The organism is Hymenobacter fodinae (genome assembly GCF_004745825.1).
GTDB classification, from domain to species: Bacteria; Bacteroidota; Bacteroidia; order Cytophagales; family Hymenobacteraceae; genus Hymenobacter; species Hymenobacter fodinae.
In genome coordinates, this window is sequence record NZ_SRLA01000003.1 from 1 (window position 1) to 461,373 (window position 461,373).

At 56.4% G+C, this 461,373-nt stretch carries 357 protein-coding genes, 5 tRNA genes and 1 pseudogene; 200 read left to right on the forward strand and 163 right to left on the reverse strand.

Going from position 1 to position 461,373, the window contains the following annotated elements:
• Positions 1–1,074: 1,074 nt before the first annotated feature.
• The gene (mtaB, locus tag EU556_RS14000) at positions 1,075–2,415 is read left to right on the forward strand and encodes a tRNA (N(6)-L-threonylcarbamoyladenosine(37)-C(2))-methylthiotransferase MtaB (protein WP_135434778.1); all 1,341 of its coding nucleotides are present in this window, start codon (positions 1,075–1,077) and stop codon (positions 2,413–2,415) included.
• 92 nt (positions 2,416–2,507) lie between these two features.
• On the opposite strand, the gene EU556_RS14005 is transcribed toward mtaB, so the two are convergent.
• Both EU556_RS14005 and EU556_RS14010 read right to left on the reverse strand, forming a co-directional pair.
• Positions 2,508–3,146 (reverse strand): hypothetical protein, encoded by a 639-nt coding sequence (locus EU556_RS14005; RefSeq protein WP_135434779.1) that lies wholly within the window; start codon positions 3,144–3,146, stop codon positions 2,508–2,510.
• Between the two features lie 792 nt (positions 3,147–3,938).
• Positions 3,939–5,177, reverse strand: a complete 1,239-nt coding sequence (locus EU556_RS14010; RefSeq protein WP_135434780.1) for an ABC transporter permease — start codon at positions 5,175–5,177, stop codon at positions 3,939–3,941.
• Between the two features lie 230 nt (positions 5,178–5,407).
• Here EU556_RS14010 and EU556_RS14015 point away from each other — a divergent pair, with 230 nt between their 5' ends.
• Positions 5,408–6,685, forward strand: a complete 1,278-nt coding sequence (locus EU556_RS14015) for an asparagine synthetase B (RefSeq protein WP_135434781.1) — start codon at positions 5,408–5,410, stop codon at positions 6,683–6,685.
• Between the two features lie 67 nt (positions 6,686–6,752).
• Here the strand turns inward: EU556_RS14015 and EU556_RS14020 are convergent, their stop codons facing one another.
• Positions 6,753–7,121: a hypothetical protein gene (locus EU556_RS14020; RefSeq protein WP_135434782.1), complete on the reverse strand. Its 369-nt coding sequence runs from the start codon at positions 7,119–7,121 to the stop codon at positions 6,753–6,755.
• 354 nt (positions 7,122–7,475) lie between these two features.
• Here EU556_RS14020 and EU556_RS14025 point away from each other — a divergent pair, with 354 nt between their 5' ends.
• On the forward strand, positions 7,476–9,356 hold the full coding sequence (locus EU556_RS14025; RefSeq protein WP_135434783.1) for a glycoside hydrolase family 2 protein: 1,881 nt from the start codon (positions 7,476–7,478) through the stop codon (positions 9,354–9,356).
• 93 nt (positions 9,357–9,449) lie between these two features.
• Here the strand turns inward: EU556_RS14025 and miaE are convergent, their stop codons facing one another.
• From miaE to lpxK, 3 genes are all read right to left on the reverse strand, one after another.
• Positions 9,450–10,058 (reverse strand): tRNA-(ms[2]io[6]A)-hydroxylase, encoded by a 609-nt coding sequence (miaE, locus tag EU556_RS14030; protein ID WP_135434784.1) that lies wholly within the window; start codon positions 10,056–10,058, stop codon positions 9,450–9,452.
• 67 nt (positions 10,059–10,125) lie between these two features.
• Positions 10,126–12,150, reverse strand: coding sequence for a putative porin (locus EU556_RS14035; RefSeq protein ID WP_135434785.1), 2,025 nt, complete (start codon positions 12,148–12,150; stop codon positions 10,126–10,128).
• Complete coding sequence (lpxK, locus tag EU556_RS14040) at positions 12,143–13,201, reverse strand: tetraacyldisaccharide 4'-kinase (protein ID WP_135434786.1); 1,059 nt, start codon at positions 13,199–13,201, stop codon at positions 12,143–12,145. Before lpxK ends, EU556_RS14035 begins: the two co-directional genes overlap by 8 nt.
• Positions 13,202–13,426: 225 nt before the next feature.
• On the opposite strand from lpxK, the gene EU556_RS14045 reads away from it, so the two are divergent.
• The 5 genes from EU556_RS14045 to EU556_RS14065 all read left to right on the forward strand — a co-directional run bounded on the left by EU556_RS14045 (position 13,427) and on the right by EU556_RS14065 (position 18,973).
• Positions 13,427–14,098, forward strand: a complete 672-nt coding sequence (locus EU556_RS14045) for a uracil-DNA glycosylase family protein (protein ID WP_135434787.1) — start codon at positions 13,427–13,429, stop codon at positions 14,096–14,098.
• A gap of 103 nt (positions 14,099–14,201) precedes the next feature.
• Positions 14,202–15,305: a Nif3-like dinuclear metal center hexameric protein gene (locus EU556_RS14050; RefSeq protein WP_135434788.1), complete on the forward strand. Its 1,104-nt coding sequence runs from the start codon at positions 14,202–14,204 to the stop codon at positions 15,303–15,305.
• Positions 15,295–16,044, forward strand: a complete 750-nt coding sequence (locus tag EU556_RS14055) for a zinc ribbon domain-containing protein (RefSeq protein ID WP_135434789.1) — start codon at positions 15,295–15,297, stop codon at positions 16,042–16,044. Before EU556_RS14050 ends, EU556_RS14055 begins: the two co-directional genes overlap by 11 nt.
• A gap of 58 nt (positions 16,045–16,102) precedes the next feature.
• Positions 16,103–17,638 (forward strand): tetratricopeptide repeat protein, encoded by a 1,536-nt coding sequence (locus tag EU556_RS14060; protein WP_135434790.1) that lies wholly within the window; start codon positions 16,103–16,105, stop codon positions 17,636–17,638.
• A 45-nt stretch (positions 17,639–17,683) separates the two neighbouring features.
• Complete coding sequence (locus EU556_RS14065) at positions 17,684–18,973, forward strand: anthranilate synthase component I family protein (protein WP_135434791.1); 1,290 nt, start codon at positions 17,684–17,686, stop codon at positions 18,971–18,973.
• A gap of 40 nt (positions 18,974–19,013) precedes the next feature.
• Here EU556_RS14065 and EU556_RS14070 read toward each other — a convergent pair whose 3' ends face one another.
• Complete coding sequence (locus tag EU556_RS14070) at positions 19,014–19,652, reverse strand: chloramphenicol acetyltransferase (RefSeq protein WP_135434792.1); 639 nt, start codon at positions 19,650–19,652, stop codon at positions 19,014–19,016.
• Between the two features lie 69 nt (positions 19,653–19,721).
• On the opposite strand from EU556_RS14070, the gene EU556_RS14075 reads away from it, so the two are divergent.
• From EU556_RS14075 to groL, 8 genes are all read left to right on the forward strand, one after another.
• Positions 19,722–20,417: an HAD family hydrolase gene (locus EU556_RS14075; RefSeq protein WP_135434793.1), complete on the forward strand. Its 696-nt coding sequence runs from the start codon at positions 19,722–19,724 to the stop codon at positions 20,415–20,417.
• 196 nt (positions 20,418–20,613) lie between these two features.
• Positions 20,614–22,074: a tRNA (N6-isopentenyl adenosine(37)-C2)-methylthiotransferase MiaB gene (gene miaB, locus EU556_RS14080; RefSeq protein WP_135434794.1), complete on the forward strand. Its 1,461-nt coding sequence runs from the start codon at positions 20,614–20,616 to the stop codon at positions 22,072–22,074.
• 174 nt (positions 22,075–22,248) lie between these two features.
• A complete protein-coding gene (locus tag EU556_RS14085) occupies positions 22,249–23,586 on the forward strand; it encodes a sigma-54 interaction domain-containing protein (RefSeq protein WP_135434795.1) in 1,338 nt (445 codons plus the stop codon).
• A complete protein-coding gene (locus EU556_RS14090; protein WP_135434796.1) occupies positions 23,567–24,109 on the forward strand; it encodes an LptE family protein in 543 nt (180 codons plus the stop codon). The genes EU556_RS14085 and EU556_RS14090 overlap by 20 nt, the downstream gene beginning before the upstream one ends.
• 134 nt (positions 24,110–24,243) lie before the next feature.
• A complete protein-coding gene (locus EU556_RS14095; RefSeq protein WP_135434797.1) occupies positions 24,244–25,734 on the forward strand; it encodes a hypothetical protein in 1,491 nt (496 codons plus the stop codon).
• Complete coding sequence (gene secG, locus EU556_RS14100; RefSeq protein WP_135434798.1) at positions 25,735–26,148, forward strand: preprotein translocase subunit SecG; 414 nt, start codon at positions 25,735–25,737, stop codon at positions 26,146–26,148.
• A 307-nt stretch (positions 26,149–26,455) separates the two neighbouring features.
• Positions 26,456–26,746: a co-chaperone GroES gene (groES, locus tag EU556_RS14105; protein WP_045687497.1), complete on the forward strand. Its 291-nt coding sequence runs from the start codon at positions 26,456–26,458 to the stop codon at positions 26,744–26,746.
• A gap of 42 nt (positions 26,747–26,788) precedes the next feature.
• Complete coding sequence (gene groL / locus EU556_RS14110) at positions 26,789–28,435, forward strand: chaperonin GroEL (RefSeq protein WP_135434799.1); 1,647 nt, start codon at positions 26,789–26,791, stop codon at positions 28,433–28,435.
• Positions 28,436–28,832: 397 nt separating this feature from the next.
• On the opposite strand, the gene EU556_RS14115 is transcribed toward groL, so the two are convergent.
• The gene (locus tag EU556_RS14115; protein ID WP_135434800.1) at positions 28,833–30,254 is read right to left on the reverse strand and encodes a peptide MFS transporter; all 1,422 of its coding nucleotides are present in this window, start codon (positions 30,252–30,254) and stop codon (positions 28,833–28,835) included.
• Between the two features lie 390 nt (positions 30,255–30,644).
• Between EU556_RS14115 and EU556_RS14120 the strand changes: the two genes are divergently transcribed.
• The gene (locus tag EU556_RS14120; RefSeq protein ID WP_135434801.1) at positions 30,645–31,430 is read left to right on the forward strand and encodes a S1/P1 nuclease; all 786 of its coding nucleotides are present in this window, start codon (positions 30,645–30,647) and stop codon (positions 31,428–31,430) included.
• A gap of 299 nt (positions 31,431–31,729) precedes the next feature.
• Positions 31,730–31,945, forward strand: a complete 216-nt coding sequence (locus tag EU556_RS14125) for a hypothetical protein (RefSeq protein WP_135434802.1) — start codon at positions 31,730–31,732, stop codon at positions 31,943–31,945.
• Positions 31,946–32,079: 134 nt separating this feature from the next.
• Here EU556_RS14125 and EU556_RS14130 read toward each other — a convergent pair whose 3' ends face one another.
• Positions 32,080–33,123 (reverse strand): SDR family oxidoreductase, encoded by a 1,044-nt coding sequence (locus EU556_RS14130; RefSeq protein ID WP_135434803.1) that lies wholly within the window; start codon positions 33,121–33,123, stop codon positions 32,080–32,082.
• 255 nt (positions 33,124–33,378) lie between these two features.
• Here EU556_RS14130 and EU556_RS14135 point away from each other — a divergent pair, with 255 nt between their 5' ends.
• The gene (locus EU556_RS14135) at positions 33,379–34,116 is read left to right on the forward strand and encodes a 16S rRNA (uracil(1498)-N(3))-methyltransferase (RefSeq protein ID WP_135434804.1); all 738 of its coding nucleotides are present in this window, start codon (positions 33,379–33,381) and stop codon (positions 34,114–34,116) included.
• Here EU556_RS14135 and EU556_RS14140 read toward each other — a convergent pair.
• Entirely contained in the window at positions 34,101–34,799 is a 699-nt protein-coding gene (locus EU556_RS14140) for a hypothetical protein (RefSeq protein ID WP_135434805.1), read from the reverse strand. The genes EU556_RS14135 and EU556_RS14140 overlap by 16 nt on opposite strands.
• Positions 34,800–34,940: 141 nt before the next feature.
• Between EU556_RS14140 and EU556_RS14145 the strand changes: the two genes are divergently transcribed.
• The gene (locus EU556_RS14145; protein ID WP_135434806.1) at positions 34,941–35,606 is read left to right on the forward strand and encodes a DUF4159 domain-containing protein; all 666 of its coding nucleotides are present in this window, start codon (positions 34,941–34,943) and stop codon (positions 35,604–35,606) included.
• A gap of 125 nt (positions 35,607–35,731) precedes the next feature.
• Here EU556_RS14145 and EU556_RS14150 read toward each other — a convergent pair whose 3' ends face one another.
• From EU556_RS14150 to EU556_RS14170, 5 genes are all read right to left on the reverse strand, one after another.
• The gene (locus tag EU556_RS14150; RefSeq protein ID WP_135434807.1) at positions 35,732–36,301 is read right to left on the reverse strand and encodes a hypothetical protein; all 570 of its coding nucleotides are present in this window, start codon (positions 36,299–36,301) and stop codon (positions 35,732–35,734) included.
• A 111-nt stretch (positions 36,302–36,412) separates the two neighbouring features.
• Positions 36,413–36,985: a 1-acyl-sn-glycerol-3-phosphate acyltransferase gene (locus EU556_RS14155; protein WP_135434808.1), complete on the reverse strand. Its 573-nt coding sequence runs from the start codon at positions 36,983–36,985 to the stop codon at positions 36,413–36,415.
• Positions 36,986–37,071: 86 nt separating this feature from the next.
• Positions 37,072–37,845 (reverse strand): patatin-like phospholipase family protein, encoded by a 774-nt coding sequence (locus tag EU556_RS14160; RefSeq protein WP_135434809.1) that lies wholly within the window; start codon positions 37,843–37,845, stop codon positions 37,072–37,074.
• Between the two features lie 161 nt (positions 37,846–38,006).
• On the reverse strand, positions 38,007–38,855 hold the full coding sequence (locus tag EU556_RS14165; protein WP_135434810.1) for an MBL fold metallo-hydrolase: 849 nt from the start codon (positions 38,853–38,855) through the stop codon (positions 38,007–38,009).
• A gap of 118 nt (positions 38,856–38,973) precedes the next feature.
• Entirely contained in the window at positions 38,974–39,921 is a 948-nt protein-coding gene (locus EU556_RS14170; RefSeq protein ID WP_135434811.1) for an acetyl-CoA carboxylase carboxyltransferase subunit alpha, read from the reverse strand.
• A gap of 250 nt (positions 39,922–40,171) precedes the next feature.
• On the opposite strand from EU556_RS14170, the gene EU556_RS14175 reads away from it, so the two are divergent.
• The 7 genes from EU556_RS14175 (at position 40,172) to EU556_RS14205 (ending at position 45,115) form a co-directional block, all read left to right on the forward strand.
• A tRNA-Asp gene (locus EU556_RS14175) sits at positions 40,172–40,245 on the forward strand.
• A 503-nt stretch (positions 40,246–40,748) separates the two neighbouring features.
• Positions 40,749–40,822: transfer RNA gene (locus tag EU556_RS14180), tRNA-Asp, on the forward strand.
• Positions 40,823–41,023: 201 nt separating this feature from the next.
• On the forward strand, positions 41,024–41,413 hold the full coding sequence (locus EU556_RS14185) for a hypothetical protein (protein WP_135434812.1): 390 nt from the start codon (positions 41,024–41,026) through the stop codon (positions 41,411–41,413).
• Positions 41,414–41,664: 251 nt separating this feature from the next.
• Positions 41,665–41,919, forward strand: a complete 255-nt coding sequence (locus EU556_RS14190; RefSeq protein WP_135434813.1) for a hypothetical protein — start codon at positions 41,665–41,667, stop codon at positions 41,917–41,919.
• 18 nt (positions 41,920–41,937) lie between these two features.
• Positions 41,938–42,906 (forward strand): hypothetical protein, encoded by a 969-nt coding sequence (locus EU556_RS14195; protein ID WP_135434814.1) that lies wholly within the window; start codon positions 41,938–41,940, stop codon positions 42,904–42,906.
• 21 nt (positions 42,907–42,927) lie between these two features.
• Complete coding sequence (locus EU556_RS14200) at positions 42,928–43,605, forward strand: response regulator transcription factor (protein ID WP_135434815.1); 678 nt, start codon at positions 42,928–42,930, stop codon at positions 43,603–43,605.
• A gap of 145 nt (positions 43,606–43,750) precedes the next feature.
• Positions 43,751–45,115: a sensor histidine kinase gene (locus EU556_RS14205; protein WP_135434816.1), complete on the forward strand. Its 1,365-nt coding sequence runs from the start codon at positions 43,751–43,753 to the stop codon at positions 45,113–45,115.
• Here the strand turns inward: EU556_RS14205 and EU556_RS14210 are convergent.
• Together EU556_RS14210 and EU556_RS14215 are read right to left on the reverse strand one after the other, a co-directional pair.
• Positions 45,077–46,054 (reverse strand): ADP-ribosylglycohydrolase family protein, encoded by a 978-nt coding sequence (locus EU556_RS14210; protein ID WP_135434817.1) that lies wholly within the window; start codon positions 46,052–46,054, stop codon positions 45,077–45,079. The genes EU556_RS14205 and EU556_RS14210 overlap by 39 nt on opposite strands.
• A gap of 59 nt (positions 46,055–46,113) precedes the next feature.
• Positions 46,114–46,794: an HAD family hydrolase gene (locus EU556_RS14215; protein ID WP_135434818.1), complete on the reverse strand. Its 681-nt coding sequence runs from the start codon at positions 46,792–46,794 to the stop codon at positions 46,114–46,116.
• 388 nt (positions 46,795–47,182) lie between these two features.
• Here EU556_RS14215 and EU556_RS14220 point away from each other — a divergent pair, with 388 nt between their 5' ends.
• The gene (locus tag EU556_RS14220) at positions 47,183–47,413 is read left to right on the forward strand and encodes a hypothetical protein (protein WP_135434819.1); all 231 of its coding nucleotides are present in this window, start codon (positions 47,183–47,185) and stop codon (positions 47,411–47,413) included.
• A gap of 514 nt (positions 47,414–47,927) precedes the next feature.
• On the opposite strand, the gene EU556_RS14225 is transcribed toward EU556_RS14220, so the two are convergent.
• The gene (locus EU556_RS14225; protein WP_135434820.1) at positions 47,928–50,165 is read right to left on the reverse strand and encodes a hypothetical protein; all 2,238 of its coding nucleotides are present in this window, start codon (positions 50,163–50,165) and stop codon (positions 47,928–47,930) included.
• A 456-nt stretch (positions 50,166–50,621) separates the two neighbouring features.
• Positions 50,622–51,704, reverse strand: coding sequence for a DNA polymerase beta superfamily protein (locus EU556_RS14230; RefSeq protein WP_135434821.1), 1,083 nt, complete (start codon positions 51,702–51,704; stop codon positions 50,622–50,624).
• Between the two features lie 26 nt (positions 51,705–51,730).
• Here EU556_RS14230 and EU556_RS14235 point away from each other — a divergent pair, with 26 nt between their 5' ends.
• Positions 51,731–52,210, forward strand: a complete 480-nt coding sequence (locus EU556_RS14235) for a GNAT family N-acetyltransferase (RefSeq protein WP_135434822.1) — start codon at positions 51,731–51,733, stop codon at positions 52,208–52,210.
• 63 nt (positions 52,211–52,273) lie between these two features.
• On the opposite strand, the gene EU556_RS14240 is transcribed toward EU556_RS14235, so the two are convergent.
• The gene (locus EU556_RS14240; protein ID WP_135434823.1) at positions 52,274–53,041 is read right to left on the reverse strand and encodes a nucleotidyltransferase domain-containing protein; all 768 of its coding nucleotides are present in this window, start codon (positions 53,039–53,041) and stop codon (positions 52,274–52,276) included.
• A 183-nt stretch (positions 53,042–53,224) separates the two neighbouring features.
• Here EU556_RS14240 and EU556_RS14245 point away from each other — a divergent pair, with 183 nt between their 5' ends.
• From EU556_RS14245 to EU556_RS26665, 3 genes are all read left to right on the forward strand, one after another.
• On the forward strand, positions 53,225–54,949 hold the full coding sequence (locus tag EU556_RS14245; protein ID WP_135434824.1) for a M28 family metallopeptidase: 1,725 nt from the start codon (positions 53,225–53,227) through the stop codon (positions 54,947–54,949).
• 30 nt (positions 54,950–54,979) lie between these two features.
• Entirely contained in the window at positions 54,980–55,330 is a 351-nt protein-coding gene (locus tag EU556_RS14250) for a hypothetical protein (RefSeq protein ID WP_135434825.1), read from the forward strand.
• Positions 55,331–55,584: 254 nt separating this feature from the next.
• Positions 55,585–55,716, forward strand: coding sequence for a hypothetical protein (locus EU556_RS26665; protein WP_262709657.1), 132 nt, complete (start codon positions 55,585–55,587; stop codon positions 55,714–55,716).
• A gap of 97 nt (positions 55,717–55,813) precedes the next feature.
• On the opposite strand, the gene EU556_RS14255 is transcribed toward EU556_RS26665, so the two are convergent.
• The 3 genes from EU556_RS14255 to EU556_RS14265 all read right to left on the reverse strand — a co-directional run bounded on the left by EU556_RS14255 (position 55,814) and on the right by EU556_RS14265 (position 60,562).
• Positions 55,814–56,869, reverse strand: a complete 1,056-nt coding sequence (locus EU556_RS14255) for an SDR family oxidoreductase (RefSeq protein WP_135434826.1) — start codon at positions 56,867–56,869, stop codon at positions 55,814–55,816.
• Between the two features lie 222 nt (positions 56,870–57,091).
• The gene (locus tag EU556_RS14260) at positions 57,092–57,877 is read right to left on the reverse strand and encodes an NIPSNAP family protein (RefSeq protein ID WP_135434827.1); all 786 of its coding nucleotides are present in this window, start codon (positions 57,875–57,877) and stop codon (positions 57,092–57,094) included.
• A gap of 63 nt (positions 57,878–57,940) precedes the next feature.
• The gene (locus EU556_RS14265; RefSeq protein WP_135434828.1) at positions 57,941–60,562 is read right to left on the reverse strand and encodes a polynucleotide kinase-phosphatase; all 2,622 of its coding nucleotides are present in this window, start codon (positions 60,560–60,562) and stop codon (positions 57,941–57,943) included.
• A 127-nt stretch (positions 60,563–60,689) separates the two neighbouring features.
• Here EU556_RS14265 and EU556_RS14270 point away from each other — a divergent pair, with 127 nt between their 5' ends.
• Complete coding sequence (locus EU556_RS14270) at positions 60,690–61,088, forward strand: hypothetical protein (RefSeq protein WP_135434829.1); 399 nt, start codon at positions 60,690–60,692, stop codon at positions 61,086–61,088.
• A gap of 10 nt (positions 61,089–61,098) precedes the next feature.
• Here EU556_RS14270 and EU556_RS14275 read toward each other — a convergent pair whose 3' ends face one another.
• The gene (locus tag EU556_RS14275) at positions 61,099–63,090 is read right to left on the reverse strand and encodes an OmpA family protein (protein ID WP_135434830.1); all 1,992 of its coding nucleotides are present in this window, start codon (positions 63,088–63,090) and stop codon (positions 61,099–61,101) included.
• A gap of 335 nt (positions 63,091–63,425) precedes the next feature.
• Between EU556_RS14275 and EU556_RS14280 the strand changes: the two genes are divergently transcribed.
• Positions 63,426–64,523 (forward strand): hypothetical protein, encoded by a 1,098-nt coding sequence (locus EU556_RS14280; protein ID WP_135434831.1) that lies wholly within the window; start codon positions 63,426–63,428, stop codon positions 64,521–64,523.
• Positions 64,524–64,565: 42 nt separating this feature from the next.
• Here the strand turns inward: EU556_RS14280 and EU556_RS14285 are convergent, their stop codons facing one another.
• Positions 64,566–66,014, reverse strand: a complete 1,449-nt coding sequence (locus EU556_RS14285; protein WP_135434832.1) for a 3' terminal RNA ribose 2'-O-methyltransferase Hen1 — start codon at positions 66,012–66,014, stop codon at positions 64,566–64,568.
• A 258-nt stretch (positions 66,015–66,272) separates the two neighbouring features.
• On the opposite strand from EU556_RS14285, the gene EU556_RS14290 reads away from it, so the two are divergent.
• Both EU556_RS14290 and EU556_RS14295 read left to right on the forward strand, forming a co-directional pair.
• Positions 66,273–67,769 carry a PhoX family protein gene (locus tag EU556_RS14290; protein ID WP_135434833.1) on the forward strand — a complete coding sequence of 499 codons (1,497 nt, stop codon included), beginning with the start codon at positions 66,273–66,275 and terminating at the stop codon, positions 67,767–67,769.
• A 192-nt stretch (positions 67,770–67,961) separates the two neighbouring features.
• The gene (locus EU556_RS14295) at positions 67,962–69,914 is read left to right on the forward strand and encodes a cytochrome-c peroxidase (protein ID WP_135434834.1); all 1,953 of its coding nucleotides are present in this window, start codon (positions 67,962–67,964) and stop codon (positions 69,912–69,914) included.
• Between the two features lie 71 nt (positions 69,915–69,985).
• Here the strand turns inward: EU556_RS14295 and EU556_RS14300 are convergent, their stop codons facing one another.
• The 5 genes from EU556_RS14300 to EU556_RS14320 all read right to left on the reverse strand — a co-directional run bounded on the left by EU556_RS14300 (position 69,986) and on the right by EU556_RS14320 (position 76,731).
• Positions 69,986–72,712, reverse strand: a complete 2,727-nt coding sequence (locus EU556_RS14300) for a choice-of-anchor I family protein (protein WP_135434835.1) — start codon at positions 72,710–72,712, stop codon at positions 69,986–69,988.
• 280 nt (positions 72,713–72,992) lie between these two features.
• Positions 72,993–74,384, reverse strand: coding sequence for a GH1 family beta-glucosidase (locus EU556_RS14305; protein WP_135434836.1), 1,392 nt, complete (start codon positions 74,382–74,384; stop codon positions 72,993–72,995).
• Positions 74,385–74,579: 195 nt separating this feature from the next.
• Positions 74,580–75,584, reverse strand: a complete 1,005-nt coding sequence (locus EU556_RS14310; RefSeq protein ID WP_135434837.1) for a glycosyltransferase family protein — start codon at positions 75,582–75,584, stop codon at positions 74,580–74,582.
• 46 nt (positions 75,585–75,630) lie between these two features.
• Positions 75,631–76,509, reverse strand: coding sequence for a UDP-2,3-diacylglucosamine diphosphatase (locus EU556_RS14315; protein ID WP_135434838.1), 879 nt, complete (start codon positions 76,507–76,509; stop codon positions 75,631–75,633).
• A 3-nt stretch (positions 76,510–76,512) separates the two neighbouring features.
• The gene (locus EU556_RS14320; RefSeq protein WP_135434839.1) at positions 76,513–76,731 is read right to left on the reverse strand and encodes a hypothetical protein; all 219 of its coding nucleotides are present in this window, start codon (positions 76,729–76,731) and stop codon (positions 76,513–76,515) included.
• Between the two features lie 232 nt (positions 76,732–76,963).
• Between EU556_RS14320 and EU556_RS14325 the strand changes: the two genes are divergently transcribed.
• The gene (locus EU556_RS14325) at positions 76,964–77,524 is read left to right on the forward strand and encodes a hypothetical protein (protein WP_135434840.1); all 561 of its coding nucleotides are present in this window, start codon (positions 76,964–76,966) and stop codon (positions 77,522–77,524) included.
• A 162-nt stretch (positions 77,525–77,686) separates the two neighbouring features.
• Here the strand turns inward: EU556_RS14325 and EU556_RS14330 are convergent, their stop codons facing one another.
• Positions 77,687–78,202, reverse strand: coding sequence for an NUDIX domain-containing protein (locus tag EU556_RS14330; protein WP_135434841.1), 516 nt, complete (start codon positions 78,200–78,202; stop codon positions 77,687–77,689).
• A 314-nt stretch (positions 78,203–78,516) separates the two neighbouring features.
• Here EU556_RS14330 and EU556_RS14335 point away from each other — a divergent pair, with 314 nt between their 5' ends.
• Both EU556_RS14335 and EU556_RS14340 read left to right on the forward strand, forming a co-directional pair.
• A complete protein-coding gene (locus tag EU556_RS14335) occupies positions 78,517–79,944 on the forward strand; it encodes a DEAD/DEAH box helicase (protein ID WP_135434842.1) in 1,428 nt (475 codons plus the stop codon).
• Positions 79,945–80,150: 206 nt separating this feature from the next.
• On the forward strand, positions 80,151–80,633 hold the full coding sequence (locus tag EU556_RS14340; RefSeq protein WP_135434843.1) for a hypothetical protein: 483 nt from the start codon (positions 80,151–80,153) through the stop codon (positions 80,631–80,633).
• 138 nt (positions 80,634–80,771) lie between these two features.
• Here EU556_RS14340 and EU556_RS26090 read toward each other — a convergent pair whose 3' ends face one another.
• The 3 genes from EU556_RS26090 to EU556_RS14350 all read right to left on the reverse strand — a co-directional run bounded on the left by EU556_RS26090 (position 80,772) and on the right by EU556_RS14350 (position 84,520).
• Positions 80,772–80,942, reverse strand: coding sequence for a hypothetical protein (locus EU556_RS26090; protein ID WP_167855213.1), 171 nt, complete (start codon positions 80,940–80,942; stop codon positions 80,772–80,774).
• Positions 80,943–81,746: 804 nt separating this feature from the next.
• Entirely contained in the window at positions 81,747–82,343 is a 597-nt protein-coding gene (locus EU556_RS26830) for a helix-turn-helix domain-containing protein (RefSeq protein WP_135434844.1), read from the reverse strand.
• A 404-nt stretch (positions 82,344–82,747) separates the two neighbouring features.
• Positions 82,748–84,520, reverse strand: coding sequence for a L,D-transpeptidase family protein (locus EU556_RS14350; RefSeq protein WP_135434845.1), 1,773 nt, complete (start codon positions 84,518–84,520; stop codon positions 82,748–82,750).
• 378 nt (positions 84,521–84,898) lie between these two features.
• On the opposite strand from EU556_RS14350, the gene EU556_RS14355 reads away from it, so the two are divergent.
• Together EU556_RS14355 and EU556_RS14360 are read left to right on the forward strand one after the other, a co-directional pair.
• A complete protein-coding gene (locus EU556_RS14355) occupies positions 84,899–86,719 on the forward strand; it encodes a M1 family metallopeptidase (protein ID WP_135434846.1) in 1,821 nt (606 codons plus the stop codon).
• Positions 86,720–86,905: 186 nt separating this feature from the next.
• The gene (locus EU556_RS14360; RefSeq protein WP_135434847.1) at positions 86,906–87,844 is read left to right on the forward strand and encodes a cyanophycinase; all 939 of its coding nucleotides are present in this window, start codon (positions 86,906–86,908) and stop codon (positions 87,842–87,844) included.
• A gap of 208 nt (positions 87,845–88,052) precedes the next feature.
• On the opposite strand, the gene EU556_RS14365 is transcribed toward EU556_RS14360, so the two are convergent.
• Entirely contained in the window at positions 88,053–89,045 is a 993-nt protein-coding gene (locus tag EU556_RS14365; RefSeq protein WP_135434848.1) for an isoaspartyl peptidase/L-asparaginase family protein, read from the reverse strand.
• 149 nt (positions 89,046–89,194) lie between these two features.
• Here EU556_RS14365 and EU556_RS14370 point away from each other — a divergent pair, with 149 nt between their 5' ends.
• The 3 genes from EU556_RS14370 (at position 89,195) to EU556_RS14380 (ending at position 91,640) form a co-directional block, all read left to right on the forward strand.
• On the forward strand, positions 89,195–89,617 hold the full coding sequence (locus EU556_RS14370) for a DUF3127 domain-containing protein (protein ID WP_135434849.1): 423 nt from the start codon (positions 89,195–89,197) through the stop codon (positions 89,615–89,617).
• Between the two features lie 374 nt (positions 89,618–89,991).
• Complete coding sequence (locus EU556_RS14375; RefSeq protein ID WP_135434850.1) at positions 89,992–90,858, forward strand: SDR family oxidoreductase; 867 nt, start codon at positions 89,992–89,994, stop codon at positions 90,856–90,858.
• 152 nt (positions 90,859–91,010) lie between these two features.
• Positions 91,011–91,640 carry an AlbA family DNA-binding domain-containing protein gene (locus EU556_RS14380; RefSeq protein ID WP_135434851.1) on the forward strand — a complete coding sequence of 210 codons (630 nt, stop codon included), beginning with the start codon at positions 91,011–91,013 and terminating at the stop codon, positions 91,638–91,640.
• On the opposite strand, the gene EU556_RS14385 is transcribed toward EU556_RS14380, so the two are convergent.
• Together EU556_RS14385 and EU556_RS14390 are read right to left on the reverse strand one after the other, a co-directional pair.
• Positions 91,628–92,026, reverse strand: coding sequence for a VOC family protein (locus EU556_RS14385; protein ID WP_135434852.1), 399 nt, complete (start codon positions 92,024–92,026; stop codon positions 91,628–91,630). The two genes, EU556_RS14380 and EU556_RS14385, sit on opposite strands and share 13 nt — an antisense overlap.
• A gap of 271 nt (positions 92,027–92,297) precedes the next feature.
• Positions 92,298–92,837, reverse strand: coding sequence for a DinB family protein (locus tag EU556_RS14390; protein WP_135434853.1), 540 nt, complete (start codon positions 92,835–92,837; stop codon positions 92,298–92,300).
• 74 nt (positions 92,838–92,911) lie between these two features.
• Here EU556_RS14390 and EU556_RS14395 point away from each other — a divergent pair, with 74 nt between their 5' ends.
• The 7 genes and pseudogenes from EU556_RS14395 (at position 92,912) to EU556_RS14420 (ending at position 99,467) form a co-directional block, all read left to right on the forward strand.
• Positions 92,912–93,292: a YdcF family protein gene (locus EU556_RS14395; RefSeq protein WP_135434854.1), complete on the forward strand. Its 381-nt coding sequence runs from the start codon at positions 92,912–92,914 to the stop codon at positions 93,290–93,292.
• Between the two features lie 36 nt (positions 93,293–93,328).
• Positions 93,329–93,484, forward strand: coding sequence for a hypothetical protein (locus EU556_RS26095; RefSeq protein WP_167855583.1), 156 nt, complete (start codon positions 93,329–93,331; stop codon positions 93,482–93,484).
• A gap of 325 nt (positions 93,485–93,809) precedes the next feature.
• Positions 93,810–93,908: pseudogene (locus EU556_RS26835) on the forward strand (YkvA family protein); the annotation flags it as partial.
• Positions 93,909–94,262: 354 nt separating this feature from the next.
• Positions 94,263–96,518 carry a S46 family peptidase gene (locus EU556_RS14405; RefSeq protein ID WP_135434856.1) on the forward strand — a complete coding sequence of 752 codons (2,256 nt, stop codon included), beginning with the start codon at positions 94,263–94,265 and terminating at the stop codon, positions 96,516–96,518.
• A gap of 349 nt (positions 96,519–96,867) precedes the next feature.
• Positions 96,868–97,176 (forward strand): hypothetical protein, encoded by a 309-nt coding sequence (locus EU556_RS14410; RefSeq protein ID WP_135434857.1) that lies wholly within the window; start codon positions 96,868–96,870, stop codon positions 97,174–97,176.
• Positions 97,177–97,265: 89 nt separating this feature from the next.
• The gene (locus EU556_RS14415; protein WP_135434858.1) at positions 97,266–98,138 is read left to right on the forward strand and encodes a hypothetical protein; all 873 of its coding nucleotides are present in this window, start codon (positions 97,266–97,268) and stop codon (positions 98,136–98,138) included.
• A 57-nt stretch (positions 98,139–98,195) separates the two neighbouring features.
• Positions 98,196–99,467, forward strand: coding sequence for a metal-dependent hydrolase family protein (locus tag EU556_RS14420; RefSeq protein ID WP_135434859.1), 1,272 nt, complete (start codon positions 98,196–98,198; stop codon positions 99,465–99,467).
• Positions 99,468–99,564: 97 nt separating this feature from the next.
• On the opposite strand, the gene EU556_RS14425 is transcribed toward EU556_RS14420, so the two are convergent.
• On the reverse strand, positions 99,565–100,329 hold the full coding sequence (locus EU556_RS14425) for a glycosyltransferase family 2 protein (protein ID WP_135434860.1): 765 nt from the start codon (positions 100,327–100,329) through the stop codon (positions 99,565–99,567).
• A 95-nt stretch (positions 100,330–100,424) separates the two neighbouring features.
• Here EU556_RS14425 and EU556_RS14430 point away from each other — a divergent pair, with 95 nt between their 5' ends.
• Both EU556_RS14430 and EU556_RS14435 read left to right on the forward strand, forming a co-directional pair.
• Positions 100,425–100,724 (forward strand): hypothetical protein, encoded by a 300-nt coding sequence (locus tag EU556_RS14430; RefSeq protein ID WP_135434861.1) that lies wholly within the window; start codon positions 100,425–100,427, stop codon positions 100,722–100,724.
• Positions 100,725–100,875: 151 nt separating this feature from the next.
• Positions 100,876–101,727 carry a LysM peptidoglycan-binding domain-containing protein gene (locus tag EU556_RS14435; RefSeq protein ID WP_135434862.1) on the forward strand — a complete coding sequence of 284 codons (852 nt, stop codon included), beginning with the start codon at positions 100,876–100,878 and terminating at the stop codon, positions 101,725–101,727.
• A 105-nt stretch (positions 101,728–101,832) separates the two neighbouring features.
• Here EU556_RS14435 and EU556_RS14440 read toward each other — a convergent pair whose 3' ends face one another.
• Complete coding sequence (locus EU556_RS14440) at positions 101,833–102,711, reverse strand: SDR family oxidoreductase (RefSeq protein WP_135434863.1); 879 nt, start codon at positions 102,709–102,711, stop codon at positions 101,833–101,835.
• 546 nt (positions 102,712–103,257) lie between these two features.
• Between EU556_RS14440 and EU556_RS14445 the strand changes: the two genes are divergently transcribed.
• The 3 genes from EU556_RS14445 (at position 103,258) to EU556_RS14455 (ending at position 106,215) form a co-directional block, all read left to right on the forward strand.
• Complete coding sequence (locus EU556_RS14445; RefSeq protein ID WP_135434864.1) at positions 103,258–104,106, forward strand: NAD(P)H-binding protein; 849 nt, start codon at positions 103,258–103,260, stop codon at positions 104,104–104,106.
• 91 nt (positions 104,107–104,197) lie between these two features.
• Positions 104,198–105,457, forward strand: a complete 1,260-nt coding sequence (locus EU556_RS14450; RefSeq protein WP_167855585.1) for a BaiN/RdsA family NAD(P)/FAD-dependent oxidoreductase — start codon at positions 104,198–104,200, stop codon at positions 105,455–105,457.
• 311 nt (positions 105,458–105,768) lie between these two features.
• The gene (locus EU556_RS14455) at positions 105,769–106,215 is read left to right on the forward strand and encodes a PA2169 family four-helix-bundle protein (RefSeq protein ID WP_135434865.1); all 447 of its coding nucleotides are present in this window, start codon (positions 105,769–105,771) and stop codon (positions 106,213–106,215) included.
• Between the two features lie 158 nt (positions 106,216–106,373).
• Here EU556_RS14455 and EU556_RS14460 read toward each other — a convergent pair whose 3' ends face one another.
• Both EU556_RS14460 and EU556_RS14465 read right to left on the reverse strand, forming a co-directional pair.
• Complete coding sequence (locus EU556_RS14460) at positions 106,374–108,299, reverse strand: DEAD/DEAH box helicase (protein ID WP_135434866.1); 1,926 nt, start codon at positions 108,297–108,299, stop codon at positions 106,374–106,376.
• Positions 108,300–108,700: 401 nt separating this feature from the next.
• Positions 108,701–108,892 carry a cold-shock protein gene (locus tag EU556_RS14465; protein WP_088841860.1) on the reverse strand — a complete coding sequence of 64 codons (192 nt, stop codon included), beginning with the start codon at positions 108,890–108,892 and terminating at the stop codon, positions 108,701–108,703.
• Between the two features lie 321 nt (positions 108,893–109,213).
• On the opposite strand from EU556_RS14465, the gene EU556_RS14470 reads away from it, so the two are divergent.
• The 3 genes from EU556_RS14470 (at position 109,214) to EU556_RS14480 (ending at position 115,023) form a co-directional block, all read left to right on the forward strand.
• Positions 109,214–109,624 carry an acyl-CoA thioesterase gene (locus EU556_RS14470; protein ID WP_135434867.1) on the forward strand — a complete coding sequence of 137 codons (411 nt, stop codon included), beginning with the start codon at positions 109,214–109,216 and terminating at the stop codon, positions 109,622–109,624.
• A 429-nt stretch (positions 109,625–110,053) separates the two neighbouring features.
• A complete protein-coding gene (locus EU556_RS14475; RefSeq protein WP_135434868.1) occupies positions 110,054–113,479 on the forward strand; it encodes a UvrD-helicase domain-containing protein in 3,426 nt (1,141 codons plus the stop codon).
• Positions 113,480–113,760: 281 nt separating this feature from the next.
• A complete protein-coding gene (locus EU556_RS14480) occupies positions 113,761–115,023 on the forward strand; it encodes a TCR/Tet family MFS transporter (protein ID WP_135434869.1) in 1,263 nt (420 codons plus the stop codon).
• Between the two features lie 88 nt (positions 115,024–115,111).
• Here EU556_RS14480 and EU556_RS14485 read toward each other — a convergent pair whose 3' ends face one another.
• Positions 115,112–115,612: a vitamin K epoxide reductase family protein gene (locus EU556_RS14485; protein ID WP_135434870.1), complete on the reverse strand. Its 501-nt coding sequence runs from the start codon at positions 115,610–115,612 to the stop codon at positions 115,112–115,114.
• Between the two features lie 177 nt (positions 115,613–115,789).
• On the opposite strand from EU556_RS14485, the gene EU556_RS14490 reads away from it, so the two are divergent.
• The 6 genes from EU556_RS14490 (at position 115,790) to EU556_RS14515 (ending at position 123,217) form a co-directional block, all read left to right on the forward strand.
• On the forward strand, positions 115,790–118,819 hold the full coding sequence (locus tag EU556_RS14490; protein WP_245327681.1) for a PD-(D/E)XK nuclease family protein: 3,030 nt from the start codon (positions 115,790–115,792) through the stop codon (positions 118,817–118,819).
• Between the two features lie 86 nt (positions 118,820–118,905).
• Positions 118,906–119,340, forward strand: coding sequence for a nucleoside deaminase (locus tag EU556_RS14495; protein WP_135434871.1), 435 nt, complete (start codon positions 118,906–118,908; stop codon positions 119,338–119,340).
• Between the two features lie 250 nt (positions 119,341–119,590).
• Positions 119,591–119,902, forward strand: coding sequence for a hypothetical protein (locus EU556_RS14500; protein ID WP_135434872.1), 312 nt, complete (start codon positions 119,591–119,593; stop codon positions 119,900–119,902).
• A gap of 59 nt (positions 119,903–119,961) precedes the next feature.
• Positions 119,962–120,300, forward strand: a complete 339-nt coding sequence (locus EU556_RS14505) for a hypothetical protein (protein ID WP_210116292.1) — start codon at positions 119,962–119,964, stop codon at positions 120,298–120,300.
• 94 nt (positions 120,301–120,394) lie between these two features.
• A complete protein-coding gene (locus EU556_RS14510) occupies positions 120,395–121,219 on the forward strand; it encodes a mechanosensitive ion channel family protein (RefSeq protein WP_135434874.1) in 825 nt (274 codons plus the stop codon).
• 213 nt (positions 121,220–121,432) lie between these two features.
• Positions 121,433–123,217, forward strand: coding sequence for a chloride channel protein (locus EU556_RS14515; RefSeq protein WP_135434875.1), 1,785 nt, complete (start codon positions 121,433–121,435; stop codon positions 123,215–123,217).
• Between the two features lie 3 nt (positions 123,218–123,220).
• Here the strand turns inward: EU556_RS14515 and EU556_RS14520 are convergent, their stop codons facing one another.
• Entirely contained in the window at positions 123,221–124,411 is a 1,191-nt protein-coding gene (locus EU556_RS14520) for a cation:proton antiporter domain-containing protein (RefSeq protein ID WP_135434876.1), read from the reverse strand.
• A gap of 99 nt (positions 124,412–124,510) precedes the next feature.
• On the opposite strand from EU556_RS14520, the gene EU556_RS14525 reads away from it, so the two are divergent.
• Positions 124,511–125,761, forward strand: coding sequence for a BaiN/RdsA family NAD(P)/FAD-dependent oxidoreductase (locus tag EU556_RS14525; protein WP_135434877.1), 1,251 nt, complete (start codon positions 124,511–124,513; stop codon positions 125,759–125,761).
• Positions 125,762–125,772: 11 nt separating this feature from the next.
• On the opposite strand, the gene EU556_RS14530 is transcribed toward EU556_RS14525, so the two are convergent.
• Positions 125,773–126,042, reverse strand: coding sequence for a hypothetical protein (locus EU556_RS14530; protein ID WP_210116293.1), 270 nt, complete (start codon positions 126,040–126,042; stop codon positions 125,773–125,775).
• A 227-nt stretch (positions 126,043–126,269) separates the two neighbouring features.
• On the opposite strand from EU556_RS14530, the gene EU556_RS14535 reads away from it, so the two are divergent.
• Positions 126,270–127,718: a diadenylate cyclase gene (locus EU556_RS14535; protein ID WP_167855586.1), complete on the forward strand. Its 1,449-nt coding sequence runs from the start codon at positions 126,270–126,272 to the stop codon at positions 127,716–127,718.
• A 189-nt stretch (positions 127,719–127,907) separates the two neighbouring features.
• On the opposite strand, the gene EU556_RS14540 is transcribed toward EU556_RS14535, so the two are convergent.
• Positions 127,908–128,897, reverse strand: a complete 990-nt coding sequence (locus EU556_RS14540; RefSeq protein WP_135434880.1) for an aldo/keto reductase — start codon at positions 128,895–128,897, stop codon at positions 127,908–127,910.
• 448 nt (positions 128,898–129,345) lie between these two features.
• On the opposite strand from EU556_RS14540, the gene EU556_RS14545 reads away from it, so the two are divergent.
• The 5 genes from EU556_RS14545 to EU556_RS14565 all read left to right on the forward strand — a co-directional run bounded on the left by EU556_RS14545 (position 129,346) and on the right by EU556_RS14565 (position 137,859).
• The gene (locus EU556_RS14545) at positions 129,346–130,095 is read left to right on the forward strand and encodes a hypothetical protein (RefSeq protein ID WP_135434881.1); all 750 of its coding nucleotides are present in this window, start codon (positions 129,346–129,348) and stop codon (positions 130,093–130,095) included.
• A 51-nt stretch (positions 130,096–130,146) separates the two neighbouring features.
• The gene (locus EU556_RS14550) at positions 130,147–132,918 is read left to right on the forward strand and encodes a TonB-dependent receptor (protein WP_135434882.1); all 2,772 of its coding nucleotides are present in this window, start codon (positions 130,147–130,149) and stop codon (positions 132,916–132,918) included.
• Between the two features lie 194 nt (positions 132,919–133,112).
• Positions 133,113–135,503, forward strand: a complete 2,391-nt coding sequence (locus EU556_RS14555) for a hypothetical protein (protein WP_135434883.1) — start codon at positions 133,113–133,115, stop codon at positions 135,501–135,503.
• A gap of 166 nt (positions 135,504–135,669) precedes the next feature.
• Positions 135,670–136,137 carry a DUF4112 domain-containing protein gene (locus tag EU556_RS14560; protein ID WP_135434884.1) on the forward strand — a complete coding sequence of 156 codons (468 nt, stop codon included), beginning with the start codon at positions 135,670–135,672 and terminating at the stop codon, positions 136,135–136,137.
• Positions 136,138–136,422: 285 nt separating this feature from the next.
• The gene (locus tag EU556_RS14565; protein ID WP_135434885.1) at positions 136,423–137,859 is read left to right on the forward strand and encodes a tyrosine-type recombinase/integrase; all 1,437 of its coding nucleotides are present in this window, start codon (positions 136,423–136,425) and stop codon (positions 137,857–137,859) included.
• A 543-nt stretch (positions 137,860–138,402) separates the two neighbouring features.
• Here EU556_RS14565 and EU556_RS14570 read toward each other — a convergent pair.
• Positions 138,403–139,080 carry a recombinase family protein gene (locus EU556_RS14570; protein ID WP_135434886.1) on the reverse strand — a complete coding sequence of 226 codons (678 nt, stop codon included), beginning with the start codon at positions 139,078–139,080 and terminating at the stop codon, positions 138,403–138,405.
• A 271-nt stretch (positions 139,081–139,351) separates the two neighbouring features.
• Here EU556_RS14570 and EU556_RS14575 point away from each other — a divergent pair, with 271 nt between their 5' ends.
• Positions 139,352–140,563, forward strand: a complete 1,212-nt coding sequence (locus EU556_RS14575) for an ImmA/IrrE family metallo-endopeptidase (RefSeq protein ID WP_135434887.1) — start codon at positions 139,352–139,354, stop codon at positions 140,561–140,563.
• A gap of 873 nt (positions 140,564–141,436) precedes the next feature.
• On the opposite strand, the gene EU556_RS14580 is transcribed toward EU556_RS14575, so the two are convergent.
• The 3 genes from EU556_RS14580 to EU556_RS14590 all read right to left on the reverse strand — a co-directional run bounded on the left by EU556_RS14580 (position 141,437) and on the right by EU556_RS14590 (position 144,015).
• A complete protein-coding gene (locus EU556_RS14580) occupies positions 141,437–142,036 on the reverse strand; it encodes a hypothetical protein (RefSeq protein WP_135434888.1) in 600 nt (199 codons plus the stop codon).
• Positions 142,033–142,407, reverse strand: coding sequence for a hypothetical protein (locus EU556_RS14585; RefSeq protein WP_135434889.1), 375 nt, complete (start codon positions 142,405–142,407; stop codon positions 142,033–142,035). The genes EU556_RS14580 and EU556_RS14585 overlap by 4 nt, the downstream gene beginning before the upstream one ends.
• A gap of 195 nt (positions 142,408–142,602) precedes the next feature.
• Positions 142,603–144,015 (reverse strand): toxin-antitoxin system YwqK family antitoxin, encoded by a 1,413-nt coding sequence (locus EU556_RS14590; RefSeq protein ID WP_135434890.1) that lies wholly within the window; start codon positions 144,013–144,015, stop codon positions 142,603–142,605.
• A 172-nt stretch (positions 144,016–144,187) separates the two neighbouring features.
• Between EU556_RS14590 and EU556_RS26840 the strand changes: the two genes are divergently transcribed.
• Positions 144,188–144,436, forward strand: a complete 249-nt coding sequence (locus tag EU556_RS26840; RefSeq protein ID WP_135434891.1) for a helix-turn-helix domain-containing protein — start codon at positions 144,188–144,190, stop codon at positions 144,434–144,436.
• Positions 144,437–144,535: 99 nt separating this feature from the next.
• Here EU556_RS26840 and EU556_RS14600 read toward each other — a convergent pair whose 3' ends face one another.
• Entirely contained in the window at positions 144,536–145,438 is a 903-nt protein-coding gene (locus EU556_RS14600; RefSeq protein WP_135434892.1) for a hypothetical protein, read from the reverse strand.
• Positions 145,439–145,961: 523 nt separating this feature from the next.
• On the opposite strand from EU556_RS14600, the gene EU556_RS14605 reads away from it, so the two are divergent.
• From EU556_RS14605 to EU556_RS14615, 3 genes are all read left to right on the forward strand, one after another.
• The gene (locus EU556_RS14605) at positions 145,962–146,147 is read left to right on the forward strand and encodes a hypothetical protein (protein WP_135434893.1); all 186 of its coding nucleotides are present in this window, start codon (positions 145,962–145,964) and stop codon (positions 146,145–146,147) included.
• A gap of 59 nt (positions 146,148–146,206) precedes the next feature.
• Complete coding sequence (locus EU556_RS14610) at positions 146,207–147,523, forward strand: hypothetical protein (RefSeq protein WP_135434894.1); 1,317 nt, start codon at positions 146,207–146,209, stop codon at positions 147,521–147,523.
• A 328-nt stretch (positions 147,524–147,851) separates the two neighbouring features.
• Positions 147,852–148,280, forward strand: coding sequence for a hypothetical protein (locus tag EU556_RS14615; RefSeq protein ID WP_135434895.1), 429 nt, complete (start codon positions 147,852–147,854; stop codon positions 148,278–148,280).
• A gap of 63 nt (positions 148,281–148,343) precedes the next feature.
• On the opposite strand, the gene EU556_RS14620 is transcribed toward EU556_RS14615, so the two are convergent.
• The 4 genes from EU556_RS14620 to EU556_RS14635 form a co-directional block, all read right to left on the reverse strand.
• Complete coding sequence (locus EU556_RS14620) at positions 148,344–149,201, reverse strand: hypothetical protein (protein ID WP_135434896.1); 858 nt, start codon at positions 149,199–149,201, stop codon at positions 148,344–148,346.
• A 14-nt stretch (positions 149,202–149,215) separates the two neighbouring features.
• On the reverse strand, positions 149,216–150,046 hold the full coding sequence (locus EU556_RS14625) for a DUF488 domain-containing protein (protein WP_210116294.1): 831 nt from the start codon (positions 150,044–150,046) through the stop codon (positions 149,216–149,218).
• Between the two features lie 179 nt (positions 150,047–150,225).
• Positions 150,226–153,603 carry a sacsin N-terminal ATP-binding-like domain-containing protein gene (locus tag EU556_RS14630; protein ID WP_167855588.1) on the reverse strand — a complete coding sequence of 1,126 codons (3,378 nt, stop codon included), beginning with the start codon at positions 153,601–153,603 and terminating at the stop codon, positions 150,226–150,228.
• Positions 153,604–154,183: 580 nt separating this feature from the next.
• A complete protein-coding gene (locus tag EU556_RS14635) occupies positions 154,184–155,380 on the reverse strand; it encodes a hypothetical protein (protein ID WP_135434899.1) in 1,197 nt (398 codons plus the stop codon).
• 804 nt (positions 155,381–156,184) lie between these two features.
• On the opposite strand from EU556_RS14635, the gene EU556_RS14640 reads away from it, so the two are divergent.
• A complete protein-coding gene (locus EU556_RS14640) occupies positions 156,185–157,987 on the forward strand; it encodes a hypothetical protein (protein WP_135434900.1) in 1,803 nt (600 codons plus the stop codon).
• A 422-nt stretch (positions 157,988–158,409) separates the two neighbouring features.
• Here EU556_RS14640 and EU556_RS26350 read toward each other — a convergent pair whose 3' ends face one another.
• The 5 genes from EU556_RS26350 to EU556_RS14655 form a co-directional block, all read right to left on the reverse strand.
• Positions 158,410–158,808 carry a hypothetical protein gene (locus EU556_RS26350; RefSeq protein ID WP_210116295.1) on the reverse strand — a complete coding sequence of 133 codons (399 nt, stop codon included), beginning with the start codon at positions 158,806–158,808 and terminating at the stop codon, positions 158,410–158,412.
• A 12-nt stretch (positions 158,809–158,820) separates the two neighbouring features.
• Positions 158,821–159,294: a hypothetical protein gene (locus EU556_RS26355; RefSeq protein WP_210116296.1), complete on the reverse strand. Its 474-nt coding sequence runs from the start codon at positions 159,292–159,294 to the stop codon at positions 158,821–158,823.
• Positions 159,295–159,356: 62 nt separating this feature from the next.
• Positions 159,357–159,581, reverse strand: a complete 225-nt coding sequence (locus tag EU556_RS26360; protein WP_210116297.1) for a hypothetical protein — start codon at positions 159,579–159,581, stop codon at positions 159,357–159,359.
• A 12-nt stretch (positions 159,582–159,593) separates the two neighbouring features.
• Positions 159,594–160,427: an HNH endonuclease gene (locus tag EU556_RS14650; protein ID WP_135434901.1), complete on the reverse strand. Its 834-nt coding sequence runs from the start codon at positions 160,425–160,427 to the stop codon at positions 159,594–159,596.
• A 99-nt stretch (positions 160,428–160,526) separates the two neighbouring features.
• Entirely contained in the window at positions 160,527–162,140 is a 1,614-nt protein-coding gene (locus EU556_RS14655; protein WP_135434902.1) for a competence protein CoiA family protein, read from the reverse strand.
• A 313-nt stretch (positions 162,141–162,453) separates the two neighbouring features.
• On the opposite strand from EU556_RS14655, the gene EU556_RS14660 reads away from it, so the two are divergent.
• From EU556_RS14660 to EU556_RS14680, 5 genes are all read left to right on the forward strand, one after another.
• Entirely contained in the window at positions 162,454–162,618 is a 165-nt protein-coding gene (locus tag EU556_RS14660) for a hypothetical protein (RefSeq protein WP_210116298.1), read from the forward strand.
• A 121-nt stretch (positions 162,619–162,739) separates the two neighbouring features.
• On the forward strand, positions 162,740–163,090 hold the full coding sequence (locus EU556_RS14665) for a hypothetical protein (protein WP_135434903.1): 351 nt from the start codon (positions 162,740–162,742) through the stop codon (positions 163,088–163,090).
• Between the two features lie 12 nt (positions 163,091–163,102).
• Positions 163,103–163,801 carry an SCO family protein gene (locus EU556_RS14670; RefSeq protein ID WP_245327682.1) on the forward strand — a complete coding sequence of 233 codons (699 nt, stop codon included), beginning with the start codon at positions 163,103–163,105 and terminating at the stop codon, positions 163,799–163,801.
• The gene (locus EU556_RS14675; protein WP_135434904.1) at positions 163,798–164,238 is read left to right on the forward strand and encodes a c-type cytochrome; all 441 of its coding nucleotides are present in this window, start codon (positions 163,798–163,800) and stop codon (positions 164,236–164,238) included. The genes EU556_RS14670 and EU556_RS14675 overlap by 4 nt, the downstream gene beginning before the upstream one ends.
• Before the next feature lie 260 nt (positions 164,239–164,498).
• Entirely contained in the window at positions 164,499–165,461 is a 963-nt protein-coding gene (locus EU556_RS14680; protein WP_135434905.1) for an enhanced serine sensitivity protein SseB C-terminal domain-containing protein, read from the forward strand.
• A gap of 80 nt (positions 165,462–165,541) precedes the next feature.
• Here the strand turns inward: EU556_RS14680 and EU556_RS14685 are convergent, their stop codons facing one another.
• Positions 165,542–166,060, reverse strand: a complete 519-nt coding sequence (locus EU556_RS14685; protein ID WP_135434906.1) for a DUF2062 domain-containing protein — start codon at positions 166,058–166,060, stop codon at positions 165,542–165,544.
• A 100-nt stretch (positions 166,061–166,160) separates the two neighbouring features.
• On the opposite strand from EU556_RS14685, the gene EU556_RS14690 reads away from it, so the two are divergent.
• From EU556_RS14690 to EU556_RS14700, 3 genes are all read left to right on the forward strand, one after another.
• Complete coding sequence (locus tag EU556_RS14690; RefSeq protein WP_135434907.1) at positions 166,161–167,096, forward strand: YihY/virulence factor BrkB family protein; 936 nt, start codon at positions 166,161–166,163, stop codon at positions 167,094–167,096.
• A gap of 157 nt (positions 167,097–167,253) precedes the next feature.
• The gene (locus EU556_RS14695) at positions 167,254–168,648 is read left to right on the forward strand and encodes a DEAD/DEAH box helicase (RefSeq protein ID WP_135434908.1); all 1,395 of its coding nucleotides are present in this window, start codon (positions 167,254–167,256) and stop codon (positions 168,646–168,648) included.
• 697 nt (positions 168,649–169,345) lie between these two features.
• Positions 169,346–170,827: a glycoside hydrolase family 30 protein gene (locus tag EU556_RS14700; RefSeq protein ID WP_135434909.1), complete on the forward strand. Its 1,482-nt coding sequence runs from the start codon at positions 169,346–169,348 to the stop codon at positions 170,825–170,827.
• A 544-nt stretch (positions 170,828–171,371) separates the two neighbouring features.
• Here EU556_RS14700 and EU556_RS14705 read toward each other — a convergent pair.
• The 14 genes from EU556_RS14705 to EU556_RS14770 all read right to left on the reverse strand — a co-directional run bounded on the left by EU556_RS14705 (position 171,372) and on the right by EU556_RS14770 (position 197,863).
• Positions 171,372–172,232, reverse strand: a complete 861-nt coding sequence (locus EU556_RS14705) for a glycoside hydrolase family 16 protein (protein WP_135434910.1) — start codon at positions 172,230–172,232, stop codon at positions 171,372–171,374.
• 55 nt (positions 172,233–172,287) lie between these two features.
• Positions 172,288–173,103, reverse strand: coding sequence for a PKD domain-containing protein (locus EU556_RS14710; protein ID WP_135434911.1), 816 nt, complete (start codon positions 173,101–173,103; stop codon positions 172,288–172,290).
• Between the two features lie 34 nt (positions 173,104–173,137).
• The gene (locus tag EU556_RS14715; RefSeq protein WP_135434912.1) at positions 173,138–174,667 is read right to left on the reverse strand and encodes a RagB/SusD family nutrient uptake outer membrane protein; all 1,530 of its coding nucleotides are present in this window, start codon (positions 174,665–174,667) and stop codon (positions 173,138–173,140) included.
• Between the two features lie 27 nt (positions 174,668–174,694).
• Positions 174,695–177,829 (reverse strand): SusC/RagA family TonB-linked outer membrane protein, encoded by a 3,135-nt coding sequence (locus EU556_RS14720; RefSeq protein ID WP_135434913.1) that lies wholly within the window; start codon positions 177,827–177,829, stop codon positions 174,695–174,697.
• A 784-nt stretch (positions 177,830–178,613) separates the two neighbouring features.
• Entirely contained in the window at positions 178,614–180,647 is a 2,034-nt protein-coding gene (locus EU556_RS14725) for a 7TM diverse intracellular signaling domain-containing protein (RefSeq protein ID WP_135434914.1), read from the reverse strand.
• A 37-nt stretch (positions 180,648–180,684) separates the two neighbouring features.
• Positions 180,685–182,556: a cellulase family glycosylhydrolase gene (locus EU556_RS14730; protein ID WP_135434915.1), complete on the reverse strand. Its 1,872-nt coding sequence runs from the start codon at positions 182,554–182,556 to the stop codon at positions 180,685–180,687.
• A gap of 999 nt (positions 182,557–183,555) precedes the next feature.
• A complete protein-coding gene (gene bglX, locus EU556_RS14735; RefSeq protein WP_135434916.1) occupies positions 183,556–185,874 on the reverse strand; it encodes a beta-glucosidase BglX in 2,319 nt (772 codons plus the stop codon).
• A 192-nt stretch (positions 185,875–186,066) separates the two neighbouring features.
• Positions 186,067–187,824: a family 43 glycosylhydrolase gene (locus EU556_RS14740; RefSeq protein ID WP_135434917.1), complete on the reverse strand. Its 1,758-nt coding sequence runs from the start codon at positions 187,822–187,824 to the stop codon at positions 186,067–186,069.
• A gap of 148 nt (positions 187,825–187,972) precedes the next feature.
• The gene (locus tag EU556_RS14745; protein WP_135434918.1) at positions 187,973–189,337 is read right to left on the reverse strand and encodes a glucoamylase family protein; all 1,365 of its coding nucleotides are present in this window, start codon (positions 189,335–189,337) and stop codon (positions 187,973–187,975) included.
• Between the two features lie 17 nt (positions 189,338–189,354).
• On the reverse strand, positions 189,355–190,959 hold the full coding sequence (locus tag EU556_RS14750; protein ID WP_245327683.1) for a glucoamylase family protein: 1,605 nt from the start codon (positions 190,957–190,959) through the stop codon (positions 189,355–189,357).
• 100 nt (positions 190,960–191,059) lie between these two features.
• Positions 191,060–192,538: a RagB/SusD family nutrient uptake outer membrane protein gene (locus EU556_RS14755; protein WP_135434919.1), complete on the reverse strand. Its 1,479-nt coding sequence runs from the start codon at positions 192,536–192,538 to the stop codon at positions 191,060–191,062.
• Between the two features lie 19 nt (positions 192,539–192,557).
• A complete protein-coding gene (locus EU556_RS14760) occupies positions 192,558–195,872 on the reverse strand; it encodes a SusC/RagA family TonB-linked outer membrane protein (RefSeq protein ID WP_245327685.1) in 3,315 nt (1,104 codons plus the stop codon).
• Positions 195,873–196,040: 168 nt separating this feature from the next.
• A complete protein-coding gene (locus EU556_RS14765; RefSeq protein ID WP_135434920.1) occupies positions 196,041–197,069 on the reverse strand; it encodes a FecR family protein in 1,029 nt (342 codons plus the stop codon).
• A 185-nt stretch (positions 197,070–197,254) separates the two neighbouring features.
• A complete protein-coding gene (locus EU556_RS14770; protein ID WP_135434921.1) occupies positions 197,255–197,863 on the reverse strand; it encodes an RNA polymerase sigma factor in 609 nt (202 codons plus the stop codon).
• A gap of 203 nt (positions 197,864–198,066) precedes the next feature.
• Here EU556_RS14770 and EU556_RS14775 point away from each other — a divergent pair, with 203 nt between their 5' ends.
• Both EU556_RS14775 and EU556_RS14780 read left to right on the forward strand, forming a co-directional pair.
• On the forward strand, positions 198,067–198,420 hold the full coding sequence (locus EU556_RS14775) for a low molecular weight protein tyrosine phosphatase family protein (RefSeq protein WP_135434922.1): 354 nt from the start codon (positions 198,067–198,069) through the stop codon (positions 198,418–198,420).
• A 58-nt stretch (positions 198,421–198,478) separates the two neighbouring features.
• Positions 198,479–199,426: a M90 family metallopeptidase gene (locus tag EU556_RS14780; protein WP_135434923.1), complete on the forward strand. Its 948-nt coding sequence runs from the start codon at positions 198,479–198,481 to the stop codon at positions 199,424–199,426.
• Between the two features lie 216 nt (positions 199,427–199,642).
• Here the strand turns inward: EU556_RS14780 and EU556_RS14785 are convergent, their stop codons facing one another.
• A complete protein-coding gene (locus EU556_RS14785; protein ID WP_135434924.1) occupies positions 199,643–200,449 on the reverse strand; it encodes a sterol desaturase family protein in 807 nt (268 codons plus the stop codon).
• 103 nt (positions 200,450–200,552) lie between these two features.
• On the opposite strand from EU556_RS14785, the gene EU556_RS14790 reads away from it, so the two are divergent.
• Positions 200,553–202,403, forward strand: coding sequence for a M2 family metallopeptidase (locus EU556_RS14790; protein WP_135434925.1), 1,851 nt, complete (start codon positions 200,553–200,555; stop codon positions 202,401–202,403).
• Positions 202,404–202,480: 77 nt separating this feature from the next.
• On the opposite strand, the gene EU556_RS14795 is transcribed toward EU556_RS14790, so the two are convergent.
• From EU556_RS14795 to recQ, 5 genes are all read right to left on the reverse strand, one after another.
• Complete coding sequence (locus tag EU556_RS14795) at positions 202,481–203,200, reverse strand: pirin family protein (RefSeq protein ID WP_135434926.1); 720 nt, start codon at positions 203,198–203,200, stop codon at positions 202,481–202,483.
• Positions 203,201–203,459: 259 nt separating this feature from the next.
• Positions 203,460–204,269 carry an XRE family transcriptional regulator gene (locus tag EU556_RS14800; RefSeq protein WP_135434927.1) on the reverse strand — a complete coding sequence of 270 codons (810 nt, stop codon included), beginning with the start codon at positions 204,267–204,269 and terminating at the stop codon, positions 203,460–203,462.
• A 205-nt stretch (positions 204,270–204,474) separates the two neighbouring features.
• Positions 204,475–205,374 (reverse strand): hypothetical protein, encoded by a 900-nt coding sequence (locus EU556_RS14805; RefSeq protein WP_135434928.1) that lies wholly within the window; start codon positions 205,372–205,374, stop codon positions 204,475–204,477.
• A 53-nt stretch (positions 205,375–205,427) separates the two neighbouring features.
• A complete protein-coding gene (locus EU556_RS14810; RefSeq protein WP_245327688.1) occupies positions 205,428–206,138 on the reverse strand; it encodes a DUF2306 domain-containing protein in 711 nt (236 codons plus the stop codon).
• A 75-nt stretch (positions 206,139–206,213) separates the two neighbouring features.
• Entirely contained in the window at positions 206,214–208,496 is a 2,283-nt protein-coding gene (gene recQ / locus EU556_RS14815) for a DNA helicase RecQ (protein ID WP_135434929.1), read from the reverse strand.
• 156 nt (positions 208,497–208,652) lie between these two features.
• Between recQ and EU556_RS14820 the strand changes: the two genes are divergently transcribed.
• On the forward strand, positions 208,653–208,997 hold the full coding sequence (locus EU556_RS14820; protein WP_135434930.1) for a four-helix bundle copper-binding protein: 345 nt from the start codon (positions 208,653–208,655) through the stop codon (positions 208,995–208,997).
• A 9-nt stretch (positions 208,998–209,006) separates the two neighbouring features.
• Here EU556_RS14820 and EU556_RS14825 read toward each other — a convergent pair whose 3' ends face one another.
• Both EU556_RS14825 and EU556_RS14830 read right to left on the reverse strand, forming a co-directional pair.
• Positions 209,007–209,615, reverse strand: coding sequence for a hypothetical protein (locus tag EU556_RS14825; RefSeq protein WP_135434931.1), 609 nt, complete (start codon positions 209,613–209,615; stop codon positions 209,007–209,009).
• A gap of 97 nt (positions 209,616–209,712) precedes the next feature.
• The gene (locus tag EU556_RS14830; protein ID WP_135434932.1) at positions 209,713–210,906 is read right to left on the reverse strand and encodes a THUMP domain-containing class I SAM-dependent RNA methyltransferase; all 1,194 of its coding nucleotides are present in this window, start codon (positions 210,904–210,906) and stop codon (positions 209,713–209,715) included.
• Positions 210,907–211,063: 157 nt separating this feature from the next.
• Between EU556_RS14830 and EU556_RS14835 the strand changes: the two genes are divergently transcribed.
• The 4 genes from EU556_RS14835 to murB all read left to right on the forward strand — a co-directional run bounded on the left by EU556_RS14835 (position 211,064) and on the right by murB (position 215,621).
• Complete coding sequence (locus EU556_RS14835) at positions 211,064–212,086, forward strand: hypothetical protein (RefSeq protein WP_135434933.1); 1,023 nt, start codon at positions 211,064–211,066, stop codon at positions 212,084–212,086.
• Between the two features lie 124 nt (positions 212,087–212,210).
• Positions 212,211–212,903: an aquaporin gene (locus EU556_RS14840; protein ID WP_135434934.1), complete on the forward strand. Its 693-nt coding sequence runs from the start codon at positions 212,211–212,213 to the stop codon at positions 212,901–212,903.
• 157 nt (positions 212,904–213,060) lie between these two features.
• Complete coding sequence (locus EU556_RS14845; RefSeq protein WP_135434935.1) at positions 213,061–214,455, forward strand: sugar MFS transporter; 1,395 nt, start codon at positions 213,061–213,063, stop codon at positions 214,453–214,455.
• A gap of 137 nt (positions 214,456–214,592) precedes the next feature.
• Positions 214,593–215,621, forward strand: a complete 1,029-nt coding sequence (murB, locus tag EU556_RS14850; RefSeq protein ID WP_135434936.1) for a UDP-N-acetylmuramate dehydrogenase — start codon at positions 214,593–214,595, stop codon at positions 215,619–215,621.
• 116 nt (positions 215,622–215,737) lie between these two features.
• Here the strand turns inward: murB and rlmF are convergent, their stop codons facing one another.
• From rlmF to EU556_RS14875, 5 genes are all read right to left on the reverse strand, one after another.
• Positions 215,738–216,676, reverse strand: coding sequence for a 23S rRNA (adenine(1618)-N(6))-methyltransferase RlmF (gene rlmF / locus EU556_RS14855; RefSeq protein WP_135434937.1), 939 nt, complete (start codon positions 216,674–216,676; stop codon positions 215,738–215,740).
• A 542-nt stretch (positions 216,677–217,218) separates the two neighbouring features.
• The gene (locus EU556_RS14860; RefSeq protein ID WP_135434938.1) at positions 217,219–219,636 is read right to left on the reverse strand and encodes an endonuclease MutS2; all 2,418 of its coding nucleotides are present in this window, start codon (positions 219,634–219,636) and stop codon (positions 217,219–217,221) included.
• Between the two features lie 114 nt (positions 219,637–219,750).
• Positions 219,751–220,419: a hypothetical protein gene (locus EU556_RS14865; protein WP_135434939.1), complete on the reverse strand. Its 669-nt coding sequence runs from the start codon at positions 220,417–220,419 to the stop codon at positions 219,751–219,753.
• Between the two features lie 33 nt (positions 220,420–220,452).
• Positions 220,453–221,211, reverse strand: coding sequence for a TIGR02757 family protein (locus EU556_RS14870; RefSeq protein ID WP_135434940.1), 759 nt, complete (start codon positions 221,209–221,211; stop codon positions 220,453–220,455).
• A gap of 131 nt (positions 221,212–221,342) precedes the next feature.
• Complete coding sequence (locus tag EU556_RS14875; protein WP_135434941.1) at positions 221,343–222,374, reverse strand: LysM peptidoglycan-binding domain-containing protein; 1,032 nt, start codon at positions 222,372–222,374, stop codon at positions 221,343–221,345.
• A 261-nt stretch (positions 222,375–222,635) separates the two neighbouring features.
• Between EU556_RS14875 and kdsB the strand changes: the two genes are divergently transcribed.
• The gene (kdsB, locus tag EU556_RS14880) at positions 222,636–223,385 is read left to right on the forward strand and encodes a 3-deoxy-manno-octulosonate cytidylyltransferase (RefSeq protein WP_135434942.1); all 750 of its coding nucleotides are present in this window, start codon (positions 222,636–222,638) and stop codon (positions 223,383–223,385) included.
• Between the two features lie 161 nt (positions 223,386–223,546).
• Here kdsB and EU556_RS14885 read toward each other — a convergent pair whose 3' ends face one another.
• The 5 genes from EU556_RS14885 to gap all read right to left on the reverse strand — a co-directional run bounded on the left by EU556_RS14885 (position 223,547) and on the right by gap (position 227,144).
• The gene (locus tag EU556_RS14885) at positions 223,547–223,954 is read right to left on the reverse strand and encodes a DUF1622 domain-containing protein (RefSeq protein ID WP_135434943.1); all 408 of its coding nucleotides are present in this window, start codon (positions 223,952–223,954) and stop codon (positions 223,547–223,549) included.
• A gap of 5 nt (positions 223,955–223,959) precedes the next feature.
• Positions 223,960–224,496, reverse strand: coding sequence for an HPP family protein (locus EU556_RS14890; protein WP_135434944.1), 537 nt, complete (start codon positions 224,494–224,496; stop codon positions 223,960–223,962).
• 68 nt (positions 224,497–224,564) lie between these two features.
• Complete coding sequence (locus EU556_RS14895) at positions 224,565–224,909, reverse strand: translation initiation factor (RefSeq protein ID WP_135434945.1); 345 nt, start codon at positions 224,907–224,909, stop codon at positions 224,565–224,567.
• Positions 224,910–225,012: 103 nt separating this feature from the next.
• Complete coding sequence (locus EU556_RS14900; protein ID WP_167855589.1) at positions 225,013–225,879, reverse strand: diacylglycerol/lipid kinase family protein; 867 nt, start codon at positions 225,877–225,879, stop codon at positions 225,013–225,015.
• Positions 225,880–226,136: 257 nt separating this feature from the next.
• On the reverse strand, positions 226,137–227,144 hold the full coding sequence (gap, locus tag EU556_RS14905) for a type I glyceraldehyde-3-phosphate dehydrogenase (RefSeq protein WP_135434947.1): 1,008 nt from the start codon (positions 227,142–227,144) through the stop codon (positions 226,137–226,139).
• 250 nt (positions 227,145–227,394) lie between these two features.
• On the opposite strand from gap, the gene EU556_RS14910 reads away from it, so the two are divergent.
• From EU556_RS14910 to EU556_RS14925, 4 genes are all read left to right on the forward strand, one after another.
• Positions 227,395–227,466, forward strand: a tRNA-Glu gene (locus EU556_RS14910).
• Positions 227,467–227,574: 108 nt separating this feature from the next.
• On the forward strand, positions 227,575–228,171 hold the full coding sequence (locus EU556_RS14915; RefSeq protein ID WP_135434948.1) for a Crp/Fnr family transcriptional regulator: 597 nt from the start codon (positions 227,575–227,577) through the stop codon (positions 228,169–228,171).
• Between the two features lie 68 nt (positions 228,172–228,239).
• On the forward strand, positions 228,240–228,605 hold the full coding sequence (locus EU556_RS14920) for a DUF4260 domain-containing protein (RefSeq protein ID WP_135434949.1): 366 nt from the start codon (positions 228,240–228,242) through the stop codon (positions 228,603–228,605).
• Positions 228,606–228,742: 137 nt separating this feature from the next.
• On the forward strand, positions 228,743–230,917 hold the full coding sequence (locus EU556_RS14925) for a bifunctional alpha,alpha-trehalose-phosphate synthase (UDP-forming)/trehalose-phosphatase (RefSeq protein ID WP_135434950.1): 2,175 nt from the start codon (positions 228,743–228,745) through the stop codon (positions 230,915–230,917).
• 70 nt (positions 230,918–230,987) lie between these two features.
• On the opposite strand, the gene EU556_RS14930 is transcribed toward EU556_RS14925, so the two are convergent.
• Positions 230,988–232,790, reverse strand: a complete 1,803-nt coding sequence (locus tag EU556_RS14930; RefSeq protein ID WP_135434951.1) for a glycoside hydrolase family 15 protein — start codon at positions 232,788–232,790, stop codon at positions 230,988–230,990.
• A 164-nt stretch (positions 232,791–232,954) separates the two neighbouring features.
• On the opposite strand from EU556_RS14930, the gene EU556_RS14935 reads away from it, so the two are divergent.
• Both EU556_RS14935 and EU556_RS14940 read left to right on the forward strand, forming a co-directional pair.
• A complete protein-coding gene (locus EU556_RS14935) occupies positions 232,955–233,680 on the forward strand; it encodes a TVP38/TMEM64 family protein (protein ID WP_135434952.1) in 726 nt (241 codons plus the stop codon).
• Between the two features lie 110 nt (positions 233,681–233,790).
• Positions 233,791–233,862, forward strand: a tRNA-Glu gene (locus EU556_RS14940).
• 80 nt (positions 233,863–233,942) lie between these two features.
• Here the strand turns inward: EU556_RS14940 and EU556_RS14945 are convergent.
• Positions 233,943–234,644, reverse strand: coding sequence for a dihydrofolate reductase family protein (locus EU556_RS14945; RefSeq protein ID WP_135434953.1), 702 nt, complete (start codon positions 234,642–234,644; stop codon positions 233,943–233,945).
• Between the two features lie 245 nt (positions 234,645–234,889).
• Between EU556_RS14945 and EU556_RS14950 the strand changes: the two genes are divergently transcribed.
• From EU556_RS14950 to EU556_RS14960, 3 genes are all read left to right on the forward strand, one after another.
• Positions 234,890–236,965, forward strand: a complete 2,076-nt coding sequence (locus tag EU556_RS14950) for a hypothetical protein (RefSeq protein ID WP_135434954.1) — start codon at positions 234,890–234,892, stop codon at positions 236,963–236,965.
• 188 nt (positions 236,966–237,153) lie between these two features.
• A complete protein-coding gene (locus EU556_RS14955) occupies positions 237,154–238,845 on the forward strand; it encodes an MFS transporter (protein ID WP_135434955.1) in 1,692 nt (563 codons plus the stop codon).
• 193 nt (positions 238,846–239,038) lie between these two features.
• Positions 239,039–240,838, forward strand: coding sequence for an ABC transporter ATP-binding protein (locus EU556_RS14960; RefSeq protein WP_135434956.1), 1,800 nt, complete (start codon positions 239,039–239,041; stop codon positions 240,836–240,838).
• Positions 240,839–240,917: 79 nt separating this feature from the next.
• Here the strand turns inward: EU556_RS14960 and EU556_RS14965 are convergent, their stop codons facing one another.
• Positions 240,918–241,385 (reverse strand): MaoC family dehydratase, encoded by a 468-nt coding sequence (locus EU556_RS14965; RefSeq protein WP_135434957.1) that lies wholly within the window; start codon positions 241,383–241,385, stop codon positions 240,918–240,920.
• 499 nt (positions 241,386–241,884) lie between these two features.
• On the opposite strand from EU556_RS14965, the gene EU556_RS14970 reads away from it, so the two are divergent.
• The gene (locus EU556_RS14970; protein ID WP_135434958.1) at positions 241,885–242,769 is read left to right on the forward strand and encodes a M48 family metalloprotease; all 885 of its coding nucleotides are present in this window, start codon (positions 241,885–241,887) and stop codon (positions 242,767–242,769) included.
• A 323-nt stretch (positions 242,770–243,092) separates the two neighbouring features.
• Here EU556_RS14970 and EU556_RS14975 read toward each other — a convergent pair whose 3' ends face one another.
• On the reverse strand, positions 243,093–243,587 hold the full coding sequence (locus tag EU556_RS14975) for a DUF2306 domain-containing protein (protein ID WP_135434959.1): 495 nt from the start codon (positions 243,585–243,587) through the stop codon (positions 243,093–243,095).
• Between the two features lie 152 nt (positions 243,588–243,739).
• Here EU556_RS14975 and EU556_RS14980 point away from each other — a divergent pair, with 152 nt between their 5' ends.
• Positions 243,740–244,642, forward strand: coding sequence for a PhzF family phenazine biosynthesis protein (locus tag EU556_RS14980; RefSeq protein ID WP_135434960.1), 903 nt, complete (start codon positions 243,740–243,742; stop codon positions 244,640–244,642).
• Positions 244,643–244,702: 60 nt separating this feature from the next.
• Positions 244,703–245,524, forward strand: a complete 822-nt coding sequence (gene mutM / locus EU556_RS14985) for a DNA-formamidopyrimidine glycosylase (RefSeq protein WP_135434961.1) — start codon at positions 244,703–244,705, stop codon at positions 245,522–245,524.
• 225 nt (positions 245,525–245,749) lie between these two features.
• Here mutM and EU556_RS14990 read toward each other — a convergent pair whose 3' ends face one another.
• Together EU556_RS14990 and EU556_RS14995 are read right to left on the reverse strand one after the other, a co-directional pair.
• A complete protein-coding gene (locus tag EU556_RS14990) occupies positions 245,750–247,651 on the reverse strand; it encodes a DUF294 nucleotidyltransferase-like domain-containing protein (RefSeq protein WP_135434962.1) in 1,902 nt (633 codons plus the stop codon).
• The gene (locus EU556_RS14995; RefSeq protein WP_167855590.1) at positions 247,644–248,345 is read right to left on the reverse strand and encodes a 3'-5' exonuclease; all 702 of its coding nucleotides are present in this window, start codon (positions 248,343–248,345) and stop codon (positions 247,644–247,646) included. Before EU556_RS14995 ends, EU556_RS14990 begins: the two co-directional genes overlap by 8 nt.
• 586 nt (positions 248,346–248,931) lie before the next feature.
• On the opposite strand from EU556_RS14995, the gene EU556_RS15000 reads away from it, so the two are divergent.
• Entirely contained in the window at positions 248,932–251,751 is a 2,820-nt protein-coding gene (locus tag EU556_RS15000; RefSeq protein ID WP_135434964.1) for a bifunctional transaldolase/phosoglucose isomerase, read from the forward strand.
• A 209-nt stretch (positions 251,752–251,960) separates the two neighbouring features.
• On the opposite strand, the gene EU556_RS15005 is transcribed toward EU556_RS15000, so the two are convergent.
• From EU556_RS15005 to uxuA, 23 genes are all read right to left on the reverse strand, one after another.
• Complete coding sequence (locus EU556_RS15005; protein ID WP_135434965.1) at positions 251,961–253,007, reverse strand: aldose epimerase family protein; 1,047 nt, start codon at positions 253,005–253,007, stop codon at positions 251,961–251,963.
• 282 nt (positions 253,008–253,289) lie between these two features.
• Positions 253,290–255,941: a glycosyl hydrolase 115 family protein gene (locus EU556_RS15010; protein ID WP_135434966.1), complete on the reverse strand. Its 2,652-nt coding sequence runs from the start codon at positions 255,939–255,941 to the stop codon at positions 253,290–253,292.
• A gap of 97 nt (positions 255,942–256,038) precedes the next feature.
• On the reverse strand, positions 256,039–257,133 hold the full coding sequence (locus tag EU556_RS15015; protein ID WP_135434967.1) for an endo-1,4-beta-xylanase: 1,095 nt from the start codon (positions 257,131–257,133) through the stop codon (positions 256,039–256,041).
• A gap of 209 nt (positions 257,134–257,342) precedes the next feature.
• The gene (locus EU556_RS15020; protein ID WP_135434968.1) at positions 257,343–258,950 is read right to left on the reverse strand and encodes an alpha-N-arabinofuranosidase; all 1,608 of its coding nucleotides are present in this window, start codon (positions 258,948–258,950) and stop codon (positions 257,343–257,345) included.
• 255 nt (positions 258,951–259,205) lie between these two features.
• Positions 259,206–260,537 carry a xylose isomerase gene (xylA, locus tag EU556_RS15025; protein ID WP_135434969.1) on the reverse strand — a complete coding sequence of 444 codons (1,332 nt, stop codon included), beginning with the start codon at positions 260,535–260,537 and terminating at the stop codon, positions 259,206–259,208.
• Positions 260,515–262,038, reverse strand: coding sequence for a xylulokinase (locus tag EU556_RS15030; protein WP_135434970.1), 1,524 nt, complete (start codon positions 262,036–262,038; stop codon positions 260,515–260,517). Before EU556_RS15030 ends, xylA begins: the two co-directional genes overlap by 23 nt.
• Positions 262,039–262,554: 516 nt before the next feature.
• On the reverse strand, positions 262,555–263,685 hold the full coding sequence (locus EU556_RS15035; RefSeq protein WP_245327697.1) for an endo-1,4-beta-xylanase: 1,131 nt from the start codon (positions 263,683–263,685) through the stop codon (positions 262,555–262,557).
• Positions 263,686–263,767: 82 nt separating this feature from the next.
• On the reverse strand, positions 263,768–265,753 hold the full coding sequence (locus EU556_RS15040) for a sialate O-acetylesterase (RefSeq protein WP_135434972.1): 1,986 nt from the start codon (positions 265,751–265,753) through the stop codon (positions 263,768–263,770).
• A gap of 274 nt (positions 265,754–266,027) precedes the next feature.
• Positions 266,028–268,094, reverse strand: a complete 2,067-nt coding sequence (locus tag EU556_RS15045) for an alpha-glucuronidase (RefSeq protein ID WP_135434973.1) — start codon at positions 268,092–268,094, stop codon at positions 266,028–266,030.
• Positions 268,095–268,232: 138 nt separating this feature from the next.
• Positions 268,233–269,189, reverse strand: a complete 957-nt coding sequence (locus EU556_RS15050; RefSeq protein ID WP_135434974.1) for a glycoside hydrolase family 43 protein — start codon at positions 269,187–269,189, stop codon at positions 268,233–268,235.
• 45 nt (positions 269,190–269,234) lie between these two features.
• Positions 269,235–271,724, reverse strand: a complete 2,490-nt coding sequence (locus EU556_RS15055; protein WP_135434975.1) for a glycoside hydrolase family 95 protein — start codon at positions 271,722–271,724, stop codon at positions 269,235–269,237.
• A 116-nt stretch (positions 271,725–271,840) separates the two neighbouring features.
• A complete protein-coding gene (locus tag EU556_RS15060) occupies positions 271,841–273,769 on the reverse strand; it encodes an alpha/beta hydrolase-fold protein (RefSeq protein ID WP_135434976.1) in 1,929 nt (642 codons plus the stop codon).
• A 90-nt stretch (positions 273,770–273,859) separates the two neighbouring features.
• A complete protein-coding gene (locus tag EU556_RS15065) occupies positions 273,860–275,452 on the reverse strand; it encodes a glycoside hydrolase family 43 protein (RefSeq protein WP_135434977.1) in 1,593 nt (530 codons plus the stop codon).
• A 127-nt stretch (positions 275,453–275,579) separates the two neighbouring features.
• Positions 275,580–276,926 (reverse strand): family 43 glycosylhydrolase, encoded by a 1,347-nt coding sequence (locus tag EU556_RS15070; RefSeq protein WP_135434978.1) that lies wholly within the window; start codon positions 276,924–276,926, stop codon positions 275,580–275,582.
• A gap of 59 nt (positions 276,927–276,985) precedes the next feature.
• On the reverse strand, positions 276,986–278,503 hold the full coding sequence (locus EU556_RS15075; protein WP_394346117.1) for a glycoside hydrolase family 43 protein: 1,518 nt from the start codon (positions 278,501–278,503) through the stop codon (positions 276,986–276,988).
• 102 nt (positions 278,504–278,605) lie between these two features.
• A complete protein-coding gene (locus tag EU556_RS15080; protein ID WP_245327699.1) occupies positions 278,606–279,907 on the reverse strand; it encodes a glycosyl hydrolase family 8 in 1,302 nt (433 codons plus the stop codon).
• Between the two features lie 82 nt (positions 279,908–279,989).
• Positions 279,990–281,918, reverse strand: coding sequence for a glycoside hydrolase family 97 protein (locus EU556_RS15085; protein ID WP_135434980.1), 1,929 nt, complete (start codon positions 281,916–281,918; stop codon positions 279,990–279,992).
• A 32-nt stretch (positions 281,919–281,950) separates the two neighbouring features.
• A complete protein-coding gene (locus EU556_RS15090) occupies positions 281,951–283,636 on the reverse strand; it encodes a glycoside hydrolase family 43 protein (protein WP_135434981.1) in 1,686 nt (561 codons plus the stop codon).
• A 226-nt stretch (positions 283,637–283,862) separates the two neighbouring features.
• Positions 283,863–285,626, reverse strand: a complete 1,764-nt coding sequence (locus tag EU556_RS15095; RefSeq protein ID WP_135434982.1) for a RagB/SusD family nutrient uptake outer membrane protein — start codon at positions 285,624–285,626, stop codon at positions 283,863–283,865.
• A gap of 44 nt (positions 285,627–285,670) precedes the next feature.
• Positions 285,671–288,790, reverse strand: coding sequence for a SusC/RagA family TonB-linked outer membrane protein (locus tag EU556_RS15100; protein WP_135434983.1), 3,120 nt, complete (start codon positions 288,788–288,790; stop codon positions 285,671–285,673).
• Positions 288,791–288,863: 73 nt separating this feature from the next.
• A complete protein-coding gene (locus EU556_RS15105) occupies positions 288,864–289,670 on the reverse strand; it encodes an SDR family NAD(P)-dependent oxidoreductase (RefSeq protein WP_135434984.1) in 807 nt (268 codons plus the stop codon).
• 39 nt (positions 289,671–289,709) lie between these two features.
• Positions 289,710–291,815: an alpha-glucuronidase family glycosyl hydrolase gene (locus EU556_RS15110; protein WP_135434985.1), complete on the reverse strand. Its 2,106-nt coding sequence runs from the start codon at positions 291,813–291,815 to the stop codon at positions 289,710–289,712.
• Between the two features lie 14 nt (positions 291,816–291,829).
• On the reverse strand, positions 291,830–293,074 hold the full coding sequence (gene uxuA, locus EU556_RS15115) for a mannonate dehydratase (protein ID WP_245327701.1): 1,245 nt from the start codon (positions 293,072–293,074) through the stop codon (positions 291,830–291,832).
• A 331-nt stretch (positions 293,075–293,405) separates the two neighbouring features.
• On the opposite strand from uxuA, the gene EU556_RS15120 reads away from it, so the two are divergent.
• The 5 genes from EU556_RS15120 to EU556_RS15140 all read left to right on the forward strand — a co-directional run bounded on the left by EU556_RS15120 (position 293,406) and on the right by EU556_RS15140 (position 306,770).
• Positions 293,406–294,584: a LacI family DNA-binding transcriptional regulator gene (locus EU556_RS15120; RefSeq protein WP_135434986.1), complete on the forward strand. Its 1,179-nt coding sequence runs from the start codon at positions 293,406–293,408 to the stop codon at positions 294,582–294,584.
• 458 nt (positions 294,585–295,042) lie between these two features.
• A complete protein-coding gene (locus EU556_RS15125) occupies positions 295,043–295,417 on the forward strand; it encodes an STAS domain-containing protein (protein ID WP_135434987.1) in 375 nt (124 codons plus the stop codon).
• A 509-nt stretch (positions 295,418–295,926) separates the two neighbouring features.
• Positions 295,927–303,615 (forward strand): PAS domain-containing protein, encoded by a 7,689-nt coding sequence (locus EU556_RS15130; RefSeq protein ID WP_135434988.1) that lies wholly within the window; start codon positions 295,927–295,929, stop codon positions 303,613–303,615.
• Positions 303,612–304,253, forward strand: a complete 642-nt coding sequence (locus EU556_RS15135; RefSeq protein ID WP_135434989.1) for a response regulator transcription factor — start codon at positions 303,612–303,614, stop codon at positions 304,251–304,253. Before EU556_RS15130 ends, EU556_RS15135 begins: the two co-directional genes overlap by 4 nt.
• A gap of 594 nt (positions 304,254–304,847) precedes the next feature.
• Positions 304,848–306,770, forward strand: a complete 1,923-nt coding sequence (locus tag EU556_RS15140) for a gliding motility-associated C-terminal domain-containing protein (RefSeq protein ID WP_135434990.1) — start codon at positions 304,848–304,850, stop codon at positions 306,768–306,770.
• Between the two features lie 85 nt (positions 306,771–306,855).
• Here the strand turns inward: EU556_RS15140 and EU556_RS15145 are convergent, their stop codons facing one another.
• On the reverse strand, positions 306,856–307,881 hold the full coding sequence (locus tag EU556_RS15145; RefSeq protein WP_135434991.1) for an SDR family NAD(P)-dependent oxidoreductase: 1,026 nt from the start codon (positions 307,879–307,881) through the stop codon (positions 306,856–306,858).
• Positions 307,882–308,114: 233 nt separating this feature from the next.
• Between EU556_RS15145 and EU556_RS15150 the strand changes: the two genes are divergently transcribed.
• The gene (locus tag EU556_RS15150) at positions 308,115–308,579 is read left to right on the forward strand and encodes a hypothetical protein (RefSeq protein WP_135434992.1); all 465 of its coding nucleotides are present in this window, start codon (positions 308,115–308,117) and stop codon (positions 308,577–308,579) included.
• Positions 308,580–308,729: 150 nt separating this feature from the next.
• Here the strand turns inward: EU556_RS15150 and EU556_RS15155 are convergent, their stop codons facing one another.
• Positions 308,730–309,494 carry a sulfite exporter TauE/SafE family protein gene (locus EU556_RS15155; RefSeq protein ID WP_210116300.1) on the reverse strand — a complete coding sequence of 255 codons (765 nt, stop codon included), beginning with the start codon at positions 309,492–309,494 and terminating at the stop codon, positions 308,730–308,732.
• Between the two features lie 172 nt (positions 309,495–309,666).
• Here EU556_RS15155 and EU556_RS15160 point away from each other — a divergent pair, with 172 nt between their 5' ends.
• The 7 genes from EU556_RS15160 to EU556_RS15190 all read left to right on the forward strand — a co-directional run bounded on the left by EU556_RS15160 (position 309,667) and on the right by EU556_RS15190 (position 319,136).
• Positions 309,667–311,244: an MDR family MFS transporter gene (locus EU556_RS15160; RefSeq protein WP_245327704.1), complete on the forward strand. Its 1,578-nt coding sequence runs from the start codon at positions 309,667–309,669 to the stop codon at positions 311,242–311,244.
• Between the two features lie 77 nt (positions 311,245–311,321).
• Positions 311,322–312,368 carry an LLM class flavin-dependent oxidoreductase gene (locus EU556_RS15165; protein ID WP_135434993.1) on the forward strand — a complete coding sequence of 349 codons (1,047 nt, stop codon included), beginning with the start codon at positions 311,322–311,324 and terminating at the stop codon, positions 312,366–312,368.
• A 251-nt stretch (positions 312,369–312,619) separates the two neighbouring features.
• A complete protein-coding gene (locus tag EU556_RS15170; protein WP_245327706.1) occupies positions 312,620–315,178 on the forward strand; it encodes a TonB-dependent receptor in 2,559 nt (852 codons plus the stop codon).
• Positions 315,179–315,302: 124 nt separating this feature from the next.
• Complete coding sequence (locus EU556_RS15175) at positions 315,303–316,649, forward strand: PepSY-associated TM helix domain-containing protein (protein WP_135434995.1); 1,347 nt, start codon at positions 315,303–315,305, stop codon at positions 316,647–316,649.
• A gap of 57 nt (positions 316,650–316,706) precedes the next feature.
• Positions 316,707–317,015 (forward strand): DUF3861 domain-containing protein, encoded by a 309-nt coding sequence (locus EU556_RS15180; RefSeq protein ID WP_135434996.1) that lies wholly within the window; start codon positions 316,707–316,709, stop codon positions 317,013–317,015.
• Positions 317,016–317,345: 330 nt separating this feature from the next.
• Positions 317,346–318,059, forward strand: a complete 714-nt coding sequence (locus EU556_RS15185) for a tetratricopeptide repeat protein (RefSeq protein WP_167855591.1) — start codon at positions 317,346–317,348, stop codon at positions 318,057–318,059.
• A 9-nt stretch (positions 318,060–318,068) separates the two neighbouring features.
• Positions 318,069–319,136, forward strand: coding sequence for a bile acid:sodium symporter family protein (locus EU556_RS15190; RefSeq protein WP_135434998.1), 1,068 nt, complete (start codon positions 318,069–318,071; stop codon positions 319,134–319,136).
• 153 nt (positions 319,137–319,289) lie between these two features.
• Here the strand turns inward: EU556_RS15190 and EU556_RS15195 are convergent, their stop codons facing one another.
• Together EU556_RS15195 and EU556_RS15200 are read right to left on the reverse strand one after the other, a co-directional pair.
• Positions 319,290–320,426: a PepSY-associated TM helix domain-containing protein gene (locus tag EU556_RS15195; protein WP_135434999.1), complete on the reverse strand. Its 1,137-nt coding sequence runs from the start codon at positions 320,424–320,426 to the stop codon at positions 319,290–319,292.
• 171 nt (positions 320,427–320,597) lie between these two features.
• Positions 320,598–323,012 (reverse strand): TonB-dependent receptor, encoded by a 2,415-nt coding sequence (locus tag EU556_RS15200; RefSeq protein ID WP_245327707.1) that lies wholly within the window; start codon positions 323,010–323,012, stop codon positions 320,598–320,600.
• A 310-nt stretch (positions 323,013–323,322) separates the two neighbouring features.
• Here EU556_RS15200 and EU556_RS15205 point away from each other — a divergent pair, with 310 nt between their 5' ends.
• A complete protein-coding gene (locus tag EU556_RS15205; protein WP_135435001.1) occupies positions 323,323–323,772 on the forward strand; it encodes an ankyrin repeat domain-containing protein in 450 nt (149 codons plus the stop codon).
• 174 nt (positions 323,773–323,946) lie between these two features.
• Here the strand turns inward: EU556_RS15205 and EU556_RS15210 are convergent, their stop codons facing one another.
• Complete coding sequence (locus EU556_RS15210) at positions 323,947–324,651, reverse strand: dienelactone hydrolase family protein (protein WP_135435002.1); 705 nt, start codon at positions 324,649–324,651, stop codon at positions 323,947–323,949.
• 220 nt (positions 324,652–324,871) lie between these two features.
• On the reverse strand, positions 324,872–327,505 hold the full coding sequence (locus EU556_RS15215) for an MGH1-like glycoside hydrolase domain-containing protein (protein ID WP_135435003.1): 2,634 nt from the start codon (positions 327,503–327,505) through the stop codon (positions 324,872–324,874).
• A 349-nt stretch (positions 327,506–327,854) separates the two neighbouring features.
• Here EU556_RS15215 and EU556_RS15220 point away from each other — a divergent pair, with 349 nt between their 5' ends.
• The 5 genes from EU556_RS15220 to EU556_RS15240 all read left to right on the forward strand — a co-directional run bounded on the left by EU556_RS15220 (position 327,855) and on the right by EU556_RS15240 (position 331,989).
• Positions 327,855–328,532 carry a response regulator gene (locus EU556_RS15220; protein ID WP_135435004.1) on the forward strand — a complete coding sequence of 226 codons (678 nt, stop codon included), beginning with the start codon at positions 327,855–327,857 and terminating at the stop codon, positions 328,530–328,532.
• Positions 328,533–328,582: 50 nt separating this feature from the next.
• Positions 328,583–329,968, forward strand: a complete 1,386-nt coding sequence (locus EU556_RS15225; RefSeq protein ID WP_135435005.1) for a sensor histidine kinase — start codon at positions 328,583–328,585, stop codon at positions 329,966–329,968.
• A 55-nt stretch (positions 329,969–330,023) separates the two neighbouring features.
• A complete protein-coding gene (locus EU556_RS15230; protein ID WP_135435006.1) occupies positions 330,024–330,296 on the forward strand; it encodes a hypothetical protein in 273 nt (90 codons plus the stop codon).
• Positions 330,297–330,423: 127 nt separating this feature from the next.
• The gene (locus tag EU556_RS15235) at positions 330,424–330,759 is read left to right on the forward strand and encodes a four-helix bundle copper-binding protein (RefSeq protein WP_135435007.1); all 336 of its coding nucleotides are present in this window, start codon (positions 330,424–330,426) and stop codon (positions 330,757–330,759) included.
• A gap of 249 nt (positions 330,760–331,008) precedes the next feature.
• Positions 331,009–331,989 carry an alpha/beta hydrolase gene (locus tag EU556_RS15240; RefSeq protein ID WP_135435008.1) on the forward strand — a complete coding sequence of 327 codons (981 nt, stop codon included), beginning with the start codon at positions 331,009–331,011 and terminating at the stop codon, positions 331,987–331,989.
• 191 nt (positions 331,990–332,180) lie between these two features.
• Here the strand turns inward: EU556_RS15240 and EU556_RS15245 are convergent, their stop codons facing one another.
• Positions 332,181–333,596: a chloride channel protein gene (locus EU556_RS15245; protein ID WP_135435009.1), complete on the reverse strand. Its 1,416-nt coding sequence runs from the start codon at positions 333,594–333,596 to the stop codon at positions 332,181–332,183.
• Positions 333,597–334,004: 408 nt separating this feature from the next.
• On the opposite strand from EU556_RS15245, the gene EU556_RS15250 reads away from it, so the two are divergent.
• From EU556_RS15250 to EU556_RS15265, 4 genes are all read left to right on the forward strand, one after another.
• A complete protein-coding gene (locus tag EU556_RS15250; RefSeq protein ID WP_135435010.1) occupies positions 334,005–335,168 on the forward strand; it encodes an efflux RND transporter periplasmic adaptor subunit in 1,164 nt (387 codons plus the stop codon).
• Positions 335,169–335,370: 202 nt separating this feature from the next.
• Positions 335,371–338,541: an efflux RND transporter permease subunit gene (locus EU556_RS15255; RefSeq protein ID WP_135435011.1), complete on the forward strand. Its 3,171-nt coding sequence runs from the start codon at positions 335,371–335,373 to the stop codon at positions 338,539–338,541.
• 62 nt (positions 338,542–338,603) lie between these two features.
• Positions 338,604–340,097 carry an efflux transporter outer membrane subunit gene (locus EU556_RS15260; protein ID WP_135435012.1) on the forward strand — a complete coding sequence of 498 codons (1,494 nt, stop codon included), beginning with the start codon at positions 338,604–338,606 and terminating at the stop codon, positions 340,095–340,097.
• A gap of 340 nt (positions 340,098–340,437) precedes the next feature.
• Positions 340,438–341,574, forward strand: coding sequence for an acyltransferase family protein (locus EU556_RS15265; RefSeq protein WP_135435013.1), 1,137 nt, complete (start codon positions 340,438–340,440; stop codon positions 341,572–341,574).
• A gap of 110 nt (positions 341,575–341,684) precedes the next feature.
• Here the strand turns inward: EU556_RS15265 and EU556_RS15270 are convergent, their stop codons facing one another.
• On the reverse strand, positions 341,685–342,518 hold the full coding sequence (locus EU556_RS15270; protein WP_135435014.1) for a phosphatase PAP2 family protein: 834 nt from the start codon (positions 342,516–342,518) through the stop codon (positions 341,685–341,687).
• A gap of 319 nt (positions 342,519–342,837) precedes the next feature.
• On the opposite strand from EU556_RS15270, the gene EU556_RS15275 reads away from it, so the two are divergent.
• The 4 genes from EU556_RS15275 to EU556_RS15290 all read left to right on the forward strand — a co-directional run bounded on the left by EU556_RS15275 (position 342,838) and on the right by EU556_RS15290 (position 348,272).
• Entirely contained in the window at positions 342,838–344,121 is a 1,284-nt protein-coding gene (locus tag EU556_RS15275; protein ID WP_135435015.1) for a PQQ-dependent sugar dehydrogenase, read from the forward strand.
• An 8-nt stretch (positions 344,122–344,129) separates the two neighbouring features.
• Entirely contained in the window at positions 344,130–344,573 is a 444-nt protein-coding gene (locus EU556_RS15280; protein ID WP_135435016.1) for a c-type cytochrome, read from the forward strand.
• 295 nt (positions 344,574–344,868) lie between these two features.
• Complete coding sequence (locus EU556_RS15285) at positions 344,869–345,552, forward strand: efflux RND transporter periplasmic adaptor subunit (RefSeq protein WP_135435017.1); 684 nt, start codon at positions 344,869–344,871, stop codon at positions 345,550–345,552.
• Positions 345,553–345,632: 80 nt separating this feature from the next.
• A complete protein-coding gene (locus EU556_RS15290) occupies positions 345,633–348,272 on the forward strand; it encodes a BamA/TamA family outer membrane protein (protein WP_135435018.1) in 2,640 nt (879 codons plus the stop codon).
• A gap of 183 nt (positions 348,273–348,455) precedes the next feature.
• Here EU556_RS15290 and ygiD read toward each other — a convergent pair whose 3' ends face one another.
• Positions 348,456–349,289, reverse strand: a complete 834-nt coding sequence (ygiD, locus tag EU556_RS15295; RefSeq protein WP_135435019.1) for a 4,5-DOPA-extradiol-dioxygenase — start codon at positions 349,287–349,289, stop codon at positions 348,456–348,458.
• Between the two features lie 247 nt (positions 349,290–349,536).
• On the opposite strand from ygiD, the gene EU556_RS26670 reads away from it, so the two are divergent.
• Both EU556_RS26670 and EU556_RS15300 read left to right on the forward strand, forming a co-directional pair.
• Entirely contained in the window at positions 349,537–349,665 is a 129-nt protein-coding gene (locus EU556_RS26670) for a hypothetical protein (protein WP_262709658.1), read from the forward strand.
• 18 nt (positions 349,666–349,683) lie between these two features.
• A complete protein-coding gene (locus EU556_RS15300; protein ID WP_135435020.1) occupies positions 349,684–350,250 on the forward strand; it encodes a GNAT family N-acetyltransferase in 567 nt (188 codons plus the stop codon).
• Positions 350,251–350,432: 182 nt separating this feature from the next.
• Here EU556_RS15300 and EU556_RS15305 read toward each other — a convergent pair whose 3' ends face one another.
• Positions 350,433–351,467, reverse strand: coding sequence for a LacI family DNA-binding transcriptional regulator (locus EU556_RS15305; protein WP_135435021.1), 1,035 nt, complete (start codon positions 351,465–351,467; stop codon positions 350,433–350,435).
• A gap of 279 nt (positions 351,468–351,746) precedes the next feature.
• Between EU556_RS15305 and EU556_RS15310 the strand changes: the two genes are divergently transcribed.
• The 10 genes from EU556_RS15310 to EU556_RS15355 all read left to right on the forward strand — a co-directional run bounded on the left by EU556_RS15310 (position 351,747) and on the right by EU556_RS15355 (position 367,394).
• Entirely contained in the window at positions 351,747–354,740 is a 2,994-nt protein-coding gene (locus tag EU556_RS15310; protein ID WP_135435022.1) for a SusC/RagA family TonB-linked outer membrane protein, read from the forward strand.
• Positions 354,741–354,759: 19 nt separating this feature from the next.
• Entirely contained in the window at positions 354,760–356,325 is a 1,566-nt protein-coding gene (locus tag EU556_RS15315; RefSeq protein ID WP_210116301.1) for a RagB/SusD family nutrient uptake outer membrane protein, read from the forward strand.
• A 98-nt stretch (positions 356,326–356,423) separates the two neighbouring features.
• The gene (locus EU556_RS15320) at positions 356,424–358,160 is read left to right on the forward strand and encodes a glycoside hydrolase family 13 protein (protein ID WP_135435023.1); all 1,737 of its coding nucleotides are present in this window, start codon (positions 356,424–356,426) and stop codon (positions 358,158–358,160) included.
• Between the two features lie 138 nt (positions 358,161–358,298).
• Complete coding sequence (locus tag EU556_RS15325; protein ID WP_210116302.1) at positions 358,299–360,347, forward strand: glycoside hydrolase family 65 protein; 2,049 nt, start codon at positions 358,299–358,301, stop codon at positions 360,345–360,347.
• Positions 360,348–360,589: 242 nt separating this feature from the next.
• The gene (locus tag EU556_RS15330; RefSeq protein WP_135435024.1) at positions 360,590–361,975 is read left to right on the forward strand and encodes an MFS transporter; all 1,386 of its coding nucleotides are present in this window, start codon (positions 360,590–360,592) and stop codon (positions 361,973–361,975) included.
• 255 nt (positions 361,976–362,230) lie between these two features.
• Entirely contained in the window at positions 362,231–363,424 is a 1,194-nt protein-coding gene (locus EU556_RS15335; protein ID WP_135435025.1) for a glycoside hydrolase 100 family protein, read from the forward strand.
• A gap of 44 nt (positions 363,425–363,468) precedes the next feature.
• Positions 363,469–364,398 (forward strand): carbohydrate kinase family protein, encoded by a 930-nt coding sequence (locus EU556_RS15340; protein ID WP_135435026.1) that lies wholly within the window; start codon positions 363,469–363,471, stop codon positions 364,396–364,398.
• 173 nt (positions 364,399–364,571) lie between these two features.
• The gene (locus tag EU556_RS15345) at positions 364,572–365,741 is read left to right on the forward strand and encodes an MFS transporter (protein ID WP_135435027.1); all 1,170 of its coding nucleotides are present in this window, start codon (positions 364,572–364,574) and stop codon (positions 365,739–365,741) included.
• Between the two features lie 176 nt (positions 365,742–365,917).
• Positions 365,918–366,568, forward strand: coding sequence for a DUF4919 domain-containing protein (locus EU556_RS15350; RefSeq protein ID WP_135435028.1), 651 nt, complete (start codon positions 365,918–365,920; stop codon positions 366,566–366,568).
• A 358-nt stretch (positions 366,569–366,926) separates the two neighbouring features.
• Positions 366,927–367,394: a lipocalin family protein gene (locus EU556_RS15355; protein WP_135435029.1), complete on the forward strand. Its 468-nt coding sequence runs from the start codon at positions 366,927–366,929 to the stop codon at positions 367,392–367,394.
• A gap of 147 nt (positions 367,395–367,541) precedes the next feature.
• On the opposite strand, the gene EU556_RS15360 is transcribed toward EU556_RS15355, so the two are convergent.
• The 6 genes from EU556_RS15360 to EU556_RS15385 form a co-directional block, all read right to left on the reverse strand.
• Positions 367,542–369,776, reverse strand: coding sequence for a xanthine dehydrogenase family protein molybdopterin-binding subunit (locus EU556_RS15360; protein ID WP_135435030.1), 2,235 nt, complete (start codon positions 369,774–369,776; stop codon positions 367,542–367,544).
• Positions 369,773–370,795: an FAD binding domain-containing protein gene (locus tag EU556_RS15365; protein WP_135435031.1), complete on the reverse strand. Its 1,023-nt coding sequence runs from the start codon at positions 370,793–370,795 to the stop codon at positions 369,773–369,775. Before EU556_RS15365 ends, EU556_RS15360 begins: the two co-directional genes overlap by 4 nt.
• A 99-nt stretch (positions 370,796–370,894) precedes the next feature.
• The gene (locus EU556_RS15370) at positions 370,895–371,434 is read right to left on the reverse strand and encodes a (2Fe-2S)-binding protein (RefSeq protein WP_135435032.1); all 540 of its coding nucleotides are present in this window, start codon (positions 371,432–371,434) and stop codon (positions 370,895–370,897) included.
• A gap of 96 nt (positions 371,435–371,530) precedes the next feature.
• Positions 371,531–372,130, reverse strand: coding sequence for a Crp/Fnr family transcriptional regulator (locus tag EU556_RS15375; protein WP_167855592.1), 600 nt, complete (start codon positions 372,128–372,130; stop codon positions 371,531–371,533).
• Between the two features lie 160 nt (positions 372,131–372,290).
• Positions 372,291–374,933: a TonB-dependent receptor gene (locus EU556_RS15380; RefSeq protein ID WP_210116303.1), complete on the reverse strand. Its 2,643-nt coding sequence runs from the start codon at positions 374,931–374,933 to the stop codon at positions 372,291–372,293.
• 146 nt (positions 374,934–375,079) lie between these two features.
• Positions 375,080–375,436 (reverse strand): winged helix-turn-helix domain-containing protein, encoded by a 357-nt coding sequence (locus tag EU556_RS15385; protein ID WP_135435034.1) that lies wholly within the window; start codon positions 375,434–375,436, stop codon positions 375,080–375,082.
• A 236-nt stretch (positions 375,437–375,672) separates the two neighbouring features.
• On the opposite strand from EU556_RS15385, the gene EU556_RS15390 reads away from it, so the two are divergent.
• Entirely contained in the window at positions 375,673–376,461 is a 789-nt protein-coding gene (locus tag EU556_RS15390) for a hypothetical protein (RefSeq protein WP_135435035.1), read from the forward strand.
• Positions 376,462–376,569: 108 nt separating this feature from the next.
• On the opposite strand, the gene dnaB is transcribed toward EU556_RS15390, so the two are convergent.
• A complete protein-coding gene (gene dnaB / locus EU556_RS15395) occupies positions 376,570–378,102 on the reverse strand; it encodes a replicative DNA helicase (RefSeq protein ID WP_245327756.1) in 1,533 nt (510 codons plus the stop codon).
• Between the two features lie 383 nt (positions 378,103–378,485).
• Here dnaB and EU556_RS15400 point away from each other — a divergent pair, with 383 nt between their 5' ends.
• Both EU556_RS15400 and EU556_RS15405 read left to right on the forward strand, forming a co-directional pair.
• On the forward strand, positions 378,486–379,874 hold the full coding sequence (locus EU556_RS15400) for a UDP-N-acetylmuramate--L-alanine ligase (protein ID WP_135435037.1): 1,389 nt from the start codon (positions 378,486–378,488) through the stop codon (positions 379,872–379,874).
• Positions 379,871–380,581 carry an alpha/beta fold hydrolase gene (locus EU556_RS15405; protein ID WP_135435038.1) on the forward strand — a complete coding sequence of 237 codons (711 nt, stop codon included), beginning with the start codon at positions 379,871–379,873 and terminating at the stop codon, positions 380,579–380,581. The genes EU556_RS15400 and EU556_RS15405 overlap by 4 nt, the downstream gene beginning before the upstream one ends.
• A 166-nt stretch (positions 380,582–380,747) precedes the next feature.
• Here the strand turns inward: EU556_RS15405 and EU556_RS15410 are convergent, their stop codons facing one another.
• Both EU556_RS15410 and EU556_RS15415 read right to left on the reverse strand, forming a co-directional pair.
• Positions 380,748–381,320 (reverse strand): hypothetical protein, encoded by a 573-nt coding sequence (locus EU556_RS15410; RefSeq protein ID WP_135435039.1) that lies wholly within the window; start codon positions 381,318–381,320, stop codon positions 380,748–380,750.
• Positions 381,321–381,344: 24 nt separating this feature from the next.
• Positions 381,345–382,139, reverse strand: a complete 795-nt coding sequence (locus EU556_RS15415; RefSeq protein WP_135435040.1) for a M48 family metallopeptidase — start codon at positions 382,137–382,139, stop codon at positions 381,345–381,347.
• Positions 382,140–382,403: 264 nt separating this feature from the next.
• On the opposite strand from EU556_RS15415, the gene EU556_RS15420 reads away from it, so the two are divergent.
• From EU556_RS15420 to EU556_RS15460, 9 genes are all read left to right on the forward strand, one after another.
• Complete coding sequence (locus tag EU556_RS15420; RefSeq protein WP_135435041.1) at positions 382,404–383,018, forward strand: fumarylacetoacetate hydrolase family protein; 615 nt, start codon at positions 382,404–382,406, stop codon at positions 383,016–383,018.
• Between the two features lie 297 nt (positions 383,019–383,315).
• Entirely contained in the window at positions 383,316–385,322 is a 2,007-nt protein-coding gene (locus EU556_RS15425) for a M23 family metallopeptidase (protein ID WP_135435042.1), read from the forward strand.
• 235 nt (positions 385,323–385,557) lie between these two features.
• A complete protein-coding gene (locus EU556_RS15430; protein WP_135435043.1) occupies positions 385,558–386,133 on the forward strand; it encodes a lipocalin family protein in 576 nt (191 codons plus the stop codon).
• Positions 386,134–386,205: 72 nt separating this feature from the next.
• On the forward strand, positions 386,206–386,655 hold the full coding sequence (bcp, locus tag EU556_RS15435) for a thioredoxin-dependent thiol peroxidase (protein ID WP_135435044.1): 450 nt from the start codon (positions 386,206–386,208) through the stop codon (positions 386,653–386,655).
• A gap of 146 nt (positions 386,656–386,801) precedes the next feature.
• Positions 386,802–387,704, forward strand: coding sequence for a transketolase (locus tag EU556_RS15440; RefSeq protein ID WP_135435045.1), 903 nt, complete (start codon positions 386,802–386,804; stop codon positions 387,702–387,704).
• Positions 387,705–387,724: 20 nt separating this feature from the next.
• Positions 387,725–387,997, forward strand: a complete 273-nt coding sequence (locus tag EU556_RS15445) for a hypothetical protein (protein ID WP_135435046.1) — start codon at positions 387,725–387,727, stop codon at positions 387,995–387,997.
• 19 nt (positions 387,998–388,016) lie between these two features.
• Positions 388,017–389,423: a vWA domain-containing protein gene (locus tag EU556_RS15450; protein ID WP_245327712.1), complete on the forward strand. Its 1,407-nt coding sequence runs from the start codon at positions 388,017–388,019 to the stop codon at positions 389,421–389,423.
• On the forward strand, positions 389,420–390,319 hold the full coding sequence (locus EU556_RS15455) for a phytanoyl-CoA dioxygenase family protein (protein ID WP_135435047.1): 900 nt from the start codon (positions 389,420–389,422) through the stop codon (positions 390,317–390,319). Before EU556_RS15450 ends, EU556_RS15455 begins: the two co-directional genes overlap by 4 nt.
• Positions 390,320–390,366: 47 nt before the next feature.
• A complete protein-coding gene (locus tag EU556_RS15460; RefSeq protein ID WP_135435048.1) occupies positions 390,367–391,323 on the forward strand; it encodes a transketolase family protein in 957 nt (318 codons plus the stop codon).
• 74 nt (positions 391,324–391,397) lie between these two features.
• Here EU556_RS15460 and EU556_RS15465 read toward each other — a convergent pair whose 3' ends face one another.
• Positions 391,398–391,994: a hypothetical protein gene (locus tag EU556_RS15465; RefSeq protein ID WP_135435049.1), complete on the reverse strand. Its 597-nt coding sequence runs from the start codon at positions 391,992–391,994 to the stop codon at positions 391,398–391,400.
• A 58-nt stretch (positions 391,995–392,052) separates the two neighbouring features.
• Positions 392,053–392,703 carry a zinc ribbon domain-containing protein gene (locus tag EU556_RS15470; RefSeq protein ID WP_135435050.1) on the reverse strand — a complete coding sequence of 217 codons (651 nt, stop codon included), beginning with the start codon at positions 392,701–392,703 and terminating at the stop codon, positions 392,053–392,055.
• Between the two features lie 134 nt (positions 392,704–392,837).
• Between EU556_RS15470 and EU556_RS15475 the strand changes: the two genes are divergently transcribed.
• Complete coding sequence (locus tag EU556_RS15475; protein WP_135435051.1) at positions 392,838–393,581, forward strand: DUF481 domain-containing protein; 744 nt, start codon at positions 392,838–392,840, stop codon at positions 393,579–393,581.
• Between the two features lie 10 nt (positions 393,582–393,591).
• Here the strand turns inward: EU556_RS15475 and EU556_RS15480 are convergent, their stop codons facing one another.
• On the reverse strand, positions 393,592–394,566 hold the full coding sequence (locus EU556_RS15480) for a hypothetical protein (protein WP_135435052.1): 975 nt from the start codon (positions 394,564–394,566) through the stop codon (positions 393,592–393,594).
• Positions 394,567–394,713: 147 nt separating this feature from the next.
• On the opposite strand from EU556_RS15480, the gene EU556_RS15485 reads away from it, so the two are divergent.
• The 4 genes from EU556_RS15485 (at position 394,714) to EU556_RS15500 (ending at position 397,616) form a co-directional block, all read left to right on the forward strand.
• Positions 394,714–395,265 (forward strand): RNA polymerase sigma factor, encoded by a 552-nt coding sequence (locus tag EU556_RS15485; RefSeq protein ID WP_135435053.1) that lies wholly within the window; start codon positions 394,714–394,716, stop codon positions 395,263–395,265.
• A 31-nt stretch (positions 395,266–395,296) separates the two neighbouring features.
• The gene (locus tag EU556_RS15490) at positions 395,297–395,755 is read left to right on the forward strand and encodes a hypothetical protein (protein WP_135435054.1); all 459 of its coding nucleotides are present in this window, start codon (positions 395,297–395,299) and stop codon (positions 395,753–395,755) included.
• A gap of 22 nt (positions 395,756–395,777) precedes the next feature.
• A complete protein-coding gene (locus EU556_RS15495; RefSeq protein ID WP_135435055.1) occupies positions 395,778–396,266 on the forward strand; it encodes a hypothetical protein in 489 nt (162 codons plus the stop codon).
• A 156-nt stretch (positions 396,267–396,422) separates the two neighbouring features.
• Entirely contained in the window at positions 396,423–397,616 is a 1,194-nt protein-coding gene (locus EU556_RS15500) for an aspartate aminotransferase family protein (RefSeq protein ID WP_135435056.1), read from the forward strand.
• 81 nt (positions 397,617–397,697) lie between these two features.
• On the opposite strand, the gene EU556_RS15505 is transcribed toward EU556_RS15500, so the two are convergent.
• Positions 397,698–398,147 carry a tellurite resistance TerB family protein gene (locus EU556_RS15505; RefSeq protein WP_135435057.1) on the reverse strand — a complete coding sequence of 150 codons (450 nt, stop codon included), beginning with the start codon at positions 398,145–398,147 and terminating at the stop codon, positions 397,698–397,700.
• Positions 398,148–398,412: 265 nt separating this feature from the next.
• On the opposite strand from EU556_RS15505, the gene pfkA reads away from it, so the two are divergent.
• Positions 398,413–399,384 (forward strand): 6-phosphofructokinase, encoded by a 972-nt coding sequence (pfkA, locus tag EU556_RS15510; RefSeq protein WP_135435058.1) that lies wholly within the window; start codon positions 398,413–398,415, stop codon positions 399,382–399,384.
• 260 nt (positions 399,385–399,644) lie between these two features.
• The gene (locus EU556_RS15515; RefSeq protein ID WP_135435059.1) at positions 399,645–400,136 is read left to right on the forward strand and encodes a hypothetical protein; all 492 of its coding nucleotides are present in this window, start codon (positions 399,645–399,647) and stop codon (positions 400,134–400,136) included.
• A 209-nt stretch (positions 400,137–400,345) separates the two neighbouring features.
• On the opposite strand, the gene miaA is transcribed toward EU556_RS15515, so the two are convergent.
• Entirely contained in the window at positions 400,346–401,251 is a 906-nt protein-coding gene (miaA, locus tag EU556_RS15520; protein ID WP_135435060.1) for a tRNA (adenosine(37)-N6)-dimethylallyltransferase MiaA, read from the reverse strand.
• The gene (locus EU556_RS15525; RefSeq protein ID WP_135435061.1) at positions 401,248–402,378 is read right to left on the reverse strand and encodes a glycosyltransferase; all 1,131 of its coding nucleotides are present in this window, start codon (positions 402,376–402,378) and stop codon (positions 401,248–401,250) included. The genes miaA and EU556_RS15525 overlap by 4 nt, the downstream gene beginning before the upstream one ends.
• A gap of 161 nt (positions 402,379–402,539) precedes the next feature.
• Between EU556_RS15525 and EU556_RS15530 the strand changes: the two genes are divergently transcribed.
• The 3 genes from EU556_RS15530 (at position 402,540) to EU556_RS15540 (ending at position 407,899) form a co-directional block, all read left to right on the forward strand.
• Complete coding sequence (locus EU556_RS15530) at positions 402,540–406,559, forward strand: PAS domain S-box protein (protein WP_135435062.1); 4,020 nt, start codon at positions 402,540–402,542, stop codon at positions 406,557–406,559.
• A 71-nt stretch (positions 406,560–406,630) separates the two neighbouring features.
• Positions 406,631–407,008 carry a response regulator gene (locus tag EU556_RS15535; RefSeq protein WP_135435063.1) on the forward strand — a complete coding sequence of 126 codons (378 nt, stop codon included), beginning with the start codon at positions 406,631–406,633 and terminating at the stop codon, positions 407,006–407,008.
• Positions 407,009–407,131: 123 nt separating this feature from the next.
• Positions 407,132–407,899: an MBL fold metallo-hydrolase gene (locus EU556_RS15540; RefSeq protein ID WP_135435064.1), complete on the forward strand. Its 768-nt coding sequence runs from the start codon at positions 407,132–407,134 to the stop codon at positions 407,897–407,899.
• Between the two features lie 16 nt (positions 407,900–407,915).
• Here the strand turns inward: EU556_RS15540 and EU556_RS15545 are convergent, their stop codons facing one another.
• Positions 407,916–408,383, reverse strand: a complete 468-nt coding sequence (locus tag EU556_RS15545; RefSeq protein WP_135435065.1) for a hypothetical protein — start codon at positions 408,381–408,383, stop codon at positions 407,916–407,918.
• A gap of 186 nt (positions 408,384–408,569) precedes the next feature.
• On the opposite strand from EU556_RS15545, the gene EU556_RS15550 reads away from it, so the two are divergent.
• Positions 408,570–410,153, forward strand: a complete 1,584-nt coding sequence (locus tag EU556_RS15550; protein WP_135435066.1) for an NFACT RNA binding domain-containing protein — start codon at positions 408,570–408,572, stop codon at positions 410,151–410,153.
• Between the two features lie 64 nt (positions 410,154–410,217).
• Here the strand turns inward: EU556_RS15550 and EU556_RS15555 are convergent.
• A tRNA-Leu gene (locus EU556_RS15555) sits at positions 410,218–410,299 on the reverse strand.
• Between the two features lie 292 nt (positions 410,300–410,591).
• Between EU556_RS15555 and EU556_RS15560 the strand changes: the two genes are divergently transcribed.
• Positions 410,592–411,068, forward strand: a complete 477-nt coding sequence (locus EU556_RS15560) for a low affinity iron permease family protein (protein ID WP_135435067.1) — start codon at positions 410,592–410,594, stop codon at positions 411,066–411,068.
• A 54-nt stretch (positions 411,069–411,122) separates the two neighbouring features.
• On the opposite strand, the gene EU556_RS15565 is transcribed toward EU556_RS15560, so the two are convergent.
• Positions 411,123–411,830, reverse strand: coding sequence for a Dps family protein (locus EU556_RS15565; protein WP_210116304.1), 708 nt, complete (start codon positions 411,828–411,830; stop codon positions 411,123–411,125).
• 108 nt (positions 411,831–411,938) lie between these two features.
• On the opposite strand from EU556_RS15565, the gene EU556_RS15570 reads away from it, so the two are divergent.
• The 3 genes from EU556_RS15570 to EU556_RS15580 all read left to right on the forward strand — a co-directional run bounded on the left by EU556_RS15570 (position 411,939) and on the right by EU556_RS15580 (position 413,765).
• A complete protein-coding gene (locus EU556_RS15570) occupies positions 411,939–412,658 on the forward strand; it encodes a VIT1/CCC1 transporter family protein (protein WP_135435068.1) in 720 nt (239 codons plus the stop codon).
• A 61-nt stretch (positions 412,659–412,719) separates the two neighbouring features.
• The gene (locus EU556_RS15575; protein ID WP_135435069.1) at positions 412,720–413,172 is read left to right on the forward strand and encodes a hypothetical protein; all 453 of its coding nucleotides are present in this window, start codon (positions 412,720–412,722) and stop codon (positions 413,170–413,172) included.
• A gap of 65 nt (positions 413,173–413,237) precedes the next feature.
• Positions 413,238–413,765: an MOSC domain-containing protein gene (locus tag EU556_RS15580; protein ID WP_135435070.1), complete on the forward strand. Its 528-nt coding sequence runs from the start codon at positions 413,238–413,240 to the stop codon at positions 413,763–413,765.
• A 15-nt stretch (positions 413,766–413,780) separates the two neighbouring features.
• Here the strand turns inward: EU556_RS15580 and EU556_RS15585 are convergent, their stop codons facing one another.
• On the reverse strand, positions 413,781–414,212 hold the full coding sequence (locus EU556_RS15585) for an OsmC family peroxiredoxin (RefSeq protein WP_135435071.1): 432 nt from the start codon (positions 414,210–414,212) through the stop codon (positions 413,781–413,783).
• Between the two features lie 419 nt (positions 414,213–414,631).
• Here EU556_RS15585 and EU556_RS15590 point away from each other — a divergent pair, with 419 nt between their 5' ends.
• Complete coding sequence (locus EU556_RS15590) at positions 414,632–414,832, forward strand: hypothetical protein (RefSeq protein WP_135435072.1); 201 nt, start codon at positions 414,632–414,634, stop codon at positions 414,830–414,832.
• A gap of 110 nt (positions 414,833–414,942) precedes the next feature.
• On the opposite strand, the gene EU556_RS15595 is transcribed toward EU556_RS15590, so the two are convergent.
• The 3 genes from EU556_RS15595 to EU556_RS15605 form a co-directional block, all read right to left on the reverse strand.
• A complete protein-coding gene (locus tag EU556_RS15595) occupies positions 414,943–416,343 on the reverse strand; it encodes an RtcB family protein (protein ID WP_135435073.1) in 1,401 nt (466 codons plus the stop codon).
• Between the two features lie 1,280 nt (positions 416,344–417,623).
• On the reverse strand, positions 417,624–418,466 hold the full coding sequence (locus EU556_RS15600) for a TIGR02452 family protein (protein WP_135435074.1): 843 nt from the start codon (positions 418,464–418,466) through the stop codon (positions 417,624–417,626).
• Between the two features lie 80 nt (positions 418,467–418,546).
• On the reverse strand, positions 418,547–420,115 hold the full coding sequence (locus tag EU556_RS15605) for a TROVE domain-containing protein (RefSeq protein WP_135435075.1): 1,569 nt from the start codon (positions 420,113–420,115) through the stop codon (positions 418,547–418,549).
• A gap of 1,149 nt (positions 420,116–421,264) precedes the next feature.
• On the opposite strand from EU556_RS15605, the gene EU556_RS15610 reads away from it, so the two are divergent.
• From EU556_RS15610 to EU556_RS15620, 3 genes are all read left to right on the forward strand, one after another.
• A complete protein-coding gene (locus EU556_RS15610) occupies positions 421,265–421,735 on the forward strand; it encodes a hypothetical protein (RefSeq protein WP_135435076.1) in 471 nt (156 codons plus the stop codon).
• 197 nt (positions 421,736–421,932) lie between these two features.
• Entirely contained in the window at positions 421,933–423,051 is a 1,119-nt protein-coding gene (locus tag EU556_RS15615) for a sensor histidine kinase (protein WP_135435077.1), read from the forward strand.
• Positions 423,029–423,766 carry a LytR/AlgR family response regulator transcription factor gene (locus EU556_RS15620; RefSeq protein ID WP_135435078.1) on the forward strand — a complete coding sequence of 246 codons (738 nt, stop codon included), beginning with the start codon at positions 423,029–423,031 and terminating at the stop codon, positions 423,764–423,766. Before EU556_RS15615 ends, EU556_RS15620 begins: the two co-directional genes overlap by 23 nt.
• A gap of 208 nt (positions 423,767–423,974) precedes the next feature.
• On the opposite strand, the gene EU556_RS15625 is transcribed toward EU556_RS15620, so the two are convergent.
• Both EU556_RS15625 and EU556_RS15630 read right to left on the reverse strand, forming a co-directional pair.
• Positions 423,975–425,303, reverse strand: coding sequence for a DUF4270 family protein (locus EU556_RS15625; protein ID WP_167855594.1), 1,329 nt, complete (start codon positions 425,301–425,303; stop codon positions 423,975–423,977).
• On the reverse strand, positions 425,296–426,294 hold the full coding sequence (locus tag EU556_RS15630) for a Kelch repeat-containing protein (RefSeq protein ID WP_135435080.1): 999 nt from the start codon (positions 426,292–426,294) through the stop codon (positions 425,296–425,298). The genes EU556_RS15625 and EU556_RS15630 overlap by 8 nt, the downstream gene beginning before the upstream one ends.
• A gap of 397 nt (positions 426,295–426,691) precedes the next feature.
• Between EU556_RS15630 and EU556_RS15635 the strand changes: the two genes are divergently transcribed.
• On the forward strand, positions 426,692–427,594 hold the full coding sequence (locus EU556_RS15635; protein ID WP_135435081.1) for a histone deacetylase family protein: 903 nt from the start codon (positions 426,692–426,694) through the stop codon (positions 427,592–427,594).
• Between the two features lie 87 nt (positions 427,595–427,681).
• Positions 427,682–428,704: a J domain-containing protein gene (locus EU556_RS15640; protein WP_135435082.1), complete on the forward strand. Its 1,023-nt coding sequence runs from the start codon at positions 427,682–427,684 to the stop codon at positions 428,702–428,704.
• An 18-nt stretch (positions 428,705–428,722) separates the two neighbouring features.
• On the opposite strand, the gene EU556_RS15645 is transcribed toward EU556_RS15640, so the two are convergent.
• Together EU556_RS15645 and EU556_RS15650 are read right to left on the reverse strand one after the other, a co-directional pair.
• Positions 428,723–430,180, reverse strand: a complete 1,458-nt coding sequence (locus EU556_RS15645; RefSeq protein ID WP_135435083.1) for a phytoene desaturase family protein — start codon at positions 430,178–430,180, stop codon at positions 428,723–428,725.
• 105 nt (positions 430,181–430,285) lie between these two features.
• Positions 430,286–431,167, reverse strand: a complete 882-nt coding sequence (locus tag EU556_RS15650; RefSeq protein WP_167855595.1) for an alpha/beta fold hydrolase — start codon at positions 431,165–431,167, stop codon at positions 430,286–430,288.
• A gap of 299 nt (positions 431,168–431,466) precedes the next feature.
• Here EU556_RS15650 and EU556_RS15655 point away from each other — a divergent pair, with 299 nt between their 5' ends.
• On the forward strand, positions 431,467–431,937 hold the full coding sequence (locus tag EU556_RS15655) for a hypothetical protein (RefSeq protein WP_210116305.1): 471 nt from the start codon (positions 431,467–431,469) through the stop codon (positions 431,935–431,937).
• Positions 431,938–432,342: 405 nt separating this feature from the next.
• Here EU556_RS15655 and EU556_RS15660 read toward each other — a convergent pair whose 3' ends face one another.
• The gene (locus EU556_RS15660) at positions 432,343–433,107 is read right to left on the reverse strand and encodes an XRE family transcriptional regulator (protein ID WP_135435086.1); all 765 of its coding nucleotides are present in this window, start codon (positions 433,105–433,107) and stop codon (positions 432,343–432,345) included.
• 189 nt (positions 433,108–433,296) lie between these two features.
• On the opposite strand from EU556_RS15660, the gene EU556_RS15665 reads away from it, so the two are divergent.
• The 11 genes from EU556_RS15665 (at position 433,297) to EU556_RS15710 (ending at position 447,487) form a co-directional block, all read left to right on the forward strand.
• A complete protein-coding gene (locus EU556_RS15665) occupies positions 433,297–433,692 on the forward strand; it encodes a type III secretion system chaperone family protein (RefSeq protein ID WP_135435087.1) in 396 nt (131 codons plus the stop codon).
• 129 nt (positions 433,693–433,821) lie between these two features.
• On the forward strand, positions 433,822–434,526 hold the full coding sequence (locus EU556_RS15670; protein WP_135435088.1) for a PspA/IM30 family protein: 705 nt from the start codon (positions 433,822–433,824) through the stop codon (positions 434,524–434,526).
• A 358-nt stretch (positions 434,527–434,884) separates the two neighbouring features.
• A complete protein-coding gene (locus EU556_RS15675) occupies positions 434,885–435,547 on the forward strand; it encodes a DUF1449 family protein (protein WP_135435089.1) in 663 nt (220 codons plus the stop codon).
• Between the two features lie 39 nt (positions 435,548–435,586).
• Positions 435,587–435,988: a PH domain-containing protein gene (locus EU556_RS15680; RefSeq protein WP_135435090.1), complete on the forward strand. Its 402-nt coding sequence runs from the start codon at positions 435,587–435,589 to the stop codon at positions 435,986–435,988.
• A 333-nt stretch (positions 435,989–436,321) separates the two neighbouring features.
• Complete coding sequence (locus EU556_RS15685; RefSeq protein ID WP_245327713.1) at positions 436,322–438,490, forward strand: flotillin family protein; 2,169 nt, start codon at positions 436,322–436,324, stop codon at positions 438,488–438,490.
• A gap of 185 nt (positions 438,491–438,675) precedes the next feature.
• Positions 438,676–439,098: an endonuclease domain-containing protein gene (locus tag EU556_RS15690; protein ID WP_135435091.1), complete on the forward strand. Its 423-nt coding sequence runs from the start codon at positions 438,676–438,678 to the stop codon at positions 439,096–439,098.
• Between the two features lie 258 nt (positions 439,099–439,356).
• Complete coding sequence (locus EU556_RS26100; protein ID WP_167855596.1) at positions 439,357–439,506, forward strand: hypothetical protein; 150 nt, start codon at positions 439,357–439,359, stop codon at positions 439,504–439,506.
• Between the two features lie 56 nt (positions 439,507–439,562).
• Positions 439,563–444,506, forward strand: coding sequence for a DNA repair ATPase (locus EU556_RS15695; RefSeq protein ID WP_135435092.1), 4,944 nt, complete (start codon positions 439,563–439,565; stop codon positions 444,504–444,506).
• A gap of 64 nt (positions 444,507–444,570) precedes the next feature.
• Complete coding sequence (locus EU556_RS15700; RefSeq protein WP_135435093.1) at positions 444,571–445,590, forward strand: nucleoid-associated protein; 1,020 nt, start codon at positions 444,571–444,573, stop codon at positions 445,588–445,590.
• Positions 445,591–445,631: 41 nt separating this feature from the next.
• Positions 445,632–446,843 carry a hypothetical protein gene (locus tag EU556_RS15705; protein ID WP_135435094.1) on the forward strand — a complete coding sequence of 404 codons (1,212 nt, stop codon included), beginning with the start codon at positions 445,632–445,634 and terminating at the stop codon, positions 446,841–446,843.
• 107 nt (positions 446,844–446,950) lie between these two features.
• The gene (locus EU556_RS15710) at positions 446,951–447,487 is read left to right on the forward strand and encodes a pyridoxamine 5'-phosphate oxidase family protein (RefSeq protein WP_135435095.1); all 537 of its coding nucleotides are present in this window, start codon (positions 446,951–446,953) and stop codon (positions 447,485–447,487) included.
• Positions 447,488–447,539: 52 nt separating this feature from the next.
• Here the strand turns inward: EU556_RS15710 and EU556_RS15715 are convergent, their stop codons facing one another.
• Positions 447,540–447,845 (reverse strand): antibiotic biosynthesis monooxygenase, encoded by a 306-nt coding sequence (locus EU556_RS15715; protein WP_210116306.1) that lies wholly within the window; start codon positions 447,843–447,845, stop codon positions 447,540–447,542.
• Positions 447,846–447,963: 118 nt separating this feature from the next.
• A complete protein-coding gene (locus EU556_RS15720; protein WP_135435096.1) occupies positions 447,964–448,383 on the reverse strand; it encodes a DUF3060 domain-containing protein in 420 nt (139 codons plus the stop codon).
• Positions 448,384–448,551: 168 nt separating this feature from the next.
• On the opposite strand from EU556_RS15720, the gene EU556_RS15725 reads away from it, so the two are divergent.
• Together EU556_RS15725 and EU556_RS15730 are read left to right on the forward strand one after the other, a co-directional pair.
• The gene (locus EU556_RS15725) at positions 448,552–449,481 is read left to right on the forward strand and encodes a helix-turn-helix domain-containing protein (protein ID WP_210116307.1); all 930 of its coding nucleotides are present in this window, start codon (positions 448,552–448,554) and stop codon (positions 449,479–449,481) included.
• A gap of 335 nt (positions 449,482–449,816) precedes the next feature.
• Entirely contained in the window at positions 449,817–450,710 is an 894-nt protein-coding gene (locus EU556_RS15730; protein WP_135435097.1) for an SDR family oxidoreductase, read from the forward strand.
• Between the two features lie 207 nt (positions 450,711–450,917).
• Here EU556_RS15730 and EU556_RS15735 read toward each other — a convergent pair whose 3' ends face one another.
• The 3 genes from EU556_RS15735 to EU556_RS26105 all read right to left on the reverse strand — a co-directional run bounded on the left by EU556_RS15735 (position 450,918) and on the right by EU556_RS26105 (position 454,080).
• Entirely contained in the window at positions 450,918–452,504 is a 1,587-nt protein-coding gene (locus EU556_RS15735) for a sensor histidine kinase (protein WP_135435098.1), read from the reverse strand.
• Between the two features lie 241 nt (positions 452,505–452,745).
• On the reverse strand, positions 452,746–453,912 hold the full coding sequence (locus EU556_RS15740) for a multinuclear nonheme iron-dependent oxidase (RefSeq protein ID WP_135435099.1): 1,167 nt from the start codon (positions 453,910–453,912) through the stop codon (positions 452,746–452,748).
• A gap of 3 nt (positions 453,913–453,915) precedes the next feature.
• Positions 453,916–454,080, reverse strand: coding sequence for a chryseobasin-related MNIO class RiPP peptide (locus EU556_RS26105; protein ID WP_167855597.1), 165 nt, complete (start codon positions 454,078–454,080; stop codon positions 453,916–453,918).
• A 403-nt stretch (positions 454,081–454,483) separates the two neighbouring features.
• Between EU556_RS26105 and purU the strand changes: the two genes are divergently transcribed.
• The 6 genes from purU (at position 454,484) to EU556_RS15770 (ending at position 461,259) form a co-directional block, all read left to right on the forward strand.
• Entirely contained in the window at positions 454,484–455,338 is an 855-nt protein-coding gene (purU, locus tag EU556_RS15745) for a formyltetrahydrofolate deformylase (protein WP_245327714.1), read from the forward strand.
• Between the two features lie 101 nt (positions 455,339–455,439).
• Positions 455,440–455,922, forward strand: a complete 483-nt coding sequence (locus EU556_RS15750) for a DinB family protein (RefSeq protein ID WP_135435100.1) — start codon at positions 455,440–455,442, stop codon at positions 455,920–455,922.
• Between the two features lie 189 nt (positions 455,923–456,111).
• The gene (locus EU556_RS15755; RefSeq protein WP_167855598.1) at positions 456,112–457,071 is read left to right on the forward strand and encodes an alpha/beta fold hydrolase; all 960 of its coding nucleotides are present in this window, start codon (positions 456,112–456,114) and stop codon (positions 457,069–457,071) included.
• A gap of 223 nt (positions 457,072–457,294) precedes the next feature.
• The gene (locus tag EU556_RS15760; RefSeq protein ID WP_135435102.1) at positions 457,295–459,175 is read left to right on the forward strand and encodes a serine hydrolase domain-containing protein; all 1,881 of its coding nucleotides are present in this window, start codon (positions 457,295–457,297) and stop codon (positions 459,173–459,175) included.
• Positions 459,176–459,266: 91 nt separating this feature from the next.
• The gene (locus tag EU556_RS15765) at positions 459,267–460,145 is read left to right on the forward strand and encodes an SDR family oxidoreductase (protein ID WP_135435103.1); all 879 of its coding nucleotides are present in this window, start codon (positions 459,267–459,269) and stop codon (positions 460,143–460,145) included.
• A gap of 127 nt (positions 460,146–460,272) precedes the next feature.
• Positions 460,273–461,259 carry an SDR family oxidoreductase gene (locus EU556_RS15770; RefSeq protein ID WP_135435104.1) on the forward strand — a complete coding sequence of 329 codons (987 nt, stop codon included), beginning with the start codon at positions 460,273–460,275 and terminating at the stop codon, positions 461,257–461,259.
• Positions 461,260–461,373 lie beyond the last annotated feature (114 nt).

The window sequence follows — 461,373 nt, forward strand, 5'->3', positions numbered from 1 at the left end:
CTCGTTCGAAGAAGGCACTGTGACTACTCGGTTAGCAGTCGGTGGCTGGCGTTTGCCGCGCTTCCAAGCGAAGCGGGCGACAAAGGTAAGCCGGTATTTTCACTTGGCCAACTTTTTCGGTGAAAAACTTTCTCACTTTTTGTTGGACTCACTCGCTTCCGGTTGAAGTGGGCTGCAAAGATACTGCTTTGTTTTCTTCGTTTGCAACCCCGAAGGCAAAAAAACTTTTTCGCTTTCGGTGTTTCCCGCGCCCTGGGCCACTTTCTGGCCGGAAGCGGGGTGCAAAGGTAAGAAGCTTTTTTGAACCAGCAAGCGAGAAGCAAAAAACTTTTTTTCTGTCTCATGTACCTCGGCGCTTCCGGCTGAAGCGGGGTGCAAAGGTACGCAGAGCGTTTCTGCTTTTCCTAGTGCGCCGCGCAACTTTTTCTGCGCCCGGTTCGTAGCCCGCCTCCGTTTGATTTGGGAGTGCAAAAGTCAGCCTTTCATTTCGCTTTTGCAAGCCTAATAGAGAAAATTTCAGGTGCCGTAGGATGCGTCTAGCCCCCTCCTTCTCTCCGTAGGCTGTGGCATAACTACTTACGTAGGGCAGTTGGTTTACTGAGAGATGAAAAACTTGTAGATTCCTCTTGGGGAACGTCAGTATAGGCTAAGCTTACTATAGAATAGGTGTATCATGATACCTATACCCTTAACCTTGTAGTAAGAACCAACTATGCTCACAAACCAGATCACTGTTGTCTTACATGAAGGTATACCAGAGCTTAAGCTATCAACTCACCTTAGTTGTATAAGGTAATGCTGGAACCTATTCATATTTATGAAGACAGCATATCGTTTTGAACTCACAGCAAGCTCATGGGTAACGCATTTATCTATACTACACCAGAATTAGTAGGTGGATAAGTTGAAATACGGCTCTGCTGGTTTTCCAGTGTTAACTTTGCAGAAGGGAAGTTCATTCATTTCACCTGTTAGACTCCTTAATAAGGAGTGATCAACTGAATTAATACCTGTCACTTGTTGGTTATGGCCTAGCTGTTTTGTGAGGCTGTAAGGAAAGAGGCAGTAACATTTATGGAAAAAAGGAAAGTTGCCTTTTATACATTGGGCTGTAAGCTCAACTTCTCTGAGACTTCTGCGATAGGTCGGCAGTTTGAGGAGCATGGCTTCGAGAAGGCGGCTTTCGAGGAAGCGGCAGATATCTACGTTATTAATACTTGCTCTGTGACGGATCATGCAGATCGCAAGTGTCGTAAAGTGGTAAAGGAAGCGCTTAAGCATAATCCGGAAGCGTTTGTGGCTATAGTTGGCTGCTACGCCCAGCTTAAGCCACAGGAAATTGCTGAAATACCAGGTGTGCATGCTGTACTAGGAGCAGCGGAGAAATTTCAGCTTGTAGAGACGTTGGCCGGATTTCAAAAACCCGCGGCCGGCCAACCGGGTCAAGTGTACGCCTCCCCTATCAGCGAAGCGACGGAATTTCATGCAGCGCATAGCTATGGCGACCGGACTCGCACTTTTTTAAAAGTGCAGGATGGTTGCGATTACTCATGCTCTTTTTGCACCATCCCACTAGCTCGGGGTAATAGCCGCTCAGATTCTGTGCAGAGCGTAGTAGACCGCGTGCAAAAACTGGCAGAGACAGGGGTTAAGGAAATAGTGCTGACTGGTGTAAACCTCGGTGACTTTGGCCTGCAAGGACCTGAACGCGAAAGAAAAGAAAACTTCTATGACCTAGTGCGGGCCCTGGATGAGGTAGAAGGCATTGAGCGTTTCCGCATCAGCAGCTGCGAGCCAAACTTGCTATCTGATGAGATAATCCGGTTTGTGGCTCAGTCTAAGCGGTTTATGCCTCACTTCCACATTCCGCTACAATCAGGGTCTAATAAGATTCTTGGGTTGATGCGCCGCCGCTACCGCCGAGAACTCTATGCGGAGCGGGTTAAGCTTATCAAGGAAGTTATGCCCCATGCTTGCATCGGGGTAGATGTCATTGTTGGGTTCCCAGGAGAGACTAATGAGGAGTTTCTAACTACTTATCAATTTTTAAATGAGCTGGACGTAAGTTACCTACATGTCTTCCCGTATTCAGAGCGAGAAAATACTCTGGCTCCTACCCTACCAGGCCGCGTTCAGGACCGCCACCGCCATGAGCGCACAACCCAACTACGGAGCTTATCAGAAAAAAAGAAGCGGTACTTCTATGAGCAGCACGTTGGCTTAGAAACCATTGTGCTGTTTGAGGATGATGTGACTAATGGTCAAATGGAAGGCTTTACACCTAATTATATTCGGGTGACGGCTAAGTACGACCCGTTGCTGGTAGGTGAGTTAAAATATCTACGCTTAAGCACTTTAAACCCGCAGAACTTAATGGAAGCGGAGGAAATAGGCCTAGAGGTTTTTCAGCATTAGCTCTTTATATATCTTAAAAAGCAACGGGCCCCGACTCCTATAGTAGGAGTCGGGGCCCGTTGCTTTTTAAGATGCTGCAAAACACTTACTGACTAGCGAGCGAGTTGACGCTGCATGAGATCCATCATTTGCTGCATAAGACGCTGCTGTTCCTGCATATGTTGATTGCGAAGTTCAGCCATGGCTAATTGATGAGCCATTTGTTGTGTGTAAAGAGCCGTTTGCCAGCTTGTATCTGGGGCGGAAGTTACTGCTGCTGGAGCTACAGGATCGGGGATGGTCGGAGAGGGAGCAGTAATTTGAGCGACGTGTGTTGCTGCTGATGGCTCCGCCACTGGCTCAGGCGCTGGTACCTCTGCACTGCTAATAGAAGATGGTGCTGGCGGAGTTGCAACAGATGTAGTACGAAGTGGGGCCGACTCTGCTCTTATTTCCGTTTTAGCCGACTGGCCTACAGGATCAGGAGGCGTTGCATCAGAAGTAGTAAACATAGAGCCAGCACCTTGCAATAACCAATCTTTTGATACATTTGGATATACTTCAAAAACCTTACACAAAAGGTCATAACCAGGCTTATTTCGCTCATCCACAAGGTGTTGTATCACGGTAGCAGTTTTATCCAACGATATAGCAAATGCATTTTTGGATATACCTAATTGTGATATTAACTGCGAGAAGCGTTGTCCGACTGTTGTGTTACTCGTCATAAATCCTCCATGTTCAATACCCAAATGTATATAAAATACATGACTCAAACTTATGTATGCCTTTTTTTGATTTGCGGTGACTTCACTTTAGATCTAATAGCCTCTCTATTTTATTGGAGCCAGGAAAAACTATGGCTTACCATTCTACACGCTCGTAGAATGGGAAAGAGTTCTACAAGTCATAGCAATGTTAACTAAGACCTGCGGCTAAGAGAGATGCTTCTGTGCAGGCAGACCTTCCGCGAATTATGTAACTGCCCGGAATCAAGCTATGGCAGCAAATAGATTCATGATACCTCATGCTGTTTTTACAGCTCCGTAGGTACCAGTTAATGAAGCAAAGAGTTTACCCTGGTAATCCAGGGCTCACAGCAAGTAAGCAGCTATAATTAGAAATACCTCAAGTGTGAGGCTAGCTTTCAATGACATTTATTGATGATTTTATCCTTTTCTCAAATTGTGTGCTGCTTAAGCTAAAACTGAGTTCTTGCCCGACGTTTATTTATGCCTTTGGATAATCACCCTTGAAAAGCTGAAACACCTGTATAGATTGACGCTGAAAACGGACAGCTAAAAGAACTGTCAGGCTGCTAGAATGCTGTTGAGTGAATACTCCAGTTAGCTGTTTTAATTAATCCTGTGCCGCAAATAAATCAGGGGGCCGCTATAGCACGCTATAATCCCCAGATAAAATAATAACTCGTCAGACTCCTAGGAGCTGCTAGTAGTGTTGAAGGTATGCCTTTTAACAAGAGGAGAGAAAGGCAAGCCATATGGCCCCCATACTTGTTGGCAGACTACTCCCCTACTGACTTGCTATTCGTAACGCAATGACTCAATTGGGTCGAGGCCGGCGGCTTTACTGGCGGGATAATAGCCCGATATTAAGCCCACAGTTACGCAGATAACCAAGCCTACCATCATCCACAACCACGGCACAATAAAAGCGCCGCTGCCCACCAGCGCTGACACGCCGTTGCCCATTCCTACACCAAGCACAATCCCGAGAGTACCGCCCATTACACAGATAACAATGGCTTCAATCAGAAACTGTTGCCGGATCTGAAGGGAAGTAGCCCCAAGGGCTTTACGTATTCCAATTTCGCGGGTGCGCTCTGTTACGGATACCATCATGATATTCATGAGGGCAATACTTGCTCCAAGCAGTGTGATAAAGCCTACTAGGAAGCCCCCAATCCGCAGGTTTCCCGAAAGTGAATCGAGTTTACCAGCCAGAGAGTCGCTGCGCTCCACCTCAAAACTATCCTCCTGGCCTAGGGCATCGTGACGCACTGAGCGCATAATGCCCGTTGCTTCTCCCGTGATGTAATTCAGCATATCGGGATTAAGCGTAGCGGTTTTGATATCGTAGGTTAGTGCCCGCTGACGTGGGAGCTGGTTGCCCGTTTCCAGCGGAATGAGAACAAGCCGGTCGGCGCCGCCCCCACCCATGGTGCTACCACTTTTTTCCAACTGGCCTACAACCAAAAAACGGCGGCCTAGCATATACACATATTTATCAATCGGGCTTTGATTGGGAAAAAGCTTGTCTTTGACTTCTGCTCCGACAATGGCCACATTGGTGCCGCTTTCCAACTCAGACGCGGAGAAAGAACGGCCACTGGACAGGTTATAATTCTGAATCAGGAGGTAGTTTTCGTCTCCAGCCACCACTTGCATATTGGGGTTAGTTTTCTCTCCATTTGCCTTTACCTCAACCGCTCCCGCAATAAATGTAGAGATGCCCACCTTGGCTTCGTCTCCCACGCGCTGCTTGTACTGCCGGGCTTGCAAGTAGGTAAGAGCCGGATACGTTTTTTGCTGAACGCCACCGCGCCGCGACCGGTTATTGTATCCCTTGGCTTTGATTTCAAATGAGTTGGCCCCGAGACTGGCAAACGTCTGGTTCAGGGAAGCTTTGATAGCATCAATAGCAGTGAGAATGCCCACTAACGACATAATGCCAATGCTCACAATAAGCGCCGTAAGGATGGTACGCAGCAGATTACTATTAATGGAGCGAAACGCCTCTTTGATGTTTTCCAGCAGATGCATAACGACGGCAGCAAACGGATAAAGCCAAGGCGATTCAACCGCCTAACCTGCTCAGCGGGGCATTTGGCCGCCGTGGCAGGTCTCGCAAGGTAGGCGGTTTGCGCTAAACTCCCAGCCGCTTTCGTTACCTTTAAATCAAGACGCGACTTTGCTCTTAGGTCGCTGTACTTTGGCTGACGAGGTAGTTGCTGAACTACCGCAAGGCCATCATCCTTTACGCCGGAATTTCTATGTACCTCTCGCGTCTGTTTGCTGTATTGCTGCTGCTGGCGGGCTGCCTAGGCCTCCCTACCCTGGCTCGCGCCAATCATATTCTTATTCCGATGGATGCCAACCAGAAGGAGCACCTCAAGGCATACGGGGTGGCCTACTGGCTGCTGGGCAAGCAGGTGGAGGTAGATTGGCTGCTGAATTACCGGGGCGGCGCCTTTGCGTGTGATGTAGTGCCAGGAGCTGAAAATGAATTGGCTGTGCGGGGCGTCACCTATCAGGTAATTAGCGAGGCACAGTACACTTCCATTCTCTCCGAAATAGCGGAGCCAAACGCCAACATGGACGTGATGAAGCTGGAGAAGGTGCCCAAGATTGCGGTATATACGCCCAAGGGCAAGCAGCCCTGGGACGATGCTGTGACCATGGTGCTGACCTACGCTGAAATTCCGTACACCCAGATCTACGATGACGAGGTGTTGCGCGGCGACCTACCTAAGTATGACTGGCTGCACCTGCACCACGAGGACTTTACGGGGGAATACGGGAAATTTTATCGCAATTACCGCTACCGGCCGTGGTATCAGCAGCAGCAGCGCGATTCTGAGGCAGCCGCCAAACGCAATGGCTTTGCTAAAGTAAGCCAGATGAAAGGCGCCGTGACGGTGAAAATGCAGGAATTTATTGCGGGCGGCGGCTTCATGTTCGCCATGTGCTCCGCCACCGACTCGTATGATATTGCGTTAGCTGGCCTAGGCCTAGATATGGTGGCTGAAATGTATGACGGCGACCCGGCCGACCCGCAGGCCCAGCAGAAGCTGAATTTTAACCGCACGCTGGCATTCCAGAACTTTCAACTGGAGCGCGACCCACTGGAATACGAATACTCCAACATTGACATGCAGCCCGCCGAACGTGGCGTGTATGAAGACAACGATTATTTCCAGTTGTTCTCCTTCTCGGCTAAGTACGACCCAGTGCCTACCATGCTCACGCAAAACCACGAGCGCACTATTAAAGGCTTTATGGGCCAGACTACAGCCTTTCGCAAAAGCTTAATTAAGCCCGATGTGGTAGTGATGGGAGACAACAAGGCTTCGGGCGAAGTCCGCTACATGCATGGCACTCTAGGCAAAGGAACCTGGACATTTTATGGGGGACACGACCCAGAAGATTATCAACACATGGTAGAGGAAGAGCCCACCGACTTGGCCCTCCACCCTAACTCGCCGGGCTATCGTCTGATTCTGAATAACATCCTCTTTCCGGCGGCCAAAAAGAAAAAGCAAAAGACCTAGGCCACTTCAGCCGCTGCTGTTCCCAGAAAAAAGCCTCTTCACACGTGAAGGGGCTTTTTGCTAAAACTTACTTGGTGAGCTGAACGATTTGGCGCGGTAATGCAGGCAGGTCGGTGGTCTTTTCCGGGTCCATATCCATTGTCAGCTCTACCATTACGGGCTGCCCTTTGGCCACACCGTAGGCAATCAGTTCGTAGGTCATACCGGTTTCTGAGGGGTAGCTCAATCGAAAGCCTTTGGCGGCCTGGCCTAGAATGAGACACTCTAGCGGCTGCCGTTCAGTGTGCTTGTGCTTTTTTTCAATTTGGCGCACAAACTGCTCGGGAAAGTCAGTAAGCATCTTGTAGTCTAGATACATCCACGTCATTTGGTATCCTTCGCAGCGCACTTGGTACTTAGAATCGGGTGTGCAGCCTGCAGGAGTGGGAATATCCATTCCGCAAAAATTGATGCTGTTACTAGGTGTTTCTGCTTGACCAAGGGCTAGCATAGGCACACTTAGCAAGCTAAGGAGTAGCAGTTTTTTCATGTAGGCACAGGCAAGGAAGGAGGGCTAATATAGTAAGGCTTTGCGGGGGCAGCCCAATCGGCGCGTAATATTCCCATGTAATACCCTGCTGGCATGAGCGAAGGGACTCATGGTGTATTTGTTCTGCTACGGCATTATCCAAGCGCCGCGGAAATACGTTAGTACAATAATCTGCCACGGTAGGCTTTACTACAGTAGCCCTGCTACTGGCCTACACTGACGCTGCTTTTCCGGATTCTGTCACGAACGCCCTGCCTCTGCATGAACGCTGATCATCCTAACTATGGCCTTTCTACCAGCACAACCGAGAATGTGCGGGCTGCTGAACCCATTACCAACCCCCTGCCCCGCGCTGTACTGCGCATGAACAACTACTTGCTGTTAGACGGCGAGTGGCGTTTTGCTATCGATAATGAGGACGTGGGTATTGATCAAAACTGGGCGCTAGGCCACACCTACGAGAAAACTGCCTCGTGGCCTGGCTCGGTAGAAGAGCACATTGCAGAGGCAAAAGGCTTATGCACGCCTTCAAGTTGGCATGATAAAGTAGTGGTGTGGTATGAGCGCGAGTTTACGTTGCCAGCCCTCGATAAGGAGGAAGGCCGCTCTATGCTGCAAATCACGTTTGGCGCCTGCGGCTACGAAACCCGGGTGTGGCTGAACGGCACGCTCCTGAGCACAATTGAGGGCGAAGACGTGCATTATGGTGAGTATACGTCTTTCACCTACGAGCTGCCCGAGGAGCTGCTACACCTCTCCAACCGCCTCACCGTTCGCATAGCCGACACAATGGACGCCGAAACTCCGCGCGGCAAGCAAGAGTCGCACGTGTATAAGCGCGGGGGCATCTGGTACCAAACCTACACTGGGGCGGTCCGGAGTGTATGGCTGGAAATGGTGGAACGCAACCGGTTACGCTCTAGAGTGGGTATAGTAAGCATAGTGGAAGACCACTTGGTGCGCTTTAACCTGACACTACGAATTCATGACCCTGGCGCGTACACTATCCGGCTGCGGGTGTGCGAGCGAGGTGCCCCAGCTTCGGCAGAGCCCATTGCAACCTCCGACTTTCCACTGAACCTGCCGGCGGGCCAGATACATCAGCGGGTAGTGATGGAAGTACCCAATGCGCAACTCTGGTCGCCAGAGGCCCCTAATTTATACCGCCTGGAAGCGCAGCTGATAGATTCAGACGGGTATGCCGCAGAAATTGAGGCGCACTTTGGCCTGCGTAAAATTGAAGCCCGGGGCCGGTACATCTACCTCAATAACGAGCCTACCTACCTCGATGGCATTCTGTATCAGCCAGGTACCGCTACTTATGAGGAAACCAAGCGCCACATGTACGCCATGAAGGAGCTGGGCTGCAACCTCGTGCGGGTGCACATTGCCGGCGTTGATCCACGGATTTACAACTTGGCCGATGAGCTAGGCTTATTGCTGTGGGTGGAAGTGCCCAGCCCTCACAGTTCTACCTCCCGCAGTCGAGCTAACCACCGGGCCGAGCTACTGCGCATGGTAGAACTCATCGAAACCCACCCCTCAGTGGTAATCTGGAGCTTGTACAATGAAGATTGGGGCGCTCAAGACATTGCGACCAACCAAGAGACCCGCCAGTACATTGTCGATATGTACCATTACATGCAGATCAAGTATCCGCAGTTTCTGGTAGTGGATAATGACGGCTGGCACCATATTTCCTGGGAGGGCCGCCTAAAATCTGACCTGCTCACGGCCCACCTCTATACGCCTGACCTGGGCCGCTGGCGGGAACTGCTCGACCGGTTAGTACACGGCGAGATGGAGGGTACCGCGGCGTTTCCACTGGTAGTTGGCGACCCGTTCTTCTACCGGCGTCAAGTACCGTTGCTGGTGAGCGAGTGGGGTGGCTTTGGCTTTTCCGATTACGGCGGGCCACAAGACGCCGAAGCCCGCACGACGAACATCCGTGCCTTCAAGCAAGAACTTCGGCGGCGCGATATTGCGGGCGACGTATATACCCAAGCCACCAATATTGAGGATGAACGTAACGGGCTGCTCGATTTTCAGACTGGCGAGCTAAGTGTACCGGCCGGCCTGCTCAACTCACGCAACCAGGAGCAAATAACCCCTACTGGGCTCGTAGGCCAGCCCGCTACCTGATAGCTTCATTCCTTACATGACACCGGCCCCGGTCCTGCTCAAAATCCAGAAGCAGAGCCGGGGCCGGTGTCATGTAAGGAATGAAGCAGTGGCCTAGTGCATCCGGTCGTCGCGGACAGGGAGATTAACGATGATTTCGCCTTCAATCTTTAGCAGCTCCTGCAGGCGCACATCCACCTCTTTAGGGTCGCAGTATTCCTTGGCCAAATCAACGTAGCTCACGAAGTGGCCCGCTTCCGATACCATCAGCTCATAATAAAACTTAGAGAGTTCAGGGTCGGGAATGTGCTTCCACAACAACTTGAACCGCTCACAGCTACGGGCTTCTATCAGAGCACTTACCAGTAGCGTATCCATCAGCTGCCGCTCCCGGGCGCCGCCCTTCCGGATGTGGGTCATGAGCTGCACCACATACTCGTCGCGGCGAGGCTTACCCAGCTCATGCCCGCGCTTGCGTAGCTCTGCCAGCACCCGCTCAAAGTGCGACCACTCTTCCGCCACCAGCAGCGTGAGCTCGTCTACAAGCCGAGTTTTCTCCGGGTACTTTACAATCAGGCTAATGCCCGTGCTGGCCGCTTTCTGCTCGCAGTACGCATGGTCAACCAGAATATCTTCAATGTTTTTGCTGGCAATATCCACCCACCGTGGGTCGGTGTTCAGCTTCAGCTTTAAGATGGTTTTCTCTTTTCCTTCGGGATGCATAGCACTTAGGCGTTCATGGCTGATTGTAGCCCGATGAGGAGTAGATCATCTGACTACTCCTCAACAATCAATTGAAAAATTGCCACCGGATACCGAACTGAAGTCGGCGGGGCAAGCCGGCGTAGTACGGCGTAGTGTAATATCCCGACTGCGGCAGGAACTGGTTGACGTAGGCCATCTTGAAGAACACATTCACCGTTTTGATGTCGGCACTCACGAACACGTCGGCAATGGGAGTGTTACGAATGGTAAAGTGGTCCTGGAAGAAAAACTGCTGAGTAGTGGGGTTGTAATCGTATGGCTTCCAGCGCGACTGGAAATAGGCCTGCACACCAAACTGCCCAAACAAGGCCTTTTTAAACACATATCCCTGGAAATACAACCGCGACTCCCCTACTAGCCAAGGGAAACGTAGCCCTTCAGTGCCGTTCAATACCTTGGTGTAGGTAGCTTGGTTATCAAAGAATAGGTGGCCTACGTTGAGTTTGTGTTGAGCCGTAAGACTTACTATCTGACGTGAATCCGTAAGCTGAGCCGGCACTGCTTGCCGATTGTAGTACACAAGGTTAGACACGTTGGCAAAAGCACCAACAAGTTGAGCGTACTGATTACCGAACTTTTGATTTATCGCACCTTGCACGTGCTGCACTTGGGTATTATTAAAGCTCTTGTTATACCAAACAGCGTGATTTCCCTCGAATCGCTGTTCTGTTAGAGTAGGAGAATAACTGGTAATGAGTCCATCTACACGCACCGGACCTAGGTTTGTGTTTCCACGAAAGATGTATTCTGTCTTTTTTAGATTAATAATCTCTTTGAAGTTCTGCGGCACTTTTACCTCTCCTGAAGTTTGAATTTCAAACTGTTTGTAAGTGAAACCAGCAGACCCACCGAGGAAAAACTGCGTGGCGCGCACAGAATCTGCCGGGTAGTTTAACTTTTCAACCGTAATCGTATTGCTACCGTAGCGTGAGCGGGATTCTAAAGAGTACGTCCGCTGCTTACCGTAGAGCCGGTAGGCCACAGTAGGGGAGTTACCCATTACCCCTACAGTATTTTCAATCTGGCGAAAATCAGCACGGTCATCGGTAATGGTATTACTGAACCGCCGCAGATCGTAACGAAATGTGCCCTGCCGACTAGGAATGGCAGATTGCGTGACAATCAACTGATCGTCAAAGTATTTGTTCTGACGACGGGTCCAATCGGCAATGTGATACGCGGTAAGGCCCCGGCCTAGCAACCGGTAGGTATGGGCCAAATGCACTTGATCTCGATCATCTCGATTAACAGCATTAGTTAACCGAACCTCTTCTCGCTGATAATCAAACAGCTTCGAAAGATCTACCTTCTTTCCATCTGTGCCTTCTAACATATCAGTCGGCAAGGGAATAATCCCCCCCTGCTCCACGGCCCGGTGCCGGGCCGTGGTTAAATTGGCCATTAGGTGGTAGCGGTCGTCGGAGGTTTGATAGCGTACAAACAGCAGAAAGTTGCTGTGCTCTACCTGCCCGGCGCGGGTGCTTTGAACGGCCACTGCTTTATTCGACCCAAACCGTTCGTAGGCAAATCCCACGTTTAAGTCCTTTTTAAGGCTGCGGGTGTAGCCAAGCTCAAAAATCTGCTCGTAGGGATTGCCCTGATGGAAGCGGAAGAACGTGTAGGGCGAGCGGGTATCGTAATACGGAATGGTGGAGGCATTGCGCACGTAACGGTCGAAGACGTTGCGGCCCAAACGGGCTCCTATCTCCGTGTTCGGCTGCCAGAGCAGGTGGCGGGAGGCCGTTCCAAAGTTGCCTAAGTCTTGATAATACGCCGAATCGTGCACCCAGTAGCGGTTTTGGGGCAGGCGCGTGAGCGTGGTATCAATCATGCGGCCTACGGTATCACCGCGCATCATATCGGCTTCACGCAGGATGAACGTGGTGCGGGCTCCGTACCGGTTTTTAGTGGAGTCGTCGACGATCTGAGCCCGGGCGGCGGGTAACAGGGCCGGCACTCCTCCCAGCAGCAGGGCCATCAGGAGCAGCAGACGCAACCAACAGATAGGCCTAGCGGCCAGAATTAGCGGAATCAGGGGTAAATCAGACAACAGCGTGGGGCTGAAAGTAGGGTATCAGAAGCTCCAGCAGGCGGGCGTCGCCGTCGGCCAGGAGCCGGACATCAATGGGAAGGTAAAATACGGGCAATTGCCTGACAACTGCCGCCAAAGCTGGCTCCAGCAGGCGGGCGGCGTCTTTCTGCGTGGTGAAAACGCTTTGGCCGGGCGCTAATTGCGCAGCCACAGCGGCAATTTCTGCTTCCGTGAACACATGGTGGTCGGGGAAGCGGGCGTGGTGCACTACACGGTAGCCAGCCATTTCCAGATACTGCCGCAAGGGCTCAGGCTGGGCTATGCCCGTGAGCAATAACACTTCGGTCCCAGTTGGCTCTGGGGCTGCGCCTACCGGTACAGGCGCCCCGTACTCGTATGTAGAGAACAGCACTGGCACGGTAGGCCGGGCGTAGCGCCGGATGCGGCGGGTAATATCCTGGCGGCGAGCTTCGGAAAGCAGCGGGTCGCACTTCGTGACCAGAATCAGATCCGCCCGTATAGCCCCGACTCTACTTTCCCGAAGGCGCCCGGCGGGCAGCACCCAGTCCTCGAAAAAAGGCCGCTCTTGTTCCGTGAGCAAGATATTGAAGCTAGGCCGCACTTTTCGGTGCTGGTAGGCATCATCTAGCACAATTACGGAGGTAGCTGGCGCGTCGGAGAGCAGTTGCCGGATGCCGGCCACACGGTCTTCACAAACGGCCACGGGCACCGCTTGCTTAAACTGCTGGAATTGTTGCAGAGGCTCGTCGCCGATAGTGGCGGCCGTGTCGGTACCCGTAGCGAAGCGGTAGCCGCGGGTGCGCCGGCCGTAGCCGCGGCTAAGCATGGCCGGCGACTGGCCTAGCTGCTGCAGCACCGTAATCAAGTGGGCTACGTGGGGCGTTTTACCAGTGCCTCCTACGCGCAGGTTGCCCACGTTCAGCACCGGCACTTCAGCAAATGCCACGGTGGTATTCAGGCCCGTGCGATACAGCAAGTTGCGCACAGCCATAACACCGGCGTAGAGCCAGCTTAGGGGCAGCAGCAACACAGTGAGCAGAGAAGGCACGGGTGAGTAAGCAAATTTTAGTGGCGCAAAAATAACGGGTAACGCATAGCATCGGGCGACAGGCCTAGATATATCTGGTGCTAGCCTCTGTTATATGCGGCCTAGATCTGTGTGCAGATAAGCATTAAGCGCCTCGCTTGAATGTTTGCACTGAGGCCCTTGCGGTAAGCTAGGCCACTAGCGTGCAGCTTCTGCGTACAAGCAGTTCGCCTCCACCTTTCCTATATGTTTGCTGACCGTTTGCTGCGCCACTTAACTGAGTTTCCGTCACCGCCCACCCTGCCCGAGGATGTAGAGGCCTACAGCCCTTACCAAGACGCTACCCCGCGGGAGCTTTTCACGCAGTTTGCGCAGCGCCACTATAAAGATGATCAGCCCAGAGTAGCCCTACTGGGCATCAACCCTGGGCGGTTGGGCAACGGTCGCACCGGCGTAGCCTTTACCGACCCAGTGGCCTTATCAACCTGGGGCATTGCGAACGACCTACCGCGGCGCCGGGAGCCATCCAGTGAGTTTGTGCAGGCCGTGGTGCTGGCCATGGGCGGTCCGACGGCCTTTTACGAGCGGTTTTTCCTGGGGTCTCTCTACCCCTTAGTGCTTTTGCGGCATGGTCTGAACTACAACTTTTACGACTCCGTAGCCGTGACAAAGGCGCTGTGGCCGGATATTCAATTATCAGTGCGGCAGCTGGTGGAAGAAGTAGGCTTGGCCCGGCATGCCGCCGTCTGCCTGGGTCAGCGCAACGGTAAGTACTTTCACAAGCTCAATGAGGAATTGCAGCTCTTCGATCACATTCATGTGCTGGACCACCCACGTTATTTGATGCAGTACAAGCGCAGAGCCCTGGCTGATAACGTAGCGAATTATGTGCGGGTGCTTGATGGCCTAATCAGTTAGTGTTGTATAGATAAGTACTTCTTAGCTCCGGCTAGGCCTATAACAGCCCCAGAAATTGCCTAAACTAGGAGCTGATTGCCACCTTGCCGTACTTTGCTACCCTATGCCCGTAACCATTCAAGACTTAGCCCGCGTACTCGAACGCGCCGCTCCCCTGGCCTATCAAGAATCCTACGACAACGCCGGACTGCAGTGCGGCGACCCGTACATGCAAGTGCGCGGGGTGCTTATTGCCTTAGATTGCACCCCAGCCGTGGTGGACGAAGCTCTGCGCCGCGGCTGCAACGTGGTGGTAGCTCATCATCCAGTAGTGTTCAAGCCTCTCAAGCGCCTCACCGGCGCAAACGAAGTAGAGCAGACCATTATTAAGGCTATCAAAAACGATGTGGCTATTTACGCAGCCCATACCAACCTCGATAATGTGCTGCTGGGCGTTAACCGCAAGCTGGCCGACAAGCTAGGTCTGCAAAATTTGCAGATTCTGGACCCCAAGTCGGGCACCTTGGGCAAGCTCGTTACTTATGTACCACCAACCCACACCGAGGCAGTGCTCCAGGCTCTGTATCAGGCTGGGGCTGGGCAGGTAGGTGAGTACTCGGAGTGTAGTTTCCGGATGGAAGGCACTGGCACCTTTACACCCGGAGCTGGCACCAACCCCCATACTGGCACTCCGCTGCAGCCCGAAACTACCCGTGAGGAACGCGTAGAAGTTCTGCTGCCCCTACACCTGCAGGGCGCTGCGCTGCGAGCCTTGCGGCAAGCTCACCCTTACGAGGAAGTGGCCTACGAGCTCATCAAGCTGGAAAACACGCACCAAGATGTAGGTTCCGGCATGGTGGGTGACTTGCCCGAGGAGATGAGCCCCCGGGAATTTCGCCGGCGCCTGCGCGAGGCGCTGGGTGTACCGGTGGTAAAGCACACAGAGTTCGAGCGGCCCATCAGGCGCGTAGCTTTGTGCGGCGGGGCAGGCAGCTTTCTGATTGGCAAGGCCCGCGCCGCCGGCGCCCAGGCTTACGTAACCGGCGACCTAAAATACCACGAATATTTCAGTGCCGAAGGCCGCCTGATGCTCTGCGACGTAGGCCACTTTGAGAGCGAGCAATTCACGGGGGAAATCTTCCGGGATTTGCTTACCGATAACTTTGGGAGTACTTTTGCGCTCTTAACTGCTGAGACCCTTACCAACCCCGTCCGTTATGATTTCTAATCCCTCCGCGGAAAATACCGTTGCCAGCAAGCTGGAAGCCCTTCTGAACCTGCAGCGCATCGACTCGCAGCTCGACGAAATCCGGCGCGTGCGTGGCGACTTGCCAGAAGAGGTTCGTGACCTGGAGGACGAAATTGCCGGCTATGAGGTGCGCGTGAGCAAATTCGACGAGGAAATCGCCGGGCTTAACGAGCAGATCAAACAGCGCAAGCAAAACGCCAAGGACGCCGACGGCCTCATTAAGCGCTACGAAGACCAACAGCAAAACGTCCGCAACAACCGCGAGTACGAGGCTATTGCCAAAGAAATAGAGCTGCAGAAGCTGGAAATCCAGATTTCTGAGAAGAAAATCAAAGAAGCTCAGTATCAGATTGAGCTCAAGAACAACGACATCGCAGGCACCAAGCAGCGCTTGGAAGAGCGTAAGAAGGACCTTACCAACAAGAAAAGTGAGCTCGACGTTATCGTAAGCGAAAGCGAAGCCGATGAAAAGAAGCTTATGGACGAGCGTGAAGGCGCCGTGCAGCCTGTTGAGGAGCGCCTGCTGATGGCCTACACCCGGATTCGGGGCAACGTACGCAACGGCTTGGCCGTGGTAACGGTTAAGCGTGATGCCTGCGGTGGTTGCTTCAACACGGTGCCCCCTCAGCGCCAGGCCGATATCATTGCCCACAAGAAAATCATCGTGTGCGAGCACTGCGGCCGCGTGCTGGCCGATGTGGAAGCCCGCATCTCGTAATTTTTAGTCTCTTGACACACGAAAAAGAACGGCTCCCGGGCCGTTCTTTTTTTGCCCTATGGGAAGTATTGCGCAGATACGCAACGGATTGAGTAGCAGCCGGCAGTGGATAGTCTGCCTGCTACTTGTTGTTGCGTTTCTGCGCCTAGCGCATAGTGCCCCATCCCAAGAGGCCTATCAGGTTGAGTTAGCCCCCACATCGGTAGCACTCTCGAGTCAGCAAGCCCGTGCTTACGCGGAGGTGCTAAAAATGCGGCCCGGAGCCGCGCGCAAATGGCTGAAGGGCGCGCCGTCAACCGCCGGAACCCTGCTCATAGCCGATTGCCTGGAAATAACGGAGCTATTGGTAAGCCAGGATGCCACCCGCTACGAGGCCGCAGTAGAGGCCCAGGACCGCCGCCTGAGTGCCCTGGATAAATCCTCGGAGCCCGGGGCCTTGCGCGCCTACGCTCGGGCCGAAATTCGTTTGCATCAAGCCGCTGCCCAGGTGGTGTTTGGCCATGAGGTGCAGGGCGCCTGGAGCCTGCGCCAAAGCTATCAGCAGATGCAGGCTGTGGTGCAGCGCTATCCGCAGTATTTGCCCGCTCGCAAAACGCTGGGCATGCTCCAATTTTTTATTGGGTCCTTGCCTGAGAGCTATCGGTGGTTTTTGAAGTTGCTAGGCCTGCCAGGCAGCGTAGAAACGGGCCTGCAGAATCTGCGCTCGGCTGCCACCCAACCCAACGACTTTCAGCTGGAAGCCCGCCTGATTTTAGCTCTGCTGGAGGAAACGTACTACAAAAAGCCGGAAGCAGCGCTGCAGCTAGTAGAAACCCTGCACCGCCAGCAACCCGACAACTTGCTGCTCAGCTACCTGCTAATCAGCCAGCTCAAAAAGCAACATCGTACCGACGCCGCCCTGGCGGCCTACCGCGCTAGCCCAGTGGGCGCCGACTACCTGCCCTTGCCTTATTTGCACCACATGGCCGCTGACCTGCTGCTCTATCAAGGCCAGTACGCCGCCTCCACGCGGGCTAACCAACAGTTTCTGCAGTTGTATCGGGGGCAACACTACCGCAAGGATGCCGCGTTTAAGCTATACCTAGCCGCGTGGTTGGCTGGTGATGGGGCCACCGCAGAGAAGTATCGGCGCCAGATTAACGCTAGCGGCCGTACGGTGCTGGAGGAAGACAACTATGCCCAGCGATTTTTTGAGGAGAAGTTGCCCCTCAACCGCACACTTACAAGGGCTCGCCTGCAGATTGACGGTGGCTATTACCGCAGTGCGCTGGCTACCTTAAACAGCTTTCAGCTAACCCAAACTACGCCCCTGCGCGACCGGCTGGAAGCCCCCTACCGGCGGGCCCGTGCCTACCACCTCCTAGGCCACCCCGACTCGGCCCGCTTGTATTATGCCCGTACTATTGCGCTGGCCGGGAATGCTCCCTACTATTTCGCGCCGCAGTCGGCGCTGCAACTAGGCTACATATACCAGGCGGAAGGTCAGAAGAATACCGCTCGGGCGTATTTCAATAAGGCCCTGAGCTATTCCAAACACGAGTACAAGAACAGCACCGACACCAAAGCCAAGCTCGCACTGAAGGAACTAGAGTAACGACCCTTGTTTAGCCGGACCGGGGCGGGCGGTTACCTTTGCGCTGTGCATTCCGTTCGTATAGCTGACCTTCCCCCCGACTTTCGTGCCCGCGCGTTGCGGTGGGCTGCGGCCTTTCCGTATTGCGCTTATTTTGAGCCAAACGATATTGCCTACCCCCAGGGCGCATTTACACGGCGGCTGGCCGTGCGGCGCACCCCGGCTTACTCACCGAGTAGCTTGGCAGAGCTCGAACAATGGCTAGGCCAGTCGAGCGAGGCACCACGCTGCGGACTGCTTACCTACGACCTAAAAAACGAGGTAGAAGCGCTACAAAGTCACAATCTGGACAACCTCAACTGGCCGGCGCTGCACTTCTTTGAGCCCGAAATGTGGCTGGAATGGCACAACGAGTCAGTTACTATTTATACGAACTCGCCAGAAGGACTCCCTGCTCCCGAGGTCCTGGCCCAGATTCTAGCTGCTAGGCCACTTGGCCCAGCACTAGCTCAAGTACCCGTTTTTCAAGCTCGCCTACCAAAGCCCAATTATTTAGATGCCGTAGAGGCTATTCGGGAGGACATTTTGAACGGGGAAGTTTATGAGCTGAATTTATGCCAGGAGTTTTACGCGGAAAGCGTAGCGTTAGAGCCCACGGAGGTGTTTTTGCGGCTCCTAGAGACGTCGCCCACGCCCTTCGCCGGCTTCTACCGCTGGCACAACCGGTACCTGCTGTGCGCTTCGCCCGAGCGGTTTTTACGGCGCCAGGGTTTTACATTGCTTTCGCAGCCCATTAAAGGCACTATTCGGCGCGGCGCTACTCCTGCCGCTGACGAACAACAGCGCTTAACGTTGCTGCACGATGAGAAGGAGCGTGCCGAAAACCTGATGATTGTGGATTTGGTGCGCAACGACCTAGCCCGCGTGGCCGAAACCGGCTCCGTAAAAGTGCCGGAGCTGTTCGGGTTGTATCCTTTCCGGCACGTCTGGCAGATGATTTCCACGGTGCAGGCCACGGCCCAGCCAAGCCTAAGCCTAGTGGAGGCGTTACGCGCCACCTTCCCCATGGGCTCGATGACGGGGGCACCCAAAATCAGGGCCATGCAGCTTATTGAGCACTACGAGCGCACTCGCCGGGGCCTCTACAGCGGCAGCATTGGGTACGTGCTGCCCAACGGCGACTTTGACTTCAACGTGGTCATCCGCAGCCTCCAATACCGGCAGGATACGGGCCACCTCAGCTTCCAAGTAGGCTCTGCCATCACCTACGATTCGGTGCCCGAGTACGAATACCAGGAGTGTCTGCTGAAAGCCCAGGGACTGCTAGATGTGCTCGGGGCTACAGTGAGCGAGTAAACAGGTGAAGGGGCCTAGCACCCTTCACGCCCTACCTCGCCTACTTGGTATTTCCCTTCAACCGCCGCTCAAATGCTGCCAGAAACAGGCCTACGTGGTAACCATCGGCCAAGCCGTGATGCACGTTGACGGAAACCGGCATCCAGGTGGCGCCATTTTCTTCGTAGAGTTGCCCGAAGGACAGTTTTGGGCAGCTGTCGGGATGCTGGAAGCTGCGAGCATGCGTGAGGCCGCTGAACCGGACCCACGGGAGAGCCGAGCAATGCAGCACATCGGGGCGCGCAGTAGACTCACTCAGGCGTAGGCCAGTACTGGTGCGCACGGCTTCCATTTCCGCAGTGGCCGCGGCCACGAAGTTCATAAGTTCATCGTGCTGCTCAATAAAGGAGAAGGAAAATGTATGATCCTCGCGGCCTAGCGTGGCTGAGGCGTGGACCCGGTCATACAAGAACACTTCCCCATTTTCAATGCGGGTACGAAACTCTGGCACCTCGTTGGCAGCCTGGACGGCGTGGTACAGGTAGTACAGAAAAAATGAAACCCCTAGTCGCTTGGCTTCGGCCTGAGCGCCTGTACATTCCACCGGTGCCACCAACCCGAAGAACGGTTCATCGAAGGCGGAGAAGAAGGCAAAATGGTCGCGGCGGTTCCAGGTGGCTAAGTCGATGCGCTGTTTCATAGGCGCTAAGTTCGGTAACTTTGATGCCTCGCGTAGCTTTTCTCGCGGTTTTCCCTGTTTCTCCGGCTTATGTCCGCTCCCCATCTCATTGCCTTCGACGCCGACGACACGCTGTGGTCAAATCAGCCTCACTTCGATGAGGTTGAAGCCCGGCTATTTAACATCATGGCCCACTGTGGCGACCCCGACTACATCAGCCAGCATCTAAATGCGGTGCAGCGCGAAAACATGAAGCTATTTGGCTACGGGGCTAAGTCGTTTATGCTCTCCATGATTGAAACGGCCATTCAGCTCACCGAGGGGGCCGTCACGGGCGTTTATATCCAGCAGATTCTCGACATGGGCAAGGACTTACTCCGCTACCCCATCGAGCCGCTGCCCGGCGTAGTAGAAGTTCTGACAGAACTGCGCCAGCGCGGCCACCGCCTCATGGTGCTCACGAAAGGCGACCTGTTTGATCAGGAAAGCAAAATTGCCCGGTCTGGCCTAGGCGATTATTTTGATCACGTGGAGATTGTCAGCGAAAAAGACGAGGCTACCTACCAGCGCCTGCTCACCCGCTACAGCGCCCAGCCGGAGACCTTCTGCATGATTGGCAATTCTCTCAAATCCGATATTATTCCGATAGCTCGCCTGGGCTTTCGCTCAGTACACGTTCCCTACCACGCCACTTGGATATTCGAGCGAGTAGATCCTGAAACGCTGACTGGCCTAGAGTTCCACAAAGTAGATGATCTGCGGGAAGTCTTGACCTACTTGCCCTAGCGGTGAATAAGTAGTTGAGTGAATTCATTTAGCTCAACTGATGCTGTTCAACCCATAATAAATTGGCATTAGTCACCTCACTCATTTACTCAATTACTGATACACTCCTACCCCTGCCATTCTGTCATTTTCGGCTTAAAAACGTTACCTTTGCTGTTCTCTGAACTGTGAAGCTGACGCCCGCGACGCCTTTCGTATGTCCCAACCGCTGATTACCCTCGACTTTCTTGATACTCCTGCCCTGCCTACTCCATCGGTAGAGGCAAGCACGCACGCACACGAGCCCTCGGGCGAAGTGCGCGTAAGCCCAGCTACCCGCACCGGCCGTAAGCGCAAACTCTACATTGAGAGCTACGGCTGCCAAATGAATTTCTCTGATTCTGAAATCGTGTCGAGCATCTTGTTTGAACAAGGCTTCGACACGACTGAGCAACTAGAAGGCGCTGATCTGGTGCTGCTTAATACCTGCTCCATTCGGGAGAAAGCCGAGCAAACGGTGCGCATGCGCCTGGCTCAGATCAATGGGCACAAACGGCGTAACCCCGGCCTGCTGGTGGGCGTGCTGGGCTGCATGGCCGAGCGTCTGAAAAGCAAGTTTCTGGAGGAGGAAAAATTAGTGGACCTAGTAGTGGGACCCGATGCGTATCGCGACCTGCCCCAACTGATTCAGCAAGTGGATGGTGGCCAAAAGGCCGTAAACGTGCTGCTGAGCCGTGAGGAAACTTACGCCGACATCACGCCGGTGCGCCTGAACTCAAATGGCATTACGGCCTTTATTAGCATCATGCGCGGCTGCGACAACATGTGCTCCTTCTGCGTGGTGCCCTTCACCCGAGGCCGGGAGCGTAGCCGCGACGCGCACAGCATCGTGCAGGAAGCCCGCGACTTAGTAGCTCAAGGCTATAAGGAAATTACGCTTCTAGGCCAGAACGTTGATTCTTACAAATGGGCTTCGGAAGATGGCTTAGAGCACGTAAACTTTGCCCAGCTGCTAGAACAGGTGGCCCTGGTAAGCCCTGAGCTGCGCGTGCGTTTCTCCACTTCCCACCCCAAAGACATCACCGACGAAGTGCTCCATACGATGGCGCGCTACGAGAATATCTGCAAGTACATTCACCTGCCCGCTCAAAGCGGTAACTCGCGGGTGCTCAAACTAATGAACCGCACCTACGACCGGCCGTGGTACGAGGAGCGCGTGAAAGCCATTCGCCGTATCCTCGGCGACGACTGTGGCATTAGCACCGATATGATTGCGGGCTTCTGCTCTGAAACGGAAGAGGAACATCAGGACACTCTGAGCCTGATGGATTTGGTGCGTTACGATATGGCCTACATGTTCTTCTACTCGGAGCGCCCTGGTACCCTGGCCGCCCGCAAGCTGGAAGACGATATTCCGTTGGAAGTAAAGAAGCGCCGCCTGGCCGAAATCATTGACCTGCAGCGTGAGCACAGCCGCGTGCGTAACCAGCGCGCTGTGGGCCGTGTGCACCGCGTGCTAGTAGAAAACTTCTCGAAGCGTTCTGATGAGCACCTGAGCGGCCGCAACAGCCAGAACCAGGTCGTAATCTTCCCGAAGAAACACTACAAGAAGGGCGACTACGTGGATGTGCTCGTGCACGAGGCTACCACAAACACGTTGCTCGGCGAGGCGATATAATTTCTTGTCATCCTGACCTTTCGCAGGGCGTTGTTTCGTAAAAGTGAGTGCCGTAGCAGCGGCCTGCTTTCTCCTAACAGACTCCTCGTTAGCTCAGGATGACGTGTTTATTCTGCGTTCCTCAAAATAAAAGCCCGCGCTTTTCGTCTTCCACACGAAAACCCACTTCCGACCTTGACTCCTTCCGAAATACAATCTATCAAGCAGCGCTTTGGCATCATCGGTAATGCTCCGTCGCTGAACTATGCCATTCAGGTAGCAGCCCAAGTGGCTCCTACCGACATGACCGTGCTCATTACCGGCGAGAGTGGTTCTGGTAAAGAATCGTTTTCCAAGATCATTCACGCCCTTTCCCCCCGCAAGCATGGGCAGTTTATTGCCATCAACTGCGGGGCTATTCCGGAAGGCACCATCGATTCGGAGCTATTTGGTCACGAAAAGGGCTCTTTTACCGGCGCTCAGGAGGCTCGTAAAGGCTACTTTGAGGTAACCAACGGCGGTACCATCTTCCTAGATGAAATTGGGGAAATGCCCTTGGGTACCCAGGCCCGCCTGCTACGGGTGCTGGAAAACGGTGAATTTATCCGGGTGGGTTCTTCGAAAGTACAGAAGACAGATGTGCGGGTAGTGGCTGCTACCAATGTAAATTTGCTGGACGCGGTGCGTGAAGGACGCTTCCGAGAAGACCTGTATTATCGCCTCAACACGGTGCCAATTACGGTTCCACCATTACGTGAACGAGACGATGATATCTACTTACTATTTAGAAAGTTTGCCACGGATTTTGCCGACCGCTACCGGGTAAAGCCCGTAACGCTTACGCCGGACGCCGTGCAGGAATTACAACGGTTCCGCTTTCCGGGCAACATTCGCCAGCTCAAGAACGTGGCCGAGCAGATGTCGGTGCTGGAGACGGACCGGGAGGTGGATGCCCGCCGCCTGCGCCAGTACTTGCCCGCTGATCAGAGCAGCCGCTTGCCCATGCTAGTGCACGCCGCCGGCAGCGCCACCGACGGGGCCGGCAACGCCTACTCTGAGCGCGACCTGCTCTACAAAGTGCTCTTCGACATGCGCCGCGACATGACGGACCTGAAGAAGCTTGTCTTGGATATGGCGGCTGGTCAGCGCCCCCAGGAAACCCAGGAGCTGCTGCGTCAAAACAGCCACCTGTTCAATAACCTAAGCGTAGGAGTAGCGCCCTACGATAATGGCCCAGCCGCTAGGCCACTTCGCCAGCCCGCCCCTGATGGCCCACCCAACGAGTACATTCTTAGTCCGCGTGACCTAGAGGTAGATGATGCCACTGAGTACGAAGACGAGGCTCACCGCGTGGAGGACATCACCCACGAAACAGAGGAGGAAACCTTGTCTCTGGAGGCGAAGGAGAAGGAAATGATCATCAAAGCGCTGAAGAAGCACCACAATAAGCGGAAGTATGCCGCTCATGACTTGGGTATTTCAGAACGCACGCTCTATCGCAAACTAAAGCAATATGACCTTGAACAAGCGTAGTGCCGGGGCTCCCTTTTGGCTGCTGAGTTGCTTTTTGCTGCTTTTAGCTCTGGGCGGCTGCAAGGTGTATTCCTTTAGCGGCACCAATATTTTGCCAGAGGTAAAAACCATTTCCATCGCCACGTTTCAAAACAACGCCAACAACGGTCCATCGTTTTTGGCACAGCGCTTCACTGAAGATTTCAAGGATTACTTTCAGCGCAATACCACACTTAAGCAACAGGCCCGCGATGGCGACCTACAGTTTGACGGTCAGATCATTGCCTTCGATTTCGCACCGGCCGCAATTCAGCAACAGAACAACCAGGACGTAGCCGGGGTCAACCGCCTAACCATTCAGGTGCGCGTGCGATACACCAACACTAAGGACCCTAAGCAGGACTTCGAGCAGACCTTTCAAAGCACCCGCGACTTCCCCGCCACGCGTGATATTTCCAGCATCAACAATGACCCTGCAGCCCTGCGCGAAGTATTCCGCAACATCATTACCGATGTCTTTAATAAATCGGTGGCCAACTGGTAAGTAGCGCTTCTCTGAATAAATTGATGCACTTTTGCCGCCCCTAGGCCAGTACCTACTACCTAGTTTATTGCCGTGCTCTCTGGTTTTGGAGCCGCACTGGCCTAGCCGTTTACCACATCAGCTCATCTATTCCTATGACCCGCGCGTCGCTTTTACAGATACTGGACCACGTGAGCGAGATTTCGGACGCCGAAATCCGGGAGCTGGAACAGTTGGCGGCCGCCTTCCCCTACTGTCAGACGGCACACATCCTGCTAGCTAAAGCTGCTCACGATCGAGGCAGCATGTTGGCTAGCCAGCGCCTGCGCCGCGCCGCTACCTACGCTACCAATCGAGAGTTACTGCGCCAACTGCTAGAACAGCCCGCACCGGCCGCTCAGAGCGTTACAACAGCGCTACCCGAATCTGTTGCTTTTGCTACCACCCCGACCGTTCCGGCAGAAACAATCGAAGAAAGTCAACCTAGCGAAACGGGTGCTCAGGAGCCAACCGCAGAATTGCTGGATGTTTCGGACTCAGTAAGCACGCTTCTTTCAAAGGAAGAAGCTGCCCAGAATCTTGCTGATGAGACTGACTCGCAGGCTACACCAGAAGAGGATTTTACGGCTCAGGAAGAGAGTATTGCGGCATTACTTCCCGATAATCCTGCGCTTCACGAAGTAGTATCACCGGAAGCATCACCAGTAGCATCTACCGTATTAGATAGCTCGGCTGAGGATTCGCTGCACTTGACTGAGGCAGAAAAAGCGCCGGTTTTGCTCAATACGCCAGCTATTCCTGTAGCACATGAGGAATTTGAGGTACCGCAAGAAAACCTCACTACTGCCACTGATATACCTCAACTGCTACAGGCAGAAAGTTCTGCGGAACCACTTGTGGCCGATGAAGGTGTGCAGACAAACTATATACAGCCTACTCCCGAGGCTGATGCTGCAGAACTTCCTGCCTCTACCGGTCTAGTAGAAACGGAAGCAAGAGACCAGACGCTGGTTGAGGATTTGCTTCCACCGATGGCTCCTCCCATCCGTCCCCCGGCTAATGCGGGCATTTCACGGTTCGAGTTTGACTTGGTGGAGCCTGCTTTGCCTACTCCTTCAGCTTATCAGTTACCTGGCTTAGAAGATGAGGCCGAAGAGGAGAACTTCCCCTTGCCTACCCTTTCCAAACCCGCCCCGCCGGCTTTTCATGCCGACGAAGACCTGGGCTACGCGCTAGGAGCTGGCAGTCGACTGGGATATGACCTGCAGCCCCGCGACGGATACACGCTAGATCTACCCCTGGATTCGTTCTTCGAGCCCGACGCCTTGCTACTCGCCCATATTGCAGCCAGTCGCCCGAAACCTACCAAGTCGTCTATTGATTTAATCAACCGCTTCCTGAAAACACAGCCCCGCATCAAGACGCCGGCCACTGATAGTGCCCCGGCCGATGAGCAAGCTGATTTGTCGGTGCGGAGCACCCAGGCTGCCCCGGCCATAGCGTCGGAAAGCCTCGCCAAAATCATGGTTAAGCAGGGCAAAATCGACAAAGCCATTGAAATATATGAGCGGTTGATGCAGCGCCAGCCAGAAAAAAAGGCGTACTTTGCCGATCAAATTCAACACCTGAAACAACCTTCAGCTTAGATGTACATCACCCTTGTTGTTCTGATTCTTTTTGTTTGCTTGTTGCTAGGCCTAGTAGTACTGGCCCAGAACCCCAAAGGCGGCGGGATTTCCAGCCAGTTTGGCGCGGGTGGTGCCGCACAGCTGATGGGCGTTAAGCGTACCGGCGACTTGCTGGAGCGCCTGACCTGGGGGTTGGCCATTGCCCTGATCGTGCTGAGCCTGGGTACTCACGTAGTTGGTGGCGCTGGTACGGGCCCCGTACGTAGCGTAAACCAGCAGAAAGCACTCGAAACTCGTATTCCGGCTACTCCTGCTCCCGTAGGCCCCGGTGCTCCTGGCACTACAGTTCCGGGCGCAACTGCTCCTAGCGCGGCTCCAGCCACTGCTCCTGCTGCCCCTGGACAACAGCCCGCCTCTACGCCGGCTCAATAGCTTTCTGTAAGCTTACAGTATTCTTTATTGTAGTGGCTCCTAACTGGGAGCCACTATTTTTTTGTCATCTTCCAACCCTGCAGCTTGCTCGGCGTAAAGCGAGCCGACACCCGAGTTCTAGCTTCCAAGCGGCATTTTGTCGGCGAATTGTGCAGTATGACACGTCTGGCAGTCTTTGGTAGGAAATCCTGACGGAAAAGTTCCCACTTAGCATCCATTATGTCAGGTTTTGCAGGGCTGGCACAGGAAGTGTAGCACGGTCGTCACCCTCTTACTACAAGTAAACCTTTCAACCAAAACGTACAATATGTCGCTTAGCATCAAACCGCTGGCTGACCGCGTAATCATCGCGCCGGCCGCCGCCGAGGAAAAAACCAAATCGGGCATCATCATCCCCGACACGGCTAAGGAAAAACCCCAGCGTGGCGAAGTAGTAGCCGTAGGTGAAGGCAAAGTGGCCGACAACGGTACCACCATCAAGCCGCAGGTGAAAGCCGGCGACCAGGTGCTGTATGGTAAGTATGCTGGTACCGAGATTACCGTGGACGGCCAAGACTACCTCATCATGAAGGAGTCGGACATCTTCGCCGTTCTGTAAGCTACTTCCACCCCTCTCTGATCAAATTCATCCGAAATTAAGATGGCTAAAAACATCCAATTCGATACCGACGGCCGCGACAAACTGAAGCGCGGTGTAGATAAACTGGCTAACGCTGTGAAGGTAACCTTGGGCCCTAAAGGCCGCAACGTGGTTATCGACAAGAAATTTGGCGCTCCTTCTATCACCAAAGACGGTGTGACGGTAGCCAAAGAAATTGAGCTGGCTGACCCAATCGAAAACATGGGCGCTCAGCTTGTGAAGGAAGTTGCTTCTAAGACGGCTGACCAAGCTGGTGACGGCACCACCACGGCTACTGTTCTAGCCCAGGCCATCTACACGGCTGGCTCGAAGAACGTAGCTGCCGGTGCTAACCCCATGGACCTGAAGCGTGGCATCGACAAGGCGGTACAAGCCGTTGTTGCTAACCTGAAGGCACAGTCGAAGAAGATTGAAAACTCTTCGGAAATTGCCCAGGTAGGTGCTATTTCGGCCAACAACGACATGGAAATCGGCAAAATGATTGCTGATGCCATGGATAAAGTAGGTAAGGAAGGCGTTATCACTGTAGAAGAAGCTCGCGGCACCGAAACCGAAGTAAAAACGGTAGAAGGCATGCAGTTCGACCGTGGCTACCTCTCTCCCTACTTCGTGACGAATCCGGAGAAAATGGAGGCGGAGTTTGACAACCCCTTCATCCTGATCTACGACAAAAAAGTGAGCACCATGAAGGAGCTGCTGCCCGTACTGGAGCAGGTAGTTCAGACTGGCAAGCCCCTGGTTATCATTTCGGAAGACGTTGACGGCGAAGCTCTTGCTACCCTGGTAGTAAATAAACTGCGTGGCTCACTGAAGATTGCTGCCGTTAAAGCTCCTGGCTTCGGCGACCGTCGCAAGGCTATGCTGGAAGACATTGCTTCCCTCACCGGCGGCACTGTTATCTCGGAAGAGCGCGGCTACAAGCTCGACAGCGCTACTATCGAGTATCTCGGTCAGGCTGAGAAAGTTATCATTGACAAGGACAACACGACCATTGTGAATGGTAAAGGTGACAAGGACGGTATCACCGCCCGCGTTAACCAGATCAAAGCCCAGATCGAAACCACTACCTCTGACTACGACAAGGAGAAGCTGCAAGAGCGTCTCGCCAAGCTGTCGGGTGGTGTGGCAATCCTCTACATCGGTGCTTCAACCGAAGTAGAAATGAAAGAGAAGAAAGACCGCGTTGACGATGCCCTGCACGCTACCCGCGCCGCCGTTGAGGAAGGTGTGGTACCCGGCGGTGGTGTAGCCTTGGTGCGTGCTCTAGACGCTCTGGAAGCCGTTGACACACTTAACGGCGACGAGCGCACGGGTGTGAACATCATCCGTACTGCTATCGAGGCTCCCCTGCGTACCATCGTGGCTAACGCCGGTGGCGAAGGCTCGGTAGTAGTGCAGAAGGTTCGCGAAGGCAAAGCCGACTACGGTTACAACGCCCGCGAAGACCGCTACGAAAACCTGATGGCCGCTGGTATCCTCGACCCAACCAAAGTAACGCGTCTGGCGCTGGAGAATGCTGCTTCTATTGCTGGTCTGCTCCTGACTACCGAGTGCGTGATTTCGGATGAGCCCGAAGACGACAAAGGTGGCGCTGGTGCCGGTGCTGGTATGGGCGGCATGGGCGGTGGCATGGGCGGCATGATGTAAGATCAGCCGTCTGGCGCCTCACAGGCCTAGAACAAAAAAGCCCCGCTGGATTAGTCCAGCGGGGCTTTTTTGTTCTAGGCCTATTGAGACGTTCTTATGTGTCAACAAGTATTGTCCGGCCATGCTACGCCCTACCCCCCTATTACATACCTATTGGTAACTACCTATGAATTCAGATTGAGGAATGCACTTGGCTTTAGAATAGTGAATTACACCTCGCGCATGCAAGTAGTCCGGATTCGGTATAATCACGGGGGATAATTTATTGGCAATAGGTGGCGGTAGAAATGTGCGAATGCCGCTCCCTATTACTGGTTGCCCTGCAGCCTATTCGAGCCATACAAAAAGCGCCCAGCTGAGTAGCTCAACTGGGCGCTTTTTACTATTTGTTTATGACCTACCCGCGGCCGTGCATCATGTGGAACAACTTCTTGGCCAATAAGACCAGAATAAGACCCGCAAAAATGACGAACCCGGCAATCAAGCCAAATACTGTTAGGGCACCAAGCTCTTCTACGTATTTGGCAATGTAGCCACCGGCAATTTGAGCCACGAAGGGAGCTAAGAACCATACTCCCATAAGCATAGAAGTTAAGGCTGGCGGAGACAGACGCGAAACCATAGAGAGGCCTACCGGAGACAGACACAGCTCACCTACGGTGTGGAAAAAGTACGTTGCAATCAGCCACCAGATGCTGGCCTTGATGGTTTGATCGGCCACATCACCGCCGCGCTGCATCACTGCTCCCACCATAAATAGGAAGCCTACGCCCAGCAGAATCATACCCAGACCCATTTTCACGGGTATGCTCAGGTCCTTTCCTTTACGACCCAGGCTTACCCACAGGGCTGCAACGGGTGCTCCGAGAAGCACAATGAAACCTGCGTTTACGGACTGGAACCAGGAAGTAGGAATAAGGAATCCACCTACGCTCCGATCAATAAACTTATCGGTATACAGCGTGAGCGAAGAGCCAGCCTGCTCAAACCCAGCCCAGAAAAACACCACGAAGAGCGTAATGATGAAGATAACGGCCATGCGGTCTGTCTCTTCCTTGGTAAGGGGCTCTTTTACGGCCTTTTTAGTTGAATCGGCGGTTTGTCCTTCGGGGTATAGGCCTACGTCTCCTAGGTATTTTCTTCCCAACAGATTGAAAGCTAACTGCCCAATGAGCATTCCGATACCAGCAGCCATGAAGCCATAACGGAACCCGTAGCTGAGGATAGCACCGCTAGCGTCTTTGGTAGCAAACAGGTTTTCAGCCAAGAAACCACACACCAGTGGGGCAATAAATGCGCCGGTGTTGATACCCATGTAGAATATCGTGAAGGCAGCATCGCGCAAGGGGTCACCTTGCTGGTACAGCTTACCTACGATCGTGGAGATATTAGGCTTGAAGAAACCATTACCTAAGATGAGCAACAACAGCCCGACCAGGGTAGGCCAAGGCATGCCAAATACTGCACCTTGGGTGGAAAGCGAAGGCTGCATAAACAGAAAAAACTGCCCAAGCGCCATGGTAAGACCTCCAATCAAGATAGCCCGGCGCTGACCGATGTATTTATCAGCTATCCAGCCGCCAATAATGGGGGTAAAGTAAACGAAGCCAGTGAAGTAGCCATAAATAAGCGTGGCGCTGGCTTCAGGAATGCCTAGGCCACCCTCAAGGGCTGTTTTTGTTAAGTAAAGCACCAGCAAGCCCCGCATACCGTAGTAGCTGAACCGCTCCCACATCTCGGTAAAAAATAACAGGTAGAGTCCGGGCGGGTGGCTTTGCCGCATGGTAGGCTGCTCCTGTACAGCAGTGGTAGTTTGCATGAAAGGGAAATAAGAGTGATTGGGGATGAGAAAACCAGCGGCTGCAACCACATGGTGGGTTGGTAAAGCTACAAAAGTTTCGCTAGCCTGTAATATCGGCCGTATTGGACCTTAGGAATCAAAAAACCATGCCATTGTCTTCGCTAGGCCTGTCCTGCGCTCAAGAGCCGAAAACAATTTGAGTTGCTGAAGCAACTTTTACATCTGCTTCACCTCTTTGCGTGGTTCCGGCCCAGCGGCTGAACAGTAGTTTGTTGCTTGCTCAACTCAGCCAAAGCAAACGCCGATCCTTCTGCTAGGCCACTGCTCAGCCGGCGTGACGTCAACTTCCCAGCTTCTGATACTTTCTAACCCGCTACTTTTGCGGCCTTCACTCCTCTTCTTCTTTATATGCGTAAGCGTCTTCTTCCGCTGTTCCTGTTGCTTCTTTCGCCGCTAACCCTGTGGGCCTGGGGCGTAGATGGCCACCGGGCCGTGGGCAAAATTGCCGAACAACATCTCTCTCGTAAGGCTTGCCAGCAGGTGCAGCGCTTGCTGGGCACCGAAACCCTCACCATGGTGAGCACTTGGCCCGACGAAATCCGCTTCTACCCCGAGTTTAAGGAAACCGGCCCCTGGCACTACGTGAACACGCCCTCTGGCCTCGCCCACGACCAGTACGTGCAGCAGCTCAAGGGTCAGACCTCGCCCAATGCCTATAATATCCTGGAAGCCAAATTGAAAGAGCTGAAAGACCCTTCTAAGTCGCAGGCGGAGAAGGTAGCGGCGCTCAAATTCGTAGTGCACATCGTGGGCGACGTACACCAGCCTCTGCACGCCGGCCACGCCGAAGACAAGGGCGGCAATGATATTAAAGTGCAATACCGTGGCAAGGAAACCAACCTGCACAGCCTCTGGGACAGTGGCCTAATCGATTATCAAGGCCTCACCTACACGGAAATGGCCACGCAGTACGACCAGCATCTGCACAAGAAAGAAATTAAGGCTCTGCAGAAATCGGCCCCAGAGCAATGGCTGTGGGAGTCATACCAAGCCTGTGAGCGCCTGTACAAAGAAACTCCTACGGGCTCCGACCTCAACTACATGTACTATCCGCAGCACGCTGAGCTCATGCGCCAGCGCATTGTAGAGGCCGGAGTGCGTTTGGCTGGGGTGCTTAATGAAACTTTTAAATAAGGTATGCGTGCGCTGAGGCGCACCACGATCAGGTAGCAACAAAAAAGCTCGGGCAATGTGCCCGAGCTTTTTTGTTGTCAAGACTTCTTATTACGCTCAGCTTATTACTAAACCTATAGCGAATTAACTCTTAGTCCTATTGGTGTCAAGGGGGCTTTATCCGTATTACTACTGCCTTGCATGACCTATCCTTTTCGAGTAAGGGAAACTACGGATAAAGCAATAGAACATTCCGTTGATCTTTTTGCAAACCAACCTGTTAAGCTTGCAATGCCCATTTTAGTCTCCGAGATTTGGGTATGAAACTCTTACTTCTCATGTGGATCAGTCAGTATCCTACCCTGATAAATACGGAGCAGGGCGACCAACAAATGGCAACGGCAGCCCTAGAGTTCACCCAAGACATCAATCGGACGCTAGTGCCGTATGAGCGTAGCCTGTTGGAGAGAGTAGCGCGCCGGGAAATAACGCTAGGCCACCTGCTGGCGTATTTGCGAGAGTACGAGGAAGCTTAACCTGTTACATATAGTTTTAATTATATACAAAGCCCCGGCCTGTGCATCAGGCCGGGGCTTTGTAAGTTATGGCAGTCATGGATAGACTGGCAGGTCAGTAGTTAAAGGACGCTGACTACTACCATATTCGCTTATTACTCCTGCCGTACGTGTCCATTACCAGACTTAGAGCTTTTGTTGGTGAGCCAAGCAGCCAAGGCAACTCCAGCGCCGGCCAATAGGGCAGTGCGTAGTGCAGGGCTGCCTGTAGTTACGGCCTGCGTATAGAAACTGGTTTCGCGGGTATGGCCCGGGTAATTGCCACGCTCTTCAAGGTTGCCAATGGCATGGTCGAGGCCATTGTCGCTCAGAGGGCCGGGAGCATAATCGGCTTTCTCCTGTTTAGAGAAGGATTTTTCCATAAACTTATCGAGCAGGGCCGGCGTCCAGTTTTCCATACCGATAAAGGCGCGGCCGCCACCACCAATTACCACGGAGCGCTCCGGCGTTTCGCAGCAGTGCAGAATACCACGCGCTACGGTTTCGGGCGCATAAGCGGGTGGCGCGTGCTTGGCCTCACGCTCCATGTAGTTCTTCGCGTGCAACGGATACGGCGTGTCAATAGCAGCGGGCTGAATGAGCGTTACTGAAATGGGCGCACCGTCCATTTCCAACTCCATCCGCAGGCCGTCGGTAAATCCTTTCACGGCGTGCTTGCTGGCTGAGTAAATGGTTTGTAGGATGGCCGTTACGTCTGACAGGATACTGCCAAGGTTAATGATGGCCCCACCCTTTGACTTAAGATGCTTGGCTGCTTCCAGCGACCCATAAATCAGGCCCCATAAGTTTGTATCGAAGAGCTTGCGCATATCTTCGATGGGGATGTCCTCGATCTTGCCGTAGATAGACACCCCGGCATTGTTGATCCAGGTATCAAAACCGCCAAACTGTTGCTGGGCCTTACGAGCAATGGCCTGCACATCATCCTGGTTGCTTACATCGGCCACCACGTACACGGCTTCTCCACCACTTTGCGTAATTTCCTCGGTTAGCTGCCGCAGGGCATTTTCGCTGCGTGAGGCCAGCACCAGCTTTGCCCCTTTCTTAGCAGCCATCCGGGCCGTGACTAGGCCTATACCGGATGAGGCTCCTGTAATGACAATGGTTTGGTTCTTGAGTCTTTTTAGTTTGACTTTCATAGTCGTTGGAGTCAGGTAGTTAATGAGATAAATCAGATACAGGTAGTGGCCTAGCAACCCAAAACAGTTTGTACAGCTAGGCCACTACCCGGAGTGTAGTACGACAGAACTCCACAACGGACTGGCAAAAGGCAAGATTTTACATGTATTATCCAAGAGTATGCTGCATTATCTACTCTCAAACTGCTACTCTCTCACGTAGCTTCCAACCTCATCTTAATAAGCTCACTCCCCAATTCAGCGTAGCTTTGCCTTATGCCCCATACGTTTTACGCCCCCGATCTTACTACGCCCGTTTACACGCTCCCCGAAGACGAAAGCAAGCACGCCGTGCGCGTATTGCGCCTAACGGCTGGGGATGCAGTAGAATTGGTAGACGGTCGCGGTGGGGTGTATGAGGCCACCGTGGAAACGGCCGATGCCAAGCGCTGCCGACTGCGTGTGGTGCAAGAACACCAAGTACCCCGCCGACCCTACACCGTGCACCTAGCCGTAGCGCCCACCAAAAACCTCGACCGCATGGAATGGCTAGTGGAGAAGGCCACGGAAATAGGCGTTGAGCGGTTTTCTTTTTTGCGTAGCGCGCGCTCAGAGCGGCGGGAGCTGAAGCTGGAGCGCCTCGAGAAAATTGCCGTGAGTGCTCTCAAGCAATCGGGGCAAGCCTGGCTACCAGAATTCAGCGAGCTAACCGACTTTGCTAAGTTCCTCCCGACCATAGCTGGGGAGGCGGCCTTTATTGCGCATCTGGAAGAGGGCGACCGGACCCCCCTTTCTCAAGTAGCGGCCACCGGTAGTACCTGCTGCATTCTCATTGGCCCCGAGGGCGACTTTACCCCGCAGGAAATTGAGGCCGCCTTTGCCCAAGGCATCCGCCCCGTAACGCTAGGCTCATCCCGCCTTCGCACCGAAACGGCAGCACTCGCGGCCGTACATACGGTGCATGTAGCGTGGGAATTAGCTACTGCCGTACTACCAGCTCAGGACAAGAAGTAACGGATTTCGGCCTCTCCGCCTAACTCCCGAAAGCTGAAAACAACGCTGGTAATACGCATCAATAATTGCATGATACGCTCGACATCCTCGGCGGTGGCCAGGGGCTCAAACGCCATCAGCTTATCCTGTTGATCGTAGTAGCCGAAGCCCATATTACATAGCTGCCGTAAGTGCCCCTTGCGGATAGTCATTGCCTCGCGGTGGCGAACAAGTTCTGGGAGAGTGACAATAGCCGTTCGTCGTACGCGCCGAACGGACAGGCCTAACCGGACTGACGTACTTAGGATTAACCTAAACCCCGCAATTTGTCCAGTTAGCACCATGTTCATCGTTTCTCCGAGAACTGAGGTTTCAGGAGCCGGAGCAGCCGAAGCCGCCTGGAGCTTCTGCCACCGCTGTTCGTAGTGCATTAGGGTCTCCGAATGATACTCGGTCTGCGTTGGGGTAGTGGTCCTCTTATTCTTAAGGTAACGAATCGAGCGTTCTAGCTGGTCCAGCTCGTCAGCGTGCTTGTTCTGCAGCGTCCGTAGGCTTCGCAGTTGTTCGGCCACCAGGTATTGTCCTTTCTGAATGCGAGCGGCAAGCCGATAATCCTGTTCCTGCATTGCTTCCCGCAGCTGTTTCGACAAGGTGCGTTGTTCACGCAGATAGTACTTTTGTAGTAGAATAAGCCTATCGTCCATATATTGAAGTAGGGATAAGTACGTTGAAAAGTACTCTTAATTCCAGGCAAGCCAACGAATTTCTTATTTCGCCTTGTCGTTACATCTTATCCCGTGGCTAGCGCCTATCTCTTTTCCTCAGTGCTGCCCTCTACTGCTCCTATGCTTCGCTTTCTCTCCTTCCTGCTCCTGCTAACGTTACCGCTGCTGGCCGCTGCGCCGGCTGCCCCAAGCTTTCATATTGCGAAGCTGCATTACGGCGGAGGTGGCGACTGGTACGCCAACAAAACCTCACTACCGAACTTGATTAAGTTCTGCAATCAAGCCCTGAAAACGAATATTGCCCCCGAGGAAGCCACCGTAGAGCTTGATTCGCCGGAGCTACTTACTTATCCTTTCGTGCACATGACCGGTCATGGCAACGTGTTGTTTACGGAGGCAGAAGCCCGCAACCTACGCCGCTACCTGATTGGCGGTGGCTTCCTGCACATCGACGATAACTACGGGCTGGATAAGTTTATCCGCCCCGAAATGAAGAAGGTCTTTCCGGAACTGGAGTTTGTGGAGCTGCCCTTCTCGCACCCGGTATACCACCAGAAGTTTGCTTTTCCGAGAGGCCTACCGAAAGTGCACGAGCACGACGGCAAGCGCCCCCAGGGTTTTGGCCTGCTTTACAAGGGCCGCCTTGTGTGTTTTTACACCTATGAGTGTGACCTGGGTAACGGCTGGGAAGACTTGGGCACGTACCCCGAAGACACGCCCGCTACGCACGAAGCGGCGCTAAAAATGGGTGCCAACCTAGTGGCCTACGCCCTTACTCAGGACTAACTACTTCGGTGTTGAGAGGAATATTTCTGAGCAAAAAGGTCCGACCACTAAGTGGCCGGACCTTTTTTAGTTCTTAAGCACCACGCGTCCAAAACAGCTTGCCTAGCAGCCAATCAAATTAATGGCTAGAACTTCGGCTTTAAAATTTCGCTCAGAATAAAAGCATTGCGCAAGTCAGCTGGGTTGCGCAGGAGATCGTTCAACTTGTGTCCCTGCTCCTGACGCCGGTTTTCTGAACCAAGAGCCGCTTGGCGCTGCCAGTAGTCGGTTGGGTCAGCAGGACGTGCCGCAGCACGAGGCAAGGTGGAGGCACGACGGGCTTCGTGCGCGGGTGCCTCCAGACTGCGGTACACCACTGCTTTCTCTAGACTGCGGGCCGGCATATCCGTCTTTTCCTGACTGTACGGGGTTGGCGCCACTTCGCGGGGCAGTGGCCTACCAGCCTGCGTTGTTGGCTCAGGGTTGCGGGCAGTAGCCTTTTCCGCTTGGTTTTGCGCCTGCATTTGCTTCAACAGCGCTTCAAACGAAGTGGCCGGCAACGGCGTAACTGGCCGGGGTTTTCCAGTGCTATCGGGCTTGGAAAAGCGCCGTTCTTGTTTCTCACGTTGCGTGGTGGCCCTAGCTTTCTGTATCATGCGCCAGATAAACAACGCTAGGCCTATCAGAATCCAGGCAAGGGTCTGCAGCTTTTCCATAGCATCCAGGGTGTAATAAGGTGAGCCGTGAAAGCGAGAAAGTATTGGTTTGTGGAAGGCCAATTCCAGCGACACATCTCACATACTTATTGCTTCTACCTTCGGTCTTTCCTAACGTACGCCTTTTTCAGGGAATCGGCCCTGTTTAGTGCGGTAGAAGGCTTTGATCTCCTCCAAGTCCTTCTCATAGTCGCCGGTAGGCCAGAAGGCCGGACCTACGCCCGCTTCTTTGTTTTTATAGTCGAGGTAGCCGAGCAGAATGGGCACGCCAGCTCCTACGGCTGCATGGTAAAACCCCTTTCGCCATTTAGGTTGATAAGAGCGGGTGCCTTCGGGGGTTATGAGAATTACCAGCTCATCGCGCTCCTTGAAGAGCTGGATCATGCCATCTACCAAGCTGTTGTTTTTGCTGCGGTCAACCGAAAGCCCGCCCAACGAACGGACCAGCGCCCCTAGCACCGGGATAGTGGTCCACTCCTTCTTGATGGTTAGCTTCACATCCACATCCATGAGGAAAAAGGCTGCCCGGGCAAACATAAAGTCCCAATTGCTGGTGTGAGGAGCCGCAATCATCATGCTTTTCTTGATGTTGGGGGGTACTTGCGAGCCCAGGTGCCAGCCCGTAATCCAGAACCAGAATTTGGAGAAGAGATACCAGAAGGTAGAGGTTTTGCGTGCAGCCATGAAGATGTAAAGCGGTAGCCTATTAGTTAGGCCTACTGAATGTCAAAGCTAGAGAAATGTGCGATAAGGCCCGCTATTGCGGCATCCTAAGCATTTCGCAGGAGCGCCTCCAAGTCGGCGGCCCGGCTCAATGTGTACTGGTAGCCAATCTCGAATAGCTCCGCGGCCCGGCGGTAGCTCATGGTCCGGAAGCGGCGCAGCTCGGGTGGCTCCAGCAGCAGGTCGCAGTGTTGCTTGCTGAGCACCGTATTGCTACCAATGGCTAAATTAAGGGTACGCTCTATCACGCCCCGCAAGTTGTTGAATTGCGCTTCGGGATTGGGCGGGTTGCAGTGCACGCCCACAATGCGTAGGCCAGGGTGCTCGTGTTCCAGCAATGCTTCTACGGGTAAGTTATTAAGCAAGCCCCCATCCACCAGCTGGCGTCCCTGAAATTCCACCGGCTTGTAGAGAATAGGCACGGCCGAGGAAGCCAGCAGCGGCGGCACCAGCGGACCACTGGAAAACCGCACAGACACGCCTTCCACTAAATCCGTTGATACCAGCGTGAGCGGCAGGCGCAACTGCTCAAACGTGCAGTTTACCCCCAAGTGCTGCTCAAACAACGTCCCGACGGCGTCAATTTTGAATAGGCCGTATCTACTCAGGGCGATGCGCGTCAGGCGCATAATATTTACGGCCTGAAACATGCGCAGAATCTCACGGGGCGGCACCCCGGCGGCGTAGAAAGTTGCCGCAATTGCCCCAGAAGATACTCCGGCCAGCCGCCCGACCGGTAGGCCTAGCTCATCAATGGCCGCGAGGATGCCGAGGTGCGCAATGCCCCGGGCCCCGCCCCCCGAAAGTGCTAGGCCTAGCATAAGTTGAAGCTGAAAAAGGAAACTATTAGCATAGCGTTTTGATACGGGGTCAGTTGCTGATGTGCAACGTGATATCCGGCAACGCCAGTACGGGGCTAGGCCAGTACTGTTTGCCTGGCGTCGGCAAAATGCACCACATCAACTCAATACACTGCTCCTTTCTACAGGTCAGCTAGGCGGGAGGACTCGGCTACCCGCACCCCCTTTTCGGTGTGCTGCACCGTTATACATTCCGTGGTGGGGTCGTGCTCCAGCACTAGCACCCAGTTTTCATCGGCAGCCCGGTGTAGCACCCGCTCCTTTTCGTCCATAGTCACCAAAGGGCGCATGTCGTAGCTCATCACGTAGGGCAATGGTACGTGGCCAGCACTAGGTAATAAATCAGCCATGAAGGCCACAGTCCGGCCTTTGTACTCTAGCACGGGCACCATCATTTTTTCAGTGTGTCCATCGGCAAAAATGATTTCCCGAAACATAGGCAACGCATCAGGCACTCCGGAGGCAGCATCCACAAAGCGTAGGTGGCCACTCTCCTGAATTGGCAATATGTTTTCTTTCAGGAAGCTGGCTTTCTCACGCGGATTAGGCGTTACGGCCCAGTCCCAGTGGTTCTGGTTGCTCCAATAGGTGGCATTCTCAAAGGCCACCTGCAACTTGCCATCAGGCGTGCGCACCACGGAGCCCCCGCAGTGGTCGAAGTGCAAATGTGTTAGGAATACATCCGTAATATCCGACGAAGTAAACCCTAGCTTCCGCAACGACTTCTCCAGCGTATCATCGCCGTGCAGGTAGAAATGCCCCCGAAACTTCTGGTCCTGCTTGTCGCCAATACCATTATCCACCAACACCAGCCGGCCACCGTCCTCAATCAGCAAGCAGCGCATTGCCCAGGTGCACATGTTGTTTTCGTCGGCGGGGTTGAGCTTCTGCCACATGCTTTTGGGCACCACGCCAAACATAGCGCCGCCATCAAGCTTGAATAAACCGGTATCGAGGGTGTGAAGGGTCATAGGGGTGGGATGACAGGTGGAAAGGAGGCTGTAAAGGAATAAAAAAAGCACGTCATGCTTCAACGCTGAAACACGACGTGCTAGTAAGATGACAGGGGAAAGCACTAGGCCTAGTGGCCTACTCCAGCACTACACCCATGTTGGAGAACTTATCAATGCGCTGACTGATTCGCTCCTCGTGAGGCAGCGCCTCTAACTCATCCAGGGTTTTGATGATGGTCTTTTTCAAGGTTTTCAGCATAGCCTCCGGATCGGTATGGGCACCGCCCAAGGGCTCTTTCACGATGCCATCAATCAGGCCTGCCTTCAGCATATCTGTAGCGGTTGGCTTCATGGCCTCAGCAGCCTGTTCCTTATAGTCCCATGAGCGCCATAGAATAGTAGAGCAGTTTTCTGGGGAAATAACCGAATACCACGTATTTTCTAGCATAAGTACCCGGTCGCCGATGCCGATGCCTAAGGCTCCTCCCGAAGCACCTTCGCCAATAATGATGCAGATTACGGGCACCTTCAGCAAGAACATTTCCTTCAGGTTACGCGCAATAGCTTCGCCTTGCCCACGCTCCTCTGCTTCTAGGCCTGGGAAGGCCCCGGGTGTATCAATTAGCGTTACGATGGGCTTACCAAACTTTTCGGCCAGCTTCATCAGGCGCAGGGCTTTGCGGTAGCCCTCGGGGTTGGGCATCCCGAAGCGGCGGAGTTGACGCTGCTTGGTATTACGACCCTTTTGTTGCCCAATGAACATCACAGAACGACCATCCAATTCAGCAAAGCCGCCCACCATGGCCTTATCATCGGCTACGGTACGGTCGCCGTGGAGTTCGATGAACTTCTCAGTCATCCCTTCAATGTAGTCGAGGGTATAAGGGCGGTCGGGGTGGCGCGAGAGTTGGACGCGCTGCCAACGGGTCAGGTTAGCGTAGGTTTCCTTTTTTAAGGTTTTGATTTTGTTTTCGAGAGCCGCTACGGCTTCTGAAACATCTACCTGGCTATCGAGGGCCAGTTGCTGCATTTCACGGAGCTTGCCTTCGAGAGCGGCAATAGGTTGTTCAAAATCGAGGAGCATTGCCACGGCAGAGTGCGTATTGGTTGCGGGGTGAGAGAAGAGAGCAAAGGTAAGTGAAGCCGTGCACTCCGCACACGCCCTGCTACTCCCGATTTTTTCAAAAATTTTTCTCTCTGATAAACAGGCTAAAACAAATTAGGTCCCTTCTTTTTTTCATCTTTTTTAGGCCACCTGTTGCACAGTCGAAACTGGCCCTCTACTTTTGCATCACAATAACGGAAAGCACACGGCTTTCGAGTTAGTGTTACCTGGTTCGGTAGTTCAGTTGGTTAGAATGCCGCCCTGTCACGGCGGAGGTCGCGGGTTCGAGTCCCGTCCGGACCGCATAGGCCCTTCAGATGTTTCTGAAGGGCCTTTTGCTTTTACCCCTCTCCCTATCTGGCCTAGTGGTGGCTCGCTTTCTGTAGTAGAGTGGTTACGTTGTCAGCATTTCCCATACCACGATGTACGACTTACCGCTGTACAAACCTCTGGGTCCTTTTCACGACCGATAGGGTACTCTCCTAGCAAGTAACCTGACTTGCTAGGAGAGTACCAAGATACAAAGGCCAAACGGTCAGTAATTAGGAAAGCTCCTGTTACTAACTTCTACGCTCCTGTTACTAACTTCTACATAGAATATGCCTTGATTTCACTTTGCGGCTGCTAATACTAGCATATACTGAAAAATATTTTTTATCTCTATCCGGTTTACTAACAGAGCAATAAGTCTAGAAATCGGCCTCTAAAGCTCACTAAGGCAGATTTTTGTTTGCACAGTCAAAATCGACCTTCTATATTTGCATCACAATAACGGAAAGCACACGGCTTTCGAGTTAGTGTTACCTGGTTCGGTAGTTCAGTTGGTTAGAATGCCGCCCTGTCACGGCGGAGGTCGCGGGTTCGAGTCCCGTCCGGACCGCATAGGCCCTTCAGATGTTTCTGAAGGGCCTTTTGCTTTTACCCCTCTCCCCATCTGGCCTAGCACTTGCCCTAAACTTATCCTAATCAGCTTTTTATCTTGATAGCCCAGTTGTGGCCGGAGTGCTTTTCTTGCCTGTCATGTTCACATCATGTTGGAAATATAGGTTTGGTAACATCTCACTGTTTCTGAACTCCCCTCATGAAAAAGGCACTGCTTTTTACCGCCTCTCTCTTATTGGCCCTGGGCGCCCTCGCCCAAGAACCTACTGCCCCTAATGGAAAGCACCCTGCTGGAGAAACCGCAAAAGCGCGCAAACACAAAATCAAAGATCAAGGCGAAGCTGATAAAGCAACCCCTGACACTCATGGTCAGCAAGTGCAGGCATTAGCTCACTCTACTCCCCTTACGGGCGCTGACAAAGGCGCGGCTATCAGTACTTTCGCTAGTAATGGCCATTCTGCTGCCCATGGAGAACGTCAGATTGGTAGCGCCCGCGGCAACCGGAACCATGGCCGCAGTCGCGGTGCTGACTGCGTCCATCAGGGCGGTGGGCATCAGCAGGTGAGCAGCCACCGCAACGGGCACTAATTTTTTCCTAGCTTAAAAAGTCGGCCGCGTTTTTGAAGAGATTCAGAGACGTGGCCGACTTTGTGTATGAATAACCACCATTTTTGCACATTGAACTATTATTGGGCCGACACGCTTCCTGCATTCTCGTCCCTTTCTCCATGAAGCATACTTTGTATTACTTGTCCTTCCTGCTTTTAGCGCTACTTGGCACAGCCAATGCAGAGCCTGCTTCAGTAGGTGACAGTACGTATATGCTACCGTTCGTGGGAATGACACAGAACGAGCAGGGAGATAAAACCTCTCCTCCAGCCCAGGCTCGGGAGCAAACTTCGTCTCAGCCACCCGTAAAAGCCGTGCCCATGACGGAGCGCAAGAGCAAACCGCAGCGTGTGGAAACTGGCGGGGCTCGCGGTCCGCGCGAAATGCGTGGTGCTCGTGGGGCGCGCGGCCCAGAAGCAGGGCGTGGGGCGCAAGGAGGCGGCCGAGGTATGGGCCGGGGCTCAGGTCGAGGCCATGGCAACTAATATCTCCTTTACTACAGTATGCTACTATCGCAGGGGAACCGCTGCCTACTAGGGTTTGTGCTCGTTATTGGTGTTTTTAGCGGCCGGCTGGCTGTAGGCCAGGATGTAGGAAGCGGAGAGCCAACGGGCAGCCCTACGGACAGCACCTCGAGTCGGGGGGCTTTTACGGCATCGCTTAGTTACGGCAGCAACTCCTCATTTTTTGGTCGCACGCAAACTACCCGCTACCCCTACTTAGCCGGCGACCTTATTTACAAAACAAAAGCAGGAATCTGGGGCTCCGTTACCAGCTACAACCTGTTTAACACGACTACTTTCATTGATGAAACCGATTTGGCGGCCGGATGGGACTTCGACCTGTCAAAGTCAGTAGATGCCTCAGTAAGCTATTCGCACTTCTTGTTTGCACCCAATAGCCCATTAGTCAAATCAAGCGTGAATAACTCGCTTGATGGCTACATAGGCCTAGACTGGAAGTATATCTATACCCGGCTGAATGCAGCCTATCTGTTTGGTACCAGCCAAGATGCCTTCGTCATTCTTGATAACTCCCGGTACTTCGGATTTGACAACGTGCTTACGGCGAAAGGCTACCTGTCCGTAGAGCCGCGCCTGAGTGCCACGGCAGGTACGCAGCACTTTGTAGTAACCAGTTTAGAGCAGCAGCTCAAGCGTAACGGTAACAACAACGGCAAAGGAGGCGGAAATGGCAACGGCAATGGCAACGGCAATGGCAACAATGGTAATGGAAATGGCAACGGAGGTGGAAATGGAGGCGGCAATTCGGGCACTACTACCGTCACTACCTATACCACTGGTACGCGCTTTAAAATTTTAAACTACGAGTTGCGCGTGCCCATTACATACTCGCTCGGAATTGTATCTTGGCAAGTAGCCTGGCGCTACACTGTACCTGTAAACCTGCTGCCTGAGGATATTTCCGGGGCTCGGTCTTACTTCACTACTACCTTATCACTAAACCTCTAGCCCGCCGGTCCCCACCCTCCTATGACGGTTTTAATAGTTGAAGACGAGCGCACTCTAGCCCGAGAATTGGGTATTTTTCTTCATCAGCAAAATTTCACGTGCACTGTGGCTCGCTCAGCCCGCGAAGCCCGTGAACAGTTAGCCGATACCCCATTCGACTTTGTGTTGCTTGACTTAGGCCTGCCCGATGGTGACGGACTGCAGTTGCTGGCCGAAGCTAAACAGAATGAGATAACAGCCGCCTTCATTATTCTTACCGCTCGGGGGGCGGTTGAAGACCGCATCGGCGGGCTTGAGCTTGGTGCCGACGACTACTTAGCTAAACCTTTCTCTTTGCCAGAGCTACTGGCTCGCATGCACGCCATTACAAGGCGGCGCTTTGGGCTGCACAAGCCCCTAGTGAACTGCGGCCTATTTCATCTAGACCTGCAAAGTCGGCGGGTATTGTTTGAGGGCGAAGAGGTAGGCCTCTCGGTAAAAGAGTTTGATGTGCTGAGCTACCTGGTGTTGCACAAAAACCGGGTACTAACGCGCCTGCAGCTAACGGAGCATATTTGGGGTAACCTGCCCGCTTCAGGCTTCGATTCCAACTACATCGATGCCCACATCAAAAATTTACGCAAGAAACTAAGCCAGTACAGTGAGGTGGAATGGCTTGAAACCGTCCGTGGTGTAGGTTACCGGGTGCGGCAAGCCTAAGACTATTGGCAAAGTGGCCTAGTCCACGCCGCTCGCGTTATCGTACATAGTAGCACTCCGCAACCAGAGCGCTATCTTGCCAAATCAGTTATGCACCTGGTCACGGCTGTCCGTGCCGATGTTCATCCCCTGATTTCTTGCGCACTTGAAGCTCACGACAAAATTTTCCCTCTTCAATGCCCTGTCACGGGGGGCTATTCTGCTGTTGCTGGTTGGTGTGCTGCCGCTAGCAATGAGCCGCTTAGCCCTGCTAACTACTGATCAGCGGCTGGCGCAAAAGAAGGAAAAGGTGCTGAACCTGATTCGCCGCAACGGCATCTCGGCCTTCATAGAGGGCGGGCAATCATCGTACGGTAGCTACAACCTACTCAAAGAGGAGTTTATCTCGCTGGAAACCATTCCACCCGGCCCGAAAATAGACGTCATCGAAGATTCTAAGCGGGCAGTGGAAGATGAGATTGTTGAGTACCGCGTACTGAGCTACTCTTTTAATCAAGATGGGAAGTATTATTTGCTGGAGATTGGGCGCAGTACGGGCAGTATTGGAGAAACCGAGCGCAATTTTCGCAATTACGCCTTCTATATTCTTCTGATTGCTATTGCGTTAACTACGCTGGCCGACTTAGCCTTCTTCCGGTATCTACTTGAGCCATTTTACACTATAATTCGGCAGCGCCTGAAAAATGCGCATCATCCGGCGGCGTTCAATTTTGCTCCTATCCCTACAAATACCGACGATTTTCGCTACCTCGACGAGAGCCTGCGCGAAATGATGACAACTATTCAGGCCTCTTTCACCAAAGAGCGCAAGTTCATTGCCGATGCCTCGCACGAGTTGCTTACGCCCTTGGCCGCGCTGCAGTATCGGTTCGATAATATGCTCACCGACGAGAGTCTTTCCAACGAAAACCTGCTGCGCGTGGTGGAGTCGCAGCGTACCGTGCATCGGCTGCGTACCATCATCAAGTCGCTGCTGATGATTTCGAAAATCGAGAACGACCAGTTTGTCCGGACGGAAACTGTATCGCTGAGCCAGCTGGTATCGGAAGTGAGCGAAGAACTGCAAGACCGGTTGACGGTTCAGGATTTGACGTTAACGCACGAGCTGAAGCCGGATTTTGAGGTGGTGAACTGCAACCGCGGCCTGCTGTTCACCTTACTGTTTAATCTGATAAACAACGCCATCAAGTACAACCGGGAGGGCGGTTTGGTGTACGTGCTAGGGCGCCCGGCTCTTACTACTGGCTATGAGCTTGAAATTCGTGACACTGGCCTAGGCATCAGCAAGGAGCAGTTGCCGCGCCTGTTTCAGCGCTTCGATAAGGGCAGCGCCGCCGACTCCGACAGCTACGGTCTAGGCCTGTCCATCGTCCGGACAATTGCTGATCTGCACGGCATCAAGATTGAAGTAAATTCCATTGAAGGGCTAGGTACCTCCTTCGTGCTGAATTTTCCGAGCGCCGACGCTACCTCACAGCACACCGGGCCCCAGCGCCATTCGTTGAGCTAAGTTTTCAATATCAGCTCGTCGGGCCAAAACCGTTAGCCACTCTGCGGGTATGGCACTTTCGCCATAATAGAGGCCCGCTAGGCCACCCGTTACGGCGCCGGTCGTGTCGGTGTCATCGCCTAAATTAACGGCTGCCAGCACAGTTTCATGGAAAGTACCATAGCGCAGCAAACACCAGAGCGCCGCTTCTAATGTGTGCAGTACGTAGCCACCGCTGCTGATGGCCGTAGCGGGCAGATCGGGTAGCCGGCCACTAAGAATGCGCTCGAAGTGGTCGGCTTCGCGAGCCGAAATATTGAGTTGGTATAGTTGGGCCGGTAGTTCAGAGCACAGCATGGCGTAGGCCTCTGCCGGCGTATGCCCCGCGCGCAGATGCCGGACCATTTCCAAGTACACAAAGCAGGCCACCGCGGCGCGAATGTGCCCGTGCGTCGGGGACGATACCTCAACAATACGCTGGAACCGGCTCTCTACGGAGTCATGCACCTGATAAAAAGCCAGCGGGAGAATCCGCATCAAGGAGCCATTGCCGTTACTGTATTCATCGGTGCCGCCGGCAAGCCGGGGCGAAATTCCTGATTTCAGGCGGCGAATAGCTTCAGCAGTAGTGATGCCTACGTCAAAAACATGGCCGTGGGGCGTCCAGTAGCCGTGCTCGTACCAGTTAATAAAGCGTTGGCTCAAGTCATTGATGTCGTAACCCTTGCACAGGTTTTCCGCCAAGCAGAACGTAAGGGAGGCATCATCAGACCAGGTTCCGGTGGGCTGGTTATGCGTACCGTAGGCCAGCATATGCACCACTGGTTGTTGCCGACGGGCCGCGCGGCTCTGAAATTCAACGGGCACGCCCAGCGCATCACCCACTGCCAAGCCTAGCAGCGCGGCTCTAAGTTGTTGCTCCACAGGTGTGGAGCTGTGCAATGCTATGGGCTGGGTCATATCAATAGAATACTGTTGATGAGGATGGGTTAATACAAGCTAGTGGCACTTATCAACTGCTAATTGGCTAACAAAGGCAGCACTTCCCGCAGACTCTGAACCACATAGGTAGGGTTTTGAGCCAGGCAATCGGCTTCCTGACCGAAACCATAACTAGCCCAGCACGAAGCCACGCCGCAGTTGCGGGCAAACTTCAAATCAGTGGCTGTATCACCAATCATGAGAGTGCTAGACAGCTGATGCTCAGGAAAACGGGGCCGAATCAATTCCGTGAACAAATCAGGCGCCGGTTTCATGGGTAGCCGCTTACCACTAGCCGTACTACTGCCATCCCCCAGCACCAGCAACGCGTATTGCCGGAGTCCTAATCGGGCCAGAGAATCTTCCAGGATGGGTAAACCTTTGTTGCTGAGCACGACAATCTGCGCACCCTGATCGGTAGCAGCGGCCAGTACTTCTACTGCCCCCGGAAAGGGTTGTACCAAGGGTTCTGCTTCGGTAGCATACACGTGACGGTACACCGACAGCCAGTTATCGGGGAGGGCGGTGGGGCCTGCAGGATAAAAGTGACCTAAAGTTTGCGCCAACGGCAGCCCTTGGTGCACTATTCCTTCCAATACTTCGCTCATTGGCTCGGCTAGGCCTAGTTCTTGAAAAGTCCGGCGCAGGGCGTGCCCAATGGCTTGTCGGGTATTACAAAGGGTTCCGTCGTAATCAAACAGTAACAAAGAATAAGGCATACACTCAAGGCTCAATGAGAGCCCAAATTACGGGAGGATACCACTCTGTTTGCGCTTAACAGCTGAGCTACGTCAAAACATTTACCAGTCAGCTGGCTTAGCAAGGATTCATCCATACAGAAAGGTCTGCAAGAAAGTATCCAAATCGCATCAAGCTTAATAGGAGAAAATCAAGTAACAACCCTCTGTATATCAGCTACTGGTGAATATATATTACTAATAATAAAACTGTAAAGAGGAACTTTTTCTATAGCAACGGCGAACTTTTTTCCAATTGTCTCGGAATATGGCCAGACATTTGCCAAGCCTTCATCATCATTCGCAACTCCTCGCGCATTTCACTATTCATATTATGGCAAGAATTTTCCTTCTCCTCTGGCTCTTTCTTATGGCGCTCGTAGACGCCAGCCCAGCATTAGCTGACCAAGGGGGCCCCGCTGCTCGCGCCAAGATGCGCGGTAAAGTGTACGTGCACCGTCCCAATTACAAATATTACTCGCGCAGCAAACGCACGAAAAAATCTCGGCGCTGGTACCAGTTCTGGAAGCGCCGCAAAGCCAAGAAATCAACCCCGGCTCCCGCTCGCCCATCGCGTAACCAAACGCTCGGCGGTAGCTAATAGCTAGCGTATCGAAAACAAGTGCAACGGCGGCCCCTTTCTGAGTCAGAAGGGGGCCGCCGTTTCGCATTTATAGGAAAGGACCTGAGCTAACGACAACTCTTATTTACTGGTTGCGCAATTTTTAGGTAATACTTGAGTTATGTAAAAACACATTAATTCTGGTTTGCCTTATGTACAGAATCCTCCTTCTATTTTTCGCGCTGCTGCTCGCCAGCAATGTCGAATCAGTGGCAGCTCGTCCTACGGCATATGCTCGGGCTAAAATGAAAGGTCGTAGTTACACGCACCGCCCCTTTTATAAAAAGTACAAAGGCCGTAAAGCCCACAAAAAGCGCGGCTTGTTCAATCGAAAAGCCCGCAGCCAGTCTTCCTACAAAGTAGGACGCCACTCCACACGGTAAGCAACCGAACAGAAAAAACCAGCCCAGACGAAGCCAGAAGCGAGATTGCTCCTTTAGAATAGCTCGTTTCTGGCTTCGTCTGGGCTGGTTTTAGTAAGTGGGATACCCTTCTAGTCAATCAGTAATTGCGTGACTAAAGCAGGGTTACGGGCCCACTCGCGGGTATAGGCTTCGTCGGCGGCTTCGGGGGTATCAACTAGGTGCAGGCCCTGGACTTCGGCCTTGAGGTGCAGCAAGGTGCCTACGCTGAGCTTAGCCTCTAGCCGCCGCAATAACGACTCTACAGCTGCTACATCAAGATTCCCGGTGAGCTGACCGGCGAAGGGCATTTCCAGCCAAATAATTTCGCGGCGCTCTACCGCCAGCACGCCGAATACCAGCCCCTTGCTCAGCGTTTGGGTAACGCGCACCTGATGCTGCACGCAAGAGGGGTCGTAGGCCACGCCGTTACTGCTTATGCGCATGGGCTGCTGGCTGCTCATCCAGCCTACAACCAAGTTGGGAGACAGAGCGCCGTTGGTGTACGCGTTACAGGTAAATACCACATACCGGGCCCCAGCCCGCTGCAGGGCCGGCAAGTCTAGCTCAATGTACTCAGCCGTGCCCACCTGGTTCGGAATGTGCTGAATGTCGCCGCTGTGCTTGCAGCCAATGGTGGTGAGCTGGTTGAAGGCGCAGTAGTCCATCCGGCTGTCGTAGGCTATGCGGCAGCTCAGGTCCATATCCAGGTGCTGCGCCGGCAGCCCCATGCCCCACTGCAGAAATAGGCGCACGGCCTCGCCTTCCACGGTAAAGCGGGTACCCATTAGGGCCGAGGGCACGTCTTGCACCGTTTCGCTTCGGTCGCCGATAGCCACGGGCAGGTAGTGCAGCGTTGGATCGATGAAAATGGTACGGCTCGTGGTAGGCTGGGCCGCAAAGCGCCGGCGCACCACTTCCATGCACAGTTCAGTAACCTGTTCGCGCATGGCTGCAAGCTGAGCAGGCTCATACATGCTCAGTAAACGATTACTCGGAATTCGCTTGCCCACCCCGCCCAGGGGCTTTACCGTCCGCCCGTGCTGGGGGTCGAAGTAGGTTTCCGCGTACATATGAAGGGTGAATACCAAGCGCGCCGGTACTTGGTCGAGCACCTCCCGGAAGGCTGCTACCACTGGCTCAGGCCCAAACCACAGCATATTAGCAAACAAGGAGCGGGCAAACAGCCCTGGCTGCTGCTGCAGCAAGCCCAGCGTGCGGGAGGCGTCGGCGCGCAGACGAGCCTGCTGCACCTGGCCCTGCCACACAGGGTAATCCTGGCGGTAAAATCGATCCAATGTTTCGCGCAGGCGGGTGCGGCCGGCCCGCTGACTATACTCAGCTAGCCGCAGGGCCCGGATAAAGCGTACCCACATGCCGCGCTTGGGATGCATGATTTCGCACTGCTGCACCGGCGTTTGGGGCAGCGCATTCAGCCAGTCGGCTACCATGGCGGCGTCGCGGCGGCTATATTTCAGCTGTAGCGCGGCCCGGGCCTGCACGCCAGCCGCCGCACCTTGGCTCAGGGCGGGGTGGAGGTTGCGGCTGTTTTTCTGCTGGCGCCCATGGATCGTTTTGGGCGTCACGAGCTGCAGAAATCCGGTGTGCTTAAACCAGAGGTAGCGCAGCACATCGGTAGGCGAGGTAAACAGCGGCTGGGCCAGGGCGGGCTGCTGCCGGGCTACATACATGTCGATGACAGCCATGCGGGTTTCCTTCATGGCAATGGGCACCTCGGTGGGCAGGGGCAGTACGCTCAACAGCAGGCGCAGGCTGTCCTGCTGGGTGGCATCGAGGGCCGTTTTGCTGGCGAGCAGGCTGCGCAGGAATGCTTCCGCGTCGGTTTCGGTCCAGAGTTCCAGCACTTTCAGCTTGCTTCCCTGCTCATGTAGTTCCAGCGTGGCGCCGCCGAAGGGCGTGCCACAGAATGGACAGCCGTTGTAGCGCTCCAGCGGAAACGTATTAGGCGGAATGAGGTGGCCGCAGGGCAGGCGCGTGCCCTGGGCCGGAAACATATTGGCAAACCAGGTCAGCAGGTGGTCTACCCACGACTCGCCCGTAGGTACATCCCAGCCCTTAACCAGAGGAAGCCAGCTTTTGCTCGTGCCCATTACCTCCCGAAACACTTCCAGCAGCCGGGCCTGAAAGGCGGGCTTAGTACCCTCCAGCGCCCGCAGCAGCGGCTCCGACACGCCATAGCCTAATTTAGCCAAGTTGGCCACCAGTCCGGCCGTGGTAGGTGTGATGGTAGCGGGAACGGCAGGTAGGTTCGTAGCGGGTATATACACGGCCTGCTGGCGCAGGCTTACTTTCAGGAATTCCTCTGACATGACAAATAAGGCGGACGCTCCCACCCGCGCCTGGGAGCTAATAGTAGAAAATGCGGAATAAGACGTGAAGCAGGCTGGACTCGAACCAGCGACCCAAAGATCCCAGAGAAGTAAGTTCAGATGGGCCCAGAAGACGGTAAGGGCCGAGCTATTTGGATTTGAACCAAAACCCCGAAGGGTCTACCGAAGAAGTAAGCGCGACTTGACCACAACGGATAATTTCTGAACTGACGCTTTTGCTCTACCAACTGAGCTACTGCTTCATCAAATAGTATAGGAACGAATACCTCCCTCCTGCTCCCAGGGCCGGTGCCGGGTAATGGCGCAGCTGTTTTTTTTCAGAAAATGAAGTAAGCTGCGTTTGACCTGGTTTATACCCCTTGAAGCAGGAGGAAGTATTCTGGCGGCCAAGATAGGCGGCGGAGCAGAACCGCTGCAAGTATCAGCAGTTGTTTTTCAGGCCAGGTGCTCGGCGTACCAGGCCAGGCGCGTTTGCACCAGCAGCTGCTCAGCGGCCGTGGTGTCCGGTGCATCGGCCAGCGCGGAGGTGGCAAATGCGGCTTCTACCCGCGCTACCAGGGCTTCGGCCTCGGCCAGGAGGTAGTCGTACTCGAACTCGCCGCGGCGGATTTGCAGCAGGAAGTCGCGGTCGGGGCGGCGGACGTGGAGCTGGCCGGTGCGGGCAATTTCCTCGGCCATGCGCAGCAGCCGAAACACGTGCAGCATGTTCTTGGCGTCGTAGTTTTTGCCGTGCTGCACGGTGTTCTGGTAGCGCTCGGGGTTGCGCTTCTGCTCCCACTCTTTGTACTCGCGGTACACGCGGCAGTAAGTGCTGTAGCCGTTGCGGTTGAAGCTGAGGTAGACCACTGGCTCCTCCCCCTTCGGAATGGCCGACAGCTGCACGTCCTGGGACGTGTCCGGGTCGCGCACCAGGCCGCGGTAGTGCAGGCGCTGGTCGGGGGTAGTGTCCACGAACAGGGCATACAAATCCTGTAAGTGCGGCACGTTGGCGAGGCCGCATTGGATAGCCGCGTAACCGCGCCGGGCAAGCCAGGTAGCTACCGGCTGGGCGCCCGCGCCCACCGTGACGTAGCAAAAGTCCAGCACCGACTTCCGGCTGGGAGGCTCGGGGTGGTTAATTTTCTTGTTCAGTCCTCGAGCTTTGCGGATCTGAGCCACGGCATACTCGGCGAAACTCAGGCGGCAGAGCTTCGAGAGGAAATCTTCGGCCCGAAACGCGGCAAACAGCGGGTGGCGGTACACCACGCAGTCTTCGGGCGTGCCCAGCAGCTCCAGCACCGTGGGGTTGTTTTTCACCAGCAGCTCCACGAAGCGGCGCAGCTCATAAAACACCTCGTCGTTGGTGTCGTTGGCTACCTGGGGCACGTAGTCGAGGCCGTAGAACTCTGTTTCGGGCAGGATGAACACGCCCTTAAGGTCAGTATCGGAATGGGGCAGGTGGGTGCCGTAGGCGCGGCTGCCGCTAATGGCTTCGAAGAGAATCAGGCCGCGCTGGCGCAGGTCAGGAATAGTGAGCATATTTCAAGGAGAATAACAGCCGCCGAATGCAGGATAAGCGAGTATACCTAAGGCCCACCCAAGAAGCCGACCTGGAACAGTTGTTCCGCTTCCAGCTAGACGAGGAGGCAGGTTACCTGGCGGCCTTCATGCCCGCCAACCATACCGACCCGGTGGCCTACCGGGAAAAATACACCCGGTTTCTGCACGACCCCACCATTCACATGCAGACTATCTTGGTAGCGGGAATTGTGGTAGGCAGCATCGCGAAGTTTGTGCAGGAGGGCGACGCCGAAATTACCTATTGGATTGATAGAAGCTTCTGGGGCCAGGGCATTGCCACTGCTGCGGCCAAGAAATTCCTGGCTCTTGAAAGCGCTAGGCCACTGTTCGGACGGGTTGCTTTCGACAACGTAGGCTCGCAGAGGGTGCTGGGAAATTGCGGGTTTGTGAAAGTTGGCACGGACAAAGGCTTTGCCCGAGCGCGACAGACGGAAGTGGAGGAATTTATTTACCGACTGGCCTAGGAGCTGTTGTGGGTGCTGGTTCCCGCAGAAGACGCAGAGGTTTTCGCAGAGGGCGCAGATCAGTCAGACTGAGGTATGGAGCCATGCCCGAAACAACTGGTTTAGCTCTGGGGTAGGGTCAGTGGTGCGAGAAATAGGCAAGGTAACGCGGGCCGCCTGGGCGGCTTGGTACTCTTCCCGCAGATAAGCTACCAGGTGCGCTGGGCGCGGTACGGTGGTTTTCTCGTTGGCGGAAGCCTTCTGCGTCAGTAGCTCATCCACAATGGCATTCAGCGCCGGCGGCAACAACTCCCGCAACAGCCAAAATTCCATCGGCGGCACCTCGGTGTGGCGCTGCTGAATCCAACGGGCCGCCAGCGTAGAGCGCAACGCATAGAACAGCCGCTTCAGGCGCACCTGCTCCCCTAGCAGGTCCTCCTCCACCCCGCGCCGCATCAGGCCCAGGTAGTGGTGCAGCCCGGCCCGCGGGTTCCAGCACTGGCCTAGCAGCGGCGCCAGCGCCGCCCGAAACCCCGGTGCCTCCTGGTACACCACCGGCGACTGTAGCCATTCCAGCAGGGCCGCATTGGAGCCACGCAGCAGCTTCAGGGCCTTGCGCAGCTCCCAACCGGCCAGGTCCAGTTCCTCATCCACGGGGAAGTTGAGCGTGTCGGCCCCCTCATCCAGGGTCAGGTACCACTCGGCGGGGTGGCTGTAAATGAAGCGCACGTCGTAGTCGGAGTCCGGCGAAGGAAAGCCCCAGGCCCGGCTGCCCGACTCGCAGGCGTACAGGATGCGGATATTATGGGTGGCTTCGAGTTGGGTGAGGTCGGTTTGGATGCGGGCGTGCATTTAGAGAGAATGGGAATAGTGCGGCGTTGGCGGGCCACAAGATAAAGTAGTACACTGCCATTCTCCGCAGAATAGCTAAACTGCACCACCAGAACTACCGCCCCTGGCTGTGCCTACCAAGAGTTGGGCGGCACCCTTAGCCTAGTGGGCTGGTTATCCTTCTCACGTACGCTTCCAGCATCTATGTCTGCGCCTACTTTCTACTCTTGGCATAAGCTCCTCCCCGCCTCGCTCCTGCTGGGCCTAGGCCTAGCAGGGTGCCAAACCCAGTCGGCTACCACGGCTACGGCTACCCCAACTGCCACTGCCGAAGCTACTACTACCCCAGCAGCGCCCCCGGCTGCCATTAGCGCGGCCAGCATCAGCAAGTATCTGCGGGCGATTTCTTCGGATGAGATGATGGGGCGCAAGCCGTTTACCCTGGGCGAAGAGCGCAGCACCCAATACCTGGCCGACGAGTTCAAGCGGCTAGGCCTGCAGCCGGGGCCCGAGGGAAGCTACTTTCAACCGGTGCCGCTGGTTGAAATTACCGGCACACCCGCCACCACCCTACTCGTCAAGGGCAAAGGCCAGCCACTGAGCTTCCAGTACAAAACTGATTTTGTGGCGTTTACCCAGCGCGAGCAGCCCAAGGTGCAGGTAACCAACTCCCCGCTGGTGTTTGCCGGCTACGGGGTGGTAGCCCCCGAGTACGGCTGGGACGACTACGCCGGCCTCGACGTGAAGGGCAAAACCGTGGTGGTGCTGGTGAATGACCCCGGCAACGCGGGCCAGGATACCACCCTGTTCAAGGGTCGGGCCATGACGTACTACGGCCGTTGGACCTACAAATACGAGGAAGCTGCCCGCCACGGCGCCGCTGGCATCCTCATCGTGCACGACACCCAACCGGCCGCCTACCCCTGGTCGGTGGTGCTGAGCGGGGCCATCAGCCCGAAGCTGCGCGCCCAGACCGCCAACAAAGGCGCCGACAAGTGCGCCCTGGAGGGCTGGCTGACGCTGGACGCGGCTAAAAAGCTGTTCCAGGCCGCCGGCCTCAGCTACGAGCAGCTCTACGCCGCCGCCAACACCAAGGGCTTCCGGCCTAGGCCACTCGGGGGGCTCACGCTCACGGGCAGCATCCAGAACAAGCTCCGCCGCCAGACCTCGCGCAATGTGCTGGGGGTGCTGCCCGGTACCGCCCGCCCCGATGAGTACATCATCTACTCGGCTCACTGGGACCATTTCGGGGTGGGCAAAGCCATTGCCGGCGACTCCATCTACAACGGCGCCGTGGACGATGGTACTGGCCTAGCGGCCCTGCTCAGCATTGCCGAAGCCTTCCAGAAAGCCCCGCAGAAGCCGGAGCGCAGCATCGTGTTTCTGGCCGTAACGGCCGAGGAGCAGGGTCTGCTGGGCTCGGCCTACTACGCCCAGCACCCGCCCTACCCCCTCAACAAAACCGTCGCCGACCTGAACATGGACATGCTCTGGCCCTACGGCGAGATGAAAGACCTCACGGTTATCGGCTACGGGCAGTCAGAGCTGGAGGACTATGCCCGCGCCGCGGCCAAGGAGCAGGACCGCTACGTGCTACCCGACCAGACGCCCGAAACCGGTATGTTCTACCGCTCCGACCACTTCAACTTTGCCCACGTGGGCGTACCCTCCCTCTACGCCTCGGGGGGCTTCGAGAGCCGTACCGGCGGCAAAGCGGCCATTGCCCAGCAGCGCCAGAACTACACCGCCAACATGTACCACAAGCCCGCTGACCAGTTCGACCCCAGTTGGGACCTCTCGGGCATTGCCCAGGACGCCCAGCTTTACTTCCGCGTAGGCCAGCGCCTGGCCGCCGAAACCACCTTCCCGCAATGGCGCGCAGGCTCCGAGTTCAAGGGCGCACGAGACAAGAGCCTGGGCGGCAAGTAGACATTAACTTGTTTACTGTAGAACCTTAATATGAGCTTCGATTTAATGGTTTTTGATAAAGAGGCAGCCCCTCAAAGCAAGGCTGACTTTATGCAATGGCATGAGAAGCAGACAGAATGGACAGAAGACCACGATTATGAAGACCCAGCGCATACCACAGTAGCGTTGCGCAACTGGTTTATGGATATGATATCCGTTTTTCCGCCGTTGAATGGCCCCTACGCAACAAAAGACATAGACGACCCAAGAACAACGGATTATAGCGTTGGGAACAAGGTAATTTATGCTGCATTTTCCTTTTCTGAAGCTTACATGGCTTATCACGCAGCCAAGTCATTCGCAGTCAAGCATAATGTAGGCCTATTTGATCCCCAAGAGTAGCACGCGCCACAAAACCGGATAGTTTTTCCCTAGCCAACCCTTTCTTAGCAAACCGCATCTGGCCTGCATGAAGAAAGCAGGATTACTCGTGTTGCTACTGGCTGCTACCCCGGCGGCTCACTGCCAAACTACTGCTACCCCACTCCCCGGTTCCGTTTAAACCTTTCTGGATCACTGCCAATGAGAGTTGTAAGATCAGCGGCACGGCCTACCTCACCATCTCCGGCACCCAGGAAACCGACCGCCACAAAGTCGTGTACTGCCCCAACGCCGCCCCCGACGTACTCATCACCGGCGGCGACAATTTCACGGACTTCCGCCAGGATGCTAAGGTAGCGGCAGCGCTTAAATGGCTGAAAACGGCAAAACTAGTGGAAACCAAGTGAGTACTCGGGGGTATAGCTGCAGTCAGGGCACACAAAGTATAGAGCATCACGCACCCTGATTGCAGCTCTAAAACGCCCGTAACTGTTACTTGCTCAGCTACGGGATGACCTTTTCGGCTTTCAGGTGCTCAAACTGGTTGCGGAAGGAAATGAAGCTATCGAGGTGCATGTTGTGAAAACCAGCCCGGCGCAGCTTGTTTACATCGAAGAACGCATCAGCTTCCACGTTAAAGATGAAGTCGCCGAAGGGCCACTGTACCAGCTCATCGAGCGTGTGCTCCTGCAGGCCGTGTTTCTGCACCATTTGCTGCCACAGCTCCGCTTTGTCTTGCATATACTCGTGCAGCGGAAATGTGATAGGCTCAGCGTACTCCACCCCGAAATATTCCGCAAACTTGGGCCACAACTGGCTCCAGCGGAAAACGTCGCCGTTGGTGATGTTATAGATTTCCTCCCGGCATTCTTCGTGAGTAGATACCCATTCCATGCCCTCCGCAAGCAGGGTAGCATCCGTCACGTTCACCAGCACGTGGTAGGCCTGTAAGCTGCCCGGGAAGCGGAAAGGCACCTTCAGCTCCTTGCAGAGGCTGGCGTACACGGCAATCAGATTAGCCAAGTTCATGGGGTTGCCCACGGCAAATCCCACCACAATATCGGGGCGTACAGCCGTCCAGCTCCACGCTTTGCCGCCGGATTGCTCCCGCAGAAAGTCTCCTTGGCTGTAGTAGAAATTGGGCGGAAAGTGCCGCGGGTCGGTTTCCAGGGCGGGCGTCTTATAGCGGCCCAAGTGGGCACCGTAGGCCTTACCCCCCTGAATAAAGGTAATGTGCTGGAAGTTGGGGGCCACCTGCTCTAGGCCTAGTACCAGGTTGCGCAGCAGCGACAGGTTCACCTCAGTTTGGGCTGCCAGAGTTTTGCCTTCAATGTAGGCGGCGTATATCACATGGGTTACCTCCCGCAGTTGCTCGGCTTGGTCGGCCATGGCTTGAGGGTTTAGCAGATCCAGCTGCACGTAGCGGGCTGGCGTTTCATAATCCAGCGCCGAGGCTGAGGTGACAATGACATTCCACTGGCCCGTGGAGTGCAGGTAGCTAACTGCGTTGCGGCCGATGATGCCGTTGCCGCCAACTACCAAAATCGTGTTTTTAGACATATAGCAACCGAAGTAGAAGTCAGAGATGCGTGACTTCTTACGGCATTTACATGGCTACGTCTACTCTAGGGTGAAAATGACAGAAGGCTACAGGGGGCCTACGGTTGAATTAGCATCTCACTGCCAGTGAAGCGTGAGGCCTAGATGGCAGCTCGAAAAGGCTCCCGCTTTTCACTGGCTGAAGTCAGCTAAAGAAGAAAGTATAGTAGTGTACTGTACTTCTTAAAGATCCGAATAATCGGTTGGGCGCAGAAACGTAATGTCGATGTGCGACACGTTGTTTTGATACTCGGGCAGAGCGGATAGTTTTTTCCACTCAGGGTCGCTACCGAAAGCTTTCCAGTGCGCTTCTCGGGCCTGCATGTTCGGGAAGGAGGTCATGTACACCAAGTTCGGCATCTTCGAGCCGAAGACTACTTCGCCGTAGAAGATGGCCTGGAAGTCGAGTCGGGAGAACAGCTTAATTTCTCCACCGGCATTGAACATCTGCAGTTTATTGCGGAAGAGCTTCTCGCTGGCCCCCTCATAGCTCCGCAACTCATACACCCGCTCACTTCTGGGTGCGTTATGTTGCGGCGCAGCTAGGCCAGTCATTTGCTCAAATGGCTTCATGAAAACCGTTTCCAGCCGACTATAGGCCGGGCTATTGTGAGCCGCATTAACGTAAGCGCCACCGGCAGTCAGCAGCTTGGCGGTGGTTTCCTTGCTCACTTTCTCCCATTGTTTCAAGGAAGAGTAAGGAGTCAGCACATAGATTCTTCTATCAGCGGCCGTATCGTTGCCAATGGGTTTAAACACCCCAATAGTAGCAATACCAGCTGCGTGCAGCGCCGGCAGATATTGGTGCTGCAGGAAACTATCAATCACCGCTTCCTGCCGGCTGGTTTTGAGGTGGTAGACTTTAAGCTCTAGATAGGCCGGCCGAGCCGCCATTGCAGTAGCGGCCTGGCTGCTACCTAGGCAAACGCTCAGAAGCACGCTAAGAAGTACTAAGTGAAGTTGTTTCATAGGTCAAGAAGGCGGCGAAGCGAGTACAAAAAGAGAGCTTTACTGTTTTAAACGAGGACTTTCTCACAGCCGCGGGTCTACGGCCTCGCTTTCCAGGGCCAGTACGCCGAAGACGCATTGGTGCACCTCCCGCAGCGGGGCCCCGGCCACGAAGCGTTCCAGGCCTTCTACGCCCAAGGTGAACTCGCGGAGGGCGAGGTTGCGCTTGGATTTCACGTTTCGCTCGCGCAGGCGCTCCAGGTTGCCAGGCAGTAGGTAGTCGGGACCGTAGATGATGCGCAAGTACTCGCGGCCCCGACACTTGAGGGCGGGTTGTACGAGATTTTTCTGGCCCGTTGGAATAAAGTCGTAAGGCTTGACTACCATGCCCTCGCCGCCGGCCGCGGTGAGGTCGGTCCACCACTGGGTGGCGGCGTCCACGTCGGCGGGGTCCTGGAGATTTACCACCCGGTAAGGGGTAGCGCGGAGTAGGCCTTCATCCTGGAGGCAAATAGCGCGCAGGGTTTCCATGTGCCAGGCGTGGTCCTTATCAAAGTAGGTGCGGCCCTCGGTGGCGAGCAAGTGGAAGGGCGCCAGGCGCAGATCGGCCAGACTTTCCACGGGCCAGCTGTAGCGGCGGTAGGCCTCGGCGTAGTGTTGGGCGGCGGTGTGGCGGGCGCTGGTGCGGGCCAGCAGGGCCTCTACCCCATCGAGCCCCCGGGTGGCGGCCTGGCTGAGCACGGCCACGGCTTCGGGCAGGGCGGCGGTGGCGGCCGCCGCAACGGCGGCGTACTGGTTCTTGATCAGCTCCTGCGCCTTGGCCGACCACGGCAGCAGCTCGGCATCTAGACACAGCCAATCGGTCTGGAACCGCTCCCAGAAGCCACTGGCGGTCAGAGCTTCCTGCAGGCGCTGCAAGAAGGCGGCTTCTAGGCCACTATCAGTAAAGAAGTTGCGGCCGGTGCGGGTGTACACCTTGCCGGGCCCCTCACCCACTACCCCAAAGCGGCGGCGCGCGGCGTCCTCATCCCGAGCCAACACCACTACCACCCGGCTGCCCATATGCTTTTCCTCGCACACTACCCGCTCCTGGCCCTGACGGCGGAAGTAGTCGAAGGCCTCGGCGGGGTGCTCCAGCAGATCGGGCAGGGCACTGGTTTCCGAGGGGCTCATGGTGGGCGGCAAATACAGCAGCCACTTCGGGTTCAGGGCAAACCGGCTCATCACCTCCAGGGCTGCCGCCGCATTTTCCTCCCGAATCGTCACCGAGGGCAGCAGGCGCGTCCTGATGATCTGCTTGCCCGTCACGTCGCGGATATCGAGCAGGTCGTCGTGCTGCTGCTGGGCGGTAAGGTGGTTGGTTTCTGTTTTTTCGGTGGAGGCCTCACTTAGGCGGCGCAGGTAGTCGAGGGGGCGCACCGGCTCGCAGTACACTTGCTGGGCCGGCACCAATACCAGCTCCCGCTCGGGGTAGCGCAGGGCGGTGAGGTGGCCGCCGAATACGCAGCCAGTATCAATATCGATGGTGTTGTTGAGCCACTCGGGCGCGGGTACGGGCGTGTGGCCGTACACCACCATGGCCCGGCCCCGATACTCAGAGGCCCAGTTGTAGCGCACCGGCAGCCCAAACTCGTCAATTTCACCGGTGGTCTCGCCGAACAGCGCGAAGGCCCGCACGGCCCCGGAGCCGCGGCCCTGCATTTCCTCGCGCATGCCGGCGTGGGCCACTACCAGTTTGCCGCCGTCCAGGACGTAGTGACTTGCTAGCCCGTCCAGAAACTGCCGCACCTGGTTCTTAAACATGTCTGATTCAGAGGCCAGTTGCGCCACGGTTTCGGCGAAGCCGTGTTGCTCGTTCACGTTTTTGCCATTGAGGTAGCGCAGCAGCTTGATGTCGTGGTTGCCGGGCACGCAGAGCGCTAGGCCACTCTGTACCATCTCCATTACCAGCCGGAGCACCTGCGGCGAGGCTGGCCCGCGGTCTACTAAATCGCCCAGAAACAGTGCCCGCCGCCCGGCCGGTGCCGTCACGCGCACGCCCAAATCCCGCGCATCCAGCACCGGGGTTTCCTCCACGGTATAGCCTAGGCCACTCAGCAGCTGCACCAGCTCTGAGTAGCAGCCATGCACGTCGCCGATGATATCGAAGGGGCCAGAATCCTGCTTGCGGTTGCTGTAGAGCGGGTCGCGCACGATGGTTTGCACGGCGTCCACCTCCTCGGGGCCCCGCAGGTGGTAGATGTGGCGGAAGCCTTCCTGCTTGAGGGTTTTAAGGCTGCGGCGCAGCTGCTGGCGCTGTTGGGGCACCACGTGGCGCCCCATATGCTGGCGCTCGGCGCGCTGGCGGTTGCGGTCCTCGGCTACGCGGTCGGGCACATCGAGGATGATGGCCGAGGGCAGCACGTGGTAGTCGCGCGCCAGCTGCACGAGGGTTTTGCGGGCCTCGGGCTGCACGTTGGTGGCATCAATTACCGTCAGCAGCCCGCGCTTCAGGCGCAAACCTACCAGGTAGTGCAGCAGGGCAAAGGCCTCGGGCGTGGCCGACTGGTCATTCTCATCATCCGCCACCAGCGCCCGGCACTGGTCCGACGATACAATTTCAGTAGCCTTGAATAAGCGACGAGCAAACGTGGATTTGCCGGCGCCGGACGTGCCAATGAGCAGGACAAGGGAAAGTTCGGGAAGTTTGAGTGAAGACAATGACATCCTATCGGTTAACGTCAATAAATGACCTATTAGGCTTGATTATGGGCAGTAAGTTATAGAGGATGTTAAGGCTTAAACTGCTTATTAAGCATATTGTGGCTTGATTCACAAAATACATCCAAGTGCTATGGCATTCAAGCGTGCTCCCTTCTTGTTGGTTTTGAACGCATTAATTATTGGTTGTACAACTACACACCAGACTACGCAAACTACAACTACCCACCATCAGGCGCTAAATCAAACAGAACTGAGAGCTAGTATCCTAGCCGAAACACAAGTAGGTGGCAAGCTAGACTTCTTCTCATCCATCAAGGGACATGAATACGATGGCACCCAGATAAAACCAGGGCTTTATACAACGTTAGGGCATATTGCACTATATAAATGGGGTAAATCGGTCCATGAGCAGGGAGTTGCTGACCTAGAGGAGGCCTATGCCATCTTCGCCGAGTTCAAAGGCCGAGAAATTAGTTCCCGAGACAAAGACTACATCAAGTCGGGCTTCACTAATGAGTACGACAAGTAGAAGACCACCCCTACCTCCCCGTTACCCGGAACTCGACGCGGCGGTTGAGCTGGCGGGTGACTTCCCGGTCGTTGGAGGCGCGGGGCTCGGTGCCGCCCAGGCCTAGGCCAGTAATGCGGACCGCGGCGATGCCGTGACGTACTAGGTAGTTTTTTACGGTGGCTACGCGCTGCTCGCTAAGCTGCACGTTTTTCTCCGCGGAGCCGACGTTGTCGGTGTGGCCCCGCAGCTCGATGGTTAGCGTGGGCGTATCCGTGAGTAGCTTCAGCAGGTTCCGCAGGGCCGGGTACGACGAGGACAGCAGCCGGGCACTCCCCTGCTCAAACCGCACGCGCTCCAGCCGCAAGGTAGTACCCACGTTGAGGGGCTGAATCAGCACATCCTGCACGTAAGGCCCCCGCAGGGCCGTGTAGGTGCTGTCGAGGGGCAGATAGCCGGCCAGTTGCACGTGCGCAATCGTGGCACGGCCGGGCTCTACCAGGAATGAAAACCCGCCATCGGCTTTGAGCGGCACGGTGGTTTCGGAGCCAGCCTGGCCTAGACGCAGTGTGGCCTGTGGCAGGGGCTGCAGAGTTGCGGCATCTAACAACCGCCCGCGCCACGTGCCAGTAGTGGGGGCCGCCGGAGGCGGCGGGGAAATATTTTCCACTGGCTTGGCTGGTTCCGAACGAAAAGTGTTGCAACCCGCTAAATCGGTGTAGATACCCCGGCGGACTACCTCAGCCTGACCGCTGCGCACATCAACCCGGTATACTGATTTAGGGCCGGCCAGGTAGAGCCGCTGCTGGCCGTCCGCGTCCGCGTGAAATAGCAAGTCGCTGTAGCCGCCGCGCTCGGGCAGGCCATCTAGGGAGGTCAGCGCCGGGGAGGGCTGGCGGGTATCCAGGTTAATGCTCATCAGGGAGCCATCGGTGCTGTACACTTGGTACAAGGTGCGAGCATCGCCTAAGCAGAAGTTGCCGTGCGAGCCGGCGCCTTTAAAGCTGACGGCTGCATAATACGGCGCTTTCCGCAGCGGATCAGTGGCCCAGACTACCGTCACCTGCCCATCAGAGGGATTCACTTTTACCAATTGGGCGGCATCCGCTGTCATGAAGTACAAGTGTCCCCGCTCATCGGTAGCGGCCGAAATCCAGACGTTTTCTGGTCCTTGGGCGGGTAGCTGCCAAGTAGTATACTCGCCCCGCCGCGTGCTGGGGTTGTAGCGGTACACCAGCTCTGGCGCATTGGTGGGCGCTTTAGTTACGGAGTATAGGCAGTTATCGAAGCCCTTAGCCAGGGCGTAGGACTGGAACGGTAGCACTTGGCGGTGCACCTTCGGGCGTCCCGATAGATCAGGCCCCGTAAACTCGTGAATCGTTCGGCAGTCGTCTTCCCACAGGTCGTCGTGCACGCGCAGGGCCGCAATGCCGTACACCTTGTTATCGCACGCCGGGGCCGCGGTAGTAGGAGGATTATTCGTTGGGGTAGCGTTAGCGCGCAGCTTGAGGCTAAACGACTCCAGCAACTGCTCTCCTTCGGCCAGAAAACGGGCATCATGGGCAGCAGGAGCTTTATATTCCAGCTGCCATTCGGTGTTTCCGCGCCATAAGCGCCGGCCGAGTACCCGAACGCGCGATGCCGCTTCTCCGGCATACGTGTAGTGGTACCGCACTTCCTCGTGGCTGCTAGGATACTGTTGCTTCACATACAGCACGCGTGCCTGGGGCAGCTGCTGAATATTCTGCCAAATGGCATCCTGCTGGCGCTGGGCAAACGGAGCAGCTTGGGTTTGTGGCCTAGCAGGTAGAGGCCGTTGCCACAGGGTGACTATGGCTTGCTCCGGCGACTTTCCAACCATAAAGACCATCTCTCCCGCCGGGCGGGATTGGCGCTGCCAGGTGCCCGGATAAATGAGCTGATACTGCCCCGCTGAATCGGCGTACACGCGCCCCGGTACCAGCTCCTGCGCGTGGAGCTGCAGCCAGCAAAGCAGTAGGGCCAGCGTGAGCAACACCTTCATAGGCAAAACTAGGTAAGCAATTGTACTGCCCTAAAGGTAAGCAACCCACTGCTTCTAGGCTCCGGACCAGTACCTGAGCCTAAAAAGTTCATGCGCTGCATTGCTACCGGCCAAGGCCTATTCTGGTCAGCATTTCTCTCAGATTTAGGAATGATGAGGAAGTACTCCATTTTCACTAAGGCAATGTAGGCAAGTAATGACTTTAGTGCTTTTGACTTAGTACTATGTAGATTTTTATACGCTGATTAGTAAAAAGGCCCGTCAAAAAGGGGCCTTACGTTTTTTACACTTATATATTAGCCACGATCTATTAAGGGCATATTTTTTACACTACCATGCGCATCTACTTACTCCTTATTTCTTTGCTGCTAAGCGGCTTATTACTTCCTTCTGGCAGCCAGGCACAAACAGCCGAAGCAGCTACTCCTGACCCTAGCGGGCCCATTGAGATAGAGCCCGATTCGGTTACCCGCCATCTGTATTCTAAAGCACGGGTTCGCTCTGTAGCGAAAGTGCTTATTAACGACGAAGGAGAAGTAGAGGACACTGTAAGTTACCAGGAAGTTGATGTCTATGGGCGACTTACGCTACTTAACCGGCGCACTACTCTAGCCTCTCTGTTCAATCAGCACAGCAGCCCGCAACTATCCAAGCAATGGAGCTACAATGCTATGGGACACTGCACGTCCCTGGTAGTTCATCCCACTCCTACGCCCCCGTACACTTTAATCTACACTTACAATCCGAAACTAGGCCGTGGGAAACAGCAGGTTCTAAAGCCTGATGGAACTACCATTACCATGAGCGAGCTGTCCTTACGTCAGCACGCAGACACCTTGATCACGGAGAAAGCGACCCATGCTATCTTCACCCAAGGGGTAATTTATAAACAGGAAAGTCAGCACCGTACCCTGCGGTACATGCCCCACCCCGATACAATACTTCTGGTTCATTACAGATATAATGAAAAAGGGAAGCTGCAGAAGGCCAGCGTTAACTATAGCCTCAGCCACGAAGGCCGGGTTCTTGAAATGGGCATTCTCGACCTAATACAAGCTACTAAACGCCACGCATTACCGCAGGGTGCAGCTGGCCATGCAGCCTTACACGTGTACAGTCAGGCATTATGGGCATTGCGGCATCGACAAGGCGTTTACCCTAAAGTTATTTGGAGCTACGACAGCCAGAACCGTGTAGTACAACAGCAAATCAGAACGCTGGATGTCAAATTTGTTAATAACCTTACTTCCAGCGTTAAGCACACCTATAACTCTCAACACCAACTTATTGCCAGCGAGCAAAACTACTTAGGTTTTGGACAGAGCTACACCCTCTACTCTTACTCCCCAATCGGTTTGCTAATTGGTGAAACCTCTAATGCACGAAGTGGTAAGCCGATGTTCTATCGATACTTATACCAGTTTCACGAATAAGGTAGGCTCTATACCAAGTTTAACAAAACAAGGGGCTTTGCTTTACTGCTCAAACACGGCCAACTGCGAAGGGGCTCCTACTTCGGCTGCCTCGGGCCCCAGGGGTTCGAGGCGCACCCGGTAGCCGTGGCGCTCGGCCACACCCGTTGCCCAGGCCGCAAACTGCGCCCGCGTCCACTCAAAACGGTGGTCGGAGTGACGGAACTCTCCGGCAGAGAGTGTTTCGTAGCGTTGGTTGTAGTCGGCATTGGGCGTGGTGACGAGCACGGCGCCGGGGCGGGCCCGGGCAAATACCACCTGCTCGAAAGCCGCCAAACGGCTTTCATCTAGGTGCTCAATGACTTCTACCACGGCAGCCGCATCGTAGCCGGCTAAGCGCGGGTCGTGGTACAGCAGGGAGCCTTGCGTGAGGGTGAGTCGCTTGCGCTGGCGCGGAGGCATTTCGGCCACGTGCAGGCGCTGCTGGGCCCGCTCCAGCTCCCGCCACGATACGTCCAGGGCCAGAATGTGCTCTACATGCGGGATTTGAAGCAGGCGGCGGACCAGCTTGCCTTCGCCGCAGCCCAAATCCAGAACGCGCTGAGCCCCCAGCCAACGAATTTCCTCTGCCACGCGGTCTAGGCGCAGCTCATGGAGCGGCTGCTTCGCGCCTACTTCCTCCAACTGGCCTAGAGCCATTGGTATTTCCGCCAGAGCAGCATGGGCCTCCACGTCCAGCGCCGCTTCTCCGGCTTCATCGTCCGTAGCATTCTCATCAGCCTGCAGCAGCCGCTCCAGGGTCGGATTCACGAACTCCGCAAACCGCAAGTAGCGCCGCGTGATAAACTCCCGGTCTGGGTGCTGAGGCAGCCAGTTGGCTCCCCGGCGCAGCAGCTTTTTTGCTTCTTCTTGGTTGATCCAATAATGCTTGTCGCCCCTATCAAGCACGGGAATAAGCACGTAGAGGTGGCTCAGCAAGTCGCGGAGGCGCACGGCCGGATGGCGCAGCTGGAGCGTGTAATATCGGCTGTCGCCCCACTCTGGTCGGGTGGGGTCGAGCACGTGCGCCTCTGCCTTCACCTCATAGCCTAGCGGCTCAAATAGCCGCTGTAGCTGTTCTGCGTTGGCGGCGGGTATCACGGCCACAGTTGCTTCGAGTGGCAGCTGCTCTTCGGGCAGTTCCGGACGGTCCTTGCAAGTGCCATTCATGGCCGTATTGAAAACCTTGGCAATGGCCGAGCTCAGGAAGGAGGAAGCTACGTAAGGCCGGTCGTTGACGTATTGCTCCAGCGCGAATCCCTCTCCGGCGGGGCCGCGGTGACTGCGCACAAGCGCCACCGGGTCGATATCGAGGAGCAGGGCTGCGGTGCAGCGCTCCGGAGTTGCTTCGGGATAGAAGACATAGGCTTGTCCAGCGGTAATTTCCAGGGTCTGGAGGCGGGCCGGGTTCTTATGCAGCAGGTAGCCCAGATCGGTGGCCGGCTGATGAGTGGTGGTAATGGTAAGCAGCATCGGTAGGATAGCAACGCAAATAAACTAGCGCCCCAGCGGGGCCGGGGCAAGATACGGGAGAATACGGCCTGTTTCGGCGTCTGGCCCGCTGCAGTTTCTGGCCCACGGGAGCTAACATTTGCGTAATTCTGGCTTCACTCCCACGTAATCATTTGGACATTTCTTCATAACGGGCAGCCAATCATGCGGTAACACGGTGAAAATACTTTTGGGCATTCTTCCAAGCACTCCTTTCACCCATTATTTCCGCTTGTGTTTATGCACACTCCTACCCTTCCCGTGCGCCTGCTGCTCGGTCTGGCTTTCACGACTGGCCTAGCAGCCTGTTCCGACAGCGACAACGATTCTGATAGTCCCACGGAAACGCCCAGTGCAGTAAAGTTGGATAATTACTCTGCCACGCCGGCGCTGGCCAAGATGCAAGCTGGTTTTGAAGGCGTAAAAATGTACTCGCTGATCAGTTCCGATGATAAGCTGGCGGCCTCCCCCGACTTTATGTTCGGTGGTTCGGCCGACGGTGCAGGCCTGCTGCGCAACCCTGATGGTAAGGGATACACCATGCTCGTGAACAACGAAGACAACATGTCTATTTCGCGAGTACATTTCGATGAGACCTTGCGCCCCGTGCGGGGAGAGTACGTGCTGAACTCCGACGGGGGCCGCTGGCGCCTCTGCTCGGCCACGCTGGTAACGCCCGAAGAACACGGGTTTGGCCCCTACTTCCTGAGCGCCGGCGAAAGTGCCGTGGATGCTCAAACCCACCTTATCCAGCCCTTCGCCGACAACAACACCCAGAGCACGCCCAAGGGTATCAAGGGCCTGGGTTACTGGAGCGCTGAAAACGCCGTGCCTCTGCCTAAAACAGCTTACACCGGCAAAACCGTCATCCTGACGGGTGAAGACGCCTCTGACGCTACCGGCGGTCAGGTGGCCCTCTACGTGAGCAATGCCGTAGGCGACCTGGACGGGGGCCAGCAGTACATGCTGCGCCGCAAAGACCTGAACCAGAAGGAAAAGGACATGGTGGTTGGCCAGAAGTATGAGGTAGAATTTGTATCCATTCCGGACTACAAAAACCTCACTGGCAGCCAGATGCAGGCCCAGGTAGATCCGCTGAAGGCCATCAAATTCGGCCGCGTAGAAGACCTCGACTACCGCAAGGGCGGTGGCGCCAACGGCCGCGAGGTATACTTCAACGTAACGGGCCAGGATTTCACCGGCGTAAACGCCGACCAGAGCCGTACCAAATGGGGCCGCACTTACCGCCTGCTGCTTAATGAGCAAAACCCGCTGCAGGGCACGCTAGAGGTAATCTTGGATGGCGACGACCGCAACGGCAAGGCCAAGGATTTCCAGAACCCCGACAACATTTGCGTAACGCAGAACTACGTTTACATTCAGGAAGACTCCAACGGCTACGGCCCGGAAACCCACGATGCCTACATCTACCAGTATAACATTGCGACCGGGGAGCTGAAGAAGGTGATGGAACTGGACCACCGCCGCACCGAAACCGACAAGGACAAATACAACGTGACCGGCAACTCCTACACACCGGCCTCTTCCTCGAAAGGTAGCTGGGAGTATGGCGCCCTGGTGGACGTGTCGGATGTAGTAGGCCAGCCCAATACGTTTACCCTCTGCATACAGCCCCACTCCTGGCGGGCGCAGAAGTACAAAGACGGCGGTGCCAAACCTAACAATGGCAACGACCAGGCTAGCCAAGTAGTGATTCTGAGCGGTCTGCCCCGGTAGTTTATCTGCTCGATTTTTAGGCCCACTATTCCTAGCTGTTATTACAATCAGCGTGAATTAGCCAGCCCTGCTTCTTAGATAGAAGCAGGGCTTTTCGCAAGCAACTACTCAAGTAGCCAAATAGCTCCCTAGGCCTTTGCCACTTTATCCAAATAGTAAGTAAATGCGTTTTACCATTTGGTATTACACTGTATGTCAGCACGTAAATCAATAGCCTTCTCTTCTGTACTGCTAGGCCTGTCGTTTGGCTGGCTGGGTTGCCAGCGCTCCTCTTCCTTGTCCAGTGTTGTTCCTGGCGTAACCACTAGCAGTCCAGCCGAGCAGGTGTTGCAGCGCTACCACCAAGACCTGACGCACCTAGATTCGGCGGTGGCTCTGCTGCATAGGGCTGTGGCACAGAGCCAGCCCTTGAGGCAGCAGCGGCAAGCTTTTCTGGCTGCCCGCCGCGCCTGGAAACGCACCGAAATGTTAGCAGAATACTACAGCCCCTCAACGGCAAAATTGCTGAACGGACCGGCCCTGGGTGAGGTAGAGGAATTCGACCAGCAGCAGCGCATTCATGAGCCGGAGGGCTTGCAGGTACTCGAAACCTACTTTTACCCCGAGCCTTACACTCCGGCTCAGCAGCCGAAGGTGCTGGAGCAGTTGGCCTTTGTGCGCAGCAGCCTGCTGAGCCTGCATCACGCCGCCGAAACGCTCTCACCTACTGACAGCCATATTTTCGATGCGGCCCGACTAGAGGTGTTTCGAGTGATGACGCTGGGTGTTTCGGGGTTTGATACACCCGCCTCGCCGGGGGCCGTGCCTGAAGCGGCAGAAGCCCTGGGCACAGTACAGGCTACCCTGGCCTCCTACCAGCCACAACTTATGGCCCGGCAGCCCCGCCTGGCCGCCCGCCTCGACAGCACCTTCCGCGCCGTTCAGACCTTCCTAGGCCACTCCCGCGAGGCAGCTACCTTCAACCGGCTGCAGTTTCTAGTGGCCTACGCGAATCCGCTCAGTCAGCAGGTGTGGCAGGCACAGCAGGCTCTCGGCATTCCGGCATTCAAGGAGGTGCGCGCGTTACGGGCCGATGCAGCTTCCTTATTTGAGGCGGACGCATTTGATGCCACGGCGTTTGCGGCCAATACCACCGAGCGCCCCACACCACCGCAGGTTTTGCTGGGCCAACAGTTATTCTTTGACCCTGTGCTCTCGGGTAACGGCAGCCGCAGTTGCGCCAGCTGCCACCAATCCACGCGGGCTTTCACAGATGGGCAAGCCAAGAGCCTAGCTTTTGCGGGGCGCGGCGTAGTAGCCCGCAACGCTCCAACCCTACTCAATGCGGCCCTGCAACGCACCCAGTTTCACGATGGACGGGTAAGCTTTCTGGAAGACCAGGCGGCGGCCGTCATTGCCAACCCCACTGAAATGCATGGCTCCCTGGCCACGGCGGCCCGGTTGCTGTCGCGCAGCCCAGCCTACCGCACGGCGTTTGCGGCGGCGTTTGCCACCGAGCCCAGCGCAGCCGTGCAGCAGGAGCAGGTGAAAACAGCCTTGGCCGCTTACCTCCGCTCCCTTGTCAGACTAAACTCCCCATTCGATCAATATATGCGGGGCGAGCCGGAGGCACTGGGGGCCGCGGCCCAGCGCGGGGCCAACGTGTTTCTGGGCAAAGCCAAGTGCGCCACCTGTCATTTCCTCCCCCTGTTCAACGGCACCGTACCGCCGGGCTTCGAGCGCACGGAAGCTGAAGTGCTGGGCACGCCCGCTCAGGCCAGCCTGCACCCGCGTGCCCTCGACCCTGATCTTGGCCGTGGTGGCGCCACGGGCATCCGGTGGCAGCAGCACGCCTTCAAAACGCCCACCCTGCGCAATGTAGCCCTCACGGCTCCCTACATGCACAACGGCGCTTATCGTACTCTGGAGCAGGTCATCGACTTCTACGACCAGGGGGGCGGCGCGGGCCTAGGCCTAGCGGTACCTAACCAAACCCTTCCCACTGACAAGCTCCACCTCACCGCACAGGAAAAGCGCGACCTGGTAGCTTTCCTGCACGCCCTCACCGACACCACAGGCCTAGGCCACTCGGAGCCTCGTAGACTCCCGCAGTTCCCCGCCGAACTGGCCCGACTTAACGCCCGGAAAGCAGGCGGCCAGTACTAACCGTGCTGCCTTCACACAAAAAGCCCCGACCGGTTCTCGGTCGGGGCTTTTTGTATGGGGAATAGGTGAGCTTACTTCACTACTAGTTTTGTGCTGGCTCCGTCTTCAGTACGCAGCACGTATACGCCTGCCTGTAGGCCAGTCGTCTCTACAGTTTCCGACTTGTGTACTTCGCGCACTGGGCGGCCCAGGGCATCTTGCAAAGTGCCCGATACGGCCCGGTTCAGGTGCACCCGCCCGGCCTGGGCGGGGTTCGGATATACGTGCAGTCCCTCCGTAGCGCGGCCTTTGGTAACGGCCGTGACGGTGCCCGTTTGCACGCTGTACACGGCTACGGTGCTGCTTACCTCGTTGGCCAGCAGCAATAGGGGCTGCCCAGTGGGGCTGTTGGCCGCCGTAACAAATACGAGGCCCTCAGGGCCCTGGTCGCCGGTGCCGCTGGTGAGGCTGCGGTTGTTCACGTAGGTTTCCAGCACGGGGCTAGCTGGGTTGTTCACGTTGAAAGCCAGGACCCCTCCCATGCGTTCCATCGAGACGAACGCGTAGGTATCGGTGCCAATTACGGCGGTGGTTACGCCTTCGGGTTCGGGGCCTTTATCATCGGAGCGGTTTTTCCGAACGGGGTTGCCGGTAGAGTTGCTGGCGTTGAAGATGGTCCCGTAGGTGGCATCGGTGCTGGTTACGCGCTCCAGCAGGTCGCCGCTGTCGTGGACGAGGGCGCCGGTGCTAGCGTTGAAGATGCTGAATGAACGGCCCCCAAAGGCATAAATCTCATCAAAGTCTCCGTCGCCATCCGTGTCGCCGAGGCGGTTGGTAACGTTGAGGCGGCCTAGCACCTGGCTGTTCTTGAGCAGGGAGGCGTTGGGGAAAGCCGTGGCATCGAGCCGGTAGCCGGCATCGCCCAGGCGCACGGCCTCCGTCAGGGCCGTGTACTCGCGGGCGTCGCCCTCGTTGGCCGTGAGCAGGTAACGCTGCCCGCTCACCTCAAAGGCCGCAATGGCATCGGGCTGGCGCATACCTTTAATGGGCCAGTTAGCCAGTAGTACGTCCGGGGTTTGGTCAGAAGCATCAAGGGAGAAACCGGGCTGGGTATGGTCTTGATAGCCCACGGGGCGCAAACTCGTGAATTGCTTGGTGGTCAGATCGAGCGTGGCAATGGCGTTGTTTTCCTGGAGGGTGATGTAGGCCACCTTCGAGTCAGAGGAAACGGCTATGTACTCGGGCTCGAGGTCCTGCGCCACCGTGCTGGGCGCCGTCGTGGTGCCGCCATATAGCCGGATGCCTTGCTGGCGCAGGGCCGCCGCCTGGCCGTTGTAGCCCGTAAACCCTACCGTCGTGACGCTGGCCTGGGTTACGCCGGCCACACCCCCACTAAAGTCAATCACGGAAACGGAGCCCTCGGGGTCGAGGCTATAGTCTGATTTCGGTTCACCCTCATTGGCCGTGAGCAGCAATTGCCCATCGGGCGAGAAAGTAATCATATCGGGCATGGCGCCTACCGATACTCGCTTCAGGAACGCGCCATTCTGGTCAAACAGCACCACTGAGCCATTCTGCTGCGGGTCGCTGTCTTCCATAGCACACGCCACCACGCCGTTGCGCACCGCCACCGAGTTGATGCCACCGTACGGCTTCACATCGATAGAAGCTACTGCCGTGAGGGTGCCCGTGGCGCCCAGGCTCAGAATATCCAGCTTGCTGCCCACTGAGTTGGCCACGTAGAGCCGCTGCGTAGTAGGATCGTGAGCAACAATTTCGGCCGAGTTAGTGCCGCTAGCCCCATTTTGGTAGCTACCCAAATGAGTAAGCGTTAATTTTTTTCTCTGCAGGGGTATGGGCGTGGTTCCGTCCTTTATATACACCAGCACCTCGGCTTTATCCGCTTCCAGCGTGGCATTGGTAGGGTTCTGCAGGCGCAAAGTAAAATACTCCGCTCCTTCCGCCAGCTGGTCGGCCAAGAGGGGGATGGTCAACACCTGGTCGGCGGAGCTACCGGCCGGAAAGGTTAGAGTTTGGGGCGAGGCGAAGGTAAAGTCGGTACCCGCGGTGGCGGTGCCCGGCACTAGCGCTACTTGCACCGTGCTGGCATTGGCCCCTGGGTTGGTGATGCTAACCGGAATACTCACCGTACCGGCCGCTTCATTGACGACGGCGGTGGCTGCATTCAGGCGCAACGAGGGCACTACCGGAGTGCTCGACTGGCCTAGCGCTACCTCGTCCCAGGCGGCCCACTCGTTGTTGCCGTTTTGGCGCGCTGCCAGACGCAAGCGTACCGACGTGGCGGTTGCCGGAATGGGCACTGTTACGGTCTGGTAGGCGCGGGAATCCTTATTGAGCTGCGTGTAGGTTTTGGTAGCGGGCCAGGTGGTGCCATTATCAAATACCACCACGTACGCCAGGGAATCGGTAGCACCAAAGCCATTGCTGAAGAACTGAAACGACAGCTGATTTGCGGCTCCCGTTCCCGCCTGAATGGCCACGGGTGCAAAATCCAGGAAGTGCCATACGGAAGCATTGGCAGTGGACGGCCCCTCCAGGTCGCGCATTCCCCACAGTTGAGCCCCCGCGGCGGGCAGTGCTGCCGTGCCCGCGGTACCGGTGGTTCCTATCGTAGGCAAGGCCGCCCATTGGTCATTTTCGGCCGGCACGTTGTAGGTAGCGGGCGTAGCTGTAAAGGACCAGGTGTCGGTGGCAGTGCCTTCAAAGCCCTGCCGTACACTTTGCCCTAAGGCCGGCCCCACGGTTAAGGCTAGCAACAGCACCCCGCCGCCTCGTTTAAGGAGTAATGATTGACGCATCCGAGAAATAGTTGGTGAATGAATGCGCCAAAGCTACCGGCGGCTGGTTACGGCAAGGTTACGAGCCAGTTACCTAATCGTGAAGGGTAGCGCAGGTAGCAGTAGTGTAAGTGCAGCGGTTCGGTGCTAAAGATTGTGTTATTCCCTCTTACCTGGTGCACTGGCATAGGTAGCAGTGAGGTGCAAATTGGGGTTGACTGGCACCGTTCTGGGCTGCGTTGTTTCACTTAGGTCTAGGCCAGCCAGCGCTAGATTAGGTGGCCTAGCGCAGCCTCGGTCGCTAGGCCAGCTCTCCGCCTAAGAACCGGCTATACCAGTGCCCTGAATCCTTTATGGTGCGACGCTGGGTTTCATAATCGATGTGCACTAGGCCAAAGCGTGGTCCATACCCCTCAGCCCACTCAAAATTATCGGTGAATGACCAGGCAAAGTAGCCCTCCACCGGTACGCCTTCTTGCTGGGCGCGTAGCACCTGTCCAAGGCTAGCTTGCAGGAAGGCTTGCCGCTTAAGGTCAGGCAGCCGACCGGCTAGGTTCACCTGATCAGGAAAGGCTGAGCCATTTTCGGTTACGACCAACCTTTTAACATTTGAGTAAGCAGCAAACTGTTTCAGCGCGTGATAGATACTCTCAGGATATACCTCCCATCCCATATCCGTATGGGGCACTCCGCGCCGGGCGGCACTCACTAGGCCCGCCCACAATAGAGGTACCCACGGCGCATGGCGCACTACCTCACGGGTATAGTTCTGCACGCCCAGGAAGTCGAAATCGAACGGTAAGCGCTCTAGGTCGCCGGGGCGAATGTACCGGTCAATCCAGCTAAGCAAGGGCACGTCTTGTACGGGGTAGCCCAGACCGAGCGCAGGCTCCACGAACAGACGATTCAGCAGAGCATCGGCGCGACGAGCGGCCCGTTGGTCGCGGAGGTGTTCTGGACGCCAGGGTGTGATGTACGAGTTAGAAAAGGTGGTACCAATCTGCGCATCGGCCGGTAATATGGCGCGCAAGGCCCGCCCGCCCTCCGCCTGGGCTAGCGCAGCATGATGGGTAGTAGCCAGAAAGGCTCCCAGGCTCTTTCGGCCCGGCGCGTGAATGCCCAGCAGGTGCCCGGCGCCGGTAAAGGCCATGGGTTCGTTCAGCACCAGCCAGTGCTTCACCCGGTCGCCGAGGCGAGAAGCTAATAGCTGGGCGTAGTCAGTAAACCAGCCTACCACATCGGGGTTGGTCCACCCGCCGCGCTGCTGTAAGGCGGAAGGCAAATCCCAGTGGTAGAGTGTAAGCCAAGGCCTGATACCACGGGCCAAGCAGCCATCAACCAAACGGTCATAAAACCCTATTCCATTTGGATTAACACCACTTATTCCATTTGGTAAAACACGGCTCCAGGCTGCAGAGAAGCGGAAATTATCAATACCCATTTGTTGCATGAGTAGAATATCTTCCGTCCACCGATAGTAGAAATCAGTGGCCACTTCGGCTGTTTCTCCGCGCTTTATTTTCCCTTTACGCCTCACGAAGTCGTCCCATATACTCGGGCCCTTCCCCTCCTTATCCCAAGCTCCTTCTGTTTGATAGGCTGCCGCCGATACTCCCCAGTGAAAGCTATTGCCAAAGTCGGCACGCGTGAAATGCTCGGGTGAAGTTGGTGGGAAAAAAGCAGGAGGTAGCACGAGTTGCAGGAAGAATTGAAAGCCATTGCACTGCTAGCAGGTAGGCCTACGGTAAGAATGGAGACATAGTCTACCGCGAAGCGCAGTCGGCAGGTGCTAGTAGAGGCTCTGAGTGAGTAGCTAGCGGCTACGTTGGTTTTGGTGCTCACGTTGGCAAGCTGACCAGTACTGCCAGGGTGTTGGCACTTCTTGTTGCTACAAGACCTTCTCCCCTACTTCGAACAGCAGCTTATCAAGTACCGCAGCCGTTTCATCGGGATAATCGACGGCCACCGGCCGGCCGTACTGCAGCCAGTTGTCGAGCACCGAAAGTGAAGCGTCTTTTAAATTTCTCGCCACGGGCACCCCCAACTGAGACAGAGCGGCGGCATTGCAGGCCTGCTCATACTGGTGCTTCATGGGAATTACCAATAGCTTTTTACCCAGATACAGGGCCTCGGCTGGGGTCTCGAAACCGGCGCCGCAGAGCACTCCCGCGCTACGGGCCATGCTCTCGGTGAAGGCGGCACCGCTTACGGGCCTTACCCACACGTTGCCGTGCTCCGATTCCTGCCGGCTGTGCTTGCTAAACACCTCCCAACGCACCGTCCGGCTTAGGTAACGTAAGCGGCTCACCAGGGTCGCCTCATCAAACGCGGGCAGATACACGGTGTAATGCCCGTCGTTGCGCGGCGCCAAGGTCCGTACCTGCTGCCGAATAACCGGGGTATAAATGTGGGGCTCGTAGCGCTGAAAATGGAAGCCGTAGTGCTGGGTAGTGGGGGCATAGTGGCGCAACACAGCCCGCCCTACCGGATCGACTTTGGTTGGCTGGGGCGCGGCGGCGCTGAGTACCGCCGCCTGGTGACTGAGGGCCACGCATGGCACGCCCCGGTGCCAGCACGCCCACGCCGACACCGGCTCAAAGTCACTTATCACCACGTCGTAGTTCTCAACGGGTAACTGGCGCAGTTCTCGCAAAAACGCCGACGAATTGAGTTGCCAGAACGTTTTTATGAAGTTGATGCCCCCCTTCTTGCCGAAAATGAACCCTAGCCCGTGGCAGTGGTGCTGCACCTCAAAAGGCAGCTGAATATCGGCTGGCGGGCCACTCACCAGCACATCAACCTGCTCAGCACGCTGTTGCAGCAAGGGCACTATATCGAGGGCCCGGCTGAGGTGCCCGTTGCCGGTGCCCTGAATGGCATAGAGAATTTTCAAGGGGAGCGAGTGCGTAATAAGGTGTGCAGGCCGCCGCAGTGGCCATTTATTTCATTCCAATTTCCCGCAGCAGATCAGCCAGCAGCACTGCCGCGGGCGCATCGGCGGCGGCATCGGTTTCGTCGGGCTCCGGTTCCTCAGTAGGCTCGGGCTGGTGCTGGGCTTCATCGTCTTGGTAGCGGTAAAGCTGCCAGCCAGCCGTTGCGGTATACTCCAGGGCCGTGAGGTTCTCCACCCAGTCGCCGGAGTTGAGGTAGGTTACCAAACCTGCACCAGTAGTCAAATCCTTGATTTCGGGACAATGAATATGCCCACAGGCGACGTAGCGGTAGCCGCGGTCGGCGGCAATGCTGGCGGCGGTCTGCTCGAAGTCGCTTACCAGGCTCACGGCGCTTTTCACCCGGTCTTTCACCACCTTCGACAACGCTACGCGGGGCCGCCCCAACCGGTGCAGCCCCCAGTTCACGAAACGGTTTAGTAGAATCAGCAGGTCGTAGCCGTGGCCACCGAGGCGAGCCAGCCAGCGCGAATGGCGCATGGTCACGTCGAATACGTCGCCGTGAAACAGCCAGGTCTGCCCGTGGGGCAGATCCAGGAGCAGCTTATTTTCAATACTCAGTGCTCCCAGGCGGGTGCCCGCAAACTTGCGCAGCAGCTCGTCGTGGTTGCCAGTGAGGTAGTGGATGCGGGTTCCTTTGGCCGCCATACCAGCCAGGTGGCGCACCACCCGCATGTGGGCGGCGGGCCAGTAGCTTTTGCTGAACTGCCAGATGTCCACAATGTCGCCGTTGAGCACCAGCGTACGAGGCCGGATGCTCTTCAAATAGCGGAGCAGCTCTGGCGCGTGGCAGCCATACGTTCCCAGATGCACGTCGGATATCACGCACACCTCTACCCGTCGGCGCTTCGCAGTTTTTTTCGCCATGGCCTATAGCGCCGGCCTGGTGGCAAAAGAGCTCCGGGGCCGAATTCGGCGGCCAGGTTTAGCGGAGCCGCCTTCCTCCGAGGCGTGGCTGAAGTGCAAAGGCAGGCGCAGTGCCCCCGCCGAGCGCAGTATGTAGCAACCAATCAGCGCAAGCTGAAACAACATATAGGCGCCCCGGCGCAGAAGGCGGCGCAACAGCGGTACAGTGGTGGGAGCGTGCATAATACCAGACAGTTGATGCTGCGTCAAATGTCGGTTTGCACTATGACGTGTGGGTTACTCCACCATTATGTTTTCGTCAAGTACCTAGGCCACTTCTTGGCTTGGTGGAAGCACCACTCGGGCACGTGCTATCTGGCACTAATCGAAACAATTCCGTAGCAGCCCACCCTAATTCCTATCTTTGCCTCGTCGAAATCCGGCTTTGTCACTGACCTACCCAAAATTGAACTATATGAAGAAATTTTTTCTCGTTTCAGCGCTGTTATTAGGAACGCTGGCTGCATCGGCCCAATACATGCCTGGCAAGCCGCGTAAGAAATATGCTTTCCCCAAGAAGGATGAGGAAAGCCCTTATGTGCTCAACGTCACTAAAAACACCGACGAAGATGCCGAGGTGGAAGCCTGCGTAACGCGAGTGGCCTACCGCCCCTACTCCGAGCTGCTCACGGAAATCAATGAGCTCAAGCGCATGAACAACTGGGCCGACACGACATATCAGCGTCGTTTTCAGCAGTTGCCTGCCGGCGGCCAGCTCACTGTAACCATGTACCGCCGCGGCGCCCAAAACGCCGATCCTGCCTACCTTAGCTTGGTGGCTAAAACCAAAGAAGGCAAGGAAGTGCTGAACCTGCAAGAACTTCCGGGGGGCCAAGGCCGCTTCTGGAACCGCGACCTGTACATGAGCAAGCGCGCCGTTCCGTTCACCAAAACCGATGCTCCGCAGGATATTTTCCTGACCATCAACGACGCCAAAACCAAGCAGAACTTCGAGTACATCATCAAAGCGCAGTAAAGTATTGCGCCTCTGCCCATACAGAAAGAGCCGGCTGCCATTGGGTAGCCGGCTCTTTCTGTATTATATGACTGGCCTAGAAGCAAAGTTGTAGGCACGGCTTGCCAGAGGGAGGTAAGCGCACATGCGATGCTGCGTAACGCCGCACTTGCTCGCCCCCGTCTACTGCTTCCGCAATCGGGCCCATTGTACGGCTATCAGCGTTTTACCGTCTTCAAAAGCGGTCTGCCACAACTCCTCCGGGCGATAATAGACGGCCTCAATCTTTTCGTTTTCCTCTGCTAGGCCACCTCCTTCACCGCTTTGGTTGCTGACCTCGGCGTAAAAAATGGTTATGACCTCAGCACTGGTGCCGGGCGAAGGCAGCATGGGAACAATCTTTTCCAGGTAATCGACATCAAAGCCGAGTTCTTCCTGAATTTCGCGCCGAACAGCTTCCTCCGGTCCTTCGCCGGCATCAATCATGCCGGCGGCTATTTCTACCAGCTCCTTTTCGGGGCCCACGCGGTACTGGCGCGTGAGAATATACTGCTGGGTTTGCGTGTTGTACACCAGGGCAGCCACGGCCGTGCCGGGCTCAAAACGTTCCCGCTTGAGCACAGTCTCCTCATCCTGGACCTGTAATTGGCTGAGTTTGTAGTGGCCATCGTAGGCCAGTTTTCGGTCGATGATGCGCATAGCCAGCGTTGAGGTGTAAGTTCTTTTTTTGAGAAAGTAAACGGATTTTTCTGGCCTAGGTGTTGTATTAATTAGAGGATGCCTGGTGCTGGCTCGTAATTTATTCTTGCCCCCTATTCTTATATCGCGCCAAGCCCCTCACTGCTAGGCCACTAGCTTGCACTACTCACTTCCCTATTATCAGCGCCTGCTCAGGTAAGAACCCTTACTTAGCAGCTTTGCCGGCAGTCGACGCAAAAAAGTCGACCTTTGCCGGCGCAATTCTTGTTTTGCCATATCTACTGCCCATTTGGCAGCTGCTTTTCTTCTTTTTGATGTCGTTCGACGAACTAAACCTTATTGATCCTATCCTGCGCGCCTTGCACGAGGAAGGGTACACCACTCCCACTCCCATTCAGCAGCAGGCTATTCCGCATGTATTGGATGGCCGCGACCTACTGGGGGTAGCCCAAACGGGCACCGGTAAAACCGCCGCTTTTACGGTTCCTATCCTTCAGATTCTGCACCAAACGGCGCAGGTTCAACGGCACGCGCCTGGCCGTACCCGTTGCCTTATCCTCACTCCTACTCGCGAACTGGCCATTCAAATTGGGGAAAGTTTTGCCTCCTACGGCCGTCACCTGAAGCTGCGCCACACCGTCATTTTTGGGGGTGTAGGCCAGGCTCCGCAGGTAAATGCGCTTAAGCGTGGGGTAGAAATCATCATTGCCACGCCCGGCCGCCTGCTCGACCTCATGAATCAGGGGTTTATCGACCTGCGACATCTGGAAGTATTTGTGCTTGATGAAGCCGACCGCATGCTCGATATGGGCTTCATCCACGATATCAAGCGCCTGCTGCCTAAGCTACCGGCTTCCCGCCAGACGCTGTTTTTCTCGGCTACCATGCCGGGCCAAATTCAGGACCTGGCCGATACCATTCTGAAGCCAAATCCGGTGAAGGTGGCCGTTACGCCCGTGTCTAGTACCGCCGAGAAAGTAACGCAGGCGGTATACATGGTAGAGAAGGAAAATAAGGCCGCACTGCTCGAGCACGTACTGTCGGATAAAAACATTCGCCGCGTGCTCGTCTTTACCCGCACCAAGCACGGCGCCGACAAGGTGGTGAAGACGCTGGCCAAGGCCAATATTTCCTCCGAAGCCATACACGGCAATAAGTCGCAAAACCACCGCCAGCGTGCCCTGCACAACTTCAAGGCCGGCGACACGCGCGTGCTGGTTGCCACCGATATTGCCGCCCGCGGCATTGATGTGGAGGAGCTGACCCACGTTATTAACTACGAAATTCCCAATGAGCCCGAAACCTACGTGCATCGCATCGGCCGCACGGGGCGGGCTGGGGCTGAGGGTATTGCTCTCTCCTTTTGCGAGGACGATGAGCGCGCCTACCTGCAGGATATTCAGAAGCTGATTCGCCGGCAGATTCCGGTTGTCAACCAGCACCCCTTTGTATCCGATGCAGTTGCGCCCGTTCCGCTCACCGGCGGCCCAGCCATTAAGCGGCCGAAAGGCCCGGCGGGCCGTCCGCCCCGCCCCGGGCGGGAAGGTCGTGCGCAGGGCCAGCAGCAAGGTCGTAGCGGAGAGCGTCCGGCGGGCCATGGTCAGCGCTCCGGCGGAGGGCCGGCCCGTTCGGCGGGTAATACTGGTGGCGGGCGTCCTGCTACGGCGGGCGGCGGTCAGGGCGGTGGTGGCCAGCGGCGCCGGTCGCGCGGTGGCACCAGCGGGGGCGGCGCTAACCGCTAGTATCCGCTGAGCTTTTAGGAGGCTAAGCACTGTATTGCCCCACTTGCCCCGGCTAGGCCTAGGCAGGTGGGGCAAGCTGTTTTTACAAGGGCTTCAATGCGGTAACCCTTCGGGGTAAACTTGAAACAAAAGCCCCGGCTTTTTCCTTATGAAGGGGTAGCGCTCAGCTGCACGTTCGTTTATCTCTGCTTCAACAACGTTCTGATATGGCTCAAAGCACCCTTTCCGTCATTCAGGCGCTGCGCGACACTGCTCAGCGCTTAGTTGCGCAGGCTCCGTACCAGTGGGGCCACATGGGCAGCTGCAATTGCGGGCATCTAGCCCAAACCATTACCAAGCTCACTAAGGGCGAGATTCACGCCCGCGCCATGCAGCGCTACGGGGACTGGGAGCGACAGATCAATGACTACTGCCCTACCAGTGGCCTACCCATTGATGAAACGATTGATGAGATGTTGGGCCTGGGTTTCACCCGCCAGGACTTGGCTCACTTGGAGCGTCTAGCCGACCCAACTATTTTGGCGGCCATCCCCTTCGAGCGCCGCAATGCCATGCGTCACAACCAGCGCGACGACGTGGTACTCTACCTACGCACCTGGGCCGACTTACTGGAGTCTCAGCTACTAGCCACCATTCAGCTTTCCGACCTCACAGCGGCATCCCCAGCTTTACCAGCTACGGTCCACTAACTAACTCGCGCCGCCTCTTTCTCACCCGGAGCCAAAAAGCCCCGCTACTGCCAGAGTAGCGGGGCTTTTTGTTTTCTATCCAGCGGCTATGGGCGAGCAAGGCTATCCTGCCGCTGCCGGTGGCCTAGGCCACTATACTTAGTAGTTAACGTCGCTGCGCTGAGCCTGACGGTACCCTTCGGGACGGTGGCTACGCTTGTAAGCAGCATCGGCGTTAGGATCTTTCTCCGCGTCGGGAGCTTGCGAGCAGGACGACAGGAACAACGAGGCGCCAGCGGCGAACAGGACAAAGAGACGGAAATTTTTCATGGCCCAAAGGTAAGCACCGTCCCTAAAACAGCCAAGCTCATTATTACTAAGCGTAGCTACCAGTAATAAAGGTTCGCTATGCGCACCGTTTACACATGTAACACAGGCCTAGCTCGGCTTCAGTTAGCTGGCCGTTGAGTTGCCCATGGCTTAGCAATTGCTTGCTCTGAAACAATTCTGCATAGGCAAACAACCATTACCAAACCGAACAGCCTTACCCTTGAACGTGCTTTTTATCGATTCTCATGTGAACTAGACCTATACATGCTCTTTCACCCTGTCGTATAGAACTCCTACAGAAAGTAAGTGCCTTACAAGTCAACCATACAGTTTTTTAGATATTATTTTTCCAATACGTTGCTCTAGACAAAACCATTAGCACTAGGGCTGCCTAAATGCTGCATTATCTAAGGCAAACTTGAATTGCATATAAGATAGTGTAGCCTTATCGAACAAGAGGCATTATTAGTTAAAACCTTTACTTAACATGCATACTTTTATAATTTGAAAAACAGCAACTTAAGATTTATATAAACCTTGCTCACCTCACAGTTTTAGCAGTTCACTAGTTTGGCTTTGATCAATAACAATACCGTAAATTTTTAGGATAATTTTACCCTAATTTAGAATACAGATTACTAAGCTTATAAGCGCCTGCTTATTACACTGACAAATTGCACGAAGCCTAAAATACCTTATTCAGCCTGCTTTTTCGGCAGGCAAAGGAGAGGTCAATCCGTGGTCTTTGAGAGTCAATTAGCTCTTCTTAGGGAGGAAGCCTTGGGTACGTAGCACGAAGCCTGTTTATGCAGTGGATGCTTCAGGCTGATAGTCAGTAAAGGTGCCGTCACTGTAGAAAATGACGATGCGGCGTATAGACTTGCCTGGCTCTGAGAAGGCCTGAAACGGAATGGGGGCTGCCAGTGGAGCTACTGCTGGAGCGGGTGCGGCAGAGGGCGCTGCCACAGGCGTAGGTGCGAGGGTTGGCAACACCGCTTCGGGTACCACTACTTGGCTGCTTATAGGCGCAGGCTGCTGTGTTGCTACAGGTGCCTCTGCGGGCCTAAGATCTGCTGGTTCGGCCGATTGAGCTACAGGGCGCTCTACGGATGCTACACGAGCCGTAACAGGCCTCTCAATAGTCTTAATAGGAGTGGGAGATACGGCTCGCTCTGTTCGTACGGGGTTGGCAGGCGCTTCCATTGTTCCCGTACCGAACATCAGCCAGGGTAATGATATATCAGGGTAAGCCGTACCAATCTTCTGGACTACCTCCAAGCTGGGCTTATTACGCCCACTCAGGATATGGCTAACAATGGGGCGCGCCGTCCCGATTGCATCAGCAAATTGGGTAGGAGTTAACTGATACTTGTTCAGTATCTCTCGGATGCGCTCAACCATCAAGACTTTTGTTATCTGGTTACAAATCTAGCAATATATTGGCCGCATTGCCATGTCCTCTCTGCTGATATACATATGTAATTAACGTGTATGCGGCAGACAATTCGCGATACAAATTTAAACAACGAAGTAGCTAGTTTACAATTGTATTACATCTGTAAACTAGCTATCTCTGCCGCCCCTCTTACTTAACAAAGACGATATTATACATGAGTCTACTTTAGAATTCACTACTGTGCTCCTTGGGTGCTTATGTTCTCATGACTTCTATTTTAGTTGAGAAGCAGAAGCTGCCTATCCTCGCCAATTTCTTAGCTGTACAGCTGAGTGTGCTGCACACAAAAAAGCCCCAGCCCACTGCCATAAAGCAGTGAACTGGGGCTGGTGTCTTAGCCGTGGAGAGGCTAGTTAAAGTATTCTTTAGCGAGAGCTTTATCGTGGCCGTAAATGTCGTCGCGGAAGTTAACCTTACCGTTATCGTCTACCCAAGCGGTGAAGTACACGAGGTACACTGGCAGTTTCTCGGGAAGGGTAATGTACTTCTCCCGACGACCCGCAATGGTATCGAGAATAGCGGTTCGGTCCCAGCCTGGCTTGTCACGCAGTAAGTACTCAGCTAGCTTAATGGGCTCAGCTACGCGCACGCATCCATGACTAAAGCCGCGCTTGTTCTGACTGAACAATTCGTCGTGCGGGGTGTCGTGAAGATAGATATCGTTCGAGTTTGGGAAGATAAACTTCACATCGCCCAAGTCGTTTTTAGGTCCCGGCCGACGACGCAGGGTGTACTTCCAGGTCTTGTCCGTTACGTTCGCCCAGTCGACATTATTGGGGTCAATTGGGGTAGCTTTAGCACCCCACCCTTTCACCACTTCCATGTCAAGCCGGTCGAGGGTGCCTTGGGCATCCGCTACCAATTTTGGGCGCAGTTCTTTGTCGATAATGCTGAAGGGAACATTCCAATAAGGGGCCAGTACTACAAACTCCATTTTGTCGCTGAAGACAGGAGTTGCATTCAACGCCTTGCCCACAATCACGCGCATGTTGAAGGCTTCCTTGCCATCCTCTACTACATGCAGAGTATAGTCTGGGATATTCACGAGCAGATAGCTTGGCTCAAACTTCTTCGGGATCCAGCGCCAGCGCTCCATGTTTAGCACAATTTGATCGATGCGCTGAGAGATGGGCACGTTCAACAAACGCAGCGTTTCGCCACTCACGATGCCATCCGGGTTGAGACCGTTCTGTTGCTGAAACTCCTTTACGGCGGCTACCAATTCAGCGTCGTACGACTGCGGGGCCGCCATAGTTGTTGCGGGCTGCGGGGCATCACCTGTCTTATTGGAGACGTTCTGCACAGGGGTTGCAGCGGGCTGTGGAGCTGCTGCGTCGGCGCCCAACAGACGAGCCCGCAGGGCGGCAACGGCTGGTGAGGTAGCCCCCGGTTTAAGCTTTGTGCCAGCCGGAATGGTAGGCCACCCCCCGTTACGCTGAATGGTCCGGAAGTCGGCCAAGGCTTTCTTCAGGCGGTCGTACTCGGGGTGCAAAGGCTCAAACTCATAGTAAGGATACGTGCTTTCCCGCTCCTTAAGAATAGTCATCAGCGCCTTATGCAGCTTAATCTTATTGCGCTTAACATTCCAGTCAATACTCTTGACCTGACGCGGATCCACAGTGCCCCGATAAAAGTCGGAAGCCCAGTTAAAATAGGTACCTGAAAGGGCCACATCAATTTCCTTCTCCAAGGCATTTCGCTTGGTAGAGTCTGATTGTGCCTCTTTCAACGCGGCAAAAAGCTTCGGAAAGTCCTTGGTTTGGTACTCTTTAGGATCAAGTCCCTCGTCGGCAGCCTTGTTAATTACGCCGAGCATAGTTTGAGCCTGGGGCACAATTTCGTGGTTGCGAAACCATCCCAAGCGAAAGCCTCGCTCCTTGTAGAATTTCTTGGCCCAATCAATCTGATCCTTGAACTTGGGCTCGGCGCTCATGTACTTTACAATGTACACGCTGTCGAGCTTGGGCTGCGCCCCGCCCGCCTTAGTCAGGCCTCCGGGGAGGGCATCCTTCATCTGCTCTTTCTGCTCCTGGCTGCACGACGTAGTAGACGTGAGTAGCAGCAGGCCTAGCAGCCAGCAACAAAGGCTATTGAAAAAAGAAAACTTATGCGTGTCGTTCATGCGGGGAGGGAGAGAAAAAATAAAACGTCGATGAGGACAGATACGTGCAGCCGTGCAAAAAGCCGACCATCTTGGTATCCACATCTGTGGCGTTTTACTGGTTTACGTGGCGTTGAGTTGTCACGTAAGCGGTTCTTCTCTACTGCCGCAAGTTACTATATTTCGGCTAACACTATCATGTTGGCACCGTGGCCGGGCACTGCGTGCTAGGCCACTCCTACTAGCCCAGTAAAATACTAATTGCCGACCTTACCACCCAGGGCCCGTATAGCTAGTGTACCCTTGCTGTACCTTGGCACCTACCAACAAGCAGCCCCAACCTACCTTACCTTTTCTCCTCTCCACTTCAACTAGGCCACTAGGTATTCTGCCCTGTTTATGCCCGATCTTCTTGCCCCCCCTACGCGACACACGCCTACCGATCCGCACAGCTTTGCCCGCCCCGCGGAAGTAAGCGTTCATCATCTTAAGCTGCACCTTACCGTTGACTTTGCCGCGCAAACGCTGACGGGTCACGCCACCTGGCAGCTGGCTAATCCCACCGGCGCGACCGAGCTATTTCTCGATGCTCGCTCCTTGCATATTGAGGAGGTTCTGCTGGATGGACTGCACGGCTCCCCCACTACTTTCACAATGGGCGAAGAAGATGCCGTGCTAGGCCAGTCCTTGCGCATCGTGATTGAGCCTACCACGGAGGCCGTTACCATTAGGTACCGTACTACGCCCGGAGCCGCCGCTCTACAGTGGCTGAGCCCGGAGCAAACGGCGGGCCGCGTGCACCCCTTCCTGTTCACGCAGTCACAGGCCATCTTGGCGCGCACCTGGATTCCATGCCAAGACTCGCCGGGAGTACGCTTCACGTATGAGGCCCAAGTGCAAGCTCCCACAGAACTCTTGGCGTTGATGAGCGCCGAGAACCCGCAGCAGCGCTCCACTTCTGGCAGCTATCGGTTCCGGATGGACCAACCTATCCCCGCTTACCTCATGGCATTGGCTGTGGGCAACCTCGAGTTTCAGGCGTTAAGCCCACGCACCGGTGTGTATGCTGAGCCAGAAACACTGCCGGTTGCCACCAGTGAGTTTGCCGATCTGGAAAATATGGTGGTGGCTGCCGAGGATTTATATGGTCCTTACCGCTGGGAGCGGTACGATTTGCTGGTCTTGCCCCCCTCCTTTCCATTTGGCGGTATGGAAAACCCCCGTTTAACATTTGTAACACCTACTATTCTGGCCGGCGACCGGAGTTTGACCAGTTTAGTGGCCCACGAATTGGCCCACTCGTGGTCGGGGAACCTAGTTACCAACGCCACCTGGAACGATTTCTGGCTGAACGAAGGCTTTACGGTGTACTTTGAGCGGCGCATTATGGAGAAGTTGTACGGCCGCCCGTACGCCGATATGCTGCAGGTATTGGGCCACACGGGCCTCCTCCACACCATTGCTGAGCTTGGCCCCGAAAGCCCCGATACGCACCTGCACCTGGCTCTAGCCGGCCGCGACCCCGACGAAGGGCTAAACGAAATTGCCTACGAAAAAGGCGACTACCTCCTGCTCACGCTGGAGCACTTAGTGGGGCGGGATGTGCTGGACACCTTTATTAAGGAGTACTTCGCCCGCCATAGTTTCCAGAGCATGGACACCGATTCGTTCGTGGCTTACCTCCGCCGTGAGCTACTTGATACGCACCCAGGCCTAGAAGAGCAAGTGCAACTGGATGTCTGGATCAACGGACCCGGTATTCCGTCAGTGGCTCCACCGGTTTCATCGGCGCGGTTTGCCGCGGTGGAGGAAGCCCTAGGCCAGTGGCAGGCGGGCACGCCGGCCAGTAGTCTGGCTACTTCCGGCTGGAGCAGCCACGAGTGGGTGCACTTCCTGCACGGCCTACCTCCTGCCCTACCCAGTGAAAAACTCGCTGAGCTTGATGCTGCATTTGGGTTCACTCAATCTGGCAACTCAGAAATATTGGCGGCGTGGTTTCCTCACACCATTGCCGCTGGCTACTCGGCGGCCGATGAGGCATTGCACACTTTCCTTACACGCGTAGGCCGACGCAAATTTTTGGTTCCACTGTATAAGGCACTGCTAGCTACCCCGGGCGGCCCGGCTAGGGCCCGGCAGATTTACGCCGAAGCTCGCCCGAACTACCACGCAGTTGCCAGTGTCACCTTCGACGCGCTGCTGGGTAAGCCGACCGAGTGAACTCCGCAGTACAGCCAGCAATAGGAGTATTGCCACACTAAACTTGCTTCCGGTAAGAACTTGTGTGGCATGAGAACCAGCGGAGGAATCCGCTGGTTTATTTCTCTTACTGGCTTGGCGCTGGCTCGAAGCTTGCTTGCTTCGGGCGGGCCTTTTCCCATTTTGTTTGTTAAGCTACCTGTCGAATTGAAAAAAATAAAACCGCTCGGTAAGCTGATTGCCATTGGAGGCAACGAAGACAAGGGTACGTACCCTAACCCGCGCACTAAAAAGAAATACTACCTCAACTTTTTTGAGCTGGGCATACTCAAGCGTGTTATTCTCGAATCGGGAAAAGCCGATCCGCGGATTGAGGTGGTCACAACCGCTTCCATGATTCCGGAAGAGGTTGCCCGCATTTACGTGTCGTCGTTTGCCATGCTCAATTGCCACAACGTGGGCATCATGGATATTCGCGTACCCGAGCATGCGCTGCAGCCCGAGTTTGTGGAGCGCCTAAAGGTAGCCGACGTGGTGATGTTCTCGGGTGGTAACCAGTCGCGCCTCACGGAAATGTTCGGGGGCACGGAATTTCTGCGCACTCTAAAGGAGCGCTACCAGAAGCAGCCCAATTTTGTAATTGCCGGAACCAGCGCCGGGGCCATGGCCATGTCGCACACCATGATCAAAGGAGGCAGTGTGCCCGATGCTTTGATGAAGGGTGCAGTGAAGATGGGTACTGGCCTAGGCCTCATCGATAGCGTGGTAATTGACTCCCACTTTGTGAAGCGCGGCCGCTTTGGCCGGCTGATTGAAGCAGTGGCCCTGCACCCCAAGCTAATTGGCATTGGGCTGGGAGAAGACACAGGGGTGCTTATCACAGAAGGTCACCTCATGGAAACCATCGGCTCTAACCTGGTCATCATCATGGATGGTCACAAGCTGGAGCACAACAACGCGGCCGCCGCTCCAAAGGGCACTGCCATCTCCATTGAGAACATGCTGCTGCATGCTCTGGTGAAAGGGAACGTGTACGATGTGACCGAGCGGGAATTTTATCCGAACATCAGCCTGCGCCTGCAGGCTGCCGAGTCAGTTGCTCTGACTGCTGGCCAAGATGCCAACGCTCCGGCGCCAGCCAACTAAGGCAAGTACCTCATAAAAAAGAGCCGCCTCTCCTGCTTGGAGAGGCGGCTCTTTTTTATGCCGGGTCAGCGCTAAAAAGAGGTAAAAACAGAGCAAAGCTTAAAATCAGTAAAAAGCACTTGTTCTCACTGTTAGCCAGCTTGTTATCATCGTTTTCACGAAACACACCCACTCCTTATATATATAGGCACAAAAAAGCGGCTTCAAATTAGTCCCGGTAGATGCCGATATAGGGTACTGCGTCGGTCGAGCTGAGGCTAGCCCGGTACATACCTTCGGAGTTAAAAGGCAGGGCAATGTTTCCTGCCGCATCAATGGCTACTAGGCCACCCTCGCCCCCCATGGGAGCCAACTTGTCGTGCACCACAATGTGGCAAGCTTCCGCCAGACTGAGGCCGCGGTATTCCATGAGGCAACTGATATCGTGGGCCACTACGGCCCGCAGAAAAAACTCACCGTGCCCCGTGCAGCTGATAGCGCAGGTGCGGTTGTCAGCAAATGTGCCAGCCCCGATGATGGGGGAGTCGCCGATGCGGGAGTACCGCTTGTTGGTCATGCCGCCGGTGCTGGTGGCGGCGGCCAGGTTGCCCTGTTGGTCACGAGCCACCGCGCCTACAGTTCCCATTTTCTTTTTAGGGTCTTCTTCAAACGCCAAGGGCTCTTCCAGCGGAGCAGGAGTTGGCTCCGGCAGGGCCTCGCTGTGGTCGAGGCGCATTCGCCCCTCGAGCAGGGCCTCCTGCAGTTGGTCGTAGCGGTGCTGGGTAAAGAAATACTCCACGGGTTGGGTGGGCAGACCGTGCTGGCGGGCCAGCTCATCAGCACCGGGGTAGGCCAGTAGCACGTGGTCGGTTTGCTCCATTACCAAGCGCGCCGCCCTGATTGGGTTCTGCACGGCCCGAACTCCCGTTACGGCGCCGGCAGCCCGGTTGCGCCCGTCCATAATAGCGGCATCCATCTCATGATGACCCTCGTGCGTGAACACTGCTCCTTTCCCGGCATTGAACAAGGGGCAGTCTTCGAGGCTGCGCACGGTGAGCTCTACGGCATCGAGGGCGGAGCCGCCTTGCCGCAATACCGCGTAGCCAATTTCCAGCGCTTCGCGGAGAGCTTGCTGGTATTGCTGCTCCTGCCCCGCTGTCATTAGCTGCCGGGTAATGGTGCCGGCACCACCGTGCAGCGCTAGCGAAAAAGGTGTAGTCATGAGCAAAAACTATTTCAGAAAAAAGCCAAAATACAAGGCAAAGGTACGCAGGCAAATGGCCCCGAAAGGGCCCGACCAACCTAGCCGAACCGCGTTTTTTTTCGTACGTTTGGTTTACTGTTTCAACTTCCCCAAACATATTCTTTCCTATGGCTTACGAAGCTACCGGCCGCCTGCACGAGATATTCGACGAACAGCAGGTGAGCGAAAAATTCCGCAAGCGCGAATTCGTGCTGGAAGTCGTAGACGGCCAGTATCCTGAGCATATCAAGTTCCAATTGGTGCAGGACAAAACCGCCCTCATCGACCCATACAAAGTAGGCGACGAGGTTAAAATCTCTTTCAACCTGCGTGGTCGTGGTTTTAACAAGAACGGCCAGATGCTGTACTTCACTAACCTCGAAGCATGGCGCATTGAGGCTGGCACCGGTGGTGGCGCTGCTCCCCAGGGTGGTGGCAACTTCCAGCAGTCGGCTCCTCGCGCTGCTGCTCCCGCGGCTAACTCTAACCCGAACCTGCGCGCTTCGGCTGCTCCCATCGCCTCGGACGACGACAACGACCTGCCCTTCTAAGCAGCGCTGCCGCTCTAGGCCACTAAAAAAGCCGCCTCCGGAAACGGGGCGGCTTTTTTAGTGGCCTAGAGCGGCAGCGCTGCTTAGCACCCAGACGCAGACTTTTGCGTCACTGGCGCAGTACCTATACCTGTCTACCGCGCATTGTAGAGCAACGCACTCTGTTCAATTCTTGCTGTATTACGTCTTGCGGAGTTTTTGTGAATGCATTCTACACTGTTGCCATAGGGTTTGAATGTTAAGGTATCAGTAGCTAAAGATTCTTGTATCCACACCTTTTTAATCCTATTCTTCGTAACTCTGGCAGTTTGCTTTACTTTCAGGCAAATCAGACTGCGGTACGCCGCTGAACTTTGCATTTACCTTTGCCACCTATGGCCTCATTTTCTCTTGCCGGTAAAACTGCACTTATTACGGGAGGCACTAGTGGCATTGGACTGGTTACGGCGCGAGAACTAGCGCGCCAGGGAGCCAACGTAGTGCTCGTTGGGCGCGACGCTGACAAGGCCGAACGGGCACGCACTGCCATACAGGCCGCCGCTGGCGAAAAAGCTTCCGTCTGGGTAAAGTGCTATGACCTTTCTCTGATTCGGAACGTTCAGGCTTTGGCCGACGAGATGCTTCAAGAGCACAGCCAGCTGGATATTCTTGTCAACAACGCTGGTATCATGCCGGGGGTGCTGCACATTACGGAGGAAGGGCACGAGCTGAGTTGGGCTACCAATCACTTGGCGCCCTACGCCTTAACAAACCTGATGCTGCCCTTACTGGATGCTGCGGGGAAAGCCCGCGTCGTGACCGTGTCATCCATTGCGCATTGGGTAGGAGAAATTGAGCCGAACCGGGAAACCCGTAACTCGCCCGATAAATACAGCTGGCTTACTGCCTACGCCGACTCTAAACTGGCAAACATCCTATTCACCAAAGAGCTGGCGCACCGCCTCGACCTAACTGGCATTACGGCTAATTGCTTGCACCCTGGCATGGTCGATACTGGTCTGATTCGGACCGATACCTCGGCGGTGATGAAAGGCTTGTGGTGGGCCGCCCGCCCGCTTATGATTTCACCGGAGCAGGGCGCTCAGACTACGCTTTACCTGGCCACATCCCCAGAAGTGGCGAGCGTAAGCGGCCGATACTTCTCTAACCGCCGGCCCGCCCGCTGCTCTAGCCGCGCCAATAACCCCACCGAAGCCAGCCGCCTGTGGAAAATCTCGGCCGAAGAAACCGGAATAGAATAAAGCGTTTCTGGGGCGGCTACGGTGCTAGGCCACTTCCCTGTTTCTGCCCGGCTACCTACTAGCAGCTACTCCGCGGTGACTTTTTGTGGCGGCGGGCGTTTATGTATCGGAGACTGGCCTAGGTTACTTTTCAGTACCAGCCTCCTTATTCTATGACTGACTTACAGGAACTGATTCGGCAAGGCGAAGGGGAACGGCTGGAGTTCAAGAAGCGCACCACGCACCCGCACCGAATTTCCCGCACACTCTCCTCGCTGGCCAACACCCACGGCGGACGAGTGCTGGTGGGAGTTGATGATGATGGCCGGATTGTGGGCGTGCGCGATGCGGAAGAGGAAATTTATCAGTTGCGCCAAGCCGCAGCGCATTACATCGACCCACCCCTGACGACGTTGCGGTTCCGGGAAGTGGAGGAAGATGGCCGCGTGGTAGTGGTAGTAACCGTTCCCGAAAGCCCCGAAAAACCACACCGCGCCCAGGTAGCCCCCGACGACTGGCGCTCTTACGTGCGCGTGCGCGATGAAAGCGTGCAAACCAGTCAGCTTACCGAGAAGGTCTTGGAGCGTTACGACTCTGCGCCTATGTTTGAGCGCATTCCGCTTAACAAAGAAGAGCTGGCCGTGCTGGAGTACCTGCGTAAGAACCCGCGCATCACGCTAGGCCAGTACATGAAGCTGCTTAACATTGGGCAGCGCCGCGCTTACCGCACTCTCATCAAGCTCACCCTCCACGGCTATATTAAGCACCACGATAAAGAAAAAGAGGTGTACTATACGCTCTGAGTGGGCTCCAGTAAATCCCACTGGTTGCCATACAGATCGGCGAATACCAGCACGGTGCCATAGGGCTCCACTACGGGCGGGCGCACAACAGTTATGCCCTGGGCCAGCAGCCGTGCATGGTCGCGGGCCAGATTATCGGTGTAAAGAAACAGGGCTACACGGCCACCCGTTTGGTTGCCAATGCACTGCACTTGCACTGGTGAAGCGGCCCGGGCTAGCAGCAGCTCAGCGCCGGCCTCGCCCCTAGGGGCCACCCGCACCCAGCGTTTCTCCGGGCTTAAGTAAGTATCTTCCAGCAGTTGACATCCCAACTTTTCCGTGTAAAAGGCAATGGCCTCATCGTAGTCGGCCACCACTAGGGTAACCAGTGCAAGTCGCTGATTCACGGTTCTCTCGTAGCTGTCTGGTAAAAAAAGCAGCCGGCTCCTCTAGAAGAGGCCGGCTGCTTGTGCTTATCTGGTGGGCAAGTTATTCTTGCTTGCGGGCGCGAGCTTGTTTCTTCTCGTCCTTAGCCGCCTTTTTCTCCTTAGTGGTTTTGGTCGGCTCCTTTTTCTTTTCCTTGCGGGCGTCTTGTGCTTTAGCCATGATGAATACTAGTTGGAGGGAATGGATGAAATCCTAACGCACCGGCGTGGTGGGGTGTTGCTTGCAAGTACGTTATTTGGCCAGCAAGGGCAAGTACCGCTCCTGCAAAATGTGCAGGTGGTGCGCCTCGTGGCCCGGCACTATGTAGGCCAGAGCCCGCACACTCGTGGGGCTGTTGCTGGCAGTGCCAGTTCGCATAAACGCTTCCGGCCCGAACGATTCAAACAGGCTGAGAGTAGCCGCCCGCACGGTATCGTATTCGTGCAGAATGCTCTGCATAGTCCGCGCATCGGCGCCGGAGGCGGGCACGTAGTCATCCTGCTCAAAGCCGGGCAGGGGCTGCTGGTCGCCGCGGGCAATGCGTAGGGCCCGGTAGGCGAAGATGCGCTCCGTATCGATCATGTGCACCAGCATTTCCTTGATGCTCCACTTACCGGGGGCGTAGCGCAGCTTGCCCTGCTCCTCGGTGAGGTCGGAGAGAAGTTTTTTCAACAGCTTTGGCTGCTCACGGAGCTTCTGCAGCGGATCGTGGCCGGCGGGGATGTTGCGAATGTAGAGGTTGTAGTATGGGTTATACTCCTCAGCAGTGGGGCGGATGGTCAGGTGGCTCATAGAGCGAAACTACGGGAAACCCGTAATTTCTACGCTACTTCAGGCCTCAACCGTTGGCTCTAGTTCAAGCTTCCATGTTACGTACACTCAAACGCGCGCTGCTTTTCGGTTGCATACTAATTGGCAGCTGGTTTTTACTGCACTGCACCTGGGTAGCTGCCGATGGACTCACGGATGATACGCAAGCTGCCGATTGCTTAGTGGTGCTCGGCAACACCGTCAACCCCGATGGCACTCTCTCCGCGCGCTTGCAGGCCCGCCTCGACAAGGCCTTGCAGCTATACCAGACGGGCCGGAGCCCCTGGGTTTTTGTAAGTGGGGGCCTAGGCCACCAAGGGTACTACGAAGGCACAGTTATGCAACAGTATTTAGTGGCGCACGGCGTGCCAGCGGCAGCTATCCTGGTCGATAACACCGGCAACAATACCCTGGCCACGGCGCGCAATTTTGGCTAGGTAGCCCAGCAGCATCACTTTCGCTCCGCTATAGCGGTGTCGCAGTTTTTTCATCTTACGCGCACGAAAATCCTGCTGCGGCAGCAAGCCATTCCGACCGTATATGCGGCGCACCCGGCCTATTTTGAGTGGCGCGATGCCTATTCTCTGGTGCGGGAATTCTTCGCGTATTACGCTTACCGACTGGCCTAGCCCTCTGTTTCCGCGACAACGCCTGACGGGTTTGGCGCGTACACGGCGCATATTCCAACCTACCTCCCCTATGGCTAACTTCGTCGAGAAAGGACTTTCGATTTCTAAAAATGCGCTCTTCAGCGTCTTCCTCAACCGCGCCGGCAAACTACTGGGCCGTCCGTTCAAGGTCATTCTTGTTCTGAACGAAGTGGCCAACAAGCTCGCCAGCAAAGAAAGCGGCGACAATAAGTTCAAGCAGTTGTTTAGCGTGGCCTACACCGTGGTGCGCTTGGTGCGCAACTACATCAGCGGCAGCTACCGGCAGGTAGAAACCAGCACCATCGTTTCGGCGCTGGGCGTGCTGCTCTATACACTTTCGCCGGTTGATTTAGTACCTGACTTCATTCCGGTAGTAGGCTTCCTGGATGACCTGGCCCTGCTGAGCTGGTTCGTCGATAAGTTTCAGGGCGAAATTACCCGCTTCCGGGAGTGGGAAGACACTCATGCCGGCGAAGAAACCGACGACATTCCGGCCGCGTCACCAGCCCCGGCCGCTTCCAAGAGCAACGCGCAAAATGCTGCTGCAGTAGCTGAGCTAGGCCACTCCTAAGCGGCTACTATCGCCTTACATCTTCAGTGAGTACTCAGTAATGCCCACCCGGTTTCGGGTGGGCATTCTTGCGTGTGGTGAACGTACCGCGCTAGGTTTAGCCGACTTGCAAGCAGCCCGTTTGTTATTTTTGCGTCTTCCTTTTCACGCTAGGCCACCCAACTAGCCACCCTTATCTTCCTTTCTATGACCCGACTTTCCCGGCTGGTATTGCTGGCCCTCACCTTATTTACCCTGCTGCCACAGGCCCGCGCCGATGAAGGCATGTGGCTGCCGCTGCTGCTCAAGCAGCTCAACGAGGCCGATATGCAGAAGAAAGGCCTCAAGCTCACCGCCGAGCAGATTTATAGCATCAACCAAGGCAGCCTGAAAGATGCCGTGGTACAGTTTGGTGGGGGCTGCACTGGCGAAATCATTTCCGACCAGGGCCTGCTGCTCACCAACCACCACTGCGGCTACAGCCAAATCCAGAGCCATTCTTCCGTAGAAAAGGACTACCTCACGAAAGGTTACTGGGCAATGTCGCGGGAGCAGGAACTGCCCAACCCTGGCCTGACGGCTACTTTTATTGTGCGCATGGAGGACGTGACCAGCCAAGTGCTGGCCGGCGTGCCTACCACCAATATTCTGGAAGCCGACCGCGAGAAAATGGTGCTCGCCAACAGCCAGCGCGTAGCCCAGGCCGCCGTGCAAGGCACCAATTACCAGGCCTTTGTGCGCCCCATGTTCAGCGGCAACGAGTATTACCTGTTCGTGACCGAGGTGTTCCAAGACATTCGCTTAGTGGGTGCGCCGCCGAGCAGCATCGGCAAATTTGGTGGTGACACCGACAACTGGGCCTGGCCTCGCCACACCGGCGACTTCAGCATCTTCCGCATCTACGCCGGCCCCGATAATAAGCCCGCTCCGTATTCACCGGAGAATAAGCCCTTCAAGCCCCGCCACCACCTGCCCATTTCCCTGAGCGGCGTGCAGCCTGGCGACTTTACCCTGGTGTTCGGTTTTCCCGGTCGCACCAACGAGTACCTTACCTCCTGGGGCGTTGACGAGGTATATTCCCTCTCCAACCCCGCTAAGATCAAGGTGCGTGACGCCAAGCTGCGCATTCTGGATGCTGATATGAAGGCCTCCGACAAGGTGCGCATTCAGTACGCAGCCAAGTACGCCAGCATTGCCAACTACTGGAAGAAGTGGATTGGCGAAACCCGAGGCCTCAAGAAACTCGATGCCGTTACGCGCAAGCAAGAGCAGGAAGCGCAGTTTCAGAAATGGGCCGACAGCGGCGACGAAGCTCGTAAAGCGGCCTACTCCTCCTTGCTGCCCCAGTTTCAGAAAAACTATGCTACCGTGCGCGACTACACCCTGGCCCGCGACTACGTTACGGAAGCCGCCCTGGGTGTGGAGCTGATGCTCTACGCCAACAGTCTGCTCCCGGCCTTGGAAATGGTCGACAAAAAAGCTTCGCCGGAAGAAATGGCAGCCGCCATTGAGAAATTGAAGAAAGGTGCCCCCGGCTTCTTCCGCAATTACAATGTGGCTACCGATCAGAAGGTAGCCGCGGCCCTGCTCCCCCTCTACGCCAATGGCACGCCTACCGCGCTGCTACCGGCCTACGTGAGAAATCTGCAGAAGCAGTACGCTACCACCGGCGGCTGGAACGCTTACGCGGAGCAGCTCTACAGCAAGTCGCGCCTGACCTCGCTGGAAAGCGCGCTGAAAGTGCTGGATGAAGTAGCTAAAGGCAACGCCCAGGGTCTGCGCCAAGACCCCGCCATTCAGCTGGCCCAGGCCATCGTGAATACCTACCGCCAGCAGGTGCTGCCTACCTACAACGCCGCCACCGACAACATTGCCCTGCTCCAGCGCACCTACGTAGCCGGCCTGCGCCAGCAGCAAACCGACCGCAAGTTCTACCCCGATGCTAACTCTACCCTGCGAGTGGCCTACGGGCAGGTAGCTGGCTACGAGCCCGCCGACGGCACGAAGTACGACTTCTACACAACCCTCGACGGCATTATGGAGAAGGCTGACCCCACCAACCCCGAGTTTGAAGTACCCGCCCGCCTCGCCGAGCTATACAAAAACAAGGATTACGGCCCCTATGCCTACAAGGGCTCGGTGCCGGTGGCCTTCATTGCCACCAACCACACCACCGGCGGCAACTCCGGCTCCCCCGTCATCAATGGCCGCGGCGAGCTGATTGGTACCAACTTCGACCGTAACTGGGAAGGCACTATGTCGGATATCATGTTCGACCCCGACCGCGTGCGCAATATCACGCTGGATGTACGTTACATGCTCTTCGTGGTAGATAAATACGCCGGTGCCGGCCACCTCGTCAAGGAAATGACCCTCGTAGGCGGACCAAATGAAGCTGCTCCGGCGGGCAAAAAGCTGGAAAAGATTAAAGTGAAACGCAAGCCCGCAAAAGAGAAAGCCTAGTAGCCTAGCCCCTATCTGCAATGCCCGCCGGAAAACCTATCTTCCGGCGGGCATTTCTATTTTATATGGCTGCATGAGCCTCCTTCCTTTATTCCCGGACTTGCAACAAATTAGTCGGGGCCTCTTTGAACTGAACAGCTCGGTTACCTTTCAATATTCTTACTCTGCGATACGACTAAGCTGGAATCCTCCCACCCCCAAGCAAAAGTGGATAGGTCTAGCAATCCTCAGTCTATTCGCCATTATATGGGTAGGCTTCTGCATGTATGCGGAGGCCTACGGGCTGTTGATCCCCTTAATTCTTATGACAATAATAGCGTGGCTCTTTTCGGGTAGTACCGAAAATGATGTGCACAGACTACGCTTGCAGAACACAATACGAGTAGACATTGTGGCTCAAAACATTGTAGTCGAGCACCTGAATGAGGCGTACCGTCAGCAAGTTGCCACAGAGCAGTTGATACCATTTCGTGACGTGCAGGCGGTGAGGGTACAAGCCTCAGGGTACGCGGGCATTTTATATCTGGAGTTGGCAGATGCCAGCCAATTGTTCCTATTAGAAGTAGAAGCCGAGAATATTGCTCAGCTGATGGCTATTGTTCTGCGCCGGGTAGTTGGACTGCCTGAGCCCGTGCAGCGGCCTTGGTGGAAATTCTAATACATGCGCTTTTCTAGGCCTCTTCCGCTACCTTTCTCTTCTTCAATTCTACTTTCGTACTTGCCCCTGTTACCCACTTATAACTTACTATGAAGTATTCTTTTCTGGTCGCAGTACTATGCAGTATTGGCGGTTGGCAGCAAGTCACGGCCCAAACCACGAAAACACAAGCCCTGGAGCAGGGAATTCTCCGCGAAGGCCTGGCGCTTTATGAGTCAGAGCGGGCCTCCTGGATTGCAACGGACCTGCTCATGGCTCGTCAGCCCGACATGACCGGCGTGGTGGGCTATCTGTCGTACGCTGACCAAGATTCCGTAAGTACCATCTTTCTTCACCAGGCATCTGACAAACAGGCCCTTGCTGTGAAGTATGGTTTTACGTTTGCTCGCACCTCTATTCTCCCCGCTACCAGCCGAAACATCAGTGCCAGGCCAGCTTCAGCCCGGGAGGAGCGTCTTTTTGCGATGCGCTTGCTTGTGATGGATGAGCTACGGTCGCATAAGCTTCTAAAATCTGCTTATGGCTTTCCAGAAAACACCCGCCCCAATGTGGTGATCCTAGATGACAATCAAGGAGCTCGGGCCTACATCCTAACGGGTACTCAGGAAGAAGGGATATTGCCTATTGGCAACGACTTCCTAATGAGCTTTACTTCCGCCGGTAAGCTTAGCAAAGTAGAGCGCTTGCATAACAGCTACATCCCAATGCGTTTGCCAGAAGGAGATCAGACGATTGAAGCAGGCATGCACAGCCACTTGTCGGCTCATCCGTACATCACGCCTACGGACATCTGCTCTCTGCTGCTGTACCAAAATGCCTTTCCAGCCAAGCAACATCTGGTTATGAGCAATGAGTATGTTTCGATCTTCGATTTGCCGAAGCGACAACTAGCTTTTCTCACCAGAAAAGCCTTCGATAAGATTTATAAGGATCAGCAAAAAAGGCACCCCTCAAGTGAATAACCGTTGAGGCAGTGGCTATAGCAATTTCTTTCTCTACTCGCTCTTTTGGACCATTCTGTGCGCCTTCCCCTCCTTGCTAGCCTGCTTCTCTCTAGTCTGACCGGCTTAGCCCAAACAGTAACGCCTTCGTCAACTTCCTTTCTCCTCCGCCCCGCTGCCGTGTTCGATGGCGAAACCATGCACCCTGGCTGGGCCGTGCTGGTGGAGAATGACAAGATCAAAGCCGTAGGCCCCTCAGCCCAACTAGAGGCTCCCGCTGAGGCTCATACGCTGGAGCTGCCGGGGCTCACGCTGCTGCCCGGCCTCATTGAGGGGCACAGCCACATGCTATTGCACCCCTACAACGAAACGCCCTGGAACGACCAGGTACTGCAAGAGTCGCAGGCGCTGCGGGTAGCCCGCGCCACGGCTCATGCCCGCCGCACCCTGGAAGCCGGTTTCACCACGGCCCGTGACCTGGGCAGCGAGGGTGCCGGCTACGCCGATGTAGGCCTCAAGCAAGCCATCAACCAGAATCTAATCCCGGGGCCGCGCCTGCTCGTAGCCACGCGCGCCTTGGTAGCCACGGGCAGTTATGGGCCTAAGCTATCGGCTGATGTAGATGTGCCCCAGGGCGCCCAGGAAGCCGACGGTGTGGACGGGATCATCCGAGCAGTGCGGGAGCAAATTGGCAAAGGCGCCGATATCATTAAGGTGTACGCCGACTACCGCTGGGGGGCCAATGAGCCCAGCCGAGCCACATTTTCGCAGGATGAGCTTACCCTAATTGTGCAAACCGCCCGCAACGCAGGTAGGCCAGTGGTAGCTCATGCCAGCACGCCCGAGGGTATGCGGCGCGCAGCACTGGCCGGCGTACAAACCATTGAGCACGGCGACGCGGGTACGCTGGAAGTGTTTAAGCTGATGAAGCAGCGCGGAGTGGCCTTCTGCCCCACTGTGGCGGCCGGCGACGCCATTTCACAGTACCGCGGTTGGCGCAAAGGCCAGGACCCGGAGCCGGAACGCCTGCAGCAGAAACGCCTCAGCATGAAAGCAGCCAAGCAAAGCGGTGTCGAAATAGCCATTGGTGGCGACGTAGGAGTATTTGCGCATGGCGATAATCTACGCGAAGCAGAACAGCTAGTACAGGATTTTGCCCTACCAACACTCCAGGTGCTGCGCGGCCTCACCAGCACCAATGCCCGCTTGTTCCAACTCCCCGACCGCGGGCGCATTCAGCCCGGCCTGCTCGCCGACCTCATTGCCGTGCCCGGCGACCCCACGCAAGACATAAAAGCTCTGCGCCAAATCCGCTTGGTCATGAAGGGCGGAGTAGTGGTTAAGCAATAAAGCAAATATTCTGAGCAACAGGAGCTCAGGGTAGCTGCTAGGCCACCACTCAGCATCCTCTTGTTGCTCAGAATACCTGTTTTAGTGGCCTAGGCCACTACTTGCCTGGGCGCTCAATGCCCAGCGCCTGCAGTTGCTCGGCGTACTTGTCGTATATCACCTGCAGATCCTTGCTATGCTTGTCGGCATCTACTCCAATGCTCACATTGTTGGTATGGAAGCGGTGCAGATGGCTGATGTGGGGGCAGATGACGGGCAGGTGGCCCGCTAGCAGAAAGCGCACGTACAGGTCCAGGTCCTCGGCCATTTCGATTTCCTCGTCGTAGCCGCCTACTTCGTCAAACAAAGCGCGGCTATAGCACACGTTGCCCTGAATGAAGTGCTCGGCCTTGAAAATGGCCCGCAACATTTCCGTCGGCGAATCGAATTTCCAGGCATAGTAATCCTCATTGGGCAGGTAGCGCCGGTCTTGATCTACGCGCAGGAAATCAGCCACAAACCACGGCTTCCCATCGTGCTGCTGAATTTCAGCGGCGTAATGATAGAGGGCGCGCTGTAGTAGCACATCGTCGTCGTCGAGCGGGACGATCCAGCCATCAGTGGGGGCGTCTTGGCTAATTAAAAGGTTGCGGGCCGGACCGGGCAACAGTTTAGTAGCCTGGGAACGTACGCGCAGAGGCACACCTTCTTTCGTGGCTTCCGAGCGCAGCCACTCCGCGGTATCGTCGGTGCTGGCGTTTTCGCAAATTAAGTGTTCGAAGCTAAAATCAAGCGGAGCCGACACGCTGGCTCGCACGCTGGCTACCGTTTCAGGCAGAAACTGCAGCCGGTTGTAGGTTGGGGTAATAACGGAGAAGTGCATGGCCTGTATTCTCTCAGAACCTGGAAAAAGTTACACCCACGGGGTTTCCTCTCAACTTTCCTGGCCGCGCGGCGTTAAGGCGGTAGAGTACTACTATGGCCAAATTCGTCGTTTCCTTTCGTCTGCCCGATGCCTTTGAAGAGGAGTTCCTTGCCCTCATCCCCCGCCACCGTGCCTTTATAAACCGGCTCATCGAAGACAATATCATTGAGGCCTACGCCATTAGTGCCGACCGTAGCCGCGGATGGGTCACGATGAATGGGCAACACGGCGGTGCTATTCAGTCGATAGTGGAACAGTTTCCGCTTTATCGTTATTTGCGGGAGGTGGAAATTGACGAGCTATTTATCTTCGACAGTGCCGCCAGCCGTTTCCCGCGTATCAGCCTGAACTAGGCAGCCCTGGCGCCTACGCGGTGCCTAGCATGGCGCCGCTAACTGGCTATCAGCCAACCTTTGCCTTTATTTACCTCTCTCACTTCCGGCCCGGTTTGTGCATTGTGCTAGGCCACTTCCCCACGGCCTACTTTATTTTTTACGCGCCTCTATGATTTCTCTTTTTCGGCTCTCAGCCGCGGCAGCCATTCTGGTATCGGTATCAGCTGCTGCGCCGGCTCCCAGCGAAAAGCTTACTACCGATCAGCTAATTTCTAACTTAAGCACAGCCATCAACAACCTCAAAACGCTGCGGTGCACCGTGCGGGCGAAGGAGCGCATTGGCAACTCGTACCAGCAGGCACACACCGTCATGAAAATGGCGTTCAACCCTTACAAAGTGTACCTGCGCAATCAAAAGGGTGTGGAAGTGCTGTGGGTAACGGGCCAGAACAACGGCGACGCAATGGTGTATCCCAACAGCTTCCCCTATGTCACGCTCAACCTCGATCCGCTGGGCTCACTCATGCGCAAAAATCAGCATCATAGCGCGTTAGATGCCGGCTACGGTACCATCGCCGAAATGCTGCACGGTTCCAAACAGCGCCTCGACCACTCCTTTGAGAAGACGTTCCGCTACGATGGCGACACCACCATCGCCGGTCGCCCAGCCTATATTCTGCGCGCTAGCTATCCACAGTTCCGCTACGTGGCCTATAAAACCACCAAGCCCGAAACGGTTACCGCCATTTCTGATAAGTTTGGCTGCGGCGAATATCGTATTCTGGAACGCAATGAGTTAAGCGCCGGTGCCACAGTACCGGCGGGACGGACCCTGCAGGTGCCTAATGCCTACGGCCGCCGCATCGTGATGTGTATCGACCAGAAAATGATGCTGCCGCTGGTAGTGCAAGTACACGACGACAAGGGTCTGTATGAGAAATTTGAATTCTCCGATGTAATTCCCAACCAGCCCATTCCGGCCGCAGAGTTTACGAAGGACTTTAAAGGCTATAAGTTTTAAGCCCGAATTCGGACTTCGAGATTCAACAAAAAAGCCGCCTAACCGGGCGGCTTTTTTGTTGTACATACTGGCCTAGCGTATTTCTAGTCCACTTGGCGGTAGCTGTTACCGACGCATGGTTCTTTCAATTTCATCCCACATGGGCGCCGGAATGGCTTCGAGCTTGTTGAACTCGCCGGCGCCATTAAGCCATTCACCGCCGTCGAGGGTTACTACCTCACCGTTCATGTAGGCTGCAAAATCCGACACCATGTAGGCCGCCAGGTTGGCCAGTTCCTGATGGTCGCCGACGCGCTTGAGCGGCACGCTGGCGGCGGGGTCGAGCTTAGAAGCCAGGGCTTCGGGGAACAGGCGGCTCCAGGCGCCTTCTGTCGGGAATGGCCCCGGGGCAATAGCATTGGAGCGGATACCGTACTTGGCCCACTCAACCGCTAGGGAACGAGTGAGGGCCAACACACCTGCTTTAGCCGCTGCCGAGGGCACCACGTAGGCCGAACCGACTGATGCATAGGTAGTTACTATATTCAGAATGGTACCAGGCTTCTGGTCAGCAATCCAGCGCTTACCAAAGGCCAGGGTGCAGTTGTAAGATCCTTTCAGCACGATATCCACAATCACATCAAACGCCTTATGACTCAGGCGTTCGGTGGGGCTGATGAAGTTACCGGCCGCGTTATTGAGTAGTACATCTACGCCGCCATAAGTGTCAATGGTCTTTTGCAGCAACTTTTCTACCTCGTCGTACTTGCGCACGTCGCACTGCACGGCCAGCACTTGCCCGCCGGTTTGCTGGCGCAGTTCCTCAGCAGTGGCTTCCAACACCTCCAGCTTGCGGGAGCTAATCACGACGTTGGCCCCGAGCTGCAGGAAATAGGTGGTCATGGCGCGGCCTAGGCCAGTGCCGCCGCCCGTCACGACGATGGTTTTGCCCTGCAGGGCATTATCGCGGAGCATGGGCTGGGCGTAAGGATGGCTGGAAGACATACGGATGTTGGTGGGAAAGTGAGGTTGGGGAAGTTGAAATCAACGGCAGCTACTACCGCTCCTCAAATAAACCAGTTATTCGGGTAACTGTGCCTTCGGCAATAATTCTTGAGCCCTCACAACCATAGAAAGCAACACCTGCACGCATAAGCTCCTGATGTACTCTAGTGCTGTGTTCCGATTCAATACTATACATCCGGGCATACAGCCACTCATTTACTGGCAATGGTAATTCTCTCCGCCAGGAATTACTGGTTTCAGGGTTATAGAAATCCGGATAAATGGGGAAGTAGGTCCTGTTGTTATTGGTTGTAGCGTACCGAAAATTCCAGCGGATACCGTTGTACGGCGGCAAATTGCGCCCTCCTTCCTCAGGAGTCAGAATACGAATACGGGCCTCCAAATCGTCCCGGAGGTCTTCATATAATTGATAAGGGCTAGTCATTGCGCTAGAATTACTTTTTTGGAGTGACGCAAAATAGCGCGCCTGGCTTTCCAGGAGGGACTTCTTGTGTAAGAAAGATTTTTTGCCACCTTTACCCTCACATGACCAACGCCGCTGCCTCCTTTCGCTCTTCGTCACTGCCAACTGTTGCCGTATTGGGCTGCGGCTGGCTAGGCCTGCCTTTGGCCCGGACTTTAGTTAAAGAAGGTTACCGGGTGCATGGCTCTACCACCACGCCGCTTCAGCTGCTCACCCTGCGCGATGCCGGCATCCGGCCGTTTCTGCTGCGCCTCAGTGCGAAGCTCTCCCCCACCGACGCCGACACGCTGAGCGCCATGCTGCAGGATGTGGAGGTACTAGTTCTTAACATTCCGCCTTCGCGGGCGGCCGGTTCTGCCGAGGCCTATCCCGAACTGCTGAAACCCGTGGTAGAGGCCGCTGCCCAGGCGGGAGTGCAGCACATTCTGTACGTAAGTACTACGGGCGTGTACCCCGACGAGCCCCGCCCCATGCGCGAAACCGATGCCCGCGCCGCCCCCGACGCTACAGCCCCATTGCTCCGGGCCGAAGCGCTTTTCCCGGCCCCCAATCACACCGTTGTGCGCTTAGGTGGCCTACTGGGGCCAGGCCGGGCCGCGGGCCGTTTCCTGGCCGGCCGGCAAGATTTACCTCAAGGTGATGCACCCGTCAACCTGATTCACCTCGATGATTGCGTGGGTTTACTCTGCCACATCATTGAGTTGGAAATTTGGGGACACACCTTCAATGCTTGCGCCGCCAACCACCCTACTCGCCGTGAGTTTTACCCCCAGGCGGCCGCCCGGCTAGGATTGCAGCCCCCTACGTTTCTGCCAGAGTCGGCGGGCGGCAAGCTGATTGACAGCACCTTAGTGCGGAAGCTAACCGGCTATACTTTTCAGCACGACGACGTGCTGGAAACGCTTGGCTAGGCCACTTCAGCCGTAGGTTTACGCTTGTATTTCAGCTGCCTAAAGTAGCTGATTACATGGTACTCGGGCGGCAGAGTCGTACCTTTGCAGCGTGAAAGTAGAGAAGGAAACAGTTGCCATTATTGGGGGTGGCGCCGCAGGTTTTTTCGGGGCAATTACCTGCGCCGAAACCAACCCTCACCTGCGGGTACTGCTGATTGAGAAGACTGGCAAACTGCTGAGTAAAGTGCGCATTTCAGGCGGAGGGCGCTGCAATGTAACGCACGCTGCCGATACACCCGCTCAATTGGTGCAGCACTACCCCCGGGGCCAAAAGCAGCTCAAAGAGCCCTTTAAACAGTTTGGGGCACTGGATACCGTCCGCTGGTTTGAGCGCCGCGGCGTGCGGCTCAAAACGGAGCCCGATGGTCGCATGTTTCCCACCACCGACTCCTCCGAAACCATTGCCCAGTGCCTCTTAGATGCCGCCCAGCAGGCCGGCGTGCAAATTTTGCTGCACACCCAGGCTGAGCACATTGAGCCCCTGCCGACGGGTGGGTTCCGCCTCACGCTCACCGGCCCACACGCCCAGACATTGGAAGTAGCGCGCCTGCTTATTGCTACCGGCGGCGCCCCAAAGGCCGACCAGTATGCGTGGCTGCGGCAGCTAGGCCACTCTATTCAGGAGCCTGTGCCCAGCCTGTTTACTTTTAACGTCCCCGACTCGCCCCTGCGGGAGCTGCCCGGCGTGAGCGTGCCGCAGGCCCGCGTGCGCGTGGCCGGCGAAAAGCTGGAATATGAAGGCCCAGTGCTCGTTACGCACTGGGGCCTTAGCGGTCCGGCCGTGCTCAAGCTCTCCGCCTGGGGCGCCCGCCGCCTCCATGAGCTGCAGTACCAAAGCACCGCCCTCGTCAACTGGATTCCGCAGCACACCGAAGAAACCCTACGGCAGTGGCTGCTGGAGTTTCGGGAGCAAAACGGCAAGAAAGGCGTGGTCAATAACCCACTGTTTGGCTTGCCTCAGCGCCTGTGGCGTACGTTGGCTGAGCAAGCCGGCATTGGGCCCGAAACGCGCTGGAACGAGTTACCAACCAAGCTCCAGAACCGCCTGATTGAAGGCTTGTTACGAACAGCCCTACCCGTCCGGGGTAAGACCACCTACAAAGATGAATTTGTGACTTGTGGTGGGGTTTTGCTCTCTGAAGTCAACATGCAAACCATGGAGAGCCGCCGCGTACCTGGCCTACACTTTGCCGGCGAGGTTCTAGACATCGACGGCATCACGGGCGGCTTCAATTTTCAAGCAGCTTGGACCACCGGCTTTCTCGCTGGCCGGGCAATGGGTGCGATGAATGAGCAAGTAAGTGAATGAGTGAAGTGGCCTAGGCCTACCCGACGCTACGAGTGAGGCGGCGTACCGGTAGCAATTCACGTCTAGCAAGATTTATGTCCCCAGCGGGGTGGCACTATTCGTTCAACGCGTAGGTCACCCTGCTGGGGCTTATTTTATTAGGCTCGTCTACTTTACCATTACCGTATCACCCTGCCTTGGCTATCGGGTAGGCCTAGGCCACTTCACTCCCCCCATTCGTTACTCAGCCACTACCTCGCAACCCTACTCGCTATTTAAGAGTAAAGGAAAGCACAATTATTCCTTTCCTAAACACCAAAACTGCTCTCCTCATGGATTCTAAAGCACTCCAAGCCGGTCTGAACGAACTTCTCGAAACTCTGAAAGACGGCCAGCGCGGCTACACCGAAGCGCTTACTGACGTAGAAGACGCTGATCTAAAGCAAGTATTCAAGAAATACGCTGCCCAGCGCTCGGAATACATTACCGAGTTGGAAGACCAGATGCACAAGCTGAACCTGCATCCTGAAGAAGAATCTTCTATCACGGGTACCGTGCACCGCGCATTCATCAACCTCAAAGGCCTTGTAACGGGCAAAGACCGTCACAGCATTTTGGCTGAGTGTGAGCGCGGCGAAGATTACGCCAAGAAAGCGTACGAAACTGCTCAGAAACTGCAGGACGTACCAAGCGAACTGAAGGCGCTGATCGAAAAGCAAGCCGCCGGCATCAAGCAGGGCCACGACGAAATCCGCAACCTGCGCGACGCTTCTAAATAGTACCACTGCGGTTTACTAAGCTAACGGTCTTTCTAGGCCAGTATCTAGCTTAACCAAACCAGTCATTACCCTAATAGCAAACAAAAAGGCCACTCTGCATGAGTGGCCTTTTTGTTTGCTGTGCCCCGCCGTTAAGCTGGACTTATTATGTAGTAAGACTATTCGTCGCCGCCGTCACGACGGCCTTTGTAGCCACCGCCATAGCTACCGCCGCGGTTACCACCGTAGCTGCCGCCACCGCGGTTGCCACCGAAGCCACCTTCCCGACGGTCGCCGCCGTAGCTACCACCGCGGTTGCCATAGCTACCGCCTTCCCGACGCTCGCCATAGCTGCCACCACCGCGGTTGCCACCGTAGCTGCCGCCCCGGTTGCCACCGAAGCCACCTTCGCGACGGTCGCCGCCAAACCCACCAGGTCCGCGACGCGGACGGTCGCCGCCGAAGCGGTTGCCGCCTTCCTGCTGAGCATCACCTTCTTGGCGCGGCGTAGCAATGTTGAAGGCCACCGGGCGGCCCTGGATGGTGCTGCGACCCAGCTGGCTAATCACTTCTTCCACGAACTCATTCGGTACTTCCACGAAGCTGAACTTGTCGTAGAGGGCGATGTCGCCTACTTTACCAGCGGTGAGGCTGGTGTTCTCAGCAATCAGGTCTACGATGTCGCGGGGGTGCAGACGGTCCTTCTTGCCCATGGTTACGAAGAGGCGCGTGAAGCCGGGGCGGGCAGCACCTTGGGTGCGGCTTGCGTCGAGGCTTTCCTGGGCGCGCTTGTCTTCCTTCATGGTCATCTTGAGCAGAGCCGCGGCCACGTCCAAAGACGTTACGCCATCTTCCTGGTCCTGATCGATGAGGCGCTGCACGCGGGCAATGTACTTGTCGAGGTTACCCTTTTCAATTACTTCCTTGATAGAGCCCAGCATGAGCGTAGTTTTCACCTCCGACACATCTTCGAAGGACGGCACGCGCTCCTGCTTGATGGTGGCTTTGGTGAAGCGCATGATATCGCGCAGCTTGTAGATGTCGCGGCCGCTCACGAAAGTGAAGGCTTTGCCCTGCTTGCCAGCGCGGCCGGTACGGCCAATGCGGTGCACATAGTATTCTTCGTCGGCGGGCAGGTCATAGTTTACTACTACTTCCACGTTGTCCACGTCGATACCGCGGGCGGCTACGTCGGTAGCTACTAGAATCTCCAGTGTGCCTTTGCGGAATTTATCGAGCGTGTTCTGGCGCTGCTGCTGACCCATGTCGCCGTGCAGACCTTCGGCGAAGTAGCCTTTGGCTTGTAGGTCGCCCACAATCTCGTCAACCATGCGCTTCGTGTTAGCGAAGACGATGCCCGACTTGATATTGTACATGTCGATGAGGCGCGTGAGCACGTCCTTCTTCTGCGGACCGCGCACTTCGAAGTAGCTCTGCTCGATGTTGGTAACCGTCATTTCCTGATGGTTTACCTTCACGATCTGGGGCTCCGTCTGGTAGCGCTTGGTCATCTCCATGATGGGCTTGCTCATGGTTGCGGAGAAGAACACCGTCTGACGGTCTTCCGGCATCTGCTTCAGCACCGTCTCGATGTCGTCGCGGAAGCCCATGTCCAGCATTTCATCAGCCTCGTCGAGGATGATGGTTTTGCAGTTGTCGAGCTTCAGAGTGCCGCGCTCAATGTGGTCCATTACGCGGCCGGGCGTACCAATTACAATCTGCACGCCACGCTCCAGGGCCCGGAACTGACGGTCGTAGGAAGAGCCACCGTAAATTGGCACTACCGACAGGCCACGCTTGTACTTGCCCAGCTTCTGAATCTCGCCGGATACCTGCACGGCCAGTTCGCGAGTGGGGCACAGCACCAGGGCCTGCACCTCGCGCGAGTCGGTATTGATGCGCTCAATGGTGGGGATGGAGAAGGCGGCGGTTTTGCCGGTACCCGTCTGGGCCTGGCCAATTACATCGCGGCCGGAGAGCAGTACGGGGATGGCGCCAGCTTGGATAGGCGAGGCTTCCTCATAGCCTACCTCACTAATGGCGCGCTGCATTTCTTCAGAGAGGGTTAGCTCACTGAATTTCATTTTTTCAGTTTCGTTTTCCATTTCTAGGTTGATGGAGTGGAGTCAATAGCTCTGAAAACAGCGGATTCAGCGACGCTCTTCTCCCACTCAACAACAACGACAAGTGACGGAAGCAACGGACGGAAGACAAAGCCGGCCCAACAAGTTTCTTAGAGGCAGCTCAGTAGCTGCGCGGAACGTGGCCGTTCTCAAATGCGGCTGCAAAGGTAAGAAGAAATATTGATAATCCTATTACCCGCTGTAATCATAGGCCCTGACCCTCGATCAAGTATGGCTAATTTTTACGACGAACCTACGCCCTTGTTATACTTCAGCTTAACGAAGCCACTGGGTATCAGCACTGGCCTAGGCCAGTAGAAAAACAAAAAAAGCAGGCCCTTTGGAGGACCTGCTTTTCAAAATCTATCCGGAGAAGGATGAAACTAAGCCAGCTTCACTTTCACGGCGTTCAGGCCTTTGCGACCCTGAGCAATTTCGAACTCAACTTTGTCTTTGTCGCGGATCTCGTCGATCAGCTCGCTTACGTGTACGAAGATGTCCTCGCCGGTCTCGTCCACTTTGATGAAACCAAAGCCTTTGGTTTCATTGAAGAATTTTACAGTTCCTGTCTGCATGGTACTTTTGTGATAGATGATTTTTTAAGATAAGCAGTTCTCAACTCTGCTTACCCTCCTTGCGGGAGTGCTTAACAGGACTTTGTTCACTACATTTTCTTAAACCTGCTTCAAAGATAATACTATCTTTTAAATTAACCATATACAGTACTATCATGCCCTGATTTTATACCAAAAACAGAGGCTAATGCCGTGATTTCACGCTTTATTTGTCGTTTCAAACGACTTAAAACAAGACCGTTGAAGGTTCAATTGGGTGCTTGACTGTCCTTTCGCGTGGGCTAGGCCACCCCACCTCACCTCTTCCTACCCCCTGCTCCTATGCAAACTCCAGCCTTTCGATTCTCCCGCCTCCTGACTGTTCAGCCCCAGGATATCGACGAGTTGGATCACGTAAACAACGTGCAGTATGTGCGCTGGGTGCAGGATACGGCCGGGGAGCATTGGCTGACGGCCTACCCGCCCGGCGAGCGGGAGCAGTATATTTGGGTAGTGCGGGAACATCGGGTGCAGTACCGCTACCCGGCCCTACTGGGCGAAGAGCTGCGCTGCACCACTTGGATTGGCGAGGTGCGTGGGGCCCAATGTCAGCGCTTCGTGCGCATCGAACGGGCCGCCGACAATAAGCTGCTCTGCGAGGCAGAAACCCAATGGGTGCTGCTTGACCCACTTACCAAACGGCCGGTGCGCATTGAGCAAGATGTAGTGGAGCGGCTATGGGGACCGGTATAGGGTATTTTACTGATCCTTACCCTGTTCCTCACCACCTAACTTAATCAGTGCCTTGGACACAACGTCCATTAATTCAGGAAAATGCGGTTCAGAAAGCAGAAGGACAAAGTACTCACCCTCGATAGTTGTTCTGAAGAGGTAGATAGGGTTGTACCTAGACACATACTGCCCCCAAAAGCTTGTACTCTTCGGATGCGTTAGTGCATACACACATTCTTCCGAAAGGCTTTTTTGTGGAATAGAAGCACTTTCTACAATTGATACTAAAACTTGTAGTTTATGTTCCTTCCAAATGGTGAGAAGAATTTCCTCTATGGAAGGACTGCCTAAGGAAAACGCAAACTCCACTCTACAGATACCCATTCAAAAAGATGATAGATGTGACTATTAAGAAACTCTAGTTACGTTCTATTTCCCCTTTCCTCCCCAATGCCCGCCACTTTCCGCATCTATTCCTCTTCCGCCGGCTCCGGCAAAACGTATCAGCTTACCAAGGAATACCTAAAGCTGGCCTTGGGTACTGATGATGCGGCGTACTTCAAGCGGATTCTGGCCATTACGTTTACCAACGATGCGGCCGGCGAGATGAAGGAGCGCATTATTGATGCGCTGCGGCGGTTTGCGTATCCGCAGGAGGGTGAAACCGATCAGCTGCTGGCGACAATTGCGGAGGAACTGGCCTACGAGGGCAAGCTGGAATACCTGCCAACCCCAGAGGAGCGCCAGCAGGAGCTGCGCCAACGGGCCGGCAAAACCTTCCGGCTGGTGATGTACCACTACGCCGATTTTGGGGTCAGCACCATCGACTCCTTCGTGCAGCGCATTGTCACGGCCTTCACGCGCGAGCTAGGCCTGCCCGCCACGTTTGAGGTGGAGCTAGATAGCGCCACCGTGCTGCAAAGTGCCGTAGCCCTGCTCCTTGACCGCGTAAACCGCGACCCAAACGCGGCGCTGCTCTCGCGCACTATCTCCGACTTTGCCCTGATGAAGGCCGACGAAGGCCGCAGCTGGAACAACCTGCCCGCCGAGCTGGTAGATTTCGGGCAGTTTCTGCTCAGCGAACCGGTGCATGAGGCGGTGGAACAGTTGCAGAAGCTCTCGATGCAGGACTACCGCCGCCTGCACGAAGGCCTGCGCCAGCGCCGCGACGAGATTGAAACTACCTTCCGGACAGTGGCCGAGGTAGCCCAGGAAGCCATTGAAACGGCTGGCATTACGGAGTCGGACTTGTACCAGGGCCGCAGTGGCCTACTGGGCTACGTGACCAAATGGGAAGAGCGCCTGCAGCCCGATAAGGAGGCCAACAGCTACGTGCGTGCCACCGTGGAGCAGGATAAATGGTACAGCAGCAAAGTAAAAACAGCCGCCGACAAAGCCCGCGTAGACGCCGCCAAGCCGATATTACTACAGGCCTACGAGCAAATGGAGCAACTACGCCAGCACTTGCTGCCCGATTATCTGCTGGTGACGGGGATGCTCCCCTACTTGTTTCAGGTGTCGCTGCTGAGCGAGCTGAGCAAGGCCGTGGACCAGCTGAGCCGCGACCGGGGCGTGGTGCTGATTGCAGAGTTCAACCGTCGTATTGCCCAGATTGTGCTTCGCGAGCCGGTGCCCTTCCTGTACGAGCGCCTCGGCGACCGGTATCAGCATTTGCTCATCGACGAGTTTCAGGACACCTCGGTGCTACAGTGGAATAACCTGCTCCCGCTGGTGGAAAACGCCGTTTCCACGGGCAGCCTGAGCTTGGCAGTGGGGGACGCCAAGCAGGCCATTTACCGGTGGCGTGGGGGCGAGATGGAGCAGATCTTGCGCCTCTACCAAAACCAAACGGAGCACCTCTACGGCAAAATTGCCGACGACGAGCTGCGCGACCTGCTGGCCGACCGCTACTTCACGCTGGACCAAACCCTGGAGGCCCGCAACCTGAACGAAAACTACCGCTCAGCGGGCGAAATCATTCAGTTCAACAACGCGCTGTTTACCCATATCAGCGCCACACACACCATGCTGCCGCTGGTGCAGGGTATTTATGATAGGGGCTTCCAACAAGTAGTACCCCCGCAGAAAGCCGGCGGCGCGCCGGGCCACGTGGAGCTGCTCTTTACCGAGGACGATGCGCCAGCTTGCCGCTACGACGCGGCCCTGGGCACCTACACGCCAGCCCTGCTGCCCGGCTACACTGTAGGCCAGGTGCTGGATTATGAGGAAAGCACCCTATACCTCACCCTGCAACTTGTGGAGCAGGCCGTGGCCGATGGCTTCCGGCTGCAGGACGTGGCCGTACTCTGCCGCCGCCGCGACCATAGCCGCCGGGTGGCGAAGTTTCTGAAAGAGCGGGGCTACGATATCATCTCCGCTGACTCGCTGTCGCTGGAGTTTGCTGAGGTAGTGAACCTGCTAGTGGCCCTGTTTCGGGTGCTCAACCAGCCGGCCGATACCTTGGCTCGGGCCGAAGCGCTACTGCTAACCGAGCGCGTGGTGCGGGGCCTCTACCCCACCCCGGAGCGGGCCCGCCACTGGGCGGAGCTGGCCAATGCCGACTCGGCGCTGCCATTTTTTGATGAGCTGCGCGCCCTCGGCTACGACGTGCGGGAGCGGGAAACCGGCAACCTAGGCCTGTATGAACTGACGGAGCGCCTGATTGGCTTGTTTGGATTGCTGGACCGGGCGGCGGAGCGGGAGTACCTGTTCCGGTTCCTGGACTTGACCCTGGAGTACAGCCTGCGCTTCGGCAACAACCTCAACAACTTCCTGGCTTACTGGGACCAGAAGAAAAGCAGCCTCAGCATCAACGCCCCCGCCGGCCGCGACGCCATTACCATCACCACGGTGCACAAAGCCAAAGGACTGGCCTACGGCGTGGTGATTGTGCCGTTTGCCGACTGGTCGTTGACGCCGTACCGGGGCGCCTTACTATGGGGCCGGCTCCATGATGACTCGGAGAAGCCCGTGGCGCAGATGCCGGGCGTGGCGGTGCTGCCCCAAACGCAGGCGTTGCTGCACACCCCTCTGGCCCAGCAGTACACGGAGGAGTTGGAAAAGACCTTCCTGGAAGGCCTGAACATGCTGTACGTGGCCTTCACGCGCCCGCGCCACCGTCTGTACGCCATCAGCCGGAAGCCTAGGCCCGTGAAGGCGGCAAAGGACGGTGAGGCGCCAGCCCCCGCCGAACCGGCCAAAACTGTAGCTGAGATTCTGCACCGCTACCTATTGAGCACCAGCCAATGGGACGACGAGCAGATGGCCTACGTACTGGCTGATGCCCACGGCTTCGCTCCAACCACCACCAACCATAAGCCAACCACCAACCACGACCTGCCCCTCACCAACCTCACCAGCACGCCTTGGGAGGAGCGCCTGCGCCTAAAGCGCCACGCTAACACCGTGTTCGATTTCGACGACCAGCAGGAGCTGCGCGAGTGGAACCGCAAGCTGCACTACGCCCTGCGCCGCACTCACCTGGCCACCGATGTGGAGCGCGTGGCAGCTATGCTAGTGGCCGAGGGGCTAGTGAGCACCAAGGAGCGCCCGGAGCTACTGGAGAAACAGCGGGGCGTAGTAGGCCACCCCGACATGGCTCATTACTTCAGCCCTCAGGTACAGGCTGAGGCCGAGCGGGAAATTTTGGTAGGCGGTACCCGCAAGCAGGACTACAAGCCCGACCGCATCGTATTCGAGGCCGCTCCTGACGGTGGCCGCGCGCGCGTGTCGCTCATTGATTTCAAGGTCCCCCCCGCCGAGCCCCGCCACCGCCAGCCCCTACTCAAGTACGCCGAACTATTCCGGCAGCTGGGCTACCAGGATGTAGAGTGTGTACTCTACTACTTTGATACCCAGGAGGTCATCAAATTTTAATCAAAGATCTAAACGTTTCTCTCAGATTACACGAATTCGCCTGCGCTAAGTGCGGTAGTGGACGCTTATTCAAATGCTCGCATTCGTTAGGTTGCCCGGATGTACCTGCGGCCTACCCATTTTACTAAAGACACTTAGATGGCTGATAAAAAGCCTTCGCTACTCCCGTTTCTGCTGTAATTTTGGCGCGTGGCCGGTCTAGGCGGCTGGCAGCTTTTTGACTCAATAGAAGCGCTGCCCGTCTCCGTGTAATCCGATTAATTCGTCTAAATCCGTGATCTATGGCAGCTACCCGTAAGGCCGCGCTGGGCTTTATCTTTCTGACCCTGCTACTCGATGTCACGGGCATCGGTATTATTCTGCCCGTAGTACCCCGACTCATTCAGAACCTGACGGGCGGCACCGTGAGCGACGCGGCCCGCTACGGTGGGTGGCTGGTGTTTGCCTTCGCGGCCATGCAGTTCTTGTTTTCTCCGGTGCTAGGCAACCTCTCCGACCGGTTTGGCCGTCGCCCGGTGCTGCTGTTGTCCCTGCTAGGCTTCGGCCTCGATTATATTCTGGTGGCCTTTGCCCCTTCCATTACCTGGCTGTTTGTGGGGCGCCTGATTGCCGGCGTGATGGGCGCCAGCTTCACCACAGCCTCCGCCTACATCGCCGACATTTCCACGCCCGAAACCCGGGCCCAAAACTTCGGGATGATTGGCGCCGCCTTTGGGCTGGGCTTCATCGTCGGGCCGCTACTGGGTGGCCTATTGGGTAAGCACGGCACCCAACTGCCGTTTCTGGTGGCCGCGGGCCTCACGTTCCTGAATGTGGCCTACGGCTACTTCGTGCTGCCTGAGTCGCTACCCGCCGAGAAGCGCCGTCCGTTTGAGTGGGCGCGCGCCAACCCCATCGGTTCTCTGAGAATGCTGCAGCGCTACCCGGTTATTATGGGGCTGGTAGCTTCGCTGTTGTTCATCTACGTAGCTGCTCACGCCACGCAGTCGGCCTGGACGTATTACGTGATGGAGAAATTCAAGTGGAATGAGGCGTGGGTAGGGTACTCGCTGGGTGCTATTGGTCTGCTGGTGGCTCTGGTACAGGGCGTGCTTATCCGGCGCATCAACCCGGCGCTAGGCCAGAAGCGCTCCGTGTACCTGGGCATGCTACTCTACGCTATTGGCTTCCTGCTATTTGCCTTTGCCACCAAGGGCTGGATGATGTTTGCCTTCTTGGTGCCCTACTGCCTGGGCGGTATTGCCGGGCCGGCGCTGCAAGGCATCATTTCGGGGCAGGTGCCGGCTAACCAACAAGGTGAGTTGCAGGGCGCACTTACCAGCCTAATGAGCCTTACCTCCATCATTGGTCCGCCGCTGATGACCAACCTGTTTGCTTATTACACCAGCCCTAAAGCGCCCATTTATTTCCCAGGGGCACCTTTCGTGCTGGGCGCCGTGCTGATTCTCATCAGCCTGGGCCTAGCGGCACGCTCCTTAGCAAGCTACGTGGCGCCAAGCACTTCCATCCCAGATTCTGAGCCGGCAGTCAGCGTAGGCCACTAAGAAATTGTGAGAATACAAACAGGCGTGACTTACCGCTTATCTATAAGCAGTAAGTCACGCCTGTCATCGTTCTGTTGCTCTCTTCCGGCTAGCGACCTAATAGCTTCCGTAAGCCTTTCACGGCCTCCGGCACAGCCAGCGCTAACGAGGCAATGGAGGCTACCGAGGCCACTTGGCAGTAGAAGCACAAGGCTTTATTCTCCTTCCATTCCTCCTGGCCTAGCTTCAGCGTCGTGACGGTATCGAACAGGGTTTTGAGGCCCATTGCTACCGGAATAGCCGGCTGCTTGCTGGCCCGGTGTAGGCCACCCGCCCCGGCCAGGCAGGCAGTGAGGCCATAGGTCACAATCATGGGCAGCGCGTCGGGCGTATCGAGGCGCTTGTAGCCGTAGTCGGAGGCGTCTACCTTATCAGAGTCGAAGGGGCCAACGGGCGGGTCGGGCAGGTGATGGATGATACCGGTCTGGTACATGCTCACGATTTGGCCGGCGGCCACGCCCAGCAGGGATAGGCCAATAATCCAGCGGCGGCGGTTTAGGTCGGGGCTTTTGCCGTACCGTAGTTCAAGGCTTAGTTGGGTCGGATCCATTAGGAAAGGATAGTTGCAGTTGAGTTCACTACCATTGGTACGAGGCTCCTAGGGAATATGGTTAAGGTTGCGCTTATTCTATACCAGCCGGAGAAGTGAGGTTTAGGAACCGAGAGCCCGTTCAGTTCCTTACTACTAGGGCAAGACTACCGGCCACTCGCCGTATCTTTACTACTTATGATTTTTTCCCCTAACGCTCCACTTACCACCCCCACTACCGCCCCTTCGCTCCCGGCCGCTACACCTTTCCTCACGCGCATGGCCCGGGAGTTGGTGGAGAAATACGGCCCTTCGGATGAGCTATCGGACTTGGTGGTGGTAGTGCCCACGCGCCGGGCGGTGGTGTATCTGCAGAATGAGCTGAGCTTGGCGGCCGAGGCCGGACGGGCAGTCTGGAGCCCACGCATTGCGGCCATGGAGGACTATATGGTGGAACTGGCCGGCGTGCAGGTAGAGGAGCCCATTGCCTTGCAGCTGCTGCTGTTTGAGATTCTGCGCGACATCGACCCCAAGCTGGACTTCGACCAGTTCGTGGGGTGGTCGGGGCTACTGCTGCAGGACTTCTCCAGCCTCGATCAGAACCTGGCTTCGCCCAAGAAGATATTCGAGTACCTCTCGCAGGCTAAGGCCCTGGAGCGCTGGGAACTGAGCAACGAGCCGGCCCCGCAGAGCACCACGGCCGCTTACTTCCGCTTCTGGGACGACCTGGAGAAGGTGTACCGCCGCCTGCGTCGCCAGATGGAGCGCACCCACCTGGCCTACCCTGGCCTAGCGTATCGGCTGGCTGTCAACAAAATCCAGACCCGCCTTGAAGCCGATGAAACGCTGCCCCAGCACGTATTTATAGGCTTAGGCTCGCTCTCGAAAGCCGAAGAAAAGTTGATTCGGCTGCTGCGCAAGGCGCGGCGGGCTGAGGTCCATTTCGATGGCGACACGTTTTACCTGGAACCTGGCTCACCCAACCGGGCCGGGCAGCACATTCGCCGCTACCAGGATATTTTCGAGCTGCCCAACGAGAACCTGGGCGGCCCCGCCGACTTACTTCGGGGTCTGCCCCGCGACATTCGGTTCGTGGGCGTGGCCAATGCCTCCATGCAGGGGAAAGTGGCGGGGCAACTACTGGCCGAATCACGCCGCGAGAACCCCAGCGCCAAAGTAGCCGTGGTGCTCCCCGACGAAACTCTGCTGCTGCCCGTGCTGCATGGCCTGCCGCTGGATGCCGTGCCCGAGTACAACGTAACCATGGGCCTCAGCTTCCAGAGCACACCTCTATTCAACCTAGTGGATCTGCTGTTTGAGGTGCACCTAACCGGCGTGCGCGAAGGCTCCGCCGAAACTGGCTACGGGGTGCCGCGCTACCACCACCTGGCCGTGAGCAAGTTGCTGCAGCACCCTTTTCTCAGGCGCTACCAGCAGTGGCTTGATAAGCAGCCTGAAGAGAACTACCACGGGTTGCTCGATAAAGTGTGCCGCACCATTGTGAAGCGCCACGCGGTGCTGCTCACGGCCGAGGAACTACAGGCCTGGGGCCAGCACCACCCACTCATTCAGGCCCTGTTTACCACCTGGAACAACTGCGACGACATCATCGCGGCCTGCTACACGCTTATTGATCTGCTCAAGAAGGCTTATCAGGACCAGCACTCTGCTATCGAAGCCGAGTACTTATACCTGTTTTTCACGCTGGTGAAGCGGCTCGATTCGGTGTTTGATTGCCGGGAGCAGCGGCTGTCGGTGCGCTCCTTTCGGCGGTTTTTGTACGAGCAGATGAAGAACACTCGTCTGCCCTTTAGTGGAGAACCCATTGCCGATGTGCAGGTGATGGGTCTGCTGGAAACCCGCGCCCTCGACTTCGACCACATTATCATTCTGAGCTGTAACGAGAACGTGCTGCCGGCCCCCAAGCGCCACAGTTCCCTGTTTCCGTACGACGTACTCACCACCTTTCAACTGCCCACCTACGCCGACCACGAAGCTGCCACAGCCCACCAGTTCTGGCGCCTGCTCCAGCGCGCGCGCCAGGTAGATTTGCTGCACATCCTGCCCGGCGCTGAAGGGACCCGCACCGGGGAGCGGAGCCGCTTCTTGCTGCAAATTGAAAACGACCTGCTGCCCCAAAGCCCTGGCCTCCGCCTGCAGGATCTGACGGTGACCTCGCCCGTTGAAGAGCCAACAACCCCATTGTCCTCGCTCCCTCCCACTACCTCCCCGGAGGAGCTTCTGGCCGAGCGCGAAAAAGAAGCCCCGGGTGATATTGTGCTGGAGAAGGATGCGGGCATGCTGTTGGCGCTGCGTGAGGTACTAACCAAAGGCCTCTCGCCCACTGCATTAAATCAGTATCTTAACTGCTCCCTACAGTTTTATTTCCAGCGGGTAGCTCGTTTTCGCGAGAACGACGAGGTAGAAGAAGCCCTGGGTCCTGATGGCTTTGGAACGGTAGTGCACGAGGCCCTGGAGGAGCTGATGCAGCCGTTCCAGCAACGCCAGCAGCCCATCACAGCCACCGATATTCCTGGCTTAGTGAAGCTGGCGCCCATTATGGTGGCGAAGGCTTTGCGCAAGGAAGAGGAAGGCCGCCACGCCCGCGCCGATGAAGGTCTGAACCACGTGCTAGGCCAGGTAGCCAGCCAGCTGGTGCGTCGTTACCTCGAAGGCCTGCTGGAACAACCGGGTGCCCTCCCACTCCAGGTGCAGAGCCTGGAAGAAGCCCTCCAAGCCACCGTGTACGTGCCACTCCCTTCGGGCGAGAAGCTACCCGTGAGCCTGGTGGGTTTTGCCGACCGAGTCGACCAACTAGCAGATGGACGGCTGCGCGTAATTGACTACAAAACTGGGTTAGTACAGGCCTACGACCTACGCCTGCTCAAGCGCGGCGAAGGGCCCACTGATGCAGTAGAGCATCTCGTCTCGGATGCCACGCCCAGCGCCGATAAGGTGCGGCAGCTCTGGCTTTACCGCCTGATGCTGGCCCACGGGGGCCGCCCCGCCGCCGATGCCGCTATCATCTCGCTGCGCAACCTCAGCGCCGGCCCCATGACCGCCGACATGAGTTTCCTCACGGAAGGTGGCCAGGATTTCGTGCAGCACAGCGAGCAGCTACTGGGCCGCATCGTCAACCGCATGCTGGATCCGCAGGAGCCCATCCGCAAAACCGACGACTTAGATAAATGCCAGTACTGCTCTTACCGGGGCATTTGCGCCCGCTAGGCCACTATCTGCCGCGTAAGCCCTAGATTGCCTTTACTTACTCTAACACTGGCCTAGCACAACAGCTAGACTCCACCTAAAATACTATGGACAAGTTCATGCAGGCCGCTATCGATGAGGCCTTACAAGGTCGCAAAGAAGGTGGCATTCCCATTGGCTCCGTGCTGCGCCGTGGCGACGAAATTGTAAGCCGTGGCCGCAACAAGCGCGTGCAGGAAGACAACCCCATCAAGCATGGCGAAATGGATGCCCTCTTCAACGCCGGCCGCCAGCGCTCCTACCGCGACACCGTGCTCTATACCACGCTCATGCCCTGCTACATGTGCGCCGGCACCATCGTGCAGTTCAAAATCCCAAAAGTAGTAGTGGGCGAAGACCAGACGTTCGGCGAGTCGCGCGCTTTCCTGGAAAGCCACGGCGTAGAGGTTGAAATCCTGAACCTACCCGAGTGCGTGCAGATGATGCAGGAGTTTATCCGCGATGAGCCCACGCTCTGGAACGAGGACATCATGGAGCTGTAATAGCGCCGCCGAGCAAAGTCCCGCCCTACGATTGTCTTCACACCCAACAAAGTCGCTGCGTTGCCGCCGCTTTGTTGGGTGTTTTACTTTAAAGTAGCCTGTTACCCCTCAACGCCCCGTTACTAAGTGGCTCGTGAACCGCGCCGCAGACTAACGGGTTGTATAGCGAAAAAGCTGAGCGCCGAACCAGACTAGCGGAGTGGCCTAGGCCCTGCTACCTTTGCCCAGGCAGTTCTGTTTGTCCTTCTTTATGCCCAACGACGATTCCCTGCTCAGCGCCACCAAAAAGTGCCCCGCCTGCAGTTTTTGGAGTAATTGGCAGCAGCGCCCCGATGACCGGTGCGAGCGGTGCGGGCAGTTGCTGGACCCACAGCGCTTACGCAGCGAACAGGCCCGGCAGAAGCAGGCCGACGAGCCACTGCCCTCCTTTCTGCAAATTCAAATCAGCCCCGATGACAGCGCTACCACACGCTTCTTCAAGCAAATCATTCGGGGAGGGCAGTTAGCGTTTGCCGCTATGGTGTCGTTTATGGTGTGGCTGCTTACTCTGCTGGCCGGATGAGGTGGCCTAGGGAACTGCGCCACCCTCTTTTTCTGGTAGGAACTGCGCTTTACGTGCTGATGGCCGCCTACAAGTACGGCGGGCCTGTATCGGCGCAGTGGCCGGTGCTTCCGCGGCTGCTGCGGGCGCATTTGGGCGATGTGCTGGCCCTGCCCCTCCAGCTGACGCTCATGCTATATGCCATGCGGCGCTGGTACTTCCGGCGCCCAGAGTTCGTACTGCCGGCTGCCTGGATTTTTAGCTTCTGGCTGGTAACCTCCGTGTGGTTCGAGGGCGTCCTGCCGCGCTTTGATGCCCGTGCTACCGCCGACCCGCTTGATGTGGTGGCCTACGCCGTGGGCGGCCTCGTGTTTTGGCGCTGGATGAACCTACCCGATAGGCCTAGCCCCGAACCATAGCCCCGCTAATGTGCGTATACTTCATTTAAAGCCCCGTTGGCCTCGCGCTGCGGGGCTTCTGCATTAGCCCGTTGGGCAAATTAACTTCTCGCGTATGCTTCAGGATATGAATCGCGTGCTGGCGGCGTATTGGCAGCAATTTCTGTTTATTCTACCAAAGCTTTTAATAGCTACCGTGTTGCTGCTAGTGGCCGTTTTTGTGGCCAACCGAGCCAGCAGCCTGTTGGGTAGTCGCCTGCGCAGCCGTTCTTCTGATCCGCTCCTCCCCGATTTTCTGGCCAACATCAGCAAGTGGGCTCTGGTCTTGACGGGCCTGGTGCTGGCCTTCAACGTGCTGGGATTCTCGGGAGTAGTGGGCAGCATGATTGGGGCAGCCGGCGTATCGGCCTTTGTGGTAGGTTTTGCCTTCAAGGATATAGCCGAAAACTTTTTGGCAGGCGTTATTCTGGCCTTCAACCGCCCCTTCCACATCAACGACACCGTGCAGATACGCGACCTGATTGGGCACGTTGAGGCGCTCAATCTGCGCACCACCCTCATGCGCACCTTCGATGGCAAACATATCTTCTTGCCCAACTCTATGGTGCTCAAAGAGCCACTTACCAACTATACCCGGGACGGCAACCTTCGCCAAGAGTTCCTAGTGACCGTTGAGCTCGGCCAGGATGTTGCGGCCGATACCGCCATCAATGTTATTCTCGATTTCCTGCGTTCTGTGCCCGATGTGCAGCAGTCGCCGCGCAAGCCGTACGTGAATCTGGAGAAAGCCAGTGCTACTACCGCCGACCTGCGCGTGTACTTCTGGACCGACTCCGACGATTACCGCCGCGGGGTTATTCAGCAGAAAAGCCGGCTCATGCAGCAAGTAAAATTAGAGCTGCTCGGGGCTGGTTTGGGCGTACCTAACCTGAGTCAGTAGGTTACATAGTGGCCTAGTGTGGTATTAACAGCCGAGCAACTGCCCGAGGGCTTTTCACTACCGGCGAAAAGAAACCAGCACTTTATTTAGCTGGCCCTTCTTTTTATCCTGAAAGTGGCGGGCTTCTTGCCTAGGCCAGTGCTTTTGCCGTTGTTACAGTAGAGTCAGGAGGTGCCCTTGTATTGGGCTCTAAGCTGCTCTTCTTGCGTGCATATGCCTAAAAACACTATTCACCGGTTGTTAAGTCCGTTGTTGCTGTGGCGCTTGCGTCATCTCAACGACCGGGTGTACCTTATCTTGGTGAGTGTTTTGGTGGGTGTGTTTGCCGGGTTGGCGGCCGTACTGCTCAAAACCTCCGTGCATGACGCGCAGCACCGGCTCTATGCCTGGGTGCCGGAGCAGTATCGGGTGTTTGCCTTGTCGTTGTATCCTATCATTGGGGTGGCGCTTACCGTCCTATTCACCCGTTATTTTTTGGGTGGCAACTTGGGGCGCGGTATCGGCCCCATTATCTATAATATTGCCCGGCAAGGCAGCATTGTGCCGCGTAGCAAGCTCTACTCCCAGGTGGTTTCATCTTTTCTGACCGTGACGTTTGGGGGCTCGGCGGGTCTGGAGGCTCCAATTTCCGTAACGGGCTCGGCCATTGGCTCCAACACGGCTCGGGTACTACGCATAGGACGCCGGGAGCGGCGCCTTCTCACGGGCTGCGGAGCGGCGGCGGGCGTAGCGGCCATCTTTAACTCGCCCATTGCCGGGGTGCTGTTTGCCGTTGAAGTTATTCTCTCGGAGCTCTCAGCGGCGTATTTCGTGCCCTTGCTTATTTCCTCGGCTACTGCCACGGTGGTATCGAAGGCGCTCTATGCAGGTCAGCCCTTCGTGCTGATTACCACCAGCTGGCCCGTAGATGCCGTGCCTTTTTACCTGATGCTGGCGGGCTTCACGGCTCTGCTGTCTGTATACATGATTCGGGTGTACTTCTGGGCCGATAAGTTGTTTGAGCGCTGGCGCGGCACCTACCGTAAAGTATTGGTGGGTGGGCTCAGCCTAGGCCTGTTAGTCTTTATCTTTCCGCCCCTCTACGGTGAGGGCTACAACATTGTGCAACTGCTTCTAGGTGGCCACGCCGAACAGCTCGTGGATGGCTCCCTGTTTGCCGTGTATCGCGATGATAGCGTAGGCCTGCTGCTGCTTGTGGCGGTGGGTAGTATGCTGCTGAAGGTAGTGGCTACCACCATTACTATTGGCTCTGGGGGCAACGGGGGTATGTTTGGCTCTTCTCTGTTTGCGGGGGCGCTCATGGGTTTCATTTTTGCCCGCCTCATCAACCTGAGTGGCATCTACCCTATTTCAGAGGTGCACTTCATTGTGCTGGGTATGGCCGGCACGCTGGCCGGCGTAGTGCACGCGCCGCTTACCGGCATCTTCCTGATTGCGGAAATTACGGGCGGCTACGCCCTCTTTGTGCCCCTGATGGTGGTTACCTCAGGTTCCTACCTTATTACTCGCTACTTCGAGCCTTACTCGGTGTACACCCGCAAGCTGGTGCAGCGCGGAGTATACGTGCACCACGACCGTGACCGAGGCCTCCTGGCTCAGTTAGATCTGCATCAGCTAGTTCAAACTGATTTTATGACGGTGCACCCCAACGACACGCTGGGCGAATTGGTAACCACGTTTCGGCATGCCACGCGCAACCTGTTTCCGGTGGTGGATGAAGAGGGGCACCTGCATGGCGTGATTAGTCTCGATACCGTTCGGGATGCCCTGTTTGACGATGAGCACTACAACACGACCCGCGTGCGCGACCTGATGACCGAGCCTCCCGCGACCGTCCGCCCCGATGACTCTATCCAGGACACGCTGCGCTGCATGGAAGAACTTGGCGCCTGGGCTCTTCCCGTCATTGGCACGGATGAGCGGTATCAGGGTTTCATCCTCAAATCCAGCATCTTGGCCAGCTACCGTCGCCAGCTCATCCGAGAAAGCGAAAGTTGATTCTTAATACTCCCCAATCTCAGGCTCTTTCGCCGCGAGCAGCAGTCCGCACATCATGAGCAGGCCGGTTAAGAGAATAACTACGAACAGGATGTTTTCGCCTACCTCCCCAATGCGGTGCTGGGCCGGAATGCTGTAGTAAAGCAACACCGTAATCAGGCCCTTGGGGGCAATGAACAGCTCCGGAATCAGGTCGGTGCGGGCAATGTAGCGCAAGTAGAAGAACCGAATGGCCGTCAGGACCGCCACAATTAGTATCCCTTGCAGCAGCAAGGGAGCATTGATGAGGCTGCTGAGCGTGATGCTAAACCCGAATAGCAAAAAGAAGAACGTCCGAATCAGGAAGGCCGACTCGGCAGTAATGCTGCGCAGCTGATGGGTTTCTTCCTGCAGTTGGTCGGGCCGGAACCAGCGGCGGAGCAGGGAGCCTTTCAGGAACAGCTCGGCATTGTTTACTGCTAGGCCAAACACCAGCACCAGCAACAACGATGATAGGTGCAGCTTCTTGGAGAGGCTATACATCAGCACCAAGAAGGCCAGTATTAGAAAGAACTTCACGTGCAGTCGAATGCGGGCGAGCAGGAACGCCAACATAGCCGTGCTCAATACGGCTACTACCAGCACAGCCAGTACGTCGCGCCCAAAAGTGACCACCGACATGCCTTGGGCGAAGTTGTCTTGCAGGGCAAAGTTGAAGGCCATGATGCCCAGAATATCTGAGAACGTGCTCTCATACACAATGAACTCCTGCTTCTCGCCTACCAAGCTGGCCACGCTAGGAATGGCAATAGCCGAGCTGATAACTGAGAGTGGCACGGCATTTACCAGGCAGGTCTGAAAGTTTACACCTAGCCACAGGTGCAGAATACTCGCAATAGCCACCGCCTGCACCACCAGAATCAGTGCCGCGGCCAAGAAGGAGCGCCGGATAAGTGGCGCTTTGTCGCGGGAGAGCTTCAAGTCTAGCGCTCCTTCCAACACAATCATGATCAGGCCGATGACGCCAAATATTTCCAGCACTACCTTGGGAATGGGCAAGGTAAAGTCAAAGTAATCGGCGGCTTGCCGCAGGGCAATGCCCGTGAGCAGCAGCATGAGCACCGAGGGAATTTTGGTAGCTCGTGCAGCTAAGTCAAACAGGTAAGAAAGCACAATGGCTAGGCTCAGCCCAATCAGGATGGAATAGGTACCCATGCAGCTCAGTAACGGATCAGTGGCTCAACTATACGCAAGAAGTAGGGTTTCGACTGGCCTAGCTCTGATTGTGGCGGGCTTCTGGCCTACCTTTGCCAGATGCAGAACCCCTCTGATTCTGATGCCCTGATTGCGGTAATTGGCGGCGGGCCGGCCGGCTTACTGGCCGCGCAACGCCTGGCCGAGGCTGGGCACCGCGTGGTGGTATATGAGGCCCAAGCCACCGTGGGCCGCAAGTTTTTGGTAGCTGGCCACGGCGGCTTCAACCTGACCAACGCCGAGCCCCTCCCAGACTTTGCGGCCCGGTATGCCTCACATAGTAGGCGCTTTCAGCAGCTGCTAGGCCACTTCTCGCCCGCCGATTTGCGCCAGTGGACTACCGACTTAGGCATTGCCACCTACGTGGGCACCAGTGGCCGGGTATTTCCAATGGCTGAGCACAAGCCTGCACAACTGCTTCGGGCCTGGGTGGCTCGCTTAGGACAGCTGGGAGTTGAAATCCGGACGCGGCACCGGTGGTTGGGTTTTGCGGGGGCCACTGGCCTACGCATCCAAGATGAAACAACCGGCGACGAAATTACCATTCATCCGGCAGCTACGGTGCTAGCTTTGGGTGGCGCCAGTTGGAGCAAAACGGGCTCCGATGGTCGCTGGACCACTGCCCTGGCACAAATAGGCGTGCAGTGCATCCCGTTTCAGCCTTCTAACTGCGGAGCTGAAATAGCATGGTCGGCATTTTTCCGGGAGAAGGTGCAGCGCACTCCGCTTAAAAATATTGCCCTCTCCTGTGGCCCGCATACAGTGCGAGGAGAACTTATGCTCACGGAGTATGGGATAGAAGGCACGCCAGTGTATGCACTCACGCCGTTCATTCGGGAGGCGCTAGGCCAGTCTCCCACGGCCCAGCTTTTGCTCAACCTAAAGCCTGACCTAGCCCCAGCAGCCCTGCAGGAACGGTTAGCACAACGCCGAAGTGGCACCTCTTGGGCTTCTTTCCTCGCCAGCACGCTGCGCTTGGGCCCACCCATCCCAACGCTACTGCGGGAAGTGGGCCCGCCTGCGTTACCGCCGGAGCCCACCGAGCTAGGCCACTTGCTGACCCACTTGCCCTTGCCGGTTAGTGGCCTACGCCCCTTGGAAGAGGCTATCAGCACGGCGGGTGGCGTAGCGTGGTCGGAAGTAGATGAGCACCTGATGTTACAGCGGCGGCCCGGCACCTTCGTGGCCGGAGAAATGCTTGACTGGGAAGCGCCTACCGGTGGCTATCTGCTGCAAGGTTGCTTTAGCACAGGTGCCTGGGCGGCGCACGGGGTAACCCGTTGGCTGCAGGACTATAGGAATACTGCGTGACTCTAGTCTTATCAGACGTCTCGTTCGCGCACTTTCTCGGCTTCTTCCGCGGCGGCCAGAATGGCTTTGGCCTCATCTAGCAGGCGTTGGCCGTGGTTGAGGTGGTAACGCAGCACCAAAGCAAACAGCAAGCAGAAGGAAATCAGCGGCAGTGCCCACCCCAGCGCAAACCACAGCCAAAACGACCGGCCATAGCTTTGAGCGCAGTGGGCCGTAGTGAAAGCCAGCACCGCCAACCCCATCATCAGGGCCAGCACCAGCAGGGGAGCTACCAGCAGCATAGGGCTAGGGATTAGAAAGGCGAGTGGCATAAGGCTCTAGTAATATACGCGGTTGCTCCCAAACTTACAAGGCCGCCGCAGGGTCGTGCGGCTCCGGTTATAACGCGCGAAGGAGTGGGATGTTTGCTAAAAATGGCCGGAAAGTTGCCGCCTGCTCTGACCACCTTCTACTGGCTTTTTCCGTACTTGACGGTTTGCCCCTCACTCCCTCCCCGCCTGCCTACCCTATGTGGGAAAATCAAAGTCTTTTTCGCGTCTCGGCTCAGCTTTTTGCCGATGGCGTGTTCAATTTGCTCGATCGGACGTTAAAGCCGGAAGTTTTTCTGTTGGGCCTAGCCTCAGCCCGCGAGGCCGATGACCCCGAAGCCGTAGTTATTGAGCCCGTTACCCACCGGTACCAACCTGCTGATTTCGCGGCCGTGAAAGCTCGGGCAGCTTCCCTGGAGCCCGATGGTCCGCGCGAAGTGGTGTACCACCTGCACCCCCTCGACCACGACCGTTACGAGAAGCAGCGCTGGTATGAGCTGCTGCGTCGTGCCACCGAGCATACCCTCAACGACTTGGTAGCCAAGCACCGCGAAGAGCGGGTCAGTTTCTGCTCCCAACCTGTGGGCGTGTATAATTACCAAGTAATTATCGTGCTTCAGCTTTCCTTAGAGGCCTACCAAGCATATTACTCATTGCCAGGCAAGGGTGGTACTCGCTCTACGTCGCTGCTCATGGCTACTGTGCAGGAGTTTCTGCAGGACGCCTCCCGGGGCTTGCGGGAGTCAGACACCGACGACGACCGTCCCGTGCTCGACCGTGACTACAACGAAGTGTTGCGCGCCGCCGGGCGGCGCTTTATGCTGCGGGCTGCCGCCGGCACCCACGGCCTCTACGATGCCTGCAACGGAGTAGCGGCCCTGCGCCACGAGGGAGACGAAGGCGTGGGAACCATGATAGTGTCGCGGCGCAACCATCCGGCCGTGGTACCTATCCTCACCCTCGACTCCCCGATTCCGCTGCGCGACTACCGCCGCATCCGGAAGTTACTGGAGCTCAGCGAGGACCGCAATGCCTTGCTCACCGACGCCACGGATGTGTTTGGCTTGGGGTACCTGGTTGAGCGCACCGACCCGCAGTACGAACCCCTGTTTACCGTCGACTTCACCAAGCACTATAGCTGGGAGCTGAATCATGACGGGCACATCATGATGAAGGTGGTGTCCAATACCCCCCGCCTGCCCCAGGGTACTGTAGATGAGGAGAACTTTGCGCAAGCCATTCGTAGGGTGTTTCCGATGGTAGATGCCGCCGGAGCCGCCTACCTCTGGGAGCTCACGCTCAAAGCTACCTCCCAAACCAGTGGCACCATCCTCGTCATCTCCGAAGGGGCAGCGCAGGAGGCTGCTCGCCTCACTCGGCAGTGCTTTCGGGTGGCACCTCGCCTCATGACCCCATCCGTGCTTCGCTTGGTAACCAACATTGACGGGGCCGTGCTCATTGACCCCGCCGGTACGTGCTATGCCATTGGCGCCATCCTAGATGGCCTAGCCACCGAAAAAGGCGACTCCTCCCGCGGCTCCCGTTATAACTCAGCGTTGCGTTACGTAGAAAGCAGCCGCTACGCAGTGCTGGCCGTTGTAGTAAGTGAAGATGGCTGGATTGATCTGCTCCCGCCCATCCGGCGGTAGCTAGGCCAGCCGAAGCGCTTCCCTCTGCCGCTTCATTTCTCCGTGGCTGCTCACTATGGCTGCTGAAACCTAAAGCAACAAAACGCCCCTGAACTGAACGTCAGGGGCGTTTTGCGTTTGCGAAATGGTGGTTACTGGCCTAGCAGTGCTAGGCTCAGTTCGTGGCCACAACATTTTCCATTTTACTGGTTAGCCGTTTACAGCACCCATCATTTGCTCGGGGTAGCGGAGGCCGGCGGCAGCTTGTTGTGGGGCAATCTGGTCGATGCGCGCCAAGTCATCCAGGCTCAGCTGGATTTCGGCGGCTCCTACGTTCTCCTCCAGGTAAGGCACCCGTTTGGTGCCCGGGATTGGCACAATGTGCTCTCCCTGCGCCAATACCCAGGCCAAGGCTAGCTGCCCCGGGGTTACGCCCTTTTCCTCCGCCATTTCTCGAATCCGGGCAACTAAATCGAGGTTCTTCTGGAAATTCTCGCCCTGAAACCGCGGGGTATGACGCCGGTAGTCATCCTCGGCTAAATCTTCAAACCGCTGAATTTGCCCGGTCAGAAATCCGCGGCCGAGGGGCGAGTAAGCCACAAAGCCGATACCCAACTCCTGGCAGGTCTGCAGTAGTTCGTCTTCCGGGTCGCGGCTCCACAGCGAATATTCTGTTTGCAGGGCCGTTATGGGGTGCACGGCCTGCGCCCGCCGGATTGTATCCGCTGCCGCTTCCGATAGGCCTAGGTACCGCACCTTGCCCTCTTTTACTAGCTCAGCCATAGCTCCTACCGTTTCCTCAATGGGCGTGTTGGGGTCGACGCGGTGCTGGTAGTACACGTCAATATAGTCGGTACCCAACCGGCGCAAACTGGCCTCACAAGCTTGGCGCACGTACTCCGGCCTGCCGTTGATGCCGCGCTTGGTAGGGTCGTTCGGGTCGCGCTGAATTCCGAACTTGGTGGCTAATACTACTTTATCACGGCGTCCGCGCAGGGCTTTGCCCACCAGCTCTTCATTGGTGTAGGGGCCGTACATATCGGCCGTATCAAAGAAGGTAACGCCCAACTCCAGAGCACGATCCAGAGTGCGCAAGCTTTCCGCATCATCGCGGCCCGCGTAAAAATCCGACATGCCCATACAGCCTAGGCCTAGAGCAGAAACTTGAGGCCCCTGGGGACCTAAGGTGCGAGTTTGCATAGTAGCGTTAATTAGAAAGGAAGGGATTCGACCGCCGTTGCTAGGGCAGCCGACACGTGGCATAAAACAGGCAGCTTCCTTTTCAGTTCGTGGAATCTGGTCTATATCCAGAAAAGTTGTTTCTTTAGCTCTAGTATAGCAATGCGGTAATAAGCTCTAGGCCGGTTGCTTTTAGAGTAATTGCCGTGTAATAGACTATCGGTAGTGTCATGCACACGGTCTGGTGTTACGTTACTACCCGTTTTTGAAGCTTTAATACAGCAGACATTTACCTGCTCGAGTATTCTGATACCGCCGTTCTTTCTACCTCACAGGTGCCCAATCTGACTATCCTGGATTATTCTTCAGCAAGCTAGTTATCAAGCAGAGCACCGCGTTATCAACTCCATTTCTGACTCCTGCCGCCTGTCTTACCTTGGCTGCTTTGTTGTCATTCAAGCTTCCCTACATGAACAAATTATACTTATTCGGAGCCATTACTTCTGGTTTACTAGTCGCCCACCCAATCTACAGCCAGACTACAACCAGCGAATCTTCCCCGGCTCTGACTTCTGTCGCAAATTATCGTCAGAAATATGCAGAGGGCATCGATATCAATTCACGCTTGTATAACGGTCCCGAATATATTTTTTACGATAAATATTATCGCAATAATACCGGGCATCAGTTTTTCAGTAAAGCCGAAGAACAGCTAGGCAAGATCGAGTACGATGGCCAGCAGTTTACGAATATTCCCATTCTATATGATATTCACTTAGGCCAGGTTGTCCTAACGCATCCTAGCAGCACATTAAAGTTTCGATTGGTGAATGAAAAGGTTAAATCCTTTTCGCTGCTAGGCCACACCTTTGTCCGGTTAACTACACCGACCGTAGAAAAACCACTTATTACAACCGGTTTCTATGATCTGCTCTTCAACCAGGGCTTGCAAGTGTATGCGAAATGGGATAAGGAAATGAAAACCAAGGCAGAACAAGGCGTGGTGCACGCCATATTTACTGAGCATGTAAACTACTTTGCATATAAAGACACTGCGTATTACCGTATTAGTAGCATTAACGACTTAGCGAATTTATTCCCCGACAAAAAATCAGATATTCAAAAATTTGCCAGGAGCAATAAGTTAAAATTTAATAAAGCAAATCGAGCCGCCACGCTTGTTCAACTGGCGCAGTACGCTGTTTCAACAACACGTTAATTAACACTCGTATTCTTTTTATTTTTTTCGACTGCCCCCTATCGCCTTTCCATGAAAACACTTTATCTCCGATACTTATTATTTCTTTTATGCTTTAGTGGCTTTTCAGCCTACAGCCAGGTCGCTACTTCTCCCTTAATCACTTTAAATTTAGATAAGGCTCCTTTCGAACAGTTCGCCAAGGAAATAGAAGGCCAGACTTCGTATCGTTTCTATTTCGATCCGGCGAACGTGCAGAAAATTACCGTCACGGTACATGAAACTGCCATTCCGCTCGACACGGTTTTGCGGCGCACCTTTAAGGGCAGTACGCTCCGCTTCGCAGTCGATACTAGAAACCGGGTGTTCATAACGGAAGGCTCGCCTATCCGCACAGAATTGCCCATTGGATACTTCAAACCTGATGGCCAAGTGGCCTACGAAGATGAGCCCGCCACTGCTGAGCAAAGTCCGCGGGCAAAAGCACGCTCCGGCAGCACGCTTAAGGCCACGGTTGCGGAGATAGGCCTACCGGGCTCTGCTACGGGCAAAACGGCTACTCTGGCAGGCCACGTGCGCGAAAGCAAATCAGGCGAGCCCGTCATCGGGGCTTCGGTGTTTATTGAGACGCCCAATATTGGCACTTCCACTGACCAGTTCGGCTATTACTCCCTTACCCTACCCGTCGGCCGTCATGAGCTCAAAATTCGGGGCATTGGCATTAAGAACTCCAAGCGGCTGATTATGCTCAACAGCGACGGTAAGCTGGAACTGGAGCTAGAGGAGGACATCAATACCCTGAAGGAAGTTGTAATTGAAGCCGAGAAGGACCGGAACGTATCGGGCATGCAAATGGGGGTTGAACGGCTCGATATTAAAACCATCAAGCAAGTTCCAACTGCTTTTGGCGAAGCTGATATTTTGCGTGTAGTTCTTACGTTGCCGGGCGTGAAATCAGTGGGGGAAGGCAGCACGGGCCTCAACGTGCGCGGTGGCGCTACCGACCAAAACCTGATCTTGTTTAACGACGCCACGGTGTACAATCCCTCGCACTTGTTTGGCTTTTTCTCGGCCTTTAATCCGGATATTCTAAAATCGGTTGAGCTTTACAAGAGCGGCATTCCGGCGAAGTATGGTGGCCGCCTTTCCTCGGTGTTAGATATTGCCACGCGCGACGGTAACAAGAAGAAATTTTCGGGTGCAGGTGGTATTGGCCTGCTCACGAGCCGCCTTACACTGGAGGGGCCCATCATCAAGGATAAAACGTCCTTTATTGTAAGTGGCCGCACCAGCTACTCCGATTGGGTGCTGCACAAGCTACCTAACAGTAAGCTCAAGCAAAGCTCCGCTTCCTTTTATGATGTAAATGCCCACATCAGCCACGAGTTCAGTGAGAAGGATGCGCTTTTCGTTACGGCTTACAGTAGCCACGACCAGTTTAAGCTAGCTAACGATACGCTCTACAAGTATGAGAATCTTAACGGCAGCGTCAAGTGGAAGCACATCTTCAATAACAAGCTGTACGGGGTGCTGACCGGCGCAATGAGCCGCTACCAGTACAATATCACCAGCGAGGAAAACCCGGTGAATGCCTCTAGGCTGCAGTACAAAATTGGGCAGACCAGCGCTCAAGCCGACTTCAACTACTTCCACAGCGCCAAGCACACCTTCGATTTCGGGGTCAGCTCTATTCTCTACGACAACATGCCGGGCAGCCTCTCGCCCCTTGGTGCTGAGTCGTTGATTGTTCAGGATGTGTTGCCGCACGAGAAAGGACTGGAAAGCGCCCTCTATGCCTCCGACCGCATTGATTTTTCTCCGCGTTTCTCGTTATCTATTGGCTTGCGCTACTCCCTGTACAATGCGCTGGGTCCCCGAGACGTGTACCAGTACGTGCCTGGCGTTTCAAAAACGGAGAACACCATCACGGATACCGTTTCTTACAAATCGGGACAAGTGAGTGCTACCTACCATGGACCCGAGTATCGCCTATCGGCCAAGTATGCCCTCTCCGACAACTCCTCCGTGAAGCTGAGCTTCAACCGCATGCGGCAATACATCCACATGCTGTCCAATACCGCTTCTATGTCGCCAACCGATACCTGGAAGCTAAGCGATACGCATATCCGCCCACAGGTTGGCGACCAGATAGCCCTGGGCTACTACCGCAACTTCAAGAGTAATACCATTGAAACCTCGGTGGAGACCTACTATAAGGTCATGCACGATTTTGTGGACTACAAAAGCGGCGCCACACTCCTACTGAACCACCACATTGAAACCGACGTGGTGAATGCGGAAGGTAAGGCCTATGGGGTGGAAGTGATGGTTCGGAAGGTAACGGGCAAAATAAATGGCTGGGTGAGCTATACCTATTCCCGTTCCCTGGTGCAGGTTAATTCACCGGCTACTTCTGATGTAGTGAATGGCGGTAAATACTATCCCAGCAACTTCGATAAGCCCCATGACTTCACCATGATTGGGAATTACCGGTTTAGCCGCCGTTTCAGCACCTCCCTCAACTTTACTTACAGCACGGGTCGGCCTATTACACTACCCCTGGCTAAGTACACTATTGGTAACTCTACCCGGGTGTATTATTCGCAGAGAAACGAATACCGCGTACCCGACTACTACCGCACCGATTTTGCTTTCAATATCGAGGGCAACCACAAGGTGAAAAAGCTGGCGCACAGTTCCTGGACGCTCTCTGTGTACAACCTAACGGGCCGCAAAAATCCTTATTCCGTGTACTTTAAATCGGTGAACGGACAGATCAAGGGGTATCAGTTGTCTGTGTTTGCGCAGCCTATTCCTAGTGTTACTTACAACTTCAAGTTTTAACCTACTAGGCCTAGCAGCAGTCTTGCCGTCTGTTAGCTAAATTCTTCGGCTTACCTAGTTGCCCGCTGAAGTAGCCCACGACCGCCTTCACACCGGATAAGGGCCTATATCCTACTCTGAGCCACATTTTTACCCTCATGCTCTTTTATCCAATAGCCCCCCGATATCGTCGTTTTACTGTTGCTAGTGCTAAAGTGGCTTTGCTCGGCCTGTTGCTTGGCCTAGGCCTGCCAGCTGCTCATGCACAAACCGACTCTCTACGCGCTATCACGAAGCACTTCACGGCGTACAGTCAGCGGGCCCTGCAAGAAAAGCTCTTCCTCCACCACGACCGGCCCTTGTACCTGAGTGGCGAAATCCTATGGTTCAAAATAAACGCCGTAGATGGCGCGCAGCATCGGCCGCTTGATGTGAGCAAGGTGGCCTACGTGGAAGTGTTAGACAAAGACCAACGCCCGGTACTCCAAACGAAAGTGGAGTTGCAGCAGGCAAAGGGCCAGGGCTCCCTATCCTTGCCAGCTTCGTTGGCATCGGGCAACTATACACTCCGGGCCTATACCAGCTGGATGAAGAATTTTCCGGCGGAAAATTTCTTTCAGAGCACCATTACCATTATCAACACCCGCACTTCACTAGGCCTGAAAAGCGCCAAGGATACTACTTCCTACGCAGCGCAGTTTTTTCCGGAAGGAGGCGCCTTGGTGAAGGATGTTGCAAGCAAAGTGGCCTTCCAGGTTGTTGATAAAGCCGGCAGAGGCCTAGCGGCCACCGGCACGCTCGTAGACCAGCGCGGCGTAGTAGTGGCCTCGTTCAGTACGCTCAAGCACGGACTGGGGAGCTTTATATTTACTCCCAAGGACGCTGGAGCAGTTTACACAGCCGTACTTACGCTACCGTCCAAGCAGGCCTTTTCCCGCAAGCTGCCCGCCGTGGCACCGCAGGGAGTAGTGCTGCGGGTAGAAGACCTCAGCCCCGATCAACTCAAAGTAAGCATTGAGTCGACGATAGCCGGGCGCTCCTCCGAGGAATTACTGCTGCTAGGCCACTCCCGGCAACAGGTGTCGGTATCGGCGGTTACTCGTTTGCAGGAGGGCAAAGCTACCGTACTCGTCAGCAAGAAGGAGTTAGCCGAGGGCATCACGCACTTCACGCTATTCAACCAAGAAAAGAAACCCTTGTGCGAGCGGCTATATTTCACGCGGCCAGCCCACCAGTTGACCATTGCCGCCGCTACCACCCAGAAGACCTACGGCACACGCGCCAAAGTAAATCTGCAGGTGGCTACTACCTCAGCTCAAGCCCAAGCGGTTCCGGCTACTGTATCACTGGCCGTTTATCGGCTTGATTCCTTGGCCTCCCCTGCGCAGCCCACTATCAACAGTTACTTGTGGCTTACCTCTGACTTGAAAGGAGCCATTGAGAACCCTGATTATTACGTGAGTGCCACGGGCCCAGATGCAGCACTGGCCGCTGATAATTTGATGCTCACGCATGGCTGGAGTCGCTTTCGTTGGACGGACGTCCTATCTGCCCCTACTAAGCGCTTCACGTATGCTCCAGAAGTAAATGGGTTACTGGTTATGGGCCGGGTTACGCAGGTAGGAACGGGCAAACCAGCCCCGGATATTATGACGTACCTGGCCTCCCCTAGCCGTAAAGTCACCCTTTATAACTCTATGAGTAATGCGGATGGCATTATTCAGTTTGAGCCCACGGGGCTGTATAGCACCAATGACCTTATTGTTCAGACCAATACCCAACGGGATAGTACTTACCAGATTGAACTGCTGAATCCGTTCTCGCTGCAGTACCCTAAAGCGCGGCCGGTACCGTTCGCCTTTTCAGAGCAGAACCAGCAGGACATTCTGAACCGCAGCCTGGAAATGCAAACGCAGAATGCCTACTTCGGTAAGCAACAGGCCCTTTACCGCCGGCCTCTGGCCACTGATAGTACGGCCTTCTATGGCAAACCCGATGAAAAGTACAACCTCGATGACTACACCCGTTTTAAGGTGCTAGAAGAGGTCATGCGCGAATACGTGCCCGGGGTGCAAGTGCGACTACGCAAAGATGGCTTTCACTTCATGGTCATGGACCATATCAACAAGGCGATATTCCAGGAGAATCCCCTTGTGCTGCTCGACGGGGTCCCGGTCTTTAATATCAATAAGATCATGGCCATGGACCCGCTGAAAATTCAAAAGCTGGAGGTGATGACGAGCAACTATTTTCAGGGTGCAGCGCGTTACAACGGCATTGTGAGCTACAGCACGTACAAGGGTGATCTGGCCGGTTTCGAGCTTAATCCACGGGCGCTCATTCAGGAGTATGAGGGGCTGCAGTACCAGCGGGAGTTCTACTCTCCCAGCTACAACAGCGCCGAAGAAAAACAGCGCCGTCTGCCTGACCTGCGCAATCTGCTTTACTGGAACCCAGAGGTAACTACCACCGGCACTAGCCCCACTACATTGGAGTTTTACACCTCTGACCAACCCGGCACGTACGTGGTGGTGGTGCAGGGGTTGTCTTCCGATGGGCTAAGCGGCTCTGCACGCTACCAGTTTGAAGTGAAACCCGCCATCTAGGCCAGCCCAACAGCTGCCCGAATGCCCAGCAAGAATGTTTCTTGTCTGGGCATTCGACTTTAGTGGCCTAGCAACTGACCAGCCTAAGCCACTTCATGAAGGCACCTGTTTACTCTGCCTTCTAAACGCCGTATGGAGGATTACTTCTCCTTTCCTCCCTACCACTATGAGCACTTCTGACCAAGATAACCGCCTGCAATGGGTAGAGCGCGTTTCTCACTTGATGGACAGCCAATTCCGGGTTCCGGGCACTAGCTGGCGCTTCGGACTTGATCCGCTGATGGGCTTGATTCCGGTAGTGGGCGGCTTGCCTTCACTGGCTATTTCCGGTGTTCTCATTCTCACGATGATGCGGCACGGTGCCAGCGGCCAGCTGGTAATCCGCATGCTGCTAAACGTCATTTTCGACACAATTATCGGCGCCATTCCCGTGGTCGGCAACATTTTCGACTTCGCCTATAAAGCCAACGACCGGAACGTGCGCCTGCTGCGCCGCCACTATGCCGAGGGTAAATACCAAGGCAGCGGCAAGGGACTAATTTTACTGTCTATCAGTATTTTATCTATCATTGGAGGACTAATTATATGGGGTTCTTATGAGCTAATCAGATGGGTTTGGGCTTACTTACAATAACCAGATTTGATACACGCTTGATACATACACTAGCTGCGCAAGTAGCTGGTATCTAATTTATTTGGACTAACTAACTCAACTATAAAAAATCCTAAAAATAGACATGGTTGAAAATCTAAACAAAAGCTCTTATGGCAGATGCTGCAACGGAGCTTTCTACGTTTAGCCAGACCCTATGATGAAAAAAACAGAGATGTAGCGTATTATTTATACATCTTGCTATATTGCTTTAGACGTGTAATCTTGCTGCCGCAAAAGCTCAAATGAGCTATCGGCACGAAGACCATGTCAAAATTATCCTACTTGCTTCGCACCAATAAGTCTGGGCTGGTTACTATATCTATCAAGCACACCCATCATCAGCACATAGACAAGGTGCCCTTTGTTAAGGCTGCGAATGTTGTTGTCTTTCCTAATCAGTTTGACAAAGACAAGGGAAAGGTATTAGGTCGCCCAGACGCCACTGAGCTGAATAAAAAGATTCAGGTATTGGAAAACAATATCAATTTGGCTCTAGAATTATGCCGTAGTCGTGGAGTTGAGCCGTTTAAAGCTGCCCTTGAAGAAGCGTACACAAGCGTAGTGGCATTCGAGCAGGCAAGAGCAGAAAGTAGTCGGCTGTTGAAGGAAACCGCCCCACGTCTTGTGCTAACCTTGCACCAACAACTCGAAGAGGCACAAAAGCTGGTAGCAGAATTAAAGCAGCGTATTGAAATTCAAGAAGCCTTTGCGGGCAACATACAACCCCAGAAGCTCTTCACCGCCTACGTTAAACTGTTTATTGGGAAACACAAGAATACATTGAGGCAGCGTTCACAGGATAACTACACCAATGTGCTGAATGCTGTCAAAGAGTGGAATCCACGCTTGCGCATTGATGAAATTACTGTGGAAACGTTGGAAGCCTTCAGAGACTTTCTGCTTACAGAAAAGAAGCAACGGGTCAAGGACAAGGAAGGCGAATTCGTCGTAGGGCTACGCAATGGCACCGTGCGCGAACTTATCCAGAAATTTAAGAGCGTTTATTACTTCTATGCTGAGCAGGCAGGCGTGGACGACTCTAAAATTCGCAAGTGGAAGCATGGAGTCAAGAGAAAGCAAAACCGAAAAGTAGTATTCCTCAACTCAGATGAGTTGAATCTCATCAAAGGATTAACATGCTTAACTGAAAGGGAAAAGCTACACCGCGACTTTTACGTCTTTATGGCGAATACGGGACTGCGATTTGTTGATGCGCGCCGCGTGACTGAAGCACATATAAATGACGATAAGATTGTCATAGTGCAGCAAAAGGTGAGTGAAGAGGTTACCATCCCTTTAACTGCTGATGCTCTCGCCTTGCTTCAAGACTATAAGTTCGATTTCTCAGAAGTGAAATACACCGCACAGGTCAGCTATTACATGAAGCGCATATTGGAACGACACGACCTGCTTGGTCAGCCTCATGTACGCACCCACTTCAAACAAAATCAAGCGAAGGAAGAAATCAAGCCTAAACGCGACCTATTGGGAGCACATACAGCACGAAAGACATTCATAAATATTGCACTCGAAAAAGGCACTAAAATCACGAGTATCAAAAATATTGTTGGTCATGCAGAGTTGAAGATGATACTCGACGTCTATGGAGACGGTACAATGAACGAGAAAGAATTAGGTAAAGCCTTCATTATGCCTCATAAGGCTATAGAAGCAAATCTTGATATGAAGGCAGTAGCTTGAATTACCTTTCTAATCAGCTAATAGAAGGTCCTTAACCACCTGAATGTAGGCAACAGATTGAAGCATATCACTTCTTCCGCAGCCTCTCCCTAACTCACAAATCCTCTCTTTCAAACCTGCACTTATTTAACACTATGCGAGTCGACGACCGGTGTAAATGGCTAAAGTACCATGATATCAAAGACGCCCATAAGCTTATTTACGACTTTATGAAAAAGGAATTTTTCAAGGATAGATTAAATATGAAAGTGGAGATTGAATATACCCACTGCGGGCGGCGCCGTACTGTGTATATTAGCAAGGCATACACGTGGGACCGAAAGCATTATAGAAGCTCAAAAACGCTTATTGGTGGTAAGACTGCCTATTTGTACATTACCGCTGCTACTAGAGAGCAATACCACATGCTACTTGGTGACTATCAAGCCGTGTTACGACGGCGCAAGCTCGAGCTACTGATAGAAGATTAAATTAAAATTGAATATACCTCTGTTACCTTTCGTATAGACAAATTTCCTACTTCTACTTGCTTCAAAAAGCTGATTAAGCTGTTTTACCCGAAGTTTTTGCTAGCCTCAGAACTTGTACACTGGTAAATTTTTTTCCGCGGCGCGTCCGATATCCTTGTGCATTTAATACAGCAGCAATATCGCGCAATGTGTGACGCTGAGGATTCTGCAGGATAAGGTCTATGATATAAGTTGCTTTCACGTTTGCCTCTGCCATACGAGCATTGAGTTGCATAGCAGCCCGTCCCAAGGCACGTGTTTCGTCTGTAAAGTTGGTCGCATTTCCGAGTTCTTCGCCTCTCGCTCTCTTGGCTTGCAACGCGGCTCGCGTGCGCGAGCTAGTCAGCTCTCGTTCATACTGGGCTATCGTGGCAAATATACCAATGGTTAGCGTGTTCGCGGTTGGCAGGTCAGCAGCAACAAAATCCACCTTCGTATCCATTAGATTGAACAAGAAGGACACCGAGCGTGAAAGACGGTCTAGTTTAGCGATTAGTAAGGTGTAACCATTACGCTTGCAGTCCGCAATAGCTTGAGCGAGGATAGGTCGATTATTATTCTTGCCCGATTCCACTTCCACATATTCCCGAATGATGGCACTCGTACTATCGATGAATGTATTGACTATCGTGCGTTGTGCTTCCATTCCTAACCCACTCGCTCCTTGCTTAGCGGTGGACACGCGTATGTAAGTAACATAGGTCTTTGTCATGGGAACAGAGGTAAGGGTCAAAGCAGTCAAATAAGTCTGCTACATACTGACAACGGACGTGCTAAGAATGTAGCATAGTTATGCGGCGGTTTATTTTCAACAGTCTTACCCGATAACATTTGTAGCCCATTCTTATGAAGCATTAATCAAAATCTATTTTCAATCTATGCTGGGGCATTACGACGATGAATATAGTTACGCGATTTCACTAGCAATTTAAGTTGCAACTAAATTAGCCATCGGAAATACGTCCTGTTCGTAAATCATCCATATGAACACCACTGCGAAAGGCGATGCGTTTGAGGAGAAAGCTTACAGGCTGATTGAACAAGCGGTGCAGAGTGGTCAATTAGGAATCCTCCCGCAGAGCAGCAGGGTCTTCAAAAAGAAGAAATATTACTCCCGTGACCGGGAGACGGATATTATTTTCGATTTGGCAATTGAAGTATGGTTGCCGGGTGCGCCGACCTACTCCTTCCTTTTTATTATCGAATGCAAAAGCTACAGTCACCCTGTACCTGTTAATGATGTAGAAGAGTTCTATGCCAAAATCGCCCAAGTTGCGGGCGTCAACGTCAAAGGGGTCTTCATTACGGACAGTACTTTTCAGGAAGGGGCATTCAAGTATGCCCGTGCCAAAGGCATGATGCTGCTGGAAACCAGCAGTGAAGGCTACACCATCCGGCTTCCCAAAAAAGCGCGTCCCGCAGCACCGCATGCTGAGGAAGACCCGCTGGAAATTGCCCTGCAGGTCCATCTGTTTCTGGCTAACCTATTCGCCCCGGCGACGGAGCAGGTACCGGGCTTGCGCTACTGGTCAGCGGCAGCCCTTGAGAACCGTGCTGTGGCACTACTGGGCAATTACAAGCCCTCCTTACTGAAAGAATACCGCCCAGTAGATTTGAGCGGCTTCCTATCCCATCTGGAGGCAACCTACGGAGTTCGGGTTGAAACCACGATGCTACTGGGGCACGATGCCCAAGGCAACGACATACTGGGGGAATTCGACGTAGCTGCTTCCGTCATTTACATTACCCCCGCTATCCGGGATACTCCCCGGTTTGCTTTCGTTCTCGCCCACGAACTCGGGCACTTCTTTCTGCACCGTGAGCTGCACCTGAGTCAGCAGCTCTATGACAGTTTCCGGGACTCTGCCTACAACGTGGCACTGGGCAGGCATGAACTGACCAATCCCAAGCACTGGATTGAATGGCAAGCCAATCAGTTCGCTGCTGCGCTACTGCTGCCTGAGGACGCTTTACGGGTCCATCTGATTGCCTATCAGATACACCTCGGCATCTCCCGGAACCGGGGCACCATCTACTGTGACCACCAGCCCGTAAACCGCGAAGACTACCGGTCCACTTTAAACTACCTTGCGCAACGGTTTGGCGTGAGCAGGACCGTCATCAAGTACCGCCTGCATGCCCTGCACATTATCGTCAGACCCGGACATGCCCGCTGGGTCCGCCAAGGGCGCTGATGAATAATTTTGAGTTACCCGCCTCAGCGCGAGCATTCTTTCTCCCTCTCGATTAGACCATCTGCCTCGTAGAAACCATGTGGTAAAGCTGGCAAATCTACCCACGGGTACAGGGGACCATGCTCGGGACGGGGACACATCATAATAGCCATCCTCACCCCATCCGCTCGCAGCAGGACCACACTAGGCGTGGCTGACACGAGTTCCCGGCACGCACTGCACCAGACTTTCAGTTGCAATTCGTTCTCAGCAGTCAGTATCAGGTCCCCGGCTTCGTTGCAAAGCCAGTTCAGAATGGGAGTAGGCATAAAGAAGCTTGAGGTTGTGACGGGCAGGACAGCTCAGGGTCGTAGGCGTCAGACTGCCGGGCTTACAACAATTCAGGCTGAAGCTTAATCTCCTTGCCGATAACCACGTACCCTGCGGGAAGGGTAGGGAGACGTTCAATAGTCTGGATATCATGCTCAGGACATATAATCCATCCATCCACGGCACCGGTACTGTATTGCCGGTGTACCGGACCTAGGGTAGCGTGAACCACATCACCATGTGCCGGGCAGAAGTACTCTTCCACCTGCGGGAGGCGGCAGGTGTCCAGCAGCAGGATTCCTCGCTCGTCCCTAAGCCATTTTAATACACGGGTAGACATGATGATATGCAGTGATATATTAGTACATATCCCCGGTTTTTTTACCGGTTTGATGTTGTGGTGAATGACGTCTTTATATCAATTGTCGAGCCGGCAAGTTCTTAACTACACTGTGCAGTGTGTATATAGCAATCTTTTCCTACATATTTTATCTACTCCGCCTTAAGCGGTTGCAGATTCAGCACCCCTACTCTATTTGATTTATCGTACTTGGCAACGCTCTTTTAGTAGCGCCAGCTACAGTGTACGGTAAACGGGGCAGGACGTAACGCGTGGATAGCAGCGTCGAGCAGAAGTATTCTACCCAAGCCGTAATCGAGGCGAGTGTAGGTGTTGGTGTCCCGAGCAAAGGCAATGCGTTGCCAGATTATCACCCGGTCCTTTTCCTTGTGCAAATTCAAGGGATTCAGCGCACAGGCTAGACGATAATCCTCATTCATCCTGAAGGTTACCCGTCGCACTTCGCCAACCCGCATGCTGGCTAACTGCCGGATAATAACGGGTGAAGACCTGATATGGGCACTGTCGAGATGCAAGTCCCGCCCCTTCCCTTCCCAGAGATAATGCCGTATGATGGCTCCCCCCTCAGGCGAGATGATATGTCCCCCCAGCGCAATAAGCTTGTATAAGGCGATAAGCTGTACCCGTTCGCCCCACGTCAGTTTACCAGTACGCAGGTAGCGAACTGCCAGCCAGTTAAAATGGGCACTGACAGCCCGGTCAAATACTCGACCTGCCGGGGTGGCAAGCATGGTGGCAAATAGCCCGGCGCTCAGCCAGCTTACCAAGACGGTGTTACGGAACCAGCGGCGGTACTTCCTCATGGACATTGGCAGTAATCCGAATATTGGCGTGGGTCACGGGGCTCGGGGGAACGGCTAAGCCGGACAACGAACCGCTGCTTTTCCGCACTGACAGCGACGTAGATGTAGGAGTCTTCCTGTATGGCGCGGTGGGGTGCTGACTCGTTGAGCTGGCGCACGATGCGGCGTGCCAGTTTGCCCGGCTCCCAGCTTTCGACGTAGTACAACGTCCCGATGAGCTCGGCATTGTGCTGCTCCGGGTCGTGGTACAGCGAATCCCGCACGTTCATGCGCCGGTTATGCACGGCGGCACTGTACATCAGGTTGGGTTCAAACCGGGCTGCGGCAGCGTGTAGGTGTCGGGCACGCCGGTATTCGTTGAGGGCAGCCACATACTCGGTGTTCAGCTTCAGTAAGAACTGATGCTGCCACCAGCATGCAGCAGGCGGATTTATGGATAAAGATTGGGCACAAATTCGGGTGCTCCACATTGCCACAATGAATAAGCATGAGAGAAACCTTGCCCTGTTCATGACCTGCCCGCAATGTTGTGGTTGGCAACCTGTTCTTACTGACCTGATTACTGCTTATTGAATGGGTCTCCTTTTTAAGTCTTGTGTGAAGAATACCTCTGGTTTGATATTCACCCGATAGGTTTTATTCAGCTCATCCACAAGCGCATTTACTTGGCTTCGGAACGTTGCCGGCTCTTCTGAGGTCGTCAGCGTAATGGGCATTATCCCTGTAATGTTCGGCAACCAAAATTCAGTGGGAATGATGTATACCATCCCGTTCTCGCTCGTGCTTCTACCAGTCGAAACGTTGTCCATGTCGTACCGCTTTTGTGCGTTGTTGAACGCCGACCGAATGGAATTCAACATCTCTTGTTTCAGGTCTTCGTTCGGCAGAATCCGGTTCGTAGGTGCAGGCATGTTGTACTGAGCCAGCGTTGTCTTGTCGTCTTCTCTCAGCAGACAAGCACACGAAGAGCCGACGTTTCCATCCATCTTCAACAGTACCGCTTCCTGATGGTCATCTACGTGGTTATAGTCGCGGTTGAATTCACCACCCAGCGGGTAGACATTAATTTCAAGAGCTTTATCGTCTAATTTTTGACGCAGATAAGCGCGGATTACCACTCCCCGGTTCGAACTCAGAACATACATCGCACGCCGGCTCTCCATCTCCTTGGAAGCTTTTCGTGTGAGTACACCCACGTCAATGTATTTGACGGGTTTATTTACCTGCTTCCGGGCATTAACATAGTAGACAATGGTGTCGAGCATCTCCCTTCCAGCCCGATTCAGAATATAACTATCCTGATAAAAGCCGATGCCTCCGGTGTCGATGTCCCGGGTTGCGTACCGGATTCGTTCCGCATTGTCTTTTTCCCGCTGGGATTTAGCTAGTGCTTCGCTGTTCCTTTTCCGCTCCTCATCGGAAATGGGTGGTGTGGGTGGCGCTATTTGCACCGGAGTTATTTTGTCGGCTGCTGCCGATATCTCTGTTCCTACAAGCTTTCCGGTCGTAGTATCGTAACGGTCAGTTTTTAGCAGTTTACCACTGGCATTGTAGTATACTTTATATGCTAGCTTAGATTCGTGTAGATAGGCTGACCAAATACCTGTTTTTTTTTCATTGGTATAGGTGCCGATTAATTTATAATCAGGACGATTCGCGAAATAATCAGGAGTCCGAAAATTTGAAAAATTATTGTTAACATATTCGATAGCAGCACCATGCAGAACCCCATGAGCGTAAGTTAAGCTTTGGATAACAAATCCTTTTTTATTGTACTGCAGATACTTGCCATGCCGCTGCCCATTGGCATCTTCTAGCCACCGCTCCTTCACCCCTATTCGGTTGCCCGCTTCGTCCACAAAATAGGTCTTGGCGGGTGGCGACGCAGTTTGCGCATGCAGCAGTGAACTAGTAAGTAACAAGGGAGAGGCACAGGCAGCAACTAAGAGCCAACGGCGCAATGCCGAAATCGGAGTCATGTATTAGATGGAATAAAGTGAATTTAGGTAGCACTAACACAGCCATAGCAGTCCACAGATGGGCTTAGGACTTCACCTGCTTAATGTTTAGTGGTCAAATATAGGTGCTGGCGCCCAATTTGGATACCTCTAAGTATCCAACACAACCAACTAGCAGTCGGACCTTGCTTCGGTGAACAAACGGGCGAAGAACCGTAAAGGGATTGAAGCATTCGGCAGCCATTTGCGGCAACTCCGCGAGCAGCGTAACTTATCCCAACAAGCCATAGCTGATATAGCAGACATCTCAAAGCTAACGGTGCAGCGCATCGAGTTGGCAAAGGTCGCCGTGACGGTAGACGTTCTGATTTCGCTGGCACATGGACTGCAGATACCCATGCGAGAACTAATGAACTTCGAGCTACCGACTGAGGAGCGCTAAACTTAAGTTCGTACCAGTATCTTCGCTTAACCTGATATTTTAAATCGAAAAGCCCCGGTAAGTCAGACCTGCCGGGGCTTTTTGATTCGAGTAGATTCTTTACGCCGCGCTGTCTAAATCCGAGAAGAGCAAATCACCCTCTGCGCTGAATATGTATACGAACCTGCCTACTTTATAAGCATTCGTATCGCCCAACTCTCGTTCGGTCACACGCTCGTACCTGCCGTGGTTGATAACCAAAAACTCATCCAGCATAATCGGTTGCTCATAGTGACAGACAAGCATCATGTGAAAATTATACGACCCATCTGTGTTTTCATGCAGAGGTAGGTACTCGTTCTGCATCGCATCGGGTATATCAGCTAGCGCATCGGCTTGCCGGTTTATCTCCGCCATAACCTGCTTGTTGTCGCTGCCCCAATAGCGTCTCGCCTCAGCTTCGAACGCATCGATGATGTCGGAATTTATCTGCTTGAAATGCTTTGCCCACTTGCCCAAGCCGTCAGAGGCTTGAAAGTCGGTTAACACGCCGTCTACGAAATACAGGTACAGCCCAAGCCGCTCCGAGTAAAACACGCCGTCCCTTTCGACTCCTTTCATCCCTAAGACCCGCGCCAAGAAGGAAGACGACAACGATTTGTTTTTTATTCCATCATTTAAGCTCGAACTCACACTGTAGCTGTTAATCAAGTCTCGCTCTGTGAGGTGCCTCGTAAAGTGGGTGAGGCTATTCTTATTGATGGTGGTCACGGTTTTCTTTGTACCGACCATAATGATGTTCCTTGAGAACAACTCGAAGATTATCCCGCGAATTTCCGAATCGGGGTCATTGTCGCCAAAGTAATAATGAATCTGGTCTGGGTGGTAGCCCATGTGCTTGCCCAAGTCGTTTATTGAAGCGTTCGGAGGCGCGTCTGTCAATTCTTTGAACTGCGCACCGTCCGGCACGAACATGCCAGAGGACTCTCGTGATTCTGGTCTCAAGAAACTAGAAATACCCATGATATAGAAGCTTTTGAGCTAGCAATATAAGTAATCGGGAAACTCATCAGCATGATTATACTAACTTTTTTAGCCGTTCATTACTATTAAATTTGGCTCAAAGTACTGCGCTCAGGTAAGGGCTGTATTTAATCAACCCAACTGGACAGAAGGATGCTAGAAAATGCGAGGAGATAAGAGGAGAGTGTGACTAAAGAAGAATACATCGACTGCAAAATGTGAGGTCATAAGAGAAGGGAGTTATACTACAACAGATACCTATTACCAATAATGCATAGTGCCCTCGGCTATAGCTTCCCTTCTAGCCCATACCTGAAGCGAGCCGCCCCCGCCCCGCAGCCCCAGCGGAGGGCGGATTAGGGAGGCGTGGCGTGTAGCACGAGGGGGCTGTCGCCCTAGATAAATTATTTATTTCCAATTGTCCCATCAGAAATAAACAAACCGATAAATACTTCTATAAAGCCAGTCCAAACGTCACATCACGTCCCGTGACTTGGATATATATTCTAAATGAAGCTTACCAATGAACACCATTAAAATCAATGACGTCGAGTACGTCTCGACCCGTGATATAGAGCGTGCCTACGGGCTCAGCCGCAATAAGTGCTGGAAGATTCTGCAGAGCCTAGACGAGTTAGAGTTCATCACCATCGTTCGCCTGCGCTACTACCCGGTCACTCTCATTGAAGCGAAGTTCAGCTCGTTGTAAAAAATTAAAAATCCCGGTGCCTGCTCGAACAAGCGCCGGGATAAAAATAAATCTGAGCCATGCCCGCCCAATTAGGTATACCAAAAGAGGGAAAAGTTGTCTACTCGACTGAAAAAAAGTCACTTTTTATTCCCGAAAACATTGATTTAACAACCATGCTCGGCAAAAAAGAGCTGAAGCAAATCGACAAGTACTACTTCTTCCCCCACCAACTCTACTTACGCCGCGTCACCGATTCGCGGGTGAGCAAAGCAACTCGAATTCCAGTTAATTATAGCCTTTTGGAAGAATTTTTAACTACCCGTCACACCAGCAAAATCATCAAGTTCTGGCTCGACGCAGGGGTGATAGAAACTCTGACCGAAACCAAGGAAGTCACGGGTGGAGACTTTTTTGAGCCAGTGCAAACCGTTACTCGGATTAAGCGGTCGTATGCGGCGGGTTCACGTTCCATGCGCTACAGATTCACTAAAGCGTACCGGGATGTAAAAACCAAAAAGGTCGCCATCGTGGACCATAAATTCGCGAAGAAAATGGAGCGCAAGCGCAAGGAGTCGAACGCCAAGCTCGACTTGACCTACCCCGCGCACCGCCATCTGCACTTCTGCTTGCATGAAATCAAAATCGACGCGAAGGCAGCCTATGCCACGGCTCACAAGGAGAACAAGCGCAAAAAATCGAACGAGTGCTACAACAAGTGGGTCGCCAGCATCCACGCCATTGAGCAACAAGAGTTTTTCATCAGCCGTGATAAGACCGGCAAACGTATCCACCAGAACTGGGCGAACCTAGCTACGAAGGTCAAGAAGCACGTCTACCTGCCAACCGGCGAGGAGTTGGTTAACGCCGACATTCGCTGTTCCCAACCACTTATGCTGGCTATCCTGCTTCGGCAGCATTATAATACCGCGTCCATGCCCGTCAACATAGCGGACTATATTAAGGAGTGTGAGCAAGGTACGCTTTACGAAACCTTAGCCAACGAGGCGGGCGTCGCCATCACCGACCGCAAGAAGTTTAAGCGCGGGTTTTTCAAACGGGTTTTGTACGGACGCAACGAAAAAGCCATGCTTACGCAAGAATGGCAGGTGTTCGACCGTCTTTTCAAGGACGTAGCAGCCTACGTGGTCCGGGCAAAGGCAAAAAGCCATAAGGCGCTGAGCCACGCTTTGCAGCGCATGGAGTCGGAAATCATTATCGACAAGGTTATCGCCGGCATCGCGGCGGACTACCACCCTGAGCACTACTTTGCCTTAACTATTCACGACTCTATTACGGTTACACGCTCGAACGAAACTAATATTCAAAAGCGTATGCTGGACGCCTTCACCAAGTACGGTGTGCATCCAACAATTTCCATTGAAAACTTCCAATGAATTAGAACTACATCAGACTCTATCAACTGAGCGGAGTTATATTTCTACATATAGCGAGCTATTCAACAAAATATATTTTAATTAATTTATTAAAAAACAATTCTAAAAACGCGGCTATAACCAGCAAAATTCAGCAGGTTGTTGCCGCGACCTTTTCCAAATACTTCTCTTTTTAAAGAGAATAGCCAACCCTGATTCATCGAGCGGCAACTCGGTGGGTCGGGGTTTTTCTATTCATCAAGGAGTGGTCGCTTGCAAAATAAAATGTAGCGACCCCGCATCGCGAGGTCATAATCGACTTCTAAACTTAAAAGACAACAACACAGACATGGCAAAGAGAAAGACTTACCTGAACACGAAGGCGGCTCACCGATTTTTAGCTGAACTAGAACAGCTCAAACTTCAAGGCATGATGTGTCATCCATCCGGTTACAAATCTTTTGAATGCGCTATCCAAGACGACGACGACGTATTCATTGCTTACCACTATGGAGGTGCTCGGGAGGATGGAGTTAAAAGTTACCGTTTCATAGTAATTGGCAATCGTGACGGCACGACGGTGCACGATTACATCATCGTACGTGGGCATGTGCTCGGAGAGAAAATAGAGAAATTGTTGGGATTCAAAGCCGGGCGTAGCCGCTTCAGGGAAGAAGAGGAACCAAGCCGCGCAGTTTCCGTTGCCGAGTTGCTGAGCGTCCTCCCTACTCACGCCAACGTTTTGCGATATAAGCTTAATTTGCTCATTGCCGACTAGCAAGAAGCCCTAGCATCAGTTGATGCTGGGGCTTGCGCTGTGTAGGTGTTACTTGTGACTAGGCTAGAATAATTCTAGCTGTCCAGCAGACTTTGGTTTACCCGATATCTTGACCAATTCATCTTTCTTGGGGCAGAAGACACCGATTATGGAGAATGGGTTGGGATAATTTTTCACGTGCTCGGTGAGACGCGTACCGAGAAAGAAATACAAGTCCTTCTGCGTAGTGAACTCGTCCATGTATTTGGCTCTTACCTTCTCGCAGGCGAGGCGTTCGTCATTGTCAGAACTGCGTAAACAATTCCAGTACAGGGCACCAATCTCCCAGTCTTCAATCATCAGGGTGCTCTGTCTGCCCGCCTCGTCTTCGAAGGTGTAGTGAAATGTGTACGGTAGCTTTTTTACGACCTGAACCGAGTCGCCTTTTGGCTCAAATAGGCTTTGTTGCTTGAGCGCCTGCAGTTTTTCGGCATCCCACTGCCGCTCACATGGGCGACACTCGAATTTCACGATGCGGGCGGGTTTAAATACGGCGAGTGAAGTTGGGGCGGGGCGCTGCTTCGAATGCCTCGAATCCTCGATGAGCTGGGTGAGGTTCGTGTACACATTGCGGAGTACGGTTTCCTTGCGCTCAGCCCAGTTATTTTGGGTTCCTACCGAGGACAGGATGGTCGGGACCTCATCAATTGTGCGGGGGCGGTAGCTCTCCTTCCGGATGTCGCCCTCGTTCTTGAGCAAGTCTATTTCAATCCAGTCGTATTTCTTGTACTGGTTGATGTAGTCCATGCTCCTGAACTTGATGGGAAAGATGCGAATCCACGTCCCATCGGGCAGAAAGCCGGCTGTACATACCAGTTCGTCGTATTTCTTAGATAGTGCGGGATAGGTCTTAACGGCGATAAGGACTTTAGTTTTCGGCATAATGGGGTGCTAGCTCATAAGTGTTTCAAAGGCACATCAAAATTGGGGCGGTTAACCAATGCGTGGGCAACACGTCCCCGGTGACACTGGCAATGCGATGCTTCAAAGCAAGTTAAGGTAACACGTCCGTAATCAGCTAGTAACTTCTCAATTTTATCCAGCCCCGCGCCCTGATGTACCAAGTGGTTGGCTTCGTAGTCGGCAAATAATTCATCGTAATCGCGCTGGGTGTGCAGGCTCTGCCGCTTGCTGCTTTCAATGCCTAGCTCGGGGAGGTGCACATACACGATATCCAGCGCGTCACACACTTTCTGTAGGGTACCTTTCGAGAAGCCTACCTTCTGGCTCAATGGGTTGCGCCGCACATCGCACAGCACTTTCACATCGTTTATAATCAGCTTGTTGAAGTACTGTTCCAATGACAAGCCCTCGTAGCCCATTGTGAACAAAGTCTGAGCTTCTTTTCGAGGCACCTGCTGCTGCACCTGCTGATACTGCGCCGTGGTCAGCACCCGGTCGGCAATACGGCTCTTGATGGCGTAATATGGGTAGTTGACGTACGTCTCCTTTATCAGTTCATCCGAGGAGAAGCCACCGTATGTCCTGAACACGTGGAGCACGGCTGACTTATCCTCGGGTTTGAGCTGGCTGGTAAAGCCATGCTGGTTGACCAACTCGTATTGCGTCTCGGACTCGCAGATGTACCCGTATTTGTGCAGGGCGCTGATGTCCCACGCGATTTGGTAGGAGTAACAGCCATAGTGGTAAGGCAAGAAATCGAAGGAGCGCGCCCGCTGATGGCGGGATACGAGAAAGAGTATTTTCTGCAACGACAGTTTCGACAACTGCCCCCCAAAGCATTCAAGGACTGCCAACAATACCTTTCTTCTATAGAACATCATGGCGCAAATGTACGGCTAAAATACATACTAAAATTTTTAGTAAAAAAAGTCATACCGCCACGCTCAACCAAATATATTAGCAAATTTTTAGTAAAAAAGCATAGCGGTGACCGGTGATACGGCTAGAGGATAGCAGCTTTGATGTCACGAATTAGCTCTTCAAAGGAGTTACGACGGTCGTCGATGAATTCGTGGGTGACGAACACCTTGCTTTGGTGCAGCGACGATACATCAAACCAAACGGGTGCGTCAGTCTGGCTGTACAGTTGCTCAAAGTGTTCTATTTCTTTAGCAATAGGCTCCATCGTTGCCTGCAAGTCCTTCACGTACGTCAGCTCTTGCCTAACGTGTTCCGCAGTCACATCTTCGGCGCGACGGTCGCGCCCCACTACGCAGAGGGCAAAGGGTTCCTCATCTTTAGCCGCTCGCTTTGCTTGAGACTGCGCCAACCGAATGTGTTGAGGATTGTCCTTCTTGAAGGATTTCAGCTCTAAGTAGAAAGCTTTATTGGTAGCAAGGTTGCGCACGGCAAAATCGTAGGAGCCAATGCCGTGGTAATCGATTTGCGCTACCGTAGCTGTAGTACCAGAGCCGGGCTCAATAACTACGGTAACACCGGCTTCCAGTAGGGCTTCTTTGAAGGCTCGCTCCATCTCCGCTCCGATGCTCTGCAGGAACCTGAAATTGTCAACCTCTAATTCCAATTGACTCACAAAACGAAGGGCTCGGTCCAGCACGTCGTCGCTACTATTCACCAGCTTACGAAGCTTGGCTACCTTACCAGAATCGGCAATTGCCACTAAGTCATCTATCTGCTCGGGCTTTTCGAATAGGCGCATTGCCTGTTTGCTATTACCGCTATTAGCCACCGTTAACGTGAACCAATGGGTTGTCAGCCGTTCACTGAACTTACCAAGGTATTCGCCTGCCAATATGGTATTCTGCGTCGAAGCCCGACACCAGCCAATCAGGTTTAGCAACGCCTTGGTGTGTTGCTTATACTCGTCTGCCCTTAGTAATTCGTCAGCTATCGAGGCGACGATGCTGCCCAAATCAGCGAACGTGTAGGGCTTAATTTCAAGGTCGATGCCTTTTGCCAGCAGTTTGGGTCGCCAGTCCTGCGTACCATCTAGCTCTTTGAGAATGTCGAGAAGCTCGTCATCCAACGGCAGCTCGCGGGTACCTGCGCGGTACAGGTCCTCGTAGGCGCACAGCCGCCCTTCCAGCTCTTGATTGGGCACGATGTTACCGTACTCCAAAAGGCTTTTGAAACGGCTGCCTTCCAAGAATTTCAGGTAGCGCCCCAGCCAATGCCGCGCTGCATCAGGGGACTCCATCCGCAGCTCGGCGGCTAGCCCGACCAGCGTTCCTGCCTTCTCGATGGTCTCGTTCAGGAGCATCGTCAGCAACTGAGTTGCTTTGTAGAAGTCGAAATACTGCAGGCTTTCAACTGTCTTCGGTCCCCCTTCAACGTGTAGTAAGTCCTGCACGAACTGAAAGAGCTGACTGCGCAACGTAGTATCGTCGGCGTTGGGCGAGGTTAACCGCAGCAGGTCAACCAGAATTTGCTGGGCATCGTCACGTTGTAAAAAGGCTGATTCGAGCGCATCGGTTTTGTGCTGCGGTTCTTTCAACTTGGTGTTGATTACTGTAGAAGCGTCACGTAGCGCCCGTTCTTGGTGCGTGTAGTTGGGTAGCTCGATGTCGCGGCGCAGCAGCTCATCGCGCCACGGTAAATCGAGCTGGTGTAGCACATCGAGAACGGGGGCGGGAATCAGTTCGTCGGGGCGCTCCACAAACAGCTTCTCATTAAGCAGCCTCAAATCCCCAAACTGGTTTGGCACAACGGGGAAAGCTCGGAGCAGACTCATCAGCTCGTGCTTGGCTAGATAGGCGTAAAGGGCATTCAGCCAGTCGATGCCCACCTTTTCGTCGCCGCCTGCTGCTATAACCATCGGTAACGCTGCCAGCGTCTTCTTCTCGCCGACGAGCTGCAATAGATGTTCAACCTTGAGAAATATCGTCTCCCCCCAGCTTTCCATTTCTTCTTCGACGCCCAACGCCTTGCTCCACATCGGCAGTAGGTCGCGGCGCGGTACGGCATCTTTGCCCAGAAAGTCTACGGCAAGCTCCCACAACGCCTCGTTGTCTTCTTGCTTAGCGTTGGCTTGTAGGCGCGGGATGCGTACTTGGCGCAGGGGTACGACTGTGCCGGCTTCGGCTTCCGTCTCGACAAGGAGCAGGTCGAGCAGCTCATGCCGCCAAGCAATTTGCAACTGCTCATACCACTTACGTGCATCGGCGTCCAGCCCGTCGCCCGGTACTTCGGGTACGCGGGTATTGACTAGCACGTAGCGGTTGCACACGTTTTGTTCAATCAGCCAACGCGTAAAATCGAGAGCTGCCGCTTGGGCGGCAACGAGCAGTGTACGGTTGCGCTGGATTTCCTTATCCTCGGTGGCGTTCAAGAATATACCGTCGCGGCGCTCGTTCGGGTAAAACTCCGAACTGTTCAGAGCAAAGGGAAAATGGAACCGCTCCGAACCAATCAGCGGAAAGTCACGGTACAGCACCGGTTGGTCAGGACGTGGCGGCACCAATGCGGGCGCCGTAAAGTTCGTCACTTCCGCCAGCAGACGCAGCTCGTCGGTTTCGTAGGCGTAGAAATGCCGCCGTGTAGGTTCCGCGCCGGGCGTATCGGCACTGCTCGTGATGGTGTAGCCCGTTATATTTCCGTGGTGCTGTACCGGTTCCACGTCGAACGTGATTGTAGTGCCGTCGAGCTGCTTTACCTGCACCAATTTGATTTTCTGCCTCGGGATGTTGAGCAGGGCGCTGGGCAGCGTTAAAATGAGGTCGGCAATGCCCGCTACAGCGGCTTCTTTGTTTTCGGGCGTTAGCAGCTCGTAGCTGAACTCCGTGTCGAAATCGGTTTCATGGCGCCGCTCTTCGTACTCAGGTTGAGGAGGAAAGGCATCGTCGTTGTCTTCGAGGCGTAGCACTTCCAACGATGTGGCGCGGATGCTTTCCAGCAGGGCTTCGGCGGTGTCGCCCGAGCGGTCGAGGAGCAGACTGAACCGGCGGTATCCCCTCCCCTCGCAATCCACGATGCCCGTTACATTGATTGTAGTGGCAAGCAGGTGGGTGCTAATGAAGCCCGTACCCCATTTGCCGGTTTGTTCTTCGTCACTGCTGTCCGACAATTTCGAGCTGACCTGCTGAATCAGGCATGTCAGGTTATCGATGCTGAACGGGTTGCCGTTATGGCGAAACCGTAGGTGTGTGGGCATGTGCTCTACCACCACGCTCACGCGCTCAAACCGGTTGCGCACGTCCTTAGCGTTTTGCAGCAGCTCCCACACCCAGCGCCGGTTCGACAACTTTTTGTTCTGCCGCAGTTCCTTTAACGTCCGAAAAATATCCCGTGCCGACAACATATAATTGTTGCGGTTCATGCTTTTCTGCACGGCAGATTCTTGCGCAAGAAAATCACTATTCATAATACTATAAATCAAAAAAGCAGAAGGATTGAAGAGAAAATTTTGAGAGATGAATACCCAATACCAGTTAATAAAATAACTATTAGCAGCTTGAGTTATGGTAGAGGCTTCCATCTGTGTGCACCAGTAATATTTGACTGACATCCAAAGCCATTCTGTGGCTTTTCGGATGTTTCGACTGTGATATTACAAAGCGTACATTGATACTTGAATTTTCCTGACTCCCCAAGGAGCGCCAAACATGCAAGATACCTTGAGGACAATCAAGTCGAGATAGCGCCGTATTCTTTATGCCTATTTTCCACAAAAAGAGCAGTTTCATAATTTCACAAGTTCTTGACTAACTTCTGAGCTTTAAATATAGAGCAGTAAATGAGTTAAGAGTATTACGCCATTTATGTCTTCCATGTACAGCTGAGCGAAGTATAGCGTGTTGGGAGTTTCATATCTAGGTCTCGCGCATCGCGAAGCAGTTCTATCGCTTCATTGAACGAATTTATAACGAGGTAGCAGGACTACTACACGGTGCTAAAAAAGTCGTTCTCGAGACACCTTTAGAAAAGTTCAAACAAACTCATACCTATTCAAGATTAAATGCCATAAAGTGATTATTTAATGATATATTCCGGTTTATTGGAAAAATATTTTTAAAGTAATTAATTATTAATCTCACAATTGGAGACAATCCTCCTGTCACCATAGAATTATAAGGTGAAGAACCTAATACCATACCTGATATAGCACCAATAGAAATTCCTATAGCTGCTTGTTCCGCTGTATTTAATATTTCCTTAAGCACGGGAGATTTATGCAGTCTAGATTTGATACCTGAATCCAACTCTTTGAATTTCGATTTTGCAATATGCATAAATTCTCCGCCTTTATCAGAGTAAAGTAATTCTGTACTATACAATTGATTCAATATACTATGAGTAAACTCTCTCCATATATGAAACGCTTCTTCTCCTTCCCTAATATGTTTTATATCTTCAATACTTACGGCATTTATTCTTATTCCACTTATTTGCCCAACAACACTACTCATAAAAGGCTGAATAACATCCGCTGAAACAAATGACTTTTCTGCCATCCGCAAAATTCCCGCATACACTCCAATGTATTCTTTGCTTGGAAAGTATAAATCAATATTATATCCCAACCTACTTACAAGGTCTAAGTCTTTTAAAATAGTATGAGATTTAAATTCAATATCCTTTTCAGGCAACAACACGTACTCGTTTAACAATAAAATTTCTTCCTCATTTAAAATATATTGACTGTCATCCATAACACCAACTTTATTATAAGCAAAAGGCACTATATAATTTCTTTCTATAAGAGGCTTCATTTGCGCATACTCATTTAAAAGGAATTTTATTGCTGGAATGCGAGCGTTGGAGTACTTCGATGGAGCATAAGCAAAATAATCAGTTAAGTAGATGAGCGGGTCTTCAAATGAAATAGAGTGCGAGTACAACAAGTGCTTTTTGCATATATCGATGAGAGGAGAGCTGGTTGGCGCGTTGAAGTTATAATTAAGTGCGTTATCAAAATGACCTCGCACATACCATTGTATATCGTTTCCTATACCGTAGTGTGGTGATAGAAACGGTCGGACAGTATTAGAAGGCTTTTCAGGAAAATCGTAAGAAGAATAATAGTTATTTAGATTATGGCTTAATTCTCTAAGCATTGTGTGGGTTAACTCTACTTTGCTCAAATTTAATGTCGTAAGCTCGAATCCTAATGAGGTTTCAACAGTCTGCAAAAAATTCATGATTGTTTTCTAAGCGTAAATTACGACCTATTTTGAGTCAGAAAAACGACTATTAGTGCGAATCAATAATACAGCAATCACACTCTTATTCCTCGTCCACCGTGTATTCAACCCCGTGTCGGTTTCCAGAGTAATAGTGCCGTCCCCGTTGTGAGTCTGGTCAGTAATGTGGGAGTGGTCTATCCAGCCGCCGTTCTCGAAGTTGATGCGCTCCACGTTGTCGTTCGCATCGTGCTTTACGTCGAGCGTGTAGTCACTGACAGTACCCCTGTTGGGGCTATAGTAATGAACATTCCCACTGCCTGACTCATCATCGTCGCTCTCCTCATCATCGGAGTCATTGTACGCTGTGCTGGCGCTGGTCTCCTTATAGTCTGAGTCATCCGAACCGCTACTGTCGCAGCCTGTGAGGGCAATACAACATAGTAGGACAAGAGCACAGGGTAGTAATTTTAGCATAAGGGGGGGGAGAAAAGTGATTCGTGGCTCGCAGCTACAGGGAAAGTACATATTAAAGGCATTAGACGTTGAGTCCTTGTCAAACGGCAACACGTAACGTCTAAAGTTTATACTTTTTTGTAATTATCGACTGAGTCTCTACCTTATAAGTCTTACTTGCGTTGGCAAGTACATCACCTTGTGTCATCTTTCGCGACACACCCTTCCAGCAACTTCGCATTCCTGTGTGACCGTTTCTACGCACGCTGCAATCTAAGCCATGAAGTTCAATATTATCTCCTCAAAACTCCATTGAAGAAGTAACTGCTGATATTTCAATCTTTCGCTTTTTCACACATCAAGTATATGAAAAAACTTAAAATTGAAACGTTTAAAATATGGTTGTTATTGAAGCAAAGAGCTATTATAATAACCACATTAATTGCAGCGATAGCAGCGCTCATAGGCGATATTAAAACAGTTGTTGAACCACTGTCATCACTTTTTAACAACAAAATTAGTGTGAAAGGCATTGTCATAAACAGTGACAATACCCCCACTGAAAATGCCCGAATATTATTACTGCTTTATAGAAATAATAAAACAGATAGCTTAAATACTTTTTCTAATAAAGAAGGATTATTTTCATTTAATGATATACCATACAAGAATTTAGACAGTATTGAAACAAAAGTATTCTGGAGATACAAAACAGCATTTTACAAAAGAAAATTTGATAATAATATTAATGAAAATCAATTCACTATTAAATTACCGAATAAAATAAATAACACAAGAGCTAATCCATTGTCTTTTTCTTACTATAATCTAAAAGGATTAAGTTTAGATTTTCTACTAGAAGGAAAAATTGAACCTGCGTGGGAAGGCAATTTATCAAAAAATCCATATATTATTAAAAATAATGTTTTTAATACTTTAGACACGATAAGAACCAAGTTTCATGTCCTTTCAACAGATACACTCTATCATGAATTATATACAGACTTGGAAGTCAATGGGGAGCAAGAAAGAGTAAACGTGAGTAAACGACCAAAACTATACACAGTTGGCACACATGATTTTTCTGAAGACTCATTCCCCGGATATGATTATTATCCTTCTGCAGACTTCCAAATAGAAGAAAGTGAGGCTCTTCATTTCATAAATGAAAGCATGAAAGACAAGCTAAAAAAAGATTACCATATTTCACATAGTTGGTTTCTCACTAAATCTCAACTTACCAAGTTAAGAGAGTTGGAACTTAAAAGCAATACTAATACAACTAATCTAACCAACGATAATTCATACCTTAACAATACGAATAAATTACTAGACTTTTTGATTTTTATTACAAAAGACAATTATCCAAATAAGTTCATCAAAGCAAAAATTGCTTCTCAGGGAGATGAATGCGCTGATTTAGGATGGACAGTTACCATAGTCCCTCCTTATCTTTCGCTAAAAGCTGCTTTATTAGAAAACAGAACTAAAAACGACTTATATATTGGAGAATTCTTTTTAAGAAATAATAACACCAATAGACTAAGAAAAGAAAACACAAGCCTAGATTCTACCTACAAATTAGTCAATATTGAATACCCTTCAATAGGTGTATTAAAGCCAAACGAAGCAATTATAATTCCGTTAAAATTAATATTAACAACAGCACTCAAAGAAGAATTTAGTTTTGGAACTTCTTTATCAATCGAATCCATAATTATCAATGACGATGTATACGCTGTCAGAAAAGAAAGTACACAAAACCTAGTAATCAGAAATGGTCCCATAGAAAGTGGAAGTTGCCCATATATATATACTTTTTCTAAAAAAAATAATACTTGGCTGTTAGAAGACCACATACTGTATGGCTACGATGCCAAAGAGAAAGAAAAAGAGCACATACTTAAATTGAAGCGGTTTAATGGGCAACTTCAAATTCGTGAAAATGACCCTGAAACGTCATTCATAGACTATATATATGTTAAGCAAGTTTTACCCAATGGCAGAACAAAAATCCTCAAACCTAAAAACCTTAAAATCAACAAAAAAGACAAAAATTATTTAATACTTAATAAAGGCGACAACATTTTGATTGATTTTTCAAAAACAGAATTAGATAATGGCACATTTTTCATAATATCACACGGATATTACATTAAATACAAGTAACATGTGGTTTTTATTTCTAAAAACTACGTGAAAGTAGAATAACCGAATAGATGAAGGACAATAGTGGCTCCGGTAAAACCTGAGACTGTTGTAAAATTACTCTGCAGTAGTATCACCCTAATTGCACTACTAAGGAGCCGCTACACCCTGTTGGGAACACCCCGGTCGCGATGGTAAGACAACGCGTACTGCGGAATTCGTAGGCTGGTTCGCGTTCGGGGCGGCACCGCTGGGATTGCCCAGTGTCAAATGCTCGTCACGGCTAGCTGTCGGGGTGCCCTGCGCGGGAGCAGGAGTCTCCTTGGGGGAGCACGCCACCAGCGAAGCAGTGAGCCAAATGCCCGCAACAACACGGTACGCAAAACGACAGGTACTCATTTGCTAAAGCAATGTTAACGGTTCAAAGGTAGCTTCTTCGTGCCTTAAAAACGGGAAACGTAGCGGGCGTTCGACACGTCCTCGATAAATTCGATGGCGCGTTGCGCGAGGCGAGAAGCAAAGCCGGATGAGTTTGTTAACCCCGCGAACCGCAGCGCCGCATCCTCATGCATGACCCGGCTCAGCCTTGTCGACTTGCCATAATTCTCATAAGCGGTGATGAAGTGCGGCTCTGCATGGCGGAGGCGCTCCCCCGAAGGAACGCGGTCGCGCTTGACACGTTGGTTGAAGTTCCGGTCCACAGGCAGCAGGTTCCACAGCTCGTTGATGGGGTACACGACTAGAGGAAGCAGGGGGTCGAGGTCGTAGTGGTGCGGGTAGGTTAGGCGTTTCTGCGTCCACGGGCAGGTGAAGGATACCCGCTCGTGCAGGAGAATGTCCACTTGGTTGCGCTCTCATGACAACGGACGGCGGTTGTCGGGGCGGGCAGTGGGCAGGAAGTAAACTGCCCCCCGGGTGACCGGGCGGGTAGGTTCCTGCACAACGCCCTTGGTGAAGAGGCTCCATTCGTGCAGGCACAGGGCTTCGATGTAGAGGGAGAGCCGGTGGAAGGTGTGCCACAAAGTGGCAGCTACTACCACGCAAACGTCCTCAAAGCGGGTACCGAGAAGAGGCAGCACCGAGGCGGGCAAGCGGTCAAGACGGTCTGGCTTGGGAAACACTGACCACTGTTGCTCGCCCGCATACTGAATGGGCTTATTTACTGCCGCTGCAATGGCGGCTATGGTTCGGTCGTAGGTTTGTCGGAGCGTGTTCGAGTAAGTTGCCCGCCGCCGAGGCGTACGCATCTCGGCAAATAGGAAAAAGCCATCTGACGGTTCGCTCCCGGTCAATACGGCAACCTCCCACTCGGCGCGAAGTTGCGTCAACTCGGGACGAAAGTTTACGTCATTACGGAGTATACCGTCCCGCATGGCGCGGGCACCTTACCTTAGTAGACGGGCTGGTGCAGGTCCATGAATGCCCAGTAATACGCCGCCCACAGCTCCGCAATGCGCACGAGAGGCACGGCAACATCTTGGTTGGACTGCGCCAAACCGGGATACGACAGCACCAAGTCATTTAGGGCACGCAGCAATGCGACTTTGTAGCTCGTGGTCTTGGTGTCGTGTTTAAGAATGGTAGCAATGACTTGCTCCCCAGAGTTGGACGCCATGTTTGGTGTGACCTAGGATTTATTTCGGGCATGCTCAATCATGGATTTTAACTCATCTATTGACAACAACCTGTCTCGCTGACGATGGACAATACAATGGCAGTTCGCACATAACACTGTAAGGTCAGTGTAGAGATTTACTAATCTGCGGTCCTCAAATCCAGCCAATGGATTGAGATGATGAACATGGATATATTCCGCAGCATACTCGCCATAGAACGCTTCGAAGTTAAACGTACAGGCAATGCATGTTAAGCCGTGGATTTGAATGGCGCGTTCTCGTAATGACCGGTCCCGCTCTATCCGGTTCGTAATGACGCGGGTACGTCCTCCCTCTAATCCAAAGGCGAAGGCTTCTGCGGCAACGTTGGGAGACTGCTCATAATCGTGCAAAACGGGGTTAAAAGAAGCCCCTGCATGCTGCAATATACTCTCAATAACGGGACTGCTAACCGCTCTCACACCCTTCTGCCAATAACTCCACCGGGCGTTCCCCGGTGTGAAATCATTTAGCTGAGGCACCGGCTCGAAGTACTCTCCGGGCGCTTTAAGTACTGGGACAGCTCTTTGGAAGGGGCTGTATTCAGAAAAAGTGCACGAGTAATTTCCCTTTGGGACTTGTGGTGGTATAACCTCATCTACAACTCCAAAGGCAAAGTAGTGAGCGGCATTAGTAAGGGGGGACACCCGCGGCGTATTAATGCCTGAACGCCGCTTGCCTGTGTAGAAAACCACATGGGTTCGAGGCTGCAGAAGTTCTACCGCATCCTTCAAGCGGTATTCATAAGATATACCGGGTTTATCCTCGAATTCAGAATCGTCATTGATTACGATGACTGCTGGCATAGTCTGATTTGTAGTAAAGTGGAGGTAATAAATTACTTGATAAGAGACCTTGTTTTCTCAAGCTCAACCTGCTCCACTTTATCCAAAAAGTTGTCCAGCTTAAGCCCAATTTTTGTAAGCTCGCGAGTCAAAAGCTGCTTTAGCTTTTCTGATTCGGCGGAAAGTAACGAGCTCTTCTTCAACAGCATCGAGAAGTCTCCCTGCATCAAGAGTGTCGCGAATTCGCCTGCTGATATTGGATGTTCCTTCACCATCTTCGCTCTCAACAGCTTTAACTGAGTCTCTTCCAGCTCGCTCAAAGTCTGCTCGCATTCCTGCTTCACGCTCAGCAGTTTCTTGTCGCAATTGCTCTTCAGCAAGCTCAAATTCTTTTCGAGTTCCCTCCTGAAGTTGTTTAAAGTGCTCTGGTAGTCCCGCTCTGCGCCGCTTAAGTCCGTCCACAACCTCCCGCTCTCTTCGCGCTGCGCTTTCAAGTCCGCCTTGCTCTGCGATAAAAGCTTGTTCCAGTTGCTCTGCTTCTGTAACAATTCCCGCTTCGCGCTCTTCAAGCGTGCCTCCACCTGTTCCAGATTGAGCCAAGTCTCCTGTAATTCGGTCAATCTCTGCTTGGCAGTTTGGTCGGTAATCTCTTTGTGCTGTTGTAATACTTTTTCTTTTTCCAAGATATCGCTCTTCCAAGTCGCGACTTTCTCTTTTAAGCTTGCGCTCTTCTTCTGCAACGCCTTCTTGCTCTCTAGCAAGTCGCTCTTGCTCCGGTCTAAACCGAGCTGAAATTGCTCGGACGTGCTCAGCCTGAACTGTTCGCACTTCTCCTCCAACTCGTTCTGCATTCTCCGCAACTCGGCGGATTTCTCCAATAATTGCTGCTTGAGCGGCTCTATACTGCTCTGAACCCACGCACTTTCCAATTGCGCGTATAACATTTCCAAGCTGCGACGCTCGGCAAGCGTAAGATTCTTCTGACTTAAGAAGCTGTCTTTGGAATTCATCAAGAGGTGGTACTCTCTCTCCACCTCCCTCGGAAAGTTGTAGGTACTTGGCTTGTTCTTGCTCATTGTTATATAGCCACTTTGCGCGAATTGACTGATAAAAAGCGTTTTCGATTTCAGCGGGAGAATCTTTAGGTATGGATACTTGCACGGTGTCAATGCCAAGGCGCCATATTTTGACTAGCTTCTCCTTGTCTACTTTATGTGTGGCGACTACTTCAATCAGCAAGATGGGCTTGCCCTCGGCGTTGAAGAACGCTACGTCCGGTTGTATTAATAAATGCCGTCCGGTAGACTCGCCAAGGTCAATATTGCGCCCCCATTTGACTTCCCCGGCTTCATTTTCGAAGAACGGTAACTCTATTTCGACCCGCGCAGCATGTATTGTGTAAGCTGTTCGAATGAGACGAGGATGCCCTCCCACCCCATTGGATGGGTACTTATATACTGCGGGCACACGTATTTGACGAATCCGTTGCAGCGTTTCTTTAGCAAGTATGTGCCGGTGTGTTTCATCCGAGAATGTACACTTACCCTTCAGTTCGATGTCTTTAGGGTCATGAGCGAAATGATGCGCATACTTTTCCCCCTTCTTAGCCTGCATCTCTCGCCTGCACCCCATACAGTAGTAGCCCCTACGCCCGCTCTCAACCTCAGAGATGTGCTTGACTACATCTTTGATGTCATAGGCGTAGACATTGTTTTCGTGTGTAAGAAATTCCATGTGCAACCGGACAGATGATAGAGGGCTGTGAATTTACGGGTTCGCCGCCGAGTTTAAAATTACTTTGTGCGCTTCGCAGCCACGTTTATTACTGAGTTTAACAGCTTGTATGACCACACAGAAAAGTGCAAAATCTAAAGCAGACCCGTCTGTATCAAATAACGCGATAGTGGCTAAGGCGTGTATCAAATTTTCGCCTCTTTTTTGATACAAAGCACTATTATTACTCTAAAAACTTCATTTCGCCGCTCCTAATGAGGTTTCATTAACCTTTTTCGACTTCGCCTATAAAGCCAACGACCGAAACGTACGCTTGCTGCGCCGTCATTACGCCGAGGGCAAGTACCAGGGGAGCGGCCGGGGGCTTATCCTACTGGTGCTTGCGGTGCTGTTGGCCCTGGGAGGCTTGGTAGTTTGGGGGGTGTGGGAATTGGGCACCACTATCTGGCACTACTTCGCCCAGCACCCCTGGCAGTAGAGCCAGGCCGTGGCAAGGCAGCGCAGTTGGCTTGGCCCGCGTAATACTCGCGGCCCAGCCTTACCTTTGCGGCGTGAAAATGCTTCGATACCTGCCATTGCTTCTGCTATTTTCTTCGTGCTTGTCTTTACAAAGTGATGAGCAGAAGGCCGAAGCCGCCGAAAAAGCCGTGCTGGCCCGCCACGATGAACTCATGGCCCAAATGGATCAGCTCTACGACCTGCGTCAGCAACTACAGAAAACGGCTCCGGCAGATACCGTTATGGCGGGCCGCCAGCGCCGCGCACTACTGGCCGCCGACGCCGGAATGATGACCTGGATGCATCAGTACCACCGGCCGGCCGACACCACGAAGGTGGAGCGCCGGCTGACGTATTACGCCCAGCAGCAGCACTATATTGACTCCGTAGGCCACCTGTTTCGAACTAGTATCGACTCGGCACGCTTGTTACTAAAAACAGGTAGCCGCTAATTTTATTTCTTCATGAACATTCCGTTTCTGCGTAGCGTAGGCCATCTCCTCTTGTGCATGGTAGTAATAGCCAGCGCAGGCCTCACGCTCCCAGGTTGCACCCAAAAACCTACCCAGGAAACTCACCTGCCCTACTTAGGCGAACCAGAACTAGTAGCTAGCACTGCCGGAGCCGCGCCTGATACTGTTCCGTATACCGTTCCCTCGTTCACCCTCACCAACCAAGACCGGCAGACCATTACCAACCAAACCTTTGCTGGTAAAGTCTACGTCACCGATTTCTTCTTTGCCACCTGCCCCAGCATCTGCCCCAAAATGCAGAGCGAACTGTTGCGCGTATATGAGCAGTTTAAAGGCAACCCTAATGTGCTGTTCCTGAGCCACACCATCGACCCGGCCCACGACTCGATTCCGGTGTTGCGCGACTACGCGGAGCGGCTGGGTATCAAGGATGCGTCGCGGTGGCATTTTGCTACGGCTCCTCACGACACCATTTTTGCCCTGGCCCGGGCTTACATGACGGCTGCTCAGGTGGATAAAGGTGTTGTAGGGGGCTATGCTCATAGTGGCACGTTTGCTCTCATCGACTCCCACCGCCGCATCCGAGGCCTGTATGATGGCATGGAAAAGACGGAGGTTGATCGACTGATTAAAGAGCTGCCCGAGTTGCTGAAGGAAGAAGCTAACGCCCGCGCTACGGCCGCCAAATGAGCTACCGGCGGCCTGCACTTCCCAAATCTGGTGCCGTAGCCATGGTGCTAGGCCTGGCTGTTGCCCTGGGCCTGAACGGGTGCTTTACCGAGCGTCGCAATGAAGGAGCCCAACTCTACGCCTCGCACTGTGCCAATTGCCACGGCGAGCAGGGCCAAGGCCTCAAACGCCTGATTCCGCCCGTTGCGGCCTCCGACTACGTGGCGCAGCACCGCGCCGATTTGCCGTGCCTGATCCGGAAGGGCATGCGAGGCGTGGTAGTAGTAAACGGGGTGGAGTACAACCAAGTAATGCCGGGCCACGACGACCTGACGGATTCCCAGATTGCCAACTTGCTCAACTTTGTGCAGCAAAATTGGGGCAATAAAAATCAGGCTTACACTATCCACGAGGCCTCTGAGTTGTTAGGCCACTGTAACGGCAGCGACGGGCAATAACCCTAGCGTTGAGGATGCTTATGGATAACCTATAGTCCGCAAGCTAGGCCTATTACCATCCTAGGCGCTTTGACAGTGCGAGCATTTCGGCTAACGTGCAGGCCTAGATAAATGGAGAGTCATGGCTAGCCAGCAACTCGGGAACTGCTTATAGCAGCCTACGGTTTTTTATTTGCTTTTAAGAGGGATGATCTGTGTGCTTTGGGCGTGCATCTTCCCATATTCCTCCTTAGCTTGCAGCTTCATCTGTTTGTTTTGTTATGGGTCTATTTGACTTTCTAAAGAAGAAACCGGAGGATATTACTCCGGCGCCTGCTTCTACTTCCACCCCCGCTGCTTCGCCCTCTCCGAGCGCGGCTGATGCACCTTCTGGCCCACGTTACAAGGGCTCGAATTATCAGATGCCCACCCCTCCCGCCCCGGCTCCCATGCCCCAGATTCCGCCGGCGCCCCCCATTCCAATTCCTCAGACTCCCGATCTGGCCGCCTTTGAGCCTCGTAATATTTTAGAGCAGTTGCTGCTGCAGGCCGCTACTGATCCGGCTTTCCGTAGCCCCTTCTACCAGGCGTTGTTGGGCGAAGAAGTAGTAGTAGTTATGGCGCCTAAAGAAGATCAGGAGCCAGGCGAGATTACCCCTACTGAAGGCATGGAGATTCAGCTCCAGGTTTTGCACGACGGTAAAATTCCGGTTTTCACCTCGGCAGAACGCATTTACGAGAGTGGCGCAGTACCCGCCGACTCAGTAACCTATATGCGCCTGCGCGGCCACGATTTCTTCTCGATGGTGCAGGGGGCGGAGTGTGCCCTTAACCCATTCTCGCCAGTGGGTAAGCTTCTGGCCGTTGAAGAAATTCAGGCCCTGCTAGCTGGTCAGCTGTTCGAGGCTCCCAATCCACAGGACGTTCAGGTAGCACTGCATCAGCCAGCCGAGGAACCAGTGGCCCTGAAAGAGGCATTGCGCGAATACGCTGCTGGCCAAGACCACATTCACGCCATTTACATGGCGGAGATGCAAATGCAGCACAACCCCGAAGAGCGTCGTCTGCTGCTGGCTTTCCACACCGACCAGCAAGACCCTGCTTTCCTACAGGATTTGGGACCGGTTATTCAGAATAACATTGGTGAAGCTCAGTTTGTGGACCTAATGCTGGTTGACCCCACTTCGGAAGAGCCGCTCGTACAGTACTTGCTCACGACCGAGCCCGTGTACCAGCGCGCGTAGCTTTCTGCTACTAGCCTACTGCAAAGCCCAGCGCTACAGCGCTGGGCTTTGCTATTTTCTAGAGGCTTAATAATCAGCTCCTACTGGCTAGCTACGGCCTGCTGGCGGGCTAACACTCGCCGCAATATGGGGCGCAGTAAAAAGTATATCAGCGCTCCTACCGGCACTGCGGCTAGCGCCCACAGAAACAAAGCACCCGCAAATGCCTTCCATAGAACTTGTAAGGCGGCAACCCAATCGTGGGAGAATTGCAGCTGCAGCTGAGCTAGCGTGAGGGCTCCCTGAGCCGTAGCGCCCATCAGCTGGCTACCCCAATGCAGCAATGGAATGAGCAACAACAGCTGAACCGGGCTCCAGAGGTGCGCAATCAGCAGCGTGGCTGCCACATTCAGGCGCAGCCGTATGGCAATAAATGTTGACAGCAGTGTAGTAATTCCCAGCACGGGCACCAGCCCCAGCACGGTTCCTAGCGCTACGGTTAGCGCCAGTTGGTGCGGCGTAAGGCCTTGCCGCAGTAAGTCCCGCAAGGGATTGATTAGGCGGCGTACCCACCCAGTTGGAGGCGGAGTATCAGAAGGCGAAATGGGCGGTTGAGTCACAAGGAAAGTTTAGCAGGAACGGCACATAATCCAGCGGCAGCGTCTTACCTTCGTACACCGCCCTAAGCTGGCTTCGCGCCAAGAGTAGTACGCGCCTCCAATGACAAAAGTACATGACTCGGCGCACCACCGCCGCAATGCCTGGACCGATTTCCTGATTTTGCTGCGGCGGGCAGCACGTGAGTTCAGTGCCAACGACCCACTTCGGTTGGGAGCCGCTACGGCTTTTTTCACCACGTTTGCCCTGCCTCCAATCCTGATTATTCTTATTCAGATCATTGGGTCACTGTATTCCACCTCGGCAGTGCGCATGCTACTGCTCACCAAGCTGGCCCACTTGCTTGGTGCATCGGCCGCTGGCTTAGTGGAGCAGATTCTGCAGAACGTTACCAATGTGGAGCGAAACCGCTGGGTTACCTGGCTGGGCTTTGCCTTCTTGCTGTTCATTGCCACCACTCTCTTCGGGGTTATTCAAAATTCACTGAATCAGCTTTGGCAAATCCGGACGCGGCGCAGCACCGGCCGTTTTGCTAAAATTGTGAAGGAGCGCGCCCGGTCGCTAGGCCTGCTTTTCGCCACCATGATCTTATCGGTGCTGGCATTTGCATTTGACGCGGCCCTGGCCGTTTTCGGCGACTTCATCCGCGACTTCGACGCCACCTTTGTTTACTACCTCTTCCAGATCATCAATCAGCTTTCCTCCCTGCTGATTCTAGCGGCATGGTTCGGCATTACATTTCGCAACCTGAGTAGTGCCAAGGTACCGCCCCGAGCGGTACTGCGCGGAGCCATACTCACGGCTATTTTGATTGACCTGGGCGAGAATATATTGGGCTTTTTGCTGGTGCCGCGTAATCTGGGGCCTATTTACGGGCCCGCCTCTAGCATGGTACTTGTGCTCTTGTTTGTGTTCTATTCAGCCATGATCTTCTACTTTGGCGCCTGCTTCACAAAAGCCTATGCCCATTATGTAGGCATGGATATCCGGCCCAAGAAATCAGCCATTCGCTACCGGCTGGTAGACGTAGAGGAGTAGCACATAGGTACTAGCCGAAGAGTGCTCCCTACCTGGCCTAGTATGAGCAGGTTGTACGGCGCAGCGTCGGTTTCGCATTGCATGCTCGATCAGCAAAACGCCCTATTCCTCATTCCCGCCTGCCAATGCGCTACCTTTGCTGGAAATATATTGCTGTATGACTTCAACTTCTCCCTCCTTCGCCGACCTAGGCCTCTCTCCTGCTCTTCTGCAAGCCCTTGAAGAGTTGGCTTTTGCGGCTCCTACTCCCGTACAGGAGCAGGTGATTCCAATGGCACTGGCCGGACAGGATGTGGTAGGCCAGGCCCCAACCGGCTCGGGCAAAACGGCCGCGTATGGCCTTTCGGTGCTGCATCAGATAGACGTGAAGCTGGATGCTGTGCAAATCATTGTGCTGGTTCCGGCGCGGGAGCTAGCCCTGCAGGTGCGCGATGCCCTCAAGAAACTAGGCAAATTTCTGCCCAACCTGCGCGTAGCAGCCTTCTACGGCGGCCATGCTTTCCACGATGAAACGGCTTCTCTGCAGCAGGCGCCGCATATTGTTGTTGCCACCCCAGGGCGGTTGCTCGACCACTTTGAGCGGCGCAGCATCATTCCCAATCAATTGAAAGTGCTCATCCTGGATGAGGCTGACAAGCTGCTGGAACTGGGCTTTCAGGATGAATTGGTAGAAATCATCAAGCGCCTACCTCGCCGCCGGCAGACTCTGCTATTCTCGGCTACTATGTCGGATAAGGTGCTGGAGTTGATCCGCAAAAACCTCACGCGCCCCCGGGTGGTGAATGCCGGGGAGGATACCGATGAGCTTCCCGAGAACCTTACGCTGCTAGGCCACTACGGGACAGTAGAGAAGAAGCCCGCCGCGCTCCTGCACTTGCTGCAGCAGCCCGAAACCGGCCGCGCCTTGGTATTCTGTAACACGCGCGAGCGGTGCTCCGAGCTGACGCGTTTTTTGCAGGGCCGAGGGGTAGCGGCGGAAGTATTACACGGTAAAATGCCCCAGCCCGAGCGCGACAAGGCCCTGATGAAGCTGCGCAACGGCTCAAGCCAAGTGCTGGTAGCTACCGACGTGGCCGCTCGTGGTATCGACGTTACCGCCCTCGACACGGTAGTGCAGTTTGATGCCCCCGATAAAGCTGATGCTTTCCAGCACCGAGCAGGTCGCACTGCGCGGGCTGGCGCCGAAGGAACAGCCCACATCCTAGTCACCGACAAGGAAATGGCTCAGGTGAAGAAGTGGCCGGTAGCCGCTGGTATTCAGTGGAAGCCCCTCCATGCGCCTAAGCTCCCCCCAGCCGCCCCAAAAACGCCGCGTCCCGAGAACGTGACGCTGCACGTTTCCGCGGGCCGCAAAGACAAGGTCAGTGCCCACGACTTGGTAGGTACGTTTGTGGCGCAAGGTGGCCTAGAGCGTTCTGAGGTTGGCCACATTGAAGTGTTTGACCACTACAGCTACGTGGCTGTTCCTCGCCCCCAGGCTAAAGATATTGCCGAACGCGTTACAGGCGCCAAAATCAAAGGCCGCAAAATACGGGTCTCCCTAGTGGAGTAACCGCCTGCCGGTCGTTGCGACTGCTTGGCCCCTGTCAAATCTGGTATTGCACTAGGTTTGGCAGGGGCTTTTTGTTGGACACCGTTGGAAGATGAGCAGCTTATTGATTAGCTAGTACGCACTGTTAGAATAGCGCATCTGCGTCTATGCGTAAGGACGGTATTTGAACCTGAATGACTGTGCTAAGTAGTAGCCTCGCATCAGGGAGGCGGAAGCAGTAAAAATCCATTGTTTCTTATCTGCTAGGCCTAGCTTCCGCTACTGTTGGGTTTTGGGGCATCTTGTCTGCCTGTTGATTAAGAGCGTGTGCTGTAAGTGTATAGCCGCCAAGATATAGGCGTTTCTGTTATGTGTGGCTGCTTTTTTGCTCTCTTTAGTGCTGATATATTTGGGTTAACGGCTGAGTTGATTCGCCTAGCAGTTCTGTGAATTAGCTTATCATAGGATCTACCGCAATTCCCTGCAGGGCTCTGTAATACTATGTCATGCCTGCTCATTACAGCTCTCGCCTGATGGTTGGCTTGCGCCCTATTACGCGCCAAGTCAGTTCCCTTACTCTCTAATAGCTGAGCAGGTAACAGCCTCGCATTTGTGTTGAAAATCACCCTTCATTTTTGAACAGAAGACTAGGAGCACAACACATATACTCCTGAGCTAAGAATACTTACTAGGATTCCCAGATCTCTCATTTATCCCCATGCCCAGAACACTTCTGGCCGCCATGTTCATGGCCACCCTTACCACTGCTACGGCTCAAAAGGCCTCCTCTTCTAAGCCAAAGCCTACCACACCAGTTACGGCGTATTCGGCGGCGGGCAAGCAGGTGCAGGTGTACACCACCGCCGACAATTCGCAGTTGCGCCTCTCGGCCACCGACAAGCTCCGCTTCTCGGCCCAACCCCAGCCGCTGGAAACCCAGCCCACCGTGTTCGTGGACCCCACCCACGCCTTCCAGACCCTGCTGGGCATTGGCGGGGCCCTCACCGATGCTGCCGCCGAAACCTTCGCCAAGCTGCCCAAGGCCCAGCAGCAGGAGTTTCTGCGCGCCTACTACAGCCCCACCCAAGGCATCGGCTACACGCTGGGCCGCACCAACATCCACAGCACCGACTTCGGCACTGACAGCTACACCTACGTGGCCGAGGGCGACAAGACGCTCAAGTCCTTCAGTGTCAAGCACGACGAGCAGTACCGGATTCCGCTCATCAAGCAGGCGATGGCGGCCGCCGGTGGTAAGCTGACGATGTACGTGAGCCCTTGGAGCCCCCCGGCCTGGATGAAGGACACCAAGACCATGCTCAAGGGCGGCAAGCTGCTGCCCGAGTACCGCCAGGTCTGGGCCGACTATTACGTCAAGTTCATCCGGGAATATGAGCGGCAGGGCATTCCGATCTGGGGCCTGACGGTGCAGAACGAGCCCATGGCCGTGCAGAAGTGGGAGTCGTGCGTGTTCACGGCCGAGGAGGAGCGCGACTTCGTCAAGGGCTACCTCGGCCCGACGCTCAAAAAGAGTGGCCTCGGCGGCAAGAAGCTCATCGGCTGGGACCACAACCGCGACCTGATCTACCAGCGCGCGGCCACGCTCTTTGATGACCCCGAAGCCAGCCAGTACTACTGGGGCCTGGGCTACCACTGGTACGAGACGTGGACCGGCTCGGGCATGCAGTTCGAGAACGTGCGCCGCGTGCACGAGACCTACCCCGACAAGCACCTGATCTTCACCGAGGGCTGCGTGGAGAAGTTTCAGTTCAGCGGTATTAATGACTGGGCCCTGGGCGAGCGGTACGGCTACTCGATGATCCATGACTTCAACGCCGGCACCGAGGCCTGGACCGACTGGAACATCCTGCTGGATGAGACGGGCGGGCCCAACCACGTGGGCAACTTCTGCTATGCCCCCATCCACGGCGACACGCGCACGGGCAAGCTCTTGTACACCAACAGCTACTATTACATCGGTCATTTCAGCAAGTTCATCCGGCCCGGCGCCCGGCGCGTGGCCACGGCCAGCAGCCGGGACGTGCTGCAGACCACGGCCTTCCGCAACCCGGACGGCAGCCTGGCCGTGGTGGTGATGAACCAAACGGACAAGGAGCAGCCCTTCCAGCTCTGGATCAAGGGCCAGGCCGCGCCAACCACTAGCCGCCCCCACTCCATCATGACCCTGCTCGTCAACTAGCGCCGCTAGGCCACTCGGACACTATATACTCCGGCCTGGCTGGTTTTCACACGCATCATGTGAAAGCTAGCCAGGCCGGGGTGTTTTCAGCTTATCAGTCAAATTTTGTTGAATCTCCCCTAGATGGAGTGCTGTATTAGTGTAAGCCCTACAACGGAGCGTTCTAAATGCAGCTTTGGAAATTGCCTCATGAGGCTGTGCTCGTAGCTTCTTATAGTCTGCAGTAAGCACTAGCTAGCCTCTAGGCCACTATGCAAGAAGGGCCGGCATGTCCCCCTAATAGACAGCCGGCCCTTTATACTCCCGCTTTGGCTTCTAGCTTCCGCAGCGGGATACTTTTGCAATGGTGAAGGTGTTACGCTGGCAAGACGTGGCTATGGTAGCCGGGGGTTGCCTGAGAACAAAAAGAAAGACCTGATGCGCCCAGTAACCGGACCTGGCATGTATGGCCAGGCCCGGCCCACTAGGGCCAGAAAGCTAATCCCCAAAAGCTTTCTGGCAAGGCACCTCATCCCACTCGGCATTGCCGGACCGAGCCCCGGTATTATTTGTACTGATAGAAGCGCACGTAATCAACCTGCATTTGCTGCGGGAAGGAAGCCGTCCCATCAGGATTGCCATCAAAATTGCCCCCCACGGCCACGTTCAGAATCACGAAGAAAGGATTGTTGAACGGGTAAGGACTGGCGTCACTGTCTGTGAAACGGTAGTACTCGCGTCCATCCAGGTAAAAGCGAATCAGGTTTTTGCTCCGCACCACACTGAACACGTGGAAATCATTGGAGAGGTCGTAGGACAGTTGCTCGGTGGTACCCTTGTAGATGTGGTTGGCGGAGCTAGTTCCAAAATGCATGGTCGAGAGCAGCTCCCGGGGCTTGCTACCGCGCAACTCCATGATGTCAATCTCGCCGCACACGGGCCAGTTGTTCTGGTCGATGTCGGAGCCCAGCATCCAGATGGCGGGCCACACGCCTTTGCCCTTAGGCACCTTGGCTCGCACATCTAACCTGCCAAACTGGAAGTTCTGCTTGCCCTTAGTGATAATGCGGCCCGAGGTGTACGCATTAGTACCGGCCTCTTTCTTGGCTCTGATAACAAGATTGCCGCCCTCCGTGAATACGTTTTCAGTTGAGTTAGTGTAATTCTGGAGTTCGTTGTTGCCCCAACCGCTGGCACCTTGCTCGTATACCCACTTGCTTTGATCGAGGGCCCCAGTATCAAACTCGTCGCTCCATTTGAGCTCGGTGTACTGATTAGGCTCGCGGGCTTCCTCGTTGGCAATTGGCGCCATCGGTGCCGGCAGGTTTTTGGGTTTGGTTTCCGTACAGGCCAGCAAGCTCAGGGCCAGCAAGCTGCTGGCCCCGGCTTTTCGGCTGAGGGAAGTACGTATGAACGTCTTTATCATATAGTAGTGTGCCCAAACGGGCTCAAGCCAGTCATCTGGCCGCGGAAGAGCGTGGTTACTTTGCTACCAGCTTTAGGGTGAATACCGTGCCGTTTGAGGCGCCGCTGCCGGCCCGGAGGGTCATTTTCTTCTCATCAATAGAGATAATCCGGTATACCCGCTCTGTAAGTGAAGCATCGGTGGCGCCAATGAAGGTGCCAGCTTTGTTGAGGGTGAACTGGCCTAGGCCATTCCCTACGGCCGCTCCAAAGACAAACGGCGAGGTATCAGACAATCCCGGCTGACAGGAGTAGTCTTTCTGGTTAGCGAAGAAGGTTTCGCCTTTCGAGTCGTATGTAAATACGTTGGCTGACGAGAAGGTGTACTCATCATCCGACTGGCAAGCCGGTAGTTCGCCTGCCTTTACACCCGCGAAATACTGGCCTGGATTGCCCTCGGTACCTACAATAATGGGGGCGTCAGCGGTATTATCCAGCATCCAGGTTTTGGAGGAGCCCCCGGTTAGCAGCCGGTTTACGGTGCTGAGCGGCGACACAATGACTACCTGCTGGGTAGCGGTGTTGCCGGTACCGCCTTTCCCAGCCGTGATGAGTTGCACGTTGAAGGTCCCACCTTTCGTGTACACGTGGGTTACCGTCTGGCCAGACCCGATAGTACCATCGCCAAAGTCCCACTGGTACAAAAATGCGTCGGTGCTGGTGCTAGTAAACGTTACTTCGGAGGTAAGCCCTACTACTTTGGGAGTAGAGGCTGTGAAGCTCGTGGTGGGCTTAGGGCCGCTGAGTTCTCCTTGTTCTTCTTTATCGCAAGCGGTGAAAAGCAGGGCGCTGGCCAATGCCACCAGCGCCGTCTTAGTTCCTATGTACTGCATGATAGTTCTGGGCTAAAAGTCGGGAGAGAGTGGCCTAGTAGCCAGGATTTTGTTTCAAACCGGGGTTGGCATCCAGCTCTGACTGCGGAATGGGCAGCACCAGATTTTTCTCGGTTGGAATACCACGCTGGGTGATGCCTAGGGTACGCAGGTAAGCCGCCTGGGCTGTCATCACTGGGATAAGCTTGCCCGTGCGCTTGAGGTCAAACCAGCGGTCAAACTCAAAGGCCAGCTCGTACTTGCGTTCATTAATCACGGCATCCGTGAAGTTGGCAGTGCCGGCCGTCAGGTCGTGGGCAGCAGAAGGCGTATTGATGTCTAGGCCAAAGGCGCGGCGACGTACTTTATTAATAGCTTCTAGGCCTTCTTGCGTTGGTCCTACCGCCTCAGCCAGAATCAGGTATACCTCGGCAAGCCGCATCACGGGCACATTGAGGGGTGAATCCCAGATGTTGGTTACTGCTGGATCTTTACCCACAAACCACTTCTTGCAGTTATAGCCGAAAGGCGAGCCGGTTGCTTTAGCCGACTGCTTAGCCCCATCCGGGAAAACGTCGCCGGGCACCCAAATGGTGGCAGCTTTGCGCGTGTCACCGGCCTCATAGCCATTCACGAAGTCAGGCTCCGGAACGTTGAAGCCGTAGCCACTACCAGGCGTTTGGTTGGCACCCCGTGGTCCGAAGAACTCATTCATTGCGGAGCCCACGTTGTTGCGTTCGTACTGGTTACGGCCGTTTACATACTGTACCTCGAACAGTGACTCCTTCTCGTTCTTGTTCTCATTACCGATTTTAAAATTATCGGCGTAGTTGGCCCACATCGTTTTACCCGACTTGTTGATCACCTCCCTTGCCCACTGAGCAGCTTCAGTTTTCTTGCCTTCGGTGATATAGACTTTAGCCAGCAAACCTGCTGCAGCCCATTTGGTAGCCCGGCCTAAATCGGCGCCGCTGTAAGATGGCTGCAGGTTGTCGTAGGCATCTTTCAAATCCTGCTCAATCAGCTTGTATACTTCAGCAGCAGGGGTACGCGGGATATTTACAGCTTCAGGCCCCGATGGAGGCGCAGTGAACAACGGTACATCACCGTAGGCCCGCACAAGGTCGAAGTAGTACTTAGCCCGCAGGAACTGAGCTTCTCCTAAGCACCGTTTCTGAATTGCAGGGTCCATGTTGGGGATGCTAGGCACTTTCTGGAGTACTAGGTTAGCGCGCTGCACCCCAATAAAGGAGCCGCCCCACAGCCGGTTTACCACCACGTTGGTAGAAGGGATGCTGAAAGCCTCTAGTTGTTTGTACTCAATACCGTCGTTGCCATCGTCGCCACCCGTTACGGAAATGTCGGCCATAATATCGAAGGCCCACATGGCTAGGTTGTACTGGCCCTCTTTGGTTAACTCGCTATAGGCCGCATTTACGGCCTGAATAGCATCTTGCTGGGTCTGGTAAAAGTTAGCGTCGGTTACTTGGTCGGCGGGCGCTTCCTCGAGAAATTTCTCGGTGCAACCCACCAGCAGGCCTAGAGAGAGCAAAAAGGCGCTGCAAGTACGTTTAGTAATATTCATGACTAGGTAGGTGGGAATTTGTGAGGATTAGAACCCGATGTTGATGCCTCCCATGAACACACGGGCCTGGGGATAAATGCCGAGGTCAACCCCGCTAGCACTTACCTCTGGGTCGTAGCCGGTGTATTTCGTCAGCGTCAACAGGTTCTGAGCCGTGAAGTACACGCGTAGCTGGGTAGCCGAAATGCGGCTCATCAGGGTTTTGGGCAGAGTGTACCCGAACGTGAGGTTTTTGAGGCGCACGTAAGAGCCATCCTCGATGTAGTGCGTGGATACCCGCAGGTTGTTGTTGGGGTCGCCGTTGATGGCGCGCGGGATATCATTGCTGGTGCCGGGGCCGGTCCAGCGGTTCAGGATGCGGGTGGTACCGTTGGTAGTGCTATACAGAGCGCTTTCCGTGATATAGCGGTTGAGGTTATACACATCATTGCCCTGCACGCCTTGGATAAAGAAGCTCAGATCGAAGTTCTTATAATTTAAGGTATTGGTAAGACCGAACGAGAAGTTGGGGTTCGGGTTGCCAATAAACGTACGGTCCAGGTCGGTGATTACGCCGTCGCCGTTGATGTCCTTGAATCGGATGTCGCCGGGAGCGGTACCGGGCTGCTGCGTAGGCGCGTTCTTCACGTCCTCCGGCGTCTGGAACAGACCTTCAGCCACGTAGCCGTAGAAGGAGCCAAAGGGCTGGTTGATATCATAGCGCACAATAGTGCCGCTCAAAGAACCTAACCCGTTATAAGGCACGCCCGCTCCTAACGATTCCAGACGAGTTTTAAAGGCCGACACGTTCAGAGTAGTTGTCCAGTTCAAGCCCTGATCAACCCCAGTGAAGTTGTGCGAGGTAAATGAAAAGTCGATACCCCGGTTATAAGCCGAAGCCGCGTTAGCATTCACCGATTCGTAAGTACCCGATACCAAGGATGGCGGTACGCCTGCAATCAGGTTGGGTGAGTTACGATTGTATAGGTCGATGCTAGCTTCAAACCGGTTTTCCAGGAAGCCCATGTCGAGGCCAATGTTGGCCTGGTCGTTGTACTCCCACCGCAGTTTGGGGTTGGCCAAACGAGTTGGTGCACCACCCGTGTTGATGGCCCCATCTGGTCCTAACGGATACGTGATACCGAAGTTGATAGCATACAGGTAGGCGAAGCGGCCGGCATTTAATTCGTTACCTACCCGGCCGTAGCCCGCGCGCAACTTCAGGTTGCTGATGACGCTGCTACCCTTCAAAAAATCCTCTTCGGAAATGCGCCAGCCTACGGAAGCACCAGGGAAGAAACCGAATTTTTCACCGGGCTGGAAGCGCGAAGAACCGTCGTAGCGGGCAATGGCCTGGAAGATGTACTTACCCCCGAATTCATAGTTTAAGCGGCCAAAGTAGCTGGCTAGGCGGCGAGGCGTGGGGTCCAACGTACCGGCGTTGGCCAGCAGCGTATTGATGGGGCCTGCATTAATAGTCTGCAGATCGTTGCGCAAATAGCCCGTGCGGTAGGCCTCTACGTTGCTATAATTGAACTCCTGCGCCGACTGGCCTAGCAGCAAGGTTACCTGGTGCTTGTCGGCAAACAGGTGGTCATAGGTAGCCGTGTTCTCAATCAAATACGACGGAGCATAGCTGGAAGTAGCTGAAGCCCCCGCTGTAATGTAGCGCTGCGTGTAGCCGGCCAGCTCGGGGCCTCGTGGTGCGAAGCTATTGAAGTTATCGAAGATCAGGTCAGCGCCCACATTGGTGCGGAAGCGCAGCCCTTTCACGGGCTCCAATTCCGCGAAGAACGTGGTAATGGCCCGGTTACGGTTAAATCTCTGGTTTACGCGCTGCGACGTAGCCAGTGGATTTTCCTCCGTGAAGTTATCATTGGCACTGTTAGGCTGGTACCAGTAGCCATCGGGGCGGTAGGCCTGCACCGTAGGCGGAATGCGCAACAATTGCTGCACGGCGCCATATTCCCCGTTGTTGCTCGTCACCTGACGGTCGTTCAGGTGAGTCAGGGAAATGCTGTTACCGATCTTGAGCATTTTCCCGATCTGGACGTCACCGTTGGCGCGCAACGTGAAACGCTCAAAGTTGGTTCCTAGAATAATACCGTCCTGCTGGAAATACGTGCCCGACAATGCAAAGCGTGCCTTTTCACTACCTCCCGTAGCCGACAAAGAGTAGTTCTGGATTTTTGCCCGACGGAACAACAGGTCCTGCCAGTCGGTGCCTTCGCCTAGCGTAGATGGGTCGCGCAACTTGTCGAGGGCAATGGGTTTGCCCGCAGCCAGCAACGACTCATTGTTGATGGTAGCATATTCTTCTGCGTTGAGCAGATCCAGTTTCCGGGCTACCGTCTGGACGCCCCGGTAGGCATCCAGGTTGAACGTGGTTTTACCTGCCTTACCCCGCTTGGTAGTGATGATAACTACCCCGTTGGCCGCGCGCACCCCGTAAATAGCCGTAGCGGAGGCGTCTTTCAGAATATCGATAGTCTCAATATCGTTGGGGCTAATAGCATTTAGCTGATTGTCGCCGCCATCGGGCAAAGGGAAGCCATCTACTACATACAGCGGGTTGTTGTTACCAGCTGAAGTAATACCGCGCACCCGTATGGCCGTACCAGCAGCACCGCCTGGCGCGCCTCCGTTTGATGTGATAGTTACACCCGAAACTTTACCCTGAATAGCTTGCGTAACATCCGGCACCGGCTGCCGCACAATGTCAGCGGAGCCAACTGAGGATATGGCGCCCGTTACGCTGCCGCGCTCCTGGGTACCGTAGCCTACAACTACCACTTCGCTCAGCGCCCGGCTGTCTTCGGTTAGAGTTACGCTAATATTGCTGGTGGCGCCAGTTACGGGTACTTCTTTGCGCGAGAAGCCTACGTAGCTGATAACCAACGTAGAGCCTTCTGGTGCGTTCAGGGAGAAATTGCCGTTAGCATCGGTAGAGGTGCCAACGGTGGTGCCTTTTACAACGATGGTCACGCCGGGTAGCGGATCACCGTTTGATTGGACTACTCGTCCTGAAACTGGCACATCGGCGAAGGCCATGCGCTCGGGTGCCAGACTTGCCAGCGGGGAGACTTCAGCGGCGGCGGCCGGAGCCGCTAACACCGGCAAGCCGGCTGCTGATAGCCACACGGCCCGCCGCAGCAATGCATTGGTGTAGAAAGGTTGATTCATATGATTGTGTGGGAATTGTGGGTAAGATCAAGGGAAGGCAAATCAATTAAGATGTGCGCGGGTACTTCTGGTTGTTAGAAGTAAGACTACTCGGTAGCGTGAGCAAATTGGTGTGAAGGTGCCTGACAAACAGCAGCCAAAATGCTACTGGCCTAGATGTATCACAGTGATGTAGTGGAATGGCCTAGACCTGGTGTAAAGCGGGTTACCAAGTGTGACGGAGCAGCATTTGTGAGGCACTACTGCAATGCAGTCTAGAAGCGGGTTAGCACAACAATAATTAGGGCTTACTATAAAAATATATACCGTGAGTGAGTACTCAACACCCTGCTCTGTATACAGCCTTATTGCCCAAAGCATGGCGCCTCTAGCAGTAACATACCCAATAGCAATAAGGGTGCTGCTGGGCATTTAGAGGTTAATTGATCAGTGGAAGATCTAATATGAGCCGAGTAGCGAAGCGTAAACTGGCTGAGGCTGTAGGCTACTCCTATAGGGGTAGACAGTAGTTGAGGGAAGGTGGGCATGGGTCGGGGGGAATGCCCAAATATATCCGACCTTGTTTGGCAAATGCAATAGCTAAATCTGCCTGAAAACGTCAGAAACACCATTTTTCATATTGCTAACAAGACCATTATACGCTTACTACACACGCATAATACAACGGATAAGGGCCATCTGCTGTGCTAATGCCATTTATCCGTGCAGCTTGATTCACGTAAAAAACAATCAAGAAATTAGACTTATTGAGCTATTTTTTTGAAAAAAATTAACTGGCATTACCCTAGAGCGTAACCTTTCTGTTTGAGGAACTAAGACTAGCTCTTTCTTCAGTACCCACTACCTCTTCTTCAACGATTCCAGTGGCATCTAACAGGACATGCGTCCAGTCTTCGTTCTCGTCATAGTCAGGTGCTTGTCGGCGCCGGCGCATGGCTTCTGTCACCTTTTGGCTAAAGCTCCAACACGTTCCTTGACGCAGATCTAGGACTCTTGATAGCTCCTGTGAAGTATAGTTGCCCTTGTGCGTGTAGACCAGAAAAACCGCGTAGAAGGCCTTGATAATTGAGAACTTACACTTCTGCAGTAAGGTGTACGCCGTGGCCGATTCGACATACCGACACCGGGTACAGCGCCGGGAGTGTGGCTCTCTTCCGTCGCAATACTTTTCGTGACCACACTTGCGGCACTGGAAAGTGTTAGCCCATTTCAGGTTAGCCAAATAAACCAAACAGGCCTCCTTATCGGGATAGATTTGACTGAACTCGCCAAAATCGACTTCTTTAGATAACACCCGGGCCGTTTTGGCTTCTTGCAGGTCGCGCTGCAAATCAGTATTCAATTTCTCAATTGCGGCTGACTGCAAAGCTAGTAACCCATTGGCCTGCAGCAGTTCTCTGTTTTGAGCGCTGATAGTATCACTTTGGCGACGCAATTCCTCGGTGCGTAGCGCAACCAGACTTTCAAGCTCGGTGTTCAGTTGGTCTTTTAGCTCTTGGTTGCGCTTTAATTGCTCCACAAGCCGGTCCTGAGCCAGATGTTTCTTCCGGAGCTGCTTCACTAATTTTTCCTGCGCCCTGATAGTCAAGTCCTTGATACCCTTTATCTTCTCTCCTAGGGCATAGGAAAGTACCACTACTTCCACTACAAACGCGGCATTCATGCTATACACCGTAGCTGTATTCGTGAAGGTATCAATACCCAGCTTGCGCAGAATAAGGAAGCCCACACTCACCGCCACCATGGCGTGAGCTAGTAAGAAGTAACCGGCGGGGCGAAACCCGCGCTGCCAAATTCGGAAGGCGAGGTAATAAATCATGCCGTATGGCAGCAGATACAGCCAGAAGCCGAGCCCTGAGTTTAGCCAAATTGTGTCTAGCAATAATGCCGCAACGCTGAGCAGTACCACTGCCCGCACCCATTGATCGTAGTGGGGCAGGCGCTGTGGCGCATCGAGAAACTGGCGCGCGTAGTAACTGAATGTGAGTAACAGCAGTATGGGTGAACCAGCAATAATCATCTGATTCAGAGTAGGATAGCCCGGCCACAAGTACTGAAACCCTAGGCCATCCTCTGACAAGAACATTAGGCTTGAACTCAATACATACACCACGTAGCGCAGGTATGTCTGCTCGCCAATGAACACGTACAGGCACAGATTATAGATAACCATAATCAGGAGGATGCCATAGAAGCCGCCCAACAGCCCATATTCGGCCTGAAAGTGAACTGCCAGCATCTGCTCAGTGCGTAACCGACTTAGAAAGCTGGTTTTGGAGTTAGAGCGCAGGCGCAGGTAAAACACCTGTGTTTGGTCGGGCTCCAACGCTAGCCGGAACAAGAAGTTTTTATAGGGGAAACGGCGCGAAGTCAGAGGTTGGTCGGCACCCGTGTGAACTGCATTCCGCCCGTTTTCTGCCGAAGGAAAGAAGGCAATGTCGTTGAGATGTGAATCAAAGAGCTCAAAATACCAGTGCTGAGCGAGTGGCCCTTCAGCTCTTACTACTAGGCGTAGCCAATAGGCTGCCCCAGGATGCTCCATGTTGGTGGGCAGCTTATCACCACGCTCGAAGGCCGCAGCGTGCACAGGCTGTTGTACATCTGCCAGTGTTAGTTGGCCCGATGGGTCTTCCAGGATGCTGTAAAAGCGAGGCTCGATAAAGAGTTCTTCCAAATTAGGTCGTACGCGCAGGGTATCGGGGGCAGAAGATTGAGCGGCAGCCTTGCTCTGCAGAGAAACCAAGAGCAGCACGCCCAAGAGCAGAGCAGTTGCCCAACTGCTTCGAAGCAAAGAGAAATTGCGAAAAATGAGCCTCATCGTACTTTCCAAGGTAAGAAAAAGTAACGCAGTTGCTTTACTGACCGCCAGCCGACGTTGTCCCCGCTGCTTCGAAACGCATCCAGCTGATTTGACTGACTGGCTGCTCAATCAGCAGTCGTAATTGATGTTGGCCCGCCGGAAGGAATGGGGTTTTTACCGCTACAGTTGTCCATTCTCCGGCCGTTGCAGCAGAAGCAATTGGCACGGAAACCAGCTTATTACCATCCAGTTGTAAACTTAACAGACCCGGAGCAGTACCTTTCTGTACTCGCATTTGCAGAGTATACTCTCCTGCCGACTTCACCTTCACGGTATACTTAAGCCATTCGCCTGCGGCCAAGTGGCCTACAGCATAAGAGGCTGCTGGTGAGTTAGTATTCACTTTTATATCAACCCCATCGTTACGATACTCCCCACCCTGATTCCAGGGAGTATTGTCGCGGTAATCTACCTTGGCCGAGAACTCATCGTGGTAGGCCACCTCAGCTCGTCCCAAATCATAGTCAGCAGCTTGGATTGTGCCGGGAATCGACAGGGCTGCAAAAGGCGCTTGGAACGTAGCTGGCTGGGTAAGAGCAGCAATTACGTCGCGGTTAGGTTGGCAATTGGCGTACTGCACGTTACGCAGTAAAGCAGCCCGCCCCTGGGGCGTCAGAATGCTACCATAAGGCTTTACTCGGAGCAAGCTGGTTGGTCCATCCACCCGTTTCAAGGTCCAGTGGCACCAGCCAATATTCTGAGCGTTTAGGCCCTGCACGGCCGCCACAAACCACTCGTTGGAGTTTTCACCGGTCTCCCCTACCCACACTGGCACCTGCCACCGGTCGCGAAAAGCAGCTAAGTTGTGCAGCAGGTTGATTTGGTTTGGGTTGCTGTCGGCGGTTTCGGGTGTGTTAGGGCACCAGTAGCGGTGGGCATTGTAGGCCAGGTTACTCTTGTCTTGAATGGCGAGCTTATCAGGCGTTAGATTAGTGTACTCATTACCGTAGCCATTGCCCTCCAACAGAAGTAAATGCTTATCGTTTTGTGCCCGAACCGCATTGATTAGGCGGGAATATAGAGCACTCAACTCCTGATTATCAGCCGACATCCCATTGGCCACATTTAAGTTATGGGGCTCATTGATAAGGTCGTACATGGCCACTCGCGCATCGTTCTTGTAACGCGCCGATAGTTTCTCCCATAACCGCACGGTCATGTCCTGGTAAATAGGCCGGCCCTTGGCATCGCGCCGCTTCCACAGGTCCAAAGAGACAAAGTTGTCGTTGATATTACGGTCGGTGCCCTGCCCGCCGGGGGCGGCGTGCAAGTCCAGAATTACATACAGCTTGTTGGCCGCGCACCAGCTTAGTACGTTGTCGATGAAGCGAAAACCATCTAAGTTCTTGTCGTCTGTGAACAGCTGATTTTGATCGTACCAAGTGCTCAGTTGCTGAACGTAGCCATCAACGTTCTTTGGGCTGAGCATGGCTTGTGTGCGGGCGTGCCGTTGGGCGGCTGTCAGGAATAAATCATAATGGAAAGGCAGCCGCACGCAGTTAAACCCTTGCTTAGCAATGAAATCAATATCAGCCTTAGTGATAAAATTGGCTCTATACTGCCGATAGAATTCCTCCATCTGCGCTTCCGGCATCGTGCGGAGCATGCCCTGCTTAATTCGCCATTGACAGTTAAGCGAGTCGGTCTGGAGGATATAACTTTCTTGAAGCAGCCAGCCGCCCACATTGAAGCCTCGCAACACCACTTGCTTCCCGCTGGCATCTACCATTTGGGCTCCCTTGGCCCGCAGAAAGCTGAGTTGCTGCGCTTTCGCAGTAAAACCGAAAACCGTAGCGGCTAATAACAGAACGCCAGAGAACGTAGTGCGAAGCCTACGCTGCGGCTTTGAAAAGCTTGAGCCATTCATAAGTACTGATTGCTTGGGGTGAATGAGAATAAGCCAGCGAAAAAAACGGGGAGGAGATGCTCCGCCCCGTTTCCGCCGTTATCACACTTCATTGCACGTTTATATTTCTCATCTGCTCATGACCCAGGTAGGCATACCATGAGAGGGTAGGCCGCGGGGCCTACGTGTTGTTCAGACCCAATGGCGCTTACTGAAGTATAGCAGCTAGCGTGCACCGGGCTCGTATATAACCAAGAAGAAAAGGAGGCCTGGGGCGAACAAATTGTCGCCGGAGCAGAGAGTTACTAGGCGTGCATACTGCACTGCCAAGTAGTTGGGTCAGCATGAAGCCAGATGATGGCGCAGCAGCTAAGGCCCAGGCAAGTGACTTATTTACTTACACCTCTCTTCACTGAATGGCGCAAGTGGCCTAGCCGAAAGTAGTATTTGTTGTGTTCATGGATGGGGTGGGATGTTGGAGAGAAAGGATGGACCCACTCACGTAGTAAAGCATGACGCGAGCAGTAATAGAGCGGATGCCACGGAGCTTGGATTGCAAACTCACTGAGGCGGATAAGGAAGAAGACGCTGGTGGCCAAAGGCCAGCTCACGAGGAGCCATAGGTGCGTTACTTGCCTTAGTTGTGACCAAATATATTGGAGCTGGGTAGTAAAAAGCAAACCCTAAATCTCGGTTTGCGGGCAGCAAAGGCTATTTTTCATCTATTTAACATTTTACTTATACACTTACGACACACGCTCAGAAGCTATAGAACCCAATAGTATATATCCAAACCCGCCACATCTATAGCTTGCTAGCTCAGATAAGAAACAATAGAATAAAACGATTTTTGCCTTACAAAACTTTAAACACGTAGGGTTGTGGGGTTGCTATGACCGGTACAAAAACAAACCGGCGGACTGTTATAACAGTCCGCCGGTTTGTTTTTGTACCTAAATGGCCAATGTGGGTGCAGAATGTAAAGGTTCTGCCCGCATCAGTTCGGTACCTAGGCCAGTACTATTGGGTCAGTTTGAAGGAGACCATTTGTACATCGCGGGAGTTGCCACCTACAAATACCTGGAAGTCGCCAGGCTCAGCCGCGAACTTGAGGTCGGCATTGTAGAACTTCAGGTCTTCGGGAGTGAGGCGGAAAGTAAGAGTGCGGCTCTCCCCTTTCTTCAGCATCACCTTCTGGAAGCCTTTCAGCTCTTTTACTGGCCTAGAGATAGAGCCCACCATATCACGGATATAAAGCTGGGCTACTTCTTCGCCGTCGTAATTGCCGGTGTTCGTCACTGTTACTTTCACCTCCAGCGTGCCGTTCATAGGCAAGGTAGTCGTGCTCAACTCGGGCTTGCCGTACTGGAAGGTGGTGTAGCTTAGCCCGTAGCCAAACGGATACAATGGGTCGTTGCTGACATCCATGTAGCGCGACTTGTACTTGTCCAGTGCTACCCCAGCGTAGGGCCGGCCGGTATTCTTGTGGTTGTAGTACAACGGCACCTGGCCTACGTGCTGCGGGAAGGTAGCCGTAAGCTTACCCGAGGGGTTATAGGCCCCGAACAGTACATCAGCAATGGCGTTACCGGCCTGGGTACCAGCAAACCAGGTTTCCAGGATGGCATCGGCGTTCTGGTCTTCCCAGGGCAGGGTCATGGGGCGGCCGCTCATCAGCACGATAACCAGGGGCTTACCGGTTTTCTTCAGGGCCTTCAGCAGCTCCAGTTGCTGGCCCGGTAGGCCTATGTCGGCACGGCTGGCCGCCTCCCCTGTCATACCTTGGCTCTCACCCACGGCGGCCACAATTACGTCGGCACCCTGGGCGGCTTGCACTGCTTCCTGAATCATGGCCTCCGAGCTGCGCTTGTCCACGTTCAGCTCCCCACCATGGGCGTTGAGGCGGTCAATCATCTGCTGGTCGTCGGTGAAGTTGGCGCCCTGGGCCGTTATGATCTTCACGCCGTTGCCGGCCACGTTCCGGATACCTTGCTCCAACGATACGGCCTGCTTCCAGTCGCCGGCCCCGCTCCACGAGCCGATCATATCACGCTGCCGAGTAGCCAGGGGGCCCACCAACGCAATGGTGCCCGATTTCTTGAGCGGCAGCGCGTTGTTGCTGTTCTTGAGCAGCACCATGCTCTTGCGGGCAATGTCGCGGGCGTCGGCGATGAACTCCTTCTTCATCATGGTCGCCTTGGCCCGCTTCTCGTTGGTGTAGAGGTAGGGGTCTTTGAACAGGCCTAGCTTGTACTTGGCTTCCAGAATCCGGCGGCAAGCCAGGTCAATCTGCTCCTGCTTCACGGTGCCATCTTTCAGGTTTTGGGCCAGGTTTTTCAGGAATATCTCCCCTACCATGTCCTGATCAATGCCTGCATTTAAGGCCAGCGCCGACACCTGGGCGTCGTCGCCCATGCCGTGGGCAGTCATTTCATTGATGGCAGTGTAGTCGGTAGCCACAAAACCATCGAAGCCCCACTGGTTGCGCAGCAGCTCCGTCATCAGCCACTTGTTGCCGGTGGCCGGTACGCCGTTGATGTCATTAAACGACGACATCATGGAGCCAGCGCCAGCCTCCACGGCGGCTTTGTAGGGCGGCAGGTACTCGTTGTACATGCGCACCAGGCTCATATCGGTGGTGTTGTAGTCGCGGCCGGCTTCGGCGGCGCCGTAGAGCGCGAAGTGCTTCACGCAGGCCATCACGGTGTTGTTTTTGGTCAGGTCGGTGCCCTGGTAGCCGCGCACCATCACGCGGGCAATCTGCGAGCCCAGGTACGGATCTTCGCCCGAGCCTTCTGAGATGCGGCCCCAACGCGGGTCGCGGGCAATGTCTACCATGGGCGAGTACACCCAGTTGATGCCGTCGGCGGAGGCTTCTTCGGCGGCAATGCGGGCACTGCGCTCAATGGCCTGCAGGTCCCAGCTAGAAGCCAAGCCTAGGGCAATGGGGAAAATGGTGCGGTGCCCGTGAATTACGTCGTAACCAAACATAAGCGGAATGTGCAGGCGCGACTCCTTCACGGCCATTTCCTGGAGCTTGCGGGCGGCCTGGGGCGTGAACGTATTCAGCACCGAGCCTACGTTGCCCTTGCGAATGTTGGCATCCACATCCTTGCTGACCACGGGGCCCGTCACGTCGAAGCCCACGGTAATCATGTTGAGCTGGCCGATTTTCTCCTCCAGCGTCATTTTCTGCATCAGGTCGCTGATGAACTTATTCATCTTCTGATCTTCGACCGTGGCGGCGGTGGCGGTAGTCAGATCGGCTTTGTGCGCTTGCAGTTGGGGTGTGAGCAACCCTAGCGACAGAAGCAGGGCAGTTCGGAAAACACGTTTCATACGAGAATGGAAAGGGAAATTTAGAATAGGCAAAATCAGAACACCGTAGGCCAAGCCTTTTTCAGACTTGCCACCCGAGCGTAAGACGGAAGCTTGCGCAGGCCATTAGGTTTGCGCTGCAACGTCAGCGCGCCAATTGCTTTGGCCCGGCATGGTTAATTACTCAGTACAGCATCAACGCAATCTTCAACGCTACTTCACTTCCAACACAGGAGTGCGTGACGAAACGCCGTTTTCGTTGATGGCTTCGATGGTATAGTAGTACGGCAGGTCTTTGTCCATGCCTTTGAAGTAGTATTCAGAAGCTCCGTGCACCATTATGCAGCTGTAGAGCTTGTCGGGCGCTACGCCAACGTGAATGTTGTAGGCGTAAGCATCGTCGGAAGGAGTCCATTTTAGCCAGGCACTGCGCTTATCCTTCTCGGTGCGCAATACTACAAAACCTTTTACTTGCTTGGGTGCCGCACCACTCCCCTGCCCAAAAATTCGTAGGCCACTCAGGGCAAACTTACCCGTAGGCATATGGATGTTTTCGAGTTTGAGGTAGCGCGTCTGCACTGGCCTAGCCAGCTCAATATAGTCGTGGGGCACGTCGGTTTGGTTGCGGCTTTTATCAATGAGCAGCTTCCACTTCTTGCCGTCTTTTGACTCCCACAGTTTGTACTGATGATAAGTACCCTGCTGCTTGCCGAGGAACTCAGCATCTTGGTCGGCGTAGTTGATTTGGATGGCGCGAACGGTACTTACGGCCCCCAAATCGGTTTGAAAATATTCACCCTTATTGCCCGTAGCAGCACTCCAGTATGTTTTTATACTTTCATCAACGGCGTAATTGGGCAAGTACCCGCCGAGTGTGGATGATGCCTGCGCGGGCTTCTGGTAGTTGAGCAACATCCAGCCCGTGAACCGGCTTTTAAGGTGGTCTTCGGGGCCGGCGGGCAAGTAATGAGGGTAGTCGCCGAAATCGGTGTTGGTGTAGAGCACGCCATCTTTATCAAAGCCCGCCGGCCACAGGCCTAGGCGTCGTTCGAAATTGTTCTTTACCGATATCACCATGGTGGAGAGGTGCCACCAGTTGCCCCAGGTATCCTGAAAGGTGTTGCCGTGGCCCGCGCCCCGGGCGAAACCACCGGGTTTATAGGCGAACGGGTTGTGCTTTTGGGGGGTGAAGGGGCCTAGCGGCTTGTCACTTATCTGCACGCCATCGGCGTAACCGCTGAACTCAGTACCAGGCGCGCCATACTGCAAGTAGTACTTGCCCTGATACTTATTCATCCAGGCGCCCTCCATAAACGGGTCCAGGAACGTGTTATCTAAGTACTCGCCGAAGCGCTGCCAGCCAAACTGTTTGTCGTTGAGGCCGAATAGTTCTTTACGCTGCCCGATGGGCTGGAAGGTTTTGCGGCTGATTTGCTGCCCGTAGAGCGGATACACGTTGCTGCTACCCCAATAGAGGTACAATTTGCCGTCATCATCGAGGAAAAACGCCGGGTCCCAGGCGCCAATCTGGAAGGGCTCCACGGCTTCTTTCCACTCGTTGGCCTTAGGGTTGGTGCTCATCCAGATCGGGAAATTCTTCTCCTGGGTTGAGCCGTAGACCAGCAGCGTATCGCCCAGCACAAACACGGCGGGGGCGCACAAGTCGTCGTAGACCTTGTGCTGGGGCTTGAGGAAGGAGCGCGAAACAAACTTCCAGTTATACAAGTCCGGGCTCCACCAGTAGCCCCACTGGTTGGTGCTGAACAAGTAGTAGTCCCCTTTGTATAAGGTGATAACTGGGTCGGCGGTGGCTCGGTGCCGACCCGCCTCCGCGAAGTTGGGGATGGGCGTGTAGCCGTAATCCAAGTTTAGGGGGTTGCAGTACGTGCGCTGGCCGGGGCTGGACGTTGGCTGCGCCCGGCCAGACAGGCCTAGCAGCACGGCAACAAGCAGGAGCAGAAAACGAGGCATACGAATGGGTGGGGCGGATGGAAAAGGAACGCTATGCGGAGCGCAGCCGCGGCACCTCTGCTGCTGCGGCGCGGTCCTAGGCCACTAGGCAGCCGACAGTAGAGATGCGCAGACCACGCTCAACATGGCGGGTCAGAGTTGCGGCTGCTTACTTCTTCACTTGCGGGCTCTCAAACCCCAACTTGGTGAGGCCACGCTGCACATCGGGGCTGCTCATGAACAGCTTCCAGAGTAGGCCTGTCCGGTAGTTTTCAATCATGCCCACAATGGGGCCCTGGTCAATGGCTAGGTGCGACTTGGCGTACCAGTTGTGGTGTTCACTGAAACCATCCACAAAGCCGTACTCGCTCCATATCTTGTCGCCGAGGTCATTATAGAAATGCTTGAGTGCCGCCATCGACTCTTGGGGCGCATACGGCATGGCCGACAGGGCGGCTGTGGGCGAAATCACCCCCAGGTCTTCGGTGGGTGAGTGCGCCGCGTAGCCCCGGTAGCTGTCGGAGGCGGTCAGGCCCCAGTTGTTTGGGCCGTAGCCCTTGTACTTCTTGGGGTTATCAACGCAGTACGCGTAGTTGATACGGGTGTGGGCCTGATTCTGCTGCCAATAATCGGCGTACTGGTCTTTGAGGCCACGCGGGTCGAGGCCGAGGAACGTGTAGTGCGAGAAGAACAACGGCCCGCCGTAGTCGAAGCCCAACGGCAAGGTGGTTTTGTAGAACTCCTTGCCGTTTTTAAAGTAGTTGCCAGTGGCCCAGCCTTGGTCGTACACCTTCTTGTCGATGGCGTACTTAGGCGACGAGGCGGCCAGCACATAGGTAATCAAGCACTCATTCCAGCCGTGAATCTGGTGGTTCATGCTCCAGCCGTTGTTGGGACTCCAGTGCCAATACAGCACATTCTGGCCGCCCTGCTGGTGCCAGTTCCACTCCACTCCTTCCCACAGCCAGAGAATGTGGTTGCGCAAATCTTTCTCAGTTTTGCTTTCCCCCGTGAAGTACTGGCGGGCACAAATCAGCCCCTCAAACAGAAAAGAGGTTTCCACCAGGTCACCGCCATCATCTTTCTGGCTGAAGCGAATTGTTTTGCCCGATGCTCCATTCAGCCAGTGCGGGAACACCCCATGAAAGGAATCCGACTTCTCTAGAAACCGCACGATTTTGTAGATGCGGGCCGCCGCTTCCTCCCGCGGAATCCACTTGCGCTCCGCCGCCACAATGATGGCCATAATGCCAAAACCTGTGCCGCCGGTAGTCACCACCTCGTCGCCATAGTCGAAGGAGCGGTTGCTCCGCTCCCGGGCCATGCCGGACACCGGGTGCCCGAAGTCCCAGAAGTAGCGAAACGTCTGGCGCTGCACCAGATCCAGCAGTTGCTCATCCGAGAGATTTTTTGGGCGTTTCCGGGCGTCGAAGGCTGTTGTGGTGGCCGGCGCCTGTTTAGTGGCAGGCTTCTGCTGGGCCCAGGTTAAAGTTGGCAGCAGGGCAAGCGCCGTAAGTAGGAAAGAGTGCTTCATGGGTGGGAGAATGGTGGTTAGCGCAGCACTACGTTTAGCTCTTTGGTCAGCGAGCCAGTGCGTAGGCGCAAGGTGTAGGTGCCAGTAGTGGCAGCTGTGCCGAAGCGCACCGCGTGTATGCCAGCGGCTTTTGCTTCAGTATTCCAGATGGTTTCTGTAACTGCCCCCGCCGCGTTGAGCAGTTCCAACGTGGCGGTACCGGCCGCCGCCAACGTCACATCAATCGTGTAGATATTCAGATCGGGATGGCGCAATAAATCCAGTTGGTTGGTGCGCGCTTCCGACACACTGAGGCCGAAGCCAGTTTCGTAGGTTGGCGCCTGAATGCCCGCCTGCCGTAGGCCAGTCTGCAGCTCCGGAGTATTGCGACCCAGCTGCCACAGTAGGCCACTGCGGTAGTTTTCCAGCATCACCACTATCGGACCTTGGTCAATAGCAAGAAAGCTGCTGGCAATCCAGCTCCGACTCCGGTTGTAGGCATCGAAGGGGCCATACTGCCCGGTTACGGCTCCCAGGCTGGTGCCGTACAGGTTGCGCAGTACCAGCATGGAGTAATAAGGTGTGTAAGGCATCGACGACAGCGCGGCCGTGGGAGCCACGGTGCCATTGTCGTCGGTAGGCTGGTGAGCACGGTAGCCCATGGGGTCGTCGGAGGCGGTGAGACCCCAGGAGCTGGCGTAGTACCCATAGCTTTTCGGCGCCGAGTACAGGCACCAGGCCCGGTTGATTAGCGTATGCCGGACGTTGTGCAGCCAGTAATTGGCGTACTGATCCTGCATCTGCCGAGGGTCGAGACTCAGAAAGGAATAGTGAGCAAAAAACAACGGGCCGCCGTAAGCTGGTCCCATGCTCATCGGATACCCTTCATAGCTAGCCGGTGTCGTATTCAGGCCTGCGGCCCAGGTGCTTTGGTATGCGGCTGGCATGATAGGGTGCGTGGGCGAAGCCAAGGCCAGTACGTAGGTAATCAGGCATTCATTCCAGCCCCGAATGGGCAGATTCATGGCCCAACCGTAGCGCGGACTCCAGTGCCAATAGAGCTGTCCATCTCCGCGTGAGGCGTACCAGTTCCACTCCACGCTCTCCCATAGCTGGGTAATCTGTTGGCGCAGGGCAGTTTCGGCCGGGTCGGTGCCGTTGAAGTAGGTGCGGGCAATCAGTAGGCCATTCAGCAGCAGGGAGGTTTCTACTAAGTCGCCGCCATCGTCCTGAGTACTAAAGGGAATAACCGCCCCGGTACTCCCGTTGATCCAGTGACTCCAGGCCCCATGAAATCGGTCGGCGCGGGCTAGAAACGAGCAGATTTGCGCTACACGGGTCACAGCCTCAGCGCGCGTAATCCAGCCCCGGCTGGTGGCCACCACTATTGCCTGCACCCCAAAGCCCGTACCGCCGCTGGTTACAGTTTCGCCGGAACCGGTGCGCTCCCGCGCCATCCCCGACACAGGGTGGCCGTAGTCCCAGAAGTAACGAAAGGAAGCTTCCTGCACCTGGTTCAGCAAGGCCCGGTCGGCGGCAACATCGCTTACCGCAGGCACGGGAGGCGTCGGATCTGGCTGGGGCGCGGGCGCATCGTTGCCAGACTGTTGGCACGCCACCAGCAATCCTAACCCCAAGAACATATTTCTGTTAAGTAGCTTCCAGACCATACCAGCGCACGTGCGTCGGAAAAAAGAAGCCCCGGAGCTGGTGAGCAGCCCCGGGGCTTCTCTGCAGTAAAGATTAATAGCCAGGGTTTTGCGTCAGCTTACCACCTGTAATGGTGATTTGCTGCTGCGGAATGGCAAACACCTCGTTTTTGCCATCCACAAATTTTTTACCCTGGGCGCGTAGCACCGTGCCCGCCCGGCCCTGGCGTACCAGGTCGAAGAACCGGTCGCCATTTTCCAAAGCCAATTCCAAGCGTCGCTCTTTCCAGATGGCCTGGCGCAGGGCGGCTTGGTCGGTGGTGGTGAGGGCTGTTAGGCCAGCGCGGGCCCGTACCCGGTTCACGGCCGCCAGCGCTTTGGTGGTCTGGCCTAGCTCGTTAGCGGCTTCGGCGTTGATGAGCAGCACCTCGCCCAGGCGCAGAATCCGGACGTTCTGGTCTTTTCCATAGCCGCAAGAGCGGTCTACCGACGAGGGCACGTAGGCTTTCTGGTTGTAATATGGGTTGGCGGAGGCGGCTGAAATCACGTCGCCCTGGGGTGTGGTTTCGCCCCGGTACAGGATGGTAGCATCTCTGCGCAAGTCGCCGGGCTCGAAGGCAGCCACCAGGTCGGCAGATGGAATAAAGAAGCCCCAACCGTACTGCGGACGGGCACCCTGCACCTCGGCCCACTGGCTGTTGGAGGCATCGCAATTACCCGCAATGGTCTGGGCCTGAATCTCGAAGATGGACTCTGGCCCGTTTTCACCGGCAATGCGAAACATCTGCTCAAAGTTGGGTGCCAGCGTATAGCCTAGGCCTATCACTTGGTCGGTCAGCGACAACACATCAGCCCACTGCTTCTGGTACATCTTCACCTTGGCCAGCATAGCCAAGGCAGCACCTTTGGTGGCCCGGCCCCGGTCAGCGGCGGCATAAGTTGTTGGCAGCACGGCGCCTGCTTCTGTGAGGTCAGTCACAATCTGGGCGTACACTTGCTCTGGTGAACTTTGCCCTGGGTTGATTTCGTCCGGCGTGCTGGCATTGGTAACCGGGCTTAATACTAGCGGCACTCGACCATAGGCGCGCACTAGGTTGAAGTAATGATAGGCGCGCAAAAACTTAGCTTCCGCTAGCAGGCGGTTCTTCAGGGCTGCATCCATATTGATGTTAGGCACGTTGGCCAGAACCTGGTTGCACAGATTGATGCCCTGATACTGCCCGCCCCAGTAGTCGTTGAGGATGCCTTGGGAAGGTGCGAAAACGAAGTTGTCGAATTCATCCAGGAAGGCCGCGTCGCCGGGTACGCTGCCTTTGTCTGCGTCGTCAGACGTAACCGTGGTTATAGCTAGGTGCGCAAAGGCCACCAGCGGCCAGCTGCGTAGGTTACCGTAAATAGAGTTTACGCCCTGAACGGCCTCCTCCTGATTAGTGAAGAACTGGGTGTCGCGGCGCTGCCCCTGGGGTTCTACATCCAGGAAGGAGTCTTTACAAGCACCCAGCCCCGCGGCTAGGCCTGCTACGCACAGCGCGCTGAGGATGCTGCGCTTAAGGAATGAAAAGTTGCTATACATGGTGGGAAGTTTTTGACGGTTAGAAGGTTACGTTCACGCCCAGGTTGTAGGTCGCCGACAACGGGTACACGTTCAGGTCGATGCCCTGAGCAGTGTTGCCAAGTGAGCCACCCAATTGCCCTATTTCCGGCGTGAAACCCTTGTATTTAAATAGGGTCACGGGGTTCTGGGCGTTGGCATAGAAGCGGATCCCCTGCACGCGCAACGTATTGGCAAATGACTTTGCCAGCGTATACCCTACCTGCACGTTGCGCAGGCGGATGTAGTCGCCCTTCTCCACGTACCAGGTATTGGCATTCAGGTCGGTACCGCTCAGGCGGGCAGATGGGTAACTGTTGGAGGTACCCGGCCCATTCCAGCGGTTGTCAAAGAAGTCCTTGGTGAAGTTTTCGTTGCCGTAGCGCACGCCCTTGTTGGCATTGTACACGTCGACCCCGGCCACTCCTTGCACATCAAACGCCACGTCGAAGCTGCCGTAATTGAAGCCCACGTTCACGCCATAGTTAAACTTGGGGTTGGGGTTACCAATAATTCTGCGGTCGTCGGCACTAATGCGGCCGTCGCCGTTCAGGTCGCGGTAGCGGAAGGAGCCTGGGACGGCCCCGGTGCCCGACTGTGGCGAGCTGTTTACCTCATCCTGGGTCTGGAAAATGCCATCAACTACGTAGCCATAGAAGGAACCTAGCGGCTCCCCTACCCGCGTAATAGTCGTCTGCACCCCACCTACCGGCAGGTTACCGCTGGGTAGGTCAGCCCCAATTGCTTGCAGGTCCAATACTCGGTTCTGGTTGTAGGTGGCGTTGAAGCCTACGTTGTAGCGGAATTTTTCAGTGGCCTGGGTGTTCCAGCCCACCGTCAGCTCGGCCCCGCGGTTGCGCAGCGTGGCAAAGTTGCCAGTGGTGCGGGCCGTTACTTGCCCGCCCGATAGCGGAATCGGAATCGAGAAGATAGCGTCCGTGGTGCGGCGGTTATATAGATCAAGGGTTGCCGTTAGTCGGTTTTCCAAGAAACCTAAGTCCAGGCCTAGGTCAGTTTCCGTGGTAGTTTCCCAGTCTAGCACCCGCTGCGCCAATGAGTTGATGTTGCTGCCCGGGTACGGTTGGTTGCCGAAAATAGCAGTGTACCCAGGCGAGTTAATAGCGGCCGTTTGAATGGCAATGTTGGAGGGGATGTTGTTGTTACCCAAGCGGCCCCAGCTCCCCCGTAGCTTCAGCAGGCTGAGAACGGTCTGATCTTTCAGGAAATCTTCCTCCGTTACAACCCAGCCCGCCCCTACTGATGGGAAGGCACCGTAGCGGTTGTCGCTAGAGAACTTCGACGAGCCATCGAAACGGAGCGTGGCCGTGAGCAGGTAGCGGTCTTTGAAGGCATAGTTGACGCGGCCAAAGTAGGAGGCGAAGGTGTACGCGTCGGCGGGGGTTTCAATGCGGGCCGTGCTGGCGGTGCCTAGGCCTAGGTACAGCGACGACTCATTATAAAATGGCACGTCGTTGATCGAGCCAATAAACTGGCTGAACCGGTCGCGCTGGGCAGCAATGCCCACCAGGGCCGTTAGGCGGTGGTCACCATCTCCGAAAGCTTTGTCATAGGTTAGGGTGTTTTCCCATAGCCAGCGCGTGTTGCGGCCCTGCGCTGAGGTTAAGGAACTGCGTTGCGCAAACTGCGTGGTGGTCAGCGAGTCCTTGGCTTGGTACGTCCGGTACTGCGAAATACCGTAGTTGATGCCTAAGCTGGTGCGAAACGTCAGGGCTTTCAGGAAATTCGCCGAGGCGTAGATATTGCTTACCAACTGTTGCCCGTTCGACTTCTGATTATACCGGTCGATGGTGGCACGCGGGTTAGCAAAGTTGCCCAGTGGGAAGTCGGCTGGGTCGCCGTAGTTGCCATTGGCCTTGAAGACGGGCAGCACAGGCGGCGCCACGAACGCCTGGTAGAATACCGTATTAGCCGGAATATCGGTGGAGCGGAAGTTTTGGAAGATGGCGCTGTAGCCCACTTTAATGTGGTCGGTGGCGCTGTAATCGGTTTGCAGGCGGGCCGTAATACGCTCGTAGTCGTTCTTGCGCACAATACCCTGCTGCTTGAGGTAGCTGCCGCTCACGTTATACGTCACCTTCTCCGACCCGCCCGACATGCTGAGCTGGTGGTTGTGGATGGCGGCGGTGCGCGAAATCTCATCAAACCAATCAGTGCTGGGCAGGTTGGTGGCTAGCGTCTGAGCATTCGTCCGCTCGTTTATTAACGTGGCATACTCAGAGGCATTGGCCATTTTCACCTTGTTGGTGATGCGCTGAATACCCCCGAAGCCATTGTAATTGATGCGGGGGGCGCCGGCCTTGCCGCGCTTGGTGGTTACCAGCACTACGCCGTTGGCAGCGCGCACCCCGTAGATAGCGGCACTGGAGGCATCCTTCAGGATTTCAATTGAGGCAATATCGTCCTGGTTCAGGAAGCTGATATCATCTACAAAGGTGCCATCCACCACGTACAACGGATTGGCGCTACCCAGGATGGAACCTGTACCGCGCACCCGAATTTGGGGCGAAGAACCCGGCTGGCCATTGTTAGTGATCTGCACGCCAGCTACTTTGCCCTGCAAGGAGCTGACGGCGTTTTGGGAGGCCTGATTTACCAGCTCAGTTCCTTTCACGGAGGCAATAGAGCCGGTTACATCGCGCTTTTGCTGCGTACCGTAGCCTACTACTACCACCTCGTTAAGCTGCGACTGGTTGGCCGCGAAGGAAACATCAATGGTGGTGCGGCCGCCAATAGCAACTTCCTGCGCCGTGTACCCTACGAAGGAGAATACTAGGGTGGCACCTTCCGGGGCCGTGACGGAATAGCGGCCGTCGACATCGGTTTGGGTGCCAATGGCGGTTCCTTTTACTACTACGTTCACCCCTGGCATGGCCGAGCCTTTCTCATCTACCACGCGCCCCGTTACGGTAACGTCGGCGGTGCTACTGGCCGCGGGCTTGAGCACGATGCCGCTGGGGAGAGGCTCGTAGGCAATATGCAAGGGGTCGAAGAGGGTGTGCAGCACTTTGCCCAGGGGCTGGCCCTCGGCCTGAATCGACACCCGCCGACCGGCCCCAATCAGCTGACGGCTGTACTGGAAACGAATGCTAGTCTGGTTCTCAATTTTGGTGAGTACCGCGTGCATGGTCTCGTCTTGGGCCTGGAGCGTAATGGGCTGCTCGAGATACTGCTGGGCCGAGGACGAGAGAGTGGTGGCGGTGGCAATGCTACTGCTGAGTAGGGTGATACACAACGGCTGTATGAGGGCAGCCCGCGACAGCAGAGTAGAAGAAGGAACGTGTAGGGGATTATTCATGGGTAAGGTGGGATTTAGTGAAATGCCTGGTGGCAGCACCATGACTGCCGCGGCCTGGCAAACTGGCCGCCGCTAGAAGGCCAAGGGGAATTGCCATTGCCGCAAAAGCGCGTTGCAAGCAGGATATCAGACCATAGGCAGGGAAACTAGGTGGGAAATAGGCTGAACTTACCGGGGTGCGCAGCCGGCACTGCGGAACAGAATGCGGATATCTTGCTTCTCATAAGAGGCCCCTAGGGCTTTGCAGAGCACATCCAGCTTGGCGAAGAGCGACTCATCCTGCAGGTTCAGGGTCACAGTGCAGGTAGCTAAGGCCGCGGCATCGTAGGCTATGCGCACACCATAGGCTTTTTCCAGGGCCGCCAACACCTCCGGCACGGGCCGGTCGTCGAAGACAAAGGATTGCGCCGCCAGCTGGGCCGGCTGGGCTACTAGTTCCCGCTGCAACTTATGGCGCACCGGAGAGTACACGGCTTGCTGGTTGGGCAGCACGACCACCGCTGGCAAAGCTGCTGCTGCGGGGGCTTCATCCCGGGGGCTTACGCGCACCCGCCCCGTGCGCACTTTCACCACTACCGGCGCGGTGCCTTCCGGGGCTCGCACCAGGAAGCTGGTGCCTAGCACCGTGGTTACCACGTTGTGGGTGTACACCCGGAACGGATGCGCCTTATCGGGCTGGATATCGAAGAAGGCCTCCCCTTTCAGGTGCACCGTGCGGTGAGTGGTGGCAAAGCGACGTGGGTATTTCAACTGTCCCTGGGGCGAAACCCGCACGGTACTCCCATCGGGAAGCTGAATGAGTTGAGACTGGGCCGTGGTATTCACAAACAGTTGCCACTCGGTGGCTTGCTGAGCAATAGCCACCGGGGCTGCCGGAGTTACGCCAGGTTGTATTAGCCATTGCTGAGCCCCGATGCCCAGGCCTAGTACCAGGGCGGCGGCTGCCGCCCACCGTATGCCCCCAGCGTACCAGGGTCGCGCAACCGGCGGACTCAAATCTTCCGCGTCGAGGGATTTGGCTTCGATTCGCTCCCAGAGTTCGGCCCGGAGCTGTTCGCGCTCAGCTGGGGTCAGCGTAAGGGGGGGCTGCTGGTGGCCTAGCAGGCTATACCATTGTTCAACTACCCGTTCTTCTTCGGGCGTACACTCGCCTTGCTGATAGCGCTGCAAGAGGTGGAGTAAGTCAGTTTGCTTCATAGCTTTTCAGCTGGATACAGGCGGGTTATTGATACAGTCGATTAACTCGGCTGCGTCCCTAGCCTATCATTAAAAATTTTCTTAAAAAGATGCCCTGCCGCGTGAGTTAAAGCTCACTCACCGCTGAAAATCAGCAAGTAGGGGCAATCAAGAGCATTGGCAGCAAAGTGGCCTAGGCCGTGGTACTACCACCAGTAGAGCAGCAGCATGACCAGAAAATCACGCAGGCTCACCCGTAACACTTTCAGGGCGCGGGTGAGGTGGTATTCCACGGTTTTGCGGGAAATATTCAGGCGCACCGCAATTTCGGGCACCGACTGATGCTCCAGCCGGCTTAGGCGAAATACCTCGCGGGTGTGCTCGGGCAGCTGCATGAGGCTATCCAGCAGAGCTAGAGAGAGGTCGTCGGCAGCTACGGTTTCCTCCGTGCTATGATCTTCCGGCGCAATGCGTAGGCGGCTGCGCTCCAGATAGGTGGCCTGCGTTAGGCGGGCCTTCAACACATCTATCACCCGGTATTTCACGGCCCGCAGCAAATAGGGCTGCAGCGTATGAATGTCCTGGGCGTGGCGTTTCAGCCACAGCGTGGCAAACAGATCTTGTACTATTTCCTCCGCACTTTCCCGCGAGTTGAGCTTGCGGTAGGCCACTCCCAGCAGCAGCTCCCAGTAACGCTCATATATTTCCGCGAATGCTCGTTTATCATCTTCCCGCAGCGCCCGTACCAGGTCCTCGTCGGTCCAGGCGGCGTACAGCTGGTGGGGTTTGGAGGAAGATGAGCGGAACGAGGACATGAGCGTGCGGAAAGACTAACTTATCAATCTTCTCGGCAACCTCCAATCAAATCCTGCTTTAAGCCTGCTGCGGTAGCCTTTCCGAGAAAGTATACGGCTCAGCTATCAGGTTGGTGCTACGCGGTTGCGCCTGGAATGACCCAATGCGCGGTAAACAGCCGAACCGGCTAACTTGCTACTCTCTCTACCTCACTCGTTGCCTCTTGCCCGACTCTTTCGCGCCTACTAAGCTACTGTTTATCTGCAGCCAGAACCGCTGGCGCAGCCTCACGGCCGAACGGCTGTTTGACAATCACCCCACCTGCGAGGCCCGCTCGGCGGGTACCGAGCCAGGTGCCCGCGTGCGGGTTACGGCCGGACACCTAGGCTGGGCCGATGTGGTGCTGGTGATGGAACGCAAGCACACTGACATTCTGCGTCAAAAGTTCGGGGATGCCTTGGAAGGCAAGCGCATCATCAACCTGCGCATCCCCGACAAATTCCAGTTCATGGACCACATTCTGCAGGACCTGCTTCGGGAGCGGGTGCGTGAGCATTTGGGTCTTGGTGTACTCTAGGTGGCCTAGCTGCGCGGTTCCGGTACAACCTCTGGGCCTAGGCCTCGTTTAGCGGCTCATGCAATACCTTGTTTTTGCCATTATCGTCGCAGTAGTGGCCTTTCTTTTCTATCGTTACGTCACCCGCGACTCCCGGGTGAAGCAGCAGGCGCTGGCCGAAGAGTTTCCGTCCACTTGGCGCCAGATTCTGGCTGAACGCGTAGCTTTCTATCTTTCCCTCACAACCAACGACAAGCAGCGTTTCGAGAAAAAGATCCAGGTTTTCCTGGCCCAAACCCGCGTGACGGGCATTGAAACCGACATTGATGATACCACTAGGGTGCTGGTGGCCGCGTCGGCGGTTATTCCAGTATTCGGCTTTCCCGATTGGGAGTACAGCAACCTAAGCGAAGTGCTGGTAGTGCCCGACGCCTGGACTCAGCAGCGCGACCCTAACAAAGAATACGTAGGCCTGGAAGGCACCTTGCTCGGCAGCGTGCAGGGCTTCCAAACGTCTCACTACATGCGCCTCTCCAAAGCCTCGCTGGAGCAGGGTTTCAAAGATGCCCTTGACAAGCAGAACGTGGGCATTCATGAGTTTGCGCACCTGCTCGACGAGGCCGATGGCGTAATCGATGGCGTGCCGGGCGTGGCCCTTCCCGCCGAGCTACGGCCGGAATGGGAAGCCGTGATGCAGCGCGAAATAGCCGCCATCCGGGCCGGCAACTCAGAAATCAACAACTACGCGGGTACCAATGAGGCCGAGTTTTTTGCCGTAGTGACGGAGTACTTCTTTGAGAAGCCCGAGAAGCTGCAGGAAAACCACCCTGAGCTCTACCAGCTGTTGAGCCGGGCCCTTCGCCAAAATCCTAAAAAGCGCTTCCTCCGCTTTGCCGTTGACCCACGCGAATGGATACGAAGCCTCCGCTCCCGCCGCAAGTTCGGCCGCAACGACCCGTGCCCCTGCGGCAGTGGCAAGAAGTACAAAGACTGCCACCTGCAAAAGCAAGCGGCAGAAGTGGCCTAGGCCCCACTGGTTGAGATACTACAATCAGCCCAACCAAAATAGAACGTCCTGTCGAGCTTGCCGAGACATCTCGCGTGCTGATGCAGCTATCATAAAAGCCCGTCATCCTGAGCTTGCGAAGGATCTTGTCACGACAGTACGAGACGCTAGGCCAGTTGTTCTAATGTTAGAAGATCCTTCGCAAGCTCAGGATGACGGGCTTTTGGAGTAATTATACTAGGCAACTTCCGCCTTAGCGGCTTCCCGTGGGTTACTAGCAACCTTCTCGAACCGCTCCTGATACTTGGCGTGGTTGGTGCCCATGAGCCGGTCCCACCAGTTGAAGTACAGGCCGTAGTTTCCCTTCACGAACTGATGGTGCATGTTGTGGTGGGTACTAGTGTTGTGCAGTCGCCCGAAGCGAGTGCGCAGGAACTTGGCCGGGTATGGCTCATAGCCGAGGTGGCCTAGCACGTTCATGCCCATCATATAGGTCAGGAAAGCGACTAGGGCAATGGGGTGCAGGGGCAGCAGAAACACCAGCAGCGGGAAAATGCCGGCTTCTACCACGGCCTCCAGCGGGTGAAAAGCAAAGGCCGCCCACGGCGACGGATTGGTAGATAAATGGTGGATGCGATGCACGCGCTGGTACACGCCGGGCAGGTGCATAAAGCGGTGCGTCCAGTAGAAATAGGTATCGTGGGCCAGAATGGCGAGGATGGTACTACCCACTAGGTACAGCCACCCGTACTGGCCTACGCTGGTATAAATTCGGGTGTAGCCGGCCTGCCGCGCCCAGAAAATGCCCACACCCACCGCCGCGAAAATCAGGCAGGTGAGTACGGAATAGCGAATTTCGGTGTGGATGTGATTTTGCTCGGGGAAGCGCGGCTGAATGCGGCGGTGCTGGAAGCGAGCCTTCTTCCAGCGCCAGAAAACCCAGTAGGCCACTCCCGCGAACAGTCCGTAACGCAGGAGCAGGATGAGGAAGTCGGCGGCGTACACCAAGCCGGCCTGAGTGGGGGTTATAAGTGCGGCATGCATACTGGCGAAACTACAACGGATGCTGCTTAGTTCGGCGCAGAAAACCTTGCGGCTACGTACCTTCGCCGTTGGTACTCTTCCAAGCCTTACCTCTTCCTTTTCCATGAAGAAATACTTCTTACCCACCCTAACGGCCGCCGTGCTTACGGCTTGTGCCCCCACTGCTCAAACAACTACTACCGCGCCTGCTACTACTGCTCCCGAGCCCGCCGCCCAACCAGTCGCACCTAACTGGCAGCAGCAAGCAGATGCCTTCCTGAAAGAATATTCCACGGAGTATCAGCGCCTTTACGCTCAGTCGAGCGAGGCAGAATGGCGCTCCAACACCCACATTGTAGCCGGCGACACCGCCAACTCGGGCGCCACGGCCCGGGCCAATGAGCGCATGGCGGCATTCACGGGCTCGGCCGCGAATATTCAGCGCTTACGGGAGCTGTTGGAGCACAAACAGGACCTCACGGAGCTGCAGGTGAAGCAGCTTCAGACAGCCTTGTATAACGCCGCCAACTCACCCCAAACCATTGCCGACGTAGTAAAACGCCGCATCAAGGCCGAAACCCAGCAGACGGAAAAACTCTACGGCTTCGACTATAAATACCAAGGCAAGTCCGTTACTACCAACGACCTCGACGAGCTGCTGCGCAAGGAGAAGAACCCGCTGAAGCGCCAACAGATCTGGGAAGCCAGCAAAGCCATTGGCCCTACGTTGAAGGAAGGACTGCTCAACCTGCGCGACCTGCGCAACCAGACCGTGCAGGCCCTCGGCTACCCCGACTACTTCTCCTACCAAGCCTCCGACTACGGCATGAGCCGGGAGGAAATGATGACGCTGGTGCGCAAAATCAATGAGGAGCTGCGCCCCCTATACCGTGAGCTGCACACCTACGCCCGCTACGAGTTGGCCAAGAAATATGGCGTGAAGCAGGTGCCCGATTACCTGCCTGCTTCCTGGCTGCCCAACCGCTGGGGCCAAGACTGGAGCGCTATGGTGGAAGTAAAAGGCCTCAACCTCGACCCGGTGCTGGCAAAAAAAGGCGCTGAATGGCAGGTGAAGCAGGCCGAGCGCTTCTATCAGAGCCTGGGCTTCCCGGCCCTGCCCACTAGCTTCTATGAGAAGAGCAGCCTCTATCCTCTGCCCAAAGGTGCTACCTACAAGAAGAACAACCACGCCTCGGCTTGGCACATGGACCTGAACCAGGACGTGCGCAGCCTTATGAGCGTGGAGGGCAACACCGAGTGGTACGAAACTACCCACCACGAGCTAGGCCACATTTACTACTACCTCACCTACGCCAATCCCGAGGTACCTGTGCTCCTGCGCCAAGGTGCCAACCGCGGCTACCACGAAGCTATGGGCTCCTTAATGGGCCTGGCCGCTACGCAAAAACCCTTCCTGGCTGGCCTAGGCCTGGTAGATGCCAAGTCTCAAACCGACCAGACCCAAACTCTGCTGAAGGAAGCGCTGAATTACGCAGTCTTCATCCCGTTTGCTTCAGGCGTGATGAGTGAGTGGGAGAACAGCTTCTACGCCGATAAGCTGCCCGCCGATCAGCTCAACGCCCGCTGGTGGGCACTGGCCAAGCAGTACCAAGGCATTGTGCCACCTACCACGCGCGGCGAGCAATACCTCGACCCGGCCACTAAGACCCACATCAACGACGACCCGGCTCAGTACTATGACTATGCTTTGTCGTATGTCATTCTGTTCCAGCTCCACGACCACATCGCCAAGAAAATCCTGAAGCAGGACCCACACGCCACCAATTACTACGGCAGCAAAGAGGTAGGCCAGTTCCTGGCCGATATCATGCGCCCCGGGGCCAGCAAGGACTGGCGCATGGTGCTAAAGGAAAAAACCGGCGAAGATCTCTCGGCCCGCGCCATGGTCGAGTACTTCGAGCCGCTGATGGCCTACCTGAAGCAGCAGAACAAAGGCCGTAAATACACTATGTAAGGTGCCCTTTCACAAACAGCAACGGCTGGGCAAATGCCCAGCCGTTGCTGTTTACATTCTGCATTGCGAGCAGAAAACTAATAGTTTGCTGCTGAGCTTGGCAGGTCAATTAGGATAAACTGAGCATCCTTGGATGCTCTTATTTCCAGCACGTTTTCGTCGGTGGAGCGCACCTGGTCGTTGGGTCCGATATCGACGCCGTTGATGTAGAGGTTGCCTTCCTTCACATAGATGAATGTGCTACGTATAGGGAACGTCTTAAACGTCACGGTTTTATCGGCGCTCAGGTTGCACCAGTAAATCGTGGAGTTGGAGTTCATATACACCACGTCTTCCAGAACCTTCTGCCCCGAAACGAGCGGTACCAGTTCATTTTTCTTATCGAGAAAGTCTACGTCCTTCTGCTCGTAGCTAGGCGACAAACCTTTCTGGTTCGGCAAAAACCATAGTTGATATATGTGCGCCGCTTTGTCGGTGCCGTTGGTTTCGGAGTGGGCTAGGCCAGTGCCGGCAGTCATACGCTGCACTTCTCCTTTCTTAATGGTAGCTTTGTTACCGGCAGTATCAGTGTGCACCAGCTCCCCATCCAGTACTAACGTCACGATTTCCATTTCAGAGTGAGGGTGCTGGGGAAAACCCGAGTTGCCCTGAATTGTGTCATCGTTGAACACCCGAAGCGGGCCAAACTGCGAATTGTCAGGGTCGTAGTAGTCGGCGAAGCTGAACAGGAAATAGCTATTGAGCCATTGCACCGGAGCGGCGTGGTGGCGGTCGGTGGCGGGAATGAGCTTGAGCATCGTGTGTAGGGTTGAGTTGTTGCAGAGGGCTTACGCGTAGCAGCATGCGTAAGTTAAGGCAAGCATCTACGATAATATATGGGCCTACCCCGACCTAACTATCTCACAACAAATGCTACTTCTTAAGTTATTGGTAATAGGCCCAAGTCTCAACGATTATCACAGCCATTCAGCATAAAGCAAATGCCCCAGCACTATAAATAGTGCTGGGGCATTTCGAGTAGTTCCACCTCCGTGAAGTGGCCTAGGCCACTTCAGGCTATACTTTCTTCATGGTGCTCACCTGTTGCTGCAGATCAAGCACGATGCTGGCGAGGCGGTTGAGCGAAAGATCGGCGATAGGGAACGTGCTGCTGATATAGGCTTTGGCTTCCCAGATCTCCACTACATCTTCCACATCAATCTGATAGGGCGAGTACAGGGGGTTGTCGGAGTGCAGGGCCAACATGGCGTTGTCTTTCAACCGGTTGAACACGCGCTTGAACACGATACCTTCTTTGCTGCTTACCACGATGCAAGGCGTGCCGTCCTTGATGCTCATCCAGTCGTCCACGTAGCGGCCCACGATTACGGTGCCGCTGGCAATAGGCAGCATGGAGTCACCGGCAATTTCGAAGGCGCGGTAAGTTCCTCCTGTACCCAGCATGGGTAGGCGGAACTTCGGCAGCTCTTCTAAGTACTCGGGGTCGGCGTAGCCGTTCAGATAGCCGGCGGCGGCTTTCTGAGGTACCAACTCGATGTTTTCGTTCTGCTCCTTATCTACCGTCAAGGCCAGAATGCGCAGGTTACCGCCGGGGCGGGTTGCGGTAGTCTCAGTCGTAGCAGCCGTTTGCGCTTGAAGCTGCAGGGCAGCTTTAGCGTTCTTCTTTTTGCTAAAGTCGGTGGTAACCAGCGCGTCCAATGAGATATTGAACAGGCGGGCCATGTTTACCAACGTGGCTAGCTTAGGTTCAGCGCGGCCTTCTTCATACGCGCCTACCAAGGAGCGTTTGATACCGAGCTTTTCGGCCATCTGGGCCTGCGTAAGGGCCAGTTCGCGCCGCCAGAATTTGAGGTTAGTGTTAATCATAACGCGGGGAGCCGGGAGAAGGGCTTCATCGGCAAAGATTTACCGGCTCACGAAGATACGAACGCTTCTACGCGAATACTAATTCAATTAGCTGAAATTTTTGCTAAAAATATTTGGTGAGTATTCTGGGCAAATGGTGCGCTACACTTGGCACCCTCTTAACCTACCCCAACCTAATCGTGCTAAGTCTACCTCTAGCAAATTTTTAGAGCTCAGCAGATGCAGAGTCAGGATCTGCTTCAGCCGTATTGGGTTCCTGAGCGATAGTTGTACCAGGCTCGGCCCACCACTCATCATTTTGCCAGTAGGTATCCCAGCCCAGCCGGGCGTATTTGGGGTTGAAATCCGGGTCCCGCTCCCCAATCGTGAAGTCGCGGAAGATATCCTGCTGGTATAGGAAGATATTCTGTACCCACAGCACAGGTTTTGGCTGCTTGGTTTCGGGGTTTGTCCAAGTGCCCTGGAATAGCACCCAGCCACCGCGAGTGTTTTGCTTATCATCCCGAGTGAATGGAGCTAATTCGCCCCGTTCACTTACTGAAAAGTCCACTATTACCTCACCCTTGAACACGCCGGCTCCTTTATAGCTGGCATCTTCCCGCAGAGTAAACGTACCAAGCGCGGAGTATGCGTTAACCGTGTTGGCTTCGGTGATATACTCCTTGCCCTGCTTGGAAGAATAGTAAGCAGGAGCTTTTGTGAGTGGAGCTTGGCTCCCTAGTTGCGTGAATTCAATATCGCCTTCAAATAGGGTAATTGCCTTCTTGAATCGGTTCTTACCCCTCACGAAATAGTGCAGCGGATTGGCCGGGTCTCGCCGGACATCCAGCATCGCAAACTCAATGCGGTAGTGGTCAGCACCATAAAACCCATTCATTATCTCAGAATCGTCCGGTTCCTTGGCAATAAGGGCACTCAGGTTGTACTCCTTGAAAAACGCTTGCTCTTCCGCTGATAAAGCCGGTGGAACAGTTGATAGAGCCGTAACAGTTAGTTTGGGCGACACTGCGGGTTCAGCAGCAGGCGGAGAAACAGTGCTAATAGGTTTCTGCTGACAAGCAGACAGTAGGGTCAGCAAAAGGGCGGTAGCGGTAGCGTAACGCATCGAAAACAATGGATAAGGTAGAGCTGCAAATTTCTTCTGAAATATACAACTTGCTATATACCGGCTGCAACTGCCGTTTGCTGTTTAGTCGCTTGTACACCTGCCAACGGTCCGAAAGCCCGCAGGTACCACCGTGCTAGCCCGGCCTGCACCAGCACCTCGGCCAGCAGCAGGTTGCCCACCCACGACAGCCACACTACGGTCAGGTAGGTTTCAATGGGTTTGGTCTGGAAGAAGTAGTAGAGGCCGTAGCTTTCCAGGCGCAGGCTCATGGCGGCCAGCGTAACGGCGTAGGCACGCAGCATCCACTCGGCGTGCGGCAGCCAGCGGCGCTGTCGCGCCGCGCGGTAGGCCTGCCACGTTACCAGCCACCACACTACGCACTGCAGCGTGAAGCCCACTTTGGCCGACAGCCCACCGTTGGCATACAGGGCCAGCACCAGCCCCGACGGGGCCGCCAAACCCAGAATGCTTCCGACGTACACCAGCCCCAGCCGCCGATGCAGGCGGGGCCAGCGGCGGTACAAGGCCGGCACCAGCTGCAGCAGCCCGATTACCAGCACCCACCAACTGCTGGTGATGTGCACGTAAAAGCCCACCCGAAACCACGGATTATCATTGATGGCCTGTGCTTTCGTGGTCAGGAACAGGATGCCTTTCTCAAAGCTCAGATAGGGCAGCACCATCGTGAGCATACGTACGCTAAAGGCCGCTACTGCCAGAAACGCCAGCACCCGAACAAAGCGTTTAAAAAGCGCGGCCAACAGTGGTGCAGTGATGAAATGGATAGCCTATGACAGTTGGCGGCCGAGTCGCAGCGTGAAGTTGTAGTTTACGCCCTACTCCCCGCGTAGCTTCTTGAAGTACATCAGGGCCAAGCGGAGCTTGAAGTAATCGTACTTCTCGCGCAGGTGGTCGAACAGGTCGCGGAGCATGGGGCTGCTGCCGAGTTGGGCCTGAGCCGTCTGAATTTCGGCCAACTCCTCGGGCTTTAGAAACTCCTCGATGCGCAGCTCCAGCCCCTTGGCGTAGCAGGTAGTGAGGTGGGTTTGCACGGTGGAAATAGCCAAGTCGCGGCGCTGGGCAATGGCTTCTACACTTAGGCCCATGCGGTGCAACTGGTGAGTGGTTTCTGCCGTGCCATTCACCTCTGCAGTAGCAGCTTTTGGCTCTTTTGCGTCGCGCGTGGGCTTCTTGCGCACGGTGCGAGCTGCGCTGAAGTCGTCCGGATCCAGGTGGTCGGGCAGGTCGTCCTCGTCAAGTTCGGCCTGGGCGGCGGGGTTGCCGCCGTGAGCTAGAACCTCCCGGATAAACGCTTCCCCATAGGTCTCAAACTTCTTCATACCTACCCCCGAAATGCCCAACATGGCTACCCGGTTAACCGGCCGCTCCACGGCCATTTCCTGCAGGGTAGAGTCGGTGAAGATAACGTACGGGGGCACGCCTTGCTCGTCGGCAATGCGCTTGCGCAGGGTACGAAGTGCATCGAACAATTGAGCCTCGCGGGTAGCCGGCGTGGCTTTAGCAGCAGCCACTGCTTTGCGGCCCCGCGGGGCCTTTTCCGCTTTTTCGGCTGGCTGAAACTTCTTCATGGGCACGGTACGCTGCCCCTGCAGCACCTCCCGGCCGATATCCGTGATTTTCAGCGCGTAGCCTTCCTCATAGGCAATGTACACCAGGCCATCATTCAGCATCTGGTGGATGTAGCTGTACCAATCGAGATAAGGCAGGTCGCGGCCGGCCCCGTAGGTTTTAATCTGGTCGAGGCCCTGGCTGAGCACGGCTTGGTTGCGCATGCCCCGCAGCACGTCAATCAGTAGGTTGATGCTCACCCGTTCCCGGCTGCGCATTACTGCTGACAAGGCCTTCTGCGCCAGCTCGGTACCATCGAACGTGGTGGGTGGGTTGCGGCAGATGTCGCAGTTGCCGCAGTCCTGGGCCAGCGTCTCGCCGAAGTAGTTGAGCAGGATTTTCCGACGGCAGCTGGCGGCTTCCGCAAACTGCTGCATGCGCTCCAGCTTGGTAAGGTTGAGCTGGGTGAGGTTGGGATTTTCCTTCGTGAGCATGTCGCGCAGGCTCATCACATCGCCGAAGGAATAAAACAGTACGGCGGTGGCGGGGCTGCCGTCGCGACCGGCGCGACCAATTTCCTGGTAGTAGCCCTCGATGTTCTTGGGCAGGTTGTAATGGATTACCCAGCGCACGTTGCTCTTGTCGATGCCCATGCCGAAGGCAATGGTCGCTACAATCACCTGCAGGTCGTCTTTGAGGTAGGCTTCCTGCACGGCGGCACGCTGGTTGGGCGTCATGCCGGCATGATAGAAACCAGCCTTAATGCCTTTGGCCTGGATTTTCTGAGCCAACGTTTCGCACTGCTTGCGCGAGAGGCAGTACACAATGCCCGCCTCGCCCTGGTGGCGCTCCAGAAATTCCAGAATGCCCCCTACCCGATCTTGGCCGGGCCGCACAATCAGGTTCAGGTTAGGCCTGTCGAATGACGACAGGAACACCCGCGGCTCCTGCAGGCGCAGCTGCTGCTGAATATCGCGCTGGGTGAGGCGGTCGGCGGTGGCAGTGAGGGCAATGATGGGAATCTGCGGAAACTGCTCGCGCAACACCCGCAGTTGGGTGTACTCGGGACGGAAGTCGTGGCCCCAGGAGCTGATGCAGTGTGCTTCGTCAATAGCGAACATGCTGATACGCATGCGGCGCAGCAAATTCAGGAAGCCCTCCGAGAGCAACTTCTCCGGCGACACGTACAGCAGCTTGAGGTAGCCGTTCAGGCATTCGGCGGCAATATTGTTTTGCTCGCTCTGGCCTACGCTACTGTTGATGTAAGCAGCCGAAATGCCGTTAGCCTTCAGCGCTTCTACCTGATCCTTCATCAGGGCAATCAGCGGCGACACCACCACGCACACGCCCTCCTGCACCACGGCAGGCACCTGAAAGCAAACCGATTTACCGCCGCCAGTGGGCATGAGCACCACCGTATCCTGCCCCGCCAGAATGTTCTGAATGATGTCCTCCTGCATGGGGCGGAACGAGTCGTAGCCGTAGTACTTCTTCAGTACCCGGCGGGCCGATTCGAGAGTGGGAGCAAGTGGTTCAGCAGCAAATAACATGGCAAGTAACGGACGCAGGTGAGCGGCAATGGAACGGTGAAATTAACCATTTACAGGCGGAAATCGTGCACTTCTGCTACATAAACCTGAACGTCTGCCGGTTCAGCTTCCGCGTATAACAAGGCACTTCATTTCGTTCACTAACCCCTCTATCTAATGCCTGCTTCCTCCGCTTCCGCTACTCAAAACCAAGCTGTTCTCGACGCACTCAGCCGCTGCATTGCCGCCTGCGAACTATGCGCCGATGCGTGCCTGCACGAAGACAATATCCAGATGATGGTGCCCTGCATCCGACTCGACCGAGACTGCGCCGACATCTGCCGCCTCACGGCCGCTTTCATTGCCCGCGGCTCCGACCATGCCCAACACGTTCTCAAGGAGTGCATTGAAATTTGCCAGAAGTGCGCCGATGAGTGCGGCAAACACCAGCACGACCATTGCCAACAGTGCGCCGCTGCCTGTCGGGCCTGCGTGGAAGCTTGCCGCCAGTATGCAGCCTAGGCCTCGGCTCTAGGTTACCCCGAGAATCTCTACTCCGCTCATCTGCACGGACAGGTCTAGCGCATACTGGTGTATGTTCTGCTCTTGACCAATGTGCTGTAACTCAGCGGTAGCTTGCCAGCGCTGCACGTTTCCGCTAGTGGGCGCTACAGCTGGTTGCAGCACTCCATTAGTGTACGTAATCTGACTACGCACACACTGAGTGGCATCAAAGTCGCCAACCCAACTGGCATCGGCGGAGTCATAGTAGGTGTTGAAAGCTCGGTAGGTGACGGTCCCCGACCGCTTCACGGGGAACTGGTAATACAAGGTCGAGAGGTCGGGAAAGGCCAGCCCAACGGTAAACACGTTTGGGCGGCGCGGACCCAGAATACTGGCTCCGAATGACTCACTCTGAATTACCTGTAGCTGCCCGTTTTCATCCGTTTGAAACTCAAGCGGAGTACTTCCCCGATGCCATACTTGCACGCGCTGTTGGGTCAAGAGGTTGCCTGTAGTATCCCGTAAGGTAAGTCGCAACTGATACGCAACGGAGCGCTGTCCAAGTGAAAACACAAACGCGAGTACGCCGCTCAGCAGTACAGCCAACCCACCAACTACGTATAAAACCTCCAGCATAAATCAGAACAAACTAGTAAGTGGCCTAGGCACTCGGGGACAGATAAGAATCCGCCCCCCGACGCCTAGGCCACTTGCTGCTTCTGCGTGTTACTGCTTACCCTTGTTCTGGCCGGGTGGCTTTGCGGGTACCTTGGTAAAGCTCGTATTTAAGCAAGCGGCAGTCGATGGGGCCGTTGTAGAGTGGAATGCGGCGGGAGGTTTTCAGGCCGATGCGCTTAGCGGCTTCTAGGTTGCCGGTAAACACGTAGGCATCATAGCCTTGAAAGCCGGTTTTAAGCGTGTCGCCAATCATTTTATACAAGGCGTCCATTTGGGCTTCTTCCCCAATTCTTTCTCCGTACGGCGGGTTCATGATAACGATGCCGGGCTCTTCTTTGGCGGGTGCCTTGGCCTCGCGCACGTCGCGCACACCCAGCCGAATGAAGTCTTCCAAGTCGGCGGCGGCTACGTTTTGGCGGGCCAGCTCAATGTACTCCCGCGAAAGGTCGGAGCCGGCAAGGTAGGCCTGGGGTTCTTCAATTCGCATCTGGCGGGCATCCAGCTGAACCGACTCCCAGAGGGCGGCGTCGAAATCGGGCCAGTTCTCAAAGCCAAATTTACCTTGATGGTACAGGCCGGGCGCAATGCGTTGGGCAATCATTGCCGCCTCGGTGAGTATCGTGCCGGAGCCGCACATAGGGTCGATGAGCGTCTTTTTACCATCCCAGCCCGTGAGCAGAAGCAGGCCGGCGGCTAGGGCCTCGTTGAGCGGCGCCACGTTGGTTTGCTGCCGGTAGCCGCGCTTGTGCAACGACTCGCCGGAGGCGTCGAGGCTAAGAATCACCTCATTTTCAATCATGTGCAGGTGCAGCCGAATGTCGGGACTCTTTACATCCACGCTAGGCCTCTGCCCAGTACGGTTGCGGAACTGATCTACAATGGCATCCTTGGTAAGCTGGGCCACGAACAAGGAGTGCTCGAACGAGGACTTGTTCACGACGGCCGTAATGGCGAAGGTTTGGTCTTGTCGGATATACTTAGCCCAGTCAATGCGGCCTACCTCGCGGTACAGGGCCTTTTCGTCGCGGGCGTAGAAGCCAGCGAAGGGCTTAAGAATGCGCATGGCCGTGCGGCACCACAGGCAGGCCTCGTAGAGCAGCTGCGTGTCGCCGCTAAACTCAATGGCCCGCTGGCCCACTCTCTCAATGGTGGCACCCAGCTGATGCAGCTCTTCCGCCAGCACTTCTTCCAGCCCAAACTGGGTGGTGGCGGTCATATAAAACGGAGCGGAGCGGCGGGTAGCAGCCATACGATGAAAAGTAAAATGAGGAAGTAAGGCCGCAAAGGTCGGGAAAGAAGCGGGTGAAACCGCAGTAAGCCTAGAGAACGGCCGCCAGTACTGTTGCTTTAGCGGCCTTTGGCATTATCGAGCTTAACGTTATGCACGCCTTTTGCGTCTCTAGGCCATGCGCCCCTCTTTCCTCTTTGATCCGAGCAAAAGCTCCCTCTTCTACCTTATTTTATTTTTAACGCTGATAGTGGTAGGCCTCACGGGCTACGATGCGCTAAATGGGCATTACTCAATGATTGGTAGCGTAGCTTCCTTCCTAGGCCTGTTCGTGGCCTTCCAGAGCTGGAAAGCCGCTGATGATGCCTCCCGTAAAACCGACGAAGCGCTGGCGCAGATGCAGGCTCTAGCCCACGAAACCCGCCAGTTGGTGGTGAGCAGCAATACGGTAGAAGAGCAGATCAAGAGCGCTGTGGTAACCATCAGCGACGCCACGCGGGAACTGTACAAAGGCTTCCAACCGATTATGAACGAAATAGCGTCGTTCCTGACTGAGGCAGCCGAAAGTGAGTACTTGGCCATTATGACGGACTCCGCTGCAATTGGCACGTTCTACGCCCGCCACCACCACCCGGCTCTTAACCAGCGGGAAATGCGGGCCCTCACCGACCGCATTCACGACCTACTGCTGGAGCGCGCCCGCGACGCCCGGGAGTTCTACTTGGCCACCCTCGCCGCCGATGAGGTGCCCGACTCAGTACCTCCCACCCGCGACCAGCACGGGCACCTGCATCATTTTGTGCAGGGCGTCTGGCAGCAGTTTCATCCTGAGTCGCCGATTACGGAAGAGTATTGGCATGAGCACCGGGAGCAACACCTTTCCACCCTGCGCCAGATTCAGGAAACGTTTACCACTCTTTCTGAGCACCGTGAGCAGCGGGCGGCAGGACTAGAACCGCATCAGCACCTGCCGGTATTACCGCTTCAGTTATTTCTACGCTACAACGCCGAGGCCAAGGAGCCGTTCCGGGCGCTGGTGGTGTTCCTAGGCCAGTACAACCTCGATAGAGTAGCCGAAACCCGCGCCATGCAATCAGCCGACCCAGAGCTGGTGCGCACCTTCATCAGTATGTTCGAAAGCCTTACCAGCCTCGACGACCACCCTGGTTACCAAGAGCTTCGGCGGCAGCTTCCACTATAACCTGGAAAAGAGTTTATTTACGAAGTGTGCTGCCTAAATCCAGCCTGGGCGAAGCGCACGTACACATTTTACTGACGCGCATCCACGCCGCCGTTCCCTATCGTGTCCCTCAAATTCCCTTACTATGCCTAAATATATTGCCGAGGTGCTTGGCACGTTTGCTATCATTTTCTGCGGCACCGGCGCTATCATTATCAATCAGGAGAGTCATGGGGCAGTAACGCACGTGGGCATTGCCATTACGTTTGGGCTGGTAGTTACCTCCATGATTTATGCGCTAGGCACCATTTCGGGGGCGCACTTTAATCCGGCCGTGTCTATTGCGTTTGCCGTAGCCCGGAAGTTTCCGGTGCAGGAGCTGCTGCCCTACATTATCAGCCAAGTTACTGGAGGCGTGCTGGCCAGTGCCGTGCTGCGGTATCTATTTCCCGGCAATGAGTTGTTGGGAGCTACGTTGCCCGCCGGATCAGAAGCGCAGTCCTTTATTCTAGAGTTTATCTTGACCTACTTCCTGATGCTGGTCATTATGAACGTGGCCTACGGCTCAAAAGAGCAAGGCTTGTTTGCGGGCTTAGCTATTGGCGGCGTGGTGCTGCTAGAGGCCATGTTTGCGGGACCCATTTGCGGGGCCTCCATGAACCCAGTCCGCTCCTTAGCGCCAGCCTTACTTTCTGGACATCTGGAGCACCTGTGGCTGTATTTAGTAGCGCCCACAGCGGGTGCCATCGGGGCCGTACTGACCTGGAAATACCTGACCAGTACTGTTCAAACCGTACCGCCAGCTGAGGTTCCTGCACCCATCAAAGCACGCTTGTAGTAGCAGCTAGGCCACTTTGGTCACTGGTATTTGCCCAGCCAACGCCTTCGATGCCGCAGCCAGTCAACCTAGCGGTGAGCAGTATCCGGCCGGCAGCCCATCGGTAATCCCGGATACCGCCTATATTTAAGACCTCCTTGGTTTTCATTCTGCCTGCATGGCCATTCCTACTACTACTTCCACTTCCGCCACCACCGCCGCAGCCCGCTCTTACGCCCTGCCCATGGCGGCCATGACGAGCCTGTTCTTCCTGTTTGGAGCTGTCACCAACTTCAATGGGGTGCTGATGCCCTACCTGAAGGACGTGTGTCAGCTGACCGATTTTCAATCCTCTACGGTGTCGGTGGCCTTTTTTGGGGCTTACTTTCTGATGTCGCTGCCGGCTGGGGTGCTGCTGAAGCGGCTGGGCTATCAGCGGGGCATTGTGGTAGGACTGCTTATCATGGCGGTGGGGGCGCTGGTGTTTATTCCGGCCGCCAACTCGCGGGTGTTTGGCGTGTTTCTACTGGGCCTAGCGGTGCTGGGGGCTGGCATTACCCTACTGCAAGTAGCGGCTAACCCCTACGTATCGGTGCTAGGCCCCGCCAGTGGTGCCGCCTCACGGGTAAGCCTGGTGGGCGTAGCGAATAACTTCGGTGGTACTCTCTCGCCCCTGCTGGGTGGCATGCTGCTCTTTGGCGGCTCAGAGGTGCTGAAAGCTCGTTTGGCATCTATGCCGGTGGCACAGCGCCTGAGTGAGGAAGCCGCCCTGGTAAAGGGTCCTTACATTGGCTTAGCAATCTTCCTGGCCGTGCTGGCGGGCATTTTTGCCCTGCTAAAGCTCCCAGAATTAGAATCGTTTGCCGACGAAGAAGCGGCGCCGGTGCCAGCTGGGCAGGCGGCGCGCAGCTCGGCCCTGCATTTTCCTCACCTAGCCTTGGGCGTAGTGGCCATTTTTCTCTACGTAGGCGTGGAGGTAGGCCTAGGCGACTATCTGATCCGGTTCGGTGAAACGCAGAATATCCAACAGCTCTCGGGCTTCACGCAGGCACTGGTGCAAGGCCTAAGCGTGGCCACCAACTGGGCCGCTGCCCTGTTTGGGCAAACGCCCGCCCCTATTGACACGGCCTCGGGCTTCACGAAGGCCGTGGGGGCCGTGCTGGTTTCCTCCTACTGGTTTGGCTCTCTGGTGGGGCGGGTGGTAGGAATTCCGCTGCTGAGCCGCGTAAATGCCCGCTACGCCTTGGTGCTAGTGTGCTCGGTAGCTCTGCTGAGCGTAGCCGCCGCCGTGTTGGTGCGCGGCGAGGCTGCCCTATGGCTGGTGGTACTCTGTGGCCTGTGCAACTCCATTATGTGGCCGGTCATTTTCCCGCTGGCCATCCAAGGCCTGGGGCCGCTCACCAAGCAAGGCTCCTCCTACCTCATCATGGCCATTGTGGGCGGGGCAATCATTCCCTTCCTGATGGGGGCCGTGTCAACTTACGCGGGAGGCCTACGGGTAGCCTTCATGTTGCCGGCCCTCTGCTACGCCTACCTGTTGTTTTACTCGTTGCGCGGCTATCGAGTGCGGTAACCATTTAGCTTCCACTAAAAAGCCCGTTATTCTTTGCTTCATGCAGAATAACGGGCTTTTTTGATTCTGGTGGGTGTGGCGGCTCGCAATATCGAAACGGCTACCTTTGCCGGCAAGTCACCTTTACCGCTTCTCGTATGGCTTCGGCTCCTGCTCTAGAACACCACGTTTCGCTTCGCCCCTACAACACCTTCGGCCTAGACGTGAAAGCGCGGCTTTTTGTCCGCTTTTCCTCCCCCGATGAGCTTAGGGCCCTATTGGCCCTGCCCGAGGTGCAGCAAGCCGAAAAGCTGGTATTGGGCGGCGGCAGTAACCTGTTGTTCACGCAGGATTTCGATGGCGTGGTACTCAAAAACGAAATTCGGGGGCTTGAAATCTTAAGCCAGGATGAAGACACCGCACTGGTGCGCGCCGGCGCCGGTGAGTCGTGGCATGGGCTGGTACAGTATGCCCTAGATCAGGAGCTGAGCGGTATTGAAAATCTGTCGCTGATTCCGGGTACGGTGGGCGCGGCTCCGCTCCAGAACATTGGGGCGTATGGCGCCGAGCTAAAGGATACGTTTGAGCAACTGGAGGCACTGGAGGTAAGCACGGGCCAGCTGCGTACTTTCTCCCGCGAGGAGTGTGGCTTTGGCTACCGCGAAAGTGTGTTCAAAGGCCCCCTGAAAAACCAGTACATCGTCACGAGCGTGATGCTGCGCCTGCACCGTCGGGCCCGCCCCAACGTCAGCTACGGGGCCATCCAGACGACCCTGGAAGACCTCGGAATTGGTGGTGAGCCAACACCCCGCGACGTGAGTGAGGCCGTGATGCACATCCGCCGCAGCAAGCTCCCCGACCCCGCTCAGATCGGCAATGCGGGTTCCTTCTTCAAGAACCCTGAAGTTTCCCAGCAGAAATACGACGAGCTGAAAGCCCGCTACCCCGACCTGCCCGGCTACCCAGTGCCCGGTGGCGTGAAGGTACCCGCCGCCTGGCTGATTGAGCAGTGCGGCTGGAAAGGCCAGCGCCGCGGCGCCCACGGCGTGCACGACCGGCAGGCACTAGTGCTGGTAAATCACGGCGGCGCCCAAGGAGCTGACATCCGCGACTTAGCTCAGGAAATTATTGCCTCAGTGCGGGAGAAGTTTGGTATTGAGCTCCACCCCGAGGTGAATATCTTCTAGACACTTGCTTAAACGCGTCATTCCGAGCACAGCCAAGAATTTGGGTTAGCCACTAGGCCACTTCCCCAAATCCTGAATATGCTCGGAATGACGCGTTTTGTCGGTAGTAGAGTGGCCTAGGCCACTGGTTTCCAGCGCCGCCGGGCCCAAGCTTGACGCTGCTCGTCATCCTGAAACGTCCAGGCTACGATGCGGCTGGTTTTCTGGCCCTGCTTCATTTCAATGGTTCGGATAGAGCTTTCCTCAACGCCCGCCTTTTGCAGGAAGTAGTAAGCGCTGCGCAGGGTTTCTTTTTTAGAAAGGAGAATTGAAAACCAGAGCACCCGCGCTGCCAGCGGCACGCTTTGCTCCACAAATCGGCGCAGGAAGCCTTCTTCGCCCCCTTCACACCATAGCTCCGTATTCTGCCCCCCAAAATTAAGCACCGGCTCCAGCGCTTTCGCGTAGCCCAGGTTGCGGCCTTTACGGCGGCTACCCGCGGCGGCATCAGCGGCCGAGGCGTGGAACGGTGGGTTGCACATCACTAAATCAAACTCCTCGCGCGGCTTCACAATTCCCTCAAACACAAAGGCAGCGTGGCTCTGCTGGCGTATTTCTACCCGCCCAGTCAGCTTGGGGTTCGCGGCCACCATAGTCTTCGCTGATTTCAGCGCCACTGAGTCAATCTCCGAACCCACAAAGCGCCACCCGTAAGCCTGTGAGCCAATGATAGGATACACGCAGTTCGCCCCCACTCCTACGTCCAGCACGTGCACAGCTTTGTCGCGGGGAACTAGGCCACTATGATCGGCAGCTAGCAAATCGGCTGCGTAGTGGATATAATCAGCGCGGCCGGGAATGGGCGGACAGAGGTACCCCGCGGGCACGTCCCAGGAAGCCACGCCATAGAACTGCTTCAGCAAGGCTCGGTTAAGGGCCTTCACGGCCGCCGGGTTGGCAAAGTCAATGCTGCTGTCGCCGGTCGGGTTGGACACCACGAAGGCCGCCAGCTCCGGGCTGGTGCTTAAGAGTTGCGGGAAGTCGTAACGGCCGTTGTGGGGATTGCGAGGATGCAAGGCAAATGGGGTTGGTAAAGAAGATAGGAGCGCAAAGGTACACCTGCTGCAACGGATACGGGCCGGGTTAACTCCAGCTCATAATTATTTCTACCTGGTTGCCCTACATTTTCACTGTTCCCCCTAATGATTTGTCCTCGCCGGGATATATCTGATAGATTGTCTTATTACCCTTGACTTCAGTCTGATTATTCTTGAGCCGTTTGCTTTCACGTATCCATTTGCTGATTGTGACTGGGCTACATTCAAACTTCATAAAAAACTTCCTGCTGAACATGCTTCCGTTTGTCCGAACCTCCAGGATATTAGCATCGGAAGGAATTTCAGCTAATCCCCCCCAAAGTAAGGTAGTCGTAATCGCCTCCCGCCTGTTCCAAGGCATTACTTGGTCTGTACTTACCATATATAAAGCACAAAAGCAGGTTAGCAAAATCAGCCCAATTTTGTAACGTTTTATTCTCATAAAAGCAAATAGTGCTATAAAGCAACAGGCCCCGACAGCTCATTTAAGAACTATCGGAGCCTGTTGCTTTTTTAAAGCGTTACTTCAGCACGGCAATGGTAGCGCCGTCGCCGCCGCGGTCAGCGTGCTCGTCGGCCACGCTGGCTATGGCGCGGGTGCGGTGCAGGTAGTCGCGCACTACCTGGCGTAGCACGCCGTTGCCGCGGCCGTGCAGGATTTTGATTTCAGGTACGCCCAGCATCACAGCATCGTCTACGTAGGCCATGATCTTGTTCAGGGCATCCTCGGCCCGCTCTCCGCGCAAGTCCAGCGTGGGGCTGAAGTTCGACATCTTGCCGGTGGTGTCGAAGCCGGAGTACTGGGCCGGAGCTTTGCGAGCTGAGGCTTTCTCCCGTTCCCGAATTTCAGAGCGCGTGAGCTTTTCCAACTGGCCTACCTTCACCAGGGTCTTCATGCCACCAAAGGAAACCTCCGCCGTTTTACCTTTAACGCTCATGATTTCGCCGTGTCCTTCCTGCCCAATCAACGCCACTTTGTCGCCGGGCTTGAGCGAGTTGGCATCGGCCAGCTCACGGGTAGCACGGGCCTTGGGTGGCTCAATCTGCAGCTTCTCACGCACGAACGTATCGAGCTTACCGCGGGCTTCCTTGGTGCGCTCCTTTTCCGCCTGGCCTAGCCGAATTTCCTGAATGGTAGCCTCAATCTGCTGGTTGGTATCCTTGAGCAGCATCTTAGCTTTAGCCTTGGCCTCGCGCAGTACGTCAAGGGTGGTATCGTCGAGGTACCTCTTCAAATCCTGATACTCTTGGGCCGCTTTCTTCATGCGCCGCTCCTGCTTGGCGGCTTCGGCAGTGCGCTGTTCCAGCTCCGTTTTCTCCTTCTCTAAGCCTTCCAGCAGGCGGTCGTAGCGGATTTTATCCTTACCCACTAGCTGAGTTGCCCGCTCCACCAGTTGCTTGGGCAAGCCAATCTTGCGCGCAATTTCAATGGCGAACGAAGAACCCGGCTTGCCGATTTCCAGGCGGTAAAGGGGCTGCAGTTGGTCGGGGTCGTAGCGCATGGCTCCGTTCACGATGCCTTCCGTCCGCTCAGCGTAGTTCTTCAGGTTGGTATAGTGCGTGGTAATGACCCCAAAGGCACGGGCGCGGTTCAACTGCTCCAGCACGGCTTCGGCAATGGCGCCACCCAAGCTAGGCTCGGTACCGGTACCAAACTCGTCAATAAGAATGAGGCTGCGCTTGTTAGCCAGAGTCACGAACTGCTTCATGTTGAGCAGGTGCGAGGAATACGTGCTCAGGTCATTTTCCAGGCTCTGCTCATCCCCAATATCCAGGAACACATCCTCGAACACGCCCGCCTCCGAACCATCACCAGCCGGAATCAGCAAGCCGCACTGCAGCATGTACTGCACCAGGCCTACCGTCTTCATGCTCACCGATTTACCACCGGCATTGGGTCCCGAAATCAGCAGAATCCGCTGCTCCGGCGTCAGCTCAATGTCAAGGGGCACTACCTCGCGCGGGTCGTCCTTGGCGTGCTCCTGAAACGTGAGGTAAAGCAACGGGTGACGCACCTGCTTCCAGCGAATCAGGGGCCGAGGATGCAACTCCGGTAGTGAGGCCTCCAGACGCTGGGCCAAGCGGCCCTTCGCCCGAATAAAGTCTAATAAGCCCAGGTACTGGTAGGCCTTACGCAGGTCCGGAATGTGGGGCCGTAGCTGAGCCGTAAGCTGGGTCAGAATGCGGATCAGCTCTCGTTGGTAAGCATTTTCCAGGTCCTTGATGTCGTTGTTAAGCTCGAACACCGCTTCCGGCTCAATAAACACCGTCTGCCCAGTCGCCGACTCATCGTGAATCAAGCCTTTTACGCGGCGCTTGTGCTCGGCAATGACCGGCAGCACCAAGCGGCCACCCCGGATGGTGGGCTCAGCCCCTTCGGGCACCCAGCCTTCCTGGCGAGCGTGGCGTAGGATACCCGCAATCTGCTTGCGCAGCTGGCCCTGGCGGTTTATCAGCTCCTGCCGAATCTGGCTCAGCAGCGGCGAAGCGTTTTCGCGCACTTGGCCTTCGTCGTCCACCACTTTGTCAAGGGCGGCCAGAAGGTTACGATCTACCTGCACGCCAATGCCTAGCAGGCGCAGGGTTGGGTAGAGGTTCTCTTCGGCGTGGGTAAAGAAGGTCAGCGCTTCCCGAATGGTGCGCAGACTCATTTTCACGGCAAAGAAAGCAGCTACATCAAGGTAGCTGCCGGGTATATTGGCCCGCACCAGGTGCGGATGTACATCGTGGTAATGTTGGCTAGGGAAATCAGCTCCACTGCTGAGCAACTGACGGAACTCATCCGTCTGGAGCAGGAGCTTCTGGAGCTGATCGGCTTTCGGCTGAAAGCTCATCTTGGCCACAAACTGACGACCTAGCGCGCTCAGGCACAGGCCCTCCAGCATCTCACGCAGCTGCGTGAAGCCAATTTTCTGCTCGAAATTATTGGGAAGAATCAAATCAGGTATTCCTTGTTTAGGACAATGTATTCAGAAGGGAATGCGAAGATAAACACTCTGAAGGGCCGGAAAGATTCAGAATTGTTAATAAAGTAAGTTAGCTAGGTGGCCGACTTATGCTTTCCCCTTGCGTGCCGATAGCCAAGGCCCTAAATAACTCAAGGCGCTACCATATACCATCAATATTGAGCGCCACTCAGTTCTCTTGGTGCCCTTAAACAGTATAATTCCAGTAATAAGCAATACTGCAACCACTATTGTCCAGCCCATTACAGTAGCTACCGGCTTTTCATAAAACGAAGGCTCACGCTGAATAGCTACTCTAGCCTCGTCAGATGAGTTCGATATGTGTTCTATACACTTCTTGAAGTCAGCTACTAGAGCATAGAAATCGTCCTTACCCCAAAAATCATTATGCTTAAACTTAATCCTTTTACCAGAATAAAGACTAAGCGCAAGTAACTTACTATTGTTATGCTCCTCATATACATACGACTTTATCTGGCGCAAGGGAATGGTTTGCTCGTTAGTCGACTGATTAGATCGAATGCTCAATGCGTTATCCGTTAATCCAATTATCTGCTCGCGAGTGACGAACCTCCTAGCTGCTATATATCCAAGTGCAGCCGGCCCTAAAAAACAGAGCCAAAACAAAAAGGAGAAATACTCACTGTCTTTGGGTTTAGGCACCAAGGCTAAACCTCCAAAACACAAGACAAAGCAGACTCCCAAAATTGCTAAAAGGATACCTTCACTAATATTCTTTACTATATATACTTCCACTATTATTTAACATTTTAGGTAGATATATTTACGTTACATCTCCCCCTCCACGCCCAGCCCAAATAGCGCAAAATCATACTTCACGGGGTCGAGCGGATCGAAGCTGCGAAGGTGAGCGGTGAGGTCTTCGGCGGCCAGCCAGTCAACTTGTTTACGGTCTAATAGGCCTAGGCGGCGGGCTACCCGCTCCACGTGCACGTCACAGGGGCAGATAAGGTCGGCGGGCGAGAGACGGGTCCAGAGGCCGAAGTCTACACCGCGGTCGTCGGGGCGCACCATCCAGCGCAGGTACATGTTCACGCGCTTGCAGGCCGAGCCGCGGGCCGGCGTAGCCACGTGCTTGCGGGTGCGCTGGGGTGCGTCATCGAGACTGAAGAACAGGTTGTGGAAGTTTTCGAGTCGTTCTTTCTGGGTGTTACCAAGCAGAAAAGCATCTTCAAGTGTATCGTGGCTCCCGTAAAACCAGCGTAACCAGTGCACGAAGTAGAGCAAATCTGTATCGCAGAAGGTGCGATGGCAGAAGCCCAGCAGACCTTTTAAGTCTTCATCCTGGTGCTGGGTGATAAACTGATACGGCGCGTTATCCATGCGGCGCATCAGCTCCAGGCACTTACTAATGATGGTAGGCCTACGCCCCCAAGCCAGCAAAGCCGCAAACAGACCGCTGATTTCAATATCCTGGCGCTGCGTAAACTGGTGCGGAATGCTGATCGGATCGGCCAGGATAAAGGACGGCTGATCGTAGTGCTGGTAGCGGTCGTCGAGCAGAGCCCGGACTTGCGCGTGATTCATTGAGCGGAAAGGTGACGTGGTGAGTAGTAAAACGTAGATAGATGAGTTGGTGAAGACGCTAAAAACGCAATCTGCGCAAGTGGCGCATGTAGCACATCAACTCACTATTTCACCACTTCACCAACTCACCGCTATGGTACGTAGTTGGTTTCTACCCGGAAGCGCTGATCGGGCGTGGCTAGGCGCTGCACGGCCCGTTTAGAGAGGCGTACTAATACGTTGGAGTTTTCGCCCGTGTCGGGCAGTTTGCCAATCACGCGCACGTACACCGACATGCCGTTCATGATATTGCGCACCTCCATGATGGTGCCTACCGGCGCGGTTTTGTGCAGAGCCAAATACTTATCAGAAGCATCGGTGGGAATAACCATGGCTAGGCCACTCTCCGATACCCGGCGCACTACTTCACTGGCCCGCTCGGGAGCGCGCTCTTTTTCTTCTACTACTTCTCGGGCAGGCTCCTCCTTAATGGGAGCCTCCTTCGGCACCACGGGCTGGCGTGCAGTTGCGGGTGCTACGGCAGAGTCTTTTGCCCGAGCCCGGTTCTCCCGCTCCTGCGCCTCGCGGGTATCAGAAGTGCGCTCCGGACGAGTTGGGGCTGCTGGCGCCGGGCGCGCTGCTACCGGCGTAGCCGGACGCGCAGCCGCAGCAGTGCCCTGGTGAGTACCAGCCGCAATAATCAGGGTTTGACCACTGCGCACGTTGAAGTTCGGGGCAAACCCATTAAGGCGGGCTAGCTCAGCGGGCGACACGTCGAACTTGCGGGCGACGGCGTAGAGCGTCTGGCCAGCTTCTACTTTATAGATGTGGTTTCCACGGGCATCGGTGGGCAGAGCCCGGGCGGCCGCCGAAATAGCTGAGGCAGCGGCCGGAGCGGCTGGTTGAGTGAGTACCACCCGGTTGCGGGGCACCAGCACAATTTGCCCCGTTACGAGGGCCCCTTTCACCGTGGGATTGAACTCTACGATTTCGTCAACTGGCACTTTATAGCGCCGCGACAACCCATAGAGGGTTTCACCGGGCGACACGCGGTGCTTGATCAGGATTTTGTTGTTGCGGTACTCAACTCCGATAGAATCTGGGGGAGCCACCAGCCGGGGGCCCGCCAGCGCGGAGAAACCTGAAAAAACTAAAGCAACAGACAGCAACGAAATTCGAGACATAGGAACAGGGCGCGGAAGGCGGCAGAACAGCACAGTAGGTAAAGGAAGCTGCCAACTGCATAAATACTGCCGAAAGTTAACGAATCCTGACAAGTCCCCGACGCACTGTTGGATAGCAACGGTTATTTATTGGTCATTTTTAAGAGCAGTACCTCTGGGCTTGCTCTTTGCTCTCTATCGGAGGGAAATGATAGTCTGTCGGTAATTTTCACCTCTTTTGCGGCAACGTATTCTCTGGCTTCACTTCCTCACCCACTCCGCATGCACGCTATTGGTATCATTCCCGCCCGCTTTGCTTCCACCCGTCTGCCTGGCAAACCCCTGGTAGATCTGGGCGGCCAATCCATGATTCAGCGGGTTGTTGGCCAGGCCCGGCAATCGGGGCTGAGCCGGGTGGTAGTAGCCACCGATGATGAGCGGATTCTGGACCACGTACTCGGGTTTGGGGGTGAAGCGGTTCTTACGGCCCCCGACCACCCCAGCGGCACCGACCGCGTGTGGGATGCGTATCAGCAGCTCCAGGTGCAGGCCGATTGCGTTATCAACATTCAAGGCGACGAACCGTTTATTCATCCGACGCAGATTGATGCGCTAATTCAGCTGTTTGCGCAGTCCCAGCCCCCGCAGCTGGCTACTCTGGTGAAACCGGTGCTCAACGAGGAAGAGCTGTTTAGCCCCCACCTGCCCAAAGTGGTGCTCGATACTACGGGCCACGCGCTGTACTTCAGCCGCCACCCCCTGCCCTATCAGCGCCAGCAGCCGCAGCCGGAGTGGCGCCAGCACCACCGCTATTTGCGCCACATAGGCCTATACGCCTACCGCCCCGATGTTTTGGCCGAAATTACGCGGCTCTCTCCCTCCCCGCTCGAGCTAGCCGAGAGCCTGGAGCAACTCCGGTGGCTGGAACACGGCTACCGTATTCTGACGGCCGAGACGGAGCTGGAAACCATCGGCATTGATACGCCCGAGGATGTGGAGCGCGCCTTGCACTATCTGGCTCAGCAACTATAGGCTATCGGTTGTCATGCTGGGCATGTGGCACAATAAGCCAAGGGTCTGAAGCATCTCACGGTTTCGTTGCTAGGCCAGTTCCAGTTGAATTGTCAGAAGTAAAGGTGCTTCGGCTCTGCTCAGCATGACGTATAGTATGCCAAGACAGCACTTACAGATGATTACCCTTCCGAAGCACCATGTTCGGCACGCCGATTTATGTGGTTTTCAGAAGTTACAGCGCGCTCATCCTTCATCTCTTTGGAGAGAAAAAAGTTAAGGGCCGTCCGGATTACGGCAATAGCCCCGAGCTTGCCAATCTGCTCCCAGCTGGGCGCAATGGCTGTCGAGAGAATATCAGCCCCAAGCTGAAACTCCAGAGCTAGAGCCAGGTACCGGGCCAGAGTGAGCCGAATGGCGGTAAAATCGGCAGTTTGGCGGGCCAGCAACGCCTTGAGGAATAGTCTACCCGCCACGAGTATACCTAGGCCTATAATGAGTGCCCCAATGGTTTCAACACCCAGCTTAAGCCACTGCACGGCTTCAATTACCCCGTACTCCGCCAGAGAGTGAATAGTCTGTTTCTCCATATTACCTATGTAACGGGAACGACAGGCCTAGAGCTAAGCCTCTTCAGGAGATACACGGTGCCGCGCTGTACAATAACCAGCACCACTACCAACCCCACGGCCAACCCAAACAACAACAAGTTCCCCTCGCCGCTGCCGGCCCGAAAAGCAAAATTCAGGGCTGTTGCTACGGCCGGTGGGTGCATGGCATCAAGCCCAATCATGAGCCCGATGGTCAGGACCATGGCGGCGGCAGCTCCCACGTAGCCTGGCCCCACCCAGGCATGCAGCGCAAACCCAATGGAGGCGGCGCCCAGTTGGCTTAGTACCAAGGTGCGGGTGCTGTTGGTGGGGTGCTGTGGGTCGAGATAAATAAGGAAGGCACTGGATGCAAGTGAGGCAAAGAGCAGGCGCTGGTTGCTGAGTAGTTCCAGCAGCCACAGCATCAGCAGGACGGTGACTGTGGGTAGTAGCGCCAGCAGCAACTCGCCTTTGCGCCCCAGCCGCGGCCGGCCAGGCCCTGGCGTATCGGCAGCATTAGCTAAAGATCGAGAGTCAGACATACCCCTCCTACGCACCCTGTGGGCGTTTGGGTGCTCGCCTACTGACAATGGGGCAACTGCCAAGTGGCCTAGCCGCCGGCCTTCTTGGCTTTGTATTTCTGTTCTAGCAACACGGCCAGCACTTTGTCGCGGAAGTCACCTTGAATCAGGATTTCGCCGTCTTTGGCATTGCCGCCCACACCGCATTTTGTTTTCAGCAGCTTACCGAGGGCCTGCAAATCCGCATCCTGGCCTACAAAGCCAGTGATGAGGGTTACCTGCTTCCCTCCCCGCGACTTTTTATCGAGCTGCACACGCAGGTTTTGCTGCTGCGGGGGCAAGGTCACGGCTTCTTCATTGCCATTCTCCTGGTACTCAAAATCGGGGTTGGTGGAATATACCACGCCTTCGCGGCGGTTCTTGTTGGCTTTCATAGGTGCAAGTTGTGAAATTGAGGAAGGTGAAATGGTGAAATCGGGGTAGGAAACGTAGCCAGCTTGCACTTTACGCTCCCGCTCTTCACCACTTCTATAGTTGCTACACGGCTACTTCCAGCGCCAGCGGGTCGAGGCTAACCACAAAGTTGGTTTCATCGGCAACGTAGTCGCCATCTACGTGAAAGCCGAGTGGCCTAGCAGCTTTAACCTGAATGTGGCAACTAGTGTGATACACGGCACCGCCGGAGGTGGGCAACGTACCCAGGGCAAGCCCCAGGCCTACGCGCACGGCCCGCGGGAACGACAGCCCATCAATCAGACACAGATCGAGCAGACCATCCTGAATATCGGCGCGGGGCGCGATGTAGGCGTTGTTGCCGTACTGGGCGGCATTGGCAAAGGCTAGTACGTAGCAGTTGGTATCGAGGAGTTGGTTGTTAAGCTCCACTGCAATGGGCGTGGCCTGGTAGCGACGATATTCGCGCAGGGCCACCTTCACGTAGGTGCTCAGGCCGCGCGTACCGGCGCGGGCAAACATCTTGCTCACGTGAGCATCAAACCCCAGGCCCGCCGTGCAAAAGAAGGGGCGGCCGTTGATGTGGCCTACGTCCATGCGCTGAAAGGTGGGCGCACAGATGCGGCGCACGGCACCGGGCAAATCGAGCGGGATGTGCAGGTGCCGGGCCAGTCCGTTGCCGGAACCCCGGGGCACAATACCCAGGGCAGCATTGGTGCCCAGCAGACCACGGGCCACCTCGTTCACGGTACCATCGCCCCCCACGGCCACCACCACCCGGAAGCCATCCTGTGCCGCCGCCCGGGCCAGCTCCTCCGCGTGCCCAGCGTACTTCGTTAGGCGAATCTCAAACTCAGCGCCGGCAGCCGTGGCATAGCGCGTGAGCAGCGCAGGCACGTCCTGGGTACGGTTGGTGCCGGAGGTCGGGTTCAGGATGAAGCAGATGCGCACGGGCGGGTGAAATAGCGAGGTGATAAAACAGCGGGTAAATATAGGCGCATCCTAGGCCACTCCTGCTTCTCGCCCGGACAGCCACAAAGGCTACTTCGGTAAGGCACCACTGGTCTAGGAGCTGTCTTGAGTAGCACAAAGCCCCTACTCTGCTTGAAATTATAACTGGGTTTAGCAGTACTTGCTTGGAACCAACACATAAAAACAGCCTGCCCGATTGCTCAGGCAGGCTGTTTTCAAAATGTAAACCCGAAGGCTTAGCCGTTCATTTTCTCGCCCAGCTTCTGGATGAGGTCGGCGGTGCGGGTAGAGTAACCGGTTTCGTTGTCGTACCAGCCTACTACTTTCACCAGGGTACCGTTGGCCGAAGTCAGCTGCGAGTCGAAAATGCACGAGTGGGGGTTGCCCACGATGTCGATGCTCACCAGCGGATCGGTGCTGTACTCCAGGATGCCTTTCAGCTCGCCTTCAGCGGCAGCCTTCACGGCCTCGTTGATTTGCTCCTTAGTTACTTCCTGCTTCAGAATAACGGTCAGGTCAGTGGTAGAACCGTCTGGAATTGGAACGCGCATGGCGATACCATCCAGCTTGCCCTTAAGCTGGGGCAGCACCAGGCCTACAGCCTTGGCAGCACCAGTGCTGGTGGGGATGATGCTGTAGGCAGCAGCACGAGCACGACGCAGGTCTTTGTGCGGCGCGTCCTGCAGGTTCTGGTCAGAGGTATAAGCGTGCACCGTGGTGATGTAGCCCTTCTCAATGCCGAACGCATCATCCAACACCTTGGCCATGGGGGCCAGGCAGTTGGTGGTGCACGAAGCGTTGGAGAGGATGGTTTCCTCGCCAGTCAGGATGTCTTCGTTAACGCCCAGTACTACCGTCGGGATGTTGCCGGTAGCCGGAGCCGAGATTACTACTTTTTTAGCGCCAGCGGTGAGGTGCTGACCAGCGCCCGCCTCGTCCACGAAGCGGCCCGTTGATTCCAGCACTACGTCGATGCCCATGTCGCCCCAGGGCAACAGCTTGGGGTCGCGCTCGGCCAGAGCGGCAATGCGCTGACCATTTACAGTCAGGCTCTGCTCGTCGTAGGCCACGGTACCGTTGAAACGGCCGTGTACCGAGTCAAACTTGAGCAGGTGCGCCAGCGTTTTGTTGTCCGTCAGGTCGTTGATTGCTACTACCTCTACGTTCTCGCGCTGCAGCAGCGCCTTGAACGTCAGGCGGCCAATCCGGCCGAAGCCGTTGATGGCAACTTTGATTTTAGCCATAGTTGTTGGGGAAATGGGAAGGTTGTCGGTCCCGAGGGGCCGGGTGAAAACGCGTGGCGAAGGTAACGGGCTCGGGGTACTTCGCCAAATCAGATACAAACCAAGCCCGCTGTCAAACGGTTTGAAAAATTTTCAAGCTGAAAATCAGCTTGTTTTTCTTCGCAACGTATTTTTCTTTCTACCAGCTCTTGCGCTGAACCGGGCGGGCTGTATCTTTGCACCATCAAAACGAAACAAGGCCGCGTAACATGGTCCGTTCGTCTAGGGGTTAGGACAGTAGATTTTCATTCTACCAACAGGGGTTCGATTCCCCTACGGACTACTCGCCAGTCGTTTTGGTAACTTCTTGAAACCCGCTCGTTGCCCCCGACGAGCGGGTTTTTCTTTTTGCGCTGGTAGCGCAGCTCCCCGGCAGCTACTATCTTGGGCTATGCATCCGCTTCGCGCCTACATTCACCGCTTTGTTCCGCTCACCGATGCGGAATGGGAGCCACTGGCGGCCGTGCTGGTCACGAAACACATTCCGCGGAAGGGCTATTTCGTAAGGCAAGGCACCCACGCTTCAGAACTGGCCTTGGTGGTTTCGGGTGCCAGCCGCTTGTTCTATACTCGCCCCGATGGCGAAGAGAAGACAACTTACTTCTTCTTCGAAAACCATTTGATGGGCGCTTACCAGAGCTGCCTCACGGGGCAGCCCACCGCCTTTAGTATTCAGGCTCTTTCGCCCCTGGAACTTATCACCTTCCCTTACGCGGTGCTGGAGCGCTTATATGAGGAGTGGCCCGCGTATGAGCGCTTCGGCCGGAAAATAGCCGAATACCTCTTATTAGGCACCGACGCCCGCCTGGCAGAACTGTTGCTGCTGAGCCCTGAACAACGCTACCAAGCTCTGCTCCGCAGCCACAAAACCAAAATCTTGGAGCGCATTCCTCAGCACTACATTGCCTCCTATCTGGGCGTGACACCGGTATCGTTGAGCCGAATTCGGGCACGGGTGCAGGCGGAGGAGTCCAGCCGTATTTCTTAGCGTTTGTTAACGACTTTCGGAGAGCAGGTGCCTGACCTTTGAGTGGTACAATTAACCGCTCCAGCGTCATGAAAAACCTCTTGAAACTAGAAGAGCTGGCCGAAATGGTAGCCGCCGCCCTGGTGTTTTCTTACCTCCCTTACGCGTGGTGGTGGCTCCCTTCCCTATTTCTGCTCCCTGATCTGAGCATGCTAGGGTACCTGGCCGGGCCGCGGGTCGGGGCTATTTGTTACAACTTAGCTCACCATAAGGCGCTGGCCTTAACGGTAGGCCTAGCGGGTTGGTTATTGGCGCAGCCGCTACTCCTACTCGCTGGCACAGTACTCCTCTTTCACAGCGCCTTCGATCGGCTGCTGGGCTACGGCCTGAAATACAGCACCACTTTTCATGACACCCACTTGGGACGCATGGACAAAACAGCCGCCATCAGCTAGTTATAAAACGAGGATGACTACTCATTGGCTTTGTCAGAGCACCTACTTGTGCGCATGGTCGTAAAAAGACGGCAAAAAAATAATGGCTAAACCCTGCTTTCTCCCGTAAGCTTGAGAGTTTACCATTTATCAAAGGCATGTCCCGAACGATTATTGTTTCCAACCGTCTCCCTACAAAAGTCCAGCGTACTGAAGAAAGCCTCACCTTTCAGCCCAGCGAAGGCGGGCTGGCTACTGGCCTAGGCTCTATCTATCGGGAAGACGGCAACGTGTGGGTAGGCTGGCCAGGGCTATTCGTAGAGACCACTGAGGAGGAGGAATACATTGCCGAGCAGCTTCGGGCCGATAGCATGGCCCCGGTATTCCTGACCGAAAGCGAAATCCGGGATTTTTACGAAGGCTTCAGCAACTCCACACTCTGGCCTACTTTCCACTATTTTCCGCAGTACGCCACCTACGAGCAGGAACACTGGGAGGCCTACGTGGCCGTGAACGAGAAATTCTGCCGGGCCGTGCTGGAAATGGCCGGCCCCGACGATACCATTTGGGTGCACGACTACCAGTTGCTGCTGCTGCCCGAAATGCTCCGGCGGGAGCGGCCCGACTGCACCATTGGCTTCTTCCTGCACATTCCTTTCCCTTCGCATGAGCTGATTCGGGTGCTGCCCTGGCGGGCGGAACTGCTGCGCGGCATGCTGGGCGCCGACCTAATTGGTTTCCACACCTTCGGGTATATGCGCCACTTTCTCAGCGCAGTATCGCAGATCTTAGGCATTGCCAATCAGAACGGGCAAGTTGAAACTCCTACCCGGACGGTGCTCGTCGATGCCTTCCCCATGGGCATCGATTACCAACGCTACGAGCAGACGGCCTCTTCCGAAACCGCCCAGCGCCACGAGCAGGAGTACCGCGAAGCCCTGCGGGAAGCCCGGGTTATTCTTTCCATCGACCGTCTCGACTACACCAAGGGTATTGCTCAGCGCCTACGGGCCTTTGAGTTGCTGCTGCAGCGCTACCCCGAGTGGCGGGAGCAGGTGAGCCTAGTAATGCTGGTGGTGCCCTCCCGCGACCAGGTTCCGCAGTACGCGGCCCTCAAAGAAGAAATTGACGAATTAGTGGGTCGCATCAATGCGCAATACCGCACTATCAGTTGGAACCCCATTCACTATTTCTACCGCTCCTTCCCGCTAGAAGAGCTGGTGGCGCTCTATCGCTTGGCCGAAGTAGCCCTGGTGACGCCCATGCGCGACGGCATGAATCTGGTAGCCAAGGAGTTCATTGCCAGCAAAGTAAACCAGCGTGGGGTGCTGATTCTGAGTGAGCGGGCCGGGGCTGCCCGGGAGCTTTCCGATGCTCTCATCATCAACCCGACTGACACCGGGCAACTAGCCGAGTCGATGCACGATGCCTTGGTGATGCCTGAAGAGGAACAGGCCCAGCGCATGACGGCCATGCAGGCCCTGGTGCGGCAGTATGACGTGTTTGCCTGGACTAAACTGTTTATGGACCGACTGGCCTACAGCAAGATCAAGCAGCTTACTATGGCCACCGAAACCCTGGATGCCCCGGTGCTGGAGCAGTTGCACAAGGAGTTTGAGGCCGCCGATCAGCGCCTGCTGCTATTGGATTACGATGGCACCTTGGCCCCGTTCAACCCTCAACCCCAGCGCGCCAAGCCCGACCCCGAGATGCTGTTTCTGCTACAGGCACTCACGGCCAATCCCAAAAACCGGGTGGTAATTATCAGTGGCCGCGACCGGACTACGCTGCAAGGGTGGCTAGGCCACTTACCGCTTGATTTCATTGCCGAGCACGGCGTCTGGCTGCGCAGCGCTGGTGAAGACTGGCACATGTTCCAGGCCCTGCGCAACGACTGGAAAACCGAAATACGCCCAATTCTGGAAACGTACGTGGCCCGTACCGCCGGCTCCTTCATTGAAGACAAAGAGTACTCGCTAGTGTGGCACTACCGCCGCGCCGACAGCGAACTGGCAGCCGTCCGGACGCGGGAGCTCCTGAGCCACCTCACCTTCCTAACCTCCAACACCGACCTGCAGGTGCTGGAAGGCAATAAAGTGGTAGAAATAAAGACGGCTGGTATTCATAAGGGCAGTGCCGCAGCCCGCTGGGTCAGCCAATACACTCCGGGCTTTGTGCTGGCCATCGGCGACGACCGCACCGACGAAGACACGTTTGGCGCCATGCCGCCGGAGGCCTACACTATCAAAGTTGGAACGGGCACCCGTTCGTTGGCCCGCTACCACGTAGGCTCCACCAACGATGTACGGAAGCTGTTACGCAGCCTGCTCTAGCGGTACTACAATAATCGAAAAAGCCCTTTTGCAGCACTGCAAGAGGGCTTTTTTTATGCAAAATATAGTATTACGCCGTGGCAGCTGGCCCCGAAACGAAGTTTGGCTTATCAAGCTTTTTAGCAATGCGGTAAGCGGCATTTACGAGGCCTACGTGGCTGTAGGCCTGGGGGAAGTTTCCCCACTGCGAACCAGTTTTGGCGTCTACGTCCTCGGAGAGCAGGCCTAGATGGTTGGTGTAGGTGGTGAGCTTCTCGAACTCAACAATGGCCTCATCAACGCGACCCACGCAGGCCAGCGCCTCCACGTACCAGAAAGAGCAAATCAGGAACGTGGTTTCGGGGGTGCCAAAGTCGTCGGCGTGGCGGTAACGGTAGAACAGGCCTTCGGGAGTTTTGAGCTCCTTCTCCAGCGCTTCAAGGTGGGTTTTGGCAATTTCGGAAGCCGGGTCGAGGTAGCCCATCAGAATGAGCTGCATGGTACTGGCATCGAGGTGGGGCGAGCCAATGGCGTTGGTGTAGGCCTGTCGCTCCTGACTAAAGCACTGCTCAATGCGGTTGCGAGCCTCGTGCATGAGCTTGGTAGCTAAGGCTTCCATCTCGGTGTTGCCGAGGCTGTGCGCAACCTGCTTGGCGGCGTGGCTGCCAGCCCAATGAAACAGGTAGGTGTAGCAGTGGTACTGGGCCAAGTTGCGGAACTCCCATAGGCCAGCGTCGGGCTGATCCATGGTGGCCTGAATCAGGTGCAGGGCCTCGTAGATGAGCTTTTCGGGGTTGTTCTTGTCGGGGTCAAGGAAGCGGCAGTCGACATACAAGGGCAGCAGTGCCACCAGTACTTGCCCGTACACGTCGTTCTGAATATGCGTGTAGGCGTCGTTGCCGATGCGCACGGGTTGGTTGCCGAGGTAACCTTCTAAATCCAGCTCTTGCTCAATCAGATCTGAAGCTCCACTGATACCATAGAGCGGCTGATATTTGCCTTTGATCTTGCTGGAAATGTTGGCGATGTAGTGGAAATAGCGCTCCATCTCCTCGAAGTGGCCAATATTGTTGAAGGCCGTGAGAATGTAGTAGGTGTCGCGCATCCAGCAGTAGCGGTAGTCCCAGTTGCGGGTACTGCCGGGCGCCTCCGGCAATGATGTAGTGCTGGCCGCAATAATGGCTCCGGTGTCCTCATACTGGTGAATCTTAAGGGCCAGCGCCGAGCGAATCACCTGGCTCTGGTGGAAGCTGCTGATGCTGGTGCTCTTCACCCACTTGCGCCAGTAGTCGATGGTAGAAAGCAGGAACCGCTCGGCGGTGCTTTCTAAGGGAGCTTCCAGGGGCGCGCCATAGGTTAGCACCAAATACTTCGTTTCGTTCAACACGAAGTCCTCCTCATCGAGAATATACGTCAGCGGAATATTCGTGGTCAGGCGAATTTCTTCCTCTAGGCCTAGGAAGGCAATGTGGTTGGAACTGCGCCGGCGGCTGAGCTGTAGGGCCCCGTACTGGCCTACGGGCTGGCAGGCCACCCGAATCCGGGGCGTACCGGTAATGGGCTCCACTTTCCGGATAAACATCAGGGGCTTGTAGTAGCGCTCATACTGCGGAAAGCGCGGGGCAAAGTCCGTGACGCGGTAACTGCCGCTCTCCGTAGTGATTTCGGTGCAGAGCACGTTGGTGTTGTGCAGGTAGTACTGGTGCGACTCGAAGCTGCCCTCGGCGGGGCTAATGCGGTACTCGCCGCCTTTCTTAGAGTCGAGCAAACTGCCAAACACGAAGCTGCTGTCGAAACGGGGCCAGCAGAGCCAGCGCACGGCGGTATCTTTCCCAATCAGCCCCAGAAAGGCACAGTTGCCAATCAGGCCCAGGTCGTAGGTATGCTTTGTCATCAGAGGAATGAGTTGGAGGCGGGGCCACCACGGGGCGCGGCGGCACGGTCTGAAGTAGCTAGTACCCCTTTGACGGCGCTGGGGTTGCCGTAGCCTTCGGGCCAGATGCTGCGTATGCCAATTGCAGAGACCTTATCCGCCCTATTTTAACCACACCTTCCGTTTTGACATCCACTACCACTCAGGCGGCCACCGCCCCAAAACGCAGTAGCCGGACCCCGCTCTATGGCTCCATAGTGCTGGTGGCTGCGCTACTAGCCTGCTGGTTTTTCTGGCCCGCATTCCAAGCGGCCATTCGAGAGGCCTACGACGTGCTTAGTAGCGGCGAGCAGGAGCGAATTTCCACGTGGATGCACCAATTTGGGTTCTGGGGGCCTATTGTACTGGTGCTAGCCATGGTGGTGCAAATGTTTTTGTTCGTCATAAATGTTGTGCTGCTAATTCTGGTGGCTATACTGGCCTATGGGCCTTGGTGGGGCTCTTTGCTGGCCTTAGTGGGCGTAGTGTTAGCTTCGTCAGTTGGGTATGGGCTAGGCCACCTGCTGGGGGAAAGCTTTGTGGCCAAGGTGCTCGGCCAGAAAGCTGAGCGCAAAATGATTGATATAGTGCAGCGCTATGGGGTGTGGGCCGTAGTTATTGCCCGCCTCTCCCCCGCCCTTTCCGATGATGCCATCAGCTTTGTGGCGGGGCTGGCGCGCATGGGCTACCTGAAGTTTATCACCGCTACGGTGGCCGGGGTTGTACCGTTAATTGCTCTGCTGGCCTACTTAGGTGAGAATAGCCAGCGCCTCAAAACTGGGCTGTTATGGGTCACGGGCGTAAGCTTGCTGCTGTTTGGCGGCTACATCTGGTGGGACAAGCGCCGAACCAAAAAAAATAAATCCACCTGATTCTGCAGCACTTACCGTATTTACACAAAAAATTTATCAGCCAGGTATTGCGCTGAAGTAAGCCAGCTGTATCTTTGCACCACCAAAACGGAAAACGCTCCGTGTTAACTGGTCCGTTCGTCTAGGGGTTAGGACAGTAGATTTTCATTCTACCAACAGGGGTTCGATTCCCCTACGGACTACAAAAGAAGCCTTCTGCAGACTGCAGAAGGCTTCTTTGTTTTTACACCTGCTGGTGTTTGACAGATCTATTACCGCTGCCTTAGTGGTTGAAGCGGTATTTCAGCCATACTACATCGTTGTCTAGCTGCTGTACCTGCGTGAGGTGCAGCCGGGTGGCAGGGCCTTTGGTCAGGTAGTCGCTTACCTCGAAGGTGGTTGGTGAGTTGGGCGTACCGTCGGCCATAGGCAGCAGCAGCAGACTTAGCTCGTCGATGAGTCCGGCGTTTAATAAAGAGCCGTTCAGGTGGCCGCCGCCTTCCAGCATAAGGGTTTCAATGGGAAACAAATCGGCCAGCTGCTCTACCACGCGAGCAAAATCAAGCTCTTTCTCCCCGCCAAACAGGTAGGAAATCTTTTTTTGCTGCAAGTAATACAGGTAGTCGTCGCTTACTTGCTCGGTTAGCACCTCAATAATATGGTCGCCGCCCGTCTCATTAGAGTCCCAGCCTAGCTTGCCGTGTGCATCAACGGCAATGGCGAAGGAAGTAGCGTCTTTATTACCAATAAACGGTTGCCGAGGAATGGGCTGCGGGGGTGCCTGGGGCGCTGGCTGCACGCCACCCGAGAAGTCGCGCTCCATAGTAATGCGCCCGCACATCCAGGCTTGGCTGGTAAACGTCTCGTGGTATTTCTCGAAGTAGCCAGCATAGGTGTTGGTGAGGTTCTCATCCTTCCAGTTAGCGGACAGGATCTTCCCATCCACCGTGGACATCATGTGGCAGATTATGTGTGGTCTTTTCATAGGAGGTTTATACGGTACACCGGCGGAAAAGAAAGAAACATCCCAAATCCAACCCTTACTGGAAAAACCATAGCTAAGTATTCGGAAGGCTGGGCGGGGGCTGTACCTTTGCCGCGCCTTCGGGGGGTTCGGAGGCTGTGTTTCTTTTGTTTGCTGTGCTGCACTTTACCCGGTTCCGCAGCTTGTGTGCCCTAGCCGCAAGTCTGCTGCTTCTCTGCGCTTTTAGCGCTTCTGCCCAGAGCCCTGTGCTCATTCGCGACCTGAGCCTGCGTACCGACACCACCCGCTACTCGTTGAGCCGCAACTCGGTGCTGGTGCAGAATGAGCCCAACCTCTACTTCTACTACCGTCAAGACGACGAAACGGCCGAGCTACAGGTTTACCCGCAAGACCTGCGGCGGGTGGCCTCGTTGCGGCTGGTTCGCTCCGCGGATTTCACCCTGCTTGATTCACTCATGCCCGCGGAGGGTGGACAGTACCTGCGGGCTAAGTTGCGCTTCAAAGACCTGGGCGCCTCTCGTTTCTTGCGCTTTACGTTTCGCCAACCCGCCGATTCAGCAGGTCAGGCGCCCCTAACGCAAACCATCAACCTGCTGCCGGTTACGCGCACCACGCTTGATTTCCGCCCTGCCGACACGGAACTGTTCATCGGGGAAGAGAAAGTCTTTACTCTCGCCAGCAACTACCCCAAGAACATCCGCCTCTCCCCGGAATGGACGAAAGGCCAGGACATTGATTACCGCCTCGACCAAGAAAACGGTAACCTGCGTCTGCACGTGCTCCCCAATGCCCTAGGCACGCGCCTGCTCACTCTGCGCCCCCAAACGGAGCGCCCCTTCCTGACCGATAACAACCGCCGGGTAAGCTACGCGCTGCCGCCTATTCGGCAGGAGTTTACAGTTAAGGCCTCTCGCCTGCGGTTCCTGAGCGTTGATAAAAAGGAACTGACCTTGGACGATGCTTCCCGCATGAAAGGCGTGGAACTGATTCTGGACAACGGTCGCACTTTCGACCTAAAGAAGACTTATCGAATTGAGGGACAGGAGGAAGCCGGTGGCGCTCTGATTGCCGAGCTGTTTACCCGTCAATACCTCACCAACGACCGGGTGCTGTGCTGGCTACGGGTGTATAACCTGCACCGCCAGACAGACAGCTACCTCTACATCAAGGAAAACGACCAGGCCAAGTACATCACCAACTTCAACATCTCGCCCAAAACCAACATCACGAGCGTGAGCGTGCGCCACCGTGGCGGCGACTGGAACTCTAATACCACCGTGAACCCCGGCGAAACCGTAGATGTACGCCTGGACGGAGAATCGTTGTCGAGGGCGCGGTTTCACTTTGAGGATGTGCAGGTCATTCCCTCCGACTCCAGTATCCGCTCTGATGCCTCGGTAGTGTACCGTATTCAGGTGCCCATTACCATCGACAAGAAGCGCATCACCATTTTTAATGCGGGCCAGCCTACTGGATTTGGCTTGCCGGTGCGGGAGTTCCAGCGCCCCCACCCCCTCGACTTTGTGGGCGTGACCTTTGGGGAGGCACCTAGGCCAGTCACGCGCCTGAACGGCCCAATCCTCTATGACCAAACCATCCGGGACGTGGTGTTCAGCTTCAACTCAGGAGCCATTGACTCAGATCAGCAGCTCTACGGCAAGCAATATCTGACCTTTGAGATTCGCACACAGAACGCCAAAGGCGACCTGATTGAAATGCGCACAGTGGAGAACGTAGTAGTTTGCCCCGACGGCAACTCGGTGCGGGCAGCGTTCTACCAAGACAAACAGTGCCAGGTAGGTAACCTGAGCCTTAACAACCTACTTAGCTCCCGCAAAACGTATGACCTCGACGACTGGAGCAAAATTCTCATTACGGTTAAGCACACCCAAAGCCAGTACCAGGAGCCCGGCTTCACGCAGCGTCTGGAGTTGGTATTGCAGCGTCGTGTGAAGTTTGACATCGACGTTAGTTTTCCTGGTGGCCTACTCACTAAATATAAAAATGAATCTAGCTACACTTCCTTTGGGGGTATCTCACTAGCTATGCTAGGTCAGTTTAGCTTCTATAACCCTAACAAGATCAATAAATTACGACCTTATAAAATAGGTGCAGGCTTTGTGGCGCTCAATGCGTTCAACCTCACTAGAAGCAGTAATGAAGAGGCTAATCGGGATCTGGGCATCGTTATTCTGGGTTCTATCTATCCTACTCGGAGCGACGCCAAGCTAACGTTTCCGCTGTACCTGGGTGGGGGCTTTTTGCTAGGCAAAGGCGTACCTTTTATTCTGCTAGGGCCAGGCATCGGACTACGTTTATAAGCACAATTTTCTTATTTCCTAACAACAGCTCTGGTACTTAACCGGAGCTGTTTTTTTGATGGCTAGGCCACTCTCTGGCGCTGGATGCCCTTGTGAGCTTATCAGTTTACGGGCGCTTGCGTACGTACGGCAGTATTGCTCATGTAGAGTGGCCTAGGCCACTACCCCCCTACTCGCCCCTCCGCCCTATGTCTGCGCCTGTTACTACTCCTACACCGTCCACTGCTGCATCTCCCTTCACGCCGCTCAAGATTCCGTTTTTTCGGATGCTGTGGATTGCGTCTTTTGTGTCGAACATTGGCACTTGGATGCAGAATGTAGGGGCGGTGGGACTGATGACCCAACTCACGCCCTCGCCAGTGCTGGTAGCCCTACTCCAGACCGCCTCGGCGCTGCCGGTATTTCTGCTGAGTCTGCCCGCAGGCGCTCTTGCCGATTTAGTTGACCGGCGCAAGATGCTGCTGCTTACCCAAACCTGGATGGCAGTTACGGCCCTATTGCTGGCCACGGTAACGCTGCTGGGGTACACCACACCCTGGCTGCTGCTGACGCTTACCTTCCTGCTAGGCCTAGGCGGCGCCCTTAATAACCCCGTGTGGCAAACCGTTACGCCGGAACTAGTGCCCCGCACTGAGCTACCGCAGGCCATTGCCCTGAACAGCGTGAGCTTCAACTTGGCCCGCGCCTTTGGGCCCGCGTTAGGTGGCTTGGTCATTGGCTATTTCTCCTCGGGGGCGGCGTTCATGCTGAACGGTATCTCGTTTGTGGCCACCATTTACATGGTCTGGAGCTGGAAACGGGCCCCACAGGCTACCTCGGCCCTGGCCGGAGAACGAATTCTAGCGGCTATCCGTGGGGGTATTCGGTATGCCCGCTTTGCGCCGCCGGTGCAAAATATTTTGGTACGAGGTGTCAGCTTCACCTTCGGGGCCAGTGCCTTGTTTGCTCTAATGCCGGCCGTGGTGGCCCGCCGCCTGCAAGAGCCTACTTCCTTCTACTCGCTGTTGCTTTCCTGTATGGGCTTGGGGGCCGTAATTGGGGCCTTTATTCTACCTCGGCTTAATCAGCGCCTGAACATTAATGCCCGCGTTACGCTGGCTACAATTGCGTTTGCCAGTGGCCTAGGTGGCTTGGCTTTCGTTGATAATCACTGGGTGCTGTATGGGCTGCTCACGCTAGTGGGGCTTGCCTGGATGTTGGTACTCAACTCCTTCAGCGTGGGGGTGCAAACGGTGGTGCCGCGCTGGGTGCAGGCCCGCACCATCAGCCTGTACTTGCTTACCATTCAGGGTGGTATGGCCCTGGGTAGCGTAGTGTGGGGCTCGGTGGCCGAGCGCCTGGGCTTAGCCCCGGCCCTGGCTGGAGCAGCCACTTGGCTTTTACTCAGCACCTTACTGGTGTTCCGATTCTCCTTACGCAACGGCGACGACCTGGACTTCACTCCTGCCCGCCCTCGCATAGAACCCGTGCTGGCGCTAGACCCAATTCCCAATGAAGGCCCAGTCATTATTACGACCATCTACCGGGTAGCCCCCGCCGACCAACGCGCCTTTCTGGGTATCATGGAGCAGTTGGCTCGCATCCGGCGCCGGGAGGGCGCTATCCGGGTGGGTACTTACGCCGATATGGCCGACCCCACCCGATTGGTAGAGTATTTTATGGTAGAATCGTGGGAGGAACATGCCCAGCAGCACGAGCGCGGCGTAGGCCAGGATGAGGACACCCTGAAAAAGCAGGCGCGCCAATTTCATCAGGGGCCAGAGCCCCCCGTGGTTTCGCACCTGCTGGCCCTACACGATACCCCCGGGCCCACCGTGCCGGTCATGGTACCAGGAAGCACCCGCCTAGTAGCTAGCACCGCCGGCGAGGCTACCGCTTAGATAACGAGGGAGGTGGCTCCCCATGCTGCTCAAGCTACAAGCTGCTCGGAAAGCACTCTTCGCTTCGAATTAGGATAGGCTTACAGACAGATGTTTAGCATCGGCGGAGCACAGGCAGTTAGGATATAGATCAATTCCTTTAAAACTTTCTGCCACCGCGGCGCTTATCATCTGAATCTCTCCTCTCTCTTCTATGAAATTGCTTTACGGTTACCTGCGTAACTACTGGGGTCTGCTGATCCTGGCGTTATTGCTGGCCGCCATCAACCAGGTTTTCTCCCTCCTCGACCCCTACCTATTCCGGCGGCTGGTCGACCACTTTGTGCCGAAGGATGGTGGCCTAAGTGGCCTACATTTGGTGCCCTTTTGGCCCTTTTTCCGGGAAGCGGCGCCCTACATTGGTATGATGCTGGGTGTAGCGATGGTGTCACGTATTGCCAAAAACTTCCAGGACTACTACGTCAACGTTATCACCCAGCGGCTGGGGGCCCGCATGTACTCCGATGGGCTACGTCACTCCCTCGACCTGCCCTACCAAGTGTTTGAAGACCAGCGCTCGGGCGAAACCCTGGGTCGGCTCCAGAAGGTACGTATTGATGTAGAGAAGCTTATTCAGAGCTTTGTAAACGTAATATTTACGGCCATTGTGGGCATCACCTTCGTGATGTGGTACGCTATTACGGTGTACTGGCCTATTGCGGTAGGGTACTTCCTGACTATTCCGCTGCTGGGCATTTTGAGCTATTTTCTCAGCAAGCGTATCAAGGTTATTCAGAAAACAATTGTAGCCGAGACGACGGCTTTAGCGGGCTCTACTACTGAAAGCCTGCGCAACATTGAGCTCATTAAAAGCCTAGGCCTAGCCCAGCAAGAAACCCAGCGCTTGAATGGCATCACCGATAAGATTCTGAAGCTAGAGCTGCGCAAGGTCCGCTACCTCCGCTCCTTATCGTTCGTGCAGGGCACGTTTGTGAATCTGCTGCGTAACATTATCATTCTACTGCTGCTGTACCTGCGCGTTCAGAACCACATCAGCCTAGGCGAGTTTTTCTCGTTCTTTATCTACTCCTTCTCCATCTTCGGGCCGCTGCAGGAGTTGGGGGCTATCATTGGTATTTACCGCGAGACGGAAATTTCGCTCGGCAACTTCCAGCAGATTCTGGACACGCCCAAAGATGTAAAGCCCGCCCAGCCTAAATCGGTGGCGCACATTGAAAACCTGGCGTTTGAGCACGTTACGTTTAAGCACCTTACGGCCGCCGGCGCGGCCCTTTCGGATATTTCCTTCAGCACTAAGCTCGGCGAGACCATTGCCTTCGTAGGACCATCGGGCTCCGGTAAAACAACACTGGTGAAGCTGCTGGTAGGCCTGTACCCGCCCCTCTCCGGGCAAATTCTGTATAACGGCATTCCCGCCACCGACATCGACCTCGATGAGCTGCGCGAACAGATTGGCTTTGTCACCCAAGATACCCAACTGTTTGCGGGCACCATTCGGGAGAACCTGCGTTTCGTGGCGCCCCAGGCCACCGACGAGGAGTGCCTGCTGGCTTTGCGACAGGCTGCCGCTCATACCTTGCTGGCGCGGGCCCCACTCGGTCTGGATACGGTATTAGGAGAAGGCGGCGTGAAAGTCTCGGGGGGCGAGAAGCAGCGCCTTAGCATTGCCCGTGCTCTGCTGCGCAAGCCTACTCTCATGGTGTTTGATGAAGCTACCTCGGCCCTTGACTCGCTCACGGAAGAAGAAATTGGCAAGACGGTGCGGGAACTGTCGGGCTCGAGGCAGCACATGACGATTCTGATTGCTCACCGGCTCAGCACCATTCTGCACGCCGACCGCATTTTTGTATTAGAGCGAGGCAACATTGCCGAGCAAGGGCGTCATGAGGAGTTGCTGGCGCAAAAAGGCTTGTATTACGCCATGTGGCGGCAGCAAATTGGAGAACGGCCTCAAGCCGAAATTGCACCCGCCCAAACCATGGCCAAGGTGTAGCCCTAACCTATATCCACCAAAAAAAGCCCACCCGATGATTATCAGGCGGGCTTTTTTGTTGCCGAGCTGATGTACTGGCCTAGCTGTTGAAGTGGTAGAGAAAGGTGATAACGCCCGTGTACGCTGGCTTTTTGCTATCCTGAATGTCGAGCGTTACCTCAATGCGCGCCTTGGCAATGCCGCGCAGGTCTTTCACTGACAGCAGCTTGGCCCGCAGCCGCACGGCGCTTTCTACCGTAACGGCTTGGTTAAAGCGCAGGCTCTCAATTTCATAATTCACCTGCATCTTCAGGTTCTCAATAGTCACAATCTGCGACCATAGGTAGGGCAGCAACGATACTGTAAGGTAGCCGTGGGCAATGGTGGCCTGGAAGGGCGACTCGGTTTTGGCTCGCTCGGCATCGATATGAATCCATTGATGATCGAGGGTAGCATCGGCGAACTGGTTGATTTGCTGCTGCGTGATGGTGTAAAACTCCGAGACGCCCAGCTCCTGCCCTTCGTACTGCTGAAGCTCGGCGAGGCTGCGGATGGTGAGATTACTCATGCGGATGATTGGGTTGAGGCTACTACATGAGAGTAGCGAGGAAAAGAAAGCAGTAACTGTAGAAACGCAGCAGTAACGGCAGAAGGCCTGAGCTGGTTGGAATGGGGGGCCAAGTTAGAAAAAGCCCTGAATGGAAAGCCGTCGGCTGGACAGATTGTCAGTCGAAGCTGCGGCGGCACTTGGTCATACTACATTGCTAACTCAGCGCGTTACTGAGAAGTATAAGGGTGGTATGTGGAGCAGAGCGAAACCCTTACCCTGCGTTTATAAGCTGCTATGTAGCCTAGAACGTATAGATGGAACGGACAACCCTGTAATTGTGTTTAAAAAATAACAACAGCATATTCTCAGAACATTTTACTTGCTTATACCGGGCATCGTAGAAGTGACTGAACCATCGAATATGCATCCTAGAAAACGCCTTCAACCACAAAAAGACAGCACCGATTTTCGGCAAGGTTATTGTCTTTTAGCTTCTACACTCCAATAGGACATTTTCATGAAACGATTCCGTTTATATCGCCAGATTGCGAGCTACCTGATGGTTCTGTGGCTGGCCGTTGGGTCGGCTTCGGCTCAGTCGGCCGCCAGTGGTCAGCGCGACGTGCTGCGTGAAATCACCGACGTGGTAGGCCTGAAGCCTCGCTTCGAGCTCCGCGCCACTTCTGAAGTTCAGAACGCCGCGGCCGTGGTATACGGCGGCAAGCGGTATCTTCTATACAACCCGCAGTTTGTAGGAGCCGTGAACCGGGCTGGCCGCACTGACTGGGCCGGTATCAGCATCTTAGCCCACGAAATGGGTCACCACCTCAACGGTCATACGCTAAAGGCCGGTGGTTCTAACCCTACCGACGAGCTGGAAGCCGACGAGTTTTCAGGCTTTGTGCTCCGGAAAATGGGGGCCAGCTTAGCGCAGGCTCAGGCCGCTATGGCCGTCGTGTCGGATGATGAGGCCTCGCCCACCCACCCCGGCCGTAGCACCCGCCTTACCTCTATTGGGGAAGGCTGGCAGCGTGCCAACCAACAAATTCTAGCCAGCGCCCGCGTGGCTGCCCCTTCGGCTGCTCCAGCCGTGTTGGCTAACCGTGCCACGGCGCCCGTCCGGACGGTGGCTACTTCCGCCTCGCCGGTGAGCATCTTGGGTAAGATTACCTTCCGCAACAACCCCGACATTCCGTACTATCTCACCAACCGCCTGAACGTGGTGAAGATTGACCCCGAAGAGCGCACGGCGCAGGTGGTTGGCCGCATCACTCGTTCCGAGAGTATCAACTACCCTTACGTGTTAGTGGATGGCCAACAGCGCCGCCTGTACATTAGCAAAACCGGGGGCATCTTTGATAACTACGGCCGTCAGGTAGCTATGCTCTCTGACCCTTCGTAACATACTGACTTGCTTCATTCTACCGCCCGCCTTCCGAAGAAAGCGGGCGGTTTTGTTTTAGGGTGGCCTGGATGGGATGCGTATAATTAAAACTATCCACCAACACGACGCTAAGCTTATGCTCTGTGCGGAGTATGCTGAGCCCCAGGCTATCCTCCTTTTTTCCAGCAGCACAACCTGGAATTTCGCTGGACACAGGGCAAGTGGTTTGGCTGTATTCAGCAACCTTATCCAACTAAAGCATGCGGATTGGCAGTGCTTTGACAACCGCACCACTTGGCCAGCATCAGCGCCAGTTGCCTAGTTGTAGTATGCCTGCTGGCTTACACGGAACGCTGCGCTAGGCCTGCACTGGGTTCCCACTGACGGCGCAAACGACTGAACAAGACAGCGCCCGGCAGCAGCACAACCGCCGAGGAAGCGCCGGCCACTTCCCAGAAGTCCAGCCCCGGCACGCGCACCAGCACTTCGGCCACCAGCGCCACGTAGAGCTCCAGCACCGACAAGTACATGAAGCTGTAGTGCAATTGCAGCCAATTGTGAGTAGGCCTCTTGCGCCAGACCGGCAACATACCAGCCAGCAGCGTAGCCGCACTAAGTATAGCCGCCACGTGAAAAATACCGAAGCCGTTGTACTGGCGGTAAATAGCGAAGGAGGTCGTCAGCATTACTCCTAGGCCACCCACGTAGGCGTAGCCCATTTGCCGATGGCGCAGGCCCCTTTTTGGCAGTGCGAGCACTGCAGTTCCCAGCAATAAAGAAAGTACGGCAGCCAGCAGGTGTATCCCTCCCCAGGTGCTATAAACGAGTTGCGGCATGCAGGGTACGATCTGGCTTCAAGGGCCACCTAGCGCGAATGGGCCTTCCGTAACCACAAACAGGTACGCAGCGCAAAGGTTGAGGTTAGCTCAGCTTTATCGAGTTCACATACGTGCGCTCTGTACCTTCGGGCTTCACTTCACATTCCCTTATGGCTTCTTATCCTTTCTTATTGGTTGATGCTTTCACGGATGTGGCGCTGGGCGGCAACCCCTGCGCCGTAGTGCTGGACGCTGACGGGCTCACCGATGAGCAAATGCAGCGCTTGGCCCGAGAGTTTAACCAATCGGAAACCGCCTTTGTACGCCGCTCAGATGTGGCCGAGTTTGGGGTGCGCTACTTCACCCCGGCCGAGGAAATTCCCCTGGCCGGGCACCCTACCATTGCCACCATCACGGCCCTGCTGCACGCCGGCCGGCTAGCGCGTCCCACCCTTCAGCCCCTTACGCTGCAGTTAGAGCTGCTGGAGGGTCCCATCCGGATTGATGTGCTGCCACCAGCTGCCCCGAGTGGCCTAGCGCAAGTCATCATGACGCAGCGCCAGCCGGTGTTTGGGCAGTTGCACGACCCAGCTGTGGTACTACCTCTCTTCGGGCTCACGCCGGAGGATGTGCTGCCTGCTGCTCCGGTGCAAACAGTAAGCACGGGCACGCCCCAGCTCATGGTGCTGCTGCGCGATGCCGCCACCCTCCGCCGCGCCTACCTCCCCGACCCATCTGCGCTGGACGCTTACCGCAGCAGCTCCGACTTCTTCAGCCCCCACCTCTTCTGCCTGGAAGGAGCCACGCTGGCCGGTCAGACGTTTGCCCGCCACTTCTGCACCCCGCCAGACATTCCGGAAGACCCCGTGACGGGTTCGGCTACCGGGGGCATGGCGGCGTATCTATGGCGCTACGGGCACTTATCGGGGCCAGATTTTGTAGCTGAGCAGGGCCATTGGTTGGGCCGTCCCGGCACCGTGCAAGTATCGGTGGTGGGCCCGCCCGATGCCATGGAGGCCGTCCGGATTGGCGGTACCGGCGTGGTGGTGGTAGAGGGCAAGTTGTCGCTCTAGGCCACCTCGGCGGGTGCTTTGCCGTATTGCCAAGGCCCCGCCTCTCACGCAGATTTCGTTATGCCCGAATTACCTGAAGTAGAAACCTACCGCCGCTTTATTGATGAATTGGTGGTGGGTCAGACCATCGTGGCCTTTGAAGTAAAGGATGCGCACGTGCTGGCTACCAGTGAAGACCTGATCCGCCACGCCGTAGTAGGCAGCCGGGTAACCGGCACGCGCCGCCTCGGCAAAAACTGCTTTCTAGAGCTAAGCACCGGCCAGGTACTAGTGCTGCACTTCGGGATGACCGGCGACGTGGGCGCCTACCGCGACGAGCCCGATGCCCCGCGCTTTACCCGCGTGGCCCTACACCTCGACACCGGGCTGCGCGTGGCCTTTGTAGACCCGCGCAAGTTTGGCCGCATTCGGCTGGCGGAAAGCGTAGAGGCCTACCAGAAAGCTAAGAAGATCGGTCCCGATGCCCTGGACATTACCCTCGAGCAACTCAAGGCCAAGCTAGGCCACCGCAAGACCCTCATCAAGCCCTTGCTGCTCGACCAAAGCATCACGGCAGGCCTAGGCAACTGGATTGTAGATGAGGTGCTGTTCCAAGCCAAGATTCACCCCGAGCGGATTGCCAATACTCTTACCGATGAGGAGTTTGAGGCTCTGCACGCAGCCATCCAGCTAGTCCTCACCACGGCCATCAAGCACGAAGCCACGTATCGGCACTTCCCCGCCAGCTTCCTCATCCACGCCCGCGAGTGGGACGACTCCGCCACGCCCGGCTCCGATAAGCACCAGTTCTGCCCCCGCCACACCGACACCGCCATTGCTAAGGACTACGTGGGCGGCCGCGCCACCTACACCTGCCCCGTTTGCCAGCCCGCAGTGAAGTAAGGCAGCTTAAATCAAACGTCCCTTTCTGCCTGTCATGTCGAGCTTGTCGAGACATCTCGCGTGCTGACGGTGGGTAGTATTCAAGCTGGCCTAGAAACAAACACATCATCCTGAGCAGAGCGACGGATCTTACCACGCGTGAACGACTGGCCTAGCGCCTCGTGCTACCGTGAGTAGGTCTTCGCTTCTTTCAGGATGACGTGCTTTTGGGGTGTACGCCTTTACTTACAGCATCTTCGTGAAGCCCACCTTAATTTTTAGCTGGAAGTCGGAAATGACTTTGAAGATTTCTTTTAGGGTTACTTGCTCCACCTGGGTGAGCTGCTTGGGGTCGAGGTAGTTGGTGGGGGCGGTATGGTCGTCGCTGATTTGGCGGGCCTGCTTTTTCAGGCGCATGCCCATCAGGTAGTAGTAGGCCTGTAGTAGTTCTTCATATTCCTTGGCCGTGAACACGCCCCGGTCGCGCAGCAGGGCCAACCGCTCACCAGTGTTGGTGGCGAAGATTTGGTTTTTTAGGGCGTACACCCGCACCAAATCCACAATCGGCGACATGGTTTTCTTCAGGTCGAACACCTGCTGGGTGCCCTGCGTGAACGTGCGGAAACCGCGGAAGAAGGTTAGCGGCGGCTCGTACTGCAGGGCATTCTTGGCCATGAAGAATAAGAACCTATCCAGCGAGCCTTGGAGCTCCTCGTGCAGAAACTCGCGCAGCTCTTCCATAATGCTGGCCTCGCCGTAGAGGTAGCGGCAGTCGAAGAAGGTGGAGAACTTCATCACCGTCTCGGCGTTCGACTCGCTCATCCACTGGTGATAGTTGCGCTTCCAATGCGAGAGGGAATGCGTCCACTTAGGGTTTTTGGCCATGAAGCCGCCCGAGCAGAAGTGCAGGCCGATGTCATTGAGCTGATCAGAAACCGACGTGGCGAAGCGCAGGAAGTACTCCCGCACCAGCTCGCGCTGCTCGTTGGCCTTGTCCTCGTAAATAATGGCGTTGTCTTGGTCGGTGACCAGGGTTTGCTCCTTGCGGCCCTCGCTGCCCAGCACCATAAACACGAACTTGGCCGGGGCCGGGCCCTGCTCGGCCAGCACGCCCTCAATCACTTTCAGGGCAATGGTATCGGCCACGGTGGTAATCACCTGGTTTACGATTTCGGGCTTCACGCCGCGGCTCAGGAGCTGGTTTACCATGTCGGGCACCATGCCCCAGCGGCGCTTTAGCTCACGGGTGCTCTGGGCCAGCTTCACGGCCTGAATGAACATAAACGGCGACTGGGCTAGGTCGCTCAGCAGCTTGTTGCGGCTCAGGAAACCCACGTACTCGCCGCCCTGCTCTACCAGCAAGTAGCGCGTTTTGGTCTGGAACATGAGCAAGATGGCCTCATACACGTAGGCGTCGCGGCGGATAGACACGATGGGCGTATCAGTCACTTCTGAGACTGGCCTAGCGGCATCTAGCTGACGCGCCACCACGTTGTCGCGCAGAGTAATATCGGTTACGTACCCGGCGATTTTGCCCGCCTCATCAGTAACGAACAGGCAGCTGACTTTACCGGCGGCCATGCGCTGGGCGGCCTCGTAAATAGGCGTGGTGCCGGGGCACGACACAATATCGCGGGCCTCCAGGGTTTCGATGCGCCGGGAATAGAGCTGGTCGGCGGCAATGAAGTTCTGCTCGGGGGCGGGCGTGGGCTTCACGAAGTGGGCATACTCCTCATCGAGCATGCGCTGCCCATAGCGGGCGGTGAAGTAATGAAAAAACGGCTCGTAGGCCAGGCACAGGGCCCGGAAGTCGCGGCGCGGCAGGGAGAGTACCTTGGTGCCTTTGTGGGCCAGCACGGTGCGCAACGAGCGTTTCTTGTTCAGCAGAATCGACATGCCCCCGTAGCACGTGCCGGGGCCGTACACCTCGGGTAGGCGCTTCTGCTGCTCGCTGTCATAGAAAAACGTCTCGTACTCCCCTTCCACAATGATATCCAGCCCCCGCAGCTTCGACACGTCTTGCTGATAGATGAGCGCATCTTTGGAGTACTGCACTTCCTGCAGCAAGTCTACCACTCCTTCAAGCACCTCCACGGGCAGCAGGCTGAAGGGCTCAACGGTTTTGAGAAAGGCCAGTCGGTTATCCATAGATCAGGTAAAGTACGAGCAATATAGCAGCCGTGAGCAAGGCGGCTAGCAACGGCCACCGCTTTTGAGGGGAGGCCGGGGGCGGCACCTGCAAGGGCCGCTGCTGTTGCAGCAGCTCGTCGGTGAGCAGGTGCTGCCGCTGCATCTCAAAGTAGCAGTGCGCGGTGGCCTGCGCATCGGCCCAGGCATCGTGCTGCAACACCATGGGCATATGAAACAGCTGCTCGTGCAGCTCCCCCAGCCGCAAATACCGGCGCCCCTGCTGTGGCGGACTGATATGCGTTAGCTGCATGGTGCACAGGGTGGGCAGCGCGGCCAGGGGGTTCTCTAGACCGGCGCGGTAGAAGCCGGCCCCAATCACGTGGAAATCGAGCTGCAGGTAGTGGCCTACCACGAGCGGTTGGTACGTGAGCAAATCCTGGCGTAGGCGTTCCAGCACGTCGCGCAGGTCTTGCCCTTGGGCCTGCAAGAATTCCGGGGTGAGCCCATGAATGGCCACGGCCGAAGCCTGCATGCGGCCGGCAGGCACCCGCAGGTAATGGTTTTCCGACTTCACCAGCTCCCCCTCGGGCGTATACACTCCCCACGCCAATTGCGCAATGTGGGGCCAGTTGCGCTCCGCTGAGTAGGGCTTGTTCCAGCGCTGAGGCAGCCCGGTAGTTTCGGTATCAACAAACAGCAGGAACTCTCTCACCGGGTACGCACTGGAAAATATTGAAGGGAGTTCTTCATGAAATACTGGCTTCGGCTGCCGGAGTGGCCTAGAAGGAAAAAGCCATTGCCCACTTGCTCATAGTTCAGAGTAACAGCCCATGCAGGCATCTGTTTAGGCTTACAAGGAGCCTACTACCAACTTCAAAAATACGGGCTGTAACTGTACCACCGGGCTATGTACAGGCCGATCTGAAAGAAGAGAGTAGCTTGCTAAGAACTGAGCGCTGGATAAAACCGCTTAATATTACACAATCGATTGTGAATATTCGCCCATTATTTTGCGTACTTGCCACCGCGCTACGCGTACCTTAGTCGCCTAGGCCACCTGAGTAGCAGGAGCCACCGTGAGGCAGCCCACATACGCACCTACATAGAGGGCCAAAACAGCGGCGGCAAGGACTTCTGGGCGCATTTGACTTCCCGTCGTGCCCCGAACTTTCGTAGCTTTCCGCCAAAAATCGGGTTTCCGCCATATTTGTAAAACAGCCTGGGCGGCCTGAAATCGGTGCTCTTAGACTGGCCGAGCGCTCACGTAACTTGATCTTGCCCTACATACCTCATTCCTAATGAACGCACTAGTAGAAATTCGCCAATTCAACCAAAGCATTTGGCTCGACTTCATCCGTCGTAAGATTCTGGTAAACGGCGAGCTGCAGAAGCTCATTTCCGAAGACTCCCTGCGGGGCGTGACGTCGAACCCCGCCATCTTTGAAAAAGCCATTGGCGGCTCCGACGACTACGACGCGGCCATTCGCTCCCTGGCCCTGCAGAACAAATCAGTAGACGAAATCTACACCGAGCTGGCTATTGCCGACGTGCAGCTGGCCTGCGACCTGTTCCGCCCGCTTTACGACAGCAACGACAACTCTGGCGACGGCTACGTAAGCCTGGAAGTATCGCCGGAACTGGTGAACGACACCGAGGGTACCATTGAGGAAGGCATGCGCTTCTGGAAAGCCGTAGACCGCCCCAACGTGATGATTAAGGTGCCCGCCACGCTGGAGGGCCTCCCCGCCATCCGCCGCCTCATCTCGGAGGGCATCAACGTAAACGTTACCCTGATCTTCGGGCTGGAGCGCTACCGCGCCGTGGCCGAGGCCTACATTGCAGGCCTAGAAGACCGCGCCGCGGCCGGTTTGCCCATTAATAACATTGCCTCCGTGGCTAGCTTCTTCCTCTCGCGCATTGATGTGCTGATTGACCCCATGCTGGAAAAGCTGGCGGCCGAAGGCGGCGAGAAAGGTGAGCTGGCTCAAAGCCTCGTGGGCGAAGTAGCCCTGTCGAGCGCCAAGCAGGCCTACCAGATCTATAAGGAGATATTCGCCGGTGAGCGGTGGGAGAAACTGCAGCAGAAAGACGCTAACACCCAGCGTCTGCTGTGGGCCAGCACCGGCAACAAAAACCCCAAGTACGACGACCTCAAGTACGTGGAGTCGTTGATTGGGCCGCACACCGTGAACACCATTCCGCTGGAAACGCTGGATATCTTCCGCGAGAAAGGTAAGCCCGCCGTTCGCCTGGAGGAAGGCCTCGAAAAGTCGGCTGACGTGCTGCGCCGCCTGCCGGAGCTAGGCATTAACCTAGAAGAGCTGACCAACCAGCTGGAAACCGAGGGTGCGCAAAAATTCAAGGAGCCCTTTGGCAAGCTGATGGCCGCGCTGGAGAAGCAGCGCCAGGACGCTCTTGCCGAAACCGTAGCCCCCGCAACCTACGAGCTAGGCCAGTACCAGGCCGATGTAGACGCCCAGATCAAGAAGTTTAACGAGCAGAATTTCACCGAAGGCTTCTGGCAGAAAGAAGCTTCGCTCTGGACCCAGGACGCCGAAGCCCAGCAGAGCATCCGCAGCTTCATGGGTTGGCTGCGCGTAGCCGAAACCATGGTAAGCGCCGTGCCCGAAATCGACCAGTTCGTGCAGGAAGTACGCGCCGCCGGTTTCAAGCATGTGGTAGTAATGGGCATGGGCGGCAGCTCTATGGCGCCCATTGTATTCCAGAAGTCGTTTGAGCGCAGCGCCGATGGGCTTGAGCTGTCGATTCTGGACACCACCGACCCCGGCACCGTACGCCAGATTGAGGAAAGCGTACCGCTGACCGAAACGCTGTTCATTGTAGCCAGCAAATCGGGCACCACGGCTGAGCCCCTGGCTTTCGGCGACTACTTCTACGACCGTCTCAAGCAGCTCAAAGGCGACAAAGCCGGCGAGAACTTCGTCGCTATTACCGACCCCGGCTCCAAGTTCATTGAGGCCGCCACGAAAGAAGGCTATCGCAAAATCTTCCTGAACTTCACGGAAGTAGGCGGCCGTTTCTCGGCCCTTACTTACTTCGGGCTGGTGCCAGCTGCGCTCTACGGTATTCCCGTGGGCGAGGTGCTGGAGCGTGCCATCCGGATGATGCGGGCGTGCGGCGCGTACGGCCCCGTAACTGAAAACCCTGGCCTGGAGCTGGGTGCCGCCCTGGGCGTACTGGCCGAGCAAGGCCGCGACAAACTCACGCTGGTGGTGCCGCAGTCCCTCCACGACCTAGGCCTGTGGCTGGAGCAGCTCATTGCCGAAAGTACCGGTAAACTGGGCAAAGGCATTCTGCCGGTAGCCGGCGAGCCGCTGGCCGAGCCGAGCCTCTACGGCCAAGACCGTGTATTTGTGTACGTGGGCTACCAGAACGAAGCCGATGAGGCCAACCAGCAGAAATTGCAGGCTCTGCAACAGGCTGGCCACCCGGTTATCAGCATCCGGATGCAAGAGCCGCTGGACCTGGGCCAGGAGTTTTACCGCTGGGAAGTGGCTACGGCCGTGGCCAGCGCCGTATTCGGCATCAACCCCTTCGACCAGCCCAACGTGCAGGCCGCTAAAACTGCCACCGACCGCCTGATGAAGGAGGTAACGGAAAACGGCCACCTGCCTGAGGAAGAGAAGGCGCTGTCGGCTGATGGCCTCTCCTACTACGGCGTACCCGCCGCTGGCAACGCCAGCGAGCTGCTCACCCACTTCTTCCAGACCAACCCCGGTGACTACGTTTCCATTCAGGCTTACCTGACTGAGTCGCCGGCGCTGAATGAGGCTATGGACCAGCTGCGGGCTCTGCTGCAGAAGCGTCTGCACGTGGCTACCACGTTCGGCTACGGCCCCCGCTTCCTGCACTCAACCGGCCAGTACCACAAGGGTGGTCCCAACACCGGCCTGTTCCTGCAGTTAACTGCCGAGAACCCCAACGATCTGCCCCTCCCCGGCCGCTCGTACACCTTCGGCACACTGAAGAACGCCCAGGCCCAAGGCGACCTGCAGGCCCTGCGCGACTACGACCGCCGCACCCTACGCGTAGACCTCGGTGCCAACCCCGAGCAAGGCGTGCAAAAGCTCATCCAAGAGCTGTCGGCACAGGCCTAGGCCACTGCTTTTGGAATATAAAAAGGGCGACCAGCTAGCTGGTCGCCCTTTTTATTTGTCTTAATTAAGCACCTCTTGTGTAGGCCCCTGAATACTAAGCCCGTCATGTCGAGCTTGCCGAGACATCTCGCGTGCTGACGCTGGATTAGTGTTGCAACGATTCGAGCGAGATGTCTCGACAAGCTCGACATGACCGTTTTTTCAGCTTATTACTGCACGCTGAACCGGTACTCAGTGGTAGACTGATACGTCTGGCCGGGCTGCAGGATGGTGCTCGGGAAGCTGGGTTGATTAGGAGAATCGGGAAAGTGCTGGGTTTCCAGGCAGAAGCCGGCGTTCTTGCCGTACACCACGCCGCCTTTGCCCGTGAGGCTGCCGTCGAGGAAGTTGCCGGTGTAGAACTGCACGCCGGGTTCATCGGTCGTCACTTCCATCACGCGGCCGGTGGTGGGCTCAACCACTTTGGCAATCGGCTGCGGGCCTTGGTTGAGCACCCAGTTGTGGTCGTAACCGCCGGGCACTTGCGCTATCCGCTCCCCGATGGTGTGGGGCGAGGTAAAATCAAATGGCGTGCCCTCCACGGGACGCAGCTCCCCAGTTGGAATGGCGGTATCATCGACTACCGTGTAACGGTCGGCGCGCAGGGTTACCTGGTGGCCTAGCACATCGGGCAGCTGGCCTAGGCCTAGGTTGAAGTAGGCGTGGTTGGTGAGGTTGAGGGGCGTGGCTTTGTCGGTGGTGGCGGTATAAGCGATGCGCAGGGTATTGTCGTTAGTAAGCGTGTACACCACCGTCACCGTCAGGTTGCCGGGGTAACCTTCTTCCCCATCTTTGCTGTGGTAGGTCAGCGTCAGGGTTTGGCCGTCGGCAGAGGTGCCCGGCACGGCTTGCCACAGCACCTTATCAAACCCCTTGGTGCCGCCGTGCAGGCTGTTGGGCCCGTTGTTGATAGCCAGCGTATACTCCTGCCCATCGAGCGTGAATTTCCCATTGGCAATGCGGTTACCGAAACGCCCAATCAGCGCCCCAAAATATGGCCCCGACTTCAGGTAGTTGGGGCTTTGGTAGCCGCTTACATCGTCGAAGCCCAGCACTACATTCCCGAGCTGCCCCTGCTTATCCGGGACCAGCAGGCTGGTTAGGGTGCCGCCGTGGTTGGTGATTGATGCCCGCAGGCCATGCGCATTGGTTAGGGTGAAAAGTTGAACCTCGGTGCCGTCGGTGGTTTGGCCGAAGGAAGAGCTGGGTGCTTGCATAGCAAAATAGGAGTTGATGTATGGCAAATGCCGACTAGAAAACGCTGGCAGCGCAATAGCAGGCAGCAAACCGTGGGAAACGGATTTTATCGCGCAAAGATGTGTAAAGCTGCTTATCGCCTGAGAAGCCAGTTGCAGTCGGCGCCCATCTGAGCTGAGCAGTGGCCTAGCAGGCCAGCAACACTGGGGCGGCCCGGGCGCTTGTGTTACCCATCAGTACGCATCAGCCCTGCCAGGCAGGTGGCCTAGCAGGGCTGAATTATGGTAACGGTAATACTAACGCTAGCGGCGGCCAACGCTGCCCTTTCCCGCAGCAGATGCCGCAGCAGGGCTTTCGGGCGGACCGAGGTAGCTAGCAGGCAATGTGCCGCGGCTCACAACCAGCTTTTCCAGCACTACGCCGGGGTCTACACGCCAGAACTTCAGCGTGTGCGTGCCGGCTGCGGCCACATTGTGCTGCGAGTTCTTGATGATAATGCTCTCCGCCACAGCCTGCTGCCATGGTCTGTTGCCATTCTCGGCCGCTAGGCCAGTGTGCAAATTCACTATCTGCGGAGCTTCATCGTCAATTGATACGGCGTAGCGCAAGCCTTGGCCGTTAGTGAAATTGAGAGTGGGCGCCACGTAGGCCTGCACCGTAACAGGACCTGCCTGCTGCAGCGTGATGGTGTACTGCAGGTGGGGCGACTGGCCACCGGGGGCAGCCTCCGCCGTAGCCGTCACCGGGAAGGTGGTCACGGCGCCAAGGGTGCGGCCCAGGTCGGGCAGGTTCTGCCAGGTAGTAGCGCCGTTCACGGCTTTGGTGTAGTGCTCAGCCTCAATGCTCACGTAGCCATTGCTTTCCTGGAAGCCTGCGCCAGTGGTAGGGGCGGCTACTGGCCTAGCGGCTGTTACAGGCGCAGTAGCTGGAGCGGTGGCGTTGGTGAGGGTTTTCACCTCGGGCATTTTCTGCTCGTTGGGCTGCTGCCAGTAGGTATAGCCAATGTGGGTCTGGTCCATCATGTGGTTCCACTTGCCCCCGGCTACGGCGTGGTAACGCTTCGTGATTTCGGCGTCCTTGGCGTACAGGGCCTTGGCTTTCTCGGCCAGCTCGTTGGTGTTCACCTGGCCTTTCTGGGCGGCATCGTGGTTTAGGGCCACGGTGTAGTACAGCTCATTGAGGTTGGCGCAGGCCTCCACGGGGTGCAGCACCAGCTGGTAGTAGGCGTCGCGGGCGGTGGCGGGCAGCTTCTGGTTGATGGCCTCGGCGCGGGTCAGCAGTTGGTTGTAGTCGGCCACAACGGTAGCCCACTCGCCGGTGGCGAGGCTGTAGGTTTTCTGGTCGAGCAGCTCGGGCTTGCGGCGGGCGTTGTACTTGGCGTACTTGGCCAGAATGTCGGCAATATCGTCAGCATTCTTTTCGCCGAATTGCTGGGCCGCCCAACGCTGGGTGTAGGCCGCTACGTCGGTAGCTTTAATACGGTCGGGGTTCCAGGCGTAGTCGAGAAAGAAGCTGATGGGCAGCTCCATGGGCTTCAGGTCGCCCACGTTCACAATCCAGATCTGGTTGGCGCCGTACTCGTGAGCCAGGTGCATTTGCTCCCAGATGCGGGGCAGCGGGTTTGTGTTCAGCCACTTGTAGTTGCGCGGACCGCCCACGTAATCGAAGTGGTAGTAGATGCCGTAGCCGCCGCTGCGGGGCTTCTCGCCGGCCTTGGGCAGCTTCCGGATGTTGCCCCAGTTGTCGTCGCACAGGAGCAGGGTCACGTCGTCGGGCACGCGCATGCCCCGGTCGTAGTACTCTTGCACCTCTTTATAGAGGGCCCAGAGTTGAGGGGTCTGGTCGGCGGGCTTGCCGGTGGCTTCGGCCAGAATCTTGCGCTGGTCGGCCACAATGCGCTCCAAGAGGGCAATGTTGCTTTCCTCGCTCATGGGCTCGTCGCCGTCGCCGCGCATGCCCATAGTCACAATGCTTTCCTTGGTGCCCATGTTCACGATGCCCTGACGCCAGAAGTCTTCTAGTGTTTTCTGGTTGGTCTGGTAGTTCCAGGGGCCCGAGCCGAAGCGCTTCCACTCCTGCTGAGCGCGCACCATGGGCTCGTGGTGGGAAGTGCCCATTACCACGCCATACTCATCGGCCAGCACAGGGCTTTGCTTGTCGTCGTCGTTGAAGGCGTTGCCCCACATGGCGGGCCACAGGTAGTTGCCCTTCAAGCGCAGAATCAGCTCAAACACGTGCACGTACATCTTCGAGTTGATGCCCCCAAACTTCTCCTTGGCCCAGCCGCTCAGGGCCGGCGCTTCGTCGTTGAGGAAGATGCCCCGGTATTTTACCTTCGGCTCGCCCTGGGTGTGGCGGCCCGCCGCTACATACAGGGCTTTCTGCTGCTTCACCGGCACATCGGCCCACCAGTACCACGGCGACACGCCCATCTGCTGCGACAAATCATAGATGCCGTAGATGGTACCGCGCTTGTCGCTGCCAGCTACCACCAGGGCGCGGTCTACGCCGGCCATGGGCTTTTCCACCACCTGCACCAGCGAGGCCTCCCACTTGCCAGCAATGCCCGATACATCGAGCTTCTTGCTTTGCACCAGTTGGTCGATGAGGGGGCTTTTACCTATCGTCCCGATGAGCACCACCTCTTTGCCTTTGGGGGGTTGGTCGGTACTCAGCGTGGACTGCAGTTGGGTAACGCGGTTGATGTCGGCCTGCAGGTCTTTAGCGGCGCGCAGTACGCCGGGCCAGTCCTGGGAGCTGGCAAACAGCGGCGCGGTTTTGCCGGAGGCCGCCAGCGTGAAGCCGCCTTTACCTTTCTTGGCGGATACGTACTGCTCGCCTAGACCAGTTGGTGTATCGGCCCAACTGTGGGTGTAGGCTAGTAAGAACAATGCGCACAGCAGCCAGCGGGCAAGCTGGGCTGGGCGGCTCGGATAGGAATGGAAAATAGACATTGTGGGCGGAAAGGAAATGGCTGAATGAGTAGCTTGGAGGTAACACGAGAACGAAGCTTCCCCTCTCAGTTGAGGCGAGGAGCTTCGTTTCTACCTGCTAGAAGTTGACAACTTCCTGGAAAGCTTTCTTGGGCTTCAGGTTTTGGTCGAAGAGCAAAGGGTAATTTTTGCGACCGGGTACGGGGTAGGTATCCAGCCAGCTGTACTGGTCCGACACGTTCCAGAAGGTAACGCCCGTCAGCACGTTCTTGTAGTCGCGAAACACGCGGAAGAACATCTTGTACTGCTCGGCCTGCTTCTTCTCCAGCTCCGGCGTGTACGCATCCGACTCATCGGAGCGCCGGGCGCGACGCTCCTTTTCCCAAGGGTAAATAGATACGTCGAGCTCGGTAATCTGCACCTTCAGGCCTAGCGAGGAATACTGCTCAATGGCCTTGCGCAGCTCCACCGCCGTAGGCTCCTGCAACGACCAGTGTCCCTGCAGACCTACGGCGTCAATCGGCACTTTGGCGTCCTTCAGCTTTTTGAGCAGCTTGTATACCCGCTCCCGCTTTTCGGGGCGTTCGGTGTTGTAGTCGTTGTAGAATAGCACGGCCTTGGGGTCGGCCTCGTGGGCGTACTCAAAGGCTTTGGCAATGAAATCTTCGCCGCAGATCTGGTACCACTCTGAGTTGCGCAGGAACTCGTTGGGGTTGTCATCAATGGCTTCATTCACCACATCCCAGGCGTAAATCTTGTCCTTGTAGCGCTTCACCACCGTGAAAATGTGGTCGTGCAAGCGCTTGAGCAATACTTCTTTGCTCACCTGCTTACCCTGGGCATCCTTGAACAGCCACTTAGGCGTTTGCTCGTGCCAGAGCAGGTTGTGGCCGCGCACGCGCAACTTGTTCTGCTGGGCAAAGTCTACGATGGCGTCGGCGTCGGTCCAGAAGTAGCGGTTTTCCTCCGGATGAATCGGGCCCATTTTCATGGCGTTTTCCGGCGTGATGCTGTTGAACTGCTGCTTGATCAACTCGGCCTCGCTGCCTTTCAGCTGCTTAGCACCCACGGCCACGCCCACCGGGAAATAGTTTTTATAGGCCTCTTTCAGCGTCTTCTCGGAAGCCGGGCGCTGGCTGCTCAACAGGCCTAGGCCACTGACTAGCAGGGCCGCCAGAGAGAATTTGCGTACGGGAAACAGGGTGGTTTTCATAGAACTTGGGAGGAAGTTTATCTGGTCGTCATGCTGAGCGGAGTCGAAGCATCTCTACCTCTAGCTAACTAAGTGGCCTAGGCCTATTGCAACGAAGCGGGAGAGATGCTTCGACTCCGCTCAGCATGACGGTTTCTTTGGCAACGTCAGCAGGCGAGATGTCTCGACAGGCTCGACATGACGGGCTAGACGGTGTGTTTAATTACTGATTACTTCAACTCCAGCACTACCACCGACTGTGGGGGTATTTCCACGGCTAGCTTATCGCCGCGCTTTTTGGCGCCGCTGAAGCTGGCCAGCTTCACGGTGTTGGGCTTCTCAAAGGTGTTGTAGTCGTTTACTTTCGGCGAGGTCAGGATGCGGCCCGAAACCGATTTCCAGGTTACCCCACCCAGGGCTGTTTCCAGCTTCTGGCTCTTCTTGGTATCGAGGTTGACCAGGGAAATGTGCACCACCCCGTTCTTGTCTTTGGAAGCCGAAGCATTTAGGGCCGGGATTTTCTCGTTGCCCATCACGTACTCAGGGCTGGAGAACTGCAGGGGCAGCAGCTGCGCATCCTGATGCACCTGGTACAGATCGAAGACGTGGTATGTAGGCGTGAGCAGCATCCGCTCCTTATCCGTCAGCACCAGGGCCTGCAGCACGTTTACGGCCTGGGCCAGGTTAGCCCCGCGTACTCGCTCGGCGTGGTTGTTAAAAATGTTGAGCGTGGTGCCCGCCACCAGGGCGTCGCGCAGGGAGTTTTGCTGGTACAGGAAGCCGGGGTTGGTGCCAGGCTCCACGTCGGTCCACACGCCCCACTCATCCACCAGCAGCGCCACCTTTTTCTGGGGGTCGTACTTGTCCATGATGGCGGAGTGGCGCGTCACGATATCCTCCATTTTCAGGCAGTTGCGCATGGTGTTGAAGTACTCCTGCTCCGAGAAGCCAGTAGCCTTCCCCTTGCTGCCATTCCAGTTGCCAGTGGGCAGTGTGTACTGGTGCAGGGTCAGACCCCACATCATGTTGAGCGGAATGTTCTTCATGCACGTCTCCGTCCAGTTGGCATCGTCGCCGTTGGCGCCGCTCACAATGCGCTTGAGCGGCGGCGAGCCGGGGTAGTTGTGGGCGAAGGTGGCGTAGCGCTTGTACACGTCGGTGTAGTAGTCGGCCGTCATGTTGCCGCCGCAGCCCCAGCTTTCGTTGCCGATGCCCCACATGGTTACGCCGTAGGGCTCAGGGTGGCCGTTTTGCTTGCGCTGCTGGGTCAGGGGCGTGTCAGCGTTGGAGTTGAGGTACTCCATCCAGGTAGCCATTTCCTGTACCGTCCCGCTGCCCACGTTGGCCGCCAGGTAGGGCTCAGTGCCGAGCAACTTGCACAACTCTAGAAACTCGTGGGTGCCAAAGCTATTGTCCTCGGTAGCATCGCCCCACCACGTGTTGATGGTGCGGGGTCGCTGGGCCGTGGGGCCCACACCGTCGCGCCAGTGGTAGGCATCGGCGTAGCAGCCGCCGGGCCAGCGCAGATTGGCTACTTTAATCTTGCGCAGGGCCTCCACAATATCCATCCGGATGCGGCCTTGCTTGGGCACGTTCAACTTCTCATCCACCCAAAACCCATCGTACACGCACCGCCCTAGGTGCTCGGCAAAGTGCCCGTAAATGTGCTTGCTGATTTGCAGCTTCGGGTCGCCGGGCTGCACGGTCATCTGCACGGTTTGGGCCGCGGCCCCATAGGACAGGCCTAGGCCAAGTCCCAGGGTGAGGGCGGCGCGGCGCCAGGCAGATTTGTTTTGTTGGAGGTTGCCAGCGAGGGCGGATGGGATGGGAACAGGCATATGTGGAACGGAAAGGAGGAACAAGGTGGGCATAAAAAAACGCCATGCCGAGCGAAGGTAGGAGCATCTCGCGTGCTAACGCCAACAGGTGGTATCCCGGCGGCGCGAGCGAGATGCTTCGACTTCGCTCAGCATGACGTTCCTTGCGTAGGGTCTCTGCTGGACCCCGTATTACATCATCTACGGATAAAACGGCCCCGGCCGGCCCCCCAATTCCCTTTCCCCTGAGTTGCCAGCCGGTTTCGTTTTAATCCGTTAGATGTATTGGTTGATGATGGCTTCCAGCCACTCCTGCTTGCCGCTGCGGGGCGTAGGCTCACCCGACTTATGGGCAATGGTGCGCAGGTCTTCCAGAGTCAGTTGGCCGTTCTCGAAAGCCTTGCCTTCACCCGAGTCGAACGAGCTGTAGCGCTCGGTGCGGAACTTGCGGTAGGGCGACTTCTCCAGGATGTCGTTGGCTACTACCAGGGCGCGGGCGAAGGTGTCCATGCCGCTAATGTGCGCAATGAAGATATCCTCTAGGTCAGTAGAGTTGCGGCGGGTTTTGGCGTCGAAGTTGATACCACCGTGCTGGAACCCTCCGGCCTCCAGGATGATGAGCATCGACTCAGTCAGCTCGTTCAGGTTGTTGGGGAACTGGTCGGTATCCCAGCCATTCTGATAGTCGCCACGGTTGGCGTCCATCGAGCCCAGCATGTTGGCGTCGGCCGCTACCTGCAGCTCGTGCTGGAAGGTGTGGCCGGCCAGCGTGGCGTGGTTTACTTCCAGGTTCAGCATGAAGTCGTTCTCCAGGCCGTGCTCCTTCAGGAAGCCGATTACGGTAGCGGCGTCGAAATCGTACTGGTGCTTGGTAGGCTCAGCGGGCTTGGGCTCAATGAAGAACTTACCGGTGAAGCCTTGCTTGCGAGCGTAGTCGCGGGCCATGGTCAGGAAACGACCCATGTGCGCCTGCTCCCGCTTCATGTCGGTGTTGAGCAGGGTCATGTAGCCTTCGCGGCCACCCCAGAACACGTAGTTCTCACCGCCCAGGGCGATAGTGGCATCCAGAGCATTCAGCACCTGCGTACCGGCGTGGGCTACTACCTGAAAATCGGGGTTGGTGCTGGCGCCGTTCATGTAGCGCGGGTTCGAGAATACGTTGGCCGTGCCCCACAGCAGCTTCACACCGCTGGCAGCCTGGTGCTCCTTGGCGTAGTCAACAATAGCCTGCAGGTTGCGCTCGTACTCCTGCAGCGAGGAGCCCTCGTCTACCAGGTCAATGTCGTGGAAGCAGTAGTAAGGCGCGCCGAGCTTGGTGAAGAACTCGAAAGCAGCATCCATCTTGTCCTTGGCGCGGCCGATAATGTCGCCCTGCGCATCCCAGGCAAACTGCTTGGTGCCGGGGCCGAATGGGTCGCCGCCGGTGCCGGTGAAGGTGTGCCAGTAGGACACCGCAAAGCGCAGGTGCTCCTTCATAGTCTTGCCCGCTACGATGCGGTTCTCGTCGTACCACTTAAAGGCAAGCGGGTTATCAGACTCGCGGCCTTCAAAACGGATAGTATCGATGCCGGTGAAGAATTCCGTCTTAGAAAGCGTGTTGGTGGACATGCCGGGGGGTGGTTTGTTGTGGTAGAATCGAATTCAAATTTTCTTGCCAGCGGGCGTAGGCCACCTGGTATTGCTCTTGCAGCTCGGGCGTAGGCGTTTGGGTCAGGATGCGCTCCAGGCCTACGAAGGCGTCGTCGGTGCTGGCGTACACGCCTGCTCCTACGCCGGCACCACGGGCGGCACCCTGGGCCGCGTCGGTGTTGTAAAGCTCCAGCTCCACGCCCGCGCAGTTCACGAAAGCTTCACGGAACACGGGGCTCAGGAACATGTTGGCGTTACCGGCCCGTACTTTGCGCACCTGCACGCCCGATTGACGCATGATGTCGATGCCGTAGTTCAGGGCGAAGACGATGCCCTCCTGGGCGGCGCGCAGCACGTGGTTGCGGCTGTGCACGTTGAAGTTCAAGCCGCGCAGCTCAGCGTTGGTCGGCCGGTTTTCCAGGATGCGCTCGGCACCGTTACCGAAGGGCAAGAACACGAGGCCCTCCGCCCCTACTGGCGCCTGGGCGGCCAGTTGGTTCATTTCATCGTAGGGCAACTCCCCTACCACCTTGCGCAGCCAGCTGTTTAGAATGCCAGTGCCATTCATGCACATCAGCACGCCGTTTTTGGGCTGCTCAGGGGTGCTATTCACGTGTACAAAGGCATTCACGCGTGACTGAGGGTCGGCGGTAGGCGTTTCACTGATGCCGTACACCACGCCGCTGGTGCCTGCCGTGGCGGCTATTTCGCCAGCGTGTAGCACGTTCAGCGAGAAGGCGTTGTTGGGCTGGTCGCCGGCTCGGTAGCTAATGGGCGTTCCGGCGTGCAGTCCTAGCTCCTGGGCGGCTTCGGCTGTTAGGCGGCCCTGCTCCGAAAAGGTTTCTACCACCTCGGGCAGCAAGTCGCGGCTGATGCCGTAATAGTCCAGCAGATCCTGAGCAATGCCCTGCTCCCGGAAGTTCCAGAATACGCCTTCCGACAAACCCGATACGGTGGTCTGCATCTGGCCGGTCATCTGGTAGGCGATGTAGTCGCCGGGCAGTTGAATCTTATAAATCTGGGCGTACAGCTCGGGTTCGTTTTCCTTTACCCACTTCAGCTTAGATGCGGTAAAGTTGCCCGGTGAGTTTAGGTAGTTGCTGAGGCAGTGCTCCTCTCCTAGCTCGGCAAAGGCCTGGTTGCCCAGGTCCACGGCGCGGCTGTCGCACCAGATAATGGCGGGGCGCAGCACTTTGCCCTCCTTGTTCAGGAGCACTAGCCCGTGCATCTGATAGGTAATGCCAATACCGGCTACCAAGGAAGTATCAAAGCCGTAGTTGTGCTTCAGCTCCTGGGTGGCGTTGATGGCTTCCTGCCACCACCGCTCGGGGCGCTGCTCGGCCCAGTCGGCAGCCTCCACCGTAATTTCCATTTCCTTCTTGGGCGACGTCACGCTGGCCAGGCATTTGCCGGTCTCCGCGTTGAGCAGGGCCACCTTAATGGAGGAGCTACCGATATCGTACCCTAATAAGTATTTCATGGGTGGGGCTGAGAAGCAGAAGAAGTGGCCTACCGACCAACTTCAAGGCAAAATCCTATTTACCACACAAAGCATAAGCAAATTCAGACGGTGGTGTGTAACCACTCACCCCCTACTTGTGCTTCGTTTGATAATCGAATATACAGCAACAAACTTTACGGAACGCCAGATAAAAAAGGCGCTAAAACGCTGAAATCGAAATAAAAATACCGAAACCGTTTCCGAAAACGGTTGTGATAGGTCTGGTGCCTCAATTTTATTTTCGTAGAATATCTTCAAATAGTCAAACACGAAAAACGCGAGCCCCCATCATGGCGACTCGCGTTGTATATCTAATAGTACTATTTACTTAAGCCAGTTTAGAATCGTAGGCCAGTACCTTTCTTTATACGAAGCTAATTGGGCGCTCCGCCACTCTATATATATAGCCTTACTGGCCTAGCAGGCTTAGCTGAAAATGTACTGATGCTTATTTCAGGCTAAGCTCGTGCAGTGGAGTCTTGGCTCAATTTTACTCTACTGCTTGTTCTTCTGGGCTACTTGCACTACTTCCCGGAAGGCCGGCTTTGACTCGTAGTTGCGGTCGAACAACAGTGGATAGCTGGTGCGCCCTCTAATAGGCCAGTCATTCAACCAAGAATCGGCATCTGTAACGCCCCATAGCGTAACGCGGTCAATGACGTCGCGGTGCTTGCGGAACAGCGTGAATAGGTCGGCGTACCGCTTGGAGAGCTGCTGCTGCACGGAGTCGGGCAGGCCGGCCTGGTACGGATTGTATTGCGAGGAGGCGGCGTAGTTTTCGGATATATCAGCACCTCCTTGACGGCGGCTAGGCTTAGGCAGAACATCAACGTCCAGCTCAGTAAAGTTGACGTGCACCCCCAGTTTCGAGAAGGCGACAATGCTGGCCTCAATCTCCTCAATACTGGGCTGTTTCAGGCCATAGTGTCCTTGCATCCCGATGGCCGTTACCTTGATGCCTTTCGCCTGCAAGCCTTTTACCAGCTTAATCACCCCCTCCCGCTTTTCTGGGCGGTAGAGGCTGTAGTCGTTGTAGTAGAGCTCGGCTTTGGGGTCGGCCTTGTGAGCATACTCAAAGGCTTTTGCCGCGAAGTCTTCGCCGAGGATTTCCAGCCACTTAGTTTTGCGCAGGTCGCCTTGCTGGTCGTCAATAGCTTCATTTACCACGTCCCAACCGTTAATCTTGCCCTTATAGCGCCCTACTACAGTGTTGATGTGCTCTTCCAGACGCTTCAGTAGCACTTCCCGGCTCACCGGTTTGCCAGCTTCATCCTCAAACACCCACTTCGGCGTTTGCTGGTGCCACAGGAGCGTATGTCCAATGATGAACATTTTGTTCTGCTGCCCAAAGGCTACGTAGTCATCAGCGGGCTTGAAATTATACGTATTGGGCTGCGGATGCACCGGGCCCCACTTGAGCAGGTTCTCGGGGCTGATGGTGTTGAACTGCTGCTTGATCAGGGCCGTAGCTTTAGCGTCCTGGCCGTTGATCTGGCGGTTGTTAAGCGCCGCGCCCACGTAGAAATCCTTTCTGAACGTGTCTTTCAGCGTGGGCTGCGCCTTTTGCACAAACCCTAAGGCTACCCCTGCTAAGGCAGTGGTAAGCAGAATGTTTCTTGTATTCATGGATAAGGTCATTGCCAAGGCGCGGGCTCCTCTTCTTCATGCGCCCTAAATGACCGCATGAAGAAGAGGAGACTGGCCTAGCTTAGTTAGTTTGAAAGGTTGAGGCTGGTAATCCTTCTTTGTTGTAGAGCTTCGTGCCCTCGGGGTTATCGGCCCAGGCGTAGCGCACTGATACCGGCTGCGGCACCTGGTCGCTCCAGACTACCACCTTGTTGCCCTCAATTTTGGCCTTGGCCCACACGTACTTCTTGTCGGCCCCTGCAATGGCGAAGTACTGCAAGTTGTCGCCACCCTTGGCTACCAGCCCGCTACCGGTGTTGGTAAAAGAAAGAGTGACTTTGTTGCCGTTCACCTGCATCGACTGGTACAGAGGCCCCATGCCCACCACCTTTTTCTCGCCGTAGGCCACTAATTGCGCTGCCAGCGCGAGGCGGTGGCCTACTGTCTGCTTATCGAGGGGATGAATATCGTTCCACTCACCCACATCGAGAAGCACGGCCATAGCCGTATTCGGTACGGTTAGCGTGCGGCGCTGCGCATCACGCAGGGCAGCCCAACCACTCTCGCTGGGCTCCTTCTTCACGGCCATGAAGTTGGGCAGCTGCGCGTACACGAAGGGCAGGTTGGGGCGCTGCATCTGCTGGCGCCAGTCGGTAATCAGGGAGGAAAGCAGAGCCTGGTAATCCTCCGGGTGGCCAGCGTTCGACTCGCCCTGATACCAGAGCACACCTTTCACGGCGTAGGGCAGCACGGGCGCAATCATGCCATTGTATAGGCCTCCGGGTTGGTACTGAAAAGTGGTGGTGCCCGGCGTGGGCGACATGGTGGCGCCGAGCTTGTACTGCCAGGGGCCGCGCAAGTCAATGGTTTGCCCGCCGGCCGCCAGCTGGTAAGTTTTGTCCATGGTAAAGCCGCCGCGGCCGCCGTTGCTGATGAGGCGCACCACAATCACGTTCTTGCCAGCCTTCAGTACACCGGGCTTAAAGTCGTACTTGCGGGGTGGGTACTGGTAGCCGGTGGTGCCCACCAGTTGGCCATTGATGTAGGTAGAGTCGGCATCAACCAGGGTCCCCAACTCCAGGCGCCCCGACTGGCCTACCATGCTGGCTGGCACGTCTACCTCCTTCCGGAACCATATCACCCCGTTCACGGGGCCCAGCGGGGTTTGGTTGGCCCAGTAGCCGGGCACGTTCATGGTGGCCCAGCCGGTGGCGTCATACGTAGCGGCCGACCACTTGGGCTGGCCCGGCTGTTCGCCCTGGTCGGTTTGGTGCAGGCGCTTGTACCAGTCGGCTACGGCAGCACCCTCGCGCTGCCTAATGCTGGCTACCAAAGCACTGTCGCGGTATTTAGCGCCCTGCTGCTCGTAGGTAGGAAACTTCTTTAGGGCGTCGGCGCTCAGCCAGGCTTCGGCCGGCGAGCCACCCACGGCATCCTTGATAATCCCTACCGGCACCTGATACTTGGCGCTGATTTCTTTTGCGAAGAAGTAGGCTACGGCCGAGAACTTGAGCACGTTCTGCGGGGTGGTGCTCACCCAACTGCCACCCGTTAGGTCGGCTTTGGGGCCTTTGAAAGCGTAGGTCAGTGGCACCTCAAACTGCCGGATGCGAGAGTTATTGGCCTGGGCTACCTCCTGCGGGTACTTGTCGCGCACCCGGCTCATGGGCGTCTCCATATTCGACTGCCCCGAGCAGAGCCACACGTCGCCCACCAGCACATCCTTCACGGTGAGGTGGTTGCTGGCCGTGATGTCCATTTCGTAGGGGCCGCCGGCCTTTTGCGCGGGCAGGCTAATCTCCCATTTGCCATTAGTGCCGGTGGTAGCCTGGTAGGACTTCCCATTGAATTTTAGGGCTACTTTCTCGCCGGGTTTAGCCCAGCCCCAGATGGTCAGTTTGGTATCGCGCTGCAGCACCATGCCGTCGCTGACCAGCTTCGGTAGGCGCACCTGCGCGTGCGTTTGGGTGGGAGTCAGCAGAAAGCTGCCAAGTGCGGCCAGCACCAGACCGCGGCCTAGCGCTAAGGGCCAGAGTGAGGTAGAGCCAGTGAGAGGAGAGTGAGTCATGTGACTACAGTTTGTACTACTAAAGTTTCGTATTGTGAGTGGGTACTTGTTTAGGGAGGCGCACCTGGCCTAGCAGTGCTTCTTTCAAGCATCATGCCTTACACTCTGCTACCGAGCTAGTAGCGGTGAGCTGGAGCGCAAGACAGAGTGCGCTTCTTGATGTTACTGCTAGGCCTAGGCCAGGTCGCGCTCAAAAAAAGGTAGCCTTCAGATTGCGGCTAAACGGAGCCAGGCGGGTCTGCTCCTAGCCTGCTATTGGTTCAAGGACGCCGAATTATCGGCGGGGCCGCATGTCATCGGCAATAACTGCCTCCAGCGTGTGCATGGGGGGTTCAACGGTGGCAGGAATGGGCATATGGCTGAACTGCTGGAAATACAGCAGACAGGCATCTTTCCACTGCACGGCGTTGCCACTTTGGCTCCGGAGCTTGTTCTGCACCGCGGCAAACCGCTCAGCGTCTACGTAGGGTTGGGCCTGGTCCCAGGTGCGCTGAAACTGCCGCGTTTGCTGCACCCCTTTATCGTAGTGTGCGCACAGCTCATTCCACAACGTATTGCCCGATTTCATCTTGAAATCCCAGGGCAGGTGGTGGAACCACAGCAGGTACTCATCGGGGCAGGTGTTGGGGTTGTTCAGCTGCGAGGCCAGCGGCTCATGATACTGGCTGACCGCATCACTCCCCGCTTTAGTGCGGTCGAAGCCTACCCCGTTCTCACTGGCCTGGTGGTAGTAGCCGGGTGTCCAGTCGGCGCGCATTTTGGGTGGGGCCCACCACGGGCCGGGCCCATAGTGCCCACGGGTAGCCGACATAATATGGTGCAGGCCTAGGGGCATAGAGTAGTTCACCACGGCTTCCCGGCTATCCAGCATCAGTTGCTTTACCGGCGCCAGAAAGTTGGTATTCCAGTCGGGGGCGGTGGTGGCACTAGTCGCCGAGCCGGTAGCTCCGGCAAAGGTCAGTTTCAGCCATTCGTCGGCAATCTGGGCGCTCTTTATCTGGTTGTTCCAGGCCAGCCGGCCAAAGGCGTACCAGTTGGCCTGGGCAAAGTCATGGCCCGTCCAGTTCCGGTCTAGGCCAGTGTTGGCAACGCCGGCCATGGCCGTGTGCTTTTGCGGGTACACGCTGCCATCGGTGACACGGGCCACCGTGCTGCCGGGACCGGCCTGGTAGGTGTCGCTTTGCAGGCACTCCTCCCACATAGTCGAGAGAAACGCCAGGTCGATGGAGTGGCCTAGGTACTCCTGCGTTATCTGAAACTCCGGCATCACGGAGGTCTTTTTCATTGCCCCAAACAACGGGCTAAACGGCTCACGGGGCTGAAAATCGACGGGCCCGTTTTTCACCTGCACAATCACGTTGTCACGAAACTTGCCGTCGAGGGGCACGAATTCGTTGTAGGCCTGCTTGGCGCGGTCCTTATCCGTGGGGCTATACACGAAGGCCCGCCACATCACTAGGCCGTGGTAAGGCTTGAGGGCATCGGCCAGCATGTTGGCGCCGTCGGCGTGGGTGCGGCCGTAATCCTGGGGGCCGGGCTGCCCCTCGCTGCTGGCCTTCACCAGGAAGCCACCGAAATCCGGAATCAGCCGGTAAATCTCCTTGGTCTTGCTTTGCCACCATTTTACCACGGCTGGGTCGAGCGGGTCGGAGGTCTTGAGGCCACCTAACTGGGAAGGCGACGAAAACTTCACCGCCAAGTAAGTTTTCACGCCATACGGCCGCAGCTCGTCGGCCACGGCTTTCACGCGGGCCAGGTAGTCGGCCGACAAGATTTGCGGTGCGGCATTCACATTATTAATAACGGCGCCGTTGATGCCCACCGAAGCGTTGGCGCGGGCGTACTCCCGCCACCGGAGTTTGTCTCGGTTGGTTGTTACAAGTGCGCTGTCTTTGCGCCAGAAGATGGACTGCCCCGCGTAGCCGCGTTCCACTGAGCCGTCGGGGTTGTCCCAATGGTTGAGCAGGCGGTACTCATACGACGGATTGGAGACGCCAGCTTGCGCAGCCTGGCCCGTTTGCTGGCGCCGCAACAGCTCAAACACACCGTATAGCAGCCCCGCCTCCGTACTGGCCTGCACGCCGGTGGGACTAATACGGTAGCCGTCGTATTTAATGGCCTTGTCCTTTTTGAGGGTCAGCGTTACGGTGGCGCCGGACTGGCCTAGCCAGCCTTGCTGCAATTCCTGCCGGGCCGTAGCCAGCACCGCCGAGTTTTTGGCAGACGTCACCACCTTAACTGGCACTGCTTTTTGCGGGCGCAACCACAGCTGGTGGCCGTCCTCGGCTTTAGCCAGAAGGTTTACACTCAGTACTATGATGCTGAAAAGAATTCGTTTCATGTGGGAGCTTTCGTCGTTTGGTTTCTACCAACTCTACTGCATAATCGTACCCCGGCAACTGAGTCCGGACAGGCTAGGCCACCGGCTGCTTTGTCGGCCAATGGCCACGGAGCTGGCCTAGGGGATACGCCCTACGCGTTACTTTACCGGTGCAACTCCTGTAGTCGTCTGCACTATTTTCTGGATGGAGCCATCCTTATTATAGTGCAGCTCATCTACACAGATGGAGCGGCGGTAGCTGCCACCGGTGGGCAAGGAGCCGTTGTGATAAAAAAAATAGCTTTTGCCCTTGTAGTCGATGATGCCGGGGTGGGTGGTGAAGCTGTTAGGCACGTTTTCTTGGATGATGCCGCGGTAGGTCCAAGGGCCGGTTGCGCTGGGGGCCGTGCAGTACTCAATCATTTCGGGCTTGGTGCCCTGGCTGGCATACACGAGGTAGTACAGCTTCTTGCGCTTGTACACCCAGGGTCCTTCGATGTAGTTCTTGATATTCAGCACCGTGATGGGGCCATCCAGCTCCGTCAGGTTGTCCTTCAGCTTCACGTAGCGGCAGCTCAAGTTGCCCCAGTACAAGTAAGCCTGCTTGTCATCGTCGATAAACACGGTAGGGTCGATGTCGTCCCAAGCGTGCGGCTTGTCCTTGGTCATCTCATTCACGATAAGCGCCTTGCCAATGGCATCCTTGAACGGCCCCGTGGGGCGGTCCGACACGGCCACGCCAATGGCCGCGCCGCCCTGGCTGTTGTCGTCCTTCTTATGAAACGTCGACACAAACCAGTAGAACTTGCCCTTGTGGTACACGCACTGCGCCGCATAGGCGTCGCCGGTAGCCCAAGAAAACGTGCGGGGCGAGAGGCGCACGCCATAGTCTTTCCAATGCACCATGTCGGTGGTGGAATAGATGCGCCAATCGGGCATTTTGTAGTTCGTTTCCTGCACCGAAGCTGTGTCGTGGCCGGTGTACAGGAACAGCGTGTCGCGGTACACCAGTGGCGCCGGGTCAGCCGTGAATACGTCCCGGATAATCGGGTTTTGTGCCCGCGAAGGCAGATAAGCTCCGAGGGCCAATAAGGCGGCGAGCAACGTTTTTTTCATAGGGCTAGGGTGTAGCTAGGGAAAGCTAGGTGGGGAGCCACCGAGTTAGCGCGCTTTTAAGGAATAGGTTTTACCGGGTTCGGTGGGAAAATCATAGACAAACGACGGCGCCAACGTGGGCTGCTTAGCCGTGGTTTTGCTGGAAACCAGTGGCGGCTTGACGGCCAGGGTTTGGTAAAATGGGTTGGGGTTCTCGCCCTGCGCTTGGGCTAGCTTAGTGCCGCCGGTAGCTTTGATGGGGCTATGCACCCGCACGCGGCAGTTACCCCCTAGCTTCGAGGTGATGCGCACCCGCGTCACTTTGCCCTTATCCCAGGCTAGGTCTACCACGTAGCCGCCGCGGGCTACTAGGCCAGTTACTTCACCGGTAGGCCAGGCATCCGGCAGGGCGGGCAACAGGTCGAGGGTGCCGTCGTAGCTTTGCACGAACAGTTCGGCCAGGCCGGCGGTGCAGCCAAAGTTGCCGTCAATTTGGAATGGGGGGTGCGCATCGAGCAGGTTGGGATAAGTGCCGCCGCCCTCGCTCACGCCACCGGGCTGGCTGCTCCGAAGCCGTAGCTGTTCGGTGAGCAGTTTGTAGGCATGGTTGCCATCCTGCATGCGCGCCCAGAAGTTCACCTTCCACCCCATCGACCAACCCGTGGACACGTCGCCGCGCTGGGTGAGCGTCACGCGGGCGGCCTCAAACAGCTCGGGGGTACGGTAGGGCGAAATCTGCCCGCTGGGGTACAGGCCGTAGAGGTGGGAAATGTGGCGGTGCTGGTCCTTGGGGTTGTCCACGTCTTGCAGCCACTCCTGCACCTGCCCGTACTGGCCAATCTGCATGGGCGGCAGCCGCTCGCGCAGGGTGCGCAGGCTATCCGCAAAGGGCTTATCCAACTGGAGCAACTCGGCAGCCCGGATAGTTTTCGAGAACAGGTCGAACACCAGTTGGTTATCCATGGTGGTGCCAGTCACCAGCGCAATCTGCTTGCCTTGAAGCGAATACGTATTTTCGGGCGACACCGAGGGCGCCACTACAAGCCACTGGTGGGTGGGCTCCTCCTGCAAGGCATCGACGAAGTAGGTGGCCGCGCCCTTCAGCGTCGGGTAATATTCGCGCAAAAAAGCTAGGTCGCCGGTGAACTGGTAATGGTCCCAGAGGTGCTGGCTTAGCCAAGCGCCGCCCATGGGCCAGAGGCCGTACTGCGGCGGGTCGACTTGCCCCGTGATGCGCCAGATGTCGGTGTTGTGGTGCAGGGCCCAGCCGCGGGCGCCGTACATCTGGCGGGCGCTCTGCTGCCCCGTCACGCTCAGGTCCTTGATCATGCCGAATAGTGGCTGGTGCAGCTCCGTCAGGTTGGTGACTTCGGCCGGCCAGTAGTTCATTTCGGTGTTGATGTTCACCGTGTACTTGCTGTCCCAGGGGCCCTTGAGCTGGTCGTTCCAGATGCCTTGCAGGTTGGCCGGCTGCCCGCCCGGCTGCGACGAACTGATGAGCAAGTAGCGCCCGTATTGAAAATACAAAGCCGCCAGCGCAGGGTCATTACCCTGGGCAAAATTGGCGATGCGCTGGGGCGTGGGCAACTCGGCGGCGGGCGTCACCCCTAGGTTCAGCGTCACGCGGTTGAAGTAGCGATGGTAGGCCGCTACGTGGTCGGCCAGCGCCTGCTTGTAGGGCTTGCGCACGGCGGAAGCTAGGTAGGCGGTGGCCCGCGCGGCCGCGTCGCCGCTTACATCGTGGTAGTTGGTGAAATTGGTGCTGATGGAAATGTAGAGAGTGGCGCTGTTGGCGTCCTGAATCCGAATGCCCGTGTCGGTAGCTTGCATGGTACCGCCCTCGGCCACGGCCTGCACCCGCGTCTGGAAGCGCACCTTGCCTTCCTGGCCTTCGTGCTCACTGCCGCGGCCATCCAGCACCAATTGATTTTGGTCAACACGCTGGGTGTGCTGCATCGGGCTTTCCTCGCTGAGCTGGCAGCTAATGCTGCCCGGCTTGCTGGCTGTGAGCCGCACGATAATCACTTGGTCAGGCAGGGAGCTGAACACTTCACGCCGGTAGGTTACCCCTCCCACTTCGTAGCTCACCGAGGCCACAGCCCGGCTGATGTCTAGGTCGCGCTGGTAGTGGGTAGCGTTGTCGTGGCCCGGAAAGTCCAGGTACACGTTCGACGCCATTTGGTAGGGCATGCCGCTGTTGCCGGCGGGCTGCATCTGGGCTTGGGCCAAGGCCTGCGCTTCCACCAGCTGCCCGGCTAGTAGCTGCTCGCGGAGCTGGCGTACTACCGGCAGGGCGTCGGCCTTCACGTTGTTGTTGGGTCCACCGCCCCAAATGGTTTCCTCGTTTAGTTGGAGCCGCTCACGTTGGGGCGCGCCAAACACCATGACTCCCAGGCGGCCGTTGCCAAGGGGTAGCGCCTCGTTCCAGTTGGCAGCCGGCTTATCGTACCACAGCCGTAGCGGGGTAGGCTTCGGCTTACCGGCCGCGGCCTTTAGGGTGCCCGCCCAGCAAAGCAGTAGCAATAAGACCCTGGCCAGGCGTGGGAGTGTTTTCATGTGTGGGTGAGATAGCGCTACATCCTAAGGGAGTAGAGTGCTATGGTTTATCTGAATACTCATCAGCATGACGGCCTATAAGCTTACTATCAGGCTTCTTAGCCGTAGCCAGCGGCCTAAAACAGCTTCTGAGCGAACATATATAAGTCGTGGCGCCAGACAGGCCAGGTGTGGCCGCCGGGATACTCGCTGTACACGTACTTAATGCCGAGCTCATCCATCTTGGCGCGCATCACTTTGTTATTGGCGTAGGCAATGTCTTCCTGCCCCCCCATCGAAAGCCACAGCTGCTTGAGGTTGGTGTTGATGGTGCCCGCGTTGGCCTTCATGTATGCATACTGCGGGTCCGATAAGGCGGTGTTGTTAGCGAAGAAGCCCGAACTGAATACTCCTAGGTAGGCAAACTGGTCAGTGTTCTTCATGCCGGCGTAGAGCGTCTGTAGGCCACCCATCGAGAGGCCGGCCAAGGCCCGATTTTGGGCGCCGGATGCTACGCGGTAGTTGCTTTCTACTACCGGTAGTACGGTTTGCTTCAACTCGTCTTCGAAGCGCTTTAAGGTTTGCTCACCGAAGCCGGCTAGGCCACCAGGGCCGCCCATGTTGCCGTCGAGCATCACCACGAGCATGGGTTTGGCTTTTTTATCGGCAATCAGGTTGTCCAGGATTGTCCCGGTTTTGCCTTGCTTGGCCCAACCGGTTTCGTCTTCACCGCCGCCGTGCAGCAGGTAGAGCACCGGGTATTTGGCGGAAGTGTTAGCGTCATAGCCCGGCGGGGTGTACACGAAAAACCGGCGCCACGAATTGGTGACTTTGGAGAAGTACCGCCGCTCGCGTACCTCGCCGTGGGGTACGTCGCGCATAGCGTAGAAGCTGGTACCGCGGCCAGGAATTTCGATGCCGCTGGCCATACGACCCATGCCGTAGAAGGTGTCGCTGGCAGGGTCGGCGATGGGCAGGCCGTCGAGGATCAGTGAGTAGTAATGAAGGCCCCGGCTCAGGGTGTCGGTGGTGGTGGTCCAGGTGCCGGTGCTGTCCTTCACCATGTCGTATTTGCGACCCAGGTCCAACTGCGCCTTTTGCACGCCGGGGGCCTTGAGGCGAAATACGGCGCGATTGTCGGGCAGAATCTGGGGGTATTTCGCGTTGCGCACGTTGGTGGCAGCGGGCGCCCCTAGCACGGTGTAGGTGGGCAGCGCCGCTACATCCACGGGCTTGAACAGCTGCTGCGAGAACATGTACAGCCCGTTTTTCCAGACCTTGAAGTCGTGCCCGCCGGCTTCTAGGTAGTACACGTGCGGCACGTTGTGCTCGTAGAGGTAGTCGTGGGTACGCTGGCTTACGGGCAGCAGCCCGTCGGCGTCGCCGCACGAAATCCAAAGCAGCTTGAGTTGCTTCTTGGCTTTCGCCGGATCGGGCACCAGCTGCTCGGGCTGCTTGGTGTTCGGCGCCGAGGAAAAGCCGCCCACCCAGGCAAACTTTTCGAGGTGGCCTAGGCCGAAGTTCAACGACTGCCCCCCACCCATCGACAGCCCGGCAATAGCCCGGTCCTCACGTTTGGTGAGGGCTGGGTAGTGCTTCTCGATATAAGGGATGAGGTCGGTGAGTAGGTCTTGCTCGAAGTTGGCGAAGGCAGCCACCTTATCGGGGCCGTAGATATTGCCGATGGGCCGGTCGTCTTTCATGGCCCGGCCGTTGGGCATCACCACCAACATGGGTTTGAGCTTGCCCGCCGCGTATAAGTTGTCTAGAATCACCTGCGGGCGTCCACCCTTGAGCCATTCCTTCTCGTCGCCGCCGATGCCGTGCAGCAAATAGAGCACTGGGTACTTCTTCTTTTTGGAATAACCCGGCGGCGTGTACACCAGCGCCTTACGCACCGTACCCACGGTTTTTGAGGTATAGCTGATGCTGTCGATGCGGCCGGTGGCAATGCCCGCGACAGGCTGGTCGAAGCCTTTAGGGGCCTCCATCACCATTTTTTGGGCCAGCGCTGGCTCAGCACTCAGCAGGGCCACGCTCGCCAGCAGGGGAAACAATACTCTCATAGTAGTGGGTAGGAAGTGCGCCGCCTCCACGGGCAGCCAGGTGAAGGAAGGAGAAAGAGCTCTAGGTAATCAGCCGCACGACGGCGCCTATTATTTCGAGTTGGCCGTGGTGTACACTGCCAACCCGAAGTCGTAACCGGGTTTGTCGTTCAGGCGTAGCGGCTGCCGGTTGAAGTAGGCGCCGCCCGCTGGGTAGGCCTCCTGCCGGCTCGCACGCCAGAAAAGCGGCGCCGACTTTTCCAGCCCTTGCAGCTCGAAAGCGTAGGTATGGCCGGCCTGCAAAGGAACCTGGTTAGCCCCCGTGAAATCGAATTGCAACAGTCCGGCGGGCTGCGGTTTGTAAGCAATAGTTAGTCCCTTCCCGCCCCCTAAGAGGTTGGTGCCGGGGGTATAGGCTGGGTTGTCCTGCGTACCTAGGTCGTAGAGCGCCAGCGTAACGGGCTGCTTGGCATCGGTACCGAAACCGTCGCCCCCAAACAAGTCGAGGCGGGTGAGTTTGCCATCGACTGGCACTCGGAAGGTCTGGCCCAGGCTGGTGCCGCCCTTGTCGTGGTTGAAGCTGATGTTGTCGAGGGCAGTGTTGGCCGGATTGGGTATGGTGCTCAACAAGGGCGCGCCGGGCCATTGTGTGGGGCGCGGCTGAAGGTTTTGCACAACCGTAACGCCGGGGGACGTAGTGGCCGGAGCGTTGGTGGGCGGCGCGGGGCGACTGGTGCTAGGTTTGGGCGGCACACTCACACCGGCTACGGTTTGGGTGATGGGCTGAATCGTGCCGTCGGGGTTGTAGTACAGATACTCTACGCACACGCTACGGCGACCTAGGGCCCCACTTTCGCCGGTGGGCAGGGTGAGCGTGGCGTTGTGGTAGAAGAAGTACGACTGCTTCTTGAACTCGACAATGCCCGGGTGAATGGTGTAGCTGTTCTTGGCCTGGTCAGTCAGGATGCCGCGGTAGGTCCAGGGGCCAGTGATTTTGGGAGCGGTGGCATAGCACATTTTCTCCCACATGCCCTGGTGCGCGAAGGCGGCATACGTGAGATAGTACAGGTTGCCCCGCTTGTGCAGCCACGGGCCTTCGGTGTAGTTGGGCAGCTCGATGCGCTGCACGGGCCCGTCGAGCTCGGTCATGTTGGGCTTGAGCTTGACCAGGTAGCAGTTGGGGTTGCCCCAGGCCAGCCACGCCGTGCCGTCGTCATCCACGAATACGGTAGGGTCGATGTCGTCCCAGCCGTTGGGGCCGGGCGTGGTTTGGTCGGTGACAAGGGCCGAGCCGCGAGCATCCACGAAAGGCCCAGTGGGGCTGTCCGACACGGCTACCCCGATGGCCTTCCCCTTAATGGGCGCATCTTGCTGTACCGTTGCGAAGAAGTAAAACTTGCCATTGCGGGCTACCACTTGTGCGGCCCAAGCGTCGCGGGTGGCCCACTTAAAGTCGCGCACGTTCATGATGGGGCCGTGCGCGGTCCAGTTTTTCATGTCGGTGGTGGAGTAGCACAGCCAGTCGTTCATGTTGAACATCTGGCCCTCCTTGGCCTCGTCGTGGCCTACGTAGAGGTACAGCTTATCCTTGTACACCAGCGGCGCCGGGTCGGCGGTAAATACGTCGCGGATAATCGGGTTTTGGGCCCGCAGAGGCAGAGAGGCCACCACAGCCAGAGCGCCGACGAGCAAAGTATTGTTCATTGACATAAATTGAAAAGCTTCACGTAAGGCAGATTTTTCTAGGCCAGGTACTCATGTCCCCCTGAATATCAACAGGCAACGCTCTGGCTTCCGCGCCTAAGCAGCGACGGTCCTAGGCCAGGCTACCTCACTCAAATTTGACCCAATCAATCTCGACGGGATTATTCGTTTTTGAGGAAACGACCAACGTGTGCGTACCAGGCTTAAAGGCAGTCAAGGGCACTTTCACCTCCCGCCATTGGCTGCCCTTGGGCACGGTCACCTGGGCTAGCACCGGGCCGGTGGCGCCGTCGGCACGCAGTTGCACGGTAGCGCCGGCCGCTGCCATTGTGCGAAGCATTACCGTCTTGAGCGGCTGCTTGCCGAAGGCCACGCCATTGTATTGCACCCAGCCCTGGTTGTTGGCAAACATGGTTTTCCAGCCCTGAAACTTGTTGGCAGTATCTAGGAAGGCAATGGAAGCGCCGCTGCTGCTCAGGCGGCTGTAGCGGTCCAGTTGAATTTTCTGCTTGGCATCGGTGAGGCCTACGCCGCGCAGGGTGGGAACTACTTTGCGGATGGCGCCGTCGGGCTCAAAAAACAAGCTATCAATGCGAACCGACCGGTTCTTATCGAAATTGGGCGACAGGTCGTTGTGGTGGTAGAACAGGTACCACTGGTTCTTGAGCTCCAGCAAAGAGTGGTGGTTGGTCCAGCAGCCCGTCGGCGACTCGTCCATAATCACGCCCTTCACGGTAAACGGACCTAGCGGGCTGGTGCTGGTGGCGTATTCGAGGCGCTCAGTTTTGTTCTCGACGTGCGGATAGGTTAGGTAATACGTGCCGTTACGTTTAAACAGGTACGGACCTTCCTTCAAGCCTTTGGTCGGCAGCTCGCCCAATGTAACGGGTTCAGAAGCCAGCTCCAGCATGTTCTCCTTCAGCTTGGCCCCGTAGATGTTACCCTGCGACCAGTACAGGTAGGCCTGTCCATCCTGATCGATAAACACATTGGGGTCAATGCCGCGCACTCCTTTGATAGGCAACGGCTGCGGTACAAACGGGCCGGTGGGTTTATCGGCCACGGCCACCCCGATGGTGAAGCCCTTGCTGATGGTCGTGTCTTTGGGGGTAGTCGGGAAGTAGAAGTAATACTTGCCGTTACGGTACATGCAGTCGGGCGCCCACATGCTGTAGCTGTCGGGCTTCACCCAGGGCACCTTATTTTGCGTGACGATGACGCCGTGGTCCATCCAGTCGGTGAGGTTGGCCGAGGAAAACACGTGGTAGTCCTCCATCACAAACCAGCCGGCCCGCCCGCGCCCCGGCGTGGCCCGAATGTCGTGCGACGGATACACATACACCCGCCCGTTGAACACGCGCGCGGTGGGGTCGGCGGTAAATTGATTAGTAATAATCGGGTTCTGCGCCTGGGCCGCGCCGCCCAACAGGCAGGCTAGGCCAGTCAGAATATGGGATAGTTTGTATTTCAGCATTTCAGGTGGGAATAGTTGAATAGGTTAGAGGCTTCGTGCTGCTGGGGTGCTACACTCGCTTACTTAGCTCCAGTAATCTTGTCGGCAATGCGGAAGTAGTCGAAGTCGGCGTAGCCGCCTGCACTCTTGGTGGCGTAGTTGAACAGCCCAAAGCGGTAGCCCATGAAGTGTGGCAGTGTGTAGGCCATCTTGAGCGGACCGCCAATGGCTTTCCACGTTTTGCCATCGAGGCTGTAGTAGAACGTCGCCACGTCTTTGCGCTCCGTGAAGTCACATTCCGCCTTGAAATACACAGTGTTCTGCGTCAGCGGCAGGCGCTGCACTTCCACCGGCCGCTCCGATTCGGCGCTAATCATGACGATGGATTTCTGGCCGTTGCGGTTGTCTACACCTACCAGCCCGTAGCGCTTTTGTAGCAGTGCCAGACCGGCAAAGTCTCCGTCTTTGAGGTGCGACACATCCAGAGCCGTGATGCCAGCGCTGGTCGGGCCGATGGTGCGCTGGGTTAAGGTGTTGCGCGCCAGCAGGAAGGTGGTGTCTACGCGGCCGGTTTTAAGGCGAAGGTAGCCGGGGCGGTCGGTAAGCGACCAGAGGGAGTTTTCGGGGTTGTGGTTCCACTGCCACACCAGCGGCAGGGCAGGCTCACCCTTGCGTCGGCTGAATTCATCCGACGCTACGATGCCCGGAATTAGCCCCTTGCTAAGCGGCAAGGCCAGCGTGGTAGGCACCTTGCCATCCGTGCCCAGCACCGGCCAGCCATCGGCCCAGGTTACGGGCACCAGGTACGGGATGCGTCCCACGGCGCCGTAGTCGCGGAACAGGTAGGAAAACCACCGGCCATCGGGCGTGTCGATTAGGCCGCCCTGGGCCACGCCTAGATCTTGCAGTGCCACCCGGCCTTCGTAGGGGCCGGTGAGCTTGTCGGCCCGGTGCACTACCACTGTGCGCATACCGCCCTTAGGCCAGGTGATGTTGAAGAGATAATACTTGCCCTTGATTTTAAACAGCTGCGAGCCTTCGGCGGGCAGGCCTAGGTTAGGGCCGGCGGGGGCGCTGGCGTTTTCGATCAGCACCTGCTCGGTAGCGCCGGGCTTCACGCCGGAGACATCGGCCGTCAGCTCCACTATCCGTAGCTTGCCGGCGCCGTATATCAGGTACACGCGGCCATCGTCGTCAAAAAACAGCGAATGGTCATGGTAGCTCGGCTTGAACGACACGGCTTTCCAAGGGCCTTTCTCGATGTTCTTGGTCGAATAGATATAGGTCTTGCCCGTCGTTTGGGCGAACGTCGAGACGTAATACGTGCCGTTGTGAAACCGCAGACTGCTCGCCCACGAGCCGCGGCCGTAGGTGCTCTTGCCGTTGCGAAGCGCCAGTTCATCTTGGGTACCTAGCGTATCAGAAGCGTAGCTGACCAATTGCCAGTTGACCAGGTCCTTCGACTTCATGATGGGCACGCCCGGCGTCATGTGCATGGTCGTGCTGCTCATGTAGTAGGTATCCCCCACCCGTATCATCGACAGGTCCGGCACGTCGGCATGGATGATGGGGTTTTGCACCTGCTTCACCTGCGCCATCAGTGGCCGAGCAACGGCGGATGAAAGAACTATCCCAACTAGTAAAATACTGTGCTTCATTGAGTAAGGCATGGGCGGGTGAATACCGAGCAAGGGTAGTAATTACTGTTGCGCGGGTTTGATAGCCTGATACTTGCCGCTTAGGTGCATTAAGCTAAATAGGTACAAAAGTCCATCGTAGTACGGGTCAAAGTAGCCGTCCTCGTAGGGCTCAAGCTTAGCGTTCCAGAGCGCATGCACGAAGGCCAGGTCCCGGTCTTGATGCATGAGCGAGGCCGACGCGCTGGTGGCTACCAGGCCTAGCGAGTGTCGCAGCTTCTTGACGTCGCCCGCTTGCAAGATGAAGTCGGGCCGCGAGCCGTCCACGTTGAACTGGTCCTCGAATGTGTTTAGTCCCTTGCTGCGCAGAAAGCCCTGGAAGCGCCGCGCGTACTGCTCCTGCCAGGCTTTGTCCTTGCCAAACCACACGTAGTCCATGGCAATGTTCATGGGCACCCGCCACGAATCGTAGCGGAATGCTGGCGGCGCCCACTTGGTGGCGTGGGGCTTGCCACTGAACTCGGTGTAGTCGTAGTTGAGGCCAGTGGGCGCGGCGCAGGCGCGGTGCAGAAAGGCCCGCGCCGTATCGGCGCACGCCCGGTAAAACTGCTCGTGGCCGTCTTTGGCGTAGGTGGCCCACACCTCCAGGAAGGCCGGCACGTGGTACGACGGGTCGGTCCAGTTGTACATATCCCCCACCGGCACAAAAGTGATTTGCTTGTGCTCGGTGTTGAAGAGGTTGCGCACCCCGCCAGTGCCGTCTTTCTTCCACGAGGCATCCAATATCCGACGGGCCTCCTGGTAGTAGTTGATACCAGTGCTGTTGCCCCAACGGTTGGCAGCAAATAGCAGGCTGGTAACAAAATACAATTCGCCATCCGAAGCAGGTCCTTCCGAGTTAAGCTTCATGGTAGTGGTGCTGAAGCTCCAGGCGAAATAACCTTCCAGCGGGCCGCTTTGGTGCTGCAGATTCTTCTTCGACCAGCGCCAGAGGCGGTCAAATACCTCTTTCTTGTTGAGCTGCACGGCTACCATCATCCCGTACGACATGCCTTCAGTGCGGGCGTCGTGGTTTTTCAGGTCCGAGACGTAAGCCATCGAGTCGCCCACCTCGAAGTACACCTTGTTGGGCCCTTCGAATACGTCGTGGTAGGCCTGCGCTACTTTCTGGTCGATGGCGGCCTGGCTGTAGCCGGCCTCCCGCAGCAAGCTAGGGTACTTGCCCGAGTAAAAAGCCCCTTTCTGTGTGGTAGGCGCCGGCTTGGGGGAGCGCTGGGCAACTGCGCTATCTAGGCCAGTATACAACAGTCCTAGTAGTAGCAAGCCCATTCGGCTGCGGCGAAAGAAAGAAAAGCGTGTTTTCATAGAGAGGTATGGCAAATCAGCGTCGGTGCACGCTCAGCACAAGCCACCGGCTTGATTAGGATTGAGAATACTGACCAGTGGCCTAGGGCTGCACCACGAAGCCGCCTCGTGCGGGTAGCGTCACGCTGACGGTGTTGCCTGACACGGCTCGGGTGCTGAAGCTGCGGTTGGTATCTCCATCGGTGATGAGCGTGCCACTCTTTAGGCCTAGCTTGCTGAGGTCAACCTGAATAGTTTTGGGCGCGTCGGTGGCGTTGATGCCGGCCACGTACCACCCGCCGCCGGGGGCCTGGCGGGCCAGCACCGCATATTCGCCGGGGAAGCCGTCCACGTACTTCACATCGGCCCAGCGCGGGGGTAGCTTCTTCACGAAATCTTGCACGTAAGCGGGTTGCGCGGCCATGCCTTCAGGCACCTCGGCGTAGTGCTGAATGCCCGACTGAAACACCACCGATAACGCCAACTCGAAGGCATTGGACGTGCGACGCTGCTTGCCCCGAATCTCCGAGAAGGCCATGGGCGTAAAGTCCATGGGGCCTACGGCGTTGCGGGTGAAGGGCAGCGTGGCGCAATGGGTTGGCTCCTGATCGGTACTGCGCTGGTCGAAGGTCAGGAACTCAAAGCCCTTCACCGCTTCCATCGTCATCAGGTTGGGGTAAGTGCGATTCCAGCCCCGTGGGATGGTGGTGCCGTGGAAATTGACCAGCAGGCCGGCTTGCGAGGCATCGACTAGCAGGTCCTGGTAGTAATTCATGAACGACTGCCCATCACCCCCGAAGAAGTCAATTTTCACCCCGGCTACACCCATCTGCTTGATACGGGCAAACTCCTTGCGGCGGCTTTCGGGCTCAAACAGTACGTTGGTGGGCGTTTGCGGAGCCTGGTTCCATTGGCCGTTGGAGTTGTACCACACCAACAGGCCTACGTTTTTGGAGCGGGCGTACTGGGCTAGCTCCTGGGTTTTCTCGTAGCCGATTTGCTTGTCCCAGAGGGCATCGACCAGGCAATAGCGCCACCCCATATTGGCGGCGTAGTCGATGAAGCGACGCTGCACATCGTAGTTGGTGTTTTGGTCGCCCATCAGCACCCACGACCACGACGATTTACCGGGCGCGTCGGTGAGCAACGGCGTTTTAGCGGGTGCGCTCAAGTCCGTCGTCAGGGTCGATTCGACAATAGGCGCCAGCGAATTGCCAACCACCACCACGCGCCAAGGCGTGCTCCAGGGTAGGCGGCTTTCGGGCAGCAGGGCAGCGTCGGGCGTAGTTTTTTCGGCCGGCTGCGGGAAGGCCACGGCGTACTCGGCATCGGGCGACTCGTGGGCTAGGTGGGTGCCGGCGTAGGTGCGGCCCATGCCGGCCTCAGTCAGCAATACCCAGTGCCCGGCAGTTTGGAACAAGGCCGGAAACGACCACCCTTGCCCGATGGTAGAAGGCGTGCCGGCCGCAATGCCACGCTGGTAGTTCTCCTCGTACGAAGGCTGGGTGTTGGCAAATCCAGTCTGGGCTTTGGCGTGCGGGTGCAGCCAGCCCTTGGCCCCGGCCGGCAGGTGAAACGTGGTGCCCTCCGCCGTGATACGCTGCACCTCTTGGCTAGGCCCCTCCAGCACATACTGAAACGCTACCCCATCGTTCGACACCTGAAACACCACGCTGAGCTGCGGCGTCCCGGCCGTGCCCGTAAAGTGCAGCACGCGCCGGTTGGCCCGGTAGCGGCAGTTGGCGCGTTTGTCGGTGGCCAGCTGGTAGTTGTCAGTTACGGTGGTTTGCTTGTCGGCTTTTGTGAGTTTGAGACCTTGCGTAAGATCAGCACTGGCGAGGCGTAGGCCTAGGTGCGAGGGCCGTAGCAGCTCAGCTTGGCGGTACCTTACGGTATAGGTGGGCTGACCTTGAGCCGTTACGTCTACTGTCACCAGCACAGCTCCGTCTGGGCTGCTAATTTGGATAGGCTTAGCGGCCTGAGCGACAGCAAGAGGCAGCGCCAGCAGGCAAAGAAGTGGAAGGAAGCGCATACAGAGAGAGTGGAAGCGTAGCAGGCTGCAGATTATTTCTTGTACATGGGGTCGTGCCCTTCGTACTTCAGCCACTTAAAGGAGGCCGTGTTGGTGGTGGGCTGTCCGGCCGACGTGCCGTACATGCCGTAAAGGCAGCCGATAAAGCCGCCCGCTACCTGCGTGCTCAGGAAGCGCGCATCCACTTTGTCTTTCAGCAGCGTGTAGTTTTTGCCGTCCTCCGAAAAGCGGAAGCTGTAGGTGTCACCATCAGCGTTGATGCGCAGCTGCACCTTGCCGGCCGCCGTTTTCAGCGGTGCTTTCGCCAGCAGCTCAGTGTTCTTCGCGTCGGCGGTGCTCTTGAATAGCTGCACGACGGGCTTACCATTCTCGACCGATTTGCAGAGGTAGTAGAAGTGCTTCTCGTCCTGGAAAACCACTAGGCCAGCCGTTTCATTGGCCGCCTTAGCTGAGAAGGTCAGCTCGGTTTCGGCGCTGCCGTACATGTGCTGCTGCCGCTTGCCAATAAAGGCCGGATTGCCGGTTTCGGCTACCGTTTCGGGCTTAAGTTTCAGGGTAAGCCCTTTGGCTTTGCTCAGCGAGAAATTGGTGCTGTCAACGGTGCGCATGAACAGCAGTGCGGGGTCGAGCTGCTTCTCGAAGGTGAGCGTGTAGCTGAAGTTGCCACTCTGCGGCAGGGCGCCAGGCTGCTTCACCTCGGGGAAGTTGGCCTTATAGGAGTACTGCACACCATTAGGGCCAGGCACCGTCACGGGCCAGCCGTCCTTCCATTCCACGGGCACGATAAACGTTTCGCGGCCAGTGTTGTAGAAGTTACCTTCGTAGGGCCGCACAGCCAGGAAAATGGCGTAGGTCTTGCCATCGGGCCCTTCCACAAACTGGGCGTGCCCAGCCGAGGTAATGGGGTCTTTGCGGTCCTTGGGCAGCTCGCGCTGCGAGAGGATGGGGTTCTTCTCGTAGGGTACAAACGGACCGAGAGGCTCCTTGCTGCGGAAGACCACCTCGGTGTGGTTTACTGAAGTGCCACCCTCAGCCGCGTAGAGGTAATACCAGTCGCCGCGCTTCATCAGGTGCGGGCCCTCAATCCAAACGGGCTTCTTGCTCAGGTCTACTCCCCCATTCACTACGATCTTGGCTTCGCCTACCGTTTTCAGGGTCTGCGGGTTTAGCTCAATAATCTTGATGGAGCGGTGGCCGTCATAGAGGGGCTTATTTTCGGGTGGGTCGCTGTTGTAGATAACGTAGGCCTTGTCGCCCTCGAAATACAGCGAAGGGTCGATTCCGCGTACCTCAGGCATGAACACTGGGTCGCTCCACGGACCGGCGGGGTTTTTGGCCGTTACCACAAAGTTGCCCTTGTGGTCAATTTGGGTGCAGGTAACGTAATACGTGCCGTTATGATACTCAATAGCGGGCGCAAATAACCCGCGGGTCATCCGGTCGCCCATGAAGGTCATTTGCGAAGGCCGGTCTATCACGTTGCCAATCTGCTTCCAGTTCTTCAGGTCGCGGCTGTGCATGACCGGAATGCCGGGGAAGTAGGAAAACGTGGAGTTTACCAGGTAGTAGTCCTTGCCAACTTTAGTAATGCTTGGGTCGGGGTAAAAACCCGTCAAAATAGGATTAGCTAACTCAATCGATTGTGCGAATAGGCTTGAGCTTTGCACGAGTAAGGCGGTCGTAATACCCAGCAAGGCTTTCAGGTTCGTTCGTCTCATATTATGTGGTGAAGGTTGTATGTAGTGTTGGCCTATTACTCTAGGCCACTCCGGTAGCCAGGAAAGCGCTTCCAAGCCTAATTAAGAATCAGACAAGCTTATTTCTTACTAGTTGCTTGCCAGGTAGTGTAAACATATTGCCGACAGCATACCTAGACCGAACGAGTTCGGGTTCGGTAGTACTGCCGGCAATGTGTTACTCTTCGCGTACTAGCTGCTCACCCAATTATTGGGGGTAGCCGGGGTTTTGCGTGATTTTGCCACCCGTGCGGTCAATTTCCTGACGTGGAATAGGACGCAGCACATGGTAAGGCTGAATGTTAGCTGCAGCTGCAGAGCCGTAGTTATCGGTTACACCGGGGATGGGCGAAGGCTTAGAGCTAATCAAAGCTGGCACGTACTTCTTCACGCGCTCGATCAGCTTGCCAGTGCGCACCAAGTCGTACCACCGAACTTGCTCACCAGCCAATTCACGGCTGCGCTCATCTAGGATGAAGTCAATGTTGAGCTGGCTTTCGGTAATCTCCATTTGAGCGGTTTTACCAGGAGCAGCAGCGCGGCGGCGCACCACGTTGATAAAGTCGCGGGCCTTCGTCAGGTTACCCAGGTACATGTTGGCCTCAGCAGCAATCAGGTAGGTTTCCGACAGACGCATCAGGATCAGCGGACGGTCGGAGCTGGTGTTAGCAGCTGGACGCGTGGTGTCATCAAACTTGTTGATGAAGGGCGAGAAGTTCGTGGTGTAGGTGCTTGGAGTACCTACTACGTATGGGCCATTCGGACGGGCCGCAATGCGGGCGCGCTCGGCGGCCGTAATTTCACGACCGGCATACCAGGCGGCAGTATCCCCTACTACGGCTTTCGGGTTGAAGCCAGTGCCACCGTTTACACCTGGCGAGTTAACCAACCACAGCGTAGAGAACCACTTGCTGTAACGCGTATCCGTAGTGCGCCACTGCCGGTCGGTGGTTTCGCTGGGCAGGATGTAGGAGTTCAGCAGGTAAGGCGTAGAAGTCAGACGACCGAAAGGACGGCCATATACTACGCTACGAGCTACGTTAGGCAGCAGGTCGTAGCGGCCACGGAACAGGTAGTTGGTTTGGTTTTGTCCGGCACCACCAGCACCGTTATCCGAGATACCCGTGAAGGTAGGGTCGGTGTTGAACTGTACGTTCATCAGCACCTCCTTGCCGTTCTCGTTGCCTTCCTTGAACACATCGGCGGGGTCAGCCTCCAGGCCTTTGCCGTATTTGCTGGCATCCCGAATGAGTTCTTCCGAGTACTGCGCGGCCTTAGCATAGTCGTCGGCCTGCTTGGCAGTAGACGTAGCGCGGGTGAGGTGTACCTGGCCTAGCATGTGCAAAGCCGTGGCCCGCGTTACGCGGCCAGGCTGCGCCGCCGTGTTAGAAATTGAGCCGAGCGCGTCGGTCAGGTCCTTCACAATGGCATTATACACATCAGCAACCGGAGCCCGCGTAAAGTCCTTAGTGGGAGTATCCACGAAAGTCAGATACAGCGGAACGTCGCCGAACGACCGCACCAAGCGGAAGTAGAACCAGGCCCGCAACACTTTGGCTTCGGCCACCACCTGTGCAATGGTAGCTGGCGGAATACCCTGTACCGAGTTGGCGTACTGGATTACGCCATTAGCCGTGTTGATAGCGCGGTAATAGCCACCCCACGTGTTAGTAACGTTGCCGTTGGTGCCGTTCAGGGCACCAGCGTTGTAGTCCTCGAAGCCTTCCGTTGTGGCAAAGCCCCGCATAAACTCGTCAGTGCCCTGCGAGATGAAGATGGATCCACCCTGGTCAGCAGTAGCACTGCGGAGGCTGGAGTACACACCTGATAAACCAGCTTGGACACCTTCGGGCGTACCGAGGAAGCTAGGAACCAACACGGAGCGAGGATTCTCGTCCAAAGTATCTTTGCTGCAGCTGCTGGCGGCTAATAGCAAAGCCAGCGCCGAACCTGTGAGCAGAATCTTTTTCATATGGATGGGAAACGCACGTAGCGTCAGGGAAAATTCAGGGAAAATTAGAAACCTACATTCAGACCCACAATGAAGGCGCGGGTAACGGGATAGTTGGTGCCGTAGTCGAAGGAAACGCCACCGTTGTTAGCCGTGCTGCCGTTGAAGCGGGTTGAGTAAGACAAGGCATCTGGGTCGATGGCTTTGTTCTTCTTGTAGTACTCCACCGGCGACCAAATCAGCGGGTTCTGCACCTGCACGTAGATGCGGGCCGTGCTCATTTTAGCGCGCTGCGTGAGGGTAGCAGGCAGCGTGTAGCCCAGGTCAATGCTGCGCACTTTAATGAACGTACCGCTCAGGTAGGCCAGCGACTGCGAGTTCAGCACGAAGTCGTTGAAGTAGTTCTGGTTCGGCTGCGGGAAGCGGTTGTTAGGCGTTTCTGGCGTCCAGTAAGGCAGGTTGAGCTGATTGCGACGGCCGCTGAAGGTAGTGATGTAGTTGGAAGGGAACAGCAGCGGATCTACTACCGTAGCACCAACGCGGGTGAGGCCTACAGCAGTCAGGTCGAAGCCCTTGAAGCGGAAGCGCTGGGTCATACCGGCTTCAAACTTCGGCTGGCGAGTACCAATGATCTGACGGTCGGCGCCATCCACTACCCCGTTGCCGTTGAGGTCTTCAATTTTAACCTGTCCGACCCGGGTACCAGCCTTAGCAGCTGCGTCGGCTTCGTTCTGCTGGTAAATGCCGGCGTACTTGTAGTTGTAGAAGACATACAGAGGCTGGCCAATGAAGCGCTGGTTGCTGATGTCGCTCCGCTCGTTGCCGTTTTCATCTTTGCCCAGGCCTAGGTCAAGTACTTTCTCCCGGTTGATGGTGAAGTTCCAGTCAGTGCTCCACTCGAAGCCACTGCTAGAGCGCACGTTCACCGTGGTTAGGCTAATCTCCAAACCGCGGTTCTGAGTCTGGCCAATGTTACGAGTGAAGGAGCCGTAGCCGCTGGTAGTAGGCAAGGCGTCGGGCAGCAGCAGGTCGCTGGTACGCTGCTGGTAGGCCTCTATCGAACCGGTTACGCGGTTGTTGAAGAAACCGAAGTCAAGACCAAAGTTGGTGGTAGCAGTGTACTCCCAGCCCAGGTTGGGGTTCGGAATGGAGTTAGGTATTACGCCGGCTACGCCAGTGCCGCCGAAGTTATAGTAACCGTTGCCCAGGTTCGACACCAGGGAGCCCAGTGTCTGGTAGGGGTTAACGGCGGTGCTACCCGTGCGGCCGTAGCTAGCACGCAGCTTCAGTACGTTCAGCCAAGCCTGTCCGCTCAGGAACGATTCGTTGGCAATATTCCAGGCCACAGCGGCCGAGGGGAACGGCTTAAATTTGTTACCTGGGGCCAAGCGCGACGAGCCGTCTACGCGCATGGTCAGCGTAGCGGAGTAACGGTTATCGAAGGCGTAGTTCAGGCGGCCCATGTAGGAGATAATATCCCACTGGCTCTTGTTGCTTCGCGCAAACGAAGGCGTACCGGCACCCAAGTTAAATGCCTGCTGGTAGTTAGTGGGCAGGTTCTGAGCACCGGCCTCGAAACCGTCGGTGCGGAACTGTTGCCAGCTGTACAGACCGGTGAAGTTCACATCGTGCTTTTCAGCAAACGTGCGGTTGTAGGTCAGCAAGTTTTCAACCAGCAAGTTGAAGGCAATGCTGTTGTTGCGCGTGGCCGCGTTCTGGCCACCGGCCTGCGCCGGCGTGTTAGATGCGAAGAACGACTCGTTGTTTTCCGTGCGGCCATCGAGACCGAGGTTTAACCGGTAATCCAGACCTTTTAGGATGTTTACCTGACCGTAGAGGCTGTTGAACGTGCGCAGACGGCGGCGCTGCTCAAAGTGCGCATCCTTGGTGTAGTAGTTGAGTGGGTTGGCCTGCGCGTTGTCGGTGTTCGGGAACAGAATAGGGTTACCGTTGGAATCGTAGGGCGAAGCCAGGGGGCTGCTCGTAAGAATGTTGTATGAGATATTCAGGTTCGGATCATTCTGCTGGGTGAAGGTGTTGAGCGTGTTCAGGCCCACCTTAATCCGCTTGCCGATCTGCTGGTCGAGGGTACCACGCAGGGAGTAGCGCTTGATGCCTTGCACGGGTACAATGCCGGTTTCATCGTAGTAGCCCAGCGAGGCCGAGTACTGGGTCTGATCGGTACCTCCGCTCACGCCCAGGGCGTGGTTCTGGATCCGACCGTTCTGGAATAACAGATCCTGATAGTCGAAGCTGCGACCGGCGGCATAGTTAGCCTTCTCATCATCGGTAAGGAAGCCAGCTGCAGAATTAGGATTCTGCCCAGCTGCCCGGAAAGCTTCCGCACGGTAGTTGTAATACTCCTGGCCGTTCTGCAGGTCGTAAAGGCCGTAGGGCTTTTTCACGCCGTAATAGGCGCTGTACGTTGCCCGCGGAGCACCAGACTTACCACGCTTGGTGGTAATCAGAATAACGCCGTTAGCACCACGCGCACCATAAATAGCCGTCGACGAAGCGTCTTTCAGCACTTCCAGCGACGTGATATCGTCGGGGTTCAAGTCGTTCAGGTTGCCATCAAATGGTACGCCGTCTACTACCAGCAGCGGGTCGTTGCTGCCTGCAAACGAGCGGTTACCGCGGATACGGATAACCGGTGCCTGACCGGGCGTGGTGCTGGTGCTGGAGATGTTTACACCAGCCGCACGGCCCTGCAGTGCCTGGCCGATGTTGGCTACCGGCACATCGCGCAGAGACTGCTCATCCACCGAAGAAATAGCGCCTGTTACCTGGCTTTTCTTCTGCACCCCGTAACCTACTACTACTACCTCATTCAGGGCTTTAGCATCTTCCCCCAGCGTGGCATTAATGGTAGTCTGGTTGCCAACGGCTACCTCTTTAGAGGTGAAGCCCACGAAAGAGAATACCAGAGTAGAGCCAGCCGGAGCTGCCACTGTGTACCGGCCTTCTCCGTCAGTCACCGTACCGGTAGTGGTGCCTTTCACTACCACGTTTACGCCGGGCAGCCCGGCACCATCTGTACCGACAACGCGGCCAGAAACTGATTGTGCGGTAGCCTGGGCCTGTACCGCTGTAGGAGCCAGTAGGCCGCCAGCTAATGAGAGCCCGGTAGCCGCCAGAAGTGGCCAGCTTAGGCCCAACGCCGTCTTGCGTAAAGGGAATTGCATGGAGTGTGGGATTTGTGAATGAGGGAAGAAACTGCTGAACGCCCCGGATTACCCAGGTGCGGTATTCGTGAAATTAGAAACCAATAGAGTTGCCGCCGTCCACGGGCAAGGAAGCACCCGTGATATAGCGGGCAGCGTCGGAGGCGAGGAACACGGCAGCGTGCCCAATGTCTTCGGGCTGGCCAAATTTGCCCATGGGCGTGCGGCGCATAGCCCGGTCGCGGCGGTCGGGGTCGGAGTTCATGGCGGTGCGGCTCATCTCGGTTTCAATGAAACCAGGAGCAATGGCATTCACGCGCACATTGTCTTTGGAGAACTCCGAGGCCAGTACTTTCACCATCCCCTCCACTGCCGACTTCGAGGCGGCGTAGGCCACTACCCGGTCGATGCCGTAGTAGGCGGCCATGGAGGAAATCATCAGAATCACGCCACGTTTGCGGGCCACCATGCGCTTGGCGCAGGCCCGGGTGAGGGCAAACACGGAGTTCAGGTTGGTGTGAATGATGCGGTTGAACTCCTCGTCGGTTACTTCCAGCGCAGGCTTCTTCATGTTGATGCCGGCGTTGTTTACCACGATGTCCAGCTCGCCATACGTGGCCTCAATGTGGTCTACCAACCCATCGAGCGAAGCCAGGTCGCACACATCGTTGGTGAGGTAGTGCGCCGAAGCCCCCAGGTGAGATACGGCTTCCTGCAGCACTCCCTCGCGGCGGCCCGTGATGATTACGGTAGCGCCGGCTGCCACCATGCAGCGGGCAATTTCCAACCCAATGCCGGTGCCACCGCCCGTGATAAGGGCAAGGCGACCTTCCAGTGAGAAGGGGCTCGACTGGGTGTTGGGGTGAGCAAGTTGAGCGAGGGTGGGTGTAAGATTTTCCATTCGGAGTGAGGTATTGGAGCCAAATAGAAGTTGGCAGGATTAGCGAAGCTGGTAGATGTCGACCAGCTGTTTGATTTCAGCGAGAGGACGCGTGGGCGGCGTGAGCGTGGGCGGTAGCGGCTGCTTGGAGTAGGTCTGGAAGTAGAGCACGCAGGCATCGCGCCACCAGATGGCTTCGCGCTGCTGAATGCGCAGGCGAGAGGCTACATCAGCGTGCAGCTCGGCATCAACGTTAGGCTGCACTTGGGCCCACTGCTGCTGCATCCACTGCACCGAGTCGGCGCCGGTGTAGTAGCGGGTGGCTAGCTCGTTCCACAGCGTCTGGCCGGTATTCAGCGTCTGGGTCCAGGGCACGTGGTGGAACCACAGCAGATAATCGGGGGGGCAGGTAGCAGGGTCACCCCACTGCTTTTGCACTTGCGGCGCGTACAGGCCTAGGGCATTGCTACCGGTAGCGGTGCGGTTGAAGCCCAGGCCTACAGCGTCGGCTTTGTGGTAGTAAATAGAGGTCCAGTCGGGGCGGGCGCTTTTTTCCAGCCAGGGCTCGGGTCCGTAGTGGATGCTCTGGCCCATGATGTGATGCAGACCAAGGGGCGTGGTGTAACGCACATAAATATCCCGCGACTTCGTGAGCAGATCCGTGATGGTGCTCACGGCCTTGGGCTCCTGAGTCAGCGTCATCTTGGTCCATTCCTCGGCAAGAGCCTGCGAAGTAAGCGTGTGGTCCCAGGCAAGGCGACCGTAGGAATACCAGTTAGCCTGGCCTACGGGGTGCCCGGTCCAATTGCGGTCGGAGCCGATGTTGGCCACGCCCGCAATGCCGCTAATTGCATGATTATCGATTGTGCCATCTACTACCTTAGCCACCGTTGATCCGGGGCCCTTCGCGTAGGTATCGGCCTCCAGACATTCCTTGATGAGCGGAGCCAGATACACGAGGTGGGTGGCGAAACCCAGGTACTCCTGCGTGAGCTGCACTTCCAGCACCAGCGGCGTTTTGGGCATGGCCCCGAATAGCGGGTGGAATGGCTCGCGGGCCTGGAAGTCGATGGGGCCGTTTTTCACCTGCACCAGCACCTTCTTCGCAAACTTGCCATCAAGGGGCTGAAACTCCTGAAATGCTTCTTTGAACCGGTCGCCGTTGGAGTTGGCCTTATACACGAAAGCGCGCCACATCACAATGCCATCGTGCTGGCCTAGGGCTTCGGCTAGCATGTTAGCCCCGTCGGCGTGGTTGCGGCCGTAGTCCTGGGGGCCGGGTTCGCCCTCGGAGTTAGCCTTCACCAGGAAGCCTCCGAAATCGGGAATAACCTTGTATATCTCGTCGGTTTTAGCGGTCCACCAGCGGCGCACCTGGGGGTCCAAGGGATCAGAGGTTTGCAGCCCTCCAATCACCTTGGGTGCAGCCCACAGCACCGACATGTACACCCTAATCCCATAAGGTCGCATTACATTGGCCAGGGCCGCCACCTTCTGCAGATACTCTGCCGTCAGGAAGCGGGCGCTGGCATTTACGTTGTTGAACACTACCCCATTAATGCCGATAGAGGCATTGGCGCGGGCGTAGTCGCGGTAGCGCGGGTCAATTACATCGGGTAGCTCCTGCCATTTCCAGATGGAAGAGCCCGCGTAGCCCCGCTCCACGGTGCCGTTGGGATTGTCCCAGTGATTCAGCAGGCGGTACTCAATGCGGGGCTTGCTGGTCAGGTTGACGTTAGCAATTGACTGGCCGATTTGCAAGTGGCGCAGCAGGGCAAATGCCCCGTAGAGCGCGCCCTTATCCGTTGCCCCGGTTACCACTACGTTGCCGCCTTGAGTGCTCACGCGGTAGCCCTCCTCCCCTAGCTCGGGGTTAGCGGCCACCGACAGTACGATGCCGCCTTTGCCTTTGCTCTCCCCCATTACGGGTACCGACTGGCCTAGCAGCCCCAGCAAGCCTTGCTGCAACTCGCGGCCGGCCGTTTGCAGAATGGGCGAAGCCCCGGTGGGCACGGCAATAAACTTTGCCTGTTTTTGGTACGCCTTGCGCTGGCTAGCGTCGCGCACCAACTCATACTTCAACCACAGCCGGTACCCATCGTCGGCTAGGCCACGCTGAGCAAAGGTGCAGAGTACAAGAAGGAGCAGCAGAGAGCGGAAGGACATAGGAAGCGGGAATACTACTGGGCAAAGGTGTGAGCGGAGGTGGTCAGAGCAGGTTGTTCTTGGTCGGCGAGGCTGCGGCGGATGCCCAGCTCTAGGCCGCGCAGTTCGGCTAGGCCTTTAAGGCGCCCGATAGCGGAGTAGCCCGGGTAGGTGCGCTTCTCGAGGTCGTCGAGCATCTGGTGGCCGTGGTCGGGGCGCATGGGCAGGTTGGGGTTGCCCTCGCCGGTTTGCGCGCGGCGCAACTCCTCACGCACCAGCTCCTGCACCACGGCGTACATATCCACGTCGCCGGTGAGGTGGTCGGCCTCGTGGAAGTTGCGGGGGTTTTCCTCACGCTTGGTGGCGCGCAGGTGCACAAAATGAATGCGGTGCCCCAGGCGGCGCACGATACCGGGCAGATCGTTATCGGGACGCACACCCAGAGAACCAGTGCAGAAAGTAATGCCGTTGGCAGGCGAATCGTAGGCCTGTACTAAGCCCAGCAGATCGGCTTCGGTGCTTACCACGCGGGGCAGGCCGAGCAGCGGGAACGGTGGGTCGTCGGGGTGAATGCAGAGGGTTACGCCTACCTCCTCGGCCACGGGGCCTACCTCCCGCAGGAAGTAGTATAGATTTTCGCGGAGCGTATTGGCGTCGATGCTGGCGTACTCATTCAGCAGGCCTTGGAAACCGGCCAGCTCAAACGCTTCTTCGGAGCCGGGCAGACCTAGCAATACCGTATTAGTTAGCTGGGCTATTTCTTCCGCCGACATAGAAGAAAATTGCTCGCGGGCTGCCGCAGCCACGGCCGGCTCGTAATCGTTTTCGGCGCCGGGGCGCTTGAGAATGCACAGGTCGAAGAGAGCGAAGTCCTGCCACACAAACCGTAGGGCCCGGGAGCCATCTGGCATCACGTAGTTCAGGTTGGTGCGCGACCAATCCAGCACGGGCATGAAGTTGTAGCACACGGTGCTGATACCGCAGGCGGCCAGGTTACGAATCGACTGCTGGTAGGCCTGTATGTATTGCGCGCGCGCGGGGCGCCCCTTCTTAATGTCTTCGTGTACAGGTAGGCTTTCTACCACTGCCCAGTGCAAAGGCGAGAACTGCTCATTGTCGGCTTCAATCAGCTGCTGGCGCGCCTGAATCTCCTCCACGGGCCACACCTGCCCTACCGGAATCTGATGCAAAGCCGTTACCACACCAGTGCAACCAGCTTGACGCAGAGCGAATAAAGAAACCGGGTCATTAGGCCCGAACCAGCGCATGGTATGCAGCATACCTCTATAATTGTAAGAAAAATGCAATCTTTAACTGATTTCTACACTCAAGCCCGTCGGAGTCGGTTACAACTATCTTAGGAGGAGTGAGTGAGAACTCGCTTTCGAATATAGAGCAACAAATACAACGATACCTCATCCGAAAACGGGCTCATCTCGCTGATTTCTAAATAAAAATACCGAAAACGTTACCGAAAACGGTTCCGATAGGTAATTTCATTTCGGTCTAATGAAATATTTTTTTTGTAGATTACCTTCAAATAATAAAACGAAGCCGATGTACTGGCTTTCGAATTCTCCTCTTTTGCCTCTGGAATAATTCTATTTCGCTATGATGAAATGCACAAAGTGCTATTCGGCTGATGCCGTGATGCGAGCGGGGTTTATCAGAGGGCGGCAGCGCTACCTGTGTAAAGCGTGCAACTATCATTTCACCGACGATAAAACGCCCCAGGTATCTGAAACGAAACCGCGGCAGACCACCATCAGCGACGTAGCAAAGGTACTGGGTGTTGCGCCCTCTACCGTATCGAGGGCTCTGAATGGCCACTCCGATATTAATGCTAACACCCGCCAGGCGATTCTGGACGTGGCACGGCAGCTCGACTACCAGCCTAACCTGCTGGCCCAGAGCCTAAAAAGCAGCGAAACCAATACGATTGGCGTCGTTATCCCGGATATTGAGCGGCCTTTCTTCGCGACGGCGGTAAGCGGTATTCAGCAAGTGGTGGGCGAGGCCGGCTACCGGGTAATGATTTGCCAATCGAAGGAAAGCTACGATATGGAAGTCAGTAACGTGCAGGCGCTGATTGCCAGCCGGGTCGATGGCCTACTGATCTGCCACTCGCGGGAAACCGAAAACTTCGACCACGTAAAGCCCGAGGCCTGCCGCGGCATCCCTGTGATTCATTTCGACCGGGTGAGCAATGAGGTGGACAGCGCCAAGGTAATTCTCGACGACTGGAACGGAGCCTTCAACGTGACAGAGCACCTCATTGAACAGGGAGCCCGTCGGATTGCTATTCTGGCCGGTCCGGAATCGTTATTGATCAGCCGCAATCGATTGGCGGGCTATCAGAACGCCCTGAAACGCCACCACATGCCGCTGCGGCCGGAGTACCAGACGCACATCAACTTCAAACCGGAGTCGGCGGTAGCGGCTCTGGATAACTGGCTGGCCCTACCCGAGCCCCCCGATGCCATCTTTGCCATCAACTACACCAATGCCTTCGATTTGCTGGTTGCGCTTAAGCAACGCGGCATCAGGGTGCCCGACGATATGGCCGTAGTGGGGTTCGGCGACGAATTTATGGCCTCCATGATTGAGCCGGGCCTAACCACCGTTAACCTCCACCCCTACCGGATTGGGCAGCAGGCCGCTCGCCTCTTTCTAGAGCAGGTACGGCAGAAAGAAAGCTTCCAGCCCCGCACATTTGTTATCACCGGGGATCTGGTTATCCGGCAATCATCATTGCTGGGCAAAGGCAGCTTCTTTAAGTTGGAGATTTAGGGGAATGCGTTAGTCGTAGCCCTAGTTACACCGCTCTTGTTCTACCCATAGAAAGGCAACAGCGCCTTAGGCGTGGCAGCGTGGAGAGTGAGAACTCACTTTTTGCGGTGCCACGACTAAGGCGCTATTGCTATTGTGCTTGTGGCCGCACTCCCGCTGGGCCACTCACCCGGAGCAAATACAGCTCTTTACCTTAAGCCCTAGGGGTTCCTTACTGGCCTAGCCATTAATAGTTCTAGGCCAGTAAGCAGGTCTATATTATCAGCCAACTTACACGTAGCCTGGCTTCCGGCACCTAGCGTCATCAGTATTACCACTTAGCACTAGCAAATGAGGCAGTAAGCCGGTAAGGAACCAGCCCCGGGTGCATGCACTTGTGGTCATGTTACTTCCGTGTTTTTCGCCGGGCAGTTTACGGGAAAATGCGGGCAGTAAAGTAGTTACAGGCTCAGAACTTTGTGGCGTTGTTTCATTGCCCCCGTACGGCCGCCATTATGATTGCCTGCTACCAACTGCTACCAACTAGTTACCTGCTCGCGTTGGCCCCCACTGCGGTTACCACTGCCGAAACTGAGTTAGCCGCTCACTTGTCTCATGCCTGCCTTAGTGGGAAGCCCGCCGTATGGATTGACTGCCGCCTGCTGGAAACCGTGTCGCCAACGGCGGCCTGGCTGCTCTGGGCCTGTCAGCAGCGCTTGCACCGGCGCAAAGCCCGGCTGGTGCTTTGTCAAGTATCCGGTGCCGTTAAGCGCACCCTGCGGCACACGCTGGCTAGCACGGGTGCCCACCTGATGATGGTGCCCACCCTCGACGACGCAGCGGCTCTCGAGTAGTTTCCTTAGCTTGGGTCAGCGTGTACTCCCATGGCCAGCACGCCGTACTGGCCTAGGCCAGTAGAGCAGGCTTACCCGTCTGCTCAGGGTGTGAGCCCGCCATTACCATCAGCTCCTACCCGGAAACCTGACCGGCCGCTAGCACGCGCCCGTACTTTAGGCGCGCGGAAAGTCCGCCCGAAGAGCACTCCTTCCGCCAGGGTCGCCCAACTACCGTACCCGGTCTCTCCCTGCTCAACTCCGGGCACGCGGGAGCTAGGCCAGCGTGGGTGGGCACCAGATTCGGGTATCGGCCTATATAATTTAGGTTTCCATACTTGCCTCACATTGGCACTTAACTCCTAACTACAGAGCAGGTTGCCGGGGCTTGATCCGCACGCCTTTATAGATGAGCTTGTTGAGACAGCGGGAATCCTGTTACTTACGAGGTCATCTTATTTTACCCGGGCTTCCTGCAGGCAGGTACATAGACACCGCCGGAACCCGTAGTGGTACTTACGCACCAATTCATGGATTCCCTCGGCTCCTCCTCTACCGCGACAAATGGTGCCCAATCTGCTTCGAAAGGTGCGAGCCAAGGGACACCAACCAACAACCAAGAGTTGCTGGAACTGATGCCGTGGGGAGTGCTGGAACTGGCTCCCGATGGCAAGGTGACTTACCTCAATGCCGCTGCTGCTACCTTGTGGGGAGTGCCCACTCAGGCGGCGCTAGGCCACCTGCCGGCTCAGGTGCACCCTGCCGTGCTGCCTGCGGAATTGCTAGCTGCCTTAGCCCAACCCGGTACGCCCCCGGCCGACTACTGGCTGCCCTATTCTGGGCAGTGGATTGGCGTGCGCACAGCCTCAGCCCCCAACGGGCAGCGCTGGGTGTTCTGGGACAACGTGACGGCCCGCCACCAGGCCGAAGCCGACAGGCAGCGCAGCCACGAGTTGCTACTGGATATGGAGTCCGTGGCCCACACCGGCTCCTACGAGGCTGACCTAGTCAGCGGCAGCTTCTACTTCTCCGATGGCCTGTACCAGCTGTTTGGGGAGGCGCCACAAGCCTTTGAGGTCACGCTCGAAACTATCGATGCCCGTTCTCACCCCGACGACGTGGCCACTGTGCGACGGGTACTCAATGAGGCCATTCGCACCAAGCAGCCCTACACGTACCGCCGCCGCATCCGCCGCCCCGACGGCACCGAGCGCACCCTAGAAGCTCACGGCGAAGTACGCTGCGACGCGGCCGGCAACGCTGTGCAGCTCCGCGGGCTGGTGCAGGATATAACCGAGCGGGTACAGGCCGAACAAGCGCTGCACGAGAGCCATGAGCTGCTGCGCGCTACCATTGACAGCTCCCTGGATATGGTGCAGGTGTTCGAGGCCGTGCGCGACGAGCAAGGGGCCGTGATAGATTTCATCTGGGTGCTCAACAACGCCGCCGCTGAACGCTACTACGGCAACGTTATCGGCCAGCACCTGCGCCAAATGAACCCAGGCGTGGTGGAAGCAGGCATTTTCGATGCCTTCCGGCAGGTGCTTGAAACGGGCGTGCCCGACCAGCGCGAGCACCACTACGTGCACGAGCAGTTCGATGGGTGGTTTCACCAATCCACCGTGAAGCTAGGTGATGGGGTGACGACGACCACCCACGACATTACCGCTCGCAAGCAAGCCGAGCAGGAACTGCGCGAAACGAAAGAGCTGCTACAGGCCACGCTGGATAGCTCCCACCACGTCGTGCAGGCCTTCAAAGCCGTGCGGGATGCCGATGGGAAGATTGTCGATTTTACCTGGCTATTCACCAACCAGGTCTGGCTGAAGCAGTACGGCGGCCCCATGACGGGCAAGAGCCTGCTGCAAGAGAACCCGGGCGTGGTGGAAACGGGCTTGTTCGAGAAGTTCGTGCAGGTGACCGAAACCGGCGTGCCCATCGACCATGAGCAGTACTACGCCCACGAGCAATTTAATGCGTGGTTTCACCAAACCCTGGTGCGCATGGGCGACGGCTTCGTGATGAATACGGTCGAAATTACGGAGCGCAAGCAAGCCGAGCTAGAGCTTCAGGAAAGCAAGAACCTCATCCAGACGGTGTTTGATGTTTCCCTGAACCCTATCGCCTATAACCAGGCGGTGCGCGACACCTCGGGCCATATCATCGATTTCGAGTTTCGGCTACAAAACCAACAAGCGCGCCGGTATACGGCCGCCGACCAGGTAGGCAAGCGCTATTCGGAAGCGTACCCAGGAATACTTGATACTCCTGTATTTACGCTGTACAGCGAGGTAGTGGAAACCGGGCACCCGCTGGATACCGAAATCCAGGTCACCCTCCAGGGTATCCCGTATTGGTTTCACCTGCTAGCCGCCAAGCTAGGCGACGGCCTCGTGGCCTCAGCAATCGACATCACGGAGCGCAAGCAAGCTCAGGAAGAACTTATCAGTTTGAAGGAGAAGCTGGCGCAGCAGGCCCAGGACAGGTACCACTCGCTCTTTCACACCATGGAAGAAGGCGTTTCCATCCTGGAAATGCTGTATGACGACCACGGCCAGCCCGTGGATATGCAGTGGGTGGAAGTCAACCCAGCCTTCAAGCGCATCACCGGCCTGACCGACGTGGCCGGCAAGCGCACCAGCACGGTTGTCCCCACGGAGCAGTACTGGCTAGATGCCTACGATAGCGTGGTAAAAACGGGCAAGGCTCTGCGCTACGAGAACTACCACGCCGGCGCTCAGCAGTGGTACCGCACGCACACCTCCCGCATTGGCGGGCCCGAGAGCCGGATAGTGGCGAATGTGTTCGAGGATATTACCGAGCACAAGCGGCACGAAGCGCAGCTGCGCCAGGCGGCCGAGACCGAAACGTTCCGCCTGCAGCTAACCGATACCCTAGGCCCCCTAGCCGACGCGGTATCCATTCAGGAAGCCGCGACGCGCCTGGCTCGCCAGCACTTCGGGGCCGACCGCTGCTACTACTGCGAAATCGTCGACGGGCAAGTCGTCATCCAGCGCGAAGCTGCCACCGAAGGGCTGCCGTCGGTGGCGGGCACTTACCCGCTGGCCAACTTTGCGGTGCTGAAGGCTGGCCACCCCCTTGTGGTGCGCGACGTGCGCCAGGAGGAATCAGTAGACGAGAACCTGCGCCAGCTTTGCGTGCAGCGGCAAGTCATTTCCTACCTCGACGTACCCGTCATTAAAAACGGGCAGCCCGTCGGGGTACTGTGCCTGGTGCAAAGCACCCCTAGGGAGTGGACCGCCGCCGAAGCCGCCCTAGCGGCCGAGGTAGCCGAGCGCGCTTGGGCCGCCGTGGAGCGTGCCCGCACCGAAGAAGCCCTGCGCGCGGGCGAGCAGCGGCTCCGGCTCGTTACCAACGCTACGCCGGCCCTCATCGCCTACGTCGATGCCGGGCTGCGGTATCGCTTTATCAATCAGCGCTACCAGGAGTGGTTTGGCCGCGCGCAGGAAGAGCTGCGGGGCCAGCCCTTGCGCGAGGTGGTGGGCGAGGAAGCCTTTGCCCGGCTACTGCCCCACGCCGAAGCGGCACTGGCGGGCCAGCAGCAGTCGTTCGAAGAAGAGATGAATTTCCGAACTGCCGGGCGGCGGCACGTGCAGACCGAGTTTGTGCCCGACGTGCAGCCCGACGGCTCGGTGGCTGGCTACTACTCGATGGTTGTCGACATCACCGAGCGCAAGCAACAGGAGCAGCGGCAGGCATTTTTGCTCCAGTTCTCCGACGCGCTGCGGGCCGAGCCCACCGCCGACGCTGCGGCCAACCGCGCCCTGGCCCTGCTCAGCGAGCAGCTAGGACTCGACCGCTGCTACATCGCCGAGTACCACCTAGAGGCCGGCCACGCCGACATCCTGCACCAGGTCGGCAACGACCGGGTGCCGCCGCTGCCCGGCGGCATTCGCCTCTCCGACTTTCCCGAAACCTTCCGCTTGGTGTTTGACCGCACGCTGGTCATCGACGACTTCGCCGCGACCGAAGGCCTGTCCGACACGGACAGGCGCAACATTGGGGCCCTAGGCCTGCGGGCCCTGGTAGCCGCCGCCCTGCGCCAGGGCGAGCAGCGCCCTTATTGGGCTATCGTAGCGGTGGCGGCCGCGCCTCGGCGCTGGACGCCCGCTGAGGTGGCACTACTCGAAGAAGCAACCGAGCGCACCTGGGCGGCCCTGGAGCGCGCCCGCGCCGAAGCGGCCCTGCGCCAGTCGGAAGAAAAGTTTCGCACCCTGTTTGAGACGATTGACGAAGGCTTTTGCGTGCAGGAGCTCGTAGTTGACGAGCGCGGCCAGGCGGTTGATATTATTTACTGGGAAGCAAACGCGGCATTTCAACAGCATACGGGGCTAGCCGTTGGCAACGGCAAGCGAGCGAGCGAAGTATTTCCGCACATCGAGCCGCACTGGTTCGACGCGCTGACGCGGGTCTATCAAACGGGCCATATCGAACGAATAGAAGCCTACAACACGGACACCGGCCGCTGGCTGACCACCCAGTATTTGCGCATCGGCCACGCGGGCAGCCCCTTTATTGCCGCCGTGTTCAGCGACATCACCGAGCGCAAGCGCCACGAGCAACGGCAGGAGTTTCTGCTGCAGTTCTCCGACGCGCTACGGACCGAGCCCACCGCCGACGCCGTGGCAAACCGCGCGCTCCACCTGCTTAGCGAACAGCTGGGCCTCGACCGTAGCTACATTACCACCTACTACCCACACGAAAACCGCGCCGACGTCGACTATCAGCTCGGCAACGACCGTGTGGCGCCGCTGCCCGCCTACTTCGTGCTGTCCGACTACCCCGAAGCCTACAAGACCGCGCTTAGACATACCGTCGTTATTGAAGACGATTTCGAGAGACCGGGCTTGTCGGAAACCGAGCGTCGTAACAGCGCCAAGCTCGGCATGCGGGCGATGGTGGGCGCAACGCTGCGCAAAGAGAATAAACCGCTTTGGTCGCTGGTTGCCATCAACGCGCAGCCGCGACGCTGGACGCCAGGCGAGATGGCGCTGCTGGAAGAAGTAGCCGAACGGACGTGGGTGGCCCTGGAGCAGGCAAAAATTGAAGAAGAGCTGCGCACCAGCGAAGCCACCCTCACCGCGGTGTTCGACGCCCTGCCGGTAGGCATTGGCCTGACCGATGCCCACGGGCGGCTAACCCTGGCCAACCACCAGATGCGGCGCTACCTGCCCACTGGCATCATGCCCTCGCGCGACGCGCTGCCGCAGCAGCAGCGCTGGTACGCCGAACGCCCGGACGGCAGCCCGCTCCCGCCCACCGAATTTCCGGGCGCCCGCGCCCAGCGGGGCGAGAAAGTGGTACCGGGCATAGAAATGCTGCACACGCCGGCCGAGGGCCCGCCAGTTTGGACGCAGGTATTTGCCGTGCCACTGCAGCACGACCACGAAAAGGTGACTGGCCACGTTACGGCTATTCTTGACATCGACGCCCAAAAGCGGGCCGAGCTGCAGCATGCGTTTCTGCTGCAGCTCAGCGACGCGCTCCGGCCGCTCTCCGACTCCGCCGAGATTGAAACCGCCGGCTGCCGCCTGCTGGGCGAATGGCTGGACGCGCACCGCGTGAATTACGTGGAAATAAATGAAGCCGAGGGCCGCGCCTGGGTGGGCAAACAGTACCTACGCCCCGGCGCGGCTTCCATTGCGGGCGAATACTCCATCGACGCGTTCAGCTGGACGGCGCCGCCGCTGCGCCGCGGTGAGGCCGTGGTGGTGGCCGACGTGTACCATTCCGACCTCGTGCCGCCGGACTCCCTAGCGGCGATGGAAGCCGTTGAGCAGCGCGCCATCGTGCTTATCCCGCTGGTGAAGAACGGGGCTTGGATAGGCGTGCTGGCGGTGGGCAACGACCGACCGCGTGATTGGCAAGCCGCGGAAGTAATGCTGGCCCGCGAAACGCTGGAGCGCACCTGGGCCGCCGCCGAGCGTGCCCGCACCGAAGAGGCCCTGGCCGCCAGCGAGCAGCGCCTGCGGGCCCTGATTACTAATCTGCCGGGTGCCGCCGCCTTCGTGGTGGGCCCCGACCTGCGCTACCAGCTGGCTGGCGGCGAAGCCCTCGACGCGGCGGGCCTAGAGCCGGCCGACCTGATAGGCCGCACCGTGGCTGAGGCCATGCCACCCGAGCTGGTGCCGCAGTACGAAATGCACTACCGGCAGGCCCTAGGTGGGCAGAGCTTCGCGCTGGAGCACACGGCCCACGGCCGCACGTTCATTTCGCGCGGGGTGCCGCTGCTGGACCTCGCCGGCCGGCCCGAGGCGGTGCTGGTGGTGAGCTACGACATCACAGCCCGCAAGCGGGCGGAGGAAGCCTTACAAGTGTCGGAAACGAAATACCGTACCTTGTTCGAGACCATGGACCAGGGCTTCGGCATCGGTCAGGTGCTGCCCGCCGACGAAGCTACCGGCACGCCCCTAGACTGGCAGTGGCTGGAAGTGAACCCCCAGTTTGAGCGCCTGACTGGCTTGCCCCGTGCTGATGTGCTCAGCCAAACGACGCGCCAGCTGATACCTGGCCTAGAAGAAATCTGGTATGAGCGCTACGCCCAGGCTGCTGCGGGTGAGACGGTCAATTTTGAGGCGTATTCGCCCGTGCTGGAGCGCTGGTTCGACGTGTACGCCTTTGCCCTAGGCCCACCCGATAACCGCCGCGTGGCGGTGCTGTTCAGCAACACCTCTGAGCAGAAGCAAATCGAAGCCGCACTGCGCGAAGCCGAGGCGCGCTACCGCCAGCAGCTAGAGCAGCAAGTAGCCGAGCGCACCCGCGAGCTGAGCGAAAGCCGCGACCTGCTGCAGTCGGTGTTCGATACCAGCCTGATTTCTATGTCGGTGCTGAACGCCGTGCGCGACGAGAACGGGCAGATTCAGGATTTCCGCCTTGGCTTGGTTAACAAAAGGTTAGAGCGCGAAACCGGCCGCACGGACCTGGTTGGCCGGCTGTACGCCGAAGTATACCCTGGTATCCGGCAGGTGGGCATCTTCGATCTGATGCTGCGGGCCCTGGCCACGGGGGAACCCCAGGGTATGGAATACTTCTATGAGTACGATGGGTTTAACCAGTGGTTTGCCTGCCAGTTTGTACAGATGGGCGACGGCGTGGTGGCCACTAACCTCGACATCACCGAGCGCAAAACGTATGAACAGGAGCGCCTGAAAAACTTACGCTTACTGGAGCAGGCCGAAGCTGTGGCGGGCTTGGGCAGTTGGGACTATGACCTGGTTACTAAGGTCATGCTTTGGTCTGACGGGATGTACCAGCTCTTTGGTCTGCCCGTAGGCAGCTCCATAACGCCGCAACACTACCTGGAGGTAGTGCTGCCGGAAGATCGGCCGCGGGCAGAGCAGCTGGTGCACCATCTCCTTATAGGAGAAGGCTTTGAGGATACGCTGCGCCTGCAGGTACACGGGCAGATAAAAACCGTGCGCATGAAGGCGGTGGTGCTCCCTGGAGAGGATGGGCAGCCAGCCCGAGTACTGGGCGTGGACTTGGACATCACGGAGCTGCAGCGCCTGGAAGCCGATAACCTACGCCTGCGCCTTACGCAGCAGCAAACTTTGTTTGAGGCGGTGCAGGCCGCGCAGGAAACCGAGCGCAAGCGTATGGCCGAAAGCCTACACAACGGTATCGGGCAGATTCTGTACGCCACCAAGCTCCGCCTCGATGGGCTCAACTCTCCCCTGCTGGCCACCGACCCCACGCTGCTGTTGGCCCGCCGCGAGGCCGAGCAGCTCCTCAGCGAGGCCATTGGTCAAACCCGCGCCCTTTCGCATGAGCTGGTGCCCATAGTGCTCGAAAAATTTGGCTTAGCGACTGCCCTGCAGGACATTGGCCGGAAAATGAGTACCCCGCAGCTACCTCTGCGCATCCAGGTATTGCTCGACGACGCCGTGGCACCTCTCGCGCCCGCTCTCCAAATGGCCCTTTACCGCATGGCCCAGGAGCTGGCCCAGAACATTGTGAAGCACGCCCGCGGCGCTACCGAGGCTAGCTTGGAGCTGGAGACCATGCCCGGTTGGGTGTTGCTGCGGGCCGAGGATAATGGCGCTGGCTTTGCCATAAACCCAGCCCACAGCAGTGGCCTAGGGCTGCGCAGCATCCGCGACCGGGTGGCCCTGCTCGGCGGACAAGTAGAGCATGGCTCCGTCCCGAGTGGCGGAGCCTACGTACGTATTCGTATCCCTTTATCTAACCCTCAATCATGATTCGCTTATTTCTCGTTGACGACCACGCCGTGCTGCGCGCCGGCCTGCGGATTTTGCTGCAGCAAGAAGATTCGCTGGAGGTGGTAGGAGAAGCTGAAAACGGCGAGCAGTTGCTGGCGCAGCTCCCCACCACCCCCTGCGACGTAGTATTGCTAGACCTCCACATGCCGGGCCTCGATGGCCTAGCCACCACCCAACGGCTGCGGGCCGAGTATCCCGATGTGCGGGTGCTGGTGCTATCGATGGTCGACAATGAGCAGTCCATTGGGCAGGTTCTGGCGGCGGGAGCCTCGGGATATGTGTTGAAGAACGCCGGCCACGACGAAATTGTGGTGGCCGTGCGGACCGTGTTTGCGGGACGACGCTTCCTGTGCTCTGAGCTGGGGCTGGCCATGCTAAATAAAGTGCTGATTGGCAGCCCTGAGCCCGTTGTTAAAACTACGGGTGGCCTGTCGGCACGGGAGCAGGAGGTGCTGCACTTAGTGGCCGAGGGGCTCACGACGGCGCAGATTGCCGACAAGCTCTTTACCAGTCCGCGCACTGTAGAAACGCACCGCCAGAACATCATGGAGAAAACTGGCGCCAAAAACACCGCTGCCCTCATTAAATTGGCCAGCACCCAAGGCTGGCTGACCTAAGCGTGCGTACCCGCCGCTGGGCACATGAGTTGCTGGCCTACCTACTGGCCTAGCGCTATATGCCGGAAACTGAAACCCCGCCACGCCCCAACCTCCTACCTGTTGGGGCGTGGCGGGGCACTTTTTGTTGGCAATGACCGGCGAGCCGACAGGCAGATTTTAGGCCCATTGCCCCAGGATGCCGACTACATTCTTACACTAGTAGTTTCACTAAGGGGTGGCCTACCAATTGGTACTGGGGGCTTGGCTGGTATTATTTCTGCCAAGTTTGGCCTAGGCTCGCGGCGGCACTGTGCGTGAGGGCATTATCAGGAAATTAACTTTTGGAGCGGCGAGGCCATAGCTCAGCGCTACGCCTGGCATATTGTGCCACTTTCCCCTTATCTTGTATACCACTGGCGGTGCGCAGAGCCGGGTGAGAATGAGTGCACGAGAAGGTACAGTAATAGTCGCCTCGCCCCAACATACTTACCCTGTTCAGCTAGGCCAGTATCCGCCGCCTTGTCTTACTCCTGACATGTGTTTTTCTCGGCCGTCCGACCCCTTTGGGTGTGATGGTGGCCTAGGCAAAACGCGTTCTTCTTTGCTACCTCTATGGGTTTACCTCTACCTGCTTTTTCCTTCCACGCCTGGGTCCGGCTGCTGCTGGGGCTGCTACTGCTGCTGGTCGGGCCGGCAGCTTACGCCACGCATATTGTGGGCGGCGAAATGGAGCTGCAATACCGCCGCGGCAACACGTACACGCTGCGGCTGAACCTGTACTTCGACGCCATCAATGGCAACCCCGGGGCTCTCGACCAGCAGATGACAGCCAGCATTTTCGACAAGGCCAACAATCGCCGGATGCAAAATGTGGTGCTGCCCCTCACCAGCAATACGTTTGTGCAGTACACCAACCCGGCCTGTACGACGCCCACCCTGAGCACGCGCAAGCTCGTTTACGCCCTCGATATTACGCTGGAGCCCGCCATGTATAACAGCACTGCCGGCTACTACGCAGCCGTGGAGCGCTGCTGCCGCAACAATGGCATCAGCAACATTGTGAATCCCCAGAATGCGGCCCAAACGTTCTACCTGGAGTTTCCGGCGGTAGTGCGCAACGGCCGGCCGTTTATTGACTCTACCCCGCGCATTTTTCCGCCCCTGGGCGACTATGCTTGCCGGGGCGAAATGTTTTACTACGATTTTGGGGGCCAAGACACGGATGGCGACTCTTTGGTGTATGACATGGTGACCCCACTCAACGGGTATTCCAACACCGTAGACCCCTCCCCGCTGCAGGCCCAGCCCTCCCCCTACTCGGGTATTACCTGGGGCGCGGGGCGCAGCACTGCCAACCAAATTCCGGGCAACCCCACCCTGGGCATCGACTCCCGCACGGGGCGCCTGACGGTGCGCCCTTCGCAGCTAGGCCTGTTTGTGTTTGGGGTGCGCTGCACTGAGTATCGCCAGAAAGTAAAGATTGGTGAAACGCGCCGCGACTTCCAGCTCTACGTACTGAACTGCCCCCAGAATACGCCGCCTAGCCTGCAAGTGTACAATGGCACCGGCAAGCTCCCGGCCTACGTACCCGGCCGCGACACCCTGCACCTAGTACCCGGCGGCAACCGCTGCCTGCGCATCCGCTTCACCGATCCGGACCCCATATCCCGGCTTACTCTTACCACCCGGCCCGTCAACTTTAGTGGCCTAGCGCCCTCCTTCACGAGCATTACCACGGGCATGGTACGCACCGCCGGAGCCCCCGATACGCTCACGGCCACGCTTTGCTTCCCAGAGTGCCAAGACACAAAGGGGCAGGTGTATTTGCTGGATGTAATTGTGGCCGACAATGGCTGCAGTCTACCCAAACTTGATACCGTACGGGTAGCCTTTACAGCCCTGCCTCCGCCCAATACCCCACCTGTGCTCACCAGCACTTTCCCGACGGAGGTAACGGGGTCGGCCCCGGTAATTGTGCGCATCCCTGTGGGAGGTACGTACACCGCCACGCTAGCCGGCACCGATACCGACCGTGACCCACTGGCGCTTTCGGCCGTAGGCCAGGGCTTCGATTTGGCGGCGGCGGGCATGCAGTTTACGGCGCAGAATGGCACGGGCCGGGCCGATGGCACCTTTACCTGGCAGGCCTCGTGCGAGGCGGCCGCCGTGCAGGAAAACCTCATGGTTCAGTTCCGGCTGCAGGAAACCACCAAGTGCACCCCATCTCCCGTAGTCCGGACGGTGCAGTTTGTGGTGCTGCCCCCCGTTGATACCGTGCGCTTTCTGCCGCCCAACATAATTACGCCCAACGGCGACGGCAAGAACGATGCGTTTGAGCTGCCCACGCTGCCGCCGGACTACTGCGACGGACGGTTTGCGGGCATCAAAATCTACTCGCGCTGGGGCAATGAGGTGTTCCACTCCCCCGAGCGCACGTTCCGCTGGAACGGCGCCGGCAGCACGGGCATGTACTACTACCTCATCACCTTCACCAACGGCCGCCGCTACAAAGGCTGGGTTCAGGTGCTACCGTAGCCCAGAGGGCGGTTCTAGGGGTTGCTTGCTGCCAGAAGTACATCTGGTGGCCTAGACCCGCCGTCAGCCAGCAACCCCCAACTATTTACAGCTCATTGTTCTTCTTCTCGGCTTTGCGGGTAAGGGCGGTGAGCCAGGAGCGCGATACCGGAGACTCGCTCTCGTGGCCGAAACGGCGCTGGTCGCCCGAGGCGTCGGTGGGGCCGGGCAAGGTGCGGTTTACCCAGCTTAGCACGTCGGCGGTGGTGCCGGGGAAGAGCCCATGGAATCCCGACAGCAGCTTGGCGGGCAGGCTCAGAATAACCTCTGCCTCGCCGCGGCGGCAGGCATTCCAGATCTGGCGGCCCGCCGACTCAGCATCCATCGACAAGCCCGGTAGCGAGTCGGCAATGATGAAGGAGGCGTATTCTTTCTTGTGCTGCCCTTTCACAATGGCGTTGCGGGCACTGCCCGTCCGCATGAGGCCGGGGCACACGGTGGTTACCAACACCCCATGCTGCCGCAGCTCGGCCCGGTATGCTTCGGATAGGCCTACGAGGGCAAACTTACTGGCGCAATACGGGGCCAGGTGCGGCACGGCCACCTTGCCGCCCACCGAGGAAATGTTGACAATGCGCCCTTCACCGCGCCGGCGCATCTCGGGCAATACGGCCTGCATGGCATGCAGTGGCGCCCAGAAGTGCGTATCCATTGAGTCTTCGTAGTCACGAAGCTCAATATGGTCGAGGGGGCCGGCCGTGATGATGCCCGCGTTGTTTATGAGCACATCAATAGCCCCAAGCTGCTGTTGCACTTCGGCCACGAGGCTACGCACCTCGTCGGCATCGGTGAGGTTGCGCACCAGAGCCAGCACGGGCGTTCCGGCTTCAGAAAGCTCCTGGCGGGCTCGTTCCAGCTCTTCGGCGTCGCGGGCACAGATGGCTACTTTTGCGCCTTCCGCCACGGCTTGCCTCGCTAGTATCAGCCCCAGCCCCCGCGAGCCACCCGTTATAAGTACCACGCGCCCGGCCAGGTCGTAGTTGCCGCGGCGGTTGGAGTACAGAGTAGCGGCTAGCAGGGCGCCAACGCCGGCCGCAGTGGCCAGCAGAGTGTTTCGGGTTTGGGGCTTCATATAAAGGAGCAGAAAAGCGCGAGAGGAAAAAACAGTACTTCATGTAAGGGAAGAAGGCCCGAAAGGTTACACCCTCCTGCCTGCGGGCTGGGCCAGCGGCAGAATAAACTAATGGTTCGGGCACGTTCTGCCCCTAGTATTGCGTTTCTGGCATCATCTTTACAGGCGCATTCTCCGACGCCTGGCCTGCCTAGGCCACTCCGCAGGCCTTCTTGCTCTTGATTTCCCTTTGTATGAAACGCTCCGTTTTAGCTTCCCTTCTTTTTCTGGCGGCCCCTGCCACGCTACTAGCCCAAACCAGCAAAACCCCGGCGCGCCCGGCACCAACGCGGCCAGCTCAAACCACCGCTTCTGCCGCTCCTAACCCAGAGCAGGTAACGGCCCGCGCCGAAGCCCTCACGGCCAACATGCAGAAAGCCCTGGCGCTGAACCCAGCGCAGCTGGAGAAGGTGCGTAACATCAACTTGATTAGTGTGCGCGGGGTAGAAACCGCCCGCCTCAACTACCGCCAGAATGTGCGCAAGATGTCCTCTGTTATCGATGACATTGGCCAGTCGCGCCTGGCAATGCTGAAGGATGTGCTTACACCCGCCCAGTTTGATAAATACCAGCGCAAGCGCGAAGAGAAAATGGGCGTGCAAAGCTCTCCGGCGGCTCAGGGCAATGCCGTACCTGGCCTACCCGCTGGCCAGGAGTAACCAACAGGCAAAGTCCGGCCGCATCCACTGCGCGCAACCTTGCAATACTAGCCTCTAATCAATCAGCCCCTGATGCCAACGTGGTATCAGAGGCTGTTTTTGTATTGAGGTAACTCACGTAATCAGTCCATGACCCAAGGGCATAGCCTCTTACCCAAACACCTGCAGGCCTAGCTTCACGATAAAGGCACTGACCACCACCAAGAACAGAACCCGCACGAAACCGGTGCCGTGGCGTACGGCCAGGTAAGCCCCCAAGGTGGAGCCGGCAATGTTGCTGATAGCCATTGGAATGGCAATGTGCCACAGAATTTGGCCAGTGTAAGCGAAGTAAGCCAGGGCCGCTAGGTTGGTGGCAATGTTCACCAGCTTAGCAGCGGCCGATGAGGAAATGAAGTCGTAGCCAAACAGGCCTACGAACGCGAACAGCAGGAAACTACCGGTGCCAGGGCCAAAGAATCCATCGTAAAATCCGATGACCAGACCCACCAGTGCCCCGTATAGCGGCTCCCGCTGCTCAGAAAGCCGTGGGGCATGAATAGAGCCGAAGTCTTTGCGCCAAAAGGTGTAGATAGCAATGCACACCAACAGGCCTAGCACCAGCGGCGGCAGCAGTTCCTGGGGTAGGTGCGACACCACGCGCGCCCCTAAAAACGAGAACACCCCGGCCACCCCGGCCGCCACCCCCACGGCCCGCCACCGAATGGGCACCCGCCCCGCGTAATGACGAAAGGCGGCCGCTGTCCCCGCCAGCGAAGAAACTTTGCCCGTGCCAAACACCGTGGGCACCGGCACACCCTTCAGCAAAATCAGCATGGCCGGCAGCTGAATAAGGCCACCACCGCCCACAATAGAGTCAATAAAACCAGCCAGAAAGGCGAATAAACAGAGGAGGGCGAGCGTCAGGGTAATCACGCGGCGAAGGTAGCGCGCCGCTGGCGTGAAGCCTTGGCTGACTCGTGAAAATTCTGGTGGGCTCAAGCGGCATGGCAGGGCAAGATTGCAGGCCCTGCGCCTGGCCTAGCCGCAGCCCAACAGCATCTCCAGGGGGACTAGCGCCGTACTCATTGGTTACACCCGCGCCGCAATGACTGAAAACCTCACCCACCGCCAGAAGATGCTCACGTTTGCGGGCATTCTGCTGGCCATGTTTCTGGGCTCCCTCGACCAAACCATCGTTTCCACAGCCCTGCCCCGCATAGTAGCCGATCTGCATGGTCTTGACCGCTTCACCTGGGTGGCTACGGCTTACCTGGTGGCCAGCACCACGCTAGTGCCTATCTATGGAAAACTGGCCGACACGTATTCCAGGCGCAAAATTGAGGTGGCCGCCGTGAGCATTTTCCTGCTGGGCTCCATGCTCTGCGGCCTGGCCGGGGAGTTTGGGGACCTGCCACTACTGGGCGACGGCATGAACCAGCTGGTAGTATTTCGGGCCATTCAGGGCTTTGGGGGCGCGGGGCTGTTTGCTATGGCGTTCATCATCATTGCCGACCTGTTTCCGCCCGCCGAGCGGGGACGGTACCAGGGATTTACGGGGGCCGTGTTTGGCACCTCCTCGGTGCTGGGCCCATTGCTGGGCGGCTTCCTGACCGACCAAGGCAGCAACTGGATTCCGGGCGTGGCGGGCTGGCGGCTGGTCTTCTACGTGAACTTACCCCTAGGCCTGGTGGCCCTGTGGTTTATTCTGACGCAGATGCCGGCCCTGATACCCCGCACCGACGCCAAGCCCCTGGACTACTTTTCGGCCCTGCTGCTGATGACTGGCCTAGGCCCCTTGGTGGTGGCGCTGCAGCTCAACAAAACCGAGTACCCTTGGACCTCCCCTTTCACGCTCACGCTGCTGGGCGTCGCGGCCGCATCGATGGTGCTGTTTGTGGTGCGCAGCCTCCGCCACGACAACCCCATTCTGGATTTTGGCTTGTTCCGCAACCACGTGTTCCGGACTGCCAATGGAGCGCTCTTTCTGCTGGGCGGGGCCTTTCTGGGCATCATCATTTTCGAGCCCTTGTTTATGGTGAATGTGCTGGGCGTAAGTGCCACCAAAGCCGGTGTAAGCCTAATTCCGCTGTCGATGGGAGTGGTGCTGGGCTCGTTGCTGGCCGGGCAAATGGTGTCGCGGTTTGGGCATTATAAACGCTGGATGCTGGGAGGCCTAGTGGTGCTGCTTGGGGGGCTCTCACTGCTGGCTACCATGCCAGCCACTGTGGGCTACTGGCAGGTACTGGCCTACCTGCTGCTGTGCGGCATCGGCCTGGGCCCTACTATGCCGTTGTATACGCTGGCCATCCAGAACGCCATTGAGCCCCACCTGATGGGCCAGGCCACTTCCGCTAGTCAGTTTTTTCGGCAGATTGGAGGTGCCATCACAGCTTCAGTGCTAGGCGCTATTCTCACTTTCACGCTGGCTCACAGTTTGCCAGCCAGCGCCGCCGGTGCCTCACCACCACCCACCACGGCAGTATCAGAAGGGCCAGCGCTGCCCGCTACGGCCAACGAGCCCGCTTCGCCGGCCATGCGTACGGCCTTTACCAGCGCTATCTCGCGGGTATACATGTTCAACATTTTCCTGGTGCTGGGGGGGCTGTGCATGACGCTGTTTGTGCCCGAGCTGCCCCTGCGAAAAAGCAACGCCCCCGACGAACCCATCCCCGTTACCGACTAGCCTGGCATCTGCCCAGCCCGTAGCCGCCAAACTTCCCAGGCCTAGTGGCGGTTATTTCTCCCTACTCTCCCCTTGCTATGGACACTACTTCACCTATTCGCCTGAGTGTGCTCGATCAGTCGCCGGTACCGCTGGGTCGCACCCCGCGGGAGGCCCTGCAGCACACGCTGGACTTGGCCCGACTCACCGACCGCCTGGGTTACTCGCGGTTTTGGGTTTCGGAACACCACAATGCTACCTCGCTGGCCGGCTCGGCCCCGGAAGTGCTGCTGGCCCGCCTCGGTGCCGAAACCAGCCGCATCCGCATTGGCTCGGGCGGGGTAATGCTGCCCCATTATTCGGCCCTGAAAGTAGCCGAGAACTTCCGGCTCCTGGAGGCCCTCTACCCCGGCCGCGTAGACTTAGGAATTGGCCGGGCCCCTGGCACCGACCGCATCACGGCCCACGCCCTCAACCCCAACAATACCTTCAGCGACGAAGATTTTGGCGAGCAGCTCATGAGCCTGCGTGCCTACTTGCGCGACGAGGAAGTGCCTGATACTATTCACGAGAAAGTGAAGGCCGCCCCCTTTATTTCTACGGTTCCGGAGCTGTGGCTACTCAGCTCCAGCGGGCAGAGCGGATTATTTGCCGCCCACATTGGTGCCGCCTTTTCCTTTGCGCACTTCATTAACCCCGTGGGCGGACCTAAAATGGTGCAGCTGTACCGGGAGCGGTTTCAACCGTCGCCGGAGCTGGCGCAGCCGCTGGCCAACGTGGCGGTGTTCGTGCTCTGCGCCGATACCGAGGCCAAAGCTCAGGAGCTGGCCGATACGCTGGCTCTGCAGATGTTGAAGCTGGAACTCGGCGACCGGACGCCGGTAGGCCCCTACTCCACCGTGCAGGCATACTCACTAGCTCCTGAGCAGCGTCACCGCCTGGCTCATCACCATCGGCGTATTGTAAGCGGCACTCCGGCTCAGGTAAAGGAAGAGCTGACACAGCTGGCCGCCCACTATCAAGTAGATGAGGTGGTAGCAGTGACTATTGCCTACGAATACGAAGACCGCCTGCGCTCGTATGAGTTGCTAGCAGAGGCATTTGCCTTGGAGACAACCCCAGCTACTGCTTCCATAACTTACTAGACAGAAACAATAGTATGATAGCCCCACTGGCCCTTTCCACAGGGCTAGCGGGGCTTTTTTGTGACTGACAGACTGATTATATTCTTTATAAGCATCTCATAAACACCACTCTTATCATTTATATAGACTTTTTCTAAACTTCTATTTTGAATCTATCTAAATAGATGCGTGCTTTGCATTGTTTTTAATCGTTCTAAACAAGCCACGCTGTTCAGATGCCCCGACCTCTCCCCCTCCTGCTACTTCTTTCTATGCCCCTCGCTGGTTTTGCTACGTCTCCAGCCACCACTTCTGACGACGCTTCTTCGCTGCTCCTGAAGCATGGCGATGCAGACGATACAGCACAGCGGGGCCGCGTAGTTGGTCGGGTAACAAATGCAGCAGGCGAGCCGGTAGAAGGTGTAACTATTGCGCTGAAAGGCACTACCTACGGAGCCACCACGGGCACTGATGGCAGCTTCCGGCTTTCTGTGCCGGCGGGCAGCTACCAACTGGTAGTTAGCAGCATGGGCTACGCCTCCCAGGAAATTGCCGTAACGGTAACGGCTGGCGAAACGCTGACCCTGGCCCCCTTCGCGCTGGCGCAAAGCTCCCAGCAGCTCAACGAGGTAACCGTAACCGGCAACAAGAGCCTGAACGAACGGATTACCGGCGTCAGCAAAATGGCCATTGCCCCGCTTGATTTACCCCAGAGCGTGGTAACCATTAAGCAGGAGACTCTGGAGCAGCAGCAGGTGCTGCGCCTCAGCGACGCTATTGTAAACGTGAGTGGCATTTACGTTACCAGCACCACTGGCGGCACGCAGGAAGAGCTGGGCAGTCGCGGCTTCGCGTATGGCAGCAACAACACCTTCAAAAACGGGGTGCGCTTCAACAATGGCATCATGCCCGAAGCCAGCTCCCTGGAAAGCCTGGAAGTGCTGAAAGGCAGCGCGGCCATTCTCTACGGTAACGTAGCAGCCGGCGGCGTACTTAACTTGGTTACCAAGAAGCCCCGTTTTGAGCAAGGTGGCTCGCTGGGCCTCCGCGTGGGCAGCTTCGGCTTCTGGAAACCGATGGTGGACGTGTACGGCGCCGTAGGTAAGAGCGACAAGGTGGCCTACCGCATTAATGGCACCTACGAGCAGGGCAACAGCTACCGCGACAATGTAAAATCGGACCGCTTTTATGTGAATCCCTCGTTGCTGTTCAAGCTGACGCCAAAAACTACGTTGGTACTAGAGGGCGACTATCTGCGCGACAACCGCACGCCCGACTTTGGCATCGGGGCCATCAACTACGAGATACAGGAGTCGCGCAGCCGCTTCCTGAACGTGGCTGGTGCCAACAACGCTACCACCCAAACCAGCGCTACGGCTACTATCGCCAGCCAGCTGAATAATACCTGGCAAGTGCGCGGTGTAGCCGGCTTCCAGCGCTACGATAACGAGCTGCGCAGCGCCTCCCGCCCCACTACGGTGGTGGGCACCGCCGGCCCCAACTACGGCAACCTGACGCGTGGCCTGCAACGCACTCAAACGGCGGAGAACTACTACTTGGCCCAGCTCGATCTGACGGGCAACTTCCGCACTGGTTTCCTAGGCCACACCTTGCTGGTTGGCGCCGATGCTGACCAGTACGAAACCAACACCCTGGCCTACACCAACCCTGCCTCAACCACCCGGGCCAATACGGCGGTGTCTACCTACGACATCATCAACCTGCTGGACCCCACTAAGACCGTTACCCAGCCCGCCGAGCGGCTTTCGGGCTTTGATGATCTGGTGCGCAACACGCTCACGCAGGGCAACACCCGCCGCGCCGGCTTCTACGTGCAAGACTTGCTAAGCGTAAGTGAGAAGGTGAAAGTGCTGGCTGGCTTGCGCTGGAGCTACCAGGAGACCCCTAGCGACGTGTACTATTACAACAGCGTTGCGAACATTGCCAACAAAACGGCCGGTACTTACGTGGAAAACCGCCGTTACGACAATGCCCTCTCGCCGCGCCTAGGCCTAGTGTATCAGCCAGTTAAAACCACCTCACTGTTCGCCTCTTACTCCAACTCCTTCCAGCCCAACACCGGCCAAGATGCCAGCGGCAAGTCGCTGGCGCCATCTACCTTCAACCAGTACGAAGCGGGCATCAAAAACGACCTGTTCAACGGAGCTTTGTCGGCTAACGTAACGGCCTACCGCATTGTAAACAGCAACTTGGCGCAAACCTACCTGGGCCCAGTGCTGGGCGCCGACGGGCAGCCGGTAACGGGCTCAAACGGGCAAGTGGTTACCAACTTGAACACCAACGTGAAGGAGCTGGCTGGTGAGGTGACCAGCAAAGGCGTGGAGGTAGACATTCAGACCAAGCCTATGATGGGCGTTTCGCTGATTGCCGGCTACAGCTACAACCACACTGCTTACACCAAGAGCAACATTTACGAGAATGGCAGCCGCCTGCGCTACAACCCCGCGCACACCGCTAACCTGAGCTTGTTCTACAACTTCGGCAGCGCTTTCGGCGAAAGTGCCTTCCTGCGTGGCTTTACGGCGGGCGTGACGGGCTACTACGTGGGTGATAAGCTGGCGGGCCGCAACCCCCGCCTCTACGACCCCACCAAAGGCCCCGGCCAGCCTTTCACGGATTCGTTCAAGCTCATCAGCATCCCGAACTACACCCTGTTTGACGCCTCCTTGGGCTACAGCTACGAGCGGGTTTCGGTGCGCGTGAAGCTGTCAAATATTCTTAACGAGCTGAGCTACAACCTCCACGACGATAACAGCGTGAACCCCATTGCGCCGCGCACATTCTCCGCTACGCTTGGCTACAAGCTGTAAGTACCCTTTGAGTGAGGGGTGATTCCGTGAGTGAAAACCCGGAAAGTACCAGCTGCAACTGGCGCTTTCCGGGTTTCTGGCGAACTTGCCTTAGTGCTTTTGCTACTTGTACTTTCTACACCATATGAAGATCTTTTTTCGTAACATTCACCTCTACCTGAGCCTGGTTTCGGGGCTTATCATCGCCGTGGTGTGCCTCACAGGCAGCGTACTGGTTTTTGAAAAAGAGCTGGAGCAGGCCTGGCATTCTGAGCGGTACTTCGTCGAGCCCGCCAAGTCGCCCCGCATGCCGTTGCAGCTGCTGGCAGGCTCAGTACAGGCCTACAAGCCGGGGGCTAAAATCTCGGGGGTAAAGGTGTACGCCGACCCCGCCCGCACCGTGGAGTTTAGCTTGGCCGGTGGCCCTGGCGGTGAGAAAGGTGGTAAGGCTGAGGGCAGCCGCGGCGGCAAAGAGGCCGAGGCACGTGCAGCCGGTGCAGCCGAAGGCCATGGCCCCCGCGAAGGGGCCGGCCGCCGGGAAGGCGGAGCCGAGGGCAAAGGTGAGAAAGGTGGCAAGGGAGGTAAAGGGGGTGAAGGCGGCCCCGGTGGCCCCAAGGTTTTTGTAAACCCCTACACTGGCGCCGTAACCGGCGAGCTGAACTACCGCGAAACGTTCTTCTTCACCATGATGGCCCTGCACCGCGGCATGGTAGGTGGCCCCATCGGCAAGCTCATCGTAGGCGTGAGCACCGTCATGTTCCTGTTCATTATTGCTACGGGTATTGTGCTGTGGTGGCCCGCTACGCGCAAGGCACTGCAGCAGCGCCTAAAGGTGAAGTGGAGCGGCGGCTGGAAGCGCGTGAATCACGATATGCACATTGTGCTGGGCTTCTACTCGGCTTTGTTTCTGTTCGTGTTTGCTTTTACTGGCCTAGCCTGGTCGTTTGAGTGGTTCAACAAGGGCATTTACGCCGTTACCAACTCGCCCATGCAGCGCCCCGAGCCGCCCGTATCCTCGGTGCCTACCGCCACTGAGGCAGTAAGCCAACAGCCCGTGCTAGGCCCGGCAGTAGCGCCGGGGGCGCCGCTTACGCCTGAGGCCGCCTTGCAGCTGGCCGTGCGCCAAGTGCCTGGAGCCGAGTCTTACGCGCTGCAGCTGCCTAAGGACCCCACGGGCAGCATTCGGGTAGCAACCTTGCGCCGCGGTGCCAGCTACGAGAATGCCACCGATGAACTGTACCTCGACCAGTACTCAGGCCAGGTGTTGAGCCAGCAGACCTACGAGCAGCGCAGCCTGGGCCAGCGGGTGCGAGGTATGTTCAAGCCGGTACACACGGGTGCCGTGTTCGGTTGGCCGTCCAAAATCATTGCCTTTGTGGTGTGTCTGCTGGGCTTCACCTTCCCCATCACGGGCACCATTTTGTGGCTGAACCGCCTGCGCAAAGCCAACAAGAAGCAGCGTAAGCAGGAAGCTGCCGTGGCGGCCTTGTAAATCGCCTACGGTGGCCTAGGCCACTGCTCAGGCATCTACCTACTAATTCCTTTTGCCATGAGCAAGCGTCAGCACGAATATCGCCTTACCCTGGAGCACCAGGCAGCCAGCAACCCCGAGCAGCCCCTTCACGAGCCCCTTGTGCTAGACTTCACCAACCACGATGACTTGTTTGCCATTGTGCAACGGGTACAAAACGCCAACTTCCTCTCCCCCAGCCAAGCCGCCGAAATGGCGCTGGGCGTGAAGCTGCTGGGCAATGTGCTACTGAGCAACCGGGAGCATCCGTTGTTCACGGAGTTGAGCCAGGCCTTTGGTGAGTTTGTGCAAAAACTAAAATCCCACGCTCAGCCCAAGGCCGAGTAAACCCTTTGTTGCTCAGCATCAAAAATGCGCTCTTCTTCGGAGGAGCGCATTTTTTGTGTGCAGTAGTGAGGTTGTGCCTTTGGTAGTAGCATTGCCTATTCAGGTACAACTACCATATTGCCGCGCTTATAATCTTCTGTGCATGTATTGCTCTTCCGTGGTATGAAAAAACTAGTAGCTCCCCTCCTGTGCCTAGTGCTGTCCAGTCCTGCTTTCGCTCAAAAGGCATCCTTAGCCCAACGAACAGCCGACAAAGCATGTGCGTGCGTCAAACGTTCTGAAATAGCAGACTCTACCCTGGCGCGGGCAAACCGCTGCGTGCCAGGGGCAATGGCAGACGCCCTACAGGAAGGTGACAAGGCAGAAGCCAAGGCCCTTGATACGGTGGAAGGCATCAAAGGCACAATAAGCCAGGCCCAAGAGCTGCTGGTCAGCAATTGCCCAGCCGTGCGAGATGCCCTGATTCAGCAGAAAACAGCTAAGTTCTACGCCACCTCCACCGTGCCGGCAGCTCGCAAGGCCTATCTTAAAGGCGAGCAGCTGCTGATAAAAAAGCAGTACACCGAGGCCCTGCCACTGTTTTTGCAAGCCGCCAAGCAAGACCCGCAGTTTGTGAAAGCCCTCGACGATGCCGCCGTGTGCTACCGCCAAACGCAAGACCTGGCCCAGGCAGCCACCTACTATGAAAAGTCGATGGCCATTTTTCCTGAGGGCGACCTAGCCCTGCTCAATATGGCGGTGGTGAAGTCCCTACAAGAGAAAACTGACGAAGCGCGGACGTACTACGATAAGCTCCGCTATTTCCATCCCTATAACCCCGAAGGGTACTTTGGAGCGGGCAAGCTCGCGGTGCTGCGCGGCGACTTTCCCGTGGCTATGCAAAACCTATTTACCGCGCATCGGCTATATGTAGAAGAGAAATCACCTTATCTCTCCGATAGCAACCGAATGTTAAGCCTGCTGTATGGGGAGATGAAGAAAAAGAATCAGCTCGATTTGTTTCGTAGTACAGCGAAAGAATACAACCTGCAAATCGACGAATAACCCACATCTATGCCCCAGCCTCTCCAGACGCCAGTAGCTCCTTCGCCCCCACCATCTTCCCCATCTGGCAACCGCTTCGTGAACCTGCTCCGGCGGGCGGGCCTGCTCGATTGGTTTCTGCTGGGTCTGGCCGGGGCGGTGCTGATGGCTTACCTGGTTCCGGAGGTGGGTAGCAAGGCAAGCCCCATCCCCTGGAAGGTAATTACCACGGCGGGCGTAGCCCTGATTTTCTTCTTCTATGGCCTGCGCCTGAGCCTGGAGAAGCTCACGGCAGGCCTACGCAACTGGCGCCTGCATGTGGTAGTGCAGCTAACCACTTTCGTGGTGTTTCCGGTGCTGGCCTTGGCGCTACGCCCGTTGTTTGTAGGCAAGGCCGCCGAGATGTGGCCTAGTATCTTCTTCCTGTGCACGCTGCCCAGCACGGTTTCTACCTCGGTGGTAATGGTGAGCATTGCCCGTGGCAACTTGCCGGCGGCCATTTTCAACGCCAGTATCTCCAGCCTGCTGGGCATCGTGCTCACCCCGCTCTGGACCAGCTTGTTCCTTGATACGGCCGCTGACGGCGGCAACCTCTGGCACCTGGGCCTCGATCTGCTCTGGCAGGTGGTGTTGCCGGTGGTAGCGGGCGTGTTGCTTAACCGTCGCTTTGGGGCGTTTGCGGAGCAGCACAAGGGCAGCCTCCGCATTTCCGACCAAGTGGTGATTCTGCTGATTGTATTCACGGCCTTCTGCGAGTCCTTTGCCGAGGGCATTTTCCGCAGCTACCAACCCCTGGATATTGCGCTGCTCAGCCTGGGTATGGTGGCGCTGTACTTCCTGATTTTTGGCGTGGTATGGATCCTGAGCCGCGTGCTGGGCTTCTCCCGCGCCGACCGTACGGTGGCCTTGTTCTGCGGCTCTAAGAAGTCATTGGTGCACGGCAGCGTAATGGCCAGCCTGCTATTTCCGGGCATGGCTGCCACGGGGCTGCTACTGCTGCCGCTTATGCTGTATCACGCTCTGCAAATCATTCTGGCCAGCATGATGGCCCAGCACATGGGCCGGCAAGCCGAGGCTCAGGAAGCTGCTGCGGCGTAGCTCAAACTAGGCTCCCTAAGCAGCCCGGTCAGCTACGTACTAAACTGGCCTAGCGCAGCTGAGAAAACTCTGTTGCGAGTAAACTCAAGATGTGATTGTGCCCAACAAAAACGCCCCGCTACGTAGCGGGGCGTTTTTGTTATGCGGGTAGTGCTAGGCCAGTTGCACCTTTCGCTTTTGCTTTTTGGGCTTGTTGCGGCGGCCCCACCAGATAACCGTGCCGGTGACGGGCAAACTGGCGGAAATCAGACTGGCCAAGAACGCTACAATCTTACCACCAATGCCCAGTATCTGGCCCGTGTGCAGGTCGTAGTTCATGTCGGAGAACTTGGTGCCGGTGCTTTTGGTGGCGTGAAAGCGGGATTCTAAGAGCTGCCCCGACACCGGATGAAAAGCATATTCGTCGCGGTGGTAATAGTGAAGGGCTTTCTGGTAGGTCCAGCAGTAGGCGGGGTCTTTGCCCGTGCCGGTGGGCCCCAGCAACACCATCTCGTGCGTGGGCGAGAGGCGGCGCGCGTTTTGGTACACAATGTCGGCCACTGGCTGGGTTGCCGCCGACACCGTTTGCAGGGTATCGAGCTTGGTGGTCATGAGCTCTGGGGGCGCGGCTTTGCCCCCATCCACAGCAAACCGGATGGACTCCAGCATCCAAGGAAAAATCATGAACAGGCCGGAAAGGGCCAGCACTAATCCTATGCTGGCGGCGTAAAAGCCCAGTACGTTGTGAAGGTCGTAGTTGACGCGGCGCCAGCGGGCTCCCCACTTAATGGTGAAGCGCTGTTTGCGCTCCTGCTTGCGCTTTGGCCACCACAGTACTAGGCCAGTCAGCAGCATTACTACAAAAATGGAAATGCTGATGCCCACCACCCACTTAGCTATTGCCTCAGGCAGCAGCAGGTGCATGTGAATTTCCTGAATGATACTGAAGAAGTGCGTGCGCAGATCCGTTTCGTGCAGCACCTGCCCGGTATAAGGGTTCAGCGACACCATCAGGGGCGCGCCGGCTTTGTCGGTGAAGAATACTGTGGCGGAGCGCTCGGGCCCAAAGTAGGTAGTCCAGCAGTCTTTGGCCGCAATGCCAGGGTGAACGGCCAAGGCCGCAGCCTGCAGCTGCGAGGGCAACAGTTGAGGCGCGGCCTGCGCTTCCACCTTGCGCCAAGGTTCGGTAACGTCCCGAATGTCGTCTTGGAAGGTGAAGATGGCGCCGGTGATACTCACAATGAACACCACCAGGCCCGAGACCAGCCCCAGCCAGAGGTGCACTTTGCCAACCGCTTGTCTGACGTTCATACCTAAAAGTTACGTAACAAATACTCGAAAGTGGGGGCTGATGGCCACGCACTTCCTTTTCTCTAGCGCTAGGCCTCTTCCCTTCGCCCCTGGCCTAGGAAAGAAGGCAAGCGCCAGCAAGATAGCCTAGGCCTGTCTGCTGGCGCTTGCGCGGTGGACCTTGGGCCGCGTTTAGAACTTGTAGGCCACACTGCCCACGATGCTGCGCAGCTTCTGAGCATTAATAGTGGTGTAGCCAATCCAGTAGTGCTCGTTGGTCAGGTTGTCTACCTTCACGGCCAAGCGATACTTGGGCTGGTCGTAGAAGGCGCTGGCGTTGAGCACGGTGTAGCTGGGCAGGATAAACACGCCCTGCGACTTGCTGTTGAGGATCTTGTTGTCGCTGGCATAGTTGCCGCCGAAGCCTAAGCCCAGGCCCTTGAGCAGGCCTTCAGGCTGGCGGTAGCTCGCCCATAGGTTGGCCAAGTAGGGTGAGGAAGCGGTGTTGGGCCGGCGGCCGTTTACATCTTCATTGGTGTTCACAAACTTCGAGAAGTTATAAGCAAAGCCCCCCACCAGGTTCAAGCCCGGCACTGGGTTGGCCGTAAGACTTAACTCCGTACCGCGGCTCCACTGCGTACCATCCTGGGCGCTAATGGTGCGCGTAGAGCCGTCGGGGTCAGTGAGTGTGTAGAGGGTGCGCAAGACATTCTGCACCCGGATGTCGTAGTAGCTGACCGTAGCGCTAACCCGGCCCTGCGCCGCGTCGAGCTTCACGCCTCCTTCAATCTGGTTGGCCCGCTCGGGCTTGGTCACGAACGACTGACCTTCAGCGTTTAGGTAGCTGCTGTTTTGGTTGTTGAAGCTATTCTGGTAGTTGGCAAACAGCGCCACGCGGTCTTTCACGGGCTGGAACACCACACCAAACTTCGGCGACACGGCCGTTTGCTGGTATGCCTCTACCGGCGAGTACAGAATGCCACCTTTGTTGTCGTAACGGTCTACGCGCACAGCAGCCAGCACGCTTAGCTTGTCGGTCAGGTTCAGCACATCCGAAACAAATGCGCTGTAGGTGTTGATTTTGGTAGTGACCGGGTAGCGCCCGGGTGCGGCGGCGGCATAGGTGGCATCAACGGCTGCCTTGTTGAAGGTGCGGTAGTTGAAGTAGGGAGCACGGAGCGGAGCTACGTCAATAGTGCCCCCGAAGAACTCAATGTTAGAGTCGAGGCGCAGGAAGTCTAGGCCTAGCACCACGCGGTTCCGCAGGTTGCCAATTTTAAAGTCACCGTTGAACAACTGCTGCACCTGATAGGTCTGCCGGCGGCTGTCTTGGGTTGACTGGTCGGCGCGCAGTAAGTTGTTGACACCGGGTCTGGTACCAAATCCCAGGGCAATATCAGAGACCAGGTAGAAGTACGGCCCGTTGCCCTCTGAGTAGCTACGGCTAGAGGTAAGGAAGGTAGTAGAGGTGAAGCTAGGCGAAATGCGGTAGCGCACCTGCCCAAACAGGTTGGTGCTGCGTGAGTCCTGGGTCAGGCCCGGCCCCTGGTACGACTGCCGGTAGTCCAGCGGCGCCTGGTCGGCCCGTGAGAAGCCGAAGTTATCTACCTTATCAAGGAAGTAGATGTAGATGAGCTGTTTGCCTACGTTAGTACCGCGGTACACCTCCGCGTCGAGATTGATGGTCAGGCGGTCATTGGGCTGGAACTGCAGGCTGGGCGCCACGGCTACGTTTTTCGTAAAGCCCGTGTAGCCCACATTCTGGAAGTTGTCTTCGTACGTGTAAGCCCCGTTGAGGCGGAAGGCCAGTGTTTTGGAAGCATTGAGGGGCGTGTTCACGTCCACGCTGGCCCGATGGAAGCCATAGCTGCCCGCAGCCAAGGCCACCTCGCCCCCAAACTGCTCGTAGGGTTTCTTAGTCACGCGGTTGAGCAGGCCACCGTAGGAGCTCAGGGCCGAGCCGTAGAGCGTAGCCGAAGGACCTTTAATTACTTCCAGCTTCTCGAGGTTGGCCGCATCAATGGTGCTGGTAACGCCGCCGGCCACGCCATTGCGCAACTGGCTGGACACTACAAACCCCCGCGAGGCGTAGAACGAGCCCCCGTCGCCGCTGCGGCCGGTGGGTTCCCACATCTGCTGCACGCCAGGGGCGTTGCGGGTAGCGTCGTCAACGGAAAATACGAGCTGTTCGGTGAGTAGCTCTTTGCCCACGGTGGCGTACACCTGCGGGTTTTCGAGGTTGCTGAGCGGCATTTTGCTCACATCCACGGACTGCTTCCGGACGAAGCGGTTTACGCGGGCACCGTTTACGATTACCTCCTTCAGCTGCTCGGCATTTTCAGCCAGGGTAAAGTCAAGCGTTGCAGACTGGCCGCCGCTGATGGTTACAGACTTCTCTTCAGTTTTCAGCCCTACGGCCGTCACAACTACCGTGTACTCTCCGTCGCGCACCCGCTCAATGGCATACTGGCCCTGGCTGTTGGTGATGGCGCCCTGGCCACGGCCTTTCAGCCCAATAGTTACGGATTCGGCCGGCCGACCATCGGCAGTGGTAATCGTGCCGCGAATAGACGCCGTCTGCTGGGCCATTGCGGAAAGAGAACACACTGTGAGGGTAGAAAGTAGACCGAGTTGTTGAAGAGGTGTCATGTACGCTATTATTTAGAATCATTCTAAAACGACGCAAAGTAACAGCAGGAATTCTTCCCAATGAAATTTATTTATACCTGATCTAAATAAAACTGACGAGCTAGGTGACTGCGTCAACCAAATACTGTCGCGCTTACCATCAGTATTTGCCCGGTAATTATTGCGTTTATCATAGAAAAATCATCTAAACACGCTGTTGAAATTGGGCTATTCCGGTACTGATGCACTACATTTGGGGTCGTCACTCCCCCTCAATTGTATTCTCTGTATGAAACAACTTCTTCTCGTTTTTGCCTTATTTCTAACCTCAGCCGTTGCTTTTGCACAAACGCCCACGCAAAAAGTGTACGCCGCAGTGGTTAAAAATAAGCCGGCCGACGTAGAGGCACTGCTAGCGGCCGGGGCTGATGCCAACGCTCCTGTGGAAATGATGCCGGGCTTCCCGACCACCTTCCTAATTATTGCAGCCGGTAACGGGCAGCTAGACGTAGTGAAAGCCCTAGTAAAAAACAAGGCGCAAATTGACAAAACCGACAGCTTCAATGCCACCGCTCTCATGGCTGCAGCCGCCAAGGGTAGCCTCGATGTAGTAGAGTTTCTGCTAGCCAGCGGTGCTAACCCCAAAGCCAAAGACAAGGACGGCAAAGACGTACTGGCCAACGCTAAAGAAGGCGGCAACGCCGAAGTAGTGAAGCTGATACAGGCAAAGGCTAAGTAGAGAATTAATTCTCTACGGCTAACAACGAAAAGGGCGGACATGAAGTCCGCCCTTTCGTGTGTAAGGGGTTATGCTAGGCCACTTCGCACAAGGCAACGGCCAACTTCTTCCTTTTGCTACCGGGTGGGAAAGGCAATTCAGCGCCTAGGCCACTCGGGCTGTTTCACACCTGGCCTAGCGTAGTTTGTCTTGGAAGAAAGCCAGCGTGAGGGCCCAGGCTTCGGCAGCCGCCTGCGGGTGGTAGCTGGGCCGCTCATCGCAGTGAAAACCGTGGTCGGCGTAGGAGATGAACGTATTGATGTAAGGTTTGCCAGCGGCATCTACGGCTTCAGTAACCTGGGCAATGTGCTCTTTGCTGATGTGCTTGTCTAGGCCACCCCAGAAGAATAGGTGCGGGGCGTGTAGGTCTTGGGCACGGTCTTTCAGCAAGTGAGTGCCCCCACCGTAGTACGAAACCCCGGCCGCCAGCGGCAGCACCGCATTGGCCAAAAACGACACACGCCCACCCAGGCAAAACCCAATGCTGCCAATTTTATCGGTTACGTTTCCTTGGCTCCGGAGCCAGTCGTAGCAGGCCTGCATATCGGCGGTCAGGCCTTCGGGCGTAATGGCGTTGTAATGCGGCTGGGCACTGGCAAAATCAGAGTAAGGAATTTCTAGGCCAGGTGCGGCGGTGCGGTGAAACAGCTCGGGCGCAATAACTACGTAACCCGCCTGGGCCAGCCGGTCGGCCACGTTCCGGATGTGGCCGTTTACCCCGAACGCCTCCTGCAGCAGCAGGATACCAGGGTGCGGGCCCTCCCCCGCCGGGAAAGCCGTGTACGCGTTAAACTGGGTATTGTCGGAAGCGCTGAGGGAAACCGCGTTGGGGTAGCTCATAGGGTGATGAGGAGAAGATGTGTTGGTGTGAGGAGGTGTTGGGTGGCCTAGCGGATGTTATTGCGAGCAGGCCAAACAGTGTATTTACCGAGTAGAAGCGAAGTGTTGCGGTCGAGAATGACGTAAGAATAGGCCAGTGGGCAGGGCGTTGGGATACGTCGGTGGTTTACGTGCCAAGCATAGAGAAGAACAGAATGCGTTGTCGAGGTTCTAGGCCACTTTATTTCTTCTCTCCTCTCATTTGCAGCAGCCGCACGATGAGGCCCGTCCAGCCGGTTTGGTGGTTGGCGCCGAGGCCGTGGCCATTGTCGCCGTGGAAGTACTCGTGGAAGAGCAGGTTTTCCCGGAAGTGCGGATCGGTTTGCAGCAGTTCACTTTCGCCTAGCGCGGGTCGGCGGCCGTGCTCATCCTTCAGCAGCAGCTTCGTCAGGCGGCTGGCCAGGGCCTGGGCTACTTGGTTCAGGTTAAGGAGTTGCCCCGAGCCAGTGGGATATTCTACCTTGAACTTGTCGTCGTAGTAGAAGTAAAACCGCTGCAACGACTCCACAATGAGGTAGTTAATGGGAAACCAGATGGGTCCGCGCCAGTTGCTGTTGCCGCCAAACATGCTGCTTTCGGCCTCGCCGGGCACATACTGCACCACAAAGTCGTCGTCCTCGGTGCTGAACACGTAGGGGTGCTCTAGGTGGTAGCGCGACATGGCCCGAATGCCAAACTCGGAGAGGAACTCCGTTTCATCAAGCATGCGGGTGAGCAGGCGCTTTAGGCGGGAGCGGCGCAGCAGGCTTAGCAGGTGGCGGGCACCTTTGCCGGGCTCTTCCCAGCGCGAAACCAGCTGGGCCAGATGCGGCCGGTTTTCAATTAGCCAGCGGGCCCGCTCCGTGAAGTCGGGCATGGCATCCAGCATTTCCTGATCAATTACCTCCACCGCAAACAACGGAATCAGGCCCACAATAGAGCGAACCTTGAGCTTGGTGCGTTCCTCATCGGGGGTATGGAGTACATCATAGTAGAAGCCATCTTCCTCATCCCAGAGGTTGAACAGCCCGTCGCCACCGCGGGTCATGGCATCGGCGATGTAGAGGAAGTGCTCGAAGAACTTGCCGGCTAGCTCCTGGTACACGGGGTTGGTTTTGGCCAGCTCCAGCGCCATGCGCATCATGTTCAGGGCAAACATGGCCATCCAGCTCGTACCATCCGACTGCTCAATGAAGCCGCCGGTGGGCAGCGGCGAGCTTCTATCAAACACGCCAATGTTATCCAGCCCCAAGAAACCACCCTCGAAGATGTTCCGCTCGCTCTTGTCTTTGCGGTTTACCCACCACGCAAAGTTGAGGGCCAGCTTATGGAATACAGACTCCAGGAAAACATTGTCGCCGTGGCCTTCCCGAAGCTTTTTGTCCATCTGATACACGCGCCAGGTGGCCCAGGCGTGCACGGGCGGGTTCACGTCGGAGAAGTTCCACTCGTAGGCTGGTAGCTGACCGTTGGGGTGCATGTACCAGTCGCGGGTGAGCAGACGCAGTTGGTTTTTGGCAAACTCAGCATCCACCATGGCCAGCGGAATAGCGTGAAAAGCCAAGTCCCAGGCCGCGTACCACGGATACTCCCACTTATCGGGCATGGAGATGATGTCCTCGTTGTGGAGGTGGCGCCAGTGGTGGTTGCGGCCTTTAAACCGCTCAGCAGGCGGCGTCAGCACGGCCGGGTCACCGGTCAGCCACTCGTTCACATCGTAGTAATAAAACTGCTTGCTCCAGAGCATGCCGGCAAACGCCTGCCGCTGCACATTGCGGGCGTCGGGGTCCTGCATGCCCTCGTGAATGCAGTTGTAAAACTCGTCGGCATCGTGGCGGCGGGCCGCAAAAATGTGGTCGAAGTCCAGAAACGGCTCTTCACAGCCTGGCTGGCGCAGGCGCAAGCGCACCACATGCGACTGGCCCGGCTGCAGGGTGAGGTGGTACTGAGCGGCCACCTTGGTGCCCCGCTGGTCGGGGTTGATGGCTTCGGGGTCACCCTTTACCACGTACTCATGAATCCCGTCTTTGAAGTGCCGGCCTTCGGCGGGCAGGTTGTAGAGGCGGGCCCCGTTGGTGTCGTTTTCACAAAACAGCAGCGTGGGTTTCTCATCGCAGTACAGGTGGTACTGGCCTAGCTGATGGTGCTCGGCTACTACGGTGCCGGTGGCCGTTTCGCGCAAGACGGGCCGGGCGGTATCATAGCCCCAGGCCCAGGTGTTGCGGAACCAGAGCTGAGGTAGCACCTGCACGGTGGCCACCTTGGGGCCGCGGTTATGCACCGTTATCTGAATCAGAATGTCTTCGGGGTCGGCCTTGGCGTACTCAATGTACACATCAAAGTAGCGGCTCTTGTCGAAGATGCCCGTGTCTTGCAGCTCATATTCGGGCTCCAGGCGGCTGCGCTTTTTGTTTTCGCGCAGCAGCTTGCGGTACGGGAAGGCCTGCTGCGGATACTTGTAGAGCATGCGCATGTAGGAGTGCGTGGGCGTACTATCCAGGTAATAGTACAGCTCCTTCACGTCCTCGCCGTGGTTGCCCTGGCCGTTAGTTAGCCCGAATAGGCGTTCCTTCAGCACCACATCCTTGCCATTCCAGAGGCCTAGCCCAAAGCACAGCAGCTGCCGGTCGTCGCAGATGCCGCCCAACCCCTCCTCGCCCCAGCGGTAGGCGTAGGAGCGGGCCATGTCGTGCGTAATATAATCCCAGGCGTTACCCCCGGCGCTGTAATCTTCGCGCACCGTACCCCACTGGCGTTCCGTGAGATAAGGCCCAAACTTCTTCCAGGGAGAAATGTGCGCGTTTGTTTCGGTTAGGCGTAGTTGTTCCTGCGTCATACTGAATATTGTGGCCCATGAAGTTACACTTGGCTTGCATACGAGTAGGCGCGACCAAGGCGCTGGGCACCCTCACCCCGTGGGCTAGCCGGTTGCCGCTAGGCCACTAGGCAAAGGTCCGGACATACCAATTGCTGACTGCGGTACTGCTTTTTGCGGAAAACAGTTGCTACAGTTGAGGTCGGGGCGCTAGTTACATCTGCAGCGGAGGCTACATACCGAGGGAGTGCCACCCCTGCCCCACTAGGCCACTGCCACTGGGTTGTTATTTACGTGTAGGGCTAGCATATGCCGGGTTGGCTCGTATAGCTTTGCACGGTGGGGCACTCCCACGGGCATAGCACTACGTATGAAATTACTGCTGGTAGAAGATGAGCCCAAGGTGGCATCCTTTGTAAAAAAGGGGTTCGAAAATGAAGGCTACGAGATTGAGGTGGCCTACGACGGCCGCCTAGGCCTCTCACTGGCCCAGAAACAGCCCTACGACCTGGTCATTCTCGATGTTAACCTCCCGCACATCAATGGGTTTGAGCTCTGCAAGTTGCTGAAGCAGCAGGCCCCCCAGCAACCCGTGCTGCTCCTCACGGCCATGGATAGCCTCGATGATAAGGTAACGGGCTTTGAGGCCGGCGCCGACGACTACCTCGTGAAACCGTTTGAGTTCAAGGAGCTGCTGCTACGGGCCCGGGTGCTCACCCGCCGTCACGCCGATGGAGCCGCCGTGAAGCAGTTGCTCCGCATTGCCGATCTGGAGCTGAACCTTGACTCCAAAACCGTAATGCGGGCCGGGCAGCGCATTGAGCTTACCACCAAGGAATACGCCCTGTTGGAGTATCTGCTGTTGAACCGGGGGAAGATTATTTCCCGCGTCGACATTGCCGAGAAGGTCTGGGAGCTGAATTTCGACACCAACACCAACGTCATTGATGTGTACGTGAGCTACCTGCGCAAAAAGCTCGACAAAGGCTACGATGTTAAGCTGATTCACACGGTGGTGGGCATGGGCTACGTGCTGCGAGAGGGATAACCGCCGCCGACGCCTAAGCCACTTCACTCATCTTTTCCACCTCACCGCTCATGCTCATCCGCAACAAGCTCATTCTGCGCTTTACGCTGCTGGTAGTGGGCATTCAGCTGTGCTTTTCCATTTTCATCTATTACTTCCAGGCCAGCACCCGGGAGCAACGCTTTATCAACCGTCTGGCGGGCAAGGCAGCCATGACGGCCCGCGTGCTGGTTCGCCGCGACAGCCTCAACAACCAGCTGCTACGCACGCTTCACCGCCGCGACTTGTTTACCGTACCGGGCGAGCAGATTAGCATTTATGGGGAGGGGCAGCACTTACTTTATACCAGCGCCGATGGCCTGAGCCAGAAGCTTAATTCGCGGTATTTGCCGCGCATTAAGCCGGGGCAGGCGGTGCAGTTCCAGGATGGCCCGCTGGAAACCATTGGCATGTACTACGAGCGAAATGGACGCCCATACTGGATTTTTGCCGCCGGCCACGATGACTTTGGGCACCGGCAAATGGAGAAGCTGCGCCTGATTTTACTGGCCGCCAACCTGGGGGCGCTGGTGCTGATTATTCTGGCCGGCTGGTATTTCGCCGATGAGTCGCTGAAACCTATTTCCCGCATCATTGCCCAGGTGGAGCGCATTACGGCAACGCGCCTGAGCACCCGCGTAGACGAGGGCAACGGCACCGATGAAATCGCCCAACTGGCCCGCACCTTCAACCAGATGCTAGGAGGCGTGGAGCAGGCATTCGAGTCGCAGAAGAGCTTCCTGAGCAACGCCTCTCATGAGCTACGCACCCCCTTGGCCTCGGTACTGGGCACCTTGGAAACCTCCTACGCCTACGATACCGACCTAGCCGAAGCCAAGCGCAGCATCAGCTCGGCCACGGAGGAAATCAAGAAGCTCATTGAGCTAACCAACGGCCTGCTAAGCCTGGCCAAAGTAACCGACGCCTCGTTCCGCCGCGACCTAGTGCGCCTTGATGAGTGCCTGGCGCAGGCCATTGCCTCCTGCGAGAAAAGTTACCCCGACCGAGTCATAAAGCTGCAGTTTGGCCAACTCCCTAAGGATGTTGACGACATGTTTATGGTGCGCGGCAATGCCCAGCTTATGACCACTGCCCTGCTCAACCTCCTCGATAACGCCTGCAAATACTCCCAGCACGAGGTGCAGGCCCGGCTCAGCTATCCAACCACCGACCTGCTGGAGGTGCGGGTAACGGACCAGGGCATTGGCATGGAGCCTCACGAGCTGGCCCGAATTTACGAGCCCCTGTACCGCGCCGGCACCGATACTACGGCCCCGGGCTACGGTATTGGCTTGCCCATGACGCGCAAAATAGTGCTGCTGCACGGGGGCCAGATTCAGCTTACCTCGGTAGTAGGCCAGGGTACCACCGCTACTATTCAGCTGCCTGCCGCAGTCGATGATGAGCAAGGTCTCTAACCTCTTTTAATGTCCTTCTCATTTTGTTTTAATGTGGTAGGGGGTGTTTTGCGGTATGGCTGGACTACCCATTTCCTCTTCCGCCTCCCGAAATCGGCTGCTCGTGTGGCTGTTAGTGGGCACGCTGTTGCTTTCCACGGGGCTTAACCTGTACTTACTTTTTCAGGGCCCTGATTATCCGGAGGACTACGCGCTGGATGCGCCCCTGCTCGAAACAATGGCCGAGGTAGAGCTACAACAAACCCGCCAGGCCCTGGCCGAGTGTCAGGCAGGCAGCTCTTTCGGCCCCGATAGTATGGCTCACGCCTCAGCCCCTCACAAGCACTAGCCTAGCCCCAACGCGCTGCTAGACCTGCCTGGGCGTGTGTAAACCAGGCCTTGTGGGTGTTGCTACCGTCAAATTTTCTTTCCCCCTTTAGAAGCCACTGCTAAGCGTTGGCCCTCCTTTTCTACTTATGCTTCCTCGTCAACAACACGTATTAGATGCTCTACATGCTTGCCTTATTGCCTGCGAACAACTAGCCCTCAGTGGCCTAGAAGTGCCAGAACTGCACCGGGGTGTACGCCTCAGCCGCGACTGTGCCGACCTGTGCCGCCTCACGGCCACGTTTGTAATGCGCCACGCCGAGCACACGGTGCATATTCTGCGCGAGTGCGCCGAGCTGTGCCGCTCCTGCGCCGATGAGTGCACGCAGTTCTCCCTGGAAGCTGCCCGCCACTGCACTGAAACCTGCCGCCGGGCCGAAGACGCCTGCCGCACCGCTTTTGTAGTGCCCTCGTTTGCCCCCTAGGCCTAGTCAATTCTGGCAACAGCCCACTTAGCATGTGCGGAGCGATGACGGTGCTTCATTAGTCTTACTTATTGCAGTAGGGGATAAAATTCCTCTAAGCGCTATTGCGCAACTTTTTCAAGCTAGTGGCACTCAAACACACCCTGTTGTAGTGGTAATGAGTGCCAAGGGCAGTCATTGGTGCTCATAGGCAACCAATGGTAATAGGGGTGCATCTGGGATATATCGCGTGTCTACTTTTCCTGCCCTATGCCCGTGTTTCTACGCCTCCTATGCTGCAGTGGAATAGTACTGCTGATAGCGGGGTTACCGCTGGCCGCTCAAACGGCGCACAAACAGCGCCTGCCCCTGCGCGACCAGACGCATTTATATCGCCCGAATAAGCCGACCAGCGAGTTGGCTTTCTATCTGCTGCCGGCCCGCTCACCGGTACCGCGCGGGGTACTGCTCTTGTTACCCGGCTTGGGCGGCAAAGCCCAACACGTGTTTCAGGAAACCGCCCTGGGGCAGCAGGCTTCACAGGCCGGCTTCGTGACCGTCGTGCCGACGCTGAACAACCGGCTCTACCTGGACTCCGCGGGCACCTGTTTCCTCGACGAAGTCCTGCGCCGCGTCACCCAGCAGTACCCGAGCGTAGGCGGTAACCTGTTCATCGGGGGCTTTTCCGCCGGCGGGCACGTGGCCCTAACCTATGCTGAAACCCTGGTCCGTAATACCGCCCGGCTCCCGCTACGGGTAAACGCCGTGTTTAGCGTCGACTCGCCCGTGGATTTGGCGTCCTTCTGGCAGGTTGGACAGCGACAAGCTGCGCAGAATTGTCATCCGTTGCTGGTGCAGGGAGGCCGGTCCACGATGGCTACGCTCACCCACGCCTTCGGCGGCACCCCCGACCAGAGGCCCGCCGCTTATCGCCAATATTCGGCATTTTCCAGTAGTGACCCCACGGGCGGCAATCTCGTCCTGCTCAAGTCAACGCCGGTACGCGTGTACTGTGAGCCCGACCTGAACTTCTGGCGCCAGCACTACTGCCCCACCTGGCAACTAGAAGACCTGAATGCGGCCATGCTCAAGACCATGATAGAAACCTTGCGTCGCCAAGGAAATATGAGGGCAGAATATCTGGAAACCCACGGCAAAGGTCGCATGGGCCAGCGGCCGTTCCCCCATTCGTGGTCCATTGTCGACGCCCCTGAATGCATCAGATGGCTGCAAAGCTTTGTGCAGGAGTAGCAGACAACACTGGCTTCGTCGGTCGCGCTACATGGCAGCCCTTGCACCCGATAGGCGAATTATTGCTCACGGTGCTACCGGCCGAGAATACGCAACTAAACAAGGGCAAGTAGCTGCACGCGTTGCGGGTGTTTCTCTAAATTGGTGCAGGTAGCCTCATCCGCCGTAAGCAGGAAGCAACTCCGCATGGCTCAATTGTTCTCCTGTGGTGGCTCCGGCTGGGGGCGAGTTGCGAGGCGGCTCGTCGTGGAAGGTTGGGCAAGGGCCTCCCGTAGAAAGCCCATTTTTAGATGCTCATAGAAGGAATGCGGGTCAACGAGCGAGGCCACAGCTTGGGCCATCATTCCACTGAGCAACAGCTGGAAGATAGCCGAGTGGCGGTCCGTCATTTCGAGTACCAGAATGGCGGCTGTGAATGGAGAGCGGACCACCCCCGTTAGAAAGCTTACCATGCTAACCAGAATGAGCAAGTTGCGGTCTTCTAGCGGTACGCTGCCCAGCCGGCACAACCCATCGCCGAGCACGGCCCCGGCACTAAGTGAGGTGGCAAAAATGCCACCCGCGCCGCCACCGCTGTAGCTCAGCGCCATGCCCGCGTAGCGCGCCGGAAACAGGTACCAGGGCGTTTGTCCATCATTCTGAAACAGCAGGCGGTTAATAATGGGTTTGCCCGTGCCCACGCCCTCTTGGCCTACAGTGTAGGCCAGTACCGCCAGGAGCAGTCCGCACCCCACTACCCAAGCCGCCTGCTGACCCAGGGATGTAAAGCGGCGCCGGTACGCGTTCAGCCAAAGCAGCGTTTTTGCGAAAACAGCTCCCGCTAGGCCACAAACAATAGCCACCAGAGCTACTGTAGCCAAAAACCAGCCCGCGTGCGCCGTCACTTTCGGAAACCCCAAATATAAGTACGACCCCAGCAGCGACTGTGCCGTGAGGCCCGCCACAATTACGGCCGAAAACACGGCCATCCGGAAGCGGGCCATGTGCATTTGGGTCAGTTCTTCCACCACAAACACAATTCCGCCCAGCGGGGTGTTGAAGGCCGCCGCCAGCCCGGCTGCGCCACCCGTCACGAGGGCAATTTGCCTCGACAGCTGGGGCCAGCCCGCTGGCTGCAAGCGGTTAATAGCTCGGAATATGGCCGCCGATATCTGAATGGTAGGCCCTTCGCGGCCAATTACCCCGCCTCCCAACAGCAGCGTGACGCTGCTCAATACTTTGACGAAGGCCACCCGCAAGCTCAGCAAGTAGCCCGTGCGATGGTGCTGCCCCGGGTTGGAAAGCTCAATGCCCGCCATCAGCTGCGGAATTCCGCTGCCCCTCGCGGCCGGTGCCCACCGCTGCACCACGCCCCACGACACCAGAAAGGCTAGCGGCGTCAGGCCAAAGGCGAGGAGAGGCTGCCGCTGCAGCCACCCAAAGCTTACCGCCTCAGCCCACACAAACAGCTTCTCGTACCCAACGGCCACCACGCCCGTGACAATGGAAGCAAACCAAAACGGGAAGCTTTGCAGAATCAGCCGACGGACGCGGTCGGTGTAGAGGCGCTGGAGAAAATGTTGATCGAGCCACGAAAGGGCCCTGGCATAGCGTGAAGCTTCCGGCATGCGGGAGGGAATAAAGTTGAGCTTACTGCACAAAGTACGGCTAGCAACGTGTAGAGTACGTGTACGGGGAGAAATTACAGACAGCCGGGCTTACCCTCCTTCGCCCCAAAGTATAAGCCGCCCTGCCCAGATGAATTTCACCCAAATACTATCGTACCTGGGAGTAGTAGCATAACCGTTCAGGAATCCGCTTACTGCTAGCTCACCCGCTCAGGAACAACCAGATAGCCGGCTTCTAGGCCACCTCACTGGTCGCTCCCTAGGCCTCTTATACCCTCCGCAATATGCCTCTGCGGGTGTCCAAGGGCTTTTTAATGTCTTTTAATGTTGTTCTAATTCTGTGCTAATCTCCGGGGAGCAGCTTTGTGGCATCCTGCACGAGTTCCGTGTAGGTTGATCCTCCTCGATATGCAACCGCTTCACCCCTCCCGATACCGTTTACTCGCCTGGTTTGCTCCTGCCCTGTTGGGGCTTGGCCTAGCCAGCTGCGGTACCGATACGCAAGCCAACACCGCAACCAGCACGAACGAGGGTCCTCCTACCCTGCCCGTTACGCAGCTAACTGCCCGCGACACGGTACTTCACCACGACTACGTAGCCGACATTCAGGCCGTGCGCAACGTGGAAATCAGGGCTCGGCTGGAGGGCTTTCTGGAGCAGATTTATGTGGATGAGGGCCAGGCCGTGCGCAAGGGTCAGCCGCTGTTTCGCATCAACGATACCGAGTACAAGAGCCGCCTAACCCAAGCGCAGGCCGAACTAAGCAGCGCGCAGTCGGCGGCGCGGGTGGCCAAGCTGGAAGTAGAGCGGGTGAAGCTGCTCACGGAGAAGAATATCATTTCCAAAACCGAGCTGGAGGTAGCCCAGGCCAAGTACCAAGCGGCCCTCTCGCAGATTCAGCAGGCGCGCACTGCGGTATCCAATGCCTCGCTGTACGTATCGTACACGCTGGTGCGCGCTCCCTTTGATGGTGTTATCAACCGCATTCCGCTGAAGATGGGCAGTGTAATTGAGGATGGTACCCTGCTTACTACAGTGTCCGATATCAACTCGATGTTCGCCTACTTCAACGTGTCGGAGGCGGAGTACCTGCAATACGTGAAGAATAGCGGCAAAGACTCGGCTCGCAGCACCAACGTAGCCCACCTGCTGCTCGCCGACGGCTCTACTTACCCCGTGCAGGGCAAAGTAGAAACCGTGGAAAGTCAGTTCCAGGCCAATACCGGCTCTATAGCCTTCCGGGCCCGCTTTGATAACCCCAAGAAGCTGTTGCGTCACGGTGCTTCGGGTCGCGTGCGCCTGAGCAATACCGTGGAAGACGCCGTGCTGGTGCCGCAGAAATCGGTGTTTGAGGTGCAGGACAAGAACTACGTGTACATGGTGGATGCTGCCGGCAAGGTGAAGCAGCACCCCTTCCAGCCCCAAACCCGCCTTTCCGACTTCTACGTGGTAAAAACTGGCCTTAAGAGCGGCGACAAAGTGGTATACGAAGGCGTGCAGGACCTGCGCGACGGGGCTACCATCACTCCCAAACCCGTGGAGATGGACGATTTAATTGAGGAAGCCCGGTAAGCATAATCTGATACTCTAGAGCTACAAGCTAGCTCCCCTCCTCAGATGAGGAGGGGTTGGGGGTGGTTGACCGGAGCGTTGCCCGGTAACTAGCCAACCCTAGTTCTAGCTGCTGTTCTAGGCCAGTCAACCACCCCCAGCCCCTCCTCATCTGAGGAGGGGAGCTAGTCTCTTTAAGACCTCCCCTCCAGCTCAAAAAAATATGCTTGCACTCTTCATACGCCGGCCGGTTCTCTCGCTGGTTATCTCGCTGTTTATCACGTTCCTGGGTGGCCTAGCGCTGTTTTCGCTGCCCATCACCCAGTTCCCCGACATTGTGCCGCCCTCGGTGACCGTGACGGCGCGCTACACCGGTGCCAACGCCGAGGTGTGCGCCAAGGCCGTGGCCACGCCCCTGGAACGCGCCATCAACGGCGTGCCGGGCATGACCTACATTTCGTCGGTGAGCAGCAACAGCGGCATTACGCTCATCACGGTATTCTTCCAGGTGGGCACCGACCCCGACCTGGCGGCCGTGAACGTGCAGAACCGCGTGCAAACCGTGATTGACGAGTTGCCGGAAGAAGTAATTAAGGCGGGGGTGAGCACCGAGAAAGAGGTAAACAGCATGCTGCTCTACCTCAACGTGATGAGTGAAGACCCAAAGGTGAATGAGAAGTTCATCTACAACTTCGCCGATATCAACGTGCTGCAGGAGCTCAAGCGGATTGATGGCGTAGGCTTCGCCGAAATCATGGGCCAGCGCGAGTACTCTATGCGCGTGTGGCTGCAGCCCGACCGCATGGTGGCCTACAACGTCTCGGCCGATGAGATTGTGGAAGCTATTCGGGCCCAGAACGTGGAGGCCGCCCCGGGTAAGTCGGGCGAAAGCTCGGGCCAGGATGCCCAGATGCTGCAATACGTGCTGCGCTACACCGGCAAAATGTTCGAGCCCAAGCAATACGAAAACATTGTACTGCGCGCTAACCCCGATGGCTCCGTGCTGCGTCTCAAGGACGTGGCCCAGGTAAAGTTCGACGTGCTCAGCTACGGCATGGTCTCCAAGATTGACGGCAAGCCCTCGGCGGCCATCATGCTCAAGCAGCGCCCCGGCTCCAACGCCTCCGACGTTATCAAAAACGTGAAGGAGCGCATGGCTGAGCTGAAGGGCACCTCCTTCCCGCCCGGCATGACCTACAACGTGGCCTACGACGTGTCGCGCTTCCTCGATGCCTCCATTCACGAAGTACTGCGCACCCTGGTAGAGGCCTTCCTGCTGGTGTTTGTGGTGGTGTACCTGTTCCTGCAAGACTGGCGCTCCACGCTTATTCCGGCCCTGGCCGTGCCGGTTGCACTGGTAGGCACGCTGTTTTTCATGCAGCTGCTGGGCTTCTCCATCAACCTGCTCACGCTGTTTGCGCTGGTGCTGGCCATTGGTATTGTGGTCGATAACGCCATTGTGGTGGTAGAAGCGGTGCACGCCAAAATGCACGAGAAGCACCTCTCCGCTATGGATGCTACCCTGGAAGCCATGGGCGAAATTGGGGGTGCTATTGTGGCCATCACGCTGGTAATGTCGGCGGTGTTTGTGCCGGTGTCGTTCATGGATGGCCCGGTGGGCGTGTTCTACCGCCAGTTTTCCCTCACATTGGCTATTTCCATTGTGATTTCGGGGGTGAATGCGCTTACCCTGACGCCCGCTTTGTGCGCCCTGATGCTCAAGCCAGTGGAACACTACGAGGGCAAAAAGCAAGGCCTGATGGACCGGTTCTTCGCGGGCTTTAACCGCCGCTATGAGTCGTTGGCGACGGGCTACCAGCGCCTGGTACGCATCGTAGCCAGCCGGCGCATGATTACACTGGCGCTGCTGGTGGGCTTCTGCTTGGCAACCTGGGGCGTGAATGCTATCCTGCCTTCCGGCTTCATCCCGACGGAAGACCAGGGCATGATTTACGTGAACGTGACCACGCCGCCCGGCGCCACCGTGGAGCGCACCGAGAAAGTGCTCGACGAAATTCAGAAATCGGCCTCCAAGCTGGGCCCAGTGGAATCGGTTTCCACACTGGCGGGCTATAGCCTCATGAACGAAGTGGCCGGCGCCTCTTACGGCATGGGCATGATCAACCTTAAGGCCTGGGACGACCGCAAGGAATCGGTAAATGAGCTGATTGCGCTGCTCAACGAGCAAACCAAGCACATTACTGATGCTGATATTCAGTTCTTCGCCCCGCCCACCGTGCCCGGCTTCGGTAACTCCGGCGGCTTTGAGCTGCGCCTGCTCGACCGCACCGGTCGCGGCGACCTGCAACAGACCGCCAAGGTCTCGAACCAGTTCATTACGGCCCTCACCAAAACGCCCGCGGTGGGCTCGGCCTTCACCGGCTTCGACGCCAGCTTCCCGCAGTACCTCATCCACGTAGACCAGGACCAGGCGGCCAAAAAGGGCGTGACCGTGGACCAGGCCATGAGCACCCTGCAAACCCTGATGGGCTCCTACTACGCCTCCAACTTCATCCGCTTTGGGCAGATGTATAAAGTAATGGTGCAGGCGGCCCCCGGTTACCGCACTCAGCCCGAGGACGTGCTAAAAATGTACGTGAAGAACAACCGCGGCGAGATGGTGCCCTACTCCACCTTCGTGCGCTTGGAGCGCGTGTACGGCCCCGAGCAGCTCACCCGCTACAACATGTATACCTCGGCCATGCTCAACGGCGACGCCGCCCCCGGCTTCTCCTCCGGCGACGTGATTAAGACCATTGAGGAAGTAGCGGCCAAGGAGCTGCCCCGCGGCTACAGCTACGAATGGAGCGGTATGACCCGAGAGCAAATTCTGAGCGGCAACCAGGCCATCTACGTGTTTGCGGTGGTGCTGCTGTTCGTGTACCTACTGCTGGCGGCTCAGTATGAAAGCTTCCTGCTGCCGCTGCCAGTACTGCTGAGCTTGCCCACCGGTATCTTCGGGGCCTTCCTGTTCCTGAAGCTGCTAGGCCTGGAGAACAACATCTACGCTCAGGTTTCGCTGGTAATGCTGATTGGTCTGCTGGGCAAGAACGCCATTCTGATCATTGAATTTGCGGTGCTCAAGCGCAAAGAAGGCCTCTCAGTGCTGGAGGCAGCCGTGCAGGGCGGCTATTCCCGCCTACGCCCCATCCTGATGACTTCCTTCGCCTTCATTGCCGGTCTGATTCCTTTGACCATTGCCAGCGGCGCGGGCGCTCTGGGTAACCGCTCCATCGGCACGGCCGCGGCGGGCGGTATGTTCATCGGCACCCTGTTCGGCGTGATTCTGATTCCGGGCCTCTACGTGCTGGTTTCGGGCCGTGGAAAGGCCAAGAAGAAAAAGCAGCGGGCCGAAGCAGAAAGCACCCTCGAGCCCGCCCACGCCACCGCGTAGGTAGCGGCTCTGCTTCTGCCGGAAATCATTTTGCAGCCTTAGGCTCTCGCCTCACTCGTTCCATGACCTCTTTGCCCTCCATACGTTCCATTACCTCCCGTTTTCTACCGGCCCTGACTGGCCTAGCACTGGCCACCAGCTGCCGGGTGGCTGAGCCGACCCAGCAACCCGCCGCCACGGCCATGCCGGGACGCTTCCCGACCACCGCTGCCACTACCGATTCGGCTTCGGTAGCCATGCTGCCCTGGCGGGAGTTTTTTGGGGATAAGAACTTGGTAGGCCTCATTGATACTGCCCTGCAGGCCAACCCCGACTTGCGCACGGCCATTCAGCGCATTGAAATTGCGCGCGCCAACCTACAGGTGCAGCGCGGAGCCTTGCTACCCACCGTGAATGGCGTGGCCAGTGCCGGCGTGGAGAAGTTCGGCGACTACACGCTCAACGGTATCGGTAACTACGATACCAACCTGTCGCCCAACATTGAGGGCCGGCAGCGTATTCCCAATCCCACCCCCGACTTCTTCCTGGGGCTGCGCAGTTCTTGGGAACTTGACCTGTGGGGCAAGCTTCGGCAGCGCCGTCAGGCTGCTTTCCTGCGCCTGCTGGCTACTGAGAAGGGCCGCCACTTGGTAGAAACCTCACTGGTGGCCGAGGTGGCCCGCCTATATTTCAACCTGCTAGGCCTAGATAACGAGCTGGGGGTGCTTAAGAAAAACCAACTGCTGCAGGAGCGCGCTCTGGAAATTGTGAAGATTCAGAAGCGGGCCGGCCGCGCCAACGAGCTGGCCGTGCAACAGTTCACAGCTCAGCTCCTGCGTACCCGCAGCCTAGAAGCCGAAACCCAGCAGCGCATTGTGGCCTCCGAAAATGAGCTGAACCGCCTGCTGGGCCGCTACCCCCAGCGCATTGCCCGAGGCCTGCCCATTCTGCAGCAGCCCCTTCCGGCGCAGGTGCAAGCCGGACTACCTGCCACCATGCTCCTGCGCCGCCCCGATGTGCAGCAGGCTGAGTTGGAAATGGTGGCCGCCCGCGCCGATGTGGCCGCGGCCCGCGCCGCATTTCTGCCCTCGCTCACCCTTACACCCTTCGTGGGCGTGAATGCCTACCGGGCCTCGGTGCTGTTTAACTCACCCGGCTCCCTGGCCTATGGCCTACTGGCCGGGCTAAGTGCCCCACTCATCAACCGAAATGGCCTCAAGGCTGATTACCGCCGCTCAGCTGCCGAGCAGCAAATAGCCTACAACGATTACCAGAAGGCCGTGCAAACCGGCTTCGAGGAGGTAACTACCAACCTGCGGGGCCTAGGCAACTACCAACGAGTGTTTGAGTTGCAGCAGCAGGAAGTAGAGGCCCTCAACCAGGCCGTAAGCATCTCTGATGACCTTTATAAAGCCAACTACGCTACTTACCTGGAAGTAGTCACGGCCCAGCGCAACGTACTGGATGCGGAGCTAAACCTCACGAACACACGCCGCCAGCAGTTCCTGCTGCTCATTGACCTGTACCGCGCTTTGGGCGGCGGCTGGACGGCCAGCACCGTGCCCGTCACCAAGTAAAGTGTCAGGTTTCCCTAGGCCTGTGCTCTTGCCCTGAACTGGCCCGGCGCTTACATAGCAACCCGTTTTCTGATATTCAGAAGGCGGGTTGCTCTTTTTATAGGGCATGAGCAGTTGATATGGATTAGGCTCCCGCTTCGCTCATTCCGCACAGTCAGAGGCCTGTAGCTGAAGCTCACGTTAGAATAGGCCGTCTGCTACAACACCGAACCAAGTTGGCTTGTGCCATCCATACGTAACCTACGCTGACTTTTTACACGCAATACTCATATAAATTGCTTTAATTATTAAATTATCAGAGTACCTTCAGCTGCTTCTGTCCTCCCCTTGCTAGTCTGTCATGAGATACATCAAACAATTGGACGCTATGCGAGCCATAGCCATTCTGTTTGTATTTTGTAATCATGCCTGCCCAGAAGGTTCTTTGCTCTATAAAGCATCCACAATAGTATCAGGGCCTGATATATTCTTTACAATTAGCGGGTTCTTAATCACCGCCATTCTATTTAAATACAAGAATGCTTTAACGGACAACACATTAAGCAAATCTGATATATTCAAAGACTTTTTCATAAAAAGGGTTCTAAGAATTTTCCCAGCATATTATTTAGCCATCCTGCTTACCTATTTAATTAACCAGGAAGCAGTAAACAACATTTTACCATATCTAACCTTTACTGCTAATTATTCTATATACACTTATCAGGAATGGGGGCGCTTGGCGCATTTATGGTCTATGTCGGTGGAACAGCAGTTCTACTTGTTGTGGCCTTTCGCCCTTGTGCTCACTCCGCATAAATTCCTTCCTTATATTATCTGCCTGTTTATAACCATAGGCTTGTACAGCCAGCAGGTTACTCCCTTTCCCGATTTTGCTGAAGTGCTGCCTCAAACGTGCTTTGATGCCCTGGGCCTTGGTGCATTGCTCGCCTGGGTTATCTCCTATCAACCCACTCACTTCCCTAAGGCTTACCGAGTGCTTACCGTGCTTGCCATATTGAGCGCTGCAATAATTGTGGTAAAGACAGCCGTTAAATTACCCGTGCTAACTATTATCCATCAGCGCACCCTTGTTTCACTTATAACAGTATGGCTAATCGGTTATTTTATCAAAAACATAGAGATTGAAGGAGGTAAGCTTGGCTACATTTTTAATAATAAATACTTAATAACCTTAGGCAAGGTCAGCTATGGGTTTTATCTTTTTCATCTGACTGTTCTGTTTTTTTGCTACGAAGCCCTTCAGCCGTTTAATAATAAGCTTTCTGCTCACCTGTCTATTGCAGGGACCCGCGAATTTTATGTAACTGAGAGCTTGCTCCTACTTATTGGTCTGGCGTGGGTTTCCTGGAAATACTTTGAGCTCCCTATTTATGCTTTACAGAAGCACTTGCTTCCGGCTGGCAGAAAAGCACGTAGAGCCCAGGAACGTCAGGGCATTCAGCCCTCAACGGCACTGACGGAAGTCGCTAACTAACCCTCAATTATCTAATTACTGGGCCACAGGACCAACGCATGCCTATGAAGCTAACCTTTGATTTACAAGGAATCAGACGCTAACCAGAGCTACGCGACTAGTTTCTTCGGCTACAACCGCTTGGTGAGCAGCAGCCCGCTGTAGGAGTATCCGTTGGCGTTTATTCCTTGCAGGGGAGCCAGAGAATAGCCTGCGCGCGCTGCCGATTTGTGCAATTGTGGTACCGCTACTCCAACGGTAGCCCCCACCACGTAGCCCACAATATTGTCGGAGAGGAAGTGTTTGCCCGCCTCAATGCGTGTGTAGGCCACTGCCGCCGGCATCAGGGCGGCAGCACCCCACACTAGTGGCTCGGCCCGTGAACCGGGGTTGAAGTCATGGAATACCTTGGCGGCGAAGAACGTAGCCGTAGCCGTGTGGGCAGTGTGCCCCGCAAAGAAAGAGTTTGTGGAGATTTTACTGTTGCGGGAGCCGCCTCCTTCCGTGCCGTACAAGTAAGGCCGGTAGCGCGTGACGGTACCCACGGTGGTAGTGAAAACGGCGTCGGTGGCCAGCATGGTTTGCAGGTACAGGCCTAGCACTTGCGCATAGCGGCCGCGCACATCTTCATTCAGGGCGAGCAGCCCGGGCGCTGCCACCAACGAGCCGTAGCACAGGAAGTCGCCGGCGGTTTGGGCCGATTTGCTGTAGTTGCCGGCTGAGAACCGGTCGAACCTCGGCACATCTGCCTTACGCAGGCCCGCGAGTTCAGCATCGGTCAGACCGTTTTTCTGTTGCACCAAGTAGAGGCCTAGGCCACTGGCCGCTCCTAGCCCGAGCGTGATGGGAGCATCGACGGCAAAGCGCGTGCGGTAGGGTGAGCTGGCCTTTTGTTGAGCCGTGGCCGCGGGGCTGGCAGCCAGCAACAGGGTGCCGGCTAGCAGAAGAGTAGCAGAATTCTTCATCAGAAATGCGTGGGAATGGGAGAGCCATAAAAACGGCAAACTCAACGGTAAGGTTGAAACGTCCTTTATTGGGTTGGCTAGGCCACTGCAATGCGGAGGTGTGCACCCGTAGCGGGCCCCGGGCCTGCGGCTACAAAACAAGTCTCGGGGGCCACGTAAACTCCTGTTGGCTACTTTCGTTAGTGGGCTACGCAGGCTGCCTAAAACTCGCTGCCGGAGCTTCTTTCAACTTACCCAGTGGTGCGTGCAGCCTGCTAGGCCAGGGCTTCGTCTGTTGACGCTTGCCATTCATTCAGAAAAACGTCTTACTGTTCCCCTCATGAAGAATACTCTACCTCGCCTCCTGTTGCTGCCCGCGGCCGTAGTGGGGAGTCTGTCCTTGTTTGCGCTCAAAACCGAAACTGCGGTACTGCCCGACGCCGACAACGCCGGCCTGAAGCTGCCGGCAGGGTTTGGGGCGCTGAAAGTAGCCGAAACCGGAGGCCGGGCCCGGCACATTACCGTTACGCCCCAGGGTACCATTTACGTGAAGCTCAACCGCCCAAACTCGGCTGGCAAGGGCATTTTGGTGCTGCGCGAAGCCAGCAATGGCAAGGCCACCGTAAGCAGCGGCTTCGGTAACTACGGCGGCACGGGCATCTACAGCACCCCCGAGTACCTGTACGCTTCCTCCGACCAAGAGGTATTTCGGTACAAGCTCAACAGCAAAGGAGAAGTAACGAACCCCGAGCAGCCCGAAAAGATTATCACGGGCCTCGTGAACCGCAAGCAGCACGAGAGCAAATCCATTACCTTGGATAAGGCCGGCAACATTTACGTAAACGTGGGCGCCTACTCTAACTCCTGCCAGGTGAAAGACCGCCAGAAGGGCTCTTTGGGCATTCAGAACTGTCCTGTGCTTGACTCGGCGGGCGGCATCTGGCAGTTTAAGGCCGATAAGCTCAACCAGACCTACGGTAACGGCATCCGCTACGCCACCGGCCTGCGCAACGTGGTAGGCCTCGACTGGAACGCCCAAACCAACCAGCTGTTTGTGATGCAGCACGGCCGCGACCAGCTCTACGACAACTTCCCGAGCCTTTACACGAGCAAGCAGTCGGCGGAGCTGCCGGCCGAGTGCATGTACGCGCTGAAGCGGGGCGACAATGCCGGCTGGCCTTACATCTACTACGATGGGCAGCAGCGCAAGAAAATGATGGCCCCTGAGTACGGCGGCGACGGTAAGAAGGAAGCCACTGGCAACTACCTAGAGCCCGCCGCGGCATACCCTGCCCACACTGCCCCCGATGCGCTGCTGTTTTACACGGGTACTATGTTTCCGGAGAAATACCGCAACGGCGCCTTCATTGCCTTCCATGGCTCCTGGAACCGTGCCCCCGAGCCTCAAAAGGGCTATTATGTAGTGTTTCAGCCTTTCAAAGACGGTAAACCTTCTGGCGACTGGGAAGTGTTTGCCGATAACTTCGCGGGCTCGGCGGCCAATGCCGCTGCCGGCCGCCCCGAGCACAAACCCTGTGGCCTAGCCCAAGGCCCCGATGGCTCGCTGTACGTCACCGACGACAAGCAAGGCACGATTTACCGAATTGTCTACGCTAAAAAATAACGTTCTTGATGAAGTTCCTACTTGCTGCCTTGGGCCTCCTGACCTGGAGCAGCGGCACGGCCGTGGCGCAAAAAAAGCCTGCCCCCAAAGCCAAGCCTGCCACCGCTACCATTCCGGCAGCTACCCTCACTGCGGGCAAAGCCGTGTACGTGCAAAACTGCCTGACCTGCCACCAAGCCGATGGTGGCGGCGTGGATGGCCTAAACCCGCCCCTCACCAAGACTACCTGGGTGCTCGGCGACAAAACCCGACTGGTGAAAGTGGTGCTGAACGGCCTACAGGGCGAAGACATTGATGGCGAGCCATACAACAACGTGATGCCCGCCTTCGACATTCTCACTGATCAGCAGATTGCCGACGTGCTCACGTATGTGCGTAACAGCTTCGGCAATAAAGCCAGCGCTATCAAGGCGCCCGAGGTTAAAACCATTAGAGCCACCAACAAAAAGTAAGCACGCCGTGTGCCACTATCCGAAGCCGCCTTCACGCTGAGTGGAGGCGGCTTTTTTGTCTTTGCTGCCACTTAGTATTTCACTCACAGCATTAAGATTGTATACAGCCCAACGAAGTAACTATGCTTTTATCAATATTTAATATAATTTATTTGACATATTAAGAACAATGTATATCTTCAGCTATTCCTCAAAGCCAGATAATGGCTGGCTCGCTTACCCCGGGTAAGCCCTCCGTTGCGTGCGCGCACCTGCCGCACATATGCCAGAATAGTACATCCTGAGCTTATTGGAGATGAGCGGTATAAGCCAGCACTTTGCATTATTGCTTGCCTTAGGGGCCCTCCTGAGCCTGCGGCCAGCCCCCTCTCGGCTGCCCACGCCGCCTGTTGCTGCTTCGCTGCGGCCCATTGCCCTACCCGTTGCCCAGCCCACTCGTGAAACTATCGTTCGGGTGGGGGTGATAGAGCCTATTTACACACTGCCTCTACTCACTCCCACGCATGGTTGGGCCAGGCAAGTGTTTTTCTCTGATGGCGACTATGTCCGGCGCCGGCAGATTCTGCTTAAGCTCATGTCGAATGCGGAGTACTCCAGCCAGTTCAACCGCAGCTACGTGCTGGCCCCGCGCACAGGCTTTGTTGAGCAGAAAAACGCCACCGTTGGCGGACACCTGAAGGCCGGCGCCCGAGTAGCTACCCTGCTGGATGTTTCGCAGGTGAAGGTAGTAGTAGCAGTTCCTGCCCGCACCGGACGAGCCCTGAAACTGTGCGACCAAGTGCCCGTGCGTATTGCGGAGCTGCCCGGCCGCCACTTTACGGGCGTGGTTGACTATTTACAGCGCCCAACTGCTGGGCACTCCTCCTACCTGGTCACCGTAACGGTGCGCAACCACGTTGCCCCGCTCATTCGGCCCCGCATGCACGCCCACGTCCAGCTCCCCGCCCGCCGCTTCCCGGCGCTACTGGCTAAGGACTAGGCTGGTGCCCAACTGGCCTAGCACCCCGTCAGCAAGGCGTAGCGCTCTTCTACTCATTCGTCACACTATCTCGCTTCTCGATGATGAGACTGATACTTATTGCTATTATTTCTGGGTTAGCTTGCCCCATGCTGCGGGTGCAGGCGCAAAGCACCGTGGCCAGGGTGCAGGAAACTATTAAGCCCACCCCGCCACCCTTCGCTGAGCAAACGAGCGTAGTGGTAAAGGCCAGTCAGCAATACAGCGCAGGACCCGTGAAAACCTGGCTGCTAGGCCACAACTACCGCCGTGAGTGGGAGCAGCCCGTGCGGGTACCGGTGCTCAACCTGGGTACCGCCCAGGGTGGCCTACGCCCGCTGAAGCAAGGCGGCGGCAAGCAAACCAAGTCGTTGCGGCTGCGGGCAGCTAACGGGCGGGAGTACGTGGTGCGCTCCATCGAGAAAAACACCGAGCAGGTGCTTAGCGCTGAGCTGCGCAACACTCTTGCGGCCCGCGTAGTGCAAGACCAGGTATCGGCGGCCCACCCCTACGCGGCCCTCACCATTCCGCCGCTGGCGGAAGCAGTGGGCGTTGGCCACACCAACCCCGAGCTGGTGTACGTGCCCGACGATGAGCGCCTGGGTGAGTTCCGGGCGGACTTTGCCAATACCCTGGCCATTCTGGAGGAGCGCGACCCGCAGGTACCTAGTTCCTTTACGGGCAAGGTGCTGGAGAAAAACTATAGCACTGAGCAAGCCCTGGCCCTGCTCCGCGCCGACGCCCGCAACCGTGTGGATGAGCGGGAACTGGTGCGTGCCCGCCTGTTTGATGTGCTGATTGCCGACTTCGACCGCCACGAAGACCAGTGGCGCTGGATGGCCTACACCCAGCCCGAGGGTGGCCTGCTGCTGCGCGCCGTACCCCGCGACCGTGACCAGGCATTCTTCGTCAACCAAGGAGTGCTGCCCAATATTGCCAGCCGCAACTGGGCCGTGCCTGCCGTGCAGGGGTTTGATGGCACCATGCGCAACGTGAACACCTTCATGTTTAGCGCCCGCTACTTCGACCGCTCTTTCCTGACGCAAGCCACTCTCGACGACTGGGTGAAGGTAGCCCAGGACATGCAGGCCCGCCTGACCGACGAGGTGCTGACCGCCGCCATCCACCGCCTGCCCGACTCAGTCTACCAATTTTCCGGCCCCGCCATTATTGCCAAGCTACAGTCGAACCGCGCGGCGCTGCCCGCCTACGCCGAGCAGTACTACCGCTTCCTGGCCCGGCAGGTAGATGTAACTGGCAGCGACCAAGCGGAATATTTCCAGATTGTGCGCCTCGATGACCAGCATACCCGAGTACGGATGTATGCCCTAACAGCCACTGGTGAGCCCGCCGCCACGCCGCTCTACAACCGCACTTTCCTGACTTCTGAAACCGATGAGGTGCGCCTGTACGGCTATGGTGGCAACGACCGCATGGATGTCAACGGCACCGCTCAGGAGGGCATTATGGTGCGCCTGATTGGGGGTGAGGGTAACGACGTGCTCGTGGATAAGTCAAGGGTGGCGGGGGCCCGCCGCTACACGGTGGTGTACGACACGCCCACCGGCAACGAGTTGGCCCTGGGCCCGGAGAGTCGCAACCGCACCTCCTCCGACTCCTTGGTAAATCAGCATAACCGGCAGGCCTACCGCTACCCGTACGTGGGGCCGTTGCTGCCCCTGGCCTTCAACCCCGACGATGGTCTGTTCATAGGCCTAGGTGTAGAATTCCGTACGCCGGGGTTTCGGCGGGTGCCGTGGGCCTCGGTGCACCGCCTGCAGGCCAACGTGGCGCTGGGCACCGCCGCGTACAGCTTCCGCTACACCGGCGAGCTAAACCACGTGGTGGGAAACCTCGATCTACTCCTGCGTGCCGATCTGCAGGCCCCGAACTACGTGCGCAACTTCTTCGGCTACGGCAACGAGAGCGAGTATGAGCAGAGCCGGGGCATTGGCTACTACCGGGTACGGTACAACAATGTGGTGCTGCAGGCTTTGGCGCGGCGCCGCCTGGGTTTGCACAACCAGTTGTATGCTGGGCCAGTCTACCAACGCGTGCGCGTGAAACACTCGCCCGGTCGCTTTATTGATCAGGTAGAAGATGAGTTGGAAGGCGTAGCGCCCTTGTTTGAGCCTCGCCACTTCGCCGGCTTGCGCCTAGGCCACACCTTCGATACGCGCAACAACGACTGGCGCCCTACCAAGGGCGTGCTCTGGCGCACCGAGTACACCAACCTGCGCGCCGTAAATGCCCGGGCTCGCACCGTCTCGCAGCTTATCTCCGAAGCCTCAGGTTACTGGACGCCTGCCGCCACCCCCGGCCTCACGCTAGCGGGCCGGGTAGGCGGCGTGCTCAACTTCAGCAACTTCGAGTTTTACCAAGCCGCCACGCTGGGCGGCCTCTCCAACCTGCGCGGCTACCGGCGCACCCGTTTCGCGGGCGAAAACAGCCTGTACAACAACCTGGAATTTCGGCTCTACGTCGGCACCCTCAACACGCTGCTAGTGAGCACCAAAGTGGGGCTAGTGGGCTTCCATGATATCGGCCGGGTGTGGATTGACAACGAGCACTCCGACACCTGGCACACGGGCTACGGGGGCGGCCTCTGGCTTGAGCCCTTCCGGCGAGTAGTACTGATGGCTACCTACAATATGTCGCGCGAGGATAGGCTACCCGTGGCCCGGTTGGGCTTTCAGTTTTGACGAGGACTTGCGCAACCAAGTGTGGCCTTGCCCCGAACACAACAGCACGTCATCCTGACAAAAGGAAGGATCTTCTAACGCTAAAACGGGCTCCTAGGCCAGTCGTTCAAACGTGAAAAGATCCTTCCTTTTGTCAGGATGAGTGCGGGTTTATGCCAGTTGATGCGCTAGGCCTATCAACCTCTACCCTACCACGAAGGTGCGCATGCTCATGCCCCCGAAGCTTACTTCCTCGAAGGCGTGACGGATATCGTCGTCAGCTTCGGCGAGGGCTAGGCTGTAGAGCATGGGAATGTAATGGTCGGGGGTAGGCACGGAGAGCGGGCCGCTGGCACCGGCTTGCTGATAGTGCGCCAGCGCGTGCAGGTCGCGCTGATTGATTTTGGCTTTGGCCCACTCATCAAACTCCACGGCCCAGGCGTGAGGGCTCGCATCGTTTTGCATGAAGTTGGGCATGCTCTGGCGCAGGTTGTGCACAATGTTGCCGCTGCCCAGAATCAGCACGCCACGGCGGCGCAGAAACTGCAGCTGCTTCGAGAGCTCGGCGTGGTACGCGAGGGGCTTGTAGTAGTTGATGCTCAGCTGGAATACTGGGATATCAGCCTCGGGGAAGATGTGGTGCAGCACCGTCCAAGTGCCGTGGTCGAGGCCCCACTCGTCACTGGGGTGCGCATCGGGCAGGGCGGCTAGCACCTCTTGGGCCACATCGGGGGCACCGGGCGCGGGATACTGCATGTCAAACAACTCCTGCGGAAAGCCCCCGAAGTCGTGGATGGTTTCGGGCCGCTCATTTACGGCCACAAAGGTGCCCCGCGTGAGCCAGTGCGCCGATACTACCAGCACCGCCCGTGGCGGCTGCAGATTCCGAATGTCCTGGCCTAGCTGGTGCAGGGTTTGGGTGAAGGGGTTATCGGCCAGCGCATTCATGGGCGAGCCGTGGCCTACGAAGAGCACAGGCATCTTGGCGGTTTGCTGGAAGCCGCTGGCGGTTTTATGGAGGTCTTGCAGGGAGTTCATAGCAGTAGCAAAAGGCAGCACCGCCAAGGCATTAAGGAAGACTTAACGGTGCATCTGGTCCTTGATTTCTATAGAACAAAAATACCCCGCTTAGAGTGACGAGGCCTTGATGTAGGATAAGAAATAGAGGCGAAGCAATGAGTGAAGCTATATTGCGGTTTATACTTCTCAGCGAATATTATCGTCTCGACACACAGCATCAATGGCAATTGTCAAAGTACTAGTAGGTCATGAGTTTTATCTATATATGAATGGCAGGCTCATTTACAAAAAGTGGCTTAAGCAACGCTATTCCAAAGTGTTTGATGTGATGGCGTATGATAAATTCACCTTGGTGAGCATCACCGATAAGGGTATTACCAAGCGTCCTTTATAATTATTATTCCTATCCACCATGCAACTCCTAGTAGCCGACTTAGCCGACATTGACGGTGTCTTAACCCTTCACCGGAAGTACCAGATTGATACGATCCAGGAGGGAGATAAAAAGGACGGCTTTGTTACCACCTCCTTTACCCGAGAGCAGCTAACCAAGCTAATTCAGGAAGAGCAGGGCTTATTCATTGCTAAACACGAGGGCGCGGTAGTGGCCTACGTGATGTCGGCGTCATGGCAGTTTTGGGCGGCGTGGCCAATTTTCGCCCGCATGATAGCCGACCTGCCCCAGCTAGAGTACGCGGGTCACCAATTGAGCACGGAGAACTCCTACCAATACGGCCCGGTGTGCGTGGATAAGGCGTACCGGGGCAGCGGCTTGCTGGAGCGGATATTTGATTTCGCCCGCGAGAAAATGGCCGACCGGTACCCCGTACTGGTCACGTTTATTAACCAGATCAACACCCGCTCTTACGCGGCTCACACTCAAAAGCTAGGCCTAGAGGTCATTGCCGAGTTTGACTTCAACAACAACCACTACCTCGAACTGGCCTACGACACATCAAAAAGCCTGCGCTTGCCCTAATGTATGAGTAGGACGCACTACGTAAGACCGGCCACACTGGCCTAGAAGTGTGTACCCACGAAGGCAGCGGAACCGCTAGCCCGCCATGCTTTGACCAGCTCAACATGACGGGCTATATTTTCCTTAGGCTCTGATGTGGACACTTAGCTTAGCCTATAACCTCAAGGCCTTTATCGATTTCCTCACCCCACAGCAGGGCGCTGAGACGACTTCCGCACTTTAATGGTGGCATCGAGCACCAGATGATGATGCTCCCGAGGTTGCTCATTGCGGAGCTGCTGAATTTCGCGCAGCAGCAGGTCACTGGCCCGCCGACCGATATCGTAGCCGGGCTGGGCTACCGAGCTAACACTGGGCTCTACTAGCTGGCACACGGCCCAGTCGCTGAAGCCAATTACGGCCATATCCTGGGGCACCCGCCAGCCGGCTTCGCGCAGGGCCGTCATGGCGCCAATAGCCACTGAATCGGTGACGGAAAACAGCGCATCGGGCGGTTCAGGCAGCGCCATAAACTGCTGAGCAAAGGCGGCCCCCTCGGCGTGCGTAACGGCATGGCATTCGGCTACATATTCGGCCCGGAACGGCAGGTCATAGGCAGCCAGGGCGGCACGGTAACCAGCATACCGCTGGCGAGTATTCTCGGGGTGAGGCGGCCCTTTTATGTGCGCCACCCGGGTGTAGCCCTGCTCCAGCAAGTGCGTAACAGCATCGTAAGCCCCCTGGAAATCGTTGGTGACTACCGTGCTGGCATCTAGGCCAGTGCTGATTTTATCGAACAGCACAACCGGCAGATCATACTCCTGGAGGGCGCGCAGGTGGCCTACATCTACAGTTTCATTGGAGAGACACACCAGCAGCCCATCAACGCCAGTAGCCAGCAGCATCTGCGTGACCATGATTTCCTTTTCGTAGCTCTCATTGCTCTGGCTCAGCAGCACATGGTACCCCTGTGCTTCCACTACGTCAATTATTCCACTGATAACATCGGAGAAGAACGGGTGCACAATGTCGGGCACCACTACGCCCACTACTTTATAAGCCTTCTGGCGCAGCTTCACGGCTAACGGGTGCGGCGAATAGTGTAAACGCTCAGCCGTAGCCAGCACGGTTTGCTTCGTAGTGGGGCTGATATCGGGGTAGTTTTTCAGGGCCCGCGATACGGTAGCCACGGTTACGCCCAGGGTCTGGGCAATGTCGCGTAGAGTAGCTCTTTTCATGTGGGAATTGTAGGAAGGGACAAGTGCGGAGCGGATCAGGTAAGAACACAAGCCTGTGTTCTCAAACCAGTCAGGATGCTGAATAAGCAGTTACCGACGATAATCAATCAAAATTTCTACTGCCTCTCAAAAAAATATCACTGTTCCGAAATCGGTTACGGTACCGATTTCGGTTTAAAGTACGAACTTTTCGGGAGCTTATACTCTGGTTTTGTTGATGTTAAAGCTGCACATTGAGTCAGAATAGCAGTTTTATTCCCACCAAAACCCCACTCTATTATGTCATCAACTGTACAGATTAGGGCAAGCCTCCTGGTCGCGTGTCTGGCCTTGACCGGTACCGCACTGGGGCAGGGTATCGTCCGAGGCACCGTGGCAGAGGCGAACGGAACCCCCGTAGTAGGCGCTACCGTCCTGATAAAGGGCACTACCACGGCGGCTCCTACTGATGCCACTGGCAAATTTGAGCTCAGAATTGCTCCGGGCACGTATGACTTCGTTGTCTCGTCGGTAGGCTATAAAGCCCAGACGCGCGCCGTCACCGTTGGCTCTTCACCGGTAACCCTGGACATTACCCTGGCTGAGGACTCTCAGGCCCTGAGCGAGGTAGTGGTAACGGGCTACGGCACTGCACGCAAGCAGGACGTAACCGGGGCCGTGGCAGTCGTCGGGGAGAAGGAATTTAACCGGGGCACCTTCACCTCGCCCGATCAGCTGATTCAGGGCCGGGTATCGGGGGTGCAGGTGGGCAACAACAGCGGTCAGCCCGGCGGTCCGGCCACCGTCCGCATCCGGGGCAACTCGGCCGTGACGGGCACCGGCCAGCCCCTGTACGTGGTAGATGGCGTGCCCCTTGATGGACGCACGGCTCGCCCTGGCCTAGTGGCCTCGGCCGATGTGGGAACCGGTGCCGACAGCAACCCGCTCAACTTCCTCAACCCCGATGATATTGAGTCGCTGACGGTGTTGAAAGACGCCTCCGCTACTGCCATCTATGGTTCTCGGGCGGCCTACGGCGTCGTGCTGATTACCACTAAGAAAGGCAAATCGGGGGCTCCTATCCTGAACGTGGGCGTATCTGGGGGCTTCTCTACGTTGCTACGCCGACCCGAATTTCTGGATGCCGGCCAGTACCGGCAGGCCATTTCCTACTACGGCGCGCCGGCCACCAACGACAAGGGCGGCGACGTAGACGCGCTCAAGGAAATCTTGCGCACCGGCTACCTGCAAAACTACAACGTGGCCATGAGCGGCGGCGGCGAAACCGGCCGCTACCGCCTTTCCCTGGGCTACCTCGACCAGGATGGCATTGTGCGCAAAACCGGCTTTAAGAAGTATAGCGCCAACCTTTCCACCAACCTGCAGTTTCTGGAAAGCAAGAAACTGGGCATGGACATAAATATTGCCACGAGCCAGTTCCGCGAAGAGCTAGCCAACATTACCACAGACGCCGGCTTCCGGGGCAGCCTGATCGGACAGGCCCTGCAGTGGAATCCCACCCAGCCGTTGCGCAACGCCGATGGCTCGCTCTTTATCCAGTCGGGCGACGTGGTGAACCCGTTGGCGGCCCAAGAGCTCTACAACGACCGGTCTCGGGTGAATACTGTGCTGGCCAGCATTGCGCCTTCATTTAAGTTTACCAGCTGGCTCGAATACCGGATGCTGCTGGGCATAAACTACAACAGTGGCGAGCGGCGCACTTCCATCGACCAGCGGCTGATCAACTACCCCGGCATCGAAAATCAGGGGTTTGCCAGCATCAGCAACAACGAGCTCACCACTCAACAAATAGCCCACACGCTCAGCTTCAATAAGCCTATAGCTACCAACCTGAACCTGAACGCGGTAGTAGGCTATGAGTACACCAAGTTTGCCAACCGGGGCTCTAACATCAACGCCTTTGGTAACCCCGCTACGGGCGGCTTTGGAAACTTCGGCCTCGACTACACCGACTATATCCAAACTTCGGCCACCGGCTCCCGCAATATCTCGTCGTTCAATGATCCAACGTCGGAGCTGCAATCGTTATTTGGGCGCGCCATTTTCAACTTCAAGGACCGCTACATAGTAACCGGTACACTCCGCCGCGATGCTAGCAGCAAGTTCGGTCGTAACAACCGGGCGGGCTACTTTCCATCGTTCGCCGTGGCCTGGGACCTCAGCCAGGAATCCTTCTTCCCGGCGGAGCGGCTTTCCCAGCTTAAGCTGCGGGCGGGCTACGGGCTCACCGGAAACCAGGAGTTTCCGGCGGGTGCTGCCCAGGACCGCTTTGAGGTGCGCGACAACGGTGCCCAGATTCCGCTCAACAGCCGCAACGTGAACTTGAAGTGGCAGTCAGACCGTCAGTTCAACGTCGGAATCGATGTAGGAGTGCTCGACAATCGTTTCACTTTCACGGCCGACTACTTCAATAAAACCACTACCGACATCCTATTCCCAACTGTGCCCGGGCAGCCTGCCCCGCAGGTGCAGGCCATTTTCTGGGACAACCTCGATGGCAAAATAATTAACAAAGGCGTAGAGCTGGCCCTAGGCACCGTTCTGGTGAGAGGCGAGAAAACGGAAGTAGGCTTCAATGCCAACGCTACCTTTATCCGCAATGAAGTAAAGGATCTGGTTGGGGCCGACATTATTACCGGAGCCATCAACGGACAGGGTCTGTCGGGGTCTACCTCCCAGCTTATCCGCAACGGGTACCCTATCAACGCCTTCTTCCTGCCTCGCTACAATGGCCTCAACGAGCAGGGCTTGTCTAATCCGGTAGACCTGGCCAACCCGGTGTATGCGGGCAGCCCAAACCCACGCACGCTGCTAGGCCTAAGCGCCAATGCTCGCTACGGCAAACTATCCTTGGTAGCCAATATGACCGGCGTATTCGGCCAGTACATTTACAACAACACGCTGAACGCAGTGGGCAACGTGGGTCAGATTGGAGCCGGAAAAAACATTGCTCTATCCACGTTTGAGAACCCAATTAAAGAGGCACTCGGTAACCCAGCCGCAGCCACCACACGCTACCTGGAAAAGGGCAACTACCTGAAAATGTCGAACCTCACCCTGGCCTATAGCTTTGGCGATGTGGGCAGCTTCGTGAAGGGTGCCCGGATTTACGCCACGGGGCAGAATCTGTTCGTGATTACCAAGTATGATGGGTTTGACCCGGAAATCAACACTGTAAAGCGTGGAGCCAACCAAGTGCCTTCCGTTGGCATTGACTACCTGCCCTACCCCAGCGCCCGCACCTTCACCTTTGGCGTCAACTTCTCTCTGTAGCCTCTAACTCATTCCCACCATGAACTACACTAAGATTGTTTGCGCGGCCGGCGCCCTGGCGTTGCTTCAGATGGCCAGCAGCTGCGAGCTTGATGAAACCCTGCAAGGACAGTTGTCGCTTAATCAGATTCCGAAAGGCGACCCAGCGGCCCTACTGCAGGGGGTGTACAATGCCCAACGCGACCCCATTCAGGGCCATGTGAGCGTCTTTGCCCTACAAGAAGTTTCTACTGATTCTCGGATTATGCCCACCCGCGGGCCAGACTGGGACGACAACGGCAAGTGGCGCGCCCTTTACAACCACACCTGGGACCCCAACAACGAGCGGGTGCGCGATACCTTCAACCAACTGGAGGGTATCATTTTCGCCTCTACCGATCTGCTGCGCTTCGACCCTTCGGTGCAGCAGCAGGCCGAATCTCGGTTTCTGCGGGCCTGGGCTACCTTCCTGCTGCTCGACCTCTACGACCAGGTATTGTACCGGGAGCCAGGCGGAGCGCTAAACGAGTTGGCTAAGGTGCGCAAGGGTAGCGAGGCGCTCGACTTCATTGTGAGTGAGCTGAATGCCATTCAGAAAGATCTGCCCGATGGTCCCGCTGGACGAGCCAATAAGGATGCCGCCCGGGTGTTGCTCATGAAGTGCTACCTAAACCGGGGCGTATACGCCAACCGCCAGGCGCCCACGTTTGCTCCGGCCGACATGAACCAGGTGATTACGCTGGCCGACCAGATCATCAACAGCAACAAATACTCCTTCACGCCCAACTACTTCGACAACTTCGCGCCCAATAACACGGCGATAGGCCTAGAGAACATTTTTACGCAGCCAAACACTTTCGGCAACGCCGGCCCTACCCGCGACTTGTGGAAGTTTGTGTCGCACTACAATATGCGGCCCGTGGATGGCTACAACGGCCCCGCCGTACCGGCCTCGCTCTACGACTTATTCGAGGCCAATGATAAGCGCCGCGGACAAGTGTATGATATTCCCGGCGGCCCTGCAAACCCCGGTCGGCGCATCAATGTGGGCTTCCTGATAGGGCAGCAATACAACCTTATTACGGATGCGCCACTTACTACGCGGGGTGGAGCACCGCTGGTGTTCACCAAAGACATCAACCTTTCTGAAACTGGTCCTGACCTGGAGGCTAAAGGTATCCGGCCCATCAAGTACCCCGTGGATTACGTGAGCGAAGGCAAAGGCGGCAACGGCTGCGAAAACGACCACGTGACCTTCCGCCTAGCCGACGTGCTGCTGATGAAAGCCGAAGCCATTTTGCGGGGCGGCACGGCTACCAGCGCGGGCAGCTACGGCTCTACGGCGCTGGCCATCGTCAACTCACTGCGCACCCACCCCTCGCGCGGAGCCAGCGCTCTGCCTTCCCTTAACCTCGACATTCTGCTGGATGAGCGGGGCCGGGAGCTGTACAGTGAGTCGTGGCGGCGGAATGATATGATCCGGTTTGGCAAGTTCCTGGCGGCCCGCAAAGACAAGCCCCAGAGCGACCCAAAATACCTGATCTACCCCATTCCCAAGTCTCAGGCAGATGTAAATTCCAACATCACGCAGAACCCGGGGTACTAGCACACTGTCATTTCCGCTACTGCATCAACAGGCCGTTGGTTGCTGCTACTGAAGTAGTGGCCAACGGCCTGTATGTAGGCCACTGTTCCTAATCTAGCATGAAAACCCTGGCTACCATACTTTGCGCGGCACTGCTTATGTGTGCTGGCAGCGGGCAAGCCCAGCAAGCGCCACTACCAGCAAAAGCTAACCCCACTTGGTGGAAAGAGGCGGTAGTGTACCAAGTGTACCCGCGCAGCTTTCAGGATAGCAATGGCGATGGAGTGGGTGACTTGCGCGGTATCATTTCCCGCCTCGATTATATCAAAAGCCTGGGTGTGGACGTGGTGTGGCTGAACCCCATTTATGCGTCTCCCAACGACGACAACGGCTACGACATTTCTGACTACCGGGCCATTATGCCCGAGTTCGGGACTATGCAAGACTTCGATGCCCTGCTTCGGGGTATGCACCAGCGCGGTGTCAAGCTGGTGATGGATATGGTGGTGAACCACAGCAGCGACGAGCATGAGTGGTTCCGGCAGGCCCGCAGCTCGCGCAACAATCCTTACCGCAACTACTACCACTGGTGGCCCGCCGAAAAAGGCAAGCCAACGCCGCGCTACAGCTTCTTCGACGTGAACAGCGACGCCTGGAAGTACGACTCGCTCACCAATGCCTACTACCTCCACTACTTCTCGCGCAAGCAGCCTGACCTGAACTGGGAAAACCCCAAGTTGCGCCAGGAGGTGTACAGCATGATGCGCTTCTGGCTGGATAAAGGGGTAGATGGCCTACGTATGGATGCGTTTCAGTACGTGGCCAAGGACACGACTTTCCCGGCTTTTCCGGCCGGTTACGAGAAGAATATCATCAAGTACTACGGCGGTGGCCCGCACCTGCACGACTACCTACAGGAAATGAACCGCGAGGTGTTCAGCAAGTACAACCTGATGACCGTGGCCGAGGGCGCCGGCACCGGCCCCACGGATGCCATGTTATTCGTGGACCCGGCTCGCAAGGAGCTAGACATGGCCTACCACTTCGAGGGCATGGACTTGGGCAACGGTCCGGAAGGCTATAAACTCACGGACTTCAAGCGCGTGTACACCCGCTGGGACAGCGCTTTCGCTCAGAAAGGGTGGCTGGCTATTTTCCTGGCCAACCACGATGTTCCCCGTATGGTGAGCAAGTTCGGCGACGACCGGCCGGCGTTTCGAGCGGCCTCTTCGAAGCTGCTGACCACCTTTATTCTCACGATGCGCGGCACGCCCTATTACTTCAACGGCGACGAACTGGGCATGACCAACATCCGCTTCGATCGGATTGAGGACTATCGCGACGTGGCAACGCTGAACGGCTACCAGCAGGTGAAGAACCAGGGCGGCAACCTGGCGGCTTTTATGGCTGCGGCCAAGCGCACAGCCCGCGACAACTGCCGCACGCCCTTCCAGTGGGATGCTACCGCCAACGCAGGCTTCACTACGGGCAGGCCCTGGCTGAAAGTTAACCACAACTACGTTACCCTCAATCGGGCGGCTCAGGAGAAAGACGCAAATTCTGTTCTCAATTACTTCCGGAAAGCCACGGCTATGCGTCGGCAGCACCAAGTACTGGTGTACGGGCAGTATCAGCTGCTCGACGCAGATAACCCGCACATCTATGCCTACACCCGCACGTTGGGCAAGGAGAAAGTGCTGATAGTGCTCAACTTCACTTCCGACCAGCGGCGCTGGGCTGTGCCTACCGGCTTGAAAATCGGCGCTGCGCCCTGGCTCAATAATTATCCTAGTTTCACGGCGGCTCCTACCCTGGCGCTCCAGCCGTGGCAAGCCGTGGTGGTACCACTCAAGTAGCAACGCCTCTTCACACTCGTCTCGGTGCCAGAACAACTGGCCTAGCGCAGGCGCAACGCCCTCCGTACTGATCATACGCAACTATATACCCTCCTGAACTGCCTCTGTCTCTCCCTGCCTCCACCCAATTTTCCCGGCATGCTTCCCACCCGTTTTCTGCTTTTCTGCACGCTTTTCCTGCTGGCAACATTTGCCCGCGCCCAACCGGCTGCACCCGACCCTTGGCGTTTGTCGGCCACCCAATTTGACCCCAAGAACTACTACGGTGTGACGGTGGCCAACGGAATGCTGGGCATTGTATCGTCGGCGGAGCCGTTTCAGGTGAAGAGCGTGGTGCTGGCCGGGGCCTACGACCAATATGGGCGGGGCCGGGTGAGCAACTTTCTCAACAGCTTCAACCTGCTGAACATGTACCTGGAAGTGGATGGCCGACGCCTTTCGGGCAAGGATGCCAGCAACTTCCGCCAGGAGCTAGACATGCAGCGGGCCAGCTTCACCACCACGTTTGACTACCAGGACAAGGCCACCATCAGCTACACCTATTACGCGCTGCGCCATTTGCCCTTTACAGCCTTGCTAGATGTATCCATCACGGCCAAGAAAGACCTGAACCTGACGGCCGCCAGCGTGCTAGAAGCGCCCGATGCCTTGCGCGACGCGCAGAATTACTACAACGAGATTGACCGGCCCCACGTCACGCTTAGCTTGCTCACGTCTTCGGCCCGCAGCCCTACTGGCAAGATGCAGCTGTGCGCTTCCAACACGTTTTTGTTTGGGGAAGCGCACGGCCAGGAGCCCAACGTGATTCATGAAATGTGGGACAACAACATGCACCTGATGAAGTTCGGGAAGCAGTTGAAAGCGGGCCAAACATACTCCTACGCCCTGGCCGGCTCGTCCATCACCTCCAGCCACCACCCCGACCCGCTTAATGAGGCCGAGCGCCTTACCATTTTCGCCCGCCTCGAAGGCAAGGACCGGCTACTGGCCTACCACACCAAAGCCTGGCAGGAACTCTGGAAAAGCGACATTCAGATTGAGGGCGACGCCCAGGCGCAGCAGGACGTGCACAGCATGCTGTACCACCTGTACAGCTTCTCTAGAGCCGGCACCGAGTTTTCGCCCTCGCCCATGGGCCTCTCGGGGCTGGGCTACAACGGGCACGTGTTCTGGGATACGGATGTGTGGATGTTTCCGGCCCTGCTGGTGCTACACCCCGATATTGCCAAGTCGCTGATTGAGTACCGCTTTCAGCGTCTGGAACCGGCTCGCCGTAATGCCTTTGCCCACGGCTACCAGGGTGCCCAGTACCCCTGGGAAAGTGCCGATACGGGAGTGGAAGAAACGCCGGTTTGGGCGCTGAGCGGGCCCTTCGAGCACCATATTTCGGCCTGCGTAGCCCTGGCAGCCTGGCAGTATTACTGCGTGACCCAAGACAAGGAGTGGCTGCGCGAGAAGGGCTACCCCATTTTATCCGCCACCGCCGATTTTTGGGCCAGCCGCGTGGAGCGCAACGGCCTCAGTCACTACGACATCAAGAACGTGGTGGCGGCTGATGAGTGGGCCGAAAACGTGGACAACAATGCCTTCACCAATGCCGCTGCCCAGGTAAACCTGCGCAATGCCGCCGCGGCCGCCAAGCTGCTCGGCCTCAAGGCCAACCCCGACTGGCTGCACGTGGCCCAGAACATCCCGATTCTAAAATTGCCCGATGGCACCACCCAAGAACATGCCACCTATAAGGGTGAGGGTATCAAGCAGGGCGACGTGAACCTGCTGGCCTACCCGCTGGGCGTCATCACCGACCCCGCCCAGATTCGGAAAGACCTGGCCTACTACGAAACCCGGGTGCCCACCGAGGGCACGCCCGCCATGACCCAGGCCATCTTCGCGCTGCTTTATTCCCGCCTAGGTAACGCCGAAAAGGCCCAGCACTTCTTCCAGGATGCCTACGTGCCCAATCTACTGCCGCCCTTCCGCGTTATTGCCGAAACCAAAGGTGGCACCAACCCCTACTTTGCTACTGGCGCGGGTGGCGTGCTGCAGGCCGTCATGATGGGCTTTGGTGGCCTGGAAATTACCCCTAGTGGCCTAGCCCAACGCAAAAGCACCTTGCCCACCGGCTGGAAATCGGTGCGCATCACGGGCGCCGGCCCGCAACGAAAAACCTATTCCGTGACGCGGTAACCGCCATGTTGAGCGGAAGATAGATACCAGAATCAGCTTCTAGGCCAGTGGCCCTGCTTTCGGGTTTTCGTGCTGAATGACTTTTAAATACGCCTCAGCGCCGGCCTTGGCCGGCGGCTGATGGCGGGGGTGGCAGAACGCCTCGTGGGAAGGGCCGACTGCCCGTCGCTCGCTGCATGGCGAGCGGCGTTTCCCTCCGCAGTTCTGCTCCTACTGTCCTCCCTGTTCCCCACCCAACTCTTATGGCCCTTACTTCTACCACGATTTCCTCTGAGTCGGCGACGGGGCTGGCTTCGCTGCCCAAGCCGCGGCTAGCCTTCTGGCAGATTCTGAACATGAACCTGGGCTTCTTCGGCATCCAATACAGCTTTGGCCTGCAGCAGACCAATATGAGCCCCATCTACTCCTACCTGGGGGCCAACCCAGATATGCTGCCGTTTCTGTGGCTGGCGGGGCCCATGACGGGGCTGTTGGTGCAGCCAGTAGTGGGCGCGCTCAGCGACAAAACCCTCAGCCGGTGGGGCCGCCGCACACCCTACTTTCTAGTGGGGGCGGTGCTGTGCAGTATCTGTCTGCTGGCCATGCCCTTTAGCCGGGCCCTCTGGATGGCGGCCGGCTTGCTCTGGATTCTGGACGCGGCCAACAACATCACCATGGAGCCCTACCGCGCTTTCGTGAGTGACAAGCTGCCCGCGCCTCAGCATAGCGTCGGGTTCCTGACGCAAAGCTTTTTCACGGGCCTGGGCATTACGCTGGCCAACTTCACGCCCTCGGTGCTGGTGTATTTAGGGCTGGTAAGCGGTACGGCTCGCAGTGAGAACAACATTCCGCACACTACCTACGCTGCCTTTCTGATTGGGGCCGCCGTGAGTATCGGGGCAATTTTGTATTCGGTGTTCACCACCAAAGAGCACCCGCTGAGCGAGCAGGAAGTAGCCGCCATTCGGGCTCAGCCCAAGGGCTTAGGCCACACGCTGCAAGAAATTGGCAGCGCCATCAGGGAGATGCCGCTCACCATGCGCCGCATGGCCCCCATGATGCTGTGCACCTGGTACGCCATGTTTTGCTACTGGCAGTACATCACCCTCAGCTTAGCCAACACGGTGTATCATACCCAAGACCAGCAATCTAGCGGCTTTAGTGCGGCGCAGCTGCTCACCGGGCGCCTCAATGGCACCTACAACGTGGTCACGTTTTGTGCAGCATATGGGTTGGCCTGGCTGGCCCGGCGGTGGGGGCCGCGGGCCGTGCACATGCTCAGCCTGAGCCTGGCCGGACTAGGGTTGCTGGCGCTGCCCCTCTTGCATGATCCTTCTCTGCTGCTGGCCCCCATGATTGGGCTGGGTATTGGGTGGGCCAGCATGATGGGCACCACTTACGTGATGCTGGCCGGCGCCATCCCGAAGGAGCGCACTGGCGTGTACATGGGCATTTTCAACATGTTTATTGTACTGCCCATGCTCCTGCAAACGGTGTCGTTTTCCTGGATCTATAGCCACCTGCTCGGCTCGCGCCCCGAAAATGTAATTCACTTGGCTGGCGCCCTCCTACTGACTGGTGCGGTGTGCGTGCTGATTATACCGCGCAACAGCTCCACTGCTGAACATGGGGTGCCCGCCACGCCGTAAGAGACCAGCCTTACCCCCTATGCACGATTGTAGAGACGCAACATCTTGCGTCTCGTCGTAGCTTCGCTGTCCTTCGGTTGCTGATGTTGTTTACCGTGCTGTTCTAGGCCAGTCATTCATCGCCGAGACTCCAACTATTGCGTCTCTACACCCCAAGAATCGTCAGGCACTCCCTCTCCTTTTCCATTCTGCGCATCTAGCGGCGTAGGGAGCCGGGGTGAGAAGCCTCACCTGAACAACCCCAACTTATCCCTTATGCCCGCCCACGAACCCAGTCTCCACCTCCTGCGCCGCGCCATTACGCCGCATGGCTTTGTGGCTAGCGTGCAGCCCGTGAGCAACTACCAGCGCATCTGGACGCGAGACGGGGTAATTACTGGCCTAGCCGCCCTGCTATCCAATGACTCCACCTTACTAGAAACCACAGAAACAACCCTGCGCACCTTATTTAGCGCCCAACATGCGGCGGGTTTTTTCCCTTCGAACGTAGATCCGCAAACCGGCCAAGCCAGCTACGGCGGCAACTGCGGGCGAGTAGATAATGTAAGCTGGGCCATTATTGGGTTGCTCCAGTATGCGCACAGTACGGGCAACACAGCCCTGGCGGAGGCCTGCTTGCCCCAAGTGCAACGAGGCCTAGCGGTGCTGGATGCGTGGGAGTTCAACGGTAAGCACCTGGTATACGTGCCCCAAAGCGGCGACTGGGCCGATGAATACGTGCAACACGGCTACGTACTCTACGACCAGCTGCTGCGAGTGTGGGCCCTGGAGCTGGCCGGCCACTACTACCAGCGCCCCGAGTGGCTGCAGAAAGCCGCGACCATCCGGCAGGTGCTGGAGCGCAACTATTGGAACGATGATGCCCCCAACTCCGCGCCACTCTACGCGCCCAACCTGGAGCACCAGCGCCAGCGGGCTCCGCGCACTTTCTGGCTGATGGGCTTCAACCCGGCCCGCGTGTATAGCCAGTTTGATTTAGCGGCTAATGCGTTGGCCTTGCTACTCAACCTGGGCACCGCCGCCCAGCAGGCTACCCTGGTGGCCCATTTACACGAGCAGTTGCAACAGCACCCATTTCTGCTGCCCGCCTTTGCCCCGGCCATCACCCCCGCCGATGGTCTGATGGCGGAGCTGACCGACAACTACGCCTATGAGTTTCGCAACCGGCCCCACGAGTTTCACAACGGTGGCCTCTGGCCCGTCTGGAATGGGTGGCTAGCGGCGGCCCTGCATCACATTGGGCAGCCTAGCCTAGCTCACCAGTTGATAAGTCATCTGCACTCGGCCAACCAGCAAAACCCCGCCGGCGCTGAGTGGGGTTTCTACGAGAACTTCCATGGCCTTACCCACGCGCCCATCGGGGTGGCCTACTGCACCTGGAGCGCTGCCGGTCAGCTTCTGGCCGAAGCCTACGCCCAGGGCCAGCGCCTGTGGGTGCCCGCTATGTAACTGCCTGTTGTTTGCCTAGTTCATCTTCCTTATTCAGCTCGCCAATGCGCTCCTCTCTCACTTCCGCTGCTGCCTCGTCCGCGGCCCCGGCCCCCGATGCGGTTGGCTTGCTGGCCATTGGCGAAGCTCTAATCGATATTTTGACCACGGATTTTGTGGGCGACTTGTCGCAGGTTACAACGCTGCAGGCGGTTGCGGGCGGAAGTCCGGCCAACCTATGCCGCTTTGTTCAACAGTGCGGCGGCACCGCGCGGCTGGTAGCGGCCGTGGGGCAAGATGGCCTAGGCGAGATTTTAGTGCGCAGCTTGGAAGCGGCAGGGCTCAGCACCGAATATATCCATCAGTTACCCGACCGCGCCACCAGTATTATTGTGGTGGGGCGCAGCCGGGCTACTCCCAGCTTCATTCCGTACCGCAGCGCCGACCGGCATCTTCCACCCATCAATCCGACCCTAATTACGCAGGCTGCCCTAGTGCATACCACCGCCTTTGCCCTAAGCCGCCAGCCCGCCCAAGACCATATTCTTGAGGCCCTGGCCACTGCCCACGACCTGGGCCGGCCGGTGTCTATCGACTGGAATTACGCAGCGCCCATCTGGCGGCGCTCCGATAATGCCCCTGATGTGTGGCAGCGTCTACTGGCCTACGAGCCCCTGCTCAAAGTCAGCCTCGATGATGTGGCCCGTTTTGGCGGTGTGCCCGCCACTGCCGAAGCGGCCAAGGAGTTCCTGCACAATGTGCCAGCCCGCGTGCTCTGCCTGACCTGCGGCGCCGAGGGCGTTTGGTACCGCAGCTACCATGAGCCCTGGCAACACCAAGTCGCTCCCCCCGTTGAGGTGCTAGACGCCACCGGCGCCGGCGACGCTTTCTGGGCGGGCTTCCTCACCCACTGGATGCAGCAGACGCCCACTGCCGACTGCGTACAACAAGGCATCAGCACGGCCGCACGTCGCCTGCAGGGGCAACTGGCCTAGAGGGGCGGGTGGCTGTTGAAAGTTCGTCAAGCTAAGCGTACCAACGTAAGACGGGCAAATAGCGCAAGGAGCCCAGAGTACGCGCTCATACCAGAGCCTAGTTTTGTGGCGGCAGCTACCCCGACAGATTTGGGTACTTTGCCGGCCCCATCCGCTCCTGCCCTCTCCTCTCTATGCGACGCATCTTACCTACCATTGTGCTGGCGCAGTTTTTCTGCACCTCGCTCTGGTTTGCCGGCAACGCCATTGCCCCCGATATAGCCGCGCAATTACAGCTACCAACCGGTTTCGTGGCCACCCTAACCAGCGCCGTGCAGTTGGGCTTCATCACGGGCACGCTCACCTTCGCTGTGCTGGCTCTGGCCGACCGCTTCTCTCCCTCCCGCGTGTTTTTCGTGAGTGCGCTGCTGGCGGCACTGTGTAACCTGGGCCTCAACCTGGACGGCGTTGGCGTGGGGCAGCTGCTGGCGTTCCGGTTTCTGACGGGCTTTTTCCTGGCCGGCATCTACCCAGTGGGCATGAAGATAGCCTCCGACTATTACCAGACTGGCCTAGGCAAATCACTGGGGTTTCTGGTGGGGGCTTTGGTGCTGGGTACGGCGTTTCCGCACCTGCTCCGGAGCCTGGCGGCGCAACTGCCGTGGCAGTACGTAACGCTGGCTACCTCGGGGCTGGCGGTGCTGGGTGGCCTAGCGCTGGTGCTGCTGGTGCCCGATGGGCCCTACCGCCGCGCCGGGCAGCGAGTGCAGCTCACGGCTTTTCTGGCGGGCTTCCGGCACCCTGCATTTCGGGCGGCGGCCTTTGGGTACTTCGGGCACATGTGGGAGCTGTATACGTTTTGGGCCTTCGTGCCGGCCCTGCTAGTGGCCTACAACGCCGCTCACCCCACCGCCAAGCTGCCCGTTTCGGAGCTGGCGTTTGGTATCATTGGCGCGGGTGGCCTAGCGTGTGCCGGGAGTGGCTTACTTTCCCAGCACCTAGGGGCCCGACCGGTAGCCGCGGCGGCACTAGCGTTGTCGGGGCTGTGCTGCTTGGCGTCGCCGCTGTTTCTGCGGAGTAACTCGCCGGCGCTACTGCTGGGGTTTCTGTTCTTCTGGGGCCTCGTGGTAGTTGCCGATTCGCCCCTTTTCTCGACTTTGGTAGTCCAGAGCGCGCCGGAAGCCACCCGCGGTACGGCGCTTACCATCGTCAACTGCCTCGGATTCGCCCTGACTATCGTCAGTATTCAACTCACCGACTTTCTAGGCCACTTCGTAGAGCCGCAGTATCTGTACTTGACGCTGGCCGTGGGGCCAGCGCTGGGATTGTTGGGGTTGTTACGCGGGCAAGTTAAGAGAATATGACAGGTTAGCCGATAATCAACTTTCGCTTATATTGACCGCAGCAGATATGTATGCAAAGTCATTTTAAGTTTAACGTTGAAGCAACCGCAATCAACTACCTATCTTAAGGTCAAGAATTACATTGATACAAACATGTTTTAAACAACAATAAAATACGAATCACAAATAAAATTTAAATGCAAAAGCACTTAACGCTACTATTAACAGTATTTTTTGCCTATTCTACTTTCACAGCGAATGGACAAAAAAACTCAATCGAAATACCGCCTTTTGACGATAAATACTCTAACTATGTTAGGAAGTTAGAAAAAGGAGAATTGGATATCGATTATACAGATTTCAGAAATAGCTACCTGGAAAGCAAACAATTTGGCAAGAAGGGAATAGAGCTTGACAACATCAGAAAAAAAGTTTATAATGAAGTAAAGAATAAAAACTATCAGAATGTAATAAGCTTAACAAAAGCCATGTTAAGTCTTGATTACACTAGTATGTTTGCACATAAATACTTGCAGCAAAACTATAAAATCATTGGCGACACTTTGAACCAAAAGAAATATTATGATATAGAGTTTGGTCTACTGTATTCAATTATAAGAAGCAATGACGGGAAGACATGTGAAACAGGCTGGCATGTCACACAGATAGAGGAGGAGTATTTTATTTTAAGTATGATAGGCGCCCAGCTACAGTCACAAAGCATTAGCAACGGAGGTAAAAATGCTTGCGACAAAATGGTTGTGAAGATGGAAGATGGTGAGACTAGAACCTACTTCTTTGAGGCGAACAAAATTTTTGAACAAGAGCGGAAGCTCTTCGGCAAATAAATTACTAATAGCAAGTTTTTTCTGAAAGCAATTATGACTCATCACTTTGAAGCCATAACAAGGTGGTGACATTTATGCCTCAAAACTCAAATGCCTGCAGCTTATTCTTTTCACGAATAGTCGGAAAGGCATTCTATATGAAAAAACCTTAGAATCTTTTGGTGCTGAGGCTTTTCGTTATCACGTCAAGCCGAATTACAGCCGTTTGGTAATGATAACTCGGACAATGCAGACTGATTGTCAGTAAGGTACGGAAGCGTTGATTTGAGTAGAAAGCACGCAATAGCAGTGATAGTGCAAAATCAGAGCTAATTACCGTACCTATGCAGTATATAGTTTATCCAATATACCTTCCCTCATGAGAACAGTATTACTATTGGCAGCGGCGGCCGTTTCGCTCGTAGCATGCAAGCCCGATGCGGCACCACTAGAATCAGCCGCAAGCTCTAACCTACTTATGGGCACTTGGCAACTTGTTAAAGGCACTGTGATAAACAAAGCCGATACGAGCATTACTGACTACACCAAAAACAAGAACATCACCTTCGTTAAGATCATCAACGGTACCCACTTCGCCTTCTTGCAGCACGATGTACATAAAGGCAAAGACTCCGCTGTATTTGTATCGGGCGGAGGGCGCTACTCTCTCAAGGACAGCACCTATACCGAGCACCTGGAGTATTGCAGCGCCCGAAACTGGGAAGGAAACGACTTTACCTTTACGGTCTCCCTTAAGAATGACACCCTAGTTCAGCAAGGTGTAGAGAAGGTAGAAGCCAGCGGCATCAACCGCATAAACATTGAGAAATACGTCAGGGTAAACTAGTGGCCTAGGCACGGCTATAAAACATGAAGGCTATCTTCCGAAGTAGCCCTTCCGTGCTGCTTTTAGGTACAGAACTTCAACTGTATAGCACAGAAAAGCCCCGGAGCCGTACGGCTCCGGGGCTTTTCTGTGCTACTCAATGTGCTGTTACAGTAGCTTGTCAATCATTACCGGCAGGGTGCGGACGCGCTTACCGGTGGCGTGGAAAACGGCGTTGGCAATGGCTGCGGCTACACCTAGTAGGCCTATCTCGCCAATCCCTTTCACCCCGAGTGGGTTTACCACCTCGTCTTCTTCCTCAACGAACAGCACCTGCAGGTCGCGGACGTCAGCGTTGACGGGGATGTGGTACTCGGCGTAGTTGTGGTTCATGTACCGCCCGAACTTGTGGTCCATAATGGTTTCCTCCATTAGGGCCATGCTGATGCCCCATACGATGGAGCCCAGCACTTGGCTACGAGCAGTTTTAAGGTTCAGGATGCGGCCAGCGGCTACGGCATTTACTACGCGGGTAACGTGCACGGTGCCCAGGTCCTCATCTACCTTCACCTCCGCAAACACCGCATTGTGCGAGTGCATGGAGTGCTGCATCTGCTTGAGCATGTTCGGGGTGGCCGAGGTTTCTGCTTCCAGCTTCTCCTTGCCGCTGGCCTGTAGTACGTCGCGGATTACCACGGCTTGGTCAGGATCGAGGCGCAACCTGATTTGCCCGTTCACGAACTCTACGTCGTCGAACTTGGCCTTCTTCAGGGGTGAGCCTTTCATTTTTTGGGCTTGCTTGAGCAGCTTTTTGCCCATCTCCTCGCATACATTCTTCACGGCCGTACCCACGGAGGCCGCCGTCCAGGAACCGCCCTCCAAGGGTGCTTCCGGCAGATCAGTATCCCCTAGCTTAAAGGTTACTGCCTCAATGGGCAGGCCTAGGTACTGAGCGGCAATCTGGGTCATGATGGTGTAGGTACCCGTTCCGATGTCGGAAGTGGCACTGCTCACTTCCAGCCTGCCATCGGCGGTAAGCGTAGCCTTAGCGGCCGACTTCTTCTGCGTGGCATCCCACACGCCGCCCGCCATACCCCAGCCTACCAGCATGTTGCCGTCGCGCATGGAGCGGGGCCGGGGATTTCGCTTCTCCCAGCCAAACTTGGCCGCACCCTGGTGGTAGCAGTCGCGCAGGCGCTTGCTGGAGAAGGGTTTCTTCATATTCTGGTCCGTCTCGGCGTAGTTGCGGATGCGGAAGTCCACGGGGTCTAGGCCAGCTTCGAAGGCCATTTCGTCCATGGCAATTTCGAGAGCAATGGAGCCGGTAGCCGCGCCAGGAGCGCGCATATCCAGGGGCGTGTATACATCCAGCTCGGCCAGTTGGTAGCCCAGCTTCACGTTGTCGCACTGGTAGAGCATGCCCGACCAGTTCACTACGTTTTCGGTGTACTCCTCAAAGCGCGAGGTTTCGTGCAACGCATGGTGCTGCAGGGCAGCCAGGGTGCCATCGGGGTTGGTGCCCAGCTTCACGTATTGCAGCGTGTAAGGGCGGTGGCCGAAGCTAAACATCTGCTGACGCGTAAGGGTTACGCGCACCGAGCGTTTCAGCTCCAGCGCCGCCATCACCGACATAAACAGCTGATACTGCGGCCGCAAACCCGAGCCGAAGCCCCCACCCATGTACTCCGTCACCACGCGGGCCTGCTTCTTGCTCAGCCCAAAGATCTTACTGATATACTGCTGGGCGTTGTAAACCCCCTGCGTTTTGTCGTAGGCCGTGATAGAGCCGTCGGGGTGATATTCGGTGGTGGTAGCGAACATCTCCATGGGGTTGTGGTGCTGGGCCCCGTGAATGTACTCGTGCTCAATACGGTGCGCCGCCTTTTTCCACTCCTTGTCGGGCTTGCCGCGCGGAGGTGGCGGGGGCATCCAGCCGGATTTGCCGCGGCCAGGCATGAAGCCTTCGGTGCGCTTTAGCTCGATGTCGGTTTCGTGGTCTTCCTCCTCGTACTCAATCTCCAAGATGGAGGCCGCGTAGCGGGCTACCTCAAACGTGTCGGCCACCACCAGCGCAATAGGCTGCTGGCTGAACTTCACCTCGTTGTCGTGCAGGGGCCGGAAGGGCGAGCCGCCGGGGGCTACGTCGTCCTTGTAGTTGCGGTCAAACCACGCCAGATTAGGCACGTTTTCGTGCGAGAAAACCGCCAATACCCCCGGAATTTTCAGGACGGGCTTGGAGTATACCTTGATGATTTTCCCTTTGGCAATGGGGCTGCTGACTACCACGCCGTAGGCCAGGTTGGGCACGTTAAACTCGGCCGCGTACTTGGCCGCGCCGGTTACTTTGGCCGGACCATCAACGCGGTTGGTGGGTTTCCCGATGTAGTTGGTATACTGGCTCATGGATTAGAATTTAAAAAGGCTTCGGTAGGACCCTGCTTCATCTCGGTGGCTTGCTTAAGGGCGCGCACAATGGCGCGCTTAGCCAGTTCCACCTTGAAGTCGTTGGAGCCGAAGCCCCGGGCACCCTGCAGCAGTTGGGTGGCTGCCTTCCGGAACGTATCGGCGGTGGCGGGCTGCCCTTTCAGTGCATCTTCCACGTCGGTATCGCGCCAGGGTTTGTGGGCCACGCCACCCAGCGCAATCCGCGCGTCTTTGATGGTGTTGCCTTCCAGCTCCAGCGCCGCCGCTACCGATACCAGCGCAAAGGCGTAAGAAGTTCGGTCGCGGAGTTTGAGGTAGGAGTAGTTTTTCTCGAAGCCCTTCGCCGGCAGATCTAGGCCAGTAATCAGCTCACCCGGCCGCAAGGTGTTATCAATATGCGGGGCGTTGCCGGGCAGACGGTGGAAGTCGGCAAACTCAATAGTCCGCTCTCCGTTAGGGCCGCTCACGCGCACTACCGCTTCCAGGGCCGCCAGCGCAATGCACATGTCGGATGGGTGAGTGGCTATGCAGCTCTGGCTGGTGCCCAGAATAGCATGAATGCGGTTGTAGCCCCCAATGGCCGAGCAGCCCGAGCCGGGCTCCCGCTTGTTGCAGGGCGTGGCCGTGTCGTAGAAGTAGTAGCAGCGGGTGCGCTGCATGAGGTTGCCCCCGTTGGTAGCCATGTTGCGCAGCTGGGGCGATGCCCCGGCCAGAATAGCCTGCGAAAGCAACGGGTAGCGCTTCTCTACCTCGGGGTGCCAAGCGGTATCGGCATTGGTAGCCAATGCCCCTAGGCGTAGGCCACCTTCGGGGTCGTTTTGGATTTTGGTCAACGGAAGGCGGTTCAGACCAATGAGGTGAGTGGGCCGCTCCACGTTTTCCTTCATCAGGTCGAGCAGGTTAGTGCCGCCCCCGATGTAGGCCGCGTCGTGGTGACTGGCCTTGTCGCGCACGGCGTCGTCAACGGCCGTGGCGTGCGAGTAGGTGAAAGGATTCATGGTTTGTGGTAATGAGGTGATGAAGCAGATAGAGATGAGGTAGTATGTATGAAGTGCCTATTGTTCGCCAAGGCAAGCAGTAGCTTACTTCGTCACCTTTTACCTCTTCACCTCATTACTCCTAGAATCAACAACTTCCTTCACGGCATTCAGAATGCCTACGTAGGCCCCACAGCGGCACAGGTTGCCGCTCATCAGCTCCCTGATTTCATCTTCGGTGTGAGCCTTGCCTTCATTGATGAGGCCTACCGCCGAGCAAATCTGGCCAGGCGTGCAGTAGCCGCACTGGAAGGCGTCGTGGTCGATGAAGGCCTGCTGCAGGGGGTGCAGCTTTTCCTGGGTGCCAAGGCCCTCGATGGTGGTAATCTCGTTGCCTTCCTGCATCACGGCCAGGGTCAGGCAGGAATTAACGCGCTTACCGTTTACGAGCACAGTGCAAGCCCCGCACTGCCCATGGTCGCAGCCTTTCTTGGTTCCGGTGAGGTCGGCATACTCCCGCAGAGCATCCAGCAACGAGGTCCAGGGCGCAAGCTGCAGCCTGGTGTCAACGCCGTTTATGTTCAGGGTGACCGTGCTGGTTGGAGGCGGCGCGGCGGGCGCGCCCATCACGCCGCGTTTAGTAGTGGAAGAAGTGCTCATAGGAACCCGAAAGGAGGTGGAGTAAAAACTGACCGTTGGGCCGCGTCAACGCCGCTCAACTGTACCGCATACGCCCTTCCGGAAGCTAGTGTTATCCTATTTTTCCTGACTTTCCTCCTCTCCGCGGGCCAGCTCCCCTCTAATTCGGCTCAGCGACTCGGGCGTAATTCCCAGGTAGGCTGCAATTTGGCGCTGCGGCAGCCGCCGGGCCAGCGTTGGATATAGCTGCAGGAAGTCTAGGTAGCGCTCCTCAGCCATGGCACTGAGTACTCCAATCAGCCGCCGCCGCATCGCCGACATACTATTGTGCAGCAGTTCATAGAGAAAAGCCTGAAACTCCGGTCCCAGCTGCTGCACCCGCTGAAAAAAGCTGGCCCCAAACACCAACACCTCCGAGTCTTCCAGGGCGTCAATGGAGAACAGTGCCGGTGTCTGCCGAATCATGCCCTGCTGATCAGAAATCCACCAGTTCTCCGGCGCGAACTGCAGAATATGCTCTTTCTGGCGCGCATCGGTCACGTAGCTGCGCAGGCACCCGCGTACCACAAATGCCCCTACCCGACTCGCCTCGCCCTGCCGCACTACTACTTCATGCTTCTTTAAATGGCGCGGGGTAAGCAAGTGGCCTAGCTCTTCAAGCTGCGCCTCTGAAAGCGGCAGCTTATCCTGAAAATACGCGCGAAGAGCTTGGTGCATAAGTAGATGTTGGTTGGTGGTTGGGGAACTCATCCCCAGCCCCTCTCTTCAGGGAGAGGGGTGCGTTCTAGTAGCTATAAGCAATTGTAGCAGGACCATTGTTTATTGCTTTACGTCTGGCACCCCTCTCCCCGAAGAGAGGGGCTGGGGGTGAGGTTTGCTACAATCCATACGTCACCGAAAGGTAGTACAGCCCGCCCACGCTGGGGCCGCCCAAATACGATACATAATACTGGTTCAACACGTTGCTGGCGCCCAGCTTAAACCGCAGGTTGGGGGCGGGAACACGGTAGCTGACTTGGGCATCGAGGGTGTTGTAGGCGGGCACATTGCCGTTCACCAGGAAGGTTTGGGAGTAGTATTTGGCCTGCCAACGGTAGTTGAGGCCGAAACCGAAATTTTTATAGGCCTTTTCGTTGCCCAGGTTCAGATTGTAAGCCCAGCGCGGGGTGTTGAACCCATCTTCCAGGCCATCCCCGGCTTTGGTGCGGTCGAGGCGGGCGTAGGTGACGTTGGCACCGGCCAGGTAGCCGCTGGCCACGTCGTAGCGGAGGCCCAAGGAGCCGCCATAGTTGTATACCTGGCTTTGGGCGTTGGTCCAGAGGCGGTAGCGGTCCTGGGTGGCGCGGTTGCTGAGGGCCGTGGCAATGCCGTTGAGGTCGGTGGCGGTGGTATTGGGCACGTAGGCTTCCACCTGGGCAATGAAGTCGCGGTAGGAGTTGTAGTAGAAATCTACATCCAGCAGCAAGCGGCCTTCCGCCAGCAATGCCGCTTTGTAGCCCATTTCCAAGGACTTCACGTACTCGGGCCGTAGGTAGGTGTAGGGGTTTTTCACCAGTCGCCCCTGGTTTTGCGCAATAGCCTGCTGGCGTTTCTCGGCGGGGCTAGCCGAGCTGTTGTTGGCGTTAATGGCAGCCGTCACGGCGGTGTTGAACGCATCGATGCTGCTGCGCAGGTAGCTGTTCTCAAACACCCCATCCGACATCACCCGTAGGCCACCAATGCGCTTCACTTGTCCGCTATTTACGTTCGAAAAGCCCTCAAACAAGCTTGGAAAGCGGTAACCGCTCTGGTAGCTCACCCGGAAGTTGTGGTGCTGGGTGGGCGAGTACACTGCCGTAAGACGAGGGTTAAATCGAGTGCTGAAGTAGTCGTTCTTATCAGCGCGCAAGGTGGCGGTTAGCCGGATCTTGTCGTTCAGCAGCCGCGCCCCGGCCTGCACGAAGCCGCCGGTTTTGCCGTAGGTGAGCGTGCTGTAGGGGTCCTTGCCTATCTCGGGGTTGATGAAGTAGTTGCCGTCAGGTTGAATGAAGTACGTGCGGTGGTCGGCCCCCGCTAGTAGGTCGACCCAGGCGGGTAGGCCTCTGCCCCCGTCTTGGCGCAAAGCCTGCCCTATGTTCACCTGGCCTTCAGCGTGCAGCATCTCCGCCTGCACCCGCAGGGCCGCGCCTTCGTCCCAGTTGTTGATGTCGGCCAGTGTTTTCAGGCGCTGCTGAAACTCCGGGGTGCCGGGCTGCAGGCGACCCGCATCGGCGGCGGCGCGGGCCGTAGCGTGCGCCTGGGCTACCGACTGGCCTAGGCCAGTAGCGGCGTTCCAGGCGGCGGTGTAATCCCGGTTCCACTGGGCGTCGGGCTTGAAGCTGCGGTCGAGATTTTCGGCCGCCGAGCGTAGGTTGTAGCTTTTACCGGTATTTTCCTGGGTGAGGTACACGCGGGCCTGCACCACGGGGCTGGTGAGCTGCAGGGCGTGCTGCTGCAAGCGGTAGTCTTCCAGCCGAAAGCGGTTGGAGCGCTGGTACACGTTATCAAGAAGGGCGCCGCGGTAAGTGTAGGCCAGTTCTGCCCGCTGGGTCAGCTTGTAGTGCAGGGCCGCATCATAGCGGATGGTCTGGAGGTGGTAGTCTACCACGTCTTTTTCATCGTAGCCGGTGCGCGCCACCTGGTAATTCTTCCCGCCCAGGCTCAATGTACTGCGGTCCGATGACTCGTTGCCGTAGCTGTTCACCGGGTCGCGGGCGGGGTTTTCTGCCCCGAACAGACCTGTGGTAGCGTTGCCGTTTGGGTTGAGCTCGGTCTGGTCGTTGGCAATCCAGTCGTAGCCGCGCAGGTAGGTGCCGTTTACTTTGAAAGCCAGCTTGGGCGTCAGGGCTTTGGCGTAGCGGAGGCTGGTTTCAGTGAATGGCCTGGCACCGGCGTTAGGGTCGTTGAGGTGGTTGACGCCGGTCTTCTGCTGCACACTCACGCCCTCCGAGAGAAACGGATTGCGGGTCGTGAAATTGGCTAGGCCGTTGATGGCGTTGAGGCCATAGAGCGCGGCAGCCGTACCGGGCACAATTTCCACGGTATTAATATCCAGGTCACTCGGCCCCAACACGTTGCCAATGGGTCCGCCAATGTGGGGCGCCTGGTTGTCGATGCCATCTACCAGCTGCACGAAGCGCACGTTGGTGGTATTAGTGAAGCCGCGGGCGTTTATCACCTTGAAGCTCAGGCTGGGCGTAATCACCTGCACGCCCTTCAGGTGCTCAATGGCATCAAAAAACGACGGGGCCGGCGTGAGCCGCAACTGCCGCGGGTTCAGCTTCTCCACCGTCACCGGCGACTGCAGAATACTCTCCTCCACCTTAGAGGCCGATACCACTACCTCGCTCAGCAAGACGTCGCGGCGGGCCGTGTCGGCCGCTACTGGCGGCTGCCGCGCAGGCGTGACCTGCTGCGCCGCCACTGGCCTAGCCAGGCATGCGCCTAGCAACACCACCCCTATCACTGCCTCTAAATGTATTCTGCGTACTGTTTTCTTCATCAACTACTTTTTCACGCGGAGTGAAACTATGGTCATCCTCTACTCCCTATGGGGCAATCTGGTGCTGGACCACCTCGTTATATTTTGAAAAACATAACGCAGAAGCTGCGGAATGGTTTTGCCTCCCTTTAGCAGCTTCTTCCTAGCTAGAGCACCCTCGCGGCTTCGGCGGCCATAAATGCCTGAAACCGCTCTTGCAAGGCCCTAAATTCCTCAATCATGCGTTGGCCCTCGGGCGTGATTTCGGTACCGCCTCCGCGCTTACCCCCCGTCTGGGTCAGCACAAGTGGCCTAGCGGCCTGCGCATTCATGGAGCTCACCAAATCCCAGGCGCGCTTATATGACATGCCCATTTGCTGCGCCGCCTTCGAGATGGAGCCTTGCTCCTGAATTTGTAGCAATAGCTCTAGCCGCCCAATGCCCATAAACCGGTCATCAGCGGTTTCTACCCATAAGCGGCCGTTTAGCCGGAACGTGAGGTCAGGGCGGAGCAAGTCTTTCATGGCCGCAATCTTACAAAATCTCTTACTCCAGACTGCGCTAGGCCACCTGTGCTCCGCTGGCAACACGTACTAAGCTCTACAGCACCGCCTTGGAACCAAACGGCGAAAAATCAGACGATGCCTAGAAAAAATTGCAACCTCCTCTGCAACCTCCCACCCATTTCTTGCGGATACTCTTGGGCGGCGGCCTACACGGCTGCCAGTATCTACTCCCCCCTTTAATCTAACTCACGAACATGGAACCCAATCAATCTGCCAACCCTACGCCAACCAACGAAGCCAATAACGACCAGGCCAAGAATACCGCTCAACCATCGCAGTCGGCTGGCGCCGATAACCAGGGTGCAGCCTCGAAGGGCTCATCAGCTGGCCAGCAGTCTGCCGATGGCAAAAGCTGGACGGAATATGCCAACCTGCAAAAAGTAGTCGACCAGCTGCCCCAGGGTGTGCGTGACTTCTGCTCTAATTCCTGGAACCAAGTAGGCAAGTCGCTAGGCCAGGTCGGCGACCAGGTGAATAAGCTGAGCACCACGCAAAAAGTAGCCGGGGCTGTGGCACTAGCTGGCATTGGCTATCTGGCGCTACGCTCGGGCAAATCTGAGAAATCATCGGGCATTGGCAGCATGTACCGCGGCGACTCGTCTAAGGGCTCGAAGAAGTCTCAGCAAGGCTACCGCTCTAGCGCCGACAGCTACACTTCAGCCTCCTATAATTCCTTCTCTTCGCCTAGCTCCCGCCCCGACGAAAGCAAGCGCATGGACCGCGGCCCCGGGCACTACGGCAGCAGCAGCTTCGACCGCCAGAATGAGTCGCGGGTAGGTGGCAGCTACCAGTCGGGCAGCTCTAGCCAGTCTCCCTCTAGCTCGTCGTCAGGCTCTAGCGCCAAATCTTCAGACTATTCATCCGGCGCCAACTCAGCTAGCTCCAGCCAGTCCTCTTCCATGTCTGGCCGCAGCATGGGCTACCGGGGCAGCTCCAACACCTCCCCCGACTCCGATGAGCTAGACCTCGGTGCGGGCGTATAGCACCCGTGCTACCCGCTAGGCCACTCCGGCTTACTCGTACATAATTAAAACAGCGCCTCCGACTAGTGTCAGAGGCGCTGTTTTGGTTTTATATGCCGGGGGTTGGCACTAGAATGGCGCTGGGCCGTCATCGAAAGTGCTACGTGGGAACGGCTGCGCGGCCGGCGGACTATCGTTGTTGATGCGGGAACCCAACCGAATGGTGTTGGGAGCAAAACCCGAAGCATCGTCGTCGAAGGTGCTGCTGGGGAAGGCGCCCGTGTTAAAGCCAGCATCACCAAAGCCACCAGCCCCATCAAGGTCCGCGAACTTGGTGAACTTACCGATAAACTTCAGCTGCACGGTTTCCAAAGAGCCGTTCCGGTGTTTGGCAATGATAACCTCACCCGTGCCCTGGGTGGGGTTGCCCATTTCATCTTCGGTAATCTTGTAATACTCAGGACGATACAAGAACACTACCATGTCGGCGTCCTGCTCGATAGAACCCGATTCACGAAGGTCACTCAACTGAGGCTTTTTGTCGCCTCCGCGGGTTTCTACTGAGCGCGAGAGCTGCGACAGCGCCAACACCGGCACGTTCAGTTCCTTGGCAATGCCCTTCAGTGCCCGCGAAATCGAGGCAATTTCCTGTTCGCGGTTACCGCCCCCCTTACCATCCGTGTTACCCGTCATCAGCTGCAGGTAGTCGATGATAATCATCTGGATGTCGTGGTGAGCCTTGAGGCGGCGGCACTTGGTGCGCAACTCCCGAATGCTGAGGCCCGGCGTATCGTCAATGTAAATGGGTGCCGACGATAAGGCCGAAATCTTGTGGTTGAGCTGGGCCCACTCGTAGTCGGCCAGGTTACCCTTCTTGATCTTTTCCGAATCCAGCTCCGCCTCCGCTGAAATCAGACGATTCACCAGCTGCAGTGAGGACATTTCCAGCGAGAAAATGGCCACTGGCTTCTTGAACTCTACCGCCGCATTGCGCATCGCCGACACTACGAAGGCGGTTTTACCCATACCGGGGCGCGCCGCAATAATCACCAAGTCAGAGGGTTGCCAGCCGCTGGTTACGCGGTCGAGGGCCGAGAAGCCGGAGGGTACCCCGGTGAGGCCGTCCTTCTGATTTTTCTTTTCTTCCAGTTCCTTGATGGCTTTACCCATCAAGCTCCGCATGTCGTCGAAGTTCTTGCGGATGTTGGATTCCGACACCTCGAACAACGACTGCTCAGTGCTGTCGAGCAGGTTGAACACGTCGGTGGTATCCTCAAACGCGTCGCGCTGAATGTCGCTGGCAATGCGAATCAGCTCCCGCTTGATGGCGTTTTCGGTGATGATGCGGGCGTGGTACTCAATGTTGGCCGCCGAGTTTACCTTGAAGGTGAGGTTGGCCACATAGTGGGCCCCACCGGCCGCTTCCAGCTCGCCCATCTCCCGCAGCTCGTGCGTGACGGTCAGAATATCAATCGGCTCCGACTTATCAAACAAGTTCAGAATAGCCTTGAAGATGCGCTGGTGCCCGTCTTTGTAGAAGCTCTGGGCTTTCAGGATATCAATAACGGTAGTCAGAGCATCCTTTTCCAGCATTAGTGCTCCTAGCACGGCGGCCTCCAGCTCCAGCGCCTGGGGAGGCAGCTTGCCCGACGCACCTCCCATCGGAACCACCGCAGGGCGGGTATTCCAAGCGGCTTTGGCGCGCGAGGCCGATAGTTTCAGGCGGTCATCCATCCGGTCGTTCATCACTGAGGTAGCACTACAAGGTAAGCAGGTTCAAGCGTTTTCCGGGTCGGAACACGTGATATTCTCCCGTCCGCCGCTCGAAATTTCGCAAAGGGGTACAAAGCTAACGGCTGAGCCCTACAATCCGCAGAGGTGGCAAAAGGTTTCTTTTTACTATCCGCTTCCCGTTAGCAATGTTTAGCTCAGCAGCCTGGTGGCTAGGCCACTGCCGAGCTCCGTGAGTGCTGGGTTGACTGCCATCTCGGGCGCTTTCCTTTTAGCCGCTTACCTTTGCCGCCCCATTATCTTGTATTCGCTACATGGCTGTTACGCCTCCTTCTTCGCTCCAGCGCCTTCACCTGATTGCCATCGGGGGAAGCATCATGCATAACTTGGCGCTTGCCCTTCACCGCCGGGGTGCCCACGTCACGGGTTCCGACGACGAAATATTTGAGCCTGCCAAAAGTCGGCTGGCGGCGGCCGGTCTGCTCCCGGCCGAGGAAGGCTGGTTTGCGGAAAAAGTGACCCCCGACCTCGACGCCGTGATTGTGGGCATGCACGCCCGCCCCGACAACCCCGAGCTGCTCCGAGCCCAGGAGCTAGGCCTACGGGTGTATTCCTTCCCGGAGTTTATCTACGAGGCCTCGCGTGACAAGCAGCGGGTAGTAATTGGCGGCTCGCACGGCAAAACCAGTATTACCTCCCTCATCCTGCACGTACTGCGCTACCACGGCCGCAAGTTCGATTACGCCGTAGGGGCTCAGTTGGAAGGCTTCGACCTGATGGTGCAACTGACCGAGGATGCGCCTATCATCATCATTGAGGGTGACGAGTACCTGTCGTCGCCGATTGACCGGCGGCCCAAGTTTCATTTGTACCAGCACCATATTGGCGTGATTTCCGGCATTAGCTGGGACCATATCAATGTGTTCCCGACCGAGGAAATCTACCGGGAGCAGTTCAAGATCTTCGCCGACATGACGCCCAAGGCCGGCACCCTGATCTACGACCAGAACGACGAGCAAGTGCAGTTGGTAACGGTGCCCTCCAACCCCGATGTGAAGTATATCGGCTACGGCCCGCACGAGCACGTCATCCGCAACGGCAAAACCTTCCTGCTCAACAAGAAAGATGAAGAAGTACCGGTGCAGGTGTTCGGGGAGCACAACCTGCGTAACATCTCGGCCGCCAAGGAAGTCTGCAAGTGTTTGGGCATTAAGGGCAAGGATTTCTACGAGGCGCTGGGCTCGTTTAAGGGCGCTGCTCGCCGCCTGGAGCTAGTGCGCGAAGGTGAAGGGTCGGTGGTCTATAAAGACTTCGCTCATGCGCCCAGCAAGTTGAAGGCCACGGCTACGGCTTTCAAGAAGCAGTATCCGCAGCGCAAGCTAGTGGCCTGCCTGGAGCTGCACACCTTTAGCTCCCTAAACCCGGCCTTTCTACCTCAGTACGCCCACACCTTCGATGCGCCCGACGTGGCGGTGGTCTACTTCAACCCCCATGTGCTGGAGCACAAGCGCCTCCCCCCGCTGCCACCTGAGGCCGTGGCCCAAGCCTTCCAGCGCCCCGATTTGCAGGTGTTTACCGACAGTAAACTGTTGGCGGAGTTTCTGCACGCCCAAAACTGGCAGGGCGCTAATCTGTTAATGATGTCTTCGGGTACGTTTGATGGGCTGGATCTGGCTCAGCTAGCCACCGAGGTTACCCGATGAAACAACCCATCTTACTTCTGCACGGCGCCCTGGCCACCGAAGCTCAGCTGAAGCCCTTAGCCCGCGAACTGTCGGCATTTTTTGCCGTGCACACGTTCACGTTTGGCGGGCATGGCGGCCGGCCGGCCGGCCCAATTGGCCTGTCAATGCAGCAATGCGCGGCCGAGGTCAAGGAGTTTATGGACACCCACGGGCTTGACGCCACGCACGTGTTTGGGTACAGCCTCGGCGGATATGCAGCTTTGGCAGCGGCTCTCAAAGCCCCCGAGCGCTTCCAGAGCATTACTACCCTTGGCACTAAGTTCAACTGGTCGCCGGCTACGGCAGCCCTCGAAACCCAAAACTTAGACCTGGCCACCCTGCAGCAAAAGGTGCCCCATTACGTGCAACACCTTGAGCAACTGCATCAGCCCACCCCGGTTGACGAGCTGCTCAGTGCCACGGCGCAACTCATGCGTGGCCTAGGTGATTCGCCCCTTCTCACCCCCGAGAACCTATCGACCTTGGAGGTGCCGGTGCAGGTGTTGGTTGGGGAGCTAGATAAAACAGCCGGCGTAGACCCCTCCCGCCATTACACCGATTTCATGCCCCGCGCGTTGTTTGAAATCATCATGAACACGCCGCACCCGCTGGAGAAAGTCAATCCTGACCTGCTGTTCTCCCGCATTTTACGCTTTGTAGAGATGGTAGAAGAAAACCACATCTAACTTTACCATAGCCGCTTTAACAAAAGAAGGCCCACCGTTTGGTGGGCCTTCTTTTATTTGTCAGTCGGCGTCTTGGGAGCTGGCTTAGGCTTCCGCCGATCGGTGGTAACCAGTAGCGCCAGGGCCGTGAGTGAAAGGCGCAGTATCCATTTGCGGCTGAGCATGGCTAACGACGGGGAAAGAAAGAGTTGTTGTTTTCTACGCGCAGGTCGCAGCGGCTACCACCGGTATTTTCCTCGCAGGTGGTGCCCACAATCTCGTTCTTCTCAAAGTTGAAGAAGCAAAAGGTACACCCCACCCCGGCAATAACATACCGCGAAGCGTTTGAGCTGAGGTACAAGCTATTGTCGGTAGAGCTTTGCAGCGGAATAGCCATGGCGCGGTACATCCCATCGCGTAGGCCTATGCCAACGAGATAGTAGATGGCCTTGTCCTTGGAAGTTTCCTGCACCTTACGAATCATGGTTTTGTTTACCACCGTACCGTCGCCGAACTGGCGCGTAAAGGCCGCCGCCAACTGGTCGCGCGGCACCAGGTAGCGCACGTTGCCCTCACTTATTTCGGCTACTTGCTTGGTAATAGCCTCCAGCTTGCGCCGACTCAGAATATCGTCATTATCGGTGGGGGAACTCACTTCCGGAAAGCCACGCTTCGTGGTTTCGCAGGCAGCTAGGCCACCCAGCGCAAGTATGCCGCCAAGAGCCAGCAGGGTGAGCAAAGAACGCAGTAAACGAATCATTAGCAGTATATAAGCAAGGCGCGCTTAGCGGCCTTTATAATAGGTCTTGGCTTCGGGCAGCTCACGCTGGATGTCCGCAATGCGGGTGCCGTTAGAAGGGTGAGTAGAAAGAAACTCTGGCGTACCACCTCCCCCTGCCTGGGCCTCCATGCGCTGCCAGAACGGTATTGCTCCCTCCGGATCGTACCCCGCCATAGCCATAAAGATAAGGCCTAGATGATCAGCTTCAGACTCCTGGCTCCGGCCGTACTTGAGCAGGCCTAGCGACGAGCCGACGCCCACCGCTTGCAAGAACACGTTTTGCGTAGCCGTAGGCGTTTGCCCTACCGCTACCGACGCAATGGAGCCAATGCCCTGCGCGGCCATCTGCTGGCTCATGCGCTCCGAGCTGTGTTTCGCCACGGCATGGGCAATTTCGTGGCCCATTACTACGGCCAGGCCATTTTCATCTTGCGTGATGGGCAGAATACCAGTGTACACGGCCACTTTTCCGCCGGGCATACACCAGGCGTTCTGCTGGTTGTCTTCAATCAGGTTGAACTCCCAAGCGTAGCCTTCTAGCTGGTCTTGGCGGTTTTGCTGCCGGAAGTATGTTTCTACGGCTTGCTGAATGCGCTGACCCACGCGGCGCACCATAGCCGTTTGGGTGGCATTAGTTGAAAGTCGGCTGGAAGCCAGCACCTTCTGGTATTCGGTGGCGGCCATGGTATTCATTTCAGCATCGGACACCAAGCTGAGCTGACGACGCCCCGTAATGGGCACTGTGGAGCAGGCGGCCGCCAAAAACAGACAGCTAGCAAGAGCAATTTTTTTGAGCATAGGAAAGGGAGCGGTAGAGAGGAAAGGGACAGAACGGGCCGGGGAGCTACGGCTGAGCTATAGCCCCCCAAACAATAGCGTATTGCTATACGTGAGGCAGTGGGCAAAATGTTTGCCACGGGCATTTTCTGCCAAAAACGCCCCAATTTTTAGGCGGTTGCCCTGCGAATTAAACGCTATTTTTGGCCGCAGGCCTACTGCCTCTATTACGCATTTCGCGTTTTTGTGCAGCTGGCTTTGCTTTCCTTATTTACCCTCCTGAGCATGAAAATTCTTTGCATCGGCCGCAACTACGCCGAACATATAGCTGAGTTACAGAACGAAACCCCCGACGCCCCCGTCATCTTTGCCAAGCCCGATACGGCCCTGCTCCAGCGCAACCAGCCCTTCTTCCTGCCCGATTTTTCGCAGGATATCCACCACGAAATTGAGCTGGTGCTGCGCATCTGCAAGAATGGCAAGAACATCGAAGAGAAGTTTGCGCCAACCTACTTCGACGCCATTGGCCTAGGCATCGACTTCACGGCCCGCGACCTGCAGAGCAAACTCAAGAGCAAAGGCCTGCCTTGGGAACTGGCTAAGGGCTTCGATGGCTCGGCCCCCATCTCGCAGGAGTTTAAGCCCGTGGCCGAATTTCAGGATCTGAAGAACATCAACTTCCGACTGGAAGTGAACGGAGAGGTGCGCCAGCAGGGCAACTCCAGCCTGATGCTCCACGACTTCAACAAGATCATCAGCTACATCTCGCAGTTCATCACCCTGAAAATGGGCGACCTGATCTTTACTGGCACCCCCAGCGGCGTAGGCCAGGTTAAAATTGGGGACCAACTAACAGGCTACCTCGAAAACGAGAAGCTGCTGGATCTGGCGGTCAAATAAGTCTAACCTAGGCCACTGTTTCAGTCTGTGAGAAGGTGCGTGCTAGTCCTTAAGGCAAGGCACAAGACGCGGAGCGGCAGCACGCCGCCCCCGCCACTTTTACGTATGCGCTAGGCCAGGGCAGTGGTAGTACAAGTGGCGGGGGTGTGCCTCCCGCCTGCTTTTGCTTTCCATCCTACTGCTCTGCGCCAGCTTGATGAGTGTGCCTGCGGGCTTTGCCAGGCAGGCACGATACTAGCCCAGTACGGCGTTGAGGCAGCAGGCCCCACCCTATTTGTGGCAGATTTCCTTTCCTGAATGCTCCATTCCTTTTTCAAGACCCAGCCGCGGCTGCTAGGCCTAGCCTTGCCCTTCCTAGTGCTGCTAGGCTTCCAGCCGGTTTCCTGCGGCGGCCAGGAGCCCGATACTTCGGCCAAGCCGAAACCAGTCTCCACTACCCCGCCCGATGCTAAAGTGCCCGTGCCGCAGGGGTATTTTCTGTTTCCTATCAAGCCCGGCCAGCCCAACTATCTGGCGGGCAGCATGGGGGAATTGCGGCCAAATCACTTTCACGGGGGCCTCGATATCAAAACCGATGGCCGGGTAGACCTGCCCGTGTATGCCTCAGCCGATGGCTACGTATCGCGCCTGAAGCAGAGCAGCTTCGGCTACGGCAATGTGCTGTACATCACGCACCCCAATGGCCTAACCACGGTGTATGGCCACCTCAACCACTTCCGGGGGCCGGTGGCCCAGGAGCTACGCCGCCAGCAGTATGAGAAGCAGACCTACGAGCTGGAGCTGTTTTTCAAGCCCGATCAGTTTCCGGTGAAGCGCGGCGAGGTAGTAGCCCTCTCCGGTAATACGGGCGGCTCAGTGGGCCCGCACGTGCACTGGGAGGTTCGCACCGCCCAAGACCACCAGCTGAATCCGCTGCAGTGGGGCGGCTTTCCGGAGATTCAAGACCATGTGCGGCCTATTTTGCAAGCCTTTGCCGTAGAGCCCCTCACTATTGAGGCTCGTGTACAGGGCAAGTTTGGCAAGCAGGTGTTTGTACCGAAGGCACCGGCCCTGCCCAATGGTGGTGGCTACGTATGGGCCGATACCATTTCTGCTTATGGCACCGTAGGCCTGTTGCTGCAGGGGTTCGACCGGTTTGATGTGGTCTGGAACAAGTACGGTTTCCAGAAAGTAGAGGTGCTAGTCAATAACGAGCCGCTCTACACCCATGTGGTTGACGACATTCCGTTTCCGGAAGGCTCCCGCCAGATTAACCGCCACACCGACTATGAGTGGCGCGCGATGAACGGCCGGCTCATGGAAAAGCTGTTCGTAGACGATGGCAACGACCTGAGCATCTACACGACGGGCGCCAGCAAAGGCCGTCTGCGCGTGCAGGAGGGCAAGCTCTACAACGTAGAGGTCCGGATGGCTGATTCATACGGCAACATGACGCCCCTGCGCTTTGTACTGCGCGGCGAGCAGCCCGGCTATACCAAAACCCGCTCGGCGGCCGTGAAAACGCCGGCTTTGCGCTACGATGTGAGCCGTAACCTGATGGTGGCCACTGCCGCCGACCCTGATACCGCCGCCGTGGGCGGCAACCTCACCCTGTACAAAGGCGACCGTCGCCTGACGCTCAAGCCTAGCTACACCGAGCACAGCCAGAACGTGTACCTCTACGACCTGCGCGCCGGTCGCCCCGATTCTCTGCAATTCGGGCGCGTAACCAAACGGTTTGAGCGGCAGGCTCTCATTCCCTCGGGCCGCGACTTCAGCTTCACCACGGCCAACATGAGCTTGAGCTTCGGGCCCAAAACCTTATTCGACACGCTCTACATCCAGACCAGCTATAAGGCCGGCCTGTGGACGGTGCACCTGCCCCGCACGCCGCTTTACGAAACGCTGCGCATGACCTTAAAGCCTGAAGTAGAGGTGGCCGACAAAACGCGCTCAGCCATTTACAGCGTCACGGCCAAGGGCGGCCGGGCCTACGTAGGCGGCCGTTGGGATGGCAACACCATCACGGCCAACATCAAGACCTTCGGGCAGTTCAAGATCCTCACCGATACCATTCCACCTTCAGCTCGTCTTGTCAGCAAAGGCGCGGGTGGCCTAGTATTTAAAGTGGGCGACGACCTTTCCGGCCTAGCTAGCTACAAGCTGGAGATTGGAGGCCGCTTCCGGATGCTGCGCTATGAGCACAAGAACGCCACTCTCTTTACCGAGCGCGACGACACCTTGGGACCACCGCTGCGCGGCCCCGCCACCCTACGCATTACCGACCAGGCTGGTAACGAAAAGGTCCTGAGCTTTACCCTGTAGCCGGTTGCTTGCCCTATCGCCTTCCAGGCAAGGCCTTGTTTGCCGCAATACCGTAAAAGCCAAAGTCACTTATGAAGTGGCTTTGGCTTTTCTTTTGTCCGACGTGGTGCTCTGAGCCCTCAGTGAGCAAAGCGCGGCTTTCCCCTATCTTACCTACGCTTCGCTAGGCCAGTCTTTCTGTACCCGACAACAGGCTTTGCGCGTACAAGCTCATCCATTCACCTTGTCACTTCTTATGGCCAACCTGCTCAAACGTCGTCGCCCTACTCTCTTCACCGCTATTGCCGCTACCGTTGCCACGGGCGTGGCTGCCTACGCCTACGCCAAGCGCAAAATGCACCCCGAGTTGCCCACCGTGGCGCACGTTGATCTGCATAAGTACAAAGGACTGTGGTACGAAGTAGCCCGGCTGCCCGCCCGGTTCGAGAAGGGCTGCCAGCACGTAACGGCCGAGTATAAGCTCCGGCCCGATGGTAAAGTACAGGTGCTCAACACCTGCCACAAAGAAGGCCTGAACGGACCAGTCGAAACGGCCACCGCCATAGCCCGGTCCGTTGATGCCTCTAACAGCAAGTTGAAGGTGCAATTCTTCTGGCCTTTTGAGGGCGACTACTGGATTCTTGACCTCGACCACGCTGACTATCAGTATGCCTTAGTGGGCGAGCCTAGCCGCAAAAACCTCTGGATTTTGAGCCGGATGCCCCACCTGGAGCGCAGCATCCGCGACCGGCTCATTGCCCACGCCCGCGACCTGGGCTTCCCGGTGGATAACCTGATTTACACGCCCCAACCCATGAACGAGAAGCCTTAGGCCACTTCACTCATTCAGTATTTCACTAAATCACCACTTGGCAGAAGCCGAAGTCCGTTCTACCTTCGCGCCATGTCACTTCCCCAAATCGGCGAACTAGCCCCTGCTTTCGAAGCCCAGGACCAGAACGGCACCACCCACCGCCTGCAAGATTATGCCGGCCGCAAAGTAGCGCTCTATTTTTACCCCAAAGACGATACCAGCGGCTGCACGGCCCAGGCCTGCAACCTCCGCGACAACTACCAGAGCCTGCTTGGGGCCGGCATTCAGGTACTAGGCGTGAGCATCGACGGCGAAAAGTCGCACCAGAAGTTTGCTACCAAGTATGAGTTGCCATTTCCGCTACTCGTAGATGAGGACAAGAAGCTGGTAGAGGCCTACGGCGTGTGGCAGGAGAAATCGATGTACGGCCGCAAGTACATGGGCACCATGCGCTACACGTTCCTGATTGATGAGGAAGGTAAGATTGAGAAAGTCATCACAAAAGTCGATACCAAGAATCACGCGGCGCAACTGCTGTAATATCAAGAGCCTCGCCTGTTTGGGCGAGGCTTTTTTACGGGCGGCGGCTAGGCCAGATTAGCAGTCCGTCAGCACCGGTGGCTGCGCTCTTCCACCTCCCGCCCAACTTCCTACCTTTGTCACCCTACCAAACTCCAATAGAACCTATGGCTCAGGAATCCTCTTTCGCCGCCTCTTCCGAGACCCACACCCCCACGCCTACCAAGTCTGTTGACCAGCTGAAGCAGATTGCGGCCCAGGTGCGCCGCGACATTGTGCGCATGGTGCACGCCGTAAACTCCGGCCACCCCGGCGGCTCGCTGGGCTGCACCGACCTGCTGGTGGCTCTATACTTCAAGGTGATGAAGCATCACCCCGAGCCCTTCGATATGAACGGCATCGGCCAGGACCTGTTTTTTCTGTCTAACGGCCACATTTCGCCCGTTTTCTACTCGGTACTGGCCCGCTCGGGCTACTTCCCCGTGGGTGAGCTGGCTACGTTTCGGAAGCTCAACTCACGGCTGCAGGGCCACCCCGCCACCCACGAGCACCTGCCCGGCATTCGGGTAGCTTCAGGCTCGCTAGGCCAAGGACTGAGTGTAGCCATCGGTGCGGCCCAGGCTAAGAAACTCAACAACGACGACCGCACCGTATTTGTGTTGATGGGCGACGGTGAGCTAGAAGAAGGTCAGATCTGGGAAGCGGCCATGTACGCCCCTCACCACAAAGTAGACAACCTCATTGCCTTCGTAGACCGCAACGGTCAGCAGATCGACGGCCCCACTGAGAAGATTGGTGGCCTAGGCGACCTGCGCGCCAAGTTCGAAGCCTTCAACTGGCGCGTGCTGGAAACCGACGGTAACAACCTCGAGAAGCTTCTGCCTACTCTCGAAGAAGCCCAGTCGCTGCTAGGCCAGGGTCAGCCAATTATGGTGCTGATGGATACTCAGATGGGCTACGGCGTTGACTTCATGATGGGCTCGCACAAGTGGCACGGCGTAGCGCCAAACGACGAGCAACTGGAGAAAGCCCTGCAGCAGCTGATGGTAGAAGAAGCCGGCGACTATTAGCAGGCGGGGAACGTCATGCCATGAAACAGCTTTTCGAGCCTCAAACCTATAAAGCCGTCCTAATGACTCTCTGGATAGTGTCTATTCCAATGGCTATCCGTGATTCCTTTGGCGATGTAGCTAGTCTGTGTGCTGCTGTACTATCAGCTGCTATTGCATTGGGGCTTGCTTATGCAACTGTCAACAAGTCGAATAACACTAAACTATTGACCCTCACAGGATCAGTAGTTATCATCCTTGTCTTGATGGGAGCTTTTGTTACAGGGCATGCCTCTCCTAACCCATCTAATTAAACTGCGCAAGTAGAATAGCATGAGCAAAGGCATGTTTTGGGTACGCTCCTGGATGTTGCTGGCCTTGATATGGCTAGCAGCACCCAGTCGTGCCCAAAACGTAGCGCCCGAGAAGCCCCGCACCACCCGTATCCTGTTCGTGCTCGATGCTTCGGGCTCTATGCGGGCGCCGTGGGAAGGCCAGCAGCGCTGGGATGTGGCCAAGAGCCTGCTCTCCAAAATGGTGGACTCGCTCAACGCGTATCCGCACCTGGAACTGGCGCTGCGAGCCTACGGCCACCAGCACGACAACAAGGAGAACAACTGCGAAGACTCGAAGCTGGAAGTGGCATTTGCGCCCAAAAACGCGGCTGCCATCAAGGCTCGGCTCAAAACCATTGAACCGAAGGGCAACACGCCCATTACCTACTCCTTGTTGCAGTCGGCTCAGGACTTTCCGGTGGATAAAACGGCGCGCAACGTGCTCATCCTGATTACCGATGGCCTGGAGTCGTGCAAGGGCGACCCGTGCGCTACGGCCGTAGCGCTGCAGCGCAAGCACGTGTTCCTGAAGCCCTTCGTGATTGGGATTGGGGCCGAGCGGGAGTTTGGGCGCCAGCTTGAGTGCCTAGGCCAGTACTACAACGCGGCAGATGTCAAAACCTTCCGCACCATCCTCAACGATGTAGTAGCTCAAACCCTGGCCAAGACCACCGTAGCCGTAAACCTGACTGATGAAGCCGGCCGGCCCGTGGAGTCGAACGTGAACATGACGTTCCTCAACAACGTCACGGAGCAGCCCGAGTACAACTACGTGCACTTCCGCGACGCCCAGGGCAAACCCGACGTGCTCGACATCGATGCCTTGCAGAGCTACGACTTGGTGATTAACACGGTGCCCCCAGTGCGGCAGCAGAACCTGCCTATTCGGCCCGGCAAAGCCAATGTGCTCACCTACAAAACCCCGCAGGGTACACTGTGGCTGCAAAACCCAGCCAGCTCGCCTAACCCCTACGGTACCGTGCAAGCGGTAGTGCGAGCCCGGGGCAACGCCGCCACTGTGGTGGCGCTGCCCTTCGGTAGCCGGCAGAAGCTGCTGGCCGGCGACTACGAAGTGGAGCTGTTAACCCTACCCCGCCAGATCCGACGCATCACGGTGAAGCAAGGCCAGGAAACTACTGTGACTTACGAGACGCCCGGCATTCTCAATATTGTGTCGGATTTGAAGGGCTACGGCAGCATCTACAAGCTCAATAACGACGAGTCGCAGACGTGGGTGTACAACCTGCCCGACGGCGGCAGCAGCAAGATCAACCTGCCCATGCAGCCGGGGGCCTACCGCCTCGTGTTCCGCACTAAGACCGCCACCGGCAGCCAGTTTACCGACGTGCGCAACTTTACCATCCGCCCGAGCCAAACCAGCTCGGTCAGCATTTTCGGGAAATGAGGAAGAACGAGCAGTTTACCGGTAATGCTGAACCCCAGAACGGTCATGTCGAGCTTGTCGAGACATCTCGCGTGCTGACGTTGCCACAGCATCCACTCCCCCACTCCTCTGGAAGAAGTGGCTGGGGGGTGAAGTCCAACGAAGCGGTAGAGATGCTTCGGCAGGCTCAGCATGACGTTCTTGTACATGCTGCTCAGCAGCTAGCGGAGCTAGGCCACGCCACGCTTCCCGATGTCTTCTCGCCGGAGGAAGTGAGTAGCTTATTGCAGACCATTGAAACCGTTGAAAGCAACTCTGCCAACTTTCGGCGCAGCCAGGATGTGTTTGCCATTCGCAACCTGCTGCGGGAGATTCCGCAATTGCGGGAGCAACTCCTGACGCCGAAGCTGCGGACGGTGCTGGCGGCGCTTTTCCCCGAGGTTAGGCCACACCTGACGAAGGCCATCTACTTCGACAAACCCGCTGGCTCTAACTGGCTAGTGGCCTGGCATCAGGATGTGATGATAAGCGTGGACCGCCGCATGGAGATTCCGGGCTACGGCCCCTGGACCAGCAAAGGCGGTGATGTAACCGTGCTGCCGCCCCGCGAAGTTCTGGAAAGCATCGTTACCCTGCGCCTGCACCTCGATGACTGTGACGCCACCAACGGAGCCTTGCGCGTAGTACCCAACTCGCACCGGCACGGCGTCATCCCGAATGACCAGCATCCTGCCTACACCCCCGCAGCCGTAACGTGCGAGGTGCCGGCGGGCGGCCTGATGCTGATGCAGCCGCTCACGCTGCACGCCTCTAACCGCAGTACCAGCGCCCGGCCGCGCCGCGTGATTCACTTGGAGTTCAGCACTGCTGAATTGCCGGGTGGCCTAGCGTGGCGGGAGCGGCAGGAAATAGAGTAACCACAAAACCCAATATCCAAACAACTAAGTCCCTAACAACCCTACATATGAAAGACTTCCCCTACACCGAATCGAAAGACACCCGCAGCGGCTTTGGCGCGGGCCTGCAGGAGCTGGGCAAAACCAACCCCAATGTAGTAGCTCTGTGCGCCGACCTGATTGGCTCGCTCAAGATGGATGCCTTCATCAAGGATAACCCCGAGCGGTTCTTCCAGGTAGGCATTGCCGAGGCCAACATGATGGGCCTGGCCGCCGGCCTCACCATTGGGGGTAAGATTCCGTTCACGGGCACCTTTGCTAACTTCAGCACGGGCCGCGTGTACGACCAGATTCGGCAGAGCATTGCCTACTCGGGCAAAAACGTGAAGATCTGCGCTTCGCACGCGGGCCTCACTCTGGGCGAAGACGGCGCTACCCACCAGATTCTCGAAGACATCGGGATGATGAAGATGCTGCCCCACATGACGGTCATCAACCCCTGCGACTACAACCAGACCAAAGCTGCTACCATCGCCATTGCCGACTACGAAGGCCCGGTGTACCTGCGCTTCGGCCGGCCGGTAGTGCCCAACTTCACCCCCGCCGACCAGAAGTTTGAAGTTGGCAAAGGCATTGTGCTCAACGAAGGTACCGACGTGAGCATCTTCGCCACTGGCCACTTGGTGTGGAAGGCCATCTTGGCCGGCAAGCTGCTGGCCGACAAAGGCATCAACGCTGAAATCATTAACATCCACACCATCAAGCCCCTCGACGCCCAGCTGATTCTGGAATCGGCCCGCAAAACGCGCTGCGTAGTAACGGCTGAGGAGCACCAGATGAACGGTGGCCTAGGCGACTCTGTAGCCCAGCTGCTAGCCCGCGAGGAGCCCCTGCCCCTGGAAATGGTAGCCGTAAACGACTCCTTCGGTGAATCGGGCACCCCCGACCAGCTCATGGAGAAATACGGCCTCAACGAGCAAGCAATTGTAGCCGCCGTCGAGAAAGTAATGGCCCGCCGAAAGTAAGTCTTCTAATTTCTTGGAAAATGTAATGCCCCGGCCGCTACATGCGCAGCCGGGGCATTTTGTTATTCACACTATTAGTCCAGCCAAATTTCATCGACTCTACGGATATTTAAATTTTCAGCTTCGTTTCTTGAACCGTAGCTCACAAAGCGAATCCCTTTGGTATACTGGATAATTGTATATCGCTTTTCTGTCTTCTGCCCCCTGTCAATGCGCCAACCATAAACATATGGTATGTTCCTGTTGCTACGAGCTGTATCCAATGGACCATACCGATTAATTACATCTGCAAAGGTGTTAGATGGATAAATGCCTTTGGAAGTAACTATTGACGCCTTTGATCTAAACTTTATACTAGTTATTGATTGCTGATCCTTGGGTTTATTTTCTGTCTCAATAGCAAATTCAACACCTGCCCTTTTGTATGCAAGGGTATAGCCATAGACAACCTGATACGAGCCAGGCCTATCGTCGCTCCATTTGACATGAAAACGCCGTATCATTTCTCCCTTTTTGTAGCCGTTGCCCATTACCCGCCTGACGTCATTCAAGGTTGACTTACCTACCTGTAATCCTTGAAAAACAGAATCTCCCTGAATTACAGTTTGGCCTATTGCCGGGGACGCGCATAGAAGCAGCAAAAAAAATTTCAATAGCTGTTTGATTAACATAGCGAATCAATCATAAGTGACTCGTCTAGCGCATATAGAAAAGGGCACTGCTCACTTCTTACTGCTTCCCGCCGCACTCAGCGCAGAAACGTTGCTCGGGCTTTACAGAAGCGCCACAGTCGCCGCAGAACTTGTCTTTGGCTTGAGCAGCGGTATTGGGCGTGCCGCAAGTTGGGCAGAATTTCTGGCCGGGTGCCAGCTTGGCTTGGCAGTTCTGGCACTGCACTAGGCCACCGGTATTGAGAAAATCGAGGCCCTTGGTGTAATCCTGCTCCCGTGTTTTGGTGTGAATTTGCTCGCGGGCGGCCTGGCGCTGCTGGGCCGATAGCTCCTCTTGCTCATCGGGGGCGCAGGTTTCGCAGAGGTTGGCGCTGTGGTTCCAGCACACATCAGGGCATACCCAGTTGCCGCAACGGGTGCACTGCTTGAAGTACGTTTTGCCTTCCTGCACGGCTTTTTCTAGGGCCGCGTCGTGGGCCTTACCGCCAATAGCTCGCTGCACGTGGTAGGCGGCAGTACCGGCATCATAAAAGCTGCCCCCAAACAGGCTGCCGGCGGCACGCATCAGCTCCCCGGCAATACCAATGCTGTTCGGCTGAAACCGAGACATATGCCCATTGCGGCACTTGTCGCAGTAGAATTTAAACTGAAACCCCTTGTCGGTCGACAAATCATCATGGTTGGCGACGAACTGGATTAGGTTGCTCATAGCGAATAAGGAAGACTGAGTGAACGGTTAAAAGTAGTTATATCCGAATATTTGAAGACTACTCAAGCCGGAGTTATTGAAAATATTCCGCTCGTATACTTGCACACCGTTTCGGTTCTCCTTCTTCCCTGCCTATGCGTCTGCTCTACGCCCTCCTGACTTGTTTTCTAGGCCTGTGCATTGTTCCGGCCGGGCACGCGCAAAACCAGCAGCAGCGCGATACCACCCTTATCGTCTACACCGGGCAGCTCACGGGGGCCTACAGCCGGGGTGGCGTTAGCCGCACGTTGGCATCCACCTCCCACTCGCTCACGTTTACTCGCGGTCAGCACTTTGGCCTACCCATGAACGGCAGCTTCATTTACGGCAAGCAGGATGGCTTTTTAAAAGAGCGTGAATTACTGCTCACGGCCACGCCCTATTATTACAAGGGCCGTTTCCGGGCCTACGCCCTGGGCGGGTTTGAAATCAGCAACCTCCGCGGCATCACGAGTCGGGTGCAGTTGGGAGCGGGGCCAGGCTGGGCATTTTATTCCGATACGTTGGGCCGGGAGGTATCCGTAAGCAACCTGCTGATTCGGGAGAAAACCAACTTCCGCAACGGCACCAGTCGCCTTACTACTCGCAACTCGGCCCGCCTAAAGGTCAGCTACTCGCGCAGCGTGTTCACCCTCAGCTCCATCACGTTCTACCAGCCCTCCGTCATTGACTTCGGCGATTATCGTTTCAGCAACCTCACCACCCTGGCCCTGAAGCTGCCGCGTAAGTTCTCCGTCAATTTCAGCTATAACTACACCCATGAGAGCCGCGTGATTGAGGGCCGATTCCCCGATAACACCAACGTAACCGTGGGAGTGGCCTACAGCACTACCCGCTAGGCCACCCCCGTTAGCGCCCCCTGAAGCTGGATAGGTAGGCTATTCCATCCTGAAAGGTGGTAATTGATGACCCCGCCAAGTAGCTCAATAGCGGGTACATGGGCTGCTTAAACACCTCCAGACTGGGGTGCTCCCCTCGTAAGATTTCCCGGATAGTATTGGAGCCCTGGCCCATGAGCTCTGGAGCATACTGACGAGGCACTTTCTGCTCGTACAAGAAGGTAGCCACCCTGGCCGCTACAACGGGGTCGGGCGTGTTAAGGGCTTGTACGCACTGGGGCAAGATCCTAGGCCAATCGGCGGGCTTAACGGGGTGGTAGCGCAAGAAACCCTGCACGAGCTGTAGTGTGCCGACGCCCAGATTAGGGTCGCGCAGGAAGGGCAGCAATTGGTACATATCGGCGGCCGTGCGCGCCTGAGAGCCGGCCTGCACCAGAGCCTTCTCCCGCACTGAGTCGGGGGCGGCGCTGCGCAGTACGGCCACAGCCTGTGCTACCGTAAGTGGCCTAGGAGCCTGCAACAGCCGCAGGGCCTCGGCGTACCGCGCCGCTTGGTGGTGGGGGTATTTGCGGCGGACCACTGCCACCGCCGCTGTGTCTTGGGCCCGAGCCGCAAACAGGCTCCGGCGGGCCATCTGAAACTCCAAGCTCTGGAACTGCTTCATACTCAGAATAGCATTCAGCTGGCTTACTACGCGCGGATCAGGAGGGGCGGCCGTTCGGTAGGGAGTGCCAGTATCGGAGCGCAGGGTTACGAGGTACTGGTCGTCACTCAACCATATTACTTGCGCATCTTTATAGCCCATGGGCCGAATGGCTGCCATGCACACGGTGGCTTTTTTCTGGTTGAGGGCCGCCACGAAGTCCTCGCGAGTCAGGCCGGATGGCAAACCCCACACCTCCACGTCGGATGGCTTGATTTGGGCATCCGAGGGCGTTGCTTGGCTCCAGAGCCCCATCAGCAGCGCAAAAAAATACTTCCTCATATCACGCACGTATATAGTTGGCTAGCAAGTCTGTAAACTCGTGTTGTACCTGCATGAGCAAGGTAATAGTTCATAGGGCATTAAACCAATTGCCGTGGCCTTGCTCTAACCTCGCACAAACTAGCCGCCCCTAACCTACTCCCCTGCTTGGAAGATCAGGAGATACTCGCCAAGTTCGACGACCCCGCCGCCCGTAACGTGGCCTTCAACCAGCTGGTGCGCAAGTACCAGCAGAAGGTGTACTGGCACGTGCGCAAAATGGTCATCGACCACGACGATGCCGACGACTTAACTCAGGACGTCTTTGTGAAAGTATGGAACAACCTGGCGAATTTTCGACGGGACGCTTCGCTGTACACCTGGATTTACCGCATTGCCACCAACGAATGCCTAAGCTTCCTGTCCTCTAAGCGGCGGCGGTTTTTCTTGCCCCTGAATGATGTAGGAGCCGAACTTACCACCAAACTTGAGGCCGACCCTAGCATGGCGGGTGATGAAATTGAGCGGCGGCTACAGAAAGCCATTCTACGCCTACCTGATAAGCAGCGGCTGGTGTTCAACATGAAATACTACGATGACATCACCTACGAGCAGATGGCCGAAATAACGGGCACTTCGGTAGGTGCCCTGAAAGCATCGTATCACCATGCCGTAAAAAAAATTGAACAATACGTGACGGAAGATTCCGTCCGTAATTAAACCTCAAGGCCTCAGTAGCCTCTAACTCAGCATGAATACCCCCTTTCGTTTGGATGATCATAAGCGCCGGGCGCAACCACTGGCTCCGCCGCCAGATCGGTACTTTGAGCAACTCCCCGCGCGCGTTATGGCCCGGGCGCAACCCGCAGATGCAGGTGGCCTAGCCAGCACGTGGGGTTGGCTGCAGCAGCTTTCGGCCCCGGTTCGGTCGGCGCTGGCTTCGGCCGTGGTACTCGGCGGCTTTGCGGCTTCTTTCTGGCTAACCCAATCTGCACCGGTTGCCACTTCAGGCCCCGCAACGGTGCTGGCGGCTGTGCCGCAGGCTGAGATGGTACAATATCTGTTAGCCAGCGACCAGCGTGTGACCCTCACCGATTTGGCAGAGCTGGCCCCCGCCCCATCGGGCATGCCCGAAACCTATCTGCAGGCCTCGCCCGATGAGCTGCAGGATGCGCTGGATAGCCAACCCAGTGATGAAGCGTATTACTAACTCTTTCCCGTTTTAACCGCACATGACTCACCTTCTCCGTAGCTTCTGGGTAGTGTTGCTGCTGACCACGGTTTCGCTTACAGCCCTGGCGCAAGCGCCGGCTGGCCAGCAAGACCGCCTAAACCAGCTGGAAAATGCCAAGATTGCCTACCTCACCGATAAAATTTCGCTGACCCAGGACCAGGCTCAAAAGTTCTGGCCCGTGTACAATGATTTTACCACTAAACGCCGGGACCTGAACCGTCAAATGCGCCAGCTGCGTACCGCTAGCCCAGATGGCCTCACCGACGAGCAAATCAAAACCAACCTCAACCAGGCCATGACCTTGCGCGAGCAGGAAGTGAAGCTGGAGCGAGACTACTTCAATAAGTTTCAGAAGATTCTCAGCATCCGGCAGGTAGGCCAGTTGTACAGCGCCGAGCGCGAGTTTACCCGCGAAGTCATCAAGCGAGTAGCCGACCGCCGCGGCGGCCCTCACCGTAGCCGCCCCGAGAGCCAATCAGGTAATTGACCGGCTCCCTTTCTCCAGTCTATTTAAAAAGCAGCTGCCCTGGCAGCTGCTTTTTTGTTGTACCCGTGAACCAAGCCGCCGGTATTGCCTGTAACACATGGCTAGGCCACCCATCACTTTGGGCGTACCTTTGCGGCCCGCTTTGCTTTCAGAACTATGCTTACCCCCCGCCAGCTTTTCCTGCGCCACCAGGCTCAAACTTCCGATTTTCCCTTGCTGCTTGAAATTGAGCGTGCCGAGGGTGTGTATATGTTTGACGCTGCCGGCCAACGCTACCTCGATTTAATTTCGGGTATTGGCGTAAGCAACGTAGGCCACCGTCATCCGCGGGTACTACAAGCCATTCAGGACCAACTGGATAAATATCTCCACCTGATGGTGTACGGCGAGCTAGTGCAGGCGCCTCCCGCCGTGCTGGCCGAAGCCCTGCACCGCACCCTGCCGGCCCACCTCGACAATGTGTATTTCACCAACTCGGGTACCGAGGCCGTGGAGGGGGCCCTGAAGCTGGCCAAGCGGCACACGGGCCGCACCGGTTTGCTTTCCAGCTATAATGCCTACCACGGCTCCACCCACGGCGCCCTGAGCATCACTGGCTCTGAGAGCTTCAAGAATAGCTTCCGCCCCCTGTTGCCCAATGTGCAGCACTTCCGCCACAATAACTTCGAAGATCTGGCCCTCATCACTGAGCACACCGCGGCTGTGGTCATCGAAACCGTGCAGGGCGAGGCGGGCGTGCGGGTTCCGGCCCCGGACTACCTGCCTGCTTTGCGACAGCGCTGCACCGATATGGGGGCCCTGCTCATTTTGGATGAAATCCAATGCGGCTTTGGGCGCACCGGTACGTTCTGGGCATTTGAGCAGTTTGGTATTGAGCCCGACATCCTGCTCACGGCTAAGGGCATGGGGGGCGGTATGCCCATTGGCGCCTTTATTTCTTCCCAGGAAATTATGTCAGGCTTTAAGACCAACCCCATCCTAGGCCACTGCACCACGTTTGGCGGGCACCCGGTGTCGTGCGCGGCGTCGCTGGCTACACTGCAGGTTATTCAGGAAGGCAACCTGCTGGCCGGCGTGGCAGAAAAAGCAGCTCGCTTCCGGCAGCAGCTGGTGCACCCTGCCATTCGCGACATCCGAGGCTGTGGTCTGCTGATGGCCGTTGAATTTGACTCGTTCGAGGTACTCAAGCCCATCATCGACCACGCGCTCTGGCACGAACACATTCTCACCGACTGGTTCCTGTTCTGCGACAACTCCCTGCGCATCGCGCCCCCACTCACCATCACGGCCGCCCAAATTGACGAGGCCTGCGCTGCCTTGCTACGCGCCATTGACGCAGTAGTGAGCTAGTAGGCCACTCCATTAGCAGAAACGCCCGGCTTTTCATTTCAAATGAAGGCCGGGCGTTGCTGCTATGCAAAAGAAGAGTGCTTACTCTCCGTTCTGCAAGTTATTGTAGTTCAAGAAGCTCTGGGTTTCCTCTTTGATCTGTTCGCGCGGTAGGCAGTCTTTCACGCCCATCGAAATCTTGCGCACTAGCACACCCACAATGGCTTTGCGGAAGCCAAGCTTTTCGGCCATGTCAATGCAAAAATCCATCTCATTGTCGTCCACCACGCCGTCGGCCAGCATCATGTCTACCAAGTCGAAAATCTGGTCGAACCGTTCCGAATCGTTGTCAGGCAGCACGATGGTACCTGCGCTGGCGTTGCCTACAATAGAGCGGACGTCATCAGCCCGCATGCCGTTTTTCTTTCCTACCGCCACTATAAAGTTCATCTCCCGTTCGTCGATGTGCCCGTCGGCCTTGGCCAAGGCAACCAGGTTCATCAGATGGCTTTTAACCTTTTTGGTTTGCTCATTCTCAAAAAAACCAAACATACAGGTGGGGCTTAGAAGTAGACGGTTGCGTTAGGAGGAATGGGTACGGGGCCAGACTGAGGTCATCAGTGGCGGGTTGTTAATATACCGGCTGTTGAGCGCAAGTGCAATAGACTTGTTTACGGATATCGAAAAAAAACAGCCGATTTGTCAGCCTCTTTTGGGTTTCCGCCTCTTAAAGGCTTTACTTTCCCTGCGGATTTGCCACCTTTGCGCCCGTCCACTGCGGACAACCTAGTTTGAAGAAGAGTACTCAGAGATACATATGAAACGTATTGCAGTTTTCACCAGCGGCGGCGACTCGCCGGGTATGAACGCCTGCATCCGGGCCGTGGTACGTACCGCGGTCTACCACGGCATTGAAGTATACGGCATCATGCGCGGCTACAGCGGCATGATCAAAGGCGAGTTTGTGAAGCTTGATTCTGCCTCGGTAGCCAATACCATTCAGAAAGGCGGCACCATTCTCAAATCGGCCCGGAGCCAGAAATTCCAAACCAAGGAAGGCCGCCAGGAGGCCTTTGACCAGCTGGTAAACCACGGCATTGATGGCCTAGTGGCCATTGGGGGAAATGGCACCTTCACGGGAGCTACCATTTTCGAGCAGGAGTTTGGCATCCCGACCGTAGGCGCCCCCGGTACCATTGATAACGACCTCTATGGCACCGATTACACCATCGGGTACGATACAGCCGTGAATACGGCCCTCGAGGCAATTGACAAAATCCGGGACACCGCTGATTCGCACGACCGTTGCTTCTTTGTGGAGGTAATGGGCCGCGACTCCGGCTACATTGCTATTCCGTGCGCCATTGGGGGCGGGGCTGAAATTGTGATGATTCCGGAAACGCAGATGTCGACGGAAGCCGTGATTGACACGCTGCAGAGCAGCTGGAAGCGCTCTAAAACCTCGTTCCTGGTAGTAGTAGCCGAAGGTGATGAGGAAGGCAACGCCCACGCCGTGGCTCAGCAAGTGAAGGCCGCTATTCCCCAGCTCGATACTCGCGTAACCATTATCGGCCACATTCAGCGGGGCGGCTCCCCATCTGCCGCCGACCGTATGCTGGCCTCACAAATTGGTATTGCCTGCGTAGAGGGTCTAATGAATGGCATGCGCAACGTAATGGCTGGCATCGTAGACCGCAAACTGGTGTACACCCCCTTCACCGATACCATCAATAAGAAGAAAATGATCAACCAGAGCTTCATGCGTATGGTTGAGATTCTGAGTGTATAGGCCTAGGCCACTGCCATCATGAAAAAAGGCGCCCCTTCCGGTAAGGGGCGCCTTTTTTCATGGAAACCATTCATTACATTTAGCCATAGACTATCCGCTCACTTATTATCCTCTTGAATTTGTACCAGAAATTACTTTGCAGCGCTTTGTTGAGCGCCATCTCCGTAGCAGCCGTTGCGCAAGACGCAGGTACTCCAGCTCCTCATCGAGCCAGCCTCCATTTGGGATTAGGCACAGCCGGTGTCGGAACCGGAGATTATATGGCCCTGAAGGCGCACATCGAGTACGCACCGGTCTTCGGGCGGCACTTGGGCACCGGCACCCGCTTGGCTTTTATTGGCGGCAGTCGGGAATCCTACAGCACCGTGTATGCTCCCAACCGCTACGGCGGAAATGGCGTTACGGTGCCTTACGCCATGAGCTACCAAGCCGTGAATCTGGAGCAGGAGCTCTATTTCTACCCGTTTGGCAATAACAAGTCGGTGTTGTTTGCAGTAGGTGGCGGTGGGTACGCCGGTTACTCCAACCGCTATGGTGCGCCGGCCACCCACCTCAACTGGGAAACCGGCGAAGAAAGCCTTGACCTCGACCATGAGCAGGGCCTGCACGCGGGCTACATGTTTTCCCTCAACCTCGATGTAGCCCTGGGCGCCACCCAACAATGGCTGGTGGGTGGCAAGTCTGCGTTTCAGAATGATACGTATGGCAACTCCCTTGCCACGCTGCAGCTGAAAGTAGGCCGCCGTTTCTAGCAATTATGGTGGCCTGCTGAAAGGGCTTTTGCCCATCTGCCCTGTTCGCTTTCCATAATCCACATAAAAGCCCTTACCTCCGCGCGGAAGTAAGGGCTCTTATGTGGCCCGGGTGTACTAAAAGGTCACACTAGAATTACCAGATTAGGCTACTCAATAGGACCGTAGGCTACGCTCTACTGGCCTAGGCCAGTGGCAGGCGCACTACATTACCACGTAAGCTCCGCGGGATGGTGCCACTGGTACTCTGGGTCGCGGCGGAGCCAGGTGAGTTGGCGTTTAGCGTAGTGGCGGGAATTGCGCTTGAGCAAGCGCACGGCCTCCGCATAGTCGTAGTGTCCTTCGAAGTAGTCAAACAGCTCCTTGTAGCCTACCGTCTGAAGGGCGTTGTGGTGACGGAACGGGTACATGGCCCGCGCTTCGGCCTCTAGGCCACTGGCCAGCATCTGATCCATCCGCAGGTCAATGCGTTGGTAAAGCTCTTCTCGCTCCCGATTCAAGGCAATTTTCACGGTTGTAAAGGGTCGCTCTGCCGCCTTCTTTACGCCATGAAAGCTGCTAAAGGGTTGCCCGGTGGCACGCGTAATTTCCAGGGCCCGCAGTATCCGCTGGTGGTTCTGACGGTCAATGCGCTCGTAAGTTACCGGGTCGAGGCGCTGCAGCTCCGCTACCAGGGGCGCTAGGCCACCCTCGGCCAGCTCCTGATGCAACTGCTCACGCACCTGCGGCAAGGCCTTAGGCATTTCATCAAAACCTTCCGTTACGGCCTGCAGGTACAGCCCCGAGCCCCCCGTGAGTATCACCACCCGGTGCTTCTGAAACAACTCGTGCAGCAAGGCCAGCGCGTCCTGCTCGTAGCGGCCGGCGTTGTATTCTTCCTGAATGCTGTGCGAATTAATAAAATGATGGGGTACGCCCTGCATTTCCTCGGGGCTGGGCTTAGCCGTGCCAATGGTGAGTTCCCGAAAGAATTGCCGGGAGTCGGCCGATACAATTTCGGTTTCCAAAGCCTGGGCCAAGCGCACGCACAACTCGGTTTTGCCCACCGCCGTGGGCCCCGATATCACCAGCAACGTAGGCTCCTGCGCGGCAAATAAATCTGTTAGTAGCTTCATGAGGTCGGGGAAATAGTGCAGCCGGGCAGTGCCGCGTACAGCGCCAGTAAGCTGGTTTCTTCGTGCTGCCAGTTCAGCTCTTGCCGGGCCTGGGAGCAGTTAATTGCGAGCTGCCGCGCGCGGGTTTCGTCGCCGCCGGGCAGCAAGCGGTTGAGGGCTGCTGCCACTGCACCGGCTGTCAGGGGCGCCGGCACCAGCTCAGCCACATCGTACGCCGCATTGAGGGCACGGTACTCCGGAAAATCAACCACTACCTGGGGCACGCAGGCGTGCAGGTAGTCAAAAAATTTGTTGGCCAGCGAGTAGTAATAACTCAGCCCTTGATTTTCGAGCAGCAGCACCCCCACTGCCGCGTGGCGCGTTACCTCCCGCAGCACATTCGGTAATACGTACCCCCGGAACTCAACCTTACCGCTGGCTACTAGGCCTAGCGCTGCGGCCTGGGCCCGCAGAGATTCAGACAGGTCGCCCTCTCCGCAAATAACCAATCTGCCTTGCACTTGCGGCATAGCTTCCAGCAAAGTTTCTAGTCCACGCCCGGCATTCAGGGCTCCCTGGTACAGGATGTAGCCGCCTGGCTCCGCCTTCGTGCATTTCGGCTCTTCTAATCGGCTAATGTTGCGGATAACGGCAAACGGCCGACCGTAGCGCTGTTCAAACAGCTGGGCCAGGGCGGGGCCCACGGTGTAGGCCAGGTGCGCCCGTGGCACAATAAACTGCTCCACCCGTCGCCAGATGCGCTGCACCCTCGGCCTGCTTACCACCTCGGGCACTTCAGTGAATAACTCGTGGGCATCATACACCAGGGGAGCCCCGGAGAGGCGCGCCCGCACCCAAACCGGCAGGGCGGTATCGAGGTCAATGGAGCACCAGGCCGCCGCCCGCTGGGTTAGCAGGAAAGCCAGTAGCCGCAACGAAAACTCCAGGTAGAATAGCTTGCCCCGCCGCAACCAGCACCGCAACCGGTGCTGCTGGTAAGGCTGAGCTGTTAGAGGCTTCGAGCTAGGCCACTCCCGCCCCACCAGCAGCACCTCGTAACCAGCCTGCGCCAGCGACCCGCAAATGCGTTGCATCCGCTGATCATAATTAAGATCCGTGGTAACGGTAAAGACGAGACGCGGGGGCATTTACAGCGGCGAGACGGAGCCGAGGCGGGTAGTTTGGGATATTTTCGTCAAATTTAGGGAGTAAAACCTAGTGTGCCGGCCTCGTCTCCACGTAAGAAGACGAGTAGCCGGCCCTTCTTTGCCCGGTAATACCTCCTCGACCTCCCTCGTCTCCTACCTCTATGCCGGCCAGGCCTACTGCTTCTACCTCCACCGATTTGCTACGCTCGTTATTTGATCAGGCCTATGACGCATTGCTGCTCTATGATGACCACGGCGCCCTGATAGATTGCAACCAAACCGCGTTAAACCTACTCGGCATTTCGCGCGAAATGCTGCTAGCTTCTGGCCTGATGGCCTTTGCACTGCCCTCGCCCGATAAAACAGTAGAGCAGTGGACTTCTGAGCATCAACTCCGTGAGGCAGTGTTGGAAACAGCTCGCACGGGCACTTCTCACTCCCGTACCTGGCAAGGGCAACGCGCTGACCGAGTGCGGCTGACTGGATGGTTGACGCTGCACCGCGTAGAAACGCCCTTCGGAACCCGCGTGCAGCTCACGCTCCGCGATGTATCCCGCAATCAACCGTACGAGCAGGATAGCACCCAACAATTGGTAGCCAAGCGCAGCCAGGAACAGTTGCGGGATTTGCTTTCCCGTACCAACCTGAGCTATGTGCAGCTCGACCGGCAGGGCGACATTCAGGATGTGAATGATTTCTTTCTTGACTTCACGGGGTACCGGCGTGATGAAGTTGTGGGCCACAGTTACCACGTCATCTTTTCGCCCCCGGAAGAGGCTGATGTCCGTCGGCAGGCCTACCTCACCAGCATTAAGGATGGGATGCTGCAGAGCTTCTACGAGCGCCTGCTCGTTACCAAGTCTGGCCAGCGCCGCCTGATGTACTGGCATGCCGAGTTCATTCGTACTGCCACGGGTCATATTACCGGCATTTTCGTGGTTGGCCGCGACCTGACCGACCGCCACGTCACGGCGCGGGCCCTTACCGACAACCGCACGCGGCTGCAGGACTTTCTCGACAATGCCCACGACCTGATTCAGAACCTGAGCATCGACAACCGATTCCTGTTCGTGAATAAGGCCTGGAAGGAAAAGCTGGGGTACGAGGATGAAGACCTGCCCAACCTCTCCCTCTCCGATGTGGTGCACCCCTACTACAAGGCTAAGCTGCTCTATCAGCTCCGCAACCTGTACAAGGGCGAGAAGGTGAACAAGCTGGAAACCGTGTTTCTGACCAAGACCGGCAAACCAGTGCACCTGATTGGCTCCATCAGCTGCTCGTGGCAGGATGATGAGCCCGTAAGCACCCGGGCCATTCTGCACGACATCACCGACCGCATCAAGGCCGAGCGTCTGCAGAAGGTATATTACAGCATTGCCAACCTAGCCATCAGCTCCAAAGATTTACATTCCCTGTACGGAGCCATCCACCGGGAGCTGAGCAAGATTATTGAAACCAATAACTTCTACATTGCCCTCTGCGACGAGGCTCGCACTCAGCTGCAGTTCGCCTACTACGTCGATCAGAATGCCCAGGGCGAGCAGAACATTATGGCGCGGCCGTTTTCCTCGGGTGTGTCGGAGTATATCATCCGGACCGGGCGGCCCCAGTTTCTGCTGAAGCCCGAGCTGGAGGAGCTAATTGGCAATGGCACTATTACGGCCTACGGGCTGATGCCGGAAGTGATGTTGTGCTCACCGCTGAGCATTGGCGAGCGAATCATTGGCGTCATTGCGGTGCAGGATTACCAGAAGGCCGATGCCTATGCTGCCGCCGACATTGAGATTCTGCACTTCATCTCCAACCAGGTAGCCTTGGCCATTGAGCGCAAGCGCAACGAGGTGCAGATTCAGAAGCAGAACGCCCGCCTGAACGCCATTTTTGAGAGCGGCTCCCACCTGATGTGGTCCGTGGATACGCATTCGCGCCTGAGCTCCTTCAACCGCAACTACGCCGCCTATTTCCTGCGGCGCAATGGCGTGTACCCGGCCCTCAACGTAAACCTCTGGCAGGCTGACTTGGCGCTGATGGAAGAGGATGCCCGTGATACGTTCATGGAGAATTACCGGCGGGCATTCCAGGGGCACCCTCAGCGCTTCGAGGTGCGCCTGCGCGACACCAAGGGCATCGACAGCTGGCGCGAGATTTATCTCAACCCCATTTACCTCGACGACGGCTCTTTCGAGGAAATATCGGCCATTGCCCACGACATCACGGATCAGAAACGCTCGCAGCTGGAGCTGGCGGCCCAAGAGGAGAAGTTCCGGGCCATCTTCGAGTCGTTCCAGGATGTGTACTATCGCACCGATGGCCGGGGTATCCTCAGCCTTGTGAGCCCCTCCGTGCTCGATATGCTGGGCTACACTCCCGAGGAAGTAACCGGTACCCCCATTGCCGACTACTACCTCTACCCTGCCGAACGGGAAGCCTTGCTGGCCAGCGTGCGCGACACAGGGGCGGCACGCAACTTTGAGGTGACTATGCGCCACAAAGATGGGCATGCCGTGAGCGTGCTGGTGAATGCCCGGAAAGTGCTGGACGGCATGGAAGGCACGGAAGGTATTGGCCGCGACATTACGGAACTGAAGAAAATGCAGGACGACCTGCGGGCTGCCAAAGATGAAGCGGAAGCCGCCCTGCATGCCAAAACGCAATTCCTGGCCAACATGAGCCATGAGCTGCGCACGCCTATGAACGGCATCATTGGCATGATTGACCTGCTCCACCAGACCGTAGCGAGCGAAGAGCAGGAAGAGTATGTAGATACGCTACGCAAATCGTCGGATGCGCTGCTGGCCATTCTGAATGATATTCTGGACCTCTCTAAAATTCAGGCGGGCAAGCTGCAGCTCAGCGAGTCTGGGATTGATTTGCACTACACGCTCGACAAGATCCACTCCCTGTTTGCGAATCGGGCCAACCAGAAGCTACTACACTTCACTTACCAAGTAGCGCCCAAAACCCCGCGCTTCATCATCACGGATGAAACCCGCCTGCTGCAGATCCTGAGCAACCTGACCTCCAACGCCATCAAGTTTACGGCCCAGGGCAGCGTGAGCATTCAGGTATCGTCGGTGGAGAGTGAGGGCGATGAGCACACGCTTCGCTTCGACGTGGCCGACTCCGGAATTGGTATTTCCGAGGAGAATGAGAAGCTGTTGTTCACCAACTTCACCCAGCTTGATACAACCCCCACTAAAGCTTTCGGGGGTACTGGCCTAGGCCTGGCCATCAGCAAGCAGCTGGCTGAGTTGCTGGGCGGGGAGATTGGGGTTACGTCCAACGTGGGCGAAGGCTCTACCTTCTGGTTCACCATCCGGTGCCTGGTGGCGCGCAATGAGGAGGAGATTGTGCAGGAGCGCGTTTCTGCCCGCGAGCGGGCCCAGGAAATTGTGCGTTTCGACACCACTCCGCGGGTGCTACTCGTTGACGACAACCCCATCAACCAGCAAGTGGCCTCGCGCCTGCTAGATAAGCTAGGCTGCGCTGTGGATGTAGCCCACGATGGGTTTGAGGCAATCAGCAAAGCCACTGACCCGCGCAACCGCTATCAGCTCATTTTCATGGACATTCAGATGCCCGAGATGGATGGGGTGACGGCTATGCTGGAGATTCGGCGGCGCCTAGGCCAGTCGTGCCCTCCGGTGGTGGCCATGACGGCTTATTCCATGAAGGAGGATGCCGAGCGCTTCGTGCAGCAAGGCATGGACGACTACGTACCCAAACCGGTGAAGAGCCAGGACCTTTACACGGTGCTGCGGCGGTGGTCGGCCTCCCAGTTGGCCTTGGCAACCTTGGAGCCCGAAGAAGCTCCGGTAGCAGCACCTGAGCCCGCCATTGTCAACATCGACCCTGATACGCTGGAGCAACTGCGCCAGCTAGGTGGCGGCGACTTTGCGGCCCAGCTCTACGCTGATTTTGAGCAAGAAGCCAGCCAGCTCCTGGCTGAGGCGGCAGCGCTGGTGGCCTCGGGTAGCTACGCTCAAATTTTACCGCACCTGCACCAACTGAAGGGTACTGGGTTTACGCTGGGCATAAATTCTATGGCTGAGTGCGCTAAGAAGCTGGAGCACGACTTAAAAACTGGTGTTTTTAATACTGCTGAGCAGGACTTCCGGAAGCTTCAGTATTACTTTGCACAGTTTTTAGCCGTATACCCTGCCATTACGCAAGCTCCGTAAGCACGACGACCGGTTTACTTACCTCTCTCTTTCAGCTCCCTTCCATCTAAAACCTCAACACTTCATTCCTTATGGCTGATTCTAAAACCATTTTAATCGCGGAGGATAGCTCCGTTATTCTCAACCTAACCAAGAAGATTCTCGAGCTGCAGAAATATCGTATTGTATCAGCCAAAAACGGAGGCGAGGTGATGAAGCAGGTGGAAAGCCAGCAGATTGACTGCGTACTCATGGACATTAATATTCCCGTGAAAGATGGCATGGAGTGCACCCGCGAAATTCGGCGGCACACTGATCCGCGCATTGCCAAAATTCCGGTTATTGCTATTACGGGCAACGCCAATAACTACTCCATGGAGCAATTCCGGGAGGCAGGCGTGACGGATTACCTACCTAAACCCCTCGACTTCGACGCCCTGGTGCGCGTGGTGAAGCAATACGTTGGTTAACTGATAGGGCTTTGGGCCTCAATGAAAGTAGGAGTTTGATCGAGGTGTACTGACGACTCGGGTAAAAGTCGATTCCTCAACCAAACTCCTACTTCCCCTGAGCCTCCAGGGCCCTAATACCTTATGGAAATAACCTTTCTCGGTACGGGCACGTCGCAAGGGGTGCCCGTGATTGGGTGTACCTGTGCCGTGTGCCGCTCCGTGGATTACCGCGACAAGCGCCTGCGCGTATCAGTGCACCTGCAGGTGCAGGGAAAAAGCATCATCATCGACTCGGGGCCCGACTTCCGGCAGCAGGCACTGCGGGAGCAGGTCAACCACCTCGACGCGCTGGTGTTCACGCACGAGCACAAAGACCATACGGGTGGCCTAGATGACATTCGGGCGTATAATTTCCGGCAGCAGCAGGACATGCCCATTCATGCCGAGCCACGAGTGATTGAGCAGCTGAAGCGGGAGTACTCCTACATTTTTGCCGAGCATAAGTACCCGGGCATTCCGCAGGTAGAAATTCACCCCATCCTCAGCGATACCGAGAGCTTCTGGGTGCAGGGGGTGGAGTTTCAACCCATTCGGGCGTTGCACTACAAGTTGCCAGTGCTGGGCTTTCGGGTGGAAAACTTCACCTACGTCACCGACGCCAATCATCTTACTCCCGAGGCCATGGAACGCATGCGCGGCTCGGAGGTTATTGTGCTTAATGCCCTGCGCCACGAAAAGCACATTTCCCACTTTACCCTGCAGGAGGCCGTGGATATTTTGGAGGACCTAGCTCCGAGCCGCGCCTACCTCACGCACATCAGCCACCAGCTCGGCCGCCACCGGGAAGTGGAAGCCGAGCTGCCAGACTTCATCCGCCTGGCCTACGACGGCCTGCGCGTAAAACTCTAGGCCACTGCCCTGAATATTAATTGGGTTTGGTCACTCGGAACGTCAGGCCAAACTGCTGCTTTGTTGGATTGTCATATTCCTTTACCTGCTTATCAAGCTGCCATTGCACGTAAGTAAGCAGATAGCGGCGCCCATTTGCCCGTACACTGAGTGTGTCATTCGGTAGAAGGTTCTTTGGCGGCGTTACTTGCGGCAACACCTGAGTTTGGCCTTGTGCATCTGTTATGCGCAATGTAGGCCAGGCCATTGTTCCCACTAAGCACTTCGCATTTGGCGGGCAATACGTGAAAGCAACCTCATCAAGCTTTACAGTTAGCTCAGGTTGTTGCTGCGTTGGCAGCGAGGCCTGCTGTTGATAGTGCAAGGTGAAATCCTTGTCGAAAGCGGCAGCAATTTCAGACGGCTGCTCGTCTGGCTTCACATCAGATTTATGGCAAGCGCCCAGGCCTAGGCCAGTCAGTAAAAGGAATACAGGTAGTTTCATAGAGTGGGGTAGAAATAAGAGTAGTGCCGGCTGATGCAAGCATGATTTCTCTACCAGGAGGCCAGAACTCAAGCGAAAGGTTGCATGTGGCGTCCGTTTGCTAGTGTAGTCTCGCTACGTTTTTCTGAGAAGACAACTGGCTGTTCATTCCATTCCAGATAATTTCGCCGCTAGGCCACTACCCTCATGCACACCAATTATTACTTTCTGCGCCAACTAGCTCCCGCTCTTACCCAACAACTCGCGGGCTACCGGGTAGCGGCTTGCTTCTCGCAAGAGAAGGACGAATTGGTAGTAGGATTAACGAATGGAACCCAGGAGTTTTGGTTGAAGGCCCAGCTGGCCGCGGCCGGTCCTATGCTTGCCCTGCCTGAGTCGTTTCACCGGGCCCGGCAAAATTCCGTGGATCTGCTGCCTGAGCTGCTAGGCCAGGTAGTAGCGCAGGTAGAGGCTTGGCCCAACGACCGGGTCCTGGACTTTACGTTTGTAAGCGGGGCCACTCTGTTGTTTAAGCTGTATAGCACGCGGCCCAATGCAGTATTTCGGAGCGCGCCGGAAGCTGAGGCCGAGTTGTTTCATCAGCGCTACACCGCCGATGCAGAGCTGCGCTCCATCCCTGCTGAGCCAAACGGCTTAGACGAAACACCCTCATCTACAAATCCCCTCAAAGCCTACCCCAGCCTCGGCGACGTGGCCCTGACCTACCTCCGCACCCGTGGTTACGACCCCGCCCCCATTGAAACAAAGTGGGAGCTGGTGCAACAAGTAGTGCATGAGCTGGAGCAGCCAGCAGCCTTTTACATTATCCGCTTGGATGGTCGTACTCGTCTGAGTTTACTGCCCGTCGGGGAAGTGGAGCATACGCTGCCGGCTGAAGATCCTATTGGTGCCTTGCGTCGCTTTGTACCCCTGCTGCTTAACCGCCGGGCCTACGAGGCCGAGCTGCGCCAGTTACGGCAGACGCTGGAGAAGCGGGCTGATGAAGCTACTACCAGCGCCCAACACGCCCGGCAGCGCCTGCACGCCCTGGAAAACACCGTGGGCTACCGACAAACTGCCGACCTGATTATGGCGCACCTAAGCCAGATACCAGCCGGAGCCGCGCAGGTAGAAGTAGTCGACTTTTACCAGAACAATCAGCCGCGCCTCATCAAGCTCAAGCCCGCCGAAACACCTCAACGAACGGCTCAGAATCTATACCGCAAGGCCAAAAACCAGCAGCTTGAAACCCGTGAACTACTTGCCCGGGCCGAGCGCCGCGAAACGGAAGCCTTCTGGAGCCTGGAGCGACTAGAGGAGCTAGAATCTCTCCCGGCCGGTGACTTGCGCGCCCTGCGCCAGTGGCGCAAGCAGCACGGCCTCGACCCGGCTACGGCGGCCAAAGTGGCCCAAGAGCTTCCCTTCAAAGTTTTTGAGGATAGCGGCTTTACCATTCTGGTGGGCCGTAACGCCCAAAACAACGACCTGCTTACCCAGCGCTACGCCCACAAAGACGACTTGTGGCTGCATGCCAAGGACGTCACGGGCTCGCACGTAGTTATTCGGCACCGCGCGGGGCACTCGGTGCCGGAGCCAGTGCTGGAACGCGCAGCCCAGTTGGCCGCCTGGTATTCGCGGCGCAAGAATGACTCGCTCTGCCCGGTAACTTATACTCCCAAGAAGTTTGTTCGGAAGCCCAAGGGCGCCATTGCCGGCCAAGTAGTGGTAGAGCGCGAGAATGTGCTGCTCGTGGTGCCCGCCAACCCGTTTGAACGCAACGGAGTGGCTTAGCAAAGCGAAAGAACCTAAAACGAAAAAGCCTGCCTCAGAAATCGAAGCAGGCTTTTTGCTAGAGTGCGCGCGGGGAGATTCGAACTCCCACACCCGAAGGCACCACCCCCTCAAGATGGCGTGTCTACCAGTTTCACCACGTGCGCAAATGTGGTCAAGCACTCTGTAGATAAGTCGAAAACCAAGGCTTTCGGATTCGCTGAGGTGGCGAATCGTGGACAAAAGTAGGGGGCTGCATGGTGCGGTGCAAGTCCCTCGCGGTATTTTTTCTACTCCGGCTGACCACTCTAGGCCAATTGTGAGCCTTGCGCACTCAGTATCAGCGGCAAGCCAATTCACATTTCCTTCATGCCTGGCGAAATATTTTTCCGATTCTCTCTTTCTTAGTGGGTGCCGCTCCCCCCGAAGCGCGTTTATCCACTATCCCATCTTCCGCGCATGTTCCTCACTCCTCCTACCTCCGCTTCATCCTCATCTAGCTTTTTCGCCCGGTTTGCTGGCAGCATCACGGCGTGGTCGGGCACCACGCTTGCCTTCTGCCTAGCCCTAGGCCTGGTGCTCATTTGGGCCCTGATGGGTCCTTTGTTTCACTACTCCGAAACTTGGCAACTGGTCATTAATACGGGCACTACCATCATCACTTTCCTGATGGTGTTTCTGATTCAGCGGGCTCAAAACAAGGATTCGCTGGTTCTGCATCTGAAGTTGAATGAACTGATTGCGGCTCACAAAGGCGCCAGCAACCGATTAATTAACGCCCAGGATTTTACGGAGGATGAAATTCATGTGCTGCACCAATATTTCTGCCTGTTGGCCGAAAAAGCCAAGCACGACCACGACCTGGGCCGGACGCACTCTGTGGAGGAAGCCGAGGAAAATCATCAGGAAAAACGGCGCGCCCGTGCCCGCAAATAACAAAACAGCCCCCTTCAGCTAAGAAGGGGGCTGTTTCATGCCTAATTACAGTGCTTATTCAGCACGCGCCAGGGGAGTGTCTACGACGTGCTCTGACACGAACCACACCTGCATTTCATTGGTGCGCATTACGTTGCTTACAATAAGGTCGTTAGTCCCGTCGTCGCCAGAATCGTCGGCGCGCTTAGCAAAGTCGTGGCAGTTCTTGAGGATAATCTGGTGCGCTTCCAGCAGGCGCGACACCTGAATAGGCGCCTCTTCCCGGTCGCGGGGCGGACGCGGAATGCTGGTTACCTCGGCAATATCAGCAGCCATAGCTACGGCAACGCCACCCAGAATCTGAATGCGTTCAGCAATCATATCAATGAGGGCATCTTGCTCTTCATAGTGCTTATCGTAGAGAAGGTGCAGCTGGTAGAAAGTGGGGCCTACTACCTGCCAGTGGTGCTTTTTGTACATGTCGCGAATGGTGCACGTATCGGCCAGCATCTGGTTCAGCATTTCCACGCTTTCCTGACGGGTATTGGAATCAAGGCCGATGGGCAGGCGCTGAGAAACTGTGCCGTAGCGCTGCAACGGGGCAGGAGCGTTAAACTGCTGGTTCAGGATGGGCTGCACGCTGGGGGCAGTTTGCCCGTTGGAAGAGGCTTGTCCATCTTGCCCATTGGATGCAGCTTTGGCCGAAGCTTTAGCAGGAGTAGCTTTTTTGGCAGCAGGTGCTTTAGCAGCGGCCGGAGTATCTTTGGTGGTGGTCTTAGCCATGATTGGAATGAGATAGTAGTGCAGAGAAAGCCACCAGGGGTGGTTGCTTGTTATGCCATACGTAGGCTAAGCGCTCAGGTTAACCGAAAATCATCAGATTAGACCCTCATGCCACACGTTCACGCTACGCACCCCCACCCCGAAGACCATCTCACAAGCTCCGCCATGCTCCAGGACATCGTGATAGGCCTATCGGATGGCCTAACGGTACCGTTTGCGCTGGCGGCCGGGCTGAGCGGGGCCGTTAGCTCTTCGGCCCTAGTCATAACGGCTGGGCTGGCCGAAATTGTGGCGGGCTCCATTGCTATGGGGCTGGGTGGCTACCTCTCGGGCCGAACTGAGGTAGAGCATTATGAGTCGGAGCTGGCGCGGGAGTACCGCGAGATTCAGGAAGTACCGGCCGTTGAGCGCGAAGAGGTGCGGGAACTCCTGCAGGAAATTGGCTTGTCACCGGCCACGGTGGAGCAGGCCGTGCAGGAACTCACTGCCGACTCCGATCAGTGGGTGAAGTTTATGATGAAGTACGAGCTAGGCCTAGAAAAGCCAGACCCCAAGCAAGCCCCCAAAAGTGCTGCCACTATTAGCCTGGCCTACGCCATTGGGGGCTTGATTCCATTGAGCGCCTACTTTTTCACGACCACTCCTGACGAGGGCTTATTGTGGTCGGCGGTGATTACACTGGTGTGCCTGTTTGTTTTCGGGTATCTGAAAAGCCGCCTCACGGGGCAGCCTCCAGTATGGGGTGCTCTCAAAATGGCTGGAACTGGGGCGCTGGCGGCTGGCGCGGCCTTTTGGGTAGCTCGGCAGTTTCAGCCCCACGAAGGATAATACTGGCCTAGCCGCCGCTTACCTTTGCTCATCAGTGGCCTACCGTGCCGCCACCCCTAGCATGAATGAAGCTCATCTGCACCTGCTGCTCAACCACGTACCTATTCTCGGCAGTCTGTTTGGCTTGGTAACCCTGGCAGTAGGCCTGTTACGCTCCGATGCCAGCGTGATGCGCACGGGCCTCATAGCCCTGCTAGGAGCCGCTGTGCTCTGTTTACCGGTTCAACTCACGGGTGAGGGTGCGGAAGAAGTTCTGCAAGGCCTCCCTAATATATCAGCCTCTATTATCAATGCCCACGAGGAAGCCGCCGAAGTAGCGTTTTGGGTGCTGGAGCTAACGGGTGCTCTGGCTATACTGACGCTGCTGCAAGCTACGCGCACTCAGTTGATGGCCCGCCTTGTGTTAGCTAGTGCGGTGCTGAGCTTTGTTCTGCTGGCGTGGGCAGGCAGCCTGGGCGGACAAATCAGTCACCCGGAGGCCCGGGCCGGTTTTGTGGCGCCATCGGTTGAGTGAACAGTCGTAACGTAAGCAACTGGTCAGCAGTATAGTTCTTTTTATCACTTTTCAGTTTCCCAGCTATGGCATTCCCCTTCGTTGGCAACTCCTCCTCCGCCATTGGCCAATTGCTCGCCACGCTGCCCCAAACTGGCCGCTTGGAGTGGATAGGCCTACGCCCCGTCCGGCGAGAACCCCTGCTTTCAGTGCCGGAAGCCACCGTTGAAACTGACCGCCACTTGGCCGGCGACCATGCCCGCCCGCGGCCTGGGGGCAAGCGGCAGGTTACCCTTATTCAGCACGAGCATCTGGCGGCCGTGGCGGGTTATCTAGGCCACCCCTCTCCCATCGACCCCGGCCGCTTGCGGCGCAACTTATCCGTGAGTGGTATTAATCTGCTTTCCCTCAAAAACCGCCGCATCCGGATTGGGGAGGAAGTAATTCTGGAAATTACGGGTGAGTGCCACCCTTGCTCCCGCATGGAAGAAGAATTGGGCCCGGGGGGCTATAATGCCATGCGGGGTCACGGTGGACTCACGGCCCGTATCCTTATGGGAGGCACAATCAGGGTTGGCGACCAAGTGCAGGTAATCACCGACGAGCCCCAGTAGGCCACTCTTACTGGCTCAGACGGTAACGCTAGGAATCAGAAAGGCCTCACAGCGAATGGAAGCGTTGAGTAACTTCGAGACCGGGCAATTGGCTTGCGCGTCGGCCACTAACTCCTGAAACTTTTCCTCCTTCATACCGGGTATCTGCGCCTCAACTACCAGCACTGATTCGCGGACCAAGCCCTCCTCCATCACGATTTCGCAACGGGTATCAATGCGGGTAGCCACGAAGCCCGCAACCTGCAGGTTGAAGGCCAACTTCATGGACAGGCAGCCCGCGTGGGCGGCAGCAATTAGCTCCTCTGGGTTCGTTCCCGAGCCATTAGCAAAACGCGTTGTATAAGAATACGGGGTGCTCTTGAGTACTTCACTCGTTGTATTCAGTTGGCCGTAGCCATCCGTCCCTCTTCCGTACCAATGGGCGTTAGCAACGCGATTAATCGACATAAAGTATGCTATTGTCTAGAGTGCTATTCTACTCTACGAAAGTAATACAATAGGCCTTCAGAATAACCATTAGGTATGCCTACAGCCACCTTAAGGAGAAGTTGGTTCTGCAACCAGCCTGATTGATGTACCCACCTGATTTTCTGCAACCTAGCGAATTGAGCTTTTACAACACAGTATGACAAATCATATACACCTCATTATCTATGGTTTAGCTATCAGCGTTAGCGCTTGCTCTAATTTTTTTCCATTTTCTTAAATCTATTATATTTTTTACTCCGTAGTTATAACTGAACGGCCGGGGGCTACCTATCTACTCAGCCCCCGTGCTTGACTGTCCTTTCTATATTCTATCCTGAGGCCTCACACCTAGCCCAGGTTCCACAATTAGTGTCTATTGCTAACGCTTCTAGATTCGTATGGGACCTACCTCACCATCCTCCACCCTACCCGCCACAGCGGTAGCTCTACTTTTACTATCGAGCGGACTGCTCACCCTGCCAGTTTGGACCTCTGGCCGTTTCCGGTTGGCACAGCCTTTCCCCGGTTCTTCCGAAACCGATACGGCCGATGAGCAATCGGTAACCGCACGTTTACGCAATCGTCGGCACCGCTTCTAAGAGAAGCAATTGGCCGAGAGGCATTCTGTGATTTTTCAACAAAAAAGCGGCGCTACTCCGGTTGGAATAGCGCCGCTTTTCTGTTTTGTCACTGGCCTAGGCCAGGGGTCTTAGGCTCCGTCCATGCGCACGATGCGCGGGGTGAATGAGCCAAGCACGTCTACCAACTCCTGTTGGCTCTGCATCACGGCCCGGATGTCTTTGTAGGCCTGGGGTGCCTCATCCACGCCCCCACCAATCAGCTCGATGCCGTGCTGCTGTAGGTAGCGCCGTACTTCGGCCTCGCCCAGTTCCTGCTTGGCACGGGTACGCGACATGGCTCGGCCCGCCCCGTGCGAAGCCGAGGCCAACGACTCAGCATTGCCGCGGCCCCGCACAATAAAGCCGGGCGCCGTCATCGAGCCGGGAATGATGCCCAGCACGCCCGCCCCAGCGGGCGTGGCACCCTTGCGGTGCACTACCACCTCGCTGCCATCGGCCAGACGTTCTTTCCAAGCGAAGTTGTGATGGTTTTCCACTTTCGCCAGGGGCCGCTCGCCGAGGGCTTTGGCCAGGCGCTGATGAATCTGGTGGTGACAGGCTGAGGCGTAGTCGCCGGCCAGGTTCATGGCCGCCCAGTATTCCTGCCCAGCTTCGCTTTCCAGGGAGAGCCAAGCCAGGTGCTGGGCTTCGGCAGGCAGCTGGCACACATCCTTCGCCAGCTTGGTGTAATGGTTTGCCACGCTGGCGCCTAGGCCCCGCGAGCCGGAGTGCGAGAGCAGCCCCACGTACTGGCCTACGGGCACGCCGAGTTCATTCTGTGGGTCAAGAATGTCGACGATACCCCACTCTACGAAGTGGTTGCCGGAGCCAGAAGTACCAATTTGCTCGGCGGCTGTGCCCTGCTTGTTGCGCAGGAAGGCAATATCCGTAAACTCGTCGCGCTCCAATACGGCGTGGTCTAGCTTCTGGCCACGCTGGAAGCCCTGACGGTTGCCGAAACGGGTGTTGTCGAGCAGGAGCTTACGCATTTCCTGCACCCGCTGCTCAAGGTGCTTGGGCGGCAGCGCAAACACCGACAGCGCCATGCGGCACCCAATGTCCACACCCACGGCGTAGGGAATTACTGCATTATCGGTGGCCAGCACGCCCCCGATAGGCAAGCCGTAGCCGTGGTGGGCGTCGGGCATGAGGGCTCCGGCCACCGTCACGGGCAGCTTCATGGCCGTTTCCATCTGATGAATGGCGCCCTGCTCGATGTACTCGGGTCCGAACACGGCGTAGGGCTTGCGCTCGGTGAGGGCAATGTGCCGGCTGGGCGCGGGCAGTAAGGCTGCGGCCGTATGGCTCCAGTCGAGGTGAGTAAGGTAGGTTCCGGGGTCAGCCAGCAAGCTTTTGAGCAGGGTGAGCTGATCGGTTTGGGAGAGTTTTTTGAGGTGCTTGCGCTGCAGTTGCGCCAGCGCGAGCCCAATGGCGCGGCCTTCGGGGAAGCCAAGCTGCCGAAGGTCGTTGCCACGTAATTGAGAAGCCATAACGAATGAAATTGAAGCTAGCAGATAGGCCTAGTGGCTTGTGCTGCAGATAAGATGAGGGGCCGGGCGCTAGTAAGTGCGGCGCCGGGTGGTAGTTGTAGTATCGCGTTGGCGGAACATGATAGCAGAGAGGGTAAGGACTGGCCTAGGCCAGTGAGTGGAGGAACGATAGTTAACGAATAGAGAATAGGTAGCACTGGCTACTGGCCTAGGCCAGCCCGCAACCATAATGGAATACTCGGAAGGGTGAAAAACGAGACGCCGAGTGGTTTTTCAGACGAAGTAAGGCGGCTCTACGACACCTTCCGGTTTTTCCAGTATTTCTTCCTTTAACCTAACGGGGCAACAAACGCGAAGCCTCCAGAGTGTGCTCTAACCAACTGAGCTACTGCCTTGCGGCAGGTGGGACTTGAACCCACGACCCCACCGTATCAAACGAAGTATGGCTCCGCTACGGCACCCGTTAGGTATAAGAAAAACTGCATGAGGCAACAAACGCCAAGCCCACATATCCTGCTCTACCAGCTGAGCTACAGCCGCTACCGAAGCAACGGCCGGTGGGGCTCGAACCCACGACCCGGGCAATCAAAATGCGAAGTAAGGTCCGACTACGGCACTCACGCAGGTAAAAACTATCAGGGTAAAATGCGGCCAGTGTGTTTATTAGCGCGTCTACCAATTTCGCCACCAGCAACCAGAGCTGCCGGGCAGGGCTCGAACCTGCAATTCCTGTCGGAACTATCTCGAAGTAGCACTGGCCTACGACACCTGATGTGGAATAGAATATCTTACACTTTATAAGAGAATACCATTTGCCGGGGCAAATAAGGCCAGCGGTGGCCGAAGCCATTCTTGCTCTACCAACTGAGCTACAGGCCTAGATTACGATTAGGGCAGGCCTGATACGATTCGAACGTATGACCCGAAGGAACGCTAAGCAACGGCACCCAGCAGGGTAATAGTACCGACTGAACTCACCAACTCAGGGCTACAGGCGGCAGGCGTGTCATCCGCGGCCGAGGCCACGGAAGGGGATTCGAACCCTGGCAAAACGTGCGTTTTGCTTCAACCAAGCGAAGTATCGCCCGCCTACGGCACCTGAGGTATGGTGAGTCAGCCGGGTTGGAACGGCCGCCGAAGCAACTAGGGCTCCGGCTCAGCACCGTTCCGGCCGACGGCTGCCATTACGGGGTCAGCCGCCTTCCCAATATCAAAAACGAAAAAGTCATCTTATTTATTGAATGCTTGGTAGCATAAAGTGGAACATCGATTTTATGCTGCTACTTAAAAATGGCTAGTTTCTGCTCAAACGCCTGCAACGTGGCGTGCGGCGGCTTAGGGTCGAAGATGGCAAAGTCGAGCCGTTGGAAACGCCCCCGAATGGCTGGCTCGGCCAAGGCCTCCGCTAACAGCTGTGCAATCTGAGCGGGCTCGTTGCCGAACACCCCGCAGCCCCATGCCCCAAGCACCAGTGCTTGAATGCCGTGCCGGGCTGCCACGGCTAACACCAGCCGGAGCCGCTGTCGCATCACGGGGACCAATTGCGGCAACAGGTTTGGCGAGTTCCGACGCAGTGCTCCGGCATTTACGGCAGGCGCCGTAATCATGTCCAGCGCAAATGGCTCCGGCAACCACTCCCCGTTTTCGCCTCTGAACACCGGCACCCCAGGCGGATACACGAGGTAGTCGCTGTAGAGGCCCGTACTGGCAGGCCTAGCGTTATACGAGTACATTTCCTTGAACTGCGTGAGGCAAGGATACAGGCCTGAAGAGCGCGCCAGGCTTTCTTCTTGGGCCTGACTACCGCTCAGAAATCCGCCGCCGGGGTTGCGCGCCGAAGCGAAGTTCAGGCAGCCAACCCGCTCGAACTGCTTGCTCAGTGCTGCCGCAGCTTCTAGGGTAGTGGCCTGATAAACCTGCACTTCGGCCGGAGAATCTACGGGCTGTGCAAATTCCGCCAGTAACGCTGGCACATCCTCGGGTCGGTAGAGCCGACTGCCATCTTGAGCCGCTTTCTGCATGGCGTCTAGTTGTACTAGTTGGCCGTTAGCAGCTGAATAGGAGCCTTGCTCTACCGCGGTAAGGGTGTCATGCGCAATCTGCTGTCGGGTCTCACGATTCATGTGTGAAGAAAATATCGGGCAGTAACCCGGAAGTGGCGGCAGCTTTTACTAGTGTCTAGGCCACTTCCGGGGCCGCATATTTATAGATCAATGGCCTCGATTTCGGTGAAGGCGGAGCCGCCGTTTTCGAGGGCTGCCAACACGTCGAACACTTTATCCGACCAGCCGGCAATTAGGGCCACGCCATACTCCGGGTGCACCTGCAGAGGCGCGGTGCCATGGCCCGCCAGGTCAAAGAGGTAGAGGCGGGCGGTGGGTGCCACCGTGCGGCGGTACTCGGCCCACTCTTTCGCCACGCTAGTGCCGTTGAAGTGCGTATTCCACAACTGGCAGTCGGTGAACATCATAACCTTGTCGACCACTTCGCGGCGCTGGCGCAGGTCTTCAATCACGAGGTAGCCATTGGTGCTGTAGCCTACTTCGCCTTCGCGCTTATAGAACTCCTCTACGTTGCGCAACACGGGTCCGCGGGGCAGCGCCAAACGCTTCCAGGTGTTACCGAACATGCCGGTTACCACGTTCTGGCAGCGGCTCTGCAGCAACATACCCAGCACCAGGCCTACATCGTAGTGCAGCACTTTGCTGCGCGCCGAGATGGGGTGCTGCATGGAGCCCGACACGTCACAGGCAACTACCACGCGGGTATCAGGCCCGAAACCGCGCAGGTTGGCGGCGCTGTGGCTGATGGCCGTTTCCAGGGCCGCTAGCACGTCGGCGGCGGGATTGGGGCGCAGGTTCAGCTGGCTGAGCAAGGTAGATACCACGCCCGTTTGCAAGGCCTTTACCTCGCGGTACGCGGCCAGGAAACGGAAGGGCAACTGCTTGCTGCGCGCCACGGCCCGCTCATCGGCGAGGGTAGCACACACTTGCTCCACCAGCTCGGGTGCCACGCCGGCTTCCAGGATGTTGCGCAAGTTGCGCAACAAGGCCATGTAGCCCACTTTGCCGCTGCCAATCAGTTCCTCCCATTTCTGGCGGAAGGCGGCGGTGCGGTCGGCAGGCGTGGCGTATTCCGCCTGGCCTAGCGCCGACAACTCGGTTTCCCAAGTGTAAGGCGTTGGCAGGGTGCCAGCCACTAACTGGTTGAACAGAACTTGCTGGGCCTCATTCTGGGGCGTGGGGTGCACTAGAAACAGCGCGTCGCGGAGGCGCACTGCTCCGGCCCGGTCATACTTGGCCAACTGGTAGCCATCAAACCGGTTGAAGCTCTGGGCCAGGCCTTTCTGCAGCTGCTTCGAGAGCCGGTTGAGGACTTTGGTTCCGCTCCGCCCGTTGGCGTGGGCGTAGTAGGCCAGTAGCTCCGTGATTTCATCGGCGCGCTGCACCACGCGGGCCACCAAGCGGCTCACGAGGTTGTCGCCACGGTGCAACCGGGCCAGCTCCACGCACAGCACCAAGGGCACCGAACGCAAGTGGAGCCGCTCACGGGCATATATGGCCAACCGAGCCACAAACAGCGCGTCGTTTTTCGCCACCAGCTCCCGCAAGCGTACCAAGCGGGTGTCGGCTTTTTCGTAGAACTGGTCTTGCAGCGCGGCCGTAGCCACCGCGGCGTAGAGTTCCAAGGCGGGCGTGAGGGTGTAGGCCGCTGCCCCGGCGTGGTTTACGGTATCAGGTTGAGGAATGCGAGAAGTAGTATTGAAACGCATAACAGGTAGGATAAGAGCGAGCGGATGGGAAAGCTCTGCACGTCATGTCGAGTTGGTTGAGGCATCTCGCCTGCTGACGTGCGCTGTAGTAATGTGCTTACTCATGAGCGAGATGTCTCGGAAAAACTCGACATGACGACACGGAGCGCAGGCTGTTCTTCAACAGCTTCGGCTAACAGAACAGGCGCGGTTTACGCCTGCTTGATTTCCTGATTAGTGGCAGGTAATTGTTCTTCTTCCGTAGGCCAGTCTATTGCTAGCTCGTATTCAGAAAGGCGGAATAAGTCGTACATACAAGCAATATTTTAACAGTGAGAAAACAATTATTTAATACAGTAAAGGCATAGTAATTCCAGCACGAATAAATTAATTATTTATTCGAATATCGGATATGAAAAAAGCCCGACTTTTTGAGAAGCCGGGCTTTTTCCAGGATACATCACGAGAAATTTACCTACGTGAATTGTCCAACGAAAAATCCCGGTCGCACCACTTCCCCTCACGACTATCAAGCCGTTTATCCTGGGGCTGGCATAATGTGCAATTCAGATATGAATGCATGACCGTGGGGATGGTTTAGGGTGAAAAACAAGCGACCCGAACCTGTGGGGCTCGGGTCGCGGAAGTGTCAGAGGAGGCCTACTGCTACTTAGCTATACCGAACCGCGCATGAAACACACGGCTTCATCTCGTCTTGGCTAATGGTAAAGTTTGAGTGGCGTAGCATGGCGTTGTGTTGTTTTGGTGTGACAAATATGAAAGGAGTTTCCCTATATACCAAATATGAGTTGAAAATATTTTTAATTATTTTATTCCCACCACATGCAACTCTGCATAGTTAATTACTTAAACCATGCTTTAAACAATTTAAACAGCATTTATGGAGATTATTCAGACTGATAATAAATTTTAAAATACTATTCAATTGAACCCATTCCCCATATCAAGCCTGTGCTACACCTAGGCTCTTGCAGTTCTTTTCACTCCATAGGCAGCCGACGCATCTTCGGTTCTGAGGATGGGAGAAATAGGCAGCTCGGTCGATGATTCTGGGGCGTTAGTAGATACTACTTCCGGTCGCTGATAGCACCAAGTAGGTTTGGGAAGATGTAGCTTGAAATCGGGCTACTTTCCTTTAACCACTCTTGTATGCGCAAGCTACTTGCTGCTTCTCTCTTCGTTGGCGCCCTGGCCGGGGCCACCCTTTCGGTAACCGCTCAGGACCAGACGGCGCCTTCTACCCAGAAGGTGAAAGCCCAAAAAGACAAAACCAAAATCAAAGGCGACAACACCGCTGCTCGTCCGAAAGGCCGTGGCCCCAGCGGCCCTGGTGGCCGCGGCAACATGCTGGCCGAAATGACCAAGGACCTAAACCTGACCGCAGACCAGCAAACCCGCGTGAAAGCCATTCAGCAGGAGCAACTGCAGCAGATGCAAGCTATGCGAGAGCAGGGCTCCGCGGGCGGCGACCGGCAGGCCATGATGACACAGATGAGTAGCCTCGACGAAAGCACCGACACCAAGCTCAAAGCCGTCCTGACGCCGGAGCAATTCCAGAAGTACCAGGCCAAGAAGCAGGAGCGCATGCGTGACCGTCGCCCCGGTGGTGGCGCCAAGTAGTAGCACCTGCTCTCCTTGCTGATCAGGTCGCACCGCATTCGGCCCCAGAGGATCTTTTCACGCCTGCCGTACTGGCCTAGCCAGGTTATGGCCGGTTTGATAAGATCCTTTTTGGCGTCGGAACAAACGGCTACGCGTAGAGCATACATTGTCAACCTCCTCCTGCCGGAGCGTATACCCACTAACTTGAGCCCTGAATGGCAGCTTCCCTTCCGATAGTAAAAACGAAAACCACCTGGCAGCGCGCCTGGACGGTGGTCATTCACGTGGCTTCTTGGGTGGGAGTGGCCACTATCCCGCGGCTGCTCTCCACTAATCCACCGCCCTTCCAGCTAAGCTTCCTCATCCCTCCCCTCCTGCTGGCCGGTTTCTTCTACCTGAACTACCACATCCTGATTCCGCAGCTGTTTGCAAAGCGGCGGTTCCTGGCGTATTTTGGGGTGGTACTGGTGTTGCTAGGCCTGTTCTACTGGCCTTTTATCTCGCGCGCCACTGGTATCACGAAACGCCCTCCCCGCCGTCCTCGCACGGAAATAGTAGTGAACCCCGCTGAAACGCCTGGGCAGCCGGCCCGCACGCGGCCTGTGCACTCGCGCCCACCCCAGGGCATCTGGATGATTGGGATTCTGGTCTGGATTATCAGTAGTGGCCTACGTATTACGAGTGAGTGGTTTGAAACCGAACGAGCCCGGCGGGAGCTGCAAAACAACCACCTTACCGCCGAGTTGGCGTTTCTGAAGTCGCAGGTCAGCCCGCACTTTCTGTTCAATACGCTTAACAACATTTACTCGCTGGCCCAACTCAAGGCCGATGAAGCACCAGAAGCCATTCTGCAGCTCTCTCAGCTGATGCGGTACATGCTGTATGAGTCGGCGGCGCCGCGGGTGCCGCTGGAGCGGGAGGTGGCCTACGTGCGTACGTATATGGACTTGCAGCGCCTGCGCCTCACGCCCGAGCAAGCCGATATCAGCTTTACGGTGGAGGGCAACCTCAACGGCTGCATGATAGAGCCCATGCTGCTGATTCCGTTCGTGGAAAACGCGTTTAAGCACGGTATCAGCGCCCGGCACCACTCGCGGATAGCCGTGCACCTGGCCGTGGCAGGGCAACAGTTGCAGTTCAACGTCACCAATACCCGTTTCCCGGAAGCCAAAGCCGACCACGACCCCAATTCGGGCATTGGGCTGCCTAACGTGCAGCAGCGCCTAGCCCTGCTCTACCCCGACCGCTACACCTTACAACTAGACCAAACGCCCACGGAATATGCCGTGGCTTTAACCCTGACCCTGGCCTATGCTCCGCTGCCTGTTAGTTGATGATGAACCCCTGGCCCTGCGCCTGCTCACGAGCTACGTGGAGCGCGTGCCGTTTCTGGAGTTGGTGGGCACCTGCCGCAGCGCCCTAGAAGCCATGACGGTGCTCCAACAAGAAAGTGTGGATGTGCTCTTTCTGGATATTCAGATGCCTGACCTCACGGGCGTAGAGTTTGTGCGCACGCTCCGCCCCGAGGCGCTGGTCATCTTCACCACGGCCTACGAGGCATACGCCCTGGAGGGCTTCAACCTCAATGCTGTCGATTACCTGGTCAAGCCCTTTGCTTTCGACCGCTTCGTGCAGGCCGCCCAGAGAGCCCAGGACCGCCTGCAGGCCCGTCGTCCTATGGATGCCGCCGCTCCTACCCCAGCGCCGCCTGTTGCGCCTGCTCCGGCCGATGACTTCATCTTTGTGAAGGCTGATTACCACACGCAGCGCATCAACCTGCGCGACATCCGCTACCTGGAAGGCCTCAAAGACTACATCAAGATTTACGCCGGTGCCAAGCCCGTGCTCACGCTCAACTCCCTAAAGGCCTTCGAAGACCGCCTGCCCTCTCAGGACTTCGTGCGCGTGCATCGCTCCTATATCGTAGCGCTGAGCTGGATCGACTCCATCCGCAAAAACCGCATCTACCTCGGCGACGCCATCATCCCCATCGGCGACTCGTATGCTGATGCTTTCCACAAACTCATCGAGGAGCGCAACATGCACTAGCTGTGATTGAGTGAGGGGAGTGAATGGGGATGAAGAAATAAAAGGTAAATGGTTACCGTAAACGCACGTCATCCTGACGCAGGAAGGATCTTATCACGTGAGCACTAGGCACTAGGCCAGTGGTTTTTTCATGACAAGACCCTTCGCTCTGCTCAGGATGACGTTTCGTTTTACCCCATCCCTCATTCACCATTTGACGACTTCACCGTTACTGCACCCGTGTGAGGTAGAGGCCTAGGCGGATGGGGTTGGTGGTGTGCTTGGTGCCGCCCAGTACTACCCGCTCTGGGGTGGCCGCGGAGTTGGGGGCTAGCAGTATGCCGGTGTTCTCTATTCGCCGGTCAAGCACTGCCTCCATATAGTGCGTGAGGGAGAAGGTGTAGCTGCCTTGCTCTAAGTTGGTTTTGATAGAAGTGGAGCGGGCGTAAGCCGCCGTATTGGTGCTGCCGTCAAGGTTGGTGAGATAGGCGCCCGAATGGTTACCGCGGTCGGTGAGTTGGGCAGTGAGGGCGCTAGGCGCCGTCAGATACTGATTTTCGGTGCCGGCTACGGTTTCGAGTGTGAGTTGGGCCGAGTTGAGTACCCAGGTACCTGTCAGGTTTTTCAGATCAAGCAGATAGGGCACTTCCACCTTCGTTTGCAGGCCTAGGCCACCCTGAATGTAGGCTTCGGCAGCCGTGCGGGCACTAAGCACCGCCTGACGGGTGGCGGTTAGGGAACTAAGCAACGTTGCGCGGCGGTCAGTCTGCAGCTGGTAGAAATGTCGCGCACCACTTTCACCGGTGAAGCTATACTGCAGGGCCTCACTGGGCGCGCTGGGCAGGTGATAGTACAGCCGCAATGCGGTTTCGCTGGAAGCGGCCGTAAAGCGCAGCAGAGCAGCATTATCCGCCGCCGATGGCGTGAGGGCCAGGCCCGGCAGCCGGGCCTCCAGCTCCCCGTCGGTGCTGAGCTGCCGGTTGATACCGGCCGTCAGCAGCTCCTGGCCCAGCGCCGCATCTAAACGGATGCACAACGAGCCCAGCACTGGCCTAGCCCGGAAGCTACGGGTGCCCAACGAGGTAGCGGCGTACGCCCGGCTATTGAAGGCATAATACGTAGTGTTGGGCCGGAGGGCTTCCGTGAGGCGGTGTACCTCTAAGTGTTGCACCCGGGTGGTATCGCCGTAGCGGTACGTATCGGCGGGCAGCACCAGCACCAGCGAGTCGAACTGAGCAGTGGCCTCGGGGGTGAAGGCACTGCTGCCCAGGCCCAACCGCAGGTAGCTGCGGGCGGTAATGGTACCCAGGCGGTCGTCCTGGTACTGGCCTAGCATGAGGTAGCTGCTGGAAGACGTCACTACCGAATCGACGAGAACCGTGGAAGTACGCACCGTGAGCGTATCGACGTACACCGTGCCCGTCACCTTATTTACCTCCCGCTCCCCTTCTAGGCCAGTAGTGGTTTCGCAGGCCGCGAGCAGCCCCGGCAGCGCCAGAACCAGTATGGCTCCGGCGCGCCGGAGCCATTGCCGGCAAGTAGATAGGAGCTTACTCACTTTCGGTGTCGGGAGCAAGTTGCCAAAAATCATCGAGGCGGGTGCTGCCCGTAGTGCCCAGGCCTACGTAGCCCAGGTCGCCGAGCCCAAAGCCAATGGCCTGGGTACGTGCGGCACCTTCAAAGCTGGTTTTTTGCGTCCAGGTGTCCTCAGAAGGATTGTACACCCAACAGTCGGAGAGGTTGCCACTGTTGGTTCCCAGGGCCACGTAGCCTTGGTTATTAACCACGAAGCTTACGGCGTTGGTGCGGGGCAGGGCGCTGTAGTCGTAGTCCTCGTCGGTGTTGTTGGTGAGGGTGCGGCGCTCCGTCCACTGCTCGGTAGCGGGGTTGTAGGCCCACACATCGGTCTGTACTAAGCCATTATCGGAGCCAGTTAGGATGTAGCCAGTGCCATCGAGCGTGAAGGCCACGGCGCCCAGGCGCTTGTTGCCGCCAAAGCTGGGCTTCTGCGTCCAGGTATCAGTGCTAGGGTCGTACTGCCAGAAGTCTTTCTTGAAATTCCCATCGTATCCAGTCCCGATGTAGCCTTTGCCGTCGATGGACAGGCCTACGGCGGCGTAGCGGGCCGAGCCGGCAAAGTCTGCCTTTTGCGTCCACTTGTTGGTGGCGGGGTCGTACTGATAGAAATCCTTGAGGCGGTTCACGCCATCGTAGCCCGTGCCCACGTAACCCTTGCCACCGGCCTCAAACGCCACCGCCTGATAACGGGCCACGCCGGGGAAATCGGCAATCTGGCGCCAGGTGTTGGTAGCGGGTGTGTACTCCCAGAAGTCTTGAAACTTGTCGGTGCCATCGGTGCCCAGGCCCACGTAGGCCTTGCCGTTGATGGTAAAGCTGACGGCTGCGCTGCGGGCCAGTCCTTCAAATTGGGAGCGGCTGGTCCAGTCGCCCACTATCTCGTCGTCGGGGTCAGTGTCGTCGTTGTTGCAGGCGGTCAGGTTCCAGGTGAGTAGCAGCAGGAGCCACAGCAACAGGCGGGGTCGTTTCATAAAAAAGTAGGTTGATGTTTGACCGGGAGAGCCCCCGGTTTGCTCGGCAGGTTGCACTAAAAAGTTGCCCCTAGGCCACTGCAAACGTATTTCAGCCCTCGCGCCTCCTGCAATTCTCTCTACCAACCCGGCACTTCCACAGACGACCTGGTTGTTTCTATCGGCAGAACAGGCGCGAAAAAAAGTGTGGTTTTACTGAAAAAAGTTTGAGAAATGCAGCTTGACCTCTTGTCACAACTCAGCTTCATCAGCCGGCAGCCCACACGCTCAGCCGTTCAAAAGTCAAATGCGCTTCTTTCTTACCGGCGGTACCTAGCTGACTCTCGCCACTCCCCGTGGCGTTCTATCGTACGCTACCTTTCCACCCATCTTACTCGCCCGCTCCTGCCCTTTTCCAATGCCTTGTCTTGCCTCTTCGGAACGCTACAGTATCTCCTTGCCCAATGGTCACCGCTTTCCCATCGCTAAGTATGAGCTCATTCGGGAGCAGTTGCTGTGGCAGGGCATCGCGCCGCCCAGTGACATCTATGACCCTGGCCTGGCAGCTGAAGAGGACATTCTGCGGGTACATTCTTCCGACTACTGGTACCGTGTGCGGGACCTGCAGCTGACGCCCGCCGAAGTACGCCGACTAGGCCTGCCCCAGAGCCCGGAGCTAGTGCGCCGCTCCTTGAGCAGCGTGGCCGGCACCGTAGAATCGTCGCGGCGGGCCCTGCGCGATGGTATTGGGATGAGTCTGGCCGGCGGCACCCACCACGCCTTCCGCGACCGGGGCGAGGGATTTTGCGTGCTCAACGATATTGCCGTGGCAGCCGCCCGCCTGCTCCACCACCGCGAGGCCCAACAGATTCTGGTGGTAGACCTAGACGTGCATCAGGGCGACGGCACGGCCAGCATTTTCCGGAATGAGCCACGCGTGTTTACGTTTTCCATTCATGCCGGGGCTAATTACCCGCTGCGCAAAGAGCAATCTGACCTTGACGTTCCTTTAGATTTAGGTACCGAGGACAACACCTACCTGCACATTCTACAGAACACACTGCCCAAGCTGCTAGGCCAGGTCAAACCCGATTTCATCTTCTTTCAGGCTGGCGTTGACGTGCTGGCTACCGATAAGCTAGGCAAGCTAGCCCTCACTCAGGAAGGCTGCCGCCAGCGCGACGAGCTAGTCCTCAGCCTTTGCCACGAGCACCGCATCCCAGTAGCCGTGAGCATGGGCGGCGGCTATTCTGAGCGCTTGTCCGATATTGTCGATGCCCACTGCAACACGTTTCGAGTGGCCTACGAGGTGTTCGGGTGAGGTTTTGGCCGCCTGTCATTCCTAACTCTACTCGGAATGACAGCGCTGAACTAGTCATGCCATTTCATGACACTCTACCTTTGCCTTATGAATCTGCACAACCCTACAACCGACCTTCCCGCTGCTAGCTCTTTGCCCATCTCGTCTCCGGGTGAAGCGGTGGGTACGCCCACGCAGCAGGCTTTCCGGGAGGCTGTGGCCCAGGTAGAAGGGTTGCGGCAGCGCCTGCGGGAGTTGCAGGTAGAGCAAGCCGAAGCACGCCGACGCTACTGGCAGCAAGTGGGCCCGGCCGCCGAGGCAGTAGTACAAGTGCGGCAGCGGCTGTTTGCCCCCTTGGAAGAAGCGCTGCTCCTCGGGTTCTTCAGCCGGGCTGAGGAGCAGCAAATTTCGGGCGTGATTGTGGGCAATGCCCGTTCTCTGCAGGATCGGTTTGGGGAAGATGCCGCCGACATGCTGCGCAAGTATGCCCCGCGCCGGCGCGCCGACCCAGATGAGGACGATACGCCCCCAGCCGCCGAAACAAGCAGCGAGCAGCCGGCCATTGATCCTACCCTGCCCCCGCACGAGCAGGCGGCCCAAGCAGCCAGGGCCCGCCGTAAGTCCAAAGCCCAAAAGGCCCAGGATGCCGCCGAGCAGGCCGCCCGCGATCAGCAGCAAAGCCTGCTTTCCAACACCAAAACCCTCTACCGCCAGCTGGCCCGCGCCCATCATCCCGACCTAGAGCGCGACCCAGTCGCCCAGCAGCAAAAAACCCTGCTGATGCAACGCATCACGGAGGCCTACGAAGCCAACGACCTTTACACGTTGCTGCAGCTATTATCCGAATCGGCGCCTACCTCCTCCACCGACGATACCGTATTAGCCCGCTACACTCAGGCCCTGCATCAGCAGCAAACAGAGCTTAAGCAGCAGCTCAACGCCCTCAAGTACGGCGACAATGGCTTTTCGGGCAGCACCGGCAAGAAGCGGGAGCAGGAAATACGCCACCTCAAGCGCCACCTGCGTGCTGAGGCCGAATACTTGGAGCACGTTTTCCGCCTCATTCAAGAGCCGACTGGCCTACGCGAGGTGCTAAAGGAACTGGCCGCCGAAGGCCACGAAACGATATAGCGCTAGGCCAGTCGGCAGCTACTTTCCTTCCTGATACAGCGGCGGCACGGGCAGCTTAAATACGTCTTTCAGAGCGCGGCGGGCGGCGTGGTACCCGCACATGCCGTGCACGCCCCCACCAGGCGGCGTAGAAGATGAGCACAAGTACAGCCCCGGCGCCGACGTACGGTAGGGCGACGCCCGCAGGGCCGGGCGCGTGAACAGCTGGCCTACATCGAGCGTACCGCCGTTGATGTCGCCGCCCACGTAGTTGGGGTTGTGCTCCTGCATTTGCACCGTATCGAACGTATGCCGGCCGATGATTTGGTCGCGGAAACCGGGGGCAAAGCGTTCTACCTGGCGTTCAATGGCATCGGTCATGTTTACGCGGGAGCCGTTGGGCACGTGGCAGTAAGCCCAGGCCGTGTGCTTGCCGGCAGGGGCACGGGTGGCGTCGAACAGACTTTGTTGGGCCAGCAGCACGAAGGGCCGCTCGGAGTGCTGTCCCTGCGAAATGGCGTGCTCCCCAGCCTGAATTTCCTCCAACGTATTGCCCAGGTGCACGGTGCCGGCCTGGGCGCACTGGGGCGCAGTCCACGGAATCGGCCCATCCAGCGCCCAATCAATTTTATACACCCCCCAGCCGTAGCGGTAGCGCCGGAGCTGCCACTGATAGATGGCGGAAAACCGATGGCCCGCAATCTGCAGCAGTTGGGCCGGCGTTACGTCAAATAGTACTGCCCGCGCCGACGGCAGCTGGTTCAGACTCTTGACATAAGTGTTAGTCTCTACCTGGCCGCCCAAGGCCCGGAAGTGCGCCACCAACGCATCGGCAATAGATTGGGAGCCACCCTTGGGCAGAGGCCAGCCTTTGCGGTGAGCAGCAATCAGCAACACCAGCCCAATGGCCGCAGTAGTGGGGTTGGTAAGGGGCTGAATGGAGTGCGCCGCCATACCGGCAAACAGCCCGCGGGCTTCCTTGGTCCGGAAACGCCCCGCCAGCATAGTAGCCGGCTGCAGCGCCGACAACCCAAACTGAGCCATATCTAGCGGGTGGCGCGGAATGCTCAGAGGTGCCAGCACGTCCGGCGCAATGCCGGGCCAGGCTTGCACCAGCGGCTCCAGCAGTTGCTGGTAGGCGCGCTCATCTTGGCCTAGACTACGGGCGGTATCAGCCAGGGACGTAATAACTGCGGCGGCCGTGCCATCGTCGAAGGGGTGAGCCGCTGCCACGGGGGGCGTGATGTACTCCAGGCCGTACTGAGCCAGCGGCAGGGTTTGAAAATAAGGAGACGCTGCCGCCAACGGGTGAATGGCCGAGCAAATGTCGTGTCGGAATCCTGGTAGCGTTAGCTCTGCTGTGCGTAGACCACCACCCAACGTTTCTTTGCCTTCGAGCAGGAGCACCGAGAGCCCAGCCTGCTGTAGCACAATGGCCGCAGCCAGCCCATTCGGCCCCGAGCCTATTATTACTGCATCATACTCTGGCTTATTCATGCACGAAAACCTGTAAAACTAAACGCAGCTAGGCACTACGGCGCGCCGCCCTGATAGGTAAAGACTTCCTGCCCCGGAATGTTCAACCCGCAACTGTGCCGGCAGTTAGGCCAGAAACTCCACCAGCTGCCTGATTACGCCCGCGTCACGCATTACCCCGTTGTGGCCTAGCCCAGTGGTAGGCCGGAAAATAAGGGTAGGCCAGTTGTTAGCAATTTCCTCGGCTTCCGCAAACGGAATGCTTTCATCGGCGAAGTCGTGCACCAGCAGTGCTTGGTCTACGGGGAGGGTACGGCCCGTTCGAATGAGGCTGAAGCTTTCCGCATCGCGGCCGTGCTGCTCCCGAATGTAGCGGTGCATGCGCTGTACTACGGCTGCGGGCACATGCAGAAACTGAGCAAACCGCTGAGCTACGGCCGCAGTGCTGCCCGGAGCCGCCAGCAGCACCAGCCGGGCCAGCCGACCCGTGGTGGTGCGGTTAAATTCTACCGGAATGCCAGCGGTGGCAGCCGCTCCTAGGGAGTGGGCTACCACGGCGTACAACTCCCCTGCTTCGTCGGCTACGGCCTGCACAGCCCTGGCAAAGGCCGGCAAGGTAGTGCGGCGGCCCGACGAGGCTCCGTGGGCGGGCCCATCAAGCGCCAGCACCCGAAAGCCAGCCGCCACCAACCCGCGCGCCATTACGCCCCAAAAACTGGCCCGGTGCTCCCACCCGTGCACAAGTAGGATTGTGCGCGCACCCTGCGGATTCCACTCATACACGGCAATGGCCCCGCGGGCCGTACTAACCCAATACTGCCGGGCTTCCGCCACGGCCGCCGCTTCCCAATTTTTTATGGGTAGCCGGCGTGGGGTAGTAAACAGGCGCCAGGCCGCTCCAAATGCCAGCTCAGTCGAAAGCGCCGACAACAGGCGAAACTTTAAGCGCAACAATCTAAGGGCGGCCGGCACGGCGGGTTGCTTGGCAACGGAGGCAGTAGTGCTCATTGTAAAACAAAAGTACATATAGAAATCCTGCAACAGGATTTTACCGCTTTGCGGCCAGCTTGTTCCGCTGCTTTTTCACCCTACTAGCATTACCGTACTGTTAAGCTACCGGAAAACATTGTGGGTAGATAAGTTTTTCCTATACTCACACTGCCAAAGTTCATTATTCCCCTCTTCAGCAGCATTTTCATGCCTTATTCGCATTTTAAATTGGGTTTAAATTTGATCGGCTGCTAAATCCATTAACCTCCCCTTGCTCGTACATCACTGCTCTTCCTTTCACGCTCTTTCTTTTTTGAATGATTTTAACTCTACCCGCCATAAGGGCTCAGTTTTTAGCTAGCTCTTCCTTACTTCGCTTTCAGTGGAACACCACTTGTACCAACCTGCAGGGTTTCCGGCAGGGTATGGACTGTGTTGCTCAGCTTATTGAGCAGAAGAACATCCGCCAAGCCTTGGTCGACATGAACGACCTCCCCAGCATGGGCCTCGACGACCAGTTTTGGGTTACTACCACGTGGCTGCCCCGCATTGCAAAAGGAGCCATTCAGCGCGTAGCCTTGGTACTGCCCATGCACAATATGTACAACCAGCTAATGGTGGAAAGCATGGTGCGCTCAGAGCGCCACATCATGAGCTATGACATTCAGTTTTTCTCCAGCACCGCTGAAGCGGCCGATTGGCTGTTGGGCGACCAGCCTCCTATGCTGGCCGCATTACACTCTGAATGGCCTTACTCAAACAATGTTAGCGCGGCGCTAGCAAGCTAGAGGCAGAGAACAACAAACGCTGGCTGTTACCTGTGGAGGTAGGCAGCATGGTGACATGTAGGGTTAAGTGGCCAAACGCAATGGCCTAGCGGGTACCGTGTGCGGTAGAAGAATGGGCCGAAAGAAGTAGGAATAAGTAGAGAGCAAAGGTGCGAGCATAACGAGCCAACTGGGTAGCGGGCAACCAAACTGACGCTCTATCTAGCATCCCATCAGGTAAAACAGTTGCCTTAGCTTTTAGCTGCAACTACAGTAGTTGTAACGAGGCTAAAGGCTGCCTTAATGTGGAGTCTATAGGTAAATACCAGCCACCAACACTTATAGGAGTTAAGAATACCAGTAGAGCCGTTGCTCAGTAAGTCATCTACTACTGTGGGCAGGCAAACCCGACAAGTAGCACGTAACCTAGGCCAGTCTTGCTAGCACTTCCTCAAGCTGCCGCTCTAGCTGCGACACACGTTCCTCTAACAAAGCTGGTGCCCGCAAGTGGGTACTGAAGCTCCCATGCACTTCCCAGATTTCCAGGGCATCTGTGAGCAGTAAATCTTGCACCGGATAATCGGGGTTGTCGGCTCGTAATTTGAGCAATCCGTGGGATTGTTGCTCACTAAGGCGGCGCACCAATAGACGGCTTTGGGTTACGAAAGCGTAGAGGCGCCCTAAGTGAAAGCGTGGATTGGCCTTATCAAGGTGGCAGCAAAGCACCACATCTTGGTGACGAAGGGTGGGCTGCATATCGGCCCCAGTAAGTTCAAATGCGCGGGTGGTAGGCCCCAGATTGTGCGGAAAGGTGAGCGTCGAAAGCTCATCAATAAACGCCGTATCATGGTGTTGCACAATATATTCCAGCATGCGGGCAGCCGGTACATATGGCGTAAGGTGGGGCTGCCGGTCGGCCTTTGCCTGAGGGGCGGCTGATTCAGCACCCGCTTGCTTGTATAAATCGAAATTGTAGAGCTCGTTTACGGTCAGCTCTTTCGTAAGTAGCAAGTCAACCGATAAGCCAAAATGCTGAGCAATCTGGATCAGCGTCTCCATCTTTGGCTCAGAGCGCCCTTCTTCGTATGCCCCTACGCTAGGCCTAGCCAAGCCAAACAACTCGGCAAAAGCCGCCTGACTCAGCTTTTTAACCGTTCTTAGCTTGCGGATGTTCTTCCCAACGTTCGACATACGGAGAAAATATTTTTAGCTCAAACTTTGAGCAATATGTAAACTTTACTTACAATTGCATCGTAAAGCTACTACATAACTGCTAACACCTTTCTCCCGACTCTATTTTTTTGAGCATTATAGTTGCACTAGTGATACTAGAGTATCCACACAATACATTACTTACCGTAAACTTTCACACGCTTTCGAATGGCCAACTCCTACTTTCTCAAAGTCAAGACATTCTTACTAGAGCTCGGCTTCGACATTCGGCACCAAGAGGAGGCCAGCAATTTGCTGGTGGTAAGCAAGCCGGAGTTGGGCATTGAGCACATGGTGATAGGGTGCGGTGAGCCCCTGCTGATACTGGAGCAGCATCTGCTGGATTTGCCTGGTCCTAGCTGCGAAGTGTATCAGCAGCTCCTGCAGAAGAACCGCGACATCATTCACGGCGCCTTTGTGCTCGACGATACGGGCCGCAAAGTCATCTTCCGCGATACGCTGCAGCTCGAACACCTCGACCGGCCCGAGCTGGAAGCGGTATTCAATTCGCTCAGCCTCCTCCTCAGTGAGTTCAGCGACGAGCTGATTGCGTTTTCCAAGTAGGGAATCGGGCACTTAAAAGCTAAGGACTGGCCTAGGTTCCGTTGATTTCACGCGGCCCCAGCTCCGCAACTTATCTACTTACAGGCCATCACCACTGATTATCAAACCGATAGTGTAAGCCCCCACGCCATGAACCTTTTTAACCGCATCTTCAAAATAGGCCAAGCCGAAGCACATTCCGCTGTCAACCAGCTCGAGGACCCCATCAAAATGACTGAGCAAGGTCTGCGCGACCTGCGCCAAGACCTCGACAAGAGCTTGCAAGGGCTGGCGGAGGTGAAAGCTATGGCCATCCGGGCCCGTAATGAGGCCGCAGCGGCTCGCGCCAAAGCCCTTGACTACGAAGGCAAGGCCGTGCTCCTGCTTCAGCGGGCACATAAAGGCGACCTGTCCGCGACCGAAGCCGACCGCCTAGCCAGCGAGGCACTCATTAAGAAAGCCGAAAATGAAGCCCAGGCTACCAGAGCTACGGCCGAACAGGAGAAGTTCGAAAACTCGGCCAGCCAGTTGGAGCAAAATGTGCAGCAGCTTAAGTCTACCATCAGCCAGTGGGACAATGAGCTTAAAACCCTGAAAGCCCGCGTGACGGTGAGCACGGCTACCAAGACCATCAACCAGCAGCTGGCCAAACTTGACTCTTCCGGTACGGTAGCTCTGCTGGAGCGCATGAAGGAGAAAGTAGCCGTAGAAGAAGCCCTGGCCGAGTCGTATGGGCAACTGGCCAATGAGAGCAAGACCATCGACCAGGAGATTGACAAGGCCCTAGGCCAGTCGGGAGCTAGCAAAGCCACTCACGACCTGCAGGCGCTAAAGGCGAAGCTCGGCCTGGAGTAGTAAGGGTAATTTGGCTGCATATACTTATATCAATCCTATCTGTATCCTGATGAACAAGCAAGAGCACTACCTACGAATTCTATCTATGGCACTGATAGTTGGAGGTGTTGTGCTCCAGATTTTTCACAGCACTGACTATGGCAGCGGGCATTTGTACACCCTATTTGGGTTTATGTTTAGCTTAATCGCCTATGTCAATTACTCCACTAGGCTGAAAGCGGAAAATGAGGAGTTGCGCCAGAAGTTGGAGACACGACAGGAGCCCTAGAACTGTTGAGGTTTCTCCGCAGATTTTCCTGTTCTTGCTATCGCAAAACGGCGCCTGGCCTAGCCGCTCACCGCTTAGCATCCTTCCTCCATGACTGAACTTCTACACGCCGCGGTTTCGCCGCCCAACCTCGCCCCCACGGCCTTGTTGGTGTTTGTGCTGCTGTATTGGCTTACAGTGATTGTGGGGGTGCTCGATTTAAAATCTGTAGATCTGGACGTGGACACGCACCACGATGCGCACCTGGGCCATCATGCTGCCGTAGGCCACGCTGAGGCACCTGGCATCGGTTGGCTCAACCACGCACTGACCTTCTTCAACCTGGGGCGGGTACCGCTGATGGTGTTTCTGAGCTTTGTGGCGCTAACGTGGTGGGTGGGCAGCCTGCTAATAAACTACTATCTCCACAATGAGTCGGGGTTGCTAGGCCTGCTCCTGTTATTGCCGCTGCTGGTCGTGAGCTTGCTCGTGGCCAAACTCCTGACGCTGCCCTTCGTGCGCCTGTACGCCGCCATGGAAAAAAGCCACGACGGCGGAGAGCGGCCCCTCGGGAAAGTGTGCACGGTATTGTTGCCTACCACTGCCTACCGGCTAGGCCAGGCCAGCGTGCAGCCCCTAAGTGGCTCGCCCCTAATGTTGAACGTATTAGCAGCCTCTCCTACCGCCGAGCTGCGCAAAGGTGACACGGCCCTGGTAATTGACTTCGATGAGCAACGCCGCTGTTATCTTATTGAGCCATATGAGCTTCATTAGCGCAACGTTGTATATTACATTAACATAGCTTAGATAGGTATGAGCCAGGTATTTAAATCAAAAATCAGCTGGTGGCTATTTGCCCCACTATTCAGTATCCTAGGTTTCTTTTTACTGTTATCTTTCGTGCAGCAACGTTGGGTTGCTAGCCTAGTGGTGCTGGCAATAGCCGCACTGCTAGTGTACCTGCTGGTTACTACATATTATATCCTCACGCCTACGGAGCTTATCATCCGTTCAGGACCTATCCATATTCAAGTGCCACTCAGTAGCATACGTAGCGTTATTCCTACCCGTAATCCTCTCAGCGCCCCGGCCCTGTCGCTCGACCGACTGGAAATTCGCTATGGCAAGTACGACTCGGTGTTGATTTCCCCGGCTAATCATGCCGACTTCCTCACCGCCCTGCATCAACTCAACCCCGCGTTGCGCCATGCTTGATCTGTTGCTGAATCTGAAGGCCTTTTTGCACTGGCTAGGCCAGTTCCTCTTCGACGGCGCTTTGGCCGAGTTTTTCGACCGCATTGCGGAGCTCCTTTTTCCTTAAAACAACTCTGCTAAGCCACGTAGCACCTAAGCTGGTGCCGGTGCAAGCGCGCAAAGATCAGACTCAATATAATCCTATTACGCTGTATTATATACCATATCACTAACCATCTTATTTCACCTCATTTCTGCTTCGCTGCGGCATTTGCCCTACCTCATACTGGCCTAGCAAGCCTGCGTTTTCTTCATTTCCCTTCCTGATTGGCTTAATTTCTACTTCCTACTTCCATGTTAGAACAACTTTCCCTGGCGGTGATTATCATCGTCGCTGTCCTCGTATTGGGTTTTCTGGCCATTGTGGCCCGCATGTATCAAAAGGCGGTGCAGGGTGAAGCCCTAGTACGCACTGGCATGGGCGACACCAAAGTGTCGTTCAGCGGCATCTTCGTGGTGCCCATCCTGCACAAGCTGGAGGTGATGGATATCAAGCTTAAAACCATCGTCATTTCCCGGGCTGGTTCAGAGGGGCTGGTGTGTAAAGACAACCTCCGGGCCGATGTGAAGGTGAACTTCTTCGTGCGGGTAAATAAAACCGAGCAGGACGTTATCAACGTAGCTCAGAGCATTGGTGCCCACCGCGCTTCCGACCCCGCCGCCCTGGAAAACCTCTTCGACGCGAAGTTCTCGGAAGCTCTCAAAACCGTTGGTAAGCACTTTGATTTTATTGAGCTCTACAACTCCCGCGAGCAGTTCAAGCAACAAATACTGACCATCATCGGCACCGACCTCAACGGCTACGTGCTCGACGACTGTGCCATCGACTACTTGGAGCAAACTCCGCTGGCCGCCCTCAACCAGGATAACATTCTGGATGCCGAGGGTATCAAGAAGATTATTGCCCTCACCTCGGAGCAGAAGATTCAGGCCAACCTGATTCAGCGCGAGCAGCAGAAAACCATTAAGAAGCAGGACGTAGAGGCCCAGGAAACAATTCTGCAGCTCGACAAGCAGCTCACCGAGAACCAGGAAAAGCAGAAGCGCGAAATAGCCAGCATCCGGGCCCGCGAGCTGGCCGAAACCGAGAAAATTCAGCAGGAAGAGCGCCTGAAGTCAGAGCGCGCCCGCATTACTACCGAGGAAGAAGTACGCATCGCTGAGCAAAACCGCGACCGGCAGGTGCTGGTGGCCGAGCGCAACAAGCAGCGCACCGACGCCGTGGAAACTGAGCGCGTGGCCCAAGCCCAAGCTTTGGAAGCCAACGAGCGGGAGCGGATTGTAGCCCTGGCCCAGATTGAGAAGGAAAAAGCGCTGGAAGAAGAGAAAAAGAACATCCAGACTATCATTCGGGAGCGAATTACGGTGGAGAAGGCCACGGTGCAGGAAGAAGAGAAAATCAAGGACACCCGCGCCCAGGCCCAGGCCGACCGCGAAAAGCTGGTAGCCCTGACCGCCGCTAAGCAGCAGGCCGAAGCTGCTACCGTGGCGCTCGTAGGCAATGCCGACATGGAGAAGCAGGCCGCTGAGTTCCGCGCCAAGCAAGCCCTCATCGACGCGGAAGCTGAAAAAGCCGCCGCCGAGTTCAAGGCCCAGGCCATTCGCACCCTGGCTGAAGCCGAAGCCAGCAAGGCTGCCGCCGTAGGCCTTGCCGAAGCCCAGGTGATGCAGGCCAAAGCCACCGCCCGCCAGAAAGAAGGCGAAACTCAGGCCACCGTGCTCCAGCTCACTGCCGCCGCCGAGGCTCAGGCCATTCAGGCCAAAGCCGGCGCCCAGGCCGAAGCCGACGAGAAACTGGGCTTGGTAGCCGCCAAAATCAACCGCGAGAAAGGCCTCGCCGACGCCGACATCATCCAAGCCAAAGCCGACGCCGATCAGAAAAAAGGTCTGGCCGAAGCTGCCGTATCGGAGCAGAAATTTGCGGTGGAAGCCAAGGGCATCGAAGCCAAGGCCGACGCCATGAAGAAGCTCGACGGCGTGGGCAAAGACCACGAGGAATTCAAGCTGCGCCTCGACAAGGAGAAGTCTGTGGAACTGGCCCAGATCAGCATCCAGAAAGACATTGCCGCGAGTCAGGCCGACGTTATCGGCGAGGCGCTCAAAGCCGCCAAAATCGACATTGTGGGTGGCGAAACCATGTTCTTCGACCAGATCATCGGCTCCATCACCAAAGGCAAAATGGTGGACCGCGCCGTGCACAACAGCGAGGTACTTGGCACTGTGAAAGACGCCTTCTTCAGCATGGACGGCGGTGGCGACTTCAAAACCAACCTCCGCCGCTTCGTCGATAAGTTCGGTCTGAGTTCGGAGGATATGAAGAACCTCAGCGTTTCGGCCCTGCTGCTGAAGATGATGAATCAAGCCGGCGACGATACCACCCGCGCCACCATCACGCAACTAGCCGGCACTGCCACGGCCCTGGGTATCGGTGATAAGCCGGCGAAGATGCTGGAGTTGAAGTGAAGAGTGACTACCCCTGCTAGAAACTAAAACTAGAGACTAGCTCCCCTCCTCAGATGAGGAGGGGTTGGGGGTGGTTGAAAAACTAGAGCTAAAAACTAGAACTAGTCTGTCGGTAAACGATTGGTCAACCACCCCTAGCCCCTCCTTATCCAAGGAGGGGAACTAGCCTCTAAACTTCTATAGCTATGCCCGATATAAATCACATTCATAACCTAGGCTATCAAAAAGCTACCCGCCGGACACTTCGCAGCAACCTCACTCCTGCCGAAGCCCTACTTTGGAAAGCACTCCAGCGTAGCCAGCTATCTGGCCGCAAGTTCCGCCGCCAGCACGGTATTGGGCCGTACATAGTAGACTTTTACTGTCCGGCTGAAAAGCTCGTGGTAGAGTTGGATGGCGCCAGGCATTTCACGACTAGCGGTGAGGCACAGGATATGGAGCGAGATGCCTACTTGGCCAGTCTAGGGCTGAAAGTGTTACGGTTTGAGAATAAGCTAGTCGTGCAACATATAGAAAGTGTATTGGCAGCTATTGAGGCCGCTTTTCAGAGTACCGTTCTACCTTCATCAACCACCCCTAGCCCCTCCTCACCTGAGGAGGGGAACTAGTTCCTAGCACTCGGAGGCTGGAACCCAATAGCTTTAACAATGAATTTTGAGCTGGTTTTTCCGGGTGGTTATTACATCCCTACTGAAGACGATTTCGCCGACTTACCTGGCTATGATGGTAACCCAAGCATCACAGACTATAACCTAGATGTTTACGTCCTCTTTGAAGATGGCTGAGTCTATGTAGGCACAGCCTTTACCGTAGCAAACGTTGCTCAATTACTAGCCAAAGACGGCTTTTACTTCTGGGCTTCGGATATGTTCATCGTCAAAGACCTGGCTCAACAAACTATCCGGGACGCGGTGCAGAAAGCCATTGCTGACAGTTGTTTCAGTGCCATCTTTTCCTTCATCGGCTTTGCCGCAGCCATTTTCCCAGACTTTATCTCCTACGAGCTTATCGAATAGTCTCTATCAAGTTCAATTAGCTATTTCACTAACCCCTTCCGGCCTTCGCTCACCCAATGGAACAAACTGCCGCTACCCAACTCGAAACCGGCACCTACGAAATCCTGCGCAACCGCTTGCTCAAAAGCAGCACCGACTTGCGCCAGCGCCTCGACAAGCTGAACACGGAGCGCAAGCAGGTGTTTGGGGCCGTGGATACGCGCCTGATTGGTACGGGCCGCATTACTACGGAAAACAACTGTGTGCCTTGGGATATGGTGCCGGTGGGGCAGCGGTTCATCTTCGGGTATAACGTGGTGCTGGGGCTGAAGGCGGAGCCGGATTTGGCGGACGTGTTTGGGGTGTACGAGTACACGGAGCACGACTTCCGGCCGCTGGGCCTGGAGCTGCTGCAGAATCCGCAGTTTCTGGAGGAGTTCCGCAACCTGTACCGCTACTACAAGAACACCCAGTTCGTGAAGTTTGCGGTGCTGGGCACGCACCTGTTCATGGTGTTTCGGGTGGGCAAGAGCGCCTCGGATGTGAAGACGTTCAAGTGGCTCGTGCAGGGCGACACGCTCACCTACCTCGACAACCGCTCCGACCATGAATACACCTTCCCGCCCCAGCACGAGTTTCAGTGGAAGCGCGCCACCCGCGACATGCAGCGCGGCGGCAAGCACCCCCACATCAGCATCGAGGACAAGGTGTTCGTGGAAACGATTGGCGGGGATTTGACCATCAAAGTTGAGGACAACACCAGCACCGGGCAGGGCATTCTGAGTGAGCCGGTGGACGACAAGGACCAGACCCTGGACGACTCCGAAATCTACTTTGCCGTGGTGGGCAACCTGATTTTGCTGAAAATCCGGCCCTACCAGGAGCAGCAGTACCGCTACTTCATCTTCAACTTCAAGCTCAAGACGGCCCAGCGCCTCGAGGCCCTGGCCGATGCCTGCGTGCTGCTGCCCGATGGGCAGGGCCTGATTTTCCCGCACGGCTTCTACCTGCAAACCGGCGACAATAAGCTCTTTGACAACGGGCTGCGGGAGATGCTGTTTGAGAAGCGGGTGGTGTCGCCGAACGGGGAGGATTTCCTGTACGTGTTCTACAACAAGGACCAGGGCACCTACCTGCTGCTGAGCTACAACCGCATTGCCCAGCGCGTGGATAACCCCATTGTTTGCCACGGCTACGCCCTGTTCGAGAATGGGGAGCTATGCTACTTCCGGGCCGACGACGAGCCCAAGAAGCACCACGCCGTGCAGATCTGGCAGACGCCCTACACGGCCCCGGATTTCGAGCTACCCGTCACCTCCGATTCTTACCTCTACAAGCTGGGCAACAAGGAAATTGTGCGGGCCATGAGCGAGGTACAGGAGGTCCTGACCCTGACCAGCAAGGACGACTCCTACGCCGGCCTCTACCTCGACCTGATTCGCCAGACCACCGCCCTCACCGACGCTTACCACTGGCTGCGTGAGCCGGCGGCTCAGGCCCTGGCCGAGCCCTTGGGTGAAATCCGCCAGACGGCTACGGCGGCCGTGGAGGAGTTTGAGAAGGTGCAGAGCATCCGCAAGAACACCGCCCAGCAAACCCAAACTGTTTTCCAGAAGGCCGACGAGCTGGTGGGCCGCATCCGCCGCTCAGCGCCCGATACTGTCACGGAGTTTGTGCAGCTGCTGGGCGAATTGCGCGGAGTGCGGGGCGAGGTGATTTCCCTGAAGGAGCTGCGCTACGTGGAGTTGTCGGCCGTGGAACAGCGCGCCACTGGCCTAGAAGAGCTGAGCAAGGAAGTAGCCACCCAAACCGTGGACTTCCTGCTGAAACCGGATGCCCTCCTGCCCTACGCCCAGCGCGTGCAGGCCATTGCCGACGGCGTGGAGCAGGTGCAGAAAACGGTGGAGGCCGACCAGCGCGAGCAGGAAGCCACCGCCGTGGCCCAGGAGCTGGAGTTGCTGATTGAGGTAGTGAGCAACCTGCCCATCCCCGACCCCACCCAGACCACGGCCATCATCGACAATATCTCGACCGTGTACGCCCGCTTCAACCAGATTCGGGCGGCGCTGAAGCGGCGGCGGCAGGCCCTGGCCGGCACCGAGGCCCAGGCCGAGTTTACCGCCCAGCTCAAGCTGCTGGAGCAGGCCCTCACCAACTACCTCGACCTGGCCGACACGCCCGCCAAGTGCGACGAGTACCTGACCAAGCTCATGGTGCAACTGGAAGAGCTGGAAGGCAAGTTTCCCGACTTCGACCAGTTTATCGAGCAGCTCACCACCCGGCGCGAGCAGGTAGTAGAAGCTTTTGAATCGAAGAAAACCGCGCTAGTAGCCGCCCGCAACCAGCGCGCCACGGCCCTGCTGCAAAGCGCCGAGCGGCTCCTGAAAGCGGTGCAGAGCCGCCTCACCCGCCTAGAATCGATGGCGGACATCAACGGGTACTTTGCCGCCGATGTGATGGTGGAGAAGGTGCGCCAGACCGCTCAGGAGCTGCTAGGCCTCGGCGACTCGGTGAAGGCCGACGACGTGCAGAGCCGGCTGAAAACCCTGCGCGAAGACGCCGTGCGCCAGCTCCGCGACCGGGCCGACTTGTTCGCCGACGGCGGCCAGACCCTCAAGTTTGGCCCCCACGCCTTCACCGTGAACACCCAGCCCCTGGAGCTGACCGTAGTGCTGCGCGACGATGCCCTGCACTACCACCTCACCGGCACCAACTTCTTTCAGAAAATCAACGACCCCGCCCTGCTGGCTGCTAGGCCAGTCTGGGAGCAAACCGTCGTGTCGGAAAACCCGGATGTGTACCGGGCCGAGTTTCTGGCTTGGCGTATTCTGCAGGCGGCTCAGCAACCCGCCCCCGCCGATGCGGAAGCGGGCCGCCCCGCCGTGCTGTCCGTAACGGAGCTAGGCCACCTCAGCGACGCCGAGCTACTGGCCTACGTGCAGCAGTTCATGGCCGCGCGCTACCAGGAAGGCTACCTCAAAGGCGTGCACGACCACGACGCCGCCCTGCTGCTCACGGCCCTGGTGCGCCTCACCCGCACCGCCGACCTGCTCCGCTACCCCGCCGACACCCGCGCGGCCGCGGCCCTCTACTGGCTGCGCTTCGCCGACCCCGACCAGCGCGCCCACTGGGAGCGGCAGCTCCAGGGCATCGGGGTGCTGCTCCAGGTGTTCCCCGATGCCCTGGAGTTCGATGAGCTGAAAACCGAGCTGCGAGCCGCCGTGGAAACCTTTGCCCAGCAAACCGGCCTCTTCACCCTAGGCCAGGTAGCGGAAGCCGGCGACTACCTCTTCCACGAGCTGACCCACACCGGTACCTTCATCATTGCCGCCGAAGCCGCCGAGTTGTACCAGCAGTTTCAGAAGCAGCTGCAGGAGCGCCAGGCCACGGAGCTGTTCCAACAGTCGGTGACGGGCCTGCAGGACCAGCCCGCCGCCCAGCTCCCCCTGATCCGGCAGTGGCTGCAGGCCTACCTGCGCCAGGCCCCGGCCGCCGCTACCCTCTCCGATTTCTGCAACGAGTGCGCCGTGCTCCTGCTCACTGGCACTTATGATTCGGCGCGGGTGGTGCACACGCCCCTGCGCGAAACCCTCAGCGGCTTCCAGGGCAGCCACCCGCGCATCGTCATGCCGGAAAACCCAAGCGCCCAAGACCCGAAGACCCCTACCCCTAGCTACCACCTCAACTTCCCCGACTTCCGGCGCCGGCTGCTGCACTACGATCGGGTGCTGGTGCCACAGTTCGAGCAGTTTCAGGAGCTGAAGAAGCAGCTGCTGGTGCGGGCCGCCCAGGACTTGCGCCTCGAAGATTTCCGCCCGCGGGTGCTCACCTCTTTTGTGCGTAATCAACTGATTGATAAAGTGTACCTGCCGCTGATTGGAGCCAACCTGGCCAAGCAGATCGGGACGGCGGGTGAGGGCAAGCGCACCGACCTCATGGGCTTGCTCCTGCTCATCTCGCCGCCCGGCTACGGCAAAACCACGCTCATGGAGTACGTGGCCAACCGCCTAGGCCTCATCTTCATGAAAATCAACGGGCCGGCCATTGGGCACGCCGTGACCAGCGTAGACCCCGCCCAGGCCCCCAACGCCGGGGCGCGGCAGGAGCTGGAAAAGCTGAACCTGGCCTTCGAGATGGGCGACAACGTGATGATTTACGTGGACGACATCCAGCACTGTAACCCCGAGTTTCTGCAGAAGTTCATCTCGCTCTGCGACGCCCAGCGCAAGATTGAGGGCGTGTACGAGGGCCGCGCCCGCACCTACGACTTCCGCGGCCGCAAAGTGGCGGTGGTGATGGCCGGCAACCCCTACACCGAAAGCGGCGACGTGTTCCAATTGCCCGACATGCTGGCCAACCGCGCCGACATCTACAACCTGGGCGACATCCTGAGCACCGGCTCCGAGGAAGCCTTCCGCCTCTCCTACCTCGAAAACGCCCTCACCAGCAACGCCGCCCTGGGCCGCCTCGCCACCCAAAGCCCCCAGGACGTGCCCGCCCTCATCCGCCTCGCCGAAACCGGGCAGCAGGACGGCCTGAGCCTTGAGGGCAACCACTCACCCGAGGAGCTGAACGAGTACGTGGCGGTGCTCCAGAAGCTGCTGCGCCTGCGCGACGTGGTGGCCCGCGTGAATACGGCCTACATTGCCAGCGCCGCCCAAGCCGACGCCTACCGCACCGAGCCGCCGTTCAAGCTGCAGGGCTCCTACCGCAACATGAACAAGCTGGCCGAGAAAGTACGCCCCGTGATGAACGACCAGGAAATAACCGACCTGCTGGCCGCCCACTACGAAAGCGAAGCCCAAACCCTGACCAGCGCCACCGAAGCCAACCTGCTCAAGCTGCGCGAGCTGCTGGGCTGGCTCACCCCCGCCGAGCAGGCCCGCTGGCAGGAAATCAAAGCCACCTTCCGCGACAACCTCCGCAACTCCGGCGCCGGCCAGCTTCTCCAGATGCTGGATAAACTGGAAAGCATTGCTGGTGGGCTGAGCGGGATTCGGGAGGCACTGAAGAGAACATAGAGCTGACCTAGAGAAACATTCTTAAATTGACCTTAACAAACCAACCCATAAACTGACTCGCTTCATGTTAACCATAAAAAATATTATCGTTCACAATTTACACAAAGAGCAATTTTCTACTACAACTAAAGTTGAGTTATCAAATTCGCTATTACCAATAAATGATTCATCCCAAAGATTAGTTGAAGAGCTCAATGGCAGGTACACAACTCAGAATAGAGCCAAAGTAACTTATGCTAAATTTGGAACAGGAACTTCATTTCCTTCTTTATTCTCCTCCTTTCATTCAAATCAGTGTGAAGAAGAATTTATATCTTTCACGCAAAATGCCATTGTGGAATTAGAAAAAATTATATCAACAGTACCTGCTGCTAAAGGCGGGTATGTGGTATTTAGTCAATTTGAAAATAACAACGACTATGTTGGTATTTATATAATTAGAGAAAAGAATGGAGTTTTATTTAAAAGAGATGAATCAGATGGATCATTCAAAATAAACGATACTGTACACATAGACTTTGAAAAAATTGCCATGGGTTGCCGAATAAACAACACTGTGTATGGCGGCAGTACCGGCAACAGATACTTAAGTTTTATAGACAGCAGAAAAGATGAAGTGTCTAAGTTTTTTAACGAGTGGATTTCAACAGACAATAACACTGACAACGTTTCTGATACAAAAAATTTACATAAAGTTCTCAATCAGATCGACCCACCATTAGATGAAAATGGTCTTCCTATATCAAGAGAGGACTTGCTAAACAAAGCATTTAGGATCATCAAGGAACAATCACGTCTCGTAGACTTAGCTCAGCTTAGCCATGCTTTGTATGGTGAACCAGATCATATTGCTACTTATATAATAAATAGCGATATAGAGATGAGTGGCCAGTTTAAGGCAGATGGGAAGGTTCTGAACAAGTTCGCCACGATCAAGGTCGCAGCTGATAACATAGTCCTCTCTTTCCCGCTAAAAGCGCTTAATGAACTTGTTACCATAAGTGAAGAGCATCCAAACTTGATTACAATACACTCAGAAGCCCTTGCTAACAAGATTCGCAATGAAAACAGATCTTCCCAATAAAATTAGGAAACTTCTTTCCTACTTTCTTTGTAGTTTGAATCATGGAAACAAAGCTACAGGTACTATCAGCATTGCGGAGCTTCAATCCAACGTTTACAGGCAGGTCTATAGTCGTTGATTTCGAGTCTAAAGAAGCACTTTCAGACAATACTAAAAATATTAGCCAAGCTGGTATTAGTTATGATGACCTAACAGATACTAAGATTGAGATTGATTTAGCTGAGCTCAATCTTGGTTATCCAGTATTCTACAATGCTGCACATTTCTTAAAAGAGTTCAATAGGACTCCTTTACAGAGGGACTTCTCTATCCTATTCTACAACGATGACACTTTACTATATAAGGATGGTGTTGAGTTTGTACCATCCAAATCTAGTAGCTTCTTCATTGCCAACACTGTTGCAGCCGCAGAACTAAAAAAAGCCCTGGTAAGCATTTGTGACTACAATAATGACATCGCTCATGAATTAGTATATCACACTTCCACAAAAGGCGTTTTTAAACTTCCATATTCAGTTGTATTACCACAACTAAATGACGAAATCGATTATTCAAAACCAATTAACACTACAATTAACAAATTATCAGATATAAATTACCAACTTTTTTTTAAAAATCAACTAGCTGATTTTATAAAAAGAACTGACAATAATTATTTTACCAATTTATTATTGAATATAGAGGCAATTTCCAGCAGCACCGACAAAGACCTTGACTTATATATCAAGAACTTTTCATGGGAATCATTCAGATCAAAACTATATTCTGAGAAAGACAAATACTTTGCTTCGCTGAGGGAAATATTAGGAAAAATAATGACACAGCTCATAGCTGTTCCTATTTCCATATCAGCTACCATTTTTGCTACGTATAAAGTAAAAGACCCATATATACTTCTCTTAGTTGGCATAGCATTTACCGCATATGTAATTTTTGTAATACATATACAATGCATGTATTATAAAGATGTAGCCGAAATAAAACATGACTTTGAACGCGACTTCAATACTATATCTAGTAAGTCGGGATTAGAGCCGTCAGTAATCAATTTTGAAAAAGATAAAATAGAAAGAAGAATAAAAAATGTAACAAACTTAATAATAATATTTTCAATTACTATAACCATACTAGGGTGCTTATTCAATTTTTTTCTTGCACAACAGTATTTTAGCTCTATTGCTATAAAGATTATTCTCGGTCTACTCTTACTAATCTACTCATTAGTAAGAGGGTACTATGCTCTGCATCATTAGGTCTATTTAGTAGAATATAAAATTAACCGCTCCCAGCACTTTCGATTCGCGGTCGTACTTTGAATTATCCTAGCCCTATCTTGCTACCGAGCTAACTCCTATTCTCAATGGGCAAGCAATACACCGCCATCAGCGCCGACATTCAGGGCTTTATCGAGCAGCAGCACGTGTTCTTCGTAGGCACAGCCGCCGCGGATGGACGCGTTAATATCTCGCCCAAGGGCCAGGACACCCTGCGCGTGCTCGATGCCAACCGCGTGGCCTGGCTGAACCTGACCGGCAGCGGCAACGAAACCGCTGCCCACCTACTGGAGGTAAACCGCATTACCCTGATGTGGTGCGCCTTCGAGGGCAAGCCCAACATTCTGCGCCTCTACGGCACCGCCACCGTGTACCACCCCCGCGACGCGGAGTGGGCCGAGCTGCTGCCGCTGTTCCCGCCCCTGCCCGGCGCCCGGCAGATAGTGGTGGTAGACGTGGACTTGGTGCAAACCTCCTGCGGCATGGCCGTGCCCTTCTTCGAGTACCAAGCCGAGCGCAACGAGCTGAACGACTACATGGAACAGCGCGGCCCCGAGCAGGTAGCACAGTACTGGCACACCCGCAACACCCGCAGCATCGACGGCAGGCCCACGGGTATCTAGGCTTCGGCAAAAACCAGTTGAAGCAAAATCCTGGCGGAGTTTCGGCCGTAGCTTAAAACTCGTAGGTTTCGCAGTGCAGTACGGTGGGCTCGAACTCCAGTAGGTACTGCGCGTCCTCGGGGTAGTAGCGGGCCTGCTCGTATTGCTCCCCGGCAAAGTGTTTGATGCTCTCGTAGCTGTCCCAGCGCGTTACCGTCCAGAAATGGCAGACATCGGCCTCCACTCGCCGCAACACCTGCACGCCCAGGTTGCCGGGCGTCGTTTTATAGTCGGCAATGCCTGATTCCTGTAAGTACTGCAGGTAGGAATCGGCGTCGTGGGCGGCCGTGATGCCGTGCCAGATGCGAGTGATAATCATTGGCAGAGGGGGTAGGGATACAATGTAATTTTAGTACACCGGCTTACGCAAACCGCCGCCAAAGTGCCGCTCCTGATTAAGCTGGGTTAGCTCTATCTCGGGCTATAAAGTGCCCCGCTCATTTGGCCCGCTCTATTACGTTGTGCTGGCCCAGGTTGGTAACGGTGGGCGTGCTGCCGCGCCAGGTTACGGTGTTGTTATCCCCGGTTACTTCGATGGTTTTCACGTTTTCCAGCACAACCACGTTGTCGCTGCCCGTGAGGTTGAACTCTTGGCTGTGACCCGTAAACGTGGCCGTGTTGCTGTCGCCGGTCACCTCGATGTTCTGACCGCTTACGGCCTGAGTTTGCACCGTATTGTTGCCGTTGATGACCACATCCTCGGCAGTTTTGGGGGTAGCAGTAGCCGCTTTTGCCGTAGGAGTAGCACGCGAAACGTTATCCGCTGTGGACACTTCCTGTTGGGTATTACCCTGCGAGCAGGCCCCTAGGCCTATGCCTGCAGCCATTAATAGAATGATGATGCTCTTACTACCCATATTCCAGCGGTTAATAAAGTAAAATTCTGCCCTAAGGTAGCTAGCTGCGGTATAGGAACGGTCAGCCCCTCAACCTACCGGGAAACACAACCGTCGAAACGGCGGCTGACTACCGCAGCCAGAACCCAGCGAATCGTTTACCTTTGATTTTTACAGCGACTATCGGCTATGGATCTGAATTCACTCGAAGCATTTTATACCAAAATCCAGACGGAGGGTAGCCCGGAATCCGGCGCAGTATCCCCGGCGGAGCTGCAGCGGGAAATCGGGCACTTCAACGTGTTTAACGTAGCGGTGCTGATGAACCGCCGCCACGAGCGCCCCCCGATGACCTTCGACCGGCGCTCCTTCTATAAAATCAGCCTGATCCAGGGCCGCAGCCGCATTGAGTACGCCGACCAAAGTGTGGAGGTGGAAGCGCATGCCTTGTGGTTTGTTACCTCGCGGGTGCCCTACCGCTGGCTCCCCCACGACCAAGACCAGCGCGGGTATTTCTGCATCTTCACCGAGGAGTTTCTGCTCCCGGCCAGGGGTAGCGCGCCCGTGGAGGAGCTGCCGGTTTTCCAGCCGGGCGGCTGCCCCGTGCTACCCCTCACCCCGGCCGAATACGCCACCCTGGAGGCTATTTTCCGGAAGATGGAGCTGGAAATGGCTTCCGGCTACGCCTACAAGTACGACCTGTTGCGCGCCTACCTGCTGGAGCTGATTCATGCGGGCCAGAAGCTGCAGCCCGTGCCAGCCCTGGCCCCCGCCCACAACGCCTCGGCGCGGGTAGCGGCGCAGTTTACCGATTTGCTGGAACGGCAGTTTCCGCTGGCTACCCCCCAGCAGCAGCTACACCTGCGCACCGCCAAAGACTACGCCGATGCCCTGGCCGTGCACGTCAACCACCTTAACCGGGTGCTGAAGGAAACCACCGGCCACACCACCACCGCCCTCATCAGCAGCCGCGTAGCCCAGGAAGCCAAGATGCTCCTCAAACAAACCACCTGGACCGTCTCCGAAATTGCCGACGCCCTGGGCTTCGCCGATGTAGCCCACTTCTGCAACTTCTTCAAACGCCAGACCGGCCTAGTTCCAGGCGCTTTCCGGGGGTAGAAAACGAAAAAATAGATGCCCACCCGAGCCTAACTAAGGCTAAGAAGCTAGGCTCCCCTCCTCAGCTGAGGAGGGGTTGGGGGTGGTTGACCCGCGCGTCTGAACTACTAGTATCTAGCTCTAAAACCTGTTCTATTTCAGTCAACCTCCCCTAGCCCCTCCTCAGCTGAGGAGGGGAACTAGTTTGCTGGCTTTAGCTCTAGCTACAGGTCGTTCTATTCCTTTCACACATTGTTTGATTTATTCAGTAAATGGTTTGACCGCCGCAACAGCCTAGCGCTAGGCCTGCTGCACCTTTGTGAAGTAGTTAATCTCTTCACTAACACACTAACCACATGCGTGTATTCATCACTGGCGCTACGGGCTTCGTGGGCTCGGCCGTTGTTCAGGAACTACTTGGGGCAGGCCACCAGGTGCTCGGCCTCGCTCGCTCCGAAGAGTCGGCTCAGGCCTTGACCGCCGCGGGCGCTGAGGTGCACCGGGGCTCCCTCGACGACCTCGACAGCCTGCAGCGCGGCGCCGAAGCGGCGGATGGCGTCATTCACTGCGCGTTTATTCACGATTTCACGCAGTACGCCGCCGCGGCCGAGGCTGACCGCCGGGCTATTGAAGCCATGGGCGCCGTGCTGGCGGGCTCCAACCGCCCCTTCATTGCCACGTCGGGTTTTGCGGGGCTCACGAAGGTAGGAGAGCGAATGACCGAAGACGACACCCGTGACCCCAACGTGCCCGCCATGCGTCACTCCGAAGATGCCGTTCTGGCGCTGGTGCCCCAGGGCGTGCGGGCCATGGTCATGCGCCTGGCAGCCTCCGTGCACGACCAAAACGACCACGGCTTTGTACCTATGCTCATCAATCTTGCGCGGGAGAAGGGCGTAGCAGCCTACATCGGCGACGGCAGCAACCGCTGGCCCGCCGTGCACCGCCTCGATGCGGCCCGGTTGTACCGGCTGGCGCTGGAAAACGGCACATCTGGTGCCCGTTACCACGGCGTTGGCGACGAAGGCATTCCGTTGCGCACCATTGCTGAAGTCATTGGCCGCCACCTGCACGTGCCAGTTGTCAGCAAAACGCAAGAGGAAGCTGCTGAGCATTTCGGTTGGATGGCCGGTTTCGCGAGCCTCGACCTGGCCGCTTCGAGCGCCCTCACCCAGCAGCGCTTGGGCTGGCAGCCCAGCCATCTGGACCTCCTGGCTGATCTGGAACAAGGGCATTATTTTGCCAGCTAGGCCAGAGACACGCTACCCGCCGGACACTTTCGGCATTTATGCACATCCTGCCGGGCGGCTCGAACCTGTACTGGCCTAGCAGTCGGGTCAAGTTGCTTGGCAGGATGCTGCTTTGCCAGTACGCTCACCCGTACGTGCTAGGCCACTACCATATACCTTACGGCACTGAACTGTTGTCGGCCCTGCTATATCGTGGTAAGAACATGGCTAATTGGGGATATAAACGGAAAAGGTAGAACCCACTCCTAACTCACTTTGCACCTCCACCCGGCCGCCCAGGTTTTCCACTATTTTCTTGACGGTATAGAGGCCTAGGCCAGACCCCTCCACGTGGTTGTGGAAACGGCGAAATAGGGCAAACAAAGAGGCCTGCTGACTGGCGTCGAGGCCTAGGCCATTGTCTTGCACGGTGAGGTGCCAGAACCCATCGTGGGTGCTGCAATTCAGGCGCACATGGGGCGGCCGATCGGGGTGACGGTATTTGATGGCATTGCTGAGCAGGTTGTACAATAAGGAGCGCAGGCTCTTGGCGGGCATAGCCACTAAGGGGCAAGCATCGGCATCTACCTCTAGCACCCCGCCGGTTTGCTGCAGCGCCGGCAGCAGATCCTGGCGCAGATCATCGACTATAGCGGCCAGGTCAACGGGCGGGGCAGCAGGGTCGTAGGCCTGGTGTAGTTGCAGCACATCGTTGAGCTGCACCAGCGTTCGTTGAAAGCGCACTACCGCGCCCTGCATCATGTCCAGTACCAAGTCGCCTTCGGGGGGCAAGGGTGTAGGCAGTGCCTCCCGCAGGGCCTGTATCAAGCCTTCGAGGTTGTTAATGGGCCCCTTCAGATCGTGCGCGGCCATGTACACGAAGCTGTCCAGGTCGGCATTTACCCGGGTAAGATGCTTATTCGCCTGATCCAGCTCCTGATAAAGCGCCTGCACCTGTTGCCGGGCCTTCACCTGTTCCGTTACCTCCAGGGCAAATACATACACGGCATCTACTTGCTGGTGCTCATTGTAGCGGGCCTGCAACGTGTAGTTGAAATACGAGTCCTCGGGCTCGGCTCCGGTAGTGCGCACTATCGGAATGCACATGTCTTGCTCCTGATGGGTTTGGCCCGTGCGGTATACCTCCTGTAGCTGCTCCCATACCAGGGTGTTGCGCAGTGCAGGCGCTACCTCTAGCAAAGGCTTGCCCAGCAGCTCCCGGTTGGGAAACAGCTGTTGGTAGCGGGGGTTTACCAGCTCATATATCATATCAGGGCCCTGCAACAGGCAGATGGCGGCTGGGGCGTGCATCACCAAGTGGCTCAGACGCTGCCGTTCCCGCTCGGCTTCGGCCAGGGCATCGTGCTCCCGGCCCTGACTTATGCGCAGGGCGCGGCGCGAGAGGACCTCTTCGGTCACGTTTACGCTGCTATGAATGATGTAGCGCAATTGGCCCTCATCATCGAACACGGGCGTGTTGAGCGGTTTCCAGTGGCGCTCCACGAAATGGCCCGGGCGGTCGGGGTCGAGCACATCGTAGTGCTGCAGAGCCATTTGGTGCGGCTTTCCCGTTGCAATAACCTGTTCCAAAGAAGCCCGCCAGTTGCGAACGGCGTTGGCCTCGGGGGCCGCCGGGTTATCGGGGAAGGCATCAAATAAGTAGCGTCCAACCAGCTCTTCGCGTCGTTTGAGGGTATTCAGCAGATACGCATTGCTCGCCGTCAGAATAATCAGCTCCGGCGACACGACTATATACGAATCAGGCACCGTTTCCAGGGCCTGTAGCTGCTGAGTAAGCGCTACGCGAGGGTCCATAACTACGTGAATAAGGCTTAGAAGCCCATTTAACGTAGCTGCTGGAAAAGAAGCTGCTAACGCGACACTCCTTTTTGCTGAGCTGAGACGCTCATCTGGTAGGCCGAACACGCATCTATCTGCTCCACTAGCTCTCAGGGCCGGCGTTTGCAGGCGAGAAACACCCCCTAGGCCAGTGCGCAGGCCCTGTACTATCCGCCCAACGGGTTGCCAGTGGCCTACGCGCTGCTTTTTGGGCGAACTATACCGGTTTGCGTTTCCACTTCTGGGCAATGCTGATGGCCGTTTCCAGCATGTGCGGCTCCCAGCCTTCGATATTCCAGGCCGTGTTGGCCAAGGAAGAAGCGTGCAATTGCTGGCGGGCGGCCTCAAACGAGGGGGCGGTTTCCAGAATGTTGGATAGCTGCTGTTGCTGGGCTTCCAGTTCGGCATCTTCCGCCACCGGGCCCAGGGGCAATAGCTGCTGGGGCCAAAACCCTTCGGGGGCCGGGTGGGAGCTGGTGCTCCGGTGTTGATTTATCAGCGCCTGCATCCGGGAAAAGTCGGCGCGGAACTGGGCTTGGCTGAGCTCAGTCTGCAGGCCCGTACCTAACTGCTCCAGCACCACGTATTTGAGGTTCGGACAGCGGGGTAAAGTGCGTTCCAGCAGCTGAAACACTTCCTCTGGTACGGCCTCATCGTGGGTGTCGCGCCGGATCTGGCGGCCCGGAACTTGCCCCGAGTCTTCCCAACTGCCCCCCGAAATATGGATTTCCCGAACCCGCTCCAGCGGATATAAATCCATCAGCTCCTCATACGGCACCGAGAAGTTGTGGAGCTGACAGAACACATTATGCAGGTCCAGAATCAGGAAACCATTTACGGGCTCCACTAGCTTGTCCAGAAACTCGCCGTGCCGCTTCACCTCCTCAAGGGAATACGCAAAAGCCAGATTCTCTAGACCTACCGGGCACGCACAGGCTTCCTGCATGCGGCGCAGGCGGTCTTGCCCGAGGCGCAGGGTGTTAGCCCCGTACGGTATAGGCAGGGGCGCGCCCGAATGAAAGTTCTGGCCCGTAAAAAACCCGAAGTGCTCGGTAATGTGGTCGAAGGCAAACTGCTTGGTCAGCTCCCGGAGGTGCCGCAGCCACTGCTGCTGCTCCGCCGTCCAGCGCCCCGAGAGCAGGGAGAAATACACCCCATGCCCTACCAGCCGGTGCTGCGCGGCGTAGGCCTGCAGCAGGTCTGAAAACCACGCGGGCACCTGTTTGGTCCAGAACAGCGTATCAAACGACCACTCCAGGGCCTCCACGCGGCCTTCTTCCAGCAACGGAAAGGCCGCCGTCAGAATGTTAGCGTCGAGGTTGCAGGCGAGGGCCGAGAAAATGCCGGGCTCCGGTGCCGGGGCTGATTGCGCAGGTGCCCGCATGGCCTAGCCCATGCCGCAGCCGGGGCAGCTGTCGGGCACTTTGGGGTTCTTCTTGCTGGGCTTACCCTGCTCTTCTTTGGGCGTTGGGTCTTCCTTCTTGATACAGCCCGTGGTTTGGACGGTTAGCCCTACCAGTACGGCACCCAGTACTGCTTGTGATAGTTTCATGGGAGTAGAGTTGTTTTTCAGATAGACACTAGTTCTCGTTTCAATAGTAAGAGCCTGAGGTCCTACGGAAGGTTGCATGGGTGCTGGAAAGCATTCTACAGTTCACCGATGAGTGTAGAGTAACCAGGCCAGTTGACCCTACCCATTGTCTGTATCCGTGGGGTAGAGTAGAACAGATTGCCCCGCTATAGCTGGCCGATGATTGCTGCCCAGTGTTGCCCTGCGAATGTTATGAGGAATGCATTGTGAGATATTAATGCACTAGCCCGGCCAGGCAGACCGACGATGACGCTCTAGGCCACTTTAGCTCAGTTGCAACCCGTCAGCAAGGAAGCTACTTAACATGAGTGGCCTAGCACCGTAAGGTAGAGAAGCCCTTTCCCTCACTCCTACTTTCCGGTACGTGACAACTGCTACTTCCCTGACGCCCCATCTCTTACTGATCCGCTGCCCAGATGAGCCGGGGCTGATTTACCACATTAGCCGGGTGCTGTATGGGCACGGGCTGAATATTTTGCGCAATGATGAGTTTGTGGAGCGCACGACCTCCTTCTTCTTCATGCGTACCGAGTTTACGGGTACCTTCGAGGCGCACGCTCTACTGCAGGAGCTACGAGAGGCGCTGCCCTCTGCCGCCGACATTCGCCTCTCTGACAACCGACCCAAAAACATTGTGCTGCTGGCAACCAAAGAGCATCATTGCCTTAGCGAGCTGCTGGTACGGAACGCTTTTCAGGAACTGAATGCACGTATTTTGGCCGTGGTAAGCAACCATGAAGTACTCGGCAACCTGACCCGCCAGTTTGGCGTGCCCTTCCACTACATCAGCCACGACGATAAGAGCCGCGAAGCGCACGAGGCAGAAGTTCGGCAGGTGCTAGATGGCTACGCGCCGGAGTTTGTAGTACTGGCCAAGTACATGCGCATTCTCTCCCCCGAGTTTGTGGAGGCCTACGCTAATCGGCTCATCAACATTCACCACTCCTTTCTGCCCGCCTTTGTGGGGGCCAGTCCCTACGCCCAGGCCTACGAGCGGGGCGTAAAAATTATCGGAGCCACGGCCCACTTCGTGAACGAACAGCTCGATCAAGGACCCATTATTGCGCAAAGCGTTATCCCCGTCGACCACACCCACAGCGCCGCCGAAATGGCCCAGGCCGGCCGCGACGTAGAAAAGATTGTACTGGCCCGCTCACTCCGGCTGGTTTTCGCCGAGCGCGTTTTTGTGCACCAAAACAAAACCATCATTTTCGATTAAGGCGGTTCTGCGGGTAGCAACGTGCTACCTTTTACGGACCGCTTCGGCCGTTTTCAGGTTTTTCTGTTTTAGGTACTTCACCCCACCTCACTTCTGCTTCCATGGATCAGCACACGCGCACTGGCATCGTGAAAGAACTCACGGAACTGCTCACCAAGGGCAATGCCCACGTTACGTTTGAAGAAGCCTGCGCCGATATTTCGGTGGAACACCTGAATCAGCACGTGCCGGGGTTGCCCTACACGGTGTGGCAGCTGGCCGAGCACATCCGCATTGCGCAGTGGGATATTGTGGAGTTCTGCATAAACCCAGAGCATCAGTCGCCGAAGTGGCCCGACGAGTACTGGCCAGCCCCCGATGCTACCACCGACGAAACCAGCTGGCAGCATACGCTTACCCAAATTCGGCAGGATCGTGACCGGTTTCTGGACCTGCTGCAAGACCCTGAGCAGGACTTACTGGCGCCCCTGCCCCATGGCACCGGCCAAACCCTACTGCGTGAGGCCTTCCTGATTGCCGACCACGCCGCCTACCATACCGGGCAAATCATTCTGGTGCGGCGGCTCCTGCAAGACTGGGATTAAGCGGGCTCCTAGGCCAGTATGCAGGGCTACAAGCTTCCGACAGCCTCAAATCAGTTTACTGGTCTGAGCACAAGAAACTTGTAGAAAAGCCTACCATACGCCACTAGCATCAGGCAACGGCTGGCTATTATGAGGGCGTCTGGAAGAGAAACTTACCTGTTTCCTTCCACCCTTTCCCACCCTGTTGCTATGCGCCGCTTTTTCCGCTCTAGCGCCTTCCTTGCCCTGTTGCTAGGCCTGTTGTTACCTGCCCTGCTGGTTGCTGCCCCTCGTTCTGAGTCTCTTGTCAACGGCACGCCCACCCTCACTACTACTGATGGAGTAAAGCTGTTTGCGAAAATCTCAGGCCAGGGCGTGCCCTGCGTATTTGTGCACGGTGGTCCGGGGGCCTGGAGCGGGATGCCAGAGGCACTGGCAGGCCCTAGCCTGGAGGATAAGCTGCAGATGATCTGGCTGGACCAGCGCGGCAGCGGCCGCTCCCAGAACGACCCCGCCCACAACTACTCCCTCGACCGCCTGGTGCAGGACCTGGAAGATGTACGCCAGCAGCTTGGCCTGGAGAGCTGGGTGGTGATGGCCCACTCCTTCGGGGGTACCATTGCCACGGAGTATGCCGCCCGCTACCCCCAGCGCGTACGGGGGCTGGTGCTACTGAACTGCACCCTGAACCTGCATGAAGCCATGAAGAGCACTCTGAAGAACGGCCTGAAGTTCGTGCAGGTGCCCGATAAAGCGCCCTACCTAGACGAGAGCAAGCCCTTAGATGAGCGTTTTGGCATGCTGATGCCGGAGCTTACCGCGCAAAATGGGTGGTTTAAGCTGCAGTACACTACCGAAGCAGGCCACCAGAAAGTAACCGAGGCCGACAAAGGCAACCCTGGTACGGGCGAGTTTGGGGGCTACGGCTTCAGCCTACCCGATTACCGCAAAGATTTCACCTTGCTCACGCCCCAGATTCAAGCGCCCGTGCTGGTGGTAACCGGCAAAACCGATTACTGCGTGGGTCCCAACCACTACAAGATGTTCCGCTTCCCTAACCAGCAGGTAGTGCAGATGCGGACGGGGCACGTTCCTTTCGTGGAGGAGCCAGAGGCCTTCCGTAAAGCAGTTCTCAGCTTTGTAAAAAAGCTGCCTCGCCGCAACGCCTGACAGGGTATTTATTAGCGCTGCTCCTCGCTCCAGAACCCGAGCAAAAGCTTGAGTTCTGGAGCATTTTTTTGGCTTAAGGCAACGAAGTTGCCAATACGTGACTTGGTTAGCTGCTTCACTAGTCTCGGCATAGCAGGCCACGATTTATATAATACAATTTCTATATTCGCTAGCTCTTAAACCTCTATCTTCCTGCTAATTAAGCTTAAACTCTATCGTATTCGTGAAGAAGTTATTCTTGTTATGGGCACTGCTATGTGCCACGGGGGTTGCCCAAGCCCAGCGCCCAAAACCTGCTCCTAGGCCAGTAACCACCCTGCCGCAGCTCATCGACTCCATTGAGCGCATCATGCGCAAGGAGCACATGCCGGGCCTGCTGCTCACCATCATCTCGCCCGACTCGGCGCAACGCTTCGTGGGTGGCCTAGGCCTGGCCGATGTAGAACACAAGAAGCCCGTGACGGCCCACACCCTGTTCCGTATTGGCTCCGTGACCAAAACGTTTGTAGCAGTGGGCCTGATGCAACTGGTGGAGCAAGGCAAACTCAGCCTCAACGATAAAGTGCGCAAGCTGGCCCCCGAAATTCCCATTGACAACCCCTGGGAAGCTACCGACCCCGTGCGGGTGGTGCACCTGCTGGAGCACACCGCCGGCTTCGACGACATGCACGTTAACCACGTGTACAACACCACGGCCACCGACCCACCGGCAACTGCTGCGGTGCAGCTGTTCCGGGAAGAGTTGCGCTGCCGCTGGCGCCCCGGTGAGCGGATGTCGTACTCCAACCCCGGCTACGAGGTGGCGGGCTACCTACTGGAAAAGCTCAGCGGCCAACCCTACCAAGACTACCTGACCCAACACCTGCTGCGCCCCCTGGGCATGCCCGAAGCAACGCCTACGCTGCGCCCCGCTACCAACCCCAAATTGGCGCAGGGCTACTCGTATGAGGCCGGGCGCTACCACCGAATAGACCTACTGCCCATTTACGCTGGGCCCGCTGGCTCCATGAGTGCCTCCGCCGCCGACATGGCCCGCTGGGTAGAGTTTTTCCTCCACGATTTTCGAGCACCCGATGGCACGGCCCTGCTCCAGCCCGCCAGCCTGCGGGAAATTGAAACGTCGCGCAGCACATTAGGGGCTAAAGCTGGCCTAACGACGGGTTACGGGCTAGCCAATCAGCTGATGAACTGGAAGGGGAACAGTGCGTTCCGGGGACACGGCGGCGGCATTGATGGGTTCATTTCCACCTTCGCCTACAACCGCGCCCTAGGCCTAGGCTACGCCATGTCCAACAACGGCGGCCAAAGCCTGAGCGCCATTGAGAAGCTGGTGCGGGAGTTTCTGCTGCGTCAGGTGCCAGCCCCTGCAGTGCCGGCCGCGGCCCCTCTGAATGCAGCGACCGTAGAGCCTTATTTAGGCCACTACCAAAATGCCGCCCCGCGCAATCAACTGCTGGGCCTAGTGGAATATATATCAGGCGACAAGCAACTGGTACAACGGGGGCATTTGCTTATCCTGCAGCCGCTCGTGGGCGCGGCCGATACGCTGGTGCCAGCCGGGGCTCTCACCTTCCGCCGGCCCCAGCAGGTACTGCCTAGTGCCGCCCTCACCCGCGACCGGGACGGGCAGCGCATGCTGATTGTGGCGGGCAGCACCTACCAGCAAACCAGCGCTAGTTGGTGGTGGCTGCGGCCAGCTCTGTTTGGGCTCAGCGTAATTCTGATTCTAACATCTGCGGTGGCCGGCCTGATCTGGCTGATTTATGCCCTACGCCGCCAGCTGCCGCGCGCCCAGGTGCTGCCAAGGCTGTTGCCGCTGCTGGCCTTTGTTGCGTTGGTGGCTACCATCATGGCCTTTGCTAACCTGGGCCGGCACATTGCCTATGCGGGCAACCTCAATACCACCACGGTATTTCTAGGCCTAGCCCCGTTGGCCTTTGCAGTCTTCACGCTGGCGGGCTTGCTACTGACGGTGCGCATTTTCCGACGGTTTCGCAGCCGCGCCGTGGTCTGGTATCTGCTGCTCACGTACGGAGCCCTGGGCTGGCTGGCCGCAACCCTCGCCAGCTTCGGCTGGATGGGCCTGCGGCTATGGGGAGTGTAGGCAGTGCCGACCCCTACAACGAAAACATTCCGGCCTTCTCTGACCTTAGGCCGTGTCTTGCGTATTCCTTCTCACACCAAAACTCGTGACAATGAATACCGAACAAAACGAACCACGCCCTACCAATAGCGAAATCAACCCCAAGCCCACCGCCTACCCCACCAGCGAGGAAGGCATGAAAGAGCAGCCCGACTGGGATATGTCGAGCTACCAGCCGGCCGGAAAGCTCAAGGGCAAAGTAGCCCTGATTACCGGAGGCGACTCCGGCATTGGCCGCGCCGTGGCCCTGGCCTACGCCATGGAAGGCGCAGATGTAGCAGTCATTTACCAAACCAACGCCGAGGATGCTGCCGTGGTGGGCCGCGCCGTGGAAGCCCAGGGCCGCAAGTTCCTGGCCATTCAGTGCGACGTGCGCTCGGCCGACGCCTGCCGCGAAGCCGTGCGCCAGACCTATGCCGAGCTGGGTGGCTTCAACATTCTGGTCAACAACGCGGCCTACCAGATGGGCTACGAGAACTTTGAGACCATTCCGGAGGAAAATATCCACCGCACCTTCGATACCAATATCAAGGGCTACATTTTTATGGCTCAGGCCGCCATTCCGTTCCTGAAGGAAGGCGATTCTATTATCAATACGGGCAGTATTGCGGGCCTCGTGGGTAACCCTCACCAGATAGATTACGCCTCTACCAAAGGGGCCATCCATACGTTCACCAAGAGCCTGGCCGCCTACCTGGGCGAGAAGAAGATTCGGGTGAATGCCGTACTGCCCGGCCCCATCTGGACGCCCCTCATTCCCGGCACCATGCTGGAGGAAGACCTCAAGAAATTCGGTGACTCTACCATGCTGGGCCGCCCCGGCCAGCCCGAAGAACTGGCCCCTGCCTACGTATACTTTGCCTCCCAGGATGGCAGCTATTCCACCGGCAGCCTGCTGGAAGTAACTGGCGGCATGCCCAAGGGCAGCTAGGTCACTCCACCATGTATTCTTGCTAGCTCATTGTATGCCTTCAGCTAGCCCACGTTTACGCCGGCTGTAGCGGGCGTAAGCGTGGAGCCAGGCTGCTACTGCGCTTTCCTCTACTCTACCTTCTGCTATGAAAAAGACTTCTCTTCGCGGCGCTACCGTTGTTATCACGGGCGCCTCCAGTGGCATTGGTCGGGCTACGGCTCTTTCCTTTGCCCGCCAAGGTGCTACCCTAGTACTTGCCGCACGCCGCACCAAAGTATTGACTGAAGTAGCCATTGAGTGCGAACGGGCTGGGGCAGCGCGGGCGAAGGCCGTGCCCACCGATGTAACGGATGCCGCCGCTGTGCAGCACCTGGTAGAGGTAGCCCAGCATTTTGGCGCCGGCCACATTGATATTTGGGTAAATAATGCAGGCAGCGGGGCCGTGGGTCGTTTTGAGGAAGTCCCCCTGGAAGCGCACGAGCAGGTAATTCGGCTGAACTTGCTAGGATACCTCTACGGCGCGCATGCCGTGCTGCCATACTTCCGGCAGCAGCGCTGGGGCACCATTATCAATGTAATTTCGCTGGGGGCCTGGTTGCCGGAGCCTTACACTGCTTCTTATAGCGCCAGCAAATACGGCTTGCGCGGCCTGATGGACACGTTGCGGGCTGAGTTGAGCAATGAGCCTCACATTCACGTCTGCGATGTGCATCCCTCCTACATTGATACGCCGGGCTTTCAGCACGGAGCCAACTACATGGGCCGGGTAATCAAGCCCGCCCCACCGGTATTTCCCACGCAAAAAGTAGCCGACGCAATTCTGGCAGTAGCTCAGCACCCCCGCCCTACAACCATGGTAGGCTGGCCAGCATACGCCATGCGCTGGTCGTACGCCCTGGCTCCGGGCCTGGTCGGGCGCCTGAGTCGCCGCCTGTTCGATACGTACTTCAAACAGGCAGAACCCGCGCCAGTTTCCGAAAACAGCCTGTTTGAACCCCGGGCTGCTCCGTACGGCAACAATATCTCGGGGGGCTGGCGCCGCTCACCTAAAACAAGTACCGGCCCCTGGCTGAGTGCTGCCGTAGCAGCAGGTGTAACGCTAGGCCTGCTTGCCTGGCAGCGAAAGGGCTGAGAAGCCAACATACAGCCACCTTCAGCCCAAAGTGTGAAAGACACGGGCCCGTAGTTAGGCCAGTAGCTGCCACCTACAAATAGCGCAGTTCAAGCAGCTTCTCCCTACCAATGC

Coding starts and splice junctions, on each gene's coding strand:
- EU556_RS14095 (WP_135434797.1), top strand. CDS start 24,244: ATGACCCGCGCGTCGCTTTTACAGATACTGGACCACGTGAGCGAGATT.
- EU556_RS15255 (WP_135435011.1), top strand. CDS start 335,371: ATGCTTGCACTCTTCATACGCCGGCCGGTTCTCTCGCTGGTTATCTCG.
- EU556_RS15605 (WP_135435075.1), bottom strand. CDS start 420,115: ATGCGTTTCAATACTACTTCTCGCATTCCTCAACCTGATACCGTAAAC.
- EU556_RS15710 (WP_135435095.1), top strand. CDS start 446,951: ATGGGCAAGCAATACACCGCCATCAGCGCCGACATTCAGGGCTTTATC.
- EU556_RS15340 (WP_135435026.1), top strand. CDS start 363,469: ATGCGCTCCTCTCTCACTTCCGCTGCTGCCTCGTCCGCGGCCCCGGCC.
- EU556_RS15375 (WP_167855592.1), bottom strand. CDS start 372,130: ATGCACCAAGCTCTTCGCGCGTATTTTCAGGATAAGCTGCCGCTTTCA.
- EU556_RS15515 (WP_135435059.1), top strand. CDS start 399,645: ATGGCCCTGAAGGCGCACATCGAGTACGCACCGGTCTTCGGGCGGCAC.
- EU556_RS15060 (WP_135434976.1), bottom strand. CDS start 273,769: ATGAGAGTATTGTTTCCCCTGCTGGCGAGCGTGGCCCTGCTGAGTGCT.
- EU556_RS14770 (WP_135434921.1), bottom strand. CDS start 197,863: ATGTCCTCGTTCCGCTCATCTTCCTCCAAACCCCACCAGCTGTACGCC.
- EU556_RS14440 (WP_135434863.1), bottom strand. CDS start 102,711: ATGTCTTCCAGCCATCCTTACGCCCAGCCCATGCTCCGCGATAATGCC.
- mutM (WP_135434961.1), top strand. CDS start 244,703: ATGCCCGAATTACCTGAAGTAGAAACCTACCGCCGCTTTATTGATGAA.
- EU556_RS15145 (WP_135434991.1), bottom strand. CDS start 307,881: ATGAAGCCCCAAACCCGAAACACTCTGCTGGCCACTGCGGCCGGCGTT.
- EU556_RS14025 (WP_135434783.1), top strand. CDS start 7,476: ATGAACGCTGATCATCCTAACTATGGCCTTTCTACCAGCACAACCGAG.
- EU556_RS14945 (WP_135434953.1), bottom strand. CDS start 234,644: ATGAAAAGACCACACATAATCTGCCACATGATGTCCACGGTGGATGGG.
- EU556_RS14845 (WP_135434935.1), top strand. CDS start 213,061: ATGGCCATTCCTACTACTACTTCCACTTCCGCCACCACCGCCGCAGCC.
- EU556_RS15635 (WP_135435081.1), top strand. CDS start 426,692: ATGCCTTGTCTTGCCTCTTCGGAACGCTACAGTATCTCCTTGCCCAAT.
- EU556_RS14295 (WP_135434834.1), top strand. CDS start 67,962: ATGTCAGCACGTAAATCAATAGCCTTCTCTTCTGTACTGCTAGGCCTG.
- EU556_RS15000 (WP_135434964.1), top strand. CDS start 248,932: ATGAACGCACTAGTAGAAATTCGCCAATTCAACCAAAGCATTTGGCTC.
- EU556_RS15020 (WP_135434968.1), bottom strand. CDS start 258,950: ATGCCTGTTCCCATCCCATCCGCCCTCGCTGGCAACCTCCAACAAAAC.
- EU556_RS15385 (WP_135435034.1), bottom strand. CDS start 375,436: ATGAAAGACTTGCTCCGCCCTGACCTCACGTTCCGGCTAAACGGCCGC.
- EU556_RS14915 (WP_135434948.1), top strand. CDS start 227,575: ATGCATCCGCTTCGCGCCTACATTCACCGCTTTGTTCCGCTCACCGAT.
- bcp (WP_135435044.1), top strand. CDS start 386,206: ATGTCACTTCCCCAAATCGGCGAACTAGCCCCTGCTTTCGAAGCCCAG.
- EU556_RS14240 (WP_135434823.1), bottom strand. CDS start 53,041: ATGCACGCCCGCATCCAAACCGACCTCACCCAACTCGAAGCCACCCAT.
- EU556_RS15750 (WP_135435100.1), top strand. CDS start 455,440: ATGGATCAGCACACGCGCACTGGCATCGTGAAAGAACTCACGGAACTG.
- EU556_RS14215 (WP_135434818.1), bottom strand. CDS start 46,794: ATGCCTTATTCTTTGTTACTGTTTGATTACGACGGAACCCTTTGTAAT.
- bglX (WP_135434916.1), bottom strand. CDS start 185,874: ATGAAACGTGTTTTCCGAACTGCCCTGCTTCTGTCGCTAGGGTTGCTC.
- EU556_RS14895 (WP_135434945.1), bottom strand. CDS start 224,909: ATGAAAGCCAACAAGAACCGCCGCGAAGGCGTGGTATATTCCACCAAC.
- EU556_RS14920 (WP_135434949.1), top strand. CDS start 228,240: ATGAAAAACCTCTTGAAACTAGAAGAGCTGGCCGAAATGGTAGCCGCC.
- EU556_RS15065 (WP_135434977.1), bottom strand. CDS start 275,452: ATGAACAATACTTTGCTCGTCGGCGCTCTGGCTGTGGTGGCCTCTCTG.
- EU556_RS14715 (WP_135434912.1), bottom strand. CDS start 174,667: ATGAATATTACTAAACGTACTTGCAGCGCCTTTTTGCTCTCTCTAGGC.
- EU556_RS15380 (WP_210116303.1), bottom strand. CDS start 374,933: ATGAAGAAAACAGTACGCAGAATACATTTAGAGGCAGTGATAGGGGTG.
- EU556_RS15235 (WP_135435007.1), top strand. CDS start 330,424: ATGCTTCCTCGTCAACAACACGTATTAGATGCTCTACATGCTTGCCTT.
- EU556_RS15755 (WP_167855598.1), top strand. CDS start 456,112: ATGCGCCGCTTTTTCCGCTCTAGCGCCTTCCTTGCCCTGTTGCTAGGC.
- EU556_RS14500 (WP_135434872.1), top strand. CDS start 119,591: ATGCCCAACGACGATTCCCTGCTCAGCGCCACCAAAAAGTGCCCCGCC.
- EU556_RS15700 (WP_135435093.1), top strand. CDS start 444,571: ATGTTAACCATAAAAAATATTATCGTTCACAATTTACACAAAGAGCAA.
- dnaB (WP_245327756.1), bottom strand. CDS start 378,102: ATGGGAGGTGCGTCGGGCAAGCTGCCTCCCCAGGCGCTGGAGCTGGAG.
- EU556_RS15475 (WP_135435051.1), top strand. CDS start 392,838: ATGCGTCTGCTCTACGCCCTCCTGACTTGTTTTCTAGGCCTGTGCATT.
- EU556_RS15225 (WP_135435005.1), top strand. CDS start 328,583: ATGCTCATCCGCAACAAGCTCATTCTGCGCTTTACGCTGCTGGTAGTG.
- EU556_RS14120 (WP_135434801.1), top strand. CDS start 30,645: ATGCGTAAGCGTCTTCTTCCGCTGTTCCTGTTGCTTCTTTCGCCGCTA.
- EU556_RS15175 (WP_135434995.1), top strand. CDS start 315,303: ATGAAGATCTTTTTTCGTAACATTCACCTCTACCTGAGCCTGGTTTCG.
- EU556_RS15135 (WP_135434989.1), top strand. CDS start 303,612: ATGATTCGCTTATTTCTCGTTGACGACCACGCCGTGCTGCGCGCCGGC.
- EU556_RS15590 (WP_135435072.1), top strand. CDS start 414,632: ATGGGACCTACCTCACCATCCTCCACCCTACCCGCCACAGCGGTAGCT.
- EU556_RS15400 (WP_135435037.1), top strand. CDS start 378,486: ATGGCTGTTACGCCTCCTTCTTCGCTCCAGCGCCTTCACCTGATTGCC.
- EU556_RS26090 (WP_167855213.1), bottom strand. CDS start 80,942: ATGAAAAATTTCCGTCTCTTTGTCCTGTTCGCCGCTGGCGCCTCGTTG.
- EU556_RS15360 (WP_135435030.1), bottom strand. CDS start 369,776: ATGAGCCAGTATACCAACTACATCGGGAAACCCACCAACCGCGTTGAT.
- EU556_RS14830 (WP_135434932.1), bottom strand. CDS start 210,906: ATGGCTGCTACCCGCCGCTCCGCTCCGTTTTATATGACCGCCACCACC.
- EU556_RS15565 (WP_210116304.1), bottom strand. CDS start 411,830: ATGGCTAAGACCACCACCAAAGATACTCCGGCCGCTGCTAAAGCACCT.
- kdsB (WP_135434942.1), top strand. CDS start 222,636: ATGCACGCTATTGGTATCATTCCCGCCCGCTTTGCTTCCACCCGTCTG.
- groES (WP_045687497.1), top strand. CDS start 26,456: ATGTCGCTTAGCATCAAACCGCTGGCTGACCGCGTAATCATCGCGCCG.
- EU556_RS15655 (WP_210116305.1), top strand. CDS start 431,467: ATGATTTTAACTCTACCCGCCATAAGGGCTCAGTTTTTAGCTAGCTCT.
- EU556_RS14955 (WP_135434955.1), top strand. CDS start 237,154: ATGTCTGCGCCTGTTACTACTCCTACACCGTCCACTGCTGCATCTCCC.
- EU556_RS15645 (WP_135435083.1), bottom strand. CDS start 430,180: ATGAATAAGCCAGAGTATGATGCAGTAATAATAGGCTCGGGGCCGAAT.
- EU556_RS15390 (WP_135435035.1), top strand. CDS start 375,673: ATGGAACCCAATCAATCTGCCAACCCTACGCCAACCAACGAAGCCAAT.
- EU556_RS14155 (WP_135434808.1), bottom strand. CDS start 36,985: ATGGCTGCACGCAAAACCTCTACCTTCTGGTATCTCTTCTCCAAATTC.
- EU556_RS15290 (WP_135435018.1), top strand. CDS start 345,633: ATGATGAGACTGATACTTATTGCTATTATTTCTGGGTTAGCTTGCCCC.
- EU556_RS14730 (WP_135434915.1), bottom strand. CDS start 182,556: ATGAATGGCTCAAGCTTTTCAAAGCCGCAGCGTAGGCTTCGCACTACG.
- EU556_RS14245 (WP_135434824.1), top strand. CDS start 53,225: ATGTCTGCGCCTACTTTCTACTCTTGGCATAAGCTCCTCCCCGCCTCG.
- EU556_RS14415 (WP_135434858.1), top strand. CDS start 97,266: ATGAAGTATTCTTTTCTGGTCGCAGTACTATGCAGTATTGGCGGTTGG.
- EU556_RS14505 (WP_210116292.1), top strand. CDS start 119,962: ATGGCCGCCTACAAGTACGGCGGGCCTGTATCGGCGCAGTGGCCGGTG.
- EU556_RS14745 (WP_135434918.1), bottom strand. CDS start 189,337: ATGAAGCACTCTTTCCTACTTACGGCGCTTGCCCTGCTGCCAACTTTA.
- EU556_RS15345 (WP_135435027.1), top strand. CDS start 364,572: ATGCGACGCATCTTACCTACCATTGTGCTGGCGCAGTTTTTCTGCACC.
- EU556_RS14740 (WP_135434917.1), bottom strand. CDS start 187,824: ATGCCTCGTTTTCTGCTCCTGCTTGTTGCCGTGCTGCTAGGCCTGTCT.
- EU556_RS15765 (WP_135435103.1), top strand. CDS start 459,267: ATGAATACCGAACAAAACGAACCACGCCCTACCAATAGCGAAATCAAC.
- EU556_RS14350 (WP_135434845.1), bottom strand. CDS start 84,520: ATGAACGACACGCATAAGTTTTCTTTTTTCAATAGCCTTTGTTGCTGG.
- EU556_RS14820 (WP_135434930.1), top strand. CDS start 208,653: ATGCCTGCTTCCTCCGCTTCCGCTACTCAAAACCAAGCTGTTCTCGAC.
- EU556_RS14405 (WP_135434856.1), top strand. CDS start 94,263: ATGACCCGACTTTCCCGGCTGGTATTGCTGGCCCTCACCTTATTTACC.
- EU556_RS14370 (WP_135434849.1), top strand. CDS start 89,195: ATGGCTTACGAAGCTACCGGCCGCCTGCACGAGATATTCGACGAACAG.
- EU556_RS26105 (WP_167855597.1), bottom strand. CDS start 454,080: ATGAAACTATCACAAGCAGTACTGGGTGCCGTACTGGTAGGGCTAACC.
- EU556_RS15530 (WP_135435062.1), top strand. CDS start 402,540: ATGCCGGCCAGGCCTACTGCTTCTACCTCCACCGATTTGCTACGCTCG.
- EU556_RS14425 (WP_135434860.1), bottom strand. CDS start 100,329: ATGCACTTCTCCGTTATTACCCCAACCTACAACCGGCTGCAGTTTCTG.
- EU556_RS15015 (WP_135434967.1), bottom strand. CDS start 257,133: ATGAAAACCACCCTGTTTCCCGTACGCAAATTCTCTCTGGCGGCCCTG.
- EU556_RS15660 (WP_135435086.1), bottom strand. CDS start 433,107: ATGTCGAACGTTGGGAAGAACATCCGCAAGCTAAGAACGGTTAAAAAG.
- EU556_RS14580 (WP_135434888.1), bottom strand. CDS start 142,036: ATGAGGAAGTACCGCCGCTGGTTCCGTAACACCGTCTTGGTAAGCTGG.
- EU556_RS15465 (WP_135435049.1), bottom strand. CDS start 391,994: ATGTTAATCAAACAGCTATTGAAATTTTTTTTGCTGCTTCTATGCGCG.
- EU556_RS14965 (WP_135434957.1), bottom strand. CDS start 241,385: ATGAGTAATCTCACCATCCGCAGCCTCGCCGAGCTTCAGCAGTACGAA.
- EU556_RS26670 (WP_262709658.1), top strand. CDS start 349,537: ATGAATGGCAGGCTCATTTACAAAAAGTGGCTTAAGCAACGCTATTCC.
- EU556_RS15545 (WP_135435065.1), bottom strand. CDS start 408,383: ATGAAACTACCTGTATTCCTTTTACTGACTGGCCTAGGCCTGGGCGCT.
- EU556_RS15665 (WP_135435087.1), top strand. CDS start 433,297: ATGGCCAACTCCTACTTTCTCAAAGTCAAGACATTCTTACTAGAGCTC.
- EU556_RS14465 (WP_088841860.1), bottom strand. CDS start 108,892: ATGCAGACAGGAACTGTAAAATTCTTCAATGAAACCAAAGGCTTTGGT.
- EU556_RS15305 (WP_135435021.1), bottom strand. CDS start 351,467: ATGAAAAGAGCTACTCTACGCGACATTGCCCAGACCCTGGGCGTAACC.
- EU556_RS15560 (WP_135435067.1), top strand. CDS start 410,592: ATGTTCCTCACTCCTCCTACCTCCGCTTCATCCTCATCTAGCTTTTTC.
- EU556_RS15365 (WP_135435031.1), bottom strand. CDS start 370,795: ATGAATCCTTTCACCTACTCGCACGCCACGGCCGTTGACGACGCCGTG.
- EU556_RS14315 (WP_135434838.1), bottom strand. CDS start 76,509: ATGGCGAAAAAAACTGCGAAGCGCCGACGGGTAGAGGTGTGCGTGATA.
- EU556_RS14510 (WP_135434874.1), top strand. CDS start 120,395: ATGCTTCAGGATATGAATCGCGTGCTGGCGGCGTATTGGCAGCAATTT.
- EU556_RS14445 (WP_135434864.1), top strand. CDS start 103,258: ATGACCAACGCCGCTGCCTCCTTTCGCTCTTCGTCACTGCCAACTGTT.
- EU556_RS14560 (WP_135434884.1), top strand. CDS start 135,670: ATGAGCACTTCTGACCAAGATAACCGCCTGCAATGGGTAGAGCGCGTT.
- EU556_RS15035 (WP_245327697.1), bottom strand. CDS start 263,685: ATGAATACAAGAAACATTCTGCTTACCACTGCCTTAGCAGGGGTAGCC.
- EU556_RS14390 (WP_135434853.1), bottom strand. CDS start 92,837: ATGAGCCACCTGACCATCCGCCCCACTGCTGAGGAGTATAACCCATAC.
- EU556_RS15220 (WP_135435004.1), top strand. CDS start 327,855: ATGAAATTACTGCTGGTAGAAGATGAGCCCAAGGTGGCATCCTTTGTA.
- EU556_RS14300 (WP_135434835.1), bottom strand. CDS start 72,712: ATGCGTCAATCATTACTCCTTAAACGAGGCGGCGGGGTGCTGTTGCTA.
- miaE (WP_135434784.1), bottom strand. CDS start 10,058: ATGCATCCCGAAGGAAAAGAGAAAACCATCTTAAAGCTGAAGCTGAAC.
- EU556_RS14840 (WP_135434934.1), top strand. CDS start 212,211: ATGCCTAAATATATTGCCGAGGTGCTTGGCACGTTTGCTATCATTTTC.
- EU556_RS15495 (WP_135435055.1), top strand. CDS start 395,778: ATGACTCACCTTCTCCGTAGCTTCTGGGTAGTGTTGCTGCTGACCACG.
- EU556_RS15100 (WP_135434983.1), bottom strand. CDS start 288,790: ATGCAATTCCCTTTACGCAAGACGGCGTTGGGCCTAAGCTGGCCACTT.
- EU556_RS15075 (WP_394346117.1), bottom strand. CDS start 278,503: ATGGCGCAGGTGAAGCAGGTGCAAAACCCCATCATCCATGCCGACGTG.
- EU556_RS14570 (WP_135434886.1), bottom strand. CDS start 139,080: ATGACAAAGACCTATGTTACTTACATACGCGTGTCCACCGCTAAGCAA.
- EU556_RS15120 (WP_135434986.1), top strand. CDS start 293,406: ATGATGAAATGCACAAAGTGCTATTCGGCTGATGCCGTGATGCGAGCG.
- EU556_RS14760 (WP_245327685.1), bottom strand. CDS start 195,872: ATGAATAATCCCCTACACGTTCCTTCTTCTACTCTGCTGTCGCGGGCT.
- EU556_RS15355 (WP_135435029.1), top strand. CDS start 366,927: ATGAGAACAGTATTACTATTGGCAGCGGCGGCCGTTTCGCTCGTAGCA.
- EU556_RS14870 (WP_135434940.1), bottom strand. CDS start 221,211: ATGAATCACGCGCAAGTCCGGGCTCTGCTCGACGACCGCTACCAGCAC.
- EU556_RS15640 (WP_135435082.1), top strand. CDS start 427,682: ATGAATCTGCACAACCCTACAACCGACCTTCCCGCTGCTAGCTCTTTG.
- EU556_RS14650 (WP_135434901.1), bottom strand. CDS start 160,427: ATGCCAGCAGTCATCGTAATCAATGACGATTCTGAATTCGAGGATAAA.
- EU556_RS26360 (WP_210116297.1), bottom strand. CDS start 159,581: ATGGCGTCCAACTCTGGGGAGCAAGTCATTGCTACCATTCTTAAACAC.
- EU556_RS15490 (WP_135435054.1), top strand. CDS start 395,297: ATGAATACCCCCTTTCGTTTGGATGATCATAAGCGCCGGGCGCAACCA.
- EU556_RS15230 (WP_135435006.1), top strand. CDS start 330,024: ATGGCTGGACTACCCATTTCCTCTTCCGCCTCCCGAAATCGGCTGCTC.
- EU556_RS14520 (WP_135434876.1), bottom strand. CDS start 124,411: ATGGGTACCTATTCCATCCTGATTGGGCTGAGCCTAGCCATTGTGCTT.
- EU556_RS15205 (WP_135435001.1), top strand. CDS start 323,323: ATGAAACAACTTCTTCTCGTTTTTGCCTTATTTCTAACCTCAGCCGTT.
- secG (WP_135434798.1), top strand. CDS start 25,735: ATGTACATCACCCTTGTTGTTCTGATTCTTTTTGTTTGCTTGTTGCTA.
- EU556_RS14015 (WP_135434781.1), top strand. CDS start 5,408: ATGTACCTCTCGCGTCTGTTTGCTGTATTGCTGCTGCTGGCGGGCTGC.
- EU556_RS14020 (WP_135434782.1), bottom strand. CDS start 7,121: ATGGATATTCCCACTCCTGCAGGCTGCACACCCGATTCTAAGTACCAA.
- EU556_RS15215 (WP_135435003.1), bottom strand. CDS start 327,505: ATGACGCAGGAACAACTACGCCTAACCGAAACAAACGCGCACATTTCT.
- EU556_RS15670 (WP_135435088.1), top strand. CDS start 433,822: ATGAACCTTTTTAACCGCATCTTCAAAATAGGCCAAGCCGAAGCACAT.
- EU556_RS15405 (WP_135435038.1), top strand. CDS start 379,871: ATGAAACAACCCATCTTACTTCTGCACGGCGCCCTGGCCACCGAAGCT.
- EU556_RS15245 (WP_135435009.1), bottom strand. CDS start 333,596: ATGCCGGAAGCTTCACGCTATGCCAGGGCCCTTTCGTGGCTCGATCAA.
- EU556_RS14655 (WP_135434902.1), bottom strand. CDS start 162,140: ATGGAATTTCTTACACACGAAAACAATGTCTACGCCTATGACATCAAA.
- EU556_RS14615 (WP_135434895.1), top strand. CDS start 147,852: ATGGCAAAGAGAAAGACTTACCTGAACACGAAGGCGGCTCACCGATTT.
- EU556_RS14010 (WP_135434780.1), bottom strand. CDS start 5,177: ATGCATCTGCTGGAAAACATCAAAGAGGCGTTTCGCTCCATTAATAGT.
- EU556_RS15180 (WP_135434996.1), top strand. CDS start 316,707: ATGAGCAAGCGTCAGCACGAATATCGCCTTACCCTGGAGCACCAGGCA.
- EU556_RS15350 (WP_135435028.1), top strand. CDS start 365,918: ATGCAAAAGCACTTAACGCTACTATTAACAGTATTTTTTGCCTATTCT.
- EU556_RS15470 (WP_135435050.1), bottom strand. CDS start 392,703: ATGAGCAACCTAATCCAGTTCGTCGCCAACCATGATGATTTGTCGACC.
- EU556_RS15300 (WP_135435020.1), top strand. CDS start 349,684: ATGCAACTCCTAGTAGCCGACTTAGCCGACATTGACGGTGTCTTAACC.
- EU556_RS14635 (WP_135434899.1), bottom strand. CDS start 155,380: ATGAATTTTTTGCAGACTGTTGAAACCTCATTAGGATTCGAGCTTACG.
- EU556_RS14130 (WP_135434803.1), bottom strand. CDS start 33,123: ATGAAAGTCAAACTAAAAAGACTCAAGAACCAAACCATTGTCATTACA.
- EU556_RS14140 (WP_135434805.1), bottom strand. CDS start 34,799: ATGGACGATAGGCTTATTCTACTACAAAAGTACTATCTGCGTGAACAA.
- EU556_RS14765 (WP_135434920.1), bottom strand. CDS start 197,069: ATGAAGCAAACTGACTTACTCCACCTCTTGCAGCGCTATCAGCAAGGC.
- EU556_RS14210 (WP_135434817.1), bottom strand. CDS start 46,054: ATGACCCAGCCCATAGCATTGCACAGCTCCACACCTGTGGAGCAACAA.
- EU556_RS15265 (WP_135435013.1), top strand. CDS start 340,438: ATGAGATACATCAAACAATTGGACGCTATGCGAGCCATAGCCATTCTG.
- EU556_RS14960 (WP_135434956.1), top strand. CDS start 239,039: ATGAAATTGCTTTACGGTTACCTGCGTAACTACTGGGGTCTGCTGATC.
- EU556_RS14160 (WP_135434809.1), bottom strand. CDS start 37,845: ATGCTAGGCCTAGCACTTTCGGGGGGCGGGGCCCGGGGCATTGCGCAC.
- EU556_RS15105 (WP_135434984.1), bottom strand. CDS start 289,670: ATGGAAAATCTTACACCCACCCTCGCTCAACTTGCTCACCCCAACACC.
- EU556_RS15595 (WP_135435073.1), bottom strand. CDS start 416,343: ATGGCTTCTCAATTACGTGGCAACGACCTTCGGCAGCTTGGCTTCCCC.
- EU556_RS14075 (WP_135434793.1), top strand. CDS start 19,722: ATGTCCGCTCCCCATCTCATTGCCTTCGACGCCGACGACACGCTGTGG.
- groL (WP_135434799.1), top strand. CDS start 26,789: ATGGCTAAAAACATCCAATTCGATACCGACGGCCGCGACAAACTGAAG.
- EU556_RS14055 (WP_135434789.1), top strand. CDS start 15,295: ATGATTTCTAATCCCTCCGCGGAAAATACCGTTGCCAGCAAGCTGGAA.
- EU556_RS15045 (WP_135434973.1), bottom strand. CDS start 268,094: ATGAAACGAATTCTTTTCAGCATCATAGTACTGAGTGTAAACCTTCTG.
- EU556_RS15535 (WP_135435063.1), top strand. CDS start 406,631: ATGGCTGATTCTAAAACCATTTTAATCGCGGAGGATAGCTCCGTTATT.
- EU556_RS14490 (WP_245327681.1), top strand. CDS start 115,790: ATGATTTTTTCCCCTAACGCTCCACTTACCACCCCCACTACCGCCCCT.
- EU556_RS15740 (WP_135435099.1), bottom strand. CDS start 453,912: ATGCGGGCACCTGCGCAATCAGCCCCGGCACCGGAGCCCGGCATTTTC.
- EU556_RS15185 (WP_167855591.1), top strand. CDS start 317,346: ATGGCAGACGCCCTACAGGAAGGTGACAAGGCAGAAGCCAAGGCCCTT.
- EU556_RS14250 (WP_135434825.1), top strand. CDS start 54,980: ATGAGCTTCGATTTAATGGTTTTTGATAAAGAGGCAGCCCCTCAAAGC.
- EU556_RS14480 (WP_135434869.1), top strand. CDS start 113,761: ATGGCAGCTACCCGTAAGGCCGCGCTGGGCTTTATCTTTCTGACCCTG.
- EU556_RS14785 (WP_135434924.1), bottom strand. CDS start 200,449: ATGCATGCCGCACTTATAACCCCCACTCAGGCCGGCTTGGTGTACGCC.
- EU556_RS14710 (WP_135434911.1), bottom strand. CDS start 173,103: ATGCAGTACATAGGAACTAAGACGGCGCTGGTGGCATTGGCCAGCGCC.
- EU556_RS15430 (WP_135435043.1), top strand. CDS start 385,558: ATGGCCAACCTGCTCAAACGTCGTCGCCCTACTCTCTTCACCGCTATT.
- EU556_RS14975 (WP_135434959.1), bottom strand. CDS start 243,587: ATGCCGCAACTCGTTTATAGCACCTGGGGAGGGATACACCTGCTGGCT.
- EU556_RS14235 (WP_135434822.1), top strand. CDS start 51,731: ATGCAGGATAAGCGAGTATACCTAAGGCCCACCCAAGAAGCCGACCTG.
- EU556_RS14265 (WP_135434828.1), bottom strand. CDS start 60,562: ATGTCATTGTCTTCACTCAAACTTCCCGAACTTTCCCTTGTCCTGCTC.
- EU556_RS14675 (WP_135434904.1), top strand. CDS start 163,798: ATGAGCTACCGGCGGCCTGCACTTCCCAAATCTGGTGCCGTAGCCATG.
- EU556_RS15240 (WP_135435008.1), top strand. CDS start 331,009: ATGCCCGTGTTTCTACGCCTCCTATGCTGCAGTGGAATAGTACTGCTG.
- EU556_RS15085 (WP_135434980.1), bottom strand. CDS start 281,918: ATGCGCTTCCTTCCACTTCTTTGCCTGCTGGCGCTGCCTCTTGCTGTC.
- EU556_RS15310 (WP_135435022.1), top strand. CDS start 351,747: ATGTCATCAACTGTACAGATTAGGGCAAGCCTCCTGGTCGCGTGTCTG.
- EU556_RS14470 (WP_135434867.1), top strand. CDS start 109,214: ATGCAAACTCCAGCCTTTCGATTCTCCCGCCTCCTGACTGTTCAGCCC.
- EU556_RS15460 (WP_135435048.1), top strand. CDS start 390,367: ATGAAAGACTTCCCCTACACCGAATCGAAAGACACCCGCAGCGGCTTT.
- EU556_RS14325 (WP_135434840.1), top strand. CDS start 76,964: ATGAAGAAATTTTTTCTCGTTTCAGCGCTGTTATTAGGAACGCTGGCT.
- pfkA (WP_135435058.1), top strand. CDS start 398,413: ATGAAACGTATTGCAGTTTTCACCAGCGGCGGCGACTCGCCGGGTATG.
- ygiD (WP_135435019.1), bottom strand. CDS start 349,289: ATGAACTCCCTGCAAGACCTCCATAAAACCGCCAGCGGCTTCCAGCAA.
- EU556_RS14115 (WP_135434800.1), bottom strand. CDS start 30,254: ATGCAAACTACCACTGCTGTACAGGAGCAGCCTACCATGCGGCAAAGC.
- EU556_RS14070 (WP_135434792.1), bottom strand. CDS start 19,652: ATGAAACAGCGCATCGACTTAGCCACCTGGAACCGCCGCGACCATTTT.
- EU556_RS15540 (WP_135435064.1), top strand. CDS start 407,132: ATGGAAATAACCTTTCTCGGTACGGGCACGTCGCAAGGGGTGCCCGTG.
- EU556_RS14170 (WP_135434811.1), bottom strand. CDS start 39,921: ATGCTCCTCGATTTTGAACAACCTATTGCCGCTCTCGAAGGCAAGCTC.
- EU556_RS14670 (WP_245327682.1), top strand. CDS start 163,103: ATGAACATTCCGTTTCTGCGTAGCGTAGGCCATCTCCTCTTGTGCATG.
- EU556_RS14475 (WP_135434868.1), top strand. CDS start 110,054: ATGCCCGCCACTTTCCGCATCTATTCCTCTTCCGCCGGCTCCGGCAAA.
- EU556_RS15420 (WP_135435041.1), top strand. CDS start 382,404: ATGAAAATTCTTTGCATCGGCCGCAACTACGCCGAACATATAGCTGAG.
- EU556_RS15320 (WP_135435023.1), top strand. CDS start 356,424: ATGAAAACCCTGGCTACCATACTTTGCGCGGCACTGCTTATGTGTGCT.
- EU556_RS15685 (WP_245327713.1), top strand. CDS start 436,322: ATGTTAGAACAACTTTCCCTGGCGGTGATTATCATCGTCGCTGTCCTC.
- EU556_RS14060 (WP_135434790.1), top strand. CDS start 16,103: ATGGGAAGTATTGCGCAGATACGCAACGGATTGAGTAGCAGCCGGCAG.
- EU556_RS15620 (WP_135435078.1), top strand. CDS start 423,029: ATGCTCCGCTGCCTGTTAGTTGATGATGAACCCCTGGCCCTGCGCCTG.
- EU556_RS15280 (WP_135435016.1), top strand. CDS start 344,130: ATGAAGTTCCTACTTGCTGCCTTGGGCCTCCTGACCTGGAGCAGCGGC.
- EU556_RS14380 (WP_135434851.1), top strand. CDS start 91,011: ATGACTGACTTACAGGAACTGATTCGGCAAGGCGAAGGGGAACGGCTG.
- EU556_RS14610 (WP_135434894.1), top strand. CDS start 146,207: ATGCCCGCCCAATTAGGTATACCAAAAGAGGGAAAAGTTGTCTACTCG.
- EU556_RS14640 (WP_135434900.1), top strand. CDS start 156,185: ATGAAAAAACTTAAAATTGAAACGTTTAAAATATGGTTGTTATTGAAG.
- EU556_RS14165 (WP_135434810.1), bottom strand. CDS start 38,855: ATGACCCTTCACACCCTCGATACCGGTTTATTCAAGCTTGATGGCGGC.
- EU556_RS15080 (WP_245327699.1), bottom strand. CDS start 279,907: ATGAAAACACGCTTTTCTTTCTTTCGCCGCAGCCGAATGGGCTTGCTA.
- EU556_RS15335 (WP_135435025.1), top strand. CDS start 362,231: ATGCCCGCCCACGAACCCAGTCTCCACCTCCTGCGCCGCGCCATTACG.
- EU556_RS14930 (WP_135434951.1), bottom strand. CDS start 232,790: ATGACAAAGCATACCTACGACCTGGGCCTGATTGGCAACTGTGCCTTT.
- EU556_RS14375 (WP_135434850.1), top strand. CDS start 89,992: ATGGCCTCATTTTCTCTTGCCGGTAAAACTGCACTTATTACGGGAGGC.
- EU556_RS15285 (WP_135435017.1), top strand. CDS start 344,869: ATGAGCGGTATAAGCCAGCACTTTGCATTATTGCTTGCCTTAGGGGCC.
- EU556_RS15715 (WP_210116306.1), bottom strand. CDS start 447,845: ATGATTATCACTCGCATCTGGCACGGCATCACGGCCGCCCACGACGCC.
- EU556_RS14455 (WP_135434865.1), top strand. CDS start 105,769: ATGGATTCTAAAGCACTCCAAGCCGGTCTGAACGAACTTCTCGAAACT.
- EU556_RS14190 (WP_135434813.1), top strand. CDS start 41,665: ATGACACAGAACGAGCAGGGAGATAAAACCTCTCCTCCAGCCCAGGCT.
- EU556_RS15425 (WP_135435042.1), top strand. CDS start 383,316: ATGCTCCATTCCTTTTTCAAGACCCAGCCGCGGCTGCTAGGCCTAGCC.
- EU556_RS14630 (WP_167855588.1), bottom strand. CDS start 153,603: ATGAATAGTGATTTTCTTGCGCAAGAATCTGCCGTGCAGAAAAGCATG.
- EU556_RS14550 (WP_135434882.1), top strand. CDS start 130,147: ATGAAAACACTTTATCTCCGATACTTATTATTTCTTTTATGCTTTAGT.
- EU556_RS15585 (WP_135435071.1), bottom strand. CDS start 414,212: ATGTCGATTAATCGCGTTGCTAACGCCCATTGGTACGGAAGAGGGACG.
- EU556_RS14260 (WP_135434827.1), bottom strand. CDS start 57,877: ATGAAACAACTTCACTTAGTACTTCTTAGCGTGCTTCTGAGCGTTTGC.
- EU556_RS14050 (WP_135434788.1), top strand. CDS start 14,202: ATGCCCGTAACCATTCAAGACTTAGCCCGCGTACTCGAACGCGCCGCT.
- xylA (WP_135434969.1), bottom strand. CDS start 260,537: ATGTCCACCAACACGCTTTCTAAGACGGAATTCTTCACCGGCATCGAT.
- murB (WP_135434936.1), top strand. CDS start 214,593: ATGGCTTCGGCTCCTGCTCTAGAACACCACGTTTCGCTTCGCCCCTAC.
- EU556_RS14990 (WP_135434962.1), bottom strand. CDS start 247,651: ATGGATAACCGACTGGCCTTTCTCAAAACCGTTGAGCCCTTCAGCCTG.
- EU556_RS15770 (WP_135435104.1), top strand. CDS start 460,273: ATGAAAAAGACTTCTCTTCGCGGCGCTACCGTTGTTATCACGGGCGCC.
- EU556_RS15725 (WP_210116307.1), top strand. CDS start 448,552: ATGGATCTGAATTCACTCGAAGCATTTTATACCAAAATCCAGACGGAG.
- EU556_RS14255 (WP_135434826.1), bottom strand. CDS start 56,869: ATGTCTAAAAACACGATTTTGGTAGTTGGCGGCAACGGCATCATCGGC.
- EU556_RS15610 (WP_135435076.1), top strand. CDS start 421,265: ATGCGCAAGCTACTTGCTGCTTCTCTCTTCGTTGGCGCCCTGGCCGGG.
- EU556_RS14980 (WP_135434960.1), top strand. CDS start 243,740: ATGGCTTCTTATCCTTTCTTATTGGTTGATGCTTTCACGGATGTGGCG.
- EU556_RS14485 (WP_135434870.1), bottom strand. CDS start 115,612: ATGGATCCGACCCAACTAAGCCTTGAACTACGGTACGGCAAAAGCCCC.
- EU556_RS15650 (WP_167855595.1), bottom strand. CDS start 431,167: ATGAGCACTACTGCCTCCGTTGCCAAGCAACCCGCCGTGCCGGCCGCC.
- EU556_RS15410 (WP_135435039.1), bottom strand. CDS start 381,320: ATGATTCGTTTACTGCGTTCTTTGCTCACCCTGCTGGCTCTTGGCGGC.
- EU556_RS14145 (WP_135434806.1), top strand. CDS start 34,941: ATGCTTCGCTTTCTCTCCTTCCTGCTCCTGCTAACGTTACCGCTGCTG.
- EU556_RS15030 (WP_135434970.1), bottom strand. CDS start 262,038: ATGAAATACTTATTAGGGTACGATATCGGTAGCTCCTCCATTAAGGTG.
- EU556_RS14435 (WP_135434862.1), top strand. CDS start 100,876: ATGATTTCTCTTTTTCGGCTCTCAGCCGCGGCAGCCATTCTGGTATCG.
- EU556_RS15630 (WP_135435080.1), bottom strand. CDS start 426,294: ATGAAACGACCCCGCCTGTTGCTGTGGCTCCTGCTGCTACTCACCTGG.
- EU556_RS14545 (WP_135434881.1), top strand. CDS start 129,346: ATGAACAAATTATACTTATTCGGAGCCATTACTTCTGGTTTACTAGTC.
- EU556_RS15735 (WP_135435098.1), bottom strand. CDS start 452,504: ATGGACCCTCGCGTAGCGCTTACTCAGCAGCTACAGGCCCTGGAAACG.
- EU556_RS15150 (WP_135434992.1), top strand. CDS start 308,115: ATGAAACGCTCCGTTTTAGCTTCCCTTCTTTTTCTGGCGGCCCCTGCC.
- EU556_RS15440 (WP_135435045.1), top strand. CDS start 386,802: ATGGCTCAGGAATCCTCTTTCGCCGCCTCTTCCGAGACCCACACCCCC.
- EU556_RS15270 (WP_135435014.1), bottom strand. CDS start 342,518: ATGAAGAATTCTGCTACTCTTCTGCTAGCCGGCACCCTGTTGCTGGCT.
- EU556_RS15325 (WP_210116302.1), top strand. CDS start 358,299: ATGCTTCCCACCCGTTTTCTGCTTTTCTGCACGCTTTTCCTGCTGGCA.
- EU556_RS14125 (WP_135434802.1), top strand. CDS start 31,730: ATGAAACTCTTACTTCTCATGTGGATCAGTCAGTATCCTACCCTGATA.
- mtaB (WP_135434778.1), top strand. CDS start 1,075: ATGGAAAAAAGGAAAGTTGCCTTTTATACATTGGGCTGTAAGCTCAAC.
- EU556_RS14720 (WP_135434913.1), bottom strand. CDS start 177,829: ATGAATCAACCTTTCTACACCAATGCATTGCTGCGGCGGGCCGTGTGG.
- EU556_RS15695 (WP_135435092.1), top strand. CDS start 439,563: ATGGAACAAACTGCCGCTACCCAACTCGAAACCGGCACCTACGAAATC.
- EU556_RS14135 (WP_135434804.1), top strand. CDS start 33,379: ATGCCCCATACGTTTTACGCCCCCGATCTTACTACGCCCGTTTACACG.
- EU556_RS15090 (WP_135434981.1), bottom strand. CDS start 283,636: ATGAGACGAACGAACCTGAAAGCCTTGCTGGGTATTACGACCGCCTTA.
- EU556_RS15050 (WP_135434974.1), bottom strand. CDS start 269,189: ATGAAAAAAACGTTGCTCGCCGCCTTATTGGCCCTCGGAGCTTATCTG.
- EU556_RS15250 (WP_135435010.1), top strand. CDS start 334,005: ATGCAACCGCTTCACCCCTCCCGATACCGTTTACTCGCCTGGTTTGCT.
- EU556_RS14680 (WP_135434905.1), top strand. CDS start 164,499: ATGGGTCTATTTGACTTTCTAAAGAAGAAACCGGAGGATATTACTCCG.
- EU556_RS15040 (WP_135434972.1), bottom strand. CDS start 265,753: ATGACTCACTCTCCTCTCACTGGCTCTACCTCACTCTGGCCCTTAGCG.
- EU556_RS15095 (WP_135434982.1), bottom strand. CDS start 285,626: ATGAAAAAGATTCTGCTCACAGGTTCGGCGCTGGCTTTGCTATTAGCC.
- EU556_RS15675 (WP_135435089.1), top strand. CDS start 434,885: ATGACTGAACTTCTACACGCCGCGGTTTCGCCGCCCAACCTCGCCCCC.
- EU556_RS15070 (WP_135434978.1), bottom strand. CDS start 276,926: ATGCTGAAATACAAACTATCCCATATTCTGACTGGCCTAGCCTGCCTG.
- EU556_RS14275 (WP_135434830.1), bottom strand. CDS start 63,090: ATGAAGGTGTTGCTCACGCTGGCCCTACTGCTTTGCTGGCTGCAGCTC.
- EU556_RS14220 (WP_135434819.1), top strand. CDS start 47,183: ATGGCGCTCGTAGACGCCAGCCCAGCATTAGCTGACCAAGGGGGCCCC.
- EU556_RS14835 (WP_135434933.1), top strand. CDS start 211,064: ATGCGCCCCTCTTTCCTCTTTGATCCGAGCAAAAGCTCCCTCTTCTAC.
- EU556_RS14530 (WP_210116293.1), bottom strand. CDS start 126,042: ATGCTGCTGGTAGCTCCCCTGCTGGTGCTGGCCCTGATGATGGGGTTG.
- EU556_RS14225 (WP_135434820.1), bottom strand. CDS start 50,165: ATGTCAGAGGAATTCCTGAAAGTAAGCCTGCGCCAGCAGGCCGTGTAT.
- gap (WP_135434947.1), bottom strand. CDS start 227,144: ATGGCTAAAATCAAAGTTGCCATCAACGGCTTCGGCCGGATTGGCCGC.
- EU556_RS15415 (WP_135435040.1), bottom strand. CDS start 382,139: ATGCTCAAAAAAATTGCTCTTGCTAGCTGTCTGTTTTTGGCGGCCGCC.
- EU556_RS14430 (WP_135434861.1), top strand. CDS start 100,425: ATGGCCAAATTCGTCGTTTCCTTTCGTCTGCCCGATGCCTTTGAAGAG.
- EU556_RS15195 (WP_135434999.1), bottom strand. CDS start 320,426: ATGAACGTCAGACAAGCGGTTGGCAAAGTGCACCTCTGGCTGGGGCTG.
- EU556_RS14365 (WP_135434848.1), bottom strand. CDS start 89,045: ATGACTACACCTTTTTCGCTAGCGCTGCACGGTGGTGCCGGCACCATT.
- EU556_RS14535 (WP_167855586.1), top strand. CDS start 126,270: ATGTGGGAAAATCAAAGTCTTTTTCGCGTCTCGGCTCAGCTTTTTGCC.
- EU556_RS14600 (WP_135434892.1), bottom strand. CDS start 145,438: ATGGGTATTTCTAGTTTCTTGAGACCAGAATCACGAGAGTCCTCTGGC.
- EU556_RS14335 (WP_135434842.1), top strand. CDS start 78,517: ATGTCGTTCGACGAACTAAACCTTATTGATCCTATCCTGCGCGCCTTG.
- EU556_RS15210 (WP_135435002.1), bottom strand. CDS start 324,651: ATGAGCTACCCCAACGCGGTTTCCCTCAGCGCTTCCGACAATACCCAG.
- EU556_RS14355 (WP_135434846.1), top strand. CDS start 84,899: ATGCCCGATCTTCTTGCCCCCCCTACGCGACACACGCCTACCGATCCG.
- EU556_RS14565 (WP_135434885.1), top strand. CDS start 136,423: ATGTCAAAATTATCCTACTTGCTTCGCACCAATAAGTCTGGGCTGGTT.
- EU556_RS15680 (WP_135435090.1), top strand. CDS start 435,587: ATGAGCCAGGTATTTAAATCAAAAATCAGCTGGTGGCTATTTGCCCCA.
- EU556_RS14290 (WP_135434833.1), top strand. CDS start 66,273: ATGCACACTCCTACCCTTCCCGTGCGCCTGCTGCTCGGTCTGGCTTTC.
- EU556_RS14590 (WP_135434890.1), bottom strand. CDS start 144,015: ATGACTCCGATTTCGGCATTGCGCCGTTGGCTCTTAGTTGCTGCCTGT.
- EU556_RS15190 (WP_135434998.1), top strand. CDS start 318,069: ATGCCCCAGCCTCTCCAGACGCCAGTAGCTCCTTCGCCCCCACCATCT.
- EU556_RS14525 (WP_135434877.1), top strand. CDS start 124,511: ATGCAGAACCCCTCTGATTCTGATGCCCTGATTGCGGTAATTGGCGGC.
- uxuA (WP_245327701.1), bottom strand. CDS start 293,074: ATGCTGCATACCATGCGCTGGTTCGGGCCTAATGACCCGGTTTCTTTA.
- EU556_RS14970 (WP_135434958.1), top strand. CDS start 241,885: ATGAAACGATTCCGTTTATATCGCCAGATTGCGAGCTACCTGATGGTT.
- EU556_RS14750 (WP_245327683.1), bottom strand. CDS start 190,959: ATGTTCTTGGGGTTAGGATTGCTGGTGGCGTGCCAACAGTCTGGCAAC.
- EU556_RS14875 (WP_135434941.1), bottom strand. CDS start 222,374: ATGTCTCGAATTTCGTTGCTGTCTGTTGCTTTAGTTTTTTCAGGTTTC.
- EU556_RS14925 (WP_135434950.1), top strand. CDS start 228,743: ATGTCCCGAACGATTATTGTTTCCAACCGTCTCCCTACAAAAGTCCAG.
- EU556_RS14200 (WP_135434815.1), top strand. CDS start 42,928: ATGACGGTTTTAATAGTTGAAGACGAGCGCACTCTAGCCCGAGAATTG.
- EU556_RS15525 (WP_135435061.1), bottom strand. CDS start 402,378: ATGCCCCCGCGTCTCGTCTTTACCGTTACCACGGATCTTAATTATGAT.
- EU556_RS14230 (WP_135434821.1), bottom strand. CDS start 51,704: ATGCTCACTATTCCTGACCTGCGCCAGCGCGGCCTGATTCTCTTCGAA.
- EU556_RS14320 (WP_135434839.1), bottom strand. CDS start 76,731: ATGCACGCTCCCACCACTGTACCGCTGTTGCGCCGCCTTCTGCGCCGG.
- EU556_RS14605 (WP_135434893.1), top strand. CDS start 145,962: ATGAACACCATTAAAATCAATGACGTCGAGTACGTCTCGACCCGTGAT.
- EU556_RS15170 (WP_245327706.1), top strand. CDS start 312,620: ATGCCCCTCGCTGGTTTTGCTACGTCTCCAGCCACCACTTCTGACGAC.
- EU556_RS14395 (WP_135434854.1), top strand. CDS start 92,912: ATGTTACGTACACTCAAACGCGCGCTGCTTTTCGGTTGCATACTAATT.
- EU556_RS14460 (WP_135434866.1), bottom strand. CDS start 108,299: ATGGAAAACGAAACTGAAAAAATGAAATTCAGTGAGCTAACCCTCTCT.
- miaB (WP_135434794.1), top strand. CDS start 20,614: ATGTCCCAACCGCTGATTACCCTCGACTTTCTTGATACTCCTGCCCTG.
- EU556_RS15055 (WP_135434975.1), bottom strand. CDS start 271,724: ATGAAAACACTCCCACGCCTGGCCAGGGTCTTATTGCTACTGCTTTGC.
- EU556_RS15010 (WP_135434966.1), bottom strand. CDS start 255,941: ATGTCTATTTTCCATTCCTATCCGAGCCGCCCAGCCCAGCTTGCCCGC.
- EU556_RS15005 (WP_135434965.1), bottom strand. CDS start 253,007: ATGCAAGCACCCAGCTCTTCCTTCGGCCAAACCACCGACGGCACCGAG.
- EU556_RS26830 (WP_135434844.1), bottom strand. CDS start 82,343: ATGGTTGAGCGCATCCGAGAGATACTGAACAAGTATCAGTTAACTCCT.
- EU556_RS14495 (WP_135434871.1), top strand. CDS start 118,906: ATGGACAAGTTCATGCAGGCCGCTATCGATGAGGCCTTACAAGGTCGC.
- EU556_RS14780 (WP_135434923.1), top strand. CDS start 198,479: ATGCAATACCTTGTTTTTGCCATTATCGTCGCAGTAGTGGCCTTTCTT.
- EU556_RS14795 (WP_135434926.1), bottom strand. CDS start 203,200: ATGCTCAAGCTCATTCCCGCCACCGACCGCCACCACGCCGCTCCGGTG.
- EU556_RS14575 (WP_135434887.1), top strand. CDS start 139,352: ATGAACACCACTGCGAAAGGCGATGCGTTTGAGGAGAAAGCTTACAGG.
- EU556_RS15450 (WP_245327712.1), top strand. CDS start 388,017: ATGAGCAAAGGCATGTTTTGGGTACGCTCCTGGATGTTGCTGGCCTTG.
- EU556_RS15720 (WP_135435096.1), bottom strand. CDS start 448,383: ATGGGTAGTAAGAGCATCATCATTCTATTAATGGCTGCAGGCATAGGC.
- EU556_RS15160 (WP_245327704.1), top strand. CDS start 309,667: ATGACTGAAAACCTCACCCACCGCCAGAAGATGCTCACGTTTGCGGGC.
- EU556_RS15690 (WP_135435091.1), top strand. CDS start 438,676: ATGCCCGATATAAATCACATTCATAACCTAGGCTATCAAAAAGCTACC.
- EU556_RS15330 (WP_135435024.1), top strand. CDS start 360,590: ATGGCCCTTACTTCTACCACGATTTCCTCTGAGTCGGCGACGGGGCTG.
- EU556_RS14705 (WP_135434910.1), bottom strand. CDS start 172,232: ATGATAAAGACGTTCATACGTACTTCCCTCAGCCGAAAAGCCGGGGCC.
- EU556_RS26100 (WP_167855596.1), top strand. CDS start 439,357: ATGTTCATCGTCAAAGACCTGGCTCAACAAACTATCCGGGACGCGGTG.
- EU556_RS14690 (WP_135434907.1), top strand. CDS start 166,161: ATGACAAAAGTACATGACTCGGCGCACCACCGCCGCAATGCCTGGACC.
- EU556_RS14805 (WP_135434928.1), bottom strand. CDS start 205,374: ATGCGTTACGCTACCGCTACCGCCCTTTTGCTGACCCTACTGTCTGCT.
- EU556_RS15480 (WP_135435052.1), bottom strand. CDS start 394,566: ATGAGGAAGTATTTTTTTGCGCTGCTGATGGGGCTCTGGAGCCAAGCA.
- miaA (WP_135435060.1), bottom strand. CDS start 401,251: ATGAAGCTACTAACAGATTTATTTGCCGCGCAGGAGCCTACGTTGCTG.
- EU556_RS14280 (WP_135434831.1), top strand. CDS start 63,426: ATGCGCATCTACTTACTCCTTATTTCTTTGCTGCTAAGCGGCTTATTA.
- EU556_RS15550 (WP_135435066.1), top strand. CDS start 408,570: ATGCACACCAATTATTACTTTCTGCGCCAACTAGCTCCCGCTCTTACC.
- EU556_RS15600 (WP_135435074.1), bottom strand. CDS start 418,466: ATGAATCGTGAGACCCGACAGCAGATTGCGCATGACACCCTTACCGCG.
- EU556_RS15730 (WP_135435097.1), top strand. CDS start 449,817: ATGCGTGTATTCATCACTGGCGCTACGGGCTTCGTGGGCTCGGCCGTT.
- EU556_RS14800 (WP_135434927.1), bottom strand. CDS start 204,269: ATGATTAACACTAACCTCAAATTCTGGCGGCGCGAACTGGCCCTTACG.
- EU556_RS15315 (WP_210116301.1), top strand. CDS start 354,760: ATGAACTACACTAAGATTGTTTGCGCGGCCGGCGCCCTGGCGTTGCTT.
- EU556_RS14090 (WP_135434796.1), top strand. CDS start 23,567: ATGACCTTGAACAAGCGTAGTGCCGGGGCTCCCTTTTGGCTGCTGAGT.
- EU556_RS14540 (WP_135434880.1), bottom strand. CDS start 128,897: ATGCAAACTCGCACCTTAGGTCCCCAGGGGCCTCAAGTTTCTGCTCTA.
- EU556_RS14885 (WP_135434943.1), bottom strand. CDS start 223,954: ATGGAGAAACAGACTATTCACTCTCTGGCGGAGTACGGGGTAATTGAA.
- EU556_RS15455 (WP_135435047.1), top strand. CDS start 389,420: ATGAGGAAGAACGAGCAGTTTACCGGTAATGCTGAACCCCAGAACGGT.
- EU556_RS14825 (WP_135434931.1), bottom strand. CDS start 209,615: ATGCTGGAGGTTTTATACGTAGTTGGTGGGTTGGCTGTACTGCTGAGC.
- EU556_RS14185 (WP_135434812.1), top strand. CDS start 41,024: ATGAAAAAGGCACTGCTTTTTACCGCCTCTCTCTTATTGGCCCTGGGC.
- EU556_RS15110 (WP_135434985.1), bottom strand. CDS start 291,815: ATGTCCTTCCGCTCTCTGCTGCTCCTTCTTGTACTCTGCACCTTTGCT.
- EU556_RS14195 (WP_135434814.1), top strand. CDS start 41,938: ATGCTACTATCGCAGGGGAACCGCTGCCTACTAGGGTTTGTGCTCGTT.
- EU556_RS15505 (WP_135435057.1), bottom strand. CDS start 398,147: ATGTTTGGTTTTTTTGAGAATGAGCAAACCAAAAAGGTTAAAAGCCAT.
- EU556_RS14725 (WP_135434914.1), bottom strand. CDS start 180,647: ATGAGGCTCATTTTTCGCAATTTCTCTTTGCTTCGAAGCAGTTGGGCA.
- EU556_RS14700 (WP_135434909.1), top strand. CDS start 169,346: ATGCCCAGAACACTTCTGGCCGCCATGTTCATGGCCACCCTTACCACT.
- EU556_RS15130 (WP_135434988.1), top strand. CDS start 295,927: ATGGATTCCCTCGGCTCCTCCTCTACCGCGACAAATGGTGCCCAATCT.
- EU556_RS15500 (WP_135435056.1), top strand. CDS start 396,423: ATGCTTACCCCCCGCCAGCTTTTCCTGCGCCACCAGGCTCAAACTTCC.
- EU556_RS14515 (WP_135434875.1), top strand. CDS start 121,433: ATGCCTAAAAACACTATTCACCGGTTGTTAAGTCCGTTGTTGCTGTGG.
- EU556_RS15445 (WP_135435046.1), top strand. CDS start 387,725: ATGAAACAGCTTTTCGAGCCTCAAACCTATAAAGCCGTCCTAATGACT.
- recQ (WP_135434929.1), bottom strand. CDS start 208,496: ATGTTATTTGCTGCTGAACCACTTGCTCCCACTCTCGAATCGGCCCGC.
- EU556_RS14285 (WP_135434832.1), bottom strand. CDS start 66,014: ATGCTGCTTACCATTACCACCACTCATCAGCCGGCCACCGATCTGGGC.
- EU556_RS14045 (WP_135434787.1), top strand. CDS start 13,427: ATGTTTGCTGACCGTTTGCTGCGCCACTTAACTGAGTTTCCGTCACCG.
- EU556_RS14340 (WP_135434843.1), top strand. CDS start 80,151: ATGGCTCAAAGCACCCTTTCCGTCATTCAGGCGCTGCGCGACACTGCT.
- EU556_RS15570 (WP_135435068.1), top strand. CDS start 411,939: ATGCCACACGTTCACGCTACGCACCCCCACCCCGAAGACCATCTCACA.
- EU556_RS14695 (WP_135434908.1), top strand. CDS start 167,254: ATGACTTCAACTTCTCCCTCCTTCGCCGACCTAGGCCTCTCTCCTGCT.
- EU556_RS14330 (WP_135434841.1), bottom strand. CDS start 78,202: ATGCGCATCATCGACCGAAAACTGGCCTACGATGGCCACTACAAACTC.
- EU556_RS14270 (WP_135434829.1), top strand. CDS start 60,690: ATGGCATTCAAGCGTGCTCCCTTCTTGTTGGTTTTGAACGCATTAATT.
- EU556_RS15705 (WP_135435094.1), top strand. CDS start 445,632: ATGGAAACAAAGCTACAGGTACTATCAGCATTGCGGAGCTTCAATCCA.
- EU556_RS14150 (WP_135434807.1), bottom strand. CDS start 36,301: ATGGAAAAGCTGCAGACCCTTGCCTGGATTCTGATAGGCCTAGCGTTG.
- EU556_RS15140 (WP_135434990.1), top strand. CDS start 304,848: ATGGGTTTACCTCTACCTGCTTTTTCCTTCCACGCCTGGGTCCGGCTG.
- EU556_RS15575 (WP_135435069.1), top strand. CDS start 412,720: ATGAATGAAGCTCATCTGCACCTGCTGCTCAACCACGTACCTATTCTC.
- EU556_RS14755 (WP_135434919.1), bottom strand. CDS start 192,538: ATGTATAGCAACTTTTCATTCCTTAAGCGCAGCATCCTCAGCGCGCTG.
- EU556_RS14890 (WP_135434944.1), bottom strand. CDS start 224,496: ATGTCTGACTCTCGATCTTTAGCTAATGCTGCCGATACGCCAGGGCCT.
- EU556_RS15615 (WP_135435077.1), top strand. CDS start 421,933: ATGGCAGCTTCCCTTCCGATAGTAAAAACGAAAACCACCTGGCAGCGC.
- EU556_RS14620 (WP_135434896.1), bottom strand. CDS start 149,201: ATGCCGAAAACTAAAGTCCTTATCGCCGTTAAGACCTATCCCGCACTA.
- EU556_RS15165 (WP_135434993.1), top strand. CDS start 311,322: ATGGACACTACTTCACCTATTCGCCTGAGTGTGCTCGATCAGTCGCCG.
- EU556_RS15275 (WP_135435015.1), top strand. CDS start 342,838: ATGAAGAATACTCTACCTCGCCTCCTGTTGCTGCCCGCGGCCGTAGTG.
- EU556_RS15260 (WP_135435012.1), top strand. CDS start 338,604: ATGACCTCTTTGCCCTCCATACGTTCCATTACCTCCCGTTTTCTACCG.
- EU556_RS14790 (WP_135434925.1), top strand. CDS start 200,553: ATGAAGAAATACTTCTTACCCACCCTAACGGCCGCCGTGCTTACGGCT.
- EU556_RS15370 (WP_135435032.1), bottom strand. CDS start 371,434: ATGAGCACTTCTTCCACTACTAAACGCGGCGTGATGGGCGCGCCCGCC.
- EU556_RS15580 (WP_135435070.1), top strand. CDS start 413,238: ATGGCATTCCCCTTCGTTGGCAACTCCTCCTCCGCCATTGGCCAATTG.